Below are 375,601 nucleotides of genomic sequence, written 5' to 3'. Positions count from 1 at the left end.
TGCGATCATCACGAGCTGGTATCGGGGTCTGGCTTGACGGTCAGTGTGACGTGACGGCCGTCGCGGACCACCTCGATCTGCGCGTCCTGGCCGATGGCCAGCTGGCGCACAGCGACAACCGCTTCGTCGGAATCGGCGACTTTGCGCCCGCCGATCTTGACGATCACGTCGTTCTCCAGGATTCCGCCCTTCTGCGCGGGCCCCCCGGCTTTAACGTTGGCCACCTGCGCGCCCGAGGCGATGGCGTTGCTCACCGACCGGGTGCTGATGCCCAGCGTCGGGTGGACGATCTTGCCGTCTTTGATCAGCGTCTGCGCGACCAGCTTCATTTCGTTGACCGGGATGGCAAAGCCCAACCCACTGGCACTGTCGGACAGCGACTTGCCGGCGGTGTTGATCCCGATCACCTGTGAGTCCATGTCGATCAGCGGACCGCCGGAATTCCCGTGGTTGATTGAGGCGTCGGTCTGCAGTGCGTCGATGACGGTGTCGGTGTCAGACCCCTCGCCGGACAACGGGACCGGGCGGTGCAGGGCGCTGATGATGCCGTGCGTCACGGTGCTACGCAGGCCCAGCGGTGCACCGGCGGCAAGCACCTCGTCGCCCACCCGCACCTTGTCAGAGTCGCCGAGCCGCGCCACAGTCAAGTTGTCGACGTTGTCGACCTTCAGAACGGCCAAGTCGGTCTTGGGGTCGCGGCCCACCAGGCTGGCGGGCACTTCCTTGCCGTCGTTGAACACAACCGTGGTCTTGAACTGACTGGGGCTGTTGGCAGCTTCAGAAATGACATGGTTGTTGGTGACGATGTAGCCGCGTCCGTCGATGACGACCCCGGAGCCCTGCATGCCTTCCTGGTCGCTCTTGGACTCGATGGTCACCACTGAGTCGGCGACGGCGGCGGCCACCTTCGTGAAACGGCCGGCGGGCTCCTCGGCATTGCCCGCAGTCGACAGCGTCACTTTGGACGTGGTGAACGCCTCGACCACCTCGGCGGTTTTACGTCCGATCACCCCGCCGACCGCGCCGATCACCAACGCGATGAGCAGCAGCACCGCCAATGCGAGGTAGGACACTCTGCCACCGAAGAGCACATCGCGAACGCCGAGCTTGCCACTGTGGCGCAGCTCGCCGTGCGGGACGACCGGAGGCAAGGCCGGGGTGCCCAGCGCGGCGGCCGCGGCGGGATCGCGCCATGGATCGTCAGGTTCATCGGGTTCGCCGTTCTGCTCGCCCGCCAGGGCGGCGGCATCGATCGGGTGGCGCTGCAGTGTCTCGGTGTCGCCGAAGGGCCGCCCGAAGGCTTCGGCCAACACGGGATCGGCCGGCTTGTCGTGAGGTCTGAACTCGGATTGGTCCTGGTATTTCTGCGGACGTACCCGCTCGGCGACGAAGGAGCCCTGCAGCCCCGCGGGTCGGCCGAACGTTTGTCGCGACCCGGGGTCGACCGGCGGCCGATAGATGGGACGCGGCGCCAGCCGTTCGGTGTCCTGGCCGATGTTGTTGCCTTCGTCGGAGGTCACGGTTCCTCTTCTAGATCAATTGCAAAGCCGGGCACCAAGCCGTATGCGCAGCGAAAAGACCACGCGCGGCCCTGGAAGTCATGGTGATATCCACCCTAGTATCCATAGATCCGGTTCGGTCGGCATGAACGCGCGCGAAGGCCAGCCCAGGCAGCCGAACCTCAAGCTAACGGCGCTTCCGCTGATCACGAGCGTCGCGCTCGGCGAAGTTGTCCGCGAGCGGCATCGCATCGTCGTGCGGAGAGTGCGGAATTTCGGACAGCAACCCGAGCAGCGAACTGGGGATTCGTATCGGATGGGAATCGCGCAGCGCGGCCCGGGCACGGCTGTGATCGTCCACCTCGGCGGCGCACTGCGGGCACAGCGAAAGGTGGTGCGCGGCGCGCAGATGTGCGTTCATCCGCAGTTCCCCGTCCACGTAGGCGGCGATGGCCTCGATGGAGAGGTGTTCGGTGGAGCGGAACTGCCGCGGCGCGCCCACCGGGGCATCACTTTGCGAGGCGAATTGCGCGGGCAGCCAGGAGAACGCGCGACGAAATACATCGCCTCGGTCGGCCATCACCAGCTCCTTTCGCGCCCTTTCCAGCCATCTGTATCTCGAATGTAGCGCGACGTGCTGCTTGATAACCATGTTCGAACCTTCAAACCCCGGAATTTGGGATCAGTTGGCAACCGCAGGGTTGCCGAACCGACGTTCGGCAGCCCGAGGTTTGACTTAGCTGGCCGTCCGCATCGGACGGTCGCCGGCGTGCAGGCCGTGTCCGGGGTGCGCGGCCAGATAGTCGCGCAACGCCTGGCGTCCGCGGTGGATTCGGCTGCGGACAGTGCCGAGCTTGACGCCCAGGGTGGCACCGATCTCCTCATATGACAGACCCTCGATGTCGCACAGGACCACGGCGGCACGGAACTCCGGTGGCAGCGAATCAAGTGCGGCTTGCAGGTCCGGCCCCAGCCGGGAGTCGTGGTAGATCTGCTCGGGATTGGGCTCGTCGGCGGGCACCCGATCGTAATCCTCGGGCAGCGCCTCCATGCGGATGCGCGCCCGCCTGCGGACCATGTCCAGGAAAAGGTTGGTCGTGATGCGGTGCAACCAGCCTTCGAACGTCCCCGGCTGGTAGTTCTGGACCGAGCGGAACACCCTGATGAAAGTTTCCTGCGTCAAGTCCTCGGCGTCGTGCTGGTTGCCTGAAAGTCGGTAGGCCAGCCGGTACACCCGGTCGGCGTGCTGGCGCACGAGCTCATCCCAGGACGGCATGGTGGCCTTGTCGCCGGTCGCGTCGAAAACCGCGGTACCGAGCAACGCGTCAGACGGTTCCACCCAGTAGTCGTCCGCAATCTGCTGCGGGTGCGACATGGTGATCGGGCTCAAAGTGCTGATGGTCAATTCCTCCGGCTTTCCCCTGCCATCCAGGGTCGGCATTTCTTCACTCGCCGAAACACGAAGTTCCCACCGTGTATTCCCACCATCCTCGCCCCAGAGTGCACCGCGTTCCATACGGCCTACCGTCGCCTACCCGAGTGTGCGCGATGTATGAGCAGTCTGAGCTTTGGCTGAGAAACCCAACTGTTACCTTTGTCTTCCAGCGGTTATGGAGTTTGCCAAGAACTCCGCCATGCGGCGAGGCCCGGGCGTGTCGTCGTCGGTGACGCCGGGCGCGCCTGAACGACGACGTCCCGGGTTCGGCATACTCTGCGGACATGGAGGGCACGTCCAACACCAGCGACGAGACCGGCCACGCGACCCGAAGCACGGCCGAGTCCCTGGTGGCGCACGCCGAGGGATCGATATCGGAGGATTCGATTCTGGCCGGTGCCCGCGAACGGGCAGTGGACAGCGGCGCCGGCGCGATCACGCCCGCGGTCGGCGCGCTACTGAGCCTGTTGGCCAAGCTGAGCGGCGGCAAGGCGGTGGCCGAGGTCGGCACGGGAGCGGGCGTCAGCGGGCTGTGGTTGCTGTCGGGCATGAGGGACGACGGCGTCCTGACCACCATCGACATCGAACCGGAGTACGTCCGGCTGGCCCGGCAGGCCTTCGCCGAGGCGCAGGTCGGCCCATCGCGCACGCGGCTGATCAGCGGACGCGCCCAGGAAGTGCTGACCCGGCTTGCCGACGAGTCCTATGACTTGGTGTTCATCGACGCCGACCCGATCGACCAGCCGGAGTACGTGATGGAGGGTGTGCGTTTGTTGAGGTCCGGAGGTGTCATCGTCGTGCATCGCGCCGCCTTGGGCGGCCGCGCAGGCGATCCCGAGGCGTGCGATGCCGAGGTGGCCGCCGTACGCGAGGCGGCCCGCCTGATCGCCGAGGACGAACGGTTGACACCGGCGTTGATACCGCTGGGTGACGGTCTGCTGGCCGCCGTCCGCGACTAGGTCAGGCGCCAAGCAAGGTTTCGGCGATCGCGAACGGGAAGTGCACGGTGGCTGTCGTGACGTCCCGAACCCCGTCTCGAACCGCGTTAACGATCGTCGCCGGGTTGCCGGTCTTCAGGGCGGACGCGATGTCGTAACTTGCGTACTGCGGCGCCGTGACGAAGTTGCGCGTGTCGACGAACAACTGAGTCGGCAGATTCGCCGGCCCGACGGGTATCCCGTCGTAGCTGACCATCGTCCAGCCGGTCGCGGGACTGCCCTGGACCACGACGACGCCGGTGTTCGGCAAGGTGTGGGTGAGCAGGAACAAGGGATTGGGGTTGTCGACCATCATCATGGTGCCGGTCTCGATGGTCAGGGCGCTGGAGTAGGCGGAGACGGCATGGCTGGGATCCGCCGCGCCGGCGTAATACATGGTTTGCACGGCGTTGTTGAACCCGGCGGCGAAGTTCAGCCCGGTCGGGTTGGTGGACAGCGGGGTCAGCATCGGGAAGGCGGGCAGCCCGAGCGTCCACACCAGCGGACCGCCCAGATACAGCAGTCCCGCCGGGATCTGCGGTAAGTCTTCGAACAAGCCGGCGTTGATCTCGTTGAGCCCGGGCAGCACCACCGCAGCCGGCTGTCCCGCGTACGCCACCAGCGCTGCGGCGGTTTCCTGTGTCCGGATCATCTGCGAGTCGAAGATTCCGGCGAATATGCCCTGGCCGTTGAGCACGTTGGCGATGTTGGCCGCTTGCAGAACGCCTGTCGCGTCCAGCGGAGGGCCAGGTACCGCGGTGTCGAGAATGCCGGCCACGTTGCTCGCCGTCTGGCCGTGCCGGACGAACTCGATGGTGACCAGCTGGTCGTTGAGGACGGGGATGGTTGAACCGCCCAGGCCGATGAACAAGCCGGGAAAACCGCGGGCCCCGGTGGCCCCGATAGCGCTCCCGGCCCCGCCGGTGCCGCCGTACCCGCCGTCGCCGAACAGCAGCGCCTGGCCGCCGGCGCCGCCGGCACCGCCGGGATCGAGCAGGACCAGCGCCGCACCACCCAGGCCGCCCCGACCGCCGTTGCCCATCAGCAGGCCGCCGACACCACCAGCGCCCCCCGCACCACCGGCCCAGCCGGTCCCGCCGACACCGCCGGTGCCGATCAACCCGGCATTTCCGCCGATTCCACCGTTCAGGGGCAGCGCACCTCCGGTCGGCGAATAGCCGGCCCCGCCGTCTCCGAGCAGGATGCCACCGGCTCCGCCGTCGGGATGAGTGGCGGTTCCACCGGCGCCGTTGCCGATCACGTCGCGTCCGAACAACGCCCGGGTAGGCGAGTTGATGATTGGGTCGACCGCCTGGCCGAGGGAGCTGGCAATCCAGGCCTGCCCGGCACCGTGAACCGGTCTGTAGACGAGAGCCTGGAACGCCCCGGCAGTGAATTCGTTCAGTGCGCCCGGCGGAGCGGCGGCAACGCCTCCGCCGAGCAGTGTGGCCTCCAACTGCGCCAATATCGCCGCCTCGGTACCGCTGTAGGAGGCTGCGGCCGCGCCGAGGTTCTCGACGAATTCCTGGTGATACACCGCTGCCTGTGCCGCTGCCGCCCGGTAGTCGTTCGCGTGCGTTCCGAATAGAGAGGCGATCGCGACCGACACCTCGTCGGCCGCCGCCGCGGCCAGCTGAGTCGTGGGGATCGCTGAGGTCGCGTTGCCGGCGCCGATGGCCGCTCCGATCTGCGCGGCCTCCGCCGACGCAGTTTCGATCATGTCCAGTGTCGCGACCACAAATGACATTTCGCTACTCCTCGATGCGTAATCAATCCCGACGACATCTTGACACCCGCTGCGGCGAAAAATTTCGGATTCGGCCACAAATATCCGGCGAGTGTGAGTGACTCCGAGCGCCGGTCTTGACGACTGACTGAACGGCCGTTTAATGTACTGAACATGCGTTCAGCCGACCTGACTGCGGTGGCCCGGATTCGTGACGCGGCCATCGAGCAGTTCGGCGAGCACGGATTCGGGGTGGGCCTACGAAGCATCGCCGAGGCCGCCGGGGTCAGCGCGGCGTTGGTGATCCACCACTTCGGTTCCAAGGGGGGCCTGCGCAAGGCGTGCGACGAATACGTCGCCGAAGAGATCCGCAGCGGCAAGTCCGCGGCGATGCAGTCCAATGACCCGGCCACCTGGTTGGGCCAGATGGCCGAGATCGAGTCCTACGCGCCGATCATGGCATATCTGGTGCGCAGCATGCAGGCCGGCGGTGAACTGGCGAACATGTTGTGGCAGCGCATGATTGACAACGCCGAAGCGTACCTGGAGGAAGGTGTGCAGGCCGGCACCATCAAGCCGAGCCGCGACCCCCATGCCAGGGCCCGCTACCTGGGCATCATTGGAGGTGGCGGGTTCTTGCTCTATCTGCAAATGCACCCCACCCCAACAGATTTGCGCGCGGTCTTGCGGGACTACGCCCATGAGATGGTGTTGCCAGCCCTCGAACTGTATTCCGAGGGATTGCTGACCGACCGCACCATGTACGACGCGTTTCTCGCAGCAGAGAACCAAGGAGGGTCACATGACAACTAGCCACCAAGCGCCCATCGAGATTCGCGGTCTCACCAAGAACTTCGGTAATGTCCGCGCGCTCAACGGCCTCGACCTGACGGTGCAGGAAGGAGAAGTGCACGGGTTCCTCGGACCCAACGGTGCCGGCAAGTCGACGACCATCCGCATACTGCTCGGCGTGGTCAAGGCCGACGGCGGCACCGCGCGACTACTGGGCGGGGACCCGTGGACCAACGCCGTCCAGCTACATCGCCAGATCGCCTATGTGCCGGGCGATGTCACGCTATGGCCATCACTCACCGGTGGCGAGACCATCGACCTGCTGGCCCGGATGCGGGGCGGCATCGAGCAGCGGCTGCGGGCCGAGCTCGTCGAGCGCTTCGAGTTCGACCCACACAAGAAAGTGCGAACCTACTCCAAGGGCAATCGTCAGAAGGTCTCGCTGATCTCCGCCTTTTCGTCGCGCGCTCGGCTGTTGCTCCTCGACGAACCGACTAGCGGGCTGGATCCCCTGATGGAGAACGTGTTTCAGCAGTGCGTCGCCGAGGCACGCGACCGCGGCGCGACGGTGCTGCTGTCCAGTCACATCCTCGCCGAGACCGAAGCTCTGTGTGAACGAGTCACCATCATCCAGGCCGGCAGAACCGTCGAAAGCGGTTCGCTGGAGTCGATGCGCCACCTCAGCCGGACCTCCATCAAGGCCGAGTTGATCGGCGACCCTGGTGATCTGACCCGAATCAAGGGGGTTGAAGACATCAGTCTCGAAGGCAAAACGCTACGCGCGCAGGTCGATAGCGACAGCCTCGGCGAACTGATCCGATTGCTCGGCGACGCCGGCGTGCGCAGCCTGGTCAGCCAGCCACCCTCCCTCGAGGAACTTTTCATGCGCCACTACAGCACCAAAGGTGGCCGCGATGCCAAGGAGGTGGCGGCGCGATGAGCACCGCGCTTCTGGACCGGCCATCCGTTGTGCCACAACGTGGTTCGCTCTTCGCCGGGACACTGGGACTGCTGCGGCTCTACCTGCGCCGCGACCGTGTCGTTCTACCGCTGTGGGTGCTGCTGCTGTCGGCGCCACTGGCAAGCGTGTACATCGGCAGCATCGAAGAGGTCTACTCAACTGCTGCCGAGCGAGCCCGATTTGCGGCTACCATCATGGCCAGTCCCGCGCAGCGCGCGCTGTACGGTCAGATCCACAACCACAGCCTCGGCGCGGTCGGCATTTGGAAAGCCGGAATGTTCCACACGCTGATCGCGGTGGCGGTCATCCTCACCGTCATTCGTCACACCCGGGCTGACGAGGAAACCGGCCGCGCGGAACTGATCGATTCGACCGCGGTCGGCCGCTACGCCAGCCTCACCGCCGCCCTGCTGCTGTCGTTCGGGGCGTCTTTGGCGACCGGGTTGATCGGTGCCGCGGGTCTGCTCACCACCGACGTCAGCGCGGCTGGATCGGTGGCGTTCTGCGCGGCGCTGGCCGCCTCCGGGCTGGTCTTCAGCGCCGTGGCGGCGGTGGCAGCGCAGGTGTCACCGAGTGCCCGAGTCGCCCGCGGTATCGCGTTCGCGGTGCTGGGCACGGCCTTCACCCTGCGCGCGGTCGGCGACGCAGGATCGGGCGCATTGTCGTGGCTGTCCCCGCTGGGGTGGTCGCTGCAGGTACGCCCGTATGCCGGTGAACGCTGGTGGGTGTTGCTGCTGCACCTGGCGACGACGTTGGTGCTGGCCGTCCTGGCATACCGGTTGCTGGCAGGCCGCGACATCGGCGCGGGGCTGTTCGCCGAACGCACCGGACGCGGTACGGCTTCACGTGGGCTCCGAGGTGCTTTCGGCCTGGCGTGGCGCCTTGATCGCGGCGCGCTGGTCGTGTGGACGGTGGGGCTGGTGTTGTACGGCCTGTTGATCGGCAGCGTCACACATGGCATCGGCGATGAGCTGGGCGGCGCGGCTGGGCGGGATGTCCTTGCGCGACTGGGCGGGACCAGCGCGCTGGAACAGGGTTTCATCACCGTGGGGTTCGGCATGCTGGGCATGATCGCCGCGGCGTTCGCGATCTCGTTGTCGCTGCGGGTGCATCAGGAGGAGACCAGTCAGCGCGCCGAAACCCTGCTGGCCGGGTCGGTTTCGCGTTCGCGGTTGCTGGCAAGTCATCTGTTGATGGCGTTGGGCGGATCGTCCATAGCAATTCTGCTCTCGGGCTTGGCCGGCGGCCTGGCCTACGGCATGGCAGCCGGAGACGTCGCGGGCAAGCTGCCCACCGTCGTGGCAACCGCGGGGGTGCAACTACCCGCCGTGTGGCTGCTGTCTGCGGTGACGGTCGTATTGTTCGGCCTCACACCACGATTCACGCCGGTCGCCTGGAGTGTGCTGGTCGGTTTCGTCGCGCTGTACCTACTCGGTTCCTTGTCGGGATCACCGCAGTGGCTGCTCGACCTGGAACCGTTTGCGCACACCCCGCGAGTCGGCGACGATTTCACGCCGGTGCCGCTGTTCTGGTTGCTGGCTATCGACGTTGCATTGATCGCGCTGGGCGCCACAGCCTTTCGTCGCCGGGACATACGCTCATGAACACCGTCGTGAAGATCATCGGGTCGCTGCTCTATGGAGTTGTGCTGTACAGCGTGCTGGTGTTCGTGCCGGCCGGGACGGTGCACTACTGGCAGGGGTGGGCGTTCGTGGTCATCGCGATGGGCGCAACCACCGTGTCGACCGTCGTGTTGGCCATAACCAACCCGGCGGCGCACCTCGGCGAGCAGACGCAAAATCGTGTGGGAGCACATGCTCCCACACGATTTTGCGTCTGCTCGCGCAGGGGGCGCGGCGCGTCTAAGGTAACGGCGTGGCCCGAGACCCGGCACCTGCCCTGGACCGTCCCTGGCGACGGCCCGGTGCTGCACGGTATGCGTTGGATCGGGTTCGCAGTATCGCCAAGCCGCCCGTGACCGTCACCGATCCTCCATCGGACGTCGTCGTCGACCGCGACGTCGAAGTCCCCACCCGGGACGAAACCGTACTGCGGATCAACGTCTTCCATCGAGGCGAGCCCACACCCCGGCCGGTGCTCCTGAGCATTCACCCGTACGGCAAGGACGATCTGCCTCGGCGGCGCCTCAACCGCTGGACGTTCTCGCCGCAATTCCGCGCCCTGCGCCAACCGCGACCGCTGACGTTCTCGGCGCTGACCGGATGGGAGGCGCCCGACCCGGCATGGTGGACGGCGCAGGGCTTCACCGTCGTCAACGCCGACTCGCGCGGCTGCGGACACTCCGACGGCACCGGCAAGCTGATGTCCCGGCAGGAGGCCGAAGACACCTACGACCTGGTGCAGTGGTTGGCCGAGCAGCCGTGGAGCGACGGCCGGGTCGTCATGCTGGGCGTGTCCTATTTGGCCATCAGTCAGTATGCCGTCGCCGCGCTGCAACCCCCGGCCCTGCGGGCGATCTGTCCGTGGGAAGGCCTGACCGACGCCTACCGTGACCTGACCTTCCCCGGCGGCGTCCGGGAGTTCGGCTTCACCAGGTTGTGGTCGTACATGGTGAATAGAACGCGGCAAACCTACAGCCTCAAGGAGATGGGCGACGAGCATCCGCTGCGCGATGACACGTGGCGGTCGGTGGTACCGGATCTGTCCGCGATCACGGTGCCAATGCTGGTCTGTGGCAGCTTCTCGGACAACAACTTGCACAGCCGCGGCTCGGTCCGGGCGTTCACCCGGGTCGATTCCGGCTACCGGCGGCTCTATACCCACCGCGGCGGCAAATGGGAGCAGTTCTACTCCCGGGAGGCGCTGGCCGAACAGCTGCAGTTCTTCCGTACGGCGCTCGACGGAGCGCCGGCGTCCCGCAGCGTGCGACTTGAGGTGCGCGAGGACCGCGACACCGTCGCCTCGGTGCGCGAGGAGCACGAATGGCCCCTCGCCCGGACCCACTGGCGGCGTTTGTATCTCGCCGGCACCGGAATGCTGTCGACCGAGGCGCCGACTGCTGGAGGCAGCATCACTTTCGACACCCGTTCTCGCGCAGCAGCATTCAACTGGACGGTACCGGAAGACGTCGAGTTGACCGGCCCTATGGCAGCACGGCTGCGGGTGCAGCTGGACGGCTTCGACGACGCGAACATCTTTGTGGGCGTGGAGAAATGGCGCGACGGGAACTACGTCGGATTCGAAGGGTCCTACGGGTACGGCCGTGACCGGGTCACCACCGGCTGGCAGCGGGTGTCCCTGCGCGCGCTCGACGCCGAACTCTCCTCGCCGTGGGAGCCGGTCCCGGCTTGCGACCGGCGGCAACCGGTGCGTCCGGGCGAAGTCATCGCGCTGGATGTGGCGCTGGGCCCGTCCGCGACGTTGTTCCGCGCCGGCGAGCAGCTGCGGTTTGTGGTGGGCGGCCGCTGGTTGTGCCCCCGCAACCCACTCACCGGCCAGTTTCCCGCGGCTTACCCCCACCCGCCGCGCGGTCTGGTGACGCTGCGCTGGGGCCCCCGCTATGACGCGCACCTGCTGATCCCGGAGATCCCCTGAGGTCGCGACAGCTTCGCGAGCAGGCGCAAAGTCGCACGGTTTCGTGCCGAAACGTGCGACTTTGCGACTGCTCGCGCAGGGGGAGGTGGGGTGCTCGCGGAGGGGGCGGGCGCCCGCGGGCCGAGTGCCCGCTAGATCCAGACCCCTTTGCCGACCGCGACCACACCGCCGGCGCTGATCGCGAATCGCTCCCGGTCCTTTTCCAAGTCCACACCGACCATTTCGCCGGGCCCGACGACAACGTTCTTGTCCAAGATCGCGTGACGCACTACCGCCCCGCGGCCCACGCGCGCTCCCGGCATGATCACGCTGCCCTCCACGATCGCCCCGTCGTCGACCACCACGTTGGACGACAACACCGAATTGCGCACCGACGCCGCCGAAATGATGCTTCCGGCACCCACCACGGATTCCTGGGCTGAGCCGCCGTTGACGAACTTGGCCGGCGCCAGATTCTCCGACTCTCCGCGGATGGGCCAGCGCTTGTTGTAGAGGTTGAACACCGGATGTACCGACACCAGATCCATATGCGCCTCGTAGAACGCATCCAGCGTCCCCACGTCACGCCAGTAGGCCCGGTCGCGGTCGGTGGCCCCCGGCACCTCGTTGTCGTTGAAGTCATAAACGGCGGCCATCCCGTCGGCCACCAGCCGCGGAATGATGTCACCACCCATATCGTGGTCGGAGTGGTCGTCGTCGGCATCTGCGCGGATCGCATCGATCAGCACCTTGGTGGTGAAGATGTAGTTGCCCATCGACACGAAGGTGCTCGCAGGGTCGTCGGGGGTACCGGGCGGATCGAGCGGCTTCTCGACGAAATTGCGGATCCGGCCGGACTCGTCGGAGTCGATGCAACCGAAGGCGCTTGCTTCGGTTCTGGGCACCCGGATGCCGGCCACCGTCGCACCGGCTCCGCTGTCGATGTGAAAGCGCACCATCTGCTCGGGGTCCATCCGGTACACGTGATCGGCGCCGAACACGACGATGTAGTCGGGGTCTTCGTCATGGATCAGGTTGAGCGATTGGTAGATCGCGTCGGCTGAGCCGGTGTACCAACGAGGTCCGAGGCGCTGTTGGGCCGGCACCGGGGTGATGTACTCGCCGGCCAGGCCTGACAGTCGCCAGTTCTGGGAAATGTGGCGGTCCAGCGAATGTGACTTGTACTGGGTGAGCACGCAGATCCGCAGGTAGCGGGCATTGACCAGGTTGGATAGCACGAAGTCGATCAGCCGGTAGGCCCCTCCGAAAGGCACCGCGGGCTTGGCGCGGTCGGCGGTCAAGGGATACAGCCGCTTGCCCTCACCACCGGCCAGCACGATGCCGAGCACGTGCGGCGCTTCCCTCATGGCACAAACCTATCGGCAGCTACCACGCGCTGCCACCGGTAGGGCCCGCATTGTCCATTCGCTAGACGACCGGATATTTAAGTTGGTGCAGTTAAGCCCCTTTCGGCCCATTCCTCACCAGCCCGGCATGCGAGCAGCGTGGCGGCCGAACTACCGTTCGGGTATGCGGGTGGCGATGATGACTCGGGAATATCCTCCGGAGGTTTATGGCGGAGCCGGCGTACACGTCACCGAACTGGTATCCCAATTGCGCAGGTTGTGCGCTGTCGATGTGCACTGCATGGGCGCCGACCGCCCGGGCGCCGTCGCCCACCAGCCCGACCCCCGGTTGCGTGCCGCCAATGCGGCACTGTCCACCTTGTCGGCCGATCTGATGATGGCCAACGCCGCCAATGTTGCCACCGTCGTGCACTCGCACACCTGGTACACGGGTATGGCCGGGCATCTGGCCAAGTTGCTCTACGACGTTCCGCACGTGCTGACCGCTCATTCGCTGGAACCCATGCGGCCGTGGAAGGCCGAGCAACTCGGCGGCGGCTACCACGTGTCTTCGTGGGTCGAACACACTGCGGTACTCGGCGCCGACGCTGTCGTCGCGGTCAGCTCCGGCATGCGCGACGACATCCTGCGGGTCTACCCCACGCTGGATCCACACGCCGTGCACGTGATCAGAAACGGAATCGATACCGAGTTCTGGCACCCGGCGGGCCCGGTCCACACCGGCTCAGTTCTCGAGGAGCACGGCGTCGACCCGAACCGGCCCATTGTCGCTTTCGTCGGGCGCATCACCCGGCAGAAGGGCGTGTCGCACCTGGTTGCCGCCGCGCATCGGTTCAGCCCCGACGTTCAACTCGTGCTGTGCGCCGGAGCACCCGACACTCCGGAAATCGCCGAAGAAGTCCGCTCAGCAGTTGCCAGGCTGGAGCGCAGCCGCACCGGGGTGTTCTGGATACGGGACATGCTCCACAAGACAAAGTTGCGCGAAATACTCTCGGCCGCAACGGTTTTCGTTTGCCCATCGGTTTACGAACCACTGGGCATCGTCAATCTGGAGGCGATGGCCTGCGCGACGGCGGTGGTGGCCTCCGATGTGGGCGGCATCCCGGAGGTGGTTGCCGACGGTGTCACCGGTTCATTGGTGCACTACGACGCCGACTATTCCGACGCCTTCGAGGCACGCCTTGCCGAGGCAGTCAACGCGTTGGTTGCCGACCGGGCGAAGGCGCAACAGTACGGCCGCGCAGGACGTCAACGCTGTATCGAGGAATTCTCGTGGGCACACATCGCCGAGCGCACGCTGGACATCTACCGGAAGGTGTGCGCGTGAAGCAGCTGGGTCACGCGTCTGCCGATCAGCTGGTGACGCCCTTCAGTTCGTCGCCCAGCGCGGCAGCCTCATCGGGCGTCAGCTCAACCACCAGACGGCCGCCACCTTCAAGTGGTACCCGCATCACGATGCCGCGCCCCTCTTTGGTTGCTTCAAGTGGACCGTCACCGGTCCGGGGCTTCATCGCCGCCATCGAGTGCTCCCTCCAGATTCGAGCTGGCCCGCACCCGCGGACCTGGTCGGCGCCGAGCATGCCCCGCCAGTAAATTTCCAGCCATACCCGACATTGAACTGCCAAATCACCCCTCCATTGTTCCCTATCCGGGAGAGCAGGTGCACAAAGACCCGCTTCTGAGGCCAACCTGACGCTTACCGAGCCCGTCGGGACGCCTTCGGCCGGACCCAGCAAGCGCGGATGTGATCGTCCACCATGCCGGTCGCCTGCATCAGCGCGTACGCGGTGGTGGGCCCGACGAAGCGGAATCCCCGCCGCTTGAGCTCGCGGGCCATCGCCTCAGATTCCGGGCTGGTAGAGGGAATTTCAGTCAAGTCAGCAAACCGGGGACGCGCGGGCGGCGCAAACGACCACAGCAGGTCTGAAAGGTCCTGTGCTGACCCCATGTCGAGCGCGGCGCGCGCATTGGCAATCGTCGATTCGATCTTGGCCCGGTTGCGCACGATTCCGTCGTCGGCCAGCAGCCGCTGCACGTCGGAGTCGGTGAAGCGGGCGACCTTGTCTATGTCGAACCCCTGGAAAGCCCGCCGGAAGTTGTCTCGCTTACGCAAGATGATCAGCCACGACAGTCCACTCTGGAATGCCTCCAAGCTCATGCGCTCGAACAACGCCGTGCCGTCTGTGAGCGGGTGGCCCCATTCCTCGTCGTGATACCTGCGGTACAGCTCAGCATCGGGCCCCGGTCGAACGACGGCCCAACCGCAGCGAACCAGGCCATCGTCTGCCGCGTCGCCATGCCCGCTCATGTCGGTCCGGAACGGTCCACCGCGACGACGTCCACGTCGGACACCTCGGCTTCCTCGGCCGGTGCCGACTCGGCGCCCGACGCTTGCAGGGCGGCCACCTGGCCGCGCAGTATCTCCAGCTCGCGACCCAGCCGGTCCAAAACCCAGTCGACTTCGCTGGTCTTGTATCCGCGTAATACCTGCGTGAACTTGACGGCCTCGACATCCGCGCCGGTAACGCCGTAGGCCGGCAACACGGTCGCCGTCGTCGCCCGGGGCAGCGGTGGCAGCTGCTCACCGCGGCCGAACAACAGGCTGGCTACGCCGAACAGCACGACCGCCACGACGGTCAGAACCACCAGGTAAAGCAACACCAATGCCACGCCGTCGATCTTGCCCTACCGCCCCGACAAGCAGCGCTCAGTAGTGCGTCAATGCGGCCGGAGCACACTCATCGGAGGGCGGTCGGCCAGCGACACCGGAGCCGTGTGCTGGGTGTAGTCATCGCCGACCGGAAAGAACTGGGTCAATCCGACACCGGAGTCGGGGATGCCGCAGCGGGAGAGCAGCGTCGCGATCACCTGCCGGCTCATCGCGCCCAATTCGTCCAGTGGCCGGTTGCGGTGTGCCCGCACACCTAGGTTGACCTGGGCGATCGCGTCCAGCCCCAGACGATCGAAGGTGTCCACCAGCAGGCCGATTTCCACGCCGTAGCCCGGAGCGAACGGCAGGGACATCAGCAGCTCGCGGCTGGCGGCGTATTCGCCGCCCAGCGGCTGCAAAATGCAACTCAGTTCGGGGCGCAGCGCCGCCAGCAGAGGCCGCGCCACCAGCTCGGTGACCCGCCCGCCTCCGGTGGAACCGGCATCCCCGCTCGCATCGGCGACCTGGAGCGGCCGCCGGTAGAAGCCCTTGACCAGGTGAATGCCCTGACCGGTGAGCAGCGGGCCTACCAGATAGGGCACAAACATGGGGTGCGGGTTGATCAGGTCCGAGTCGATGAACACCACGATGTCGCCGCTGGTGGCGGCCAGTGAGCGCCACAGCGCCTCGCCCTTGCCGGGCCGCGCCGGGAGCTCGGGCACGGCCTGCTCGCGGCTGACGACCCGGGCACCGGCTGCGATCGCCCGTATCCCGGTGTCATCGGTAGAGCCGGAATCCAGCACGATCAGCTCGTCGACCAGCCCATCCACCAGCGGTGTGATGCTGTCGATGACGGATTCGACGGATTCTTCCTCGTTGAGGGCCGGCAGCACCACTGAAATCGTCCGCCCCGCCTTGGCGGCGACGAGTTCGCTGATCGTCCAGCGCGGACGGTTCCAGCTGTGGTCGGCCAGCCAGCCATCGGCGGGTGGCGCGACCAGTACTTCATCCCGGGTGAGATCCAGTTCGGATGCCGTCATGCCAGTCCCCTCACGGTGCGCGTCGGCGGACGCATCCCCTGGATGGAGGCCACCATCTCCAGTACCCTCCTGGTCGCCGCGACCTGGTGGACGCGGAACATGTGCGCGCCGGCGGCTGCGGCCAGCGCGGTAGCGGCCAGTGTCCCCTCGAGCCGTTCGGTCACGTCCACGCCCAGAGTCTCCCCGACGAAGTCCTTATTGCTCAAAGCCATGAGCACAGGCCACCCGGTCTTAACAAGATCGGCCACGTGGCGCAACAGGAGCAGGCCGTGGAAGGTGTTCTTGCCGAAGTCGTGGGCGGGGTCGATCAGTATCCGGTCGCGGGCGACTCCGGCCGCAACGGCCCGCTCGGCGGCGGTGGTGACCTGGGCGATCACGTCGTCCACTACTCCGCGCGTAGTCGTACCGTAACGCACCCGGAAGGGCCGGGTACGCGGTAACGCTCCCCCGGTGTGCGCGCAGACGAGTCCTGCGTCGAATTCGGCCGCCACTTCTTGCAGCTGCTGGTCGACGCCACCCCAGGTGTCGTTGATGATGTCGGCGCCGGCGGCACAGGCGAGCCTGGCCACCTGGGAGCGCCAAGTGTCGACGCTGATCAGCTGGTCCGGGTAGGCACCGCGCAGCCACTCGACAAACGGCACCAACCGCGCGATCTCGGTGTCGGGGTCCACGGTCTCACCGGGACCCGCTTTGACCCCGCCGATGTCGATGACGTCGGCGCCCTCATCGATGGCGCGGTGCACGGCTTCGCGAGCCGCACCGTCGGCAAAGGTCGCGCCCTTGTCGTAGAACGAGTCCGGGGTGCGGTTGATGATCGCCATGATCAGCGCGCGATCACCCGCAACGGGCCGACCGCACAGGGATGAACGCACATCTCCATAGTGCCTGCTCAATCAGGATCGACGGCATCGAGTGTGCAGTGACGGCATCCAGTGTGCGTTCACGGCGAGGAAATCGCGATTCCACCACTACAGCCGCACACTCGATGCGGTGAAAGCACACTCAAGGTTGGCCGCCCCAGGCGGGCGACACCCAAGGGTGCATGCGGAGGTTCGGCCGTGCGGTCACTTGACGGCCCGGCCCGATCGGTCGCGCGCCGTCCCAGGCTTTCAGCCCTGCGGTCGCTTCCCGGCGGCCACTTCCCCGGGATATTCGTCGTAGAACGTCACATAGCCTTCTTTGCGGCCCGCCAGCACGTACAGCGGGTCCTCGACATCGGATCCGTACGCCTGCTTGCGCAGCTCCACCTTGCGGCTCTTGAACGTGGTGGTGTGTTCCAGGGATTCGACCAGCCGCACGAAGAGCGGCAACGCATAGGCGGGCAGCTTGTCGTACACCGCACGGGCCAGGGACTGCCCGTCAAACTCCCTGCCCTCGCGCAACTTGATGGCGGCCATGCCGGCCCGCCCACCGGTGTCGGGCACCTCGACTCCGAAGACCGTGCACTCTTCGACATTGGGATCTGTCGCCACCGCGGCCTCGACCTGGGTAGTGGCGACGTTCTCGCCCTTCCACCGGAAGGTGTCACCCAACCGGTCGACGAAGGCCGCGTGGAACAAGCCCTGCGGGCTCATCACATCACCGGTGTTGAACCAGCAGTCGCCCTCTTTGAAAGCGTTGCGCACCAACTTCTTTTCGCTTGCCGACTTGTCGGTGTAGCCGTCGAACGGCTGCAGCCGGTTGACCGGACTGAGCAACAGGCCGGGCTCGCCGGCGGGCACCCGGCGCACCCGCCCGGCCGCATCGCGCACGGGCTCACCGGTGTCCGGATCGTATTCGACGTAGGCCAGCGGCATCGGCGAAATCCCGGTGCTGCGAGGCACATTGAAGATGTTGATGAACGCGGTGGTGCCTTCGCTGGCGGCATAAAACTCGCAAACACGTTCGATGCCAAAGCGTTTGGTGAATTGGTCCCAGATGTCCGGGCGCAGGCCGTTGCCGGCGATCACGCGGATCTGGTGCTTGCGGTCGGTCGGCTTGGCCGGCTGGTTGAGCAGGTAGCGGCAGACCTCGCCGATGTAGATGAACGCGGTGGCACGGGCCTCGATCACCTCGTCCCAGAACCGCGACGCCGAGAAGGACTTGCCCAGCGCCAGCGTCGCGCCGGAGTTGATCACCGACGACACCGCGACCGTCAGCGCGTTGTTGTGATAGAGCGGCAGGCAGCTGTACAGCGTGTCGGAACTCTTCAACCGCAGCCCCAGGCCGCCGAACGCGCCGAGCGCCTTGAGCCAGCGGTAGTGCGTCATCACGCTGGCCTTCGGATATCCGGTGGTGCCGGAGGTGAAGATGTAGAAGGCGGTGTCCCTCGCCCGCACCGTGGTCGCTGACGCCGGGTTGGTGGCGGGGGCAGCGGCGGCGAACCGCGCCAGGTCTTCCACCGTCAGCACGTCACCCGCCGAACCGCCGGATTCGCTGACGGCACTGACCAGGTCGGATTCCGCGATGAGCACCTTGGCATCCAGCAAACCCAGGCTGTGCGCCAGGACGTCGCCGCGCTGGTGGTAGTTGAGCATGCCGGCCACCGCGCCGCACTTGACGACGGCCAGCATCGTCAGTACCGCGTTAGGCGAGTTGCGCAGCATGATGCCGACGACGTCGCCCGGCCCGACCCCGCGCGCGGCCAACGCGGCGGCGTACCGGTTGGCGGTGGCGTTGGCTGCACGGTAGGTGAGCTCCTGATCTCCGAACCGCAAGAAGATCCGGTCGGCGTAGCGAGCGGCCCGGTCCTGGAACACCGACGCGATCGACGTCCTGGAGCTGGGCCGGGCCAGCAGGCCGCCGACCCCGCGCGCGATCGACGGCGCATCGGCGATGAGTCCGGGCACCCGCAGTGCGATATCGGTCAGCTTGACTCGCGCGCGTGCGTGTTGATCGGACACGTGATCCCTCGCTTCGTTAGTACCCGCTTGGCCGGTCGAAATCGGGTGCGCAAACTTCTAGCGCCTCGCCGACCTTATCGACCACAACCAGCCGATCGACGGCGGCCTGTGAGATGTAGCCGCTGTCAACCAGTCCGTAAACCCAAGCGCGCACGACGTCGTAGTGGCCCCAGGGGTCCAGCAGCACAATGGGCTTGTCGTGTTCCCCGAGATACCCCTCGGTCCATGCGCTCAGCAGTTCGTCGAGGGTGCCGACACCCCCCGGCAATGCGATGAACGCGTCAGCCCTTTCTTCCATGACCTGTTTGCGCTCGCGCAAGGTGCTCGTGACGATCAGTTCGTCTGAGTCGTGGTCGGCCAATTCACGGTCCAGCAGCATCGTGGGAATCACGCCGATGGTCCAACCGCCGTGGGCCCGTGCCGCCGAGGCCACCGCACCCATCGCCGACACGTGACCGCCGCCCCACACCAGCGTCCAGCCCCGTTCGGCAATGGCGGCACCGACCGAGGCGGCGAGCTCCAGCAACTCAGGATGTGTCGGTGAAGCGGCACAGTAGACCGCGACCGTCCACTGGGCGCCGCTCGCGGGAGACATATCCGAAAACGTAGACCAACCCTGCAGAGGCCGCGTAACGAACGCGGGCCATAGACTCCCAACGGTGCCGATTCGTTGGAACGTCCCCCAGCACACAGTCGCGCTGCAGCGGCTGACGACAGCTCTTTCCGACACGGGTGGGGCTGTCGTGCTCGGACCCGACGGCGTCGGTAAATCCACCTTGGCGCGCTTGGCGGCCGAGGAGTTCTGCGGACATCACCCGACCACCAAAACCCGCTGGGTCATCGGCACCCCGGCCGAACGCGTCGTGCCGTTCGGCGCGTTCGGCCACCTAATCGACTTTCTGGGCTGGGGGGCCGACATCGGCAAGCCGGCCGCGTTGCTGCGCGCCGCCCGCACCTCGCTCACCCGCGCGGCCGAACAGGGCGATCTGCTACTCATCGTCGATGAGGCACACGACCTGGACATCCTGTCGGCAACGCTGGTGTACCAGTTGGCCCTCACGCGCGCAGCCCGCATGATCGTCACCGCCCGTGCCGAGGCGGCGCCGGCGGCGATCGCGGCGTTGTGGACCGACGGCCTGCTGGACCGGATCGAGCTGGAGCCGCCCGGTGGGGTGACGACAGCGGCCGAGGTCGACGAGTTCCTCACCGAGTTGCCGAGTCCGGCGCGCTCGGTGGTGGAGTTCCTGTCCATCCTGGAGCCGCTCACGCTGGACGATTTGAACGCTCTGGCCGGCGACGGCGCGGTGAGCCAGGCCGAGGAGTTGGGGGCCGCCGAGACTCGAATCCGCAACCATGAAGACCAGCGCCCGGTGGTCTACACCGCGCACCCGCTGTTCGCCGTGCGCGCACGTGCGCTCATGGGCGCCGACGGGACGCGACGACGACGCACTGAGGTGGTGAGGCTGCTGACACAGCATCCGTCAGAACACCTCAGCGACCGGCTCCGCCTGGCGTCCCTGGCTCTTGACTGCGACGTCCCGCAACCGGTCAACGAGGTCACGGCGGCCGCACAGCAGGCGCTGCGGCTGGGCGATTTGCGGCTTGCCGAGCGATTGGCGCGCGCGGCAGTGGATCGGTCCGGCGGACTTGATGCCCGCCTGGTGCTGGGCCAGGCGCTTGCCTGGCAGGGGCGGGGGCGTGAGGCCGGTGCCGTGCTCGCGGCGGTGGATTCCGCCGACTTGACCGAAAGCGAGCTCATGGCATGGGCAGTGCCGCGGGCAGCCAACCAGTTCTGGATGCTGGGCGAGCCCGAACGTGCCACAGCCTTTTTGCAGACGACGCGAAATCGGGTCACGGAGCCCGCGGCACGCACGGTGCTGGATGCGCTAACCGCCACCTTCGCCATGAACGCCGGCAACCTGGAGCGGGCCGTCACCTTGGCGACGGACGTGCTCTCCCGACCCTCCGTCGACGACATGGCCGTTGCGTGGGCAGCAAGCGCCGCCGCGTTGTCGTCGGCGCGGATGGGCCGGTTCGACACAGTGCAGTCGATGGCCGAAAAAGCCACCGCAGCGGAGCATCCCGGGCTGCTGCGGTTCACGGTGGGACTCGGTCAGATCACGTCGCTGCTGATGTCCGGTGAGGTCGCCCAGGCACAGACGCTGGCGCAGCAGTTCACCGACTTCGCGGAATTGCAGCAGCCCGGCCGGGCCATCGGCGAGGTGCTGCTGGCTTACGTGCTCCTCACTAAAGGCGAATTCGACACTGCCGCAGCGATTTTGGAGCCCGCCGCCGCAGAACTCGAGCGCACCGGCTACTCCTGGGGCCCGTTGTCACTGATGTTGCTGGCGACGGCGATCGCCCGCCAGGGCGACCTCCCCGGCTCGGCAAAAGCGTTGCGCCGCGCAGAATCGCGGCACGGCACCAAGTCGGCGCTGTTCGCTCCCGAACTCGGGATGGCACGCGCCTGGACCAGGGCCACCGCGCGCGACCATACCGGTGCCGTCGCCGCGGCGCGCGAGGCGGCCCGTGCCGCCGAGCGATCCGGCCAATCGGCGGTGGCATTGCTGGCCTACCACGACGCGATTCGACTGGGTGACCGGCGAGCGGCGGACCCGATTACCCGCTTGGCGACCAAAATCGATTGTGCCGTAACCAACATGGTTGTCAGGCATGCGAACGCGCTGGTCGCCGGCGACGCGGCCGCCTTGGGGGTGGTGGCTGACGAACTGGCCGCAACCGGGATGCATGCCGCGGCTGCGGATGCGCTCGCGCAAGCCCGACGACTCCAACGCTAACCGCTCAGATACTTGCGCAGCATGTCCGCCGCGGCGGTGATCTGAGCAACCGGCACCCGTTCGTCGCGGCGATGCGCCAGATTCGGGTCGCCGGGGCCGTAGTTCAGCGCCGGGACACCGCGCGCGGCGAACCGCGAGACGTCGGTCCATCCGTACTTCGCCCGAACCTGGCCCCCCGCCGCCTGCAGCAGGGACTTGGCGGCCGGTGCCGACAGACCGGGCATCGCCCCGGCTGCGGAATCTGTCAATTCGATGGACACGTCCAGCCCGCCGAACACCTCCTGGACATGCTGCAGTGCGGCCTGGGGTGAGCGGTCCGGCGCGAAGCGGAAGTTGACCGTGACCGAGGCGGCATCCGGTATGACGTTCCCGGCGACGCCGCCGTCGACCCGTACCGCCGAAAGCCCCTCGCGATACACGCAGCCGTCGATGTCGATGCTGCGTGCCTGATACGCCGCCAGCCGGTCCAGCACCGCGCCGAGCTTGTGAATCGCGTTGTCGCCCAACCAGGATCGTGCCGAATGTGCGCGAGTTCCCGCGGCGCTGACGACCACGCGCAAAGTCCCTTGGCAACCCGCTTCGATGAAACCTCCGGTGGGCTCGCCCAAGATAGCGACGTCGGCCGACAGCCAGTCCGGCAGCTCGCGCTCAAGGCGGCCCAAACCATTTGCGGCCGAATCGATCTCCTCGCAGTCATAGAACACCAACGTCAGGTCGTACGCCGGTTCGGCGACGGTGGCGGCCAGATGAAGGAAAACGGCGTCGCCGGATTTCATGTCCGAGGTACCGCAGCCGTACAGGTCACCGTTCTCGATCCTGCTGGGCAGGTTGCCGGCCACCGGGACGGTGTCCAGGTGCCCGGCCAGCAGCACTCGCGCCGGCCTGTCCAGCGCCGTGCGGGCAAGCACGGCGTTGCCGTTGCGGACGATTTCGAAGCCGGTGGTCTGGGCCTGCAGCGCGGCCGCCACCTCGTCCGCGATGCGCGCCTCGTCCCGCGACTCGCTGGGAATATCGACCAGCGCCGCGGTCAGCTCAACAGGGTCTCCGCGCAAGTCCAGCACGGGTCTCAGCCTAGTCGGCCGAGCAGTCGCAAAATCGCATCCAGGAGGCGATCGGCATGCGATTCTGCGTCTGCTCGGCGGCCGAAGTACCCTTGTCGACCGTGACTGGAGCTGCAGGTATCGGCCTGGCGACCCTCGCCTCCGACGGATCTGTCCTGGATGTATGGTTCCCCACCCCGGAACTGACCGACTCGGAGACCACCGCGACGTCACGGCTGGCGTTGTCCGATGTGCCCGCCGAACTGGGGGCGCTCGTCGGCCGCGACGACGACCGCCAGACCGAGACGATCGCGATCCGCACCACCATCGCGTCGCTGGACGACGCGGCCACCGACGCTTACGACGCCTACCTGCGGTTGCATCTGCTCTCACACCGCCTGGTGGCACCGCATGGACTGAACGCCGGCGGATTGTTCGGGGTATTGACCAACGTGGTGTGGACCAACCGGGGCCCCTGCGCGGTCGAGGGCTTCGAGGCGGTGCGGGCGCGGCTGCGCCGACTCGGGCCGGTGACGGTGTACGGCGTGGACAAGTTCCCGAGGATGGTCGATTACGTACTGCCTTCGGGAGTGCGCATCGCCGACGCCGACCGGGTGCGACTCGGTGCCCACCTGGCCCCCGGCACGACGGTGATGCACGAGGGTTTCGTCAACTTCAACGCCGGCACCCTGGGTGCCTCGATGGTCGAAGGCCGCATCTCGGCGGGCGTCGTGGTGGGCGACGGCTCCGATATCGGTGGTGGCGCCTCCATCATGGGCACGCTGTCCGGCGGTGGCGCGCAAGTCATTTCAATTGGAAAGCGCTGCCTGCTGGGAGCAAACGCCGGTCTGGGCATCTCACTGGGTGACGACTGTGTGGTCGAGGCCGGGCTTTATATTACTGCGGGCACCAAAGTGACTATGTCCGAAGGGAATTCGGTCAAGGCCCGAGAACTCTCCGGCGGGAACAACCTACTGTTCCGGCGCAACTCGCTGACCGGTGCGGTCGAGGTGGTGTCCCGCGACGGTCAGGGTATTGCGCTCAACGAGGAATTGCACGCAAACTGAGCGGTTTTCGCCGCAGGCTCGGCGAGCGTGAGCCCTTTGGTCTCCGGCAGCAGATACGTGGCGACCAGGCTGGTCAACGCCAGAGCCGCCATCATCAGTCCGACCGCCGAGGGGCCGTAGTGCGCCGAAAGAGGACCGGCGATCAGCGGCGGCACCGCCCCGCCGACGATGCCGGCGAGATTGATCGACAGCGCGGTGCCGGTGTACCGGTAGCGCGTCGCGAACAGTTCCGGGACGAATGAGGTGACGGGCCCGAAAACGGCACCGTCGACCACGAACAGCCCGACGATTGCCACCGCGAACATGACGGTACTGCCGGAGTCGATCAGCGGCATGACCAGCAGCGACCACGGCACGCCGATGGCCCAACCCACCAGAATGACTCCCCGGCGCCCGTATCGATCGCACAGAGTCGACGCCAGCGCCGCCGACCCGCAACACGCCAACCCGCCGAGCGCACCTACCAGCAGGATGACGTTGCGCGAGTACCCGAGATGCGTGTGGGCGTAGGCGGTGAGGTAGGTGCTCGCCAGATACGCCACCCCGAAGCAACCGAGCACCGAGCCGGCGGCGAGCACGATCTCACGACGTTGCAGCCGCAGGACTTGCGCGAGTGGCGTCACCGCGACGTTCTCGAACTGCTGCTGGGCGAACACGGGGGTCTCCCCGATGTTCAGCCGCACGTACAACGCGATCGCGATCAGTACCGCGCTGAACAGAAACGGGATGCGCCATCCCCAACTCATGAACGCCGAACTTCCCTCTCCGATCGTGAAGTTCACGCCCAGGAAGGTCAGACTGGTCACCACCATCGCGATGCCGCCACCGATCACGGTGAACATGCCGTAACGCCCGCGTTTGTCGCCCGGCGCGGTTTCGGCGCTCAGCAGCGCCGAACCCGCCCACTCGCCGCCGACCGCGAAGCCCTGCAACAGCCGCAGTGTGATCAGAATCAGCGGCGCTAAGGCGCCGACGGTGGCGGAACCGGGAACCAGGCCGACCATCACGGTGGACACGGCCATGATCATCAAGGTGGCGACCAGGGTCCTCTTGCGTCCGAGCCGATCTCCGAAGTGGCCGAAAACCGCGGCGCCGACTGGGCGTGACAGGAAGGCGGTGGCGAATGTCCCCATCGAGGCGACGGTGGCCATCGTCGGACTGAGGTGCGGGAAGAAGACGGTGGGAAACACCAGTGCCGCCGCGGTGCCGTAGATGAAGAAATCGTAATATTCCACGGCCGAGCCGACCAGGCAGGACAGAGCGACCCGCCGCATAGTTGACTGACCTGCCCGGTACACAGCGACTGAGACTATGGCGTCAAACCCGCTGAACGCCGTGAACGCGCTGCGAACATACTGAATTGCGTCGTTTCTGTGTCACCACAGTTTGGGCGAGCGATACACGTTGGCGGGGTCGTAGTCGGTTCCCGTCCTGGCGACGTCGCCCACCGCGCGCAGCATTCGCTGCAGCTCAGCCAGACCCGCATCGCCGATGCGGCCGGCGATTTCGCGGTCGAGCTCGGTCGCAGCCCGCCGGCGTGCGGTCACGTATTCGAGCGCCTTCGGCGTAAGCAGCACCACCTTCTCGCGCTGGTCGGTGGTCGATGGTGTGGTCTCCAAATAGCCATCCCGGCACAGTTCGCCCACCAGCTTGCTGGCCGCCTGACGCGACACGTCGAACTGTCGCCCCATCTCCGAAATCGTCATCGGGCCCGGCTGCGCATACAGAGCGAACACGTAATTCATCGCAAAGCGCCGCTCGGCGTAACCTGCGGTTTCCATCTCGGTGTCAATCCGGTGGACGTAGCTCCACCAGGTCATGCGCAGGGCTTGACCCAGTTCGGTCTGGGGCGACCGCGGCCCCGGCTGGTCAATCACTGTTGACAACCTACCGCAGCGAACCTACAGTTCGATATTGTCAACCATAATTGACATTATCCGCAACGAAGGGAGTCGAAATGTCCAAGATCCGCACCTTGTCGGCGGGCGTGCTGTGCGCCGCCGGGCTGTCGCTGGCCGCAGCGCTGACCGGACCGGCGGTGGCCGCAGCTGCCCCCGGCCAGCCCAACGCGGGGCCGATGCACGGACCGGTCGCGCCGATGCGCCCGACCCCGCCGCCGACCCACCCGATCTACCATTACACCGATGACGTGACCCACCCGGTCTGGTCGGTCACCCACCCGTTCTGGGCACTGTTGCCCTAGCCGGTATCGGGGCGCGATGGTGTGCGCGGCACCAGCACAGCGGCGCCGCGCACCTCACGCCCCCGCGGGCTATCCGGCGGCCGGACTGCGCGGCATCACGTAGGCGCGGGGCGGGACGCGTAGCGCGTTGCTCAGGCTCATGCCGCTTCCGGACCTGCCGCCGAGCTGGCCCATCGGTAGCCCGCCCGGCATGTGCTCCGGCGCATGTTCAGCGGCACCGGCCACGTTGGTCAGTGCACGGGCAGCCGGTGTGACTGCCTGGTTTGCCGTGGCCCAGCTCTTGGGGACCGACAGTTCACCGACCGACGCAGCCCGCCCCAGTGTTGCGGCAACCCCGGCACCGCCTGGAGAACCCACCGCGTTACCTAGCGCGGCCGCGGATTGCGCCGCGTTTTCGGCCGCACCCTGTACCGCCTTGGCCGCAGCGGGCGCCATCCCCCGTATCAGCGAACTCGCCGTATTGGTCATCGAGACCTCGGAATTGAGCATCGATACGTGGTTGTTGACCATCGACACGATGTTGCTGATTGGCGACAGGTGAGGGGTAATGGCTTTCCATCTCTCGCTCAGCCACGACATCTGTGAAGAGCCTTGCTGGGCCGGGGCACCCACCTGCGCCGGGGCCGCCAGCTGCTGCAACGCCTGAGGCACGTCGGACATCAGCTGCGAAGCGGCGGCGGATTCTGTCGCCTGCTCGACGGCGACCGACTGCTCCGCGACGCCGCCTGCGCTGGTGATCTCCGGGGCCTCCTCGAACATTGTCAGCGTCTCGGCCGCGGCCGCCGCGGTGCCGGCGTAGCCGTACATCGCAGCGGCATCCTGGGCCCACATCTCGCTGTACTCGGCCTCGGCGAGCGCGATCGCCGGGGTGTTCTGACCGAAAAGGTTGGTTGCGATCAGCACCATCAACCGGGTGCGGTTCTCGGTGATCGCGACCGGCGGCACGGTCATTGCGAACGCCGCCTCGAACGCTGCCGCGGTGGTCCTGATCTGGTTGGCGGTCAACTCGGCCTGTGCAGCGGTGACGTTGACCCACGCCAGGTACGGCGACGACGCGGCAACCATCAATGCGGCCGAGGAACCGACCCACGGCCCGACCGTCAGCCCCCAGACCACCGATCGCACCGAGGATGCCGCCGAATACAGATCGACGGCCAGGCCTTCCCACATTTCCGCAGCGACCAGCAGCGAGCCGGCGCCGGGGCCGGTGTACATCCTCCCGGAGTTGACCTCCGGTGGTAATGCGCCGAAATCCATGTCGTTAGACCCCTATCGCCTCAGAGGGCGGCTGCCGCGTTGGCGGCTTCGGTGATCGCGTAGGAGCCGGCACTGGTGGCAAGGGTGGCTACGAACTGCTCGTAGATCGCGGCGGCTCTGGCACCAACCGCTTGATACATCGCCGCGTGACTGGCGAACTGCGCTGCGGCGAGCAATGACACCTCGTCGGCGGCTGGTGGGAGGACTCCCGTCGTGGGTGCGGCGGCAGCCGCGTTGCTCGCGTTGGTGGCAGCTCCGATGCTCTGCAGAACATCGGCGGCCGCGGCCAGCATCTCCGGTTGTGCGGTCACGAATGACATGCGCTCAAGCTCCTTCAGGGATTTGTTGGCTGTGGTGATCGTCACTGACTGCGTTGGTGGTGACGGACTGACGCCAATGATCGACGGGCGGGCGGCGGCCGCGATAGGCCAATAAATCTCAATCACTGTGCGCCGAAGTGCACTGTGCACCCCGCGACACACCGGTCGGGTGTTTCTCACCAATCGGCGCTTCAGGACGGTGCATATTGCACACATCAACTCTCAGCATATGCATCTGTTGCCGGCCGCCATAGTGCGCTACCATCCGCCGATTCGACCTATTGCGCTGTGCTGCAAGTCATTCAATGCACCGGCTGAGGTTGTGGTATGTACGCGCTGATGCGGCCACCAGAATCTGATTCGGCTTCGGCGCGCCCCTCCCCCGCTCATCGTCCTGTTCCGAATACGCATGGGCCACTTGCGGTTAAATCCCGCCGAACAGTCCGAACAAAAAGTGCGGTCCCAGCGGCCGGGCATTAAAATCAGCGCGTGGCATGGCAAAAACCCTCGCCGCGCATCCGTGAGCTCATCCGCGAGGGAGCGCGTCTTGCCCTGAACCCGGGCCCGGAGTGGATCGAGCAACTCGACCGCGCCACCATCGCAGCCAACCCCGCCGTTGCCGCCGACCCGGTGCTCGCGAAGGTCATCCAGAAGGCCAACCGGGCCAACCTGGTGCATTGGGCGGCAGCCAACATGCGCGATCCCGGTGCTCCGGTGCCGGCGAACCTCGGCACCGAACCCCTCCGCATGGCGCGGGATCTGGTGCGCCGCGGACTGGACGCGCTGGCACTCGACATCTATCGAATCGGTGAGTACATGGCGTGGCGGTTGTGGATGTCGATCGCCTTCGACCTCACCTCGGATCCCGACGAGCTGCGGGAGTTGCTCGACGTGTCGGCGAAGTCCGTCAACGAGTTCATCGAGGCCACGCTGGCCGGCATTGCCGCACAGGTACAGCGGGAGCACGACGAGCTGACCAGGGGCACGCACGCCGAACGCCTCGAAGTGGTCGGGCTCATCATCGACGGTGCGCCGATGAGTCGCGACCGCGCCGAGGCGCGGCTGGGCTACGCACTGGCCCGCCACCACACGGCCGCCATCATCTGGAGCGACGAGTTCGACGGCGACCACAGTGATCTCGACCGCGCCGCCGATGCCTTCTGCCGCGCAGTAGGTTCGGCGCGACCGCTGACTGTGGTCGGCGGGCTCGCCAGCCGGTGGGTGTGGGTGGCCGACGCCCAGGGGCTTGACATCGACGACGTCCGCGCCGCGGTAGCCGACACGCCAGGCGTGCGCATCGCCGTCGGAACCAGTGCATTCGGACTCGAGGGGTTCCGCCGCAGCCACCTCGAGGCACTGACCACCCAGCGCACGCTGGCCCGTCTGCAGTCAGATCAGCGCGTGGCATTCTTCGCCGATGTGCAGGTGGTCGCGCTGATCACCCAAAATCCGGACGCTGCCCGCGAGTTCGTCACCAGCACGCTAGGTGATCTGGAGTCGGCCAGCCAGGAGCTGCACACCACGCTGCTGGCTTTCATCAACGAACAGTGCAACGCCTCCCGGGCCGCGAAGCGCCTCAACACGCACCGCAACACGTTGCTGCGCAGACTCGAGTCCGCGCAACGCCTGCTGCCGAGACCCCTCGATCACACGTCGGTGAACGTGGCGGTCGCGCTGGAGACAGTGCAATGGCGGGGCACCAAGAACCACAAAAGCGGTCGTGACAACAGCATGCCGGCCTGATCCTCAGCCGTCGGTCAGCAGCTGTTTCTTGAGCACCTTGCCCAGCGCGTTGCGCGGCAAAGACTCGACGAACCGCACCTCGCGTGGCCGCTTGTGGACCGAAAGTTGTTGCGCGACATAGTTGATCAACTCGTCAGGGTCAGCAGAGCCGACGACGTACGCGACGATCCGCTGCCCCAGGTCCTCATCGGGGGGTCCGACCACGGCCACCTCGTCCACGCCCGGATGCCCGAGCAGTACCGTCTCGATTTCACCCGCACCGATCCGGTATCCACCCGACTTGATCAGGTCGACGGATTCGCGCCCGACGATTCGGTGCATACCGCCGTCGTCGACGACCGCGACGTCTCCGGTGCGATACCAGCCTTCGGGGTCGAACGCCTCGGCGGTTGCCTCGGGCCGGTTCAAGTACCCGTCGAACAAAGTGGGACCCCGAACCAGAAGCTTGCCAACGGTTTCCGCGTCATGGGGCACCGCTTGGCCGTGGTCGTCGATCAGCCGTGTCTGCACGCCCGCCAGCGGTAGACCCACCCAGCCTGGGCGCCGTTCCCCGTCGGCGCGGGTCGAGAGGGTGATCAGCGATTCCGAGGTGCCGTACCGTTCGATGGGCCGGTGCCCGGTCAACCGCTCGAGGCGCTCGAACACCGGCACCGGCAGGGCGGCGCTACCGGACACCAGCAACCGCGCCGGCCGTAGCGCCTCGGCGGCAGCGGCATCGGCCACCACCCGCGACCACACCGTCGGGACCCCGAAATACAGCGTGCCTCTTGCGGCCGCGTAGCCGGCAGGCGTGGGTTTTCCGGTGTGCACGAAGCGATTTCCCACCCGCAGCGAACCGAGCAAGCCGAGCACCAGGCCGTGGACGTGATAGAGCGGCAGACCGTGCACCAACACGTCGTCGGGGGTCCACTGCCAGGCTTCGGCCAACGCGTCCAGGTCGGCGGCAATCGCCCGCCGACTGACCTGAACGCCTTTGGGCAACCCCGTCGTGCCCGAGGTGTAGACCACCATGGCCACCGAGTCCGGTGACGGTTCGGGATAGCGGTGCCAGGACCGCGCGTGCAGACGAACCGGAATGTGCGGCAAGCCTTCCGGGTCCTCGGGAACCGGTCCGAGCCACGCCTGGGCCCCCGAATCGGTGAGCATGTGGCGACGTTCGGCGACCCCGACGTCGGCAGGCACCGGGACCACGGGCACCCCCGCGATCAGGCAGCCGGTGACCGCGAGCACCGTCGCTGCCGTCGGACTGGCCAGCACCGCGACGTTATGCGCGCCGGCCACCCGTTCGGCCACCGACGTCGCGGCGCCGATCAGATCACTGCGGCTGAGTGTGAACCCGTCGATGCGCACCGCGTCGGGGATGTCGGCGGCGGTCGCGGCCGCGGGATTCAGCGAGGTCAGCAGCACGCCAGAGACGCTACCCGTGCGGCGTGGGGAATAGCGGGCGCAGTGCCGCCGGCGGCCGGAACGGGGTCCAGGTGCCGGCCGGCTGAGCCAAACGATCCGCGATCGCCCAGATGGTGGCCGGATGATGGCCGTAACCGATGTGGCTGCTGAGCACTGCGATGTTCTCGGCGCGCTCCGACGGGGATTCGACGCAGGTCTGCCACGCCACCATCCCGTCATAGCGCGAGTAGATCGACGTCGCCGGCACCAGCAGCGGCTCGTTCTCCATCGCCAGGGGCAACTCGTATCGCTCGGCATGGATGCGGGCAAACAAGTTGAAGTGACGGGCCGCACGGGACTGGTCTTCGTGCTGCATCCGATACGGGCTGCCCAGCGTGATCACCTGACGCACCGCCGACGGATTTCGGCGGGCCAGTCCGCGGGCGAAGATGCCGCCCAGGCTCCAGCCGATCAGGCTGACCCGGGCGTCGTACCTGTCGTTCAGCTCGTCGAGCAGGGCGGACATCCCCGCCACGGCTTTGGTGGTGGGCCCGATGTTGATGCCGAGACCCCAGCCGTGCGCTCGGTACCCGAGCCGGCTCAGCAGGCGGCGGAGGGTCCATGTGGTGGCGTCACCGGCCAGCAGACCGGGCAGTACCAGGACCGGATGCCCGTCACCGGTGGGCAGTTTGCGCCGCAGCGGCAGCGCGGTGATCAACTGGCCGTACTCGACCACGGCGCGCGGGATGTCGGTAAGCCAGAGCCCCAATCCCGGGGCCATCGCGGTGGTGTGGCCCGGCGATTCGGCGCGCGCGTCGTCCAGTTCCGCGGCTTCGGCCGGCATGATCACGCCACCTCGTCCCAGACCTTCATCAAGGTGGCCAGGATCTCCTCCCCGCGACCGAGTCCGGCCAGATGGCTTTCGCCTGGCAGGTGAAACAGCTCGGCATTGGGAAGCCGCGACACGACGTGCTCCCCGTGCGAGAAGGGGATGATGTGGTCGTGGTCGCCATGCCACCAGCGCACCGGGACCGTCACCTCGCCGAGGCGAAATCCCCAATCGCGGGCGAACACGATCACATCGTTGAAGGGTGCCGCAAGCTGCTTGCGGCTGCCGTTGAGCAGGTCGTCGAGGAACATCGCCTTGAACTCGGGCCGGGTCAGCAGATGACGGTCGGCCTCGGGCGAGAGCAGGGCGTAGACGTCGAGTGCGGGCGAGGCGATCGGGCGGGCAGCCCGGATCAACAGGCTGGCGCCGACCCGCAGCGGATTACCTCCGAGCCGCAGCAACGGCGCAACCCGCAGCCCGAAGTCCATCAGGCCACCGCTGATGGCGTCCGGGCCATGCGTGGGCGCCACGCCGCCGAGCACCCCGGCGGCCACCACCCGGCCCGGCAGGCCCGCCGCGCAGGCGAGCGCGTACGGGCCACCTCCGGACAGGCCGACAACGGCCATCTTTTCGATACCCAGCGTGTCGGCGATGGCGCGCAGGTCGTCGGCGAAGGCGGAGACGGCCTCGTACTGGTAGGGGGTCGACGAGCCGATGCCGGGCCGGTCGACACCGATGAGACGGATCTTGTGGTGGTCGGCGTAGACCCGGGCCTCGGTGGGGATCTGGCGGCGCGCGCCGGGCGTGCCGTGCAACCAGAAAACTGCCCGTCCCTGCGGCGCGCCAAATTCGGCGAAGCCGATCTGCCGGTCTTCGGCGACGGCGATGCTTCCTTCGATCTTGGGGCGGGCAATCGCGACAACCATGCCGTGCAGCTTGTCATGCGGAACGGACGTGGTGCACCCCTTTGCACGGGTTTCCGCACGTGATATCAGATACACTTCCGCATCAGATGACGGATCTGCGCAGTTCAGATGTGGTCAATCGTTGGCCAGGTAGATGACGCGATACCAGCACCGCACCGATTCGTCAGCGGTGTCGCACTCCTGGATCGGGGTGGCGCCGGCCAGCCGGATGTCGGTCAGCTGCGGGTTCTGCATGCGGATGTAGTCCTCGAGCTGGGCATCCCGCGCGTCGTCGCCAAGGTCACTGTCGGCAAGCGCTTCGCCCTCGCACCTCTTCCATGTCACTCCGCCACGGTAGATCCTCAGCCATTGAGCACTCGCTCCCCGATCACCCGTTGCGTACGAAGCTCGGCAATGTCGTCGTCGGACAGTCCCAGGCCACGCAGAATCTCCGCGTTGTGCTGGCCCAGCGTGGGCGCGCCCGTACGGTGGTGGCGTGTCGGGCCGGGGGTGATGCGAAACGGCCAGCCGGGAAACCGGCGCCGTCCGGTGACGGGGTGGTCGAATTCCTCGTAGAACCGTCGGGCGTCGAGCTGAGCGAACTCGAACATCTGGTCCGCGGTGGTCAGTCGTTCGGCTGGGATGCCCTGCGCCCGAAGGCATTCGACGAGAGCGTCGGCTTCCTGGGTGCGGGTCCAGCCGGTGACGATATCGTCGAAAGTGTCGTGGCCGAGCTCGCCGGTGTCGGGTATCGACAGCGCCACCCAGACGCCGTCCTCGACGGTCGGATAGACGCCCTGCAGGTAGCCGCGCCGGCGATTGCCGTCCCGCGGCCTGACGACGCCGTTCATCGAATACTCGATCACCGGTTCAGCGGTGACGCACGCGGCGACCTCAATCTGCGCGATCTCGATCAGCTGTCCCGCGCCGGTGCGGCGCCGGTGTTCGAGGGCGGCCAGCAGTGCCACCGCCGCGTGCACTCCGACGATGGGATCGGCCGGCCCCTGCAGGTTGCACGGCGGCCCGTCGGCGTAGCCGGTGACGGCTGTCATTCCCGAGGTCTGTTCGATGTTGAGCGCCCAACCGACGTAGTCCCGCCAGGGTCCTTCCAACCCGAATCCGGGCATCCGCAACGCGATCACATCGGGCTTGATCGCCACCAGAGAGTCGTAGTCCAGGCCGAACTGCTCGACCACGCGCGGAGAGAAGTTCTCCACGACCACGTCGGCGCCGGCGGCCAGCCGGCGGGCGATCTCGCGTCCGCGCGCCGAGGTCAGGTCGACGGTGACGCCCTTCTTGTTCAGGTTGGTGGCCTGCCAGAGCGCACTGCGCTCGTACCAGTCGTCACCTTCGAACGCGAACGCACCCGAGTAGCGAAAGCCGTCGGGACGCTGAATAGACTCGACTTTGACGATGTCGGCGCCGAACGCGCCCAGATAACAGGTCAGATAGGCACCCGCCCAGAATGTACTGAGGTCCAGCACTCGCAATCCGGCAAAGGGCATCGAACCCGTTGGCGGCGAGAGAGACACCGCGGGGCCGGACCATCCTGCCCAGGCACCGAGCCGCGGCGCCGGGCCAGGTTCTGCCACAGTCATTTTCGACATCCGAAAGGGCGTGCCGGGGCGCCGGAAACCGCCTTGTTCGACGAAGAATCCGCGCGCGGCGTACTGCGGGCAGGTCAGCACGGTGGCACCGTCATTGACCGGCGCTGCCGGGATGCGCATCGCCTGGCACAATTCGACGGTGTCGGCGACGGTGCGCTCGGCGAGCAACGGCTGCGCCTTCGCGAAGAACTCGGCACGCTCCGGACCACCCAGCATGATTGCGGTCTGCTGCTCCCCGTATTCGGGCAAACCCAGCAAGGCGCACACATCCAGCCAGTGCTGTCCGGTGAGGCAGTTGATTCCCACCCACCCGTCAGCGGCTCGGACCACGCCCAGCATCGGCGCGGACCGCACCGTCGGCGGAAACCCCAGGCTGCGCATCCGCTCGGCCATCAGCATCGGGTATGGCAGCGTCGACAGCAGCGACTCGAACTCGGACACGTCGACCTGGCGGCCGCAACCGCCGACCCTCAACGCCGTCAGTGCGGCCATCGCGCCGTAGGCCCCCGCTACGTACTCCGATATCCGGGCACCGGCCTGCACCGGCGGGCGCTGCGGGTCGCGGGCGCTGATCCAGCCCGACACCGCCTGCATGGTCAGCGCGGTCGCGATGCGATCCCGCCAGGGACCGGTCTGTCCGAAGTGGGAAATGCTGAGCAGCACCAGGTTCGGATTGCCAGTCTCAGGACCAAGCCCATAGGACCGCAGTGTTCCCGGCGGCAGGTTTTCGATCAGCAGGTGTGCACCGGCGACGAGCTCGCGCGCGTCCTGCTGCCCGTCCGGCGCGGTCAGATCCACTGCCACGCAACGCTTTCCGGCGTTCAGGTACTCGAACAGGCCGCCGTGATCACCCGGCGTGTCGGCAGGGAACGGCCCCCAGCGTCGCAGCGGATCGCCGGTGGGCGGTTCGATCTTGATGACCTCTGCACCAAGGTCGACGAGAAGTTTTGCGGCGTAAGGGCCGGAAATGTGGTTGGCGATTTCGACGACGTGCAGCCCCGCGAGGGGTCCGCTCACGCGGGAACCCCGATCGCCATGGGTTCCATGTACTGGTGCACTCCGCCGATTCCGCCGCCCTCCCGGCCCAGACCGCTGAGCTTGAAGCCGCCGAACGGCGCGGCGCCGGGCCCTATCCCGTTCACCGCGATCTGCCCGGTCCGGATGCGCCTGGCAATTCCGACCGCACGCTCCACGTCGCCGCCCCAGACCGAGCCGGACAAACCGTAACGGGAGTTGTTGGCGATCGCGACCGCATCGTCATCGTCGCGGTACCGCACCACGCTCAGCACCGGCCCGAACACTTCCTCCTGGGCGATCACGGAATTCGGCTCGACGTCGGTGAGTATTGTCGGCTCGAAGTAGAACCCGGCATCCAGTCCGGCGGGCCGGCCGCCGCCCGTGGCGAGTTTGGCTCCCTCGCGCAGCGCTCCGGCGACGTGCGCTTCCACCCGGCCGCGCTGGGCTTCGCTGATCAGGGGGCCCATCTGCACGTCGAGATCGGTGGGGTCCCCGACCTTGACGTCGCGGGCCAGTGTCACCAACCGGTCGACTACCTCGTCGTGCAGGGAATCGGGCAGCAACAGCCGGCTCTGCAGAATGCAGGCCTGCCCGGAATGCATTGAGCAACAGTCGAACAGCATCCTCTCCAGCATGTCATCGGACACTGCGGCGTCGTCGAGGACAATGCAGGCCGACTTGCCACCGAGCTCGAGCAGCAGCCGCTTCAAGGTGTCCCCGGCAGCGGACATGACCTGGCGGCCGACGACGGTGCTGCCGGTGAAGCTGACCATGTCGATGCGCGGGTCGGTGGTGAGCAGCTGGGCCGCCTCGATGCCGGACGGGGTGACCACATTGATGACACCGGGCGGAAAGTCGGTGTGCTCGTCGATGATTCGCGCGAGGGCTAGTCCGGCCAGCGGTGTGAGCGGTGACGGCTTGAGGACGACGGTGTTGCCCGCGCTCAGCGCGTGGTTGAGCTTCATGACGTTGAGCAGGTGCGGGAAGTTCCATGGCGTCAGGATCGATACGACACCGAGGGGCACGTGGCGCAGCACTGTCTTTCCGGCGCCGATCCCGGTGACGGCCTCATCGGCCAATTGGGTGGCCAGTTGCGCGGCGTGCATGGACATGAACGCGGCGCCGTCGATCTGCATCATCCGCTCGTTGGCGGTGCATCCCCACTCCACCTGCGACAGAGCGAAGAAGTCGTCGGCGTACTTGCGCAGTGCGTCGCCGAGCTGGCTGAGGCAGTTGGCACGCTCCTGGGCGCTCATGGTGGCCCACGGTCCTTCGTCGAATGCCCGGCGCGCGGCGCTGATCGCGTCACCGACCTGGTTGACGCTCGCGTCCGGCGCGGTGGCGATAGTCTGCTCGGTGGCCGGCGAGATGTCGTCGTACCGACCGTCTTCGGGTTCCACCCAGTTGCCGTCGATGTACAGCTGATAGGTGTCGATCAGTTCACTGAGCGGTATTCCGGCCATCTGCTTCCTCACCCCAACGTCGGTCATCTATTTCCCTGGTGTACACCCGTCGAGACCCGGGGTCAATCATCAGCACGATGAATTGCGGTCTCTTTCAATGCGTTGTGGCCGTATTGACACGGCTGCGCGGCCCGGAGTAGACACGATTCACAGGACACTTCATGGCGATGTGTCGGACGACCGGGAGGCGCGCCGTGCTCACTGATGTCCCGCTGCACTCCCCCGATTTCTATGCCGGCGATCCGTATCCTGCCTACCGGGAACTGCGCACGACATCTCCGGTGCACTGGAATGACGTCACGAAATTCTGGGCGCTGCTGAAGTACGAGGACATTCGCTACGTCTCGAGCAACCCGGCGTTGTTCACCTCGACCAAGGGCATCTCGATACCCGACCCTGGGCTGCCGAATCCGGTACAGGACGGCAACCTCGTCTTCACCGACCCACCGCGGCACCGGCAGATGCGCAAGCTGATCAACTCCGGTTTCACCCGCCGGCGCGTCGCGGTGCTGGAGCCGAAGATCCGCGAGATCGTGCACGGCATTCTCGATCGGATCGAACCGGGTTCGGTGCACGAGTTCGCCGAAGAGATCGCCGCTCCGCTGCCCACCCGGATGATCGCCGAACTGATCGGTGCCCCCGTAGAGGATTGGGAGCAGTTCCGCGTTTGGTCGGACGCCACCACCGGCACGGCCGACCCCGAGATCGAGCTCGACGCACTCGTGGCCATCGGCCAACTCTTCGAGTACTTCCAGAAGCTCATCGCCACACGACGCGTCCAGCCGCGCGACGACCTGCTGTCAGTATTGGCCGAAGCCGAGATCGACGAGCACCGGCTCACCGACGAGGACCTCCTCAACTTCTCATTCCTGCTGTTGGTGGCGGGTAACGAGACCACCCGCAACCTCATCGCGTTGGGCACCCTCGCCCTGATCGAGCACCCCGACCAGTGCCGTCTGCTGATCGAGGACCCGACGCTGATCCCCGGTGCGGTCGAGGAGATGTTGCGCTGGACCAGCCCGGTAGTCAGCATGTCGCGCGTAGCGACCACCGACACCGAGATCCGCGGCCGGCAGATCCGGGCGGGCCAGGTGGTCACCATGCTCTATGGGTCGGCCAATCGCGACGAGGACGTCTTCGGCACCGACTCAGAAGAGTTCAAGGTGACGCGGCATCCCAACCCGCACATCGCCTTTGGTTGTGGCGAACACTCCTGCATCGGTGCACAATTGGCGCGACTGGAGACCACCGTCTTTTTCCGGGAGTTGCTGCGCCGCTATCCCCGCCTCGAATCGGCAGGCGACGTCGACCGGATGAAAGCCACCATGGTGCCCGGCGTGAAGCGGATGCCCGTGCGGCTGGGGGTCTGAGCCGGTGCATCTGGAGTACACGCCGGAGCAGGAGCGGCTGCGCGCGGAGATGCGGGCCACGCTGGAACAGGTGATGACGCCCGAGCGGGTGGCGGCGATCGGCGACAACGTCGAGGGCGCCGTCGCGGTGCGCGATTGCGTGCGCGCGCTGGCACAAGCCGGTCTGCTCGGTGTCGGCTGGCCGAAAGAATATGGTGGACAAGGTTTCTCGGCGATCGAACAGTTCATCTTCTCCGAAGAGGCCCGCCGGGTGGGCGCGCCGATCCCGTTGGTGACACTGAACACGGTGGGTCCGACGCTGATGCTTTGCGGCACCGACGAGCAGAAACAGCGCTTCCTGCCGGCCATTCTGGACGGCAGCGTCGAGTTCGCCATCGGCTACTCCGAGCCGGCGGCCGGCAGCGATCTGGCGTCGATACGCACCACCGCCGTCCGCGACGGCTCCGACTACGTGATCAACGGCCAGAAGATGTTCACCAGTGGCGCCGCCTACGCCGACTACATCTGGCTGGCCGTCCGCACCGACCCGAACGTCAAGAAACACAAAGGCATCTCGATCCTCATCGTGCCCACCTCGTCGCCCGGCTTCTCGTGGCGACCGCTGCACACCATGCCGGGCATATCCACCTACCACACGTTCTACGACAACGTCCGGGTCCCGGCGAGCGCGCTGGTGGGCGAAGAGAACCAGGGATGGCAGCTGATCACCACCCAGCTCAACTTCGAACGCGCGGCGCTGGGCACTCTCGGCGCACTGGAGCCGCTCTTCGAGAAGACCCTGCGGTGGGCCACCGACACCGAACTCGACGGCGGCCGGGTCATCGACCAGCCCTGGGTGCGGCTCGCATTGGCCCGCGTCGAGGCCCAGGTCGCCGCATACAAGCTCGTCAACCTTCGGGTCAACGCCGCGATGACCAAGGGTGTCCTGAACATGGGCGAGGCCTCGGCGGCCAAGGTGTTCGGCACCGAACTCACCCAGCAGGTCGCCCGGCAACTGCTGGAGGTGTTGGACGGCAACGGGATACGGCGCGGCGTGCAGGCGCCGCTGCGCGGCGCGCTGGAATCGGCCTACCGGCAGGCGGTGATCAACACGTTCGGTGGCGGCGCCAACGAAATTCAGCGCGACATCATCGCCATGGCCGGCCTGGGCATGCCGCGGGCGCCGCGTGATCTTCGAGCAGCCGTGAAGTCAGGAGGATCTCAGTGACAGACGCTGAGCTGCAAGCCAAGGTGCGGGCCCTGGTCGGCCAGCCCACCGGCGGCACCGGAAAGCCCCAGCTGGCGCCGGATCCGGTAAATCAGCCGATGATCCGGCATTGGGCACACGCGCTCGCCGATTTCAATCCGGTGTACCTCGACCCGGATTTCGCGGCGACGTCACGGTTCGGCGGCATCGTGTCGCCGCCGGTGATGCTGCAGACCTGGGTCATGCCGTCGCCAAAATTGGAGGGGATCGGTGAACGCGGCGGCGCTCCCGTCGAAATCAAGTCGAACCCCACGGCTTTTCTCGATGACGCCGGATACACCAGCACGGTGGCCACCAACTCCGAGTTCGAGATCGAACGTTATCCCCGGCTGGGCGACGTGATCAGCTCGACGGCGGTCTACGAGTCGGTGTCGGATGAGAAGACGACCGCGCTGGGCACCGGCTTCTTCCTCACCTGGTTGACCACCTACACCGACCAGCACGGCGAAGTGCTGGGCCGGCAGCGATTCCGGGTCCTACGATTCAAGCCGGCCAACTGATGGCCACCCGACTGCCGCCGACGATCAGCCCGGACACCGAGTTCTTCTGGAACGGGTTGCGGGACAACAAGCTGCTGATCCAGCGCTGCAGCGGCTGCGGTGCGCTGCGCCACCCGCCCCGGCCGATGTGTCCGCACTGCCGCTCACTGGAGTGGGAGGTGATCGAGTCGTCGGGCCGCGGCACCGTCTACAGCTACGTGATGCCGCACGAACCCCGGTTCCCGTTCTTCGATTACCCCTACGTCGTCGCGCTGGTGGAACTCGAGGAGGGCATCCGGGTGGTGTCCAACCTGACCGGCGTCGACCCTGCCGAGGTGAGTGTGGGAATGCCGGTCGAGGTCTACTTCCAGAGTTTCGACAACGACCTTGTGCTGCACCAGTTCCGGCCGAGCGGTTAGAGATGGACTTCACCTTCACCGAAGAGCAGGAAACCATCGCCGAGCTCGCCCGCGAGCTGTTCGAGCATCGCGCCACCCCGGAGCGGCTGACCGAACTCGAAGCCGGAGTCCGCTACGACGAGGCGCTGTGGAAGGAATTGGCCGCCGCCGACCTGCTCGGCACCGCGCTGCCGGAGTCGGTGGGCGGTAACGGCGGCGGCTTTGTGGAACTCGGGGTGTTGCTGGCCGAGGTCGGCTGGGGCGTCGCCCCGGTCCCGGCTTTCGCCACCCTGGCACTGGGCGCCGATCCCATTGCCCGGCAGGGCAATCCTGATCAGCAGCACCGCTACCTCCCCGGTGTCGTGGCCGGCGATCGTATCCTCACCGCGGGGCTGGCCGAACCGGGTCGCTCCGACCCGCGGTTTCCCGCCACCACGGCGCGCCGCGAAGGACCGAACTGGCGCCTGGACGGGGCGAAGGAGCTGGTGCCCGCGGCGCAACTGGCCGAAACCATGCTGATTCCGGCCACGACGGAGGACGGCGACGTGGCGCTTTTCCTGCTGGCCACCGACAGTGCCGGCGTCGAGGTCCGGCCGGTGCCGACCACCAGCCGGGAACCGCACGCCGACGTGTTTCTGGACGGTGCGGCGGTTTCCGGGCAGGACCGGCTCGACGGCGACGTGGAGTCGCTCTATACCCGCGCCCTGGTCGCGCTGTGCGCCATCCAACTCGGCGTCGCCGACCGGGCCTTGCACATCGCGGCCGGTTATACCAGTGAGCGTGAACAATTCGGCCGGCCGGTAGGCAGCTTTCAGGCCGTGCAGCAGCGGATGGCCGACGCCTTCATCGATGTCGAAGCGATCCGGTGGACCACCTGGCATGCGGCGTGGCTGCTCGCCAACGGACGCCCCGCCGGCCGCGCGGCCCGCATCGCCAAATTCTGGGCGGCCGAGGCGGGCGCCCGGGTGGCGGCTACCACCCAGCACGTGCACGGCGGCATCGGGATCGACACCACCTATCCCCTGCACCGCTACTTCCTGTGGGCCAAGCACAACGAACTCACCCTTGGACCGGCATCCCAGCAGCTTGCCTGCCTCGGCGCGACCTATTCGGAAGGACCCGCATGACCAGTACCGAGAGCCGCGCCACCACCCTGCGCTGGCAGGACATTTCCGAGGGCGACGAGGTCACCCCACTGGAAATCCCGATCACCACAACGATGATCGTTGCGGGGGCGATCGCCTCCCGGGACTTCATGCCGGTACACCACGACCGCGACTATGCCAACAAGCAGGGTTCACCCAACCTGTTCATGAATATCCTGACCAGCAACGGCTACTGCGTGCGGTTCCTCACCGACTGGGCCGGACCCGAGGCGATGGTCAAGAAATTGTCGATTCGCCTTGGCGTGCCCTGTTTTCCGGACGACCCGCTGCGCTTCACCGGGACGGTGACCGGCAAGACCGCTGGCACGGATGGAGAGAACTTTGTTGAGGTGACGTTCCAGGCCGCCAACAGCCTCGGCAACCACGTCTCGGGCACCGCGGTGCTCAGCCTGCTGGACGAGGCCGCGTGATGGGCAGTGGCCTGCACGGCGCCGCAGCGATCGTCGGGATCGGCCAGACGGAGTTCTCCAAGGAATCCGGGCGCAGCGAACTGCAATTGGCGTGCGAAGCGGTCAGCGCGGCGCTCGACGACGCCGGACTGGCGCCCGGCGATGTCGACGGCATGGTCACCTTCACCATGGATTCCAGCGACGAGATCGACATCGCCCGCAACGTCGGCATCGGCGACCTGAGCTTCTTCAGCCGGGTGCACCATGGCGGCGGCGCGGCGGCGGGCACGGTCGTACACGCCGCGATGGCGGTCGCCACCGGTGTTGCCGACGTGGTGGTGTGCTGGCGTGCCTTCAACGAACGCTCCGGCTTCCGCTTCGGCGGCAGCGGCCGCACCGACCTGGGGACTCCGCTGTTCATGGCGCATTACGCACCGTTCGGATTGCTCACGCCGGCAGCCTGGGTCGCGCTGCACGCGCAGCGGTACATGTCGACCTACGGGGTCACCAACGAGGACTTCGGCCGCGTTGCCGTCGTCGACCGCGCCCACGCCGCCCGCAACCCCGACGCCTGGTTCTACGAGCGCCCGATCACGTTGCAGGACCACCAGAACTCGCGCTGGATTGTCGAACCCGTGCTGCGCCTGCTGGATTGCTGCCAGGAGAGCGACGGCGGTGTCGCATTGGTGATCACCAGCGCCGAACGCGCGCGCGACCTGCGCCAGCCACCGGCCCTCATCACCGCCGCGGCCCAGGGCGCGGCCGCCAATGGCGAGATGATGACGAGCTACTACCGCGACGACATCACCGGGCTTCCCGAGATGGGTGTGGTCGCCGAGCGGCTTTGGCGTGATTCGGGCCTCAAGCCCGCCGACATCCAGACCGCGTTCATCTATGACCATTTCACCCCGTTCGTTTTCACCCAGCTGGAAGAACTCGGCTTCTGCGGACGCGGCGAAGCCAAGGACTTCGCCACCATCGAAAGGCTTTCGCTGGGCGGCGAGTTCCCGATCAACACCAACGGCGGGCTGCTCGGCGAGGCTTACATCCACGGCATGAACGGCATCACCGAAGGCGTCCGCCAGGTGCGGGGCACGTCCTACAACCAGGTGCGCAATGTCGAATATGTGCTGGTCACCTCGGGAACGGGTGTGCCCACCAGCGGCCTGATTCTCGCCGGCGCCGACTAGGCATGGCCGTGGTTCAGGTCAGCGCGTCCACCGACACACGCGAGCTCATCCTCGACTCCGCGTATACCTGTTTCCGTAAACACGGCTTGCTGAAGACGACGATCGTCGACATCGCCAGGGAGGCCAACGTCTCCCGCAGCACGATCTATGAATACTTCCGCGACAAGGGCGCGATCCTGGAAGCCTGCGCCGAGCACGCCTCCGAGCAGTTCTACCGCGAGATGTCGCGCGCCATGGCCCGCGGGGGTTACCTGGAGGAAAAGCTGGCCAACGCGGCGGTATTCGTCACCCAGGCACGGCAGGCCATCGCCGCCGAGGAGTACTTTGACGAAGACGCGATCAGCCTGCTGCTCACCAAGGACGCCGCGCTGCTGTTGCGCGAGTGCATCGACTTCTTCGCGCCCTACTTGTCGGCCGCCAAGCTCACCGGCGAGGTACGCAAAGACCTTGATGTCGAGGCGGCCGGAGAGTGGTTCGCGCGCATCCTGTTCTCGTTGTTCAGCACGGCATCGCCGGTGCGGGACATGCACGATCCCGGCGTGGTGGCCGAATTCGTCAGTGCTTTCGCGGTGCGTGGCTTCACCGGTGATCGACCGGTCCGCGGCGCGCCGCGGACGCGGTGAACCGGCTTGACCACATCGACTGTGCGAATACCGCTTTCAGTGTGCGGCCACTGTCGCCAGATCACGGTTTCACGCGCCGTAGCCGCACACTCAATGGCCCCGTTGCGCCAGCGCCCGCAGGAAGAACCCCAGATTCGCCGGCCGCTCGGCCAAGCGCCGCATGAAGTAGCCGTACCACTGCCTGCCGAACGGCACGTACACCCGGACCCGGTTGCCCGCCGCAGCCAGCCGTCGCTGCTCGTCGTCACGGATCCCGTACAACATCTGGTATTCGAAACGGTCCGGTTCACAACCCATTTCAGACACCACGTCGATGATCTGCGGATCGTGCGAAGCCACCATCGGATACCCGCGACCGGCCATCAGCACCCGCAGACAGCGCAGATATGAATCGGTGACGTCGGCGGCGTCCCGGTAGGCCACGGAAGCGGGCTCATCGTAGGCGCCTTTGCACAGCCTGACCCGCGCCCCGGCGGCGGCCAGCTCAGCGCAGTCACCCAGTGTGCGACGCAGGTACGCCTGCAATACCGTTCCAAGCCAGGGAAAATCGACCCGCACGTCCCCGGATATCGACAGCGTCGAATCGGTGGTGGTGTGGTCCTCGGCATCCACCGTGACCCAGGCGCCTATCGCCTCGGCGCGCTCGCAGATCGTGCGGGCGTTGTCCAGTGCGATCTTGTCGCCGTCACGATCCAGCGCCTGCCCGAGTGCCGACAGCTTGACCGACACCTCCAGCGGTCGCACCCCGTCGACAACGCAATCGTCACGGCGTGCCAGCGCGCCGAGCAGGTCCAGGTACGCGTGCACGGTGGCCGCCGCGTCGTCGGCGTCCGCCACGTTCTCACCCAGGTAGTCGATGCTGACGTAGCGGCCGGAAGCCCGCAACGCGCCGACCACATTCAGCACCCCGTCCAGGGTGTCCCCCGGCACGAACCTGCGCACCACCCGGCGCGTCAGCGCCGAGCGCTCCGCGACGTGCCGCAACCGATCGGCGCGGCTGGCCGCCAGCATCGCCGGACGCAACGTGTGTGCGAACACCCCCGTCATCACTCGACCGCCATGTGGGGGTAGGTGTAATCGGTCGCCGGGACGAACGTCTCCTTGAGGGTGCGTACCGACGTCCAGCGCAACAGGTTCAGCGGTGAGCCGGCTTTGTCGTTGGTGCCGGATCCCCGCGAACCACCGAACGGCTGACGACCCACCACGGCTCCGGTCGGCTTGTCGTTGACGTAAAAATTGCCCGCGGCGAACCGCAGGCGATGCTGCGCGCGCAATACGGCCTGACGGTCGTCGGCGACCACGGCTCCGGTCAACGCATAGCGTGTGCCGCTGTCGATCACATCCAGAATCCGGTCGTACTGGTCATCGGGATACACGTGCACCGCCAGCAGCGGACCGAAGTATTCGGTGCCGAACGCCTCATCGGTCGGGTCGTCGGACAGCAGCACCGTAGGTCGCACGAAATAGCCCTCGCTGTCGTCGTATTCACCGCCCACTGCGACGGTCACACCGGCGGCACCCTTGGCCCGCTCGATGGCGTCGACGTTCTTGGTGAACGCTCGCCGGTCGATCAGGGCGCCGCCGAAGTTGGACAGGTCGGTGATGTCGCCGTAGCGCAACGCACCTACGGCGCCCAGGAAATCGTCGCCCATCCGCTGCCACACCGAATGCGCGATGAACGCCCGGGATGCCGCCGAGCACTTCTGACCCTGATAGTCGAAAGCGCCTCGAATCAAGGCCGTACTCAACACATCCGGGCGTGCTGAAGCGTGAGCAAGCACGAAGTCCTTTCCGCCGGTCTCCCCTACCAGGCGCGGATAGCTCTGGTAGCCGCCAATATTCGCGCCTACCTGTTGCCACAGATGCTGAAACGTCGCGGTCGAACCGGTGAAGTGGATGCCGGCCAACCGCGGATCACGCAGCGCCACATCGGAGACCGCCAGACCATCGCCGGTGAGCAGATTGATGACTCCGGGCGGCAGACCGGCCGCCTCCAGCAGTTGCATGGTCAGGTAGGCCGACAGCGTCTGGGTGATCGACGGCTTCCACACCACAGTGTTGCCCATCAGCGCCGGCGCGGTCGGCAGATTGGCGGCGATCGATGTGAAGTTGAACGGAGTGATGGCGTAGACGAAGCCGTCCAATGGGCGATAGTCACTGCGGTTCCATTCGCCCGGCCCGCTGATCGGCTGCTGCGCCAGGATCTGCCGGGCGAACGCGACATTGAACCGCCAGAAGTCGATCTGTTCGCAGGGCGCGTCGATCTCGGCCTGGTACACCGACTTCGATTGGCCCAGCATGGTGGCGGCCGCGATCTTCTCCCGCCACGGTCCGGCCAGCAGGTCAGCGGCCCGCAGGAACACCGCGGCGCGTTCGTCGAACGGCGTCGCGGCCCACGAAGCCTTGGCGGCGCAGGCCGCCTCGACGGCCGCCGATGCGTCGGTGTGGTCGGCGTTCGTCAAAGTTCCCAACGTGGCGGCGTGTCGGTGCGGCTGTACGACGTCGAGCGGCTCACCGTCACCCATGCGGTGTCTGCCCGCGATGACGTGTGGCAGGTCGATCGGCTGCTCGGCAAGCGCAGTCAATTGGGTGCGCAGTCGCCGGCGTTCGGGGGATTTCGGGGCGTAATCGTGGACCGGCTCGTTGGCCGGCATCGGTACCTGCGTTATCGCGTCCATTCCGCCAGGATCCCCGCCGCAACTCCCCAGGTGATTGGCGGATCGGACAACATCAATTCACTTCGCCAGTAGAATCCGACAACATGGCGGGTGTCGGACTCGGTCAATTGCTACTCGCGCTGGACGCCACCATGGTCTGCCTGGTGCACGCACCCCGCGGCCTGGATCTGCCGGTGGCCACAGCCGCGCTGGTCGACCCCGACGATGTGCGCCTGGGCCTGGCGCGGGCGGCTGGTGCGGCCGATGTGTTCTTCTTCGTCGGGGTCACTGACGAGGAAGCGGCGCGCTGGATCGGCGGGCAGGTCAACGTCCCGGTGGCGGTGTTCGTCAAGGAACCGTCGGACGAGCTGGTGATCAAGGCGGTACGGGCCGGTTCGGCGGTGGTTGCCGTCGAACCGCGGGCTCGCTGGGAGCGGGTCTACCAGCTGGTCAACCACGTGTTGGAGCACCACGGCGACCGTGCGGACCCGCACGAGGATTCGGGCACCGATCTGTTCGGCTTGGCGCAGTCACTGGCCGACCGGATCCATGGCATGGTCAGCATCGAAGACGCGCAGTCACACGTGCTGGCCTATTCAGCCTCTAATGACGAAGCCGACGAACTGCGACGGCTGTCCATCCTGGGCCGCGCGGGGCCACCCGAGCATCTGCAGTGGATCGGCCAGTGGGGCATCTTCGACGCATTGCGCTCCGGCGCTGAGGTGATACGCGTCGACGAACGCCCCGAACTCGGACTCCGGCCGCGGCTGGCGATCGGCATCCACCACACGCGGGCGCCGACGTTCGCGGGCACCATCTGGGTTCAGCAGGGCTCGCAACCGCTCGCGGAGGACGCCGATGAGATGTTGCAGGGCGCCGCGGTGCTGGCAGCCAGGATCATGGCCCGCCTGGCGGCTCGACCGTCGGCGCACGTCCGGTCGGTGCAACAGCTGCTGGGTCTGCACCAAGGCGAGCCACCGGGCGATGCATCCACTATCGCCCGCGATCTCGGCTTGCCCATCGACGGGACTGGCGCCGTGATCGGCTGGGACACGATCGCGGGTGCCGAGCGTCACTCCCGGCTGGCAGAGGTAATAGCGTTGAGCGCCAGCGCTTTCCGTCGCGACGCCCAAGTCGCGTCGAACGGGTCGCGCATATACGCGCTGCTGCCGCAGATTTCGACGGTCCGGCCCGTCGGCTCCTGGGTGCGGGGCACGATCAGCGCGCTGCGGACAGAGTTGAATGTCGAGTTGCGGGCGGCCATCGCTGCGCCGGTCAACGGTCTGGCCTCCGTCGCGGCGGCACGCGCCGAAGTGGACCGGGTGCTGGACAGTGCCGAACGCCACCCGGTCTCGTTCGGACAGGTGACGTCGCTGGCGGAGGCGCGCACCACGGTATTGCTGGACGAGATTGTGACCATGGTGGGCGGCGACGAGCGGCTGATCGACCCTCGGGTGCGCGAATTGCATGCCCGCGATCCGGTGTTGACGCAGACCCTGCGGGTCTATCTCGACTGCTTCGGCGACATCGCCACCGCCGCGAATCTACTGCAGGTGCACCCCAACACCGTCCGCTACCGGGTGCGGCGCATCGAAAAACTGGTGTCAACGTCGCTGGCGGATCCTGATGTGCGACTGCTCTTTTCGCTCGGCCTACGCGCTGCCGAGCGATCGGTGGCGCCCGCGGCCGCAAAGGTGTCCCGATAGGAAGACGCGGAGTAGAGTTTGATGCGTTCAACTGGTAGCCACCGGTTGCCAACCGTGTGGAGGTCCCAGTGACGGAACAACCGCCGAACTTTCCGCCTCCACCGCAATATCCACCCCCGATGGCGGGCGGTTACGGCGCATACGGCTATCCCCCGCCGATCTACTCCGCGCCAAGGACCAATGCGCTGGCCATCGCCTCGCTGGTGGCCTCGATTGCCGGCTTTCTCACCTGCGGCATCGGAAACATTCTCGGCTTCGTTTTCGGGATAGTCGGGTTGCGCCAGATCAAACGAACGGGGGAAGGGGGCCGCGGTCTGGCGATTGCCGGAATCGTGATCAGCACGCTGACCTTCGCATTACTGGTGGCTGCGATCATCTTCGGGTCGATGAACCGCCACGATCGCGACGAGGATAACTACAGTTCTCAGCACGCGACCGTCAGTCACGAATTATGTTCCGCCCCACAGGGTTCCATTCCCGTGCAGTGAAGCCGCGCGGATTTCGGCTGTCGCCTCATCGCGTTGCTCGAATGCGGCGGCATGGGCGAGGTGTGGCGGGCATTCGACACGGTCACCGAGCGGGTGGTCGCACCCGAAGCGTTATCCGGCTCGTTCCGGGCCGTGACCTGCAAACCATCCTGGCCGATGGCCCACCGGAGCCAGCCCGCGCGATTCGCAGCATCGACCAGGTGGCCGCTGCGCTGAACGCCGCGCACCGGATCAACCCATGGCCGAGCCCGCCTTCACCCATCTGCTCGACTTCGGCATCGCCCGCGCCGCCGGCAAAACCTCTTCGATCGCGACGCCGGGCTCGTCACCGTGGATGGCCAAGAATCCCGCGGAGCGGTACGCGGCCACCAAGGACCTGGCCTGGCCCGCGCTGGCCGCCCGCGCGCAGGAGCATCTGCACACCCGACGCGAACTCTCCGACCCCTCAGCATCGACGCACAGCCCGCACCCGACCGCGGTCGCTGACCAGCGCGCTCCACAGTCCTCGCCTCCACCGGCGGACGAGCGCGCCGCCCCTACCGCAGACAACCGGGGATCCGTTGACCGCGATGAACGGTCACGGGCACGATATGGTTGTCAACAAGGCCTGCGCCGGCTCTTGCGATGTCGAGATGAGATTCGAACGCACTGGCGACTGGCCGACCGAGATGCGCCCGGCACAAGAGTTATCTTCAGCGTGAGGGTAAATCCCTGTGTTGCACTGCAATTCCGTGCGGTTAGGCTTCGTTGGTGGCCGATCACCCGTCGTCGTATCTGGTGCTGGCATCCCAGCGCAGCGGCAGCACGCTCCTGGTCGAATCGCTACGTGCGACCGGCGTGGCCGGGGAGCCTCAGGAATTCTTCCAGTACCTGCCTACCACGAGCCAGTCCCCGCAGCCACGCGAATGGTTCGCCGACGTCGAGGACGAGTCGATCCTCAGCTTGCTCGATCCCCTGGACGCGGGGAAGCCGGACCTCGCACCGGCCGAGATATGGCGCGATTACATCCGCACGGTCGGCAAGACCCCCAACGGAGTATGGGGCGGCAAGCTGATGTGGAACCAGACGCCGCTGCTGCTGGACCGGGTTGCCGGTCTCAACGAGCGATCGGGTGATGGCTTGCTGGCGGCGATCCGCGACGTGGTCGGTGAGGATCCACTGCTCATCCACATTCACCGTCCCGATGTGGTGTCGCAGGCCGTGTCGTTCTGGCGGGCCGTGCAGACCCGGGTTTGGCGGGGCCGGCCTGATCCGGTGCGCGACGCACGTGCCACCTATCACGCCGGGGCGATTGCTCACGTGGTGCGAATGCTGCAAGCGCAGGAGGAGGGCTGGCAGAACTGGTTCGCCGAGGAGAACGTCAAACCGATCGAGATCTCCTATCCGGTGTTGTGGCGCAATCTGACTGATGTGGTCGGCAACATCCTCGAAGAACTGGGCCTGGATCGGCGATTGGCACCCGAGCCGGTGCTGCAACGGCAGGCTGATCAGCGTTCGGACGAGTGGGTGGACCGCTACCGGGCGGACGCCGAAAGAGAAGGGCTACCAACGTGACGCTCACTGACACCACCCACGTCGACGAACTGCGCCTGCTCGAAGCCGAGGCGGTGCACATCATCCGCGAGGTGGTCGCCGAGCTGGAGCGTCCGGTCCTGCTGTTCTCCGCCGGCAAAGACTCGATTGTTCTTCTTCGCCTGGCGGAGAAGGCTTTCCGTCCACTGCCGCTGCCCTTCCCGGTCATGCACGTCGACACCGGGCACAATTTTCCCGAGGTCATCGAGTTCCGCGACCGCCGGGTGACCGGCCAGGGGCACAAACTGATCGTGGCATCGGTTCAGGAGTCCATCGACAGGGGGCGCGTCCCCGACCCCGGGCCGAGCGCTTCGCGTAACCGCGCCCAAACCCGCACGCTGCTCGACGCACTCGAAGAGGGCGGCTTCGACGCGGCATTCGGCGGCGCCCGCCGCGATGAAGAACGCGCCCGCGCCAAGGAACGGATCCTGAGCTTCCGCGACGAGTTCGGGCAGTGGGATCCCCGGGCCCAACGCCCGGAGCCCTGGACCCTCTACAACGGCCGGATCAAGAAGGGCGAGCAGGTCCGGGTGTTCCCGTTGAGCAACTGGACCGAGATCGACGTCTGGCGTTATATCGAGCTGGAAAAACTCGAGATACCGTCGATTTACTACGCCCACGAGCGTGAGGTCTTCGAGCGCGACGGCATCCTGCTGGCGGTGTCGGAGTACGCCGGCCCGGTCGACGGTGAAAGCGCCGCCGTGGAGTGGGTGCGTTACCGCACCGTCGGCGACCTGACCATCACCGGGGCGGTGCGTTCGAAGGCGACCGACATCACCCGGGTCATCAGCGAGATCTCGGCGGCCACGGTGTCCGAGCGCGGTGAGACCCGCGCCGACGACCGCACGTCGGCCGCGGCCATGGAAGACCGCAAGCGAGAGGGGTACTTCTGATGACAGGCGAAAAGAGCAGAAGATGACCACCACCGAAGAGGCCGGAAAAGTGTTGTCCGGCAAGGGCTTGACCCGGCAGTTGCTGCGCATCGCCACGGCAGGATCGGTGGACGACGGCAAGAGCACCCTGATCGGCAGGTTGCTGCACGACACCGACAGCCTGCCGCTGGACCACTTGGAGGCGGTCACCGACGAGGAGGGCATCGCCGACCTCGCGGCCCTGTCCGACGGGCTGCGCGCCGAGCGCGAACAGGGCATCACCATCGACGTCGCCTATCGTTTCTTCTCCACCGAGAAGCGCAGCTACATCCTGGCCGACACCCCCGGTCACGAGCGCTACACCCGCAACATGTTCACCGGCGCCTCCAATGCGCACGTGGCGATCCTGCTGGTCGATGCGCGCGCCGGTGTGCTGCGTCAGACCCGCAGACACGCGCGGATCGCAAAGTTGTTGGGCATCAAGCACTTCGTCGCCGCGGTGAACAAGATCGACCTCATCGACTTCGATCAGGGCGGCTTCGCCAAAGTCGAGGAGGAACTGGGCCACGTCGCGGCGCGGCTCGGAGACGTCGACCTGACGGTGATTCCGCTGGCCGCCAAGCTCGGCGACAACGTCGTGCACCGTTCCGATCACACGCCGTGGTACAGCGGGCCCACCCTGCTGGAATATCTGGAGAACGTGGAACTGGTCGCCCCGCAGGCCCAGGCTTCCTGGTTGCGGCTGCCCGTGCAATGGGTGTCACGGCCCACCGCGCAGGTGCGTCGCCGCTACACCGGCCGGCTCGCGGCGGGGACGCTGAGCGTCGGCGATCCGGTGATCTCGCTGCCCGCCGGCACCCGGTCCACGGTGACCGCGTTGGACACCCTCGACGAGGAACGAGCGACGGCGGTTGCCCCGCTGTCGGTTTCGATCGAGCTCGCCGATGACATCGACGTGGGTCGGGGCGACGTGTTCATCAGCGGTGCCGACGACGCGGTAGCGCCGGTGCTGGCGCGTGAGCTCGACGCCGTCGTGTGCTGGTTCGTCGATTCCCCGCTGCGGGCCGGTGACCGGCTGGCCCTCAAGCAGACCACCAAGAGCGTGCGGGCAACCGTGCAGGAGTTGCACTCGCGGCTGGACCCGGAGACCCTCGACGAGCTCGACGGTCCGGTTGAGTTGGTGCTCAACGATATCGGCACGGTGACGCTGCGGACCAGCTCGGTCGTCATCGCCGACCCCTACGACGAGAACCGGGATAGCGGCGCCTTCATCCTGATCGACGAGACTACCAACGACACCGTCGGCGCCGGCACCATCGTCGAGGCGCGAGAGGTGAAGCCGGGCACCCACCAGCGCACCGACATCCGTTGGCACCCATCGGCCCTGGACCGCAAACACCGCTGGACCGCTACCGGGCAACCGGGCGCGACGATCTGGTTCACCGGCCTGCCGGCATCCGGCAAGTCAACGGTCGCGGTGGCGGTGGAACGCGCACTCGTCGAATCAGGTCGCGTGGCCTACCTGCTCGACGGTGACAACCTGCGCCACGGCCTGTCCGACGACCTCGGCTTCTCCCCCGGTGACCGCACCGAAAACATCAGGCGGGTAGGACATTTGACGCGACTACTGGCCGACGCGGGAGTGGTGGCGCTGGCCTCCCTCGTGTCGCCGCTCAAGTCCGACCGCGAAACCGCCCGCGCCCTCAGCGAAGCCGCCAAACTGCCGTTCCTGGAAGTGCACGTCGCCACCTCGCTGTCCGAATGCGAAAAACGGGACCCCAAGGGGCTTTACGCGCGCGCTCGCAGCGGCGAACTCAAGGGCCTGACCGGAGTCGACGCGCCCTACGAGCCGCCGGAGAACCCCGACCTCGTCCTGGATACCACCAACGCCGACATCGACGAACTCGTCGCGCAGGTGATCAGCCTGCTTGAGGAAGTCAGCCCGCGCCCTCCCCGCTGAGCACGCTTTTGCGTGCTGCGGCGATCAGAGTTCCTTCCAGAGCGCCGGTGTATTGGGCGGGGTCCAGGTCGGGTCGAAGACGGTGTGCGCCTGCAGGCATTGGTACGTTTTTCCGTTGTAGCTGACAGTATCGCCCACCGCGTACTTGCCGCCGACGGACCACGCTTTGGCCGCGCCGGACGGCGCAGTGGTGCCTGGTGGCGGGGTGGTGGTCCCCGGCGGCGCAGTGGTTGTCGCCGGCGGAGAGCTGGTGGTCGACGGTTGGCTACCGCCGATCTGTAGGTCGACACAGGAGTAGAACGTGTTCGGCGTATCGCCGATGTTCCAGATGGCCAGCAGCTTCTGGCGACCGCTGAACCCGCTCAGGTTGACCGAGTGTGTGACGGTTGCGGTCGCTGGCGCGTTGTTGCCGTCAAAGGACGCGACCTTGGTGTTGCCGATGTAGTATTCCCAGCCGGCCGTCCGGTGGAGTGCGGTGTTCGTCCAGGTGAAAGTGGCGGTGCTCCCGACCGGGGTGGCACGCCACGGTTTGCTGTCGTCGTTGAGTTCGGCGAATTGAGGGAGGCCGCCGTTACAGCTACGAAGCCCCTTGGGCCCCTCTACGCTCTGCGGCTCATACCGGATGGCGCCACACTGAACTACACCCAGTGCACACTGGGCCTGGCGGCTGGGTGCCGACGAGACGTACCCATGTGCACTCGCCGCAGGCATCGGCAAGAAAATCGAAAGTACCGGCATGAGCGCCGCAGTGCCCATGATCGAAGTCAGGCGGCTCTTCATTTACGCTTACTCCCTTGAGTTTACGATTGTTGCGTGAAATCCCCCAATTGTTCGAACACGAGAGTCAAGCTTATCGTCCCGCCCGCGAGGATTCGGCAGAAATCTTCGGCGTGTCGTAACTAAAACATCAGTGCACCAATTGAATTAGATTCTAGAACGAGTTCAGGATCGCCAATTGTGTTGGTGGAAACAAACATTCATACTCGTCTGGGAACACAGCCGGCTACTGCGGAATATGTTGATTACCAGCTCTTTTCACGATTCAGGAAGAATACGTGAGGAAGCATCAGCCCGCACTCGTATACATCCGGGCAAGCACGGCGGAAACGACATGCCGCACAACGCCAACGGGCACACCAACACCACCCCGGCCCGGCGCTCAGCGCTTGCTGACCGGTCGGTAGCCGTTGACGGCGAACAACACCCCGGCCGCAGACACGGATATCGCCGCTATCCGCTTCACCGCCGTCGCTCCTTCCACATGGACCTCCGATCAACGTAAATGCCCGGCTCGGGGGCCTCTCAACCAGTCTCCCCGGCCTCACCGGAACCTCCAGCGTCGTGGATCTCCTGCGGCTGCTGCAACACCTGATAGCGGGGGTCGACCATCGTGATGGGCCGGTGTCCGGTCTGACGGGCTTTGCCCGTGATCCGCAGCACCTGTCCGGGCTGGATGTCGGATCCGCCGTGGCCGGGACGGAGCGTGATGGCGAGGTCGCCGGTGTCGTCTCCGATCACGATCCGCCGCACCGTGCGCCGACGTTCGCTGATGTCCTCGACCTCGCGGACCCGGCCTTCGATCGTGGCGCGCTGGCCCGGGATCAGTCCGGCGACCGTGATCACCGAGTCCGGCCGCTCCGGGTGTTCGTAGAGCTCGACAGTGCGGTCCTCGCCCTGAGAAACCCACGCTTCGATTTTGTCGAGCCTGCGCGCGAGGCGCTGCTCGAATCGGTCCGGGTAGGCCTCCTTGATCCGGGACTCCACGTCATAGGGCACGATCGTCGCCGCCGCATCGGGGATGAGGCTGACGGCGCGGGCGATCTTGTCGGCGGTGCGGTCGTGCAGCAGACGCCCCAGTAGCGGCGCGTAGGTCCGGCGCGGCAGCAGCACCGTCACGTTGGTGTCGGGATGTTCCTTGCTCGTCTTGGCCACCAGGATCTGGGCGGCGCGGTTGATCCGCCGGTCCGGGCAGTCCACGATGCGCAGTCGAGTCTCGAGACCGAATTCATCCCAACGCTTTCGGAGGTGCGCCGCGTGGGCCGCGTCGACCATGAAGTGCACGGCGATCAACTCGTCGGCCCGTAAACCTTTGCCGTAGCGCAATCCTTCGATCACCGCGAGGTCGACCGAATTCACGAAGATGTACACGCGATGGCGGGCGTACTTCACCATTTCCGGACGATCGGTGCGGAACATTTCGAGAATGGCTGCCTCAGCCCGGTATTCACGGTTGAGCCGGATCAGCATCAACACCAGTAGCGGGAAGACGACGACCACCAGCCAGGCGCCTTCGGTGAACTTGGCCACCGCGAAGATCCCCACCACGATCGTCGACAGGATGCCCGCCGAGAGGTTGATCGCCAGCCGGTGCCGCCAGCCCGGTTCCCGATGTGTCAGATGATGTTTGGTCATCCCGTAGCCGGCCATGGAGAACCCGGTGAACACGCCGATCGCATAGAACGGGACCAGCGCGTTGACCGAACCTCCGGTCGTCACCAACAGCACCACCGACAGCGCGGTCAGGGCGATGATCCCGTTGGAGAACACCAGTCGATGTCCTCGCTTCATCAATTGTCTTGGCAGGAAACGATCCTCGGCGACGAAGCTGGCCAGTGCCGGAAAGCCGTTGAAGCTGGTGTTGGCTCCGGTGAACAGGATCGCCGCGGTCGACGCCTGCACGAGGAAGAAGAAAACGTTCCCGATGACGCCGTGGCCGAAGACGGCACGACCGATTTGAGACAACACCGACGGATATTCGGTCAGATACGGCGTGGCGTGCGTGGCGTAGGCCAGGTAGGCGACACCGGCCAGCAGGAACCCCAGAATGCTTGCCATCACGGTGAGCACCAGGCGCGCGTTGCGGCCCTGCGGCTTTCGGAACAGGTCAACGGTGTTGGAAATGGCCTCCACACCCGTCAGTGACGAACCGCCGTTGGCGAAGGCACGCAGCAACACCAGGATCGTCGCACCCATCACCAGCCCGTCGCCCTGGTGCACCGGTACCGTCCCGGGCAGGTGCCCGGCGTCGTAGACCGGCAGTCCCCAGAACAGGTGCCGGACAACGCCGACCACGATGGTGCTGACGACCATGACGATGAAAAAATAGGTTGCGGCCGCGAACGGCGTTCCCGCTTCCCGCATTCCGCGCAGATTCAGATAGCAGATCAGGATGACCACACCGACCGTGATCTCCAGACTGAAGGGTCCCAGGACGGGCAGCGCCGACACCACCGCGACCGTCCCCGCCGCCGACTGCACCGCCACCGTCACCACGTAGTCGATCAACAGCGCCGCGGCCGCGATCTGCGCGACTCGGGGCCCGAAGTTGTCCCGCGCCACGATGTAGGAGCCACCGGCCCGGGTGTAGGCCATCACCACCTGCCGGTAGGAGGCCGCAACCAACATGAGGATCAGCAGGATGACGCCGGTGACGGGTAGCAGCAGAGCGAACGCCGCCAATCCGGCGTTCGGCAGCAACTCGATCAGGATCTGTTCCGGGCCGTAGGCGGTCGAGGAGATCGCGTCCGGCGACAGCGCACCCAGCGCCACCGGGTTTGACAACCGCTCACCGGCCAGCTGCTCGGTGATCAGCGGCTTGCCCAGAAACACCCGCTTGAGCACGTCGCCGACGGTCAGCGGGATCCGCAACCTGCTCACCGACTTGCCCGCCGGACTGGCCAAGACCACACCCCCTGCCGCAGTTCCTGCGCCGAGCAGTCGCAAAATCGCACAAATTCCCCGGAATTTATGCGATTTTGCGACTGCTCGCGGTAAGGGGTAAGGCTAGCCCAGGCGCGCGACCGCGGCGGCGATGCGTTCGTCGGTGGCGGTCAGCGCGATGCGGACGTGTTGCGCGCCGGCCGGGCCGTAGAAATCACCGGGTGCGGCCAGAATGCCGCGCTCGGCGAGCCAGGCCACCGTCTCCCGACATCCCTGGCCACGGCTGGCCCAGAGATAGAGACCGGCCTCCGAATGGTCCACCGCAAAGCCCGCGGCGCGCACCGCCGGCAACAGGGCCGCACGTCGACGCGCGTAGCGTTCCCGCTGGACTTTCTCGTGCTCGTCGTCGTCCAGGGCCGCCACCATCGCGGCCTGCACCGGCGTCGGCACGATCATGCCGGCATGCTTGCGCACCGCAAGCAGCTCGGCGACCACGTCGCTGTCCCCGGCGACGAAGCCGGCCCGGTAGCCGGCCAGCGACGAACTCTTCGACAACGAGTGCACCGCCAGCAAGCCGGTGTGGTCACCGTCGCACACCGCGGGATGCAGCACCGATAGGGGCTCGGTGTCCCAGGCCAGTCCCAGGTAGCACTCGTCGGAGGCCACCAGAACGCCCCGCTCCCGGGCCCACCCCACCACCTTGCGCAGGTGGTCGAGGCCCAGCACCCGGCCCGTGGGGTTGCTGGGCGAATTCAGGTAGATCAGCGCCGGGGATTGCGGCCCGAGCTGGGTCAGCGAATCCGCCCGCACCACCTGCACCCTGGCCAGCCGGGCCCCGACGTCATAAGTCGGATATGCCAGTTCGGGTACCACGACCAGGTCGGCGGCGCCCAGTCCGAGCAGGCTCGGCAACCATGCGATCAGTTCCTTGGTGCCGATGACGGGCAGCACCGCGGACTCCGCCACGCCGGTGACGCCGAAGCGGCGGGTCAATGCCGCCACCACGGACTCCCGCAACCGGGCCGTTCCCGCGGTGGCGGGATAGCCCGGCTCGGGGCTGGCCGCCGCCAAAGCCGCACGGACCAGCGGTGCGACCGGGTCCACCGGGGTGCCCACGGACAGGTCGACGATGCCGTCCGGATGGGCCGCGGCAGTGGCCTTCGCCGCGGCCAGAGTGTCCCACGGAAACTCCGGCAGCGACGCCGACACCCGGCGCTGTTGTCGCGCGCTCAGTCGTCCTCGCCCTGCGGCGGCATGTCCTTGATCACTTGCGGGTCGTTCTCGGTCATGCCGACCTTCGCCGCGCCACCGGGCGAGCCCAACTCGACGAAGAAGTCGGCGTTGATCTGGGTGTACTGGCTCCACTGCTCGGGCACGTCGTCTTCGTAGTAGATCGCCTCGACAGGACAGACGGGTTCACACGCCCCACAGTCGACGCACTCGTCGGGATGGATGTAGAGCATCCGGGCGCCCTCGTAGATACAGTCGACCGGGCACTCTTCGATGCACGCCTTGTCTTTGATGTCGATGCAGGGCTCGGCAATCGTGTACGTCACGGACGTCTCCTCAACATGTCCTCCAGAACGGGCTGGGCCGCGTCACCCCAGGGGCTTCGAGGGTGAGCGCTCGGTTACTGATACTAAACGTCGCACATACAACTCCCCCAATTGGCACGCCCGTCGGTCACCTGGCCGCCATGAACCCGTCGCACGGTGCCGCCGGGCGCATCTGAGGTTCGCCGAGTGGGCGCCGACCCCCGCGTTGGTCACCGACCAATCCCTGACGCTGAGTGTGAAGGACCGGCGAGCCGAATGAGGAGTGCTCGACCCGCACGCCGCACCCGGCGCCCTGACCACTCCGGGACCCACGGCGCCGGTCCGCCGAATGCATCTGTTGCACCGCACCAGCGGTACGCAGGGCAGTCGGCTGGGCACGACCAGCGGGTGGGTGCACCGGGCGTCGCTCAAGCCAAGGGGGTCCAGCAGTTGTCCGGGGTGAACTATGAGCGCATCGACGATGACGGCCCGCACATCAGCTTCGGCTCCGGTGGTGTCGTGCGCCGGCCAGGAGTCGGTGCGCGATCTCGAGCGTGAACTCCGATGGATCGGCGTGCGTACCTGATCGGCGGCTCGGCGCGGGCCGCCGAGCTGGATGCCAACCGGGCCATCAGGCAGGGCACCGAGCTCGCGGCCCGGCTCTGACAGGTGCCCGGACCCTGATTTCGCTCACCGCGAAACCATGATTACCGATCCCCTGACCTGGGCATAGTTACACCTGCACAGCGCCGTGCGATAACAATTTCGGTAGGAGTAAGTCCAGGGGGCCTGGTAGCCTTGACCGCAGACGGCAACCGCTGGGCAATGTCGTCGCCGTTGACGTTGACGGTGCAATAGTTGGGGAAGGTGTCCACACAATGAGGCTGTCGTTTATCGGAATGGGTGCCGCTGCCGGCGCCATCGCAATGTCGTTGGGTCTGGGAGCCGGAGTCGCCTCGGCAGATCCGCTGGACGGCGTCGTCAACACGACTTGCAGCTACCCTCAGGTGCTTGCTGCTCTGAACGCGACCAACCCGGGTGCGGCCGCGCAGCTGACCTCGTCGCCGATCGCCCTGAGCTACCTGCAGCGGTTCCTGGCTTCGCCGCCGCCGCAGCGCGCGCAGATGGCTGCACAGATCCAGGCCATGCCTGGTGCTTCGCAGTACATCGGCGTCGTTGAGACGGTCGCCGGCGTCTGCAACAGCTACTGAGTCTGATCCAGCGAGCGCAACGTCGCGGCGCGGCTCCCCAGGAGCTGCGTTGGGCGTTGCGCTTGCGGCTTCTTACGAGCTGATCACGCAGCCGGCGTTTGCGTACGTGGTCGTCCGCTGACGCGCGGGCCGGCCGATGCCTTCCGCGATCGCGGCCAGTTCGGCGGCTGACTTCGCCGATCCGTGTTCGCTACCGGCCATCCGGGAGATCGTTTCCTCCATCAGCGTGCCGCCCAAGTCGTTGGCACCGCCGTTGAGCATCACCTGGGTGCGCCGCACGCCGAGCTTCACCCAGCTGGTCTGAATGTGCGAGATACGCCCGTGCAGCATGATCCGCGCCAGGGCGTGCACCGCGCGGTTATCGCGGTGTGTCGGCCCGGGCCGCGCGGCACCCGCCAGATACAGCGGCGAATTGTGGTGCACGAAGGGCAGCGGCACGAATTCGGTGAACCCGCCGGTGCGATCCTGGATGCCGCGCAACACGTTGAGATGACCGACCCAGTGCCTCGGGTTGTCGACGTGGCCGTACATCATCGTCGACGACGACCGCAGGCCCACCTCGTGCGCGGTAGTCACGATTTCGACCCACAGTGAGGTCGGCAACTTGCCCTTGGTGAGCACCCATCGGACCTCGTCGTCGAGGATTTCGGCGGCGGTGCCCGGAATGGTGTCCAGGCCCGCCTCGCGCAGCCCGGTAAGCCACTCGCGAATGCTCAACGCGCTCTTGGTCACGCCGTTGGCGATCTCCATCGGGGAAAAGGCGTGCACGTGCATCGACGGCACCCGGTCCTTGACCGCCCGCACCAGATCGGCGTAGCCGGTCACCGGCAGCTCCGGATCGATGCCGCCTTGCATACAGATCTCGGTGGCCCCGGCCACATGCGCCTCCCAGGCGCGATCGGCCACTTCCTGCGCCGACAGCGAGTACGCGTCGGCGTCCCCCTTCCGCTGCGCGAACGCACAGAACCGGCAGCCCGTGTAACAGATATTGGTGAAGTTGATGTTGCGGTTCACCACATAGGTCACGTCGTCGCCGACAGCCTCGCGCCGCAACGAATCAGCAAGCGCGACAACGGCTTTCAACGCCGGACCGTCAGCCGTAGCCAACGCGAGGTATTCGTCGTCGGAGCAGCCGCCGGGTTGGCGTTCCGCCGACCGCAACGCGGCGAGCACATCGGTGGCGATGCGTTCGGGCGCCCGGGCCACCAGCTCGTGTGCCCGCGTGCGGATGGAATCCCAGTCGCCGAAGGCACTGTCGAGGTCACTGCGGGCCTCGGTGTTGCGTCCTTCGGTGTCGATTGCCGCGCCAAGGTCCACCCGACCCGAAGACGCCACCTCGTCGGGCTCCTGCCAGGGCATGCCCACCGGGTTGACGTCCCGGGCAAACCCGGTCGCCGGATCGGCAAGCGCCACAACGTGTCCGCGCACCCGCGGGTCGATCCACGCCGCACCTGCCTGCACATACTTGGGTTGCGCGGTCAGCCGCTGCACCAAGTCATAACCCGCCTCGGCGGTGACGGCGGCCAGGTCATCCAATGCCGGCCACGGCCGTTCGGGGTTGACGTGATCGGGCGTGAGCGGCGAGACACCCCCCCAGTCGTCGACGCCCGCGGCTACCAGTGCCAGGCAGTCGTCGCGGGACACCAGGTTCGGCGGCGCCTGGATGCGCATGCCGGGTCCAAGCACCAGCCGGGCCACCGCCACCGTCGCCAGGTACTCCTCGATTCCGGCATCCGGCACGCCGGCCATCGCGGTATGTTCCTTGGCCCGGAAGTTCTGCACGATCACTTCCTGAATGTGGCCGAACTCCTTGTGCGACTTACGAATCGCGTGCAACGTATCGGCCCGCTCGGCCGCCGTCTCGCCGATGCCCACCAGCAACCCGGTCGTAAATGGGATCGACAACCGCCCGGCGTCGGTCAAAGCACGCAACCGCACCGTCGGGTCTTTGTCGGGACTGCCGTAATGGGCCATTCCCTTGGTCTCGAAAAGCCGCCGCGACGTGGTCTCCAGCATCATGCCCATCGACGGCGCCACCGGCTTGAGCCGAGACATCTCCGACCAGGTCATGACGCCGGGGTTCAGGTGCGGTAGCAACCCCGTCTCTTCGAGTACCCGGATAGCCATCGCCCGCACGTACGACAGGGTCGAGTCGTAGCCGCGCTCGTCGAGCCAGTTGCGGGCCTCCCGCCACCGGTCCTCGGGACGGTCACCGAGGGTGAACAGCGCTTCCTTGCAACCCAGTTCGGCGCCGCGGCGCGCAACATCGAGAATGTCGTCGGGTTCCATGTACATGTCCATGCCCCGCGCGCGCAGCTTTCCCGGGACAGTGACGAACGTGCAGTAATGGCAATTGTCCCGGCACAAATGCGTGATCGGGAGGAAAACCTTGCGTGAATAACTGATCGGCAACCGGCCAGTGGCGCCATGGCGTCCCGCTGACACCAGGCCCGCGTCCCGCACGCGCGCCGCGCTCGCACACAGATCGGCCAGATCGTCGCCGCGTGCCGACATCGCGATCGTAGCCTCGTCGATATTCAGTGGGACACCGTCCCGGGCCCGGCGCAGCACCCGGCGCAACGCCGAGCTACTGACTTTGGGTGGCACGACGGGATTGGGCAATACCGTCGGCTGCATCGGCCCCGGTGTTACTGGCACGTTGGTGTAACTTCCCCACTCACCGATTTCATCCGCATGTCCCACTCTCTGAGAAAGTGCCACGTCGTGAGAAGCCGGAAATACCAGGTCCCACGTCCGCAACAGTAGCGGGAAGGTGCGGCCCGCACGCGACTGACCAGCTTGCTCGATCGGGCGCTTTTTTCCAAGTCAGCAATTCGTGGCAGGCCATCGCGATACGATCTGAGTTCGTCCATGACGCGGGAAAAAGGGCCGGATGCAACCGTACCTGGTATCAAGTAGGGGGTGAGCGAGATGTCGTTTATGCATGCGGCGCCGGAGGCGCTGCAAACGGCCGCCTCCAGCATCGCCGGCATCGGCTCGGAGATCAGTTCAGCCAACGCTGCGGCGTCGCTGCCCACCACCGGCGTGGTAGCCGCGGCCGCCGACCAGGTTTCGGCCCAGGTCGCGGCCCTGTTTTCGTCCCACGCACAGGGTTACCAGCAGCTCAGTACCCAGGTTGCGGATTTTCACGAGAAGTTCGTGCGGGCCCTGGGCACGAGTGCCGCGTCCTACGCCAACGCCGAGAGCTACGCGGCGCGGACTTTGGCCGATGCGGTCAACGCACCCGCCCGGCAGTTGGTCGGTCACCCGCTGATCGGGCCGGTGGCACCCGGTCTGGCCGCCTCCGCCGCCAAGGCCGCAACGCAGATCCAGAGCGCGTTCCAGGGCCTGAATCCGGGCAACCTGCTGAAGCTGGCGCCGACCGGCGGAACCGGTCTGGCCGCCACCGGCGCGCTGCTCGGTCCGCTGGCAGCCGAGGCGGCACCGGCAGCGGTGATCCCCGTGTCATGGGCCAACGCCATCGAAAACTTCTACATCCAAGTCGAACCGTGGGTGCAGTACGGATTCACTCTCGCGTCATACTTTGCGGGCTGGTTGCCCTACATCGGCATTCTGGCGCCGCAGATCAACTTCTTCTACAACCTCTTCGAACCGATCGTGCAACAGGCCCTGTTCAGCTCGCTGGACTGGTTGAGCGGCACGATCACGTTCAGCCAGGGTTTGAGCGAACTCTGGTCAGCCACCTCGAACTCGATCAACAATTTCCTCTACACCGAGTGGTATTGGATTCGCAGCTTCTTTCCGCCGTGGCCGCCGCTGCCGTAACACGCTTCAGCGACGGCCCCGGAGCCGCCACAGCACCCACGCCGGTGGCGCGACGCCCAGCACGATCAAGAACAGTGCCGCATACGCCATCGCGCCCTGTCCGCCGAGGATGATATCGCCGCCGGGACCGCCCAGGCTTGCCACCGCTACCGTGAGCAGCCAGGCCCACAGCGGCAGCGCGGCCACTCGCGGCGAGGTGGTCCACCGGCCTGCGGCCCACACCAGTGCGCCGTTGACCAACCCACTGATCAGCGCGCTCACCGGGAAGGGGACGGAGTCGATATACGACGGCAGCAGCAGCGCCCCGGCCAGCGCGGACAGCACACCGTCAACGGTCAGCAGCGCCAGAACTACAAAACGGATGGCGGGATCCGTCGCGCCGGTCTCCTCACTCGAGACGACGCACGGCTGGGTGTCGGTCAGGTTGGGACGCTGTCGATCTGCGACAGGACCGAACCGATTACCCATTGCAGGCTGTCGAGTCGGTCCTGCCAGTGCTGAAGGTTAGGGTCCAGGTCCGGGTCCATGGGAATTCCTTACTCATACCTTTCGAGGCGTCCTGCACCAGAGCCTAGTTGTCCGAATCGGTGATGCCCAGACCGGCAAGCAAATCCGTCTCCCAGCCGCGTCCATCCCGCTCGCCCGCCGAGCCCGCGACAAGAACATAGTGCTCCTCCGAAAGGATCGGCAGCGCAAGGTTATTCGACAAGGCGCAGGCCCGTCCGGTCGCCCCGACGGTGACTTGCGTGGCGTGGGCCGCGAGTGCGGCGACCTTCGCAGCGTGCGCGTCCGCCCCGGCGTAGACGACGGCGTTGATGTCACTGTCGCGGAAGGTGAACGGAACGTCCTCCGGCGGCAGTGCCCACTCGGATCGCAAATCCTCGGGGACCAGTGCGCGCAGGCCCGCCGCAATGGCGCTTCTGGCCAGGACCGTCCAGTAGAACTTCGGCACCGACCACGGTTCGCCCGGATAGTCGTCGGTACGACCGGAACAAGCCACCGCGGCGGTGGTGACGGCATGCGCGCGAATATGGTCCGGGTGACCGTAGCCACCGTTCGGGTCGTAGGTCACCACGACGTGCGGGCGCAGCTCGCGGATCAGTGCGACGAGCTCTCCCACCGCCTCCCGTTCGTCGGCGTCGACGAACCTGCGCCGCCCCCGCGACTCGGTGCCGGCCATGCCCGAGTCACGCCAACGCCCGGCCCCGCCGAGGTATATGGGACCGCTGACGCCGAGGGCGTGCAACGCACGGCTCAGCTCGCTGATGCGGTAACCACCCAGTTGATCCGCGTGATCGGCGGCGAGTCGGGCCCAGCGGTCACCGATGACTTCGCCCTCCTCACCCAGGGTGCAGGTGACCACATGCACCTGCGCGCCGCGTGCGGTGTAGTGCGCGATAGTGGCTCCATTGGCCAGGCTTTCGTCGTCAGGATGTGCATGTACGAACATCAGCCGCGGCGTCTCAGGCATGGACGAACCCTACCGCCGCCGGCAGGGCACCAGAAAAAACGCTTCCGGTGAACGATAGGAACGCCAGTGGCTACTATCGACGGATGCCGCAGGGTAGTCAGACCACATCGAGTGCGAGCCGCAGCCGCCGTCGCGGCGAGGTACTCGAACGGGCACTCTTTGCCGCCACGTTGGCCGAGTTGGCCGCAGTCGGATACGGCGGTCTGACCATGGAAGGCATCGCGGCCCGCGCGCGTACCGGCAAGGCGGCGTTGTACCGGCGTTGGGCCAGCAAGCACGACCTGGTGCAAGCCGCCATGACGCGCAATGTGCCACCGCTGCCCGAGCCGCGCCCCGGACGGTCGCCGCGGGAGAATCTGCTGGCAGTGTTCACCGCGCACCGTGACGTGCTGGCGGGCAAAACCGACTTTCCCGGTATGGAGATCATCAGCCAGCTGATCCACGAGCCCGAATTGCGGGCTATCTTCGTCGACGCTGTAATCGTGCCACGCATGAAAATCGTCGAGTCGATCCTGAAAGCCGCGGTCCACACCGGTGACCTCGATCCGGGGATGATCACCCCGCTGACCGCGCGGATCGGGCCGGCCCTGATCAATCAGCACTTCATGCTCACCGGCACACCGCCGAACCGCCGGGAACTGGCCCTGATCGTCGATACCGTCATACCGCCGAAAGCAACTACGGCACCACGGAATTGATGCCTGGCGTGCGAGCTAGGCGCCGGTTATCAATCCGACCAGGTCCGCACCAGCCATCACACTCTGGTCGAAAGCACCCAGCAGGCCGCCGATTTGACCGCCATTGAAGGACTGCGCCCCGCTACCAAGCAACAGGCTGGAGGTGAAGTTCGCCGGCACCTGCGGTCCGAAGAACAGGTTGACCGCCTGCTCACCGGAACCCACCAGGAGGTTGCCGACATTGAAGCTGCGGTTCAGCAGACCGTTGAGCGCGCTGTCAGTATGGAAAACCTGCTGTTCCCAGGCTACTTCGTTGGTCACCAACGCATGATTGAACGCCAACTCGTTGGCCACCAGGTTCTGATTGAAAGTGATCTGCGTTTGCTCGAATCCTTGGAAGGGACCGCCGGCCGCCGCCACGGCCTGCAGCGGTGAGAAGGACGCCGCCGTCGGTGACGTGTTGCCCGCGGCGAGTCCCAGCAGATCGGCCGGGACCATCAGGCTCTGGTCGAAAGCTCCGACCAGGCCACCGATTTGCCCACCATTGAACGATTGGGCCCCGGTGCCGAGCAACAGGCCGGAGGTGAAGTTCACCGGCACCGAGGCGCCGGTGAACAGGTTCAACGTCTGCTCGCCGGTACCCACCAAGAGATTGCCGACGTTGAAACTTCGATTCAGGGCGCCGTTCAACGCACTGTCAGTGCCGAAGAACTGCCGCTCGAAAGCCACCTCATTGGTCACCAGCGCGCGATTGAAGGCCAGTTCGTTGGCCACCAGATTCGAGTTGAAGGCGATCTGTGCCTGCTCCAGCTGCCGCATCGGAGACGCGGTCGCGGCGATCGCCTGCAGTGGTGACACATTGGCCGCTTCCGCACCGGAGTAAGCAGCGCCCGCCGATCGAATGGCCTGCACGAACTGATCGTGGAATTTGGACGCCTGCGCGCTGAGGCTTTGAAATTCCTGGCCGTGCGCACCGAAAAGTGTTGCGATAGCTGCTGATATCTCGTCGGCGCCCGCAGGCAGCACCGACGTCGTCGCCGACGCCGCCGCTGAACCGGCCGAGCCGAGCGCCGAGCCGATCCCGGCCAAATCCGTTGCGGCTGAAGAGAGATACTCCGGAAGTACCGTCAAAATGGACATCGCAAACCCTCCCGTTCCTGGTGCGGTGACCCTCCCCGGCCGATCGCACAGACGCGCAGAATGTAGAGATCGTAAGCACATCCCAGGCACCGCTTCGGTGTTTTCTATGAAATGACCTGTATCAATCCGGCGCATCTTCGCTGCGCGGACAAAGCTTCGCGGAATGAACTCGATTGCCACGGATGATGTTGGGTGCCAACGAAGCCCGATCGGCCCGTTCACCACATGGGCGACGAGCCGATCGGGGAATGCATCCGGCCGGGCGGTTACCCGTTGACGTTGACCGTGCCTCCGACCGTGCCGCCCACATTGCCGCCGAGAGCGCCCGTCAATGTGGCATTCAGCTGAGTCAGCAGGCTCGGTAGTCCGCCGGTGAGTGTCAACTGGATCGGCGAGAGGAGACTGCTCAGCACGGCGCCGTCGAACAACCACTTCTGTTCGAAGGCACCCAGCAGACCACCGGCCGTCAGGCCGCCGAAGACATCTCCGGGGGCGCTGACCAGCAGGCTGCCCGTCAAATCCACTGCGGGCGCGCCCAACAGCGCGTTGATGACGCCTTGGGGTGTGCCTACCAGGAGCAGATTAAGGCCATTGAAGGCATTGTTCACGGCGCCGTTGAGGGCGCCACCCGTCCCGAAGACGAGGGTTTGGAACATCTGCTCGTTGGCGACCAGGGCGGCATTGAATGCCAACTGGTTGTTGACCATTGCCTGCAAGCCGGCCGGGGTGAGGCCCAGCTGAGTCAGCAACGAGGCGTTCACGCCAGGCAGGCCGCCCAGCGCCGCGTTGAGCGACAGCAGTTGGTGGGCAACGCCGGTCAAGCCGCCGCCCGCCGGGAAGCCACCGCCGACAGTGAGCGCGGGACTGACGAGCAGGCTGCTGGTCAGGTTGGCCGCAGGGGCCCCGACGACGGCATTGACGAGCTGTTCACCGGTACCGAGCAACAGGTTTCCGGCATTGAGGGCGAAGCCGGCGGGGCCGATCAGCGCTGCCGGGCCCAGCAGCCCGGCAACCAGCGCCCGCTCGTTGGCGACGAGACCCTGGTTGAACGCGATTTCGCTGGCGACCAACCCACTCAGGGCGCCGCGCTGCAGCCGTTCGAAGCCCGCAAGCCCGGCCGTCGGAAGACCTGCGACCGTATTCACCAGAGCGGTAAGTCCCGTGGTGTCGCCGTTGAGGGCTCCGGTGAGTGCCGCGTTGATCTGACCCCCCAAAGCCGGCAGGCCGACATTGATGTTGGCCCCCAGCCCGGACAGCACGGCGTTGAAGTTGCCTGCCAGCGTGGCGCCGGCCTGAGTCAACGCCCTGAAGTCGGGCAGCGCGAAGTTGGGCAACGTCAGATTGGGCAGCGTGAAATTCGGAATCGTGAAGTTGAAGCCGGGCAGCGTGAAGCCGGGAAGCCCCAGGTTCCCCGACAGCGCCCCGTTCAGCGCGGTACTGAGCTGAGCGCCCAGCGCCGGGAAGCCGGCCGTGAAATTGGCAACCAGCGCAGGCAGATTCGCGGTGAACCCGCCCGTCAGGGCGGGCAGGCTCACGTTCAAGCCGACCGGCAAGCCGGACAGCGCCGCGTTGAGATTGGCAGCCAACGAGCCGCCGGTCTGCGCCAGTCCGGCCAGACCCGAACTCAGGCCGGTAGCCAGCATGCCACCAGTCTGGGCGAGCCCCGCAAGCCCGGCATTCACGTTGGCCGCGAACGCATTACCCACAGCGGCTAAGTCGGGCAGTCCGCCGCTGAGGGCACCTGACAGGGCAGCGTTGAGCTGCGCGCCGAGGCCGGAGAGCCCGCCGGTGAACGCACCCGAAAGCAGGCCCGGTCCGATGTTGGCGTCCAGGGCACTGTCGATGGCCAGACTGGCATTGAAGTTGGCCGGAACTTGTGCTCCCAAAAGCAGATTGACGGCCTGCTGGCCGCCACCCACGAATGAGTTGGCGAAATTCAGGCCGGCGTCCGCAGCCCTGGACAGGACGTTACCGCCGCCCAGGAGAGCCTGCCGCACCGCTACCTCGGCACCCACCAGGGACTGGTTGAACGACACCTCGGCGTTGACCAGATTCCCGGTGAACCCGGCATAAGCCTGGCCCAGACCGTCCAGCGACACCGCCGGAGCCGCCAGCCCATTCACCAAGTTCTGCATGGTATTTGCCTCAGCTGCCGCATACGCGTTGGCCCCGGCCGTCACGGTTCGTACGAACTGTTCGTAGGAAGCCGCGACCTGTGCGCTGACCCGTTGATATCCCGCCGCATTCTCCGAAAACAGCGCCGCGATCTGCACCGACACTTCGTCGGCGGCCGCGGCGAGCAAGCCCGTGGTCGAGGCAGCCGCTGCCGCATTGGCAGCACCGAGCGCAGACCCGATACCGGACAGATTGGTTGCGAACGCCGACACCATTGGTGGCTCGACAAAGACAGATGACATGGACCGACCCCTCACCGCAACGATTGCTGGCTTACCCCGGCCCGATCAGGTGCCCTCTACCCCCGACCGAAGCGTATCGCGGGGGTTGACCGGAGCATGCGATTTCTAAACATGGATTTTGTAACAATTTGTCGCGGGCCCGATTGGCCGGTCCGCATCAAGCCCCGAGCCGAGCAAGCAGTCTTGGGATGACGCCGAAATGATCTGTATGGCATCAAATTCGGGCTATTGCCCAGTCTTGACCCACTGGCCGGCGTCACCGACGATGCCGACTGGCACCGCGCCGGTCAGGCTGACGTTCTGCACGCTGGGTCCCGCCGCGACGATGGTGGTGTCCTGCAGGATGGGCAAGACGGTGGACATGTTCCACAGTCGCGGCTCCACCGCAGCGATCACATCGTTGATGTTCTTGGTGCCGCTGAGGGCGGCGTCGATATTCGACTCGATGCTGCGGTCGCAGATTCCGGTCAGGTTCGACGGCGCTTTCACCAGCGCGCCGGGCTCGGGTGGCCGGCCCGGGCTCGTCGGTGGCGACGTGAGGTCCGGACCGGCCTGTTGGGTAGCCGAAGAGGGTGTCGGCGCGGCAGTGGTCGGCGCGTTGGGAGCGGGCACCTCGGTCGCCTGCAGAGCCGGGCAACTGAATCGGGACGCCAAGGACGTGGCCAGGTTTCCCCCGGCCTGATGCCAGCCCACCAACGCGTCCACCTCGTGGTTATTCAGCGCATCGCGATACAGCGTCACCGGATCCAGCGCCAGCACGCTTGCGGCGATGCCGACGTTGCGCAGTTGGTCGGCGGCGGTGTTGGCCACCGCCACCGACGTCGGGTCGTTGACTGCTACCCCGATCACCAGGGACAACTGCTTGCCGTCCTTGCTGACTCGGCCACGGATGACTTCCGGCGGCCCGGTGCTCACCGGCGCCGTCGAAGCGGGCGCCGCGGAAACCGATGTGATGCTTTCTATTTGAAAGCCAGCCGACTCCAGCAGCCCAAGCGCCGCCGGCGTACTCATGGCCGGCGGTGCGGTCGGCACATAACCGGGGTCACTGGGCGAACGGATCTGCGCCTGTGCCAGGGTGACGGTGTTGTCGCTGCCCGCCCCTACCGCGGCGAGCAGGTCAACGTCGACCAGACCCAGAATCGCCTTGCGCACTTGGGAATCGGCCAGCTTGGGCTCGTTCGCGCGCAGTGTCATCTGCATTACCCGGGGTGTCACGATGCGGGCGGTCCGCACGTCGGGAATCGCCGACAGCTGGGCGAATGCCGCCGATCCGCCGTGCACCTGGGCTACCTGAGTGTCGCCATTGCGCACCGAATCGGCCAACGCCGCCGGGGCACCGGCCCGGCGGAACTGGATCAGCGCCGGTTTGGCGGGCGGTCCCCAGTAGCGGTCGTTGCGGGCGATCAGAATCTCGTCGCGCTGTGGGTCGATGTTCTCCACCCGGAACTGCCCGCCGGTGACGGGCAGCGCGCGGGCCAGGCCGGAGGAGAACCCGCCGGGGACGTCCTTGACGATGTGCGCGGGCAACAGGTTGTTGAACAACTCCCGCCACGCCGGGTACGGCTGGGCGAAGGTGACGACGGCCTGCTTGCCACCTTCCAGCGATTGGACAGAGGTGATGAGGTCATAGCCGGCCGGGTCCACCACGCCGGGCTGGCTGACCATCTGCCGCCACAGGTACCAGAAGTCATCGGCCGCAATCGGGGCGTTGTCGGTCCACTGTGCCTCCGGCCGGATCTTGTAGGTCACCGTGAACGGGTTCTCGCTCGTCACGTCCGCCGACACCAACAGCGTGGGGTCCATTTCCCAGCGCGATCCCGTCGACGAGGTGGGATCGGGCAGCGGACGGAACGCGCTCGGCAGCACCAGGGCGCTGATTGCCGCGTTCACCGGGGACAGATCGGAGACCAGGTGCGGGTTGAAGCCGGCCCCGATCGAGTCGATACCCATGATGATCTGGGTGGGGCGCTGCGGTGGCGGCGGAGTGTTATGCGGGGTGTCGGTACTCTGCGGGGCCGGCGGCGGGCTCACGGTGCAGCCGGACAACACCAGCCCGATCGCCGCCACCAGCACGCCGATCGCCACCAGGACGTGGCGGGCTCGGTGCAGCACGCCCATCAGGGTATCGAGGCGCACGCGGCCTACCCGCGGGCCTTGGCACGGGATCGGCTGCGGGCACGTGAGGTGGCGTCCAACTCCACCTTGCGAACCCGGACGATCTCCGGAGTCACCTCGACGCACTCGTCTTGCGCACAGAACTCCATCGCCTGTTCGAGGTCCAGCTCGAGCGACTTGGCCAGGGTCTCGATGACGTCCGCAGTCGAGGACCGCATGTTGGTGAGCTTCTTCTCCCGGGTGACGTTGATATCGAGATCCTCGGCCCGTGGATTGATCCCGACGACCATGCCTTCATAAGTCTCCTGGCCGGGTTCGACGAAGAACTGGCCGCGGTCGGCGAGTTGGATCAGCGCGAACGGGGTGATGACACCGGCACGATCGGACACCAGCGAGCCGGTGTGGCGGGCCCGGATCTCACCGGCCCACGGGCGGTAGCCGTCGAACACCGCGTTGGCGATACCGGTGCCGCGCGTCAGGGTCAGGAAGTCGGTACGGAAACCGATCAGGCCGCGGCTGGGCACGATGAAGTCCATCCGGACCCACCCGGCGGCGTGGTTGGTCATCTCCTCCATGCGGCCCTTGCGCGCGGCCATCAATTGCGTTATCGCGCCGACGAATTCGTCGGGGCAATCGATCGTCATCGCCTCGAACGGCTCGTGCAGCCGACCGTCGATCGTCCTGGTGACCACCTGGGGCTTGCCGACGGTGAGCTCGAATCCCTCCCGCCGCATCGTCTCGACCAACACGGCCAGCGCCAGTTCGCCCCGGCCCTGAACCTCCCACGCGTCGGGCCGGCCGATGTCGACGACCCGGATCGACACGTTGCCGACCAACTCGGCGTCCAGCCGGTTACGGACCATGCGCGCGGTCAGCTTGTGCCCAGACACCTTGCCGGCCAGCGGCGAGGTGTTGGTGCCGATGGTCACCGAGATGGCCGGCTCGTCAACAGTGATCCGCGGTAGCGCATGAGCATGGTCGGGGTCGGCCAGGGTGTCACCGATCATGATCTCGGGCAGCCCTGCTACGGCCACGATGTCTCCTGCGGCCGCTTCCTCCGTGGGGCTGCGCTCGACGCCCTCGGTGGCCAACAGTTCGGTGATCTTGGCGTTGGTGATGACGGGCACTCCGTCCACCTCACGCATCCATGCCACTTGCTGGCCCTTGCGCAGCTTGCCGTTGTAGATACGGATCAGGGCCAGTCGACCGAGAAACGCCGAAGCGTCAAGGTTGGTCACCAGAGCCTGCAGAGGTGCCTCGGGGTCGCCGGAGGGCGCGGGGATGTGTTCCATCAGCACCTCGAACAGCGGGTCGAGGTTGTGGCCGGCGGGCACTTCGCCGTCGGCGGGCGGCTCGGTGCTGGCGATGCCGGCCCGACCGGAGGCATACAGGGTCGGCAGGCCCAGCGCATGCTCGGCCGCCTTGGCGGCCTCGTGGTCGAGGTCGGATGCGACGTCGAGCAGCAGGTCGTGGCTGGCGTCGACAACCTCGGAGATACGTGCGTCGGGCCGGTCGGTCTTGTTGACCACCAGGATCACCGGCAGGTGCGCGGTCAGCGCCTTGCGCAGCACGAACCTGGTTTGCGGCAGCGGGCCCTCCGACGCGTCGACCAGCAGCAGCACCCCGTCGACCATGGACAGGCCGCGCTCCACCTCGCCGCCGAAGTCGGCATGCCCGGGCGTGTCGATGACATTTATTACTGTGACCGTCCCGTCCGCGTTGTGACGGTGTACCGCCGTGTTCTTCGCCAGGATGGTGATGCCTTTTTCCTTTTCGAGGTCACCGCTGTCCATGATGCGTTCCTGGGTGTCGTCACCGCGGTGGTGCAGCGCGCCCGACTGCCGCAGCATCGCGTCGACCAGGGTGGTTTTGCCGTGGTCGACGTGCGCGACGATGGCGACATTGCGGAATGGCACGTCGGTGATTGTGGCAGTGGGGGGCCGGGATAGCGAACTGGGCAGCTCACCACGGTCGGCGAACGTAGATTGCGGCCGGCTCACCGGAGTCGCGTCATTTTCGGCCGGGTGGCTGTTGCGACCGTCATGGCGGCCCGACGGTCGGGCGCCGTCAGCCCAACGCCCGAGTCAGGTCGGCCAGCCAGGCGCGATCGGCCGGCACCCAGTCGACCTCGGCGAGCTCGCCGGCGCTGACCCAGCGCAGCGCCTGATGGTCGCGCGGGTGTGGCTCGCCTTCTGACAAACCGACGCAATAAGCCCGCAGCAGCGTCGTCTCACTGAGCACCACGTCATCACCGAGCCGGTCACCGACGGTCACATCGACTCCCAACTCCTCGGCCAGCTCACGGGCCAGGGCCCCGAGCTCGGTTTCTCCGTGGCCCACCTTGCCACCGGGCAACTCCCAACGGCCTGCCAGTTCTGGGGGGCGGAGACGTTGCGCCAACAGGACCGTGCCGTTCCGGATGATGGCGCCGGCGACGACGATCTGGGTCGGCATGCCCAGTGACGGTATACCGTCGAATCATGGCTGTTCTCACCGATGAGCAAGTAGACGCTGCCCTGGCCGACCTGGATGGGTGGGAGCGCGCCGACGGCGCGTTGCGCCGCTCCGTCAAATTCCCGGCTTTCTTGGCCGGCATCGACGCCGTCCGCCGGGTCGGCGAACACGCCGAGGCCAAAGATCATCACCCGGATATCGACATCCGTTGGCGGACAGTGACTTTCGTGTTGGTCACGCATTCCGAGGGTGGAATCACCGGCAAGGACCTCGATATGGCCCGCGACATCAACGGCATCCTCGGCCAGGCGTCGCCGGCCTAACCGGTCGAAGCGGCGTTACCCAGCGTGGCTCGCCGCGCCGATCGTGTCGTGGCGATCCATCCCAGCGTCGCCAGCGTCGCCACCACATAGACCGATCCGGCCCAGGCCAGATACCACGGCCGGCTGATCACCCAGATGGTCGGCTGCTCGAAGCTGAGCAACCACGGCACCCCCACCACGGTGAGCGCCAGCCAGCCCCAACCGAGGACCTTCGCTGCGAGCCGCTCGCGCAGCGGTCCGTGAATCAGCCAGATCATCAGCGGCACCAACCATACCCAGTGGTGCGTCCACGAAATCGGCGAGAGCAGCAGGCCGAACAGTTCGACCACGAGCAGCCTGCCCAGCACGTCGGAGTCGTCCAGCGCCCGCCATGCCAGCACGGCGACCACGGCCGTGATCGCGATCGCGACCAGAACCAGCGGCCCGTAGCCGGCGTCGTACCCGAGAATGCGCGAGATCGCGCCGCGCCAGGACTGGTTGAACGACGTCGCGATGGGACCGACCCGCCGCGCGTCGCCGAGCAGGTCCGTGAAGTAGTAACGCGCCTGGTCGCCGACCACGAACAGGGACACCCCGATGGTGAGCAGGAACACCGCCAGCGAGAACAGGGCCGCCGACCACCGGCGCGCACCGAGCAGATAGACGCCGGCGACCGCCGGGGTCAACTTGACGCCCGCCGACACCCCCACCAGCGTTCCGGACAGCCACCACTTCGTCGTGTAGACAGCCCAGAGCACCGCCAGCACCAGGAACACGTTGATCTGCCCGTAATCGAAGTTGCTGCGCAGCGGCTCGATCCAGATGGTGACCGCGGTCCACACCATGGCTGCGGACCGGTTGGCAGAGTCGCCGATCAGCCGTTGGCTGACGCGCACCACTGCATACAGCGCCGCCACGATTGCGACGTGCCACAGCAACGCCAGCAGCCCGAACGGCACGAAGTGCACCGGGTAGAGGACCACTGCGGCAAACGGCGGATAGGTGAACGGCAGCGGGAAATCGGGGGTCTGGTCAGCGTAGACGTAGCTGTACAGAGTTCCGGGATGGTCCAGCGCAGCGGCGCCCCCGACATAAACATGCAGGTCGACGAAGTTCGCTCCGTTGCGCGCCAGGTAGGTCCAAGCGAAGCGCGCACCGATGCTGAGGATCAACAGCGGCAGCGCCGATGTCTGCAGCAAGTTGCGGCGACGCCGGTAGGTTCCTGGCGCTTGGGCGGCCGAAGTCGTGTCTATCGGCCCGACTTTACCGACCCGGTCGCGCGCCGAGCCCTTGTATAACGGCGCGAACACGATTCCCAGGTGGCCGGTCACCGCCGCCACTCGTCTCGGTAACGATCGCATAAATGCCACACGTGTCACTTGAGTCACTTCTGTACCAAGCTAGCTTCGGCTCTGGGACCAGTCATCGACAACCAGGGAGAGTCATGCCAACCATCTGGACTTTCGTCCGAGCCGCCGCCGTTCTGGTCGGCTCGTCCGCCGCCTTACTGACCGGCGGCATCGCTCACGCCGACCCCGCACCCGCGCCGGCACAGCCGAACATTCCGCAGCAGCTGATCGCCTCCGCAGCTAACGCCCCGCAAATCCTGCAGAACCTGGCAACGGCCCTCGGTGCCACGCCGCCGGCGCCGCAAGGTGTGCTTCACGCACCGGACCCGGCGCCTGCGGCTCCGGGTGGGTTGAACCTGCCTTCCGTGATACCGGGGGCGACCGCTCCGGCGCCGGCGACCGCCCCGGCCGCCACACCGGCCATCCCCGGTGTAAACGCTCCGCTGCCCGGACTCACCGCTCCCGCCGCCCCGGCCGCACCCGCCCCGGCGTCGGTCCCGTCGATTCCCGGCGTGAACGCTCCCCTGCCCGGGCTCACCGCCCCCGCAGCTCCGGCCGCACCCGCCCCGGCATCGGTGCCGTCGATTCCCGGCGTGAACGCTCCCCTGCCGGGCCTCACCGCCCCCGCAGCTCCGGCCGCACCCGCCCCGGCGTCGCTTCCCATCCCCGGGGTGAACACGCCGATCCCGGGCGTTACTGCTCCGGTGGCGCCCGCGGCGCCTGCGACGCCGGCATCGTCGTTGCCCGGATTGGCGACGGCGATTCCAGGGCTTGCCCAAGCTGCTCTGCCGGCCTTGACCGCAGGGATTCCGGGCCTCTCGGGTGTCGGTGCTCCCGGCGCGTCGGCGCCGAGCGGGCCGCAGACGTTGCTCGCTGCGTTGCCCTGAGTCCCGTAGTCAACGACGGCTGACCTACCACCAACAACCCGGGAGAAATACCGTGGCAAGCACTTGGAGTCTGTCCAAAGGTCTGGCCGCAGTCGTCGTCACATCGGCTGCCGCGCTCATGCTCAGCCCGAGCGCGGCAGCCGAACCCACGACACCGCCGGCCAACCCCGCTCAACAGCTACCGGGGCTGCCGGCGTTGACCGAGTTGAGTCCGATAATTCAGCAGGCGGCGGGCAATCCGGCGCAGGCGACCCAACTTCTGATGGCTGCCGCCCAGGCATTCACACATAATCCGACGGCACCGAGCGAGGCCAAGAACGTGGCCTCATCGGTCCATGAATTCGTCGCCGACCCCGCCGGCACACCACATCTGAGCAGTCAGGTGCCGGCGGTACCGCATGTGCCACCACCCGGAGTGGAACCCGGGACGCTCCCGCACCTGCCGACCGGGATCGACCCCGCCCACGCGGCCGGACCCGCGCCGGATGCGATGCCCTCGGTCGTCAGTCCCCGGCCGGTCGCTCCCCCGCCTCCCGGGCCGGAACCGGCGCCGCGGGCAGTACCCGCGCCGGCGGCCGCACCTGCACCCGCGCCGGCGGCCGCACCTGCGGCATCACCGGCTCCGGCCGCACAACCGGCCCCGGCGCCGGCTCCGGCACCGGCGCCTGCTGCGGCTCCGGCCGCCGCGGCTCCCGGGTTCGGTCCCGATGCGCCGCCCGCCCAGGACTTCATGTACCCCTCGATCGGGACAAACTGCCTCGGGGATGGCACGAACGCCCTGGCCACCGCCTTGTCGGTAGCCGGACCGGCCACCATTCCGACGCCGGGACCCGGAGCGGGCCAGACCGCTTACGTGTTCACGGCGATCGGCACACCGGGACCCGCGGACGTGCAGCGCCTGCCGCTGAACGTCACCTGGATCAACCTGACCACCGGCAAGTCGGGCAGCGCCACCCTCAAACCGCGCACCGACATCAACGGGGCAGGCCCGACCACGCTGACCGCGATCGTCGACACCGGCTCGGGCAGCATCATGTCGACGATCTTCGGGCAGGTCACCACCAAAGATCGTCAGTGCCAGTTCATGCCCACCATCGGCTCGACGGTAGTGCCGTAGCGACCGCCGCGGTGCGGCGAGAGCGCGGCTGAGGCTAATACGCCATGAACAAGATCGCGTCGCGGTCGTACTCGAGACCCGGGTGAACGCTGGCGAGGTGGGCCTGAGTCAGTTCAACCAGCTCATCCTCGTCCTTGCCGACAATGGCTTCGCCGCACGGACACGTGATGTGTGTCTTCACGTTGCCGCCTTTCCTTTGGGTTTCCCGGAAGCCGATGCCTTCATCTGCTTCTTGTATGACCGCACTTGGCCCAGTGATTCCGCATCGACGATATCTGCCACAGACAGATAAGTGCCCGCCTTGCCGAATTCACCCGCCGCGGCACGCCAGCCGGTCGGCGTGACACCGTACTGCTTGCCCAGCAGCGCAAGGAAGATCTGGGCTTTCTGCTCACCGAATCCGGGCAAACCCTTGAGCCGCTTGAGCAGTTCCTTGCCATCGGGTTCACCGGCCGTCCACAGCGCCGCGGCGTCGCCGCCGTAGCGGTCCACGACGATCTGCGCGAGGGTCTGGATGCGCTTGGCCATCGACCCCGGAAAGCGATGAATGGCAGGCTTTTCCGAGCAGAGGGCGGCGAACTTGTCCGGGTCGTAATCGGCGATCTCGGCGGCATCGAGGCCGCCCATGCGTTCGGCGATCTTCTTCGGGCCGGCGAACGCCGTCTCCATCGGCACCTGCTGATCGAGGAGCATCCCGATCAGCAAGGCGAACGGGTTCGAGTCCAGCAGCGCGTCAGCGTCCGGGTCTTGAACAAGCTGCAACTTCGGCACCCAGATAGTCTAGAACGGCACCGTCACCCCGCTGGCGCAGCGTCCACTCAATACCGAGTCTGCTTCGGCGACAATGCTTTCGGGGACCGGCTAGCCGCTCTTGCGGCGGAACTCCCGACGGTTTCCGACCGCGCCGTGTGCGCGCGACTGCTTGCCGCCGCCGTCTCGATGCTCGGATCCACCGGACGACTTCGCCTGCTTGCGTTCGAGCGCTTCGCGGAACTTGCGCTTGTTTTCGTCCTCGGGCGGATCAGACGATTCCGGGGCGTTCGATTCGGCCATACCCGCAGCCTAACGGGTACGGGTCGAAATGGTCACCGCCTGCCGGGCGGCATGCCGTACACGTGCGAGATCGGCATAGTCAGCAGCACCCGCCGATCGGTGACCATGGCCTCGCGATATTCGTCCCAATCCGGATGTTCACCAGCGATGTTGCGGTACAAGGCAATCAGGGCCTCGACGGTATCGTCGTCGGGCGCGGCGGCCGGCGGGGTCAGTTCGGCCACGCCTTCCGCGACCGCGTACGACCAGCCGTCGTCGGCGTCGACCAACAGTGATGCGCGCGGATCCCGGCGCAGGTTGCGGGTCTTGGCCCGCGGCTCAGTGATCGACACCTGTAGCGCCAGACTGCGAGCGTCGAAGTGATATTGCACGTTCGACAGCTGGGGTCGCCCATCGCGTTTGATGGTGGCCAGCACCCCGATCGAGTTGCAACTGATCACGGCCAACAGTTTGTCGTCGAAGACTTGGCGTCCCATGCCGAAAGCCTACGTTGCCCGGGAAGGGGGCCCGGCCCACAACGCCACCAGTCTTCTCGGCTCCCGTGGCGCCTGGTGAAATAAATCGATGACCAAGTACGCAGCATTCCTGCGCGGCGTCAATGTCGGAGGCGTCAACCTAAAGATGTCCGAGGTGGCCGACGCGCTGACCTGCGCGGGATTTCAGAATGTGCGCACCATCCTGGCCAACGGCAACGTGCTGCTGGAATCCTCGGCCGGGGTCGCGACGGTGCGCAAGAAAGCCGAAACCGCCTTACGGGACCGGTTCGGCTACGACGCCTGGGTGCTGGCCTATGACCTGGACACCGTTCGTGCCATCGAGAAGGCGTACCCCTTCGAGCGCGAGGTCGACGGCTACCAGTCCTACGTCACGTTCGTCTCCGACGCCGACATTCTCGACGAGTTGGCACAGCTGGCCCCTGGGCCCGAGGAGAAGATCGAACGAGGCAAGGGGGTCATCTACTGGCAGGTGCCCAAGGGCAGCACACTGGACAGCACCATCGGCAAGACCATGGGAAAAAGGCGTTACAAGTCGTCGACCACGTCGCGCAATCTGCGCACCCTGGCGAAGGTACTGACGTGAGTGCCCAGCGGCCCGCCACCCACAAGGTCGCACTCACCGGCGTCTCGGAAACCGCATTGCTGACGCTCAATGCCCGAGCCACCGAGGCGCGCCGGGGCGCCGGGGCGCTCATCGACGACCCGATGGCCGTGGTGCTGGTCGACTCCATCGATTTCGACTTCGCCAAGTTCGGGCCCACCCGGCAGGACATCGCGATCCGGGCACGAGCCTTCGACGACGCCGCGATGTCGTACCTGAAAACTCACCCGTCAGCCACCGTGGTGGCGCTGGCCGAAGGCCTGCAAACCAGCTTCTGGCGGCTGGAGGCTGCTCTGCCCGGCAGCCAATTTCGTTGGCTCACAGTGGATTTGCCGCCCATCATCGAGATCCGCAGCCGGCTGCTGCCGTCGTCGCCGCGGATCTCGGTGCTGGCTCAATCGGCGTTGGACTACCGCTGGATGGACTCCGTCGATTCCTCCCACGGGGTGTTCATCACCGCCGAGGGGCTGCTGATGTATCTACAACCCGAGCAATCGCTGGGGCTCATCGCCGAATGCGCGAAGCGGTTCCCCGGCGGTCAGATGCTCTTCGACCTACCACCGCGCTGGTTCAGCCTGTTCAGCCGGTTGGGCATCCGCACGTCGTTGCGCTACAAGGTGCCGCCGATGCCGTTCAGTCTGTCGGTGTCCGAAGCCGCCGAGCTCGCCCAGACGGTGCCCGGCGTCCGAGCTGTCCGCGACATTCGGCTGCCGAAGGGCCGCGGCCTGATCTTCAACACGGCGCTGTCCGCGGTGTACCGCGTCCCGCTGCTCGATCCGCTGCGCCCGAACGTGACGCTGCTGGAACTCTAGTCGTCCGGCACGTTCGTGAGATAGCGCATCGCGTCGGACTTGGTCAGCCCGAGTGCTCGGGCGACTTCGACGTATTCCTTGGCCGCTGCCGCCATCGCGGCATCCGTCGGATCGAAGCGGGAGATGAAAGTGCCGAAGCGTCCACGCGTTTCGACGATCGCCGCGGATTCGAGTTCGCGGTAGGCGCGGGCTACCGTGTTGGCGGCCACGCCCAGTTGGCCCGCCAGGTCGCGCACCGTCGGCAGTCGGGTGCCCGGGGGCAGAGAACCGGCCCGCACCCCGTCGATCACTCCGGTTCTGAGCTGGTCGAACAATGGCTTGCCCGCCTTCACGTCGACCTTCAACAAATCGCGCAACTCCACACATCCAGTATTGCCCACCCACGGCTATCTTTGTGGGATGCGAGTGACGGTGCTGAGCGGCGCGGGAATCTCCGCGGAGAGCGGGGTACCGACGTTCCGCGACGACAAAAACGGATTGTGGGCCCAATTCGACCCATACGAGCTCTCCAGTGTCCAGGGGTGGGAACGCAACCCCGAGCGTGTCTGGGGCTGGTACCTGTGGCGCCACTATCTGGTGTCCGACGTCCAGCCCAACGAGGGACACCGGGCGATCGCGCGGTGGCAGCAGCACCCGGATGTCACCGCGGTCGCCGTCGTCACGCAGAATGTCGATGATCTGCACGAACGGGCGGGCAGCGCGCCGGTGCACCATCTGCATGGCAGCCTCTTCGAATTCCGTTGTGCGCGATGCAATAAGCGGTATACCGACCCACTGCCGGTGATGACCGAAGCGGCTATCGAAGTGCAGCCGCCGGTGTGTCACTGTGGAGGTTTGATCCGGCCAGACATCGTCTGGTTCGGCGAGTCGCTGCCTCAGGCACCATGGCAGAGCGCGCTCGAGGCCACCGAGAATGCCGACGTCGTGGTCGTGGTCGGCACCTCGTCGATCGTCTATCCGGCAGCCGGGCTGCCGGAGTTGGCACTTGCCCGCGGGAAAGCGGTGATCGAAGTCAACCCGGAGGCCACGCCGCTGTCGCAACACGCCACGCTCTGCGTGCGCGAGTCGGCGAGCACGGCGTTGCCCGGACTGCTCGAGCGGTTGCCCGCGCTGTTCAACTGAGTGCGCGGAACCGCTTCGGGTGCGCTATCGGGTGACGTGCAGGGGGCCGATACCGATCAGATTATTGCCAACCAGCCCGATGCCCAGGTTGTTGTTGCCGAAGTTGAAATAGCCCTGGTTGAAGTTGCCCTGGTTACCCGCGCCCAACAACTGCAGGAACGGTATCGGCAAACCTTGGTTATTGGCCCCGGTGTTGAAGAACCCGACATTGTTCAACCCGTTGTTGCCGATTCCCAACGCACCGAACTGGGTGAGCGGGTCGGTCGGCGTGAAGTTCGGGCTCACGTTGCCGATCCCGATATTCACCGAGCCGTTGTTGAAGAACCCGAGGTTGTCCAACCCCTTATTTCCGATCCCGATCCCGCCGAAGAGACTGATCGGATCGGTCGGGGCGAAGTTCGGACTCACATTGGAGATCCCGAAGTTCAGGGTGCCGTTGTTGAAGAACCCGACATTGCCCTGACCCACATTGCCGTAACCGAAATTCGGCAACGGCGCGGCCGCCGCCACAGGCAGCACACTGTCGCTGAAGTGCAAAGGACCGATACCGACCAGATGGTTCCCGACCAACCCGATGCCCAGGTTGTGGTTGCCGAAGTTGAAATAACCCTGGTTGAAGTTGCCCTGGTTACCCGCACCCAGCAGCTGCAGGAAGCCCAGCGGGAAACCGGTGTTACCGATCCCGTTGTTGGCGATGCCGTTATTGCCGGTACCGGAGTTGAACAGCCCGAAGTTGTTCAACCCGTTGTTGCCGATTCCCAACGCACCGAACTGGGTGATCGGGTTGGTCGGGGTGAAGTTCGGGCTCACGTTGCCGATCCCGATATTCACCGAACCCTTGTTGAAGAACCCGACATTCTCCAACCCGTTATTGCCGATCCCGATCCCGCCGAAAAGACTGATCGGATCGGTCGGGGCGAAGTTCGGACTCACATTGGAGATCCCGAAGTTCAAGGTGCCGTTGTTGAAGAACCCGACATTGCCCTGACCCACATTGCCGTAACCGAAATTCGGCAACGGCGCGGCCGCCGCGGAGAGCAGTTGCGCAGCCGCCGCTGAAGCCTCTGCGTGATATCCGACCATCGCTGCGACGTCCTGCGCCCACATTTCCTCATAGAGGCTCTCCACAGCGGCGATCGCCGGCGCGTTCTGTCCGAACAGGTTCGACAGCACCAGAGACACCAGGCCCGAACGGTTGGCGGCGACCGCCGCGGGATGCACCGTGGCCGCCAGGGCCCCCTCAAACGCGCTTGCGACCGCCTGCGCCTGCGCGGAAGCTCCCGAGGCCTGGGTCGCTGCGGCGCTCAGATAGCTCGCGTACGGCGTGGCGGCAGCGAGCATGCGTTGCGAGGCAGGGCCCTGCCACGCCTGGGCAGCCAGGGCCGAGGTCAGCGACGAAAATGACTCCGCTGCCGACTCGAGTTCGGCGGACAAGCTGCTCCATGCCGCCCCAGCCTGCAACATGGGCGCTGGCCCCGCGCCGGTGAACATCCGCATCGAGTTGACCTCGGGGGGCAAGCGCCAAAAGTTCATCTACCTCTGCCTTTCTCACGACCATCGGCAAGTCTGCGACGGCACTGTCGCTTGCGATGCGCGAATCTATCCGATGACGGCATCCGCCATGTGCGTTTTGGTGATGAATCATTCGATTGATTACGACCCGGGCCGCCTTACCCGCTCTCCTGCGACCAATTGAGGTTCTGCGACGTGGAAATTGACGAGCACGTCATGACTGACCCGGGGCGATCGCTGATCCAAGCAGATGAATTTATCTCTCGGACAAGCGGATTCCGATCGATCTTGTTCGAACTGCTGTGACCCAGTCACCCGCAGCAGTCGTCGCCTTCCTGAAATGAATTGCTGGACAGGTAGATTGCGACAGGCAGGCGTTGCGCATCGACTACCGTCGGACACCGGGCTAGGGCCGGCGTGCCCTGCCCAGCGCCAGTTCCGACACCGGCAACGGCGCCCAGGCCGGCAACGTCCACTCCCGCCGTGAGATGTGCACTTCGAATCCGGCGTCGACGATTGTGCGCTCGGTATCGCGATGCGTGTGGCAGTTGCCGAAGAGTCTGGGCCAGAAGGTGGCGTCGACGAACCTTTGGTATCGGCCCCGAACGCCGGCGCTGGCGATGTGCTCCATATACCGCAATTCCCCGCCCGGCCGCAGCAGCGAGTGCAACCGTCGCAGCACCTCCTCCGGGTCGTGTACCGAGCACAGCACCAACGAACACACCACCGCGTCAAAGGGCTCCCCGTCGCTGATCTCCTCGGCCATCTCGTTTTTCACCACCACGGGAATGGGCGCGTCGGCGGCGGCCTGCCTGGCCTTGTCCACCAACCTCGGTTCAGGCTCTACGGCCACCACGTGCGTAACGGCGTCAGGGTAGTAGGCGAAGTTCGTACCGCTCCCAGCACCGATTTCCAGCACTCGACCCGAAAGTCCGGCCAGATTCTCTCGACGCAGCGTACGCACTGACTCGGCCTCATGGGCGGCGAAGACGGGCCACACCCGGGCGAAGAATGGGTTCTCAACACGCGGCGTCATATGTCAGCCTCCTGCGAAGGGCTTTGCTTCATCACCCATTTCACCAGCCGCTGGGATGTCGCGCCCGCGCCGGCGATGCCTGCCATCATGTGACCGCACAGCACGGCGCCCAACACGCGTTCGGCAAACTCGTCGACATCACCGAACGGTAGATGCGGCTTAGCAATCAGAATGGCCGCCACGCCGTGCGCGGCGGTCCACAGCTCAAGAGCGATCATGGTCGGATCGTCGTCTCGGTAGACACCTTCGTCCATCAGTGTTCGCACCGAGGTGCGCATGTGTTTGAACGCCGAATTATCCAGTGCTATATCGACATTGCTTCCGGGGCGCCATTCGCCCATGGTGGCGAGCCGGTACAGCTCCGGGGTCTGCAGGGCGAATCGCACGTAAGCGATGCCCTGGGCCATCAGCGCATCGACGGTGCCGGCGCGCCCGGCGGTGGCCCGCTCCATTAACTCGTCGAGTCGAGCGAAGTAGCGCGCGCACACCGCGTCCAGCAACGCGTCCTTGTCCTGAAAGTGCAGATAGATGGACGGCGAGGTGACCCCGACGCGCTGCGCCACCGATCGAATCGACACCGCCCGGGAATGCCCGGTTTCAAGCAACAATTCCGTTGCCGCATCTAGTATTTCGTGGCGCAGCCGGTCACCCGATCCGCGCGGCGCACGCTGGCGGCGGAGTCCGCGGACGGACACGTCAACCATGGCGCGTCACAGACGCATGGACGTCCCGTCCATTGCGCTGGGTCGGCATCTTTGCGGTGTCGGCCTCGCTCGGGAGGCGGGGACCGGCGGCCACGGCCGGCTTCTCCAACACGCCGCCCTCGCTGATGCCGAACCGCTCGTGTACCCACACCAGCGGTTTGGGAGCCCACCAATTCCACCGGCCCATGACATGCATGAAAGCCGGCACCAGCACCATGCGAACCAGGGTGGCGTCGGCGATCACAGCCAAGGTCAAACCTAGGCCGAACATCCGCATGAACGACACGTGCGCGGCGATCAGCGCCGCGAAGGACATCGACATCACCAGCGCGGCCGCTGTGATCACCCGGCCGGTACGAGCGACCCCGAGGGCCACGCTTTCGTCGTTGGCGGCGTGCGCCTGCCTAGAAGTCGGTTTGGCGGGCCGGGCCGCCCCTGATGCCAACCAGTACTCGCGGATGCGAGACACCAGAAACACCTCGTAGTCCATCGACAATCCGAACGCGATACAGAACAGCAGCACCGGCATGTTCGCTACTAAAGTCCCGCTCGGGGTGGTGCCGAGCGCGCCCAGATTGCCGTCCTGGAAGATCCACACCAGCGCGCCGAACGCCGCGCTCAACGACAACATGTTCAGCATCAGAGCCTTCAACGGCAAGACCACGCTGCCGGTCAACAGGAACAGCAGGATGAAGGTGACCGCGGCCATCAGTCCCAGCACCAGGGGCAGCCGGTCGGTCACCGCGTCGACGCTGTCCCGGTTGACCTGCGCGACACCCGCCATCTCCACCGAACGGCCGGCGGGTCCCACCACCTGATGCAGCCGCCTGAGCTGGTTATCAGAAGCCTGCGAGAACAGCGGCGCAGTGCTGCTGACGGTGAGCAGAGCGCTGCCGTCATGCATTCCGGTGGGCCCGACGGGCGGGCCGGACAGCGTTCCGCCGACGAACGTCCCGCTCGGCGCGGACACCGCTGACACATCGGGCGCCAGAGACAACCCGGCCGCGTATTGGTTGAGGTCCTCAGGTGTCAGGCCTCGGGCGTCGGGTATCACGACGGGCACAGCAGTGGCCGAATCACGCGCGAAATTGTTGCGCAGCTGGTCGCCCACTTGGTGCGCCGTGGCCGAGGTCGGCAACACCCGGTCGTCCGGGAACCCCCACTTCACGGAGAAGAAGGGCAGCCCGAGGAGCATCAGCAAGGCGACGACGGCAGAACCGATCGGCAGCCAGTGACGCATCACGAACTTGCTCGAGCGGTACCAGAACAGCTCTTCGACGGGCTTGTGCACAGGTTGCGGGCGGCGCATCGCCCGGCGCGCCAGGCGTCGCATATCGAAGGCATCGATCCGCGGACCCATCAGGACGATGGCAGCCGGGGTCACCACGATGGAGGCGGTCGCTACGAAGGCGACCGTTGCGACACCCGCATAGGCGAACGACTTGAGGAAGTACATCGGGAAGGCCACCGTGGCGGCCATGGACAACGCCACGGTGACGGCTGAGAACAGCACGGTGCGGCCGGAGGTCGCCATGGTGCGGATCAGTGCCTCGTCACGCTCAGCGCCTTCGGCCAATTCGTCGCGATAGCGGCTGATGATCAGCAGTGTGTAGTCGATCGCCAATGCCAGACCCAGCGCGGTGCTGAGGTTCAGCGCGAAGATCGACACTTCCGTGGTTAAGGTGACCAACCTCAGCACCGACATCGAACCGACCACCGCCAGCGCCCCGAGTGCCATCGGCAGCGCCGCCGTGAGCAGGCCGCCGAACACCCAAACCAATACCAGGAAGCTGAACGGAATCGCGATCATCTCCATGACGAGCAGGTCGGCCTGGTTCTGCTTATTGATCTGGGCGTATTCCATGGCCGAGCCGCCCGCCTGGACGGTGACGCCGTCGCGGTCGTGCACAAACTGGTCGGAGAGAGTCAGCGCGTTTTTCTGCGCGTCGTCCTCTCCGCCTTTGAGATTGACGACGATAAGTCCCGACTTGCCGTCCTTGCTGATCAGGTCGGCGGCGGCCTGCGGCGGCGTGGTCCAGGGTGACGCGGCGTTGTATACCAACGGCGATTTCTCGAGTTGATCGACGAGGCCGACGCCCACGGTGCGGGCCTGATCACTGTTCACTCCGCCCGGCGCGGTGACCAGGACCAGCATTTGCTGACCGCTCTGGCCGAACTTGTCGGTCAGGATCGCGATAGCGCGGGCCGACTCCGATTGTGGGTCCTGGAAACCCCCCGGCGACAGGCTGTTGGCGACGGGAACGCCGAAGATCGCGGCGGCGATGAATACCAGAACGGCTATTCCGATGATTCGTCGCGGAGCCGCGATGGCCAGTCGAGCGATCCCCTGCAACATGTTGTGTCCCTCCGGCAGCCGGCGGGCGCCCTCCCGAGCCGGCCGCACACATATCCGCGCTAACTTAGCAACGCTAACTTACAAGTGTCAAACAACACCCCGACTCTGACACGACCGCAGGTCGCGGATGGTTCAAGCAGTTCGAGAATGGTTACCCCGGCCCGCTACGGCGACACCCTACCCACCGGTAAGAATTGCCATCATTTTCCGAACCGTGACTCACCGATTCCTTAAGGGCGGCTCCTACGCTCAGTCTCATGTGGATCGACGACTCGAGTGCCGACGTCATCAAAGCTGACTTCGAAGCTCTCTACCACGGCGACGTGCTGGTGGAAGGTGAGACCTCGGAGCAGTTCGAAGACTGGCAACCCCTGCCGACAGCGAGCTGAGGTAAAACCCATGGGCGTAATTGCACGATTACTGATGGCCGAACCCACCGTCTCCCGATGGTTTCGTCGATAGCCACCTAGTGGTTCCGATGTGAGCCCCCCGCATTTGCGGGGGGCTTCTTCGGTTTTCGGGGCAGGTTGGTAGCCCCGGTCCGCGGCTCTAGTCACCCGGCCTGCAAATCTGGAGAGAAAGTGCGAGTAAGGACCTGCCAAAGTTCAGGCTCGGCCACACGACCCAACCGATGAGCTCGCTCGGCTCGCTGGCGAGTCTCAGCGCGGCGCCATCCGGGATCGCCCGGTTGCACTGCCAGTGCGCCGTACCCGTCGGGGTCGCCCAACCGGGCCGGGTGCGGGACCTGCTTGCCCAGCGATTTCTGCGCTTCCCGGGAAGCGAACCGAGCAAAAGGTTTTGAACAGTGCCGGCGCGATGGTCACCACGGGCGAATGAGCCCCGGAGATCCTTTTCATGACTCGCGCGCCCGGCGTCGAGCGGCCGCTCGATAATGGCCAGTCCCAACCCTGAGGCCGCCCCCGGTGACGACTGCGACGGCGTCCCTGATCTCCGCGCCGGTATCCCTTACGTCGTCGCAACCAACCAATTGGTTGGGGTTATACCCAGTCCGCCAGTACCGCTTCGATGTCCCCGACCGCTTCCGCCGGCTGCGGCGTATCCGCCGGGGTGCGGGAGAACCGCGGAGCGGGCATCGGTTGCAGATTGCCGTTGACCTCGTAGAACGTGTTCCGCTCGGTGATGTGCGGTTCGGTGTGCGCCTCGCCGAACGCAAGCACCGGCGTCACGCACGCGTCGGAGTCGGCAAACACCTTGGCCCAGTGGTCGCGGTCGCGGCTGCCGAAAGCCTCGACCAGACGAGCCCGTAGTTCGGGCCAGCGCTGGACGTCGTTCTGCGGCGGCAGAGTCGCCGCGTCCAACCCCAAGCCCTGAATCATCGCGGCGTAGAACTGCGGTTCAATGGCGCCGACGGCGACATAGCGCCCGTCGGCGCATTCATAGGTGTCGTAGTAGGGCGCGCCGCCGTCGAGCATGTTGGTGCCCCGCGCGTCGGTCCACATGCCCGAGGCCCGCATCTGCCACATCATCTGCACCAGAACGCTGGAACCGTCGACCATCGCGGCGTCGACCACCTGGCCCTTGCCTGAGGTCTGCCGCTCCCAGAGCGCCGAGAGGATGCCGAGCAGCAGGAACATCGAGCCGCCACCGAAGTCGCCGACCAGGTTCAGCGGCGGTACCGGCCGCTCGCCCGCCCGGCCGATCGAGTGCAGGATGCCGTTAAGCGAGATGTAGTTGATGTCGTGTCCGGCCTGCTGACTGCGCGGGCCCGTCTGGCCCCAGCCGGTCATCCGCCCGTAGACCAACCGTTCGTTGACCTTCGCGCAGTCTTCGGGACCCAGCCCCAGCCGCTCGGTGACGCCCGGGCGGTAGCCCTCGATGAGCACGTCAGCCTTCGCGATCAGCTTGAGCACCAGATCACGGCCCTCCGCGGACTTCAGATCGGCGGTGACGATGCGCCGGTTGCGGCTCATCGCGTCCGTGACCGGACCGCGGGGACCCGGACGGTCCACACGAACCACATCAGCGCCCAGGTCGCCCAGGATCATGGCGGCGTGCGGGCCTGGCCCGATGCCCGCCAGTTCGACAACTCGTAAACCACTCAGCGGTCCCGCCACGGGTGCACCGACCTTTCGTCCGCTCTGACGCCCTAACAACCGGTTGATTGCATCTTCGCAGCAGCCTCAACCGGCCGCGCAGGCCGGGTCCACACCCGGTCACTTACTGTGAATCCCATGTCCGAATCTGGAATTACCGCTCTCACTCCCGTCGCCGGGCTCGACGTCGAGCTCACCGCCGGTGTGCTGTCGGTGACGATCAACCGGCCCGACAGCCTCAACTCTCTGACTCTGCCGGTCATCACCGGACTCGCCGACACGATGGAGGCTGCAGCCTCCGACCCGGAGATCCGCGTGGTGCGACTCGGCGGCGCCGGACGCGGCTTCAGCTCTGGGGCCGGCATCAGCGCCGACGACATGGCGAGCGGCGGCGGAGTCCCGCCGGACCGGATCATCCTTGAGATCAACCGGCTGGTCCGGGCCGTCACCACACTGCCGCGCCCTGTGGTTGCCGTCGTACAGGGGCCGGCGGCCGGCGTCGGTGTGTCCATCGCCCTGGCTTGCGATGTCGTATTGGCTTGTGACGAAGCATTTTTCATGCTGGCATTCACCAAAATCGGCTTGATGCCCGATGGCGGCGCATCGGCTCTGGTCGCCGCGGCGGTCGGCCGGATCAGGGCGATGCGGATGGCATTGCTGCCGGAGCGGCTCACGGCCACCGAGGCCCTGTCGTGGGGTCTGGTGAGTGCGGTCTACCCCGCCGACGACTTCGAAGACGAAGTGGACAAGGTACTTTCGCGCTTGCTGACCGGCCCCGCGGTGGCGTTCGCCAAGACCAAGGCCGCGATCAACGCGGCCACGCTGACCGAACTCGGCCCCACCCTGGAACGGGAATTCGAGGGGCAACGCGGCCTACTGCAGGCCCCCGACTTCAAAGAGGGCACGAGGGCATTCCAGGAACGACGCTCCCCCAGTTTCACTGACTCTTGAATTGCAGGATTATCAAACCGCACTTGCGTCTACTCCGAATAATTGGTGCACGTGAACGAATGGAGTCCTGTGGCGGCTGAACGAATCCATTGCTTGGTGACCGGAGCTACCGGTTACATCGGCGCGCGTCTGGTGCCGCGCCTGTTGGACGAAGGACACCGCGTGCGGGCGCTCGCACGCAACCCCGGCAAGTTGGACGGAGTGCCGTGGCGCCCGAATGTCGAAGTGGCACGCGGGGACCTGGGCGACGTCGAGTCTTTGCGGAACGCCTTCGACGGCATCGATGTCGTCTACTACCTGGTGCACTCCATGGGCGGCGGGTCAAAAGACTTTGCCGCCGAGGAAGAACGCGCGGCACGCAACGTCGTGAACGCCGCCCGCGAGGCCGGGGTGCGCCGGATCGTGTACCTGAGTGGCCTGCATCCCGAGGACAAAGAGCTTTCCCCGCACCTGCGGTCGCGCAAGGCGGTCGGCGATCATCTGATCGAATCCGGGATCGAGACCGTGGTGCTGCAGGCAGGCGTGGTCGTCGGCGCCGGCAGTGCGTCGTTCGAGATGATCCGGCACCTGACCGACCGCCTGCCGGTCATGACCACCCCGAAATGGGTGCACAACAAGATCCAGCCGATCGCCGTGCGCGACGTGCTGTACTACCTCGTGGCGGCGGCGACGGCACCGGTGCCGTGCTCGCGGACGTGGGACATCGGCGGCCCCGATGTCTTGGAATACGGCGACATGATGCGGATCTACGCCGCGGTAGCGCGCTTGCACAAGCGCTACCTGATAGTGCTGCCTTTCCTGACACCGACGATTGCCAGCCTGTGGGTGGGCACCGTAACGCCGATCCCGCCCGGGTTGGCGCGCCCGCTGATCGAATCGCTGGAGTGCGACGCGGTGATGCACAACTCCGACATCGATTCGATCATCGAGCGGCCTCCGGGCGGATTGACCGGGTACCGTCGCGCAGTCGCCGTGGCACTCACGCGCGCGTTCGCAGGCTTGCCCGATCCGACCTGGGACTCACTGCAGGAGCCGGCCGAGCTGTTGCCGAGTGACCCGGACTGGGCCGGCGAGATCATCTTCGACGACGCGCAGACCGCCGTGACCTCCGCCGCTCCCGGCGACCTGTGGAAGGCGGCGGAGAACGCCGCCAACAGCGGCCGCTGGTACTCGTTCCCGTTGGGGCCACGGCGGCGCACTTCGGCCACCCGATGGAGCGTCACGGCCAGCGAACCGGGCGAGAAGCTGCGACTGCGGGCGGAAGTCCGCGCCCCGGGCCAAGCGTGGCTGGAGGTCACCACCGCGCCGGGCCAGTACACCCAACGGGCGATCTTCTACCCCCGCGGCATCCCGGGCCGGTTGTACTGGTTCGTGTTCCGGCCGCTGCACACCGCGGGGCTTCGAAAGCTGGCGCGCGAGGTTGTCGCCGGCCACTAGCTACGAGACGCCGAACATCGACGGCAATGCCAGCACCATGATCAGGCCCCACACGAAATGGGTCAGCATCGGAGCCAGCACGCCGCCGGTGGCGCGCCGGGTCAGCGCGTTCACGGTACCCAGGATCACTCCGGCGAATCCCAGCATCGGGTTGCCGCTGGCCATGGTCGCAGCGACATACAAGACGGTCGAGATGACCACCGGATGGTGCCGTCCGAGTGCGGTGTAGAGGGCACCGCGGAAAAACACCTCCTCGGTGACCCCGTTTACCACCGTGATCAGCACGATGAGCAGGAACGATCCCTGGTGTGCGTATTGCAGCACGCGGGTGATCCAGGAGTCGATCGGTTGAATCTCGCGAACGATCAAGCCGCCGACCAGGAAGATGGCGCCGAGTAGCAGACCGATCGTTGTGCCGGTGATGACGGGGCGTTGATTGCGTCCCCGCCAGCAGATCCCACCCAGATGCAGAGGGCCGGACGCAAGCGCACCCAGCAACCAGACGGCGGCCAGCGCGAGGGTCAGCCAGTAGAAGCTGGCCTCACCGGGGCGGGTCCGTAGCGAGATACCCAGTATCGCGGCGCCGAGCACCAGCGTGACCGACACGACGATGCGCCGGCGCAACACCACCCTGGGCGGTTCATGATGCGGCACCGCGACGTTGCTGAGCGCGCGGCGAATCTCTTGAATCGCGCTCGTGCGGTTGGGAGTTGCGGTCTGGGTCATGCCGTGCGAATCCTCGGTGTCAGCGTGAGCAGGATGTCCAAGCTGGTACGCAGCGCACCGGCAAGGGGGCCGGGGACGATGTTAACCAGCCGCAGGGTGGGCCGCACGATGGGCGGGGTGACGGTCCGGGCCAGGCGCCGAATGCGCAGCGCGTCACCGCCGGCCCACGTCGGATCGGTGTCGGCGAGGTGGTGGGGGTCGGCAAGCGCGCTGACCGGCCGCGGTGGATGGTCTGTGTGGCCGGACAGGGCCAGCGAGATCGCCTCGTCAATGCCCATCAGCCCGCCGAGCGGGGCGGGCACCTTGTTCTGCAAGCCGCAGCCGGAGGCCCGCATCGGATGGTCGAGCGACTCCACCAGGTCTCCGGCCAGCCCCTTGGGAACCGGTAGCGCGATCGCGGCGAACAGCGACGCCATCGAGGTGTCGATACCGGGCACTCGGCATGCGGCGTGCCACCGGCCGGAGATCTGCGCGTATCGCTTGAGGAGGTCCCTATACGACGTGGTCTCGGGTCCACTGATGTCGTAGGCGCCGGCGGGAACCTGGCCAGGGTCGGCCGCAGCCACCAGGTAGTGCAGGACATCGCGGATGGAGATCGGGTCGAGGGGGTTGTGCATCCAGCTCGGCATCGGCATGAACGGGAACCGGTCGCCGACGTAACGCAAGATCTCGAACGACGTCGACCCCGCTCCGATGATCAGCGCCGCGCCCAGCCACACCAGCTCCGGACCGTTTTCGACCACCAAAGACTCGGCCACCTCGGCCCGGCTGGTCAGGTGTTCGGACAGCGCTTCATCGTCGGGTACGAACCCGCCCAGGTAGACGATGCGGCGCACGCCGGCGTCGCGTGCCGCGTTCGCGACGTTGGCAGCCGCGGCGTTGTCGGCTTCGCGGAAGTTGGCCTGGCCGATCCCGTGCACGAGGTAGTACACCACATCGATGGGACCCGCGGATGCGAAGGCCGCACGCGCCGAGGCCGGGTCCGCCGCGTCCAGCTTGACTGGCGTCACCTCGTCCGACCAGCCAAAGCGCTTGAGGACGCCGGGGTTTCGGCTGGCTGCGACCACTGTATGGTCGTCCGCCAACAGCGCCGCGACCAGGCGTGAACCCACATAACCAGTGGCGCCCGTCACCAGAATCCGCATATTTCCAACCTAACTGTCGATGTTCGAAGTCCTGCGACCTCAGCTGCTGCCCGTTAGGTACCCCAACCTCAATCATGGCAAATCTGCCTAGGTCAGGCGTGCATTGCAGGTGCCGTACATCAGTTCGTCGAGGGTCAGATCCGGGCGGTTGGTCCGCCGAGGTAGAGACCACAAGCGGTGTCGAGAGCGTCTTCGGGTGCGCCGGCGTTGGGGCCGGCCGGGACTGGGCGTTCTTGCTGGCGCGCTACACCGCAGTGGGCCCCCAATGCGCCGTGGTGCAGCCGCAGGGCGGCATGGTGTCGCCAGCGGGCCGGAATCGCCCTCGCAGGCCGCCCGGCCGCCAACGCGCACGGCCCCGCCTCAGCCGCGGCTCTTACCGCCGTGCCCACCCCCGCCCCCACCGCTGGCGCCGCCGCCACCCCACACCAACCCGCGCGCACCGCCGGCCCCACCGGTCCCACCGACACCGGCCACCGCCGCACCCCCAGACCCGCCGGCCCCACCGACACCCCACAACCCCGCCGACCCGCCGCCCCCGCCGGCCTGCCCCGCCGCCCCCGCCGCACCCGCGCCGCCGTTGCCGAACAACCAGCCCCCATCCCCACCCCGCCCACCCGGCGTCGTCGCGTCCGCCCCGTTGCCGATCAACGGCCGCGACAAAAACAGCTCGATCGGATTGGCGGCCGCACCCGCCACCGCGCGTTGAGCGCCTCAGCCGCCCCGTAGGAGCCCGCCGCCGCCTGCAACGACACCACCAATTGGGCATGAAACGCCGCCGCCTGCCCCGCCGCTGCCTCATATTGCACCCCGAACTCGCTGAACACCGCGGCCACCGCCGCCGACACCTCATCGGCAGCCGCGGCCACTACACCCTGGGTAGCCCCCGCCGCCGCCCCCGCCTCACCGACCGACCGCCATACCCACCCCCGACCACTGCCCCGCCGCACCCGCCACCCACTGCGGCACCACCAGCAGAGACGACATCACCCACCACCCTTCCGTCGCCCGACATGTGAGCGACATCATAGAATTGGTACGGCTGTCACCGGAACCGTTGAACACCACCGAACCCACGCCGGGCCACGCGTGCGTCAATCCCGGTCTGACGTCGTGCGGCTTTACGCGCGCCGGACAAAACATGCTTTGCCGGTGCACCCGGGCGCCCGGCGCGATTCGAACGAACGCGGCGGCGGTAACGTTAATGGGTCTGTGGGCAGACTCTGCGTGAGCAATCCGGCGTGCCGCACGAACGCCCCGGTTGTCTTGGAGGCGCCGCAAGTGGGGAAGCCATGTATTACCTGTTGATCCTGGCGGTCGTGCTGGAACGCCTCGCCGAGCTGGTAGTTTCGCGGCGCAACGCGAAGTGGTCTTTTACCCAGGGCGGCAAGGAGTTCGGCCGTCCCCACTATGTCGTCATGGTATTTCTGCACACCGCCCTGCTGGTGGGGTGTCTTATCGAACCATGGGCACTGCACCGACCGTTCATCCCGTGGCTGGGCTGGTCGATGGTGGTCGTCGTGGCGCTGTGCCAGGGCCTGCGCTGGTGGTGCATAACATCGTTGGGTAAGCGGTGGAACACACGGGTGATCGTGCTGCCGCACAGACCGCTGGTGAAGCGGGGGCCTTACCGATTCATGCATCACCCGAATTATGTTGCGGTGGTTGCCGAAGGCTTCGCCTTGCCGATGGTGCACACGGCTTGGTTGACCGCGGTGATCTTCACGCTGGCCAATGCCGTACTGCTGACCGTCCGGTTGCGGGTCGAGAACTCGGTGTTGGGCTACGCATGACGGACTTCGATGCTGACGTGCTGGTGGTCGGAGGCGGACCGGGCGGCCTGGCTACCGCGTTACAAGCACGCAGGCATGGGCTTTCGGTCATCGTGGCCGAGCCGCGGGAAGGCCCGATCGACAAGGCGTGCGGGGAAGGGCTGATGCCGGGCGGACTGTCGGAGCTGACGTCACTCGGCGTCGATCCGGCCGGTATGCCGTTCCGCGGAATCGCTTACGCCAGTGAGCATCGCCGGGCCGAGGCTCTTTTCAAAACCGGCCCGGGCCGCGGTGTACGGCGTACCACCTTGCACGCGGCATTGGAGGCGAGGGCCAAAGAGCAAGACACCGAATGGATTCGGACGAAGGTGACCTCTATCGAGCAGGATGCGCACGGCGTGTCGGCGGCGGGGCTCCGGACGAGATGGCTGGTGGGCGCCGACGGATTGCATTCCGCGGTGCGCCGCGCCGTCGGAATCGCGGCGACGCGCGGCACTCCGCGTCGCCACGGATTGCGCTGGCACTATCGGGTGCCGGCCTGGTCGGAGTTCGTCGAAGTGCATTGGTCGCGGTGGGGCGAGGCGTACGTGACACCGGTGGAACCGGATCTGGTGGGTGTGGCCATTCTGTCGCGACAGCGCCCCGAAATCAGCTGGTTTCCTTGGCTGGCAAGGCAATTGGATGGCGCCGAGCGCAGCCGGGCGCGCGGGTGTGGCCCGCTGCGGCAAGTGGTTTCCCGCCGCGTGGCCGGGCGGGTGCTGCTGGTCGGCGACGCGGCGGGCTACGAAGACGCGCTGACCGGTGAGGGCATCAGCCTGGCCGTCAAGCAGGCCGCCGTGGCCGTCGGCGCCCTGGTCAGCGACACGCCGCAGTCTTATGAGCGGGCGTGGCACCGAGTGACCCGCGATTACCGGTTACTCACCCGGGGGCTGGTGCTGGCCAGCACGCCGCGCGTAGCCCGGCGTGCCATTGTGCCGGCCTGCGCGGCGATACCGCCGTTGTTCCAGTGGGGCGTCAACGTGCTGGCCTCCTGACCAGCTGGGCGAGCAGACGCGAAATCGCACGATTTGGTATCAAATCGTGCGATTTCGCGTCTGCTCGCGGGGGTTCGGGGGCTAGCGCGCCTTCCAGACCGGTTCGCGCTTCTCGGCGAACGCCAGCGGTCCCTCGCGCGCATCCTCGGACCTGATCAACGACCGCATCTCCCGCATCGTGCGATCCCAGCCCACTTCCTCGGCGGTGATCACGCCCTCGTCGACGCCGTAGGCGATGCGCTTGCTGGCCTGTACCGACAGCGGCGCATTCACGGTCACCCGAGCGGCCAGGCCGAGAGCGGCGTCCAGCACCGACCCCTCTGCTACCACCTGATTGATCAGGCCCCACTCGCAGGCATCCGATGCGGTCAGCGGCTCACCGGTCAGCAGCAACTCCATCGCCACCTTGTGCGGCAGCTGATCCATGATCCGGAACACGCCACCGGCGGCGGCGATCAGTCCGCGCTTGACCTCCGGCAGGCCGAACTGGGCACGTTCGTGTGCGACCACCAGGTCACTGGCCAGCGCCAACTCGGTGCCGCCGCCGAGCGCGGTCCCGTTGACCGCCGCAATGGTGGGCTTGTCGATGAAGTGGTGCACGTAACCGGCGAATCCCCACTCCGGCCGATCCGGGTGGTAGATGTTCTCCCGCCGGGAGATCGCCTTGAGGTCAGCACCGGCGCAGAACGACTTGTCGCCCGCACCGGTGATCACGACCGCCCGCACCTCGGGATCCTGCTGCGCTTCCTCCAGCGCGTTTCCGACCCCGATGCTCACCGCGCCGTTGACCGCGTTGCGGGCCTCCGGCCGGTTGATGGTGATGACCATGACATTGCCGCGGCGCTCCACCAGGGCGCCGGGAACGTCCGTCACAACAGCTCCAGGATGGTCGCGTTGGCCTGTCCACCGCCCTCGCACATGGTCTGCAGCCCGTACTGAATTCCGTTGTCCCGCATGTGGTACAGCAGCGTGGTCATGATGCGGGCGCCGGAACCGCCGAGTGGGTGGCCGAGTGCGATCGCCCCGCCGTTGGGGTTGAGCTTCGTCTCGTCGGCGCCGATGTCCTTGAGCCAGGCCAGCGGAACCGGCGCGAACGCCTCGTTGACCTCGTAGGCGCCGATGTCACCGATGGACAGGCCGGACCGCTTGAGCACCTTCTGGGTCGCCGGGATGGGTGCGGTCAGCATGATGACCGGGTCGGCCCCGGCCAGCGTTGCGGTGTGCACCTTGGCGATCGGCTTCATGCCCAGTTCCTTGGCCTTTTCAGCCGACATGAATAGCAGCGCGGCCGAGCCGTCGGAGATCTGCGAGGAGTTGCCGGCGTGGATCACGCCGTCCTCTTTGAATGCCGGCTTCAGCGAGGCCATCTTCTCCATCGGGGTGCCGCGGCGGATGCCCTCGTCCTTCAAAAGGACGTTGCCGTCGGAGTCGTTGATGCCTACGATCTGGTCATCGAAGGCGCCGGAATCCTGTGCGGCAGCGGCCTTTTCGTGCGAGTCCAGGGAAAACTGGTCGAGGGTGAGGCGGGAGAGGCCCCATTGCTCGGCGATCATCTCCGCGCCGATGCCCTGATTGGGGATCTTGCCGTCGTAGCGGCTCAGGAAGCCTTCCGGGTACGGACGCCCGCCGTTGGCCAGCGATGCGCCCATCGGGGTCCGCGACATCGATTCCACACCACCGGCGACCACCACGTCATAGTGGCCTGCCACCACGCCGGCGGCGGCGAAGTGCACCGACTGCTGGCTCGACCCGCACTGGCGGTCGACGGTCACGCCGGGCACCGTTTCGGGCCAACCGGCGGTCAGCAGCGCGGTGCGGCCGATGTCGAGCGCCTGCTCGCCGGCTTGCATGACACAGCCCCAGATGACGTCGTCGACCAGCTCCGGGTCGATGCCGGCCTTGGTGACCAGACCGTTGAGGACCTGCGCAGACAACTCCGCCGGGTGCACCCCGGACAGTCCTCCGTTGCGCTTGCCGATCGGGGAACGCACTGCCTCGACGATGACGGCTTCAGCCATGAGATGTCTCCTTTGACAATGGGTAGTTAGCTCGATTGTCAACCATCCGGTTGGGAGGGCGCGGGGCGGGGTGGTGCGCGAACCGCCCCGCCACGGCTGGCTGCTGCGCGTGGCGTGACGTACCACAATTCCGCTGAACTTCGGGCTCGGGAAGGCCAAGGTCAACCCGCCGGACGAAACGCGCGGTGGCAAGGCAGTTTTCAGCCCCAGGAGAAGGGGTATGACGCGGAGTGGGCGGCGCCAAATCGCGCATCGATGGGGGGCGCTGATGCAAAATAGGTTGCCGGGATGGGACTGGGTGTGGCGGCACTCCAGAGGCCCGGGAGGATCCGCACACCACGTCGCGGTGATCATAATCGAGGGCTCCGACGGGCTCAGCCACCAACTCTTGGGCAAGCTGTTGGCGACGTCGCTGCCGAATATTCCACGCTTCCGAAGCCGGCTGGTCGCCAAGCCGCTGGGCTTGGGCCGGCCGGTGTGGGCCGAGATCGACGACTATGACCCGGCGCCCCAGATTCACTCGACCGCTGTTCCCGCTCCACATGACGAGCGCGAGTTCACCGCGCTGGTTGGTCAGCTGGCCACAGCGAGCCTGGATCGCCACCGGCCGCTGTGGGACGCGTGGAGCATCGAGGGTTTGGAAGGCGGTCGGTGGGCGTTGGCGATAAGGACGTCGACCTCGGTCACCGAGGAACTCCCCGAGGGTATCCAGACAGTGTGGGCGCAGCTGGTGACGCCCGATCCACGCGTCGACGTGGCCGACGTGATGGCGGCTGAGCCGGTATCGGGCGCCACGCCCGCTGCCAGCAATCCCGTTCTCGAGGCGGTGTTCGAGCTGTTGGAGAACTCGGTGGCGAGCGCGGGCCTCGTCGCGGCGGCGGTGCCCGCGGCGCTGGACGCTGCGGGCCGGCGGCTTCGCGCCACGGTGGGACGCGGTTTGGGACAAGAGACGTATCCCCGGGACGCGCCTGTCCCGCCCACGGTGTTCAACGCGCAGCCGACGTCACGTCGTGCAGTAGCCTTCGGCTCAATCCGGCTGTCTCACTTGAGGGCAATCGCCTACGCGTTCGGCGGCACCGTCACCAATGCTGCGTTAGCGGCATGCACGCTGAGCCTGCGTACCTGGCTGCGACATCACGACGTCATTCCCGACTACCCGCTGGTGATGCAGGTGCCGCGATCACTGCTCGACGATGACTCGCACGCTGATTCCATCCCGTTGGCATCAACACAAATCAACCTGCCGGTGCATGTCGACGATCCCGTCCAGGTCCTGCTCGACATGCACGCGGCCGCCAACGGTTTGGGCCTCTCGCCGCGACAAGCCGCCACGAGCCGCCTGACGGTGGATTTCTCACCCGTCGCTTCGCTGCTTTCGCCCAGGGTCGTGCATGCGGGCCTGGCGCTCGCGACCCGACTGCCGTGTCGGCGACGAACCGAGCCAGCCTGCCATGGCACCATCTCCTATGTCCCTTGGTCGTCCGCGGCGTGCTATTGCGGTGGGGCCAAGGTCGTCGGCATGCACACCGTGACGCCGCTCGTGGATCGCTGCGGATTGAGCATCACTATGGCCAGTCATGACAACGCCGTGGACCTCGGCGTGTGCGTGTGTCCGGACCATGTGCCCCGTGTCGATGTCATCGCTTCCGGCATCGTCGAATCCGTCGACATCCTGCTGGCCGCCGCGCGGCAATCCCCACGCGGGCAGGGCCCCTCGGTGATTACGCGCATCGCCCAGCGCAGCAGGGCTCGTCGCGGCCAGTGATCAGAGCTGTCAGTGATTGGCTCAACATCCGCCGGACCTGATGCAGCGCAGTCCAACTCCGGTCGGCTGCGCGGCCCCCGGTCACCGCGAGGGGCCGGCGGTCTCGAGAACTGCCTTCAGGCGAACCAGATCCTGGGCGTTGGCCCGCCGCATTGCGCGCGTGATCACCGGGGCCGCGACTCCGAAGAACCCGGACGGGTTGCCCCGGTTGCGTAGCGTCATCCTCGTGGTGCCGGGTGCGTTGTCTTCCCAGAGGTAAGTCGTCTCCATCGGGAACGGCCCCTCGGACGTGCGCATGACGAGCCGGGCACCGGCATCGAACTCTGCCACCTCATAGGTGTAACTCATGGCACGTCCCATGAACTTTGCCACGAAAGCGAATCGAGAGCCGACCGCCATCGGCTTGGGCGTTTTCCAGCGCACTGACTTGATATTGGCATACCACGCCGTAGCGTTGTCCGGATCCGCGGCATATGCGGCGACTTCACCGCGGGGCCGGGCGATTACGACCTCGCTCACCACATCGACACGCGAAGACGTCGCCACCATTACTCCTCAACTTGTCGCACTGCCCACTCGGTGATCCGCCGCTGGCGATACCGGCGCTCGGGCGCGGCGACCGCCTCGGTGAGCGACGCCCGCGTCGCCTCCACCGCATCGGCGAATCTCCCTTCCCGGGAAAGCAATTCACCGCGCACGGCGTACCAGCGCTGGTCGGGCTCCAGCTGCTCCAGCGCCGCCAATCCCGCTGCCGGTCCGTCGCGTTCGGCGACGGCGACCGCCCTTGCCAAAGCCGCCGGACCACTTGCCCGGACCGACAACAGCAGGTCGTAGAGCCGGACGATCTCGGCCCAGTCGGTGGACTCATACGACGCGGCCCGGGCGTGCTCTGCGGCGATCGCGGCCTGCAGCTGATAGGGATCGGCGACTCCCCCGGTGCGACGCAACGAATCGTCCAGCAGCCCAAGCGCTTCGGTGATCGCAGCGGTGTCCCACAGTGAGCGATCCTGATGAGACAGCGGGATCGGCTCCCCCGCCTCGTCCACACGCGCGGCCCGCCGGGATTCGGTCAGCAGTTGCAACGCCAGGACGGCCATCGGCGCGGGTTCGTCGGGCATCAGCTCATGAACGATGCGGGCCAGTCGCAGCGCCTCGCGGGTCCCGTCCACGTCGGTCAGCCGGTCACCGCCGGCCGCGGTGTGCGCGATCGTATAGGACGTATGCAGTACCGCGCATACCGCTGCCAGGCGCGCGGGCAACTCGTCGTCGGCCGGCACCCGGTACGGAATCGCCGCCGCGGCAATCTTTTTGCGGGTTCGGGTCAGGCGCTTGGCGACGGCGGCCTCGCTGGTCAGCAATACCGCCGCGATCTGGGCCGGCGACAGGCCACACAGCGTGCGCAGGGCGAGGCTCACCTGCGCCTCCAAACCGAGCGCCGGATGGCAGCAGGTGAAGATCAGCCGCAGCCGGTCGTCGGCCACCACGCTGTCGGGCGGAAAATCTGGAACAGCGAGTTCCATGCCGGCACGCTCCTTCTGCGCCCGAGCGCCTTCGCGGCGCAGCAGGTCGATGGCGACCCGGCGCGCGGTCACCGTCAACCAGGCACGAGGTTCATCCGGCACGCCGGTGCGTGGCCAGTCCCGCAGTGCGCGCAGTGCCGCTTCCTGCACCGCGTCCTCGGCGATGGGTAGCGAGCCGACCGTCCGGATGAGGGTCGCCAGGATGCGCGATCCCTCCATCCGGACGGTTTCGGCCAGCGCGGCGTCGGTGTCCATCAACCGACCGGGGCAGTCAGCCGCCGAATTCGATGACGGGACGCACTTCGACCGCGCCGTCCCAGGCGGCCGGGATGTCGGCCGCGATGCGCAGCGCCTCGTCCAGGTCGGCGGCCTCGATCAGGTAGAACCCGGTCAACGCTTCCTTGGTCTCGGCGTACGGGCCGTCACTGGTGACGACGTCGCCGCCGCGAGCGCCGGTCACCCGAACGGTCGTTGCGGTTCCGGTCGGGTAGAGCGCCTGGCCGCCCTTGATCGCGGCGGCGTGGTCTTGCCCGAACTTCATGTATTCGGCCATCTCTGCGGCCTGTTCCGGAGCCGACCAGTCGACGTCCCTGGTGTAGGTGAGTGCGGCGTATTGCGGCATGGTGTCCTCCTGTACCGATCATGATCCGGGCGTTTCCGGAATCTCAATAAAAGGACGAACGGCGCGGGTGAAATCGAGACACTTCTGCCAACTGCTGCTGCAGCGTCGCGAACGCACTCCGAGCCGCTCGGGTGTCGGCGGAGCTCCGGCCGCTGGTTACGGCGACCCGGCAAGCCCGTTCAGGCCGAGCAGCAGACCGGGATTCCCGCCGGCACCACCGGCGCCTGGGTTTGGGCCGGTTCCACCGTTGCCGCCATTGCCGCCGTTGCCGAATAGCGCCGCGTCACCGCCCGGCCCACCAGCGCCTCCGGTCGATGAGCCGAAAGCGGCCGCCCCCCCTGCGCCACCGGCCCCGCCGATCCCGAGCAGCGGCCCGGCCCGGCCGCCACTGCCGCCCGCCCCGCCTACGATAGAAATCCCGCTACCGCCGATGCCGCCAATACCGCCATGACCGACCAGAGTTGCGCTGCCGCCATTGCCGCCGGCACCACCGGTCATCGATGCGGGCCCGCCGGAACCACCGGGTCCGCCGCCGGACGCCAGCAGCCCAGCATTGCCGCCGTTGCCTCCCGCACCGCCGGCTGAGCTGCCAAATCCACCGTCACCGCCATGCCCGCCACTGCCGAACAAAGACCCGCCGCTGCCCCCTGGTCCCCCAGCCCCGCCTGCGACGGCGCTCCAACCGCCGCCTCCGCCGGCCCCGCCAGGACCGCCGAGCATGCCAGCCGCCCCACCGGCCCCACCGTTACCTCCTGCACTGGCGCCCAGACCGCCGCCGCCGCCGTTCCCTCCGCCGGCAGCGACCAACCCGCCAAGCAGTCCCCCGGTGCCGCCGACACCACCGGCACCACCGGCACCGCCGACCACGGACGAGGCGGCTCCGCCTAGCCCGCCGTCACCGCCTCCGCCCAACAACCCGCCCGCCCCGCCGGCCCCGCCGCCCCCGCCACGACTGCCGCCGACAACGGCGATGCCACCGTTGCCGCCTGTTCCACCGTTGCCGAGAATCCAGCCTCCCGTCCCGCCCACCCCACCAGTCCCCGCGTCTCCCGCCGCCGAGCTCCCGCCTGCTCCGCCTGAGCCGCCAGCGCCCATCAGCCCAGCGGCTCCCCCGGTTCCGCCGAGCGCACCCGCTACCGCGGATCCGCCGGCCCCTCCGTCACCGAGCAACCACCCACCCGGCGAACCATGTTGTCCCGTACCCGCCAGCCCCGGCGCGCCGTTGGCGATCAGCGGCCGCCCGGTAACTCCCTGGATGGGCGCGTTGACGGCTTCAAGGATTCGTTGCTGCAACACATGGAAGGCCGAGCTGCTTTCGGGGGCGTTGAACCCGTCACGACCCAACAGCATGCCGCCGATCCCGCCGACGCCAGTGCTCCCTTGCGTCGCACCCGGCCCCCCGTTGCCGCCGTTGCCACCGTTGCCGATCCCCACCCCAGCGCCGCCGGTCCCGCCGACGCCACCAGCGCCGCCGATGCTCGAACCGCCGGCACCGCCCGCCCCGCCGTTGCCCAACAGTATTCCGCCACGACCGCCTGCCCCACCCAGCCCACCGATGCCCGTGTTGCCAACTCCGCCAGCCCCACCAGACCCGCCCCAGCCAATGAGACCGGCGTCACCGCCTAACCCCCCGGCTCCGCCGGCAACCCCTCCCCCGGAGCCGCCGCTGCCGCCAGCCCCGCCCCAGCCGATGAGACCGCCCTGGCCACCAGCCCCACCGGCGGCGCCCGTGCCGGACTGGCTGGATCCGCCATGACCACCGGGACCGCCGTTACCGACCAACAGCCCGGCGTTACCACCGTGGCCACCGACCCCGGCCGGGAATACGCTGCTTTGGTTGGACCCGCCGGCGCCGCCGGGCCCGCCATTGCCGAACAGCCATCCGGCGTTGCCGCCGGCTCCTCCCGCCCCGCCGGGTCCAGCGCCTCCGCTCGACCCGCCGGTGCCGCCGGCCCCGCCACCGGGACCAACCAGTCCACTCAGGAGGCCCCCGGCCCCGCCAGCCCCACCGACACCGCCACCGGTCCCAACGGCACCGAATCCACCAGCACCGCCATCGCCACCAGCCCCAAACAGCCCGCCTGCGCCACCGGCGCCACCGGCCCCACCATTCGCGTTCGTTCCACCCAACCCTCCGACACCGCCGGCCCCGCCATTGCCGAACAGCCACCCGCCCGTCCCCCCGGCCCCGCCAGCTCCGCCGGTACCTGAGCCGTTCAAGGCACCCCCGGCACCGCCCGTGCCGCCATTGCCCCATAGTCCGGCGGCCCCGCCGTTGCCGCCTTTCTGGCCCGCGGCCCCGGAGCCACCGGCCCCGCCGTCACCGAGCAACCACCCTCCCGGCGCCCCGTCTCGCCCGGCGCCGGGAGCGCCGCTGGCACCGTTGCCGATCAGGGGACGCCCGGTCAGCGCTTGGACAGGACCGTTGAGGGCGTTCAGCAGGTTTTGTTGAATGCTTGACAGCGGATTAGTCAGCGAAGCGGCCGAATTCCCTTCCGCCAGCGCATAGGATCCGGCAGCCGCCGTGAACGCTTGCACAAATCGGGCGTGGAAGGCCGACGCTTGTGAACTGACCGCCTGATAGGTCTGGCCGTGTGCCGAGAACAGCGCGGCAATGGCTGCCGACACCTCGTCCTCGGCGGCGGCTAACAACGCCGCCGTCGGCTGTGCCGCGGTTTCGTCAGCCGCCCGGAGCGTCGAACCGAGCGTGGTCAGATCCGACGCCGCATTTGCCAGCGCCTCCGGCAGCGCGATCACCGACGACATGCGGTACCTCCGGCGGGGAGAAGAAGACGCGGGTCGACCGAACTGCGGCCCGACTGCGAAAATCTTTACACGAAGTGCATTGGGTGTCATCCGATTCCGCAACTTTGCCGAGGAACCGCCGCCGTCCGCATATGGCCCGGTGGCCCACGTAACGCACTGCGATATCACCCGAGCAGGATGATGTTGGGACTCGCCTTCTGTGCGTCCGACTCTCGCAACGACTAACGCCGTGATCCTCTGGCGACCCTCGCCCGCAGAATTATTGGACCGGGTAGCCCACCGATTTGATTTCGGTGTACTGGTCGAATCCGGCGATGCCGTTCTGGCGTCCGACTCCGCTTTGCTTGTAGCCACCGAACGGCGTGTCAGCGCCGTACGGGGCGCCGCCGTTGACGCCGATGAAACCTGCTTTGATGCGTCGCGCCACCGCCAGCGAGTGCTCCAGCGAACCCGACATCACATTGCCCGCCAGGCCGTACACGCTGTCGTTGGCGATCCGGATGGCGTCTTGCTCGTCGTCGAACGGGATGACCGACAACACCGGGCCGAAGATCTCCTCCTGGGCGATGGTCATGGAATTGTCGACGTCAACGAAAAGCGTTGGGCGCACGAAGAATCCCTTGTCGAAGCCGGTGGGCGCGTCGGGTCCGCCGACCAGGGCGGTGGCACCCTCTTCGACACCCTTGCGGATGTAACCCGTGACGCGCTCGCGCTGGCGCTCGGAAATCACCGGGCCGCAAAGGGTTCCGGGATCCTGCGGGTCACCGCACGTGACGTTCTCGTAGATGCTCTTGAGGATCGCCACGCCCTCGTCGTAACGAGACCTCGGCAGCAGCATCCGCGTCGGGTTCGCGCAGCCCTGGCCGGCATGCATACATGGTGCGATGCCGATCGCGCAGGCCAACCCGAAATCGGCATCCTCGAGGACGATGGTGGCCGACTTGCCGCCGAGTTCGAGGAACAGCCGCTTCATGGTCGCCGCGCCCTTTTCCATGATCCGTTTACCCACCACCGTCGATCCGGTGAACGAGATCAGATCGACCTTGGGCGACAACGTAAGTTCTTCGCCTACAAAGTGATCTGACGCGGTAACGACATTGACGACGCCGGCCGGGATGTCGGTTTTCTCCGCGATCAGCCGGCCCAGCCGGGTGGCATTGAACGGGGTGTTGGGCGCCGGCTTGAGCACGACGGTGTTGCCGGTGCCCAGTGCCTGGCCGAGCTTGTTCAGAGTGACCTCGAACGGAAAGTTCCACGGGACGATCGCGCCGACCACACCGACCGGCTCCCGCCACACCTTGACCGACGTGTTGGCACCGGTCAGGCTGATCACCCGGTCGCCGAGATCGGTCTCCCAGGCATATTCGTCGATCAGCCGGGCCGGGTACTTCAAGCCGTCGGCCAACGGCGCATCGAGCTGCGGGCCGAAGGTGATGGCCCGGGGCGACCCGACTTCGAGGATGAGCTCCTCGCGCAGCTCCTCCTTCTCCTCTTCGATCGCGTCGTGCAGCTGCAGCAGGCAGCGCTTGCGCAACTCGCGATTGGTGGACCAGTCCGTCTCGTCGAAGGCGCGCCGAGCCGCGTCGATGGCTCGGTGCATGTCCTCCTTGGAGGCGTCGGCGACCTCGCCGAGTGACTCCTCGGTGGCCGGGTTGATGTTGGTGAAGGTGCCGGCCCGGCCGTCGACGAGCTTGCCGTCGATCATCATCTTGGGCTCGAACCGGACCTTTACAGTGTCAGCCATACTTGTTCAGCTCTCTTTTGACAAGGCGCTGGTGAGAGCGCCGGGACGTAAACGGCCACCCGTTAGACAGTAACTCTACGGTGAGCCTTACCGGAAAGGCACCCAGTGACTTACCGGGGGTCGAACAGCACCGGGACCGACGTCGGCGACCGGAAGACCTGTCCCCGGATGTGCGGGTCGTCGGCGTCGGGATCCAGTCGCAGGTTCGGCAGCCGGTCCAGCAGCAGGTTGATCGCGGTGCGCATTTCCAGCCGGGCCAGGTGCATGCCGAGGCAGACGTGGACGCCGTGCCCCCAGCCCAGGTGCGCCCGTGCCTGCCGGTGGATGTCGAACCTGTCCGGGTCGGGATAGCGATCTTCCTGCCGGTTCGCCGAGCCCAGCATCGGCATCACGGTGGCCCCGGCCGGGATCGCCACTCCGCCGAGTTCGGTGTCGCATGTGGCCACCCGCGTGATGGTGAGCAGCGGCGCCTCCCAGCGCACGCCCTCCTCGATCGCCTGGGGCAGCAGCGAACGATCCGCACGGATCGCGTCCAGTTGCACCGGATCGGACAGGAGCGCCAACAGCAGGTTGCCCAGAGCCCGGTACGTGGTCTCCACTCCGGCAGGCAGCAGTAAGCGCAGGAAGGAGAAGATCTCTTCGTCCGCGAGCTGCTGACCGTCGATCTCCGCCGCGGCCAGTGCGCTGATCAGATCGTCTTTCGGCTCGGCACGCCGAGCTTCGAGGATGGGTGCGAAGTAGTCACACAGCGCCGCTGCCGCGGCGAGTCCTCGTTCGGGGTTCATCAGCCAACTCAGCAGCGAGATCGACCAACGCTGGAATTGTGGGTAGTCCTGCTCCGGCAGTCCGAGCAGGCCGGCGATGATCTGGCTCGGGTAGTCGAAGGTGAACTCCTTGACCAGATCCGCCCAGCCATTGGGCGCAAAGTTGTCGATCAGGCCGTTGGCCACCCTCGCGACCAGTTCGTCCTGCCACCGCGCCAATGACTTCTGCGAGAAGGCTTTCGACACCAGCGACCGCAGCCGGCCGTGCACCGGTTCGTCCATGCCGAGCATGACGCGTTCGCCCAACACCGGTCCGAACGCGGCGATGACCGCTGACGAGGAGAATGTCTGGTCATCCCGCAGCATCAGCTGGATGTCCTCGTGGCGATAAACGATGAACATCGGCAATGATTCCTCGTGCGGGAGAGCCCCCGATGTCTCAAGCCGCTGGACCGGTTGCTCGCGTCGCAACCGCGCCAACTCGGTGTAGGGATCGCGGATGTCGCCGGAGATTGCATCGTCGAAAGCGCCGAAGTCTTCCAGATCGTCGAATAGCTGTTCCATCACTGCTCCTTCAGTCGGTCCGCAAGGCGCCCTGCCTCGGTATGCCGAGCACCAGCCGAGAAAGCTGGTGCATAGCCGCGGCGGGAAGAATCCTGTTGAGCGCAAGCAGCATTGAGGCATCCGGCCCCACCCCGCGGCGTCGGAAAGGCTTGGTGTCGCCGAGTGCTTTGACCAGTCCGTCGGTGAACCGCTCGGGTGGCCGGGCGAGTTTCATCGCCAGCCGTCCCCGGGTGTCCATGGTCCGGTGCAAACAGGCGTAGGGACCGTCGAAATCGCGGCTGTCGGTGGTGCCGGCATCGGTGATGATGTCGGTGTCGTAGGTGCCGGCCACCAACACGGTGACACCGAGACCGAACGGCGCGATCTCGCATGCCATCGACTCACCCCAACGTTCCAGGGCGCCCTTGGCGGCCGAGTACGGCGCGGTGGCCGGTTGACCCCGCACCCCGGCCGCGCTGGATACCAGGACGATGCGCCCCTGGCCCGCGGCCCGCATCGACGGCAGCAACGCTTGGGTGAGCATGACGGGGCCCAGGACGCTAGTGGTGAACATGTTGTGCCACAACGCCGTATCCGTCTCTTCCACCACTCCCGCGGCGGAGATGCCGGCGTTGTGCACCACTGCGTAGGGTGTGCCGACGGATTCTTCGATCGACCTGGCCGCCGCCGAGATGGACGCGGCATCGGTGAGGTCGAGCTGCACGGGGACCAATCGCGCCTCGTCGCCGCCGGCGGCGCGCTGCAGGGACGGGAGTGCTTGCGCCGGGCTGCGCATGGCCGCGACCACCCGCCACCCTTCGCGGCACATTCGCACAGCCGAGGCGAATCCCAAGCCGCGCGAGGCACCGGTGATGACCACCGAACGCGGATCAGCCATTGCTCGCGCAGGCTCCCTGGCCCGGCACCGGTGGGTCGACGTGCGGCCGGCCGTCGGGCATTCCGCTCAGCCAAGTCGACCAGATGCCGACCGAGTACGGCCCCCGAGCACCAGCTCGCTCGTAGAAACCCTGTGGGTCATAGACTTTCGCCTCCGGATAGGGCCACGGGCAGGCGACAGAGGTCGCCGCTTTGGTCGCCTTGATGACGGCGAACCAGGCGCCATAGGCGAAGTAGGACACGTTGATGATGGCGAACATCACCACGAACGTGCCCAGTACCGGGCGGCCGGGAAAGAGCTTGGCCTTTGCGGCGAGTTTCTCTGCTACCGATCTGCCGGTGTCGTCGCGGTAACACAGGATCGCCGCCGGCACCATCACGAACGTCACCGAGAAGGACTCCCAGATCAGCGGAAACTGGAAGGTGGTCCCGGTGAACACCGAACCCCAGGGAATCACTTGCGAGTAGATGTACATGCCCATGTGGACGAGCTGGATTTCCAGGAATGCGTCGAAGACGAAGCCGATCCCACAGGTCAGCAGGCCCAGGCTGATCAACGGGTGCCGCGACACGAAATGCTCCGGCCCCTTCTTGGCCTGCCATTTGCGCAGGATCGCGATGGCCGGGAAGTACGGGCCGAAATAGAAAGTGACATAACCGAATACGACGAACGGCTCGACGGTGGGCGACAGGGAGACCAGTGGCCACGACTCCGGCCAGTGCGTGAGGTCGGGGTTGTAGACCGCGAACGGTGCCCAGTTCATGATCGGGTCCTGCCAGACGATCAGCGTGGTGCACAGGAACATCAACATGACCGGACTACCCGGGTTGCGCCGCCAGCCGCGGATGAACACCACCAACAGCACGATCAGCATGACGATGGTGGAGATCTCGAGGAAGGTGATGTAGTCCAGGCCGAAGGCGAACCGGACGGGCCGCGGCCGCCCTTGCACGTTCGGATTCGCCACTCGAGGATCGAGCGCGGTGCGGCAGTTCGCGATGAAGACGAGCGCGAACGCGGCGAGCGCGGCGCCGGCGATCCACCTGCCCCAGTTGGGTTTCCCGCTCCCACCGGCCGCAGCGGGTTCGGCAGTTCTCAACGGCGCGGCCATGTGCTCAGCCGTCCTCTCCGAAGCGATCCACCAGGTGCGAGTTGACGCCGTCGGCATCGAGGGTGCGCGCCACCAGATATCCCGCCCCCATCCAGGCGCGCCGGGTCCACTTGCCCAACGACACCCGGGTGCCCGGCGCCCCGACTGCGGCCGGCATCATCTTCACCCGCTCGAGCGCCTCCTTGACGCCCCGTGGACTCAGTGGGTGGGCGTCGGAGAACGCCCGCACCAATGTCGCTGCGACGTCGCGGTTGACCGGCGGCACGCAGTATTCGGGGCGGCGGCCGTTGTACTTCTGCGCGTAGCGGTCCAGGAAGTCCTGGCCAACCTGATTCGACTCGTCGTACTGGTCGACCCCGATCCAACCCATGAACGCGTTCCACATGATCGGGTTCACCCACGCGTTCTGGAAGGCCGTGGTGGTGAATCTCGGCGGATCCCAGTCGACGGCCTGCAACGCCGGGTTGATGAAGACGATCCCGAACCCGAAGCCGAGATGGACGACCGCCTCGGCCTTCGCATCGTGCAGGGTGCGTACGGCGTCAGTGATGTCCTGGGCGGTCTGCGCGATCGGTGCCTCGGCGACGATCCGAATGCCCTTGCGCCGAACCGCGCTTCGCAGGTTCTTCAGATAGCTCTCACCGATGAGGTTCTGCTCGACCAGCACACCGATCTGGGTGAACCCGCGCTTGGCAACCAGGTCCGCGATGAAGATCGGCTCGTCGGTCATCGACCCCTGCGGGAACGCGAACGTCCATTCACCCAACCAGTCGTCGGTGCCTGTGACGCTGATGGCCGGAACCTTGAACCGTTCTTCGATCGCCTCCCGGGTGGGAACGCAGTTGTCGGTGATGTGCGGCCCGAACACCACCAGGCATCCTTGGTCGACGAGTTCGCCGAACGCATCGATCACCGCCTTCACCGACCCTTTGGGCAGGCCCTCGACTTCCCGGTAGATCATCTGCACCGGCCGGTCCAGCAGCCCGCTCTCCACAGCGTCGGCGAATACCAGATCGAAGCAGCGAGTGAAGTCCGCCAGCATCTCCTCGGGGAACCCCGGCGGCAGCGTGAAGTCCATCAGGTAACCGACCTTGATCGGCTCTGCGCTGCTCTCGTAGGACATCCGGCCTCCCCAACTCACCGCTTCCCGGTAGGAACCAAGAAAACCTAATATTTGTTCGGACGGTAGCCCCAGTGCCCATCAGCGTCAATCATCTCCCGGCTCCGCCCTCGCCCAGATACACCTCGATCATCTCGCGCAGGGCCTTACCCACCGCCACGTCATCGGTCAGCGGCCCGGTGATCGCGGCACGGGCCGCCTCTGCCATGCTCAGCCCCTCGGCGACGAGCCGGCCCGCGGCGATGAGTACCCGGGTCGAAGCGACCTCACGCAGTCCGCCGGTCTCCAAACGGCGGATGGCCTGACCGAAGCGGACCAGTTCAGCCGCCGTCGCATGATCCACGCCCGCCTCGTGGGCGACGATTGACTGTTCGATATCGGCCGGGGGAAAACCGAATTCGAGGGCCACCATGCGCTGGCGGGTGGAATCCTTGAGGTCCTTGAGGACGCTCTGATATCCAGGGTTGTACGACACCACGAGGCCGAATCCCGGTGCCGCGTCCAGCGTGACGCCGAGGCGCTCGATGGGCAGTTGGCGCCGGTGGTCGGCGAGCGGGTGCAGCACCACGGTGGTGTCCTGCCGGGCCTCCACCACTTCGTCGAGGTAGCAGATCGCGCCGTCACGCACTGCTCTGGTCAGCGGACCATCCACCCACACCGTCTCGTCGCCCTGCAACAGATAGCGACCGACCAGGTCGGCGGTGGTGAGATCGTCGTGGCACGCGACGGTGATCAGCGGCCGGCCGAGGTCATGGGCCATCGCCTCGACGAAGCGGGTCTTGCCGCACCCGGTCGGCCCTTTGAGCAGCAGCGTCAGGTTCTGCCGGTAGGCAGCCTTGAAGACGACCTCTTCATTACCGACCGCCTGGTAGTAGGGCCGGACCCGTTCCGCCCCGGGATGGCCCTGGTGAACGACCGCGGTCTCGTGGGCCATGACTTCCCTTCTGCCGATTTCCCGGAGACTAGCCTGAACAGATGTTTGTTTACAAGACTGACGAGGGCGCGGACGGCTTACGGCGAACCTCCGCCGAGCGCAGCGCGGACCGGAACAGCGGCCCGATCACACCGGCGAGTTGATCCGGGCGTGCCATCACCGCGTGCGCGGTGCTGCCGAACACGCGGCGCAAGGATTGCACGTCGGTCCCGGCTCCGATGGTCAGGCACACACAACCGGTGCCGCGGCGCCGCGCCTCGGCCAGGGCGCGCCGCGCGTCCGCGGCGCCGTAAGCACGCCCGTAGCCGTGGTCGTAGGCGAGGCCGTCGGACAGCACCACCAACAACCGGCGCGAGGTTCCACCCCGCGATTCCAGGACCGTCGAGCCGTGCCGGATGGCGGCGCCCAGGCGCGAGTACGCGCCGGGTTCCAGGCTGTTCAGCCGCCTGATCACCCGGGCGTCGAGATGATCGTCGAAGCGCTTGACTGCAATCACGCTCACCGCTGCCCTGCCCTGCGAGTAGTAGGCGTAAAGAGCCACCCGGTCACCTAGATCATGCAGCGCCACAGTGAGATTGGCGACGGCCGCGCGCTGCTGTTCATGTACGCTCCGCCCAACGGTACCCGGCTCGGCCGCCGACCCCGACACATCGAGCAGGAGCAACACCGACAGGTCACGCCGGCGGCGCAGGCTGTCGAGGTACACCGCCTCGTCGGGTACCGCACCGGCCAGCACTCCGACGCGCGCTTCCACGGCAGCGTCGATGTCGATGTCGTCGCCCTGCGACTGCCGGCGGCGGCGGTGCAACCCCATGCCCAAGCGCGCGAGCGGGCGCCGCACGCCGATGGCGTCGTCGATGGCGTCCGTCGCCTGGGCAACCAGTTTCGGCTCGATCTCCCGTACGGTGCACCAGCCTGGCCGGTAACGCATGCGCGTCACGTCCCATTCCGGGTACCGGACCCCGTCCGCCCGGGCCTGTTGACCCTCTTCGCTCGACGGCGCCGCCGGCGAGGACACCGCGTACCGACCGCGGTCGCCCGAATTCGTGCGGTGCGTTGGGCTGTCGGCACCGGGTGGTCCGCCGCCGCTGCCCGTCTTGCGCACCGGGGAGAGCAGCTTCTTCACCCAGTTGCCGAGGAAGCCGCCGCCGCCTACCGGGCTGGTGAACAAGTCCGGATCGTCGGAATCGTCGTCCCGGCCTGCCTCGAGTTCGTCGAGTTGCCCGCCCCGCCCTCGCGGGACATGGTGCGGGCCGGCCTGTTGCCGGGCATCACGGCGGCTCGCGGCCAGCACCTTCGCCGGACGAATCACGCCGAACACCGGTGCCGGGTCGTCGATTCTCGCGCGCCCGTGGGCCAGACACAACGAGGCGGTCGGTGAGTCGCTGCGACTCGCGAGGTCACTGTCGCCGAGGCCGAGCAGCACCCGCGGCAGCACACCGGCGTTGCCGGCCAGTGCGCGATGCCCCTCGATTGCCAGATATCGCCTGACCAGCCGGGGATGACGGACCAAGGATCGCAGCACCTCGGGGACCAGGCTGTCAGCCGCCAGCAGCGACGCCTGCACCGCTATCGCTTGTAACACTTCGGTTTTCGGACCGGCAGCGTCGTCGACGTAGATCGTGTGGCCGTCTGTCCAGGCAGGCTCGCCCGGTGGCAGCGGGGCCACCGCGACGGTCCGTCCCGCCCACGCAGAGGCAAGCACGCTGAGCCCGTCGGTGCGAGCGTCGTCCCCGGCCACGTGCCCACCTCCGAACCGCCGGCCGATATTGACCAAATATCTGTTCCAACGTAAAGTCCGGTTCAGGCGCAGTCAATCAGACTCAGACCAGGGGTTCGAACGCGAACGTGGACTTCTCATACCCGGCCGAGGTGGAGCGGTTCCGCGCCGAGTTGCGGGCCTGGCTGTCGGCAAATCTGACTGACGAATTGATCGCCGCGCGGCGACCTTCCGGCCGCGACGAAGCCGCATTCGACAAGCTGCGGGCGTGGAACGCGACCATGGCCGACGCCGGCTGGGCAGCGGTGTCCTGGCCCGTCGAGTACGGCGGCCGCGGCGCCACCGTACTCGAACAACTGGTGTACACCGAGGAGATCACCCGCGCCCGGGCACCGGTGCCGCTCAACGTCATCGGCATGAACAATATCGCGCCCGCGATCATGCAGTACGGCACCGAGTCGCAGAAGACGACGCTGCTCCCCCGAATGATGCGTGCCGCCGACATCTGGTGTCAGGGCATGTCGGAGCCCGAGGCCGGATCCGATCTCGCCGCGTTGCGCACAAGGGCGGTGCGAGATGGCGATGATTTCGTCGTCACCGGCCAGAAGATCTGGACTTCGTTGGGGCACAAGGCGAAGTGGTGCCAACTGTATGTCCGCACCGATCCGCGGGCCCCGAAGCACAAGGGGATCTCCTGCCTGATCGTCGACATGACCCTGCCGGGCATCGAGGCGCGTCCACTGGTGACCCTCAACGGAGACACCGATTTCGCCGAGGTGTTCTTCCACGACGTGCGCGTGCCGGCCGATGCCCTGCTCGGCCCGCTCAATGGGGGTTGGCACGTTGCCACCACGACACTGAGCCACGAGCGCGCCGGAGCCGCCCGGCTCTACGCCGAGCTGGAAGTGCGGTTGCACGAGTTGGTCGCGGACTTCGCGGCGGTCGACGGGGCGCTCGAGGATCCGGTGGTGTTGCGCCGCCTCGGCGAGATCGCGGTCCGCATCAAGTATCTGGAAGTGCTGTGCCAGCGGTCGATTTCCGCCACGTTGCACGGTGGCGACCCTTATGCGTCGGCAAGCCTGGCCAAGACGGTGTGGGGTGAGATCGGGCAGGATCTCGCCGCGTTGGCGTTCGACGTGCTCGGCACAAGCGACGTGCACAGCCGCTGGCGTGATTACCGGCTGACGTCGCGGTCGCTGACCATCGCCGGCGGCACCACGCAGATCAACAAGAACATCACCGCTACCCGGGTGCTGGGGTTGCCGCGCAAATGAACCTCGAACTGGACGACGACCACATCGCGCTGCGGGACACGGTGCGGCGTTTTCTTGCTGAGCGAGCACCGATTTCGGGACATGTGCGCTTGCTGCTCGACGACCCGACCGGTACCACGCCGGAGGTGTGGCGGGGTCTGGCCGACCTCGGTGCGACCGGCCTGCTGGTGGCGCCCGAACGCGGTGGCGCCGGCCTGACAATGGTCGAGGCCGGCATCGTCGCCGAAGAGTTGGGCGCTGCCCTGCATCCCGGGCCGTGGTTGTCCACGGCGGTCGCGGCGACGCGGATGCTGAGCTCGGCCGGTGGGCAACAGGCCGCCGACATCCTGACCGGCATCGCCGACGGCCGCATCATCGCGACACTCGATGTGTTCGAAAGCGTTTCCGCGTTGGAGCGCAACGGCCCTGCCGTGTTGAAGGGCGAACTCGCCGCCGTACCCGACGCGGTGGCCGCCGATATTCTGCTTGTGCTGGCCCACGGCGGGGAGGGCACCGGCCTTTTCGCGGTTCGCCCCGATGCCGCCGGCCTCGCCGTCACGGCCGAACGTGGAATCGACCAGACCCGCAAACAGTTTCGGGTCGGGTTCGACGACGTGCCCGCGACACGTGTGGCCGCGTTGTCGCCCGAAGCCATTCAGGCGGTTGCCGACGCGGTACTGACCGTCATGGCGGCCGACGCGCTGGGCGCCGCCCGCGCCGTCATGCAGCTGGCGGTCGACTACGCCAAGACGCGAAGGCAGTTCGATCAGCCCATCGGTTCTTTCCAAGCGATCCAACATCTTTGCGTCGACATGCTCGAAACGGTCGAATTGGCCCGCAGCGGGGTCATTCACGCATTGTGGGCAGCCGACAACGCCGACCCCGGGGAACGCCACCTGGCCGCGATGCGGGCCAAGGCGTTCGCCGGGCGGTTGGCCTCCGTCGGTGACACGGCGATCCAAGTGTTCGGCGGGATCGGCTATACCTGGGAGCACGACGCCCACCTTTACCTGAAGCGCTTGCTGAACTGGAGCGCCTTCGGCGGCGGGCCGGACCGATATTTCACCGAAATCGGTGCGCGCCTTACCAAGAGCGGGCAGGTGTGAGTATCGATTTCCAGAACCAGGTCGCGATCGTCAGCGACGCGGGCCGCGGGCTCGGTGCGGGGTGGCTCGCCGACGCCGACCGCGAACCCGGTGCCGAGGACATCGCGGCCCACCTGGCTGAGGTGTCGGCGACCGAGGCGTTCACGGTGCCCGACTCGATTTTCGGGGAAGTTTTCGGTGTTTGCGCGCAACTCGGCGTAGGCACCGTCGACGGTGGGCCCGACTGACCCGTTTGACATGGGTTCGGACGCCACGCAGCCTGTTGCTAGTCCGAGACGTTCACGGTGACGACCTGGTCGAGCCCTGAAACTCTCAGCAGCGTTTTGATCGGGCCCGTCGGGGAGATGACGAGGGTCACCTCGACAGTGGATGCGATGCCGAACAGAGCCCGCACGGCGGCGCTGTCACAGTAGGAGACACCAGAGATATCCAGGGTGACTCGCGGCGCGTCGGCCGTTGCCCGGGCCACATCGCTGGTGAACTGCTCGACGTTTGCCCGGTCGATTTCACCGATGACCGTGACGACGCGTGGTTGTTGAGCGAGATCAACCGTCACGCTCAGCAGCGGCTCGGTCACTAGGGCACCATCCTTGCGGCGGATGTCATGCGCGCACTCTTGATATGTGTCACCGTGGTTCCCCCGTCCGAGGGAGTGATGGTAACGCGGTCGACCAGGGCGCGCATCCATCGGGTTAAAGCCGTGGCCGCGATTCCCGTGCGACGCGGGCAGTCGTCAGCTCGTCGTCGACGATCTCGGCGGTCACCGTCATCTCGACTTCGGCACCGGCGTGTGTGGAGGTGCTGGCGGTCGCCTCGCCGACCGCGAGCAGAAGGTCGTCTGCGCAGCAACAGTGCGCGGGCAGCCGACCGGAGCTGCCCCATGCTGGCGGCGGCCGACCCGGACGATCGCATTTACTCCTCACATCGCGCGGTGACATTACGCTTCCGATCAAGGTGAGCGGCATTGTTGTTTTCGGCGAAGGCAACCGGGTGCTGACCGCAGCCCCTGAAAGGAGCGCATGGGCGCAACGAGCGCAGTCGGCGCGCCCCCTCTGATAGCCTCTAGCCTCTACCAAACATTTGGTCAGCAGGGAGACGATTCGCCGTGGTGCCCTCAACGCGCCCCGCTGGGAACCCGCCCAGCCGGCCATGACCGACAGCGCAACCGCCTCCGGAACACGCCGGACCGAGATCCTCGAGACCGCGGCGTCGCTGATCGCCTCGTCGGGCCTGCGGACCTCACTGCAGGAGATCGCTGACGCGGCAGGCATTCTCCCGGGCAGTTTGTATCACCATTTCGAGTCCAAGGAAGCGATCCTTGTCGAACTCATCCGCCGCTATCAAGCCGACCTGACCCGGATCGGACAGAGTGCTCAAGCCAGGTTGGACGAACCGGACAACCGGCCCGCCGCCGTGCAGATCGTCGAGCTCGGATCGGCGATCGCCAATTGTGCGGTGCGGCATCGGGCCGCCCTGCAGATGTCCTTCTACGAGGGCCCGAGCGCCGATCCCGAACTGATGAAGCTGACGCAGCAGCGGCCGGTCGCCATCCAGGAGGCGATGCTGCAGACGCTGCGCGCGGCCCGGTGGAGCGGCTACATCAAGGCCGACATCGATCTCTCGACGCTGGCCGACCGGATCTGTCAGACCATGCTCCAAGTCGGACTGGACGTGATACGGCACAACTCCTCCGCCGACCAGGTGGCCGCATTGATGTGTCGAATCATCCTGCAGGGACTGGCGTCTCGGCCGCCCACCGACCGGGCCCTGGACCGGTCGAAGGCGTTTGCCGCCGCCGGCGACGTCATCTCATCCTGGGCCGACGACAGCGAAGCCGACCCGAGCGACAAAGCGGCGCACCTGCGGGCGGTGGCACGAACAGAGTTCGGCCGCAAGGGATATGAAGTGACCACGGTCAGAGACATCGCGTCGGCGGCCGGTCTGGGAACCGGCACCGTCTACCGCGTCATCGGTTCCAAAGACGAACTTCTGGCGTCGATCATGCGTTCCTTCGGTCAGAAGGTGGAAGCCGGCTGGGTGGACGTGCTGCGTTCCCAGGCGACCCCCGTCGAGAAGCTGGACGCGCTGAGTTGGGTCAACGTCAATGCGCTGGACCAGTTCTCCGACGAGTTCCGGATCCAGCTCGCCTGGATGCGACAGTCGCCTCCGAACACCGCCAACCCCGGCTGGCTGTATACGACTCGGTTGCGGCAGATGAAATCGCTTCTATCCGAAGGTATTCGATCGTCGGAGATTCGGATCGACGCGCCCAGTATCACGATGCTGGCCCGCTGCATCATCGGCATGCAGTGGATACCGGAGAACATCCTGCGCGCGATAGGCACCCGCTCGTCGCTCATCCTGGCCCGTGACACCGTCCTGCGCGGTGTCACGATTCGCCCGAAGCGTTAGCGGGTAGCGTCGAATCATGGCGCACATCATCGTTATCGGCGGCCACGGCAAGGTCGCGTTGCATCTGGCCCGAATCCTGACCGCGCGCGGGGACCAGGTCAGCTCGGTGTTCCGCAACCCCGACCATGCCGACGAGGTCGCGGCCACCGGCGCCAAGTCGATCACCGCCGACATCGAGCAACTCGACACCGCCGCCCTGGCCGACCTCTTGACCGGGCACGACGCGGTCGTCTTCACCGCCGGGGCAGGCGGCGGTGACCCGGCGCGCACCTACGCCGTGGACCGAGACGCCGCGATCCGGGTGATCGACGCCGCCGGCCATGCCGGCGTCAAGCGGTTCGTCATGGTGTCGTATTTCGGCGCGGGCCCCGGACATGGCGTCTCGCCGGAGAATTCGTTCTTTCCCTACGCCGAGGCGAAGGCCGCCGCGGACGCCCACCTGCGGGCCAGCGATCTCGATTGGACCGTGCTGGGCCCGGGCCGGCTCACCCTCGATCCCGGCACCGGACACATCGCGGTGGGCAAAGCCAAGGGCGAGGTGTCACGTGAGGACGTAGCGGCAGTCGTCGCGGGCGCTCTGGCCGACGACGCGACGATCCGCCGCACCATCGACTTCAACAACGGCGACGTCCCGATCGCCGTCGCGCTGGCGACCGCACGATAGCCAGACCCGCCCCGCGGAGTAGCGTTGGCCTCGCAACTGGTCTGCCGGCGCCCTCGTGACGCCGGCATCGAGCGAGGCGTGTCCGTCTCGTGAGAGGGAACCCGGTGAGAATCCGGGACTGTCCCGCAGCGGTATGCAGGAACGACCGCCGTCACATGCACTGGTCCGGCAGGACTGGGAAGCGACGGCCAGTAGGAGCTTCGGTGCGCGCCTGTGAGTCCGAAGACCTGCCAGCTGTGCCGGGCGCGCCGCGTCCGGCGGCACATCGCCTCGTGGAATGGGCGTTTGGCAGCCAGCCGTTGTGGTACGCGGGCTCTAGAGAGCACCAGCGCATCGCCCCGACTGTCGGCTGCGCGTCCGCGGGCGGTGTCCACACCGTCGAATGAAGGACCGCTTGTGACCGCTCAACCATTCACCGCCACCATCACCGGTTCTCCCCGGATCGGCCCGCGCCGCGAACTCAAGCGCGCGACCGAGGGATACTGGGCCGGCCGTACCAGCCGCTCCGACCTGGAATCCGTCGCCGCCACCCTGCGCCGCGACACCTGGGCAGACCTGGCCGCCGCCGGCCTGGACTCGGTGCCGATCAACACCTTCTCCTACTACGACCAGATGCTGGACACCTCGGTGCTGCTCGGGGCGCTACCGGTGCGGGTCGGCCGGGTCTCCGACGAACTGGACCGCTACTTTGCCGCCGCGCGCGGCAACGACGACGTCGCCCCGCTGGAGATGACCAAGTGGTTCGACACCAACTACCACTACCTCGTTCCCGAGATCGGTCCCTCGACCCGGTTCTCGCTGAACCCCGACAAGGTGCTCTCCGAGCTGAAAGAGGCACTGGCGCAAGGTATCCCGGCACGTCCGGTGATCGTCGGGCCGGTCACCTTCCTGCTGTTGAGCAAGGCGGTGGACGGCGCGGGCGCACCGATCGAGCGGCTGCAGGAGCTGATGCCGGTCTACTCCGAACTGCTGTCGCTGCTCGCCGACAACGGCGCCCAGTGGGTCCAATTCGACGAACCCGCGCTGGTCACCGACATCTCCCCCGACGCTCCCGCGCTGGCCGAGGCCGTCTACAACGCGCTGGGCACGGTGGCCAACCGGCCGGCCATCCATGTGGCCACCTATTTCGGCGACCCGGGCGCCTCGCTGGCGGGGCTGGCCCGCACGCCGGTCGAGGCGATCGGCGTCGACCTCGTTTACGGCCCCGATACCGCGGTGGCGGCGGTGCCGGAGTTGGCGGGCAAAACGCTGGTGGCCGGCATCGTCGACGGCCGCAACATCTGGCGCACCGATCTGCAAGCGGCGTTGGGCAAGCTGGCGGCCCTGCGCGGATCGGCGGCGGCCGTCGCCGTGTCTACGTCGTGCTCGACCTTGCACGTGCCGTACTCACTGGAGCCCGAGACCGACCTGGACGACAACCTGCGCAGTTGGCTGGCGTTCGGGGCGGAGAAGGTGCGCGAGGTGGTCGTGCTGTCCCGGGCACTGCGGGACGGACGCGACGCCGTCGCCGAGGAGGTCGCGGCGTCCGACGCCGCGGTGGCCTCGCGTCGCAACGACCCGCGCCTGCACAACGACCGGCTCCGGGCCCGCCTGCAGACGATCGTCGCGTCCGGCGTGCACCGCGGGGATCCCGCCGACCGCCGCGCGAGCCAGCAGACCCGTCTGAAGCTGCCGGTAATGCCGACCACGACCATCGGCTCCTACCCGCAGACCTCGGCGATCCGAGTCGCCCGGGCCGCCTTGCGCTCCGGCGAGATCGACCAGGCCGAGTACGAGCGGCGGATGAAGCAGGAAATCGCCGACGTCATCGCGCTGCAGGAGCAACTGGGCATCGACGTGCTGGTGCACGGTGAGCCCGAACGCAACGACATGGTGCAATACTTCGCCGAGCAGCTGGAGGGGTTCTTCGCCACCCACAACGGCTGGGTGCAGTCCTACGGCAGCCGCTGTGTGCGGCCGCCGATCCTGTTCGGCGATGTGGTGCGCACCCACCCGATGACGGTCGACTGGATCACCTATGCGCAGTCGCTGACCGATAGGCCGGTGAAGGGCATGCTGACCGGGCCGGTGACGATTCTGGCGTGGTCGTTCGTCCGCGACGACCAGCCGCTGGCCGACACCGCCGATCAAGTGGCGCTGGCGATCCGGGACGAGACGGTGGATCTGGAGTCCGCCGGCATCGCGGTGATCCAGGTCGACGAGCCGGCGCTGCGGGAGTTGCTGCCGCTGCGCCGGGCCGACCAGGACGAGTACTTGCGTTGGGCCGTAGGCTCTTTCCGGTTGGCCACCTCGGGTGTGGCCGACTCGACCCAGATCCACACCCACCTGTGCTACTCGGAGTTCGGCGAGGTGATCGGCGCGATCGCGGATCTGGACGCCGACGTCACCTCCATAGAAGCGGCGCGCTCGCACATGGAGGTGCTCGACGACCTGAACGCGGTCGGCTTCGCCAACAGCGTGGGCCCTGGCGTCTACGACATCCACTCCCCGCGGGTGCCGAGCACCGACGAGATGGCGGCGTCCCTTCGCGCCGCGGTGAAAGCCGTTCCCGCGGAACGGCTTTGGGTCAACCCGGATTGCGGATTGAAGACCCGTAATGTCGACGAGGTGACGGCATCGCTGCGCAACATGGTCGCCGCGGCACACCAGGTCCGGTCGGAGGCCTAGCGCCCCCGCTGGCGAGCAGACGCAAAATCGCGTTCCGGCGGGCCGGAACGTGCGATTTTGTGTCTGCTCGCGGCATTAGCTGGCCCTAGTCGGACTCCACGTGGACCGGCACGTCGTCGGCCCAGGGCTGGCGGGTCACCATGTCGGCCACCCGCACGTAGCCGCGTTCGAATTCGCCTGTGGCGGCGTCGACTAACCGGTATCGCTGGATCTGCCGGTGGATCGGTTGTGCGTCGAGCAGAACCACCCGCACCTCACCCGGCTCGAATTGGCAGCGCCGTTGCATCGCGGCGATCAACTGCTCGTTGTGCATGTGGCCGTCACCGAAGTTCCAGCCGATGGCGGTGCTGCAGATGCGTTCCCCATCGGTGATGACGTAGTCGTCCTCGTTCTGTCCGGCCATCGCGCGGTGCGCCAGCGTGAACAAAGCCCGACCGTGGGTGTTCATGGCGCGGAACGCATACCCGAGATAGATCGGGATCTGCGCGCGGTCTTTGCCGTAGAACCGCTCCAGCTGGGCCTGCGGCATGCTGGCTATCGCCACGATGCCCCGGGAGATCTTGTCGGCCGCTGACGGCTTGATGCACCACAGCGTCGTGTCCCAGTTGCCGGCGTAGTAGCGCATGCCGGGCAGGAACGAGATCTTGCGCGGGAACATGTTTCCGGCGATCACGATTCCCACCATCAGCGTGATGAAGATGCCCACCGGGGCAGGGTTTTTCACATCGCTGATGCCTAGCTGGGCGTGCCCGACGAACAGCGCGAACACGCCGAAGATCATGAAGACGTTCCACTCCAGCGGCACCCCCATCGGAATCGCGGTCAGGATCCCCAGGTGGAAACACACCATCACGATCGCTGCCACCGTGGTCGGCCAGCCGCCGTGGGAAAAGAACAGCACCAGCGGCACGAACATCTCGATGAACGTGCTGACGTGAGCGAACATCCGCGACAAGAGCCCGGGCCGCAGGTCGTCGGGGAAGTTCTCGAAGAACATCCGCTTGATGAACCGCGGCCGGAACACCGGGTTGTTGGACATCATCGTGGAGATCACGAACGGGAAGTGCTTGTTGAGTTTGGACGTGGCCGCGCCCATCCAGATCACCAGGAAGACCAGCTTGGCCGCGACGATCATGTCGACACCGCCGAACAAGAAGGTCACGGTGAGCGAGCCGTAAACCTCCCCGCGGGCCGCCAGGAAGATCACTTTGTCGCGCAGGCCCGTCGCACCCAGCACCAGCAGGATCGCAACGATCTGCCACGCCGGCAGCACCCCGACCTTGGTGCCCAGCGCCGGTATCGGCCCGCTGCCATCGGTGAACAACGCCGTCACCAGCAGCACCAGCAGCAAGGCATAGAGCGCGACGTCCACCGGCTTGCGCTTGGTGCCGAAGGTCAGCGGGACGCGATCCGGCCACGGTGGCAGCCGAATGGTGCCGAACCGCAGCCAGTAGAGGATCGAACCCATCGGAGGAAAGAAGCGGTTGTTCAGCGGCCCGAAGCCGCAGCCCAGCCCGACCACTTCGAACAACATCGTGTACAACACGACCTTCTCGAAGACGATCGGCTCGGCGTACCAGGCCCGAACGTTGGTGAATCCGTCAATACCTTTGGTGCTCAGCACAATCAACCAAGCAAGCAAGATGTACAGCAGGATCTTGACGACGTAGAACATGTGCATGACCACCGGCGTGCCGAAGCCCACCTCGGCCCAGTGCCGGGCCATCGGGCGGATCTTCTCGCTGCGGGTGCCCTTGCTCCACTCGGCGATGTCGACCTCGGGCAGCTGGGGCTTGAGAAATCCCATGGTTTGACAGACTAGAGCGTCGAGTCGTATGCGCCGCCTGCCGCACCCAATCCTTTGTCAGCCGCTGCGGCGGGCGATACCGTGAGGTGGAGGTGGGGAAGGGAGTGGGAGCATGCGTAGACCTCGGTACCTGAGGCGGGCGCTCGCGGGGGCCGCCTTGCCAGTCGCTTTCGTCGCCGCCAGCGCTCCGGCGCAGGCGCAGGCGCCGTCCCCGGGTGATTCATGCACGGTGCTGCACGCGACCGCCCAGGACGCCGACGGCAAGACGATGTGGTGCAACCCGACCATGACGGGCACCCACAGCCTGGTGTGGCAGTACGGCGGGCCGGGCTAGGCTGACTTTGCGACGGCCCCATGCGCGTTCATGAGGTTCGCGCCCGACGCAGCGCCGAGGAGTTTGCCCGCGGCGAACACCTGGCCTGGAAGATCGCCGAAGTAGCCGCAGACCCGGTAGCCGTGCCGGCCGACACCGAGTCCATGGTGATCAACCGCATCATCGACAACGCGGCGGTATCAGCGGCTTCGGTGATCCGCCGTCCCGTCACCACCGCGCGCGCCCAGGCTGTTGCGCACCCGCGTCCGGTGGGCGCCGCCGTGTTCGGCGTCGCGGGCCGATACTCACCGGAATGGGCCGCGTGGGCCAACGGCGTGGCGGTCCGCGAACTGGACTTTCACGACACGTTCCTGGCGGCCGACTACTCGCACCCCGGCGACAACATCCCACCCCTGGTGGCCGTAGCCCAGCATCTTTGCCTGGGGGGCGCGGATCTGATCCGCGGGTTGGCGACCGCATATGAGGTCCAGATCGCTCTGGTCAAGGGAATCTGCCTGCACGAGCACAAGATTGACCACGTCGCGCACCTGGGTCCGGCGGTGGCCGCGGGCCTGGGGACGATGCTGCGTCTCGATCAGGAAACCATCTACTCGTCGATCGGTCAGGCTTTGCACCTGACGACCGCCACCAGGCAATCGCGCAAGGGGTTGATTTCGAGCTGGAAGGCGTTCGCCCCGGCGTGGGCCGGCAAGGTCGCCATCGAGGCCGTCGACCGTGCCATGCGCGGCGAGCAAGCACCGGCCCCCATCTGGGAGGGCGAGGACGGAGTGATCGCCTGGTTGCTGGCCGGGCCGGAGCACACCTATCGGGTGCCGCTTCCCGAGGCAGGCGAACCCAAGCGCGCCATTCTGGAGAGCTACACCAAGGAGCACTCGGCTGAATACCAGAGCCAGGCGCTGATCGATCTCGCCCGTCGGATGCGCAGGCAGATCGGCGATCTGAACCAGATCGAATCGGTTGTGCTCCACACCAGTCACCACACGCACCACGTGATCGGGACCGGGTCCGGTGATCCCCAGAAATTCGACCCGGATGCCTCGCGCGAAACGCTGGACCACTCGGCGATGTACGTCTTCGCGGTTGCCTTGCAGGACGGCACCTGGCACCACGAACGGTCTTATGCGCCCCAGCGGTCGCACCGGCCCGACACGGTCGAACTGTGGCACAAGATCTCCACGGTCGAAGACCCGGAGTGGACCAGGCGCTATCACTCCCCCGACCCCACGGAGAAGGCATTCGGCGCCCGCGCCGAGGTCACGATGGAAGGCGGTCGGGTGTTCGTCGACGAGATCAGCGTCGCCGACGCACATCCGTTGGGAGCCCGGCCTTTTGAACGGGAGCAGTATATGGCGAAGTTCACCGGCCTGGCCGGCGGGGTGATCGATGACGCCGAACAGCAGCGGTTCCTGTCGGTGGTGCAGGGCCTCCCGACGATGACTGCCGGGACGCTCGGTGCGCTCAACCCGCTGGTGGACCCGTCGGTGCTGGACAAAGCGCCCGTCATTCCGCCTGGGATCTTCGGATAGGCTTTCGCCTGCAACGGATTCCGGTTTCACCGGACCCTGATGCCTGGTCACTTTGGCCACAGGCGTCTCCGGCGAAGCCGGTGCGGCGTTTGCCCGCCTTTGAGCGACAACTGGGCGGCTACGAACACTGTCGCTATGAGGCGGGCACATCGACAGCCGCCGGTTTCAGCGACGGGTGGGGTCCATGTGACTAGAGGGGGCGCGAAAGGACCGCTACAGCAATACTTCTGACTCCGCCCGGAGATCCGTGGTTGCCCAGGTATCAGCGACATGAGCGCCTCGGCGGGATCGACTACCGCCGGTCGGGCCGCCTCGAGCGAACTCCGCCAACTCAATGTCTCAATCCTGTTCCGCACCAGCATATCCGGCCCACAGGGTCAGCGAGTATTCCGAAACCCAGTTCAGCGGCCCGACGATCGGTGTAGCTTGCTGGGCATGACGGATGTCGACTACTGCGTTGTCGGAGCCGGCTTCGCGGGCCTGACGGCAGCACTGCGCTTGAAGCAGGCCGGTCACTCGGTGGCGCTGCTGGAGGCCCGCGAACGCGTCGGTGGGCGCACTTTCACCGTGACCCGCGACGACGGGGTGTGGGTCGACCGCGGCGGTGCATGGATCGGACCGGGCCAGGACCGGATCTACGCGCTGATGCGGGAGTTCGGCGTGCCGGAATACAAGCAGCACAACGACGGCGACGCGATGATGATCGTCGACGGCAAGAAGCGCCGCTACGGCGGGAAGCTGCCGTGGTCGATGAGTCCATGGGCCATTGCCAACCTGGGCATGGGCTTGATGAGTGTCGAGCAGATGTGCAAGACGATTCCGCGCGAAGCCCCCTGGGAGGCCACGGAGGCCGCCGAGTGGGACCGGATGAGTGTCGGCGACTGGCTCGAGCGCAACGTCTTGTCCAAGCCGGCGCGTGAGATGCTGGACATGGTGCTGGGCGGCACCTACACGTCGACGTCAGCTGAAGTGTCGTTGCTGTGGATGTTGCTGCAGATGTCCTCCGGTGGTGGCCCGACGTTCGTCATCTCGGGCAAGGGTGGCGCGCAGGACGCGAGGCCGGTCGGCGGGATGGGCGCCATCTACCGACCGATTGTGGCCGAACTCGGTGAGGCACTGCACTTGTCGCGACCGGTTCGGTCCGTCATTCAGGACACCGACGGAGTCACGGTCGCGTCGGACGGGTTTTCGGTGCGCGCCTACCGGGCCATCGTGGCGATCCCGATGGCCATCGCCAGTTCGATCGTCTACGAACCGGCGCTGCCGGCGGACCGCGCATTCTTGAACCAGCGCATGCCCAGCGGCGCTGTCATCAAGACCTCCGTCATCTACGACGAACCGTTCTGGCGTGCCGAGGGATTGTCCGGTCAGTCGGCCGCGCCGGGAACGCCGGCCACGCTGACGATCGATGCGTGCACCGACACCGGAAATCCGGGGATCATGTGCGCCATCACGGAGGGACCCGCAGCCCGCCGGCTCACCGACCTCACCGAGTCTGAACGCCAAATGGTCATCGTCGGTGAACTCGTCGACAGGTTCGGGGAAAAGGCGCGTACGCCAATGGAATACCATGAACAGAACTGGTCTCTAGAGCGTTACTCCGGCGGCGGCATGATCAGCCATACGCCGACCGGCGTTCTCACCGAGTACGGCCACGCGCTGCGGGCACCCTGCGGCCGGGTGCACTGGGCCGGCACGGAAAGCTCAGCCGTCATGTGCGGCTGGATCGACGGCGCGATTCGCTCCGGCGAGCGGGCCGCGGCCGAAGTGATTGCGGCCCAGACTTAACCGATTCTGGTTCGTAAAATCATCGGCACCGGCACAATCGGCATCGTTGTAGTCGGTTGCGCCGCGGGGCTGCGCGCTGACCACTACGCTCCTGCCACCAATGCGGGAGCCGCTGACACCACGCCGTGCACGGCCGGGGTCACCGCGGTCGAGTTCGTGGTCGCCAGACCCGCGAGTGCGGCCGAATCGACCCGCGGAACGGCAAACGGAGTCAGGCTCCCCCACCGCGCCGTGGCACCACCGCCGTCGGATCCGGGTCAGCGGCTGACGAAACGTCCGGTGAGAGGTTGTAGATCATCGGCCAAGGGGTCGTAGATCGGCAGCGGCTTCGTCGTAGCCGGTGCTCGCCTTTGCCGGCAAGCACCGTCTTTCTGACTCAAAGTGAACCGTTGGCGCCCCAAGTGCGTGACACTGGGGTAGTTAAGGGCGCGGCATAGAGGCAGTGTGAACCGGGTTTGAGATGTGCGTGAGCGAATTGTTGCCGACGAGAACGATGACTTTATTGCTCGCCGACGCCGAACGCTCGACGCCGCCCTGGAAAACCTCGCCCGAGTTGAGGCTGGCCGAGGCCGAACGCCTGGAGAGCGCGGTGGTTGACATGATCGCGACCCATGGCGGGCTGGGTCCGGTCACGCCAGATCCCAAGGATGGCGGCGCCGACACGTTCGTGGCGATATTCGCCCGGGCCACCGATGCGCTGGCCTGTGCGCTCGATCTGCAGCAGGCACCGCTCGCGCCGGTCCAGTTGCGTGTCGCGGTGCACACCGGCGAAGTGCAGTTGGGCGACTCGGGCTGTTGCACGGGTCCCGCCGTCAACCGCGCCGCGCGGCTGCGCGATCTCGCGCACGGCGGCCAGGTCGTGGTCTCGGGCACCACCCACGATCTGGTTATCGACCATCTCCCCGACGACGTCTGGCTGGCCGACCTCGGCACCCACGCCTTGCGCGAGATGTCCCGCCCCGAACGCGTGGCGCAGTTGTGCCACCCCGACCTGCGGGTCGAGTTTCCCCCACTACATTGCGCGACAACCATTGCGCCCCATGGTCTTCCGATGCAATTGACCCGCTTCGTCGGTCGCGCCGCGCAGATCAACGACATCCGCAAGTTTCTTGCCGACAACCGGCTGGTCACCCTGGCGGGTACGGGCGGGGTGGGCAAGACGCGGCTCGCGGCCCAGATCGCCACGCAGTCGGCGGCCGAGTTCGGGGGCCTCGTGTGGTTCGTGGATCTCACGCCGGTGAGCGAGCCGGAGGTGGTGCCGGTGGCGGCACTGCGCGCACTGGGTCTGCCCGACCAACCCGGCCGTTCCGCGATCGACACCCTGGTCCGTTTCGTCGGCGGCCGGGACGCGCTGCTGGTTCTGGACAATTGTGAGCACCTGGTCGAAGCGTGCGCCGCACTGGTCCGCGACCTGTTGCGGGCATGCCCGCAGCTTACGGTGTTGGCCACCAGCCGCGCCCCAATCGGAGTACCCGGTGAACTGACCTGGCGGGTGCCGTCGCTGTCGATCTCCGACGAAGCGGTCGAACTCTTCGTCGACCGCGCCCGGCTGGCTCGGCCCGACTTCAGCATCACCAACGCTGCCGCCGTGAACGATATCTGTGGCCGCCTTGACGGGTTGCCGCTGGGGATCGAACTTGCCGCGGCGGCAGTGCGGGTGATGTCGCTCAGCGAGATCCTGGACGGGCTGCGCAACCGCTTCCGGCTGCTGACGCCCGACACGCCGACGCTTCGCCGCCAGACATTGGGCGCATCGGTCGACTGGTCGCACGAACTGCTGTCCGAACCGGAGCGGGTGTTGTTTCGCCGGCTGGCCGTGTTCAGCGGCGGATTCGACCACCAGGCCGCCCGGACCGTCTGTTCGGGTGGTGAGCTGGCTCGGCATCAGATATTGGACCAGCTCACCTCACTGGTGGACAAATCGCTTGTGCTGGCGAACAATTCCGACGATCGAACCCGCTTTCGGATGCTGGAGACGGTGCGCCACTACGCGCTGGAGAAGCTACAGGAGTCTGGTGAGTCCGATGCGCTGCGCGCACGCCACCGTGACCACTACGGGCGGATGGCCGCCCTGCTGGACAGCCCCACCGACGGCGAGCACCAGCGGCGCATCGAACAGGTGGAGATCGAGATCGACAACCTGCGGGCGGCCTTCGCGTGGTGCCGCAGCAACGACGAGATCGAGCCGGCGCTGATGCTCACGTCCGCTCTGCAGCCGCTGTGGCTGACGCGCGGCCGCATCCAGGAGGGGCTGGCCTGGTTCGACGCGGTGCTCAGCGATCGCAGCGCCCTGTCCGGTGTCTCGCCGCTGGTGCGTGGGCGAGCGCTGGCCGACAAAGCGGCCCTGGACGCGTCGCGCAGTGCTCCCGATAACCTCAATGAGGCGGAGCAAGCGGTCGAAATCGCCCGCCAGATCAACGATCCAGCGCTGCTGGCCCGGGCACTCACCGCCTGCGGCGCGATCAGCTCCTACAGCCCCGAGACGGCCCGCCCGTATCTGGCGGAGGCGATCGGCATTGCCCCCGACGTCGGCGACCGCTGGCGGCTGGCACAAATTCTTACGTGGCAGGCCTACGGCGCGTACAGCGCCGGTGACCCGGTCGCCTGCCATGCGGCTTCCCGCGAGGGCCTTGATCTTGCCGTCGAGATTGGCGATCTGTTCCATGCCCGCTCGTGCCGGTGGACGCTCGGGTTGGCGCAGACGATGCAAGGCGACCTGGCCGGGGCGATCACCCAATTTCGCGCGGTGACCGCCGACGCCGATGCGGCGCACGATGTGCTGTTCCGCTGGGGCAGCCGACTCGCCCTGTGCGCCGCGCTTGCGTTCCGCGGTGACACCGACGCGGCCAGGGCCACGGCTCGTGCATCCCTGGCCGCCGCCGCCGATTTGTGGCCGCTCAACGAGGGATTCAGCTATGTGGTGCTGGCGACCACCGCGGTGGCCGCCGGTGATGTGGCGGCGGCGGAGGCCGCTTGCGAGGCCGCCAGGGAGCGGCTGAGCGTGAATGGTGAACTCGCCGGAGCAAATATGAACCCGATGGCCGAGGTGGCGCTGGCGCGCGCAGATCTGGCCACCGCGGGACGGTGGGCCGACGAGGAGGTCGCGGCGTCGGGGGGCTGGCATCTGGCCCGGGCGTTGACGACGCGCGCCCGCATCGAGATCGCTAAGCAGGAGCCGGATCACGCCGAACGCGATGCCCAGCAGGCGCTCGCCTGCGCTGCGGAATGCGGGGCGCACGTGGCCGTGCCCGACATACTCGAATGCCTGGGCCGGCTGGCCGCAGACGGCGGGGGGCATCGGGACGCCGCGCGACTATTCGGCGCGGCCGCGGAGATTCGCCGCGGTCTCGGTTCGGTTCGGTTCAAGGTCTACGACGCGCACCACCGGGAAACCGTGATGACAATGCGTAAAGCCCTGGGCGAGAAGGTCTTTGATGACGCCTGGGCGGAGGGGGCCGGTCTCTCGCTCGATGAAGTCATCGCGTACGTGCGGCGCGGACGCGGCGAACGCAAACGCCCGGCCACCGGCTGGGCATCGCTGACCCCCACCGAGCGCGATGTCGTCCGGCTTGTCGCCGAGGGACTGGCCAACAGCGAGATTGCCGCGCGGCTCTTCATTTCCCGGCGGACGGTGCAAACCCATCTGACGCACGTGTACGCCAAATTGAGCATCAGTTCACGTGTGCAGCTTGCTCACGAAGGCGCTTCCCACGGCTGAGGGCGGATCTACGACCCCCACCGCCCGCTATCTACGCCTTCTGACTGACGATCTTCGGCGCAGCGTTACGCACTCTTGACTCAATTCCCACGACGAGCAGGAGTGCAGTGATGTCGTTTGTTTTGGTGGCCCCCGAGTTGCTTGAGGCAGCGGCTATGGACGTGCAGAGCATCGGATCGGCGCTGAGCGCCGCCCACGCGGCGGCTGCTGCGCCGATCACTAATCTGGCGGCTGCCGGAGCCGACGAGATTTCGGTGGCGGTGGCGTCCTTGTTCTCCGGACACGCGCAGGAGTACCGGGCCCTCAGCGCCCAGGCGGAACTTTTCCACCAGCAGTTTGTGCAGACGCTGAACTCCGGCGGCGCGATGTATGCCAGCGCGGAGGCGGCCAGCGTGTCCCCGCTGCAGGGCCTGCTCGACGGAATCAACGCGCCCATCCAGGCCGCGACCGGTCGACCGCTGATCGGCAACGGCGCCAACGGCGCGCCCGGCACGGGGCAGAATGGAACGTCCGCCGGGTGGTTGCTCGGCAACGGTGGCGCCGGCGGGTCCGGCACCAACGGCGGGGCAGCGGGCGGTGCCGGCGGCAATGGCGGCGCCGCCGGGCTGATCGGCAACGGCGGGGCCGGTGGTGCCGGCGGAACCTCCCTGGCCGGCCCGGGCGGGACCGGCGGTCACGGGGGGGCCGCGGGCCTGTTGGGCTCCGGCGGCACCGGGGGGGCCGGCGGGAACTCACAGGCGGCCGCCGGGGCCGGCGGCGCGGGCGGCAACGCCGGCCTGCTGTTCGGTGCGGCCGGGACCGGCGGCGCCGGCGGGCTCGCTGACAGCATCACCCAAGCCGGTGGGGCCGGCGGCGCCGGGGGGGCCGGCGGCCTGTTCTCCGCCGGTGGGGCCGGCGGCGTGGGTGGTACCACCATTGGGGGGACCGCCGGTGCCGGCGGGGCCGGTGGAACGGGCGGTATGTTCGGGGCCGGCGGGGCCGGCGGGGCGGGTGGAGCCAGCACCGGTGGGACCGGCGGGCTCGGCGGGGCCGGGGGGACCGGCGGGATGTTCGGGGCCGGCGGCACCGGCGGCAGCGGCGGACACGGCGCGGTCAGCGGTGGGGTCGGTGGGACCGGCGGCAACGCCGGCATGCTCAGCCTCGGCGCCGGCGGCGCCGGCGGCAGTGGCGGCGAAAGCATCACCTCGGGAACGGGAAGCGGCGGCGCCGGCGGCGCCGGCGGCAACGCGGGCCTGCTCTTCGGCGAGGGCGGGACCGGCGGCAATGGCGGGTTCGGCCCCACGAATGGCGGCAAGGGCGGCGCCGGTGGCAACGCCGGCCTGCTCACCGGTTCGGGTGGCACCGGCGGTGCCGGCGGCAATGGCGGAACGGCGCTGGGCGGCGCCGGCGGCTCCGGCGGCCGGTCCGGGCTGATCGGCAATGGTGGGAACGGTGGTAGCGGCGGCTCCGGCGAGCTCCCCGGCACCACCGGCGGCGCGGGCGGCGCCGGCGGCAACGGCATGCTGATCGGCGACGGCGGCAACGGCGGCAACGGCGGCCTCGGCACGACCCGCGGCCAGAGCGGCGCCGGCGGCATCAGCGGTCAACTGTTGGGCGTGGACGGCTTCAACGCACCCGCCAGCGCCAACCCGCTGCACGTGCTTCAGCAGCAGGCGATAAGTGGCGTCAACGCGCCCATCCAGGCCCTTACCGGGCACCCGCTGATAGGCAACGGCGCCAACGGGGCTACGGGAACGGGGGCAGCCGGCGGCGACGGCGGGCTCTTGTTCGGCAACGGCGGTAACGGCGGCTCCGGAACGCCCACGCTTGTCGGCACGGGCGGCGTCGGCGGGCACGGCGGGGCCGGCGGAGGACTGTTCGGCGCGGGCGGCGCCGGCGGCGCGGGCGGCTCCTCGCCGGCCGGCCCGCGCGGCGGCATGGGCGGAGCCGGCGGTAACGGCGCGCTGTTCGGCTCCGGCGGAACCGGTGGCGCCGGTGGCCATGCATCGGGCACCGGCTCCGGCGGAGGCGGTGGAGCCGGCGGCAACGCGGGCATGCTCGCCGGCGCCGCCGGCAACGGCGGCGACGGCGCCGCCAGCTTCACACCCGGTGCGAACCCCATCGGCACGGGCGGGGGCGGCGGGGTCGGCGGCGCCGGCGGCCTGTTCTCCAGCGGCGGGGTGGGTGGGAACGGCGGGTTCAGCTTCACCAGCGGAGACGGCGGGCGCGGCGGCACCGGCGGCCTGTTCTCCAGCGGCGGCGACGGCGGAGCGGGCGGAGCCAGCAACCTCAACGGCAGCAGCGGAGCCGGCGGGGCCGGCGGCACCGGCGGGCTGTTCGGCGGCGGCGGCAACGGCGGTTCCGGCGGATTCAGCCAGACCACCGCCGGCACCGGCGGGCACGGCGGCAACGCCGGCATGCTGAGCCTCGGCGCCGCGGGCGGGACCGGCGGCGCCGGTGGCAACAACAACGGCGTCGGCACTGGCGGGGCGGGCGGCTCCGGCGGCAACGGCGGCATGTTCTTCGGCGACGGTGGGGCCGGCGGCGTCGGCGGCGGCGGCGGGTTCACCGGCGCGGCCGGCGGCAACGGCGGCAATGGCGGCGCGCTCATCGGGTCGGGCGGCGCCGGCGGCGCCGGACGCGCCGCGGTCCTCGGCGACCCAGGTGGTGCCGGTGGCAACGGCGGCACGGCCGGAGTGATCGGTAACGGCGGAAACGGCGCGGCCGGAGCGGACAGTCTCGGCGGCAAGGGCGGCAACGGCGGCAACGGCGGCAAGGCCGTGCTGGTCGGCGACGGCGGTAACGGCGGTAACGGCGGAACAGGTACGCCCGCCGGACAGCCCGGCACCGGCGGCACCGGCGGGCAGCTACTGGGTCAGAACGGCAACGACGGCCGACAATGACCCGCCTAGTCAGACGGCTTCTTTGGCCGGCGGCCGGTAGAAGATCAGCAACTGACCGATAGCCCCGGCCAGGCCCAGGCCCAGCGAGATCGCCAGCCCCTGCCAGCCGTCGAACCAGTTCTTGCCGGGGCAGGATCGCGGTGGCTAGGTTCCAGATCCATTGCGCCCCGTCGCCCGGGACGACGAGTTGACGGATGTGATCGGCCCCGCGGCGGCGGGCTTCGGCGTGCACCAGGGAGGCGAACTCGGCGGCGGGGGCGAAGCTACCCAGGTAGCTGGTGGACTCTGGGTCGCGCACCGGTCGGCCTGCCTCATCGACGGTGGTTTGGGTGAATAGGCAAGCGAGTTTGACCTCGCGGGTGCGGGCACGCCCGTCGGGTGCCTTGCCGGCGCGGCCGGCGACCGCGGCGGGCACCATGGGCACCCCGGTGCCGTCGATGGCGATGTAGAGCTTGTCCGGCGCTTGGCCGCGGTCGGCGGGGGTTGGCAGCACGCTGACCTGCCCGCGCGCGATCGCGGGAGCCCCGGCGGCGAGCCGCTCGGCTGCGGCGGCGCCGTCGGTTTCGGCGGAGCGTTCAATCCGTTTGGCCGACAAGCGGATTCCGGCCAGGTGGGCGAGTAGCTCAGCGGCCGCGGCGAAAGGTTCGGCGGCCGCGGAGCGGGCGGTCATCGAGCGCAGACCCGGCGACAGCGAGGCGCCCGTGACGCCGAGGTCCTCGTCGCGGGGGGCGATCCCGTGTTCGCATCCGGTGCAGTGATACCAGCAACGGCGCACGGTGATCCGGCCCAGCACGGTGTCGAGCTGTTTGTCGCGGTAGCCGACGAACTCGGTCAGATGCCCCTTCCCGCAGTCGATCCGCGGCCCGCGGTGCCCGGTATGGTGGCCACCAATTGCTTCAGCAACTCGGCGCCTGGCTGGATCATCGCGGGGCGGATCGCCAGCTCCACCGGCGCCACGCCCGCACCGGAGCCCAGCGCGTCGGCCGCCAGCGCGGCCAGCCGTTCTACCTCGGCCGCGAACGCCGCGGCGATCTGGTCACGGAGCCCCCTTTCTCGTCCCCCGTCGGTGCGGCCGGGGGCCCCGACGCCGCCGGGTTCGGTGGGCGCGCCTCACAGATCTCCTCGTTGACAGCCACGATCTGCTCGGCCACGTCGGCGAACCGCTGGTAGTTGGCCAATTGGGCGCGCACCTTGCCCACCTCCGCAGCCGACAGCTGCCGCCCCTTGGTGCCGCGGCCGGCGATCGTGCGAGTCGCACACCCGTCAGTACTTCGGACCCGAGGGATTCCAGGAGATGAGGGTCACCCCAAAATCGTTGCCTCCAGCGCACAGTCGCGTGACACAGACCTACAGCGCCGGCTGTGGGCGGTGTCCGAGGAACTGACGGGGGTGACCTACCCTGTCGAGGCCGACGCCTAAACCCCGCCAAATCACTTTCGCCCAGCTTTCACTCATCGAAGGAAGTACCAGAGCCTAGCCCCGCGCATTGCGCTCGGCCCCTCCGCCAGCCCATTCGCACCTGCGTCCCATGGCTCACGATTGGTTCGCTCAGAAATGATTGAAAATGAACCAATGTTGGACAAAGATCCGGAATTGTTGGGAGTAGTGTGCCCGACCTGATCGAGAATGCGCTCGGCCATCGGGCTGAGCCTGACGAAGGGAAGCTCGGGTGGCGTCTTTCGTGTGGGCCGTGCCGGGGGACGTGAGCGCAGCATCCGAAAACTTGAGCCGTCTCGCGACCATGATTCGGGGGGCGAATACGGCAGCCGCCCTACCGACTACACAGATCGTCGCCGCCGCGCAAGATGAGGTGTCGGCGGCGATCGCGGCGCTGTTCGGCCGTGTCGGTGCCGACTTTCAGGCGCTGAGCTTGCAGACGACGCTGTTTCACCAACGCTTCGCGCAGGCGGTGAATTCGGCAGGGATCGCCTACGCGACAGCCGAGGCCGCCGCTGCGTCGCCACTGCAAACCCTGGAGCAGGAAATTCTGAGCGCAGTCAATGCCCCGACCAACCTCCTGCTGGGGCGTCCGTTGATCGGCGACGGTGCCAATGGTGGGCCTGGGCAGCCCGGAGGGCCGGGAGGTCTGCTGTGGGGCAATGGCGGCACCGGCGGGTCGGGCGTGATTGCCGCTCAGGCCGGTGGAGCCGGTGGCGCTGCCGGCCTGTTCGGTAACGGCGGCGCCGGTGGGACCGGTGGCGCGGGCGCCAGCGGCGGAGCGGGTGGCTCCGCGGTGCTGTTCGGCAGTGGTGGCGTCGGTGGCGCCGGTGGCACCGGTGTGGGCAGCGGCGCGGGCGGGGTGGGCGGCAATGGTGGCGCCGGTGGATACCTGGGCGGTTTCGGTGGGGCCGGCGGTGTCGGTGGCGCCGGTGGTGCCGCCGTCGGCCCGACGGGTGCCGCTGGTAGCGGTGGGGCGGGCGGTGTCGGGGGCGCCAACCGCGCGCTGTTCGGTTGGGCCGGTGGCGCTGGCGGCGCGGGCGGCGTCGGCGGGACCGGCGCGTTGGGTAACACCGCAAGCGCTTTAGCGGGCGGGGCGGGCGGGGTGGGCGGTCAGGGCGGCGCTGGTGGCTCTGCATTCGGGATCTTAGGCACCGGCGGCGCGGGCGGGGTGGGCGGCAACGGGGGGGTGGGTGGCGACGGACTCCCCGGCATCAACGGCGCTGCACTGGGAGCTGCAGGCGGTCCGGGGGGTAACGGTGGAACTGGTGGTAACGCCGGTGCCGGCGGTGCGGGCGGATCCTCCTCCCTGGGATTCGGCGGAGCAGCAGGTGTGGCCGGCGTCGGCGGCGATGGCGGCAACGGCGGCGATGGTGGCGCCGGTGGTACCAACGTCAGGGGCGGCGCATTCGACGGCGGCAGAGGCGGTGACGGTGGCACCGGAGGCGTCGGGAGGGTGGGCGGTGACGGTGGCGACGCCGGCAACGGCGGAGCCGGCGCGACGTTCCCCAATGGGCCCGCCCCAGGCGGGAAGGGCGGCGACGGCGGCTCTGGTGGTGCCGGGGGCGATGCTCTCGCTGGCGGCACCGCTGGTAACGGCGGTCACGGGGGCGTGGGCGGTGCCGGCGGCACGGGTGGCGGAGGCCCTATTGCAAGTGCGGCCGGCACTGGCGGCGACGGCGGCAACGGCGGCAGCGGGGGCGCCGGTGGCGGCACACCCAACGGTGGGACCAATGGCACCGGCGGCGCTGGCGGTGCCGGCGGTAACGGGGGCGCCGGCGGCGACAACAGGAGCAATCTGCCCAACGCCGGCGGTGGTGGGGGCGGTGGCGGCGCGGGCGGTGCCGGCGGCAGTGCAGGTACCGGCACCGGCAACGGTGGCAGTAGCGGCGCTGGGGCCGCCGGCGGAAACGGCGGCAACGGCGGGATGGCAGTCCTCGGCAGTACGTTCTTTGCCTTGGGCGGTGGCGGCGGCACCGGTGGTACCGGCGCTCAGGCCGCGGGCGGTAGTGGTGGCGGTGGCGGTGGCGGTGGCTACGTGTTACCGTCCGCACCTTCAATTATGGTCGGTGGTGGGGGCGGCGGCGGAGGAGCGAGCGGCGCCGGCGGAATCGCCGGAAACGGCGGGCTGGGCGGCGAAGTAGGAAGAACCGGTAACTTCACGTTGCCTGGCGGCAACGGTGGAACCGGTGGGAACGGTACCGGCGGCGGTGGCGGCAGCGGAGCCGTTGCCGATACCAGCGGAGGAGGCGACGCCGGCGGTTCGGGCAGCGGGGGCGCTGCCGGCGGGTCAGGCGGCTTCGGTGTCAATGGCTTTGGAAATGCCGGAGGCGACGGCGCGAGATTTGGCGCTGGCAGCGGAGGTATGGGCGGTGGAAGCGGGTTGAGCGGGGGCGACGGCCGCGCCGGGCGCGCGTGATGTCATCCTGAGGTACTTGGCGTTCAGCGGTCGGGGTGCAGCATCCGCGCCGCCGTTTGCGGCTCGCTAATCGGCCGCTCACATGCGTTTAGAGCCCGGGTTAGTCCAATTGGTTTAGGTGTCCTTTAAGGTCCTTTAGGGTAATCCCTCGGGCAGTACTTGCTTCCAAGGGCCTTAGCCTTGAACCGCAGAGATATTGACTTGAGCAATCAACATCCTCGTCAGAGCACCATTCTTCGTTAACGCCACCCCGCCAAAACAAATCCCGGCGAAAGCCCGAGGCTAGAGCATCGAGCGGCTGAAGGAAGCGGTGAGCCAGCCACGCTGGCGTCGTCAGCCCCAGCCGCAGCGCCGGCCGGTCGGCAGATCACCGTCGACGGCTACGAAGGCGAAGTGCATCAAGGGATTCTGAGTCTGACGGCATGGCCGGCGTCGTTCTCCGGGCACGCCAACTCTGTCAGGTCTCAGCCGAAGCCGCGCCTCTTGATCAGCAGTTCGCACAGGTCCGGCGACGGCGGCAACGGCGGCCCGGGAACGCCCCCTGGTGCACCCGGCACCGGCGGCAACGCCGGGTTGGTGCTCGGTCAGGACGGCAACACCACTTCGGCGTAATGCGTGGATTACCCGGCTTGTTTGGTCGGCGGCCGATAGAAGATCAGCAGCTGCCCGACGGCACCGGCCAGACCCAGGCCTATCGAGATAGCCAAACCTTGCCAGCCGTCGAACCAGTTCTTGCCGAAGATCAGGTGATCCAGGCTGAGCTTCCCGGCGCCCAGGGTGGCGACGACCACGGCGGTCACCGCAAGCACCAGGTTGTACTCCCAACCCTCCTTGACGATGAAAAAGCCGTTGGCCCGGTGCACGGTCCAGGCCGCGACCAGCATCAGCGAGACGAACCCGGCCGCGGGGATCGGCGTCAGCAACCCGGCCGCCAGCCCCAGTCCGGCCGCCGTTTCGGTGGTGGCGGCGACGGTCGCGTGGAATTTGCCCGGCTTCATCCCGATGCTTTCGAACCAGCGCGCGGTGCCCGGTATCCGCCCGCCACCGAAGAACTTGTTCAAGCCGTGCGCGGCCAGGGTCAGACCCAGCACCAGTCGCAGGATCAGCAACGCGACGTCATAGGGAGTCATACCGTCAAAACTAACGGGTAAGCAACAGCGGCAAGCAGCCGAGCCCGGTGATCGGTATGGGACCATTGCGGGCGTTCCGGCAACGACGAGGGGGTGCAACTTGGCTTGTGGCGCGCATGGCCGGCACTCCCGCGCGGGCACGCTGAGCAACGCCGTCGTAGCACTGGACGGCCGATCGAGTCACCCGCGGGAGGTCCTCGGCAACAAGGGCCACGGCATCGACACCATGCGACGTCATAATCTGCCGGTACCTCCCGCGTTCTGCATCACTACCGAGGTAGGCCTGCGTTACCTGTCCGAACCCGGGCCCACCATCGACGCGATCTGGGCGGACGTGCTCGACCGGATGAGCTGGCTGGAAGAGCAGACCTCTCGCACCTTCGGACGGGGACCACGTCCGCTGCTGGTGAGCGTGCGCTCGGGGGCCACCCAGTCGATGCCGGGCATGATGGACACGATTCTGGACCTGGGCATCAACGACGACGTCGAACGGGCACTGGCCGAGCAGGGCTCCGTGGAGTTCGCCCGCGACACCCGCCGCCGGTTCACCGCCATGTACCGGCGCATCGTCACGCCCGATTCGGAGCCGTCCGACGACCCGTACGCGCAGCTGCGGGCGGGCATCGAGGCCGTGTTCGCGTCGTGGAACTCCCCGCGGGCGCTGGCCTACCGCGACCACTACAACCTCGACGAACGGCAAGGCACCGCCGTCGTCGTGCAGGCGATGGTGTTCGGCAACCAGGCGGCCAAGTCCGGCGCCGGCGTGCTCTCGTCGCGCAACCCGATCACCGGGGCCAACGAGCCCTTCGGCGAATGGCTGCCCGGCGGCCAGGGTGACGACGTGGTGTCCGGCCTGGTCGACGTCGAACCGATCACCGCGCTGCGCGACGAACAACCCGCAGTCTTCGACGAGCTGATGGACGCCGCTCGCAGCCTCGAACGGCTCAATTCCGACGTCCAGGAGATCGAATTCACCGTCGAAGACGGCAAACTGTGGCTGCTGCAGACCCGCGGCGCGGAACGTTCGGCACAAGCGGCAGCGCGACTGGCACTGCAACTACGCCACGAAGGGCTGATCGACGACGTCGAGACGCTGCGGCGGGTGACGCCCGCCGACGTCGAGGCTGTGTTGCAACCGTCGCTGCAACCCGAAACCCGGCTCAGCGCACCACTTCTGGCCAGGGGCCTACCCGCCTGCCCGGGTGTGGTGACGGGCACCGCCTACACCGACGTCGAGGAGGCTCTGGATGCCGCCGACCGGGGTGAGCCGGTCATCCTGGTCCGTGACCACACCCGGCCCGAAGACGTGCTGGGCATGCTGGCCGCACAAGGCATCGTCACCGAAGTGGGCGGACCCGCCAGCCACGCGGCCGTCGTCAGCCGGGAACTCGGGCGGGTCGCCGTGGTGGGGTGCGGTCAGGGAGTCGCCGCGTCGCTGGCCGGCCGACAGATCACCGTCGATGGTTACGAAGGCGAAGTGCGCCAGGGGATCCTGAGCCTTGCAGCATGGTCGGAAGACGATACGCCGGAGCTGTGCGAGCTGGCCGAGATCGCGCTGCGCGTCAGCCCGCTGCGCGCGCATATCAGCGGCGACCATCCGCCACTCGATCACCCTTCGGAAGACGCGGTGCGCGCCGCCCTCGCTAACGGACAAACCGACGTCGTGTCGACGAGCCCCCTGGTTACCATGCTTATCGCATTGCGATTGACGACCAGTGGGGCAATTTGACGGAATTGTATGCGGCGAACTGGATACTGTACTTCGGCGGCCAAGCTTTATCTGCGCTGTTGCCGGCTTGCGAAGACGACGAAAATTTGCCGACCGCGGCAACGGCTGACGGCAACACCGCTCAGGACAATGCGGTGCGATGAACGACGAGATCCCTTCGCGGACCAACCCGCAAACCCCGGACAGCCAGGCGAGCAGACACCTCGAGGTGTTGCAGACCGTCCGACTGAAGGGGCGGGTAAGCCTGCCCGACCTGGCTGCCACACTGGCGGTGAGTACGACGGAGCTTACAAGGACCGTCGAGCAGCTCACCGCGGCGGGATTACTGGTCGAGGGACCCACGGTGCGTATCAGCCCCGACGGGCGCGCCCGCCTCGCCGAAATGCTGGCCGCCGAACGCCAGGGTGTCGATTCAGCGGCCATCGACGCCGCGTACCGGAAGTTCCGGGGAGTGAACCGCGATTTCAAAGCACTGGTCACCGACTGGCAACTCAGGGACGGCCACCCCAATCAGCATGAAGACGCCGCGTACGACGCCGCGGTGCTGGCCCGCCTCGACGACGTGCATCAGCGGGTGACGCCGATCATCGCGGCGGTCACCGCGCAGCTTCCACGCCTGCGCGGCTACGCGGTGAAACTGGATGCGGCGCTGGACAACGTGAAGGCCGGTGAGATCGCTTGGCTGACAAGGCCACTCATCGACTCCTACCACACCGTGTGGTTCGAGCTACACGAAGAGCTGATCCTGGCCGCCGGCCTGACCCGGGAGCAGGCGGCCCGATCCGGCGACGCGCAGTAACTCACAGGGCGGCGTCCAGTAGCCGCAAATACCCGTCCACATTCGGCAGCGCCGACTCCGCCGCATGCACGCTGATCGCGATCGTGTCACCAATGCCATGAACGCCGTGTGTCAGAGCCATCACCGGCGAAAGGCCCGGATAACCCGCCGTCAACACCACCGGGACACCACCGAAGCTGAGATCGGCAGCCCCCCGGTGCACGCTGGACACCACCGTGTTGCCGGACACCTGCTCTGGCCGCACATCGGCATCGAATCGGCTGACGCCCCAACGCAACAGCAGGGCGGGCACCGTTGCGAAGGCTTCATCGGAGGCACGGGTGGCCGGATGTTCCAGGCGACGGCGACCATTGGCCAGGTCGGCAGCGATGCGTTGCACCCTTTCGGCGTGCCCGAGTTCCGGGTACAGCCCCACCACGACGTTTCCGAAGTGGTTGAAACCCAACGGCACACCGGGCTTGGCCATGGGTACCTCCGCCGCCAGTGAAGCAGCAGACGCGCCGAGCGCTTCCGACAGCGCCGCGGCCACCGCGGACAGCACCGCAACGGTGACCGTTGGGCCGTTCAATTGCTCTCGGCGGCGCACGAATGTGCGCATCATCCGGGCGCCCGCCGGCTCGGAGTTGGTAGGCAGCAACCGCCGCGCTCCCGGTCCCGGCGCCAACGATCCGGCGGCGGTGTCACGGACGAGCCGGCGGTGGGCCCGCGCCGCGATCACTGCCCGCCACGGAAGGCAACCCGTAAGCGGCAGCACGGCCGGCACCGGATCCTGCCGGCCGAACAGCCATGCCGCCATGGTCGAGGCCCGAGCGCCGTCGGCCAGCGCGTGTGCGACCTGTAACACCGCGACGGTACCCCCGCCCCGGACCCCAGGGATGTCGTGGACGGGCGTGAAAAGGTGTAGTTGCCATGGCTTCTCGCGAATATTCAGCTGGTTGCCCGCCAACTGGACGACAACGTCCAGGCAGCCCGCCCAGCTCTCGTCGGGCAGGTCGTGCCGGACCACCCGCCCGGCTTCGATCGGCGCCTGCACCCACCGCGGATAGGTCAGCGGGCTGCCGTCCTCGACAACCAGGCGCAAGTCGGGGCAAGCGCGGGCACGCCGCAACACTTGCGCCGCCGCACCGTCGAGGTCGTTGGGTTCGCCGCCGAAAGCGTAGAGCAGGAACTCGTCGTTGGGGATCTTGGCCGACATCCAGTAAAACTGCGCGTCGACGGCGGCCATCCGCTGCCCGGCCGCCACTAAGCGGGATCGGGTGAGCCGATGAACGCCAGCACCAACTCCGCGACCTTGTCGGGCCGCTCGAGCTGCAGGAAGTGACCGGCATCCGAGACGATGGACACCTCACTGCCGGGCGGCAGGATGCGCTGCACCCACTGCGCGAATGCCGGTGTCATGCAACCGTCGTCGCGTCCATGCAGGTACAGGCTTGGCAACTTCGGCGCCTCGGTCCAGTACCGGTTCAATTCCGCGTACCGGGCGGGCGGCCTGGTGTCGCGAATGGTGGCGCGGTAGGGGCCCAGTGCCGCGCGCCAGCTTTCCGGCGTCCCGATGGCCGCGTCGACGTGGCGCAGGTCTTCCTGGGCGTCATAGCCCGGCGACCAACGCCGCCACAGCAGTGGGAGCACCCACTTGGAGGACCGTTCCGGCAGGAACGGCAGCTGGAAATAGCTGATGTACCAGCTGCGCAATAACTGACGCGAGAACTCAGCGGCCAACCGGCCACGGTCGGGCAGCCGGCCCAATGGGCGAAACGCCGCCGACGGCGGCACCGACATGATCACAGCTTTGGCGAACGGGCTGTCCGGCATGGCTGCCAGGCCGGTGGCCGCGATGGCCCCCCAGTCATGACCGATCACCACGTCACGCTCGGAGCCCCCGGCGGCCGTCCGAACCCGCAGGGCGTCGTGCATCAAGGCGCCAACGTGATAGCTGCGGTCGACGGGAATCGAGGACGGGGCGTAGCCGCGCATGAAGGGCGCCACCACCCGCCAGCCGGACTGGGCCAGCCGCGGTGCGAGCTTGCGCCAGCCATAGGCGGTATCGGGAAACCCGTGCAGGCACAACGCAATCGGACCGTCAGCGGGCCCCCAGGTCAGGGCCTTCAGGTCGCCGTTGGAGCCCTTCACGTCGATCCAGCGTGGTTCAGACAACTTGACTCCTGTTCGCCGTGCAACGGGCCCGCACAGTCCAACGTAACCGGCCGTAAGGGGGACAAGAAGACCGTCGATTGGGGGACATGGATTTCCTCCCCCTTATAGCCGCTCGGCTGACAGACCGCAGCCGGTTTCCACGGAAGGCTTATATCCGGGCGCAGAGGGAGGAGCTGCAACGATGTCGTTCGCCGCCTTACCACCGGAGATCAACTCCGTTCGTATGTACACCGGGCCGGGGGCCCAATCAATGCTGGCTGCGGCGATCGCGTGGGAGCAGCTCGCCGCCGACCTGGAGTGCACGGCGGCGTCGTTCGAAGCGGTGATCGCCAACCTGATCGGAGCGCCCTGGCTGGGCCCCAGCGCGGCGGCGATGGCCGCCGCGGCCGTGCCGTACGTCGTGTGGCTCAATGCCACCGTCGGGCAGGCGGCGCAGACCGCCGGACAGGCTCACAGCGCGGTCGCAGCCTACGAGACCGCCTACGCGATGACCGTTCCCCCGACCGTGGTCGCCGCCAATCGCGCTCAGCTGGCAACGCTGACCGCGACCAACTTCCTCGGCCTCAACACCCCGGCCATCGCCGCGACCGAGGCTCAGTACGGCGAGATGTGGGCCCAGGACGCGACAGCGATGTCCACCTACGCGGCCGCCTCGACGGCGGCCACCACGATCAGCCCCTTCACCGCCCCGCCCCAACCGGCAAACCCTGCCGGTCTGGCCATCCAAGCCGTGGCGCAGGCCGGCGCGAACTCGGTGATCTCCGAGATCGTCAACGCGCTGACGCAACTGATCGGCGCCATACCCAATGCTTTGGGCTCCCTGGGCGTGACCGCAGTTCCGAATTGGATGAGCGACCTGCAGACCGTGATGAGCATCTTCGGCACACCCTTCTTCGCGTCGACTTCGGTCGCCGGCTTGGGCATGTCGATGATGTCGACCATCAAAGGCCTGTTTCCGGCGGCAGCCGCGATCGGCAGCCAGATCGCATCCTCGGTGGCACCGGCCCTTTCGGGGGCACTGGGTTCGGCGTCGTTGACCGGCGCGGTGTCTGCGGGCATGGGCAAGGCGGCCACCGTCGGTGCGCTGTCCGTGCCGGGGGCCTGGTCATCTGCGGTCCCAGTGGTCAGCGAGGCAGCCGCGTTATCCGGTGGCCCGGCGGGCGCCGCGGTCAGCGCTTTGACCGGCGTCCGGCCGGAAGGCCTGCTGGGCGGCTTGCCGCTGACCTCGATGCCTGCCCGCGGACTGACGACGTCGGACTCCCGACCCGATCTACCAACCCTGCGAATCCTCCCGGAGGCCGTCGGCTGATGACAGACACGCCTTCGACGGCACGAGCCCGCCGCTGGGCCAAGACCGACGCAACACAGCGCCGGATACTCGATGCGGCGACCGAGGTGTTCGCCACCAAGGGCTTCACCGTCGCCACCATCGCCGACGTGGTGACCTGTTCGGGAGCCAGCATCGGCAGCATCTACCACCATTTCGGCGGCAAGAGCGAACTGTTTCTGGCCATCTTCGAGCAGCTGGCCGACAACGTCGAACGGCGCATCCGCGCGACGGTCGACCAGGCCGGCGAGTCCGCCTCCGACCGGCAGCGCGTTTTCCAGTTGCACGTGCGCGCCTATCTGGAAGGGATGTGGGAGAACCGGTACGCGGCCAGGCTGCTGTCCTGCGGAGACACCCCGGCCGGGTTCGAGATCACCCGACGCAAGCGCCTCGCATCCGTTTTGCGCAACTGGATGATGGTGCTGGAACTGGACACGTCGCCGCGTAAACAACTAATGGCCCGGGTTCTCGTCGCGACGGTAGCCGAATCGACGCTGATGGTCATCGGCTGCGAGGATCCCGACGAGGTGCCGCCCATCATCGAGGCCACGATCGAATGGATCGACCAGATCACCGAGTGAGATCACACAGCAGCGACCGCCTGCTCCAGTTCCGCGATGACGATCTTGCGCATACCGTGCATCGCCCTGGTGGCAGCGGTTGCCCGTGCGGGGTCAGGATCGCCCACCAGTTCATACAGCCGATGCGGAATGATCTGCCAGCTCAGGCCGAAACGGTCCTTGAGCCAGCCGCATTGTGACTCCTCGCCGCCATCGCTCAGCCGCTCCCAGTAGTAGTCGACCTCATCCTGGTCCTCGCACTCCACGGTAAAGGACACCGCGTAGTCGAACGTGAACGCCGGGCCCCCGTTGATCCCGATGAACCGGGTGCCGTCCAAGACGAAGGTGCCGCTGAGCACGGTGCCGGGCTCACCCGGCCCCGCGTCGGTGGTTCGGTTGAATTGCTCCACCTTTGAGTTCGGGAAGACCGAGGTGTAAAACTCGGCCGCTTCTTCCAGGTTGTTGTCGAACCACAGCGAGGGTGTGATCGCCGGCATCTACATCTCCTTTTCTTGTGCGGTGCTTTCACGGGCAACGTCTGCAGGAATAGACCTTGGCGGCGGAGAAAACTCACCGGGTGCCTTCGATCTGCGTTCTGTGACCTCGTGCCAACGGCTCCACATACTGGCGGCCGCCCCTGTGCGGGAAAAGATTAAGGATGTGATTATCTGTATGCGTGGGGTTGCTGGACGGCAAAGTCGCCGTCGTCACTGGAACCAGCCGCAGCGTCGGCGTCGGCATTGCCCACGAGTTACTGCGCGCCGGTGTGACCGTCATCGGGTGCTCACGCAGCAAGCTGGACGCGCTGCCCGGCGTGGAATCCGAGCCCGGCTGGGCACAGCGCAGCGCCAGATGGTCTGCAACCACGGCGATTACCACCCCATCGACGCGTTCGTCCAACAGGTGGTGGACGGTGCCGAATACTTCCGGAAGGTCCCGATGTCATGAGACGTGTCATCCAGTATTCGACCGGCAACGTCGGCCGGCACGCCCTGCGCATGCTCATCGAGCGGCCCGACCTCGAACTGGTCGGTGTGCACGCATCCACTCCGGACAAGGTGGGGCGGGACGCCGCCGAACTATGCGGACTCGACGAGAGGACCGGCATCACGGCAACCGACGACCTGGACGCCCTGGTGGCGTTGCACGCCGACTGTGTCGTCTACACCTCGCAGGCCGAGACCCGGCCCAAGGAGGCCATCGGCGAGATCAGCCGCTTTCTGCGGGCCGGCACCAATGTCGTCGGCTCGTCCTTCGTGTGGATGGTGGCGCCCGAGCAGGCCGGCGACTGGCTACGCGAACCCCTGCAGCGCGCCTGCACCGACGGCGACGCGACGCTCTACATCAACGGCGTCGACCCCGGCTACTCCGGTGACACCCTGGCCTACACGGCGTTGAGCCTGGCCGAACGAGCGACCAGCATCACGGTGCAGGAGATCTGCGACTACGCGAGCTACGACGACGCCGAATTCACCGGTGTCAGTTTCGGTTTCGGCACCAGCCCGGATCACACGCCGGTCATGTTCGCCCCGCGAGTGCTCACCTCGATGTGGGGTGTGCAGGTGCGCAGCCTGGCACAGGACCTCGGAGTCGAACTCGACGAGGTGCGCGAGCGCTGCGAGAAGTGGGTGACGCCCGAACCGATCGACTGCACCATGATGCACGTCGACCCAGGGCAGGTGGCCGCCGTACGCTTCGGCGTCGAGGGCCTGCGCGACGGCGAGGTCGTCATCACCATGGAGCACGTCAACCGGCTCGGCCCGGACACCGCACCGCACTGGGCCTATCCGCCGGACGGCCGCGCCGGTGTACACCGGGTCGTGGTGACCGGCAGTCCGGGGGTGGAAATCAACACCCATCTGGGGGGCGAGATCGACCACAACGAGGGCGGGGTGATCGCCACCGCCGCGCGCGTGGTCAACGTGATCGACGCGGTATGCCGCGCACCCCACGGCATCATGGCCGCACACGATCTGCGGCCGCTCGACCACCTTCGGGGTGTGATGCGTTGACCAGCCCACGCCGACCTCCCGGCGGTGGACAGGCCCGCGCCGAACGCAGCCGGCAGGCCGTCATCGACGAGGCAGTCCGCTACATCCTCAAAGAGGGCTTCGGCCCACCGAGCGTGCGCCAGATCACCGAACGCGCCGGATTGACCTGGGGCGTAGTGCAATACCACTTCGGCGACCTCAACGGCATCCTGATGGCGGTGCTGGACAAGGGTTTTGCCGACCTCCTGGACACGCTCGACCGCCTGCCGGCCCAGGCTGCACAGCTACTGCCGCATGAGCGGCCGGCTTTCGTCGTTGACGCGGTGTGGCGGGCGTTCTCCAGTCCGACGTCGATGGCGGCGCTGGAGATCCTGATCGCCACTCGCGGTGCACGTACCGCCAAGGCCAATGCTCATCTGGCCGCGATGTCGGCACGGATGACCGAGATCGGAGAGCACCTGGGGACCGGGCTCGCGCCCGCGCAGGCGACCAGGCTGGGCAATCTGATCTGGGCAACCATCCGCGGGCTGGTGGCCGTGCAGTTGACCTGGCCCAAGCCGTTGGACAGCACCCGGGACCGCGAGATGCTCGCCGCAGTCATCTCTGCGTATCTGGACTCAACCGAAGGGAATTGACCACTATGACGAGCAGTTCGCAGACTGTTGAGTTCACCGGGGTGGACGGGATCACGCTCGTCGCCGACGAGTGGAACCACGGTGATTCGGGCAACGGGCCCAGCATTCTGATGTTGCACGGCGGAGGCCAGAACCGGTTCTCCTGGAAGAACACCGGTCAGATCCTGGCCGACGACGGCTATCACGTCATAGCGCTCGACACCCGCGGTCACGGCGACAGCGACCGCGCACCGTACGCTGACTACGACGTCGAGACGCTGACCGCCGACGTCATGCACGTACTGGAGGCGATCGGGCGGCCGGTGGTGATCATCGGTGCCAGCATGGGCGGACTCACCGGCATCCTGGTCGCCGACCGGGCCGGCCCGCAACGAGTGACGAAGTTGGTGCTCGTCGATGTGGTGCCCCGGTTCGAGAAGAACGGCAGCGCCCGCATCCGCGATTTCATGATGACCAACATCGACGGCTTCGACTCGCTGGAGCACGCCGCGGAGGCGGTGGCCGCCTACCTGCCGCACCGGACCAAGCCGCGCAGCCCCGAAGGGCTCAAGAAGAACCTGCGGCAACGGGACGGACGCTGGTACTGGCACTGGGATCCGGCGTTCATGACCAAACCCGGCGACGACCCCGAACTACGCACCGAGGGCTTCGAGCAAGCCGCCTCCAATCTGGCGATCCCGGTGCTGCTCATCCGCGGCAAGCTGTCGGACGTCGTCAGCCCCGAAGGCGTCGAGCACTTCCTGTCCCAGGTGCCGCGCGCGGAGTTCGTTGAACTCTCCAACGCAGGACACACCGCCGCAGGCGACGACAACGACGCGTTCAGCGACGCGGTGGTGGCGTTCGTCGAACGAGGGGCCTGATTGCCCCGAGCGTGAACCTCACGACGGGACACGCCGATGCGGCGTCGTGCATTTCACGCTCGGCGGCCGGGGTCCGCCTCAGTTGGCCGGCTTCTCCGCATGGCCGCCGAACTGCTTGCGCATCGCCGACAGCGCTTTGTTGGCGAAGTCGTCGAGGTCCCGCGACGCGAAGCGGGACTGCAGGGCGGTGGTCAGCACCGGCGAAGGAACACCCTCGTCGATGGCCGCGATGGCCGTCCAACGGCCTTCGCCGGAATCGGAGACCCGTCCGGAGAACTCGGTGAGGTCGGGCGAATCGTGCAGCGCGATCGCGGTGAGATCCAGCAGCCAGGAACCGATCACACTGCCGCGACGCCACACCTCCGCGATGTCGGGAATGTCGAAATCGTATTGGTAGCATTCGGGATTGGACAGCGGAGCGGTTTCGGCGTCACCCTGCTGGATGCGAGTGCCGATGTCGGCGTTGCGCAGGATGTTCAGGCCCTCGGCGAGCGAGGCCATCATTCCGTACTCAATTCCGTTGTGCACCATCTTCACGAAGTGCCCCGCCCCCGCCTGGCCGCAGTACAGATAACCCTTCTCCGGCTGGGCGACCTCGCCGTCGCGCCCCGGTGTGCGGGGGGCCGCGTCGACGCCGGGCGCGACGGTGGCGAAGATCGGCTCGGCGTGCTCGAACGCGTCCAGATCGCCGCCGATCATCAGGCAGTAGCCGCGTTCCCGGCCCCACACACCGCCGCTGGTGCCGACGTCGAGAAGGCGAATATCGTTCTCGGCCAACAGCTTTGCGTGCTTGATATCGTCGCGGTAGTAGGAGTTGCCGCCGTCGATGACGATGTCGCCGGACTCCAGCGTGTCGGCCAGTTCCTCGATCACCCCGCTGGTGATGGTCCCCGCGGGAACCATCACCCAGACCACCCGCGGCGCGGTGAGTTTGTCGCGCAACTCTGTCAGCGAGGACACCCCGGTAATGCCGTCCTCCCCCGCCATCGCCTCCACAGCCTCGGCGTTGTGGTCGTACACCACGCATTCGTGCCCACCGGTGACCACGCGGCGCACGATGTTGGCGCCCATCCGACCGAGACCGATCATCCCGAGTTGCATCGTGTTGCGTCTCCTTCAAAGTCCTTGATGGTCCGGATACTTGAGGTGGTGCTTCCCCGGGATGGCCGAACTCAACCCTAAACACTGCGTCGTCGGCCCGACAAGGCTGTCGGGCGGCGGCCTGTCAGGATGGGGGCATGGCTGATGCGCTGCACGTGGCGGTCTACGTCCTGGCCGGCATCGCGGTGATCGAAGCGGGGGGACTGATCGCGCTGTGGCAGTCACTCGAGCGCAGCCGCCGGGAGGTCGCGGAGCTGCACGAGCGCGCCGACGTCCGCAATCGGCTGTGGTCCGGCGGCCGCGAGGCCGTCAAGACGGTGTGGAACACCGCGAACCTGATGCGCAAGGAGGGTTTCGGCGCCGCCGTCCGCAGCTCCATCGAAGACCTGGCCGACTGGGCCGAAGTGGAGCGGCCGGACTTGGCCAGGGTCACTCCGGACGGCCGGGTGGTGATTCTGTTCTCCGACATCGAAGAGTCCACCGCGCTGAACGAGAAGATCGGGGACCGCGCCTGGGTCAAACTGATCGCCGGCCACGACAAGCTGGTGCATCGGCTCGTTCAGCGGCAATCCGGCCACGTGGTCAAGAGCCAGGGCGACGGATTCATGGTCGCGTTCTCCCGCGCCGAGCAGGCGGTGCGCTGCGGCATGGACATCCAGCAGGCGCTGCACAAAGAGGCAAAACACAAGCGGCAGAATGCGATTCGCGTTCGCATCGGCATTCATATGGGCCGATCGGTGCGCCGCGGCGACGACCTGTTCGGCCGCAACGTCGCCATGGCCGCCCGCGTTGCCGGGCAGGCGGTCGGCGGCCAGATTCTGGTGAGCGAGCCGGTTCGGGATGCGGTCCACGAGTGCGACGGCATCCGTTTCGACGACGGACGTGAGGTGGAACTGAAAGGGTTCTCCGGCAGTTACCGATTGTTCGCGGTGGAAGCCGATGCCGAACCCGAGCGGGACCGGTAGCTTTCGGTGTCCGACTCGGCCAACCGCTGGTGCAGCCGTGCCCGGATCTCGTCGGGCGTGTAGGCACGCCGTTTGCGTTGATCGCGCACCACCAGCGCACCACCGGCGACGACGCCGGCCACTCCGGCCAGCCCGATCCACTTCCAAACGTTGCGCATCGGCACAGGCTATCCCCCTTTAAAGTGCTTGGCGTGAACTCCAGCACGCTCACCTTGGACCAAGCGCTCGATGAGACCCGCACCGGCGATCTGTGGCTGTTCCGTGGCGGTTCACGACCGGACCGAGCGATCCAGACGCTGACGAACGCGCCGGTGAATCACGTCGGCATGACGGTCGCCATCGACGACCTGCCGCCGCTGATCTGGCACGCCGAACTGGGCGACAAGCTGGTCGACATGTGGACCGGCACCAACCACCGCGGCGTCCAGCTCAACGACGCCCGAGAGGTGTTCCTGCAATGGACCGGGCGCTATCAACAGCGCTGCTGGCTGCGGCAGTTGGCGCCGCACGCCAACCATAAGCAGGAGAACGAACTGCTGCGGGTGATCGCCCGGATGGACGGCACCGCCTTCCCGACCACCGCAAAGCTGACCGGCCGGTGGCTGCGCGGCCGGCTGCCCACCATCAACGACTGGTTCCGCGGAATCCCGTTGGTAGAGAGGAAAGCTCGAGAACACACCGAACGGCGCAGGACAGAACAACGCAAGATGGGCCTGTCCACGGCATATTGCGCGGAGACGGTCGCCATCACCTACGAGGAGATGGGGCTGCTGCTCACGGACAAGGACACCAACTGGTTCGACCCCGGCAAGTTCTGGAGTGGTGACACCCTGCCGTTGGCACCGGGCTATGAGCTGGGCAAAGAGATCGCCGTCATCGCCTAACCGATCTCCAGCCTGGTGCTCACCGGGGTCGCGTTCTGGGTCAGATCCAGTACCGGACAGTGCGCGTCCACGGCGTCCTGCAGTTCTCGGTAACGCTGCGGAGTTTCAGGTCCCCGCACCGTGACCACCACCCGAACCTCCCGGAAGCCGGCACGGACGGTGTCCTCCAAGCCGAAGAAGCCCCGTACGTCGAGGTCGCCTTCGGCACGTGCGGTGATCGCGTCGATCGCGATGTCCAGCTTCTCCGCCCAGAACCGCCAGGTCACGATCTGACAGGAGAGCAGCGAGGCAAGGTAGTACTCGACCGGATTGGGCGCCGTCCCCGCTCCGCCGAGCGGTGCCGGCTCGTCGACCTCGACCTGGTACTGCCCGAGGGTGACGGTGCTGGCCACCGCGTCGTGCGCGGTGGCCGAAGCTTCGAAAACGACTCTGGCATTGGCCGGGTCGGCAGCTACCGCGTCCCGGGTCGCCGCGATGATGCCGCCTAAATGAGTCACCGACGCCGTCATAACCAGAATCCTTCCCGTCGCTGTCACCATACGGACCAAGGTCTGACCGGCCCACCATCCGGCTCAGCGTGAACCGAAGACCAGCATCCCGGCCGCATCATTTCGCCCGACAACCCGGTATTCGACGAGCAGGAATTATCCGCACACAAACGCCAGTCAAATGACACAAGCCACACCCGTGACATATTGTGAGGTGACCCACAAATACGCCGTCGGGTGTGGCTGCGCTTTACTAGAATTGTGATTTGAGTCGCACAGGTGTCAAATGTCTGCTGTCAAAATTCTGTCAGAAATCTGTCAGGAATCTGCCATTCCCGGATCGCCGGCCGGCGCGGGCTCGGGGCCCTGGTCGGGAGCCGGCGGGCCCATGTCGGGAGCCGGCGGGAGCATCTCGGGCGCGGGGTCCGGAGCAACGGCTCCGACCAGTTCGACGGAAGCATCCGGAGCTGGCTGCTCACCGTCTTCGAGGTCGATGTCCTCGGCGGGGAGGAACATGTGGTGGGTGAATTGCGCCTGGTAGGCGCCCCCGCCGCCGACACGCACACCGCCGCCTTCACCGCTGGACACCGGGGTGCCGTCCGGCAGCGTGACGGCCGTGTGGCCGCCGTTCCACCCGATCACCAACGCGTTCGGAGCGGTTCCGTGCTGAAAGCCGCGGGCCGCCAACGCGGCCTCTTCGTTACCGGTGTTGAACCGATTACCGAAAACCGGCCGGTCGGCTGCCGCATTTGCGACCCACGAAGCCAACCCTGAGCAGTCGGTCCCCGACGGAGAATCGCCACCCGGAATATACGGGGTGCCGGAGACCTGATTAACGAGCGCCAACAGCGTTGCTAGAGCAATCATGGCCAGAAACCTACCGACCATATGCATAGGAAATCAAAATTTGTGGCGCTTATCACGTGAATTCGAATAAGTCGCTGACCTGCATATACCGCAGCTATGTCACGCAATAATCTATAAAGTGAAACAGAAGTGGTCACTGTGCACGTAGGTATTGCACAGCAAATTACTACACGGCAGTCCTTAATGCGATGAACAGCTAGAAGATAGGGTGGAACATTCACATAGCAACGACGGCATTGCGCATCTTCCGTATCGGAACGATCGCTATTCACAGCTATCGCGGTGACATTGCGGTCTCAGATGTGGCCCAGACCACGATTCTGTTCGACGCGCGAGCTACGGATGCCGGGCCGACCAATCGGCCACCCCGGCACTCCGGCTACCGGGCATGCAACATCCAAGACGGCCTCGCGCCCCTGCCGTTTTACGGGATCTAACAGCCAGGTTGGCGTAGCAGGACGCCAGGCCCCGATGACTGTCTGCGCGTCGAAACCGCGCTATCAGTCCCGGTGGTAGACGATGTTGAGGACGTTGCCGTCGGGCGCCCGGACAAAGAACCGGCGCACGCCCCACGGCTCGGTCGTGAGCGGATGAACTATCTCGTAACCTCGTTGCCGGGCCTCTCCGTAGGCGCCCTCGACGTCGTCGGTGTGAACCGAGATGACCGAATCCTCATCGGCAGTCGCGTCCCCCGTCACCAACTGCACATGAACGCCGGACTCGGGGTCCGTGTAGCGGGCGACCCAACCCATGTTGAACTCCTCATCGCTGAGCCCGAGATAGTCGGTGTAAAAGCTTTTCGACGCCTCGATGTCAGCCACCCGAAGGTTCGGCGTGATGCGCTTCGACCGCATGCGGTGTCTCCTCCCGAGCCAATGCACGCCTGAGTTCGGCGTGATCCGTCTGACCGCGCACGTTCCGCCCGCAGCTCCCCCTTTTCGGCGGCCTGCTCGGGCTCATCGGCTATGCGCTCTCGCTCATCATCGTCGCGCTCGTGCCTGGCCGAAAGGGGCCATCAGGCGGCGCCCGCTGCGATGGTTCCGAGAGACTGCTCCATGTGTCCGGAATCTCGCGGGGTTCTTCGTTAAACTGCCGGGTAATCGCGTCGCGTCCGCGCGGGGTCGCACACGCGGAAATTGCTGAGGGAGGGCACGCCATGGTGGTGGCGAGAGCCATAGCGTTGGTCGTTGTGTCCGTGGGATTGGCAGCGCCGGCGTACGCGGACGCGACCGACGACGCGTTCATCACGAACCTCAGCACCTCCGGCATGAATTTCGGAGCTCCCGACAAAGCGATCCAGGTCGCGAAAACGGTTGTCTGCGGAGCGCTCAAGGACAACCCCAACACCACCAATGCAGAGCTGACCACGAAGGTCACCAGCGCGACGAACTGGCCGGCTCTCAACGCTGCGTACTTCACCGGTGCCGCGATTCAGGCCTACTGCCCGCAGTACGGCTCCCTCACCCCACCCAGTGTCCCCAGTAAGGTTCCTACCGCGCCGAGTACGGCGCCGGCCCCACCCACGCCGACGCTTCAGTCGGCGTAAGCACCTAGATCAAGGTGTGACGCGGGATTCGCCGACGACAACCCTGTCCCGGCCACACTCTCGTGCCCGGACATGCCCGGCGGGATCTTCCGCCGCACCCGGACCGTCCGCGCAGGACCGCATCCGGCGTACTCAGCGCATACCGGCGGTGGCCCGCCTCTGCACCGTCGCCCCGATGACCGCCTTTTGGTCACACCGGCGTCCAGATGCCGTTGTTCCAGAATCCCCAACTGTTGGCGGTGGGGTTCCACATCAACTGGGCTCCGGGCGCCCATGCCGGCTGAGGTGGCCGTGGGGGCGCCCACCCCGGCGGGGGACCCCAGGGTCCCCAACCAACCGGCGCGAACGGGCCCCCCGGACGTTGCCAGTCGTGGCAGTGATTCCAATCCCAGTTGTAAACGTCACTCCAACCCTGATCCCATGGATCACCCGGACACCAGTGATAGGCCGGAGCCGCCTGGGCCCATGGGGTGAGCCCGCCGGCCAATCCCACGGCGGACGAAGCCACCACGAGGCCCACCAGCACGCTGGTGGAACACCGAATCCAGCGTCGCGTGAGGTTTTCAGTCGCCATCTACCAAGAATTTCCCTCTACCGGGGTGGAAGCAAGGAGTGACTCCCCCGCGCCGCGCGCGAGCCATTGGGTCGGGACCGGACATCTCACTAGGGTTAATCCGCGCCGGGACTGCAGGTGCTGATCAAGGCCGAGGCCACTGAGGTGGAGGCCTACGTACACGGCGTGTCGCCGCGCCGCGTCGATGATCTGGTCGCGGCGATGGGCGTCGAAGCCGGTGTCTCCATGTCGGAGGTTTCCCGGATGTGCACCGGCTTTGGATAAGGAGATTGAGGCGCTTCGCACCCGCAGCCTGTCTCACATCGCAATTTCCGTACGTGTTCTGCGATGCAACGTTCTGCAAGGTCCGTATCGGGGCGCACGTGGTTTCCCAGGCGCTGGTGGTAGCCACCCGGGTGTCCATCGAGGGCACCCGCGAAGTGCTGGGCAGCGCCGTCGGGGACTGCGAGTCATACGAGTTCTGGCGTGATTCCTTGCCTCGCTGAAAGCGCGCGGGCTGGGCGGAGTGCATCTGGTCATCTCCGATGCCCATGCAGGCTTGAACGCTGCTGTGGCACAACAGTTCACTGGTTCGTCGTGGCAGCGGTGCCGGGTGCATTTCATGCGCAACCTGCACACCGCGGTGGCGGCCAAACATGCCCCGGCAGTCACCGCGGCGGTCAAGACCATCTTCGCCCACACCGACCCCAGCCGCGGTGGCCGCGCAGTGGGACCCAAATCACCTAGCGTTCAACATGACTCATTGATCGCAATCGCGTAAAGCACGCCAGATCCGAAGTCCACCACTTCCCGGGACGCTATCTCCTTGGTCACCAATGAAGTGGTGGATCCAACGCGGCACCGGACTCTTCACGTGCACGGTAAGGGCCGCACCCGATAGAAACGACCTACTGTGGGGAAGATGCCGAGCGGGGGGCGCGAGGATCTTCGAGCGCCCGAAGGCACTTTTCGGATTTGATGCCGCGGACTTCGCGGGATTATTCAGCGCCCCGTGAGCGGATGTCAGGCTCGGCGTCACGGCACCGAAAGCATAGCGGCGCCCGCCCACCAGATGAGCGAAACACGGTTCAGCAAACCATGATTGGCTTGCCAAGCTCGGACGATGCTGTGGCCGATCGGCGTCCGAGCTTGGCCACTCACCGCCCGTCACCTGCGATCAAATTCGTAGGGGTCGACTCACTTCGGCTACCACCCGCCTGGTGCGGGTGAACTCATCGAAACTGTTTGCTCCCCGTAATGCATCACGTCAAGATGCCCGCGAATTCTGGCCTGATCATAGCAAGTGATGTTATGATTCGATTTTCGCTAAATATGCTGCATGAATCGCCGGCTCGCTAGGAGTGGCTCTGTCATGTCGTTTGTAATCGCAGCGCCGGAGTGGGTGGCCGCGGCGGCTTCGGAGTTGAACGGCGTGGGATCGCTGATTCAGGTCGCCAATGCCGCGGCGGCGTCGTCAACGACGAGCATTGCGGCCGCCGCCGCTGACGAGGTGTCGACGGCGATCGCCACCCTGTTCAGGGTGCATGCCGAGGAGTATCGCGCCCTCAGTGCGCGAGCCGCGGTGATCCACGCCGGGTTGGTCCAGTCGCTGGCGGCCGGGGCGGGCGCCTATGCCGGCGCCGAGGCCGCTGCCGTCTCGCCGCTGCAGGCCGTGGAGCAGCAGGTGTTGGGCGTGATCAACGCGCCGACTTTGGCGCTGTTGGGTCGACCGTTGATCGGCGATGGTGCGGCGGGGGCCAGTGGACCGGTCGGACAGCCGGGTCGGCCGGGCGGGATCTTGCTCGGCAATGGTGGCGCGGGCGGGAACAGCACCGCCCCCGCCGTCGCCGGCGGAGCCGGCGGCGCGGGCGGGCTGATCGGTAACGGTGGGGTCGGCGGCGTCGGTGGGGTCGGCGGGGTCGGCGGGATCGGGGGTGCCGGTGGATGGCTCTTTGGTCAGGGCGGTCCCGGCGGGATGGGTGGAGCGGCCGCAAGCGGCGGCGTCGGCGGGACCGGTGGGGCTGGCGGTAACGCCGGAATCTGGGGCAACGGCGGTGCGGGCGGCGTCGGTGGCACCGGATTTACCGGTACGCCCGGTGCCGCCGCGACGACCACGACCTCGCCGGTCGGGATCGGTGGCCCGGGTGGGGTCGGCGGGGATGGCGGGTCCGGCGGGCGGGGCGGGTTGCTGGTCGGCACCGGCGGGAACGGCGGGGCAGGCGGCACTGGTGGCCTCGGCGGACTTGGTGGGGCCGGCGCCGCCGGATTGGCTGCGACTGTCAGCGGTGGAACAGGCGGCGACGGCGGTGACGGCGGGTCCGGCGGCTCCGGCGGCGTCGGGGGTAATGGTGGCGCCGGTGGGGCGGGCGGGCTGTGGGGTCAGGCGGGCGCGGTGGGCGCCGGCGGTGCTGGCGGGGCCGGTGGGACCGGTGGCGTGCCCGGCAACGGCGGAAACGGTGCCGATGGCAACGCCGTCGTCCGCGACGGTGGGGCCGGCGGCAATGGCGGTAATCCCGGCGCCGGCGGTGCCGGCGGGAGCGGCGGGACGGGGTCCAGCACCGGGGCGACCGGGGCGAGCGGTGGCCGGCCCTCCGGCGGCGGTAGCGGCGGTAACGGCGGCAACGGCGCCGACGCCACCACCGCCGGCGGTGATGGCGGTGCCGGCGGGGCCGGGGGCAAAGGCGGGCTGGTCGGCGACGGCGGTGACGGCGGACGCGGCGGCAACGCCGCGGCCGGCGCGGCCGGCGTCAACCCGTCGGTCAACCAGACGGGCCAGTTAGGACCGGGGAAGGGCGGTATGAGCAACACCGCCGGCAGCGGCGCCAGTGGCGATCCAGGCCCCACCAGCACGGCACAGGGCATCGGCGGCGGCAACGGCGGCAACGGCGGGTTCGGCAGCGGCTCCTTGGCTGGGCTCATCCTAGGTGGTAACGGCGGCACGGGCGGTGGCGGCGGCCCCCACGCCTTGGGCGGCACCGGCGGTGACGGCGGCAGCGCTAGCAATGCATTAACGGGACCAGGGCTGCCAACATCACCAGCTCAAGGTGGGGTGGGTGGAACTGGTGGGGCGGGGGGTGCCGGCGGCGCGGGAGGCACCGGGGGCCGCGGCGGTGACGCCTTTGCCGACGCCGGCATCGTGTCTGCAGGCGCCGGCGGTATTGGCGGCGTGGGCGGTACTGGTGCAGCGGGTGGTACCGGCGGTACGGGCGGCAACGCCAACAGCACCCTAGGCGTTGGTGTCGGAGGTTCCGGCGGAAGAGGGGGCGTCGGCGGAGTTGGTGCGGCCGGCAATCCCGGCGGTAACGGCGGTGTAGGGGGGGCGGGCGGTGCCGGCGGGCAGTTCGGTCACGGCGGCAACGGCGGTGGCGGCGGCGCCGGCGCTAACGGCGGCCAGGGTGCGGCCGGCGGCAACGGCGGCAACGGCGGTGCTGGTGGCGGCACAAATTTCGGTATCGAGACCGCAGGCATTGGCGGTAACGGCGGCCCGGGCGGTAACGGCGGGGTCGGCGGGAGCGGCGGCGATGGCGGCAACGGTGGGGCGCCTGGGGTGGGCGGACTGTCGTCGGGCAGCGGCGGCGCTGGCGGCGCAGCAGGCAGCGGCGGGACCGGCGGCGGCGGAGGTGCCGGCGGCGCCGGCGGCCTCTCGGCCCGTCCGGGCAGCAACGGCGCTGCCGGCGGCACTGGGTCGCAAGGCGCCACCGGCGCCGCCGGCAGCAAGGGGTTGCCCGGCTGACGGTCGAGCCGCAGGTGCGTCGTCCCCGCGATTATTCTCGGCCCTGAGACAAGTGCTGACACACAACAGGATTGAGTAGATTCGGGGTATCGCGACCGTGCGCACCCCCAGATCGTGCGGATCGTGACCCGGAACGCCAGCACTTCCCGTCACCGGGCACCGTCTCGGCGAGACACGTAGCGCAGCTGAGCGGTGCCGTCGTCGAAAATCCTGTGTCCTGCGAGAGTCAGATCAAGACGCACGTCGCCAGGTAAGGCACGTAGACCTCCGCCCACCACCTTCGGCACCACGAAGAACTGGAATTCGTCGACCAGGCCGGCGCGAATCGCAGCGGCCGCGGTTGTGGGCCCGAAGATCTCGACCGCGCCCGCGGCATCGTCGACGATCCGCCGCAACTCGACCAGGCTCAGGTTCGGGACCAGACGGACTCGGTCCGACTCGACCTCCGTGCGCGTCAGCGTCGACGAAACCACGACTTTGTCGATGCCCCGCCAGCGCCGGGCGAACTCCCGTTCTGCCGGGGTCCACTCCTCGTCTTCCGGATCGGTCTCCCAGTACTGCATCAGCCCGAACGTCTTGCGCCCCAACACCTCCGTCGACACCTCAGCCATGCGGTCGACGTGGGCAGCGAACACCGGGTCAGTCGGGGCCGACCACTGGAAGTCGCCGCCGGCGTCGGCAACGTAGCCATCGAGAGACACAGTCGCGGAGTAAAGGAGTATTCCCATGCCATTGAGACTCGCGCGCTCGGCCGAACTCATCGGGTTCTACACGTTGAACCGCAACTCGACCGAATTCCGTCACCGATAAACATCTCGCAACTTTGCATGTAGTGCACAGAAGACTCGCCACGTCAGCCCGGCAAGTCACACACCAAGAGATGGAAGGCGCCTTGGCCATCACCGACACGCCTGTCCTCAATCTGACCAAAACCTGCCTCGCGGATAGTCGGCACAAGTTCGTCGATGGGGCGCAACCGGAATCCATGCCGGGTGAAGGGCATTTTAGACATCTGCCCCGGATCACCAACCCCGAGTACCAGTCGCCCGCCCGGCCGCAACACTCTGACCAGCTCACTCAGAGCTGCGGCGAGGTCCGGTACGAAATAGATCGTGTTCGTCGAGATGATCGCGTCCAGTGCGGAATCTTCGAGAGGCAGGCTCTCCATCCGACCGGAATGCAGACGTAACCGCCCGCGAGCAATGGGCTCAGAGAACCGGCGCTTAGCTTCAGTGAGCATCGTCTCCGACATCTCGACGCCGTGAACAACCGCGACGTCGCGATCGAGCAAGATGTCGAGTCCGACGCCTCCTCCAAATCCGATGTCGGCGACTTCGGCGGCTGGTCCGCAATCCGTGGCCGCGACCGCCGCGACGACAATTGACCGATTGCCACGGTTGAGTAGCCGTCCGACAACCCTGCCTGCGGACCCGGTTGGTTCACCGAGCTGGCGAGCCAGCGCGGTAAGCGCACGTTCAAGAATCGGCATGGCGATCATCATTAGACCAGCTGCCGAAGACCCCTGTCGCCGAATCTCGATTCGGCGTGATGCCTACTTGCTGACGTTGAACTGGAACTCGACTAGACATTGAACCGGAACTCCACCACGTCCCCGTCGGCCATCACGTAGTCCTTGCCCTCCATCCTCACCTTGCCCGCCGCCTTGGCCGCCGCCATCGAGCCGGCGGTCACCAGATCGTCGAACGACACGATTTCGGCCTTGATGAAGCCCTTTTCGAAGTCGGTGTGGATCACCCCGGCCGCTTTGGGTGCGGTGTCACCCTGGTGAATGGTCCAGGCCCTCGCCTCTTTCGGACCCGCCGTCAGGTAGGTCTGCAGCTTGAGTGTGTGAAAACCCGCGCGCGCCAACGCATCCAGGCCCCGCTCGGTCTGGCCGATGGACTCCAGCAGTTCCGCCGCGGACTCGTCGTCGAGCTCGATCAGTTCGGATTCGATTGCGGCATCCAGGAACACCGCGTCGGCGGGCGCCACGAGCTCGCGCAACTCGGCGATCCGCGCCGGGTCGGTCAGCACCGACTCGTCGGCGTTGAACACGTACAGGAACGGCTTGGTGGTCAGCAGATTGAGCTCGCGCAGCAAAGAGGTGTCCACGCCCGCAGCAAACAGCGTCTTGCCGCTGTCGAGGATCTGTTGTGCGGCCACCGCGGCCTCGTGCGCAGGTTTGCGTTCCTTGTTGGTGCGGGCTTCCTTCTCCAGCCTGGGCAGGGCCCGCTCCAGGGTCTGCAGGTCGGCAAGGATCAATTCGGTCTCCACGATCTCGATGTCGGAGCGGGGATCGACCTTTCCCGAGACATGCGTCACATCGTCGTCGGCGAACACCCGCACCACCTGGCAGATGGCGTCGCATTCGCGAATGTGGGCCAGGAACTTGTTGCCCAGTCCGGCTCCCTCGGATGCCCCCTTCACCAGACCGGCGATGTCGGTGAAGGTCACCGGGGCAGGCACGATTCGGGCTGATCCGAACAGCTCCGCCAGCTTGTCCAGGCGCGGATCGGGCAGTGAAACCACGCCCTCGTTCGGCTCTATCGTCGCGAACGGATAGTTGGCCGCCAACACGTTGTTCCGGGTCAGCGCGTTGAAAAGGGTCGACTTGCCGACGTTGGGCAGACCCACAATTCCCAGGCTTAGGCTCACGGGAAACCAAGTTTAGGGGGCACGCGGGCGATAACTGCCCAGCGATATACGGGCCTTTGGCCGGACAGCCGGTACGGTCATTGTGTGGCAGAACGGCGGGAAAGAGCGGCGGTGGAGCCAAGTCATCGCTCCATCGTCCCCAACATCCCAGGTGTGCCGTGGTGGGCGGCGGTGCTCATCGCCGTGGGAGCCACCGCGCTGGGCTACGCGTTCGATGCGGGGCACAAGGAGTTGACCCACACTTTCGCGGGCTTGTATATCGCCGGATGTGTCGCGGCGATCCTGGCGGTACGCCAGGCGGCGGTCTTCACTGCGGTCATCCAGCCGCCGCTGATCCTGTTCGGCAGCGTGCCTGCGGCCTACTGGCTGTTCCATGGCGGCAAGGTCGACAAGTTCAAGGATCTGCTGATCAACTGCGGTTATCCGCTCATCGAGCGGTTCCCGCTGATGCTGGGCACAGCCGGACTCATCCTGCTGATCGGCCTGATCCGATGGTATTTCGGCAAGAACAGCCGGGCCAGCGCGGAAGCCCCCGACGCCGCAGCCCGAAAGAGCACAACGCCGCGAACGCCCCTGCTCGGCGGCCTCGGGGCGAAGTTGAGTGCGCTGCTGGCCGGCGGTTCCTATGACGACGCGGCGGACGCGGACGCGACCAACGCCGCGCCGCCGGCCCATGCCAAGGCCCGGACCGCGCGAACCGGCCGGACGTCCCGGACCGGCAGTCGCACCGCGCAACGTTCGGCCCGGTCCCGCTCCAGGCACGCTCGCCCGGACGACAGCTACGAACCCGGCAGTGAACGTCCGCGTCGCGCACCCCGCAGGAGCGCGGCCGATTTCGCCGACTACGACCCGGCGGACGCCCCACCGCGGCCGCGCCGTCGTCGGCCGCCGGGCGACTCGGACCTGGGCGCGCCGCCACCGCGGGAAATGCGTCGCGAACCACACCCGCGCCGCAACCCTTACGAAAGGCCCGCTGAGAGGCCCAACCAACGGCCGGAACCACGCAGCAGCCGCTTCAACCCCTACGACGGTTACGAGCGCCCCGAGCCGTCCGAGCGCACCGAGCGCCGCAGCCGGCATGAGCGCCGCGGCGGCGGTTACGAGCCTCGCCCGCCCCACGAACCGCCGTACGAGCCCCGCAGCCGGCGTGCAACCGCGCCCGGCAGCACCAGCCCGACCCACCACCCCATCTCGCAGGTGCGCTACCGCGGGCAGGCTCCGCTCAGCGAGCCACGCGAAGAACGCCGCGACGAGCCAGGTTCGGACCGACGCAGCCGCTCGCGCACACCTCGCCGGCCGCAGCACGATACCTGGGAGTACGACACCTAGCCCTGCGAGCGCGCCGGCCGAATCTCCCGGGGCAGCGCGAACACCAGCGTCTCGTTGGCCGTGGTCACCGTTTGCACCATGTCGTAACCGTGCTCGGCCAGCCGCTCCAGCACACCGCCGACCAGCACCTCGGGCACGGATGCCCCGGACGTGACGCCGACGGTGGTGACACCGTCCAGCCAGGCCGGGTCGATGTCGTCTGCCCAGTCCACCAGGTGGGCTGCGCGCGCACCCGCGCCCAGCGCCACCTCGACCAGCCGAACCGAGTTCGACGAGTTGCGCGAGCCGACGACGATCACCAGGTCGCACTCCGGAGCCATCGCCTTCACCGCGACCTGGCGGTTCTGCGTCGCGTAGCAGATGTCGTCACTTGGCGGGTCCTGCAATTTCGGGAAGCGCTGGCGCAGCCGCTCGACGATTTCCATCGTCTCGTCGACCGACAGCGTGGTCTGGGACAGCCACACGACCTTGTCCTCGTCACGGACGGTGACGTGCTCGACCGCCTCAACCCCGTCGACCAGCTGGACATGCTCGGGGGCTTCGCCCGCGGTTCCGACGACCTCCTCGTGACCCTCGTGGCCGATCAGCAGGATGTCGTAGTCGGCACGGGCGAAGCGCTTGGCCTCGTTGTGCACCTTTGTGACCAGCGGACAGGTGGCATCGATGGTCTGCAGATTGCGTTCGGCGGCGGCGGTATAGACCGTCGGCGCAACGCCGTGTGCGGAGAAGACGACGATAGAGCCCGCGGGTACCTCGTCAGTCTCCTCGACGAACACCGCGCCCGCCTTGGCCAGCGTGTCGACGACGTGCCGGTTGTGCACGATCTCGTGCCGCACGTAGACGGGGGCGCCGTGCTTTTCCAGCGCACGTTCGACCGTCTCGACGGCTCGGTCCACCCCCGCGCAGTAGCCTCGCGGCTCAGCCAGCAGCACCCGTTTGCGGTGGGGCACGCCATCCGAGGCCACCGAACTCACCGCACCCGGAATTCCCATGTCGACAGTCGGCACCATGCAATCAGGGTACGTTCCGCCGACACGGATCTGCCATTTGCTCACCGCCAGCTTGGAGTTAGCCGCGACGTGAGGCAGGCTTGGACACATGGCTACTGCACCGTACGGGGTTCGGCTGCTGGTCGGCGCGGCGACAGTCGCCGTCGAGGAAACGATGCGGCTCCCGAGAACCATCCTGATGTACCCGATGACGCTGGCCAGCCAGGCCGCCCATCTGGTGATGCGTTTCCAGCAGAACCTGGCTGAGCTTGTCATCAAGGGTGACAGCACGCTGGAATCGATTTTCCCGCCCAAGGACGAGCAACCCGAGTGGGCAACGTTCGACGAAGACCTGGAAGTCCTCGAGGGCGGCGCCGGCGGCTTTTCCAGCATTCCGGTGGACAGTGTTGAGGCCGACCGGCGTGCCGAGGGGCGGTTTGCGTTGTACTCGGTGTCCGACACCGCCGAGTCGGTCGATTCCCCGGCCCAGCCGGTACCGGCCCGCAAAGCCAAGCCGAACGCCGCCTCCAGCGTGCCGGCACCGACCGTAGCTACCGAACTCGACTACCCTCAGCTCACTTTGGCCCAGCTTCGGGCCCGGCTGCAGTCGCTGGATGTCGCCGAGCTCGAAGCGTTGCTGGCCTACGAGCAGGCCACCAAGGCCCGTGCCCCCTTCCAGACACTGCTCGCCAACAGGATCACCCGCGCGAACGCGAAGTGACAGGCGCCGGCTCCAACTCGGCTGAGAATCCCTTCCCGGTTCGCGCGGTCGCCATCCGGGTGGCGGGCTGGATCGACAAACTGGGCACTGTCTGGGTCGAGGGGCAGCTGGCGCAGATCAACATGCGACCGAACTCCGGCACGGTGTTCATGGTGCTGCGCGACCCTGCCGCCGACATGTCGCTGACCGTCACCTGTTCACGCGAGTTGGTGCTGGGTGCCCCGGTGCGGCTGAGCGAGGGCACCCAGGTGGTGGTTTGCGGCAGACCCTCGTTCTATACCGGCCGAGGCACATTCTCGTTGCGGCTCAGTGAAATCCGCGCTGTCGGTGTCGGCGAGCTGCTGGCCCGCATCGAACGGTTACGTAGGCTGCTGGACGCCGAAGGACTCTTCGACCCGCGGCTCAAGCGACCAATCCCGTTTCTGCCCAACATGATCGGCTTGATCACCAGCCGGGCCAGCCATGCCGAGCGAGATGTGACAACGGTGGCTCAATCTCGCTGGCCCGCAGTGCGATTCGCGATCCGGCATGCCTCGGTGCAGGGAGTCAACGCGGTCACGCAGGTCGTCGAGGCGTTACGTGAGCTCGACGGACACCCGGACGTGGACGTGATCGTGATCGCCCGCGGTGGCGGCAGCGTCGAGGATCTGTTGCCGTTCTCCGACGAAACGATGTGCCGCGCGATCTCCGCCTGTCGTACGCCGGTGATCAGCGCCGTCGGCCACGAACCCGACAACCCGCTTTGCGACCTGGTCGCAGACCTGCGCGCCGCCACGCCCACCGACGCAGCCAAGAAGGTGGTCCCCGACACCGCCGCCGAGCAGCGTCTGATCGCCGATCTGCGCCGCCGCAACGCGCAGGCGCTGCGCAACTGGGTGTCGCGCGAAGAGCGCTCGCTGGCGCAGTTGCGTAGCCGCCCGGTGCTGGCCGATCCGTTGCGGATGGTGACCACCCGCAGCGACGAGGTGCATCGCGCCCGATCCGCACTGCGGCGCGACATCAACCGGATGCTCATGGTGGAGACCGAGCGGGTCGGCCATCTGCGCGCGCAGCTGTCCACGCTGGGTCCGGCCGCCACGCTGGCCCGGGGCTACGCCGTGGTGCAGGTCAGGTCAGAAAACGGCCGGCAGATCCTACGCTCCGTCGACGACGCACCGGCCGGCACCAGACTGCGGGTGCGGGTCGCCGACGGCGCCATCGCAGCGGTGAGTGAAGGGCGTACAGATGGTTCCTGACGAACAACCCGAAGCGTCATCGGCTACGCCTATTAGCCAGCTCGGCTATGAAGAATGTCGAGACGAGCTCATCGAGGTCGTGCGGCTTCTGGAACAGGGCGGGCTGGACCTCGATGCGTCGCTGAAGCTGTGGGAAAGGGGCGAGCAGCTAGCCAAACGGTGCGAGGAGCATTTAGCTGGCGCACGGCAACGCGTCACCGAGGTCCTGGCGTCCGGCGACGCCCCGGAAAGCTGACCGCAGCAAAACTCGTCGGGCGGACTTGGTTCCGAACTGGAACACGTTTCAGTATTCTCTCCGCATGGGTGATGCATCACTGACAACCGAACTCGGCAGCGTGCTGGTCACCGGTGGGTCGGGCTTCGTCGGCGCCAACTTGGTCAGAACACTGTTGGAGCGCGGCCACCGGGTTCGCTCCTTCGACCGCGCCCCATCGCCCTTGCCGCAGCACCCGAAGTTAGAGGTGCTCCACGGCGACATCACCGATAAGGCCGTCTGCGAGGCGGCGGTAGACGGTATCGACACGATCATCCACACGGCTGCCATCATCGACCTGATGGGCGGCGCATCGGTGACCGAGGAATACCGGCAGCGCAGCTTCTCGGTCAATCTCGGCGGCACCAAGAACCTGGTGGAAGCCGGCCAGAAGGCCGGCGTCAAACGGTTCGTCTATACCGCGTCCAACAGCGTGGTGATGGGCGGTCAGAGCATCGCCAACGGTGACGAGACGATGCCCTACACCACGCGGTTCAACGATCTGTACACCGAGACCAAGGTGGCCGCCGAAAAGTACGTCCTGTCCCAGAACGGTGTCGACGGGATGCTCACTTGCTCCATCCGACCCAGCGGAATCTGGGGCACCGGCGACCAGACGATGTTCCGAAAACTCTTCGAGAGTGTGATCAAGGGCCACACCAAGGTACTGGTCGGCCCCAAGTCGGTGAAACTGGATAACTCCTACGTGCACAACCTGATTCACGGTTTCATCCTGGCCGGCGAGCACTTGGTGCCGGGCGGCACGGCGCCCGGGCAGGCCTATTTCATCAACGACGGTGAACCCATCAACATGTTCGAGTTCGCCCGTCCGGTGGTGGAGGCGTGTGGCGAAAAATGGCCTACGTTGCGGATTCCCGCTCCTCCGGTGCGTCTGGCGATGACGGCCTGGCAGCGGTTGCACTTCCAATTCGGCGCGCCGGCACCGCTGCTCGAGCCGCTGGCGATCGAGCGTGTAGCCATCAACAACTACTTCTCGATCGAGAAGGCGCACCGCGACCTGGGCTACGAGCCGTTGTTCACCACCGAGCAGGCGCTCAAGGAATGCCTGCCGTATTACGTCGACCTCTTTCACAAGATGAAAGCCGAAGCGCGCGCCGCAAGAAAGTAACCGGCTAACGGAAGCTGACCATCTGCGCCCCCCAGGCTTCCCTGATCCGGGCATCGACGTCATGAACGACCGTGTCGACACCGTCTATGACCAGGCAGGCACGATCGGACTCGTCGTACGCCGGCCAGTGCGGTTCACCGGCCGGTGCGGCCGGCTCACCCGTGGTGGCGAAATTGATCCACCGGGTCTGCATTCTCCTGGACACAGCCGTCGCGGTCTTGGCCCCGCCGAGCTTGAGCGTCACATCCTGCGGCCCACCGAGATTGCCCCACACGTAAGGCAATTCGGTGGCGTGCGCCGCACGCACCAGCAGCACCTTGAACAGCGGCGTGGCGTAGTCGAACCGGTAGAGGTACACCGGCGCCACCGCGCTGTGACCTTCGGCCAGCCACATCGTCGGTAACCGGAAACCGATGTCGGTGGCCATCCTGACCACCCGTGACTTGTGCCGGCCTGAATAAGCCGAACCGATCTCGTCCACCGTCGGCAGTTGTAGGTCGGGCTGTTCGGCGGCGATCTGGTCGAACATCGACGTGATGGCGTGCGGAGTGATCGGCATCAGCGGCGACCGCATCAACTTGAACAGGGCCGCTTCATTCTTGTTGGTCCCGATGATCAACGGCACCGGCGACAGCCGCCCTTCCTGCGCCAGTTTGACCGGATAGTCGGGCAGCAGGTCACCGTCGACGATCGGGACGAATGCCAGTGTTCCGGGGTTGCGCACGGGGACCTCGTTGAACACTTCCTGGGTCGCGGCGACGAGTGCTTGCGTCGGCGCCTCGATGAGCTGGTGCACCCCGGACGCGTCGATGCCCAGCTTTTCCAGCAGCGCCAGGGCGACTCGGCGCCCCCGCTCACGGTCGTATACCGAAGTGGCAGGCGAACTTTGGGCGATTGCACGGACGAACAGGCCCTCGGCTACCGGGGTGGCGAGCAGGGTGGTGACGAGCCCAGCACCGGCGGATTCCCCGAACAGCGTGACGTTGGCCGGATCGCCACCGAACGCCGCGATGTTGTCCCGAACCCACGCCAGCCCCGCCAGCACGTCGCGCAGCCCGATATTGGAGTCGAACGGCCGCTGCCGCGTACTGAAGGACGAGAGGTCCAGGAAACCCAGCGCTCCGATGCGGTAGTTGAGCGTGACCACCACGACGTCGCCGGCTGCCGCCAGCGCCCGCCCGTCGTAGAGCGGCTGACTGCCGGAGCCCAACACGTAGGCACCGCCGTGCAGCCACACCATGACGGGCTTTCCAGAACCCGGCTGCACCCCGGCCGGCGCCCAGATATTGAGCCGCAGGCAGTCCTCGCCCAGCGGGGCGCCGAGGTCCAGCGGCATCCTGGGGACCACCGGTTGTGGACACGCCGGCCCGTATTCGGTGGCGTCGGCGATCTCGGTCCACCGCTGCGGCGGTTCGGGAGCGCGAAACCGCAAGTCCCCCAGCGGCGGCGCCGCGTAGCGGATGCCTTTCCAGAACTTGACGCGACTGTCGCCGCCGCCTCGGACCGGCCCATAACCGGTTTCGACTACTTCGGTCGCCATCGCTCTCGAACTCCTAATTTGCGCACCCCACCGCCGTCCCCGTCGATCGCGGCACCGACGGCGTTCCCGCCACTTTAGCCGGGCGCCACGGATGCGCTGACGAAACGAAGCTGGCCGGCGTTTCGGCGAGCGTGCCGAGGGCCGCGCCGCCATTGCTCGGCAACGCGATCGCGCACCTGCACATGGAGTCGCCGAATCTTGACCTGCGGAAAGGCCTTGAGGGGGCCCAGCCCTGGTCTGGTTCGCTCCCGCTAAGGTGACCTCAATACTGCTGCGGAGGACGGTCTTGGTCCAGGCATGAACACCGAATTCACGCTCACCCAGAAGCGCACTCTGGCGGTCTTCACGCTCATGGCCCTGGCATTCGGGGCTTACTTCCTGCGCGACTTCTTCGTTCTCATCGTGGTGGCAGCCGTGGGCGCGTATCTGTTCACGCCCCTGTTCAACTGGTTCAACAAGCGCGTGGGCACCGGCCTTTCGGCCACCGCGACCCTGCTGTCAGCACTGACCATGGTGATCGTGCCGGTAGGACTGCTGGTAGCGCTGGCCATCGTGCAGATCGCCCGCATGATCGACTCGGTAGCGGGCTGGGTTCGCTCGACCGACCTGAGCAGCCTGGGCGACAAGACCCTGCAGCTGGTCAACGAGTTCCTGTCCCGGGTGCCGTTCGTGCACATCAATGTCACCGCGGAGATGCTGCGCAAGGCGATCGTCTCGACCGCCCAGAACGTCGGCCACTGGCTGCTGGGAGTGCTGCAGAATACGGCGGGCGGTCTGGCCGGCGTGATCACGTCCGCCATCATCTTTCTGTACGTGTTCATAGCTCTGCTGGTGCACCGCGACCGATTGCGGACGCTGATCGGTCAGCTCAACCCGCTGGGCGACGAGGTCACGAATCTGTACCTACAGAAGATGGGTTCGATGGTGCGCGGCACCGTCAACGGCCAGTTCGTCATCGCCTTCTGCCAGGGGGTCGCCGGAGCCGCGTCGATCTACATCGCCGGATTCCACCACGGCTTCTTCATCTTCGCGATCCTGCTGACCGCGTTGTCGATCATCCCATTGGGGGGCGGCATCGTGACAATCCCGTTCGGCGTGGGAATGATGCTCTTCGGCAACATCGGCGGCGGTCTGTTCGTGGTGCTTTTTCACCTGGTGGCGGTCACCAACATCGACAACTTTTTGCGGCCGATACTGGTGCCACGGGATGCCCGCCTGAACTCGGCGCTGATGTTGCTGTCGGTGTTCGCGGGCATCTCGATGTTCGGCCCGTGGGGCATCATCATCGGCCCGGTGCTGATGATCATCATCGTCACCACCGTCGACGTCTATCTCGCGGTCTACAAGGGCGTCGAACTCAAACCCGCCGAGGACGAACCCGTTCAGCGCCGCAAATGGCTTCCCACCGCGTTGTCGAAGCGGACTAAGTCAGCCGCTCCCTGAGGAACCCGACGACGCGCTTGCGCGCCTCGTACGCCGGTTGCCCGTCGACCTCCCGGACTTCATCGGTCAGCACCGAGTGCGCCATCCGGCCGAAACCGTGCGGGTTGCCCGGACGGGAATCGATCTCGATCACTTCGAACGCATCACCGAGTCGCTGCTTGAGCGTGGTGAACCGTTCCCCCGGTGCCATCTTGTCTTCGCTGAACCGCAGACCGATGGCACACAAGCCCTCGTTGGCGCAGCGATCGGCCACCACGCTGAGCTCGGACTCACTCATCCCGGGGTCGCGGCGATGCTTGGCGGTCAGCGGGAACGGCACCGACGGCTGGCTGAGCACCGGCGCCAGCACGCTGTCGTCGACCGCTGCCGCCAGCGCGAACCCACCGGTGAAGCACTGGCCGATCACACCGACGCCCCTGCCCGGCGTCGACGCATTCAGATCGCGCGCCAGAGCACGCAGAAACAGCGATACCGGCCGCTGCTTGTTCGTGGCCATCGCAGCGAATTCCTTTGCCACGCAACCGCGACCGATTTCGGTCACGATGTAGCCAGGCGTTTTCGCCTTCCCGGGCCGGCCGAACAATGAGGGAATGGCCACGGTGAACCCGTTGTCCACCAGATGGTTGCCCAGTCCCAGCACCCCGGGATGAATGCCCGGCATCTCCGGGATGAGCACGACTCCGGGACCGGACCCTTTGCGATAGACGTCGTAGGTGTAGCCGGCACCGGTGAACGGCGCCGCCGACCATCCGGAGAGATCAGCTTCGGGTGCGGTCACGAGAAGTCCCTTCTGTGGACCTGCTAGCGGCTCGGCAACGGCTGCGCCGACTGTGTGGCGGCCGCCAGCGTACGGAACTGGTCCGGCGTGCCGGCCCCGGTGATCGCGACCTGCGTCGGGCCTGCCGGGCTGGCCAGACGGGTGGTCCACACCGGCTCGACCGCACCGTTGTCGTCGGAACCTTGGTAGACGACCCAACCGGTGCCCGCGACGTCGACCGTCCCCGACGGATACATCCCCGAGTGAATCGAACCGACCAGCTTGTCCTCGTCGGCATTGCTCTGGGTCAAACTCAGATACAACCCCGTCGGGCTGATGAAGCCCACCGTCGAGGTCGCCGCGTGCAGTCGCTGGCCTGCCGATGCGTCGGTGCGTCCGGCGTCGATGCCACCGCGGCCGCCGGAGTTCGATTGCCAACCCGGCGGCAATTGCGGCAGCCGGATCGGGAATCCCAGCGTCGCGGCATCCGCCCGCAGGGCTGCCGCCGCGTCGTAGGACGGGATCTTTCCCCGGTTGGTCCCACCCGGCGCGAGCGAACACATCCCCACCATCCCGGCGAGCAGGATGCAACCCACGACGAGAGGCAGCAACGACCAGAACATGTCGCGTCCGTCCTGCAACAGCCGCGGCTTGGCCGGCTTGGGTGCGGGCTGCGGCTCCGTGGTCACTCTGCAAGTATCCCAGCTCCAGCCGAGTGTTCTGCTTCTGGGACAATCGGCAACCATGAGCGAAGGGCAGCGACCATGACTGCACAGGGACCCGGCGCATCGCCGACCGCCGTTGGCGGCCTCGGCACGTCGTCGACCCGGCCATCGCGTGGCGAAGCCCCGGACCGCAACCTCGCTCTCGAGCTGGTCCGCGTTACCGAGGCCGGTGCCATGGCCGCAGGTCGCTGGGTGGGGCGCGGGGACAAGGAGGGTGGTGACGGCGCCGCCGTGGACGCCATCCGCCAGCTGGTCAACTCCGTGTCAATGCGCGGCGTGGTGGTCATCGGTGAAGGCGAGAAGGACGAGGCGCCGATGCTCTACAACGGCGAGGAAGTCGGCAATGGCGACGGCCCGGACTGCGACTTCGCCGTCGACCCGATCGACGGCACCACTCTGATGAGCAAAGGCATGCCCAACGCGATCTCGGTGCTGGCCGTGGCCGACCGCGGTGCGATGTTCGATCCTTCGGCGGTGTTCTACATGAACAAGATCGCCGTCGGGCCGGACGCGGCGCACGTGCTGGACATCACCGCGCCGATCGCCGAGAACATCCGGGCCGTGGCGCGGGTCAAGGAACTGTCGGTGCAGGACATGACCGTCTGCATCCTGGACCGTCCGCGGCACGCCCAGTTGATCGCCGATGTCCGCGCCACCGGTGCCCGGATCCGGCTGATCACCGATGGCGACGTCGCCGGTGCGATCTCCGCGTGCCGGCCCGGGTCGGGCACCGACATGCTGGCAGGTATCGGAGGCACCCCGGAGGGCATCATCACCGCCGCGGCCATCCGCTGCATGGGCGGGGCCATTCAGGCCCAACTGGCCCCCAAGGACGAGGCTGAACACCGCAAGGCGCTCGATGCCGGCCATGACGTCGACCGGGTGCTCACCACCCGGGATCTGGTGTCGGGCGAGAACGTCTTCTTCTGCGCCACCGGAGTCACCGACGGCGACCTGCTCAAAGGCGTCCGTTACTACCCAGGCGGGTGCACCACGCAGTCGATCGTGATGCGCTCCAAGTCGGGCACCGTGCGCATGATCGAGGCCTACCACCGGCTGTCCAAGCTCAACGAGTACTCGGCGATCGACTTCACCGGCGACACCAGCGCCGCCTATCCCCTGCCCTGACCCACCCCCACGCAAGGATCTGATGTATGGCCGACTCAGTCGTTCAAGAAGGCGAATATCGCATCGAGCACGACACCATGGGCGAGGTCCGGGTGCCGGTGAACGCGTTGTGGCGTGCGCAGACCCAACGCGCGGTGGAGAACTTCCCGATCTCGGGTCGCGGTTTGGAGCGCACCCAGATCCGCGCGCTGGGTCTGCTGAAAGGCGCTTGCGCGCAGGTGAACAAGGACCTGGGACTGCTGGACCCGGCGAAGGCCGACGCGATCATCGCCGCGGCCGCCGAGATCGCCGACGGCAAGCATGACGACCAGTTCCCGATCGACGTGTTCCAGACCGGTTCGGGTACCAGCTCGAACATGAACACCAACGAGGTGATCGCGTCGATCGCGGCCGCCAACGGGGTGAAGGTGCACCCCAACGACGACGTCAACATGTCTCAGTCGTCCAATGACACCTTTCCCACCGCCACCCACATCGCGGCGACCGAGGCAGCGGTAAGTCATCTCATCCCGGCGCTGGAGGTACTGCAGGGTGCCCTGTCGGCCAAAGCGCTGGAGTGGCAGACGGTGGTCAAGTCGGGCCGCACACACCTGATGGACGCCGTGCCGGTGACCCTCGGCCAGGAATTCAGCGGATACGCCCGCCAGATCGAGGCCGGAATCGAACGGGTGCGCGCCACCCTGCCGCGGCTGGGCGAACTTGCCATCGGCGGTACCGCGGTGGGTACCGGACTCAATGCGCCCGAGGGGTTTGGCGTGCGGGTGGTGGCGGTTCTGGTGGAATCGACGGGCTTGTCCGAGTTGCGAACGGCGACAAATTCTTTCGAGGCGCAAGCGGCACGTGACGGGCTGGTGGAGGCCTCCGGCGCACTGCGCACCATCGCGGTGTCGCTGACCAAGATCGCCAATGACATCCGATGGATGGGTTCCGGCCCCCTGACCGGTCTGGCTGAAATACAACTCCCGGACCTGCAGCCGGGTAGCTCGATCATGCCGGGCAAGGTGAATCCGGTTCTGCCGGAAGCGGTTACCCAGGTGGCCGCGCAAGTGATCGGCAACGACGCCGCAGTCGCGTGGGGCGGTGCCAGCGGTGCTTTCGAGCTCAACGTCTACATCCCGATGATGGCCCGCAACATCCTCGAGTCGTTCAAGCTGCTGACCAACGTGTCAAAGCTGTTCGCCGAGAGGTGCATCACCGGACTCGTCGCCAATGTCGAGCACCTGCGTGAATTGGCGGAGTCCTCGCCGTCTATCGTGACACCGCTGAACTCGGCGATCGGGTATGAGGAGGCGGCCGCGGTGGCCAAGCAGGCCCTCAAGGAACGGAAGACGATCCGCCAGACCGTCATCGACCGCGGTCTGATCGGCGACAAGTTGTCCCTCGAGGAGCTCGATCGCCGGCTCGACGTCCTGGCAATGGCCAAGGTCGAGCCGATCGACTAGTTCTCGAGGCGGGTATTCGCGTGCGTCACGCAGGTACCCTGCGGTGGACGCGGTTGTGTGGCTATCTCGGTAGAGGCAGCCGGCGAGAGTAAGGGTGATTGAGTAATGACGGTTCCCCCCGGCGGTCCCTATGGACAGGACCCATACGGTCAGGATCCCTACGGCGCGAATCCGTATGGGCAGCAACCGTATTGGGGCGCCCAGCCGCAAGGCCAGCCTCCGGGCCAGCCGCAGGGCCCGCCGCCCGGCCAGCCCGGTTCCTACCCCTATCCGCCACCCGGCGGCCATTACCCGCCGGGCACCGACCCCTACGGGGTACCCGGTGGTTACCCGCCTCAGCAATTCACCCAACCCGGACAACAGATTCCGCCCGGCTGGCAGCCGGGGCCTTACCCACCGCCGACCGGCGGGAACTCGAAGCTGCCCTGGCTGATCGTCGCCGGCATCGCGGTGCTCGGCGTCATCGTGCTGGTGGTGATCCTCGTGGTTGCCCTGAACAGCAACGGCAACGAGTCGCCGAACGCCGGGCCGTCAGGTACGACGAGCGCGGCGACGTCGGGACCCGAGACCTCGATGCAGACCGCCACTGACTGCACGCCCAACGTCTCCGGCGGTAACAAGCCCACCGGCGACACCGTTTCGGCCGGCAAGCTGTCCTTCCCCACCAGCGCGGCTCCGGGCTGGTCGCCGTATACCGACGACCAGAACCCCAACTTGATCGACGCGGTGGGCTTGGGCGCCGAAGTGCCCAACGCCAGCCAGTGGATGATGCAGGTCGAAGTCGCCGTCACCAACTTCGTGACCAGTATGGACGTCAGTGCGCAGGCGTCGAAGTTGATGGACTGCGTTGCCAACGGCCCCGGCTACGTCCAGTCCAATCCCACCCTCGGCCCCAAGAAGACGTCCGCGACGACGGTCGACGGCGTGAAAGCCGCGCGCGTGGATGCCGACGTCACGATCGCCGACACCAGCCGCGGTGTGAAAGGCGACACGGTGACGATCATCGCGGTCGACACCAAGCCGGTCACCATCTTCCTGGGCGCGACGGCCATCGGCGACAAGGCATCCGCTGCCATTGTCGACAGAGTCATTGCGTCGCTGAAGGTCTCGAAGAAGTAATTGCCCGGCCGTCGGCCACCTCCGGGTTGCTCGGCGTCCAGACGTGCGTGGGCTCCGAACGGCCGCGCAGCACGGTGGAATAGCACTCATGCCATCGCGTGCGCTCTGCGGGCACGGCGCGATCAATCGCCGCACCAGAGCACAGGATTCGGTGCTGGGAGGTCTTGGCCAGATCGGCCAGCCGGGCGGCTTCGTTGACCGCGTCACCGATCACGGTGTACTCGTAGCGGTTCTCGGCACCGATGTTGCCCGCAAAGACCCGTCCGGCCGAAACGCCGATGCCGAAATCCACCATGGGAAGGTGGCGCAGCTTGCCGCCCAGGGCACGCGCCGTCCCCAGCGCTGCCGCCGCCGGTTCATCGGCACGCAGCGGCGCACCGAAGATCACCAGAGCGGCGTCACCCTCGAACTTGTTGATCAGTCCCTGGAATTCGTCGACGGTGTGCACGACGATGCGGAAGAAGTCGTTGAGCACGGCAGCAACCTCTTGCGGCGGAAGGCTTTCGGTGAGCTGGGTAGAGCCCACCAGGTCGATGTAGAGGACCGCCGCCTCCACCACGTCACCGGACAGCGTGGCGCCCTCCTCGAGGGCGCGACGGGCGACGTGGGTTCCGACATGACGGCCGAACAAGTCGCGAATGCGGTCCCGTTCTTCGAGCCCGGTCACCATTCGATTGAATCCGCTTTGCAGTCGCCCGATTTGGGAGCGCTCATAAACTCCGACGTAGGTGTCGATGTGACCGTGCTCGACCTCCGCCATCGCATCGGCGACCTCGGCGACCGGATCGGAAATCGATCGCGAGGTCAGGATCATCGTCGGCAGGCCCAGCAGCAGCGCCGCCAACGACACCACCAAAATCGGCACATCCAGCGACGCGGACCTGTCGATCAGCCAGCCGAATGAGCGCAGCACGACAAAGGTCGCGATGACACCGATGGGCAACGCACTGCACAAGAACCAGAGCAAGACCAGGCGCGCAAACACCCCGGGTACCGCCAACCGCGGTTCACAGCCTCGGGTGGCGACCGCCATGATCGGCCGCAACGTACGTTGGGTCAGCAGCAGGCCGGTGCCGGCGGCGGCGGCCGCGCCGATCACCACACCCAGCACCAGGGGCACCAACAGCGAGGCTCCGCCGTCACGGTTCACCAGCATCATCACCGCGCCACACAGCACCCAGGCCGCCGCCAGCACAGCCGATTGCCGGCCGGCCAGTTTCATCGCGGCATCGCGCTGCTCGGGAGTCGGTTGATCACCGGCGACGTACCAGCGCAGCGTGGGACCGAGGATCAGCCGGCCCGCGATCGCAACCGAGACCGTCCCCAGCATCACCAGCAGCACCACCAAACCCGTGTTCTTCTCTGCGAAGTCCGCATCGGCGAGAGTGGGGGTGCGGCCGCGCAGCGGAATGAGGATCGCTGCCGCGTCGACGACGGCGATGAGGTAGGCGAGCGCCAGGTCGGTTGCGTACCGGATCGACAGCCGCAGAGCAGACTTCGGCGACTCTGCCTCAGGCACCGTTGTTCGGCCCGCCCGAGTTCTGCCCGGGAATATCGGTGATCGGGAAATTGGGCATGGGTTTGGGCGACGGGGTGTTGGGCAACGGGGGGATTTCGCTGGGCGGGATGTCGTGTAGCTCGTTGACGGGCGGACCGTTGTCCCTTCCGCCATAGCTACTGCCCGGTGCCCGTGGACCCAGCAGCTCGCTGACCGTCACCAACCGGTAGCCGTTGGCCTTGAGCACCGGTATGAACTGGTACACCAGATCGACAGTGCTCGAGTAGGTGTCGTGGAACAGCACCACCGAGCCCGGCTTGATCTGTGACATCAGCAGCTGTCGTGTTGCCGCGGTGTTGGAGTCGTTCGCCCAGTCGAACGGGATGACGTCCCAGAGGATTTCCGCCAGGCCGAAGCCTGCGGCGACCTGACGCACCGCGGGATTGGAGAGCCCGCCGGCGGGCCGGTACAGCGTGGGCTTGACGCCCGTCGCGGCAACGATCGCGTCGTTGGCCCGGGAGAACTGGGCGGCGATGTCCTCCGGCGGAATCGTCGTCATGTTCGGGTGCTCCCAGGTGTGGCTGCCGAGCTCCATGCCGGCGTCGACCACCCGTTTTGCGCCGGCCGGGTTGGCCGCCACTTTGTTGCCGATCTCGAAGAATGTCGCTTTGCCGTCGTTGTCCTTGAGGATCTGCAACAACCGGTCGGTGTAGGGGCTCGGGCCGTCGTCGAAAGTCAGCGCGACACACCTGACCACCGCACAACTGGGGTTGTCCGCCCGGGTGATGTGGCCGGTGATACTACCGATCACCAGCACCGCAGCCGCGGCCACCACACCGACGACCATGCGCCAATAACGCCAGGCTTGATTGTCGGGTCGTTTCGGCACTGGAAAAGTTTACCGAACATCTAGGGCGCGACCTCGACGTCGAGTGTGCGGTGGCGGCTTCCGGTGTGCGTACAGGGCGCGATTCCGACGGATTTTCCGCCGTGGACGCACACCTGAACGCCGCGGAGGCACCGTCAGTGCGGTCCGGTAATTTCCTCGAGCATCTCGGTGACCAGCGCGGCAATCGGTGACCGCTCGCTGCGCAACAGGGTGATGTGGGCGAACAGCGGGTGGCCCTTGAGCTTCTCGATCACCGCGGCGACACCGTCGTGCCGTCCGACCCGCAGGTTGTCGCGCTGCGCGATGTCGTGCGTCAACACCACCCGGGAACCGGTGCCCAGGCGCGACAGCACGGTCAGCAGCACATTGCGCTCGAGGGACTGGGCTTCGTCGACGATGACGAACGAGTCGTGCAGCGAACGGCCCCGGATGTGCGTCAGTGGCAGTACCTCGAGCATGCCGCGAGACAGCACCTCATCCAGCACGGCCGGGCTGGCCAGGCCTTCGAGCGTGTCGAAGACGGCTTGCGCCCACGGGCCCATCTTGTCGCTCTCGCTGCCGGGCAGGTAACCCAACTCCTGGCCGCCTACGGCATACAGCGGGCGGAAGACGACCACTTTGCGCTGGGTGCGACGTTCCAGCACCGCTTCCAGCCCTGCGCACAACGCCAGGGCGGACTTGCCGGTGCCTGCCTTGCCGCCGAGGGACACGATGCCCACCGATTCGTCGAGCAGCAGGTCCAGGGCCACCCGCTGTTCCGCGGAGCGGCCCCGGAGCCCGAACACCTCGCGGTCGCCCCGGACCAGCTGTACCCGTTTGGCCGGGGTGACCCGGCCCAGCGCGTGCGAGCTTCCGCCGAGCAGGCGAATGCCGGTGTGGCACGGCAGGTCCCGCGCCTCAGCCAGGTCGACCTCGCCGTCGGAGAACAGTGCGGCGATGTCTTCGGCGGCCGTCTCGATCTCGTGCATGCCGGACCATCCGGAGGCGACGACGTCCTGCGCGTGATACTCGTCGGCGGCCAGACCGACCGCGGCGGCCTTGACCCGCAGCGGAATGTCCTTGCTCACCAGCGTCACTCGCTTGCCCTCTGCCGCGAGATTGGCCGCGCAACTCAAGATGCGCGAGTCGTTGCTGTCGGTCCGGAAGCCCGCGGGAAGCACCGACGGGTCGGTGTGATTCAACTCGACATGCAGTGAACCACCCTGTGTGCCAACGGGAATCGGCTGATCGAGTCGACCGTGTTCCAGTCGCAGATCGTCGAACAGGCGCAACGCCTGGCGCGCGAACCAGCCCAGTTCATGGTGGTGGCGTTTGGCTTCCAGTTCGCTGATCACCACCAGCGGAACCACCACCTGGTGCTCGGCGAACCGGCTGCATGCCCACGGGTCGGACAGCAGAACGGAGGTGTCAAGCACGTACGTCCGGGTTTCGGTCACGGGGCGCTCCTCGAGCGAATAACGCCCGGGCGGACCCACCAGAGCGTGTCGGCGGGGGCCGCGGCACCAGGACCGGGGCCGGTCCTGCCTGTTCGACGACCGTAGTCGTGACGGAAGGTGCCGCCCTGGCAGCAGAGCAAATCGCTGGCCATCAACGCCGACGCTACCCTTGCCGTCGCACCCCTGCAGCGCAGGCGCGCCGAGACACTATCGAGACACGCAACCGCAACAAATCTCAGCCGTGCTAGTCGCTGACGAATCGCTTCAGCGCAGGCTCATCGGCCAGGCCCCACGCCGTGATCCGCTCGGAGATCACCTGCTCCAGTTGGCCCCGGTCGAAGATGCCGGCGTCGGCAACTGCCTGCAACTTGTCTCGATAGGCATCGATGTCGGCGCCCGGAACGTCGAGCTCGGCGGCACGCGCGGCGATCGCCTCGATCACCTCATCACGCGAGTAGTCCAACAGGTGAGTGATCAGGTTGGCGAAGAACTCCTCGTGCCGTGCTTCGTCTCTGGCGATCCGGTCGATAAGTCCGGCCAGGATGGGTTCCTCGATCTGCGCGGCCAGGTTGCGGCAGAACGTGCCGTAGGCGCGCTCAGAGAAGGTCATGTAGACGAGGGTGTCGATCTGCGAGTACTTCTCCGCGCGGTAGCCCTTCATCACGTACTCGACTCGGGCCTCTTCGTTGGCGGTCGGGTCGACCTCGCGGGTCACCACCAGGTATTCCCGCAGCGCGATGGCGTGCAGGTGCTCCTCGGCCGTCCAGCGACCGATCCAGCGGCCCCAGTAGTCCTCGAGGATGAAGTGTTCGACGAACTCGCGATGATGGGCCGCCAGGTTGTCCTTCAGCAGCAGCATGACTTCGCACGCGTCGGTGATCGGCCGGGGCAGCGTCGCCTGGGACGGATCCCAGTCGCGCCCGCCGAGGAACGCGAAGTTCTCACCGCGATCGAACGGTACGTAATCGTGGGCGAACCAGATCTCTTCGGTGGCGAGGTGGTGGGCCAGCAGGGACTCCACCACGGGCTCGAGTTCGCGGGTCAGCGCATTAGCGACAGGTTTCTGTGCCATGCGGTTACTGTAACCCGCATTTACAGGTTCTTTCAAATTCCTGTTGGCGTGTCGCGCCCTCCTGTCCGGACAGACGCAAAATCCCCTTTTCGATGCCGGAAAGGGGGATTTTGCGACTGCGCGAGGGAGGAGCTAACGCCCCACCAGGGTCCAGTCTTCGATTCCCTCGTACAACGGAAACTCCCTGGCCAGCCGCGTCACCCGGGCCCCCAGGTCAGATACGTCCGCTGAAGTGCCGGCAGCAAGCGCGGTGGCGATGATGTCGGCGACCTCGGCGAACTCGGTGTCCCCGAACCCCCGGGTGGCCAGCGCGGGGGTACCGATGCGCAGACCCGACGTCACCATCGGCGGCCGCGGGTCGTTGGGGACGGCGTTGCGGTTCACCGTGATACCGACCTGGTGCAGCAGATCCTCGGCGGCCTGACCGTCGAGTGGCGAGTTACGCAGGTCAACCAGCACGAGGTGCACATCGGTACCGCCGCTGACGACCGATACGCCCGCCTTGGCGACATCGTCGGCCAGCAGTCGCTCCGCGATGATGCGCGCACCCGAAAGCGTGCGCTGCTGGCGCTCCGCGAATTCGGGCGTGCCGGCGATTTTCAGTGCGACCGCCTTACCCGCGATGACGTGCATCAGCGGTCCACCCTGCTGGCCCGGGAACACCGCGGAGTTGACGGCCTTGGCATAGGCCTGCTTGCCCAGGATCATGCCCGAGCGGGCCCCGCCGAGCGTCTTGTGAATCGTGGTCGACACCACATCGGCGTGCGGCACGGGCGATGGGTGCAGCCCCGCGGCGACCAGACCGGCGAAATGCGCCATGTCCACCCACAGCTTGGCGTCCACTTCGTCGGCGATCGACCGGAACGCCGCAAAGTCGAGGATGCGCGGGTAAGCCGACCAGCCGGCGATGATCACCTTCGGGCGAAACTCCAGCGCCTGTGCCCGCACCGCGTCCATATCAATCAGATGCGTCGTCGCATCGACCCCGTAAAAGGCGTTCTCGTACAGCTTGCCCGAGAAATTCAGGCGCATGCCGTGGGTCAAATGGCCACCGTTGGCCAAGTCCAGGCCCAGCAGACGTTCGCCGGGCGACATCAGCGCATGCAGCACGGCGGCATTGGCCTGGGCGCCCGAATGTGGCTGCACATTGGCGAAATCGGCGCCGAACAGCTGCTTGGCCCGATCGCGCGCGATGTTCTCGACCACGTCGACATGCTCACAACCGCCGTAGTACCGCCGGCCCGGTAAGCCCTCCGCGTACTTATTGGTGAGCACGCTGCCCTGGGCCTGCAATATCGAGCGCGGCACGAAGTTCTCCGAGGCGATCATCTCGAGGGTCTCGCGTTGCCGCCCGAGTTCCTCGGCCAGGAGCTCTGCAATGTCGGGGTCGACCTCGGCCAGCGGGGCGGACATAACGGACGAAGTAACGCGGGCACCAGGAGTAGCAGTCACGGGCTTCAGTCTATCGATGCCCATATTGCACAGCTGAGCCGCGTTTTCACCGGCCCCACGGTAAGTGCCGCCCTCGTTGCTGAGAGACTTGCACCATGCCGCGGCCGAGCGAGCCGAGCCCCTATGTCGAGTTCGACCGACGGCAATGGCGCGCGCTCCGCATGGCGACCCCGCTGGCCCTCACCGAAGAAGAACTGGTCGGCCTGCGCGGGCTCGGCGAACAGATCGACCTACTGGAGGTCGAAGAGGTCTACCTTCCGCTGGCCCGGCTCATCCATCTGCAAGTGGCCGCCCGTCAACGACTGTTCGCCGCCACCGCGGAGTTCCTCGGCGAGCCGCAGCAAAACCCCGACCGTCCGGTGCCGTTCATCATCGGCGTGGCGGGCAGCGTGGCCGTCGGCAAATCCACCACGGCGCGCGTACTGCAGGCGCTACTGGCGCGCTGGGATCACCATCCCCGGGTCGACCTGGTGACCACCGACGGTTTCCTCTACCCCAACGCGGAGCTTGAACGACGAAACCTTATGCACCGCAAAGGCTTTCCTGAGAGCTACAACCGCCGGGCGTTGATGCGGTTCGTCACTTCGGTGAAGTCCGGATCCGATTACGCCTGCGCGCCGGTCTACTCACATCTGCGCTACGACATCATCCCCGGCGCCAAGCACGTGGTGCGCCATCCCGACATCCTGATCCTGGAAGGTCTGAACGTGCTGCAGACGGGTCCGACGCTGATGGTGTCAGATCTGTTCGACTTCTCGCTCTACGTGGATGCCCGCATCGAAGACATCGAGCAGTGGTACGTGTCACGGTTCCTGGCGATGCGCAGCACCTCGTTCGCCAACCCCGAATCACACTTCCACCACTATGCGGCGCTATCCGATCCGCAGGCCGTCGTCGCGGCGAAGGAGATCTGGCGGTCGATCAACCGGCCCAACCTGGTCGAGAACATCTTGCCGACCCGGCCGCGAGCCACCCTGGTGCTCCGCAAGGACGCCGATCACTCCATCAATCGGCTGAGGTTGCGCAAGCTGTAGCCCGCGTCGACAACAATGGTCGGCATCGACCATTCCTGTGCAATGTGCATAAGCGCCGAAGCACAAGCCACCACGCAGCAAGGTCTGATTGCTTTCCGCACGGCGCCCGACACCGGTGATCCGTCGGAGGTTTTGGCGTCGGCTCATGCGCGGGTGACCCGCCGTCGCGTTCCGGTAGATTCCCGCCCGTGGCTGATGTGGTGATCGCCGGGGGTGGCCCGAACGGGTTGATGCTGGCCTGCGAACTCGGACTGGCCGGCATCCGGCCGGTGCTGTTGGACAAAAGTCCCGGACCCAACATGCAGCCACGTGCCGCGGGCATCGTCGGCCAAGGAGTCCGGATCTTTGATCACCGCGGCCTGTACCACACACTCGCGGAAACCACAGATCCCCCGCGGCCGGCCCCCGGCTCGTTTTTCGCCGGCTTCGGATTCGGTTTCGCCGAGCTGCCGAATCATCAGCTGTACACGCTGCGGGTGGAGCAGCCCAGGCTCATCGAGGTGCTGGTCGCCGCCGCCCGGAAATTTCACGTCGACTTTCGCTGGGGTCACACCTTGACCGACTTCGAACAAGCCGACGACGGCGTCGTGGTGCACGTCGCGGGCCCGGAGGGGCCCTATGAGGTATCAGCCGAATACCTGGTCGGCGCCGACGGCGGTTCGAGTCTCACGCGCAAGCTGGCCGGCATCGATTTCCCGGGGATGTCGTCGTACGACGTGACCGAGCATGTGACGTTCGGAGTGTTGCCGCCCCTGGACTGGATTGATCCCGGCACCGAAGCGCTGAACGTCCCAGGGTTCGGCGCGATCCCGCCGCGGCAATACTTTCGCACCGAGCGGGGCATCTTCGGGTGGGGCCTGAAGCTGACGGACCGTGCCGGGGCATTCACTATCGAATTGGATAGCGCACCGCGCGAGAAGCCTGACGTGAGCGACGGCGACAACGGGCCGGCGAGCATCGCCGAACAGGAAGCCAGCATCGAGCGCGTGCTCGGCGTACCTGTGCCGCTGCAGCTCGAATCCGCTGACATGCCACCCGATCTGCGTCGTTACCGCGGCGTGAACTCCAGGATCGCGTCGCAATACAGGCTGGGCCGGGTCATTCTGGTGGGCGATGCCGCGCACGTGCAACCGCCGCTCGGCGGACCAGGACTCAATCTGGGTCTGCAGGATGCGGTCAACCTCGGCTGGAAGCTGGCGGCAGTACTCGACAAGCGCGTCGGCGCCGAGCTTCTCGACACCTACGAAGTGGAGCGCCGGCCTGCCGCCGAGCGGGTGCTCATGCACAGCCGCGCCCAACTGGCGCTCATTCGCCCCGGAGCCGAAATCAACGCCTTGCGCGAGCTCTTCAGCGAATTGCTGGCGCAGCCGGATGTCGTCCGTCACCTCGGGGACCTAGTGTCGGGCGCCGATATTTGCTACGCGACCGGCTCCGGCAACCATCCTCTCGTCGGGCGCTGGGTGCCCGACTCGGCTGTCGCGAACTCCGTTGGAACGACCCGCATCGCGGAACTCGCCCGGTCCGGGAAGCCGTTGCTGATTGATCTGACCGAGCTGGGTGTGGTGAACACCGCGGCCGCCGCCATCACGGACCGGGTCATCGTCGCAGCGGGCCGTCCGGTTGATGGACTTTCGGCGACGGCGTTGCTGGTACGTCCCGATGGCTATGTGGCCTGGGCGTCCTCGTCGCAGACGCCCGACCTGGACGAACTCGACCGCTCGCTCAAGTCGTGGTTCGGTGCCAGCCTGGCCTGACCGGCCGGTGTCGCCCGAATGGCGGACCCCCGTTGTCCGCCGGTCGTACTAGCCGAAATTCGTCCCGCCGGCCACCGACCGGGGGATAACGCACGCGCGTGAGACGAGGCATCGTGGTGTAGCTGGGCATTTCGGCTTGGCACTTCACTAGCGATAAGGAGGCGAATGATGAGCCACGAGATCCTTTTCCAAGAGACGGACGCCGCGTACGCGTGGGCGGTCTTTGTGGTCGACGACGTCGACGCGTGACAACCCTGTCGGCCTGACGCGGCCGAGCGAGCCGAGCCCCTATGTCGAGTTCGACCGACGGCAATGGCGCGCGCTCCGCATGTCGACACCGCTGACCCTGACCGAAGAAGAACTGGTCGGTCTGCGCGGCCTCGGCGGGTAGACCGATCTAATGGAAGTCGAAGAGGTCTACCTGCCGCTGGCCCGGCTCATTCACCTTCACGTCGCCGCACGCCAGCGCTTGTTCGCAGACACCGGCGGAATTCCTCGGCGAGCCGCAGCAAAGCCGCGACCGTCCGGTGCCGTTCATCATCGGCGTGGCGGGCAGTGTGGCCGTCGGCGAATCGACCACTGGCCCCGCATCCAGACATCCTGATCTTGGAAGGGCTGAACGTCCTGCAAGCCGGTCCGACGTTGATGGTGTCGGATCTGTTCGACTTCTCGCTATACGTAGACGCCCGGATCGAGGACATCGAGCAGTGCTACGCGTCGCGGTTCCTGCCGACGCGGCCTCAGGGGACCTTGGTGCTGCGCAAGAATGCCGATCACTCCATCAACCGGCTGCGGTTGCTGTAGCAACGAGCCCAAGATCAAATTGGCGATGCGCCGTGCTTGCCAGGCATCCCCAGCAGAATCCCGGCGCTACCCCCGGCCCCGCCGATCCCGCCATTAGCTCCGTCTCCGCCGTTTCCGCCGTTTCCGATCAGCCTGGCGTCGCCGCCGTTGCCCCCATTGCCGCCCAAGCTGCCGCGACCGCCGCCGGAACTGCCCTTGCCGCCCGCGCCGCCGTCACCGTAGGAAAGCCCGCCATTGCCGCCGTCGCCTCCTGAGCCACCGGGTTGGCCGTCGCCACCGCCCTTGCCACCGTCCCCCCCGCCACCACCTTGCCCGAACAGGAAGGCATTGCCGCCGGCACCGCCGAGGCCACCGGAGCCTGCGACGGCGTGACCGCCCGCACCCCCGCTTCCCCCGGTTCCCCACAGCAACCCTCCAGCGCCACCGGCACCCCCGGCTAGGCCAGCCCCTGTTCCGCCACTGCCGACGCCGCCGTTCCCCCCGTTGCCGCCGTTTCCGATCAGGCCCGCTGCCCCGCCGGCACCACCGGGCTGATCGGCTCCGCCGTTTCCACCGTTGCCCCCGTTCCCGAACAGCAGTCCACCCGGGCCACCTGCCTGCCCCGGCCCGCCGTTGGCGCCATTGCCGACCAGTGGACGTCCAAGCAGCGCCTCGGTGGGCGAATTCACCGCATTCAGCAGACTCTGCTGGACATTGACGATCTCGGCGCTCGCATACGCAATCCCGACAGCGTTCAATGCCTGCACAAACTGGGCATGAAACGCCGCAGCCTGACCACTGAGGACCTGAAAACTCTGGCCCTGCGCGCCGAACACCGCAGCAATGGCTGCTGACACTTCGTCGGCTGCGGCTGCCACCACACCAGTAGTCGGGAGCGCCGCAGCCGCATTGGCCGCATTGATCTTCCAGCCGAGATTCTCTAAGTCTGTGGCCGCTGCCGCTACCATGTCTGGCGCCGTATTTACGAAAGACATAAGCGCCTTCTCCCAGCATCTTGGCTGGCGTCGCCATCTGGCCCGCGGCAACGCCAGAAGAGGCAAGTATATCGATCGGCTGCCCGGCCGCAGGCTGTAATTGGCCGATACGGAACGCGGTCCGCAACTACTTCAGCGGAGGCGCCCCGTATCGGCGGGAAGGGGAGCTATGCCGCCAGGCGGCGCACTCCTAGGTACTGCAGGCCCGCGAACACCAGCGTGTAGACGCCGCTGGCCAGCGTCGCGGCGACCCCCACTGTCGTCAACGGCACCAACTCCGCGGCAACGATCGCCGCGACCGTGTAGAGCAGATTTGCCACGACCACACCAAGTCCGGCGCGACGCAGGTTCGGTAACGCGGCCAGGCTGAAGACCGCCAGTCCGTAGAGGACGAAAAAAGCGCCCATGCTGTATTCCTGGCCGGACGTCAGACCCGTCAGCCGCGAAACCGGGTCGGCAGCGGCGGCGACGGCCAGGCCCATCAATCCCGTCAAGGTGGCGTCGGCTCGCATCGCGAACCGAAGCAGCGAGTCATTGGAGTCGGACAGCGGACGGGCCTGCACACCGGAAATTGCGGTCATGTTCGGATCTCCTTGGGCTTGGGGGGCGTTGGTTCGGGTCGAACACCGTTGACGGTGCCCTTCGCGCACTGCCAGATCGACCCACGGCGCTGCCAGTTACTGCCACGCACCCGCTGAACAGCTATTTCACCTGCGGGGTCGCCCCCGCGGCGACCGAACATCGCCACCACCGACGTCGACGATCCGCCTCATGCCGCAACGAGGGCCTTTGTCGGCGCTCCTCCCGCCCCGGGATCGCCCACTATTGAGCGCCCTCCTAGACCGCTTGCGCCTCGACGACACTGAACGCTGACGCCGTCTGGACGACCCGTGTCATCTGAAAGTCGGCCCGTGTGAGGAGTCGCTCGTATTCGGATGCGGTGCGCTCACGGGCGGAGGTCAAGACCAACATTTCCAGGTCCAGCCACTTGCCGGGAAACTCGCGGTCGTGTGGGGGAATCACCAGTTCGACCAGCAGCACGGTCCTGCCCACATCGGCGGCCTTGCGCACGTTGCGCAGGATGTGCAACGCCTCGTCGTCGGGCCAGTCGTGGATCACGTTCTTGAGCACGTACGCATCACCACCGCCAGGCACGGCGCCAGGATCGAAGAAGGATCCCTCCGCAATCTGCACCCGGTCGGCCACTGCGTGTTTCTCCAGCACTGCCGGGGCTCCGGCCACCACCTGGGGTAGATCGAACAGGGTGCCGTGTGCGTGCGGCGTGGCAGCCAGGATTGCCGCCAGCAGCCGGCCCTGCCCGCCGCCGACGTCGACGACCGTGGCGTACGGGCTGAAGTCGTAGCCGGCGATCACCGATGCGATCGCAAGTTCGGAGCCGCTCGACATGGCCTGGTTGAAGATTTCGGCCAGGTCCGGCTGTCCGGCCAGGTAGTCGAAGAAAGGCATGCCGCGCAGGTCGGGGGCCACGGCGCGCCCGGTTCGGATCGCGCCCGTCAGGTGGCTCCAATGCTCGCGGTGCTGCGGAGAACCCAACCATCGGGCAAAACCGGCCAACGACACGTCAGCGTCGCTACGCAGGGCGCTTGCCAGCGGGGTCAAGTCGTAGCGGCCATCGTGGCGCTGACGGAAGATGCCGCGCGGTATCAGGGCTCGAAGAAGCCGTCCCAGACCGTCGGCGTCGGCGTCGACCGCGGCCGCCAGCTCCTGCACCGTCAGCGGCCCGTTGGCCAGCGCGTCCGCGATGCCGAGGTCGGCCGCCGCGGTGATGGCCTGGGCAGCCCACGTTTCCATGATCATTTCCAGCATCGCCACCGGCGGCGGAACCAGCCGCCGATGCAGCCGATCGAGGCGATGCCGGGCAATTTCTATGCCCCGCACAATCTTCGCCGGTGCCATTTTCGCTGTCATGCGTGCTCCATCCGCGCGCGCATGACTTTCATGCGCGCATTCCAAGCACACCACGATGAGGACGGGCCGGTGGTTCACCGGCAGCGGCTTAGTCGCGACCTCCGCTTCGACCGCGACGGTGCTCAGCCACTGCACATACCGTGCGGCCACAGAGGTCGTCGCGCGCGACGTGGTGCCCTGCCACGAAGCCCCGACCAGGTCCGAAGTCAGCGAGCCGAACGAGGACGCCGCCGAACCTAACTGGGTCGCAAGTCCATCGCACGCCGCCGCAGCAGCCAACATCGGGCCTGATCCAGTGCCGCACCTATCGAGCGCGTGGCCTGCAAGTCTCGCCCGGTGTCGAAGGCAAGATCGACTGGCCACTCGGCCGCCGGGGCGTGGCCAAGATCCACGCTGTTTGGCGGGAAGTAGTACCCGCGGTGTGGCCGCGGGTGGACGGCCCGATGTCGAGGATTGCCAGATAATCGTCGTCTTCGTAGATTCGGACGGCGGTGCTCGACCGGCTGCAATCGCCCAGCACATGCAAGACATGTTCGTACGGTGCTGGGCCGCGCGGAGGACGCGGCGGCAGCCGGTTCTCGCGATCTCGCGTTTGCCGGTGGGCGGAAAGGCGGGCGGAAAGGCCCGAATGCTGGCCGGCGAGTTGTCTGCCCCGCTTGCTGCGCGGTCTCAGCGACGATGCGGATGCCATGGCCCATCCGGAGCGACTCGAAGCGCGCACCCGGTCCATCGCCCGTCTGTGCTCCGTCTTCTCCGACCAGCGCATGGCCGCGCTGCGAACGGCCGAGGCCGCGCTGGTGTCAGGAGCCGGCCTCGATCAGTGGGCCCAGGCGGCGAGTTTGGCCGCCCGCGGGATTGCATGCGCCGGGCTGGTCGAGGGCAGCTGGCGAGACGTGACCGTAGTTGTGTGCTGTATCAGCTGCTCGAGCAACCGGGCGGCCGCCGCGCCGTTGAAATACATCCGCGTGACCGTCGGATAGGGACCGAACAGCCAGTCAAAGTCGTTGGCCACCATGCTATTCGGATCGATTGCGGCGTCCGCACTGCCGGTCCGGCGGCAGCTTCGCAACACGTCCCACAGCGCCACTCCACGCGACTAGAGCGCCGCCAGGCGCTCGGAATATGTCGCTGTGCAGTCACATTCGTGAGCTCTGCAGCGATTGGCCAGAAAGCGTTGCGCGGGTTGGCATATGCTGGCCGTCCTCTAGCCGGGTGTCAGCCCGGTTGACCATCGGCCCCAGCGGCGCCAAACCCTCCAGGATTGCCGGGGTTACCATTAACTACCCCAGATCCGGCTGCGCCTCCCGCACCGCCGGTGCCACCGGCTCCTCCGCCACCCCCGGCGCCGCCTGCGCCGTCCACACCGGAAAAGCCGATCAATCCACCAGCGCCGGCCGCGCCGCCGGCGCCACCGATGCCACCAGTACCGCCCGCACCACCTGCGCCGCCGTCGCCTCCGTCACCGCCGTCACCACCGAAGTCGCCGCTAAGTAGGACGCCACCGTCTCCTCCCGCGCCGCCACCGCCGCCTGATGAGCCGGTGCCACCGACACCACCCGCACCGCCAGCACCTCCGTTGCCGCCGATGCCGGCCAGCAGCCCACCACGACCACCGGCACCCCCAACGCCGCCGGGTCCGCCGGTACCAGCGTTATTGGCGCCCAGACCACCCGAACCGCCGTTGCCCCCGCCCCCGGGAGTGCCGCCTTGGTTGCTTTCCGGGCCGCCTTGGCCGCCGGCGCCGCCGGCGGCGCCCGTGCCGCCACGTCCTCCTGCTCCGCCATTGCCCGCGAAACCGGCACCCGTACCGGCAGGCGAGGCGAGGCCCCCGTCGCCACCGGCACCACCCGGGGCTCCGGCGCCACCATCCCCTCCGTTACCTGCGTTGCCCCCGAAGGCGTTTCCAGCGCCCGCGTTGACGCCGACACCACCTGCTCCCCCGTTACCGCCAGGCGCACCGGTGCCGCCGTTGCCGCCATTGCCCCCGTTGCCCCCGGTCACCGGGCCATTGGCGAAGTCTGCGCCGTCGCCACCGGCGCCGCCGTTGCCACCGGCCTGCCCGGCCACGAGGGCACCGGACTGTCCGTTGCGGCCGGGTTCGCCGCTGCCGACTACGTTGGCGGCGCCACTCTTACCGTCTGGCGCCTGGCTGGTCTGGTTGGGCGTGGGGTTGACTCCATTGGCTCCAGCACCGCCGACCCCACCGGCGCCGCCATCCCCACCGTTGCCGATCAGCCCCGCGTCACCGCCGGCGCCCCCTTTGCCGGCGAGCCCACCGGTCACCGCAGCGCCGCCTACGCCCCCGCTGGCACCACTACCGAAGACCCCGCCGCTGCCTCCGGTACCACCGTTGCCGCTGACCGTGGTGCCCACTCCGCCGGCGCCCCCGGCGCCACCATTACCGAACAGCCAACCGTTACCGCCCGCACCGCCCATGCCGCCGGCGCCGGCGGCGTGAACCCCACCGACACCACCGCTGCCGCCGTTGCCAATCAGCCCCGCGGCGCCGCCGTTGCCGCCGCGCCCACCAACACCAGCCACACCGGACCCCCCGTTGCCGCCGTTGCCCCACAGCAGTCCGCCGGGCCCACCATCTTGCCCGGTACCCGGCGCACCGTTGACGCCATTGCCGATCAGCGGACGGCCCAACAACGTTTGGGTAGGCGCATTGATCGCGTTCAGCAGCATCTGTTCGACGGTGACGGCCTCGGCTCCCGCATACGATTTCGCACCTGACGCCAACGCTGAGAGGAACTGCCGGTGAAACGCCGCCGCCTGAGTGCTGACGATCTGATACTCCACAGCATGCGAGCTGAACAACGCCGCAATGGCCGCCGAAACCTCATCTTGCGCAGACGCCAGCACGCCCACGGTCTGGGCAGCTGCCGCGGCGTTGGCATCATTGAGCGCACAACCGATACCGGCCACCTCGGCAGCGGCCGACAGCAACCGCTCGGGCGCCACCATCGCAAATGACATCAAACACCTCGCTCCGCTAATTCGATCTGACAAGTCGTGCGTTGATGCCGGGCCCGAGCTGGGTTGAGGAACCCAATGCTGTTGTCGAGAAGGCGATTGAGGTCATCGCGTTCTAATTTAGCCCGTAGTTCCCGCTGTGGAGCAGCTGCGTGCGAGACGTCACCTACGCGAAGACCACTCCCAAATCCGCACCGGCAACCGACCCCACGTCATGGCCGCCCTGCGCAACGCCGCGATCGGACTACTCCGCCTCGACGTCCACGACAACATCGCAAAAGCCCTGCGCCACCACGCCAGAAAGCCATACAGGCCCCTAGGTGTCATTTCAGTCCTTGTTCAAACGAGTCCGGGAAGCCGCTGGCCTCGCTGTTCGCGGGAGGGCACGGCCCCCGTCTACACGGCTTCACCTTCGCCACCGTGCACAGACCGCGGCCTATGCCCACGGCGGTGACCCCGACCGGGTGCTCTCGCTGCTGGCCACCTGGCTGGGGCACTCCGATGCCGCCCACACCTACTGGTATCTGACCGCGACCGGGGAACTCATGGCCCTGGCCGCCGGCAAGCTCGAACCCATCTCCGAAAGTGAAATGCTATGAACGCCTTGGCCATTAGTCTGCAAACCTACTTCGCGACCTCCGCCCCTATCCAGCGTGACGTGGCAGCCAACACCATCGCCTCCTACCGCGATACCTGGCGGATGCTGCTGAAGTACCTGACCACCACACTCCGGATTCCCGCCGACGCGCTCGACTTCGACGTCGTCACCGCAGCGCACGTAACCGGGTTCATCGACCACCTAGCTAGCGACTCGGGGGCGTTGCGCTCCTCCGTGGTGGACGAAAAGTCCCCTGTCAGCTGCGGTTGGCAGGTGGTTGTGTCCGACCAACTCCGAGGTAATGCTGAAGGGGTGTTTCGGTCGACCCCGGTCGGACTATGTTGCCGCTGAGCCCGCAGGCTAGCGTGGGGCGGAGGGCACAATTTTGTCCACGGGTACCGTGCAATGTTGCCTGCGAGCACGAGTGTCAGATTCCTGTTTCACCCCGCTCTCCCCGAAACACCCTCCAATGCAGCGGAATACGAGTGTCGCGAGGAAGTGGTCAGTGATGGAAGTCATACATCCGCGGTGCGCAGGGATTGACTGTTCGAAGAAGGACGCGAAGGTCTGCGTGCGGATCCAGGGCCAGAGCGCACGCGCGAGGTCAGCGACGGTGAGCACCTGGGGTGCCACGACGGGGCAGATCCTGGCGCTGCGCGAGCACCTAATCGCGCAGAAGATCAGTTGCGTGGTGATCGAGTCGACCAGCGACTACTGGAAACCGTTCTACTACCTGCTCGACGACGGCTTGGACGTGGTCTTGGTCAACGCCGCCTCGGTGCGTAACCTGCCCGGCCGAAAGACCGACGTCTCCGATGCGGCGTGGCTGGCCGATCTGGGCGCCCACGGGCTGGTGAAGGCATCCTTCGTCCCCCCGGCCCCGATCCGGGCGTTGCGGGACCTGACCCGCACCCGCACGGCGATCACCCGCGAACGCACCCGCGAAGTCCAACGGCTCGAGAAGCTACTCGAAGACGCTGGCATCCTCGGTGGCCACCGAGATCACCGGGGTGTCCGGGCGGGCCATGCTCGAAGCGCTGATCGCCGGCCAACGCGACCCCGCTGCGCTGGCTGAGTTGGCCCAACGCCGGCTGCGCTCGAAGATCCCCGCCCTGACCGCAGCGCTGACCGGCCGGTTCACCGACCACCACGGGTTCATGGCCCGGCTGTTCCTGGACCGCATCGACACGCACAGCGCCGACATCACCCGCCTCGATGAGCGCATCGAGGCGGGTGATGGAGCCCTTTCGCCCCGCCCGGGACCTGCTGATCAGCATCCCCGGGTTCTCCCGCATCGTCGCGGAAGTCTTCATCGCCGAAACCGGCGCCGACATGAGCGTGTTCCCCTCCGCCGGGCACCTGGCATCCTGGGCCGGATTGTCCCCGGGATCCAACGAGTCCGCCGGCCGGGTGAAGTCCACCAAGACCCGGCCCGGCAACCGCTACCTCAAAGGCGTACTCGGAATCGCCGCGCTCTCGGCGGCACGTTCGAAGAACACCTACTTCTCCGCGAAATACAAACGCATCGCCGCCCGCCGCGGACCGATGCGCGCCATCGTCGCCGTCGAACACGCGATGGTCATCGCCGCCTGGAACCTACTCACCAACGGCGACTTCTACCGCGACCCCGGCGCCGACTACTACACCGCACTCCGACCCGCCGCTGCCAAAACACGAGCGGTCAACCAACTCCAAGCCCTCGGCTACCGCGTCACACTGGAACTACTCACCGAATCCGCCTAACCCACCCAAAGCCCAGGTCACCCGTTCTGGTCAACTAAATTTCGTGTCAGTCGCTGGTGGCGGTGACCCGCCCGCGCAGGTCTGCGGCGATCAACCGGGCCGCCGCGTTCTGCCAATTGTGCAGGGAGCGCTGCGGTACCTCGGTGACCAGCCACTGCCAGGCTTGTCGCGCCGTGGAATCCAGTCCGGCGGCAGTGGCGTTCTGGGCGTAGGCCCGCACACCGACCACATACGGGAAATACAGGCAGTTGTAATACCGCCATTCCTCGGTGGTGCCAAAGTCGCCCCCGTCGCGGGGCTTGAGCCGCGCGATGCCGTCGGCGAGCACCGCCTTGAGTTCGTTGGCACGCTCCACCGGGTGATCGGGTGCGCCCCGGGCGGCCAGCCGCGCATCGATCACCGGCAGAGCGGTTAGCGGGCTCGCGACCAACTTGGTGAGGTCGCCGTAATGACCGAGCGCTCGGCGGGTGAGTCGAACGAACGTGTCGTCGTCGACGTCGACCAGGGGATCGTCCGACCGCAGCGGCAGCGCGGCACCCGCGTCACGCAACGCGGCCCGGTTGGCCCGCAACTCAGGTGATCGGGAGAAGGCCAGCCGGTCCAGCATTCCTGCCAAGGGGTTCGCTAGCACCTGGACGTTGATCGCGATCGCCAGGCTGGTGAACAGCAGCACCGTGAGCGCAGTCTGCGCGGCGGGCTCGGTGCGGGTCACCGCCAGGCCGACCAGCGCCTGACCGCCAAACAGCAAGGAGACTGCTATACAGCCGGCGAATGAGCGCAGCATGTCGGCGCGCAATGCCTGTCCTTCGTCGAAGGCGTCCCACAGGGCCACCGCCACCCCGAGTAGCAGCACATCGAAACCCGTCGACGCTAGCGCAATCCAACTCGGCGCCAGTCCCAGCGGAATGATCAGGATGGCGTTGGCCAACGCGAAAAACAGCGTCGCGATGACCACGGCTCCGGTAACGGGGGCGGGCCGAGCGGGCCGCAGTACGTTGGCGGCCATCGCACCCAACGTGGACACCGAGATGACAGCGAACATCAGCCAGTGCCCTAGCCGCAGTGGACCGGTGACACTGCCGGCCATTGCCGCGGCCAACAGGGTCAGCGCGGCGACACCTGAGATGAGTAACACTTCGCTCGTTCGGCTCCGCGGGCTGTCGGACGGACGGGCCAGTTCGACGAGTACCGCGAACCACGCCACTCCCGGAATCGCGACCAGGTAGACCTCCAACTGGCTGAGCAACTGGGCGTGCGTCACGCTGGTCAAGCGCACCGCGTCCACAGCCACCACCACAGCGAAACCGCACAGCCCGATCGCCGCCAGCACGAGCACCGGCTTGCGCGGGTCACGGGCCAGCAGGTATAGCCCGAGCCAACCGCTGAGCGTGAACACCACCGCCGACAGCGCAGCCATGCAACCAGTGTGTCACGGGCCTATTGCGCGGGCTTCGCAGCTACTTGCCGTACCGGCGGTTGCGCATGCTGTAGTCGCGCAGGGCGCGTAGGAAGTCGACGCGGCGGAAGGCCGGCCAGTGCGCCTCGGTGAACCACATCTCCGAATAGGCGCTTTGCCACAGCAGAAAGCCGGACAGCCGCTGCTCCCCCGACGTCCTGATCACCAGGTCGGGGTCGGGCTGCCCCGAGGTGTAGAGATTTTCCGAGATGCCCTCGACCGTCACCGCCTCGATGAGTTCCTCAGCGGTGGCGCCGTTGGCAAGTTCTTTGCTCAGCAATGCGCGGACCGCGTCGACGATCTCCTGGCGGCCGCCGTACCCGACCGCGACGTTGACGTGAAACGAAGCGTTCTGCGGCGTGGAATCCACCGCTCCGCGCAACCGGCGCGCCTGCGCTTGGCCCAGCAACTCCAAGTCACCGACGGTTCGGACGCTCCAGCGGTTGGCGGGGGCGCAGATCTCCTCGACGACGTCGGTGATGATTTCGATCAGTGCGGCGAGCTCGTCGGGGTCGCGCTGCAGGTTCTCGGTGGACAGCAAATAGACGGTGGCCATCTCGATCCCAGCTTCCTGGCACCATCGCAACATCTCGGCGATCTTGACCGCACCCATCCGATAGCCGACGCTGACGTCGTCATACCCGAGGCTGCGCGCCCACCGCCGGTTCCCGTCGCACAACACCGCGATGTGACGCGGCAGCTCGGATCGCGACGCGGCCAATCCCTGCCGAAGCCGCAGCTCGTACAGCCGGTACAACGGCTCCTTGATCCGCGGCGGGATGATCTCCACGAGGATCCACACTACTGTGACCGATCCGAAATACCGGCTGCCTTTTAGGGCAATATCACGCCGCGTCTACCGGGCCTCTCTCAGGCAGTCCCGCTACCCTGAACGGAGACACCACCGAACTCACAGGGCGGGGCATCAGGAGCAATGAGCAGCCAAACCAGCACGCTCACCAGCACAGAACCAGTATCAGACGGCCCATCACCGGCCAACGCCGCGCACCAGATCGTCGAGGGCGTCGTCAAGGCCCTGCACAAGCCCCGCTTCCGCGGCTGGATCCACGTGTACTCGGCCGGTGCGGCCGTTTTTGCCGGCGCATCGCTGATCGCAGTGTCCTGGGCGCTGGATTCCACCAAGGCCGGCCTGGCGACGATGCTCTACACGTTCGCCACGATCTTTATGTTCGCCGTCAGCGCCACCTATCACCGGGTGAACTGGAAATCAGCCACCGCACGCATGTGGATGAAGCGGGCGGATCACTCGATGATCTTCATCTTCATCGCCGGCAGCTACACGCCCTTTGCGCTACTGGCGCTGCCCGGCCACGACGGGCACGTCGTCCTGGCGATCGTCTGGGGCGGAGCGCTGGCCGGGGTCACCCTGAAGATGCTCTGGCCGACCGCACCGCGCTGGGTGGGCGTGCCACTGTACATCCTGCTGGGCTGGGTCGCGGTCTGGTACACCGGCACAATCCTGCACAACGCCGGGGTGGCGGCCATGGTCTTGCTGTTCGTCGGTGGCGCGCTCTACAGCATCGGCGGGATTCTCTACGCCCTGAAATGGCCCGACCCGTGGCCGTCGACCTTCGGATACCACGAGTTCTTCCACGCCTGCACAGCTGTCGCGGCGATCTGCCACTACATCGCGATGTGGTTCGTGGTCTTCTGACGCCTCAGAGTTGCGTCACGTCCGCCGGTGACCAGTAGGCCTTCATCGCGGCGACTTTCCCGTCGGCATCGAAGACCATCGTCTCGATCGGTTCGATCCGCATCTTGTTGTCGCCGGCGGTGATGGTCAGCCGGAAGTGGAACGCCGCCTCGTTGCCCGAAACGCGCAGGGTGACCAATTCGCACTCGCGCTCTACCCCCGTCACCGACGAGTAGAAACCCTGGATCGCCCGGGTGCCGATGTGCACCTCACCGCCCACCGGGTCCTCGAGGGTGGCGTCGTCGGCATAGAAGGCGGCCAGATCTTCGGCGCTGCCGCTGGTCACCGCGGCGATGTAGCGGTGGACCGTGTCGGTGATCGCTTGGGTCCTGTCGGCGCTGTTCGGCATGTGACGCACGCTACTACCCGGGTACACCCAGGGCGTCCGCGAGTTGGTCCGCGCTGGTGACCGGCAGGTCGCAGACGCGGCCCCGGCACAGGTAGGCGGCATCGGCCCCGGCCACCAGGTCGCGTCCGGCCAGCAGCGGCGACGAATCCGGCGCACCCCCAACGACGATCGCCCCGCCGGGTGCCAGCCGCCGGGCATCGGTGAGCAACGGCGACGGCGGGCCGGTGCAGGCGACCGCGATCTGCAGCGGCCCGCGCACCGCGGCTTCGGCCACGGCAAGCCAGTGTCCTGCCGAGCGCGGGGCGCGTGCCAGCAGCACCGAATGCGCGTCCAGCGTCTGCCCGGCCAGGTCGAGATAGCGCTCGGCGCGATCGCCCTCCACCAGGTGCGCCGCGGTAAGCAGCGCTTCGGCGATCGACGACGCGCCCGAGGGGGTGGCCCCGTCAAGCGGGTCGGCGGGGCGCAGCACGAGTTGCTCGGCATCGTCGGCGGTGTCGAACCAGCGACCGGGTCGTTGTGGATCCGCAAAATGCTGGACCGCAGCGTCGAGCAGGCCGGTTGCCGAGGCCAGCCACGCCTCGTCGGAGCTCGTTTGGTACAGCGCCAGCAATCCGGTGGTCAACATCGCGTAATCCTCCAGGATGCCCGCACTGTCTCCGACCACCCCGCCCAGACTCGCCCGCCGCAGCCGCCCCTGGACGACATGCAGATTCAGCAACGCCGTCGCGCAGCGCCGGGCGGCGCGCGCCAACTCCGGATCATCCAGTGCCACGCCGGCTTCGGCGAGCGCAGTGATCGCCAACCCGTTCCAGGAGGTGACGACCTTGTCGTCGCGTCCGGGCTGTACCCGGGTGAGCCGGGCGGCGTGCAACGCAGCCCGGGCGCGTTGCAGGCGTGCGGGATCGTCAGGATCGCTGAGCAACTGCAGCACCGATGCGCCGTGCTCGAAGGAGCCCACTCGCGACACACCGAAAACTGTTGCAGCCCAACGACCTTCGTTGAGTCCCAGCACCTCGGTCAGCTGCGCCGGTGTCCAGATGTAGGTCGATCCCTCGCGGCCGTCCGCATCGGCATCCAACGACGACGTGAACATGTCCCCGTCGGCCAGGTCGTCAAGCAGAAATCGCGCCGTCTGCGCGGCGACCCGTCGGGCCAGCCGGTCCCCGGTCCGGCGCGCCCAGTGTGCGTAGGCGCGCAGCAGCAGCGCGTTGTCGTAGAGCATCTTCTCGAAATGCGGTACCACCCAGGCACTGTCGACGCTGTAGCGGGCAAAGCCGCCGGCGAGTTGGTCGTAGATGCCGCCGCGCGCCATCGCACTGCCGGTATGCGCCACGGCCCGCAGCGCTTCGCGCGAGCCGGTGCGTTCGTAGTTGCGCAGCAAGCCCTCGAGCAGCGCCGACGGCGGAAATTTCGGAGCGGTGCCGAAGCCGCCGTGCACCCGGTCCTGATCGCGCAATACGGCCGCGACGGCGCCGTCACACAACTGGGGTGCGATCGCCGGTCCGGGACCCGGTAACGCCGACGCCATCGAGCGCAATTCCCCGGCGATGTGACGCGACGCGTCCTCGACCTCTGCACGGCGTTGCATCCACGCCTCGGTGATAGCCGAAAGTAGTTGGAGAAAAGCCTCTTTGGGATAGTAGGTACCACAGAAGAACGGCCGACCGTCCGGGGTGAGGAAGCACGTCATCGGCCAGCCGCCGTGTCCGGTCAGCGCGACGGTAGCGTTCATGTAGACCGAGTCGATGTCGGGGCGCTCTTCCCGGTCCACCTTGATGCAGACGAACCCGGCGTTCATGACGGCGGCCACCTCGTCGTCTTCGAACGATTCGTGGGCCATCACGTGGCACCAGTGGCAGGCCGCGTAGCCGATGGACAGCAGGACCGGCACGTCGCGCTCCGCCGCATCGGCGAGTGCTTCCGGACTCCACTGCCGCCAGTGCACCGGGTTGTCGGCGTGCTGGCGCAGATAGGGACTGGTGGCCTGCCCGAGGGTGTTGGTCCCGGACGGCTCAGCCAGGCTCATGAGCCGAGCCGGGAGGCCGCTTCCCGTCGGAGTCGGGGCTGGTGCGCTCGCCTCCGCCGATCACGTCAGTGCCCTCGTCGGCGGCCTGATCGGGCTCGGGGTGCTCGCGATCGAACGACTCCGGGACCTTCCTCAGCTGCCGGTTCATCGAACGAACGAGAAACACGGTGGCGACGACGAGCAACACGACCACCACCAGTCCGAGGGGACTGGCCTTCCCGAAGTCCGGCCCGTTGTTCTTCGGACCGGCAGCAATCACGCTGAGCAGAAAGTGATTCACGGTTCCTCGATCCCCTCGAACAGATCCGTCTCAGGCAGGCGGGCGGGTACCCGCGAACGGGCCAGCTCGAACTCCTCGGTCGGCCAGAGCCGCTCCTGCCATTCGATCGGCGCGGCGAAGAATTCGGCGTTCGGGTCGATCTGGGTGGCATGCGCGATGAGCGCGTCGTCGCGCTGACCGAAATACGCCGAGCACTCCACGCGGGTGGTCACGCGCTTCTCGAAGTGGTCGTGTTCGGGCAGCCAGTGCTCGAGCCACTTCGCGAACGGACCTTCCTGTCCGTGCTTGGCGAACTCGTCCTGCAGCAGCTGCATGCGGGCCCGCAGGAATCCGTGTACGTAGTACAGCTTGGACACCGACCAGGGCTCCCCCGCGTCTGGAAACCGTCGATAGTCGGCGGCAGCCTCGTAGGCACTGACGGACACCTCGTGGCAGCGGATGTGATCGGGGTGCGGGTAGCCGCCGTTCTCGTCGTAGGTGATCATCACGTGCGGCTGGAACTCCCGTACCACCCGCACCAGCGCTTCGGTGGACTCTTCCAGCGGCACCAGGGCGAAGCAGCCTTGCGGTAACGGTGGTGGCGGGTCGCCCTTGGGCAGGCCTGAGTCGATGAAACCCAGCCATTGGTGTTCGACGCCCAGGATCTCCGCGGCCTTGGCCATCTCGTCCCGGCGGATCTCGTGGATGTGTCCGTGCACGTCAGGCAGGTCCATCGCCGGGTTCAGGATCTCACCGCGCTCGCCGCCCGTCAGCGTCACCACCATGACGCGATGGCCCTCATCGGCATAACGCGCCAGCGTCGCGGCACCCTTGCTGGATTCGTCGTCGGGGTGGGCATGCACCGCCATCAACCGCAGTTTGCTCACGAGCTCCCTTGTATCTCCGTCCGTTGGCCGCCCACCGACCGTGTGAGTGCCTCCTATACTTCCAGTTCTCCTGTACCCCACAACTCCCGAGGGCATGACTGAGCACGTGAGCGAAGATTCCGCCTCCCGGCCCGCCGCACGCTACGGCCGCACTCGGCTGTCCCGGGGATCACGGCGCCGCGTCGTCATCGGCCTCACCGTGCTGGTCCTTGCGGCGGGAGTCGGCATCGCCCTGTTGGCCTACCGGCAGATCGGCACGGGCCCGGTCAAAGGCACGCTGGCCGGCTATCAGGTGATCGACGACGAGACGGCATCGGTGACGATCAGCGTCTACCGCGCCGATCCCTCGCGCCCGGTGGACTGCGTCGTGCGGATCAGGGCCAACGATGGCAGCGAGACCGGTCGCCGGGAGGTGCTGGTGCCCCCCGCGGATCAGAACACCGTCCTGGTCACCACGACATTGAAATCGAGCAAGCCACCGGCGATGGCCGACGTATACGGCTGTGGCACAGACGTACCCGCATATCTGCGGTCGCCATAGCCGCTTTGCAAAACGCCGAACTGCGGATATGTGAGTCATCTACTGTTTGCGCGGTGGTAACATCGGTGAATGCACGGTCCTGCCTGGGACCGTGTATTGCTGCATTAAAGGCCGTGAGAAGAACGGAGTGGCAGCACCCGGGGTGGGGACGCGCAGACTTCCCTCGACGAGGGACCACCAAGCCGCGCGAATACGCGGAAGAACGAACACAAGGAGCGCCACGAGATGACGGACACTCAGGTGACCTGGTTGACCCAGGAGTCACATGACCGACTCAAGGCCGAGCTCGACCAGCTGATCGCGAATCGTCCGGTGATCGCCGCGGAAATCAACGACCGCCGCGAAGAGGGCGACCTGCGCGAGAACGGTGGATATCACGCGGCCCGCGAGGAGCAGGGCCAGCAGGAGGCCCGTATCCGTCAGCTGCAGGACCTGCTCAACAATGCCAAGGTCGGCGAGGCGCCCAAGCAGTCCGGCGTGGCGCTGCCGGGTTCGGTGGTGAAGGTGTACTACAACGGTGACAAGGACGACACCGAGACCTTTTTGATCGCCACCCGCCAGGAGGGTGTGAACGACGGGAAGCTCGAGGTGTATTCGCCGAATTCACCGCTGGGCGGTGCGCTGATCGACGCCAAGGTCGGGGAGACGCGCAGCTACAAGGTGCCCAGCGGCAACACCGTCTCCGTCACGTTGGTCAGCGCGGAGCCGTACCACTCCTGACTGACCGCGAGCAGTCGCAAACTCGCACTGATCGCGTCATCTGCGTGCTATTTCGCGTCTGCTGGCGGTGATCAGCCCAGCGCCTGCTCCAGGTCCGCCAGTAGATCAGCGACGTCCTCGATTCCGACTGACAGCCGAACCAGGTCGTCGGGAACTTCCAGCTGCGAACCGGCCGTGGAGGCATGCGTCATGGCACTGGGGTGCTCGATCAGTGATTCCACCCCACCCAGCGACTCGGCGAGAATGAAGACGCTGGTCTTGGCGCACAATTTCTCGGCAGCAGCCCGCCCGGCCCGCATCCGCACCGAGACCATGCCGCCGAAACCGCGCATCTGCCTGGCGGCGACCTCGTGCCCACGATGGCTGGGCAGACCCGGATACAGCACGGTGCTCACCGCCGGATGGCCGGCCAGGAATTCCGCCACCGCCGCGGCATTTTCGCTGTGCCGCTGCATCCGCAGCACCAGAGTCTTCAGGCCGCGCATGGTGAGGTAGGCGTCGAAGGGACCGGGCACCGCGCCGGCGCCGTTCTGCAAAAAAGCGAACGCCTGGTCCAGTTCCTCGTCGTTGGTCACCAACGCGCCGCCGACCACGTCGGAGTGTCCGCCGATGTACTTGGTGGTCGAATGCAACACCACGTCGGCACCCAACGTCAACGGCTGCTGCAGCGCGGGCGAAGCAAAAGTGTTGTCCACCAACACTTTCACCGAATGCTCCGCCCCCAGTTGAGCAATCCCGCCGATGTCGGCGATCGACAGCAACGGGTTGGTGGGCGTCTCGACCCAGATCAGTTTCGTGCGCGAGGTGATCGCGGCGCGCACCGCGTCCAGGTCCGACAACGCCGCCGGCGTGTATCCGACGCCCCATCGGGTGAATACCTTGTCGACCAAGCGGAAAGTTCCGCCGTAGGCATCGTCGGGGATGACGAGGTGGTCGCCGGGACGAAGGATGGCCCGCAACGCACAGTCGGTGGCGGCCATGCCGGAACTGAAAGCCCGCCCGCACGTACCGCCCTCAACCGCCGCCAGCGAGGCCTCGAGCGCGGCCCGAGTCGGGTTGCCGGTGCGGGCGTATTCGAATCCTCCACGCAGGCCGCCGACGCCGTCCTGGGCGAAGGTGCTGCTGGCATAGATCGGGGCGTTGACGGCGCCGGTGGCCGGATCGGGACGGTAGCCGGCGTGGATGGCCTTGGTGGCCAGCCCGGTAAACGTGGGATCGTCGCTCATCGACTGCCAGCCTAATCGCCGCGCTGACGACCGCCACCCCGGCCACAGCTGACCGGGCCGGGGCGACTTGCGTCAATCGCCTCGTTATGCAGCGATTTTGCCGCCCTCGGATTCCAATGGCAGGCAGACGGTCGTCATGATCTTATCGGCCAGCGTCTGGCGCTTTTTGTCCCACAGCGGGAACAGGAAGCCGACATAACAGGGGATCATGTCAACGATGTGCGCGAGCTGCCGAACGACCGACATGCCGAATCCGATCGGCTCTCCGGTGACTTCGCTGACCACCTTGAACTTCAGGATCGACTTGCCGATGCTCGAGCCCGTGGTGCCTTGCCTGTAGCCGTAGTTCCAGACCACATAGGCCAGGATCACCAGCGTCGCCAGCCCCTGGGCCAGGAAGCCGAGGATGGAGTCCTCGGTGTAGCAGTACTGCGCGACGCTGTACTGATTGACGCTGGTCACGCACGACTCCTGTTGGGTGACGAGAGCGATCACCAAGGCGATGCCGTACACGACGATGACCGGCACCACGTCGATGAGGTAGGCGAGCACCCGGGTAAGCCACGGCGTGTAGGACTCCGAGGGCAACTCGCGGATGGCCGGCCCCGGCGGCGGCGGCGCGTAGCCGCCGGCGGACGGAGGGGGCGGCGGGTAGCCCCCCGCGGGAGGAGGCGGCGGTGGAGGAGGTGGCGCGGAGCCCCCTACCGACGGAGCGAAGTCACCACTGCTGCCGGGTGGGGGCGGCGGGGACGGCGGCAGATGTCCGCCGGACGGCGCTGCACCGGATGAGCTCGGCGGCGTGGGCGGTGGGGAATAAGGCCCGCCGGGCGGCGGCTGATCGGTCATTGGGCAACCTTCCAACGCGGGGTTTGCTGAACTAAGCCGGTTACAGTACCCGAGCGCTGCGCCCCGCATCACAGCCGCACTAGCGGCGGCGGGTTCCCTCGGACAGGAAGCCCAACAGGTCGTAGCGAGTGATCACCCCGACGGGTTTACCTTCCTCGACCACCATCAGCGCATCCTGATCCCGCAGCGCCTTGCCGGCCGCGCTGACAAGTTCGCCGGCCCCGATCAACCGCAACGGTGGGCTCATGTGCTGGGAGACCGCATCGGCCAGCTTCGCACGGCCTTCAAAGACCGCCGAGAGCAGTTCCCGCTCCGAGACACTGCCGGCGACCTCCCCGGCCATCACCGGCGGCTCTGCCCCCACGACCGGCATCTGCGACACCCCGTACTCGCGCAGGATCCCGATGGCATCACGCACCGTCTCTGACGGATGGGTGTGCACGAGGTCAGGCAGGGCACCGGACTTGCGGCGTAACACGTCGCCGACCGTGGACTCCTCGGCCGAGCCGTCCAGCCTGCTGCGCAGGAAACCGTAGGACGACATCCAAGCGTCGTTGAAGATCTTGGCCATGTAGCCGCGACCGCCGTCCGGCAGGAGCACCACGATCAGTGCGTCCGGGCCGGCCTGTTCGGCCACCTTGAGCGCGGCGACGACTGCCATCCCGCACGACCCGCCGACCAGCATCGCTTCCTCGCGGGCAAGCCGTCTGGTCATGTCGAACGAGTCGGAGTCCGAGACGGCGATGATCTCGTCGGGCACCGACGGGTCATAGGCGGCCGGCCAGAAGTCCTCACCGACGCCCTCGACGAGGTAAGGCCGACCGGTGCCGCCCGAATACACCGACCCCTCCGGGTCGGCGCCGATGATGCGCACCCGCCCGTCGGAGACCTCTTTGAGGTAGCGGCCCGCGCCGGTGATCGTGCCGCCGGTGCCGATGCCGGCGACGAAGTGGGTCACCCTGCCGTCGGTGTCATTCCAGATCTCGGGCCCGGTGGTCGCGTAGTGGCTGGCCGGCCCCTCGGGGTTGGAGTACTGGTCGGGTTTCCAGGCCCCGTCGATCTCGCGGACCAGTCGGTCCGAGACGCTGTAATAACTGTCCGGATCGTTCGGCGGCACCGCCGTCGGGCATACCACCACCTCGGCGCCGTAGGCCTGCAACACGTTTCGCTTGTCTTCCCCGACTTTGTCAGGGCACACGAACACACACTTGTAGCCGCGCCGCTGGGCAACCAGGGCAAGCCCGACACCGGTATTGCCCGACGTCGGTTCGACGATGGTGCCCCCCGGTCGCAGCGCGCCGCTCGCTTCGGCGGCGTCGATCATCCGCTCGGCGATGCGGTCCTTGGAGCTGCCACCCGGGTTGAGGTATTCCACCTTCGCCGCCACGACACCGGCGCCGTCGGGGACGACGGAGTTCAGCCGAACCAATGGCGTGCCGCCGATGAGGTCACTGAGGTGCTGCGCAATCCGCATGCGCCTATCGTCGCAGGCGGTGTCGGACGGCGCACGAGCGCTATCCGGGTGCTATCCGGTGGCTTCGCGGATGTACTCGCCGATCTGACGCAACGAACGGGCGGCCTCCGGCAGCAGCGGCCCCGCTACCTGGAAGTCGTGCACCTGCCCCGGCCACACTCGCACCTCGGCCGGCACCCCGGCCGCCGCCAGCCTGCTCGCCGCCAACTGCGCGTCGTGCAGCAGTACCTCGGACCCGGACACGTGAATCAACGTGCGCGGCAAGCCCGGCTCGATGTGGTCCAACGGCTCGTAAACCGCTTCCGGTTTCCCGTCCACGGTGTTCTTCGCGGCACAGCTAGCAACCAAAGCACCAAGCGCATCGAAGGCCCTCGAGGGGAACATCGCGTCCGTTTTGATGTTGGGATGCGCCTGCTTATCTTCCTTTGCCAGCTGCAGCAACGGCGAGATCGCGACGAGGGCTGCCGGCTCCTCGCCCTCGCGTTGCAAACGCTGCGCCAGCGAGAGCGCGAGGTACCCGCCGGCAGAGTCACCGGCGAGCACAATCTGGTCCGGTTCGTAGCCCAACAGCCGCAGCCAGCGGTACCCGTCGTGACAGTCGTCCAGCGCCATCCCGATTGAGTGCTTGGGCATCAGCCGGTAGTTGACAACGAGAATGGGCGCGTCAGCAAACTTGGAGAGGGATTCGACCAGCCGACCGTGCGAGTTTGCTCCGCAGGTCAGGAACGCTCCGCCGTGGAGGTAGAGCACCACCCGCCGGGTGCCGTCGGCCGGCAGTACCCCTGCCGCCCGAACCAACTGCGCCGACGCGTTTGGCAGGGTTACTTCGGCTCTCACGGTGCTGGTCGCGGGCAACAGCACGCGCGCAGCGTGGTCGATCAGTCCCCATGGCCAAGGCAAATGAGGCACATAGCTGCCAGCCGCCAAAACCGGCCGAATTGTCACACGCGATGCCAGCGTGGCTAACCGCGCAGCGACACTCGGACCAGCTTCGAGAACCTCGACTGGCGCACCGTCACTGATCGCGAACCTGCGGGCTTCGAGTCTACGAGCCTTCAGCGCGTCGCGTGGGCGAATGGCGACTCTCGGAGAGCCAGATACCTTTCCGGGTGCAGTCATGCTCAACACTTCCTACGCCGTTGTAGTCCGATACAGCATGCGACGAAGAAGCTGAGCTATCCGTTCAGTCAACCTCGCAGACTTAGCTTGACAGTCCTTTACCCACTCAACATCCACTTAATCAGTTTCGATACCACATCTGTTTCACACCGTAACCGCTTTGTTTGTCAGCTACCCCCGAAATCAGCACAACCGTCCTAAACTAGTGCACGTGGGCGTGCATGTGCCGCGGCGTTCGACGATCGCTCTGGCCACAGCGGGTGCACTCGCCTCGACGGGCTCGGCCTATCTGGGCGCACGCAACCTGCTGGTTGGCCAGGCGATGCATGTGCGTACCGTGATCCCCAAATCCTGGGACCCGCCGCCGCGGGCAGACGGCGTCTACACCCGGGATGGCGGACCGGTGCAGCGGTGGCGATACGGCACACCGTTCGATCTGCACCTGATGATCTTCGGCGACTCGACCGCGACGGGTTACGGGTGCGCCACCGCCGAGGAGGTGCCGGGCGTGGTCATCGCCCGCAGGCTCGCCGAGCAGAGCGGCTTGCGAATCAGGCTGAGCACCAAAGCTATTGTCGGTGCCACGTCCAAGGGCGTGCTGGGTCAGGTCGACGCAATGTTCGTCGCTGGGCCGCCGCCGGATATCGCGGTGATCATCATCGGCGCGAACGACATCACCGCGCTCAACGGCATTGGACCGTCGGCGCAGCGGCTGGGCACCTCGGTGCGCAAGCTGCGCAACCGGGGAGCGACCGTGGTGGTCGGCACCTGCCCGGATTTCGGGCTCATTACCGCGATCCCGCAGCCCCTGCGCTCCGTGGCGCGCACCCGCGGCCTCCAGCTCGCCCGGGCTCAGGCCGCGGCCGTCACCGCGGCCGGTGGTGTGCCGGTTCCCCTGGCCCATCTCCTGGCACCGAAATTCCGCGAGATGCCCGAATTGATGTTCTCCTCCGACCGCTACCACCCCTCGGCCGCCGGCTATGCCGAGGCGGCCGAACAATTGCTGGCGGCGCTGTGCGAAGCATTGAGCGAGAAGATCCCCGTGCTGGCTCGCCCGACCCCGGTACCGGTCGCTGCCGCCCGGCGAACCATCGTGTCGCGGTTGTGGCCCCGCACGTCGCCGGCGCGTGCGACCGCCGCGGCTGCCTCCGGGTAAGGCGCGTTAGGCTCGGCTTCGCACACCCCACCCGAGGAGCCGTCATGCCGGAAGCCGTCATCGTTTCAACTGCCCGCTCGCCGATCGGCCGCGCCATGAAGGGGTCGCTGATCAGCATGCGGCCCGACGATCTGGCCGCCCAGATGGTACGTGCCGCGCTCGACAAGGTACCCGCGCTCAACCCCCACCAGATCGATGACCTGATCATGGGTTGCGGCCAGCCCGGCGGTGAGTCCGGCTTCAACATCGCTCGGGTAGTCGCCGTGGCGCTGGGGTACGACTTCCTGCCGGGCACCACCGTCAACCGTTACTGCTCGTCGTCGCTGCAGACCACCCGGATGGCTTTCCACGCGATCAAGGCCGGCGAGGGCGACGTCTTCGTCTCCGCCGGAGTGGAGACTGTGTCCCGCTTCGGCAAGGGCAACGCCGACGGGTGGCCAGACACCAAGAATCCGCTCTACGACGCCGCCCAGGAACGCACCACCACCGCCGCCGCGGGAGCCGAGGAATGGCACGACCCCCGCGCCGACGGGACCGTGCCCGACATCTACATCGCGATGGGCCAGACCGCCGAGAATGTCGCCTTGCTGACGGGCATCTCCCGGGAGGACCAGGACCACTGGGGCGTGCGCAGTCAAAACCGGGCCGAGGAAGCGATCAAGAGCGGCTTCTTCGAGCGGGAGATCTCCCCGGTCACCCTGCCCGATGGTTCGACGGTCAGCACCGATGACGGCCCACGAGCCGGGACGACGTACGAGAAGATCAGTGAGCTCAAGCCGGTGTTCCGGCCCAACGGTACGGTTACCGCGGGCAACGCCTGCCCGTTGAACGACGGTGCCGCGGCGGTGGTGATCACCAGCGACGTCAAGGCCAAAGAACTTGGTCTCAAACCGCTGGCGCGCATCGTGTCCACCGGGGTCAGCGGCCTGTCGCCCGAGATCATGGGCCTCGGCCCGATCGAGGCCACCAAGCAGGCGCTGGCCCGGGCCGGGATGTCGGTGTCCGACATCGACCTGTTCGAGATCAACGAGGCCTTCGCGGTGCAGGTGCTCGGCTCGGCGCGGGAGCTGGGCATCGACGAGGACAAACTCAACGTCTCCGGTGGGGCCATTGCACTGGGCCACCCGTTCGGCATGACCGGTGCCCGAATCACCGCCACGCTGCTGAACAACCTGACGACACATGACAAGACGTTCGGGTTGGAAACCATGTGCGTCGGCGGCGGCCAGGGCATGGCGATGGTGATCGAGCGGCTCTCCTAGCCGCTTTCCGGCGTTGAGCCTGCGCTGAGGGCGGGGGCTACTCGCAATTCGTCGCCCACACCGCAGAACCAACAGCGGTGTCGGTGCCGACAGCCACCATGTCGGCATGAACAGCGCGCGGCAACCGTTCATCGGCGGTGAGGCGCTGGCCGACGGAATCCTGACCCGGCATGAGCTGCGCAGGTGCTACCGCGCGATCATGCCAAATGTTTACCTGGACAAGCGGGTCGAGCCGACGCTGCGACAACGCACAACGGCGGCGTGGTTATGGTCGCGGCGGCAGGCGGTGATTGCCGGCACATCGGCGTCGGCGATGCACGGCTCCAAGTGGATTGATCAGGCGGCGCCGATCGAGTTGATCTGCCGGAACGCGAGGACACGCAGCGCGTCATCGCGCGTGAAGAGCTCTTGCTGGGTGGCGAAATCCAATCGCTAGAGGGACTGTCGGTGACGACTCCGGAGCGGACGGCATTCGATATTGGTCGGCGAGGGCCCTTCGGTCACGCCGTCGCCAATCTCGACGCGCTCGGCGCCGCGACAGACTTCAAGGTGCCCGACGTCTGCGAGTTGGCAGCGCGCCATCCACGCGTGCGAGGCTTGCGTCAACTCGAAGCCGCACTGGAACTAGTGGACGCCGGAGCTCAATCACCACGAGAGACCTGGCTGCGCTTGCTGCTGGTAAACGCTGGCTTTCCGAGGCCTCAGACGCAGATACCCGTGCTGGGCCGCGACGGCTTCCCCCGCTACTTCCTCGATATGGGTTGGGAGGAAATCAAGGTGGCTGCCGAATACGACGGCGACCAGCATTGGACCGACCCAACCCAGTACGCGCGGGACGTCGACCGGCAGGACTACATCGCCGGAGTCGGATGGATCGTCATCCGTGTAGTCAGCCGCCACCGACCCAGCGACGTGATTCGTCGAGTCAAGTGCGCATGGGATGCCCGGACGACGGGTTGATTCTGCGGCCAGGACGACAAACCGCGAGTAAGCAACAGCCTCAACGCAGACCCAACGCCGAACGACCCGCAGCCCCCCAACACGCCGGACAAGAAAAAAGCCGGCACCGGAGGGTGCCGGCTTTGCCCGTCGAGGGTTTAGTCGTTCTGCAGATAACTCAGCAGCCGCAGAATTTCCAGGTACAACCAGACCAGCGTCACCGTCAGGCCCAGTGCGATACCCCAGGCAGCCTTGTCCGGCGCACCTGCGCGAATCATCTGGTCGGCCGCGTCGAAGTCGATGAGGAAGCTGAAGGCTGCGATACCGATGCAGACCAGCGAGAAGATGATCCCGATCGGTCCGGCACTGCGCAGGCCAAGACCCTCACCGCCGCCGACATGGAACATCGCCAGCACGAAGTTACCCAGCATCAGCACCAGCACGCCGAACATCGCGGCGACGAGCATGCGGGTGAACCTCGGAGTGACCCGGATCGCGCCGGTCTTGTAGACGACCAGCATGCCGAAGAACACGCCGAGGGTGCCGAGCACCGCCTCCCCGATGAGCATGCCGGCATTCGCCGAGCCCACCGAGAAGTTGGCGAGAAGGAAGGAGATCGCGCCGAGGAACAACCCCTCCAGCGCGGCATAGCTGAGCACGATCGCCGGGTTGTCCTGCTTGCGCCCCAGCGTGGCGATCAGCACCAGGCCCAACCCACCGAAGGCGCCGACCATGGTCAGCGGCATCGCCAGGCTCAAGTTGGCCGCGACCAGGAAATAGGACACGATCGCGGTGGCCGAGAGCATCGCCAGCGTCAGACCGGTCTTGGTGACGACGTCGTCGATGGTGAGCGGGCGCGAGACGCGAGCCTCACGCCCCTGCTGGTAGGGCGCGTAGGGGTCAGCCGGATAGCCCGCCTGAACACCGGGGCCGAATTGCGCGTATCCGCCCGCCTGCTTGGGCAGCGAACGAAATACCGGGTTACTTGTCTCCCGCACCGTCGGATCCTCTCTCAAATGCTATGGCTTCGAACGTGCGAACAATCGCTCAACGAGTGGCGGTCCGCCCGAGTTCCCTGCGGAGCTGCTGCTTTGTGGTCAGTACCGGACCCGTATAGCTCGTGTGGGCCACCCTAAACCTTAGCCCCGGGGACATCGCCGGGCGAGTCACGATCTAGATTGCTCGTCAAACTCATGGCCCGACTGATCCGGGCTGGGGCGGATTGCGGCGGAGGGGAGAGACGAGCGCATGACTGAGGCCGTGACCGGAGAATCCGACGAAGTCCTGACCCGCGTCGTCGACGGAGTCGGCTACGTGACCCTCAACCGGCCCAAGGCCATCAACTCGCTGAACCAGACGATGGTGGACATCCTCAGCACCGTGCTCATCAGGTGGGGCCGCGACGACGCGGTGCGCGCGGTGGTGCTTACCGGCGCCGGCGAGCGCGGACTGTGTGCCGGCGGCGACGTGGTCGCCGTCTATCACAGCGCGCGCAAGGACGGGGCCGATGCGCGGCGGTTCTGGCGCGACGAGTACCTGATGAACGGATTGATCGGGCGGTTTACCAAGCCATACGTGGCGGTGATGGACGGCATCGTGATGGGCGGTGGCGTCGGCGTCAGCGCACATGGCAACACCCGGGTGGTGACCGACACCTCGAAGGTGGCGATGCCCGAGGTGGGCATCGGCTTCATCCCCGACGTCGGCGGTGTATTCCTGCTGTCTCGCGCACCCGGCAAGCTGGGTCTGCATGCCGCGCTCACCGGCGCGCCGTTCAGCGGTGCCGACGCCATCGCGCTGGGATTTGCTGATCATTACCTGCCCCACAGCGAGCTCGACGCGTTCACCGCGGCGGTCGCCACCAACGGCGTCGAGGGCGCACTGGCCAAGCACGCGATCGAACCACCACCGAGCGAGCTTGCGGCGCAACGGGAATGGATCGACGAGTGCTACTCGGCCGACAGCGTGATCGATATCGTGGCTGCACTGCGGGACCATGACAGCCCAGCCGCGCACGACGCCGCCGATCTGATCGGCACCCGCTCCCCCATCGCACTCTCGGTGACTTTCGAGGCGGTGCGCCGCGCTGCCGAGCTAAAAACGCTGGATGATGTTCTGGTGCAAGACTATCGGGTCTCGTCGGCGTCGCTGCGCTCGCACGACTTGGTGGAGGGCATTCGCGCCCAACTGGTCGATAAGGACCGCAATCCGAAGTGGTCGCCGGCATCGCTGGCCGAGGTCACCGTGGCCGACGTCGCAGCATACTTCGCGCCCGTCGACGACGACCTGACGTTCTAGGAGGTAACACCCGTGCCGTACGAAACCATCCTGGTCGAACGCGAAGAGCGAGTCGGCATCATCACGCTGAACCGGCCCAAGGCGCTCAACGCCCTCAATAGTCAGGTGATGAACGAAGTCACCAGCGCTGCAACGGATTTGGATGGCGATCCAGGCATCGGGGCGATCGTCATCACCGGTTCGGCCAAGGCTTTCGCCGCCGGTGCCGACATCAAGGAGATGGCCGGGCTGTCGTTCGCCGACGCCTTCGGCGCCGATTTCTTCGCCACCTGGGGCCGGCTGGCCGCCGTGCGCACGCCCACGATCGCGGCGGTCGCCGGGTACGCCCTCGGCGGCGGCTGCGAGCTGGCGATGATGTGCGACCTGTTGATCGCCGCCGACACAGCGAAATTCGGGCAACCGGAGATCAAGCTCGGCGTTATTCCCGGCATGGGCGGATCGCAGCGCCTGACCCGGGCAATCGGCAAGGCCAAGGCGATGGACCTCATCCTGACCGGACGCACCATCGACGCGGCGGAAGCCGAACGCAGCGGCCTGGTTTCGCGGGTGGTACCCGCCGACGACTTGCTCGCCGAGGCCAAGGCGGTCGCGGCCACCATCTCGCAGATGTCCCTGCCGTCGGCCCAGATGGCCAAAGAGGCGGTTAACCGCGCCTTCGAATCGACTCTGGCCGAGGGACTTCTGTACGAGCGCCGGCTTTTCCACTCGACATTCGCCACCGACGATCAGTCCGAGGGCATGGCGGCCTTCATCGACAAGCGGCCGCCCGACTTCACCCACCGATGACCAAGTCCCCAACGGTAGCCTCCGAGCAAGACACGTCGGAACCCACCGACGCCGCGGAAAACGCACCCTGGTGGCACCGGTATCGCGGCCGCTGGTGGGTCCGCCACTACACCTACACCGGGACCCTGTTCGGCCTGATCTTCGTATGGCTGTCGCTGACGCCGTCGCTGTTGCCCCGCGGTCCCCTGTTCCAGGGAGTGGTCAGCGGGTGCTCGGGCGCCATCGGATACGGCCTGGGCGTGTTCGCCGTGTGGCTGGTCCGGTACATGCGCTCGCAAGACTCCAGCCCCCCTGCGCCGCCGTGGGTTTGGCCGCCACTTATCGGCGTCGGCGCGATCGGGATCGTCGTCATGGCGATCCGTTTCCACGTCTGGCAGGACGAAGTACGCGACATGATGGGCGTCGAGCACCTGAAGTGGTACGACTACCCGCTGACCGCGGCATTGTCGGTGATCGTGCTGTTCTCGTTGGTCGAGATCGGCCAGCTCATTCGGCGGGTGGTCATTCTGCTTGTGGGACAAGTGGATCGGATCGCGCCTTTCCGGGTGTCGGCGACCATCGTGGTGATCGGGCTGATCGTGCTGACGATCAGCTTGCTCAACGGCGTCGTGCTCAAATTCGCGATGCGATCGATGAACGGCAGTTTCGCCGCCGTCAACAATGAGATGGAGCCCGGCTTCAGCGCACCGACGTCCAAGTTGCGCTCCGGCGGGCCGGGTTCACTGGTGTCATGGGAGTCGCTGGGGCATCAGGGCCGGATCTTCGTCGAGGGTGGGCCTCCGGTCAGCAAGTTGACCGCCTTCAACGGGATCCCGGCCATCGAACCGATCCGGGCTTACGCGGGGCTGAAATCCGCTGAAGACATCGACGCAACGGCCGACCTGGCGGCTCAGGAACTGCTGCGGACCGGTGGCCTGCAACGAGCGGTCGTCGCGGTGGCAACGACCACCGGCACCGGCTGGGTCAATGAGGCCGAAGCTTCGGCGCTGGAATACATGTACAACGGCAACACCGCGATCGTGAGCATGCAGTACTCGTTCCTGCCCAGCTGGCTGTCGTTCCTGGTGGACAAGGAGAACGCGCGGCACGCCGGCCAGGCGCTGTTCGAAGCCGTCGACAAGCTGATCCGGCAGATGCCGGAGTTCAAGCGGCCCAAGCTCGTCGTCTTCGGCGAGAGCCTGGGATCGTTCGGCGGTGAAGCGTCGTTCATGAGTCTCAACAACGTTCTGGCTCGCACTGACGGCGCATTGTTCAGCGGGCCGACGTTCAACAACACCATCTGGACACAGCTGACCGCCAACCGAGATAAAGGTTCCCCGGAGTGGCTGCCGATCTACGAGGACGGCCACAACGTCCGTTTCGTTGCCCGGCCCGAGAACCTCGACCGGCCGCAGGCGCAGTGGGGCCACCCGAGGGTGGTGTACCTGCAGCACGCCTCCGACCCGATCGCCTGGTGGACGCCCGACCTGTTGTTCAGCGAACCGGACTGGCTGCGTGAGAAGCGGGGCTACGACGTCCTGCCCGGCACCCACTGGATCCCTCTGGTGACGTTCCTGCAGGTCTCGGCCGACATGGCGGTCGCAGTCGACGTCCCCGACGGCCATGGTCACCGCTACGTCGCCAACTGTGCCGACGGCTGGGCGGCCGTGCTGTCACCGCCAGGCTGGACGCCCGACAAGACGGCGAAACTGCGCCCGCTTCTGCACGCCGACTCGACAGCGGGCACCTCGGGGTAGCGGCTGCTAGGCCGGCACGGACTCCCGGGCCTGCAGTAGCCGCATGGTCTCGGCCAGCACACCCTCGGCGACCAACGCGTGATAACCCCCCACCACGTCCGTCGCCCGGTGCAACCCCAGATCCAGCAGCGCCGCCGCGGCCAGACTCGAGGTGTAACCCTCCGAACACAGGATCACCCACTCGACGTCGTCGCCGGCGGCCTGCGGGAGCCGGGCGTCACTGGTCGGGTCGCAACGCCATTCCAGGACGTTCCGCTCGATCACCAACGCGCCGGGGACTTCACCCTCGCGGGCCCGCTGAGCGGCGGGCCTGATGTCGACCAGCACCGCTCCCCGCCGCACCGCCGCAGGCACCTGCGCGGCGGACAGCCGCCGATAGCGCTCGCGGGCCGCGTCCAATATCCGCTCGATCCGGCTCATCACGGTCCTTCGGGTTGATCGGTCAGTTCGGTGCGCTGACGGCGCAGCGTGTTGCGCTCGGTGACGTCGTAGTAGGACATGGCGGTCAACGGCGGCGAGTAGGCGTGCACACTCAACGTCGGCTGCACGGGCGCCGGTGCCGCAGTGGCCGCAGAGCGCGGCGCCCACACCACGTCGTGCACCCACCCCAGCGGAAACCCCGCCTGGTCACCAGCTTCCAGCCGGCGGCGGCGCAAACGCCTTCCATCCCAACGAAATTCGTTCAGCGATCCGGAAAGCACGGTCAGCGCACCGAGCGAGCCGCCATGGTCGTGCAATTCGGTGGCATGCCCGGGAACCCAGCTGATCAACCAGATGTCGAGTTCTTCGTCGCCGTGGATCCGGGTGAACCAACGTTCGGTTTCGGGCACACCGCCCATCGGCAGCAGGTAATCGCAACGACCGCTGAGGACGTCATCGGCGGCCTGATCGGTGGCGTGCAGCAGATCGGACACCCGAAGCCGGGTAGGCCCCGAACTGGGAGGGGTCAGCGTGGGATAGGGACGAGCAAGGGCGGTAGCCATGGAAGAACTCCGGGGTGTGAAGCTGAATCGGGCAAGCGGCGGCGCGTCAGGGCCGACAACACTCGCAAAATCCGAACCGTTCCATCACGACGACAGTGTTGCATAGATTGAGACCCGTGGGCGGGCGTCGGGCGTGGGCAGTGCTGCTTGGCGCACTGGCATGCGTGCCGGCCTTCGCCGGGTGCTCACACGGCGGGGGCAGCGGCAAGACCACGTCCTCGCCGGCCCGTTCGGCGACCTCCACCAGTTTGCTGCCTCCGGGAGCCATCGGCGTCTCGCCCGGCGGCGTGACGACGCGCGTCGACGCCCCCGCGGAGTCGACAGAAGAAGAGTATTTCCAGGCCTGCCACGCCGCGAAGGTGTGGATGGACTCCCAGGGTGGCGCCGGCGAGGCGCAGATCGAGCCGTACCTTCACATGGTTCAAGCATCCGCATCAGGGCTTGCGGGCAGCTTCAACAAGCGCTGGGTGGAGCTCGGCCCGGAGCGTCAGGCGGCCGTTATCGTCGCCGCGCAGGCCGCCGGCCGCGGCGAATGCGGTTGACGCTCCCCGCCGGCTGTGCGAGTTGAAATCACGGCTGCACAAAACCCTCGGCCGGTTCCTGCCGGCAATGTCGCGCCAAGCAGAATAAAGGGATGTCCGGACCAATCCCCCTGCGCCCGCGCGCGTCCTCTGGAAGCCGCGTCGCGTTGGCGCTGGGCAGCGGCGGCGCCCGCGGTTACGCGCACATCGGCGTGATCCAGGAGCTGCGCGAGCGGGGCTACGAGATCGTGGGCATCGCCGGGTCTTCCATGGGCGCCTTGGTGGGCGGCGTGCAGGCGGCCGGGCGGTTGAACGAACTCGCGGACTGGGCCAAGTCGCTGACCCAACGCACCATCCTCCGGTTGCTCGATCCCTCGCTGACTGCGGCGGGAGTGCTGCGGGCGGAGAAAATCTTGGACGCGGTACGCGACATCCTCGGCCCGGTCACGATCGAGCAACTGTCGGTCCCCTACACCGCGGTGGCCACCGATCTCCTGGCCGGCAAATCGGTATGGTTTCAGCGCGGCCCGCTGGACGAGGCGATCCGGGCATCCATCGCAATCCCCGGCGTGATCGCCCCGTGCGAAGTCGGCGGACGGCTACTCGCCGACGGGGGCATCCTGGACCCGCTGCCGATGGCGCCGATTGCGGCCGTCAACGCCGACCTGACCATCGCGATCAGCCTCAACGGCAGCGAACCGGGTGCCATCCGCGACGCCGAACCGGGGATGACCGCCGAATGGCTGAACCGCATGGTGCGCAGCACCACGGCGCTGCTCGACACCAGTGCCGCCAAGTCGCTGCTGGATCGGCCGACGGCACGGGCGGTGCTGAGCCGATTCGGGGCGACGCCGCCGGATTCGGACGACTGGTCAGAGTCCGGCGCTCAAGATGGCGATGAAGATGCGCCCGAAATGCCCAAGCTCGGCAGCTTCGAGGTGATGAACCGGACGATCGACATCGCCCAGTCGGCGCTGGCCCGTCACACGCTGGCGGCCTATCCGCCCGACCTCCTGATTGAAGTGCCGCGCACCACCTGCCGCAGTCTGGAATTTCACCGCGCGGTCGAAGTCATTGCTGTGGGCCGCACTTTGGCAGCCCGCGCGCTGGACTCTTTTGAAAATGCCGGCGATGAGGAATCGCAGCCACCTGCAATCGAGGGCTCGTAATCCCGTCGCGGCTGCGGAGAATCACCGCCCGAATTGCGCATGAGATCGGGCCACGGTCCGAGCAGCGTCATGCCGGGCGGTCAGGCGCGTTTGCGACCCGGCCCGGTGTGGGTGGCAGCTTTGCGTTGCAGCTCGGCGATAAGGTCGGACGGGTGCAGTTGCTCGGCTAGCCGGGTCAGCGCCAGCCGGACCACTGCGCTGCGGGTGGCATCCACTCGCGGTTTGGCGAAACGCGCTGCGGTGCGCACGGTTTCGAGAAAAGTATCGGTGGGTTCGTCGAGGTAGATCGAGACCTTCGTCAACTCGTTCACCGGCGCCGGCGGCGACGGTGCGGGTGGCCGCGGCGCTGGCGTGACCGCGGTCGGCAGCGGCACGGCTGCGCGCGGCGGTATTGATGGCCGCGCCAGACCCGGGTTCGGCATGGGCGGACGCCCGCGGTACTGCGTCGCCGGACCCGCGTTATGCTGCGGAGAAACATTTCGCACAGTCACGCCGTACGTCATCACAGTTTCCTCTCGTGAATTTGAAAAATCATTGCCGCAGCGGTTCGGTACTAAAGAATTATGGCGCTGCGATTCGCTAGATATAACACGTCGCAGATCGGCCGTACAACCGACATAAAGGCCCGAATTGGCGAATCAAGCCGGATTACACACCGATTCAACGATTACTCAACATTCTTCGTCGTTTTCCGGTCATCCGCCGCACAGCCGAAACCAGGAGCGCATGTGACCGTCACGGACGGCATCATCGGCAGGCAATGATCGGCGATGTCGATCTGGTGATGGGTCCTTCTCCGAGACCCTTTGCGTCCAATGGCGGGTTCGTCGCCACCAGGCACCGCAAAGCCAGGGAATACCTGCGGTGTTTCGTCGAGTTTCCGGCGGTTGCGGAGCATCCCGCTCGGGTGATCACACACCGAGGAAACGCGCGATGGATTCCGCTTCGCGCCGGCCCTGGGCGCGCCCAGCTCTCGCCGAACCGATCCGGCATCGCGGATCCAGCGGGTTGGCGCCGAAGGCCGCCAGCGAATCCTCATCGGCGAAGACACTCAAAGTCCGGCCCTTGAACGCGGTGATCTCACCGGCCGGCCCCGGTCCGAACGGCGACGGCGTGTCCGCCCCCGCGGGGACCAACACCACCGCCACGTCGCAGTCATCGGCAACCTCGATGTTGACCGAGCTGTGCACGCCACCGTCCATGAACCGCCGCCCGCCGATGCTCACCGGCGGCCATGCCCCCGGCACCGCACAGCTGGCAGCAACCGCATCGACCAGCCCGACCCCCCAATCACGGTCGAACACCACCAATTCGCCTGTCTCCGTGTCGATTGCGACGACTCTCAGGGCACGGTCCGGCCAGTCGTGGGAAGGCAGACGCTGTGCGATCACGTCGCGTCGGACGGTTTCCGGGACGGTCTCGGTGGCCAGCGCCACCGCCCCGATCCGCTGTAGGCGGCCCGCGATTCGGTCCCAGCCCGGGGTACGCGGTTCGCGAAGCGCGTCCAGGAAAAGCGATGTGATCGCGTCGATGTCCACGCCGGGATCGATTTCGGCCGAAGCCTCGGCGACCTGACGGTCGAACAGCGCGTCCAAGGACTCACCGCTGCTGATCTGCGCTGCCACGGTCGAACCCGCCGACGTTCCGACCAGCACGTCGGATTCCACCAGCAGCCGCGCGGCCGCCGTTGACTCGTCGGCGACACCACGCAGAATGCCTGTCTCCCATGCGATTCCGGCTAGCCCGCCGCCGGCCAGGACAAGCGCACGTCGGGACGTCACGGCCGGTGCCGTGTTCCGGGAAGGGCATGCTGAGCGCGGAAGACCGGTTGAGTCAGATCGGCCCGGCGCAGCAGATGCCTGGGCGGGTCGGGAAGCGCGATGGCACGGCTGATATCGAGGGCCGCGTCGACGTACACCAACTCACCCGGGTCGAGCAGGATCCAGCGCGGATCGTCGTCCATCGGCTCGGTTGCGAAAACCACCGAGGACCTCCCGGCGAGCGTCTTGCACCGGGCGTGGATTCTGCTGGTGGACATGTCGAAATCGGGCACGCCGTCCACCCGCCTGTCCAACATGAACAGTTGATGAGTGTCCGGGTACCGCAGTGCCCACATTTGGGTGCCCATGCACAGCAGGATGTTGAGGGCGTAGACCGGCACGGAATCGGCGAGCCAGCTGACCGCGTCCACCACGCCCGCCGAGACGTCGCCCTGCCGGGCGCGGACGCACCCGGTGATCAGCGCGAAAATCCGCTCGGAATCGGTCTGGCCCAACACCAGGTCACGGGTGCCGAGTTCGCGCAGCCGCTCGTCGACGACATCGAGGCCTTCGATCATTCCGTTGTGCGCGAAGATCCTTCCGTCCTGCAGGAACGGGTGGGTGTTGCGCACATCGAGTGATCCAGTCGTCGCATACCGGACGTGCGCGATGAACGTCGTGCCATCCAGACAGTGCGCTTCGGTGGCGAACTGCGTGTCTCGCCAGGCAGCGATCGGTTCCTTGTGCAGCTGCGGCCGGCCGCGTTCGTCGAACAATCCCAGACCGGTGCCGTCGGGGTTCTTGCGGCTCTGCCGGGCAAGGCTGTCCGGCGCTTCCAGCAACCAGAACGTTGCCGTGACCACTTCGGTGCCGGCATGCAGGCCAAAAAGTCGGCACACGGGCCGGCTCAGTCAGTGACCAGTTGCGCGGACAACTTCTCCAGGACCACGCGCGCATACCCCTTCCACATCTTGGCGAACACGGGCAGCAGCGGCGCGGCGGCAGACGACTTCGGATGCAGGGTCCACTGCCAACTCACTCGGGTACCGGTGCCCGCCGGCGAGAACGACCATAGTCCGTCCACCGAGCGCACCAGCGTCGCCAGTGGTCCGGTGATGTCGGACAGCGTGTAACCGAAAGACCGTGGCGGGTCCACACTGGTCAGCGTCTCGCGCACCCGGCCGCCACCGACCATCAGGATCGTCCGGGTCTGACCGGGCGCGTCCCACTTTCCGGTTTGGTCCCGAACGTCCTTGATGGGCGGGATGATTCCGTACCACTGCGCGCAGATCACCGGCAGCGATATCGACATCGTGCGGGCGAAGGCGTCCTCGACCGAGATGGGTATGGCGCGCGATTGCTGAACGACGACCGACTTTGACATCAGACCCCCTTTTCGCGTGACAGCCGGGGCGCAGCCCGGCCGGTGATGAGCGGTAGATCGAAAAAGCTTTGGATGCCCGCCGGGGCGTCGCAGGTCGCCGGAATCGCGTTGACACAGTGCGCCGCAGTCGCGACGATGCCGGGGTTGCTGACCAGCCCCGCCCGCACGCTTTCGGGCTGCCATCCCTTGATGATGACGAAGGTGTCCGGGTTGCCTCGCACCTCGATTTCGTAACGCTCCCCGGCGGGCCCGAAAGACCAAGGCGGATCCAGGTTTTGCTCCCCCATCAACCAGTTCACGGTGATCCGCACCACCGGAGTGTCACCGACGAGCGCTTCCCAGTGGAAGCGGCGTCCCGCGACCTGCCCGGGCTCGATCAACCCGATCGGTGAGTCGATCGGCGCCGTCGCCACGGCCACCTCTTGCGAGGGACGGATGTCGGGCTCGGCCGCGAAGCCCAGCTTGTCGACACAAAGCCGCACGGACTGGAAGAAGCCGCCGTTGAGCAGTTTCTGCATCGGTCCGGTCAGCGCATCGTCCGGAGTGCCACCGAAACCCATCACATGCCGCAGCACATCCGGGGCGCCATAGCTGCGCAGATCCGAAAACTCCTCGGCGCGAACGAAAGTCACGCCGGTGGACATCACCGACAGCAGTAGCGGGAACAATTCGGTAGCCGCGCCGGGTCCGATACCGGCACCGTGCAGCGTGGTGTTGCCGGCCTGTGCGGCAACCTCGAGAGGGGCGGCCTCCTTCTCGGTCGGGTTGAACCAGCCCAGCGGCGTGACGACGTTCTTGCCCGAGCGCAACAGGGCCGCAACCTCGTCGGGGCTGGGCAGCAACGGCGCATAGATGACCGCGTCGGCTTTGATCGCCAAGATGTCGTCGATGTTGTTGGTCGCGGTCACCCCCAGTGGCGGCCCACCGATGATCTCGCCGACGTCTTTGCCGCTCTTGGCATCCGAATGCACCCAGCAGCCGACGAGTTCGAGGTCGGGATGCTCCTGCACCCCTTTGATCGCGGCCTTTCCGACCGATCCGGTGGCCCATTGCACCACCCGCAGGCTCATGCTCCCCTTCTCTCCCGCGAGCAGACACAAAATCGCCCTTTTGGTGCCCCGATAGTGCGAGTTTGTGTCTGCTCGCGCTCACTGGTGTGTTTCGATGACCTCGTAGTCCCCGTCCGCGTAACGGGACCGGATGGTCTTCTTGTCGTACTTGCCCACGCTGGTGCGTGGTATCTCGTCGGCAAACGCCCAGCGCTCGGGCAACCACCACCGAACCACTTTGTCGCCCAAGAACTTCCGTAGCTCTGCCGCGCTGACGTCGGCGCCCTCCCGGGCGACGACCACAGCCAGCGGCCGCTCCTGCCAACGCTCGTCGGACACCCCGACCACAGCAGCTTCCACCACGTCCGGATGGCCGATCAGGCAGTTCTCCAACTCGACCGAGGAGATCCACTCCCCGCCGGATTTGATGACGTCCTTGGCTCGGTCGGTCAACGTGATGAAGCCCTGTTCGTCGATGCGGCCCACATCACCGGTGCGCAACCATCCGGAGTCGAACTTGGACTCGTCATGCCCCTTGTAGTAGCCGCCGGTGATCCATGGGCCCCGTACTTCCACCTCGCCGACCGCCTTGCCGTCATTGGGCAGCACTTTCCCGTCGTCGTCCACAATCCGGGTCTCTACGCCACACACCGGCTGACCCTGGGTCACCCGATATGCCCAATGTTGGTCGTCCGGGGTGCCCGGCGGCGGCCAGGCCATGGTGGCCAGCGGCGACGTCTCTGTCATCCCCCACAATTGCCGGATCTGGACGTCGTATCTCTCCTCGAAGGTCCGCATCAATGACTCCGGAACCGCCGAACCGCCGCAGGCGACCATGCGCAGCGAGGACATGTCGTGGCCCGGATTCTTTTCCAGGTGGTGCATGACGTCGTTCCAGATGGTCGGCACGGCACCGGCCCGCGTGGGACGCAGCGTCTCCACCATGTCGATCAGCGAGCGGGCGTCCAGATGACGGTCGGGCAGCACCAGGTCCGCACCCGCCATCAGGGCCGCGTAGGGCAGGCCCCACGCGTTGGCATGAAACATCGGCACGATCGGCAGCACCCGGTCGCTGGATCCCACTCCGATGCCGTTGACCGTGCAGGCCGCCATGGAGTGCAGGAAGCTCGAACGATGGCTGTAGACAACGCCTTTGGGGTTACCGGTGGTGCCGCTGGTATAGCACATGGCGGCCGCGGAGTTCTCCTCGATGGCGGGCCAGTCGAATTCCTTCGGCTCGCCTTCGATCAAGTCGTGATAGCGCACCACGGTCTTGCCCGCTTCCTGCAGCGGTGTGAGGTCACCCTCTCCGACCGCGATCACGGTGTGCACGGTCTCGAGTTCGGGCAGCACCGGCCCAAGCAACTTGGCCAGCGACATGTCCACGAGGACCACCTGGTCCTCGGCTTCGTTGGCCACATAAGCGATTTGGTGGGGGAACAGCCGGATGTTGAGGGTGTGCAGCACCGCCCCCATCGAGGGCGCCGCCAAGTAGGTCGCCAGGTGCTCGGCGTTGTTCCACATGAACGTCGCCACCCGCTGATCACCGCTGACGCCGAGACGGCGCAGGGCGTTGGCCAGTTGGGCGGCCTGCTGACCCAGTTCGCGATAGGTCATGCGCCGATAGCCGTCGCCGGTAGCGGTGATGACCTCACGCGACCCGTGTACACCGCAGCCGTGCCGCATGATCGCGGTGATCGTCAGCGGAAAGTCCTGCATCGTGCTGTACATCGATGTACCGCCTCACGCGTCCCGGCGCAGCACCGCCTGTGGTTTCCCGTGGGGCGAATGCTATCGCCGTCGAGCGCGGCGAGGAACGTGGGGCCGACGGCTCCCGGTAGCCGGTGTCAGACGAGCGCCGCGTCGTATCGCAGCAAGTCCGGCACGAACAAATCCAGCGACCGCTTGCTCTCCAGAGCGGCCTGTTCGACACCGGCGGCGATCGGCGCCACGGTGACGGCACCGGAGTAGTCGGCGATGTAGAGGAACCTGCCGTCGCGGCTCTCGAGCACGCAGGACGGCGCCGTCACCACATCCAGGGAATCGATCACGTCCTGGGTGCGCGTGCACAGCATCGTGACGCTCTCATCGCTGACCAGGTACGCCCGGTCGCCGTCTGCGCTCAGGGTGAGCCGGGTGATCAAGCCAGTGGCCTCAGCGATCTTGCGAGTGCCGGCGATCTTGTTGTTGCGTGTGTCCACGATGTCGATCACGGCAGCCTCGGGACCGCTGCTGACGACGTACGCCGATCCGCCGTCTGGACTGACGGCCACATCGCGGACGGGCAGGCCGATTTCTATGGCACCGATGACCGTCGGGCCCGTTCTGCGTTGCGCCGCCTTGGCGCCCGACCCGGCGTTCTTGCGGCGCCAGCGCGCGCGTCCTGACTCCGCTGGGGTCAGACCGGTGTCGATGACAACCAATTGACCACCCGCCGGCCCGTTGACACCGACATAGAGCCGGCCTCCGTCGGCGCTGACCCGCAGGCACTCGGTGGTGGTGCCGGCGGCGGTTGCGATGTCGATCACCTGCACCGCTCCGCTGACGGTGTCCAGTGCAGCAACGTCCGCCCCGCGGGCACCGTTTCGGCTGATGTAGACGTGCCTGCCGTCCGGACCGGCTGCCAGGTCGCTGACGCTGAGGGCCACCGCGTGCGAAGCGACCACGGAGTTGGTGGCCAGGTCTATGACCTTGACCGCGTCGTACGCCGGGGACACCGTGCTCACATAGGCACGATCGCCGCCGTCAACGGCGACGGCGAACGGTTCCTCGACGCCGGCGACGGTCTCCACCACCCGCCAGGATTCGGTGTCGATGACCGCGAGGGTGTCGTTGCCGTAATTGGTCACCAGTAGCCGGCTGCCGTCCGGGCTGGTGGCAATGCCGCTGATGGGCCCCCTGTTGACCCGGATCTGAACGGCCAGCGGGGCCGCCCCGACCTCGTCGAACTCAAGGACGTCGACATTTCGGCCGTTCACATTGCTCTCGAGGCTCACGCTGGCACCGCCTTTGCTTGTTCGTCGGACTCACCGGACGGGTGACAGAACCGCGCAACTGTGCGCGATTCTGACTTCCGGTAAAGCACTCAACAGCGCTAAAAAGGGCTGCTTCGACATGTCAGAAACGATTCTAGCCGCCGAATTTCACGCAAAAATAATTCAATTCCATCGTTGTTACCTACATCACGCTGAAGCCTCAGTATCCACTCAGGATATCACTTCATAACGATTCTCTATCATCAAGTCGGCAAACTGATAGAGTGCGCTGACGTCTACTTATGTACCACTCAGCTATCGTTCTTCGGCGGGCCTTCGCCCTCTCCGAATAAGAATTTCTTATTATTGCCGCCGCGGCGAGGCAAATATCACATTCCCGCGCGTGTCGTCGCCGCAACATTCCCGGACCGCCCAGGCCAGGCGTCACAATTTACACGGTCGGCGATATTTGACGTCAGACGCGCGGGACGGAAGCGATACCGGTGCTGTCGGCGCCGGTCAATGCCTGGCTGAGCACACGCAGCACGTCCTGGTCGGCCGGCGAGTAATACACGAAGGTTCCTTCGCGGCGGGCCTTGACCACGCCGGCCAGACGCAGCTTCGCCAGATGCTGGCTGACCACCGTCGGAGCCACGTCGGCCAGTTCCGCCAGGCACGCCACCGAGGTCTCGCCCTGCAGAAGCGCCCACAGAACTTTGACCCGAGTGGGATCGCTGAGCATTCGGAAGGTGTCCGCAGCACGGGTCACCTGCTCCTCAGAAGGCATCGAGAAGCCGGAAATCGACGAGTGCATAGCGCTCAGCATACCCGGCTGACCTGGGAAATCGCGCATCCGTCTGTCATCGCAGTTGCATAGGTTCACATATACGCAGATATGCTGGCGAGGTGACGGCGACCGAGCTTCGTCCGGCCGCGGCGGCCAACGAGACCCGTCTGTCGGACTGGTGGTCACTTGCCGAGGTCCGGTGGGCGCTCTTGGCGACCGGGCTCTTCATGCTGGGCGTGATCGCTCACCTCGCCGGTGGACCCGGCCGCCTGGACTGGGTGCTGTACCTGGCGTGCTATGGAGCCGGTGGTTGGCAGCCGGCGATAGCCGGCCTCAACGCGTTGCGCAAGAAGGCGTTGGACGTCGATCTGTTGATGGTTGTCGCAGCGGTCGGCGCCGCGGCCATCGGTCAGGTCTTCGATGGCGCGTTGCTGATCGTCATCTTCGCCACCTCCGGTGCTTTGGAGGCCGTTGCGACCCGGCGCACCGAAGACTCGGTACGCGGACTCCTTCGGTTGGCGCCCGAATCCGCCACCCGGATCACCGGTTCAGGTGCCGAGGAACGGGTGGACACCGCGCAGTTAGCGGTCGACGACGTCTTGGTCGTTCGTCCCGGCGAACGCATCGGCGGCGACGGCGTGGTAGTGGACGGCGCCAGCGAGGTCGATCAAGCCGGCATCACCGGGGAACCCCTACCGGTCGACAAGACGGTCGGTGACGAAGTTTTCGCCGGCACCCTCAACGGCACCGGCACACTGCACGTGCGCGTGTTGCGACCTGGCACGGACACTGTGATCAGCCGGATCGCGGCCATGGTCATCGAGGCCAGCGCGAGCAAGGCGCGTACTCAACTGTTCATCGAGAAAGTCGAGCGGCGCTATTCGGTGCTCATGGTGGCCGCGACGACAGCGCTGCTGGCTGGTCCGCTGCTGCTCGGTGCCGACCCACGATCGGCACTGCTGCGGGCGATGACGTTCATGATCGTGGCTTCGCCGTGCGCACTGGTGCTGTCCACCATGCCGCCGCTGCTGGCCGCGATCGCCAACGCCGGCCGCCACGGCGTGCTGGTGAAGTCGGCCGTTGTCCTGGAGAAACTCGCTGGCATCACGCGCGTGGCGTTCGACAAGACGGGCACCCTGACCAACGGGACGCCGCGACTCACCCGGATCCACCCAGCGGCCGGATTGACCGACACCGCGCTGCTGTCGCTGGCCGCGTCGGCGGAGCACCCTTCCGAACACCCGATCGCCCGGGCCGTCGTCACCGCGGCCCGCCAGGCGGGTCTGGCGCTGATACCCGCGGCAGAGTTCGCATCCACGCCCGGGCGAGGAGTCCGCGCCCGCATCGGCGATGACATCGTCGAAGTGGGCAGCCCGGCGCTGCACCGGCACTCCGACCGGATTGTTCAGGAGGTTGAGCGGGCCGGGCACACCGCGGTGACCGTGGTGGTCAACGGCGCCGCCGCCGGTGTGCTCGGACTGGCCGATCGTCCTCGCCCCGAGTCACCCGGCGCCGTTGCGAAACTCGAATCACTCACGGAGACAACACCGTTGATGGTGACGGGCGACAATCCCCGGGCCGCCGGCCGGCTGGCCGAAAGCGTGGGGATCACCGACGTCCGCGCCGGCCTGCTGCCCGCGGACAAAGTCGGCGTTGTTCGGGCCCTCGAGGCCGAGGGCGCCAGGGTCTTGTTCGTCGGCGACGGCGTCAACGATGCGCCGGCGATGGCCGCCGCACAGGTGGCGGTCGCCATGGGCAGGTCCGGATCCGACCTCGCCCTGGAAACCGCCGACGTGGTGATGACCCGCGACAACCTGGAGGCATTGCCGGCCGTCGTCGAACTGGCCCGCCGGGCCCGGCGCGTCGTCATCGCCAACCTGGTGCTCGCCGCCGCCTTCATCGGCGTCCTGGTCGCCTGGGATCTGTTCGGGCACCTCCCGTTGCCCCTGGGAGTCGCCGGCCATGAGGGGTCGACGGTCCTCGTCGGCCTCAACGGACTGCGCCTGCTGCGGGATCGCGCCTGGCGGGACGACCTCGACCGCATCGGGAAAGATTTATAACTCTCGTTCCAAACATTTAATTGAGACTCGCCGCGCTGCGCCCAGAACGGGCTTCCCGATCCTTTAAGCTTTCGCTCACACTTTTCCAAGTCAGGAGGCCGGTCGATTAGCGCGCACAAATTTGACGGGATACCGCGGCGGGATTTTCTTACCGGAGCCGCCGCCGCGGGCGCTGGCGCATTGATGAACGTCGCCGGACCAGTCATTGAGAAGGCTTACGGCGCCGGGCCCTGCCAGGGAAGCTTCACCGATATCGAACACATTGTTCTCTTCTTGCAGGAGAACCGATCCTTCGATCACTATTTCGGCACGCTGTCAGGTACGAATGGATTCAACAGTCCATCCCCCTTGTTCCAACAAAAGGGATGGAATCCCCGGACGCAGAAGCTCGACCCCGCCGGGGTCACGATGCCGTTTCGCTTCGACACCACCCGAGGGCCCTTCGTCGACGGCCAGTGCCTCAACGACCCCGACCACTCCTGGAAGGCGATGCACGAGTCCTGGAACGGCGGCGCCAACGACAACTGGCTGCCGGCCCAGGTCAGCAGCAATCCATTCGTTGGCAATGTGCCCGTGACCATGGGATATCTCACCCGCAAAGACATACCGGTGCACTACCTGTTGGCCGACGCGTTCACCATCTGCGACCAGTACTACTGCTCGGTGCTGGGTCCCACATTGCCCAACCGGCTCTACTGGCTGAGCGCATCGATCGGCCCATCCGGCGCCTATGGCGGACCGCAGCTCACGAGCCCCCCCAGCGAACCGCTTGGCCAATTCAGCTGGACTGTGATGCCGCAGAATCTCAGCGCCGCCGGTGTTAGCTGGAAGCTTTATCGGAACAAAGCCCTCGGCGCCATCGGCAGCAATTACCTCAATTTCACCTACGACCGTATTATGCAGTACTTCAAGCAGGCACAAGACCCGCGGTCGGATCTGGCACGGTACGGGGTGGCTCCGACCTATCCCTTCGACTTTCTCGCCGACGTGAAAGCCAATCGGCTGCCGCAAGTTTCCTGGGTGGTCCCCAACACGCCTGAATCTGAGCACCCGGCTTTTCCCCCGGCAGTGGGCGCCATCGGCATCGTCAACTTGCTACGGATTCTGCTTTCCAATCCGGCAGTCTGGGAAAAGACGGCACTCATTGTTGCGTATGACGAAAATGGCGGCTTCTTCGACCACGTGGTCCCGCCCACCCCGCCACCCGGCACACCCGGGGAATATCTCACTGTGCCCGACATCAACAGCGTGTCGGGATCCGGCGGCATACGTGGACCTATCGGGCTCGGTTATCGGGTGCCCTGCTTCGTCATTTCGCCCTACAGTCGTGGGCCGCTGATGGTGCACGACGTGTTCGACCACACCTCACAGCTCAAGCTTGTCGGTAAACGTTTTGGAGTGCCGGTTCCCAACCTGAGCGCATGGCGCGACAGCACCGTCGGCGACATGACATCGGCGTTCAACTTCGCCGTTCCGCCGAACCCGTCGCGACCCGATCTCGGACATCCACTCTTGGATGCAATTCCGAAGCTGCCGCAGTGCATACCGAATGTGGTGCTCGGAACGATCGGGACCAACCCTAATCCGGTCACCGGCGAGATCGCTGAAGCTATCCCCTACCGGGTCCCCTACCCGCAGGGCATGCCCACACAGGAGACGGCACCGCAGCGTGGAATCCCCAGCGGCCTGTGCTGAGTCGCGCCGCCTGGTTGACCGGCTAGCTGAACTGTGTGCGCGGGCGGGGCAGAGCGACACCGTCGACGATGATGTCGAGCTTCTCGTTGTAGAAGGCCACCAGTCCGGCGATCGGGCCGACGGCCGGCAGCGGGTAGTGGTAGGTCCACGCCACGTCCGGATGTACGGTCTGGCCCACCCGCACCGACCAGTAACCCGAGGTCATTCCCTTATACGGGCACAGGGTCTGCGTGGCCGTGGATTCCAGGTGCTCGAACGCGACATCGGTCGGATCAATGTAATACCTTGTGGGCAAGCCGGTTTCGAAGAGCAAAACCGGTGACCGAGTGTCGGCGAGCACCAGACCGTGCAGTTCCACGCGGACGTGCCGGTGCGAGCGCAGTGCATCGACCCGGGAGTACGGATTGCGCGGGTGACCGTAGATCTGCTCGTCCTCCTCGAACCAGCGCAACGGATCCCACTCGAATCGCACCAGACCCGCGACGGGACTGTCGCCCTCAGCGTCGAAAACCCTTGCGGCAGAGGGATGCGTCTGTCCAGCACCCACCAGGGAGTGCAGCCGCGACGGGCCTAGTTGCACCCGCTGCGGATGGTTGTCATCGTTCAGAAACCTGCTGCGCACGTCGGTCAGCGGGACGTAATACGCAGGGTAATAAGGGAATTCCCACACATAGCGGGCCCCGGTGGTGTCGAATACCAGTTCGGCGCCCAGGTAACCGCGCACGCGGCGCGGTGCGGGCTCGATTCGACCTCGCGCAGCGGCCATTTGGGGATAATCGTGTTCTACGCTCATGGCACTCAGCCGACCTTGATGGTGATCGTCACCTGCTCCGTCTTGGCGGGCAGGCGGTCGGTGTCCACCGTCAGGATCTCGCCGCTGTCTTGGCTTCCGTTGGCCTGCATCTTCGGCTTGAGCCGGAAGGGCGGCGTATCCGAAGCCAGCCCGGCCAGTCCGAAATCGCTGTCGTTGGCCAGAATCAAGGTCTTCCCGCCATCGCGGGTCGCGATTCCCTCGATCCTGTCGTGCCCGAAAAACTCGCCCTGCGGCGACAGCGTGTGCAGCAGTGCCGCGACATCCAGCTGCAGCGTCTTGGCGGCCGCGGTGATTCCCACCGCCTTGAGCTTTGCCAACGCGTCGGCGTCGGTGCCGACGCCGACCAGGGTCTCGATGGGCATCTTGTTGATCAGCAGTCCGCCGGCGTTGGCGTCGTAGGTGGCGCCGGGCACCGTCGAGTTCGGCCCCACATCGGTCGCCGCGGCGACGTCGGTCAGGTAGATCTTCGCGTTGCCGTTGGGCGGATTCTTGCTGTTGCGCTCATCCACCAGGAAGGTGGTCGCGCTCAACGCCGTGATCTCGGACACCCCGACGTTCGTCTCCTGCGGGTTGGCCAACGGGTAGAGGTATTCATGCATGATGCCGCGGTTGACGAGGTTGATGGTGACGATGCGGGTGATCGGCACGGACTTGGCCGGGCCCTGCAGACCCGGCGTCTGCAGCCCCGACTGCATCACGGCCACCAATGTGTTGCCGTCCGGGGTGATCGTAAGCCCTTCCAGGCCCTGGTTCGGCCCGTGCAGCGAAAGCTCCCGCGGCAGGGTGTCGTCGTACGGCGAAAGACGTTCCAGCTCTTTGCCACTCGCGTCGAAGTGGATGATGTAGGGCCCGTACTCGTCGGACACCCAGAAGTTGCCGTCCAGCGTTGCGACCAGGCCCTCGGGGTCCACGCCGTAGTCCGCGGGCGGCAGTGGCGCCCCGTTCAGATCGACCATCGACTCACCGGCACTGGCATGCGGATCGAGGAGCCCCTCCAACGGATGACCGTCCGGGCCCTGCAACATGATGGTGCGCTCCACCGTCGCTACGCCGTCGGCGAGCTTGAGCTTGGCGATGTGCGGGTGATACTCCGGGACCGGAAATACGACCTCGTTGGGTGCGCGTCCTTCGACATTGGGGCCGCGGTCGGTGAGGCCGTAGATCTCGTCGCTACTGCCGGGCACCGGAGCGATACCGGACCCGTGGGCGCTGGCCTGGATCTCGACCCCACCCATCGCGGCCAGGGGTAGTTGATCCTCGGAATACAGCTTGACGGCACGACTGACGGTGACCGGCAATTGGTCGGCGCCATGGAAGCCGGAGTCGGGGGTGTAGATGACCGCGCCGTTGAGTCCGTAGCTGATCTTGCCGTGGGCGGGCTTGCCGAAGGCCACGGGAGTGATGCCCCCGGTGGCAGCCAGCATGCGGTCCGGGGTGATGCTGAGTGGCTTTCCGGCCGAGGCACTGAGCTCGGCCGTGCCCGATGCCGCCGGCAGTGACGGCTTGGCGCTGGATGCACACCCCCCCACGGTGACCAGCACCGTGGCGACCGCGGCGATGGTTCTCGTTGTGTATGCCATTGCCCTTACTTAACAAGCCGAGTTGACGTGCCGGTGTACTTCAATCGAGCGCCACTAACGCTTCTTGTCCCGCACCTTGTAGGTTGACGGCCACGATTTCCGCGACTCGTCGCCCGTCAACGGGGTTCCCATGCCACCCACCTTCACGTTGTAGGCCTCCTTACCCGGCCCGACTTCGCGGTTGGCGTGCTCCTGGGCAAGGTAGTACAACTCGTCGATGGTCGCCTCGTCGTAAGCCACGAAAGAGGTCTCCCGGGCGACGTCGTCGATGCCTGCCAGCATCCGGTCCGGCAGCACACGTGACGCCACAGCCGCCGCGCCGAGCAAGGTGAACGGGAGCACCCAGTAGCAGACGAATGTCAGCGGCGTCCTGGTGTCCAGGATCGTGGCGTTACCCGCCACGATCGGCGGGATGGCCGACGAGACAGTCATCCCGGCGAAGGCGCCCACCCAGATCCAGGTCAGTACCGCGGTGATCCTGCGGAACAGGTCTGTCTTGACCACGTCGGGCGGATGCTCCGCGGCGGCGATTTCCCGCACGAACGGTTTACCGATCAGCACACCGACCAGCGCGACCAGGAATATCCCCAGGTTGCTGAGCGGCTGAATCCAGCGGGTCATGAACTCGTCGCTGAGCGCGAAGGTCAGGATGGCCAGCACCACAAACGTTGCGACACCACCGATTTCGAGTGAGCCCCCGGATCTGCCGGTAGTACGCCCGACGGCGAACACCGCGACGGCCATCAGCAGCGCGATCGATACCGCCGTGGCGAACGGGACGTTACCGACCAGGACCCAGTAGACGATCCACGGCGCAAAGCCGAATAGCATGCCCACGAGGGGTCAGTGTATGGGCGCGTGGTGGTGCACGGTCCCGCGGGCACTCAGTACTGCCGATACCGGCGGGCTACGTGCTCCTGGCGGATCTCGATCTGTGCGGCGCGCTGCTCGGCGGTCACGGTCGCCGTGCCCGGCGGCAACCGCTCACGAACCTCAGACAGCGCGATTTTGCGCACCACCGTCGTCGGCATCTGTCCGGGCGGGGCCGGGTACGTCCAGCGCACGGTGAGAAAGCCGGTACGGTGGCCCGCGGTGTCCAGCCAATTCGGTACCCCTGGGTCGTGGTGCGCGATCACGTAGCGCCGCACCCCGTCGGGGTCCGTCACGGTCTGGAACCCGTTGAGGCTGGTGATGTGATTGGCGTAGTCCAGCGATTCGCCCCAGACGTTGGACAAGTGGAAGCCCAGGTAGGCGGGCTCGACCGGCACTGTGACCTCCACCAGCAGGGCCTCTTCGTGCTCGAGCTCGAAAACACCGCCGGAATAGACGTTGGTGCTCTGGCCGCCGCCCGAGGCGAGATTGGCCGGCGCGGGTTCGTTGAGCGCATTGTGTGGCATGAAGGTGACGCCATCGCCGTTCTTGTCACCGTTGGACTCCAGCACGATGTCGTAAAACTCGTTCCAGAACCGCATCTGGTGCTCGACGAGTTCGCCGACGCGCCGGAGCGCGCCGGCCGTAGTGTCAGGGTCGACGGCAGCCGGATGCGCCGGGCGTTGACCGACCTGCACGATGCGCAGCTCGGGCGACACCTCGTTGGCCCAGTCGTGGAACAGCGACCGCACGATCACATACTGCGCGGTGACCTGACCGTCCTTGGTGGTGGCGATGTAGTTGCCGGTATGGCCGGCGGGACGCTCTGGCGCGCAGAGAATTTCAAAACGCCCATCAGCGGCGACCGCCAGGCCGGTGCTGTCCAGCAGGCCGGTCACCACCCGTCCGCCGGGCGTCAGTTCCATCAGGTTGCCCGTGTCGCCCGCGTAGATGCTGTGTGCTTCGAAGACGGCGTACTGCGGTGCTACCGGCCCCGACACCCTGGCGGCACCACTCCAGTGCCGGTGGTCGGCGACGCGTCCGGTGATCCGGTAACTGCGGGCGCCGTCGATCCGCGCCGAAAGGTACAACGCGTCGGCGTTGTCGATGGTGGCCTTGTCCTGCGGTTGGATGGCACGCCGGAAGTACGGGAATCCGGGGTCTTCCAAACAGGCTCGTTCGATCGAGCTGAACAGGAACCCGAGCAGGTAACGATGCCCCTCGGCCAACCCCTGCTCGGTCGGCGGCGGCGCGTGCAATGCCGGCGAATCGACGTGGTCGCGGGCCCGGTTGATCGCGTCGATCATGTCGGCCCAAGCCGCCTGCAGCGCGCCCCGGGCGTGCTCAGTTGACATGTTCTCTACCTTTTTCCTCAGCGTCCCAACCGAATTCGCCGAAGAATGGGGCCAGCCGTGTCTTGATGTCGCCCGGGTCCAAACCGAACTCGTCGAGGCTGTAGCGATGCGCCGTCTCGTGGCCGGGCCGGCGCCCGGCGGCCTCGAACACCGCGGCGGCCTCGGGTCCCAGGTTCAGCCCCAGTTCGTCATAGACCCGTCGCATCGTGGCTGCGGGGGTGTCCACCAGTTCGCGGTAGTCCACCACGCAGGAGCGTATTTCGGGATGCCTGGCGAGCACGGCCAGCGGATGTGTGTAGGAGTGGATGGATTGGTCGGCGAGCACCCGCAGAGATTGCTCGATGAGCCGTTCAGCACGGCCGCGCAGGCGCCACTCGGTCTGCATCATCTTCAGCAGGCTGGGAATGGTCTCGTACGGATTACGTATCGGCACAATGAATCTCGCGTCAGGAAAGGCCTCGATCAGCGCCTCCACCCGTCCGCAGAAGGTAGGGTTCTTGCTCAGGTGGGTGCCTCCGCCATTGAGGGCCAGCTGCCGACGGACGCATTCTCGATAGAAGCTCATCACGCGCCGGCGCTTACCCGCGGGCCAGCGATCCACATGATAGAAGTCCAGCTCGCCCATGTAGGGAAACATCACGATCCAGAACCCGGAGCTCAGCGACCAGGTCAGGAAGAAGTCGTCCTCCTCGGGCACGAAGAACCCGGTCTTGTGCATGTCATCGGTCTCGGCGAAAGTCTTTGCTTCGGCGGCGTCGAGTCGTCGGCGCAGTGGCCTGCCGAACCTGGCATCGATGCGAAAGATCAGGCGCAGCAGTCGTTTCTGCAGCAGCGACGGGAAGAACAGCTCGTACATCAACGCATAGCTGAACTGCGGGTCGGCGGCCATCAACCGGTGCAGATATGTGGTGCCACTGCGGGCATGCCCCACGCTGAAAGTCGGCGCCCGAACGTCGGTGCGTCGCAGCGACGCAAAGAGCACCGGATCCAACGCGAAGCAGATCGCGTGGAACGCCGCGATCATCGGCATGGCGATCATGAACGTCAGGTACCGCTTGCGCGGCGTCGCCGGATCGTCGCGGAGCAGCCGCAGCATGGTGGCGAAATTCGACCAGTCGAAATAGAACCGCGACCCGTACATGAAATTCCTTCACCTGCGGAATCTTTAGTCCGCAGCACTGGACGAAGACTATTACCCGATATTTGACAATGTCAAGTAATTTCGGCGGCGCTGGCGCGCCACCACGGCCTTGCAGTCCGGTGCATATACGGGGCACGCCGCCCAAGTGACTTCGAACCGGAGCTACGGGTGCCCAGCCAGGTGAGAGAGCCCGGTAGCCAATGAGCTGACAACATTTTGCAGGTCGGTGACGATCGCCTTCGGGTCAGCGACCACCGGCTGGAGCAATGAAACGGGGTCCACACACCCATTCGCGTGCAGGCTGCTCATGCTGGCAGGGCCACCGGAAACGCCCGGCGCCCCGTGCGCCCCGGGCCCTCCGGATGTGCCGGTTCGTCCAAGTGCGCCGCCGTTTCCAGTCGTAGCCCCCGAACCCCCGGCACCGCCGTGCCCGCCGGTACCGCCGGAGTTACCGTCGCCGCCAGAACCGCCGATGCCGGCGTCGCCCGGGTGGCCGCTGAACATTCCGCTCGCACCGCCGTTGCCGCCGGTCCCCCCAGCGCCACCCTGGCCTCCGTTACCGCCGGACCCTCCGGCGCCGCCGACGCCACCGGCACCGTCCGAAGCGCCCGCGCCACCGGTTCCGCCGACGCCCCCGGGACCACCGTCCGCGCCGGCACCACCCATGCCGGCGCCGCCACCTATACCCCCCACCCCGCCATGACCACCGTCACCGACGAGCAGACCGCCATGCCCGCCATTGCCGCCCACGCCACCCCTGACACCGTCACCGCCGGCCCCACCGGCGGCCCCATCCCCACCCGTTCCGCCGGCTCCGCCGGCCGCCCCCGAGCCGCCGGGCCCGCCGTTACCACCCGCGGCTCCGGTGCCGCCGTTACCGCCTGCGCCGCCGATGCCACCGATGCCGTCGGCACCGCTGCCATTTCCGCCGGGGCCGCCCTGCCCGCCGCTACCGCCAGGCCCCCCATCTCCGCCGGGCGCGCCGGCACCACCGTCACCGCCCTGACCACCGGGACCACCAGAGCCGCCGTTGCCGCCGGATCCCAGGCCCGACTCAATACCAGCCGCTCCGAACCCGCCGTTGCCGGCGTTGCCGCCGGCACCGCCGGTGCCCCCGGGCGCCCCCGGCCCTCCATCACCGCCCTGCCCGCCGGGGCCACCGTTGCCGCCTGGGCCGCCGTCATGGACCCGGGAGTCGAAGCCATCGCCCCCACCGCCGCCGGCGCCGCCGGTACCGCCCGCCATGCCCGGTCGAGTGCCGTTGCCGCCCTGATTGCCCGGACCACCCGGTCCGCCGGTGCCACCTCCCCCGCCTGCAGTGCCGCCATCCGCGGGGTTGACCGGCGGGGCAAGGGCCGGGTTGACAGCATCTGTCCCGTGAAATCCAGCTGCGCCGTTGCCGCCTTGGCCGCCGGCACCGCCGGAGCCGAACAGAATGGCGCTGCCGCCGTTGCCGCCGTGTCCAGCGTCGATGTGCGGCACAGTCAGTCCGCCGAACGCGAAGCCTGCTACCGACGTGCCGCCTTGCCCGCCGTCCCCGCCGTTGCCGTACAGCTGCCCACCATTGCCCCCGTTCCCGCCGGCTGCACCCGTACCGCCGGCCCCACCGGCCCCACCGTTACCGAGCAGCCCGGCGGTGCCGCCGGCACCGCCGTCGCCACCCGTGTTGTTCATCAGCCCTGCACCGGCCCCACCGTTACCGCCGGCCCCGCCGTTGCCGATCAGCCCGGCAGACCCGCCGTGCCCGCCGAGACCACCGAGACCACCGCCAAGGCTGGGCCCGCCGTCACCGCCTGCTCCGCCGGCCCCGCCATTGCCGTACAACACGCCGGCTGCACCGCCGTAACCGCCGGTACCGGCTATGCCTCCAGTCGACCCATTGCCGCCGGTTCCGCCGGCCCCGCCGGACCCACCAGACCCGATAAGCCCAGCTGCGCCGCCGTTGCCGGCCGCCCCGCCGGCCCCGCCGACGCCAAAATAGACGGCAGACCCGCCGGTCCCGCCACCGCCCCCGGCGCCGCCGGTACCGAATAGACCGGCGCCGCCGCCCGCGCCGCCCGTTCCACCGACCCCGCCGTGGCCACCGATGGTCGTGGCTGGCGCGCCGTCGCCGCCTTTCCCACCGGCTCCGCCATTGCCGAACAACCAGCCGCCGGCGCCACCATTTCCACCAGCCTGGCCCGGGCCGCCGGCCGCGCCGGCTCCGCCGTCACCGATCAACAACCCGCCGGGTGCACCGTTACCGCCTGGCACCGTCGCATTGGCACCGTTCCCGATGAGCGGGCGGCCCAGCAACATCATGGTCGGAGCGTTCACCCGCTCGAGGAGAATCTGTTCTCCATTCGCGGCTTCGGTCGCCACATACGACCCCGCGGCAGCGGTCAACGCGGTCACGAACCGGTCATGAAACGTCAGCACCTGGGCGCCGATGGCTTGATATTGTCGAGCGTTCGCAACGAATAGCGTTGCGATGGCGGCTGATATCTCATCGGCCGCGGCCACCGCCAACTGGGTTGTCAGTGGGGCCACGGCGGCATTCGCGGCGCTGATAGTCGAGCCGATGCCGGCCAAGTCGGTTGCGGCGGCCTGCAGCAGCTCCGGCGCTAGCGTCAAATACGACATTGCTGACCTCCATGCGCCCGCCCCCTCGGCGCAACGCGCTTCGGTGACGGGCCACCGCCAATCGCTCTCTACCGCTCGCCAGGTGCGTGTGGTACTTCCCGCCAACCGTGCCGGGACGGGGTTGAGTAAACGTTGGCAATTCATTGAATCCGCTCATGCGCCGCTGAATCCTGCGGCTACTCACCATGCTGACCATGTTGTCGTGCCCCGAGAAGGTCACGGCTTATTCGATTGGCGTCGCCGTGGTGTCGGCGAGGAAGCGGGCCAGCAGCCGGTCGAACCGGCGCAGGTCATCGGCCGACCACTTCGCCAAAGCCCGTTGCAGGTGTTCGCGTCGTACCTCCTGCAGTGCGCGCGCGGCCCGCCGGCCCGCGGCGGTGGCTTTCACCAATGTCTTTCGCGCATCCCCCAGGTCCGGCCGTCTGGCCAACATCCCGTCGTCCTGCAGGCTTTGCACCCGGCGGGCGGCCATGCCGAGGTCCATATGCGCCAGGCGGGCCAGCTGGCCCATCGGCAACGGACCCTCGTCGGCCAGCACCCGCAACAGCACATAGGACGGTTGCGACAGCTCCACCGAAGCGGCGGCGGCCTGGCGCTTGAACATCGCCCGGCTGCCGCTCAAACGCATGATTCGCGACATCGTCGCACTGATCGAATCGAGCGTTTCGCGTTTCGGTGCGGTGGTCACAACCGCTACTTTACTTGACTTAGTCAAGAATTATGGTTGCCAACACCACTGCGGTGAAAAGCTTTTCGAGATCGCCGCGCCGCTCAGCGCGAGTAGATACAATGCGCCGACCCGCCGACGGGCTGCTGCGCCACCACCTGGCCGCCGAGCGTGATGCGGCAGCCGGGAGGGGTGGTACCGGTCCCCACCACGACCACCTGGAACAGAGTGACGTCCGGACCGGCCTGGATGGTCCGACTCCACGGCAGCGGCGCGTTGTACACGCGATCGACTGACGGATCGGTATCGATCGTCAGCGCAGTGCCCGTGCCCAACGCCTCGAACACCACCGTGTTCGGGTCGGCAGCTGCCGGCGGAGCCGTCAGCAAGAGTCCGGACAGTGCCGTTATTGCCATTGCCGACCCAGCGGCTCGGGTGACACGTTTCATTTGAATCAGACCCCTTGAGTTCGGACGGGTGTTCATCGCCACATGTCACCGACCGCATACGTTACGAGCAGGCGTTTTCCTTATCGATGCGTTCACCCTCCCCCGAGGCCGTCCTAAAGTAAACCTCCGGTGTCGCGCGAAGCCCGTTCGGCTGATTCCCGCGCTGAACCGCCCCGCTAAGCAACCGAAACGATGCGCGCGACAACTTTGCCGCCACGGCTGACCTCGATGGTCTGCCCCGATGCAACGCGATCGATGTACCGGCCCGCGCGGTTGCGCAGCTCGTCGAGTTCGATCCGCTGGCCGGCGTCTGCCGGAACGCCGGTTGCCTCCCCGGCCGCCACTATCCGCGCCAGTATCCGGCCGCCGCGGACCACATAGAGTGTCTCGCCCCCCGCGACCCGATCAAAGCATCGCCCCGCGCGCGTCCGAAGTTGGTCCAGCCCCACCCAACCCGCTTCCGCGGCGATCGCGGACCGCGCCGGGATCGGAGCCACCCGCCAATCACCGACGGGCACAATCTGTGCGACCAGCTTGCCGCGACGGACGACGTCCAGTGTTTCACCGGCAACAACCCGCTCAAGGTACGCGCAAGCATCACTCCGAAGTTGGCCCAGGCCAATCACTTCCGGCATATCGCTCCGATCCTCACCGGCGATCGACGCGGCCGCCGGTCGCCTCGTCATTATATGACTGTACGTGCGGTCAGTGTCAATCAGCCGTGCGGCGACAGCATGTCCCGCCACCCGTCGTCCCCGGTCCTGGTGGAATTCTCGACGGAGTATTTGACTCCGTCGGGCCCGACCAGCTCGCCGCGCTGTGGACTGTAGACGGCGACCGGCGGTTCGTTCCCGGTGTACACGCAGGGATTGGGCTGCTGGCCGTTGCACACCACGGTGCCCGATCCCGGGCGCGACAGCGGGTCGCTGAGTGGCGGCGGCGTGCCGGGTACCCGGTCGGCGGGCGCCGGGTTCATGCCGTTATTGATCGACGGCGCGGGTATCACCTGCCCCGGTTTGACCGGCTGGTCGCACCGTGCCGCTGCCGCCGGGCAGGTCAGGAGCTGGTTCGGGTCGCCGTACCAGGGGTTGGTGCCCAACGGCTCATAGGGCTTGGAGTCCCGGCATTCACGGGGCGTCGCAGCGCGTTTGCCGGGGACATCGACACACGGCAGGTTTCGGGCTCCACGCACGGCGTTCGACGGCGTGTCTTGCGGGATCTTGCAGTACGTCCCGGACGGCATCGGCGCGAGGCTGGTATCCGCCGGTGATCTCCACTGTGGTGCCGGCAGGAAACCCGTGAGACACGGTGGCGGCTGGTTGATCGTCAGATGCGTACCGAGCGAGGCGAAGCCCGGAAAGGCCGACGTCACCGTCTGGCCTTCCGCCGCACCCTGCGGATAAGCGACCAGCAGTTGCTCGACTCCTTTGTGATAGCGCTTGAGCATTTCCAGCACGATCTCCAGGTTCGCCAGCGTCTGCGGCAACGACTCGCGCACGTCGTCGAACACCGCGTTGACCAGATCGGTAGTCGGCGTCGCCTGGGTCAGGATGCTTTGCACGTGCTGGTCGTTCTCGTCGGTCTGGGCGGCCAGGACGTCCAGGTTGTGTGACCAGCGCTGGATCGCGCCACCCGAATTGACCTGGCTGTCGATCAGCGGCCCGGAGTTCTGGATGATGTCGTCGATATCGGTGATGTTGGCTCTGAAGTCGCCGGCGATCGCTTGCGTCGCATCGACGAGCCGCTGTAAAGCCGGCCCCAAACCCCCTACGGCTTGCGCTGTTTCGTCGAGTAATGCCGGGATCTTGCCCGCGGGAAGCGCGGCCAGGCCCCGGTTGGCGGCGTCCAGCGCCGGGCCGATCTCGGTGGGCACGGTGCCGTTGGTGATGGTCTGCCCGGGCGAGAAGTACTTGCCGGGGTTACCCACGGACACCAGGTCCAGGTACTGTTCGCCGACCGCCGACATGGAGTGCACGTTCGCCGACGAGTCGATCGGGATCTTGAAGCGCTCGGCGATGCTCATCGTGACCATCGCACCGTTCTCGGTGGGCTCCACGGAGGTGACCGTGCCGATGGTCTCCCCGCGATAGGTCACATTGGCGGTCCGGTACAGACCACCCGACGTCGGCAGGGTGGCGCGCAGGGTGTACTGACCGATCCCTACCGCGGTGGGAATCCGTAAGTAGTACCAACCCAACGCGATTGCGGTGAACACACTCAGCAGGGTGAACAGGAAGATCTGGCGCCAGATGAAGCGGGTCAGCATTGCCGGTCCGCCCTCTCCACCAGCGGGCCGCCGGGCGCATCGTTGGGGTTCGGCGTGTACCGGACGTCAGGAATCATCGTTTCCGGATCGCGCCCCCACGATTGCTCGAGGGCGCGCAGTGCGCCGGAGAACCCGGTCCCGGTGAGAACCGCATTGTCGACGGCGCTCATGGTCAGGTCGAGCGTCAGCGAAAGATTGAAATAGTCGCCGCGGAAGGCCTTCGGCACCGAGTCGACGTCGAACGGACGGACCAGCATCAGCTTCAGCGCACGGATCAGATACGGTGCGGCACGACCGAATTCCCGCAACGGGCACTGCAGCGCAACCAGATCCTGATGGAAGTCACCCAGTGCCGGGGCCAGGTACTGGTTGGCGACTTCGCCGAGCCGTCCTACCGAGTCGACCGCATTGATCAGCAGATTCTGCTTGTCAGCGAAATGTTTCAGCAGGGGTGGGAATTCGGTGAGAACCCGGTCGATGACGTCGGAACGCCCACCCACATATCTCAGCAGCCTGTTGCTGGAATCGATTGCCCGGGTGATGTCGTCGCGCTGCTCGTCGAGCCGGGCGGTGAACGTGTCCAGCTTGCCGAGGAAGGCACGAACCTGGTCTGCGCGCCCGTGCAAGATGTTGTAGACCTCGTTTTGCAGGACTTCGATGTTCGGGATTCCGCCGCCGCGCAGGATCATGGCGAGACTGGCCAGCGTCTGCTCCGTCGTCGGGTAGGTCGACGAATTCTTCAGTGGGATGGTGTCTCCCGGCCGCAGCGGCTCCCGGGACGGGTCGGGCGGCGCGGCCAGCTCCAAATGCTGCGAGCCCAACAGGCTGGTCTGCCCGATCTTGGCGGTGGCGTTTTTGGGTAGCTTGACGGCCTTGTCCAGCCGAAGCGTCAAGGTGGCGACCCAGTTCTTCAGTTCGATCGCGCGGACCGTGCCGACGAAGACATCGGCCACCCGGATCCGGCTGTTGGTGTTGAGTGCCAGCGTGTCGGCCATCTGCACGTAGACGGTGTAGGAGCCGGGGCCGGTGCCGGGTCCGCCGGGCATCGGAATATTGGCGACACCATGCCATTTCGAGCATGACGTCAGCGCCAGGGCAGCCACGGAAATCGCCAGCAGCTGCCGGGCCCGGTGCCGGATCCGGGTGCCTACTGCATTCACGATCCCGCTCCTGTCGCGACGGCCGCCTCCGCGGGCAGCAGCGGCCCGGGAAGCGCTGGCGTCGGCGCGACCGGACCCGGGACCACCCCCGGCGCCGGTGCCGGCGGAGGGATCGGCACTTGCGGCGCCCGCACACCGATCGGTGGCAGCACCGGGTACTCGTCGTATGCATTCGGTGGTCCCGGCGGGGTCTGCAGTCCCGACTGCGGGGGTGCGATGTCCGCGCCGCCCATCAGTTCGGCCAGGGATTCAGGAGTCAGCAGGCCCGCCGTGATCGGCCCCACCTGAGCGCCCTGCATCCCCGGTGCGACCACCCAGCCGGGCTGGGTGTTGCGGTGCGACAACGGTGTGTCCGGCACCCAGATCCCCGGCACCGTAGTGTCTTTGAACCCGTTCGGCGGCTGCAACCGGGGCTCTGAATAGGCGACTTCCTTGGGAAGCACCTCGGCCGTGCTGAAGAGGTTCAACCCGATTGGAAGATAGTTGAACTTGATGGCATCGAGAACGGGCGCCAGATATTGCGCACACAGTTCGGCCGAATCCTGGTAGCCCAACCGGCTGCCGGCCTGAATCATGCTGCACATGAACTGCATTGGGTTCGCGAAGTTCGGTATCGCCGGAATGGACATGACGGCGCCGTGTGAGGGGTGGTAGATCTGGCTGAGGTTGGTCTCCAAGGTCGGCAGCACGTGCAGGGCGGTCTCCAGACCATTCAGGGGCTCCGGCTGGACCAACGTGGTGGTCAGGGTGGCGAGGTTGTTGATGTCGTGAGTGAGCACGTCGCGGTTCTTGGTCAGGAATGGACGCAGCGTGGTGAGCAGACCGTCGAACTGCTGGATCGCATCGGCAAGCGCGCGGTCGGATCCGGTCAACCTGTCGGTGAAGGTCGCCAGGTTGGTGTTCAAGGCGACGAACTGCTTGTCGTCCTTGTGCAGGGCGTTGACGAAGAGCGCGAGACTGCGCACCACGGCGAAGAAATCGCCGCGGCCCTGGTTCAGTGCGGTCAGCGCCTGCGACAGGCTTTCCAGCGTGGTGTTGATCTGCTTGCCCTTGCCCGCCAGCCCGTCGGCGACGGACTCGACAAGGTCCCCGAAGGGACCCTTCGGCTGTTGCGGTGTCGGACCGAGTCTGTCGATGACGTTGGCCACGCTGGCGCGCAGTTCGTCCCACTCGGTGGGCACCTGCGTGCGCTCGATGGGAATCACGGCGTGATCGCCCATCACGGGTCCGCCTTTGTAGGGCGGTTCCAACTGAATGCTGCGCGATGCCACCAAGGTTGGGTTCACGATCACGGCGGAGGCGTTGGCCGGAACCTTGTACTTGTTGGCGTAGTGGAAAGTCACCTTCATCTTGTCGCCGGCCGGTTCGATGGAGTCAATCGAGCCGACGCGGACGCCCATGATCTGGACCTTGTCGCCGGAGTAGAGCGCGATCGCCGATGGCAGGTAAGCAACCACGGTGTTGTTGCTCATCTTCTGATACAGCTGCCAACCGAAGTAACCCGCGACCAGGGCCACAGCAACGGCCAGCGCCGTGATGACCGTTCGGCCCCAGTGCCTGCGGACAGTGACATTGGTGCTCAACTCTGACCTCCCGTGCCCTCGGTGCGCGCTCCCGGCGGCGCGTTGGGCGGCAACGGGACCGGTGTGCCGGGCACGTCCGGCGGCGGCTCGCCCGACCGCCCGGCGATCGGGATTCCCGGCGTAGGCGGCAGCCCGTTCGGGTTGGGCGGCGATGTCTGCACGTCGAGGGGGGCCGGGAAGCTGCCACCGAATGGGCCGGTGTCGACTCCCATGCACGGCAACGGATTCCACGGCCTCGGCAACGCGTCGGGCGCGGGGGTGTACGAACACGCCGTTCCCGGTGGGACGGCCGGTCCGGGGTGTTCCGGGGTACCTTCCAGCACCTGGGGTGCGGGCGGCGGCGCGCCGTTGGGGAACCGGGTGCCGTTGGGGTCGGGGAAGCGGAAGGCGGGCAGGCCCGCGCTGCGCCAGAACTCCTCCGGGTCCAGACCACGTTTCTTGAACGCGGCGTCGACAAACGGCTGCAGGATCCAGTACGGCAGCAGGTTGGACAGAACGATCTTGAAGAACGGTCCCGACGCGACCGACTCGCCTAACGATGCCGCGAATTGGCTTACAAAGGTCAGGGTCTGGGCCAGGTCGTCCTTGCGTTGCACCAGCACGTCGCTGAGCGTGCGCAACTGCTCCAGTGCCGAATTCAGATTCGGGTTGTCGTTGATGAATCCCTTGATCTGGGCCGCGACGCCCGAAATGTTCTGCAGCAGAGTGTCGATGGCCCGTCCACGTTCGTTGAACGCCACCAGTAGTGTCTTGGCGTTGACCAACAAACGGTTAATCTGCTCGCTGCGGTCACCGAGCACGCTGGCTACCTGGTTGGCCTGGGCGAGTAGGTGCTTGATCTCGTCGTCGCGTTTGCCGATGGTGTCGGAGAATTTGGCTACGCCGTCCAGAGCGGCACTGAGGTGCGGGTAGGTCTGATCGATGGTCTGCGACAACACATTCAACGACTGTTTGACGGTGTCGATGTCCCAGCCGGTGGCCGCGTTGGTGATGTCGAAGTTGGCGTCGTAAAGCTGGTACGGCGTAGTGCCCTGACCCAGCGGTAGCACGCCCCCGGGCCGCAATGCCTTGGCTCCCCGCGGCTCGATCTCGAGCACCTTCTTACCCAGGATGGTGTCCGTCTTGATCGCCAGCCGGCTTTCGGTGCCAATCGTGTTGCCGCCGATGGAGAACTTGACCAGCACATGATCCCCGTCGACCTCAATGCCTTGGACCGTGCCGACATTGACCCCGGTGATGCGCACCTTGTCGTTCTTGTTCAACTGACCCGAGTCGGTGAATTCCCCGTAGTAGGCCGGGGCGGCAAACAGCATCGGTACGCTGGTGAAGCTTTGCCCGACCGCGACGACGAGCACCAACACGGTGACGCCCATCAGCCCGACGCGGTTGCGGTTGAATTCGGTCAGTGTCCTCATGACGGAATGGTCCTCATTGCGGCGTACACCTACCCGTGGGCTGCTGCCAGATCCTGACGGTGCGGACCGGACCGCCGCCCTGCAATCCGTTCCACCTGATCGAGAGGTCGCAGAGGTAGAAGTTCACCCAGTCGCCGTAGAGGCCGATGCTGCGTCCGATCAGGTTCAGTGCGGTCGGCGTCCTGTGAATGAGGTCGCTGAGCTGTTCGCGCTGATCGATAAGCGGCTGCTGGAGGGCCTGCAGGTAGTTGATCTCCTTGTGCAGCAGCACGCGGTTGTCCGCGAGTAGCTCGGCCACCGTGCCCGCGGCGTTGCTGATGTTGGCGAGGCCGGCGGCCAGCGGATCGGCGTGGTTCTGCAGGCCGGTGATCAATCGCTCGAAGTTGTCGACGGTTTCGTCGAACTCCTTGCGATGTCTGACCGTGGTGTCCAGCACGACGTTCAGGTTCTTGACCACCTCGCCGATCGCCTGGTCGCGTTCGGCGATGTGCGCGGTGAGTTGTGCGGTGTGGTCGAGGATGTCGTTGATGGTTCCGCCCTGACCCTGGAAGACGGTGATGATGGCTGAGGCGATGGAGTTGACCTTGTCCGGTTCAAGCGCCCGGAACAGCGGCTTGAATCCACCGATCAGGGCGTCGAGGTCCAGAGCCGGTGAGGTCCGCGACCGCGGGATGAATCCTCCCGCCGGCAGTACCCGATCGGCCCCGTCGCCCGTGCCGCGTTTGAGCTCGATGAAGCGATTGCCGAGTAGGTCGAGATAGCGGATTTGCGCGGTCGTCGACTGATACAGCTGTATCGAGCGGTCGACCTCGAAATCAACCATTGCCCGGGTGCCGCCATCGACCAGCCGTACCGATTTGACCTTGCCGACCTCCACTCCGGAGGCGCGCACGAACTGGCCGTCTTTCAGGCCGCTGGCGTTGCTGAACTCCGCCGAATACTTGTTGGTGCTGGTGAAGCGCATCTGGGCGAAGACCACGATGATCGACACGACGATCAGGGACAGCACCAACGAAACGATGCCGAGTTTGATTGCGTTGCCGAGAGTTTTCATGGGTTGATCGTGTTGTCCCCGACTTGGCGGCCCCACACGTACTCCAGCGCGTACGGCGAACCGGTGTCTAAGTGGTTGTACGGCGCGAGGCTGGCGCCGGTGTCCATTACCAGGCTCGGCGCCGGCCAGAAGTCGTGGTTGATCGGCTGCCAGCAGCCCGGGGTGCCGCCCGGGCCACCGCGTGCGTTCACCCGCGGCAGATTCTCCGGATATGTGTAGGGATTGGGCGCCCCGCCCACCAGCCCGGCGACCTGCAGGAGGCCTTGGGTAAGCACCGTGCCGGTCAGCCCCGGAAGGGTGAGAATGCCGCCCAACCCTGACGTCAATTCGCTCATCGTTTTCAGCCCGTAGCCGTTGCCGCCGCCCGTCGTCGCATAAGCCAGGGGCTCCTCGTCGTAGTAATTGCGGATGGTGCAGAAGATTTCGGGACTGTAGGTGTCAAACAGCTGGGCCGTGGGCAGCAGATCGGAGATGCCGCGCTGCAGATAGGGCCCGCCGCGGGCGAAGATGTCCGCACCGGTGTTGCCCAGCCCGGCCGCGGCCAACAATGCCGAGTCGAGTTCGGCTTCCTGCCGGTGCAGCGTGCGCGCGGTGACAACGGCGTGGTTCAGCGCGTCGAAGAGATCCGGCGCGGCATTGCTGTAGATGTCGGCCAGAGCGGCGATCTGCTGAATGTCATGGCGGATCTGCGGCATTCGCGGATTGATGTCGTCGAGGATGGCGTTGCCGTTGACGATCGACTGCCCGAACTTGTCGCCCAGCCCGGTCAAGGCCTGCGCCGCCGCGGCCAACGTCAAGTTCAACTTGACCGGATCCACCTTCTCCGCGATCGAGGTAATGGTCTCGAACAGCGTATTGAACTCGGTGGTCACCGACCTCGCGTCGATTACCAGCTGCGGTGAGATGCGCTGCGGTGTCGGGTTTTTCGGCGACGTCAAGGCCACGTACTTGTTGCCGAAGACGGTGGTCGCCTTGATATTGGCATCCACATTCGCCGGGATCAGCCGGAGGTAGTCGGGATCGACGTCCATGACGAACTTGGCCACCGGGACGCCGTCGCGCTGGATCTCCGTAATGCTGGCCACCCGGCCGATTTCCACCCCGTTGTAGGTGACCTTCGATCCCGGGTCCATCACCAAACCCGCCCTGGGGGCCACCAGCGTCAGGGGCGTCTTCGGCGTCAGCCGACCCCGAAACTGAAACCACACGAACGTCAACACCACCGCGGCGACCACCAGGAACACCACGGCCGCGGTCTTGTACGGCGGGATGCGTGGGGGGTTCTCCTTCACCGGGTTCGTCATGTCGGCTACACGGTGAGGTTGAAGTTGGGGTTCTTGCCGTATACCGCCATCGCGGTCAGGACGACCACGACAACGATGGTGATCAACGACAGTCGCATGGAGCGCCCGACCGCTTCGCCGACGCCGACCGGCCCGCCGTGGGCGGTGTAGCCGTAGTAGGAGTGGGTGGTCATCACGACCACGGCCACGAGAATGACCTCCGCGAACGACCAGCCGACGTCATTGAGGCGCAGGAACGTGTGGAAGTAGTGGTTGTACGTGCCGGCGGATTGCCCGTAGAGGACAACGGTCGTGAGCTGCGCGGACAGAAATGCCAGGGTGATCGCCAACCCGTAGAGCGGAATGATGACGACCAGGCCAGCCACCACCCGGGTGGACACCAGGAAGGGGATCGACCTGATGCTCATCACCTCAAGTGCGTCGATCTCTTCGCTGATGCGCATCGCGCCCAGTTCGGCGGTGGCGCCGGCACCGACCGTGGCGGCCAGCGCCTGACCGGCGGCCACCGGCGCCACGAACCGCACGTTGACCATCGCCGCCAGGAATCCCGTGAACGCCTCGACCCCGATGTTGCCCAGCGACGCGAAACCCTGGATGGCGACCAGTGAGCCCGCGGACAAGGTGATGAACCCGACGATGGCGGCCGTGCCACCGACCACGGCCATTGCGCCGGTGCCCATCCCCATCTGGGCAACCAGCCGGACCAACTCTTTCGGGTAGCGGCGCACGGCGAAGGGAATCTGCCCGACTGCGGTCACAGCGAACCAGACCATCTGCCCGATCACGAGAAGCGCCTTCACCGGGGCCTCCCCGTATCGACCCAGATTGGCTCGCGGAAGCCTGAGATGGGTTGTGGCAGTAGCCATATCAGCGCCCCGTTCCGAATCGGACGCCGATCGTGGTCAGCGCGGCGTTAACGGCGAACAGCGCGATGAAACACAGCACCACCGTCTCGTTGACGGCAGTGCCCAGACCCTTGGACCCGCCGCGGACGATCAGGCCGCGGTAGCAGCCGACCAGCCCGGCGATCAACCCGAACGTGGCCGCCTTGATGTTGGCGATCACCACCTCGGGCAGGCCGGTGAGGGCAGTCAAGGTGGAGAGATAGGCACCGCTCGAGACGTTCTGCAGGTACACGCTGAACAGGTAGCCGCCGCCGAGTCCGACGGCGATCACGAGGCCGTTGAGCAGCACAGCGACGATCGTCGAGGCGACAACGCGCGGCAGCACCAGCCGGTGAATCGGGTCGATGCCGAGCACTTCGAGCGCGTCGATCTCCTCGCGAATGGTGCGCGCGCCCAGGTCGGCGCAGATCGCGGTCCCTCCGGCGCCGGCGACCACCAAGACCGTCACAATCGGCCCGAGTTGGGTCACCGCTCCGATCCCCGCACCCGCCCCCGAGACGTCGGCCGCACCGAACTCGGCGAGCAGGACATTGAGCGTGAAGATGAGCAGCACGGTTTCGGGAATGGACACCGCGATGGTGGGTAGCAGCGATACCCGCATCAAGAACCAGCCGATCCAGATGAACTCGCGCCACTCGAAGGGTTGCTTCAGCGCTTTGGCGGTCAGCACGCACATCCGGAAGAACCCGCCGGCCACCTCGGTTCCCGGCCGGATCCTACTGCCGATTCTGCCGGCAACGCTGTGGGAAGCGGTCATCGTCGTGAACTCCCGATGGAGGCTGGCAGAGCGGCGCAGCAAACACCAATATTGTTGTACAACGCCATTTTTCGGATCGGATGACCGCTTTGTGTCATGTTGGTCCGGCCCTGCGGAGGCATCACGTGCGGTAGCCGACCGGCAGTCCCGGTCCCCACCCTTCGGCTCCATGCCGCCCGCGCTTGCGCCACGCCGCAACTATGGCATTAGACCGTACGTGCAGTCAACAGATCGAGAATTTCGGATGGCTTTTGCCGGTTCCCGGCTGGGGCGGCATCTCCGCGAGGCGCCTTGAACAGCGCTTTTGCGCCGACCCGCCTATCAATGTGCTTTTCCGGAGCGGGCTCAGTGACCTGTACGTACAGTCAATGATCGATCTTCCCGATCGCCGGTCGCGTCAGACGCCAATTCCTTTATCGCCGTGGGTTTCCGGCGGGCACCGTGGTTAAGTCGGGTCGCTCGTGACCACGGTGAGGCATTCCCGCACCACCGAGACGACCTCGCATGATGGATTCGCCCACTTGCTCAGCCCGAACCGATCCAGCAACAGTCCGCCGAGGAACACGTCCACGAAGGCGGCTCCCACACGTTCAGGGGTCCGCGAGTCATTGGGGTCGAACCACACCCACATCCACTCGAGCGATCCCCACAGCTGCAGTGCCGCCAGATCGACGTCAACGCTTCGGAATACACCGGACTCGACCCCGTTGCGGATCTCATCGATGGTGAGCGCCTGCAACTGATGGCGCAGCTTCCGCACCTGCTGCATTGCCGGGTCCTCGGACAACTGCACCACTTCGCGCTGGCTTGCCACGGTGGCGTCTCGGGCCATCACCTGGAGCAGCACCGAGGTGAAGATGATTGCGGCAATACGCTCGTGCGGCGCGGTCACGCGGTCCCAGACCATCCGGAGCACGTCGAGTTGGTTGGCCAGGTGGGTTTCTTCCAGCTCCCGCAGCATCTGCGCTTTGGTCCCGAAATGGTGAACAATGGTGCCCTTCGACATACCGAGCTCGTCGGCGATGTCACCGATATTCGTTCTCTCATAACCACGTTCGGCGACATAGCGGACAAACGCGTCGAGAATCTCGCCACGCCTGCCGGGCGATCTGGGCATTGGACACCTTCGGCTTCGACTAACCGTACGAACGGTCTATCATAACCATCGCGGCGTGAACATACCCCACTACACTTGCCCATCGGAGTTACCCGATGCGCCAGCGGTGCGATCGCACCGCTAGAAGCGCGGCCAGGAATCGGCCGCGGCGAGTGCCGCGGCCTCCTTCGGCACTCGGGTCAGAGGGCCTGCAGGGGCCTACTTCGGTTAGCGGCGTTTGGCGCAGTGACAACATACATGTTGGCGCCGGCCGCCGCCTTGACTTCGCCGGTGGTGTACATGGTCAAGAGTTCTCTGCCATCGCTATCGGCAACGCACACATAGGTGTCGGTCTCGGGGTCGTAGTCGAAGCTGTCCCAAGCCAATACGAAAGCCAAGCAGTTGCCATCGCGATCCGCTATGACAAGCTTGTGCGCGCCGGACTTCTTGAGTAGGTCGGCATCCTGCGCGCGCCGTTGAGAGACCCCGTTTTTGTGCATCGGTACGCTGTTCAACATCTGTGTGCTCCCTAGCGAGGTTGTCTCCGTCGGGCCCGGGCGCTGCAAAAATCCCGACCTGGCGGTACAACGGACATTACCTCCGAATACCAGGCTCTACCAGGGCATTAAGGCCCTCGTCGAGGGGCCGTTGGTTGATGTCGCGACATCGCGGAACCCCACCGCCTCTCGGGCCGAGGCTTCGATATGTTCGATTGCCGCCCGCTGATGTGCGGTCGTGTCAGCTCTTCGACTCCCCGCGTCCGGTCCCGGGCTCGAGCGACGGCCCGACACCCCCGGCGGACGGCTGCGACTCACTGGTCTGACCAGCGGGCTGCTCCTCGGCCGGGGACGTCGTCGCACTCCCCGGCGCTTGGTCGGGGCTGGGCGACTTTAGTCGGGGTCGGTGACTGATCCCTGAGCTCCGGCGCCCTGCTCACTTTCCCGGCGCCCCTCGTACGGCGGGATCACGCTGCCGGTGTCCTGCGGAGCCAACTCCCCAGTTCCCCCGTAAACGTCGGTTGCAGCGGGATCGCTTATCGGAGGGTTGGCATCCTCGTCGACGGTCCCCACCGGACGCTCGCCCCCGCCGGGTTGAGGCACATCACTTCCTGTGTCACGTGCGCCGCTGCCCAGTTCCGGGTCATCGAAGTGTTCCAGCCGAGTGCTGTCGGACCCTCCGGTTGTCTGATCGGCCATGATTCCATCTCCTCGAGATGCCTCGTCGAACGGAAGCATCTAACAGCGGATACCCGCGACGTATCTGCGAAACGGTCCGCTGCGCGATCGACCTCAATCCGAAGACTTGTCGGAATCCTTCGAGTCGTCATCGTCGTCATCGTCGTCATCGTCATCGTCGTCATCGTCTTTGTCGTCCTCGTAATCGTCATCGTCATCGTCGTCGTCATCGTCGTCGGACTCGGCAACCTGCCCTGATTCCCTGGCCTCGTCCAGCTTGTCGGCGAATTTCGTCAAGAGCCCGGCAAGCTGACGGGCTTCATCCGGTTCCAACGCATCGTCGAACAGTCGATCGTCGTCCTCGGAGACGCGCTCCAGGTAGACCGCGTTGTTCTCGATACCGACATCCCACCGGCCCCCCTCTTGATGAACCATTCGATGCCCTTCCTGATCGTTGCCAAGCCGCGGCGCACCCGCGCTAACAACGTCTTTACCCACTTCTGCTGCAGCGCAGTCGCGCCTTCGGGGCGAAGTCGCCGGCTACCGAGCCGCGCTCACGGCATCGAGGCTGCGCCAGCGGCCATAGGGTCAAACAAGCTTGTCCTCGGCGCAGACTCGCTGCCGTCAACGCGCAGCCTGCGGCCGGCGGCAAACCACGTCCTCGCCGGCTCTACCACATTGGCCAGGCACGGCACCGTCGCAGCGGCCAGCTCCGCATTGCGGTCGCCGTTCACGAAGGCAGACTACGCCGAATCCCCATGCACACCAACGATCAGCTTGAGAGCGACCGACAGCGCGAAAGGGCCAGCTGATCCGCGTAGATCAGCCGCCGCAGCCGAGCCGGTTTGAGCGTCGCGCCAAGTCGTCGGGTGATGCGGCCGTGAGGCCGGCAGATTCTCAGACTCATGGATTCAATTACGTTGTGGACGAACGAGAATCGGTATTCTTGAGTTGCCTCAGTCAATTGGTGAGGCCCGAGGGTTCGCCGTCGAAGTCAAACTCCTGTACCGCGAACCCGACGCCGACTAAGCTCACTGGGTGTTTAGACATTTCGACCCCGCCCCCGTCCCGGCTGACGACCTCGCCGCCGCACTCGCCCCGTTCGGGCAGTCCCGCATGTTGCCGCGCGCGGCCTACGTCGAACCTGCGGTGTTCGAGTGGGAAAAACGAGCCATCTTTTCTGGCTGGCAGTGTGTGGGCCACGCCGCCGATCTCGATGGAGTTGGCGCGCAACGGGCAGCAGGTTTCGGCGAGAACGGAATCCTCCTGGTACGAAGCGAAGACGCCCGGGTGCGCGCATTCGCCAACGTCTGCCGACATCGCGGACACGAGTTGCTGGCATGCGGAGCCACCGCCAAGCGGCGCGCCATCGTGTGCCCGTACCACGCCTGGTCGTACAAGCTGAGCGGCGAACTTCGCAAGGCGCCACGATTCGAGTCCGGAGAGGGTTTCGACCCGGCTGAGTTCGGGCTGGCCGAGTTGCGGCTCGTCAACTGGCACGGATATCTGTTCGTCGATCCCAGCGGCGAGGACGCCGACTTCGAACTACACGTTGCCGGACTGGAAGAGGTCGTCGGCCCTTACCGGCCCGAAGATCTCACCGTTGTGGAACGGCACTCGTATGAGTTGAACACCAACTGGAAGGTGATCGCCGAGAACTACCAGGAGTGCTACCACTGCAATGCGATCCATCCCGAGTTGTCCCGGATCAGCCCGCCGACCAGTGGCGCAAGCATCGACCTGCCGGGGACGTGGATGGGCGGCTGGATGTCGATAGTTGAAGGGGCCGAGACGATGTCGCTGACCGGACAAAGTGGTGGCGTCGCGATCGAGGGGTTGTCCGAGCGTGAACTGCGCACGGTGATGTATCTGGTGGGTTTTCCCAACCTGTTGGTCAGCCTGCACCCCGACTACGTGATGACCCACCTGATGACCCCTCTCGCGGTCGACCGCACCCACGTGGAGTGCACGTGGGCATTCCCGAACAAGGCCGTCGAGACACCGGAATTCGATCCCTCATACGCGGTGGATTTCTGGGATCTGACCAATCGGCAGGACTGGGCCGCCTGCGAATCGGTGCAGCGCGGACTCAGCTCACCGCACGCACGGCCGGGGCCGCTGGCGCCCGAAGAGGAAGGCGTCTACCAGTTCGTCACCCGGGTGGCCCGGGCTTACGCGGGCAACCGCTGAACACTGGGCCACCTGGTGAACCTCCGCAGCCACAGGCGATTGACCACTACCGATGTGGTGATCGAATTAGATTGTGCCCAAGAGCTTTTCGCAGTCGACCCGCGCGGGCTGCTCGCCGGCGCGCGCCGCATCGACAGCGGTATGGACGAATTGGTGGATCGGTTACTCGCCCAACAGAAGGTCGCCGCTGACCAGCGCATCGTGCTGGACATCGCCGAGGAGTGCTCGGATGAAATGGCCGCCGACGTGGTAGTGGCGGTGCGCCGCTACTGCGAGCTGCGACTGCACCGCGCCAACCGCGAACACGACCTCGCCTGGCGCCAGGGCAAGCGGTCACTGTTCAGCGGCTCACTGCTGTTCGCGGTGGGCATCGCGCTGTCGTACACCTTCACCCGACCGGTGCTGGGCGAGCTTGCAAACGACCTGCTGGGCAACGGCGTATTCCTGGTCGTGGCCTGGGTCGGCCTGTGGTACCCGCTCGATCTGCTGTTCATCGCCCGGGAGCAGGCCAAGCGAGAGGTCCGGGTGCTCGGCCGGATGCTCACCGTGCCGGTGGTTGTCCGAGGCCACGACGGTGTGCCGTCCGCAGTCGCGATCCCCGGCTCCCCCGCACCGCCGAGTTTGCCGGCAAGCCTGAACGCTCGATTCCGTCGTTTTCGGGGGCCGTCCTCCGCGCACCTCTGAGGCTCCCGGAGTGACGTCGGGGCCACTCCGCCGTGGCCATCCGTGACGGCATTACTCGGCGGGACGTTCGGCCGAAAAACATTGATTTACATTCGAAATGCAGAACGGGGCTTTCCCGCCACCGGTGATCAACCCCACCACCCACGCCGTCAGCACCATCCCCCTCGGCTTCGACGCGGTCGGGGTCGCGATCAGCCCCATCGGCTCCGAGGCCGGCGACGTCTACCTCTCCGGCGGTGAACGCAACACGGTGACGGTGATCGGTTGAGAAACCGATGAAAGAGCTCCGGTTACGGGAGCCCACCCGGCGGCGCCGCACCCGCCGCGTCCTGCAGCACCTGCTGCAACTTGTCCAGCGGATCGCCGTCGGTGGGGTCGAGCCGGCGTGGTGGGATCTCCCGGCCGTCGGGTGAGACGGCGACCGGTAGCGGGAGCGCGACCGGGGGCGGCGGCGGAGGCGGCGGTGGGGCCGGCGGGGCAGCCGGCAGCCCGGAATTCAACGCATTTCTTTTGTTTGCCAACCGATTTGCGGCGCCGCGGCGGATGGCTTGCCGCTGGGTGTCCGGATCGCTGTTGTCGGCGAAGCAGGCCGCCGGCGCGTCACCGATGACACTCAGCGCGCTCGCGTAGCGCTCGTCGGCGCGTGAGCGATCACCGGCCGCCGCGGCGCGGTCGCCCTGGGTTTCACGGACCAGTTCCAGGTTGACCCGCACCGGACAGGAACCAGCGGCGTCGCTGCGGGCAAGTGCAGCGGTGAAATTCGCATCCGCCTCGTCGAGTCGTCCGTCGAGCACGGCGGCAGCGCCCGCGGCGAACGGCGCCCTTGCCGGCTCGATCACGTTGGCCACGCCGAGCACCGCCGCATCGTCCCGCACGGCGCTCCCGTCGCCGCGCTGGAAAGCAGAAACAGCCGAATCCCCCGCCACCACAACCGATACCAGCTTCACCGCGACCAGCACCACGAGGAGGATCAGCGGCGCCGAGTAGATCAGCAGCCGCCGTCGCACCCGCAGCCGTGCCGGTCTGAGCGTCATGCCACGTCCCGCCGGATCAGGCGAACTCGGCGGAACTCGCGAACCGAGAGGTAGATCTCGCCGAGCAGCAGTGCCGCCGCAAACAGCGCGGGCAGCCAGTACAACTCGAGCAGTGCGCCGGCCTCCGCCCGGGTGCCGGCACCGCTCGGGTGGTCGGACAGGTCCGGCTGGAAAGGCTCACCGGGTTCGCGGTGCTGGTACGGCACGACGAGCTGTCCTGCGATCTTCCGCAATCGGGCTTCGTCGATCGCGTCGGTCCGGCCGTACCCCAGCACCGCTCCGCCGTCGACCGACCCGCTGGTGAAGTCGCCCTGCGGAGCACTAGATCCGGGTGCGCCAGAACCGAAGTACAGCACGACATTTCGCGCACCCGGATACTGTTGGGCCGCCTGGATGAGCTGATAGCGCAGCACGTTGTTCGCGGCGGCGGCATCGACGTCGGCACCCGCATTCGGACCGCCGCGGTAGGAGTCCAGCGCCGCGACGGTGGGGCGCAGACTCCAGACGTCTTCGGACAGCGGCCAATCCAGCGTGGCGCGCGAGGCGAAGTCGATGAGGGTATACCGCGCTCCCGGGTACCGTTTGATCAACGCAGCGATGTCGTCGCGCATCCCCGCGATTCGGGATTGACCGGGGCCGTAATCGTCGACACCCGAGTCCACCGACCGATCCACGATCAGAAAAACATTGAGGTTCTCCCCGGCCGCCGATGTTCCTCCGCGGATCTTGTCGTCGCGAAGTGCAGGGCGGGTGGCGGCGGCAATCACCAGCAGCACCGCCAGCGTCACACCGCCCCAACGCAGCACCGCGCGGGTGCGTCGACCCGCAGCCGCTAGCAGCACCTGGCGCAGCGCCACCAGGCGCGCCAAGACGAGCGCGACGGCCACTACGGCGAGGATCGGCCACGGCAGCACAGGTTGGAACGTCATCGGCGCAACCCCATCAGCGCCACGGAAAGCACGGACGCAGACAACAGGGCGATCGCCAAGGGCACCACCGGTATGTCCGCGGAGTCAGCCTTTGCAACGGTGCCATGGCGTGCCGCGCGGTTGTGCGCCCGGATGTCATCGAGGGCACCGGCCACCGACCCCGGCACCAGGTAGCGTCCGCCGGTCTGCTCGGTGAGCGCGAGCAGCGAACCGCTTTTCGGTGACGGGGCCGTGTCGACGACATTGAGTTGAACCCCGGCGCGCTCGGCCAACTCCCGCACCCCGGCGCCGGTGAACAGCGCGGCACGCTGCTCCCCTGCCACGCGAAGATCCGACGGGCCGAGATAGATCACCGAACGCCGGTGGGTGCCGCGCTCCTCGAAGTGCGGGTAGCCCGCAATGCAGAGCGCCAGAACATCTTCCACACTCGTGGCGTAGTCGGTGTAGGGCACTGCCGGGGCGAACGACGCCGACTGCAGTCGGGGCGCGCGGGTGTATTCGCCGAATCGTGCGACGGCGTACTGATGGTCGCGCGTCAACGGCACCAGCCGGCGGTTCACCGAGGTCAGACCGATTCGTTGCGTCTGCGGCGACGAGCCGGCCCGGCGGGCGAAATAGTCGAGCATTTCCACCGTCGCACGATCCGGCAGCGCCGCTCCGACACACAGCATGATGTCTTCGGTCGGCGCGGCGTCGAGATCCTGCCCGGCGGCGGCTGGACGCGAAGCCGCCCACATCGCTGCGCCGAACATGACCGTGAGCACAAGCAGCGTCACGATAGTTGACAGTGAGCGCAGCCGAGCGACTTTGGCGTATTCGGGCAATCGGGTCAGTCGTGCGATGTTGGCCAGCGGGCGCAACCGCCGGCGCGCGGCGGTCATGGGTAGCACCGCGGCCAGCGCGACGGCAACGGCGAAGCACCCTGAGCCAACAGCGGCTACCGGCCACCACTTCAGGTCCACGAGCGGATCAACTCCTGCGCAATGGAACTCACCTCGCCGACGTCGACGCTCGTCTCGGCGTTGAATTGCGCATCGTCGAGCAGAGTCAGCAGCGGCACGGCCGCGTCCAGCTGCCCGTCAGCCAGGGCGCCGACATGCAGATACTGCGCCCTGGCGCCGGTTGCCTGGTGCAGGAAGCTGCGTACCGTCCGGCTGATTGCCGCGCCGGCCTGCGGCGTCGACAAGAGCCCGGCGCCGTGCTCGCCGGCGAGGCGTTGCACGCGGCGGGCGAAGCGATCCCGGATCACCCGGGCGTGCACCCGTCGCACTACCGGGATGCGCCGCAACCGGTGCGATGGCAGCGTCCAGACGAATACGCCTGCGTACCAACCGAAGACAGCAAGGATCAGGAGCACCGCCCACACCAGCCACTCCGACGAGTAGGGCTCTGGACCGAACACGTAGCGCAGCAGGTCATCCGGCACGACCGGCCGCCTCGGTCAGGCCGACGAGTTCGCGGCGGATGTCGTCGCTGCCGGCGATGGTCGCGTGCGGGATCGCCCGACGCGTCAGGAACTTTGCCAGGCGCTCGCGCCGCGCCGCCTCGGCGCGGCGGTAGGCGGCGACGACCCGCGGACCGAGGTCGGCTCCGCTCAGGACGAACCGGCCGGTGGCGACCTCGTAGCCGTCAGTGTTGTCGGGCCCGACCGCGGGCAGGTCGGACACCATTGCCCACAGCAGGTCGTGACGACCGGTCAGTCTGGCCAGCACCCCGCTGAGTTCCTCGCCGGTATCGGGTTCGTCAGAGACCACGACGATCAGCATCGTGTGGCGGTAATGCGTTGCGACGTAATCGAGTTGGGCGGCGATGCGGCTGGGACCGGGGGCGCTCATGGTGTGCTGGTACCAGCGGTGCAACAGTCCCTCGATGTGCGTCTCGCCGCGGCGCTGGGGAATGTTCACCGACCCGCGGCTGTCGCCGAAAACCATGCCGACCTGATCGGAGCGCCGCAGGCCGATCAAACCGACTGCGCCCATGACGTGTGCGGCAACGTCGCGCTTGTACTCGCCGCTGGCGGCCAGCGCCGACATGTTGCGGCCGGCGTCGGCGACCAGCAGGATCTTGTGGTGCTTCTCCGAGACGAACCTCTTGATGAGCACGCTGCCCGAACGGGCCGAGGCCTTCCAGTCGATGTCGCGCACGTCGTCGCCGGGAACGTAGGGGCGCAGGTCGTCGAATTCCATGCTGCGCGTGTGCGACAGGGCATAGCGGCCGCCTTCGAGTAGGCCCCGGGTATCGGTGCCGAAGTACGCTTTGGCCCGGTTGAGGTGTTTGCCCAAGGCGAACTCAGGGCACCCGGACGGCCCGCAGCGCGGCGTCGATCACGGTCTCGGGAGTGACGTTGGCGCTGGCGGCTTCGAATCCGAGGATCAGCCGGTGCCGCAGCACCCGGTGCGCGAGCGTGGCGATGTCCTCCGGCAGCACGTGTGCGCGCCCGGACAGCACCGCCTGGGCCCGCGCCGCCTTGCAGAAGGCGATCGTGGCACGCGGGCTGGCACCATACTCGACCAGGCGCGCGATCTGCTTGGGCAAGGCCCGCCCGGGGTGGCGGGTCACGTCGACGATCTGGCTGGCGTAGAGCATCAGCGCCCGGTCCATGTGGACATGACGCACCACCTCCTGCACCCGCAGCACGTCATCGAGACTGACGACGGGCACCGCGGGGTGTCGCGTGTCGTAGACCCCGGCGTCGATCCGCGACATCACTTCCACCTCTTCCTCGGGAGAGGGGTAGCGCACGACCTCCTTGAGCAGGAATCGGTCGGTCTGCGCCTCCGACAGCGGATAGGTGCCTTCCTGGTCGACGGGATTCTGGGTGGCGATGACCAGGAACGGGTCGGTGAGCGTGTGCACCTGGCCGGCGATGGTGGTCTGCCGCTCCTCCATCGCCTCGAGCATCGCGCTCTGGGTCTTGGCACTGGACCGGTTGATCTCGTCGAGCAGCACGATATTGGCGTGCACCGGGCCCAGTTGGGTGACGAACGAGCTGGTCGCCGAGTCGTAGATCTGTGTGCCGATGATGTCGCTGGGCAGCAGGTCAGGGGTGCACTGGATGCGTTGGAAGCGGCCGTGGATCGACTCGGCGAGCACCTTGGCGGCGGTGGTCTTGGCCAGGCCGGGGACGCTTTCCAGCAGGACGTGGCCCCCGGCGAGCAGCCCGATGAGCAGCGATTCCCGCAGGTCACGCTGCCCGACGATCTTGGCGGCGAACGCCTGCGAAATGGCGTCGACGATCCCCCGGATGCCGTCGAGCTCGCGCTGATCCGGTTGCGTTCGTGCTCTTGTCATTGCGTTCGTGCTTTTGTCATTGCGTTCGTACCGTAGTCATATGCCCGCCTTTATACCCGGGCGCCCGGATTCCACACGTCGGCTCATTCGCCGACGGGTTGGTCAGGATCGCGTCGGGTATGCGTGCTGACGTGCGAAAGTAGTCGGCATCCACGGTTCGTGGAACCGGAACCTTCCGCGCGCACCCGAGGTGTCGTTCTTCGCCCGCGGGACGGCACCCTGGGCGACCAGCAAACCCTGGTCGGTCGTTTCCAGGCGGACGACGGATCGCGCCGGGGCCGGCCGGTCGCCGCCGTGGTCGGGCCGGACGGTGCGGTGTACGTCAGCGACGACGACGCCGGTGCGGTGTTTCGCCTGGCTCCGCCGGGGCAGTAGCGCGCCGAAACGTGTTCACCTCGCCGACGATAATCGCAACCCGTCAATTGACGAATTTGAATTCAGCTCCACCACTGCTCGTTTGAAGCATTTGGTCAACAAAAGCTCGCCGCTGGTTTCAGAACGGTCTTTAATACGGATAGCGGTTTATTGGTTGTCGAGAGCTGTGGTGACGGGAGTCGAATATGTCGTCGTTTGTGAGCGTCGCGCCGGAAGCCTTGGCTGCAGCGTCTTCGGACCTGACCGGCATCGGATCAACGATCAGCGCGGCAAACGCGGCGGCCGCAGGCTCGACAACACAGATCATGGTCGCCGCGCAAGACGAGATCTCGGTGGCGGTCGCGAGATTGTTCGGCGCTTACGCGCAGGGCTATCAGGCGCTCGGCGCGCAGGTCACTCAATTCCACGACGACTTCATTCGAATGCTGTCCGCAGGCGGTGAGGCCTATGCCGCGACCGAGGGAGCCGGCGCGTCGCCGCTTCAGATTCTCGAGACCGGCATCTTGGACGTCGTCAACGCGCCCACCCAGATGTTGCTGGGACGTCCGCTGATCGGCAGCGGCGTGGATGGTGCGCCGGGAACAGGACAGTCCGGCGGCGTTGGCGGAATTTTGTTGGGGAACGGCGGCAACGGCGGCTCGGGTGCGCCGGGTAAAACTGGTGGGGCCGGCGGAGCCGCCGGCCTGTTCGGCAATGGTGGTCGCGGCGGCGCCGGAGGGAACGCGACCACCGCCGGCGCTAGTGGCGGCGCGGGTGGGACCGGCGGTGCCGGCGGCTGGTTGGGCGGTTTCGGCGGAGCCGGCGGCGCTGGCGGCAGCGGCGCCGCGGGAGGGCCCGGAGTGGCCGGCGGTGCCGGAGGGGCAGGTGGGGCGGGCGGCGTGGCAAATGCGCCCGTGGGATGGGCGGGAGGCGCCGGAGGAACCGGGGGCGCCGGAGGAGCCGGCGGGGCAGGGGGCAGGGACGCGGCGGGTGCGGTCACGCAGGGTTTTGTCGGCGGGGCCGGCGGAGTCGGTGGGGCCGGCGGTGCTGACGCCGGGTTGTTCGGTTTGGGGGCGCCCTTCGGCTCGGGCGGGGCCGGCGGTCACGGCGGCACCGGCGGAGTCGGTGGAACTGGCGGGTCCGGCGCGGACAACACTCTCATTCCGGCGGCCGCTGGCGGCAACGGCGCCGCGGGGGGCACCGGTGGTGCCGGTGGCGCGGCCGGTGCCGGGGGTACCGGCGGGTTGTTAGGCGCTGCAGGCCCCGCTGGCATCGGTGGTGATGGCGGGCGAGGCGGGACCGGCGGTGCCGGCGGACACGGTGGTCTGGGCACCGGCGCCCAGTTCAGCGTTGGCGGCCAAGGCGGATACGGCGGTCACGGCGGGGCAGGCGGTGTGGGTGGCGGCACCCCTAACGGCGGAATCAACGGGAACGGCGGAGCCGGTGGCCTGGGCGGAAGCGGCGGCGACGGCGCAGCCAACTCCAGCACCGGATCCGCGGACAACCTGGTTGCCGGTGGAGGCGGCGGCGGTGGCGGCGGCGGTGGCGGCGGTAATGCCGGCAGCGGTTCCGGAACCGGCGGCATCGGCGGCACCGGAGGCACCGGAGGCACCGGAGGCAGCGGCGGCACCGCTGTCATCGGCGGCCCACAAAGCATCGCAACCGGCGGCGGCGGCGGGACCGGTGGCGCCGGTGCACTGGCGACCGACGGCAAAGGCGCAGCAGGCGGCGCCGGTGGTGGCGGTGGCGGTGGCGGTTACACCATCGCGACAGGCGCTCGCGGCGGCGGTGGCGGCGGCGGTGGCGCGGCCGCTTCCGCTGGTGGCGTCGGAGGCGATGGCGGCATTGGCGGTGGCGCGTTCTCGAGCACCCTCACCAGCAGCTTCAGCGGCGGTGCCGGCGGCGCAGGTGGCAGCGGTACCGGCGGCGGCGGCGGTGGCGGCGCGGGCGCCGGCTTCGGCACCAAGAGTGACGGCAACGGCGGTGCCGGCTTCGCCGGTGACGCCGGCGGGGCAGGCGGCCTAGCCCCCGGCGCTGGTAGTAACAAGGGAGGCGCAGGTGGCACCGCGACCGGAGGCGGGGCTGGCGGACTCACGAGCGTTAGCGTCGGTTCCGGCAGCGCCGGTCTGCCTGGGTAGGGAGGAAGAACGGCGGGCCGCAGCGTCGTTGTCGCTTATCGCCGTGTGTTGCTTGATCGGCCAAAGCGCTGTGCCCCCAGTCGGACTCGAACCGACACTTGGCGGATTTTAAGTCCGCTGCCTCTGCCAATTGGGCTATGGGGGCGGCCTGGCTGATATTACGGCCAAGCCCTCGAGAACCTCAGCTCGTCGCCCACTCTTGCGGCGTTTCGGGACGTTCCCCGTGCTGATCCGACTGCCGCTCCTGCACATTGCGGTGTGCAGCACCCGCCCGGCAAACCCGGCTCCAGGAGCACCCCGGTCGGTCCTCGAGCCGTTGCCGAACGAGAACAACCCGACCACTAGCGACAACACGCCGAGTCCGACGCCGATGAGGCCGGATGCGTTCACGCCCCGCCCGGCCCTCGCACCCACGTAGGAACACACCTAGGGGTTAGTTCAGACACGCCCTTGGGGCTGATCTGGACAAAGCTTTTGTGGGTCTGAGCGACAACAGGATTAGCGGCACGGCTAAACAATCGAACGTGGTCGGGGAACTACCGGCTCGCGATGGCCTGATGGTAAGTCGCACCGCGGCTCACACCAAACAGCCTGGCAACGGACCGCATTGATAGGGCGCGAGCAATCAGGTCGCCAATTCGCGGGCTGACCGCCTCGCCGAGCAGCAGCACGTTGGCCACTCGCGGCAGCACCACGCGGGGTGCTCCGCGACGAGTCGCCGCCACCACGGCGCGTCCCACATCTTCTGATGACAGCGGAGTCATATGCCGAAACGGAGCAGGCATCTGGTTCTGGGCAACGTCACGCAACAGGTCGGTGGCGGTAAGCGCCGGGTGGATTGTCGATACCTGAATCCCGGTGCCCGCCAGCTCCTGACGAAGTGCGTCCGAGAAGGCCGAAACCGCGTGCATCACGATCGCATAGGAGCCGAAGCGCGCAAACGCTTTTCGGCCCATGACGGACGACATGTTGACGATTGAACCCGAACCCTGGCGCCGAAGAACGGGTAGCACCTGCTGGGTCACGCGAATCATTCCGAACAGACTCGCCTCGAGCGTCTGAGTCACATCGTCGCCGAACGTCGCAGCTTCGATACCCCCTACTCTGGCGATTCCGGCGTTGTTCACCACGACGTCGATGCGGCCGTAGTGGTGCATCACCGTCTCGACCATCGACTCCACCGAGGATGGTGAGGTGACATCTGTTGGTACGCAGAGGGCTTCGGCACCCAGTTGGTGGATTGCCGTCTGGACCCCTGCGAGTCGGTCGGCGGAGCGGGCGGCAAGAACCAGCCGCGCGCCCTGATGGGCAAAGGCCAGCGCGACGTCGCGCCCGATGCCGCGCGATGCGCCGGTCACGAGTACTACCATGTCTTCGAAGTTGGTGATCACAAGAATTTCCTGATTCTTTTGGTTTGAGTTCAGCTTGTACTTGCGTTGCGGCACAACGCTATTGGTTGGCGACCCGAGCCTTCCACTGCTCGTCTTGCATGGCGTAGAGCCCATTGGCCACCGTCGGTTGGCCGCTATCGACGACGTAACGGCGCGGATCCAGCCCGTGCTGCAGTGGTGTCCGTAGGAAGTCCCGGATCACCCGGGTACGGTTGCGCGCGCTCCGCCTGTCGCCGGTCAACACGGGTAGCAGGCCGAGCACTGCGGCGAAATCCGTCAGCCGCAGATAGTTGTCGGCGAAATACCCCGGATTGACGATGGCGTGAGCGACACCGTTGATGCCGGCGATGACCTGATCCACCAGCCAGCTCTGCCGCGTCCCCCACGCCGGGTGTTTCGGGCTGGAGAGCCACTGACTCACCTGGACTGGGCTTGTTCATCTGAATCTCTCCCTCGGGTAGTGGCCAGCCGATCGGCCGGAGTCATTTAGCGGTTGGTTATACTCTAATTAGAGTAGGCCTATACTCTAAAAGGGTCAAGAACTAGCCACCGGAGGTAGCGATGCGGGTGTCGCAACAGGAGAAGGAGCGCAGTCACCGCCGGATCGTCGACAGTGCCGCGCGACTGGTGCGTGAACGCGGTGTCGAAGGGGTGAGCCTCGCCGACGTGATGAAAGACGCCGGGATGACCGCCGGCGGGTTTTATCGCCACTTCTCGAGCAAGGAAGAACTCGTCGTCAGCGCGGTTGACGCCGCATTCGGGGAGTCCCTCGGTCGGCTGGCGGACTATGAAACGGAACTGGACGTGTCAGATGCCGTCGACGCTTTCGAACGCTTCTATCTCTCCGATGCCCATGTCGACAATCCCGGCAAGGGATGTCCCATCCCCGAACTGGCGGCCGAAGTCGGGCGTAACCCTGTGCTCAAGGCTTCGATGACTGCCGGTGTCGAGCGAATGATCGAACGAATTGCGGCCGGGCTGGACGGCTCCGTTCAAGAACGCCGAGCCGAGGCCGCTGCGCATCTCGCGATGATGGTCGGCGCTGTTCTGCTGGCGCGTGCCACCGATCCCGCGCTGGGCCGGCTCTTTGTGAAATCCGTGGAGGGACGGCTTTCGTCTGCGGCGCCAACGGCATCGGAGTCGGTGAATGACGAACAAGGACAAGCGAAATGACCGACACCGAACAGAATGTGGCCGACCAGATACTCGCCGCGCTGGACGCCGACGGTCCGATCACCCGGCACCGATGGAACTTCTCGACCAGGATCACGCGGGCGGCCTGGGTGCGGTCGACAAGCTGATCGCAAGTCTGGCGCTATCGCCGCAAGACCGGGTCATCGACGTCGGCTCGGGATTCGGCGGCCCGGCGCGCCGGGGTCGCCCAACGGACCGACGCCACAGTGGTAGGTGTCGACATCACGAAGGCCTACGTCGCGACGGCTAAGGGCGGACTGCGCTGCCACCGGCATCGGCAGCGCCACCTCCGCACCGGTGAAATTTCGTCCGTTTGCGCTGTGACGCGCTAGCGTGCGCGAGAGCCGCTTCCTATGTAGGATCGCGCGCCGCGCGCCCAAAGAGGGTGCGGGCCCGCCGGGCCAGATAACACGGCCGTATCGCACGACAGGACCTTGTTAAAACTGCGTGCGCGAGCGTTAAGAAGCCGTAAACGTCCGTCACCCTGCGCTTTTCGACCATAACTGTGGAGCCGTGGCTAGTTAGCGTTACGCCAACACACAGGGGCCGTTACGCAAACACACAGGGTCGGCCAGGGGAGTCAAGGTCGACATTCTTCACACCTAAGGAGCAATAGATGTCATTTCTGACAGCAGTGCCCGCAGAACTGGCCGCCGCGGCGGCGCAGCTGGGAGCGATCGGCAGTGCACTCGCGGCGCAGAACGCAGGTGCCGCGGCCCCGACCACCGCTATCGCACCCGCGGCCGCCGACCAGGTGTCGATCCTTCAGTCCGGCATCTTCACCGCCTACGGCGCGCTCTACCAGCAAATCGCCGCAGAAGCCCAGGCGATTCAAGAGCAGTTCGTGCAGACGCTGGGGCTCAGCAGCGGTACGTATGAGTCTTCAGAGACGGCCAACGCGGCTGCGGCCACGCTGGCCGACGGCGCGTCCGCGGCGGCAGTTGCCCAGCCTTCTCCGGTCGACAACCTCATCAACACGGTGAGCATACTGATGGGCGGCCCTCTCACCAGCGTCGGCGGCCAGCCATTCAGCTTGTCCGGCAACAGCGCCAACATCACCAGCTTCCAGATCGGCAACTGGGCGTCGGCGTCGTCAAACCTCTTGGGCCTGACCAGCGGTGGTTTGTTCCCGGAAGGGTTTGGTGTCCCCACAGACATCGCCGCCGACGCGGCGATCGAGGGCGCCGCTATCGAGGGCGGGCTGACCGGCGCCGGCGGCGCGGTGGGTCCGGTGGCGGCAGGTGTGGGCACCTCCACTCTGGTCGGCTCGATGTCGGTGCCGCCGAGCTGGGCCGCGGGAACGACGCTGGTGTCCAGCACCGCCCCCTCGGCGCTGTCCGGAGCCGGCTTCACGGCTGCCCCGGCGGCCGCAGCCGGGGGCATCTACCCGGGAATCCCAGGCCTGGCCTCTGCGGCGCGCAACAGCGCCGGCTTCGGGGCACCGCGCTACGGCGTCAAGCCGATCGTCATGCCCAAGCTGACGGCCGTATAAGCCTCCGCAGCCACGACCGACCACCAATACGCCAAGAGAAACGGGATAGAAAATGTCGTACGCAGCTTTCCCGCCCGAAGTGAACTCCGGGCTCATGTACAGCGGCGCAGGCGCCGGACCGCTCATGGCGGCCGCGGCAGCCTGGAACAATCTGGCCTCCGAGTTGAGCACCACGGCGGCCCAGTACGAGTCGATCATCACGTCATTGACCACCGAGCGGTGGACGGGCGCCGGGTCGGCATCGGCGGCCGCGGCGGCTCAGCCGTACGTAGGCTGGCTGACCAGCACCGCGGCGGCTGCCGAACAGGCGGGGATCCAGGCTTCCGCATCCGCGGCCGCCTACGAGGCCGCATTCACGGCCACGGTGCCCCCGCCGGTGATCGCGGCCAACCGGTCTCTGCTCGCTGCGCTGGTGGCCACCAACTTCCTGGGGATCAACACCCCGGCAATCATGGCGACCGAGGCCCAATACATGGAGATGTGGGTTCAAGACGTCGTCGCGATGACCACTTATCAGGCCGCCGCAACGACAGCAGCGGTTCTCGAGCCGCTGGTGCCGGCGACGCCGACCACCAATCCAGGCGGCGCGGGCGCCCAAGCCGCCGCTGTAGCCGCGGCTCAGGCGGTCGGACCCGCCGCCTCGCTGGGCGATATCGTCACCGGTCTGCAGACCGAGCTGGGCAACCTCGCCCTGGGCACGTCGTCGATCGGTACCGGCCTGTTCGATGCCTTACCGGTGCCGGTGCAGGAACTGCTCACCGCGCTGGACGGCTTCATCGGAACCCCGCTGATTTTCAACGGCATTCAGCAGGTCGGTGTCACGGCATCGTGGTTCGTCTTCGCCGCTATCCCGAACGCGATCTTCGCCGCCCACACCATCGATGCCAATGTCGCGGCAGCGGCTGCGGAGGCGGTCGCCCCGGCGATCGCGGCCGAAGGTGCCGCCGCCGGACTGGCCGGTGAGGTGGGGTCAGCGGGGGCGGCCGCCACCATGGGCGAGGCGTCTCTGGTCGGCAGCCTGTCGGTTCCGGCGAGCTGGGCGGGCACTGCGCCAGTGGCCGAGGCAGCCGGAACGGCGTTGGCGGGCAGCGGCTGGACCGTCCCCGAGGAAGCCGCGGCACCCGGCATGATGGCCGGAATGCCGGGCATGGCCGCTGCCGCCAAGGGTGCCGGCGCGTACGCGGGTCCGCGGTACGGGTTCAAACCAGTCGTCATGCCCAAACAGGTCGTGGTGTGACGTCAGGAAAAGGGGGATTTGTCAGTCGTTAAGGCCCGCACGTGAGTCGTCCAGCCGTAATCTCTTGCGCTGAACAACTCCTACAGCACGCAGTTCTACCCAACTCGAGATAGGAGACGAAATATGGCAACACGCTTCATGACCGACCCGCACGCCATGCGCGACATGGCGGGCCGCTTCGAGACCCACGCCCAGACCGTCGAGGACGAGGCCCGTCGCATGTGGGCGTCCTCGCAGAACATCGCCGGCGCCGGCTGGAGCGGCCTGGCCCAGGCCACCTCGCTGGACACCATGAGCCAGATGAATCAGGCCTTCCGCAACATCGTCAACATGCTGCACGGCGTACGCGACGGGCTGATCCGCGACGCGAACAACTATGAGCAGCAAGAGCAGGCCTCCCAGCAGATCCTCAGCAGCTAAGAAAGGGACTTCGGAAAATGACGATCAATTACCAGTTCGGCGACGTCGACGCCCATGGCGCGTTGATTCGCGCACAGGCCGCCAACCTGGAGGCCGAGCACCAGGCCATCGTTCGCGATGTGCTGGCTGCCGGTGACTTCTGGGGCGGCGCCGGTTCGGTCGCTTGCCAGGAGTTCATCGCCCAGTTGGGCCGCAACTTCCAGGTGATCTACGAGCAGGCCAACGCTCACGGCCAGAAGGTCCAGAGCGCCGGCAGCAACATGGCTCAGACCGACAGCGCCGTCGGGTCCAGCTGGGCCTGATACAGCTTTCCTCAGCGGCGTGGCCGCACACCACCAGGTGTGCGGCCACGTCGTGTTTCGAGGTCCCGTACGCGCCGCCGGCAATGATGCCGCCGGCGAATAATTTTGACGTGGAATATTTTTCCGAACAACGATGCCGTTCGGCGAGAAGGCCACGTTCAGCCGTCGATAATGCAGGCCAAAATTCCTGTGCGGCAATGTTTTTGGCGTTTTCGATAGCTGTTTACCGCGAGCTCGGGCGCCGACGTCAGCCTCTTTGAGATTTGAGAATTCTATGAAGACCGTGACAACCATATGTGTGCTTGAAAGAGTGTACGAATATGACGGCAATGCAGGGATATGCGCGCAGCCAACGTCCACGCCAGGCGATTCTGGGTCAGCTGCCCCGGATCAACCGGGCTGACGGTTCACCCATTCGTGTATTGCTGGTCGACGACGAACCCGCGCTGACCAATCTGGTCAAGATGGCGCTGCACTACGAGGGCTGGGACGTCGAGATCGCGCACAACGGGCGCGAAGCGATCGCCAAGTTCGATAGGATCAACCCCGACGTACTGGTGCTCGACATCATGCTGCCCGACGTGGACGGCCTGCAGATCCTGCAGCGGGTCCGGGAATCCGAGTCCTACACGCCCACACTGTTCCTCACGGCGCGCGACTCGGTGATGGACCGGGTCACCGGGCTGACCGCCGGCGCCGACGACTACATGACCAAGCCCTTCAGCCTCGAGGAGTTGGTCGCCCGGCTACGCGGACTGCTGCGCCGTTCCAGCCATCTGGCCCCACCGGCCGACGAGTCCCTCAAGGTAGGTGACCTCAAGCTGGACGCCGCCAGCCGAGAAGTCACCCGCGGCGGCACTCCCCTGTCACTGTCATCGACCGAGTTCGAGCTGCTGCGGTTCCTGATGCGTAATCCGCGGCGTGCGCTCAGCCGCACCGAGATCCTGGACCGCGTGTGGAACTACGACTTCGCCGGCCGCACCAGCATCGTCGACCTGTACATTTCCTATCTGAGAAAGAAGATCGACGCCGACCGAGAGCCGATGATCCACACCGTCCGTGGCATTGGATACATGCTTCGACCACCGCAATGAGCTGGAAATGACGGGGGACCGCCAGATCCCGCGGTGGCTCCCTCGTTCGTTGCGACGACAGCTGTTGCTGGGCGTCCTGACGGTCGTGACGCTCGTCCTCGTCGCCGTCGGCGCCGTGTCGGTATTGACTCTGCGCGGCTATGTCACCGCGATGAACGACGCCGAAGTCGCGGAGTCGATGCATGCGCTCACTCATGCCTACGGCCGGTACCGCAATGGGGAACACGCCTCGGTCCACAGCGGCATCCCGCCAATTTCCCAGGCGCTGCTGGAATTCACGGGTCAGACTCCCGGAAACCTGATCGCCGTCGTGCGCGACGGCAAAGTCGTCGCTTCGGCCGTCTTCTCTGAAGACGAACCGCGAGCCGCGCCGCCCGACGTCGTCCGTGCCATCGAAGCTGAATCGTGGACCGACGGCCCGCCGCGGACCCAGGCCCTGGGCAGCCTCGGACCCCACCAGGTTGACAGCCGCACCGTCGGGTCCGACCGGCTAGTGGTCGGGGTTTCACTGAACCTCGCCGACCAGATAATCGCGCGTAAGCAACTCACCACCACGTTGTTGGTCGCGACCGCGCTGGTGATTACGGCGGCGCTGACGGCCTGGGTCGTGGGCTACGCGCTTCGCCCGTTGAGCCGGGTCGCGGCGACCGCTGCCGAGGTCGCTGCCATGCCGCTTGCCGATGACGACCACCAGATCAGGGTGCGAGTCCGGCCGGAAGACACCGACCCGGACAACGAGGTCGGCATTGTGGGGCACACCCTCAACCGATTGCTCGACAACGTCGACAGCGCGCTGGCGCATCGCGTCGAATCCGATTTGCGGATGCGGCAATTCATCACCGACGCCAGTCACGAGCTGCGCACGCCGCTGGCCGCCATCCAGGGCTATGCCGAGTTGACTCGTCAGGACAGCTCGGCGTTGCCACCGACCACGGAATACGCCTTGGCGCGCATCGAGTCCGAGGCGCGGCGGATGGCGTCGCTGGTCGACGAGCTGCTGCTGCTCTCCCGCTTGGGCGAAGGCCAGGATCTAGAGGCCGAAGACCTGGACTTCACCGACCTGGTGATGAACGCGGTCAATGACGCGGCGGTGGCGGCGCCGACGCATCGCTGGGTGAAGAAGCTGCCGGACACGCCGGTGTGGGTCAACGGAGACCATGCCCGGCTTCATCAGGCCGTCAGCAACCTGCTAACGAACGCCTGGGTCCACACTCACCCCGACGTCACGGTGACTACTGCGATCACTTGCCACCCGGGAACTCCGTCTGAGGGTCCGAACGCCCCGTACGCCGAATTAACGGTTACCGACGACGGGCCCGACATCGACCCCGTGGTCCTGCCTCATCTTTTCGAGCGGTTCGTCCGCGCAGACAAGGCGCGCTCCAACGGCGCCGGTCACGGACTGGGCCTGGCGATTGTCAACTCGATCGTCAAGGCGCACGGGGGTACGGTCTGCGCCGAATCCGCCAACGGCGAGACGGTCTTTCGGGTGCGGATCCCGATGATCAAACGGTTCGGGGCCGCCGGGACCTGATCGCCACATTTCGCGAAACTCGCTGAGACACGTTGTTTTCAACGGCATGATAGTGCTGCGCATCACGATGTGCCGTTAAGAAATTGGAAAGGTGGGCCGCGGTGGTGTTAGGAAAACGTCAACCAACGGCCCTTGTGGTGGGGGTGGGTTTAGTTTCAAGCTGGCTTTGCCCTACGAGACTGCGTTGCGGCTCGATGTGGCTCGCAAAAGGCACACGAACTAGACCGGACGGAGTCTGACCATGAGCGTGCTGGCATACATCGCCCTGACCGCGGCGGTGTTCGCCCTGCTCGGCCTGATGCAGAAGTTGGTCGAGCGGTTATGAGCTATCAGAACATCGTCAGCCTGATACTGGCAGTCGTTCTTGCCCTGTTTCTGGTTGGGGCACTGCTGTTTCCGGAGAAGTTTTAGTGACCACAACGGCAGCGGGGATTATCTTCCTCGTCGTTCTCATCGCGGCGTTGGCGTTGGTACACGTGCCCTTCGGCGACTACATGTACCGGGTGTACTGCTCGGACAAAGATTTTCGCGTCGAGTCACTGATGTACCGCCTGATCGGAGTGGATGCGCGCGCAGAACAGACCTGGGGTGCCTACGCGCGCAGCGTGTTGGCGTTCTCGTCGATCAGCATCCTGTTCCTGTACGTGTTTCAGCTGGTGCAGCCCGTCTTGCCGATGCACCTGCACGACCCCGCCACCAAGATGACGGCAAGCCTGGCATGGAACACCGCGGTCAGCTTCGTCACCAACACCAACTGGCAGGCCTACTCCGGAGAATCGACGCAGGGACACTTGGTTCAGATGGCCGGGCTGGCGGTACAGAACTTCGTGTCGGCGGCCGTGGGCATGGCGGTGGCGATCGCGCTGGTGCGCGGGTTCGCCCGCCAGCGCACCGGCGAGCTGGGCAATTTCTGGGTCGATCTGGTTCGCGGCACGCTGCGCATATTGCTTCCCGTCGCGGTAGTCGGCGCGACGCTGCTCATCGCAGGCGGGGCGATCCAGAACTTCCACCTGCATGACCAGGTCGTCACCACGTTGCGCGGTGCACAGCAGACGATCACCGGTGGGCCGGTGGCCAGCCAGGAAGCCATCAAGGAACTGGGCACCAACGGCGGCGGGTTCTACAACGCGAACTCCGCGCACCCGTTCGAGAACCCCAGCGCATGGACGAACTGGCTGGAAATCTTCCTGCTGCTGGTGATCAGCTTCTCGCTGCCGCGCACGTTCGGGCGGATGATCGGCAGCAAGAAGCAGGGTTACGCGATCGCAGCGGTCATAGCGACGCTGGCCGGCATCAGCGTGTCGTTGTTGATGTGGTTCCAGCTGCAGCACCACGGCACCGTGCCCACTGCGCTGGGTGCGGCGACCGAAGGAGTCGAGCAGCGGTTCGGGGTAGCGGATTCGGCCGTCTTCGCCGACGCGACAACGCTCACCTCCACCGGGGCCGTCGACTCGTTCCACGACTCCTACACCAGCCTCGGCGGCATGATGACGATGTTCAACATGCAACTCGGCGAAGTCGCCCCGGGCGGCACCGGTTCGGGCCTGTACGGCATGCTGATCCTGGCGGTGATCACCGTCTTCGTGGCCGGCCTGATGGTCGGGCGCACCCCGGAATACCTGGGCAAGAAAATCAATCCCCGCGAAATCAAGCTTGCCGCAAGCTATTTCCTGGTGACACCGTTGATTGTGCTGACCGGCACTGCGATCGCCATAGCGTTGCCGGGCGAACGCGCCGGCATGCTCAACGGTGGGCCGCACGGGCTGTCGGAGGTGTTGTACGCGTTCACCTCTGCGGCCAACAACAACGGGTCGGCCTTCGCAGGGCTCAGCGTCAATACCGACTGGTACAACACCGCTCTGGGACTGGCCATGGTCTTCGGCAGGTTCCTGCCCATCATTGTGGTACTCGCCCTGGCCGGTTCGCTGGCCAAACAGGGCGCGACACCGGAATCGGCGGGCACCCTGCCCACCCACCGGCCCCAATTCGTCGGAATGGTCGCCGGGGTCACGTTGATTCTCGTTGCCCTCACATTCCTGCCTATGCTGGCGCTGGGCCCCCTCGCCGAAGGGATTCACTGATGACCGCGTCCACCGGGCGGCTATCCGGCGGCTTGCTCGATCCGAGGATGCTGTGGAAGTCGGTTCCGCAGGCGCTGGGCAAACTCGACCCACGCACGCTGTGGCGCAATCCGGTGATGTTCATCGTCGAAATCGGCGCCGTGTGGGCTACCGTGCTCGCCGTCATCGGCCCGACCTGGTTCGCCTGGCTGACCGTGGTCTGGTTGTGGCTCACGGTGATCTTCGCCAACCTGGCCGAGGCGGTGGCCGAAGGCCGCGGCAAGGCCCAGGCCGAGGCGCTGCGCAAGGCCAAGACCCAGGCTTTGGCGCGGCGCCTCACCGACTGGTCACCCGGCGGCCCGTTGGTGGAGGAGGAAGTCGCCGCCCCGATGCTGCAGCAGGGCGACATCGTCGTCGTCGAGGCGGGGCAGGTGATCCCCGGAGACGGCGACGTGGTGGAAGGCATTGCGTCGGTGGACGAGTCGGCGATCACCGGCGAGTCGGCCCCGGTGATCCGGGAATCCGGCGGCGATCGCTCGGCGGTCACCGGTGGCACCACGGTGCTGAGCGACCGGATCATCGTCAAGATCACCCAGAAGCCCGGCGAGAGCTTTATCGACCGCATGATCGCGCTCGTCGAGGGCGCCAACCGGCAGAAGACACCCAATGAGATCGCGCTCAATATCCTGCTCGCCGCGTTGACGATCATCTTCGTGTTCGCCGTCGCGACCCTGCAACCGTTGGCGATCTACTCCAAGCTCAACAATCCCGGTGTCCCGGATACCCAGGCACTCAACGGAAGTGGCGTCACCGGGATCGTCATGGTGTCGCTGCTGGTGTGCCTGATCCCGACCACGATCGGTGCCTTGCTCTCGGCCATCGGCATCGCCGGGATGGATCGGCTGGTACAGCGCAATGTGCTGGCGATGTCCGGGCGCGCGGTGGAAGCCGCCGGCGACGTCAACACCCTGCTGCTGGACAAGACCGGCACCGTCACACTGGGCAACCGGCAGGCCGGGGCCTTCATCCCGGTCGACGGAGTATCAGCGCAGGAGCTGGCCGATGCCGCGCAATTGTCCAGCCTCGCCGACGAAACACCGGAAGGGCGTTCAGTGGTGGTGTTCGCCAAGGAGCACTTCGGGCTGCGCGCGCGTACGCCCGGCGAACTCGCTCACGCCCAGTGGGTCACATTCTCGGCGGCCACGCGCATGTCGGGTGTCGACCTCGACGATCACCAACTGCGTAAGGGCGCGGCCAGTTCGGTCGCGGAATGGGTACGTGCACAGGGCGGTGAGGTGCCCAGGCAGCTCGGCGTGATCGTCGACGGCGTCTCGGCCGGCGGCGGCACACCGCTTGTGGTCGGCGAGTGCCGGGGCGGCAACGCCTCCGACAAGGCACGGGTGCTGGGCGTCATTCACCTGAAAGATGTCGTCAAACAGGGCATGCGCGAACGGTTCGCGGAGATGCGCCGGATGGGCATCCGCACCGTGATGATCACCGGTGATAATCCGTTGACCGCCAAAGCGATTGCGGACGAGGCCGGTGTCGACGACTTTCTCGCCGAAGCCACTCCCGAAGACAAGCTCGCGTTGATCAAGCGTGAACAGCAAGGCGGCAAGCTGGTCGCCATGACCGGCGACGGCACCAACGACGCGCCGGCGCTGGCGCAGGCCGACGTCGGGGTGGCGATGAACACCGGCACCTCGGCGGCGAAAGAGGCCGGCAACATGGTCGACCTCGACTCCGACCCCACCAAGCTGATCGAGATCGTCGAGATCGGCAAGCAATTGCTGATCACCCGCGGCGCGTTGACCACGTTCTCCATCGCCAACGACATCGCCAAGTACTTCGCGATCATCCCGGCGATGTTCGTCACCCTGTTTCCGGGGCTGGACCTGCTGAATGTGATGCGGCTGCACAGCCCGCAGTCGGCGATCCTGTCGGCGGTGATCTTCAACGCGATCATCATCGTCATGCTGATCCCGCTGTCGCTGCGCGGCGTGCGGTACACGCCCAGCAGTGCGTCAAAGCTGTTGAGCCGCAACTTATATGTGTACGGACTGGGAGGTATCGTCGCCCCGTTCGTCGGGATCAAGCTGATCGACCTGATCATCCGATTCGTCCCTGGGATGTCCTGACATGAAGTTCTCCAATTCCGTCCGCATCCACTGGGCTGCGTTGCGGGCACTGCTGGTGCTGACCTTTGTCACCGGACTGGCCTATCCGTCGTTCGTCTGGCTGATCGCGCGGCTTCCGGGACTGCACGACCATGCCGAAGGATCGATCATCACCGTCAACGGAGCAGCGGTCGGCAGCCGGCTCATCGGTCAGTTGTTCACCGACGCGCGCGGCAATGCGTTACCGCAGTACTTCCAGAGCCGGCCTTCGGCGGCCGGCGCCGGCTACGACCCCCTGTCCACGGGTGCGAGCAATCTCGGGCCGGAGAACATCGTCGACACGCTGGCCGCAACCGGGGACGGCTACAAGCCAAGCCTGCTGACGCAGGTGTGCTCACGCAGCTTGGCGGTTGCCGAGCTCGAAGGGGTGGACGGGTCACGTCCGTTCTGCACCGGCGGGGGGGTCGGCGCCGTGTTGTCGGTGATCGGGCCCCGTAATGCTCGCGGCAGCGTCATCCACCCGGCCCGGGTCATCAGCGTCAACGAACCGTGCCAGACGACGAAAACCCCGTTCCTGGCCACGTACGAGGGCGTCCGCGTGGAGTGTGCCAGGTACGGCGAGGATTACTCGATCGGGCAGATCGTGCCGATCCGCGGTGCCGCGCCGGCCGACCCGGTGGTACCCGCCGACGCGGTGACCGCCAGCGGAAGTGGCCTCGACCCGAACATTTCGCCGGCCTACGCCGAACTTCAGGTGGCACGGGTGGCCAGGGCGCGACACGTTGGAGCGGAGCACATCCGGGACGTGCTGGCGCAGTACCGCACCGGTCGCGCCCTTGGCTTCTTCGGAGAACCGTGCGTCAACGTCTTGCAACTCAACCTGCAACTCGACCGCCGATACCCGCTTACGGGTTAGGGCAACGGAGGGATGATGGTTGACGTGACCGACGTCAGCCTTGGGGACCACCGCACGAAGCGCGGTGAGTTACGCATCTATCTCGGATCCGCTCCGGGGGTCGGTAAGACGTTCGCGATGCTTGGTGAGGCGCACCGGAGACTGGAGCGCGGCACCGACGTGGTGGCGGCAGTGATTGAAACCCATGGACGAGCGAAAACCGCTGAGCTGCTTGCCGGCATCGAGACCATCCCGCCACGCCTCATCGAGTACCGTGGTAGCAGTTTCCCCGAACTCGACGTTCCCGCCGTGCTGGCGCGCCACCCACAGGTCGTGCTGGTCGACGAGCTGGCACACACCAATACACCGGGCAGTAAGAATGCCAAGCGATGGCAGGACGTCGAGGAGTTACTCGATGCCGGCATCGCGGTGATCTCCACGGTCAATATCCAGCACTTGGAGAGCTTGAACGACGTCGTAGCACAGATCACCGGTATAGAGCAGAAGGAGACGATACCCGACTCGATCGTGCGGCAGGCGTCGCAGGTTGAGCTCATCGACATTACTCCGGAAGCTCTGCGCCGCAGGCTATCTCACGGTAACGTCTACGCCCCGGAACGGGTCGATGCCGCGCTGTCCAACTATTTCCGTCGCGGCAACCTCACGGCATTGCGTGAACTCGCATTGCTCTGGTTGGCCGACCAGGTGGATACCGCACTGGCCAGGTACCGCGCCGAAAACAAAATTACCGCGATGTGGGAGGCGCGCGAGCGCGTCGTCGTCGCCGTCACCGGCGGTCCCGAGTCGGAGACGTTGGTGCGCAGGGCTTCTCGGATCGCCTCGAAGTCCAGCGCCGAGCTGATGGTGGTTCATGTGGTACGCGGTGACGGGCTGGCCAGCTTGTCGGAGACCAGGATGAGCAAGATCCGCGAGCTGGCCAACAGCCTGGACGCGTCCCTGCATACCGTTGTCGGTGACGACGTACCCAACGCCCTACTGGATTTCGCCCGCGAGATGAACGCGACCCAGCTGGTGATCGGCACCTCCCGGCGGCCGCCGTGGGCGCGCATCTTCGACGAAGGCATCGGCCCCGCCATCGTCAAGCATTCCGGCAAGATCGACGTGCACATGGTCACCCACGAGGAAGCCAGGCGCGGAATTCGCACTACGCCGATATCGCGGCGGGAACGTCGCGCGGTGTCCTGGCTGGCGGCCGTCATCGTGCCGTCGCTGATCTGCTTCGGCACGGTGGCCTGGCTGGACCGGTACCTCGACAACGGCGGAGAAAGCGCACTGTTCTTCGTCGGCGTGCTGCTGGTAGGTCTGCTGGGCGGCGTTGCGCCAGCGGCCCTTTCGGCCGTGTTGTCCGGGCTGCTGCTGAATTACTTTTTCATCACACCACGGCACAGCTTCACCATCGCCGAGCCGAACAGCGCGGTGACCGAGCTGGTACTGCTGCTGATCGCCGTGGCCGTCGCTGTGCTGGTGGACGGAGCGGCCAAACGGTCGCGCGAGGCCCGCCGTGCCTCACAGGAGGCGGAGCTGCTGACACTGTTCGCCGGATCGGTGTTGCGCGGTGCGGACCTGGCAACCCTGCTGGAGCGCGTGCGCGAGACCTATTCACAGCGCGCGGTGAGCATGCTGCGCGAGGAGATCGCAGACGGACGCAACCGGAGTCGCATCGTCGCCTCGGTCGGCAACGACCCCTGCGCCAGCGTCGATTCCGCCGACACCGCCATCGAGGTCGGCGATGACGAGTTCTGGATGCTGTTGGGCGGGAGAAGGCTTTCGGCCCGGGATCGCCGGGTGCTCCACGCCGTGGCCACCCAGGCCGCGGGTCTGATCAAGCAGCGTGAACTCGCCGAGGAGGCCAGCCGCACCGAGGCGATCGTGCGGGCCGATGAGTTGCGGCGCTCTCTGCTGTCAGCGGTCAGCCATGATCTGCGTACTCCGTTGGCTGCGGCCAAGGTCGCGGTGTCCAGCCTGCGCGCCGGAGACGTCGCGTTCTCGCCCGAGGACACCGCAGAACTACTTGCCACCATCGAGGAGTCCGTCGATTCGTTGACCGCGCTGGTGGGAAACCTGCTCGATTCCTCCCGGCTGGCCGCCGGTGTGATTCGCCCGGAGTTGAACCGGGTGTATCTCGAGGAAGTGGTGCAGCGGGCTCTGGTCAGTATCGGCAGGGGAGCCACCGGGTTCTTCCGATCGGCGATCGACCGCGTCAAAGTCGATGTCGGCGACGCCGTGGTGATGGCCGACGCCGGGTTGCTCGAGCGCGTGCTGGCCAACCTGATCGACAACTCGCTGCGCTACGCGCCCGACTGCGTGGTGCGCGTCAATGCCGGCCGCGTCGGTGATCGAGTGCTGATCAACGTCATTGACGAGGGCCCGGGCATTGCGCACGGCACCGAGGAACAGATCTTCGAACCGTTCCAACGGCTCGGAGATCACGACAACACCACCGGCGTGGGTCTGGGAATGTCGGTGGCGCGCGGCTTCGTCGAGGCCATGGGCGGCACTATCGCAGCGGGTGACACACCCGGCGGCGGGCTCACGGTAGTGCTGGATCTTGCTGCGCCACAGGATGCCTCGTGACCCGCGTGCTGGTGATCGACGACGAGCCACACATCCTGCGGGCGTTGCGCATCAACTTGACCGTGCGCGGATACGAGGTGATCACTGCCTCGACCGGGGCGGGAGCCTTGCGAGCCGCCGCCGAGCATCCGCCCGACGTGGTAATCCTCGACCTCGGTCTGCCGGACATCTCGGGAATCGACGTGCTGGCGGGTCTGCGTGGGTGGCTCTCGGCACCGGTAATCGTGTTGTCGGCCCGCAGCGACTCGTCTGACAAGGTGGAGGCCCTGGATGCGGGCGCCGACGACTACGTGACGAAACCCTTTGGCATGGACGAGTTTCTGGCCAGATTGCGGGCGGCGGTGCGGCGCAATGCGGCGGCTTCTGAAATGGACCAGCCGGTCATCGAAACCGACGCTTTCACCATCGACCTGGCCGCCAAGAAGGTGACCAAGGGTGGCGCCGAGGTCCATTTGACGCCCACCGAGTGGGGCATGCTCGAAGTGCTGGCCCGGAACCGGGGGAAGCTGGTCGGCCGTGAGGAGCTGCTGAAGGAGGTGTGGGGGCCCGGGTATGCGACCGAAACCCATTACTTGCGCGTGTATCTGGCTCAGCTGCGACGGAAACTCGAGGATGACCCGTCGCATCCCAAGCATCTGCTGACCGAATCGGGCATGGGTTACCGATTCGAAGCCTGACGGTACGGGAGCGCGGCTTCTCGCAGGTCGAGCACCCGTTGGCGGATGCGGTACTCGGTGCCGCGCGGCATTTCCGCGGGCGCGTACCTGCCACGCCGGGTGCGGTATACCCGCCCGCGCACAATCTCCCACCGCAGTGCGTCGGAGATGGTCTTTGATGCGCGGCCGCTGACGCAGAAACCGTGCCAGGTAAGGGCGTCCGTCAGTTCTGCTATGGTGGCCGGCCCCTGTATCCAAAGGTGCCAGGTGAGTACGTATCGAAGTTCGATTCCGCGCAGGCACATGGGCACGCCGCACACGGTCGCACGGCGATGGAAAGTCCCGCCAGTCAGGCGTAGTGCCGCGGTACTTTAGCGCGGACACCCGGCACCAGCCCCACACGCGCCCCTCCAACAGGACCCGTGTCTCGATGGCCGCCTGCGGCCAGGCCTACGCGCCCCGCAAGTCCCACGAGCCACATCCGCCCCCGGCCCGGGCGACTGCCTCACTGCCCGCCTCATAGCGACAACCCTCGGGTGGCGGGAACGAGACCGGCACGCACCCCGCCAGTCCCACGAGCCACATCCGTCCCCGGCTCGGGCGAGTGCCTCACTGCCCGCCTCATAGCGACAACCCTCGGGTGGCGGGAACGAGACCGGCACGCACCCCGCCAGTCCCACGAGCCACATCCGTCCCCGGCTCGGGCGAGTGCCTCACTGCCCGGCCCATAGCGACAACCCTCGGGTGTGCAGGTGATGTCGCTGAGCTGTCGCTATGAGGCGGGCAATGAGCCACACACTTCCGGCTGGGTACTGGTGAGGCGTAAGTGAACATCGTTACGTAGCAGGGACCCCCGAACGGGCAATCACTCCGCAACCGACAACACGATCCCGTCCAAAATGTCGTGCTCGCTGACGATCAGCTCGGAGATCCCGGCCCGTGCGCCGAGCTCGCGAGCCAGCTCTTGCACCACGATCGCCCCGCCGCCGATCACGTCGACGCGACCCTCGTGCATCGGCCCCAGCGCGGCGCGCTCAGCGCGTGTCATCCCGATCAGGCGGTCACAGACCGCCAGGAGCTCACCGCATGGAACCCGCGAAAGGTGAATCGCCCCAGCGTCATACTTCGGCAGATTGTGCGCCAGCGCAGCCAGGGTGGTCATGGTCCCGGCCACCCCGATCCAGCTCCGCGCCCCTGCTACCGGCACCTCACGCAGTGCAACGCCCAGTCGCTCACGCACGAGTTCCCGGGCCACCGCCACCTCACCCGGCGACGGTGGATCGGAGTGCAGACACCGTTCAGTCAACCGCACACAGCCGATATCGGCCGAGTAACTGGCCACCACCTCGTTCGCGGCCTTTCCCAGCACGATCTCCGTCGACCCGCCGCCCAGGTCGACAACCACGAAAGGCGCTTCGGCACTGTCCAATTCACCGACAGCACCGCTGAAGGACAGGGCCGCCTCCTCAGCGCCGGTGATCACCTCGGCAACCGAGCCGGGAATGACCGCTCCCAACACCTCGGCCGCCATCGCAAAGAACACGTCGCGGTTCGCGGCATCGCGCGTCGCCGAGGTGGCAACCATTCGCACCCGCGAAACCTTATGCACCCGAAGCAGTTCGGCGTAGTCAGTCAGGGCCGTCCGGGTTCGGGCGATCGCCTCGGGCGCGAACTCGCCCGTCGCGTCCACACCCTGCCCCAACCGAACGATGCGCATCTCGCGATGAACGTCACGCAACCGCCCGCCATCGGCATCGGCGATCAGCAACCGAATCGAGTTGGTGCCGCAATCGATACCCGCGATCCTTGTTAAATCCACTTTCTCCCAATCAAATTCGCGGTAACCGGCTCGGCGGCCAGCAGCGCCAGGGCCTCGTCGCCGAAAGGATTCACTCCGGGCCCCTTGGCCAACGAGTGCGCAATCAGGACGTGCAGGCACTTAACCCGATCGGGCATACCACCCCCGGAAAACGTTGTACCCAGTGGTTCGATCGCGTCACGCTCGGCGAGATAGGACTCGTGCGCCCGCCGATACGCGAGAGCCAAAACCGGATCCTGCCCTAGTCTTTCGGTCATCTCGCGCATAATCCCCGTCGTCTCCAGTCGGCTTGCCGCTGCGGTGAGCACCGGATGCGTCAGGTAGTACAACGTCGGGAACGGAGTGCCGTCCGCAAGCTTCGGCGCGGTCTTGACCACGGCAGTTTCCCCGTCGAGGCACCGGTAGGAAATCTCCAGCACCCCGCGCGGCTCGCGGCCGAGCTGGCGCGCCACCGCGGCCAGGTCGGCCGGGTCAACCACCGGAAGCCGTGGGTTCAGGTGGCGGGCCGGCCGCGGGCGGCAGGTGCGGCGCATCGGCGATGGTGTGCCACAGTGAGGTGTACCAGGGTTCGTTCTTGGCGGCACCCGACACCTCCGCGCCCGGCTGCGGTGACGGCGCAGCGCCGGGCGGAAGCTGAACCTGGAACGGAATATCACCCGGCTTGACGAACCCGAGGCGCTCGCGGGCCTGTGCCGCGATGTAAGCCGGGTCGGCCAGCTGCCCCTTGCGTTGCTCCAGCTCGGCGATCTGACGCCGCAGCGCCGCCTCGGTCGCCGACAGTTGCGCCATCTCGGTGCGCTGAGAGAAGTAGGTGCGCACCGGTCCGGCGATGGTCAGCGTGAGCACACACACCACCGCGGCCAGGATCGCGGCCCGCCGCGCGGTGAATCCCAACCGTTGATCAGACCGCTGCTCAACGGATTCGGCGAAGGAACGCTTGATGGGGTCCACCACGTGCTCCTGCAACGAACCACCGGAACGGCTTTCATCGGGAGCTGTCTGGGCGGGCTTGGACAGCGGCTTGGAGAACGGCTTGGCCGACGGGGTGGCCGAGCGACGCGCCCGAGCCGAATCGCCCGGTTTCCCCGGGCGGGATGCCGGGGATCGCCGTTTCGGATCGGGCTTGGCGGCCAAGCTACTTCGGGTCCACCGCGTACCGCGGGAAGGCCAAATCACCGGCGTAACGGGCCGCATCACCCAGCGCTTCTTCGATCCGCAGCAGCTGGTTGTACTTGGCGACTCGTTCACTGCGCGCCGGCGCACCCGTCTTGATCTGGCCGCTGCCCACCGCCACCGCCAGGTCGGCGATGGTGGTGTCCTCGGTCTCGCCGCTGCGGTGGCTTATCATCGTCCGGTATCCGCTGTGGTGGGCCAGGGCGACAGCGTCCAGCGTCTCGGTCAGAGTTCCGATCTGATTCACCTTGACCAGCAACGCATTTGCCACGCCGCGTTCGATGCCCTCCTCGAGACGTTCGGGGTTGGTGACGAACAGGTCGTCACCGACGATTTGGACGCGATCGCCGATTCCTGCCGTCAGGGCGGCCCACCCGTCCCAATCGTCTTCAGACAGAGGATCTTCGATGGACACCAATGGGTAGGCGTTGAGCAGTCCGGCGTAGAACTCCGTCATTTCGTCGGCGGTTCGGGCCGAGCCCTCGAAGCTGTACCCGGCGCCCTCGGTGTAGAACTCGGTGGCCGCGACGTCAAGGGCCAGCGCGACGTCGACGCCGGGCTTCAACCCTGCCGACTCGATGGCGCGACTGATCAGGTCCAGCGCCGCGGTGGTACCGGCAACGTCCGGAGCGAACCCTCCCTCGTCGCCCAGACCGGTGGACAACCCCTGTTTCTTCAACACGGCCTTCAGCGCGTGGTACACCTCGGCACCCCACCGCAGCGCCTCGCTGAAACTCGGTGCGCCGATCGGCGCCACCATGAACTCCTGGACGTCGACTCCGGTGTCGGCGTGCGCGCCGCCGTTGAGGATGTTCAGCATCGGCACCGGCAGAATGTGGGCGTTCGGCCCGCCCAGGTACCGGAACAGGGGCAGAGCGGCACTATCCGCCGCCGCCTTGGCCACGGCCAGCGACACGCCCAGGATCGCGTTGGCCCCCAGGCGGGACTTGTCGGGCGTGCCGTCGAGGTCCACCAGCGCCTGGTCGACCAAGCGCTGGTCGTCGGCGTTGAGCCCGATCACCGCCGGCCCGATTTCGTCGAGCACAGCCTGAACGGCCTTCTTCACCCCCTTGCCGCCGTACCGGTCGCCCCCGTCGCGCAGCTCAACCGCCTCGTGCTCGCCGGTCGATGCGCCCGAGGGCACCGCGGCGCGGGCAAAAGTTCCGTCGATCAGCGCGACCTCGACCTCGACGGTCGGGTTGCCGCGGGAATCAAGGATCTCGCGGGCTCCGACCTGCTCGATAATCGGCACTGGGTTCTCCTTTGCGCTCTGGCCCTGCTGCGGCCCCCGGCGGTACATCTTTCTACAAGGGATGACCCGCCGCATAGGCGGTCGCCCAGTCCCGCACCGCACGCGCATAGACCCCGGAGTTGTTGTACGCCCGCAACGCGGTGATCCAGCCGCGGGGCGTCGCGAGATCCTTTCCGCGCCAACATAGATAGCCTGCAGCCGAGAGCGCGGCGTCATCGATGTTGTCCGGGCTGGCAACGCCGTCGTTGTTGGCGTCGACCCCGTAGAGGCGCCAGGTCTCGGAAATGAACTGCATCGGTCCCATCGCGCGTTCCACGCCGTTGTCACCGTCGAGCAGACCGCCATCGTTGTCGACGATGCGCACCGTGTCCCCGCTGCCATCGAGGCGCACACCGCGGATGGGAGGCCGAACGTCGCCGTTGGGCGCTATGGTGGCGCCACGGTAGGTGCCGTTGTGACTCTCCACCTGCCCGATACCCGCCAGCGTCGTCCAGGCGATGTGGCACTTCGGGTTTTCGACCTCGGCAACGCGCGCGGCGTAGGCATAAGCCTCCAGCGCCAGGACCGGCATCTCCAAGGCGGGGGCGCGAGCTTCCGCCCACTCCCGCAACTGGTCAGCGGGACGACCGGCGGCGTGGGTGTCCACCGGAGGCACCGGGTCGCCGGCAGGGGGTGGCACGCCCTCCGGGATGAAAAGACTGAGCTGCCACGTGCAACTTGACGCCAACAGCATCGCGGTCGCCCCTATGACGGCGACCGCGCGCAACCAGCGTCTCGGCGACACGAACTCTCCCTGTCCATCTCCCTATCGGGGCCTCTCATCCATTTCGGCCAAGATCATCGTCCCATGCGTTGCGGGCGCAGCCCCGTCGCCGAACCACCCAGCACATACACTCGTGCCTGCGCACGCCGGAATCTGCGTTCACCGAAAAGCCTCACGGCTACGCGATACGTGCCGAATTCCCTGTTGAGAGCCGTGTCTGCAATCATCACGACGCTTGCTGCCTGTGGAGCTCCTCTGAGTCACCGCAAACCTGACTCAGACCTCCACGACAGCCTGTCGGGCCAGTTCACGGCGTCAGCGCCGCCCCTTGCGCTTCTTGGGCCGGGACTCTTTGGGCGCCGCCTCGGACAGGTCCTGGGCGACGTCCACCTCCGATTCGTCATCGAACTCCGGCTCCGACTCCGCAACCGGCCAGTGGGTTCGCCACTCCTCCTCTGTGACGAACCCCAACGACGTCATGTCGAGCTCCTCGGCCACGCTGTCGCCCCGCCGTGTGGCGGCAATGGACTTCTCGACATCGCGAACCAATTCGACAAAGTCCAACACCGCCGCGCGCAGCGTGTTTTCGGCGTCGATGTCGGGCGAGAGCGTGATCGTCGTCAGCTCAGCGGGGACGAACTCCGCCGGCAGGCCCGCTTGCAGCACGCGCTGAATCACCTTCTGCGCCAGCGCCAGAGCGGGCTGGCCCGTATGCACATCGTCCAGCACCGAGTTACGCGACTTCTGCGATCGCTCGGAGGCCTTCGCCTCCTCCCACTGGGCCAGCTGATCCTGCAGTGAAATCTCTTCGCCAGCAAGTACTCCCGGTACCCGGTTGCCCAGTTTGCGCATCAGCGTATCGGCGACGTCGTCAATGGTAAACGGGAGCAACGCCGCATCCTCGGCGATGCGGGCGTGGAAGAGCACCTGCAGCAACAGGTCGCCGAGTTCTTCGCGCAGTTGGTCGACGTTGCCGCTGTGCACCGCGTCCAACAGCTCGTAGGTCTCCTCCAGCAGGTACCTGCGCAGCGAGTCGTGCGTCTGTTCGCTTTCCCAGGGTCCGGCGGTGCGGAGTTTGTCCATCATCGCGACCGCGTCGACCAGTCGCTCGCCGCGTTGACGTTCCGGTGCCGCGATCAGCCGGGCACCGGCGGCCAGCCGCGCGGTGACAGCGGGATGGTTCGGATCCGAGGACAGCAACACCGGCGCGTCATCCCCGGTGTACGCCGGGTGGGCGTCGGGCAGCGACCAGGGCACCGCGATCGGCATCTCCTCGGTGTACTGCACGGGGCCAGACAGCAGCTCGATGGCCTCCACCGGCACCAGGGCCGGGCGACGGGGGTCGACCAGGACGACAATCATCGGGCTTGTCGCTCCTTCCCCGACCTACATGACTCGGTCTTGCCCGCATCGTTAGGGGCCTCCGTCGTTATACCAATACTTTGCTGCGGCTTTCCCGCGAGGGCGGTAACCAAATCTGCCACCATCTGCACCAACTCGACGTCACGGATGTGCCCGGCGCCGATACCGCCCGCTCGCGGAACGGGCACCTGCACCGTGGACGTCGTCGCGCGGTAGCGCCCACCCGGGTACATACGCGCCAGGCGAACCTGCGCGGAATCCGGCAACGTCATAGGCGAGAGCCGAAGCGTCGTCGCCGACGCGGCGCTGACCTCGGTGATTCCGGCGGCCCGGCATAGCAGCCGCAGCCGCGCCACCGCCACCAGCCGTTCGGCGGTCTCGGGCAGCGGACCGTATCGGTCGATGAGCTCTTCAATAACGGCGTCGATGTCGCTGTCGGAAGTGGCGGCGGCCAGACGGCGATAACCCTCCAGCCGCAACCGGTCGCTGGCGATGTAGTCCGGCGGCAGGTGCGCATCGACCGGCAGGTCGATGCGCACATCCTTCGTCTCCTCCGGCGTGGTCACCGTCTGCCCGTCCGCCGCGGCCCGGTAAGCCTCGACGGCCTCGCCGACCAGCCGGACGTACAGATCGAACCCGACCCCGGCGACGTGCCCGGACTGTTCGACGCCGAGCACGTTGCCGGCACCGCGGATCTCGAGGTCCTTGAGCGCCACCGCCATGCCGGCGCCCAACTCGTTGTTCTGGGCAATCGTCGCCAACCTGTCGTAGGCCGTCTCGGTCAGCGGCGCGTTCTGTGGATAAAGGAAGTAGGCGTAGCCGCGCTCGCGGCTGCGGCCCACCCGGCCACGCAACTGATGCAGCTGGGACAGCCCGAAGGTGTCGGCGCGTTCCACGATCAGCGTGTTGGCGTTGGAGATGTCCAGACCGGTTTCCACAATCGTGGTGCACACCAGGATGTCGTATTCGCGGTTCCAGAACCCCTGCACGGTGGTTTCCAGCAGCTCTTCGGGCATCTGTCCGTGCGCCACGACGACGCGTGCTTCGGGCACCAGTTGACGCACCCGGGCGGCGGCCGAATCGATGGAACTCACCCGGTTGTGCACGTAGAACGCCTGCCCGTCACGCAGCAATTCGCGCCTTAATGCGGCGGCGATCTGCTTGTCGTCGTGCGGGCCGACGTAGGTCAGCACCGGATAGCGCTCTTCGGGTGGGGTCAGGATGGTCGACATCTCGCGGATGCCGGCCAGGCTCATCTCCAGCGTGCGCGGAATGGGCGTGGCGCTCATGGTCAGCACGTCGACGTGGCTGCGCAGCGCCTTGATGTGTTCCTTGTGCTCGACCCCGAAGCGCTGCTCCTCGTCGACCACCACCAGACCGAGGTCCTTCCAGCGCACGCCGGTCTGCAGCAGCCGGTGGGTGCCGATCACGACGTCCACCGACCCGTCGGCCATGCCCTCGATCACCTTGCGGGACTCGGTGGGGTCGGTGAACCGCGACAGGCCCTGCACCGTCACCGGGAAGCCGGCCATCCGGTCGGTGAAGGTCTGCAGATGCTGGTCCGCCAGCAGCGTGGTGGGTACCAGCACGGCGACCTGCTTACCGTCCTGGACCGCCTTGAACGCCGCCCGCACCGCGATCTCGGTCTTGCCGTAGCCGACGTCGCCGCAGATCACCCGGTCCATGGGGATCGGCTTCTCCATGTCCGCCTTGACCTCGGTGATCGCGGTGAGCTGGTCGACGGTCTCGGTGAAGCCGAACGCGTCCTCCATCTCGGCCTGCCACGGCGTGTCGGGCGCGAAGGCATGTCCTGGGCTGGCCTGCCGTTTGGCATACAGGGCCACAAGTTCGCCGGCGATCTCCCGCACCGCGCGGCGCGCCTTGGTCTTGGTGTTGGTCCAGTCGCTGCCGCCGAGTTTGCTCAGCGCGGGTGCCTGGCCACCGACATAACGCGACAACTGGTCCAGCGAGTCCATCGGGACGTACAGCTTGTCCGATCCCCCACCCCTCTTGGCGGAGGCGTACTCCAACACCAGGTATTCGCGGCGCGCCCCGCCGACCGTGCGTTCCACCATCTCGACGAATCGGCCGATGCCGTGCTGATCGTGGACCACCAGATCGCCGGCGGTCAGCGCCAGCGGGTCGACGGTGTTGCGCCGCTTGGCCGCCAGTCGTTTACCCTCGGTGGCGCTGGCCCGGCTGCCGGTCAGGTCGGCCTCGGTGATGACCACCAGGTTGGCACCCGGGACGACGACGCCTTCGTGCAGCGGACCTCGCAGAACGCCGACGACCCCGGGCTTGAGCGTCTGGCCCGCGTCCAGCATGCCCGCGGGGATATCGGATTCGGCCAGTCGCTCGACCATGCGATGCGCGGTTCCGGTGCCGGGTGTCACCATCGCGGCGTATCCGCCGGTCGCCACGTGCGCGCGCAGCATCGCGAAGATGCCCTCGATGTCGTGCTGGTGCCCCCGCGCCGAAGGGGCCGACCGGATGTCCAGTTCGACCGCCGACTCGTCGGAAAGCTGGCTCAGCGTCCACCACGGATGCCCGGCCCGGCGGGCCGCATCCCGCACCTCGTCGAGTTCGGCGAAGCCGGATCCGCCCAGTTGTTCGACGTCGACCGGCGCGTCGGTGCCCAGCGCGGCGACCGACCAGGACGCTTCCAGGAACTCCCGGCCGGTCTTGATCAGGTCGGCGGCGCGGGTGCGGACCTTTTCCGGGTCGCAGACCAGCACGGGGGTGCCCTCGGCCAGCTGATCGGTAAGCAGTGCGTGGTCGTCCGGGCGGAGCACCGGCAACAGCGCCTCCATACCCTCGACCGGAATCCCCTCGGCCAGTTTGGCCAGCATGTCGATGATGCTGCCGGTGACCGTGTTCTCGGATGCGGGATGCTGCCCGGCCAGTTCTGCCGCGCGAGCCCGGACATCCTCGGTGAGCAGCAGTTCGCGGCAGGCGACCGCGAGCAGCGTGTCGACGTGGATCTCGGGAATCGAGCGTTGGTCGGCAACGGAGAACATCCGCATCTCACTGACCTCGTCACCCCAGAACTCGACCCGCACCGGATGCTCGGCTGTGGGGGCGAAGACGTCCAGGATGCCGCCGCGCACGGCGAACTCGCCACGCCGTCCGACCATGTCGACCCTGGTGTAGGCGAGCTCGACAAGCCGTTTCACCACGTCCTCGAACGGCGCTTCGTCGCCGACGGCGAGAGTCAGCGGTTCCTGCAGGCCGAGTTGGGGCGCCATGGGTTGCAGCAGGGAGCGGACTGCCGTCACCACCACCCGCAGCGGTGGCCCCAGCCGGGTGTCGTCGGGATGGGCCAGCCGGCGCAGCACCATCATCCGGGTGCCGACGGTGTCGATACCGGGCGAGAGCCGCTCGTGCGGCAGGGTTTCCCAGGACGGGAAGACCGCCACCGCGTCGCCGAAGACACCGCGTAGTTCCGCGGCCAGGTCGTCGGCTTCGCGGCCGGTGGCGGTGACCACCAGCAACGCCCCGTGCCGGGCCAGCGCACCGGCCACGAAGAGGCGAGCGCTGGCCGGTCCGACCAGCGGCAATTCTTCGGGACGATCGCAGGCGCGCTCGATGAGCTGTTGAAATGTCGGCGCCGTGAGCGCCAAGTCGACGAGCCCCGCGATCGGGGTATCTGGGCTCGCAGTCCCCGGTGCGGTCATGGTGTGCACCATTCTAGGGCGCGGCACTTCGTCAATATTGCGCCCTGCTTCGTCAAGAAACCGCTAGGAAAGCACCATTCGGTGCGGTATCGGCGCAGTTTGAAGGCATGACACTGCTGCACATGCTGCCCTCGGCCGGCCGGGCAGCCCCGCGATTTCTGGGCCGTGCAATGCAGCCGACGACCGCCGTTTGTGACGAAGCTGACTTCCGGCGGCGTGCCGGTAGCGCCCACAAAGCGTTGCGTGACGTCGAGATCGTCTACGCGGGAAAGTTGCTATCGGCGCCGGCGGTGGCCCGCTGGGTACGTGCGAAAGGGCTCGGCGTCGACGTCTGCTCGTCTGGCGAGCTGGCGGTCGCCCTGTCCGGCGGAATCGACCCCGCCCACGTCATCATGCATGTCAACGCGATGTCCTCGGACGAGCTACGGGGCGCGGTGGCCGCCGGCGTGGGGCGCATCGTGGTCGACGCCCCGATGGAGGTCGGTTACCTCGCCGGTCTGGTCCGCCGCCAGAAAGTGCTCATCCAGGTGATCCCGGATGTCGACGTCCACGGGCACCGGAGTGCCGGACTCACCGACCAGGAGGTCGGGTTCACCGTGGACGGCGATCGCGCGGCCGACGCAGTGCGGTGGGTGCTCGCGCATCGCACGCTCGACCTGGTCGGGCTGCACTGCCGTATCGCCGCCCCTGCCCGGTACGGCGAGGCGATCCAGCGGATGATCGCCGTGATGGCTGACGTCCGCGCCCATCACGGCGTCATCCTCACCGAACTCAGCATCGGCGGCTTCAGCTGCGTTGATCCGCGCGTCCTGGCCGGGGTGATCGAGGATGCACTCGACGAAGGCTGCGCAGCCGAGCATTTCCCCCGGCCCGCCGTCGTCGTCGAGGTGCCGGCCGGTGCCTACCAGGGCATCGTGGCCCAGGAGTAGAAGGCTCCCGTGCCCACGTCGTGGACGCCGTAGGAGTCCCAGTAGTAGTCGTGGCAGACGCTGCCGTCCCATGGCACCGGCCGTCCGGCCGGGTTGGGGTCACCGGGGCACCAGGTGGTGCAGGCCTGCAAACGCGGGCAGTTGCCCTGGTCTGCATGTGCCGGCGGCGACAGCATCAAGCCGACCGACACCAGCAGGGCTATCGCGAGGCCCATGAGACCGTTTGACAGCGCGGGAAACGGGGAGCGCATGGTGAGCCTTTCGTCTCGTTGATTCGTGCACCGAGCGCACACGGCTCTGGCTGCTACCGATCACAACAGCAGACGCTTGCGAAGTCCTTGCATGGCTACGCTGGACGCTTGTTGCAGGTGCTACTCGTCCCGTAGCTGCGGGTCGGCCTCCAGATGGGTCAGACCGTTCCACATCAGATTGACCAGGTGCGCGGCGACAACTTCTTTCTTGGGTTCCCGGGTGTCCAGCCACCACTGGGCGGTCATCGACACCGAGCCCACCAACGCCTGGGCGTACAGCGGCGCCAGGTCGGGGTCCAGTCCGCGGCGGGCGAAGTCACCGGCAAGGATGGAACTGACCTGACTGACGGCGTCGTTGAGCAGGCTGGAGTAGGTGCCCGAACTAATTGCGGCGGGCGAGTCGCGGATCATGATGCGAAAGCCGTCGGTTCGTTCTTCGACGTAGGTGAGCAACGCCAGCGCGACCCGCTCGACCCGAACCCGGGACCGGTTGTTGGTCAGCGACGACGTGATGCCGTCCAGCAGCGCCGACATCTCCCGGTCCACCACCACGGCGTAGAGACCTTCCTTGCCGCCGAAATGCTCGTATACGACCGGTTTGGACACGTTGGCGCGCTGGGCGATCTCTTCGATCGAGGTGCCCTCGTAGCCGCGTTCGGCGAACAGCGACCGGGCGATCCCGATGAGTTGGCGCCGTCGCTCGCTACCGGTCATCCGGGCGCGCGGCGTTCGTGCTTCCTTGTCCGGGCCCTTATCCGGTTCAGCCACGTGCTCAGGGTATCGGGGTCTGGCGAGTGTGCACCGATGGATTTGCGTGTGCGGTCACGTCGGTGAAATCGCGAATTGGCCGCAGCGGGCGCACAGCCAGAGCGGTAGACGCACACTCGGAGCAGGCAGACTCAACCCGACTGTCCGCCTCTCCCCCGCAAGCGGGAGGTACCCCCACCTCCGGCCGCAAGCAGCCGGCATCGTCGGCAGACTAAAGTCTCAGGAGCGATCCGTCGTGGTGTAATCGGCAGCACCTCTGATTTTGGTTCAGATAGTTCAGGTTCGAGTCCTGGCGACGGAGCTGTTTTTTGCCCCGAGCGTCCCATAAATGTCACTCTTGACGCCGTGTCAGCGTACAAACGCGGGCGCTCGGCACGGCGGGCTTCGCTAGACGTGAGGAGAGTTGATGACCTTTCGTGGTGACACGGCGGTCCTGGTCCTGGCGGCCGGGCCCGGCACCCGGATGCGATCAGACACCCCGAAAGTGCTGCACGCTCTCGGCGGACGCAGCATGCTGTCCCACTCCCTGCACGCAATGACCAAGCTCGCCCCTCAGCACCTGGTCGTGGTGCTGGGCCATGACCACGAGCGCATCGCTCCGCTGGTCGCCGAACTGGCCGAGAACCTGGGCCGCACCATCGACGTCGCCCTGCAGGATCGGCCGATGGGGACCGGGCACGCGGTGTTGTGCGGCCTTTCCGCTCTCCCTGAGGACTACGCCGGCATCGTCGTCGTCGCCGCGGGCGATACCCCGCTGCTGGACGCCGACACCCTGGCCGATCTGATCGCCGCGCACAGCTCCACCGGGCAGGGTCAGGGGGCGGCGGTCACCGTGCTGACCACCACACTGGACGACCCGCACGGCTACGGCCGCATCCTGCGCACCCAGGACAACGAAGTGATGGCGATCGTCGAGCAGACCGACGCGACGCCGTCGCAGCGCGGGATCCGCGAGGTCAACACCGGGGTCTACGCCTTCGACATCGCCGCCCTGCGTTCCGCGCTGGGCCGGCTGAGCTCGAACAACGCTCAACAGGAGCTCTACCTCACCGACGTCATCGCCATTCTGCGCCGCGACGGCCACACCGTCAGCGCCCGCCATATCGACGACAGCGCCGTGGTCGCCGGCGTCAACAACCGGGTCCAGCTCGCCGAGCTGGGCGCTGAGCTCAACCGCCGGATCGTGGCCGCGCACCAACTTGCCGGCGTCACCGTGGTCGATCCCGCCAGCACCTGGATAGATGTGGACGTGACGATCGGCCGCGACACCGTCATCCACCCCGGCACTCAGTTGCACGGATGCACCCAGATCGGCGGTCACTGCACTGTCGGGCCCGACACCACGCTGACCGACGTCAGCGTCGGAGACAACGCCACCGTGTGCCGCACGCACGGCACGTCCGCAACCATCGGCGACGGTGCCACCGTCGGCCCTTTCACGTTCCTGCGACCCGGAACCGTGCTGGGCGCCGACGGGAAGCTCGGGGCCTTCGTCGAGACCAAGAACGCGACCATCGGCGCCGGGACCAAGGTGCCGCATCTGACCTACGTCGGCGACGCCGACATCGGCGAGCACAGCAACATCGGCGCGTCCTCGGTGTTCGTCAACTACGACGGCACCACCAAGAGCCGGACCACGATCGGCTCGCACGTTCGCACCGGCTCGGACACCATGTTCGTGGCCCCGGTCACCATCGGTGACGGCGCCTACACCGGCGCCGGGACCGTGGTGCGCGACGACGTCCCGCCGGGCGCGCTGGCGGTGTCGGCGGGTCCGCAGCGCAACATCGAGAACTGGGTACAGCGCAAGCGGCCCGGCACCGCGGCGGCCGAGGCCGCCGATCGGGCCATCCGCAACTCCGAAGCCGGTGAGACACCGTGAATTCGTTCTCTGGTAACCCGGCTACGATGGGGCGTTCCTTTTCTTTCGATCCCGACACGGCGAGGGCAGCCCGGTGAGCCACGACTGGACCGATAACCGCAAGAATCTGATGCTTTTCAGCGGTCGGGCCCATCCGGAACTGGCCGAGCAGGTCGCCAAAGAACTCGACGTTCACGTCACCGCTCAGACGGCACGTGACTTCGCCAACGGCGAGATCTTCGTGCGCTTCCAGGAGTCGGTCCGCGGCTGCGACGCATTCGTGCTGCAGTCATGCCCGATGCCGGTCAACCAGTGGTTGATGGAACAGCTGATCATGATCGACGCGCTCAAGCGCGGCAGCGCCAAGCGGATCACCGCGGTCATGCCGTTCTATCCGTATGCCCGCCAGGACAAGAAGCACCGCGGCCGCGAACCGATTTCTGCCCGCCTGGTGGCCGACCTGCTCAAGACGGCGGGCGCCGACCGGATCGTGACGGTGGACCTACACACCGATCAGATCCAGGGCTTCTTCGACGGACCCGTGGACCACATGCGCGGCCAGAATCTGTTGACCGGTTACATCCGGGACAACTACCCCGACGGCAACATGGTCGTGGTGTCCCCCGACTCCGGCCGGGTGCGAATCGCCGAGAAGTGGGCCGACGCATTGGGTGGCGTGCCGCTGGCCTTCATCCACAAGACCCGCGACCCGCGAGTCCCCAACCAGGTGGTGTCCAACCGCGTGGTCGGTGAGGTCGCGGGCCGGACCTGCGTGCTGATCGATGACATGATCGACACCGGCGGGACGATTGCCGGCGCGGTCAAGCTGTTGCACAACGACGGCGCCAAGGACGTGATCATCGCGGCCACCCACGGCGTGCTGTCCGACCCGGCCGCCGAGCGCCTGGCCGGTTGCGGCGCCCGGGAGGTGATCGTGACCAACACTTTGCCCATCGGTGAGGAGAAACGCTTCCCGCAGCTCACCGTGCTGTCCATCGCACCGCTGCTCGCCAGCACCATCCGTGCGGTCTTCGAAAATGGCTCAGTCACAGGACTTTTCGACGGAGACGCCTAGATGGCCCACCAGGGGGACAAAGTCGTCATCTACCACAACCCCAAGTGCAGTACCTCGCGCAAGACTTTGGAACTGTTGCGCGAGGCCGGCGTTGAACCCGAGGTCATCCAGTATCTGAAAACACCGCCGTCGCGGGACCAGCTGGTGCGGATGATTCGCGATGCGGGCATCGAGGTACGTGCCGCGGTGCGCAAACGCGAACCGCTCTACGCGGAACTCAACCTCGCCGAGGCCGGCGACGACGAACTACTCGACGCCATGGCCGGACATCCCGTCCTGATCGAACGGCCGTTTGTGGTGACGCCGAAGGGTACCCGGCTGGCGCGCCCTATCGATGCGGTGCGCGAGATTCTGTGACAGTCAAGGCGATTCGCGCGTGCGCGGCTGCAGTCGGGATGACGGTGCTGACGTGCTCGACGGTCGCCTGTGGACCGAAGACCGCTGACTACCAGTCAATCTGGACGACACCATCGGCGGCCAGCTCCTCGCCCAAACCAACCGAACCGCCGGTCCCGCTGTCGAAATATCTTGAAGGCGAAGGCGTCCTGGGTGATCCGGTGCTGCCCAGCGACCTGACCGACCTGGTCGTCTCGATCCCGACGCCGCCCGGCTGGAAACCGCGCGCCGTCGACTCGAAGACCTCCCCGAAAGCGGTGATGATCTCCAAGGGCGACAACTATCCGGCAGCGATGCTGGTGGTGTTCAGGCTGCGTGGAGAATTCAATCCCGCGGAGGCGATCAAACACGCCAATACCGACCTTCCGGACAGTTTCCACCAGTTGGACGCCTCGACCGCCGATTTCAACGGGTTTCCCTCGTCAATGGTGCAGGGCACCTACGACCTCAAAGGCGCACGGATGCGCAGCTGGAACCGGGTGGTGCTGCCCACGGCCGGACCGCCGGACAACCAGCGCTACCTGGTGCAGTTGATAATCACCAGCCTCGCCGAACAGGCCGTCTCCGAGAGCAACGACGTCGAGGCGATCATCCGCGGATTCGTGGTGGCCAAGAAGTAGCTCGTTGCGTGCCAACGCTTCCCGCGCAGGTCAGCTAGGCCGGCCCGCGTCCTGCACCAGTTGCGCTTGCGAAGCAGGCTGGTTTCGGCGTGCAGGTAACCGCGCTTACGAGGCGTAGAGGCCCGATCGATCATGCCCCTGCGGCGGCGTGGTAGCGGATGCGGTGATCCTCGCGCCGCCGCAGGACCTCTTCTGAAGAATTCTTCAAGAGGCTTGACTGAATGTTTCGTCTTGGATGAGAATATCTTCAATTAGCGCCAGGTGTGAATGGTGGCGACCGGATGAATCACCGTCAGCAAGACGTGCACGAGCCTTTGCGCTGGCCGCAAGGCAGCGCCGCCGATGCGCCGCCCGCTCGCCATTGCACCAACGCCGCTATCTCTCAACACACCGGCGGCGCCCACGCCGAACGATCGTCACCTGCCCGAGGCGGAAGGAAAAGAGGATGTCGCGTTTGTTAGCAGTGCCGGGGGCGATCAACGCGGCTGCTGAAGACATTGCCACGATCAAGACGGCGATCGACACCGCCAATGCCGCCGCCGCGGTCCGAACGACGCAGCTGGTCGCCGCGGGCGCTGATGAAGTGTCGACAGCCCTCGCGACGTTGTTCAGTTCACATGGCCGGGCCTATCAGGCCGTCAGCACGCACATGGCCGCGCTGCAGAGCCAACTGATCGGGGCTGTGTCGGCCAGCGGGGGCGCCTATGCCAATGCTGAGGCGCTTAACGAGTTGTCGGTGCGGACACTTGAGCAGCAGATCATGACCGCAGTCAACGCACCGACTCAGGCGCTGATCGGGCGGCCCTTGATCGGTAACGGCGCCAACGCAACAGCACCGGGCCAAGCCGGCGGGGCCGGCGGTTTGCTATACGGCAACGGCGGCAATGGCGCAGCCGGCGGACCCAGCCAGGCAGGCGGCGCGGGCGGCAGCGCCGGCCTGCTCGGCAACGGCGGATCCGGCGGCGCCGGCGGGACCGGCGCGTCCGGCGGCACAGGAGGCGCCGGCGGGCTGCTCTACGGTAACGGCGGAGCCGGCGGGCGCGGTGGGGATGCGGTCGCGGGCGTTAACGGCGGCAACGCCGGCATCGGCGGAAAAGGCGGCGATGCGCTGTGGTTTGGCTCGGGCGGAATCGGCGGTCCAGGCGGCACGGGGCTGAGCGGGATCGACGGGACGAACCCCACGCCCATTGGCACAGCTGGAAGCGGCGCTGCGGGTGGTAACGCCATTTCATCCAGCGGCTCTGCTGACGCCGGGCCTGGAAACCCCGGCCAGCCCGGCGGTCCGGGCATCACCGGCGGCACCGGTGGCATCGGCGGCCAGGCATTGGTCACCGCAGGCAGCGGCAGCGCCCACGGCGGTACCGGCGGGAACGGGGGAACCGCAGGTGCGGGAGGGGATGGCGGTGATGGTGGGGCTGGCGGGTTCGCGGGCAGCAACCAAAGTGAGGCAACTGGGGGCCTCGGCGGCAACGGAGCCGACGGCGGCAATCTCGCCGGGGCGGGCGGCCACGGCGGCCGTGGTGGCGACGCCAGAAATGTCGCGGGTGGCGTGGCCCTCGGCGGCAAAGGCGGTAGCGGCGGCAACGGCCTCGCGGGCGCCGCGACCGGCGGCGGCGGGGGTGCCGGCGGTGCGGGTGGTGACGGTGGCCGCGGCGGGTGGCTGGTCGGCAACGGCGGTGTCGGCGGCGCCGGCGGCAGTGGGGGCTCCGGCGGCATCGGCGCTACCGGCGCGGTGGCCGGCGATGGCGGAACCGGGGGCGACGCGACGCTTGCCCCTGGCCCCGGACCTAACGTTGGCAACGGAGGCCAGGGTGGCTTAGGTGGTACCGGCAGCACCGGCGGGATGGGCGGCACCGGCGGTATCGGCGGGCCGGGCGGTAACGGAGGTGCAGGCGGGCTACTCATCGGCGACGGCGGCGATGGTGGCGCCGGCGGCATTGCCGGTGTTGGCGGCGCCGGCGGCATCGGTGGTGCGGGAGGCGACGGCGGTGCCGGTGGCGCCGGAAACTCTTCGCCGGGCGCTGACGGTAACGGCGGGAATGGCGGTGACGGTGGGAATGGCGGTGGCGGCGGCAAGGGCGGCGCCGGCGGCCCCCGGGCATTGGGTGGCACCGGCGGTTCCGCCGGGTTCCTGATCGGCCAGACCGGCGGCACCGGCGCTGGCGGCGCGACCGGAGGGGGCGGGCCAGGCGGACCGGGCGGCAACGGCGGCACCGGCGGCACCGGCGGCACCGGCATTACCGCAGACGGCACCGCCGGCGCGGCGGGTAAGCACGGCACCGCAGGCGCCCCTGGCTAGGTACGTCCGCGACAGCGCCGCCGGGACTCCATCGGCGTCGGCGACCTGACGCGTGATGCGATAGCGCACTCATGTCGCATCTGCCCGCCACTGGTCGTCCACCAGCAGCGGCTGAGCTGACTAGTGACCCACTGCCGAGCAGACGCGAAATCGCGCGGGAACGCTCGTTCCAGTGCGATTTCGCGTCTGCTCGCGCTTACGGGGCGACCCCCGAATTTCCGCCACGACCCGCACATGGGATAACCTGACCAGGCGTCACGGCGAGGGTGGCTGGCCACGGACCAGCACCGTTATCGACGGAGACCGGCATTCTGTCGCGATCCCTGGCCGTGCCTTAAACACAGGAGCGACATATGGCTAAAGCTGCAGTCAACCAACTGTCCGCCACGGTGCGTACCGAGACCGGCAAGGGCGCGTCCCGCCGGGCCCGGCGCGAAGGCAAGATTCCCGCCGTCCTGTACGGCCACGGCGCCGATCCCCAACATCTCGAGTTGCCCGGGCACGACTTCGCGGCGGTGCTGCGCCACTCCGGAACCAACGCGGTGCTCACCCTGAACATCGGCGGTACGGAACAATTCGCGCTGACCAAAGCGCTGGACATCCACCCGATCCGCCGCACCATCCAGCACGCCGACCTGCTGGTCGTGCGGCGCGGGGAAAAGGTCACCGTCGAGGTCAGCGTTGTGATCGAGGGCGAGGCCGGACCCGACACCCTGGTCACCCAGGAGACCAACGCTATCGAGATCGAGGCCGAGGCGCTGTCGATTCCCGAGCAGTTGACGGTGTCCATCGAGGGCGCCGCAGCCGGCACGCAGTTCACCGCGGGCCAGATCGAGCTGCCCCGTGGCACCACCCTGGTCTCCGACCCGGACCTGCTCGTGGTCAACGTCGTCCAGGCGCCTACCGCCGAGGACCTTGCCGAGGAAGGTGCTGGCCAGGAGGGCGCGGCCGCGGAAGAAGCCACCCAGGGCGAGGGCGGCGAAACCGCCGGGGCGTCCGACGAGTCGGAGTAGCGCAACGTGGCCGAACCGCTGTTGGTGGTCGGCCTGGGCAATCCGGGCGAGAACTACGCCCGGACGCGCCACAACTTGGGATTCATGGTCGCCGACGTGCTCGCCGCCCGGCTGGGCGCAAACTTCAAGGCGCACAAGCGCTCCGGCGCCGAAGTCAGCACCGGCCGGATAGCGGGCCATTCGGTGGTGCTGGCCAAGCCCCGCTGCTACATGAACGAGTCGGGCCGTCAGGTCGGGCGGCTGGCCAAGTTCTACTCGGTGCCGCCGACCGAGATCATCATGATTCACGACGAACTCGACCTCGATTTCGGCCGCATCCGGCTCAAGCAGGGCGGCGGTGAAGCCGGACACAACGGATTGCGCTCGGTGGCAGCCGCGCTGGGCTCCAAAGATTTTCACCGAGTACGAATAGGCATCGGCCGTCCGCCGGGGCGCAAGGATCCGGCCGCATTCGTGCTCGAGCCGTTCAGCGCAGTCGAGCGACGGGAAGTTCCCACCATCTGCGAGCAGGCGGCCGATGCCACCGAATTGCTGATCGAACTGGGACTGGAACCCGCACAAAACCGTGTCCACGCGTGGTAGTCCTGCCAATGCAGGGTCCCTAACCTGGATACGAAGGATGGGATACAAGCTGTGGAGCGCAGGCCCGTTGCTGGCAACAGTCATGCTGCTGCTGCCAGCAGGTTGCGCGCAACAAACAAGTCCCCCGTCGCGACTCTCCGATCTCTGCGCAGCCCTGCCCATCACTGATGTTCAGACCACCTACCGAAGCCTCACGCCCTCGCTACACGCGACAAAGCACCTGGACTATTCGAAGTTTCACACGGCGGGTACGGCGTCGTGTCACTACGGCCCGAAGGACGGCCTGGGCGGTGTGGCGCTGAGCGTCCCGATCGGCGGGCCGGTTCCCGACGTCGCACAACTCGTCGGCGGCGTCCGTGCCGGAAACAGCCAGGACCTCAGCGTCGATTCCGACAAGGCGTTCTTCGTGCGATCAGAGACGGACTCGGCGATTGCCGTGGATCACGGCTCGACGCAATTCGTCCTCACCTGGACGCCGCTCCTGGGCGCACCCAACGAGATGATCACCCAGCAACAGCTCGTCGCCCTGGCCCGCACCGTTACCAGCAATCTTCCGACGGATTTTATTGTGCCGCAACAAGATACCGCCCCCGCGTGCGCGCCTGTGCAGGCAGGCGAGCGCATCGTCGGCGGACGGGTGATGATGACCCGAGGCTCTGCCAACGACAGCACACTGAACTGTGACTTCCTCGGGCCGACCGGCATCGTCAGCGCCAGCGCCACCAGGGAGGCGCTCCGATTCGTCAACGATCAGGTTCGCATCCTGCGCAGCAGCCCGCGGACCCTCATCGATCCTCCGGTCGACGACGAAGCCGCACTGTCGGCACTCAGCCGCAACAGCATGTACATCGAAGGATATCTGACCGGTTGCTGCGCACTGGAATTCACACACCGGGCGATCAACGACGCGATGGACTACAGCAGCGAATTCGATGCGGCCCAACGCCAGTTCGTCACCAGCTTCATCGCCGCGGTGCGCGACTGGTCGCGATTGCGTTGACGCGCTGCGGGTGGGTTTCAATTGCCGACCGCCCGGGTATGGTTGACCAACGAATGTGCGGCGGGGGGCCAGTCGGGTGAGTCTAGTTGTAGCCGAGTCGATTTCGGCCGTGTTGCTGGTACTTGTCTTGGCGGCCGCGGCGGGCCGGCCATTCGGCTGCCCAGAGGCTGTGATCGCCGTGCCCGCGGCGGCGGTCGTGGTCGGGATCGGGGCGGTTTCGGTTGCGGACGCGCGCAGCGAAGTGCTGGACCTGGCGCCCGTCGTCGGATTCTTGGCGGCGGTACTGGTGCTGTCCCAGGCGTGTGCCGTCGAAGGGCTTTTCCTCTGGTGCGGCGCCTGGATCGCGCGCGCGGCCGGGGGCGGGTCGACGCGGTTGCTGCTGGCGGTTTTCGCTGCCGCGTCGTTGGTGACCGTAATCTTCAGCCTCGATGCGACGGTGGTGTTGCTGACACCGGTCGTGTCGGCCACGGCGGCGCAATTGCGAGTGCGGGCCCGCCCTCACCTGTATGCCTGCGCTCATCTGTCCAACACCGCGTCGCTGTTGCTGCCGGTATCGAATCTGACCAACCTGCTGGCGTTTTCGGCCAGCGGCCTGAGCTTCCCACGATTCACCGCGCTGATGATGCTGCCCTGGATGGCGGCGATCGGCGTCGAGTATCTGATTTTTCGAAGGTTCTTCGCCGACGACCTGAGGGCAGCGGCACCGCAGGCGCCACCCACCGACGAGTCCACGCCCGCTCCGCCCAAATTCGCCATTATCACCGTGGTCGCCACCCTGGCCGGCTTCTTGATCGCTTCTGCCGCGGACGTCAATCCCGCGTGGGCGGCAGCCGCGGGCGCGCTGATTCTGACCCTGCACGCGGCGGCGTCACGGAAGACGAACATCGCCGCAGTGGCTCGCTCGGCGGACGTCCCGTTCCTGATTTTCGTGCTCGCTCTCGGCGTCGTGGTGCGTGCAGTGATCGATAACGGGCTCGACCACGCTCTGCGCACCCGCTTGCCGCACCCGGACGGACTTCTCGGCTTACTGGCGATCAGCGTGGTTGCCGCAGTGGCGGCGAACGTCGTCAACAACCTGCCCGCGGTGCTGATGCTCGTTCCACTGATTGCGGCGACGGGTCCCGCTGCCGTGCTGGCCGTGCTGCTCGGAGTCAACATCGGCCCCAATCTCACCTACACCGGTTCGCTGGCCACCATGTTGTGGAGACGCGTCCTGCGCCAGCATGACCACCCCACCACGGTGGGGGAGTACACCAGGCTCGGCTTGCTCACCACGCCGGCTGCGATCGTCGCGGCGGTCGTGGCGCTCTGGGCATCGTTACACCTGATCGGCAGCTGACCGGTGCCGAACGCTGGTGTGCCACCTGATGTTCCTTCGATTACCTGCTCACCCCAGCGGCCATCGACCATCTCGGTAGACCGGGACTGTTACTGCTTCCCGGCCGCGGTGTCGACGGTGACGCGGATCGCGTCCGATATCTTATTGCCCGCATCGGCGAGCGCAGGATCGACGGCGGTGAACTCCGGCGCCGGATCGAAGTAGCTGATCAGAGCCGGGCCGCCGCGGTCGCTCGCCCACACGGTCACCCGCACCGGAACCACCGCGCCGATGGCCTGAGTGGCGCCGAACAGCGTCTTGCCGATCTGCGGATCGCCGATGAAGAAACTGTGCGCGCGCTGCGATTGCACGCCCACCGCCTTCAACCTGGTTTCTTCGTTCAAGTCACCCAGGATGACCATGCCGTGTCTGTCGGCCGCATCATGCAAGGCGCCGATCGTCGCCTCGAACTCGCCATTGGCGGTGACGGTGATGAACCGGGTATCCACCGACGTTGCCTTCATCGGACCCCCTGCGGCGGCTTCGGCGATCGTCCGGATTTGCTGGGATATCTGCTGTCCGGCGGCGCCGAGCCCGGGATCGACGGCGGCGAACTCCGGCGCCGGATCGAAATAACCTATGTGGGCGGGACCATCCGCGTCCGCCCACACGTGCATCCGTACCGGAACGACCGCGCCGATGGCCTTGGTGGCATCGAAGAAAGTCTTTCCGAGCTGAGGGTTACCGACAAAGAACGTGTGCGCGCCAGGCAGGCGCAGCCCGTTCGCCGCCAACTCCGCGTCCTGATTCACCTCACCGATGATCATCATCCCGCGGTCGGCGGCCGCCTTGGCCAGCCCATCGACCGTTGCCTCGAACCCTTGGTTCGCGATGTAGCTGACGTACTTCGTCGAAACGCTGCGCGACCCGTCGACGGGTCCGGCACTGGTCGGTGAGCCGGCGGGCCCCATGCTGCGACCGTCGTGACAACCGGCCAGTGTTACAGCAGCGAGGGAAATCCCAATGACGACTGGCGCCAATACTGCCCGCGATAGCGACGACACAGTGCTGCTCCACTTCGTTTCGACGGGTACGACCCTCGAGAAGGCCCCTATGAGCATCCACCACCGATAGACCAGATCTCAATAGCCGAGAGCCACTTCGCGAAACCGACGAGGCCCCTGGGCGCGAGCGATGCCTAGGTGACCAAGGTGACCGAGTTCGACCGGCGCAGCTTGCCGGACGGTGTCTTCGGGATGGTGCCGGGTCCCAGGACGACGACGTTGCGCGGTCGCATGTCGACCTCCTTGACGACCTCGTGCGCAACCTGGTGCTCGATGCGGCGAACCTCGGCCGGGTCCTCGAAAGCATTCGACTCGACGGCGACCGCGAACGATTCGCGGGAGTGCCCGGCATCCAGGCGCACGGCCACCGCACAGCCCGGACGGACACCGTCGACCCGGCCGGCGGCCCGCTCGATGTCGGTCGGGTAGATGTTGCGGCCGGCCATGATGATGACGTCCTTGACGCGACCGCACACCACGACGTGGCCCTCATCGGTGAGATAGCCGAGGTCACCGGTGTCGTACCAGCCGTGCTCATCCTGGGCCGGGATGAAACCGCCCATCGTGATGTACCCCGGCGTGAGGGACTCGCCGCGCAGCTCGATGACCCCGACGCCGCGGGTCGGCATCACGTTGCCGTTCTCGTCGACGACCCGCGCTTCCAGGTCTTTCAGCAGCGGCCCCAGCGTGGCCAGCCGGCGGGTGTTGCCCTTGGTTGCGGGGACTGCGCGGCGCAGGGCGGCCATCAGATCGGCGTCGACCTCGTCGACGACCAGACCCGAGTTGCACTTGGAGAAGGAGACGGCGAGCGTGGTCTCGGCCATGCCGTACGCCGGCAGGATCGCCGACGACCGCAGGCCGAACGGCCTGCCCGCGTCCAGCAGGTCCTCGACGTCGGCGGGTTCGACGGGCTCGGCGCCGGACAGCGCGAAGCGCAGCGTCGACAGGTCGAAGTCGCCCGGCTTGGCATTTCGCCGCAACCGCTTGGCCAGCAGCGCGTAGGCGAAGTTGGGCGCCGCCGTCATGGTGCCCTTGTACTTGTCGATCAGCTTGGCCCACAGCAGCGTGTCGCGCAGGAAGTCCATCGGGGTGACCTTGACCAGCTCGGCACCGAAGTACATCGGGATGGTGAGGAATCCGACCATGCCCATGTCGTGGAAGCAGGGCAGCCAGCTGACCATCACGTCTTTGGCGACGTCGTACTCGGCGCCGATGAACATCGCCTCGGCGTTGGAATAGATGTTGCGGTGCGTGATCTGGACCGCTTTGGGCGATCCGGTCGATCCGGACGTCAATTGCATCAGGGCCAGGTCGTCCTCACCGACCTCGATCGGGTCGACGGGGCCAGACGCCAACAAGTCGGCGACGGTAAGCACCGTGATGCCCTTCTCCTGCAGCACCGGGATGGCCACGGTGAACGGCTCCGAGACGATGACCACCTTGGCCTCGATCATGCCGATGACCGTCATGGTGTCTTCGGCCCACACGGCCAGATCGGTGCGCGGGGTGGGCTGGTGCAGCATGGTCAGGCTGGCCCCGCGCATCCATAGGCCTTGAGCTGTCGGGGCGATCTCCACCGGAAATCCGGCGAGCACGCCGACGGCGTCGCCGAGGCCGACGCCCGCCTCGGCCAGACCGCCCGCGATGCGTCGTGCGCGCTCGTGGACCTCCCCCCAGGTGTGGCGGACAGGTTCGTGCGGTTCACCGGTCACCATGCCCGTCGTAGCCGTGCGGGCATTGCGAAACATTTTCTCGGTAAACCTGCTCACGCAGCCTCCTCGGTTCCAGCGCTTTCCCCAGGGTCCGAACTTTCATGTTGCACGTGCCACATCACGCTTAAAAGCAGGCGCGCGCACACATTGGGGAGTCTTTAGGTCTCGATTTGATGGAGAGTTGCGGTCCCGACTACAAGCTCAGTTGGGCTACCGGTACTGGCCACCGCGGCTTATCTTAAGCAACTCTTAAAGAAGTGCCAAACGGTGACGCGATTTGAGTGCGATGTCACAACGGCGTCACGGCCTCACGCTTCGGATGCGGGCGCCGGCACTACGCGGGCGCCGGGAACCGGTCCACTGGCGACTCGCACCGTGCGGCACACGCCGGCTCCGGACAGCTGGGTGCCCACATCGACGGCGGAGGCGGCCGACGTGCACAGGAACGCGCACGTCGGGCCCGAGCCGGACACGAGCCCTGCCAGCGCCCCCGCTTCCACACCCGCACGCAGTGCGCGCCGCAGCGCCGGGTCCAGGCTGACCGCGGCAGCCTGCATCTCATTGCCCAGTAGGGGCGCGAGCTGCTCGGGATCGCCGGCAGCCAGAGCCGCCAGCACCGGGCCGGGCTCATCCAGGCGGGGAGGATCGCCGACGTCGCGCAGCCGGTCCAGTTCCGCGTAGACCGCCGGGGTCAGCAACCCGCTGTCGGCGAAGGCCAGCACCCAGTGGAAGGTGTTGCGGGACAGGACCGTTGCGAGTTCCTCACCCCGCCCGGTACCCAGCGCCGTGCCACCGTGTAACGCGAACGGCACGTCACTGCCCAACTGCGCGGCCAGCATCCGCAGGTCCCGGCGGGGCAGGTTGAGTTCCCACAGCGCGTTCATCGCGACCAGTACACCTGCGGCGTCGGCGCTCCCACCCGCCATGCCGCCGGCCAGCGGGATCGATTTGTCGATCAGGATCGACACGTCGGGGGCGCGTCCCACATGGTCGGCCAACAGCTCGGCCGCCTGCCAGGCCAAGTTGCGTTCGTCGGTGGGCAGCGTGGCCGCGCCTTCGCCGACGTGCTCGAGCGATAGCACATCGGCGTTGCGGACGGTCACCTCGTCGAACAACGAGACGGCGTGGAACACCGTGGTGAGCTCGTGGTAGCCGTCGTCGCGGCGGTCACCGACGGCCAGGTACAGATTGACCTTTCCCGGTACCCGAACCGTGGTTGACCCGGTGGGCACCCAGAGTTCGGCGGTGTTGCCGTCAGATGCGGACACCGCAGCAGACTATCGCTGCTACCGGTCGCCACACGCAGCGGCACGGCGGGAGCCGCCGATCTCCCCTTTGCGTCAGCCGCTGACGGCCGGTGCCGGATCCGGCGCATGATCGGTACCCGAGCCGCCGTCCCCGGAACGCTGCAGCAGTCGCACGAAATCCTCGATGGACAGCGTCTCGCCGCGCCGGGCGGGGTCGATGCTGGCGGCAAGCAGTCGATTCGCCGACTCGTTCCCCGATCCGGCCCACGCCACGAACGCGTTGCGGGACGTCTTGCGCCGCTGCGCGAACGCGATGTCGACCAGAGCGAAGACCCGCGAACGGAAGGCTTCGTCGGTGGGCCACGGCGATGTCTCGTAGCGATCGATGCGAACCAGGCCGGAGTAGACGCGCGGAATCGGCCAGAACACCGTCGGCGACACGGTGCCGCAGCGGCGAACCCGGCCATAGAAATTCACTTTGACGCTGGGCACGCCGTATTCCTTCCCGCCGGGTTCGGCGGCCAGCCTTTCGGCGACCTCGGCTTGCACCATCACGGTGACGGTGCGGATCGAGGGAAATTCGGCGAGCAGATGTAGCAGGGCCGGAACCGCCACGTTATACGGCAGATTGGCCACTACCGCGGTCGGCGCCGAGGGCAAGTCTGCACGGCGCAACGTCAGCACGTCGCGATTGAGCACGGTCAGGCGCCGGGCTTCGGTGTTGGAGTGCTCGCTAACCGTCTGCGGCAGCCGGGCGGCCAGCACCGGATCGATCTCGACCGCGGCCACCGTCGCACCGCGATCGAGCAACGCCAGGGTGAGCGACCCGAGTCCCGGACCCACTTCGAGAACACCATCGGACTTACCGACACCGGATGCAGCGACAATCTTCCGTACCGTGTTGGCGTCGTGCACGAAGTTCTGTCCGAAAGCCTTCCGCGGCCGAAAGTCAAGCTCCTTGGCCAGCCGCCGAATCTCGGTGCGCCCGAGCAGACGGATTGTCAGCGCGCACCCACTCGTCCACTGCACACGGGCCACGCACCCCAGCCCTGACGCTGCCGCGTGACTTCGGCGATCGCGATCTGTTCCTCCCGGGTAGCCATGTCGGCGCGCGGCGCGTAGCGCAAGCCACCGTTGGCCTCCCAGGTGCCCTGGTCGAACTGCACACCACCATAGAACCCGTTTCCGGTGTTGATCGCCCAGTTTCCGCCCGCCTCGCACCCGGCCAGCGAGTCCCAGATCGTTCCGTCACTGACCGGGGGCACCTCGGTGCCCGGCTTGGCGCCGACCCGGAGCACCGCTTCGCGGGCCGGCGTCACCACGATATTGGAGACCGGCAGGCGGCCGGTTTCGACGCCGTTCACCTCAGCCACCGAGAACGTGACGTCCTGGGTACCGGGGCTGCCCGGATCTTCGACGACCTCACGGCTCATGTTCATCTCGGGGTCCTCGATGCGGCGCGCCGGCGGCGGCAGCGGCATCCGTTCGGTGACCCGCTCGATGCGGTTGCGGGTGACCTGTATCAGCATGCCATCGGTGACCGGCGTCGCCGGGGCGGGAATCACCTGGTCGCTGTCCTGCAGCGGCGCGCCGGCGGCGCTCAGCATTTCGGCGACATTCGGAGCCGGCAGGTGCACCGTGCGTACCACGCCGCCGTCATCGATCTGCACCGTCTTGGCACTGACGACGGGCAGGGCCATACCTGACAGCGGAACGCGGCTGGCGCGCGACGCCGCGGCGGGAGCGGTGTCGGTCATGGCAAGTTGGGCCAGCGCCTCGTCCACGGTCGACGCGGTGGTCCAGACCTGCCGGGAATTCTGGCCGTCCAGCGTGATCTCCAGCGGCCGGCTGCGCCGCAGCACGATGGTGGCCGCGTCACTGACCGTCACGTCGCCGGCCGGGTACAGGTCGTCGCGTTCTTCGACGGAGAACCCGTTCTCGTGAACGATGTCGATCACCCGCGACTGCATGGTCTGCACCCGGATGGAGGTGCCGTCAACAGTCAACGTGACCGTCTTGGCGGCCGATACGGCGTAGCCGCCGGCGAATGTCAGTACCAGCAAAAGCGCGCCGACCAGCAGGCGCAACGTGGGCGAATCAGTTTGATGAAGTTTAGTAAGCAGATTCAACGTGTATCCCGACCTTGTATCAACCGTAAGCAACAACAACTCAACGACGAGCAACCGACCCTATTCAGCTGAAATGACAAAATGGGCCCAGAGGCCCACCCGTTCGATCACAAGACGGTAACGAACCGGCCAATCCAGAGCAACTCCTGCGTGGAAATCTCGGAGCCGATTAGGGGCTACAGCGCCCGAGCCGGATCCAGCCGGTAGGCCCGGCAAGCATTGCTGGTAGTGATTTCCGCCAGTTCTTCGGGTCGGCGATTGACCAGCTCAGCAAGGGCGCGAACGGTATAGGGCAAACAGTAGGACTCGTTCGCTGCGCCCCGATAGGGGTGCGGAGTGAGAAAGGGCGCGTCGGTCTCCACCAACAGCTGCTCAAGCGGTATTAACGGAACGGCTTCGCGCAGGTCACGGGCGTTGCGGAAGCTCACCGTCCCAGACAGGCTCAGCCACCATCCGGCTCCCGAACACGTGCGAGCCATCTCACTGTCGGATGAGAAGCAGTGAAAGATCACCGTCTCGGGTGCACCCTCGGCCCGCAGCACGTCCAGCACCTCTCGGTCCGCGTCGCGGTTGTGGATCATCAGCGGCTTGCCGGTCCGCTTGGCCAGATCGATATGCCATGCGAATGCGTCGCGTTGCACCTCCGGCAACGCACAGCCGTCAAGCCGGCCCGGCCAGTACATGTCCATGCCCGTCTCACCGACGGCCACGACACGTGGGTGGCATGCCAGTTGCTCGATCTCGGCGCGGGCGGCTTCGGTCAGCGCGTCGGTCCGCGTCGGGTGCAGCGCCACCGCCCCATAAACCCGTGGGTCCCATTCGACCGCCCGCGTCACCCAGCGCGCCGACTCCAGGTCGTCTGCGATGGTGACCACCGCCGCCACGCCAACCGCGGCCGCGCGGTCGATGATGTCGCGCACGCCCGCAGCGTCCGAGACGCCGCAGGCGTCGAGGTGAGTGTGAGCGTCGATCAACGGCGACAGCGGCTCCGGTGGGGGCGGTGCTTCTCGTTTGGCGCTCACGCGCCCACGATATGTGCACCCGCCCGGGGATGCGGCAGCCCGATTAGGGTGGAGTCCCGATGAACCACGATCAGCAGCCGTACTACGTCACCACCGCGATCGCCTATCCCAACGGCGCTCCACACATGGGTCACGCCTACGAATACATCGCGACCGACGCGATCGCCCGCTTCAAGCGGCTCGATGGCTTTGATGTGCGATTCCTGACCGGAACCGACGAGCACGGCCTCAAGGTCGCCCAGGCTGCGGCGGCCGCCGGTGTCCCCACCGCGCAGCTGGCGCGCAGCAATTCGGACGTGTTTGAGCGCATGCAGGAGAAGCTGAACATCTCCTTCGACCGGTTCATCCGCACCACCGACCCCGATCATCACGCGGCGTCCGAGGAGATCTGGCGTCGCATGGAGGCGGCCGGCGACATCTATCTCGACAACTACGCCGGTTGGTACTCGGTGCGCGACGAGCGTTTCTTCGTCGAATCAGAGACTCAACCGCTCGAGGACGGCAGCCGGATCGCGGTGGAGACCGGCACTCCGGTGACGTGGACCGAGGAGCAGACGTATTTCTTCCGGTTGTCGGCGTACACCGACAAGCTCCTGGCGCACTACCGGGCCAACCCCGACTTCATCGCACCGGAGACCCGCCGCAATGAAGTGGTCAGCTTCGTCTCCGGTGGCCTGGACAACCTGTCGATCTCTCGAACCTCGTTCGACTGGGGCGTGCAGGTCCCTGAGCACCCCGACCACATCATGTACGTCTGGGTCGACGCACTCACCAACTATCTGACCGGCGCCGGCTTTCCGGATACCGAGTCGGAGTTGTTCAGCCGATACTGGCCCGCCGATCTGCACATGATCGGCAAGGACATCATCAGATTCCACGCCGTGTACTGGCCGGCGTTCCTGATGTCTGCTGGAATCGACTTGCCGAGAAGGGTTTTCGCGCACGGTTTCCTGCATAACCGGGGCGAGAAGATGAGTAAGTCGGTGGGCAACATCGTCGACCCGGTCGCGCTGGTCGACACCTTCGGGGTGGACCAGGTCCGTTACTTCCTGTTGCGCGAAATCCCGTTCGGGCAGGACGGCGCCTACAGCGACGAATCGATCATCACCCGCATCAACACCGATTTGGCCAACGAACTGGGGAACCTGGCGCAGCGGTCGTTGTCGATGGTTGCCAAGAACCTCGGTGCGACGGTGCCCGAGCCCGGAGAATTCATCGACGCGGACGTCGAGCTGTTGGCGAGCGCTGACGGCCTACTGGATCGGGTGCGGGCCCATTTCGATTCGCAGGCAATGCATCTGGCCCTCGAGGCGATCTGGCTGATGCTCGGTGAGGCGAACAGGTACTTCTCTGCACAGCAACCGTGGGTGCTTCGCAAGAGCGAATCCGAGGCAGACCAGGACAGGTTCCGTACCACCCTCTACGTCACGTGCGAGGTGGTCCGGATCGCGGCGCTGCTGGTGAGCCCGGTCATGCCGGATTCGGCGGGCAAGATGTTGGACCTGCTCGGCCAAACCGATGAGCAACGCAGCTTCGCAGCCGCTGGGGCGCGACTTGCGCCGGGGACCGTTCTGCCGCCGCCGGTCGGGGTATTTCCGCGCTACCAGATAGCTCCGCCGACAAGCTGAACACGCGGACCCGAGCACCCATCGCGTCCCGTCGGGTAATCACAGCGAAGCCAGTGAGCCACATTACGAATCCGGCCGAGCGGTGTGAGGTTCACTGCGGCGATAGGCCATAATCGCCAGGTGGAGCGAAGACGGAATCGGCAGCCCAGCCAATCCCCGATGACCACCCTGAAGCAGTTGCCTGCGCTGGTGGTGCTCGAGCGGATACCGGTCCCCGTCCTGGCCATCGCGGACGACGGCAGCATCTTATTCACCAACACCGCGTTCGCCCAGATGGTGGGTTGCGATCCGGAGGAGGTGCTGGCTCTGCGCTTTCACGAAATCTTCCATCAGGCCCCGCAGTCGGAGTCCTCGCTGCTGTCATTCGTTCACGCCCTGGCGAACATGGTGGTCGAGTTGGCACACAAGGACGGCTCGGTGGTGCGGGCACTGATGAGTAGGTCTGCGGTGATGCGCGCCGACGACAAATTTGCTCTGGCGGCGTTCCAGGACCTGACCGAACAGTTATGGGAAGAGGAACGCTAGCTCTTGTCGCGGTCGGGCGCGTGCGGCCAACCCGCAGTCTATGAACCACAATGACTCCAGGTATGGCTTTACGGTTTGTTGATACTTGCAGTATGGTTTTATCCGTGATCAGGACTCGCAAGGACTTGGAGTCGTACCTCGAGGCGGACTTGCATGCGCAAGGACTTGAGTGTTGGCGGCATCGCTACCGGGTCATTCACCGAGCTCCGTATTTTCAGCGCATGCTGCGCAAGACGGAGTATTGGACGAATACCGCCCGTACCCCCATCGGCCGTCTGGTGGCGGCGTATCTGCGCCTGCGGTTGAAGTTTCTCGGCGAGAAGCTGGGGTTCGGCATTCCGCTCAACGCCTTCGGGCCGGGCCTGTCCGTTGCCCACGTCGGCTGGGTGCACGTGCACCACCGGGCGAAAATCGGAGCCAATTGCCGGATCCACCAGGGTGTGACGATCGGCGAGGGCCGTCCGGGCGAGTACCCGTCGATCGGCGATGACGTGTTCCTCTATCCGGGCGCCATGGTGCTCGGCGCCGACGTGGGTAGCCGCGTCGGCATCTACGCCGGCGCGGTGGTGACAAAGCCGGTGCCCGACGATGTCGATGTTGCCGGCGTGCCGGCCCGTATCGTCAAGGACCGCCGCGCCAGCGCCGTCAGCGCATAGCGGCTAGCGCTAGCGGCTGTCCGAAGCCCCGGCCACGGCGGCGGTCGGCGGGCCCGACCGAGTGTGCCGCAGAGCCTCACGTGCGAGAAACTGCCGGAAGTAGGGCAGCGACGCCTCCGCCGCGATCCCGGGAAGAAGAAATATCCACATCTGGCTCAGACGGCCGTTGAGGTCGTCGATCAGGCCGTCGCTTCGGCGGCTGCGCGACATCGCTATCGACAGCAACCGGCTTCCGAACATCGCACCGACGATCGACTCGCCGAGCGATTCCGGATCGACGTCTTCGCGTAGATCGCCCTCGGAGATCGCCTCACGCGCCTGGGCGGTCATTTCCGCAACCCAGGCCGCGCAGCAGCGCGCGGCGGCGTCGTTGAAACCGCTCAGGGCCGCGATCAACTGCTCGGCTGCGCGGGCGGTCTTGTCCGTGCTCAGCACATTGGCCATCGCAAAGGTGCCGTGGATCATGTTCTCCAGTGCAGGCGACGCCGAACCACACACGTTGCGAAATGCTCCGACCAGTACCTCGGCACCCTCGTCGATGATGTCCGACGCAAGTGCCTCTTTGGAATCGAAGTGATGGTAAAGGGCGCCTTTGGTCATTCCTGTTCGCTCGATGATCGTGCCCCACCCCGCGGCGGCATAGCCGACCTCGCCGAAAACGTCGATCGCCGCGTCCAGGATCTTTCGCCGGGTTACCTCGGATCGAACCTGGCGCGCCATTGGCCATGCCTTCCCAGTGATGTCATCCGGTTCGGGCTCCGGACCTCGGCGTCTTGTTCCTGCTGGTCAGCCGGACAAGCCTAACAGCAGCCCGGAGTTTTCGACCGTGCGTGACAGTCCGGTGTCGGATCAACTTGCGCTCACCCGGGCCGGCGCGGCCTTGATCGCGAGCGCGGTACGGCGCCGGAGAAATTGCGTGAAGTAGTCGGACCGGTCAGGTTCCAGGACTGCCGCCAGGATCAGAACCCAGTTCCGTTCCAGATCAAGCAGGAAACCCCGCGGATCATCCAGATCGCTTGTTTGCCTCAAACCCAGATACATCGACACGATCAGCCGCCCGATGTCGCGCGGCTCCCACCGTTGTGCCACGTCACCCTCGTTGATCGCACGGTCGGCAACGCGGGCCAGAGCATCGATCCAGCCGCCCAGCAGACTGGCTTGCAGACCTTCGGTGCGTCCGACCGACTCGATGAGGTGCAACGCCGCTCTCGCCACATCCTTGGAGATGTCCTGGACCGCGATCAGGTAAGAGAAGTCGATCAGCGTCTCGAGCCCGGAGAGCTGCCTGGACAGCAGCTCCTCTACAGCCGCCCGACCTCCGGACGTGTGCTGCTCGATGATGGCCTCCGCAAGCGCGTGCTTGGAGCGGAAATGGAAATACATCGCGCCCTTGGTGAGCGCGGCCTCGGCGAGGATGTCGTCCAGGCCGACGTCGTGGTAGGCGCGGCGTGCGAATTGATGCGCTGCGGCCCGCAGGATCTGCTGCCGTGTGCTGTCTGCTCGTCCGTCGGCCGATTCGGTCGACATCTACTCGACGGATTCTTCCGGGTCTGCTGGATAGTCGCCAGCAGCGCTGAGCGGAGCAATCACCTTCACCATCGCGAATGCCTTCCTCGACCGGGTGGCCAGTCCATCAGGTGGTGGGCCGTCCAGCGGCGTGTCTCTCAGGCGGCACGGAGGACGCCACCTGCGAGGTTATCAAGTTCACGCCCCACCTGCGGCGTTCCACGCCGTGTGACGGTATTTACGCCGCGTCAATACTTATGGTTGGTAATCATGGCTATGCACGTTCAAAAAGTATGTGGTATGGGTATATAGACAGCTAATGGTCTGTAAGCGGGGGCATAACAGGTCCGAACTCTCAGTTCGGGCCGTTGACTATGACCGTCACCCTCGGATCATCCGGCCCGGTCCACCGATCGCGTTAAGGAGAGGCGTATGACGTTCGTCAGCACGCACCCAGAAGCCCTGATGGGCTCGGCCAGCACGTTGCAGGGCATCGGCTGCGCCGTGAACACCGTGGGTGCAGCTGTGGCAGGCCCGACCACCGTGGTCGTCCCCGCCGCCGCCGACGAGGTGTCCGCCCTCACGGCGATGCAGTTCGCCGCACACGGCCAGCTGTATCAGGCGGTGAGCGCGCAGGCCGCCGCGATTCACGAGATGTTCGTCGAGGTCATGAGGGTCAGCGGCGGTTCCTACGCCGCAACCGAAGCGGCGAACGCCGCGTCGGCCGGTTGACGCGCGGAGGGAACAGCGATGGATTTCGGTGCACTTCCACCGGAGGTCAACTCTGCGCGGATGCACGCCGGCGCCGGGGCGGCGCCGCTGCTCGAGGCGTCGGTTGCCTGGGATGACCTGGCCAGCGAGTTGGCGACCGCGGGTTCGTCCTACTCATCGGTGATGGTCGGGCTGACCAGTGGGCCCTGGCTCGGTCCCGCGGCGATTGCCGCAGCCGCGGCGGCCACGCCGTTCGCGGTCTGGCTGGCAACGACGTCTGCGCAGGCCGAGCAGGCCGCCGCCCAGGCCAGAGCGGCGGTGAGCGCCTACGAAGCGGCTTATGCGATGACGGTCCCACCCGCGGTGATCGCCGCCAACCGGGCACTGCTGGCGGCGCTGGTGGCGACGAATTTCTTCGGCCAGAACTCCCCCGCCATCGCGGCCACCGAGGCTCATTACAGCGAGATGTGGGCTCAGGATGCCGCCGCAATGTACGGCTACGCGGCAAGTTCGGCGGCAGCCTCGACCCTGACGCCGTTCGACGCACCGCCGCAGATCGCCGATCCGGCCGCAGCGGCAGCGCAGGGCGCTGCCGTCGCGGCGGCCACCGGCGAAGCCGCGGCGACCCAGACGACACTGGCCTCGCTGGTCAACGCGCTGCCGGCCGCGCTGGCGAGCATGGCGGCGCCGGCCTCGCTCGGTTCGGCTGCCGCCGGCCTGCCGGTCAGCACGTCCAGCGGTGACATCGCCAACCTGTTGAACATCATGGTTATGCCGCTCTTCGCGATCAGCAGCGTGCTGGGTATTGCCCAGACCATGCAGGGCATGACCGCCGCCGCCACTCAGGTAGGTGAGGCCGCAGCCGAGGCGGCTGAGGCCGCCGCCGGAGCGGCCGCCGTGGGTGCGGAGGCCGTGGGTGGCGCGGTGGGCGCGATGGGACAGGCCGCGAGTTTGGGCTCGCTGTCGGTGCCGGCGGCATGGACCAGCGTTATTCCGACGGCGCACCTCGCAGGCATCAGCTCGGCGCTGCCGGGAGCCACCCCGGGCGCCGTCGGCAACGTGCCTCCGAGCCTGCTGGGCGGGCTGCCCAGAGGCGCGGCGAGCCAGGGTCCGGTGGCCGGTCCGCGGTACGGGATGGTCCCCACGGTGATGGCGCAGCCACCCTCTGCCGGCTACGGCGGCGTGCTCTGACCACCGGTACCCGGAGACGCCAGACGTCAGGACGCGTCAACAACGAACAGGGGGATGCGCAAGTCGACAGTCAAAAATTCGGGTTCAGCAGTACTGAATGTTTGTTATTGCCGCATATATCATCCAAATAGTATGTAACACTAGTTCCAGTGAGTGATCGGGTCGGAAACCCAGCCGCCGGTCGGAGGAGGGCAGCAATGAATGGTTTGCGCACGGGAACCACCGGCGGCGCGCTTGGCAGCCCCGGCAACCCCGAGGGGGCAGGCAAATGAAGGTCGTACTGTTCTGCGGCGGTTACGGCATGCGGATGCGTAGCGCGGCCGGCGACCTCATCCCCAAACCCCTTCAGATGGTCGGGCCGCGGCCGCTGCTGTGGCACGTGATGCGCTACTACGCGCACTACGGCCACACCGAATTCATCCTCTGCCTGGGCTACGGCCAATCACTCGTGAAGGACTTCTTTGTCAATTACCGCGAGACCGAGTCCAATGACTTCGTCATGCGCGGCGGCAAGGTCGAGCTGCTTGATTCCGACATGTCTCACTGGACGATCACCTTCGTCGACACCGGACTGGAATCGCCGATCGGCGAGCGGCTGCGCCGGGTCCGCAAGTATCTCGGTGACGATAAGTACTTCCTCGCCAACTACGCCGACGTGCTCACCGACGCACCGCTGGACACCATGATCGAACGGTTCCACGCAGCCCGGGCGGCCGCGTCGATGCTCGTCGTACCGCCGCAGTCGTCGTTCCACTGTGTCGACGTCAGCACCCACGGCGACATCAAGGAGATCGCTCCGATTGCCAAGTTCCCGATCTGGGTCAACGGCGGCTACTTCGTGCTCCGCCAGGACGTCATCGACCTGATACCCGAGAACGGCGACCTGGTCGGCGACGCATGCATGGAACTGGCCGGCACCGGCCGGTTGCTCGGCTACCAACACGACGGCTTCTGGAAGCCGGCCGACACCTTCAAGGAGCGTGCCGAACTGGACGCCGACTACAACCGCGGGATCCGCCCGTGGGCAGTGTGGGAGTCGGCTGGCACGCCGGAGGAGCGGTCGGCGTGAACACCTTGACTCTTGCCGGTGTCAGCTCCGTCGCCGTCATCGGCGCGCACTGCGATGACGTCATCATCGGCGCCGGCGCCACCCTGATGCAGCTCGAGCGCAACAATCCGGGCCTGATCATCCACGCGCTCGTACTGACCGGCGCCGGCACTGAGCGCGAAATCGAGGAGAAGGGCGCCTTCGCGGCGTTCTTCCCACAAGCCGACGTACGCCTCACGGTGGCCGACTTTCCGGACGGACACCTGCCCGAACACTGGGGAGCGGTGAAAAGACAACTCGCCCAGTTCCGTCGCGGGTGCGAACCGGACCTGGTGCTGGGTCCACAGCGCAACGACTATCACCAGGACCACCGCCTGTTGGCCCAGCTGATCCCGACTGAGTTCCGTGCCCACCTGGTGCTGGGCTACGAAATCCTCAAGTGGGAGTCAGACCTGCCGAATCCCAGCCTCTACGTACCGATTACGACCGAGATCGCACGGGAGAAGACGAGGCTTCTCGCGCAGTCCTACCCCTCACAGACCGGGCGCGACTGGTTTGACGAAGAGACCTTCCTCGGCCTGATGCGGGTCCGCGGCGTCCAAAGCCATGCCCGCTACGCCGAGGCGTTCGTCATGGAGAAGGCCGTGTTGAGTCCGATCGCTCATACGGGGTAGCTCGGTCATGGCCCACAGCACGCTCCCCTCGACTCCGGTCCGCATGGTCGTCAGCGGAAGCATCGTCGAGCGTTGCGACATCGACGAGGTGCTGTCCATCGTCGACGCACGTTTGCGGTCGCAGGGCCACCGCGGGCTGGCCGTCGGCTCGGTGAACCTGGACCATCTGCACCATTTCCGCGTCGCGGGCGCCGCTCCCCATGGGCTGGTGGAATGGCTGCTGCTGGCCGACGGTATGCCGATCGCCTGGCGAGGCAAGCTGCTGACCGCTCGACCGTGGCCCAGGGTCACCGGCGCCGACCTGCTGCCGGCTGTCCTGGCACTGGCCGAAGCGGGCGGTCACCGGGTCGGCTTCTTCGGAGGCAGCCCGCAGACGCATCGCCTCCTGGCCGGTCACCTGCGGCAGCACTACCCGGCTCTGGTGGTCTCCGGTATGTGGTCACCGGCTCTGGAAGACATCGAATCATCTTCGGACGCAATGTGTTCGGCGATCCGCACCGCCCGGACCGACCTGCTGATCGTCAGCCTGGGCAAGCCGCGCCAGGAGCGGTGGGTCGACCAGCACGGGGATGCCACGGGCGCACGCGTCTTTCTGCCCTCCGGCGGTGCCATCGACTTCCTGGCCGGCATGACAAGTCGCGCCCCTCAGTGGATGCAACGCTCGGGCCTGGAGTGGTTGTACCGGTTGACCCGCGAACCGCGCAGACTGGCGCGCCGCTACCTGCTACATGGCCCGATCGCACTGCTGCGCGCCGCACGCGCGCAACTCATCTGCTACCCCGGCGTGCACTACGTCGGCACACCTGTCCGTGGCCATGCCGGAATCGCCGGCGCCGCAACCGAGGCGGCGTCCGCATGACCGAGGGATCGGCCAGTGTGACTGCCACCTTGCGCGCCGAGACCGGCCGCTCGCCCGTCGTGGCGTTGCCGACTCAAAACGCCGGGCCGGATGCGGTTCCACGCTGGCAGCAACAGTATTCATCGCGACTGCGGATCACCGACTCGGTGATCGTCTGCGCGGCGATCATGCTTGCGCAATTCGTCCGGTTCGGCGACTCGCCGAACATGTCGGGTTACCCGGGCCCGGTGATGACGCTGTTCTCATGCCTGTTCGCGATGCTGTGGCTCACCTGGATTTCGGTGTTCCACACCCGTTCACCCCGGATCATCGGCGCCGGCATCGACGAGTACCGCCGGCTTGCCAGCGCGTCGTTCTCCGTCTTCGGCATCATCGCCATGGTCACGCTGCTCGCCAAGATTGAACTGGCGCGCGGCTACTTGGCCGTCGCGCTTCCGGTCGGCACCCTCGGCCTGCTGTCCAGCCGCAACCTGTGGCGCAAGTACGTGTGGCGCATGCGGGCCAGGGGGCAGTACCAGACCATGGTCCTGGCAATCGGTGACCGCTCGGGTGTCACACACCTTGCCCACGAACTCATCCGCAACCCGAAGGATGGTTATGTCGTGGTCGGCGTGTGCATCCCGGGATACGGGCCGCCCCGCGACGAGACACTCAGGGTGCAGGGACGCGAGATCCCGATCCTGGGCGATGAATCCAGCGCGGTCGCCGCGCTCGCCGAGTGCGGCGCCGACACGGTCGCGGTAACCCGCACCGAACATTTCGGCGTCCACGGAATACGCGATCTGATGTGGCGGCTCGAGACGATGGACGTCGACCTCGTGGTGTCGCCAGGGGTGATGGATGTCGCCGGCGCCCGGTTGACCATGCGGCCCATCGCGGGATACCCGCTGCTGCACGTCGACAAGCCCCAGTACGAGGGCACCCAACGCCTGCAGAAGCGCGCCTTCGACTTCTGCTTCGCGCTGGCCGCGCTCCTTGCGACGGCACCGATGCTGGTCGTGGCCGCCATCTCGATCAAGTTGACGAGCAAGGGGCCCGTCTTCTATCGCGCCGAACGCATCGGCCTGGACGGTCAGCCCTTCACCATGCTGAAGTTCCGCACCATGGTGGACGGCGCCGACAAGCAGATCGACCGGTTGCTGCCGCTGAACCAGGGCGCCGGCGGAATGCTGTTCAAGATCCGTCAGGACCCGCGCGTGACGCCGGTCGGAAAGATATTGCGCCGCTACAGTATTGACGAGCTTCCGCAGTTCATCAATGTGCTCAAGCGGGACATGAGCGTCGTGGGGCCACGGCCACCGCTGCGCCGCGAGGTGGAGAACTACGACGGTGAGGTGAAACGCCGGCTGCTGGTGAAACCCGGTGTCACCGGCCTATGGCAGGTGAGTGGGCGGTCGGATCTGTCCTGGGAGGACTCGGTCCGGCTCGATCTGTCCTACGTCGACAACTGGTCGATGGCCGGCGATCTGGCGATCATCGCCCGAACCCTCAAAGCGGTTCTGGCCAGTGACGGAGCCTATTAGATGAAGGGCGGCATCGTGATTGAGCCGACGGCGCACGAGCCGACGGCGGCGCAGGACGTGTCGCCGTCGCGGATAGCGCACGCGTTCTCGATCCAATTGATCTGCCGGGTGCTGGGGATGCTGGCCTCGGTGGTCTCGGTGTCGATGACGGCCCGCTATCTGGGCCCCGGCCGCTATGGGCAGTTGATGGTGGCGGTCGCCTTCATCGGCATGTGGACCGCCGCGACCGACCTCGGCATCAACACGGTGATCGTGCGCCGGGTCACCTCGGGCCGTGGCGCGCTGGAGCGCCTGGTGCGCGTCAACAGTGGCCTTTCCCTGATGTACTGCGTGCCGCTGGCGGTGACGGCGGCGGTCACCGGTTGGCTGATCTATCGTGACGCCGACGTGCGCGTGATGCTGGTGGTGTTGTCCGGACAGCTCCTGATGCTGACGGTGCGGACCCGGTTCGAGCCCGTCTTCCTGTCCACCGTGCGCTTCTCCGCGGTCGCCGTCTCCGACGTCGCGGGCCGGATCGGCACGCTGGCCATGGTCAGCTGGCTGGTGGCGACCCAGGCGAACATTGTCTGGTTCGCGGTCGCACAACTCATACCTCCGTTGGTGCAGTTGGCGATTCAGGGTACGGCCGCGGCGCGCCACGTCTCGCTGCGCCCGGTGTTCTCCTCGCGGGAGTCTCTGGATCTGTTGCGCGAAAGTCTCCCGCTGATGGGGGTCGCACTGGTCGGCATCCTGTACTGGCGTGCCGACGGGGTGATCCTGTCCCTGCTCAACGACCACGCCGAGGTCGGTGTGTACGGGCTGGCGTACACGATCGCCTTCAACACCGAAGCGTTGTCGATCTTCTTCCAGAAGTCCACTCTGTCGACCGCCACCGGCCTGTATTCCCGCGACCTGGTCGCATACAACGCGTTCCTGCGTCGCAGTGTCGAATTGATGAGTTTCCTCGCGTTCCCGGTCGCCGTCGTCGGCACCCTGCTGGCCGGTCCGCTGATCGAGTTGTTCGGCGATGCAGACTTCGTGACCCGGGGGGCACCGACCCTCGCATTACTGCTCATCGCCGCCTCGTTGCGGTTCGTCACCGGAACCCTCGGGCAGGGGCTGTTCGCCTGCCACGAACAACGGTTCTTCTTCCGGCTGTCCGTCGCTGCACTCACCGCCAACGTCGCCTTCAATCTGTGTCTGGACGGCCGATTCGGCGCCGTGGGTGCCGGAATCTCGCTGGTGTGCACGGAGCTGATCGGTTTGACGTTCGCGAGTTGGCGGCTGGGCAGCCACTGCGGCTACCGCACGCCGGTGATCTTCCTGCTCCGCCTGCTGGTCCCGACGTCGATCAGCGCCCTTGCGGCACTGCTGCTTTCGGGCGAAAACGTGGTGTTCGCGCTGGCCGCCGCCGCGGCGACCTATCTGGCCGTCAACGCGGTGGCCGGTCCCGTCAACTGGTCCGCACTGAGCTCGCTATTCCGGAAAAAGGTGACCGCATGACAACCGAACGGCCCCTCTCGGCGCTGATCGTGACCTACAAGAGTCACGGCCTGTTGGAACAGTGCCTGGCCAGCGTCGCCGAACACCTGCCGGACCTGCCGGTCTACGTCTACGAGAACAGCGGCGAGGAGTACCCCGGCCGCGAGGAGCTGGCCGCGCGCCATCCCGACGTGCACTGGGTGCTCGGTCCGGTGAATCTGGGCTTCGGCGCCGCCTTCAATGCGCTCGCCACGCACACACCCGATAACACGGACTTTCTGCTGCTCAACGCCGATACCCGGTTGACCGGGCCGCTGACCCGCACCCGGGCGTTGATCCGCGAACCCGGCGTCGCGGCCGTGTCACCGCTGATTCGCGACCCCGGCGCACCCGGCCCGCTGCTGTGGGACATCGCCACCAAACACCGGACGCTGGTCCGGTCCGTGGTCGCCGCCGCGGGCTATTCCGACCGGCTGCGGGGCACCCGGTTCTCCCATCTCTACCGTGAACAGCCCGCCGAATCCGAAAGCATCGACGGCTACATGGCCGGCATCTGCCTGGCGATGAATCGCGACGCCTGGAACCAGATCGGTGGCTTCGACGAGGAATTCTTCCTCTACGGCGAAGAGACCGACTGGCAGGAGCGCGCCAGCGCCGCGGGCTGGCGGATCCTGCTGGCCGACGAATTGAACGCCGATCACGGCAACCCGGCAGCCGGCACGGCCGAACGCGAATCCGTCTTCACCCACGGTGCGGAGGTCTCCACCGTGGAGCGCTTCCGCAATCGAGATTTGTTGCGCTCCAACATCGCTCTACTGCTCGAACGTCAGGACAGTGTTCACCACGCCGACGCCTTCCTGGCCGCCACCTCGGTGCTGGACCGGGTGCAGCGGTCCAAACGGGGTGCACGCAAACGCGCCATTTCGGCGGCCACGTCCGCCAACACGTCGCGCAAGCCGTCGATCGTCATCACCACCAACCGGCTGGTGTACGGTGGCGCCGAGCGTCAAAAGGCACTGCTGGCTAAGGAACTGGATCGCCGCGGGTACCCGGTCACCGTCGTCTGCATGCAACGCTTCGGACCGTTGCTCAAGGAGATCCCGCACAGCGTTCGCGTGGTGCGCCAGCCCTGGTGGGCGCCGATGGTCGATCTTGCTGACGGCCCGGCAGTGCTGATCAGCGGCGACACCAACACCGAGACGGGCTTCGCGACGTTATGGCGGGCCGCATCGCGTAGCAGGCGCTGGCTGGTGGCCCCACACGTGCCCCCGGAGTCCCACCGGCCGGTCTACTCACGGCCGTTGACGGCGGCGATGAATCGCGCCGACGGGTTTATCGTTCTCGCGCAACGCCATTGGGAAATGCTCACCGCACACCACCAGGTCAGCGGGCCGTACTTCGTGGCGCCCAACGGCGTCGCCGTCTCCGGCGAGCCGGCCGAGCGGGTCCGTGCCGCCGGCGAGTCACCGCACCTGGTGATGCTGTCGCGGATCGTCGAGCACAAGAACCCCCACCTGCTGATCGAGGCACTCAGCGGCTTGACCGGCCTGCCCTGGCGGCTGTCGATCTACGGCGACGGCCCGGACCGGGAGGCCCTCGAAGCCCGAACGCCGGAGTCCGTGCGCGACCGCGTCCGCTGGCGCGGATGGTCGCCCGGACCCGGCCCGGCGCTTGCCGACGCCGACCTGCTCTGTGTGCCGAGCCGCTCCGAGGCCTTTCCGATGGCCATCCTGGAAGCGATGGCACGCGGGGTCCCGGTGGCGGCGTCCGGCGTCTGCGCGGTCCCGGAGATGCTGGACTTCGGCAAGGCCGGCTTCGTCGTGGAACCGGTGTCGGTGTCGGCGTGGCGGGACCAGCTGGCCGAAATCCTCACCGGCACCGAGGCATTGCCCGAGGTTGGGTGGCGCGGCTTCGAGCGTGTGCAGACGCAGTACACCATGGAGGCGATGACCGATGCCTACCTCGAGGCGATCGGTGCGGTGATGTGAGCCCACTACGCAGCTTCAAACCCGTGCATCATCAACAGACCCGACGAATCGAGACTTACATGAAGTGCCGACTGTGTGACTCCGACCGCATGCTCAGCGTGCTGGACCTGGGCGCGACTCCCCCGTGCGAGAAGATCCTCTCCCCCGAGGAACTCGACCTGCCCGAGCCCACCTACCCGCTGCATCTGCGGTTATGTGAGGACTGCCTGCTGCTGCAGATACCCGCACTGATCACACCCGAGGAAACGTTCACCGAATACGCCTACTACTCTTCGTATTCCGACAGCTGGGTCCAACACGCGCGAACGTTCGTCGATCAGGCCGCCCAACGCCTGGGGCTCGGACCGGATTCATTCATGGTCGAAGTCGCCAGCAACGACGGATATCTGCTGCAGCACGCGGTAGCCCGGGGCATACCCTGTCTGGGCATCGAGCCCTCGCTGAACGTCGGCGCCGCGGCCACCAAGCGTGGTGTGCCGACCGTGTCGGAGTTTCTGAACCGGCAACTGGCCCGCCGGGTGCGCGCCGAGCGTGGCCCGGCAGACCTGGTGGTGGCCAACAACGTGTACGCGCACATTCCCGACCTGAGAGGCTTCACCCAGTCACTGCGCGGCCTGCTGGCCGATGACGGGTGGCTCAGCATCGAGGTGCACCATGCGCTGAACCTGGTGTGCCTCGGCCAGTTCGACACCATCTATCACGAACATTTCCAGTACTACACCGTGTTCTCCGCGCAGAACGCGTTGGCCAGCGCAGGCCTGGCGGTCGTCGACGTCGAACTGCTACCGACGCACGGCGGATCGATCCGGGTGTGGGCCCGCCCCATCGAGGTCGCCGGCCCACCCACCGAGCGGGTCAACAAGATCCTGCGCATCGAAGAGGCGGCGGGACTGCACCGTGCGGACGGCTACCTGCAACTGCGGCACCGTACCGAGCAGATTCGCCACGACCTGCTGCGGTTCCTGCTGCAGTGCCGCGCTGAGGGTAGACGCGTCGTCGGCTACGGTGCACCGGGCAAGGGGAACACGTTGCTCAATTACTGCGGTATCCGCAGCGATCTGCTCGAGTACACCGTCGACCGAAATCCGTATAAACACGGTCACTTCACCCCGGGAACCCGGATTCCTATTCACGATCCGGAGATGATCGCCAAGGACCGTCCCGACGTCGTGCTGGTGCTGCCCTGGAACCTGGAAAACGAACTCACCGAACAACTCAGCTACGTCACCGAGTGGGGCGGCCAGATCGTCTACCCACTCCCGAACCTGCACCTGGCGACGAACGTGAAATCGCGCGGTGCCGCAGTCGGGTGAGCCACTGCCGAGGGTGCGGTGACGCTGAGCTGAGCCGGGTTCTCGATCTCGGACATGCACCGGCGGCCGAGCAATTCCCCTTGCTCTCCGATCCTGTCAGTCCGCAGGAGGCCCAGCGGCCGCTGGCCATGGACCTGTGCCGCTGCTGCGGGCTTGCTCAACTCGCCGGCGAAGACGCTCCCGACGTGGCCGAGGAGCAGCAGAGCATCGAGCCGCAGGCCATGCGGGACCAGGCCGCCGCCGCCGTGCACCAGCTCGCCGCCTCCGGTTGGCTGCGCGGGAAGTTCGTCCGCGAGTTCGGCAGCCCACATGGGGGAACGTGGTTGCCGTTGCTCGCCGAACGCGGCTATCGCGAATCCGAGATCGCCGACGTGGTACTCGACAGCTTCGGTCTCATGCACGATGCCGATCAGCGGTCTGCCGTCGAGCTGCGAGCAAACGTCACTGCGCCCGAGGGTGTTCTGTTGATCCAGTTTCCCTCGCTGATGGCGATGGTAAGCCAGGGTCAGTGGAATCTTCTGCGCCACAGCCACTTCGGCTACCACTCGCTGACCGCGATGACCAATCTGCTGGGCGCGGTGGGGATGAGCATCGCCACTGTCTGGGAATTCGATCTGCTCGGTGGTACGTTGCTGGCCGCCGCCGTGCACGGTCGCGTCGAGCGAGACGAACGCGCAGAAGACATCTTGAAGCGCGAGCTGGACTTCGGCGTGACGAAGCCGTACGTGTTGCGCAGAATGCAGCGTGCGGTCGACGATCACGTCGCACGGCTGTGCAATTGGCTGCAGGTGCAGGCGGACCGGCGCCTCTCGGTGTACGCCTACTCCGCCGGTTCCCGCGTGCCCGCGCTGTTCAGCGCGGCGCAGATAGACCGGCGGCTCATCAGGGGCATCGCCGATGCCTCGCCCGACAAGCACGGCCGCCGGATCCCCGGCACCGACATCGAGATCATCTCGCCCGAACAGCTCATCGCCGCTGATCCCGATCGGGTCCTGCTGACGCTGCCCTACATCTACGACGAAGTTCACCGCGCGTATCCGCAACTGGCGGGGCGCTGGTGGGTGGACCACGGCAGCTCGATCGAGCCGGGGCGGTCATGAAAAGCCCACGGATTCTCTGGCTTTCCCCGTGGATGCGCCCGCTGGCACGCGTTCAGGCGGAGACGCTTCGCGGCGAAGGTGCCGAGGTGCTGCTGGTGACCTCGGATCAGCACCCGGAATCGGGGCCTGCCCGCGACTACGAACTGGTGCTTGACCCGCGGTTTCGTACCGCAGCCACATGGCGGCCGAGTTTGGCTGCGTGGCAGCGCATCCGCGAATACCGCCCGGACGTGGTGGTCGCCGAGCTGGTCCGCGATCCACGGTGGATCGCGCTGGCCGGGCGAGTTCCGCGGATCCAGCTGGTGCACGACGACCGTCCGCATGACCCGGCCGAGCGTCGGCCCCGCTACGAACGTCAGGTTTTCGACCACTGGGGCGCGAGGTCGGCGGCCACCGTCACCTACAGCCACTATGTCGCGGCGCGGGTCACCACCCGGCGCGACGTGAACGGCACACCGGTACACGTGCTACCGCTCACCAGCGACCTTGATCCGGCCGTGGTTCCCGCACCCGCCGATGCGCGGCGCCGCCGTGATTTCGTGATGATCGGCCGGCTGAATCCTTACAAGAACGCCGATGTGGTGCTGCGGGCCTGGCAACAGCATGTAGACGGAAACGGCTGGCGCGGTGACACGTTGGTGCTCCTGGGCGACGGGTCTATCGATGCCGGGGCGCTGCCGCGCCACACCGAATGGCGGCCGGGACACTATCGGTACTCCGACGTGCTCAGCATCATCGCCGAAGCGAAGGGTTCGGTGGCTCATTATCGGCGCGCCTCGCAGAGCGGAGTGCAGGTGCTGTCGATGCAACTGGGCGTGATGCCGATAGTGTCCGACCGCGGTGGCCTGCCGGAATATCAGCCGCCGCAGTGCCCTCCGGTCGGTGTGGACGACGTCGCCGGTCTGGCGGCCACGTTCGACGCACTGGCCGATCCGGCCACGGCTGCCCGGCATGGCGCCGATGCGGCGCGTCACTACACGCAGCGATTCGCCGTCGGCCACACCGCGCGCCGGCTGCTGGAGGTGGTCAGCAGTCTCCGCTCATCAACGTCATCGTCGTCTTCGGGATTGGCTTGTGCGGCAGGCTGATTGATCGGCCGGTAGCGCAGCGCCGGCATTGCGCCGCCGGCACTCGGCTTGCCTCAGCGCTTCAGCGCAGGAATCCTGCCACCAGCTCCGGTGACCGGACGGCGCAGAAGTCGTGTACGTATCCCTGCGGCATGGCGAAGGGATGGAACTCGCGGGAGTCGGCCCCGGAAAGGAAGGCCAACTGGTCGCGCCGCACATCGAAGCCGGCGATAGGCCGTAACGCCGACTCGGTGACATAGAACAGGTGGTATCCCAAGTCCTGTAGCTGCCGGAACACATCGCTGATCGGAACCGACAGATGGCGCTGCTCGATTTCGATCAAAATCGCCGGGCGGCAACGCCGCAACATGTCCGCGCCGCCGCGCAGTACCGACATCTCGTGCCCCTCGACGTCGATCTTCACGAAGTCGACGTCGACGCCGGGGCCCAGCACGTCGTCGAGTCGCACCAGCGGCACCTCGATCTGCTGCACGTCCACACCTTGCCCGTCGAAACCGTGCGCCAAACTCCCCTGCGCGGTTACCTGTCTGCGGTGGTGCTCGGGCACCAGTAGTTGCGCGGTGCCGGGCTCGTCGGACACCGCGACCTGGCCGAAGTGCACGTTGGGCTGCGCCCGCTCGAGCTTGCGCAGCATCGGAGCATTGTCGGGATGTGGTTCAAAGCTGAAGACCTGTCCCGATTTTCCGACACGGCGGGCCAGGTGGTAGGTGAACAGGCCCCAGCTCGCCCCTATGTCGACGACGGTTGCTCCGTTGGTCACGAAGTGATCCGCCACCGCCATGGCGAGATCCTGCTTGAGCCGGCGGCGCCACAGCGCCTCGGTCGCGGTCGTCATCGCGGTGCGGCCCAACAGCCGCCCGACATTGCGCACCGACACATACCTGGCCACCCAGTTGGCCGCTTCGCTGTGCAGCAGAGCACCTTTCATCGTCGAACCGCCTTCCTGTCGCGCGAGACCGGTCCACAGCCGCGTCAACCGCTCATACCAGCGGTCCAGTCCGAAGTCGCGGGCGCGATGACGCGCGGCCGCACCCAGACCGGCTCGCAAGGTGTCATCTTTGAGCAGCTCGTTCAGGGCGTCAGTGATCTGCTCTGGACGCCCGGGCGCCACCACCAGCCCGGTCACCCGGTCGGTGACCGCCTCACCGATGCTGCCCACCAAGGTCGTGACCGGTGCCAGGCCGTGGGCCATCGCTTCCAGCAACGCCATCGGCAGGCCCTCGTCGTGGCTGGGCAGCACGAAAACGTGTGCATTGCTGAGCAACTGGTCACGGGCGGCCGGATCCAGCCAGCCCACGACGTCAATGGTGCCTCCCAGGCCGGCCGCGGCGACAGCCGACCGGACCTGGTCCACCTCCCCGTCACCGGCCAAGGTCACCCGCAACCGGGCGCGCGCGTCGTCGTCCAGCGCCCCGACGGCGGTAATCACGTCATAACTGCCCTTGCGCGCTCCCATCCGGCCGAGCGAAACGGCATGAACGCGTGGGACATCGGACTGTCGCACCACGGCATCGGGAATCGCGACCGCGTTGTGCAGCACGCGAATCCTCCCGGCGGGTATCCGCAACCGGCTCGTGTACTCCCGGACGTGACGGGTGCCCAGCACCAGCCATTGATCGGCGACAAGCAGACGCCGCACCACCACCTGCGCGCCGCGCGGCAATCCGTCGAACCAGCCCGCGAAGTCGTAACTGTGGGCGTGCACCACGATCGGCACCCCCGCCCACCGGGCGGCCGCCATCGGCAGCGCCTTGCGCACCACGCTGCCACCGTGGGCCAAGTGCACATGCAGCACGTCGGCGCGGCGGCGCACCACCAACCAGGCGGCGCGCAGCATTCCCGAACCGCCGATCCAGAGCCGAAACCACAGCGGCCCTTCGATATACGTCGGCACGGTGATGATGTGGGCATCGGGGTGCGCGGCCATCAGCGTAATCACCGTCGCCATCCCGCCGCGGCTGGCCGCCTGGGCAGGCGCCGGCCCCACCACCAATACTCGCGTCATCGCGCCACCTCGGCAGGTTCCATGAGCTCGTCTGGAACCTCATCGATATCGACGCTTTCATCGCCGCGACGTCCCTGCATGGCGAAGGCCATCGCCCCGCCCAGCGTGATGCCGAGCGTCATCGCGTTGGTCGGTTCCTCCGGCAGCGGGTCGATGACGCACATCACCATCAGGCCGGTGCTGACCGCCGCGCTGATCTTGGCCGGCACCGAAGCGCTGCGTAACGCCCGTACCAGCGGCGTCAACGCGAACACCGCAAATCCGGCCATGCCGACCGCACCGGCTTTGGCCAGCCACCAGAGATAGAAGTTGTGCGCGTAGGTCGTTCCCAGCGACTGGGTGAATTCGTTGGGGTCGTCACCACCGAACGGCAACTGATAGGCGTAACCCAGGCCGTGGCCGAACAGCGGCGCCTGCGCGATCGCTTCGTTGAGGTGCCGGTCTTCTTCGAATCTGGCCAGCGTCGACGGATCTTGGGTGAGCGCCGCGCCCGACGATCTGCCGAGCACCCGGTGGCTGAATCCGGTGATCTGGTTGGCCAGCCACACACCGGCGGACGAGTCGCCGAGCAGGAACAGCGCGCCGGGGATCGTCACCGCCAGGATCCCCGCCGCCGTGATCGCCAGCCGCGCCGCCCGGCGCACCGACGACCAGCCCATGCTGGCGAAGAACGCGACGATCGCGGCGACTCCGACGGAGATGAGGGTGTTGCGGGTGAACGCCAGTACCGCGATCACCAGCGCCGGCGGACCCAGCAGGAGGTAGGTGGCGGGCTTCACCCGGCCCAGAATCTGCGCGGCGACCAGAGCGGTCAGCACGGCGATGGCCGGTATCAGGGCCGAGGTGATGATGCGGTTTGCGTTGTCACCGGTGTCCATCTGCAGGCTTTCGGTCCGGCCGGCCAGCCGGATTCCGCCGGAGGAACCGAGCACGGCCATCCCGGCCGAGAACCACAGCGTGAACGCCGTCGCGTGCAGCGACAACATGACGTAGTCGCCGTACACCACCACCAGCGCCAGCACGAACCCGGCGAGCATCTCCAGCAGGAACGTTGTTTCGCGCACCACGATCGTCGTACTGTGCCCCATCGAAAACCCAACCGCGGCAGAGTAGATCACCAATAGCCCGAACATTGCCGGAAGCAGGTAATCGGACATTCGCAGCCGTACCGCGGGCAGGACGAAGCAGATGGCCAGCACCAGCACGACGTGTGAGGCATAGATCGACACCGGCCCGATTACTTTGCCCACATGCAGTCCCTGCGGCAGGGCCGCGCAGCCCAGAAACAGCGCCATCCCGATCATCAGTTCGGGTTTGGCCCAGTAGACGATCAAGAAGAACGTCAGACCGACCAGCAGGATGCCCTGCGTGGTGTTACGCACCGACAGCGCCCCGTAGACAAGACACCCGAATATGAAGAGCGCCAACATGACTGCGGCCATCGCCAGGCGATGGCGACTCCGCAGATACCGAATCACGCCGGGCCACTGACCTTCGAGCGATACGTCTTGGTCGCAGCCCTGGTGTGCCGCGCGATCCGGGCATCGGTGAGCACGGTCCCCACCACGTTGGCGCCGGCCGCCCGCAATGCGGCCAGCGCGTCGGCCAGTTCGTCCTCGGTCGTGCGTCCGGCGCGCAGCACCAGGACCGTGGCGTCCACGGCGCCGCCGAGCAGGCCGGAGTCGGCGGTCGCCAGCACCGGCGGACCGTCGACGACCGTTCGCTCGAAAGTCTTTGCCACGTCGTCCAATACCTTGTCCAGCACCTCGGGCAGGTAAGCGCTGGTCGGCAGAGTCTCCCGGCGGACCGACCGGGCCGCCAGGACGAACAGCTTGGGAATCGAGGTCGGCTTGGTGGCTTCGGTCGCGATTCCAGGGTTGGACAGCGCGTTGGACAAGCCCTCTCCCGACTCGACTTTCAGCAGCCCGGCAATCACCGGCCGGCGGGTGTCGCCCTCGATCAACAACACATCCTCGCCGAGTTCGGCGAACGCCCGGGAGAGGTTGATCGCCGTCGTCGTGGTCCCTTCACCACCGAAGGGCGCCGTCAACAACACCCGGTTGGCCCGAGGACCCATCGCCCGCAGCAGCCGGGCCCGCAGGCCTCGCACGGCGTCGTCGAACGAGATGTCGGTGCCGAAGCGTGGCGCGCTGCCCCGGTGCCCGGGCAACTCGGCCAGCGTCGGCAGTCCGGAGAGGGTTTCCAGCTTCGCCCGGTCGCGCACCGTGCGGTCCGCGGCCTCCCGGGTGAGCACGACGCCGGTGCCCAGCAGCAGACCGGCGACCAGACCCATCGCCATGTTGCGCACCGGCACCGGCTTGACCGGCTTGTCGGGCACACCGGGCTGCTCGACGACCGTCGCCCGGGCCACGGGCGACTGGGTGCCTGATCCACCGGTCTGTGCCGGATCCGTCGGCGTCACCGTCGCCACCGGGGTCTCGCTCGGCAAGGTCGTCGGCGGCTGCTCGCCGGCCGCGACCGGCGCGGCCGACGTGGGCACGGGAGTGGTGGTCGCGCTCGTCGGCGGAGCCTTCGGGCTACCGCCGAGCGTGCCGACCATGATGGTGAATTCGTCGGCGACCGCTTTCGCCAGTGTCGCCGCCCGCTGCGGATCGGTGTCGGTCACCGTGATCGTGAACAGCGTCGTCTTCGGGGTGAATGCCACCTTGGTCTGGTTGGCCAACTGGTCGGCGCCGACCGGCAGGTGGAACTGGGTGACGGCCCGCTCTGCGACGGCGTGACCACCGGCTATCGCGGCGTATGAGGACAACCGCTCCTGGGCCGCCTGGGTGCCCTGGTAGACCTGCATCAGGTCGGTTTCGCCGGAGAACGAAATCAGCACGGTCGCCGACGACTCGTAGCTTTTCGTCTGGAACGCCGTGATCGCCGCCGCGCCGGCCAGGCAGGCCAGTACCGCGCCCACGAAAAGCTTCCAGTGCAGCAGGAGGGTCCGTACGAATGTGCGGAAGTCCATCAAAAGCCTCTCTGGGGGCTCTCTCGGCGCTTTCCAGGCGTCCTCTGGCCGTGCAGCCCGCTAGTCAGCGGAGAACAGCGCGTTTCCCCCCGCACGCTAAGCTACCTACCTTTAGTACGGTAAACAAGCTGACAGCAGTCGGCTGGTATGCCCTGGCCCGCGCCGTCACGTCTTTGGGGTGTTTGCCAGCACATCGCGCGGCACGTCGAGGGTGGCAACCGGATAGAACCCCGAGTCATCGCGGCCGTCGCGCGCCAGCTGCATGGGCGGGTAATTCACCGCATGCGAGCCGTTCGGCTTGTGCTGTTGCCATTCGACCGCGGCGCGCAGCGTGTAGTGCCCCGGCGTCAGACCCTTGAGGTCGATGTGGACGGACTCGGTGCCAGATGCCGGCGGCGGTCGGTCGATGCTGCGGTCCCCGGACGAGTCGGGGACCAGACCCCGCAGATCCACGGTGGCCGGCAACGTCCGGACCGTCTGCCCGGCGAAGTCCACCAGCCGGTAGCCCGGCACCCACTTCTCGGTGGCCGCCGCGGATCCGTAATTGGTCCAGGTGACCGAGATGGACGCGACCTGATCCTGCAGCGATTGCGATCCCTGCCTTGCTTCCACCGAGTAGCGGTAGCCGGCGACGGCGTTGGCCTGTGACCACAGCACGTACAACTTGGGATCCATCGGCGACGTGGCGTCCTGGTCCGGGAAGTTGACGCTCGATGTCATCGAGACGTGGTAGCGGATCACGTCGTGAAGGCCCTTGTCGTAGTAGGACTGCGGCGTGGTGCCATTGGGCAGCTGGCACCACTCGGTGATCACCGGCGCTTTACCGAGGCGCTCCTTGAGCGCACCGACCAGCGGGTCGGAGGTCTGGACGTAGTGGCCGGACTCCGCCCAGACCGGCAGCGGCGCGTAGACGCCCAGACAGTCCGAACGAACGCCGACCGGCGCGACCAGTTTCCTGGTGACGTCGTCGGCCAGCAGCTGGCGCATGATCTCGGGGTTGTTGGGCGTGGCCACCAGTTGCGTGTGCGGGAAGGCGTTGACGTTGGCCGCGACCAATTGCTGGATGGACGCCTTGGTGATGTTCTGGTCGCGGAACTGGCTGTAGTAGCCCAGCGCCGCCTCGCTATCGTCGGGCCCGGGACCTGGTGCGTTCAGCGAGTCACGCAGATAGGCGACGTGGTTTTCGCTGAAGTCGCCGTAGCCGGAGAACTCGAAGACGCTGAGCCGCTCGTCGTGGTCATAGCGTCGCCCCAGCGCGGCCAGTAGCTGCCCGAAGTCAGCGAGATACGTGGGGTCGTTGAAGTTGGGCACCACCTGCACGGGCGCATTGCCCGCGGCGGGATAGCTGGTGGCGGTGCCGGGCTTGGCCCGTTCCCAGTCGGGGATCTCGATGTTGGTGTTGTTCGGATAGGTCGCGTTGCAGCACGAGTTGTACGACTGCACCCGCAGCGTCAGCCGCATCCGGCGCTCGGCGAGTTTGTTCAGCGCATCGTCGATGACGCTGAAGTCGAATTTGCGCTCGTCGGGCGCGTCGGGGGGAAGGGTGGCCGGGTCGGTCGGCTGCAATTGCCGCCAGGTAACCCGCAGGCTGGCGTCGTACGACGCGGGCCAGGCCGGGTAGCGCTGCTGAGCGGGCTCGCCCTGGGGAAAGAGCGGCTCCAGCAGGTCCTCGTACTGACCGCGCAGTGGGTTGGAGATCTCCTGTGCGGCCGGCGGGATGGCCGGACTGACCATCGCGGCCAGGGGGCCGGGGTCGTTGTGCTGGCGGCTGCACGCGCCGATCAACAGGGCAGCGCCCGCGACGAGCACAGTTACGCAGGCAACAGCGATTAAAGTTACTTTCCTAATGGTTCGAACCAATCTCTGCGTGAGCTAGATTGCGCCGAGCGTCAGCGCCTCACGGTCGGCGAGGAACGGCATCGGCATCCAGCGAGCGGCCAGCAACGCCTCCATGGCGTTGCCCGGAACGGGGCGGGACAACAAAAATCCCTGCGCCCGGTGACAACCATGTTGCATCAATGTGAGTGCGGCGGCCGGAGTCTCGACGCCCTCGGCGACCAATTGCAGGCCGAACGCCTCGGCCAGACCGATGATCGCGCGCACAATCGCCAGGTCACCGGCGTTGGTGCCCAGGTCGCGAACGAACCCGGTGTCGATTTTGAGCATGTCGACCGGAAGGGACTTCAGGTGCGACAACACCGCGTATCCGGTGCCGAAGTCGTCGATGGCGATCTGCACCCCGACCTCTTTGAGCTCCGACAGCGTCTTGCGGGTTGCTTCGATGTCGTGCACGACCGCCCGCTCGGTGATCTCGAGGCAGACCGAGCCGCCGTCGATCCCGAACTCCTCGATGGTGTCGGCGACGCTGCGGACGAACCCGCGGGTGATCAACTGCACGGGTGAGACGTTGATGCGCAGGATCGCGCTCTGCCCGACGCCGTTGGACCGCCACCGACTGAACTCGGCGCAGGCGCTGCGCATCACCCACCGGCCCAGTTCACCGGCCAGGTTGGTCGATTCGGCGACGCCGATGAACGAATCCGGCAACAGCAGACCCCAGATCGGGTGGCGCCATCGCACCAGCGCCTCGGCGGCCACGATGGCGCCCGTCCATAGATCGACCTCGGGCAGGTAGTGCAGCAGCAGTGCCTCGCTGTCGATGTCGCCCTGCAAGTGCAATTCAATGTCGTTGCGAAACGCGCTCTTGAGGGACATGTCGTCGGTGGACAGGGCCACCTGGTTGCCGCCGGCACGCTTGGCCGTCAGAACCGCTTCGTCGGCGCGGCGCAGCAGGTCAGTGCTGTTGTCGCGGCCGGGCATGCCCACGGCGAGCCCGATGCTGACCGTACGGGTGATCTGGTGACCCCCGATGGCCAGGCGTTCGCGCAGCATCGTGCCCAGCCGCCGAGCGAAGGCTTCGGCGGCCGCGCTCGACATCGTCTGATCCGGAATGACGACGAACTCGTCACCGCCCAGGCGGGCGATCATGCTCTGGCTGCCGGCGCACACCCGCAGGCGTTGCGCGAAGACACGGATGAACCAGTCGCCGGCGGTATGGCCGAGGTAGTCGTTGATGGACTTGAGCCGGTCGAGGTCCATGTAGAGCACCGCAACGGGCCCGGGGTTGCCGGCCGCCAGCCGGTCCGACAGGTGCGCGACCAGCGCCCGGCGGTTGTAGAGGCCGGTCAGATCGTCATGCTCGGCCAGGTAGCGGAGCTTCTCCTCCGCGGCGATCCGCGCCTGCAGCTGCGCAAACAGCGCCGCGACCGCCTCGAGGGTGTTGATCTCCTCCTGCTTCCACCTGCGTGCGCCGAACTTGACGAAGCCGAGCACCCCGGTGGTCATCTCGCCCGACACCAGCGGCGCGGCCGCCACGGACGGCGACGCTGTCTGCTTGGCGCCTCCCACCCAGCGCAATGAGCGGTTGCTCTGGTCGGGCCGGATCACGACGGGCTTGCGACCGTGCTCACACTGCGCAAGCACCGGGTCGGCGCTGGTGAAGTGCACGACGGCCTGCGGATCCGGGTCGGGGACGTTTGGCCGCGGCGGCCATTCGGCGACCAGCACCGATGCGCGGATGTCGTGGTCGTGGTGCCGGAGAAAACTTGCGTCCACATCGAATTGCTCGACGAGCTGAGCCAGGACCCGTTCGCTCACCTTCGTGGCAGTGGACGCGGTCGCCTCCATCAGCTGGGTGGCTACGGAGGTGACGACGAGGTCCAAGCTGCGTGGCAACGGGTCCTCCGATGTTGTGCACATGTCAAACGCCTGCGTCAATTATGGGTGACCAACCCAGTCGGCGGACAGTATTCGCGCCGCCGTTTTCGAATGCCCGCCGATGCGCATCGAGTGGACGAACAGCTCGCCCGATTCCTGGGACGTACCCCGGAGCGGCGCAGATCACGGATGGATTCTGGTTCTCAGAGATTAGCATGCGGTCCGCTGTCAAACCGGCCGGAAACCTGCTGACCTGCACGCTCGACCCGGGGTGTGCGTCCGAGCCGGCCGCGCTCGGCGGTCGGTTAAGGTCGGCTGATGTCAGTCGCACGTTCGGCCAAACGCTGGCTCGCGCCGGCGGCCAGGACCGTCGCGCCGCACATGTTTTGGAAGCGGAAATTCAGGATCCTGCAACGTCTCGGAGAAACCCGACCGGATGTGGCGCTGGTGGCCTCCCTGTGTGATCCCGACCGGATCTCACTGGACATCGGCGCCGATGTGGGCGAATTCGCCATCGCCATGCTGCGCTCGTCGCGGTCGGTGATCGCGTTCGAGCCCCGTCCCGCGCAGGCCCGCGATCTGGCGTTGATGTTCACCGCCGTCGGGGCGCCGGTGCGCATCGAGGCGGTGGCGCTGTCCGATCAGCCCGGCCTCAGCGCGATGCGGGTGGTGCAATCCGACCCCGGGCGCAGCACGATCGACCAGGAGAACGTGCTGGACACCGCGGTCGGCGGGCCCGTTTCAACCATCGACGTGCCGGTGAAGCGCCTCGACGACCTGCGGCTGGACAACGTCGGCATGGTCAAAATCGACGTCGAGGGCCATGAGCTGGCCGTCCTTCGCGGGGCCGCGGAGACGCTGCGGCGCAACCGGCCGAGGATCGTGGTGGAGGCCGAGGAACGGCACCATCCCGACGCCGTGGCCGACATCACCGCGTTGTTGAGTGGGCTGGGTTTCCGCGGCTACTTCATGCTGCACGGCCAGCGCCGCCCGATCGAGGAGTTCGACGCCGCGGCTCACCAGAATCGGGCCAACATCGGCGGAGCCGACGACGACTGGGCGCCCCGCGGCGTGTACATCAACAACTTCGTGTTCGAGCCCGAAGGTTGACGCTCGGCAGCGGGCAGGCCGCGACTGATCAGAGCCTGCTGTTGATGGGTCTCACTTGGGCATTCGAGTCGTTCACGAGTCTCGTACGGGAGCTCTGAACGGTCCCGTGACCAATGAAGCCAGGCCAAGTCGGGTGCCTAGAGCGGCTGGAAAGTTATCGAGTCCACATCCCAGTCTGGTCGGCAAGCGCCACTCGCAGCGACTGAACAAAGACGCCCGGGGCCTCACACCGGTGCCGGCAGCACGGCTGAAGGACGGTCATTCCTGCTGCTGCGGGGCCTCAATTGGCACACTAACCCGTTGCGGAATGTCGGGCTCTTCACCGTCCCGACCGAAAACAAAACCGTTGCGACGGGCGCTTCGCTCGAAAACATGCTGCAGTGGCGACGCAATAAGGGTGGTGATGATGGCCATCAGAGCCAGGATCGTGTAGAGCCTCGTGGTGATGAGACCCGCGCCCATCCCGATGTTCAACAAAATCAACTCCATCAGGCCGCGAGCATTCGCCAGCGATCCCATCGCGCCCGCTTCACGCCAGCTCATGCCCTTCCAGCGCGCGGCCAGCCCGATGGCGACGAACTTGCCACCAAAAGACACCAGGAGGACGACACCAGCGACGAGAAGCGTTGCCGGGTGCAGGATCAAAGAGAGCTTGGTGTTGAGTCCGGAGAATATGAAGAATGCCGGGAGCAGCAGATAGCCGACGAGCGGCTCGAGGCAGCGGCAGATGGAGTCCAACAGCTGTCCTCGCGGCATCACCGCGCCCACCACGAAGGCCCCGAATATGGCATAAATGCCAATCACATCGGTAAACCAACTTGCCAGCAGAATCCAGCTCAAAGCTATGCACAAGGGCTTGATCGGAACTCCGGCGGCGGTTTCCCCACCATCGTCCGGCCAATCGGACGACATGAACTTCCTGAGCAGTCTTCGTCCTACGTACACCATGAACAGGAGGTACAGCAGCCCTCCCAGCACTGTGAGGACCGCGGCGCTCATGTCGCCTTTGGTTGTCGCAACAACAGTCGACAACAGTGCCCACGCGCAGGCATCGTCCACCGCGGCGCACGAGAGTGAGACCGTACCGACCCTGGTGTTCAGCAAACCGGACGCCTGGATAATCCAAGCGAGCATCGGGAAAGCGGTGATCGCAATTGCCGATGCCGAGAACAGCACCCCTTGCCAGCTCGTAACTTTTTGGGTGAAGTACCCGCCCATGCTGACCAACCACCAGCCGGCCAGGCCGCCTAGCAGCATCGACGCCCCCACACCGGCCACCGCGGTGGTTCCCGCTTGGCGCATGTGTGAATCCAATATGTCGAGCCTGAAGGAAGCGCCCACCAAGAACATGTACAAGATCAGACCGAGCTGACCGACCACATAGATAACGGTCAGGTTGGGATGCATGATCGTCTGGCCACCGACCGTGAGACTGACCGGGAATAGCCACTTCTGGACTTCCGGACATAGAGCACCGAGAACCGATGGCCCCGCCAGGAAGCCCGTGATCATGATGGCGACAACCTGGACCTGACCCAGACGGCGCAGCAGCGGCCAGAGCAGACGGTAGGTGATAACGATAACGGCCAGCTGCAGAAAGAAATGGCTAGCTATGTCTAGCAGAGGTGGCATAGGCCTTCACTTCACTGACACTTGCTACACGTTGGGATGTCAATTCCTGCGCACAGCCTGACGGTACGAATATTTCCATCATGGCCATCGCAGAATGGCATTCCAGAGCGCTGGGAAGGATCGAAACTGGCCGAACGCCGCGGAATGCCGTCTGTCAAGCCTACCCGCGAATACTAGCAATACTTCGCCACTCTTTGTCAACACATTCTGCGTTAATTCCGTGAGTCTTCATCCGCAAAATCGGGGTCGCAGGTGCGAGCGACCGGCTCGACCCGCCCAGGCGACCTCCAGCATCGGCCCTTTGATCGCGCCGAGACCTGACGGCAGTGTAATCGCTTCTGCTGCAATGATATTCGCACCCTTACGCGGCCAGGTCCAAGCTCTCGGACGTAGTCCTCCGGGACGATTGCGCAGGGGCTGCCGACGGCGACTCGACGGTTCTGCGCGCGCAGGACGATCCACCGAATGCCGCGTATTCGGATGGCCTACCTTCGTTTGGAGCTCCGCGCGGCGACGGGCCACGAACGATATTTCGACGAAACTCTGACTGCTCGTGGCGCCGCGAACGTCACCGGTCTTGTTCCGAGCCGGCATTAATGTTGACAATGGGCCGCAAAGAGGCGATATTGATCTCGCTCACAACTCTGTGTGATGAGGAGCGTCCCCATGATCGGCGCATTCAATCGATTCCATGGGCGCATGGCGCTGCTTCAAGCTTTGGCCGATCCCTGGGACGCGGGTGTGTCATGCCATCCCGCCGGCAGAGAACTCGACGTAGTGCAGCGGCCAGTGAGTAGCCCGCCGAAACGGACGTCATAACGAGTCCTGTCGGCGGACCAGTTAAGTGCAGCGGAAGTCTATCTATGTTCAAGTGCCGCCGGAGAGGATGACAAACGTTGAAAATCGCGGTGATCGGAGCCGGTCCCTCCGGGCTTACCACCATCAAACAGCTTCGGGACGAAGGCCATGACGTCGTATGTTTCGACAAGGGCGGTGACGTCGGCGGCATCTGGCATCGGCACGAGAATGACGATGCCGAGATGAAGGTGTACGACGAGATGAAGCTGACCATCTCCATGAAGCTGATGTGCTTTTCCGACCACATGGTGGAAGACCGCGTATTTGCTACTCGGCAGGAGTACCTGGATTATCTTCATTCCTACGCAGACCGTTATGAGCTGCGCCAGCACATCAAATTCGGCACGGAGGTCACGTCAGTGACCAGGACCGACGATGGATGGCTCGTGAGCAGTGTCGCCGACGGCCAACAGAATGAGGAGTTCTTCGGGGCCGTTGCACTCTGCAGTGGGCCGTTTCACAAGCCGAATATGAGGGTGACAGGCCTGGACAAGTTCACGGGCGAGGTCGCTCACTCGTCGCGATATCGCAACAACCGTCGCTATCGCGGTAAGCGCGTCCTGGTGATCGGTCTTGCAGAGTCGGGTGCCGACATCGTCCGGCAGATTTCCGACGTCGCCACCAGTTGCACCTTGTCAATACGCACGCGCCTGTTTCTGTTGCCACGACTTTTCAAGGGAAAATATTCGACGGATTCGTACACGATACGCGCTCACCACTATGAAATGTGGTTGCGAGCGACGGATTTTCCGTTTCCCTTGAAAGCATTTTTCGAGGACGAGACGATGGCTCGGTCCGACTTCCTGTCAGCCATGCACGACGAAGCGATCTTGTCTGGTGTCACAAAGGTCGCGGACCAGATTAGTCTCGATTCTCTGGCCGGTCACCTCCGTGAGCTAGGACCGGTCGGCGCGACTGCGGCGGCACTCGCAGAGGCAGTGAGCGCAGGCGATGACGGTATCGGTGTGCACACTGACGGGGAGCCCCTCAATTGCCTTGGACAACGCCTGTACCCTGCACAACTCGACCTGTTCGCCGAGGCGACACCCGAAGCTATCGACTACATCAATCAGTGGAACATTCGATCGCACAACGGGACGGGTTGCTACGCGCCCAGCCGCGTCCTCTGCAAGAATGTGACGTTCGTTCCAAACATACTGAATGGCAAAATTCAGGTGAACGACAGCGGGATCGCAGACATCGATGGCAACACGGTATATTTCAAGGACTACACTGCCGCCGAGTACGACACCATCGTGCTGTGCACGGGATTCGAGCAAGACTTCTCCTTGCTGAAAGATATCGAACTTCCGGGCAACAATGTCCGCAACCTCTACAAGCACTCTATTCATCCGCAATTCGATGGAACATTGGCTTTCATCGGCTTCGCGCGACCGTACAGCGGAGGTATTCCGATATGTGCGGAAATGCAGGCCCGCTACTTTGCGCTCATCTGCAGCGGAGCACGGAAGCTGCCGTCAGATATCGACGAGCAGATCAAAGTTGAAAAGGCCTGGGAGGAGAGGTTCACCAGGCTGAGCCCTCAGCATTCCCAAACTATTCCTTCCCAGATCTTTTTCCTCGACTCCATAGCCAGAGAGATCGGTTGTCTACCGACCTGCAAAGAGATGCTTGATGACCCAGAGTTACTCGTCAAGATGTGGTTTCACACGTTCAATCAGGCGTGTTACCGGTTGTGCGGGCCGCACAGCATGCGAGAAGAAGCCATTGCATCAATAAAGAGCGAGGAATTGCCAGGCCGGAGCATAGCCAGCATGTTCGCCTTCATCGCGTCATCATTACTGCCTCCACATGTTCATCCCAGAGATCAGCTGATGATTCAGTCCCCCGGAGGTGGAGTTGCCCCGTTCTGAGCGGTACCCGCGCAGGCATCCCCCTCTTTTGACCCGGCCATTGGGCAGTCAGGCTGCCTCACCCGGCTCCGAACGGGGGATCGACGTGACGGCGCGAACAAACGGGAGCTGCGAGCTGAAGGGTGGCCATGTGCGCTTCTCGTGTTTCTGATGTCGCGGCACTTCCCGGCCAGCGCAAACGAATTGCGGTTGTCGGCCTAGGCCCGGCAGGACTCGCGACCCTCAGAGAACTACAGGCTCACGGGCACTGCGTGTCAGGGTTCGAACAACAGCCCAGAATCGGGGGGGTGTTCGCGAGCCACTATGACTCGTTGCAGCTGACGAGCAACAGCCTCATCACCAGTTTCAGCTCGTTTCCCTCCGGCACCGAAGACGAGCCGAAGATGTGGACGCGGCGGGAATACCTGCAGTATCTCGATGATTTCGCAAATCATTTCGGCATCATGCGCCGGATATATCTGTCGTCGCGTGTGGTTTCGTTGCGCTGGGATGAGCATGGGCAGGTGTGGCGTGCGCGGGCAGTGCCGCACGGGGATGGCACGCCGACGCAAACGAGTTCGCCTTCGGCGTCTGCCGGGCCGTTGCCCGCCGATGGCGCTGAGTTCGTCTTTGATCACGTTGCCGTTTGCTCGGGCAACCACATGTTGCCCCGGATCCCGCATTGGCCGGGGATTGAGTCCTTTGGCGGACGTATTCTGCACTCATCACAGGTGCGTGGCGAAAATGACTTCGCCGGGCGGCGGGTGGTAGTGGTTGGGCTGGGCGAGAGCGGCTCAGATATTGCCCTGATCGCCGCCAGAGCAGCCGACGCCACAGCGATATCGACGCGCAGCGGGCCCGGCTATGTGGTCCAACGACTCTTCAACGGTAGGCCTACCGACCTCGATACAAACCGCTGCTATCACGGGATCCCGCGCTGGTTGTCGACCTTTCCCCAGTTTCGCCGAATCAAGCTGGCAATAGAAGATCGGTATGTTGGCGGCAACGACGACAAGAACATCCTGCGGCTCGCCGCTGAAATCAATCGGAAGCGCAACATGGCGCCATTCAACCGGTTCGGCACAAAGAACACATCGTTCATAGAAGCGATCTTGTATCACGGTGCGGAATACCGGCCCGACATTGCGAGGCTAGAGCCGAACTGCGTCGTGTTCACCGACGGTGCCCGGTTCGAATGCGACACAATTGTATGCTGCACTGGCTACGCTCCCGATCTGTCTTATCTCGACGTTGGTCCGAGAAGGAATTTCAATGGCCTACCCGGGCGCTGCCTGTATAAACACATGATCGATCCCGAGTTGGGGAGCAGGATTGCGTGGATTGGTTTCGTGCGTCCGGGATTCGGTAGTATTCCGCCATTAGCGGAATTACAAGCACGCTACTTTGCGCTACTCGCAACTGGCGAGCGGAAGCTGCCCGCGCCCGAACAGATGCAGCGCGATATCGAACATCATTCCCGCTTAGATTTGATGCAATACCCCGCCGACGCACAGCGAATCGCGGTGCTCACGGACTATTTGCGATTCATGGAGAGCATCGCTGCGGAGATCGGTTGTTCCCCGCCGTTATTACGCCTTTTCCTGACCGATCTCAGGTTGTGGGCGAAGGTATTGTTCGGGCCACTCTGCGGCGCCCAGTACCGACTCGAAGGCCCGGGCGCCGAGCCGAACATCGCACGTGAAGTGCTCATGCGGGCGCCCACGATGCCGCGCAGCATACTTGCCTACGAGTTCGCGTTTCTCCTGGGCGCGAAACTCCTGCACACGGTGACCCGGCATGACGCCTTCAAACCACTCGGTTTCTGACCGGAAATCGCTCGTGGGCGCCACTTGCCGCAGCGATTGCGACTCTCCGCACGATACGGCGGCGACCGCGCCGGCCTGCCGCTTCCTGGACGCACGCCGGCACTTACGACCAGCTGGTGTCGGTCGCCGTCGGACGCCTCGACCGGGGACCCTCCGATCGATAATCGCTCGCTTCGCAGCGAGTAGAGGCAGGTTCTGCGACCGGGGGTCTCGGTGAAAATGGAAGAGTCAGAAGCGGTTCTCCCCCCCGTTGTCGGCGAGCGGGGCGTCGCGGCCAGGCTCAGCAGCGATCCGGCGTCGCTGCTGAGTGAATGTGCCGCTCGCTATGGAGACGTGTTCACGGTGGTGCTCGACGAGCAGCATCGCATGACCTATGTCCTGGACCCCTTGATGTTTCAGTCTTTGTTGACAGCACCTCAAGTCAGTTTCTGTCCCGTCTCACGACAGTCCAAGCTGCGGTTCGGCCTCGAGCAGCTGGTCGCAACGGACGAGCAAGTCCTTGGCCTCAGTCACACACTGATAGGCGCGCTACGCGGCTCACGGCTTGCCAGAACGCTGACACGTTTCGACGACGCTCTCAGCGGTTCGCTGGCCAGCTACGTCGCGTCCCTTCACCAGGCGCCGCGCCGCACCGTGCAGGAACTCACGCAGCAAACGCTGATGCCCGCTGCAGTTCACGCGTTGTTCGGCGCAGGCATCTTCGACGACCGATTTGTGGCCGACTTTTCCGCCTATTCAGCCAGTGTCGCCACTCGCTTCGCCGGCTCTGACCCCGGTCTGAGGAAGAAGGGGGCCGCAGCCCGGTGCGCGCTCATGGAGCGTCTCAATACATGCCTCGAGCACATGGACACGCCAATCCTGGCTTACATCTCCGAGCACCTGTTCGCGGACCGGCCGGTGACGCATGATGATCGCCTCGCGACCTTGCTGATGTTGATGTGGGGTTCCATGGTCAACCTGGTACCGACGAGTGCGTGGATGTACGCCAGTGTGATTGCCGACGCAGCGTTGATCGAGGAACTCCGTCGTGCCGGGAACACCGACGACGCAAGATCTCTGCGCCGATCGATCGTCGCTGAGACCATGCGGGTGTACTCGCGTCCGAACATGTACCGCGCGGTGGTGAAGGATTTCAACCTCACACTCTCGGACGGCCGAACGATCCGGTTTGCTGCGGGCGACTGGGTCGCGCTGTTTCCGCGCGCCCTGCATCACGATCCAGAGGTATTCGAGGACGCGATGCGCTTCGACCCGCGACGATTCCGCGGTCCCGAGAACAAGCAACCGCAGTTCTACAAAGCCGGTGCGCCGCTGCAGCATCCGACGATGATCTTCGGTATCGGCCGCGGCCGCTGTCCGGGGGACGCCTATAGCCTGGCGGTGCTGGATCGGTTGCTTGTCGCATGGACGTCGGCGCTCGACGCGGCGTTGACCACACCAAAGCTGCCCGACGCCGTCACCGACACCATCGCTTCGACACCCGCCCCGGACGCCGACATCGACGTCGTACTGTCGGCGTCCGGCTACTCCCACTCCTGAGCGGTACGGCACCGCACCCGAGATCCTTGCCGACGTGAGTCAGCTCACAGTTGCGGCCGATACTGTCACGGATCGTCGGCAGTCGGTGTCTGAAGGGTGTAACCGCACACCGAGAAGGAGACACCATGTCTGACCGAGAGAATTCAACCCGCCCGAAGGCGCACGTCGTGGTCCTCGGCGGCGGGTACGCCGGAACGATGGCGGCCAACCACCTTCGGCTGCGCGCCGACGTCGACATCACCCTGGTGAACCCGCGCCCGCAGTTTGTCGAGCGGATCCGGCTGCATCAGCTGGCCGCCGGCACCGGCACCGCCACCACCGACTACGGCACCCTGCTGGGGACGGGCATCCGGCTGGTCGTCGACACCGCCGACTACATCGACGCCGCCGCCCGGCAGGTTCTGTTGACCTCCGGCTCGGCGCTGGACTACGACTACCTGATCTATGCGACCGGGAGCACCGCGGCCACACCGGCCGCGGTGCCCGGCGCAGCAGAGTACGCATACTTTCTCGCCGAGCTGGAGGGCGCGCAGAAGCTGCGCTACGCACTCGCCGATCTGCGCACCGATGCGCCGGTCACCGTCGTCGGCGGCGGTTTGACCGGTATCGAGGCCGCGGGCGAATTCGGTGAGCAGGGGCGCGAGGTGACCTTGGTGTGTGGCGGCATCCTGGGCCCGTCACTGAGCGGTCCGGGCCGGCGATCTGTTGCCAAACAACTGCGCAAGCTCGGCGTGAACGTTCTCGAATCAGCGACCGTCAGCGAGGTGCGCTGGGATTCGGTGGTGCTCGGTGACGGCACCGTGCTGCCCAGTGCGGTGACGGTGTGGACGGCGGGTTTCGGCGTCCCGGACCTGGCGGCCCGCAGCGGGTTGCGCACCGACTCGGTCGGCCGGCTGCTCACCGACGAGACATTGACCAGCGTCAGCGACGACCGCATCGTGGCCGCCGGCGATGCCGCAGCACCCTCCAACCAGCCATTGCGGATGAGCTGCCAAGCGGCGATTCCGCTGGCCGCGCAGGCGGCGAATACGGTGCTGTCCCGCATCGCCGGTACCGCTCCGGCGCTGTTGAACCAGGCGTTCACCGGACAGTGCGTCAGCGTCGGCCGAAGCTACGGCACCATCCAGCTGGCCCGCACCGACGACACCCCGGTGAACATCTACATCGGGGGGCGCACGGCCGCGTCGATCAAGGAACTGGTGTGCAGGGGCACGCTGTGGGGCCTGCGCAAGGAAGCGGCCAAGCCCGGTTGGTACCGCTGGCTCAAAGGTGGCAACCGACCCGCGCCACTGCCCGCCGGCGAGCAGGCCCCGGTGCGGTGAAAGCCCGAACGGACAGCAGCGGGCACGCGGAACGCTTCAGCCTGCTACGCCCGCTGCTGTTCACCATCGCCCACGAGATCCTGGGCACGGCTACCGAAGCCGACGATGTGCTGCAGGACAGCTATCTGCGCCGGGCCGGGGTCGACCTGTCGGCCATCACCGACTTCTATGCGATGCGCAACCCCGACAAGCTGGTCGCGCTGGGCAACGCCAGGAAGATCAGTCGCCGCTGACCGTGGCCCTGGCGTGCGGAAACCCACGGTTCTGTCAAGCTAGGGCGGTGCGAATCGACCGGCTCGGCGACCTGGGCGGCGCGCCGCAGGTGTTGCGCGCCGTCGGCCGCGCTACCGGGCGGCGCGGTCTGCCCCCGCCGGCCGCGCTGACCGGTGAGTGGTTCGGCGCGCTCGCCGTGATCGCGCCGAGTGTTTCCGTGCAGCCGGTCGCCGCGCACGCGGTGTTCGCCACGACCGGCAGTTCCGCCGCGAACACAGAGGTTGGGCCGGTGGGCGGCGGCTGGATCGGTTTTCTGTCCTACCCCGATGCCGGCTCCGACGGCCTGCCACACCGAATTCCCGAGGCCACGGGTGGCTGGACCGACTGCGTGCTGCGGCGCGACCGCGACGGACAGTGGTGGTACGAGAGCCTGTCCGGCGAGCCGCAGCCGGACTGGCTGGTCGAAGCGCTGGCCCTGAACGACAGAACTGCACCAATGTGCCAGATCGATTGGCAGTCCGGTGACCGCTCAGCACACCGTGAGGGTGTGCTGGCCTGCCTCGAGGCGATCGCCGCCGGCGAGGTCTACCAAGCATGTGTCTGCACCCGGTTCACCGGAGTCCTCACCGGATCGTCGCTGGACTTCTTCATCGACGGCGTCGCCCGCACGTCCCCGGCCCGGGCGGCCTATGTCGCCGGACAGTGGGGAGCGGTGGCATCGCTGTCTCCCGAACTCTTCCTGCGCCGTCGTGGCGGCCTGGTGACATCCAGCCCGATCAAGGGAACCCTGCCGCTCGACGCGTGGCCGTCGGCGCTGCGCGCATCGCCCAAGGAGGTCGCCGAAAACATCATGATCGTCGATCTTGTCCGGAATGACCTTGGGCGCGTGGCGATCACCGGAAGTGTCCGGGTTCCCGAACTATTGGTGGTGCGGCGCGCGCCGGGCGTGTGGCATCTGGTGTCGACGGTATCGGCGAGGGTTTCGCCCGAGCTGCCGATGTCGGCACTGCTGGACGCGACGTTCCCGCCGGCTTCGGTCACCGGAACACCCAAACTCCGTGCCCGTCAACTTATCTCGCAGTGGGAGCGAAATAGACGCGGAATATACTGCGGCACAGTCGGATTGAATTCTCCGGCGGCGGGATGCGAACTCAACGTCGCGATCCGCACAGTCGAGTTCGATGCGCTCGGCCACGCCGTGCTGGGCGTCGGCGGCGGCATCACCGCCGACTCCGATCCCGACGCCGAATGGGCGGAGTGTCTGCACAAGGCCGCGCCGGTGGTGGGTTTGCAGAACTCCGCCACCAAGAGCCGCGTGAGTTAGCTCAGCAAATTCGACACGGTCAAACCGTCGAGGCGGATTTCGCCGAACGGCCACATGGGCTCACGGGTGCGCATAAGCTCCAGCCATCGACGCGTTTTCTGGTCGGACGCGGGCGGGTACGGGCGGGTGCGGAAGGGATTATCAATGAGAGTAGCCATCGTCGGTGCTGCGGCGGCCGCCGTGTTGGGCGGTGCGCTGGCGGTTGCGCCCTTGACAGTCACCAATCAGAGCAGGACGTCGCCCGGCGGAACCTGCACCGCAGGTCAGCAGTGCGACAAGCTGGCGTCGGTCCTCATGCCCGAAACGGGTAAGCCCGCGGCCGCGGGACCCACCGGCGTGCCCTCGGCCGTCGAGCCTCCCGAGCCCGCGGTGGCGCCACGCCCCGCCGAGCCGGCTGCCTATACCCCACCCAACCCGTCGACCAGCCCCGGTCTGATGCCCGGCTCATCCAACGCCAACTCCGCCCTGCCACCCGGCGGCGTGACACCCCCGGCCAACGCGCTCCCCCCGGGCTTCGACCCGTCGACCGCGACCCTTCCGGGCATCGGCGGTATTCCCGGCGTCGGCGTTCCGGGGATACCGGACCTTTACGGCGTGGCCGGCGGCGTGGCGGGCTTGTACAGCGTGCCCTACGGAGTGAATGCGGCCACGGCCGTCGTCAACGGCGTCCTGGGAGTCGGAAACAGCATCTCCGGCGCCGTGACCTCCAGCGCGCTGGCCGTCACCTACGTCGTCCTGGCCTACAACGCCTTGCAGTCCTCGGGCATCCTGCCTGCCGCGCAGCAGAGCCTGAATTCGCTCGGCTCGATGCTGTTGCCGTCAGCGGCAGCGGCGCTGCCGGCTGCGGCGCTGCCCGCACTGAGCCTGCCCGGCCTGCCAGCGCTGAACATCCCGGGCCTGCCGGGAATCTCGCCCGCTGGCCTGATCGGGCTCGCCGCCGCGGGTGGCCTGCCCGGTATCAGCCTGCCGGGCCTGCCGGACATCTCGCCGGCCAACCTGATGGCGCTGGCGTCGGCCGGCCTTCCGGGTCTGCCGGGCGTGTCGCCGACAGACCTGCTCGCACTGGCCGCCGCCGGCGGTATTCCGGGCTTGCCCAATATTCCGGGTGTTAACCCGGCGGCACTCGTCGCGGCGCTGCCGGCACTGGCTGCCGGAATACCCGGTCTGCCGCAGATCCCGGGTCTGGACCCGGCGATGCTGGCAGCCGCGCTGCCCGCCCTGACCGGCGGCGGTATCCCGGGCATGGACCCGGCCATGCTGGCGGCCGCGCTTCCGGCGCTGATGGGCGGCGTACCGGGCCTGCCGGGCGTGGACCCGGCCACGGTGCTCGCGGCACTGCCGGCCATGGCGGCCGCGGCCGGTATTCCCACCGGTCTGCCGGCGTTGCCCGCGCTGCCCGGACTGCCCGGTCTGCCGGCGTTGCCGGCACCGGCGCTGCCCGCGCTGCCGGCTCCGGCCCTGCCGCCACACCCGCCGGTGTGCCCCATCCCTGGCGGCCCCTGCTTCTGAGCCGAGTAGACCGAGCTACTGCTCGGTAGACTCCTGGGCTCCGCGGCGGTGCGTGACCACCGCTTCGTAGAGTTGGCGTGAGCGCACCTCCGGATAACCGGCGGCCACATGGCTGCACGCGTCCTTGATACGGATGCCACCGGCGACCAGGTTCTCCACCTCGGCGACCAGGTCGGCGACCAGTGTGGACAGGTCGGCGCGTGGCGTCGCCCCGGCCAGGACCACGGTGACCTCGCCCAGCACGCCGCCGGCGGCCCATGCCACCAGCTCGTCGAGCGACCCGCGTACCACTTCCTCGTGCACTTTGGTCAATTCGCGGCAGATCGCGGCCTGACGGGCGCCGCCAAGTTGCTCTACCGCGTCGCGAAGGCACGCCGCCAACCGGCGCGGCGATTCGAAGAACACGCAGGTGCGCCGCTCGTCGGCCAGGGTGGCCAGCCAGCTCCGGCGCGCCGAGCCCTTCCGCGGGGCGAATCCTTCGAAGCAGAATCTCTCGGCCGGCAGGCCGGAGACCACCAGCGCCGTCGTCACGGCCGACGGACCCGGTAGACACTGAACCGGCAGTCCGGCGTCGATGCAGGCCGCGACCAGGCGGTAGCCGGGATCGCTGATGATCGGCATGCCGGCATCGCTGACCACCAGGACGGTGGCACCGGCGCTGATCGCCTCGACGAGGCCGGCTACCCGGGTGGATTCGACCCGGTCGAAGAGGCTGACCACCCGGCCGCCGATCGGGACGTCGAGCGCCTTGGCGAGGGTGCGCACGCGGCGGGTGTCCTCGGCGGCCACCACGTCGGCTTCGGCGAGCGCCTGAGTCAGCCGTGGCGATGCGTCCGAAGGCTGGCCCAACGGTGTCGCACCCAGTAACAGGCGCCCAGTGGTCATGATGGACAGCCTACGATCGACGTGATGACCGCTCCGGCCAAAGAAGCCTCGCCCCGTGACGTGCACGACGTCGAGCAACCCGCAGCACCCCGTGAAACAGCCATCGTCAGCCCCGGGCCGCTGGTGCCCGTCGCCGACTTCGGCCCGTCAGACCGGCTGCGCGGATGGATCGTGACCGGTGTCATCGCTGCGCTGGCGACGCTGACGCGGTTTCTCAACCTGGGCTCGCCGACCGATTCCGGAACGCCGATCTTCGACGAGAAGCACTACGCCCCGCAGGCGTGGCAGACCCTGCACAACCACTGGGTGGAGGACAACCCGGGGTTCGGACTGGTCGTACACCCGCCGGTGGGCAAGCAGCTGATCGCGATCGGGGAGGCGCTGTTCGGGTACACCGGGCTGGGCTGGCGGTTCACCGGCGCGCTGCTGGGCACGATCCTGGTGGTGCTGGTGACCCGGATCGTGCGGCGCATCAGCCGTTCGAGTCTCATCGGCGGCATCGCGGGCCTGTTGCTGATCTGCGACGGCGTCAGCTTCGTCACGGCGCGCACGGCGTTACTGGACGGGTTTCTGACGTTCTTCGCGGTGGCGGCGTTCGGCGCATTGATCGTCGACCGCGACCAGGTTCGCGCACGGATGCATGTGGCATTCGTCGAGGGTCGCTGCGCCGAGACGGTGTGGGGCCCGCGGCTCGGGGTGCGCTGGTGGCGGTTCGGCGCCGGGGTGCTGCTCGGCCTGGCGCTGGGAACGAAGTGGTCCGGGCTGTATTTCATCGCCTTCTTCGGGGTCATGTCGCTGGCCTTCGACGTGGCGGCGCGCCGCCAGTATCAGGTGCCCCGGCCGTGGCTGGGCGCACTGCGCCGCGACCTCATCCCGTCGTTGTACGCGTTGGTACTGATCCCGTTCGGGGTCTACCTGGCCAGCTACGCGGGCTGGTTTGCCTCCGAGACCGCGATCGACCGCCACCAGGTCGGCCAGACGATCGGGCCGCAGAGCGTACTGCCGCTGCCCGACGCCGTTCGCTCGCTGTGGTACTACACCGCGAAGGCGTTTCATTTCCACGCGACGCTGACCAACTCGGCGGGCAACTACCACCCGTGGGAATCCAAGCCGTGGAGTTGGCCGATGTCGCTGCGGCCGGTGTTGTATGCCATCGACCAGAACAACGTTCCCGGCTGCGGCTCCCAGTCCTGCGTCAAAGCGGTGATGCTGGTGGGCACCCCGGCCATGTGGTGGCTTGCGGTGCCGGTGCTGCTCTACACGTCGTGGCGGACGTTGGTGCGGCGCGACTGGCGCTATGCGGCCGTCTTGGTCGGTTATTGCGCCGGGTGGTTGCCGTGGTTCGGCGAGATCGACCGTCAGATGTACTTCTTCTACGCGGCGACGATGGGACCGTTCCTGGTGATGGCCATCGCCCTGATTCTCGGCGACATCCTGCACCAACCGCGGCAGAACAAGGAGCGGCGCACGCTGGGACTGATCCTGGTCTGTTGCTATGTGGCGCTGGTGGTGACGAATTTCGCGTGGCTGTTCCCGGTGCTGACCGGTCTGCCGATCTCGCAACAGACCTGGGATATGGAGATCTGGCTGCCCAGCTGGCGCTGAGTTGACTGCTGAGATTGCCGCAGCGGTCGCTTTCCGACCCCTACGAACGACCGTGGCGGCAATCTCGGCGAGTTCACGCAGGGAATCCGCGCGCGGCAAGCGCGTCATGCACACGCCTCAGTATCTGGTCGGGCCGGTCCTCCTTGACCACCCTGACGACCCGCCAGCCGAGATCCTCGATCATCTCCCATCGCCTGATGTCCTTGACGTATTGCGTCCTGTCGGTGCGGTGGTGGTCACCGTCATACTCGACCGCAACCCTCGGGTCCTCCCATCCCATGTCGAGGTAAGCCGATGCGGCGCCGGCTGCGCCGCGTACCGCGATCTGAGTGGCCGGTCTGGGTAGACCCCCATCGATGAGCAACAGCCTCAGCCAGCTCTCCCGGGGTGACTGCGCGCCACCGTCCATGAGGGACAACGCTTTTCGACACCCGCGTATCCCTCTGGCCCCTTTGTAACGCGCCAGCAGCGGCAGCACGTCGGTACTGATCAACCCGGTGGCGGCGGACAGCGCATCGAGGTGACTGACGGCGTTGTTGCGGGGTAGATGCCGACCCAGATCGAAAGCCGTCCGGTCCGGCTTTGTCACCGATAGCCCAGCCAGATCCACCACTTCCGCGGCGCTGATTCGTTCCCGACGGACGATCACACCCGGCGGCGGATGGTTGAACGGCCCCACGAGCTCCACCGGTGTGAACTCGTGAACCCATTTCGCTCCGTGTAATGCGGCTGCCGCGCGTCCGGCGATGACACCCCTACGGCGTGACCACAGCCATGCCGCGACAATGTTGTCCCGCAACGACCTTGAAGCAGCCTTCGGCAGATAGACATCAGGGTGGATCCGCCGGTGATTCCACCGCAATTGACCGCGCGTGAGCGCGCCGTTCCCCATCGCTTCGCTGCCGCGAAAGACCCGTGCCACGCGCCGATGGTGCGCGGATCGCGCGACTTGCCCCAGCCAGGTTGCCATGGCGGTTGTGGATAGACCCTGGTCCGCGACCCGCCCGGCAATCTCGGCGCAAAACTAGAGCGGATCCCGCGCCGCCGGGCAGGACATGCACCGGGGCCCGCCACGACCGGTGCCCAACTCCGAGCCGGCGATGGTGAGCACCTCGATGCCGGCCTCCTGCAGCCGCGTATTGGTCTGGACATTGCGCTCATAGGCGACGACCACCCCGGGCGCCAGTGCCAGGGTGTTGTTGCCGTCGTCCCACTGATCGCGTTCGGCGACGACGGGATCGCGACCGGTGTCGATGACACGCAATTTCTCGATGCCCAAAGCCGCGGCTGCGGCTTCCACAAACGGTTCGGCATCACTGATCGCCACGCCTTCATCGGTACGTCGCAGGGTGAACGCCGAAAGCGTGTCGACGACGTTGGCGTACATCACCACCGTGTCGGTGTCGACCATCGTGCACACGGTGTCCAGATGCATCTGCGCACGCTTCTGGGCGATCGGCACGGCGAGCACGGTATGCGCGAGCTCGTCGTCGAAAAGGCTGCGCGCCAACGCTTCCGCCCCGGCGGGGGTGGTTCGCTCGCCGACTCCCACCGCGATCACGCCGGGGGCGAGCAGCAGCACGTCGCCGCCCTCGACCGGCGCGGTGCGCGACTCGTAGGCCCGCCGCACACCGGTGAACCGCGGGTGATGGGCGTAGATGATGTCGGTCAGCGACGCCTCGCGCACCCGGGCCCGCAGGGCCAGCGACGGGATGACCACCCGCGGCCCGATCCACATCGACGAATCGCGGGTGAACACCAGGTTCGGCAGCGGCTCGATGACGAAATCCGCGCCGTGGTGCATGCGCAACACCAGCGAAACCTGGGTGCGACAGCTCGGCGGCAGCTCGTCGAACGTCATGCCGGCGGTGAGCACATTCGCCAGCGCGCCCGGCTCAAGACCCCGCAGATGAGACGAAAGCTGTTGTGCCAGAGTCGTCCCGAGCCGCCTCGCATCCACCGCTGCCGCGGCGCCCTGCATCCGCGCGGCGCCGCTGTGCTGCAATGCCTCGGTCAGCAGCTCCGATAGCAACAGCACCTCTACCCCGCGGCTGCGCAACAGCTCGGCGAATTTATCGTGTTCTTCCTGCGCACGCGACACCCAGGGCAACCCGTCGAACAGCAGCTGGTCGTTGTTGCTCGGGTTCAGGCGGCGCAATTCGGCACCCGGTCGGTGCAGGATGGCCACCCGCAGCGCCCCCACCTCCGAATTGACCCCCAGCTCGACAGCCACAGCTCAAACCGTAGCCGGACGGCCGGCGCCAGGCGCGTCACACACCCTGTGGTCGAACTGGTGTGCGATAGACTCGGGTTCGTGGCGATCGCGGCTCAGGGCTCGCTATTCGAGCACAACGAACGCAGGCAACTCGGCGACGGCGCCTTCGTCGACATCCGCGCAAACTGGCTCGGGGACAGGCCGACCGACGGCCTGGATCTGCTGGAGGCGCTCCTGCTAACCGTGCCGTGGCGCTCAGAGCGGCGTCAGATGTACGACCGCGTGGTCGACGTGCCCCGGCTGGTGAGTTTTCACGATCTCACCATCGAGGATCCACCCCACCCTGCGCTGGCGCGGCTGCGCCGGCGGCTGAACGACATCTACGGCGGCGAACTGGGTGAACCCTTCACCACCGTCGGATTGTGTTGCTACCGCGACGGCTCGGACAGTGTGGCCTGGCACGGCGACACCATCGGCCGCAGCAGCTCACAGGACACCATGGTCGCGATCGTCAGCCTCGGAGCCACCCGTACCTTCGCCATGCGGCGACGCGGTGGCGGCCCGTCCCTGCGGTTCCCGCTGGCGCACGGCGATCTGCTGGTGATGGGCGGATCCTGCCAGCGCACGTGGGAGCACTCGGTTCCCAAGACGCCCGGGGCTGCGGGGCCGCGGGTCAGCATCCAGTTCCGGCCCAGGGATGTGCGTTAACCCCTGACCGCGCTCACCGCCTTGACCAGCAGGTCGCGCGCCCGCTGCGTGTCCACCCTGGCCACCGGCTGCCCGGGGACCACCAGCGGGTTGGCGATCACGATCACCTGGTAGTCACCGAATTGTGCGGAGTAGTCGTAAAGCTCCCCGGTGCGCGGTGATCCGTCGACCAGCGCCTGCAGCACCCGGTGTACGGCCTGCGTGTGCACGCCGTCGATCCGCGGGGCGTCGACGACCTCGATCGCACCGCGCAGCTGGGCACCGGAGAACCCGACTTTCGCGCAGTCTTTGCCGGGATCGTTGAGTGGCAGCGCCTTGGACGTCTCGACCGCGATCGCGACGAAGCGGTTGCCGTTGCCTTCGGCGGAGACGGCGGCCATGTTGCCCTCGATGCCGGCCGGGATATCGGGACCGACCGCCGCCTTGGCGCAGTTCGCCGGGTCGAAAGTTAGACCGTCGGGCAGCTTGCGGCCGGCGAAGAACTGCGGGTCGATCGCTCTGGGAGTGATGTCGGTGACCTTGAACTCCGGTCCGAAGCTCGACCTGAGGTCGGTGATCTTGCCGATATCGCCCTTGGCGGGCTGCGAGGAGTCAGCGCCCGGGGAACAACCGACGAGCAGGCACACCGAGCCGAGCGCCAGCACCAGCTTGAACATCGTCGCCAATCTACCCAACCCCGGAGGATCAACCGCGCAACGTCGAGACGGTTTTGATCAGCAACTCCGCGGCGAAATGCGGCGACAGCGGCGGCAGCATCGACCCGGGGTCGATGGTCAGGGTCGTGAACGCGTAGTAATCGCCCAGGTAGGCGACGAATGTGTATGCCCTCGAATCAATTTGGTTGCCCGATTCGACGGCCGCCCGGATGTTGGCGACCAGACCGAGGGTCTGCGCGCCGTCAATATGCGGCGCGTCGATCATATCCACACTCTCCACCGTGCGTCCGGTGGTCAGTTCCCAGTGCGCGCAGGCCGACACCAGCTCGCGCGACGGCGTGACCGAAGCGGAAACCACGACCGCGTCGACGATCCCGCCGGACCCTGACCCCGATACGCCCTGCGCGGGCCGGCCGCGGCCGGCGTCGGGGTCGGCGAGACCCAGGCATTCCGGCGGGTTGGCCGTCGCATCGTCGCCCAGCCCCCAGATGGCTCGCGGCGAGGCGGCGCGGGCGACGTTGGACACCTCGTAGCCCTGCGGCAAGTCGCGTCCGACCCGGCGGATGTTGGCGGGATTGATACCTGCGGCACGAACGGTCGCGGTCGTCGAACTAGCCGACGGCGGCGTCGACGGGGGCGATGAGTCGCAGCCGGCCAGCAGCAGGGCCAGCGCCGGACCAAACCAGGACGGCCGCATGGCGGTCCATGCTACGTCAAATCGGCCCCGGCCCTGGTCAACTCACCACCTCGATCACCTGCCGGGCAACCTGGCGGATCTCTTCCTCCATGGCGTGGTCGAACCCCGGCTTGCGCGGCACATCGATGACGGTGGTGATCACCCCCACGTCCTCGCGTTGCCAGACTGCACCGTGGCGGTCCATGATCGTGCGCATCGGCAGATTGTCGGAAAGCATTCGCGCAGAGAATCTTTCGACCCCGTCCACCCGGGCGGCGACGGACAGTGCACCAATCAGGAAGGTGCCGATGCCGCGTCCCTGGTATGCGTCGGCCACGGTGAACGCGATCTCGGCGACCTTCGGGTCGTTCGCGTCGCGCACGAAACGCGCGTCGGCAACCGGGTCGCTGCCGTCGACCATGACCCAGACGAAGTGGTCCACGTAGTCGACCTCGGCAAGGTAATGCATCATCGCCAGGTTCGGCACCCGCGCCGACATGAAACGGCGGTAGATCGTTTCGCTGGAGAAATGGATGTGCCCGTGCACGGTCCGTTCGCTGTCACCGGGCAATACGGGCCGCAACATCAGCTGGCTGCCGTCACGCAGCGGCACCGGAATCGGGGTGATCAACGCGGCCAGGCGCTGGCGGACCGTGCGCACCAGCCGGTCCATGATGCCGGGGATGTGCACCATCTGAGTCAACGCTTCTTTGCCACCGATCCAGCCGGTCAGCGGCTCGAGAGTGGTGACCGTGGCCGTGCGGGGAATATCACGCAGCAGCGCGATCTCCCCGACGATCATGCCCGGCACCAGCTGCTCGACGATCACCGTGTCGTCGTCGCCGACGTGCATCACCTCGGCGCTACCCGACTTGATCAGCAGGAACGAGACGGCCTGCTCCCCCTGGCGCATCAGCATCTGTCCGGCGGGGGCCTGCAGCGGAGCAAGACACGACGCCAGCGGTAGCAGATCCTCAGTCGGACACCCTTCGAAGATGTCCATCCCAGCGAGTTCTTCGGCCCCCATGCCGCCCAATTCGGCCATCCCGTCCACACATACCAGCTCTGGGTCCGATCCGACTCAGGTTATGGGGTCGGCCGCTGCCCCTGCAAGGAGTGCAGATGCACTCGCATTAGCCTGGCAGCAGCTCGCCAGCAAGACGCAAGACTCCCGAAATGGACCCAGCATGATCGACAACCAGGACCGGGTCGAACTGACTCGCAGTCTGCTCAACAGGCCTGCCACGCTGCGGCACGGCTACCTCGACGTGCTGGGAGAGTCTACGGCCGCCCCGGTTCCGACGTTTGCTCAGCGCGCCATGAACAGCCCACTGGTCGCGGCGGTCTACGAGGGGCTGTGGCGACCGACTTCGTTCTACCTGGCCAGCGGTGTCACCACGCAAGCCGAGGAGCGACGGGCGGCGACGGCACTGCGCCTCAGAAGCGCCACCCGGTTGCTCGATGTTGCCTGTGGTCCCGGCAATTTCACCGCGCCGCTGGCTCACCAGTTGTCCACCGGGAGCCTTGCCGTCGGATTTGACATCTCCGAGCCGATGCTGACCCGGGCCGTGCAGGACAACAGCGGACCACGGACCTGTTACGTCCGGGGCGATGCGCGCGATTTGCCGTTCGACGACGAAACATTCGACGCCGTATGCTGTTTCGGCGCGCTGTACCTGATGCCGGAGCCGTTTGGGGTTGCGCGCGAGATGATCCGGGTGCTGCGGCCCGGCGGGCGGATAGCGATTCTGACCAGTTACGCGGGCCACGTGGTCAACCTTGCGCTGCACACCACGGCACGGCTGATCGGGCTGACCATGTTCGATCGGGACGCGTTCGTGGACCTGTTCACCGGGGCAGGTCTGGTCGACGTCGAACAGCAGACGCAGCGCGCGCTGCAGTTCGTCACGGCGACCAAACCCGGCTGAACCGGCCCGATGCTACGACGCGGCGGCCTCGCAGACGCCGAACAGCCGGATGACCGGGGTACTCGCCTCGTACTCCAGTACCGAGTTGCCTTGTGATGTCAGGGTGATCATCATCGGTTGCCCACTGCGCTGGGACATTTGAACACACTCGACCTGGAAGAGGCGGAAACTGCCGTTGTCACGGATGGCCAGCGAATACCCCGGTTCGACGGACTCGACGGGGATCTTCTGCAGGTAGTACTTGGTGGTCATCCCCCGAGATTAGGGGCCGGCGCTGACACGCTCGGGCGCCGAAACACCGTCTCAGTATTTGTTCAGTCGAATTTATGGACTTCATCAGATTTGGCCGTCCCCTGCCCGCACCGCGGGTGCGAAAAGGCGGCGGGGACAGCACTGCGCGTGGCGACCAACCAGTACCGTTGAGGCATGGTCGATTTCTGGGGTGTGCGATGAGTGTCGCCGGATTAGTTCTCGGAGTGATCGGCACCGTGCTGGCGGTCATATCGCTCGGTTGGCAATTCACCGGCTACCGGCTGCAGCGCCCCCGCCCGAGACTCAGTCCCGTCATCGGGCGGCTGACTCCTGATGGCCTGGTCACCAATGACGCCAGTGCGGACGTTCGTGAATCATTGGCCGCCGTCGCCGAGCACCTCGAGGACATTCCGCTCATCATCGGGGTGAAGGTGGTCAATGCCGGCCGGGCGCCGTTTCACGTCGGCGGGTGGGCCATCCGCTCCGATCCGGACGGCACGTCATTGGTGCCGGTCGAAAAACCGATCGCCGGCGCCGATGTCCCGCACGAGATCCCGCCTGCGGGCAGCGCCGTTTTCCTGACCGAATTGCGGCACGCACACCGCTTCGCGGCTGCCGCGGAAAAAGCCGGGGAAACTGCGGACACCGCGGGCCCGCCGCCCCGGATCGTGCTCACGGTGTCGTCCGGAACGCGCACCTACCGCACCAAACCCGTTGCGCTCGAACTATTCTCACTCGAATCAGAGTAGGCACGCCGGAACCGCGCACGTTGCATGACACCGGCTGTGTGGCCCGCCATCTCAGCAGCCTGACTTCGGCCGCTCGCACTCCGGCAGCGACAGCGCCTGCCCGCGCAGGGTGACATGCGGACTCTGGCCGTAGTGCTGCCGATAGTAGACGGCGAAGCGCCCCAGGTGCCCAAATCCCCAGCGCCGCGCGACATCACCCACGGTGGCGGTCTCCTGGTTACCGGTGAGGAGGTCGAGGTGGGCCTGGTGGAGACGGACGCGACGGACGTATTCCATCGGCGTGCAGTCCCGGTGCTTGCGGAACATGTACTGCAAAGCGCGTGGAGTGACGTAAACGGCACGCGCGATGTCGGTGAGAGAGATGTCGGTGTCGGCGTTGTCCTCGATGAAGGCGATGGCGCGTCGCAGCAGCAGCGGGGTGCTGTCGCGCCGGTCCTGCGCCGTCGGTTCCATGACCGCGGTGTTAGGAAACGCGGCCAACATGCTCGCGGCGATGTAGCGCTGGGCGGTGGCCGCGACCAGCGGGTTCTGGCCCGCGTCGGGATCGGCAACCACCGTTTGGCGCAGGTGGTCCAGCGCGGCGACCAACTGGTCGGCGGCGGACTCGGACATCGGCACCGAACCGGTGAGCCGTACCGGGTCGTTGGATCGCGGCGACCCGGCCGCCACGTCGCTGAGCAATGCGCGGTCCACCGAGTAGACGTCCACCCTCAGCTGGCGGCACATCCCGATCAGCGACTCCCCCGCAATGGCGCCGAACGCCCCGACCCGGCCGGCGCCGAACCTCTCGAAATCGCCGCGCTCGATGCGCGCGTCGATGCTGCCGGCATGGATTCGCGCCAGCAGGATCGGCTCCGGGGCGACCATCGCGTAGCTGAACGTGAAGTCGAATTCCGCGGAGGCGATACTCATCGAACCGACCATCGAACGCTCCACGCGGCTGCGCGTCGACGCAGCGTGTTCGCCCGCCACCATCCGGATCCGTCCGAAGTTGGCGCTGACCAGTTCCTCGGCCTCGCCGAGGTCAGTGGTGTCGAGCAGAACAGTGAACATTGCGCGGGCTTTCCACAAGAAACAATTTCCGCGGCGTTGGGTTGAACCGACAACCGCCATTATCCAGCAGGGCGCAACCCACCGGCGACGGCCCCAGGGAAACGTGTTCGTGGAGCTCGTCAGTGAACGTGCCTCTCGTTTCTCCGTGACGTCGAGTGTCCGAGAGGCGCGGGAACTCTGCACCGATGTAGCCGCGGAAGAACTCGGCGTTCTTCCTCACCGGGCTTTTCGCCTTGCTGGCCGCCGGCGCCCACGATGGCGAGCTGTTCGTTCGCTACGTGACAACGATTGTCAAGGGAATGGAGAGACGATGAATCGCACCCGGCATCGAGGGCTACCGCGATTTGCCGGCCGCGCGGAACGGCCAAGCGGACCTGCGCAACGGCTACCGCGCTTGCCGCTGCACCTCGGCAGAGCGGGCGATCATGCGCTGGTTTAACCCTGGATCGGTCGCCTGTTCGCCACGTCAGACCGCCAAGATCAGTCTGCTCGTTGATCTCAGGGCGCTGCACGCGAGGTTGGACCGGCCGTTCGAGGAGCTAACCGCGGGCCTGGACAACGAGACATACCTGATCACGCACCCCTGAGCAGCCGAGACGAGTAGGTTCGCCTCATGATCAAGCAGTTGCGTGGGGTCTGCGGCGTATCACTTGCGATCGGTGCCGGGATTGCGCTGGCCCCGGCGCCTCAGGCGGCGGCGGACACCTACTGCGGCACGTCAAGCCGCGGCGCAAAGGTCTACGCCGGGAACCCTGATACCTCGTGCGAATTCGCGATGAACACCGCCGAGACCTATCACGCCCACGGCACCGGCTCGATCCCGTTCAGCGTGTACAGCCCGGTCACCGGCGAGACGTACACCATGACGTGCACCGCGGCCGGCTCGGTATGTCAGGGCGGCAACAATGCCCTGGTCTACTTGCGCTAGCTGCGCAAACTCTGTGGAGCTAAGGGGATTCGAACCCCTGACCTACTCGATGCGAACGAGTCGCGCTACCAACTGCGCCATAGCCCCTGATCGCTAGCAGGCTACCAGCCGCGACCCCGAAGGTACGAACCGCGCACTACTGTCCGACGGCACGCGGCAGGTCGCGCGGCCAGCCATAGTTGCGCATCGGCACCGCGTAATCCAGGTGCTCGAAGATCGGGTCCTCGTCGTCGATCTCCAACACCACCGCACCCGGCCGGCGCAACCGCGAGGGGACCACGTCGTAGTCGCGGTCCTGGGTGTTCTCCACGCCCAACCGACTCCGGGCCATCCGCTGCATACGGCGGCGGCGCACCTTCTCTTCGATCTTGGTCTGCCGCCGTAGGTAGAAGAGGTACAGCACGGTGATGGTGGTCGCGACCGCGCACAGCCACCACGCCATCGGCGTCACCTCGAAGGCGGCAATCGCCGAACCCACCAGGACCACCGCCATCGCCATCAGCACACGCTTGCGGAAGGTGTACTTGCGGGCGCTGACGGCCGCGGCGGTCTTGTTGTCGAACCGGCGCCGCCGGTTGACGCCCACCGGATAGACCGGCGGAGCCTCGTCCATCTCCTCGTCGTCTTCCTCGGGCTCCAAACCGGACGAATCCTCGACGTACTCATACTCATCGTCGGCGAGTTCGTCATCGTCGGCGAGTTCGTCATCGTCGGTGAGTTCGTCATCGTCGGTGAGTTCGTCATCGTCGGCGTGCGCGTCGACGGCTTCGTCATCGGCCTCGACCGCGGCCAACGCCGGCCCCTGGGAGCGTGCCTCGCTGGCACCCACCGGCAGGGCGGGCGCGTTCTCGTCGATAACGTCGACGTCGAGATAGCCGGGCTCGGCCGGCTCGGCGACCTGGTCAGCCCGGGCCATGGCCGTGATGACCGGCCGTTGCCGCACCAGCTCGTCGGTGTCGGCGTCCTCGGCCTCGTGGTCCTTGTCGGCGTCGGCGTAAGCCCCGTCGATCGGCTCGGTGTCCCAGTCCTCCTCCGGCTTCCAGTCGGGGTCACTGCGATGACCGGCCGCTGGACCGGTTCGTTTGAGCAGGCGGGCGCCGGCGCCGCCGTTGAGCACTCTGGTCGCCAGGGCTACGTCGCTGGTGCGCCGAACGGCGTCGCGCTTGCTGATCAACATCGGCACCAGCACGAACAACCAGAGCACCACGAGCGAGATCCACAACAACGACTGCGGGATGCTTGGCATGACGACCTGCTCTCTTCGGTTGCGATCCCCGCGAGGCCTCATCGTTGGCCTCGTGGCCGGGTCTTCCTGAGCGACCAGGGCAATTACACACCTGTAATTTGCCTCTTTCAAGCATCACACGCCACATATGTCACGTTAGCCACACTTTTATTTCGGTTGGGTTCCTTCCCGCGTCAGGAAGCGGCGAGATTGCCGTCCGGGTCGTCATTCGGGCGCGATCGCAGCCCTCACGGCCATCTCGGCGCAGTAAAGGTGAGTCAGACCCAGCTGGCGCGCCCGGCACGGACCAGCGTCGACGCCGCCGATCCGTAGACCTCTTCGACGGTGATCGCCACGAGCAGATGATCGCGCCACCCGCGGTCGACCTCGAGGTAGCGCCGCAGCAGGCCCTCCTCGCGAAACCCGTTCTTGGCCAGCACCGCCCGGCTGGCCGCATTCTCCGGACGGACGGTGGCCTCCACCCGGTGCAGCATCACCGGACCGAAGCAGTGATCGAGCCCCAGGGCCACAGCTCCGGTCGCCACCCCGCCACCCGTGCACTCGCTGGAGACCCAGTAGCCGATCCACGCCGAGCGCAGCGCGCCATGGGTGACGTTGCCGATGGTCAGTTGGCCACGGAACTGTCCGTCGAGTTCGATTGCATAGGGCAGCATCCGCCCGCGGCGTGCTTCGGCACGCAGCCCCGAACACACCGCCGGCCATGCGGCTACCGAATGACGCATCGTCCAGTCACCGTCAGCGCTGGGTTCCCACGGCTCGAGCTGGGGGCGGTCGGCCAATCGGATGCGGCTCCACTGTGCCCCGTCACGCATCCGGACGGGACGCAGTCGGACCACACCCGCCGCCACCCGCAGCGATCCCACCCGCATCGGCCAACCCGGATGCCGGGAAGTGGATCGCAACAGGTTCACGGAGCCGAGCCGCGGTCAGCCGTGCTGGGCCAGAAAGGCGACGTCGACGATCTCGCCGGTGCGAATCTGTTCGGCTCCGCTGGGTATCACCACCAGGCAGTTCGCCTCGGCGAGTGTGGCCAGCAGATGCGACGACGCTCCCGGCGCTCCGCCCAACGCTTGCACCAGGTACTCACCGCTGTCCTGATCGCGCATCAGCTGACCGCGCAGAAAACCCTTGCGCCCGCCGACCGACGTGATCGGTGACAGCGTGCGTGCCTGCACGATGCGACGCATCGGATGCCGCTTGCCCAGGGAAAGCCGGATCAGCGGCCGCACCATCACCTCGAAGACCACCAGCGCGCTCACAGGATTGGCCGGCAACAGAAAAGTCGGGACGCCGTCGCGGCCCAGCTGCCCGAATCCCTGCACCGAGCCGGGATGCATGGCTACGCGCACGACCTCCATGTCGCCGAGTTCGGACAACACCGCCCGGACCGCTTCGGCGGCCCCGCCGCCCACCCCGCCGGCGATGACGAGTACCTCGGCACGGTTGAGCTGGCCTTCGACGATATCCCCGAGCTCCTTGGGGTCGTTGCTGACGATCCCGACCCGATTCACCTCCGCGCCGGCATCGCGGGCCGCGGCCGCCAGGGCGTAGGAGTTGACGTCGTAGACCTGCCCGTTTCCCGGGCTGCGGGAGATGTCGACCAGCTCCCCGCCCACGGCCATCACCGACACCCGCGGGCGCGGATGCACCAGCACGCGTTCCCGGCCTACCGCGGCGAGCAGCCCTACCTGCGCCGGGCCGATGATCGTCCCGGAACGCACGGCCACGTCACCGGGCTGCACGTCGTCACCGGCGCGTCGCACGTAGGCCCCGGAAGGCGCCCCGCGCAGAATCCGGACCCGGTTCATCCCACCGTCGGTCCAGCGCAGCGGCAGCACGGCGTCGGCCAGCGTTGGTAGCGGCGCCCCGGTCTGCACCCGGGCCGCCTGTCGCGGCTGCAGCCGGCTCGGCGTGCGGGCTCCAGCCTCGATGGTGCCCATCACCGGCAGGGTCACCACCTCGCGGCTCTCGACTACGCCGTCGTCGCCGACGGCCTCCAGTGGCCCTGAATCACCGACACCGAGCACGTCGACGCTGCGCACTGCGTAGCCGTCGATTGCGGCCTGGTCGAATCCGGGTAACGGACGTTCGGTCACCACTTCTTCGGCGCACAACAGCCCCTGGGCCTCGGCAATCGCGACTTTGATCGGCCTGGGGGCCACCGCTGCTGCCGATATCCGTGCCTGTTGCTCCTCCACAGAACGCACAGTGCGCCTTCCTGCCGTCCAGCCAGGCGAACTGAGCCGCCGCTACTGTTCGGTCAGGCCCAATCGCGCCACCAACCACCGCCGCAGTTCCGGGCCGTAGTCGTCACGATCCAATGCAAAGTCAACCGCAGCCTTGAGGTACCCGCCGGGATTTCCCAAGTCGTGTCGGGATCCGCGATGGACGACCACATGGACCGGATGACCCTCAGAAATCAGCAGCGCGATGGCATCGGTGAGCTGCACTTCGCCCCCCGCGCCCCGGTCGATCCGGCGCAACGCGTCGAAAATCGCACGGTCGAGCACGTAGCGTCCGGCGGCGGCGAACAGCGACGGCGCATCTTGGGCCTTGGGCTTTTCGACCATGCCCTTAACCCGCAGCACGTCTTCATCACCGCCGCCGGGAACCGGTTCGACGTCGAAGACGCCGTAGGCGCTGATCTCCTCCCGCGACACCTCGAACGCGCACAGCACCGTGCCACCGTGCTCGGCACGCACCTGAGACATCGTCTCCAGCACGCCCGTGGGCAGCACGAGGTCGTCGGGTAGCAGCACCATCACGGCGTCTTCGTCGGCCGACAGACTGGGCTCCACGCAGCTGATCGCATGGCCCAGTCCGAGGGGCTCGGCCTGCACCACGGACTCGACCTTGATCAATGCCGGGGCCCTGCGAACCTTGGCCAGCATGGCCTTCTTGCCTCGGGCCTCGAGGGTGCCCTCGAGCACAAGATCCTCGACGAAGTGCGCAACGACGCCGTCCTTGCCCTCAGAGGTGATGATCACCAGCCGCTCCGCACCTGCGTCGGCAGCCTCGGCGGCAACCAGTTCGATACCGGGAGTGTCGACGACGGGCAGCAGCTCTTTGGGCACGGTCTTGGTCGCGGGAAGAAAACGCGTCCCGAGACCGGCAGCGGGGACGATCGCCGTGAACGGGACCGCTGCTCGCGAGTTTGAGGGAAGTGACATCGATTCACACCATAGCCGCACCGGCCGTCAACAAACCCGCTGGCGGCGCGAACGCACGCGCGGGTCCAGATCTGCCATCGTTAGAGGCATGGCAACCGCGGGCAAGTCGGCATTGCGGGAGCGTCTCGTCGCGGCCCGCCGCAGCGTCGCCGACGATCTGCGCGCCAGCGAGGCAGAGTTGCTCGCCGAGCACGTGCAGCAGGCGGTGGCGGGTGTCGGCACCGTGTGTGCGTATGTACCGGTGGGTTCGGAGCCCGGGTCGACGGCCATGCTCGATGTGCTGCTACGCCGCGCGGCCCGGGTGCTGATACCAGTGGCGCGCACCGACCGCGGCGACATACCGTTGCCGCTGCGCTGGGGCGAGTACCACCACGACGGCTTGGTCGCCGCGCGCTGGGGCCTGTTGGAACCCCCGCAACCGTGGTTGCCGGAGTCGGCGTTGTCCGAGGCCGAACTGGTATTGGTGCCGGCGCTGGCGGTCGACCGCCGGGGTGCGCGGCTGGGCCGTGGCCGCGGCTTCTACGACCGCTCACTGGCGCTGCGCAACCCGAAGGCGCGCCTGGTCGCGGTCGTGCGGGACGCGGAGCTGGTCGAGGAGTTGCCGCGCGAGCCGCATGACGTGCCGATGACGCACGCGCTCACCCCCCGGCGTGGGTTGATTGCCCTCCGGACCAGGGAATGATCAGCGGCGCGTGGCGGTTCTAGCACTTGAGACGCTAGAGTGCTAAGTCAGACTTCATATCATCCGGAGGTTTTTGTGCCGACGTACAGCTACGCGTGCACCGAATGCGGCCACCGCTTCGACAAGGTGCAATCCTTCACCGACGATGCGCTGACCACCTGCGAGCAATGCTCTGGCAGGTTGCGCAAGCTGTTCAACTCCGTCGGAGTGGTCTTCAAGGGCAGCGGCTTCTACCGCACCGACAGCCGTGAGGCCGGAAAAAAGGACCAGGGATCGTCCAACGGCTCGTCCGCTGCGAGCGACTCGGGCTCGGGTTCCGGGTCAACGGAAAGCAAGTCGTCCGGGTCGAGCGAAAAGGCTTCCAGCAGCGCCGCCGCGTCGACGGCGGCTACAGCCAGCTAGCGATTATCCACAGGCGATGTCCGTGCCGGCACCGCCCGGCTCTTCCCCGCACTTAACGTGACAGCGTGCGGGAACCATCGCTGAATCCGACGCTGCTCGCCCGTATCACCACCTCCTGGCGTCCGGACTGGACGCGGACCGTGCGGGCCCGTCGCCTCGCGGCGGGGGGGCTGGTGGTGCTGGCCGGTATCGCGGCGCTGCGCCCCGATCCCGCGGGTGATCGCGTGGACGTGCTGGTTGCCGACCACGACCTGGGCTCCGGCACCGCGCTGACCGCTGCCGACGTGCGACTGGAAAAGCGTTCAGCGACAACGGTTCCCGAGGGAGCGCAAGCCGACCCCGACAGCGTGATCGGTTCGACACTTGCCGGCCCGATGCGGCGCGGGGAGATACTCACCGACGTGCGTGTGCTGGGCAGCCGGCTGGCCGAGTCGACTGCGGGTCCCGGTGCGCGGATCGTGCCACTGCACTTGGCCGACGACGCGCTGATCGATCTGGTCAGGGTCGGTGATGTCGTCGACGTGCTGGCCGCGCCGAGCGGGGAATCCCCGCCCGCCACCCCGGCGGTGAGCAGGGTGATAGCCAGCGACGCCGTGGTAGTGCTGGTGTCGGCCAAGCCCAAGCTACAGTCCGCCGAGGCCGACCGCGTGATCTTGGTGGCGCTACCGGCTCGCGTGGCAAACACGGTAGCCGGCTCGGCGCTGGGTCAGACGGTCACCCTGACCCTGCACTGATCCGAATGTCAATGCTGACAGGCAAATTGCGCCGTGAGACCTTATGTTGTAAGCGTGCTCGATGATGATGCCGCTGCCGGCGTGAGGTTCGTCAACCGCCCATCGGCGTTCGACGTCCGCGACGGCCTCATTCGCGTGGAGGAGCTCATCACGAGCGAGCTCACCCGAAGCGACGATGTGGTCCACCACGCTCTGGGGGACGCGTCCAAGACACTGGGCACGGGATTGCGGGCATGGTTCACAATCGTCGCGGCCCACTTCGGCCCCTACCCCGACGCGTGGCAGGTCACGGTCGCGGGGGCCGCCACAGAGCTGATGCACCAAGCGATGCTTTCCCATGACGAAATAGTGGATGAGACAGCAGATGCCATCGGGCCACGCCGTACCTCATGCTCAAACGCCCGCCGATTCAACAATTCTGCGATCATGGCCGGAGACTTCCGGTTCGCCGCTGCCGCCCGCTTGGGCTCGCAGCTGGGCCAGCGAGGTTTCCTGATCGTCGCCGAGGCCTTCGCCGAGTTGGTCGCTGGAAGGATGCGCGAGACGCTCGGCGCAGCGCAGGATGCCGACCCCGTCGAGCACCGCCTACGGTGCGCGCAGGAGAGATACGGCTCGCTGGTCGCAGCGGCCGGACAACTGGGGGCGACGTTCGCCGGGGTGAGTGAGGAAGTGACCGCTCGTCTCTCGCGACTGGGGCGCCTGCTGGGAACCGCCTGTGAGGTCGCAGACGATACGTCCATCCACGCCTCGCGGAGCGGAGACCCTCACGGCGCGGAGCAAAATCCGATGCGGTCCGGGCGCGACATGGCTGCTGACGCGAAAGTGCAAGCGGACTGTGCCGCACAGGCCCACGGTGAATTGGCCTTACTGCCACATTGCGAAGCCCGGCAGTCGCTGTCGAAGCTGATCACCGCCATGGTGCCCGTCCGCGATTGACGGGGCGCACGATCAACGGGTGGCGTTCAATGCAACGACTTGGCGTATCCGGTCAGCTCCACGTATCCGCGGCCGCTGACCGGACTATCGTGATCTCGGCCGTCGAAACCGACCGCGCCTTCCCAGTAGGTCGTGGAAAGTCGCAACTCCTGATCACGCATCAACGCCGCACCGGACAATGTCAGGCCCAATCGCGGGATGGCCAATTTCCAGCCGACGGGATAGGTGGCGCCGCTTGCGGGACTCGTCCAGGTTTCCCTGTTCTCCACCCGCCAATCGGACAGCGTTAAATGGGTCACCGCTCCGTCGGGGTCGATAAAGGTTCCGCTCGAAAACGGGCTCACTCGGCCATCTTTCTGTCGAATTTGGCAGATCATCAATGCGGTTCCGTTGTCAAATTGAAGTGAGAACCAGTCCCATCCCACGTCGTCAGATCCCAGAGCGCTCGTGCTGTACTCGTGGTCGGCCCAGCTGAGGCCACGAACGGCGAATTCCTTACCGTGGATCGTCAAGGTTCCCCGCGTCTCCTGCCGCACTGAAGAGTAGTAATAAGAAGCGTTTCCGCGCTGTCCGCTCTTGACACTCAGGCCGGCATCACCCTGCAAGACGGGTGGCCGAGTCTGGGTCAAATTCAAATGCAGGGCCGTCTCCGGTGATCGGGCGGAAAGCTCCACCGTGATATCCCCGTTCTGCCGAACAAACCAGTCTTCCAACCAAACCGCGTAGGGCTGGGACGTGGCGCCGGCCAAACCCAAGGCTGCGCGGCTGAACTTCTCCGTGGGATGGAATGCACCAGCGGTGATGTCGCTGACAGCGAAATGCGCTGAATAGATTTGAGGTGTGCGCCAGGAGGACGCTTGGGCGACTTCCGCGGACCCGCCAGGCGGACTCAATGCGCGCCGGAAAAAGGTGAGTTGATAGCCGAAAAGCCGTCCGTCGCCGGATTCGAGATTTCCGGTGTAGTACCACCATTCTGTCTGAAAATCATTGTGCGGACCTAGATCTCGTGGGAATTCCATCGACCCCGGTTCAGTGGCCAGCGCGTATCCAGCCGTATCCCCGTCCGCCAGCATGCTCCGGATGGCGTCAGCACGCTCCGGCGCAGGAAGTCGTTGCTGCCAAAACCAACCCGCGATCACACTGGCGATCACGATCAGTGCCACAGACAACGATTTCTTCATCTTCGTCACTCTTCCCGGATGGCTGCGGCCACGCTCATCCTGGCGAGCCGCCACGCCGGGTACACACCGGCCGCCAGCGCGGCGATCACAGCGATCAGAAGCGGCTGGACGAAGTATCCGAGATCGAACTTCATCGTCAACGTCCAGCCGAACGAGCGTACGTTGATGATCTGGATGAGGATCCAGGCCAGCGCAAATCCGGAAGGCATTGCCAGCACACCGGCTACGGCGCCCATCAACCCGGCTTCGATGAACGTCAACCGCCACAACTGCGCGGTGGTCATGCCGATCGCCCTGAAGATGCCGAGCTCATGCGTGCGATCCAGTTCCAAGCTCATCAAGGCACCCAGTACACCGATGAACGCAACCACAGTGGCCACCATCTGCAGAGCTCCGGTGACAGCAAAGCTGCGATCAAAGGTCGCTACCGCCGCGTCACGAATGCTACGGCTGGACTCGACCACGATGTCTTCTCGCCCGGCAAACCGCTCTCGCAGCTGGTTCAGGACAGCGGCGGCGGCCACTCCCTTATCCAGGAAGAGTGCTGCGGTTGTCACATTCTCGTCATGCCAATGCTGGCGATAACTGCCCTGATCCATCAGCACAACACCGCGATCCGAGGAGAAGTCGGAGAAAACCGCCAACACCGGAAACCTTCGCGGTCCGGCTTCCGTCATCAGCGTGATCGGCTCCGGTGGGGTCTTCAGCTGCTGACGCGTCACCAACGGCTCCGAAAGCATTACGCCATCACCCGCCAGGAAACGAGACCACAAGCTTCCGGCATCGCCGCTGACCCACTGATACGATCGCTTGCCCTCGGAGATATCACCGGTGACAGCCATGAGTTCGACCTCACGACCCCAATCTGGATCGAAAACCGACGAATAACGCGCTGTGAGCACGGAGCGCACCCCCGGCCAGGATCGCAATGTCGCCACGGCGTCCGGGGATAGATCGCCATTGGCGTGGCCAGAATTCAGGCTCGGTGGAGACACGTGAATATCGGTTCTCAAGGTCGAGTCGAGCCAGTCAACGAATGTCTGCCGGAACGATCCCACCATCATGGAGACCCCGATAATGACGGAGACCGCAGTCATCAGTGCCGCGATGGCCACCGAGGTGCGGCTCAAAGATCGCACGATCGTGCGGGGCGCCATGCGTCCGAGCGGGCCGAAACACAGACCCAGCACCCGCGCTGAGCGCAACAGGCCGGATCGCGCCACCGGGGGTGTCATCACAGCGAAGGCGACAAGAACCGCATATAGCCCGAGGAAGGCGACAACCAGGTTATGGCTCGGCCATCCCAGCAGCAATACGCCGCAAGTAGCCAACAGCAGCGCCGCAAGCCATAACCAGGGGATGAGCTTGGATACCTTGCCTTCCAATGCGGAACGGCGGCTCGCATTGGCCGGTGCGGCACGCATAGCCTCCATGGCCGGCGGCACGCTGGCCACCAGCACGGCGACGACGCCGATCGCCGATCCTTTGATCAGGCTGCTGCCGGACACCGCGACTTGTCGCACATTGACGACGTAGTAGAAATCATTGATGGTCCGAGTTACGAGCCCAAGTAGAGCTTCGGCCAACCACATACCGAACAAGAGGCCTAACCCGGCCCCGATGAGAGCCGCGAGCGACGATTCGCACATAATCAAGCAAAACAGCTGTTTTCGGCTTACCCCGAGGCTACGCAGAATGCCGAAAAGTGTGCGCCGTTGCACCACGTTGAACGTCACTGTGTTGTAAATCAAGAAGATGCCCACCAGCAATGCGATAAGACTGAACGAGGTCAAATTCACGTGGAACGCCGCGGACATTTGTTTGACAGCATTCGCTCGATCGTCGGCTGTTTCCATATATACGCCGGCGGGTAAACTCTGCTCGATCTGATTTTCCAGCGCGGCGTTTCGTATTATCAAGTCGATATGGCTGAGCCTTCCCGACATGTGTAATAGTTCTTGTGCCGTCGAGATATCGGTTACAATAAGGTCGTTCAATCGCTGGGCGGTTATTTCGTCGGACGGGGCGATGACACCTACCAACGTGACTGTTGTAGGTACGCCGCCGACCTTTACCATGAACGCGTCACCGAGAGCCAGATGGGACACCGCAGCGAAATCTCGGCTCAACATGACTCCATTGCGCCGGGTCAGGAAACTACTGGCCACAGCCACGTTCTGTTGAGACCACAAATAAGGCCGAAACGGAGGCTCAGCGAATGGGTCAATTCCCATTAACCGCAATGGTCGGTTCGCTATCTTCGGGACCGAAACGTAGCCTTCGATCACCGGTGCGGATAAGTCGTATCCCTGCTTGCGGATGCCCAGATATATCTGTTCATCGAGCGCGCCCGCCCGCCCGCTGACCACCCGATGCGTGGTCTGACCTGTCACAGCCTCCGCGGACAGAGTGAAGGCGCGCTGAGCCGAGCCGTTGGTCAGATCCACCGCAACGATCATCGCAACACCCAGGGCGATACCCAGAATCAACAGCACATATTGGAACGGGCGGTGCCGCGCGCGGCGCAATGCCATACGCCCGAGAGGGACGTAGGGGGTCATCATCGGCCTATTCATCGAACTCGAGCCGTAGCAGGCGACTACGCGGTGGGCACCGCATGCGGCTGATGGCGATTCCGGGACACCTCGTCCACCAATTTTCCACCGTCCAGCGTGACGACACGATCCGCGCGATCGGCCACCGACGGGTTGTGGGTTGCCATGATCAGTGTCGTCGCCGACTGGCGGGTCAGATCCAGCAGCAGGCCCAGCACTTTTTCCCCTGTTGCGTTATCCAGGTTTCCCGTTGGCTCATCGGCGAGAACAAGCATCGGATCATTCGCCAGCGCTCGACAAATGGCAACCCGCTGTTGTTCGCCACCGGAGAGCCGGTCAGGAAAGGTGCTTTCTCGATCGGCAAGCCCCACCCGCCGAAGCAGCTCACGAGCGGCGAAAGTCGCCGTTCGTCGAGATTCGCCGGCTAGTTCCTGCGGAAGCGTGATGTTCTCGAGCACGGTGAGAACAGGTATCAGGTTGAAGAACTGGAATACAATACCAATTTGATCCCGCCGAAAACGAGTGCGTTCCCCTTCACCCTTGCCGGTGATCGAAAACCCATCGATTATCACTTCGCCTGTAGTGGGTTTTTCGATGCCGCTGATGAGGTTGAGTAGTGTACTTTTGCCGCTGCCGCTTCGGCCCAGAAGCACAACGAATTCCCCGCGCCCGAAATCCGCGGTGATGCCGTCGAGGACATGTCGCTCGGTCTCGCCTTCCTGAAAGGTGCGTCCAAGCCTTCTCAATTGAACAAAGGGCAGCTGGCTCATAGAGTCCTTTTGCTCGGCGTTCCGCGGCCAGTGTAAGCCACAGCCACCGGAAACGGTTAGACGCGTGCCGAACAATTTTTGTCAAGCCAGCATCCCCACGCAGCTCGGGCGTTTCAGCGTTCCCGTCCCGGCCGAGACCGGCCGCGAGGGCTTCGGTCGCCGGCTTTCGGACGGCACACCCGATTGCGCTCGCACGGGAGCCTCGGGTGCATGGCGACCGGGCCGTGCGCACACGGTGGCAAATTGCACCAACTGAGCTAGGTTTTTCCTTGGCTGCTACTTCGCGAACACCGGACGACCACTGCAGAAAGGACCTCCGATGCTCAAAGGCTTCAAGGAATTTCTCTCGCGGGGCAACATCGTCGACCTCTCCATAGCGGTGGTCATCGGGGCGGCGTTCACCACTTTGGTCAAAAGCTTCACCGATGGCGTCGTCAACCCACTGGTGAGCTCGATCGGTATGGACCAGAAGGAAGAGCACGGCATCCTGAAACAACAGATCCCGGGCACCAATCAGTTCATCAACCTCAATGACGTGCTCTCGGCGGCGATCAACTTCATCCTGGTCGCCGCCGTGCTGTACTTCCTGATCGTGCTGCCCTACAGCAGGCTGCGTAAGAAGGGCGAGGTCGAACAGGCCGACGACGCGCAGGTCGTCCTGCTCGAAGAGATCCGCGACCTGCTCGCGCAGACGAACGGCAGCTCGTCGGGCAAGCACGGCGGCGGTCCCGCGGACGTGCCGCTGTCACCGCCGCCCAGCCACGGACCGCGCGCCGACACGTAGCAGGCGGGCCCTAGATCTCCAGACTCGACAGCTGGCCGATGATGTACGCGGCCAGTGGGTTGAGCGTCGCCATCCCGTCCCGTACGGCGTAGCGGGAGCCGGCCAGATTCACCACCAGCGTGCTCCCCGAGACGCCGGCCAGCCCACGCGACAGACCGGCATCGGTGATGCCCGCGGACAGACCCGAGGCGCGGAGGGCCTCGGCGATGCCGAGGATCTCCCGGTCGAGGATGTCGCGGGTGGCTTCCGGTGTGACGTCGCGCGGAGTCACACCGGTGCCTCCGACCGACACCACCAGGTCCACCCCGCCTATTACAGCGGTGTTCAAGGCGTTTCGGATCTCGACTTCGTCAGCCTCGACCGCCACCACCCCGTCGACCACGAACCCGGCCTCGGTGAGCAACTCCGTGACCAACGGTCCGCTGTGGTCCTCGTCGCCGTGCGCAGTCCGGTCGTCGACGACGACGACGAGCGCCCTCCCGACGACCAGCTCCGCGCCCTTTTCGATGGGTGCAACCGTATATCCGAGGTCGGACAACTGACCTTCGACCTTCATCACTGCTCCGCCTTCCCCAGCGTGACCTGCACCGTGCGGCTGCCACCGCCGGGATCCTGATATGTCAACGTCACTTTGTCGCCGGGCGCCTTGGAGCGCACGGCCGCGACGAGTGCGTCGGCACTGTTGATCGGGCGATCGTCGACCTTGGTGACGACCACGCCTTTGGGCACGCCCGCGTTGGCGGCCGCGCCGTTGCCCACCACTTCCATCACCTTGGCGCCCGGGACGCCCTTGTCGGTGGTCACCTGAACGCCCAGTGAAGCATGCGACGCCTTGCCGGTGCTGATCAACTCGTCGGCGATGCGCTTGGCCTGGTCGACCGGAATCGCGAAGCCCAGACCGATGGACCCGCTCTGCGCGTCACCGGAATCTGCGCCCAGGGTGGCGATGGCCGAGTTGATGCCGACGAGTTGGCCGCTCATGTTGACCAGCGCGCCACCGGAGTTACCCGGGTTGATGGCCGCGTCCGTCTGAACCGCGTCCAGCACGGTGTTCTGGTTGCCGGCCTCGCCGGTCGTCGACACGGGCCGGTTGAGAGCGCTGACGATGCCGGTGGTCACGGTGCCCGCCAGACCCAGCGGCGAACCGATGGCCACCACGGGCTGGCCGACCTTCAGGCTCGCCGAAGACCCGACCGCGATCGGTGTCAGGCCGGAGACGCCCTGCACCCGCACCACGGCGATGTCACTGGTCGGGTCGGCCCCGACCACGGTGAACGACGAGGTCCGGCCGTCGTAGAAAGTCACCGTCGTTTTCGGCGGAGGACTTCCCGCCGGAGGCTTGGCGGCGGCGGCGATGACGTGGTTGTTCGTCAGGACCAGCCCGTCGGCCGACAGGATGACGCCGGAGCCCTCTTCGGACTGGCGGCCCAGATCGGTCTCCAGCATGACGACGCTGGGCACCACCTTGGACGCCACCTGCTCCACTGAACCCGGCGGCATGTTCGCTGCCGGAACGCTCGGGGCCCCACCGGATGCTGCGGTGCTGCTGCGACCGGCGCCCGCCTCGTGGCCCAGCTCCACCACCGTCGCGGCCGCACCGCCGATGCCGGCAGAGACCACCGCGATGGCCAACGCGCCGAAGATCAGTCCGCCCGAGCGCCGCCGGCGGGGCGGCGCCATCGGCGGAAGCATGCCCGGGATAGGGCCCGGACCGGTGCCGGAGGGTATCGGACCGGCGCCGGTGCCGCCCGGGATGGGGCGCGAGCCGGTGTTGCCCGGTATCGGGCCGCCTCCGGTGCCGCTGAGCGGATCGTAGGACGACCGGTACTGCTGTTGCGGCTGGTACCGCCAGTCGAACTGCTGGTTATAGCTCTGCTGCCCCTGGGCATAAGCAGGAGGCACGGGCTGACTCTGCGTGGCACCGTAACCCGGCTGCTGCGGCGGTGGCGAATACCTCGGGTGATTCGTCATGTCGCTGAAACGTTCTTCCTCTACCTTGGGGGCTTACTTCAAGCCGACTCGAGCATGCATTACGTGCATGGCGCTGATTTCCAACACTATCTGTGAACTACCGTGAGCGCGCGGACTAAGAATCGACTGAGATGACATTCGCGGATCCCCGTGATTCTGCTCGGTCCCCGGATCGCCGCGCGGAAGTCCTCCGGGTGTCGCGGTCAGTGCCGGCGCCCGACGACGGCTGCGCCGCGGCCGGCATCGGACGCCCGGGTAGCAGCACGTAGATGGACGTTCCCGGCGGCTGGGCGCCGGGATCGGTGTCCTCGACACGCAACGACCCGCCATGGTTGAGCACCACCTGCTTGACGATCGCCAGGCCCAGGCCCGAACCGGGCATCGCGCGCGCCGACGTCGAGCGGTAGAAACGTTCGAACACCAGGCGCCGCTCCTGCGGTGGTATGCCGGGGCCGCGATCGGACACCACCAGCTCGGCGTGCGACGGGTCGAGTTGGCGCAGCGTGACACCGACATGGCCGCCCGGCGGGCTCCACTTGGCCGCGTTGTCCATCAGGTTCAGCGCGGCCCGCGACAGACCTGCCGAATCCCCGTAGACCTGCCAGGGGATCACCTCGACGTCGAAGTGGATGTCGTTGCGGCGCCGACGGACTCGCTCCAAACTTCGGTCGATGACGTCGGTCATGTCGACCGGCTCGTGCACGGCATGACCGGCGTCTCCACGGGTGAGATCCACCAAATCGCCTACCAGCGTTGACAACTCCTCGATCTGAGCGATCACGTCGGCGCGCAGGCCCACCATCTCCTGTTCAGGCAACCGCGGCGCACCGGGGGCCATCGATGCCATCAGCAGTTCCACGTTGGTGCGCAGCGACGTCAGCGGGGTACGTAACTCGTGCCCCGCATCGGTGACCAGCCTGGCCTGCCGTTCGCGTGATTCGGCCAGCGCCCGAAGCATCAGGTTGAACGCCTCGGTCAGCCGGGCCAGTTCGTCGCTGCCGAACACCGGGATCGGGCGCAGGTCGTCGGTTCGGGCCACCCGCTCGGCCGCTTCGGTGAGGCGGCCTACCGGACGCAGCCCGGCCCGGGTCACCATTCCGCCTGCCACCGCGGCGACGGCCACGCCGACCCCGCCGACCATCAGTAGCACGAACCGCAGTTTGCTCATCACGGCTTCGGTCGGCCGCAGGCTTTTGGAGATCAACAGCGAGCTGCCGTTGTTCAGGTGAATCGCGAGTATCCGCTGATCAGATGCGGTGCGTCGGGACATGAACAACTCGCCGCGGATCACCGCCTTCTCCGGTGTTCCCACCGGCAGGGTCTGCCCCGGTTGGTTGGCCGTGTAGATCGACTTGCCCGGGTTCACCAGCATCGCGTTGACGTCCGAGTAGGCGGTGCCCTCGATGGCCTTGCCCGGGTCGGCTGCCAGCGAACCGCTGGCGATCAGCAACTGCGCCCGGCTCTGCAGCTGGTTGTCGATGTCGCTGTAGAGGGCGGCGGAGATCACGGCGTACACGGCGAGGGACATCAGGACGACGACCATCGCCACCATCGACATCGCCAGCAGCATCACGCGCCATCGCAGGGACAGCGAGCTGGTCGCCCGCAGCGGGACGCGGCCGGGCGGGCCAGGACGGCGCAACCAGGACATCAGGGCGGCGTTTCGCGTAGCACGTAACCCACCCCGCGCACGGTGTGGATCAGCCGCGGCTCGCCATCGGCCTCGGTCTTGCGGCGCAGGTACCCGACATACACTTCCAGCGCATTGCCGGAGGTGGGGAAATCGAACCCCCAGACCTCTTCAAGGATGCGGCTGCGGGTCAGCACTCGACGGGGATTGGCGATGAGCATCTCCAACAGGGCGAACTCGGTTCTGGTGAGGCTGATTCGTCGTTGCCCACGGACCACCTCGCGGGTGACCGGGTCCAGGCTGAGGTCCGAAAAGGTCATGGCGACCGACTCGGCGGCGTCCTCCGGCTTGGTGCGCCTCAGCAATGCGCGCATCCGCGCCAGCAACTCCTCGAGCGCGAACGGCTTGGGCAGGTAATCATCGGCACCAGCGTCCAGGCCCGCGACCCGTTCGGAGACCGAGTCGCGCGCGGTGAGCACCAGAATGGGCAGATCATCGCCGGTGCTGCGCAACTGCCGGCACACCTCGAGGCCGTCCAGCCGCGGCATCATCACATCCAGCACCATCGCGTCAGGCCGGTCGCTGGCGATCAATTCGAGCGCCTCAACCCCGTCATGCGCCAACTCCACGGAGTAACCATTGAAGGAGAGCGACCTGCGCAGCGACTCGCGCACGGCACGATCGTCGTCGACGACAAGTATTCGCACGGAGCCTAGTTTCGTACGAGGGCCTGAGAGCGGCCTGAGAGGCGCGCCGATCGGGTGCGCGACGAGCCACTGGGCGAGTCACATCCGTCGCACCGGCCGCTAGCCGGACCGAGGCACTTCATGCCCGGCTCAGAGCGACATTCGCGCGACCGCCACGTTGTCGCTGTTAGGCGGGCACTCGCGAGGCCGACCGAGGCAGGGACCAACGCTGCGGTCGTGACTGGCGCGAGGTCAGCGCTTGTCGAGGTCGACCAGGCCGAGACGGGCGGCCTTGAGCAGGCGACGCGGCACCTTGTGCTTCTGCCCGGCGACGTTCACGTTGACTAGACCGGTCGCGGTGGCCTTCCACTGCGAACGCCGGCTGCGGGTATTCGAGCGCGACATTCTGCGCTTAGGTACGGCCATGGTCGGGCCTAACTCCTCGGGTGGGGCTTCTGGTCGGGCGTGTCGCGCTCCGTGGCTTTGCGGGCCGGACGGCGACAGTTGTGCTCAAGGGTAGTGGGTGAACCGGTTGGGCACCAAAATGGGGCCTACGGCACCACGGTGCGCACTCAAACTGAAGCCATGGCTCCGCACAGCGGCGTGTCGGGTACCCGGTGGCAGTGTCGAGGTGTCGACCCTGCGCTGAGCCGGTTGACACGACGCCGACCGCGCCCGCTAACCTACCGGTT

General features: G+C 66.5%; 335 protein-coding genes, 3 tRNA genes, 21 pseudogenes and 1 riboswitch. Of the genes and pseudogenes, 162 read left to right on the top strand and 197 right to left on the bottom strand.

All coding sequences use genetic code 11. The annotated features are described in order from the left end of the window. Positions 1–8 precede the first annotated feature (8 nt). The 3 genes from htrA to sigE form a co-directional block, all read right to left on the bottom strand. Positions 9–1,520, bottom strand: a complete 1,512-nt coding sequence (gene htrA, locus ACX9NE_RS03775; RefSeq protein WP_459359736.1) for a serine protease HtrA — start codon at positions 1,518–1,520, stop codon at positions 9–11. Between the two features lie 166 nt (positions 1,521–1,686). Next, positions 1,687–2,079 (bottom strand): anti-sigma E factor RseA, encoded by a 393-nt coding sequence (gene rseA, locus ACX9NE_RS03770; protein WP_459359737.1) that lies wholly within the window; start codon positions 2,077–2,079, stop codon positions 1,687–1,689. Between the two features lie 156 nt (positions 2,080–2,235). Then, the gene (gene sigE / locus ACX9NE_RS03765) at positions 2,236–3,015 is read right to left on the bottom strand and encodes an RNA polymerase sigma factor SigE (protein ID WP_459359738.1); all 780 of its coding nucleotides are present in this window, start codon (positions 3,013–3,015) and stop codon (positions 2,236–2,238) included. A gap of 203 nt (positions 3,016–3,218) precedes the next feature. Here sigE and ACX9NE_RS03760 point away from each other — a divergent pair, with 203 nt between their 5' ends. Then, positions 3,219–3,893 (top strand): O-methyltransferase, encoded by a 675-nt coding sequence (locus tag ACX9NE_RS03760; RefSeq protein ID WP_459359739.1) that lies wholly within the window; start codon positions 3,219–3,221, stop codon positions 3,891–3,893. Position 3,894: 1 nt separating this feature from the next. Here ACX9NE_RS03760 and ACX9NE_RS03755 read toward each other — a convergent pair whose 3' ends face one another. Further along, positions 3,895–5,658, bottom strand: a complete 1,764-nt coding sequence (locus ACX9NE_RS03755; protein ID WP_459359740.1) for a PE domain-containing protein — start codon at positions 5,656–5,658, stop codon at positions 3,895–3,897. 153 nt (positions 5,659–5,811) lie between these two features. Between ACX9NE_RS03755 and ACX9NE_RS03750 the strand changes: the two genes are divergently transcribed. Genes ACX9NE_RS03750 through ACX9NE_RS03730 form a run of 5 tightly spaced genes read left to right on the top strand, consistent with a single transcriptional unit; the run spans position 5,812 to position 10,945 of the window. Next, complete coding sequence (locus ACX9NE_RS03750; RefSeq protein ID WP_459359741.1) at positions 5,812–6,450, top strand: TetR family transcriptional regulator; 639 nt, start codon at positions 5,812–5,814, stop codon at positions 6,448–6,450. Then, complete coding sequence (locus tag ACX9NE_RS03745) at positions 6,440–7,369, top strand: ABC transporter ATP-binding protein (protein WP_459359742.1); 930 nt, start codon at positions 6,440–6,442, stop codon at positions 7,367–7,369. Before ACX9NE_RS03750 ends, ACX9NE_RS03745 begins: the two co-directional genes overlap by 11 nt. Further along, positions 7,366–8,994 carry an ABC transporter permease gene (locus ACX9NE_RS03740; RefSeq protein ID WP_459359743.1) on the top strand — a complete coding sequence of 543 codons (1,629 nt, stop codon included), beginning with the start codon at positions 7,366–7,368 and terminating at the stop codon, positions 8,992–8,994. Before ACX9NE_RS03745 ends, ACX9NE_RS03740 begins: the two co-directional genes overlap by 4 nt. Next, the gene (locus ACX9NE_RS03735) at positions 8,991–9,368 is read left to right on the top strand and encodes a hypothetical protein (protein WP_459359744.1); all 378 of its coding nucleotides are present in this window, start codon (positions 8,991–8,993) and stop codon (positions 9,366–9,368) included. The genes ACX9NE_RS03740 and ACX9NE_RS03735 overlap by 4 nt, the downstream gene beginning before the upstream one ends. Next, positions 9,266–10,945, top strand: a complete 1,680-nt coding sequence (locus ACX9NE_RS03730) for a CocE/NonD family hydrolase (RefSeq protein WP_459359745.1) — start codon at positions 9,266–9,268, stop codon at positions 10,943–10,945. The genes ACX9NE_RS03735 and ACX9NE_RS03730 overlap by 103 nt, the downstream gene beginning before the upstream one ends. 131 nt (positions 10,946–11,076) lie before the next feature. On the opposite strand, the gene glgC is transcribed toward ACX9NE_RS03730, so the two are convergent. Then, positions 11,077–12,291 (bottom strand): glucose-1-phosphate adenylyltransferase, encoded by a 1,215-nt coding sequence (glgC, locus tag ACX9NE_RS03725; protein WP_459359746.1) that lies wholly within the window; start codon positions 12,289–12,291, stop codon positions 11,077–11,079. Positions 12,292–12,454: 163 nt separating this feature from the next. Between glgC and glgA the strand changes: the two genes are divergently transcribed. Further along, positions 12,455–13,618, top strand: a complete 1,164-nt coding sequence (gene glgA, locus ACX9NE_RS03720; RefSeq protein WP_459359747.1) for a glycogen synthase — start codon at positions 12,455–12,457, stop codon at positions 13,616–13,618. Between the two features lie 25 nt (positions 13,619–13,643). Here the strand turns inward: glgA and ACX9NE_RS03715 are convergent, their stop codons facing one another. The 7 genes from ACX9NE_RS03715 to ACX9NE_RS03685 form a co-directional block, all read right to left on the bottom strand. Then, entirely contained in the window at positions 13,644–13,811 is a 168-nt protein-coding gene (locus ACX9NE_RS03715) for a DUF3117 domain-containing protein (RefSeq protein WP_003406247.1), read from the bottom strand. Positions 13,812–13,987: 176 nt separating this feature from the next. After that, on the bottom strand, positions 13,988–14,599 hold the full coding sequence (locus ACX9NE_RS03710) for a DNA-3-methyladenine glycosylase I (RefSeq protein ID WP_459359748.1): 612 nt from the start codon (positions 14,597–14,599) through the stop codon (positions 13,988–13,990). After that, the gene (locus ACX9NE_RS03705) at positions 14,596–14,961 is read right to left on the bottom strand and encodes a DivIVA domain-containing protein (protein ID WP_459359749.1); all 366 of its coding nucleotides are present in this window, start codon (positions 14,959–14,961) and stop codon (positions 14,596–14,598) included. Before ACX9NE_RS03705 ends, ACX9NE_RS03710 begins: the two co-directional genes overlap by 4 nt. Positions 14,962–15,009: 48 nt before the next feature. Next, positions 15,010–15,981, bottom strand: coding sequence for a glucosyl-3-phosphoglycerate synthase (locus ACX9NE_RS03700; RefSeq protein WP_459359750.1), 972 nt, complete (start codon positions 15,979–15,981; stop codon positions 15,010–15,012). Continuing rightward, positions 15,978–16,802 carry a dihydropteroate synthase gene (gene folP / locus ACX9NE_RS03695; protein ID WP_459360050.1) on the bottom strand — a complete coding sequence of 275 codons (825 nt, stop codon included), beginning with the start codon at positions 16,800–16,802 and terminating at the stop codon, positions 15,978–15,980. The genes ACX9NE_RS03700 and folP overlap by 4 nt, the downstream gene beginning before the upstream one ends. A gap of 288 nt (positions 16,803–17,090) precedes the next feature. Then, entirely contained in the window at positions 17,091–18,863 is a 1,773-nt protein-coding gene (gene fadD6 / locus ACX9NE_RS03690; RefSeq protein WP_459359751.1) for a long-chain-acyl-CoA synthetase FadD6, read from the bottom strand. A 16-nt stretch (positions 18,864–18,879) separates the two neighbouring features. Then, positions 18,880–19,458 (bottom strand): TIGR00730 family Rossman fold protein, encoded by a 579-nt coding sequence (locus ACX9NE_RS03685; RefSeq protein WP_459359752.1) that lies wholly within the window; start codon positions 19,456–19,458, stop codon positions 18,880–18,882. A gap of 64 nt (positions 19,459–19,522) precedes the next feature. Here ACX9NE_RS03685 and ACX9NE_RS03680 point away from each other — a divergent pair, with 64 nt between their 5' ends. Beyond that, positions 19,523–21,661 carry an AAA family ATPase gene (locus ACX9NE_RS03680; RefSeq protein WP_459359753.1) on the top strand — a complete coding sequence of 713 codons (2,139 nt, stop codon included), beginning with the start codon at positions 19,523–19,525 and terminating at the stop codon, positions 21,659–21,661. Here ACX9NE_RS03680 and dapE read toward each other — a convergent pair. Continuing rightward, entirely contained in the window at positions 21,658–22,722 is a 1,065-nt protein-coding gene (gene dapE, locus ACX9NE_RS03675) for a succinyl-diaminopimelate desuccinylase (RefSeq protein ID WP_459359754.1), read from the bottom strand. The two genes, ACX9NE_RS03680 and dapE, sit on opposite strands and share 4 nt — an antisense overlap. A 92-nt stretch (positions 22,723–22,814) precedes the next feature. Between dapE and dapD the strand changes: the two genes are divergently transcribed. Beyond that, positions 22,815–23,768, top strand: a complete 954-nt coding sequence (gene dapD / locus ACX9NE_RS03670; RefSeq protein WP_459359755.1) for a 2,3,4,5-tetrahydropyridine-2,6-dicarboxylate N-succinyltransferase — start codon at positions 22,815–22,817, stop codon at positions 23,766–23,768. On the opposite strand, the gene ACX9NE_RS03665 is transcribed toward dapD, so the two are convergent. Together ACX9NE_RS03665 and ACX9NE_RS03660 are read right to left on the bottom strand one after the other, a co-directional pair. Then, positions 23,729–25,042 (bottom strand): MFS transporter, encoded by a 1,314-nt coding sequence (locus ACX9NE_RS03665; protein WP_459359756.1) that lies wholly within the window; start codon positions 25,040–25,042, stop codon positions 23,729–23,731. The genes dapD and ACX9NE_RS03665 overlap by 40 nt on opposite strands. A gap of 102 nt (positions 25,043–25,144) precedes the next feature. Then, positions 25,145–25,645: a MarR family winged helix-turn-helix transcriptional regulator gene (locus tag ACX9NE_RS03660; RefSeq protein WP_459359757.1), complete on the bottom strand. Its 501-nt coding sequence runs from the start codon at positions 25,643–25,645 to the stop codon at positions 25,145–25,147. Positions 25,646–25,725: 80 nt separating this feature from the next. Between ACX9NE_RS03660 and ACX9NE_RS03655 the strand changes: the two genes are divergently transcribed. Next, a complete protein-coding gene (locus ACX9NE_RS03655) occupies positions 25,726–25,971 on the top strand; it encodes a hypothetical protein (RefSeq protein ID WP_459359758.1) in 246 nt (81 codons plus the stop codon). A gap of 69 nt (positions 25,972–26,040) precedes the next feature. Here ACX9NE_RS03655 and ACX9NE_RS03650 read toward each other — a convergent pair whose 3' ends face one another. Next, entirely contained in the window at positions 26,041–27,228 is a 1,188-nt protein-coding gene (locus ACX9NE_RS03650) for a PPE family protein (protein ID WP_459359759.1), read from the bottom strand. Positions 27,229–27,248: 20 nt separating this feature from the next. Further along, positions 27,249–27,548 (bottom strand): PE family protein, encoded by a 300-nt coding sequence (locus ACX9NE_RS03645; RefSeq protein ID WP_459359760.1) that lies wholly within the window; start codon positions 27,546–27,548, stop codon positions 27,249–27,251. 489 nt (positions 27,549–28,037) lie between these two features. Between ACX9NE_RS03645 and ACX9NE_RS03640 the strand changes: the two genes are divergently transcribed. After that, positions 28,038–29,291 carry an Rv1453 family transcriptional regulator gene (locus ACX9NE_RS03640; RefSeq protein ID WP_459359761.1) on the top strand — a complete coding sequence of 418 codons (1,254 nt, stop codon included), beginning with the start codon at positions 28,038–28,040 and terminating at the stop codon, positions 29,289–29,291. 3 nt (positions 29,292–29,294) lie between these two features. Here ACX9NE_RS03640 and ACX9NE_RS03635 read toward each other — a convergent pair whose 3' ends face one another. From ACX9NE_RS03635 to ACX9NE_RS03610, 6 genes are all read right to left on the bottom strand, one after another. Beyond that, entirely contained in the window at positions 29,295–30,698 is a 1,404-nt protein-coding gene (locus ACX9NE_RS03635) for an acyl-CoA synthetase (RefSeq protein ID WP_459359762.1), read from the bottom strand. 10 nt (positions 30,699–30,708) lie between these two features. Further along, positions 30,709–31,458 (bottom strand): esterase/lipase family protein, encoded by a 750-nt coding sequence (locus ACX9NE_RS03630; RefSeq protein WP_459360051.1) that lies wholly within the window; start codon positions 31,456–31,458, stop codon positions 30,709–30,711. A gap of 65 nt (positions 31,459–31,523) precedes the next feature. Further along, positions 31,524–32,432 carry an alpha/beta fold hydrolase gene (locus ACX9NE_RS03625; RefSeq protein WP_459359763.1) on the bottom strand — a complete coding sequence of 303 codons (909 nt, stop codon included), beginning with the start codon at positions 32,430–32,432 and terminating at the stop codon, positions 31,524–31,526. 114 nt (positions 32,433–32,546) lie between these two features. After that, positions 32,547–32,756: a hypothetical protein gene (locus ACX9NE_RS03620; protein WP_459359764.1), complete on the bottom strand. Its 210-nt coding sequence runs from the start codon at positions 32,754–32,756 to the stop codon at positions 32,547–32,549. A 17-nt stretch (positions 32,757–32,773) separates the two neighbouring features. Further along, positions 32,774–35,035, bottom strand: a complete 2,262-nt coding sequence (locus ACX9NE_RS03615) for a CaiB/BaiF CoA transferase family protein (protein WP_459359765.1) — start codon at positions 35,033–35,035, stop codon at positions 32,774–32,776. After that, positions 35,032–36,498: an aldehyde dehydrogenase family protein gene (locus tag ACX9NE_RS03610; protein ID WP_459360052.1), complete on the bottom strand. Its 1,467-nt coding sequence runs from the start codon at positions 36,496–36,498 to the stop codon at positions 35,032–35,034. Before ACX9NE_RS03610 ends, ACX9NE_RS03615 begins: the two co-directional genes overlap by 4 nt. A 167-nt stretch (positions 36,499–36,665) precedes the next feature. On the opposite strand from ACX9NE_RS03610, the gene ACX9NE_RS03605 reads away from it, so the two are divergent. Genes ACX9NE_RS03605 through ACX9NE_RS03570 form a run of 8 tightly spaced genes read left to right on the top strand, consistent with a single transcriptional unit; the run spans position 36,666 to position 43,359 of the window. Further along, on the top strand, positions 36,666–37,868 hold the full coding sequence (locus ACX9NE_RS03605; protein WP_459360053.1) for a cytochrome P450: 1,203 nt from the start codon (positions 36,666–36,668) through the stop codon (positions 37,866–37,868). 4 nt (positions 37,869–37,872) lie between these two features. Next, entirely contained in the window at positions 37,873–39,075 is a 1,203-nt protein-coding gene (locus ACX9NE_RS03600; protein ID WP_459359766.1) for an acyl-CoA dehydrogenase family protein, read from the top strand. Continuing rightward, on the top strand, positions 39,072–39,614 hold the full coding sequence (locus tag ACX9NE_RS03595) for an FAS1-like dehydratase domain-containing protein (RefSeq protein WP_459359767.1): 543 nt from the start codon (positions 39,072–39,074) through the stop codon (positions 39,612–39,614). Before ACX9NE_RS03600 ends, ACX9NE_RS03595 begins: the two co-directional genes overlap by 4 nt. Further along, positions 39,614–40,012, top strand: coding sequence for a Zn-ribbon domain-containing OB-fold protein (locus ACX9NE_RS03590; RefSeq protein WP_459359768.1), 399 nt, complete (start codon positions 39,614–39,616; stop codon positions 40,010–40,012). Before ACX9NE_RS03595 ends, ACX9NE_RS03590 begins: the two co-directional genes overlap by 1 nt. A gap of 2 nt (positions 40,013–40,014) precedes the next feature. Beyond that, positions 40,015–41,118, top strand: coding sequence for an acyl-CoA dehydrogenase family protein (locus tag ACX9NE_RS03585; protein WP_459359769.1), 1,104 nt, complete (start codon positions 40,015–40,017; stop codon positions 41,116–41,118). Further along, positions 41,115–41,567: a MaoC family dehydratase gene (locus tag ACX9NE_RS03580; RefSeq protein WP_459359770.1), complete on the top strand. Its 453-nt coding sequence runs from the start codon at positions 41,115–41,117 to the stop codon at positions 41,565–41,567. The genes ACX9NE_RS03585 and ACX9NE_RS03580 overlap by 4 nt, the downstream gene beginning before the upstream one ends. Further along, a complete protein-coding gene (locus ACX9NE_RS03575; RefSeq protein WP_459359771.1) occupies positions 41,567–42,736 on the top strand; it encodes a lipid-transfer protein in 1,170 nt (389 codons plus the stop codon). The genes ACX9NE_RS03580 and ACX9NE_RS03575 overlap by 1 nt, the downstream gene beginning before the upstream one ends. 2 nt (positions 42,737–42,738) lie before the next feature. Next, complete coding sequence (locus ACX9NE_RS03570; RefSeq protein WP_459359772.1) at positions 42,739–43,359, top strand: TetR/AcrR family transcriptional regulator; 621 nt, start codon at positions 42,739–42,741, stop codon at positions 43,357–43,359. 90 nt (positions 43,360–43,449) lie between these two features. Here ACX9NE_RS03570 and ACX9NE_RS03565 read toward each other — a convergent pair whose 3' ends face one another. Continuing rightward, positions 43,450–44,406: a proline dehydrogenase family protein gene (locus ACX9NE_RS03565; protein WP_459359773.1), complete on the bottom strand. Its 957-nt coding sequence runs from the start codon at positions 44,404–44,406 to the stop codon at positions 43,450–43,452. Further along, complete coding sequence (pruA, locus tag ACX9NE_RS03560; RefSeq protein ID WP_459359774.1) at positions 44,406–46,037, bottom strand: L-glutamate gamma-semialdehyde dehydrogenase; 1,632 nt, start codon at positions 46,035–46,037, stop codon at positions 44,406–44,408. The genes ACX9NE_RS03565 and pruA overlap by 1 nt, the downstream gene beginning before the upstream one ends. An 83-nt stretch (positions 46,038–46,120) precedes the next feature. Between pruA and ACX9NE_RS03555 the strand changes: the two genes are divergently transcribed. Beyond that, positions 46,121–47,722 carry a PucR family transcriptional regulator gene (locus ACX9NE_RS03555; protein ID WP_459359775.1) on the top strand — a complete coding sequence of 534 codons (1,602 nt, stop codon included), beginning with the start codon at positions 46,121–46,123 and terminating at the stop codon, positions 47,720–47,722. A 68-nt stretch (positions 47,723–47,790) separates the two neighbouring features. Continuing rightward, the gene (locus tag ACX9NE_RS03550; RefSeq protein WP_459359776.1) at positions 47,791–48,210 is read left to right on the top strand and encodes a DUF4190 domain-containing protein; all 420 of its coding nucleotides are present in this window, start codon (positions 47,791–47,793) and stop codon (positions 48,208–48,210) included. Between the two features lie 231 nt (positions 48,211–48,441). Here the strand turns inward: ACX9NE_RS03550 and ACX9NE_RS03545 are convergent, their stop codons facing one another. Continuing rightward, a complete protein-coding gene (locus tag ACX9NE_RS03545; RefSeq protein ID WP_459359777.1) occupies positions 48,442–48,579 on the bottom strand; it encodes a hypothetical protein in 138 nt (45 codons plus the stop codon). A gap of 381 nt (positions 48,580–48,960) precedes the next feature. Here ACX9NE_RS03545 and stf0 point away from each other — a divergent pair, with 381 nt between their 5' ends. Genes stf0 through cysC form a run of 3 tightly spaced genes read left to right on the top strand, consistent with a single transcriptional unit; the run spans position 48,961 to position 52,614 of the window. Beyond that, positions 48,961–49,764: a trehalose 2-sulfotransferase gene (stf0, locus tag ACX9NE_RS03540; protein ID WP_459359778.1), complete on the top strand. Its 804-nt coding sequence runs from the start codon at positions 48,961–48,963 to the stop codon at positions 49,762–49,764. Next, positions 49,761–50,675, top strand: a complete 915-nt coding sequence (gene cysD / locus ACX9NE_RS03535; protein WP_459359779.1) for a sulfate adenylyltransferase subunit CysD — start codon at positions 49,761–49,763, stop codon at positions 50,673–50,675. The genes stf0 and cysD overlap by 4 nt, the downstream gene beginning before the upstream one ends. A 22-nt stretch (positions 50,676–50,697) precedes the next feature. Next, positions 50,698–52,614, top strand: a complete 1,917-nt coding sequence (gene cysC / locus ACX9NE_RS03530) for an adenylyl-sulfate kinase (protein WP_459359780.1) — start codon at positions 50,698–50,700, stop codon at positions 52,612–52,614. A gap of 24 nt (positions 52,615–52,638) precedes the next feature. On the opposite strand, the gene ACX9NE_RS03525 is transcribed toward cysC, so the two are convergent. The 4 genes from ACX9NE_RS03525 to fdxA all read right to left on the bottom strand — a co-directional run bounded on the left by ACX9NE_RS03525 (position 52,639) and on the right by fdxA (position 57,830). Then, positions 52,639–53,394 carry a lytic polysaccharide monooxygenase gene (locus ACX9NE_RS03525; protein ID WP_459359781.1) on the bottom strand — a complete coding sequence of 252 codons (756 nt, stop codon included), beginning with the start codon at positions 53,392–53,394 and terminating at the stop codon, positions 52,639–52,641. Between the two features lie 522 nt (positions 53,395–53,916). Then, the gene (locus tag ACX9NE_RS03520) at positions 53,917–56,295 is read right to left on the bottom strand and encodes an APC family permease (protein ID WP_459359782.1); all 2,379 of its coding nucleotides are present in this window, start codon (positions 56,293–56,295) and stop codon (positions 53,917–53,919) included. 102 nt (positions 56,296–56,397) lie between these two features. Continuing rightward, the gene (gene dapC / locus ACX9NE_RS03515; protein WP_459359783.1) at positions 56,398–57,483 is read right to left on the bottom strand and encodes a succinyldiaminopimelate transaminase; all 1,086 of its coding nucleotides are present in this window, start codon (positions 57,481–57,483) and stop codon (positions 56,398–56,400) included. A gap of 20 nt (positions 57,484–57,503) precedes the next feature. Continuing rightward, positions 57,504–57,830, bottom strand: coding sequence for a ferredoxin (fdxA, locus tag ACX9NE_RS03510; RefSeq protein WP_459359784.1), 327 nt, complete (start codon positions 57,828–57,830; stop codon positions 57,504–57,506). Positions 57,831–58,026: 196 nt separating this feature from the next. Here fdxA and ACX9NE_RS03505 point away from each other — a divergent pair. Together ACX9NE_RS03505 and ACX9NE_RS03500 are read left to right on the top strand one after the other, a co-directional pair. Then, positions 58,027–58,475 (top strand): annotated as a pseudogene (locus tag ACX9NE_RS03505) (NADPH-dependent 2,4-dienoyl-CoA reductase); the annotation flags it as partial. 212 nt (positions 58,476–58,687) lie between these two features. Further along, the gene (locus ACX9NE_RS03500; protein WP_459359785.1) at positions 58,688–59,020 is read left to right on the top strand and encodes a hemophore-related protein; all 333 of its coding nucleotides are present in this window, start codon (positions 58,688–58,690) and stop codon (positions 59,018–59,020) included. A gap of 72 nt (positions 59,021–59,092) precedes the next feature. On the opposite strand, the gene ACX9NE_RS03495 is transcribed toward ACX9NE_RS03500, so the two are convergent. Beyond that, positions 59,093–61,657, bottom strand: coding sequence for a bifunctional FO biosynthesis protein CofGH (locus ACX9NE_RS03495; protein WP_459359786.1), 2,565 nt, complete (start codon positions 61,655–61,657; stop codon positions 59,093–59,095). A 294-nt stretch (positions 61,658–61,951) separates the two neighbouring features. Here ACX9NE_RS03495 and ACX9NE_RS03490 point away from each other — a divergent pair, with 294 nt between their 5' ends. Continuing rightward, on the top strand, positions 61,952–62,806 hold the full coding sequence (locus ACX9NE_RS03490; RefSeq protein WP_459359787.1) for a PE family protein: 855 nt from the start codon (positions 61,952–61,954) through the stop codon (positions 62,804–62,806). A gap of 6 nt (positions 62,807–62,812) precedes the next feature. Here the strand turns inward: ACX9NE_RS03490 and ACX9NE_RS03485 are convergent, their stop codons facing one another. Then, the gene (locus ACX9NE_RS03485) at positions 62,813–63,274 is read right to left on the bottom strand and encodes a hypothetical protein (protein WP_459359788.1); all 462 of its coding nucleotides are present in this window, start codon (positions 63,272–63,274) and stop codon (positions 62,813–62,815) included. 103 nt (positions 63,275–63,377) lie between these two features. Continuing rightward, positions 63,378–64,277 (bottom strand): N-acetyl-1-D-myo-inositol-2-amino-2-deoxy-alpha-D-glucopyranoside deacetylase, encoded by a 900-nt coding sequence (mshB, locus tag ACX9NE_RS03480; RefSeq protein WP_459359789.1) that lies wholly within the window; start codon positions 64,275–64,277, stop codon positions 63,378–63,380. A gap of 83 nt (positions 64,278–64,360) precedes the next feature. On the opposite strand from mshB, the gene ACX9NE_RS03475 reads away from it, so the two are divergent. Beyond that, positions 64,361–64,975: a TetR/AcrR family transcriptional regulator gene (locus ACX9NE_RS03475; protein WP_459359790.1), complete on the top strand. Its 615-nt coding sequence runs from the start codon at positions 64,361–64,363 to the stop codon at positions 64,973–64,975. 15 nt (positions 64,976–64,990) lie between these two features. Here the strand turns inward: ACX9NE_RS03475 and ACX9NE_RS03470 are convergent, their stop codons facing one another. The 5 genes from ACX9NE_RS03470 to ACX9NE_RS03450 form a co-directional block, all read right to left on the bottom strand. Continuing rightward, on the bottom strand, positions 64,991–66,094 hold the full coding sequence (locus ACX9NE_RS03470; RefSeq protein ID WP_459359791.1) for a PE family protein: 1,104 nt from the start codon (positions 66,092–66,094) through the stop codon (positions 64,991–64,993). Between the two features lie 266 nt (positions 66,095–66,360). After that, the gene (locus ACX9NE_RS03465) at positions 66,361–68,511 is read right to left on the bottom strand and encodes a PE domain-containing protein (RefSeq protein WP_459359792.1); all 2,151 of its coding nucleotides are present in this window, start codon (positions 68,509–68,511) and stop codon (positions 66,361–66,363) included. Between the two features lie 225 nt (positions 68,512–68,736). Beyond that, entirely contained in the window at positions 68,737–70,629 is a 1,893-nt protein-coding gene (locus tag ACX9NE_RS03460; protein ID WP_459360054.1) for an ABC transporter family substrate-binding protein, read from the bottom strand. Positions 70,630–70,652: 23 nt separating this feature from the next. Next, positions 70,653–72,542, bottom strand: coding sequence for a translational GTPase TypA (gene typA, locus ACX9NE_RS03455; RefSeq protein ID WP_459359793.1), 1,890 nt, complete (start codon positions 72,540–72,542; stop codon positions 70,653–70,655). 151 nt (positions 72,543–72,693) lie between these two features. After that, positions 72,694–73,080 carry a (deoxy)nucleoside triphosphate pyrophosphohydrolase gene (locus ACX9NE_RS03450; RefSeq protein WP_459359794.1) on the bottom strand — a complete coding sequence of 129 codons (387 nt, stop codon included), beginning with the start codon at positions 73,078–73,080 and terminating at the stop codon, positions 72,694–72,696. Between the two features lie 26 nt (positions 73,081–73,106). Between ACX9NE_RS03450 and ACX9NE_RS03445 the strand changes: the two genes are divergently transcribed. Then, positions 73,107–73,403 (top strand): 4a-hydroxytetrahydrobiopterin dehydratase, encoded by a 297-nt coding sequence (locus tag ACX9NE_RS03445; protein ID WP_459359795.1) that lies wholly within the window; start codon positions 73,107–73,109, stop codon positions 73,401–73,403. On the opposite strand, the gene ACX9NE_RS03440 is transcribed toward ACX9NE_RS03445, so the two are convergent. After that, entirely contained in the window at positions 73,400–74,743 is a 1,344-nt protein-coding gene (locus tag ACX9NE_RS03440; protein ID WP_459360055.1) for a mannosyltransferase, read from the bottom strand. The genes ACX9NE_RS03445 and ACX9NE_RS03440 overlap by 4 nt on opposite strands. An 83-nt stretch (positions 74,744–74,826) precedes the next feature. On the opposite strand from ACX9NE_RS03440, the gene ACX9NE_RS03435 reads away from it, so the two are divergent. Together ACX9NE_RS03435 and ACX9NE_RS03430 are read left to right on the top strand one after the other, a co-directional pair. Next, positions 74,827–75,618, top strand: a complete 792-nt coding sequence (locus tag ACX9NE_RS03435; RefSeq protein ID WP_459359796.1) for a hypothetical protein — start codon at positions 74,827–74,829, stop codon at positions 75,616–75,618. A gap of 52 nt (positions 75,619–75,670) precedes the next feature. Then, positions 75,671–76,735 carry an Rv1157c family protein gene (locus ACX9NE_RS03430; RefSeq protein ID WP_459359797.1) on the top strand — a complete coding sequence of 355 codons (1,065 nt, stop codon included), beginning with the start codon at positions 75,671–75,673 and terminating at the stop codon, positions 76,733–76,735. Between the two features lie 34 nt (positions 76,736–76,769). Here ACX9NE_RS03430 and ACX9NE_RS03425 read toward each other — a convergent pair whose 3' ends face one another. The 4 genes from ACX9NE_RS03425 to ACX9NE_RS03410 all read right to left on the bottom strand — a co-directional run bounded on the left by ACX9NE_RS03425 (position 76,770) and on the right by ACX9NE_RS03410 (position 78,264). Beyond that, positions 76,770–76,916, bottom strand: a complete 147-nt coding sequence (locus ACX9NE_RS03425; protein ID WP_003875447.1) for a hypothetical protein — start codon at positions 76,914–76,916, stop codon at positions 76,770–76,772. Next, the gene (locus ACX9NE_RS03420; RefSeq protein WP_459359798.1) at positions 76,913–77,506 is read right to left on the bottom strand and encodes an HhH-GPD-type base excision DNA repair protein; all 594 of its coding nucleotides are present in this window, start codon (positions 77,504–77,506) and stop codon (positions 76,913–76,915) included. The genes ACX9NE_RS03425 and ACX9NE_RS03420 overlap by 4 nt, the downstream gene beginning before the upstream one ends. Positions 77,507–77,596: 90 nt before the next feature. Then, positions 77,597–77,788, bottom strand: coding sequence for a DUF5302 domain-containing protein (locus ACX9NE_RS03415; RefSeq protein WP_459359799.1), 192 nt, complete (start codon positions 77,786–77,788; stop codon positions 77,597–77,599). 32 nt (positions 77,789–77,820) lie between these two features. Continuing rightward, a complete protein-coding gene (locus ACX9NE_RS03410; RefSeq protein WP_459359800.1) occupies positions 77,821–78,264 on the bottom strand; it encodes a PPOX class F420-dependent oxidoreductase in 444 nt (147 codons plus the stop codon). Positions 78,265–78,352: 88 nt separating this feature from the next. Here ACX9NE_RS03410 and ACX9NE_RS03405 point away from each other — a divergent pair, with 88 nt between their 5' ends. Together ACX9NE_RS03405 and ACX9NE_RS03400 are read left to right on the top strand one after the other, a co-directional pair. Beyond that, on the top strand, positions 78,353–78,868 hold the full coding sequence (locus tag ACX9NE_RS03405; protein WP_459359801.1) for a DUF1697 domain-containing protein: 516 nt from the start codon (positions 78,353–78,355) through the stop codon (positions 78,866–78,868). Continuing rightward, positions 78,865–79,698: a class I SAM-dependent methyltransferase gene (locus ACX9NE_RS03400; protein ID WP_459359802.1), complete on the top strand. Its 834-nt coding sequence runs from the start codon at positions 78,865–78,867 to the stop codon at positions 79,696–79,698. Before ACX9NE_RS03405 ends, ACX9NE_RS03400 begins: the two co-directional genes overlap by 4 nt. On the opposite strand, the gene ACX9NE_RS03395 is transcribed toward ACX9NE_RS03400, so the two are convergent. Beyond that, the gene (locus ACX9NE_RS03395; RefSeq protein WP_459359803.1) at positions 79,695–80,060 is read right to left on the bottom strand and encodes a GntR family transcriptional regulator; all 366 of its coding nucleotides are present in this window, start codon (positions 80,058–80,060) and stop codon (positions 79,695–79,697) included. The genes ACX9NE_RS03400 and ACX9NE_RS03395 overlap by 4 nt on opposite strands. A 37-nt stretch (positions 80,061–80,097) precedes the next feature. Here ACX9NE_RS03395 and ACX9NE_RS03390 point away from each other — a divergent pair, with 37 nt between their 5' ends. Next, entirely contained in the window at positions 80,098–80,820 is a 723-nt protein-coding gene (locus tag ACX9NE_RS03390; RefSeq protein ID WP_459359804.1) for an NAD-dependent deacylase, read from the top strand. Positions 80,821–80,844: 24 nt separating this feature from the next. On the opposite strand, the gene ACX9NE_RS03385 is transcribed toward ACX9NE_RS03390, so the two are convergent. The 4 genes from ACX9NE_RS03385 to ACX9NE_RS03370 all read right to left on the bottom strand — a co-directional run bounded on the left by ACX9NE_RS03385 (position 80,845) and on the right by ACX9NE_RS03370 (position 86,428). After that, entirely contained in the window at positions 80,845–82,353 is a 1,509-nt protein-coding gene (locus tag ACX9NE_RS03385; RefSeq protein WP_459359805.1) for a PPE family protein, read from the bottom strand. Between the two features lie 385 nt (positions 82,354–82,738). Further along, positions 82,739–83,368 (bottom strand): class I SAM-dependent methyltransferase, encoded by a 630-nt coding sequence (locus tag ACX9NE_RS03380; protein ID WP_459359806.1) that lies wholly within the window; start codon positions 83,366–83,368, stop codon positions 82,739–82,741. After that, a complete protein-coding gene (locus tag ACX9NE_RS03375; RefSeq protein ID WP_459359807.1) occupies positions 83,365–84,072 on the bottom strand; it encodes a TetR/AcrR family transcriptional regulator in 708 nt (235 codons plus the stop codon). Before ACX9NE_RS03375 ends, ACX9NE_RS03380 begins: the two co-directional genes overlap by 4 nt. Continuing rightward, positions 84,065–86,428, bottom strand: coding sequence for an MMPL family transporter (locus tag ACX9NE_RS03370; protein WP_459359808.1), 2,364 nt, complete (start codon positions 86,426–86,428; stop codon positions 84,065–84,067). Before ACX9NE_RS03370 ends, ACX9NE_RS03375 begins: the two co-directional genes overlap by 8 nt. Before the next feature lie 257 nt (positions 86,429–86,685). Here ACX9NE_RS03370 and ACX9NE_RS03365 point away from each other — a divergent pair, with 257 nt between their 5' ends. Further along, positions 86,686–86,817 carry a hypothetical protein gene (locus ACX9NE_RS03365; RefSeq protein ID WP_459359809.1) on the top strand — a complete coding sequence of 44 codons (132 nt, stop codon included), beginning with the start codon at positions 86,686–86,688 and terminating at the stop codon, positions 86,815–86,817. 302 nt (positions 86,818–87,119) lie between these two features. On the opposite strand, the pseudogene ACX9NE_RS03360 reads toward ACX9NE_RS03365, so the two are convergent. The 3 genes and pseudogenes from ACX9NE_RS03360 to ACX9NE_RS03350 form a co-directional block, all read right to left on the bottom strand. Next, positions 87,120–87,255 (bottom strand): annotated as a pseudogene (locus ACX9NE_RS03360) (3-hydroxyacyl-CoA dehydrogenase); the annotation flags it as partial. 10 nt (positions 87,256–87,265) lie between these two features. Then, positions 87,266–87,377: pseudogene (locus ACX9NE_RS03355) on the bottom strand (3-hydroxyacyl-CoA dehydrogenase); the annotation flags it as partial. Between the two features lie 49 nt (positions 87,378–87,426). Then, positions 87,427–88,503, bottom strand: a complete 1,077-nt coding sequence (locus tag ACX9NE_RS03350) for a CaiB/BaiF CoA transferase family protein (protein WP_459359810.1) — start codon at positions 88,501–88,503, stop codon at positions 87,427–87,429. A gap of 117 nt (positions 88,504–88,620) precedes the next feature. Between ACX9NE_RS03350 and ACX9NE_RS03345 the strand changes: the two genes are divergently transcribed. Further along, positions 88,621–89,433 carry an enoyl-CoA hydratase gene (locus ACX9NE_RS03345; protein ID WP_459359811.1) on the top strand — a complete coding sequence of 271 codons (813 nt, stop codon included), beginning with the start codon at positions 88,621–88,623 and terminating at the stop codon, positions 89,431–89,433. 69 nt (positions 89,434–89,502) lie between these two features. Next, positions 89,503–90,870 (top strand): DUF2867 domain-containing protein, encoded by a 1,368-nt coding sequence (locus tag ACX9NE_RS03340; RefSeq protein WP_459359812.1) that lies wholly within the window; start codon positions 89,503–89,505, stop codon positions 90,868–90,870. Here the strand turns inward: ACX9NE_RS03340 and ACX9NE_RS03335 are convergent, their stop codons facing one another. From ACX9NE_RS03335 to ACX9NE_RS03320, 4 genes are all read right to left on the bottom strand, one after another. Further along, positions 90,871–91,596: a CPBP family intramembrane glutamic endopeptidase gene (locus tag ACX9NE_RS03335; protein ID WP_459359813.1), complete on the bottom strand. Its 726-nt coding sequence runs from the start codon at positions 91,594–91,596 to the stop codon at positions 90,871–90,873. Further along, the gene (locus ACX9NE_RS03330) at positions 91,593–92,741 is read right to left on the bottom strand and encodes an NAD(P)H-binding protein (RefSeq protein WP_459359814.1); all 1,149 of its coding nucleotides are present in this window, start codon (positions 92,739–92,741) and stop codon (positions 91,593–91,595) included. The genes ACX9NE_RS03335 and ACX9NE_RS03330 overlap by 4 nt, the downstream gene beginning before the upstream one ends. 360 nt (positions 92,742–93,101) lie before the next feature. Further along, the gene (locus ACX9NE_RS03325; RefSeq protein ID WP_459359815.1) at positions 93,102–93,437 is read right to left on the bottom strand and encodes a PGRS repeat-containing protein; all 336 of its coding nucleotides are present in this window, start codon (positions 93,435–93,437) and stop codon (positions 93,102–93,104) included. Further along, complete coding sequence (locus tag ACX9NE_RS03320; protein WP_459359816.1) at positions 93,386–93,607, bottom strand: PE domain-containing protein; 222 nt, start codon at positions 93,605–93,607, stop codon at positions 93,386–93,388. The genes ACX9NE_RS03325 and ACX9NE_RS03320 overlap by 52 nt, the downstream gene beginning before the upstream one ends. 423 nt (positions 93,608–94,030) lie before the next feature. Here ACX9NE_RS03320 and ACX9NE_RS03315 point away from each other — a divergent pair, with 423 nt between their 5' ends. Both ACX9NE_RS03315 and ACX9NE_RS03310 read left to right on the top strand, forming a co-directional pair. After that, the gene (locus ACX9NE_RS03315; RefSeq protein ID WP_459360056.1) at positions 94,031–94,531 is read left to right on the top strand and encodes an isoprenylcysteine carboxyl methyltransferase family protein; all 501 of its coding nucleotides are present in this window, start codon (positions 94,031–94,033) and stop codon (positions 94,529–94,531) included. Continuing rightward, positions 94,528–95,544: an NAD(P)/FAD-dependent oxidoreductase gene (locus ACX9NE_RS03310; protein WP_459359817.1), complete on the top strand. Its 1,017-nt coding sequence runs from the start codon at positions 94,528–94,530 to the stop codon at positions 95,542–95,544. The genes ACX9NE_RS03315 and ACX9NE_RS03310 overlap by 4 nt, the downstream gene beginning before the upstream one ends. Before the next feature lie 81 nt (positions 95,545–95,625). Here the strand turns inward: ACX9NE_RS03310 and ACX9NE_RS03305 are convergent, their stop codons facing one another. Together ACX9NE_RS03305 and ACX9NE_RS03300 are read right to left on the bottom strand one after the other, a co-directional pair. Beyond that, entirely contained in the window at positions 95,626–96,417 is a 792-nt protein-coding gene (locus ACX9NE_RS03305) for a crotonase/enoyl-CoA hydratase family protein (protein ID WP_459359818.1), read from the bottom strand. Further along, positions 96,414–97,562, bottom strand: coding sequence for a thiolase family protein (locus ACX9NE_RS03300; protein WP_459359819.1), 1,149 nt, complete (start codon positions 97,560–97,562; stop codon positions 96,414–96,416). Before ACX9NE_RS03300 ends, ACX9NE_RS03305 begins: the two co-directional genes overlap by 4 nt. Positions 97,563–97,908: 346 nt before the next feature. Here ACX9NE_RS03300 and ACX9NE_RS03295 point away from each other — a divergent pair, with 346 nt between their 5' ends. After that, positions 97,909–99,327 carry a wax ester/triacylglycerol synthase domain-containing protein gene (locus ACX9NE_RS03295; protein WP_459359820.1) on the top strand — a complete coding sequence of 473 codons (1,419 nt, stop codon included), beginning with the start codon at positions 97,909–97,911 and terminating at the stop codon, positions 99,325–99,327. A gap of 81 nt (positions 99,328–99,408) precedes the next feature. Here the strand turns inward: ACX9NE_RS03295 and ACX9NE_RS03290 are convergent, their stop codons facing one another. The 11 genes and pseudogenes from ACX9NE_RS03290 to ACX9NE_RS03240 form a co-directional block, all read right to left on the bottom strand. Then, positions 99,409–99,876 carry an SRPBCC family protein gene (locus tag ACX9NE_RS03290; RefSeq protein ID WP_459359821.1) on the bottom strand — a complete coding sequence of 156 codons (468 nt, stop codon included), beginning with the start codon at positions 99,874–99,876 and terminating at the stop codon, positions 99,409–99,411. Beyond that, positions 99,876–101,102: an RNA polymerase sigma factor gene (locus ACX9NE_RS03285; protein WP_459359822.1), complete on the bottom strand. Its 1,227-nt coding sequence runs from the start codon at positions 101,100–101,102 to the stop codon at positions 99,876–99,878. The genes ACX9NE_RS03290 and ACX9NE_RS03285 overlap by 1 nt, the downstream gene beginning before the upstream one ends. A gap of 16 nt (positions 101,103–101,118) precedes the next feature. Then, positions 101,119–101,469 (bottom strand): YciI family protein, encoded by a 351-nt coding sequence (locus tag ACX9NE_RS03280; protein ID WP_459359823.1) that lies wholly within the window; start codon positions 101,467–101,469, stop codon positions 101,119–101,121. A 156-nt stretch (positions 101,470–101,625) separates the two neighbouring features. Next, positions 101,626–104,235 (bottom strand): PE family protein, encoded by a 2,610-nt coding sequence (locus ACX9NE_RS03275; RefSeq protein WP_459359824.1) that lies wholly within the window; start codon positions 104,233–104,235, stop codon positions 101,626–101,628. A gap of 259 nt (positions 104,236–104,494) precedes the next feature. Continuing rightward, complete coding sequence (locus tag ACX9NE_RS03270; RefSeq protein WP_459359825.1) at positions 104,495–105,979, bottom strand: aldehyde dehydrogenase family protein; 1,485 nt, start codon at positions 105,977–105,979, stop codon at positions 104,495–104,497. A gap of 110 nt (positions 105,980–106,089) precedes the next feature. Next, positions 106,090–107,307, bottom strand: a complete 1,218-nt coding sequence (locus ACX9NE_RS03265) for a cytochrome P450 (protein ID WP_459359826.1) — start codon at positions 107,305–107,307, stop codon at positions 106,090–106,092. Between the two features lie 19 nt (positions 107,308–107,326). Then, positions 107,327–108,184 (bottom strand): annotated as a pseudogene (locus ACX9NE_RS03260) (SDR family oxidoreductase); the annotation flags it as partial. Then, on the bottom strand, positions 108,177–109,295 hold the full coding sequence (locus ACX9NE_RS03255) for a spirocyclase AveC family protein (protein WP_459359827.1): 1,119 nt from the start codon (positions 109,293–109,295) through the stop codon (positions 108,177–108,179). The pseudogene ACX9NE_RS03260 and the gene ACX9NE_RS03255, both read right to left, overlap by 8 nt. 4 nt (positions 109,296–109,299) lie before the next feature. After that, on the bottom strand, positions 109,300–110,418 hold the full coding sequence (locus ACX9NE_RS03250; RefSeq protein WP_459359828.1) for an ABC transporter substrate-binding protein: 1,119 nt from the start codon (positions 110,416–110,418) through the stop codon (positions 109,300–109,302). Positions 110,419–110,506: 88 nt separating this feature from the next. Further along, positions 110,507–111,349 (bottom strand): AAA family ATPase, encoded by an 843-nt coding sequence (locus ACX9NE_RS03245; RefSeq protein WP_459359829.1) that lies wholly within the window; start codon positions 111,347–111,349, stop codon positions 110,507–110,509. A 49-nt stretch (positions 111,350–111,398) separates the two neighbouring features. After that, positions 111,399–113,090: a VWA domain-containing protein gene (locus ACX9NE_RS03240; RefSeq protein ID WP_459359830.1), complete on the bottom strand. Its 1,692-nt coding sequence runs from the start codon at positions 113,088–113,090 to the stop codon at positions 111,399–111,401. Positions 113,091–113,197: 107 nt separating this feature from the next. Here ACX9NE_RS03240 and ACX9NE_RS03235 point away from each other — a divergent pair, with 107 nt between their 5' ends. The 3 genes from ACX9NE_RS03235 to ACX9NE_RS03225 are packed head-to-tail and all read left to right on the top strand — an operon-like array spanning position 113,198 to position 115,655. Continuing rightward, the gene (locus tag ACX9NE_RS03235) at positions 113,198–114,343 is read left to right on the top strand and encodes an acyl-CoA dehydrogenase family protein (RefSeq protein WP_459359831.1); all 1,146 of its coding nucleotides are present in this window, start codon (positions 113,198–113,200) and stop codon (positions 114,341–114,343) included. Beyond that, positions 114,340–115,428 carry an acyl-CoA dehydrogenase family protein gene (locus ACX9NE_RS03230; RefSeq protein ID WP_459359832.1) on the top strand — a complete coding sequence of 363 codons (1,089 nt, stop codon included), beginning with the start codon at positions 114,340–114,342 and terminating at the stop codon, positions 115,426–115,428. The genes ACX9NE_RS03235 and ACX9NE_RS03230 overlap by 4 nt, the downstream gene beginning before the upstream one ends. Further along, the gene (locus tag ACX9NE_RS03225) at positions 115,425–115,655 is read left to right on the top strand and encodes a hypothetical protein (protein WP_459359833.1); all 231 of its coding nucleotides are present in this window, start codon (positions 115,425–115,427) and stop codon (positions 115,653–115,655) included. The genes ACX9NE_RS03230 and ACX9NE_RS03225 overlap by 4 nt, the downstream gene beginning before the upstream one ends. Before the next feature lie 38 nt (positions 115,656–115,693). On the opposite strand, the gene ACX9NE_RS03220 is transcribed toward ACX9NE_RS03225, so the two are convergent. After that, on the bottom strand, positions 115,694–116,005 hold the full coding sequence (locus ACX9NE_RS03220) for an STAS domain-containing protein (RefSeq protein WP_459359834.1): 312 nt from the start codon (positions 116,003–116,005) through the stop codon (positions 115,694–115,696). 572 nt (positions 116,006–116,577) lie between these two features. Here ACX9NE_RS03220 and ACX9NE_RS03215 point away from each other — a divergent pair. The 3 genes from ACX9NE_RS03215 to metE all read left to right on the top strand — a co-directional run bounded on the left by ACX9NE_RS03215 (position 116,578) and on the right by metE (position 121,171). Next, on the top strand, positions 116,578–117,840 hold the full coding sequence (locus ACX9NE_RS03215) for a TetR/AcrR family transcriptional regulator (RefSeq protein ID WP_459359835.1): 1,263 nt from the start codon (positions 116,578–116,580) through the stop codon (positions 117,838–117,840). Between the two features lie 16 nt (positions 117,841–117,856). Further along, positions 117,857–118,504, top strand: a complete 648-nt coding sequence (locus ACX9NE_RS03210; protein ID WP_459359836.1) for an SDR family oxidoreductase — start codon at positions 117,857–117,859, stop codon at positions 118,502–118,504. Between the two features lie 31 nt (positions 118,505–118,535). After that, positions 118,536–118,743, top strand: a riboswitch (cobalamin riboswitch). Between the two features lie 157 nt (positions 118,744–118,900). After that, positions 118,901–121,171 (top strand): 5-methyltetrahydropteroyltriglutamate--homocysteine S-methyltransferase, encoded by a 2,271-nt coding sequence (gene metE, locus ACX9NE_RS03205; RefSeq protein ID WP_459359837.1) that lies wholly within the window; start codon positions 118,901–118,903, stop codon positions 121,169–121,171. An 85-nt stretch (positions 121,172–121,256) separates the two neighbouring features. On the opposite strand, the gene ACX9NE_RS03200 is transcribed toward metE, so the two are convergent. Next, the gene (locus tag ACX9NE_RS03200) at positions 121,257–122,978 is read right to left on the bottom strand and encodes a DUF3556 domain-containing protein (protein WP_459359838.1); all 1,722 of its coding nucleotides are present in this window, start codon (positions 122,976–122,978) and stop codon (positions 121,257–121,259) included. Between the two features lie 112 nt (positions 122,979–123,090). Between ACX9NE_RS03200 and ACX9NE_RS03195 the strand changes: the two genes are divergently transcribed. The 5 genes from ACX9NE_RS03195 (at position 123,091) to ACX9NE_RS03175 (ending at position 133,226) form a co-directional block, all read left to right on the top strand. Then, positions 123,091–123,312: a hypothetical protein gene (locus ACX9NE_RS03195; protein ID WP_459359839.1), complete on the top strand. Its 222-nt coding sequence runs from the start codon at positions 123,091–123,093 to the stop codon at positions 123,310–123,312. A gap of 20 nt (positions 123,313–123,332) precedes the next feature. Next, entirely contained in the window at positions 123,333–124,838 is a 1,506-nt protein-coding gene (prpD, locus tag ACX9NE_RS03190) for a 2-methylcitrate dehydratase PrpD (RefSeq protein ID WP_459359840.1), read from the top strand. Between the two features lie 435 nt (positions 124,839–125,273). After that, positions 125,274–126,626, top strand: a complete 1,353-nt coding sequence (locus ACX9NE_RS03185) for a flavin monoamine oxidase family protein (RefSeq protein WP_459359841.1) — start codon at positions 125,274–125,276, stop codon at positions 126,624–126,626. 466 nt (positions 126,627–127,092) lie between these two features. Next, on the top strand, positions 127,093–130,344 hold the full coding sequence (locus ACX9NE_RS03180; protein ID WP_459359842.1) for a helix-turn-helix transcriptional regulator: 3,252 nt from the start codon (positions 127,093–127,095) through the stop codon (positions 130,342–130,344). Between the two features lie 110 nt (positions 130,345–130,454). Continuing rightward, the gene (locus tag ACX9NE_RS03175; protein WP_459359843.1) at positions 130,455–133,226 is read left to right on the top strand and encodes a PE family protein; all 2,772 of its coding nucleotides are present in this window, start codon (positions 130,455–130,457) and stop codon (positions 133,224–133,226) included. Between the two features lie 9 nt (positions 133,227–133,235). On the opposite strand, the pseudogene ACX9NE_RS03170 reads toward ACX9NE_RS03175, so the two are convergent. After that, positions 133,236–133,352 (bottom strand): annotated as a pseudogene (locus tag ACX9NE_RS03170) (DoxX family protein); the annotation flags it as partial. A 34-nt stretch (positions 133,353–133,386) separates the two neighbouring features. On the opposite strand from ACX9NE_RS03170, the gene ACX9NE_RS03165 reads away from it, so the two are divergent. Continuing rightward, positions 133,387–133,563, top strand: a complete 177-nt coding sequence (locus ACX9NE_RS03165) for a hypothetical protein (protein ID WP_459359844.1) — start codon at positions 133,387–133,389, stop codon at positions 133,561–133,563. A 494-nt stretch (positions 133,564–134,057) separates the two neighbouring features. On the opposite strand, the gene ACX9NE_RS03160 is transcribed toward ACX9NE_RS03165, so the two are convergent. After that, a complete protein-coding gene (locus ACX9NE_RS03160) occupies positions 134,058–134,183 on the bottom strand; it encodes a hypothetical protein (RefSeq protein ID WP_459359845.1) in 126 nt (41 codons plus the stop codon). Between the two features lie 47 nt (positions 134,184–134,230). After that, positions 134,231–134,470: a hypothetical protein gene (locus ACX9NE_RS03155; protein ID WP_459370686.1), complete on the bottom strand. Its 240-nt coding sequence runs from the start codon at positions 134,468–134,470 to the stop codon at positions 134,231–134,233. A gap of 17 nt (positions 134,471–134,487) precedes the next feature. Here ACX9NE_RS03155 and ACX9NE_RS03150 point away from each other — a divergent pair. The 4 genes and pseudogenes from ACX9NE_RS03150 to ACX9NE_RS03135 all read left to right on the top strand — a co-directional run. Then, positions 134,488–134,645: pseudogene (locus tag ACX9NE_RS03150) on the top strand (short-chain dehydrogenase); the annotation flags it as partial. 322 nt (positions 134,646–134,967) lie between these two features. Further along, the gene (locus ACX9NE_RS03145) at positions 134,968–137,082 is read left to right on the top strand and encodes a PE family protein (RefSeq protein WP_459360058.1); all 2,115 of its coding nucleotides are present in this window, start codon (positions 134,968–134,970) and stop codon (positions 137,080–137,082) included. Between the two features lie 342 nt (positions 137,083–137,424). Beyond that, positions 137,425–137,517 (top strand): annotated as a pseudogene (locus ACX9NE_RS03140) (hypothetical protein); the annotation flags it as partial. A gap of 48 nt (positions 137,518–137,565) precedes the next feature. Next, a complete protein-coding gene (locus ACX9NE_RS03135) occupies positions 137,566–137,694 on the top strand; it encodes a hypothetical protein (RefSeq protein ID WP_459359846.1) in 129 nt (42 codons plus the stop codon). Positions 137,695–137,702: 8 nt separating this feature from the next. On the opposite strand, the gene ACX9NE_RS03130 is transcribed toward ACX9NE_RS03135, so the two are convergent. Next, positions 137,703–138,212 (bottom strand): DoxX family protein, encoded by a 510-nt coding sequence (locus tag ACX9NE_RS03130; protein WP_459359847.1) that lies wholly within the window; start codon positions 138,210–138,212, stop codon positions 137,703–137,705. 100 nt (positions 138,213–138,312) lie between these two features. On the opposite strand from ACX9NE_RS03130, the gene ACX9NE_RS03125 reads away from it, so the two are divergent. Further along, positions 138,313–139,941: a pyruvate, phosphate dikinase gene (locus tag ACX9NE_RS03125; RefSeq protein WP_459359848.1), complete on the top strand. Its 1,629-nt coding sequence runs from the start codon at positions 138,313–138,315 to the stop codon at positions 139,939–139,941. Positions 139,942–140,080: 139 nt separating this feature from the next. Next, the gene (locus tag ACX9NE_RS03120; RefSeq protein ID WP_459359849.1) at positions 140,081–140,740 is read left to right on the top strand and encodes a MarR family transcriptional regulator; all 660 of its coding nucleotides are present in this window, start codon (positions 140,081–140,083) and stop codon (positions 140,738–140,740) included. A gap of 1 nt (position 140,741) precedes the next feature. Here the strand turns inward: ACX9NE_RS03120 and ACX9NE_RS03115 are convergent, their stop codons facing one another. Continuing rightward, complete coding sequence (locus ACX9NE_RS03115) at positions 140,742–141,965, bottom strand: WS/DGAT domain-containing protein (protein ID WP_459359850.1); 1,224 nt, start codon at positions 141,963–141,965, stop codon at positions 140,742–140,744. Between the two features lie 17 nt (positions 141,966–141,982). Next, positions 141,983–142,894: an alpha/beta fold hydrolase gene (locus tag ACX9NE_RS03110; protein WP_459359851.1), complete on the bottom strand. Its 912-nt coding sequence runs from the start codon at positions 142,892–142,894 to the stop codon at positions 141,983–141,985. 181 nt (positions 142,895–143,075) lie between these two features. On the opposite strand from ACX9NE_RS03110, the gene ACX9NE_RS03105 reads away from it, so the two are divergent. Next, positions 143,076–144,203, top strand: a complete 1,128-nt coding sequence (locus tag ACX9NE_RS03105; protein ID WP_459359852.1) for a PPE family protein — start codon at positions 143,076–143,078, stop codon at positions 144,201–144,203. Continuing rightward, positions 144,203–144,802 carry a TetR/AcrR family transcriptional regulator gene (locus ACX9NE_RS03100; protein ID WP_459359853.1) on the top strand — a complete coding sequence of 200 codons (600 nt, stop codon included), beginning with the start codon at positions 144,203–144,205 and terminating at the stop codon, positions 144,800–144,802. The genes ACX9NE_RS03105 and ACX9NE_RS03100 overlap by 1 nt, the downstream gene beginning before the upstream one ends. Before the next feature lie 2 nt (positions 144,803–144,804). Here ACX9NE_RS03100 and ACX9NE_RS03095 read toward each other — a convergent pair whose 3' ends face one another. Beyond that, on the bottom strand, positions 144,805–145,278 hold the full coding sequence (locus ACX9NE_RS03095; RefSeq protein ID WP_459359854.1) for a VOC family protein: 474 nt from the start codon (positions 145,276–145,278) through the stop codon (positions 144,805–144,807). Between the two features lie 179 nt (positions 145,279–145,457). Between ACX9NE_RS03095 and ACX9NE_RS03090 the strand changes: the two are divergent. The 4 genes and pseudogenes from ACX9NE_RS03090 to ACX9NE_RS03075 all read left to right on the top strand — a co-directional run. Beyond that, positions 145,458–145,690 (top strand): annotated as a pseudogene (locus ACX9NE_RS03090) (oxidoreductase); the annotation flags it as partial. Between the two features lie 35 nt (positions 145,691–145,725). After that, positions 145,726–146,793, top strand: a complete 1,068-nt coding sequence (locus ACX9NE_RS03085) for an NAD(P)H-dependent amine dehydrogenase family protein (protein ID WP_459359855.1) — start codon at positions 145,726–145,728, stop codon at positions 146,791–146,793. Continuing rightward, positions 146,790–147,407, top strand: coding sequence for a TetR/AcrR family transcriptional regulator (locus ACX9NE_RS03080; RefSeq protein ID WP_459359856.1), 618 nt, complete (start codon positions 146,790–146,792; stop codon positions 147,405–147,407). The genes ACX9NE_RS03085 and ACX9NE_RS03080 overlap by 4 nt, the downstream gene beginning before the upstream one ends. Continuing rightward, positions 147,404–148,267 carry an alpha/beta fold hydrolase gene (locus tag ACX9NE_RS03075; RefSeq protein ID WP_459359857.1) on the top strand — a complete coding sequence of 288 codons (864 nt, stop codon included), beginning with the start codon at positions 147,404–147,406 and terminating at the stop codon, positions 148,265–148,267. Before ACX9NE_RS03080 ends, ACX9NE_RS03075 begins: the two co-directional genes overlap by 4 nt. Before the next feature lie 78 nt (positions 148,268–148,345). Here ACX9NE_RS03075 and gnd read toward each other — a convergent pair whose 3' ends face one another. After that, on the bottom strand, positions 148,346–149,368 hold the full coding sequence (gene gnd / locus ACX9NE_RS03070) for a phosphogluconate dehydrogenase (NAD(+)-dependent, decarboxylating) (RefSeq protein WP_459359858.1): 1,023 nt from the start codon (positions 149,366–149,368) through the stop codon (positions 148,346–148,348). A 137-nt stretch (positions 149,369–149,505) separates the two neighbouring features. On the opposite strand from gnd, the gene ACX9NE_RS03065 reads away from it, so the two are divergent. Next, positions 149,506–150,333, top strand: coding sequence for an adenylate/guanylate cyclase domain-containing protein (locus ACX9NE_RS03065; RefSeq protein WP_459359859.1), 828 nt, complete (start codon positions 149,506–149,508; stop codon positions 150,331–150,333). Here the strand turns inward: ACX9NE_RS03065 and ACX9NE_RS03060 are convergent. Further along, positions 150,282–150,491, bottom strand: a complete 210-nt coding sequence (locus ACX9NE_RS03060; protein WP_459359860.1) for a hypothetical protein — start codon at positions 150,489–150,491, stop codon at positions 150,282–150,284. The genes ACX9NE_RS03065 and ACX9NE_RS03060 overlap by 52 nt on opposite strands. A 33-nt stretch (positions 150,492–150,524) precedes the next feature. Here ACX9NE_RS03060 and ACX9NE_RS03055 point away from each other — a divergent pair, with 33 nt between their 5' ends. Further along, positions 150,525–151,217 (top strand): guanylate cyclase, encoded by a 693-nt coding sequence (locus tag ACX9NE_RS03055; RefSeq protein WP_459359861.1) that lies wholly within the window; start codon positions 150,525–150,527, stop codon positions 151,215–151,217. On the opposite strand, the gene ACX9NE_RS03050 is transcribed toward ACX9NE_RS03055, so the two are convergent. The 3 genes and pseudogenes from ACX9NE_RS03050 to ACX9NE_RS03040 form a co-directional block, all read right to left on the bottom strand. Next, entirely contained in the window at positions 151,214–151,726 is a 513-nt protein-coding gene (locus ACX9NE_RS03050; RefSeq protein ID WP_459359862.1) for an OsmC family protein, read from the bottom strand. The two genes, ACX9NE_RS03055 and ACX9NE_RS03050, sit on opposite strands and share 4 nt — an antisense overlap. Before the next feature lie 357 nt (positions 151,727–152,083). Continuing rightward, positions 152,084–152,628: pseudogene (locus ACX9NE_RS03045) on the bottom strand (hypothetical protein); the annotation flags it as partial. Between the two features lie 444 nt (positions 152,629–153,072). Beyond that, positions 153,073–153,426 (bottom strand): VOC family protein, encoded by a 354-nt coding sequence (locus tag ACX9NE_RS03040; protein WP_459359863.1) that lies wholly within the window; start codon positions 153,424–153,426, stop codon positions 153,073–153,075. A gap of 335 nt (positions 153,427–153,761) precedes the next feature. Here ACX9NE_RS03040 and ACX9NE_RS03035 point away from each other — a divergent pair, with 335 nt between their 5' ends. Next, the gene (locus ACX9NE_RS03035; protein ID WP_459359864.1) at positions 153,762–154,118 is read left to right on the top strand and encodes a DUF732 domain-containing protein; all 357 of its coding nucleotides are present in this window, start codon (positions 153,762–153,764) and stop codon (positions 154,116–154,118) included. A 190-nt stretch (positions 154,119–154,308) separates the two neighbouring features. Here ACX9NE_RS03035 and ACX9NE_RS03030 read toward each other — a convergent pair whose 3' ends face one another. Next, on the bottom strand, positions 154,309–154,692 hold the full coding sequence (locus ACX9NE_RS03030; protein ID WP_459359865.1) for a hypothetical protein: 384 nt from the start codon (positions 154,690–154,692) through the stop codon (positions 154,309–154,311). A gap of 135 nt (positions 154,693–154,827) precedes the next feature. On the opposite strand from ACX9NE_RS03030, the pseudogene ACX9NE_RS03025 reads away from it, so the two are divergent. Beyond that, positions 154,828–155,405, top strand: a pseudogene (locus tag ACX9NE_RS03025) (IS256 family transposase); the annotation flags it as partial. Positions 155,406–156,043: 638 nt separating this feature from the next. Then, on the top strand, positions 156,044–158,404 hold the full coding sequence (locus tag ACX9NE_RS03020) for a PE family protein (RefSeq protein ID WP_459359866.1): 2,361 nt from the start codon (positions 156,044–156,046) through the stop codon (positions 158,402–158,404). Positions 158,405–158,553: 149 nt separating this feature from the next. Here the strand turns inward: ACX9NE_RS03020 and ACX9NE_RS03015 are convergent, their stop codons facing one another. From ACX9NE_RS03015 to ychF, 3 genes are all read right to left on the bottom strand, one after another. Next, positions 158,554–159,132, bottom strand: coding sequence for a dihydrofolate reductase family protein (locus ACX9NE_RS03015; RefSeq protein WP_459359867.1), 579 nt, complete (start codon positions 159,130–159,132; stop codon positions 158,554–158,556). Between the two features lie 125 nt (positions 159,133–159,257). After that, positions 159,258–159,905, bottom strand: a complete 648-nt coding sequence (locus ACX9NE_RS03010) for a class I SAM-dependent methyltransferase (protein WP_459359868.1) — start codon at positions 159,903–159,905, stop codon at positions 159,258–159,260. 80 nt (positions 159,906–159,985) lie between these two features. Further along, complete coding sequence (gene ychF / locus ACX9NE_RS03005) at positions 159,986–161,059, bottom strand: redox-regulated ATPase YchF (RefSeq protein ID WP_459359869.1); 1,074 nt, start codon at positions 161,057–161,059, stop codon at positions 159,986–159,988. Positions 161,060–161,143: 84 nt separating this feature from the next. Here ychF and ACX9NE_RS03000 point away from each other — a divergent pair, with 84 nt between their 5' ends. Then, positions 161,144–162,388 (top strand): DUF6542 domain-containing protein, encoded by a 1,245-nt coding sequence (locus ACX9NE_RS03000; protein ID WP_459359870.1) that lies wholly within the window; start codon positions 161,144–161,146, stop codon positions 162,386–162,388. Here ACX9NE_RS03000 and ACX9NE_RS02995 read toward each other — a convergent pair. Next, positions 162,385–163,398, bottom strand: coding sequence for a 4-hydroxy-3-methylbut-2-enyl diphosphate reductase (locus ACX9NE_RS02995; protein WP_459359871.1), 1,014 nt, complete (start codon positions 163,396–163,398; stop codon positions 162,385–162,387). The two genes, ACX9NE_RS03000 and ACX9NE_RS02995, sit on opposite strands and share 4 nt — an antisense overlap. Before the next feature lie 88 nt (positions 163,399–163,486). On the opposite strand from ACX9NE_RS02995, the gene ACX9NE_RS02990 reads away from it, so the two are divergent. The 4 genes from ACX9NE_RS02990 to ACX9NE_RS02975 all read left to right on the top strand — a co-directional run bounded on the left by ACX9NE_RS02990 (position 163,487) and on the right by ACX9NE_RS02975 (position 166,715). Beyond that, entirely contained in the window at positions 163,487–164,098 is a 612-nt protein-coding gene (locus ACX9NE_RS02990) for a lipid droplet-associated protein (protein ID WP_459359872.1), read from the top strand. Beyond that, positions 164,095–165,333, top strand: a complete 1,239-nt coding sequence (gene xseA / locus ACX9NE_RS02985; protein WP_459359873.1) for an exodeoxyribonuclease VII large subunit — start codon at positions 164,095–164,097, stop codon at positions 165,331–165,333. The genes ACX9NE_RS02990 and xseA overlap by 4 nt, the downstream gene beginning before the upstream one ends. Next, a complete protein-coding gene (locus ACX9NE_RS02980; protein WP_459359874.1) occupies positions 165,323–165,568 on the top strand; it encodes an exodeoxyribonuclease VII small subunit in 246 nt (81 codons plus the stop codon). The genes xseA and ACX9NE_RS02980 overlap by 11 nt, the downstream gene beginning before the upstream one ends. Positions 165,569–165,632: 64 nt before the next feature. After that, a complete protein-coding gene (locus ACX9NE_RS02975; protein ID WP_459359875.1) occupies positions 165,633–166,715 on the top strand; it encodes a 3-beta-hydroxysteroid dehydrogenase in 1,083 nt (360 codons plus the stop codon). Positions 166,716–166,719: 4 nt separating this feature from the next. On the opposite strand, the gene ACX9NE_RS02970 is transcribed toward ACX9NE_RS02975, so the two are convergent. Further along, the gene (locus ACX9NE_RS02970) at positions 166,720–168,255 is read right to left on the bottom strand and encodes a carboxylesterase/lipase family protein (protein WP_459359876.1); all 1,536 of its coding nucleotides are present in this window, start codon (positions 168,253–168,255) and stop codon (positions 166,720–166,722) included. A 297-nt stretch (positions 168,256–168,552) separates the two neighbouring features. On the opposite strand from ACX9NE_RS02970, the gene ACX9NE_RS02965 reads away from it, so the two are divergent. Beyond that, positions 168,553–169,698: an AI-2E family transporter gene (locus tag ACX9NE_RS02965; protein WP_459359877.1), complete on the top strand. Its 1,146-nt coding sequence runs from the start codon at positions 168,553–168,555 to the stop codon at positions 169,696–169,698. On the opposite strand, the gene ACX9NE_RS02960 is transcribed toward ACX9NE_RS02965, so the two are convergent. Both ACX9NE_RS02960 and ACX9NE_RS02955 read right to left on the bottom strand, forming a co-directional pair. Further along, a complete protein-coding gene (locus ACX9NE_RS02960) occupies positions 169,679–170,476 on the bottom strand; it encodes a dienelactone hydrolase family protein (protein ID WP_459359878.1) in 798 nt (265 codons plus the stop codon). The two genes, ACX9NE_RS02965 and ACX9NE_RS02960, sit on opposite strands and share 20 nt — an antisense overlap. A gap of 23 nt (positions 170,477–170,499) precedes the next feature. Beyond that, positions 170,500–171,144: a DUF4245 domain-containing protein gene (locus ACX9NE_RS02955; RefSeq protein WP_459359879.1), complete on the bottom strand. Its 645-nt coding sequence runs from the start codon at positions 171,142–171,144 to the stop codon at positions 170,500–170,502. Between the two features lie 75 nt (positions 171,145–171,219). On the opposite strand from ACX9NE_RS02955, the gene glpX reads away from it, so the two are divergent. The 3 genes from glpX (at position 171,220) to ACX9NE_RS02940 (ending at position 174,869) form a co-directional block, all read left to right on the top strand. Beyond that, complete coding sequence (gene glpX, locus ACX9NE_RS02950; protein ID WP_459359880.1) at positions 171,220–172,308, top strand: class II fructose-bisphosphatase; 1,089 nt, start codon at positions 171,220–171,222, stop codon at positions 172,306–172,308. Positions 172,309–172,334: 26 nt separating this feature from the next. Beyond that, positions 172,335–173,750, top strand: coding sequence for a class II fumarate hydratase (locus ACX9NE_RS02945; protein WP_459359881.1), 1,416 nt, complete (start codon positions 172,335–172,337; stop codon positions 173,748–173,750). A gap of 105 nt (positions 173,751–173,855) precedes the next feature. Further along, positions 173,856–174,869 (top strand): hypothetical protein, encoded by a 1,014-nt coding sequence (locus ACX9NE_RS02940; protein ID WP_459359882.1) that lies wholly within the window; start codon positions 173,856–173,858, stop codon positions 174,867–174,869. Here the strand turns inward: ACX9NE_RS02940 and ACX9NE_RS02935 are convergent. The 5 genes from ACX9NE_RS02935 to glyA all read right to left on the bottom strand — a co-directional run bounded on the left by ACX9NE_RS02935 (position 174,838) and on the right by glyA (position 181,177). Then, positions 174,838–176,346: an adenylate/guanylate cyclase domain-containing protein gene (locus ACX9NE_RS02935; protein ID WP_459360059.1), complete on the bottom strand. Its 1,509-nt coding sequence runs from the start codon at positions 176,344–176,346 to the stop codon at positions 174,838–174,840. The genes ACX9NE_RS02940 and ACX9NE_RS02935 overlap by 32 nt on opposite strands. Before the next feature lie 34 nt (positions 176,347–176,380). Beyond that, on the bottom strand, positions 176,381–177,256 hold the full coding sequence (locus tag ACX9NE_RS02930) for a polysaccharide deacetylase family protein (protein ID WP_459359883.1): 876 nt from the start codon (positions 177,254–177,256) through the stop codon (positions 176,381–176,383). Positions 177,257–177,390: 134 nt separating this feature from the next. Next, complete coding sequence (locus ACX9NE_RS02925; protein ID WP_459359884.1) at positions 177,391–178,692, bottom strand: PhoH family protein; 1,302 nt, start codon at positions 178,690–178,692, stop codon at positions 177,391–177,393. 244 nt (positions 178,693–178,936) lie between these two features. After that, positions 178,937–179,764, bottom strand: a complete 828-nt coding sequence (locus tag ACX9NE_RS02920; protein ID WP_459359885.1) for an acyl-ACP desaturase — start codon at positions 179,762–179,764, stop codon at positions 178,937–178,939. Positions 179,765–179,896: 132 nt separating this feature from the next. Further along, entirely contained in the window at positions 179,897–181,177 is a 1,281-nt protein-coding gene (glyA, locus tag ACX9NE_RS02915; protein WP_459359886.1) for a serine hydroxymethyltransferase, read from the bottom strand. A 134-nt stretch (positions 181,178–181,311) separates the two neighbouring features. Between glyA and coaA the strand changes: the two genes are divergently transcribed. The 3 genes and pseudogenes from coaA to ACX9NE_RS02900 all read left to right on the top strand — a co-directional run bounded on the left by coaA (position 181,312) and on the right by ACX9NE_RS02900 (position 184,808). Then, a complete protein-coding gene (coaA, locus tag ACX9NE_RS02910; protein ID WP_459359887.1) occupies positions 181,312–182,250 on the top strand; it encodes a type I pantothenate kinase in 939 nt (312 codons plus the stop codon). Between the two features lie 188 nt (positions 182,251–182,438). Next, positions 182,439–184,004, top strand: a complete 1,566-nt coding sequence (locus ACX9NE_RS02905; RefSeq protein ID WP_459359888.1) for an FAD-dependent monooxygenase — start codon at positions 182,439–182,441, stop codon at positions 184,002–184,004. 262 nt (positions 184,005–184,266) lie between these two features. Continuing rightward, positions 184,267–184,808: pseudogene (locus ACX9NE_RS02900) on the top strand (type I pantothenate kinase). Positions 184,809–184,834: 26 nt separating this feature from the next. On the opposite strand, the pseudogene ACX9NE_RS02895 reads toward ACX9NE_RS02900, so the two are convergent. The 4 genes and pseudogenes from ACX9NE_RS02895 to ACX9NE_RS02880 all read right to left on the bottom strand — a co-directional run. After that, positions 184,835–185,782: pseudogene (locus tag ACX9NE_RS02895) on the bottom strand (PE family protein); the annotation flags it as partial. A 167-nt stretch (positions 185,783–185,949) separates the two neighbouring features. After that, positions 185,950–186,363: a hypothetical protein gene (locus ACX9NE_RS02890; protein ID WP_459359889.1), complete on the bottom strand. Its 414-nt coding sequence runs from the start codon at positions 186,361–186,363 to the stop codon at positions 185,950–185,952. A gap of 256 nt (positions 186,364–186,619) precedes the next feature. Then, on the bottom strand, positions 186,620–187,711 hold the full coding sequence (locus ACX9NE_RS02885) for a methyltransferase (protein ID WP_459360060.1): 1,092 nt from the start codon (positions 187,709–187,711) through the stop codon (positions 186,620–186,622). A 102-nt stretch (positions 187,712–187,813) separates the two neighbouring features. After that, positions 187,814–188,233: pseudogene (locus tag ACX9NE_RS02880) on the bottom strand (PPE domain-containing protein); the annotation flags it as partial. 116 nt (positions 188,234–188,349) lie between these two features. On the opposite strand from ACX9NE_RS02880, the pseudogene ACX9NE_RS02875 reads away from it, so the two are divergent. Next, positions 188,350–188,514 (top strand): annotated as a pseudogene (locus tag ACX9NE_RS02875) (amidase); the annotation flags it as partial. 14 nt (positions 188,515–188,528) lie between these two features. On the opposite strand, the gene ACX9NE_RS02870 reads toward ACX9NE_RS02875, so the two are convergent. Continuing rightward, positions 188,529–188,723 (bottom strand): hypothetical protein, encoded by a 195-nt coding sequence (locus ACX9NE_RS02870; protein ID WP_459360074.1) that lies wholly within the window; start codon positions 188,721–188,723, stop codon positions 188,529–188,531. Positions 188,724–188,926: 203 nt separating this feature from the next. After that, on the bottom strand, positions 188,927–190,690 hold the full coding sequence (locus ACX9NE_RS02865; RefSeq protein WP_459359890.1) for a PE family protein: 1,764 nt from the start codon (positions 190,688–190,690) through the stop codon (positions 188,927–188,929). A 461-nt stretch (positions 190,691–191,151) separates the two neighbouring features. On the opposite strand from ACX9NE_RS02865, the gene ACX9NE_RS02860 reads away from it, so the two are divergent. From ACX9NE_RS02860 to ACX9NE_RS02850, 3 genes and pseudogenes are all read left to right on the top strand, one after another. Next, positions 191,152–191,286 (top strand): hypothetical protein, encoded by a 135-nt coding sequence (locus ACX9NE_RS02860; protein WP_459370680.1) that lies wholly within the window; start codon positions 191,152–191,154, stop codon positions 191,284–191,286. Then, a complete protein-coding gene (locus ACX9NE_RS02855) occupies positions 191,283–191,636 on the top strand; it encodes a hypothetical protein (protein WP_459359892.1) in 354 nt (117 codons plus the stop codon). The genes ACX9NE_RS02860 and ACX9NE_RS02855 overlap by 4 nt, the downstream gene beginning before the upstream one ends. Before the next feature lie 157 nt (positions 191,637–191,793). Continuing rightward, a pseudogene (locus tag ACX9NE_RS02850) lies at positions 191,794–193,028 on the top strand (IS110 family RNA-guided transposase). Between the two features lie 46 nt (positions 193,029–193,074). Here the strand turns inward: ACX9NE_RS02850 and ACX9NE_RS02845 are convergent. Continuing rightward, the gene (locus ACX9NE_RS02845; protein WP_459359893.1) at positions 193,075–194,445 is read right to left on the bottom strand and encodes a hypothetical protein; all 1,371 of its coding nucleotides are present in this window, start codon (positions 194,443–194,445) and stop codon (positions 193,075–193,077) included. A 40-nt stretch (positions 194,446–194,485) separates the two neighbouring features. After that, positions 194,486–195,274: a (2Z,6E)-farnesyl diphosphate synthase gene (locus ACX9NE_RS02840; RefSeq protein ID WP_459359894.1), complete on the bottom strand. Its 789-nt coding sequence runs from the start codon at positions 195,272–195,274 to the stop codon at positions 194,486–194,488. A 144-nt stretch (positions 195,275–195,418) separates the two neighbouring features. On the opposite strand from ACX9NE_RS02840, the gene trhA reads away from it, so the two are divergent. Further along, positions 195,419–196,159: a PAQR family membrane homeostasis protein TrhA gene (gene trhA, locus ACX9NE_RS02835; RefSeq protein WP_459359895.1), complete on the top strand. Its 741-nt coding sequence runs from the start codon at positions 195,419–195,421 to the stop codon at positions 196,157–196,159. Positions 196,160–196,163: 4 nt separating this feature from the next. On the opposite strand, the gene ACX9NE_RS02830 is transcribed toward trhA, so the two are convergent. From ACX9NE_RS02830 to mca, 4 genes are read right to left on the bottom strand one after another with little or no spacing between them, the layout of a single operon-like run. Further along, on the bottom strand, positions 196,164–196,547 hold the full coding sequence (locus tag ACX9NE_RS02830; protein ID WP_459359896.1) for a nuclear transport factor 2 family protein: 384 nt from the start codon (positions 196,545–196,547) through the stop codon (positions 196,164–196,166). Positions 196,548–196,560: 13 nt separating this feature from the next. After that, positions 196,561–198,573 (bottom strand): thioredoxin domain-containing protein, encoded by a 2,013-nt coding sequence (locus ACX9NE_RS02825; protein ID WP_459359897.1) that lies wholly within the window; start codon positions 198,571–198,573, stop codon positions 196,561–196,563. Next, positions 198,560–198,853: a hypothetical protein gene (locus ACX9NE_RS02820; RefSeq protein ID WP_459359898.1), complete on the bottom strand. Its 294-nt coding sequence runs from the start codon at positions 198,851–198,853 to the stop codon at positions 198,560–198,562. Before ACX9NE_RS02820 ends, ACX9NE_RS02825 begins: the two co-directional genes overlap by 14 nt. Beyond that, entirely contained in the window at positions 198,850–199,719 is an 870-nt protein-coding gene (gene mca / locus ACX9NE_RS02815; protein ID WP_459359899.1) for a mycothiol conjugate amidase Mca, read from the bottom strand. The genes ACX9NE_RS02820 and mca overlap by 4 nt, the downstream gene beginning before the upstream one ends. Positions 199,720–199,825: 106 nt before the next feature. On the opposite strand from mca, the gene ACX9NE_RS02810 reads away from it, so the two are divergent. Both ACX9NE_RS02810 and greA read left to right on the top strand, forming a co-directional pair. Beyond that, positions 199,826–200,260, top strand: a complete 435-nt coding sequence (locus ACX9NE_RS02810) for a DUF4307 domain-containing protein (RefSeq protein ID WP_459360061.1) — start codon at positions 199,826–199,828, stop codon at positions 200,258–200,260. A gap of 225 nt (positions 200,261–200,485) precedes the next feature. Next, positions 200,486–200,980 carry a transcription elongation factor GreA gene (greA, locus tag ACX9NE_RS02805; RefSeq protein WP_459359900.1) on the top strand — a complete coding sequence of 165 codons (495 nt, stop codon included), beginning with the start codon at positions 200,486–200,488 and terminating at the stop codon, positions 200,978–200,980. Between the two features lie 71 nt (positions 200,981–201,051). Here the strand turns inward: greA and ACX9NE_RS02800 are convergent, their stop codons facing one another. From ACX9NE_RS02800 to ACX9NE_RS02785, 4 genes are all read right to left on the bottom strand, one after another. Beyond that, on the bottom strand, positions 201,052–202,206 hold the full coding sequence (locus ACX9NE_RS02800; protein WP_459359901.1) for a cystathionine gamma-synthase: 1,155 nt from the start codon (positions 202,204–202,206) through the stop codon (positions 201,052–201,054). An 84-nt stretch (positions 202,207–202,290) separates the two neighbouring features. Beyond that, the gene (locus ACX9NE_RS02795) at positions 202,291–203,052 is read right to left on the bottom strand and encodes an RDD family protein (protein ID WP_459359902.1); all 762 of its coding nucleotides are present in this window, start codon (positions 203,050–203,052) and stop codon (positions 202,291–202,293) included. Between the two features lie 79 nt (positions 203,053–203,131). Beyond that, on the bottom strand, positions 203,132–204,526 hold the full coding sequence (locus tag ACX9NE_RS02790) for a cystathionine beta-synthase (protein WP_459359903.1): 1,395 nt from the start codon (positions 204,524–204,526) through the stop codon (positions 203,132–203,134). Positions 204,527–204,577: 51 nt separating this feature from the next. Further along, complete coding sequence (locus ACX9NE_RS02785) at positions 204,578–205,645, bottom strand: alpha/beta hydrolase (protein WP_459359904.1); 1,068 nt, start codon at positions 205,643–205,645, stop codon at positions 204,578–204,580. A 223-nt stretch (positions 205,646–205,868) separates the two neighbouring features. Here ACX9NE_RS02785 and ACX9NE_RS02780 point away from each other — a divergent pair, with 223 nt between their 5' ends. The 3 genes and pseudogenes from ACX9NE_RS02780 to ACX9NE_RS02770 all read left to right on the top strand — a co-directional run bounded on the left by ACX9NE_RS02780 (position 205,869) and on the right by ACX9NE_RS02770 (position 209,023). Then, a complete protein-coding gene (locus ACX9NE_RS02780; protein WP_459360062.1) occupies positions 205,869–206,801 on the top strand; it encodes an SGNH/GDSL hydrolase family protein in 933 nt (310 codons plus the stop codon). A gap of 44 nt (positions 206,802–206,845) precedes the next feature. Continuing rightward, on the top strand, positions 206,846–208,063 hold the full coding sequence (locus ACX9NE_RS02775; protein ID WP_459359905.1) for an acetyl-CoA C-acetyltransferase: 1,218 nt from the start codon (positions 206,846–206,848) through the stop codon (positions 208,061–208,063). Positions 208,064–208,169: 106 nt separating this feature from the next. Continuing rightward, a pseudogene (locus ACX9NE_RS02770) lies at positions 208,170–209,023 on the top strand (endonuclease domain-containing protein). A 137-nt stretch (positions 209,024–209,160) separates the two neighbouring features. Here ACX9NE_RS02770 and ACX9NE_RS02765 read toward each other — a convergent pair. Next, positions 209,161–210,000: a Bax inhibitor-1/YccA family protein gene (locus ACX9NE_RS02765; protein ID WP_459359906.1), complete on the bottom strand. Its 840-nt coding sequence runs from the start codon at positions 209,998–210,000 to the stop codon at positions 209,161–209,163. 262 nt (positions 210,001–210,262) lie between these two features. On the opposite strand from ACX9NE_RS02765, the gene ACX9NE_RS02760 reads away from it, so the two are divergent. Genes ACX9NE_RS02760 through ACX9NE_RS02750 form a run of 3 tightly spaced genes read left to right on the top strand, consistent with a single transcriptional unit; the run spans position 210,263 to position 213,822 of the window. Then, complete coding sequence (locus ACX9NE_RS02760) at positions 210,263–211,300, top strand: enoyl-CoA hydratase/isomerase family protein (protein ID WP_459360063.1); 1,038 nt, start codon at positions 210,263–210,265, stop codon at positions 211,298–211,300. Positions 211,301–211,312: 12 nt separating this feature from the next. Further along, the gene (locus ACX9NE_RS02755; protein ID WP_459359907.1) at positions 211,313–212,086 is read left to right on the top strand and encodes an enoyl-CoA hydratase; all 774 of its coding nucleotides are present in this window, start codon (positions 211,313–211,315) and stop codon (positions 212,084–212,086) included. After that, the gene (locus ACX9NE_RS02750) at positions 212,083–213,822 is read left to right on the top strand and encodes an alpha/beta hydrolase (RefSeq protein ID WP_459359908.1); all 1,740 of its coding nucleotides are present in this window, start codon (positions 212,083–212,085) and stop codon (positions 213,820–213,822) included. Before ACX9NE_RS02755 ends, ACX9NE_RS02750 begins: the two co-directional genes overlap by 4 nt. 6 nt (positions 213,823–213,828) lie before the next feature. On the opposite strand, the gene ACX9NE_RS02745 is transcribed toward ACX9NE_RS02750, so the two are convergent. After that, complete coding sequence (locus ACX9NE_RS02745; protein ID WP_459359909.1) at positions 213,829–214,242, bottom strand: rhodanese-like domain-containing protein; 414 nt, start codon at positions 214,240–214,242, stop codon at positions 213,829–213,831. Then, positions 214,242–214,805, bottom strand: a complete 564-nt coding sequence (locus ACX9NE_RS02740; protein WP_459359910.1) for a cysteine dioxygenase — start codon at positions 214,803–214,805, stop codon at positions 214,242–214,244. The genes ACX9NE_RS02745 and ACX9NE_RS02740 overlap by 1 nt, the downstream gene beginning before the upstream one ends. A 107-nt stretch (positions 214,806–214,912) precedes the next feature. Here ACX9NE_RS02740 and ACX9NE_RS02735 point away from each other — a divergent pair, with 107 nt between their 5' ends. Together ACX9NE_RS02735 and ACX9NE_RS02730 are read left to right on the top strand one after the other, a co-directional pair. Beyond that, on the top strand, positions 214,913–215,347 hold the full coding sequence (locus tag ACX9NE_RS02735; protein WP_459359911.1) for a lipoprotein LpqV: 435 nt from the start codon (positions 214,913–214,915) through the stop codon (positions 215,345–215,347). 92 nt (positions 215,348–215,439) lie between these two features. Beyond that, positions 215,440–216,495 (top strand): patatin-like phospholipase family protein, encoded by a 1,056-nt coding sequence (locus ACX9NE_RS02730; protein WP_459359912.1) that lies wholly within the window; start codon positions 215,440–215,442, stop codon positions 216,493–216,495. Positions 216,496–216,575: 80 nt separating this feature from the next. Here ACX9NE_RS02730 and ACX9NE_RS02725 read toward each other — a convergent pair whose 3' ends face one another. The 8 genes from ACX9NE_RS02725 to ACX9NE_RS02690 all read right to left on the bottom strand — a co-directional run bounded on the left by ACX9NE_RS02725 (position 216,576) and on the right by ACX9NE_RS02690 (position 224,477). Continuing rightward, entirely contained in the window at positions 216,576–216,806 is a 231-nt protein-coding gene (locus tag ACX9NE_RS02725; RefSeq protein ID WP_459359913.1) for a hypothetical protein, read from the bottom strand. Between the two features lie 600 nt (positions 216,807–217,406). After that, on the bottom strand, positions 217,407–218,276 hold the full coding sequence (locus ACX9NE_RS02720) for a patatin-like phospholipase family protein (RefSeq protein WP_459359914.1): 870 nt from the start codon (positions 218,274–218,276) through the stop codon (positions 217,407–217,409). After that, the gene (locus ACX9NE_RS02715) at positions 218,273–219,154 is read right to left on the bottom strand and encodes a class II glutamine amidotransferase (protein ID WP_459359915.1); all 882 of its coding nucleotides are present in this window, start codon (positions 219,152–219,154) and stop codon (positions 218,273–218,275) included. Before ACX9NE_RS02715 ends, ACX9NE_RS02720 begins: the two co-directional genes overlap by 4 nt. 8 nt (positions 219,155–219,162) lie before the next feature. Then, a complete protein-coding gene (locus ACX9NE_RS02710) occupies positions 219,163–219,639 on the bottom strand; it encodes an SRPBCC family protein (protein ID WP_459359916.1) in 477 nt (158 codons plus the stop codon). Continuing rightward, complete coding sequence (locus ACX9NE_RS02705) at positions 219,639–220,709, bottom strand: NAD(P)H-dependent amine dehydrogenase family protein (protein ID WP_459359917.1); 1,071 nt, start codon at positions 220,707–220,709, stop codon at positions 219,639–219,641. Before ACX9NE_RS02705 ends, ACX9NE_RS02710 begins: the two co-directional genes overlap by 1 nt. Before the next feature lie 78 nt (positions 220,710–220,787). Beyond that, a complete protein-coding gene (locus ACX9NE_RS02700) occupies positions 220,788–222,419 on the bottom strand; it encodes a fatty acid--CoA ligase (protein WP_459359918.1) in 1,632 nt (543 codons plus the stop codon). Positions 222,420–222,535: 116 nt separating this feature from the next. Beyond that, positions 222,536–223,684 carry a YncE family protein gene (locus ACX9NE_RS02695; RefSeq protein WP_459359919.1) on the bottom strand — a complete coding sequence of 383 codons (1,149 nt, stop codon included), beginning with the start codon at positions 223,682–223,684 and terminating at the stop codon, positions 222,536–222,538. Positions 223,685–224,138: 454 nt separating this feature from the next. Beyond that, the gene (locus ACX9NE_RS02690; RefSeq protein ID WP_459359920.1) at positions 224,139–224,477 is read right to left on the bottom strand and encodes an ArsR/SmtB family transcription factor; all 339 of its coding nucleotides are present in this window, start codon (positions 224,475–224,477) and stop codon (positions 224,139–224,141) included. A gap of 200 nt (positions 224,478–224,677) precedes the next feature. On the opposite strand from ACX9NE_RS02690, the gene ACX9NE_RS02685 reads away from it, so the two are divergent. Next, a complete protein-coding gene (locus ACX9NE_RS02685; RefSeq protein WP_459360064.1) occupies positions 224,678–226,510 on the top strand; it encodes a heavy metal translocating P-type ATPase in 1,833 nt (610 codons plus the stop codon). A 183-nt stretch (positions 226,511–226,693) separates the two neighbouring features. Continuing rightward, positions 226,694–228,205 carry a phospholipase C gene (locus ACX9NE_RS02680; protein WP_459359921.1) on the top strand — a complete coding sequence of 504 codons (1,512 nt, stop codon included), beginning with the start codon at positions 226,694–226,696 and terminating at the stop codon, positions 228,203–228,205. 22 nt (positions 228,206–228,227) lie between these two features. Here ACX9NE_RS02680 and ACX9NE_RS02675 read toward each other — a convergent pair whose 3' ends face one another. The 21 genes from ACX9NE_RS02675 to ACX9NE_RS02575 all read right to left on the bottom strand — a co-directional run bounded on the left by ACX9NE_RS02675 (position 228,228) and on the right by ACX9NE_RS02575 (position 250,853). Continuing rightward, positions 228,228–228,998 (bottom strand): DUF427 domain-containing protein, encoded by a 771-nt coding sequence (locus ACX9NE_RS02675; protein WP_459359922.1) that lies wholly within the window; start codon positions 228,996–228,998, stop codon positions 228,228–228,230. A gap of 5 nt (positions 228,999–229,003) precedes the next feature. After that, the gene (locus ACX9NE_RS02670) at positions 229,004–230,599 is read right to left on the bottom strand and encodes an esterase-like activity of phytase family protein (protein ID WP_459359923.1); all 1,596 of its coding nucleotides are present in this window, start codon (positions 230,597–230,599) and stop codon (positions 229,004–229,006) included. A gap of 54 nt (positions 230,600–230,653) precedes the next feature. Next, complete coding sequence (locus ACX9NE_RS02665; protein WP_459359924.1) at positions 230,654–231,436, bottom strand: hypothetical protein; 783 nt, start codon at positions 231,434–231,436, stop codon at positions 230,654–230,656. Positions 231,437–231,483: 47 nt separating this feature from the next. After that, positions 231,484–232,824 (bottom strand): DUF1214 domain-containing protein, encoded by a 1,341-nt coding sequence (locus ACX9NE_RS02660; protein WP_459359925.1) that lies wholly within the window; start codon positions 232,822–232,824, stop codon positions 231,484–231,486. After that, a complete protein-coding gene (locus tag ACX9NE_RS02655) occupies positions 232,814–233,965 on the bottom strand; it encodes a sulfotransferase family protein (protein ID WP_459359926.1) in 1,152 nt (383 codons plus the stop codon). The genes ACX9NE_RS02660 and ACX9NE_RS02655 overlap by 11 nt, the downstream gene beginning before the upstream one ends. A gap of 162 nt (positions 233,966–234,127) precedes the next feature. Next, entirely contained in the window at positions 234,128–236,587 is a 2,460-nt protein-coding gene (locus tag ACX9NE_RS02650; RefSeq protein WP_459359927.1) for a PE family protein, read from the bottom strand. 223 nt (positions 236,588–236,810) lie between these two features. Beyond that, positions 236,811–237,275 (bottom strand): MarR family winged helix-turn-helix transcriptional regulator, encoded by a 465-nt coding sequence (locus tag ACX9NE_RS02645; protein ID WP_459359928.1) that lies wholly within the window; start codon positions 237,273–237,275, stop codon positions 236,811–236,813. Between the two features lie 83 nt (positions 237,276–237,358). Next, on the bottom strand, positions 237,359–237,703 hold the full coding sequence (locus tag ACX9NE_RS02640; protein WP_459359929.1) for an MmpS family transport accessory protein: 345 nt from the start codon (positions 237,701–237,703) through the stop codon (positions 237,359–237,361). Positions 237,704–237,879: 176 nt separating this feature from the next. Continuing rightward, positions 237,880–238,389: a type II toxin-antitoxin system Phd/YefM family antitoxin gene (locus ACX9NE_RS02635; protein WP_459359930.1), complete on the bottom strand. Its 510-nt coding sequence runs from the start codon at positions 238,387–238,389 to the stop codon at positions 237,880–237,882. A gap of 29 nt (positions 238,390–238,418) precedes the next feature. Then, positions 238,419–239,969, bottom strand: coding sequence for an MCE family protein (locus tag ACX9NE_RS02630; RefSeq protein ID WP_459359931.1), 1,551 nt, complete (start codon positions 239,967–239,969; stop codon positions 238,419–238,421). Further along, entirely contained in the window at positions 239,963–241,129 is a 1,167-nt protein-coding gene (locus tag ACX9NE_RS02625; RefSeq protein ID WP_459359932.1) for a virulence factor Mce family protein, read from the bottom strand. The genes ACX9NE_RS02630 and ACX9NE_RS02625 overlap by 7 nt, the downstream gene beginning before the upstream one ends. Then, entirely contained in the window at positions 241,126–242,712 is a 1,587-nt protein-coding gene (locus ACX9NE_RS02620) for a virulence factor Mce family protein (RefSeq protein ID WP_459359933.1), read from the bottom strand. The genes ACX9NE_RS02625 and ACX9NE_RS02620 overlap by 4 nt, the downstream gene beginning before the upstream one ends. After that, complete coding sequence (locus tag ACX9NE_RS02615; protein ID WP_459359934.1) at positions 242,709–244,127, bottom strand: virulence factor Mce family protein; 1,419 nt, start codon at positions 244,125–244,127, stop codon at positions 242,709–242,711. The genes ACX9NE_RS02620 and ACX9NE_RS02615 overlap by 4 nt, the downstream gene beginning before the upstream one ends. A gap of 13 nt (positions 244,128–244,140) precedes the next feature. Then, entirely contained in the window at positions 244,141–245,181 is a 1,041-nt protein-coding gene (locus ACX9NE_RS02610) for a virulence factor Mce family protein (protein WP_459359935.1), read from the bottom strand. Further along, a complete protein-coding gene (locus tag ACX9NE_RS02605; protein ID WP_459359936.1) occupies positions 245,178–246,485 on the bottom strand; it encodes an MCE family protein in 1,308 nt (435 codons plus the stop codon). Before ACX9NE_RS02605 ends, ACX9NE_RS02610 begins: the two co-directional genes overlap by 4 nt. 5 nt (positions 246,486–246,490) lie before the next feature. Further along, positions 246,491–247,351, bottom strand: a complete 861-nt coding sequence (locus tag ACX9NE_RS02600; RefSeq protein ID WP_459359937.1) for an MlaE family ABC transporter permease — start codon at positions 247,349–247,351, stop codon at positions 246,491–246,493. Position 247,352: 1 nt separating this feature from the next. Next, a complete protein-coding gene (locus ACX9NE_RS02595) occupies positions 247,353–248,066 on the bottom strand; it encodes an MlaE family ABC transporter permease (protein ID WP_459360065.1) in 714 nt (237 codons plus the stop codon). A gap of 526 nt (positions 248,067–248,592) precedes the next feature. Further along, positions 248,593–249,264: a TetR/AcrR family transcriptional regulator gene (locus tag ACX9NE_RS02590; RefSeq protein WP_459359938.1), complete on the bottom strand. Its 672-nt coding sequence runs from the start codon at positions 249,262–249,264 to the stop codon at positions 248,593–248,595. Positions 249,265–249,443: 179 nt separating this feature from the next. After that, on the bottom strand, positions 249,444–249,761 hold the full coding sequence (locus tag ACX9NE_RS02585; RefSeq protein ID WP_459359939.1) for a hypothetical protein: 318 nt from the start codon (positions 249,759–249,761) through the stop codon (positions 249,444–249,446). Positions 249,762–250,133: 372 nt separating this feature from the next. Further along, positions 250,134–250,439, bottom strand: coding sequence for a hypothetical protein (locus tag ACX9NE_RS02580; RefSeq protein ID WP_459359940.1), 306 nt, complete (start codon positions 250,437–250,439; stop codon positions 250,134–250,136). Between the two features lie 93 nt (positions 250,440–250,532). Further along, positions 250,533–250,853 (bottom strand): hypothetical protein, encoded by a 321-nt coding sequence (locus tag ACX9NE_RS02575; RefSeq protein ID WP_459359941.1) that lies wholly within the window; start codon positions 250,851–250,853, stop codon positions 250,533–250,535. Positions 250,854–251,456: 603 nt separating this feature from the next. Here ACX9NE_RS02575 and ACX9NE_RS02570 point away from each other — a divergent pair. The 3 genes from ACX9NE_RS02570 to ACX9NE_RS02560 all read left to right on the top strand — a co-directional run bounded on the left by ACX9NE_RS02570 (position 251,457) and on the right by ACX9NE_RS02560 (position 253,560). Further along, positions 251,457–252,608: an aromatic ring-hydroxylating oxygenase subunit alpha gene (locus tag ACX9NE_RS02570; protein ID WP_459359942.1), complete on the top strand. Its 1,152-nt coding sequence runs from the start codon at positions 251,457–251,459 to the stop codon at positions 252,606–252,608. A 39-nt stretch (positions 252,609–252,647) separates the two neighbouring features. Then, a complete protein-coding gene (locus ACX9NE_RS02565; protein WP_459359943.1) occupies positions 252,648–253,292 on the top strand; it encodes a hypothetical protein in 645 nt (214 codons plus the stop codon). A gap of 97 nt (positions 253,293–253,389) precedes the next feature. Next, on the top strand, positions 253,390–253,560 hold the full coding sequence (locus tag ACX9NE_RS02560; protein WP_459359944.1) for a hypothetical protein: 171 nt from the start codon (positions 253,390–253,392) through the stop codon (positions 253,558–253,560). 22 nt (positions 253,561–253,582) lie between these two features. Here ACX9NE_RS02560 and ACX9NE_RS02555 read toward each other — a convergent pair whose 3' ends face one another. Genes ACX9NE_RS02555 through ACX9NE_RS02530 form a run of 6 tightly spaced genes read right to left on the bottom strand, consistent with a single transcriptional unit; the run spans position 253,583 to position 258,546 of the window. After that, the gene (locus tag ACX9NE_RS02555; protein ID WP_459359945.1) at positions 253,583–254,326 is read right to left on the bottom strand and encodes a hypothetical protein; all 744 of its coding nucleotides are present in this window, start codon (positions 254,324–254,326) and stop codon (positions 253,583–253,585) included. Then, entirely contained in the window at positions 254,323–255,255 is a 933-nt protein-coding gene (locus ACX9NE_RS02550; protein ID WP_459359946.1) for a vWA domain-containing protein, read from the bottom strand. The genes ACX9NE_RS02555 and ACX9NE_RS02550 overlap by 4 nt, the downstream gene beginning before the upstream one ends. Next, on the bottom strand, positions 255,252–256,217 hold the full coding sequence (locus ACX9NE_RS02545) for a hypothetical protein (RefSeq protein ID WP_459359947.1): 966 nt from the start codon (positions 256,215–256,217) through the stop codon (positions 255,252–255,254). Before ACX9NE_RS02545 ends, ACX9NE_RS02550 begins: the two co-directional genes overlap by 4 nt. Continuing rightward, complete coding sequence (locus ACX9NE_RS02540; RefSeq protein WP_459359948.1) at positions 256,208–256,681, bottom strand: hypothetical protein; 474 nt, start codon at positions 256,679–256,681, stop codon at positions 256,208–256,210. The genes ACX9NE_RS02545 and ACX9NE_RS02540 overlap by 10 nt, the downstream gene beginning before the upstream one ends. After that, entirely contained in the window at positions 256,671–257,537 is an 867-nt protein-coding gene (locus ACX9NE_RS02535; RefSeq protein WP_459359949.1) for a DUF58 domain-containing protein, read from the bottom strand. The genes ACX9NE_RS02540 and ACX9NE_RS02535 overlap by 11 nt, the downstream gene beginning before the upstream one ends. Before the next feature lie 7 nt (positions 257,538–257,544). After that, complete coding sequence (locus ACX9NE_RS02530) at positions 257,545–258,546, bottom strand: AAA family ATPase (protein ID WP_459359950.1); 1,002 nt, start codon at positions 258,544–258,546, stop codon at positions 257,545–257,547. Positions 258,547–258,685: 139 nt separating this feature from the next. On the opposite strand from ACX9NE_RS02530, the pseudogene ACX9NE_RS02525 reads away from it, so the two are divergent. Both ACX9NE_RS02525 and ACX9NE_RS02520 read left to right on the top strand, forming a co-directional pair. Further along, positions 258,686–258,921 (top strand): annotated as a pseudogene (locus tag ACX9NE_RS02525) (gluconolaconase); the annotation flags it as partial. 185 nt (positions 258,922–259,106) lie between these two features. Further along, positions 259,107–261,038, top strand: a complete 1,932-nt coding sequence (locus ACX9NE_RS02520) for a PE family protein (RefSeq protein ID WP_459359951.1) — start codon at positions 259,107–259,109, stop codon at positions 261,036–261,038. Between the two features lie 71 nt (positions 261,039–261,109). Here ACX9NE_RS02520 and ACX9NE_RS02515 read toward each other — a convergent pair. The 3 genes from ACX9NE_RS02515 to ACX9NE_RS02505 all read right to left on the bottom strand — a co-directional run bounded on the left by ACX9NE_RS02515 (position 261,110) and on the right by ACX9NE_RS02505 (position 262,850). Beyond that, positions 261,110–261,183: transfer RNA gene (locus ACX9NE_RS02515), tRNA-Leu, on the bottom strand. A gap of 391 nt (positions 261,184–261,574) precedes the next feature. After that, a complete protein-coding gene (locus tag ACX9NE_RS02510; RefSeq protein WP_459359952.1) occupies positions 261,575–262,483 on the bottom strand; it encodes an SDR family NAD(P)-dependent oxidoreductase in 909 nt (302 codons plus the stop codon). Between the two features lie 4 nt (positions 262,484–262,487). Then, a complete protein-coding gene (locus ACX9NE_RS02505) occupies positions 262,488–262,850 on the bottom strand; it encodes a hypothetical protein (protein WP_459359953.1) in 363 nt (120 codons plus the stop codon). 140 nt (positions 262,851–262,990) lie between these two features. Here ACX9NE_RS02505 and ACX9NE_RS02500 point away from each other — a divergent pair, with 140 nt between their 5' ends. The 14 genes from ACX9NE_RS02500 (at position 262,991) to ACX9NE_RS02435 (ending at position 278,046) form a co-directional block, all read left to right on the top strand. Further along, the gene (locus ACX9NE_RS02500) at positions 262,991–263,602 is read left to right on the top strand and encodes a TetR/AcrR family transcriptional regulator (protein WP_459359954.1); all 612 of its coding nucleotides are present in this window, start codon (positions 262,991–262,993) and stop codon (positions 263,600–263,602) included. Next, positions 263,599–263,730, top strand: coding sequence for a hypothetical protein (locus tag ACX9NE_RS02495; protein WP_459359955.1), 132 nt, complete (start codon positions 263,599–263,601; stop codon positions 263,728–263,730). The genes ACX9NE_RS02500 and ACX9NE_RS02495 overlap by 4 nt, the downstream gene beginning before the upstream one ends. Positions 263,731–264,239: 509 nt before the next feature. Continuing rightward, positions 264,240–265,115, top strand: a complete 876-nt coding sequence (locus ACX9NE_RS02490) for a PPE family protein, SVP subgroup (RefSeq protein ID WP_459359956.1) — start codon at positions 264,240–264,242, stop codon at positions 265,113–265,115. A 52-nt stretch (positions 265,116–265,167) separates the two neighbouring features. Beyond that, positions 265,168–266,352 (top strand): PPE family protein, encoded by a 1,185-nt coding sequence (locus ACX9NE_RS02485; RefSeq protein ID WP_459359957.1) that lies wholly within the window; start codon positions 265,168–265,170, stop codon positions 266,350–266,352. Between the two features lie 123 nt (positions 266,353–266,475). Beyond that, on the top strand, positions 266,476–266,772 hold the full coding sequence (locus ACX9NE_RS02480; protein WP_459359958.1) for a WXG100 family type VII secretion target: 297 nt from the start codon (positions 266,476–266,478) through the stop codon (positions 266,770–266,772). Positions 266,773–266,789: 17 nt separating this feature from the next. After that, on the top strand, positions 266,790–267,074 hold the full coding sequence (locus ACX9NE_RS02475) for a WXG100 family type VII secretion target (RefSeq protein ID WP_055579135.1): 285 nt from the start codon (positions 266,790–266,792) through the stop codon (positions 267,072–267,074). 320 nt (positions 267,075–267,394) lie between these two features. Then, positions 267,395–268,168, top strand: a complete 774-nt coding sequence (locus ACX9NE_RS02470) for a response regulator transcription factor (protein ID WP_459359959.1) — start codon at positions 267,395–267,397, stop codon at positions 268,166–268,168. A 7-nt stretch (positions 268,169–268,175) separates the two neighbouring features. Next, a complete protein-coding gene (locus ACX9NE_RS02465; RefSeq protein WP_459359960.1) occupies positions 268,176–269,702 on the top strand; it encodes a sensor histidine kinase in 1,527 nt (508 codons plus the stop codon). 321 nt (positions 269,703–270,023) lie between these two features. After that, entirely contained in the window at positions 270,024–270,113 is a 90-nt protein-coding gene (kdpF, locus tag ACX9NE_RS02460) for a K(+)-transporting ATPase subunit F (protein WP_459359961.1), read from the top strand. Further along, positions 270,113–271,783 (top strand): potassium-transporting ATPase subunit KdpA, encoded by a 1,671-nt coding sequence (gene kdpA / locus ACX9NE_RS02455; RefSeq protein ID WP_459359962.1) that lies wholly within the window; start codon positions 270,113–270,115, stop codon positions 271,781–271,783. Before kdpF ends, kdpA begins: the two co-directional genes overlap by 1 nt. Further along, positions 271,783–273,900: a potassium-transporting ATPase subunit KdpB gene (gene kdpB, locus ACX9NE_RS02450; RefSeq protein WP_459359963.1), complete on the top strand. Its 2,118-nt coding sequence runs from the start codon at positions 271,783–271,785 to the stop codon at positions 273,898–273,900. The genes kdpA and kdpB overlap by 1 nt, the downstream gene beginning before the upstream one ends. A 1-nt stretch (position 273,901) precedes the next feature. Continuing rightward, complete coding sequence (locus tag ACX9NE_RS02445) at positions 273,902–274,795, top strand: potassium-transporting ATPase subunit C (protein WP_459359964.1); 894 nt, start codon at positions 273,902–273,904, stop codon at positions 274,793–274,795. Between the two features lie 12 nt (positions 274,796–274,807). Continuing rightward, on the top strand, positions 274,808–277,369 hold the full coding sequence (locus ACX9NE_RS02440; protein ID WP_459359965.1) for a DUF4118 domain-containing protein: 2,562 nt from the start codon (positions 274,808–274,810) through the stop codon (positions 277,367–277,369). Further along, on the top strand, positions 277,366–278,046 hold the full coding sequence (locus tag ACX9NE_RS02435; RefSeq protein WP_459359966.1) for a response regulator: 681 nt from the start codon (positions 277,366–277,368) through the stop codon (positions 278,044–278,046). Before ACX9NE_RS02440 ends, ACX9NE_RS02435 begins: the two co-directional genes overlap by 4 nt. On the opposite strand, the gene ACX9NE_RS02430 is transcribed toward ACX9NE_RS02435, so the two are convergent. The 8 genes from ACX9NE_RS02430 to mfd all read right to left on the bottom strand — a co-directional run bounded on the left by ACX9NE_RS02430 (position 278,028) and on the right by mfd (position 288,068). After that, the gene (locus ACX9NE_RS02430) at positions 278,028–278,330 is read right to left on the bottom strand and encodes a hypothetical protein (RefSeq protein ID WP_459360066.1); all 303 of its coding nucleotides are present in this window, start codon (positions 278,328–278,330) and stop codon (positions 278,028–278,030) included. The genes ACX9NE_RS02435 and ACX9NE_RS02430 overlap by 19 nt on opposite strands. 560 nt (positions 278,331–278,890) lie before the next feature. Then, a complete protein-coding gene (locus tag ACX9NE_RS02425; protein WP_459359967.1) occupies positions 278,891–279,844 on the bottom strand; it encodes a Ppx/GppA phosphatase family protein in 954 nt (317 codons plus the stop codon). Next, entirely contained in the window at positions 279,835–280,323 is a 489-nt protein-coding gene (locus tag ACX9NE_RS02420) for a DUF501 domain-containing protein (RefSeq protein WP_459359968.1), read from the bottom strand. The genes ACX9NE_RS02425 and ACX9NE_RS02420 overlap by 10 nt, the downstream gene beginning before the upstream one ends. Continuing rightward, the gene (locus tag ACX9NE_RS02415; RefSeq protein WP_459359969.1) at positions 280,316–280,978 is read right to left on the bottom strand and encodes an FtsB family cell division protein; all 663 of its coding nucleotides are present in this window, start codon (positions 280,976–280,978) and stop codon (positions 280,316–280,318) included. The genes ACX9NE_RS02420 and ACX9NE_RS02415 overlap by 8 nt, the downstream gene beginning before the upstream one ends. Position 280,979: 1 nt before the next feature. After that, on the bottom strand, positions 280,980–282,269 hold the full coding sequence (gene eno / locus ACX9NE_RS02410) for a phosphopyruvate hydratase (protein WP_459359970.1): 1,290 nt from the start codon (positions 282,267–282,269) through the stop codon (positions 280,980–280,982). A gap of 52 nt (positions 282,270–282,321) precedes the next feature. After that, positions 282,322–283,053: a lytic transglycosylase domain-containing protein gene (locus tag ACX9NE_RS02405; protein ID WP_459359971.1), complete on the bottom strand. Its 732-nt coding sequence runs from the start codon at positions 283,051–283,053 to the stop codon at positions 282,322–282,324. A 294-nt stretch (positions 283,054–283,347) separates the two neighbouring features. After that, positions 283,348–284,394, bottom strand: coding sequence for a nucleoside triphosphate pyrophosphohydrolase (locus ACX9NE_RS02400; protein WP_459359972.1), 1,047 nt, complete (start codon positions 284,392–284,394; stop codon positions 283,348–283,350). Continuing rightward, a complete protein-coding gene (gene mfd, locus ACX9NE_RS02395) occupies positions 284,391–288,068 on the bottom strand; it encodes a transcription-repair coupling factor (protein ID WP_459359973.1) in 3,678 nt (1,225 codons plus the stop codon). The genes ACX9NE_RS02400 and mfd overlap by 4 nt, the downstream gene beginning before the upstream one ends. A 107-nt stretch (positions 288,069–288,175) precedes the next feature. Between mfd and ACX9NE_RS02390 the strand changes: the two are divergent. After that, positions 288,176–288,979: pseudogene (locus ACX9NE_RS02390) on the top strand (type III PLP-dependent enzyme domain-containing protein); the annotation flags it as partial. Here ACX9NE_RS02390 and ACX9NE_RS02385 read toward each other — a convergent pair. Both ACX9NE_RS02385 and ACX9NE_RS02380 read right to left on the bottom strand, forming a co-directional pair. Beyond that, complete coding sequence (locus ACX9NE_RS02385; RefSeq protein ID WP_459359974.1) at positions 288,970–289,248, bottom strand: hypothetical protein; 279 nt, start codon at positions 289,246–289,248, stop codon at positions 288,970–288,972. The pseudogene ACX9NE_RS02390 and the gene ACX9NE_RS02385 sit on opposite strands and share 10 nt — an antisense overlap. Positions 289,249–289,368: 120 nt before the next feature. Next, the gene (locus ACX9NE_RS02380) at positions 289,369–289,962 is read right to left on the bottom strand and encodes a TetR/AcrR family transcriptional regulator (protein WP_459360067.1); all 594 of its coding nucleotides are present in this window, start codon (positions 289,960–289,962) and stop codon (positions 289,369–289,371) included. A 283-nt stretch (positions 289,963–290,245) separates the two neighbouring features. Between ACX9NE_RS02380 and ACX9NE_RS02375 the strand changes: the two genes are divergently transcribed. From ACX9NE_RS02375 to ACX9NE_RS02330, 10 genes are all read left to right on the top strand, one after another. Then, positions 290,246–290,317: transfer RNA gene (locus tag ACX9NE_RS02375), tRNA-Gln, on the top strand. A 105-nt stretch (positions 290,318–290,422) separates the two neighbouring features. Then, positions 290,423–291,898, top strand: coding sequence for a bifunctional UDP-N-acetylglucosamine diphosphorylase/glucosamine-1-phosphate N-acetyltransferase GlmU (glmU, locus tag ACX9NE_RS02370; protein ID WP_459359975.1), 1,476 nt, complete (start codon positions 290,423–290,425; stop codon positions 291,896–291,898). A 73-nt stretch (positions 291,899–291,971) separates the two neighbouring features. Then, entirely contained in the window at positions 291,972–292,952 is a 981-nt protein-coding gene (locus ACX9NE_RS02365) for a ribose-phosphate diphosphokinase (RefSeq protein WP_065132161.1), read from the top strand. Further along, positions 292,953–293,309, top strand: coding sequence for an arsenate reductase (glutaredoxin) (arsC, locus tag ACX9NE_RS02360; protein WP_459359976.1), 357 nt, complete (start codon positions 292,953–292,955; stop codon positions 293,307–293,309). It begins immediately after the preceding gene. 38 nt (positions 293,310–293,347) lie between these two features. Then, the gene (locus ACX9NE_RS02355) at positions 293,348–293,968 is read left to right on the top strand and encodes an LpqN/LpqT family lipoprotein (protein ID WP_459359977.1); all 621 of its coding nucleotides are present in this window, start codon (positions 293,348–293,350) and stop codon (positions 293,966–293,968) included. Positions 293,969–294,413: 445 nt separating this feature from the next. Beyond that, positions 294,414–296,267: a PE family protein gene (locus ACX9NE_RS02350; RefSeq protein WP_459359978.1), complete on the top strand. Its 1,854-nt coding sequence runs from the start codon at positions 294,414–294,416 to the stop codon at positions 296,265–296,267. Positions 296,268–296,620: 353 nt separating this feature from the next. After that, positions 296,621–297,280, top strand: a complete 660-nt coding sequence (locus ACX9NE_RS02345; protein ID WP_459359979.1) for a 50S ribosomal protein L25/general stress protein Ctc — start codon at positions 296,621–296,623, stop codon at positions 297,278–297,280. Positions 297,281–297,286: 6 nt separating this feature from the next. Further along, positions 297,287–297,862 (top strand): aminoacyl-tRNA hydrolase, encoded by a 576-nt coding sequence (pth, locus tag ACX9NE_RS02340; RefSeq protein ID WP_459359980.1) that lies wholly within the window; start codon positions 297,287–297,289, stop codon positions 297,860–297,862. Between the two features lie 37 nt (positions 297,863–297,899). Beyond that, on the top strand, positions 297,900–298,862 hold the full coding sequence (locus tag ACX9NE_RS02335; RefSeq protein WP_459359981.1) for a hypothetical protein: 963 nt from the start codon (positions 297,900–297,902) through the stop codon (positions 298,860–298,862). A gap of 76 nt (positions 298,863–298,938) precedes the next feature. Beyond that, positions 298,939–300,201 carry an SLC13 family permease gene (locus tag ACX9NE_RS02330; RefSeq protein WP_459359982.1) on the top strand — a complete coding sequence of 421 codons (1,263 nt, stop codon included), beginning with the start codon at positions 298,939–298,941 and terminating at the stop codon, positions 300,199–300,201. A gap of 89 nt (positions 300,202–300,290) precedes the next feature. Here ACX9NE_RS02330 and ACX9NE_RS02325 read toward each other — a convergent pair whose 3' ends face one another. From ACX9NE_RS02325 to ACX9NE_RS02300, 6 genes are all read right to left on the bottom strand, one after another. Beyond that, positions 300,291–301,151 carry a DUF302 domain-containing protein gene (locus tag ACX9NE_RS02325; protein ID WP_459359983.1) on the bottom strand — a complete coding sequence of 287 codons (861 nt, stop codon included), beginning with the start codon at positions 301,149–301,151 and terminating at the stop codon, positions 300,291–300,293. A gap of 227 nt (positions 301,152–301,378) precedes the next feature. After that, a complete protein-coding gene (locus ACX9NE_RS02320) occupies positions 301,379–303,013 on the bottom strand; it encodes a fatty acyl-AMP ligase (RefSeq protein ID WP_459359984.1) in 1,635 nt (544 codons plus the stop codon). Positions 303,014–303,264: 251 nt separating this feature from the next. Further along, positions 303,265–304,224: a 4-(cytidine 5'-diphospho)-2-C-methyl-D-erythritol kinase gene (locus tag ACX9NE_RS02315; RefSeq protein ID WP_459359985.1), complete on the bottom strand. Its 960-nt coding sequence runs from the start codon at positions 304,222–304,224 to the stop codon at positions 303,265–303,267. 72 nt (positions 304,225–304,296) lie between these two features. Then, positions 304,297–305,241, bottom strand: a complete 945-nt coding sequence (gene rsmA / locus ACX9NE_RS02310; RefSeq protein WP_459359986.1) for a 16S rRNA (adenine(1518)-N(6)/adenine(1519)-N(6))-dimethyltransferase RsmA — start codon at positions 305,239–305,241, stop codon at positions 304,297–304,299. Continuing rightward, positions 305,205–306,332 (bottom strand): transglycosylase family protein, encoded by a 1,128-nt coding sequence (locus ACX9NE_RS02305; RefSeq protein WP_459359987.1) that lies wholly within the window; start codon positions 306,330–306,332, stop codon positions 305,205–305,207. Before ACX9NE_RS02305 ends, rsmA begins: the two co-directional genes overlap by 37 nt. 176 nt (positions 306,333–306,508) lie before the next feature. Further along, positions 306,509–307,354 carry a TatD family hydrolase gene (locus ACX9NE_RS02300; RefSeq protein WP_459359988.1) on the bottom strand — a complete coding sequence of 282 codons (846 nt, stop codon included), beginning with the start codon at positions 307,352–307,354 and terminating at the stop codon, positions 306,509–306,511. A 59-nt stretch (positions 307,355–307,413) separates the two neighbouring features. Here ACX9NE_RS02300 and metG point away from each other — a divergent pair, with 59 nt between their 5' ends. The 3 genes from metG (at position 307,414) to ACX9NE_RS02285 (ending at position 310,163) form a co-directional block, all read left to right on the top strand. After that, positions 307,414–308,982 carry a methionine--tRNA ligase gene (metG, locus tag ACX9NE_RS02295; protein WP_459359989.1) on the top strand — a complete coding sequence of 523 codons (1,569 nt, stop codon included), beginning with the start codon at positions 307,414–307,416 and terminating at the stop codon, positions 308,980–308,982. 159 nt (positions 308,983–309,141) lie between these two features. Next, complete coding sequence (locus ACX9NE_RS02290; protein ID WP_055576853.1) at positions 309,142–309,507, top strand: PAS domain S-box protein; 366 nt, start codon at positions 309,142–309,144, stop codon at positions 309,505–309,507. Between the two features lie 221 nt (positions 309,508–309,728). Further along, the gene (locus ACX9NE_RS02285; RefSeq protein ID WP_459359990.1) at positions 309,729–310,163 is read left to right on the top strand and encodes an LbetaH domain-containing protein; all 435 of its coding nucleotides are present in this window, start codon (positions 309,729–309,731) and stop codon (positions 310,161–310,163) included. Positions 310,164–310,172: 9 nt separating this feature from the next. On the opposite strand, the gene ACX9NE_RS02280 is transcribed toward ACX9NE_RS02285, so the two are convergent. Then, the gene (locus ACX9NE_RS02280; protein ID WP_459359991.1) at positions 310,173–310,883 is read right to left on the bottom strand and encodes a TetR family transcriptional regulator; all 711 of its coding nucleotides are present in this window, start codon (positions 310,881–310,883) and stop codon (positions 310,173–310,175) included. A 129-nt stretch (positions 310,884–311,012) separates the two neighbouring features. Then, positions 311,013–311,690, bottom strand: a complete 678-nt coding sequence (locus ACX9NE_RS02275) for a TetR family transcriptional regulator (RefSeq protein ID WP_459359992.1) — start codon at positions 311,688–311,690, stop codon at positions 311,013–311,015. Positions 311,691–312,101: 411 nt separating this feature from the next. Between ACX9NE_RS02275 and ACX9NE_RS02270 the strand changes: the two genes are divergently transcribed. The 11 genes from ACX9NE_RS02270 to ACX9NE_RS02220 all read left to right on the top strand — a co-directional run bounded on the left by ACX9NE_RS02270 (position 312,102) and on the right by ACX9NE_RS02220 (position 324,625). Then, positions 312,102–312,401, top strand: coding sequence for a PE family protein (locus tag ACX9NE_RS02270; RefSeq protein ID WP_459359993.1), 300 nt, complete (start codon positions 312,102–312,104; stop codon positions 312,399–312,401). A gap of 18 nt (positions 312,402–312,419) precedes the next feature. Further along, positions 312,420–313,571 carry a PPE family protein gene (locus ACX9NE_RS02265; RefSeq protein WP_459359994.1) on the top strand — a complete coding sequence of 384 codons (1,152 nt, stop codon included), beginning with the start codon at positions 312,420–312,422 and terminating at the stop codon, positions 313,569–313,571. Positions 313,572–313,839: 268 nt separating this feature from the next. Further along, a complete protein-coding gene (locus tag ACX9NE_RS02260; RefSeq protein WP_459359995.1) occupies positions 313,840–314,640 on the top strand; it encodes a glycosyltransferase family protein in 801 nt (266 codons plus the stop codon). Next, the gene (locus tag ACX9NE_RS02255) at positions 314,637–315,293 is read left to right on the top strand and encodes a PIG-L deacetylase family protein (RefSeq protein ID WP_459359996.1); all 657 of its coding nucleotides are present in this window, start codon (positions 314,637–314,639) and stop codon (positions 315,291–315,293) included. Before ACX9NE_RS02260 ends, ACX9NE_RS02255 begins: the two co-directional genes overlap by 4 nt. 7 nt (positions 315,294–315,300) lie before the next feature. Continuing rightward, positions 315,301–316,152 (top strand): WecB/TagA/CpsF family glycosyltransferase, encoded by an 852-nt coding sequence (locus ACX9NE_RS02250; protein WP_459359997.1) that lies wholly within the window; start codon positions 315,301–315,303, stop codon positions 316,150–316,152. Beyond that, positions 316,149–317,675: a sugar transferase gene (locus ACX9NE_RS02245; protein ID WP_459359998.1), complete on the top strand. Its 1,527-nt coding sequence runs from the start codon at positions 316,149–316,151 to the stop codon at positions 317,673–317,675. Before ACX9NE_RS02250 ends, ACX9NE_RS02245 begins: the two co-directional genes overlap by 4 nt. Beyond that, positions 317,676–319,157, top strand: a complete 1,482-nt coding sequence (locus ACX9NE_RS02240; protein ID WP_459359999.1) for a flippase — start codon at positions 317,676–317,678, stop codon at positions 319,155–319,157. It begins immediately after the preceding gene. Then, positions 319,154–321,124, top strand: a complete 1,971-nt coding sequence (locus ACX9NE_RS02235; protein ID WP_459360000.1) for a glycosyltransferase — start codon at positions 319,154–319,156, stop codon at positions 321,122–321,124. The genes ACX9NE_RS02240 and ACX9NE_RS02235 overlap by 4 nt, the downstream gene beginning before the upstream one ends. Positions 321,125–321,183: 59 nt before the next feature. Continuing rightward, positions 321,184–322,437 (top strand): methyltransferase domain-containing protein, encoded by a 1,254-nt coding sequence (locus tag ACX9NE_RS02230; protein ID WP_459360001.1) that lies wholly within the window; start codon positions 321,184–321,186, stop codon positions 322,435–322,437. Next, positions 322,434–323,537 (top strand): transferase, encoded by a 1,104-nt coding sequence (locus ACX9NE_RS02225; RefSeq protein ID WP_459360002.1) that lies wholly within the window; start codon positions 322,434–322,436, stop codon positions 323,535–323,537. The genes ACX9NE_RS02230 and ACX9NE_RS02225 overlap by 4 nt, the downstream gene beginning before the upstream one ends. Further along, positions 323,534–324,625: a glycosyltransferase family 4 protein gene (locus ACX9NE_RS02220; RefSeq protein WP_459360003.1), complete on the top strand. Its 1,092-nt coding sequence runs from the start codon at positions 323,534–323,536 to the stop codon at positions 324,623–324,625. The genes ACX9NE_RS02225 and ACX9NE_RS02220 overlap by 4 nt, the downstream gene beginning before the upstream one ends. 61 nt (positions 324,626–324,686) lie before the next feature. Here the strand turns inward: ACX9NE_RS02220 and ACX9NE_RS02215 are convergent, their stop codons facing one another. From ACX9NE_RS02215 to ACX9NE_RS02195, 5 genes are all read right to left on the bottom strand, one after another. After that, positions 324,687–326,630 carry an FkbM family methyltransferase gene (locus ACX9NE_RS02215; protein WP_459360004.1) on the bottom strand — a complete coding sequence of 648 codons (1,944 nt, stop codon included), beginning with the start codon at positions 326,628–326,630 and terminating at the stop codon, positions 324,687–324,689. Further along, the gene (locus ACX9NE_RS02210) at positions 326,627–328,108 is read right to left on the bottom strand and encodes an O-antigen ligase family protein (RefSeq protein WP_459360005.1); all 1,482 of its coding nucleotides are present in this window, start codon (positions 328,106–328,108) and stop codon (positions 326,627–326,629) included. Before ACX9NE_RS02210 ends, ACX9NE_RS02215 begins: the two co-directional genes overlap by 4 nt. Continuing rightward, positions 328,105–329,604 (bottom strand): tyrosine-protein kinase domain-containing protein, encoded by a 1,500-nt coding sequence (locus tag ACX9NE_RS02205; protein ID WP_459360006.1) that lies wholly within the window; start codon positions 329,602–329,604, stop codon positions 328,105–328,107. The genes ACX9NE_RS02210 and ACX9NE_RS02205 overlap by 4 nt, the downstream gene beginning before the upstream one ends. A gap of 165 nt (positions 329,605–329,769) precedes the next feature. Beyond that, positions 329,770–331,338: a hypothetical protein gene (locus ACX9NE_RS02200; protein ID WP_459360068.1), complete on the bottom strand. Its 1,569-nt coding sequence runs from the start codon at positions 331,336–331,338 to the stop codon at positions 329,770–329,772. A gap of 138 nt (positions 331,339–331,476) precedes the next feature. After that, a complete protein-coding gene (locus tag ACX9NE_RS02195; protein WP_459360069.1) occupies positions 331,477–333,339 on the bottom strand; it encodes a putative bifunctional diguanylate cyclase/phosphodiesterase in 1,863 nt (620 codons plus the stop codon). 300 nt (positions 333,340–333,639) lie between these two features. On the opposite strand from ACX9NE_RS02195, the gene ACX9NE_RS02190 reads away from it, so the two are divergent. Next, positions 333,640–334,431, top strand: coding sequence for an FkbM family methyltransferase (locus ACX9NE_RS02190; RefSeq protein ID WP_459360007.1), 792 nt, complete (start codon positions 333,640–333,642; stop codon positions 334,429–334,431). 258 nt (positions 334,432–334,689) lie between these two features. On the opposite strand, the gene ACX9NE_RS02185 is transcribed toward ACX9NE_RS02190, so the two are convergent. Beyond that, positions 334,690–336,063 (bottom strand): cation:proton antiporter domain-containing protein, encoded by a 1,374-nt coding sequence (locus ACX9NE_RS02185; protein ID WP_459360008.1) that lies wholly within the window; start codon positions 336,061–336,063, stop codon positions 334,690–334,692. A gap of 896 nt (positions 336,064–336,959) precedes the next feature. Between ACX9NE_RS02185 and ACX9NE_RS02180 the strand changes: the two genes are divergently transcribed. The 7 genes and pseudogenes from ACX9NE_RS02180 (at position 336,960) to ACX9NE_RS02150 (ending at position 346,507) form a co-directional block, all read left to right on the top strand. Continuing rightward, positions 336,960–338,795: a flavin-containing monooxygenase gene (locus ACX9NE_RS02180; protein ID WP_459360009.1), complete on the top strand. Its 1,836-nt coding sequence runs from the start codon at positions 336,960–336,962 to the stop codon at positions 338,793–338,795. A 128-nt stretch (positions 338,796–338,923) separates the two neighbouring features. Then, entirely contained in the window at positions 338,924–340,600 is a 1,677-nt protein-coding gene (locus tag ACX9NE_RS02175) for an FAD-dependent oxidoreductase (protein ID WP_459360070.1), read from the top strand. 342 nt (positions 340,601–340,942) lie between these two features. After that, entirely contained in the window at positions 340,943–342,139 is a 1,197-nt protein-coding gene (locus ACX9NE_RS02170; protein ID WP_459377714.1) for a cytochrome P450, read from the top strand. A gap of 125 nt (positions 342,140–342,264) precedes the next feature. After that, positions 342,265–343,461 (top strand): NAD(P)/FAD-dependent oxidoreductase, encoded by a 1,197-nt coding sequence (locus ACX9NE_RS02165; RefSeq protein ID WP_459360011.1) that lies wholly within the window; start codon positions 342,265–342,267, stop codon positions 343,459–343,461. After that, positions 343,458–343,625, top strand: a pseudogene (locus tag ACX9NE_RS02160) (RNA polymerase subunit sigma-24); the annotation flags it as partial. The gene ACX9NE_RS02165 and the pseudogene ACX9NE_RS02160, both read left to right, overlap by 4 nt. Positions 343,626–343,741: 116 nt before the next feature. Then, a complete protein-coding gene (locus ACX9NE_RS02155) occupies positions 343,742–344,998 on the top strand; it encodes an aminodeoxychorismate synthase component I (protein ID WP_459360012.1) in 1,257 nt (418 codons plus the stop codon). A gap of 144 nt (positions 344,999–345,142) precedes the next feature. Next, the gene (locus tag ACX9NE_RS02150; protein ID WP_459360013.1) at positions 345,143–346,507 is read left to right on the top strand and encodes a hypothetical protein; all 1,365 of its coding nucleotides are present in this window, start codon (positions 345,143–345,145) and stop codon (positions 346,505–346,507) included. Positions 346,508–346,522: 15 nt separating this feature from the next. Here ACX9NE_RS02150 and rsmI read toward each other — a convergent pair whose 3' ends face one another. Next, positions 346,523–347,392 (bottom strand): 16S rRNA (cytidine(1402)-2'-O)-methyltransferase, encoded by an 870-nt coding sequence (gene rsmI, locus ACX9NE_RS02145; RefSeq protein WP_459360014.1) that lies wholly within the window; start codon positions 347,390–347,392, stop codon positions 346,523–346,525. Positions 347,393–347,416: 24 nt separating this feature from the next. Between rsmI and ACX9NE_RS02140 the strand changes: the two genes are divergently transcribed. Continuing rightward, entirely contained in the window at positions 347,417–348,997 is a 1,581-nt protein-coding gene (locus ACX9NE_RS02140; protein WP_459360015.1) for a dolichyl-phosphate-mannose--protein mannosyltransferase, read from the top strand. A gap of 73 nt (positions 348,998–349,070) precedes the next feature. Here ACX9NE_RS02140 and ACX9NE_RS02135 read toward each other — a convergent pair whose 3' ends face one another. Together ACX9NE_RS02135 and arcA are read right to left on the bottom strand one after the other, a co-directional pair. Next, positions 349,071–349,919 (bottom strand): endonuclease domain-containing protein, encoded by an 849-nt coding sequence (locus ACX9NE_RS02135; RefSeq protein WP_459360016.1) that lies wholly within the window; start codon positions 349,917–349,919, stop codon positions 349,071–349,073. A gap of 102 nt (positions 349,920–350,021) precedes the next feature. Continuing rightward, on the bottom strand, positions 350,022–351,230 hold the full coding sequence (gene arcA / locus ACX9NE_RS02130; protein WP_459360017.1) for an arginine deiminase: 1,209 nt from the start codon (positions 351,228–351,230) through the stop codon (positions 350,022–350,024). Positions 351,231–351,311: 81 nt separating this feature from the next. Here arcA and ACX9NE_RS02125 point away from each other — a divergent pair, with 81 nt between their 5' ends. Next, entirely contained in the window at positions 351,312–351,920 is a 609-nt protein-coding gene (locus tag ACX9NE_RS02125; protein ID WP_459360018.1) for an alpha-ketoglutarate-dependent dioxygenase AlkB, read from the top strand. Here ACX9NE_RS02125 and ACX9NE_RS02120 read toward each other — a convergent pair. Genes ACX9NE_RS02120 through ACX9NE_RS02110 form a run of 3 tightly spaced genes read right to left on the bottom strand, consistent with a single transcriptional unit; the run spans position 351,917 to position 354,297 of the window. Beyond that, complete coding sequence (locus ACX9NE_RS02120) at positions 351,917–352,576, bottom strand: DUF5642 family protein (protein ID WP_459360019.1); 660 nt, start codon at positions 352,574–352,576, stop codon at positions 351,917–351,919. The two genes, ACX9NE_RS02125 and ACX9NE_RS02120, sit on opposite strands and share 4 nt — an antisense overlap. Positions 352,577–352,604: 28 nt before the next feature. Further along, positions 352,605–353,273 carry a DUF5642 family protein gene (locus ACX9NE_RS02115; protein ID WP_459360020.1) on the bottom strand — a complete coding sequence of 223 codons (669 nt, stop codon included), beginning with the start codon at positions 353,271–353,273 and terminating at the stop codon, positions 352,605–352,607. Positions 353,274–353,310: 37 nt separating this feature from the next. Beyond that, positions 353,311–354,297, bottom strand: coding sequence for a GNAT family N-acetyltransferase (locus ACX9NE_RS02110; protein WP_459360071.1), 987 nt, complete (start codon positions 354,295–354,297; stop codon positions 353,311–353,313). 142 nt (positions 354,298–354,439) lie between these two features. Between ACX9NE_RS02110 and ACX9NE_RS02105 the strand changes: the two genes are divergently transcribed. Further along, complete coding sequence (locus tag ACX9NE_RS02105; RefSeq protein ID WP_459360021.1) at positions 354,440–355,180, top strand: class I SAM-dependent methyltransferase; 741 nt, start codon at positions 354,440–354,442, stop codon at positions 355,178–355,180. Positions 355,181–355,192: 12 nt separating this feature from the next. On the opposite strand, the gene ACX9NE_RS02100 is transcribed toward ACX9NE_RS02105, so the two are convergent. Continuing rightward, positions 355,193–355,432, bottom strand: a complete 240-nt coding sequence (locus ACX9NE_RS02100; RefSeq protein ID WP_459360022.1) for a hypothetical protein — start codon at positions 355,430–355,432, stop codon at positions 355,193–355,195. 197 nt (positions 355,433–355,629) lie between these two features. Here ACX9NE_RS02100 and ACX9NE_RS02095 point away from each other — a divergent pair, with 197 nt between their 5' ends. After that, a complete protein-coding gene (locus tag ACX9NE_RS02095) occupies positions 355,630–356,181 on the top strand; it encodes a hypothetical protein (protein WP_459360023.1) in 552 nt (183 codons plus the stop codon). Positions 356,182–356,232: 51 nt separating this feature from the next. Here the strand turns inward: ACX9NE_RS02095 and ACX9NE_RS02090 are convergent, their stop codons facing one another. Then, positions 356,233–357,234 carry a helix-turn-helix transcriptional regulator gene (locus tag ACX9NE_RS02090; RefSeq protein WP_459360024.1) on the bottom strand — a complete coding sequence of 334 codons (1,002 nt, stop codon included), beginning with the start codon at positions 357,232–357,234 and terminating at the stop codon, positions 356,233–356,235. A gap of 190 nt (positions 357,235–357,424) precedes the next feature. Between ACX9NE_RS02090 and ACX9NE_RS02085 the strand changes: the two are divergent. The 3 genes and pseudogenes from ACX9NE_RS02085 to ACX9NE_RS02075 all read left to right on the top strand — a co-directional run. Further along, positions 357,425–357,548: pseudogene (locus tag ACX9NE_RS02085) on the top strand (TetR/AcrR family transcriptional regulator); the annotation flags it as partial. Between the two features lie 69 nt (positions 357,549–357,617). Continuing rightward, a pseudogene (locus ACX9NE_RS02080) lies at positions 357,618–357,821 on the top strand (hypothetical protein); the annotation flags it as partial. A 26-nt stretch (positions 357,822–357,847) separates the two neighbouring features. Continuing rightward, entirely contained in the window at positions 357,848–358,162 is a 315-nt protein-coding gene (locus ACX9NE_RS02075) for a hypothetical protein (protein ID WP_459360025.1), read from the top strand. A 14-nt stretch (positions 358,163–358,176) separates the two neighbouring features. Here the strand turns inward: ACX9NE_RS02075 and ACX9NE_RS02070 are convergent. The 5 genes from ACX9NE_RS02070 to ACX9NE_RS02050 all read right to left on the bottom strand — a co-directional run bounded on the left by ACX9NE_RS02070 (position 358,177) and on the right by ACX9NE_RS02050 (position 362,578). Further along, positions 358,177–358,249, bottom strand: a tRNA-Ala gene (locus ACX9NE_RS02070). A 49-nt stretch (positions 358,250–358,298) separates the two neighbouring features. Then, entirely contained in the window at positions 358,299–359,408 is a 1,110-nt protein-coding gene (gene sepX, locus ACX9NE_RS02065; protein ID WP_459360026.1) for a divisome protein SepX/GlpR, read from the bottom strand. Between the two features lie 257 nt (positions 359,409–359,665). Further along, entirely contained in the window at positions 359,666–360,319 is a 654-nt protein-coding gene (locus tag ACX9NE_RS02060; RefSeq protein ID WP_459360027.1) for a GNAT family N-acetyltransferase, read from the bottom strand. Positions 360,320–360,334: 15 nt separating this feature from the next. Further along, positions 360,335–361,615 carry a molybdotransferase-like divisome protein Glp gene (glp, locus tag ACX9NE_RS02055; RefSeq protein ID WP_459360028.1) on the bottom strand — a complete coding sequence of 427 codons (1,281 nt, stop codon included), beginning with the start codon at positions 361,613–361,615 and terminating at the stop codon, positions 360,335–360,337. A gap of 42 nt (positions 361,616–361,657) precedes the next feature. Next, positions 361,658–362,578 (bottom strand): UTP--glucose-1-phosphate uridylyltransferase, encoded by a 921-nt coding sequence (locus ACX9NE_RS02050; RefSeq protein ID WP_459360029.1) that lies wholly within the window; start codon positions 362,576–362,578, stop codon positions 361,658–361,660. Positions 362,579–362,666: 88 nt separating this feature from the next. Here ACX9NE_RS02050 and ACX9NE_RS02045 point away from each other — a divergent pair, with 88 nt between their 5' ends. The 4 genes from ACX9NE_RS02045 (at position 362,667) to ACX9NE_RS02030 (ending at position 365,332) form a co-directional block, all read left to right on the top strand. Continuing rightward, entirely contained in the window at positions 362,667–363,260 is a 594-nt protein-coding gene (locus ACX9NE_RS02045; protein WP_459360030.1) for a 5-formyltetrahydrofolate cyclo-ligase, read from the top strand. Between the two features lie 75 nt (positions 363,261–363,335). Then, entirely contained in the window at positions 363,336–363,662 is a 327-nt protein-coding gene (locus ACX9NE_RS02040; protein WP_459360031.1) for an FmdB family zinc ribbon protein, read from the top strand. 65 nt (positions 363,663–363,727) lie between these two features. Further along, positions 363,728–364,396 carry an SAF domain-containing protein gene (locus ACX9NE_RS02035; protein WP_459360032.1) on the top strand — a complete coding sequence of 223 codons (669 nt, stop codon included), beginning with the start codon at positions 363,728–363,730 and terminating at the stop codon, positions 364,394–364,396. Between the two features lie 54 nt (positions 364,397–364,450). Continuing rightward, a complete protein-coding gene (locus tag ACX9NE_RS02030; RefSeq protein ID WP_459360033.1) occupies positions 364,451–365,332 on the top strand; it encodes a polyprenyl synthetase family protein in 882 nt (293 codons plus the stop codon). Positions 365,333–365,358: 26 nt separating this feature from the next. On the opposite strand, the gene ACX9NE_RS02025 is transcribed toward ACX9NE_RS02030, so the two are convergent. From ACX9NE_RS02025 to ACX9NE_RS02015, 3 genes are read right to left on the bottom strand one after another with little or no spacing between them, the layout of a single operon-like run. Continuing rightward, positions 365,359–366,513, bottom strand: a complete 1,155-nt coding sequence (locus ACX9NE_RS02025; protein WP_459360034.1) for a lipocalin-like domain-containing protein — start codon at positions 366,511–366,513, stop codon at positions 365,359–365,361. 5 nt (positions 366,514–366,518) lie between these two features. Continuing rightward, entirely contained in the window at positions 366,519–369,074 is a 2,556-nt protein-coding gene (locus tag ACX9NE_RS02020; RefSeq protein ID WP_459360035.1) for an FtsX-like permease family protein, read from the bottom strand. Positions 369,075–369,112: 38 nt separating this feature from the next. Then, the gene (locus ACX9NE_RS02015) at positions 369,113–369,838 is read right to left on the bottom strand and encodes an ABC transporter ATP-binding protein (RefSeq protein WP_459360036.1); all 726 of its coding nucleotides are present in this window, start codon (positions 369,836–369,838) and stop codon (positions 369,113–369,115) included. A 319-nt stretch (positions 369,839–370,157) separates the two neighbouring features. On the opposite strand from ACX9NE_RS02015, the gene mscL reads away from it, so the two are divergent. Continuing rightward, entirely contained in the window at positions 370,158–370,622 is a 465-nt protein-coding gene (mscL, locus tag ACX9NE_RS02010) for a large-conductance mechanosensitive channel protein MscL (RefSeq protein WP_459360037.1), read from the top strand. Between the two features lie 10 nt (positions 370,623–370,632). On the opposite strand, the gene ACX9NE_RS02005 is transcribed toward mscL, so the two are convergent. From ACX9NE_RS02005 to rpmF, 5 genes are all read right to left on the bottom strand, one after another. Further along, the gene (locus ACX9NE_RS02005; RefSeq protein ID WP_459360038.1) at positions 370,633–371,178 is read right to left on the bottom strand and encodes a MogA/MoaB family molybdenum cofactor biosynthesis protein; all 546 of its coding nucleotides are present in this window, start codon (positions 371,176–371,178) and stop codon (positions 370,633–370,635) included. Then, complete coding sequence (locus ACX9NE_RS02000) at positions 371,178–372,593, bottom strand: S1C family serine protease (protein WP_459360039.1); 1,416 nt, start codon at positions 372,591–372,593, stop codon at positions 371,178–371,180. The genes ACX9NE_RS02005 and ACX9NE_RS02000 overlap by 1 nt, the downstream gene beginning before the upstream one ends. A gap of 115 nt (positions 372,594–372,708) precedes the next feature. Continuing rightward, positions 372,709–374,244: a HAMP domain-containing sensor histidine kinase gene (locus tag ACX9NE_RS01995; protein ID WP_459360040.1), complete on the bottom strand. Its 1,536-nt coding sequence runs from the start codon at positions 374,242–374,244 to the stop codon at positions 372,709–372,711. Next, positions 374,244–374,930, bottom strand: coding sequence for a two-component system response regulator MprA (gene mprA, locus ACX9NE_RS01990; RefSeq protein ID WP_459360041.1), 687 nt, complete (start codon positions 374,928–374,930; stop codon positions 374,244–374,246). The genes ACX9NE_RS01995 and mprA overlap by 1 nt, the downstream gene beginning before the upstream one ends. A 231-nt stretch (positions 374,931–375,161) precedes the next feature. After that, positions 375,162–375,335: a 50S ribosomal protein L32 gene (gene rpmF, locus ACX9NE_RS01985; protein WP_055576903.1), complete on the bottom strand. Its 174-nt coding sequence runs from the start codon at positions 375,333–375,335 to the stop codon at positions 375,162–375,164. Between the last annotated feature and the right edge of the window lie 266 nt (positions 375,336–375,601).

It is taken from the genome of Mycobacterium sp. ML4, from assembly GCF_054515735.1.
Note: the sequence above shows the minus strand (reverse complement) of the source record. Positions and strands in the feature narration are given on the sequence as shown.

Excerpts from the sequence above, each read along its gene's own strand:
- ACX9NE_RS02140 (WP_459360015.1), top strand. The coding sequence starts at position 347,417 with ATGACCGCTCCGGCCAAAGAAGCCTCGCCCCGTGACGTGCACGACGTC.
- ACX9NE_RS02250 (WP_459359997.1), top strand. The coding sequence starts at position 315,301 with ATGGCCCACAGCACGCTCCCCTCGACTCCGGTCCGCATGGTCGTCAGC.
- ACX9NE_RS03310 (WP_459359817.1), top strand. The coding sequence starts at position 94,528 with ATGACGGACTTCGATGCTGACGTGCTGGTGGTCGGAGGCGGACCGGGC.
- glgA (WP_459359747.1), top strand. The coding sequence starts at position 12,455 with ATGCGGGTGGCGATGATGACTCGGGAATATCCTCCGGAGGTTTATGGC.
- ACX9NE_RS02685 (WP_459360064.1), top strand. The coding sequence starts at position 224,678 with ATGCTGGGCGTGATCGCTCACCTCGCCGGTGGACCCGGCCGCCTGGAC.
- ACX9NE_RS03015 (WP_459359867.1), bottom strand. The coding sequence starts at position 159,132 with ATGGGAATACTCCTTTACTCCGCGACTGTGTCTCTCGATGGCTACGTT.
- ACX9NE_RS03290 (WP_459359821.1), bottom strand. The coding sequence starts at position 99,876 with ATGGTGGCGACGTCTTCGCGTGTCGATGTGGTGAGCGAGGTCGTAATC.
- ACX9NE_RS02830 (WP_459359896.1), bottom strand. The coding sequence starts at position 196,547 with ATGCCGAACAGCGCCGACAGGACCCAAGCGATCACCGACACGGTCCAC.
- folP (WP_459360050.1), bottom strand. The coding sequence starts at position 16,802 with ATGGCGATCATCAACCGCACCCCGGACTCGTTCTACGACAAGGGCGCG.
- ACX9NE_RS02445 (WP_459359964.1), top strand. The coding sequence starts at position 273,902 with ATGAAGTTCTCCAATTCCGTCCGCATCCACTGGGCTGCGTTGCGGGCA.
- ACX9NE_RS02690 (WP_459359920.1), bottom strand. The coding sequence starts at position 224,477 with ATGCACTCGTCGATTTCCGGCTTCTCGATGCCTTCTGAGGAGCAGGTG.
- greA (WP_459359900.1), top strand. The coding sequence starts at position 200,486 with ATGACGGACACTCAGGTGACCTGGTTGACCCAGGAGTCACATGACCGA.
- ACX9NE_RS03650 (WP_459359759.1), bottom strand. The coding sequence starts at position 27,228 with ATGGATTTCGGCGCATTACCACCGGAGGTCAACTCCGGGAGGATGTAC.
- ACX9NE_RS02100 (WP_459360022.1), bottom strand. The coding sequence starts at position 355,432 with ATGACCACCAAGTACTACCTGCAGAAGATCCCCGTCGAGTCCGTCGAA.
- ACX9NE_RS02785 (WP_459359904.1), bottom strand. The coding sequence starts at position 205,645 with ATGACTGCACCCGGAAAGGTATCTGGCTCTCCGAGAGTCGCCATTCGC.
- ACX9NE_RS03330 (WP_459359814.1), bottom strand. The coding sequence starts at position 92,741 with ATGCGGATTCTGGTGACGGGCGCCACTGGTTATGTGGGTTCACGCCTG.
- ACX9NE_RS02845 (WP_459359893.1), bottom strand. The coding sequence starts at position 194,445 with ATGGCTGCGCTGTCGGCGGTGGTGTTCACGCTCAGCGGTTGGCTCGGG.
- ACX9NE_RS03095 (WP_459359854.1), bottom strand. The coding sequence starts at position 145,278 with ATGCCGGCGATCACACCCTCGCTGTGGTTCGACAACAACCTGGAAGAA.
- ACX9NE_RS02670 (WP_459359923.1), bottom strand. The coding sequence starts at position 230,599 with ATGGCATACACAACGAGAACCATCGCCGCGGTCGCCACGGTGCTGGTC.
- ACX9NE_RS02990 (WP_459359872.1), top strand. The coding sequence starts at position 163,487 with ATGGCTACTGCACCGTACGGGGTTCGGCTGCTGGTCGGCGCGGCGACA.
- ACX9NE_RS02280 (WP_459359991.1), bottom strand. The coding sequence starts at position 310,883 with ATGGCGCGCCAGGTTCGATCCGAGGTAACCCGGCGAAAGATCCTGGAC.
- ACX9NE_RS03715 (WP_003406247.1), bottom strand. The coding sequence starts at position 13,811 with ATGGCGGCGATGAAGCCCCGGACCGGTGACGGTCCACTTGAAGCAACC.
- ACX9NE_RS03590 (WP_459359768.1), top strand. The coding sequence starts at position 39,614 with ATGGCCACCCGACTGCCGCCGACGATCAGCCCGGACACCGAGTTCTTC.
- rpmF (WP_055576903.1), bottom strand. The coding sequence starts at position 375,335 with ATGGCCGTACCTAAGCGCAGAATGTCGCGCTCGAATACCCGCAGCCGG.
- ACX9NE_RS03570 (WP_459359772.1), top strand. The coding sequence starts at position 42,739 with ATGGCCGTGGTTCAGGTCAGCGCGTCCACCGACACACGCGAGCTCATC.
- ACX9NE_RS03495 (WP_459359786.1), bottom strand. The coding sequence starts at position 61,657 with ATGCAGCCGACGGTATTGCCCAATCCCGTCGTGCCACCCAAAGTCAGT.
- ACX9NE_RS02165 (WP_459360011.1), top strand. The coding sequence starts at position 342,265 with ATGTCTGACCGAGAGAATTCAACCCGCCCGAAGGCGCACGTCGTGGTC.
- ACX9NE_RS02235 (WP_459360000.1), top strand. The coding sequence starts at position 319,154 with ATGACAACCGAACGGCCCCTCTCGGCGCTGATCGTGACCTACAAGAGT.
- ACX9NE_RS02245 (WP_459359998.1), top strand. The coding sequence starts at position 316,149 with ATGACCGAGGGATCGGCCAGTGTGACTGCCACCTTGCGCGCCGAGACC.
- ACX9NE_RS02700 (WP_459359918.1), bottom strand. The coding sequence starts at position 222,419 with ATGTACAGCACGATGCAGGACTTTCCGCTGACGATCACCGCGATCATG.
- ACX9NE_RS02350 (WP_459359978.1), top strand. The coding sequence starts at position 294,414 with ATGTCGCGTTTGTTAGCAGTGCCGGGGGCGATCAACGCGGCTGCTGAA.
- ACX9NE_RS03740 (WP_459359743.1), top strand. The coding sequence starts at position 7,366 with ATGAGCACCGCGCTTCTGGACCGGCCATCCGTTGTGCCACAACGTGGT.
- ACX9NE_RS02605 (WP_459359936.1), bottom strand. The coding sequence starts at position 246,485 with ATGACGAACCCGGTGAAGGAGAACCCCCCACGCATCCCGCCGTACAAG.
- ACX9NE_RS02800 (WP_459359901.1), bottom strand. The coding sequence starts at position 202,206 with ATGAGCGACGATCCCACGTTTACCGGGCTGGCCACCAAGGCCATCCAC.
- ACX9NE_RS03735 (WP_459359744.1), top strand. The coding sequence starts at position 8,991 with ATGAACACCGTCGTGAAGATCATCGGGTCGCTGCTCTATGGAGTTGTG.
- ACX9NE_RS03345 (WP_459359811.1), top strand. The coding sequence starts at position 88,621 with ATGTCCGAATCTGGAATTACCGCTCTCACTCCCGTCGCCGGGCTCGAC.
- ACX9NE_RS03555 (WP_459359775.1), top strand. The coding sequence starts at position 46,121 with ATGGCGGGTGTCGGACTCGGTCAATTGCTACTCGCGCTGGACGCCACC.
- ACX9NE_RS03745 (WP_459359742.1), top strand. The coding sequence starts at position 6,440 with ATGACAACTAGCCACCAAGCGCCCATCGAGATTCGCGGTCTCACCAAG.
- glyA (WP_459359886.1), bottom strand. The coding sequence starts at position 181,177 with ATGTCCGCCCCGCTGGCCGAGGTCGACCCCGACATTGCAGAGCTCCTG.
- ACX9NE_RS03390 (WP_459359804.1), top strand. The coding sequence starts at position 80,098 with ATGCGAGTGACGGTGCTGAGCGGCGCGGGAATCTCCGCGGAGAGCGGG.
- ACX9NE_RS02730 (WP_459359912.1), top strand. The coding sequence starts at position 215,440 with ATGTCCGGACCAATCCCCCTGCGCCCGCGCGCGTCCTCTGGAAGCCGC.
- ACX9NE_RS03255 (WP_459359827.1), bottom strand. The coding sequence starts at position 109,295 with ATGGCCGCGCCGTTGAGAACTGCCGAACCCGCTGCGGCCGGTGGGAGC.
- ACX9NE_RS02680 (WP_459359921.1), top strand. The coding sequence starts at position 226,694 with ATGAACGTCGCCGGACCAGTCATTGAGAAGGCTTACGGCGCCGGGCCC.
- ACX9NE_RS02980 (WP_459359874.1), top strand. The coding sequence starts at position 165,323 with ATGGTTCCTGACGAACAACCCGAAGCGTCATCGGCTACGCCTATTAGC.
- ACX9NE_RS02185 (WP_459360008.1), bottom strand. The coding sequence starts at position 336,063 with ATGCCACCTCTGCTAGACATAGCTAGCCATTTCTTTCTGCAGCTGGCC.
- arsC (WP_459359976.1), top strand. The coding sequence starts at position 292,953 with ATGGCCCACCAGGGGGACAAAGTCGTCATCTACCACAACCCCAAGTGC.
- ACX9NE_RS02015 (WP_459360036.1), bottom strand. The coding sequence starts at position 369,838 with ATGAGCCAGCTGCCCTTTGTTCAATTGAGAAGGCTTGGACGCACCTTT.
- ACX9NE_RS02200 (WP_459360068.1), bottom strand. The coding sequence starts at position 331,338 with ATGGTCAGTCCGGCCATCCCGCCGGCCGCACAGGAGATCTCCAACCCA.
- ACX9NE_RS02205 (WP_459360006.1), bottom strand. The coding sequence starts at position 329,604 with ATGGACTTCCGCACATTCGTACGGACCCTCCTGCTGCACTGGAAGCTT.
- ACX9NE_RS02595 (WP_459360065.1), bottom strand. The coding sequence starts at position 248,066 with ATGTGCGTGCTGACCGCCAAAGCGCTGAAGCAACCCTTCGAGTGGCGC.
- ACX9NE_RS03265 (WP_459359826.1), bottom strand. The coding sequence starts at position 107,307 with ATGGAACAGCTATTCGACGATCTGGAAGACTTCGGCGCTTTCGACGAT.
- ACX9NE_RS03490 (WP_459359787.1), top strand. The coding sequence starts at position 61,952 with ATGTCGTTTATGCATGCGGCGCCGGAGGCGCTGCAAACGGCCGCCTCC.
- trhA (WP_459359895.1), top strand. The coding sequence starts at position 195,419 with ATGAGCAGCCAAACCAGCACGCTCACCAGCACAGAACCAGTATCAGAC.
- ACX9NE_RS03215 (WP_459359835.1), top strand. The coding sequence starts at position 116,578 with ATGACCGACAGCGCAACCGCCTCCGGAACACGCCGGACCGAGATCCTC.
- ACX9NE_RS03365 (WP_459359809.1), top strand. The coding sequence starts at position 86,686 with ATGTGGATCGACGACTCGAGTGCCGACGTCATCAAAGCTGACTTCGAA.
- ACX9NE_RS03100 (WP_459359853.1), top strand. The coding sequence starts at position 144,203 with ATGACAGACACGCCTTCGACGGCACGAGCCCGCCGCTGGGCCAAGACC.
- ACX9NE_RS02750 (WP_459359908.1), top strand. The coding sequence starts at position 212,083 with ATGACCAAGTCCCCAACGGTAGCCTCCGAGCAAGACACGTCGGAACCC.
- ACX9NE_RS03300 (WP_459359819.1), bottom strand. The coding sequence starts at position 97,562 with ATGGCTGAAGCCGTCATCGTCGAGGCAGTGCGTTCCCCGATCGGCAAG.
- ACX9NE_RS02965 (WP_459359877.1), top strand. The coding sequence starts at position 168,553 with ATGAACACCGAATTCACGCTCACCCAGAAGCGCACTCTGGCGGTCTTC.
- mshB (WP_459359789.1), bottom strand. The coding sequence starts at position 64,277 with ATGCCTGAGACGCCGCGGCTGATGTTCGTACATGCACATCCTGACGAC.
- ACX9NE_RS03445 (WP_459359795.1), top strand. The coding sequence starts at position 73,107 with ATGGCTGTTCTCACCGATGAGCAAGTAGACGCTGCCCTGGCCGACCTG.
- ACX9NE_RS03315 (WP_459360056.1), top strand. The coding sequence starts at position 94,031 with ATGTATTACCTGTTGATCCTGGCGGTCGTGCTGGAACGCCTCGCCGAG.
- ACX9NE_RS02270 (WP_459359993.1), top strand. The coding sequence starts at position 312,102 with ATGACGTTCGTCAGCACGCACCCAGAAGCCCTGATGGGCTCGGCCAGC.
- ACX9NE_RS02020 (WP_459360035.1), bottom strand. The coding sequence starts at position 369,074 with ATGACCCCCTACGTCCCTCTCGGGCGTATGGCATTGCGCCGCGCGCGG.
- ACX9NE_RS02635 (WP_459359930.1), bottom strand. The coding sequence starts at position 238,389 with ATGACGAGGCGACCGGCGGCCGCGTCGATCGCCGGTGAGGATCGGAGC.
- gnd (WP_459359858.1), bottom strand. The coding sequence starts at position 149,368 with ATGCAACTCGGGATGATCGGTCTCGGTCGGATGGGCGCCAACATCGTG.
- ACX9NE_RS02075 (WP_459360025.1), top strand. The coding sequence starts at position 357,848 with ATGATCAAGCAGTTGCGTGGGGTCTGCGGCGTATCACTTGCGATCGGT.
- ACX9NE_RS02325 (WP_459359983.1), bottom strand. The coding sequence starts at position 301,151 with ATGGGGCCCGCCGGCTCACCGACCAGTGCCGGACCCGTCGACGGGTCG.
- ACX9NE_RS03010 (WP_459359868.1), bottom strand. The coding sequence starts at position 159,905 with ATGATGATCGCCATGCCGATTCTTGAACGTGCGCTTACCGCGCTGGCT.
- ACX9NE_RS03020 (WP_459359866.1), top strand. The coding sequence starts at position 156,044 with ATGTCGTTTGTAATCGCAGCGCCGGAGTGGGTGGCCGCGGCGGCTTCG.
- ACX9NE_RS02710 (WP_459359916.1), bottom strand. The coding sequence starts at position 219,639 with ATGTCAAAGTCGGTCGTCGTTCAGCAATCGCGCGCCATACCCATCTCG.
- ACX9NE_RS02475 (WP_055579135.1), top strand. The coding sequence starts at position 266,790 with ATGACGATCAATTACCAGTTCGGCGACGTCGACGCCCATGGCGCGTTG.
- ACX9NE_RS02970 (WP_459359876.1), bottom strand. The coding sequence starts at position 168,255 with ATGGCGACCGAAGTAGTCGAAACCGGTTATGGGCCGGTCCGAGGCGGC.
- ACX9NE_RS03525 (WP_459359781.1), bottom strand. The coding sequence starts at position 53,394 with ATGAAGAGCCGCCTGACTTCGATCATGGGCACTGCGGCGCTCATGCCG.
- ACX9NE_RS02615 (WP_459359934.1), bottom strand. The coding sequence starts at position 244,127 with ATGAGGACACTGACCGAATTCAACCGCAACCGCGTCGGGCTGATGGGC.
- ACX9NE_RS03130 (WP_459359847.1), bottom strand. The coding sequence starts at position 138,212 with ATGACTCCCTATGACGTCGCGTTGCTGATCCTGCGACTGGTGCTGGGT.
- kdpB (WP_459359963.1), top strand. The coding sequence starts at position 271,783 with ATGACCGCGTCCACCGGGCGGCTATCCGGCGGCTTGCTCGATCCGAGG.
- ACX9NE_RS02465 (WP_459359960.1), top strand. The coding sequence starts at position 268,176 with ATGACGGGGGACCGCCAGATCCCGCGGTGGCTCCCTCGTTCGTTGCGA.
- ACX9NE_RS03585 (WP_459359769.1), top strand. The coding sequence starts at position 40,015 with ATGGACTTCACCTTCACCGAAGAGCAGGAAACCATCGCCGAGCTCGCC.
- ACX9NE_RS02775 (WP_459359905.1), top strand. The coding sequence starts at position 206,846 with ATGCCGGAAGCCGTCATCGTTTCAACTGCCCGCTCGCCGATCGGCCGC.
- ACX9NE_RS03440 (WP_459360055.1), bottom strand. The coding sequence starts at position 74,743 with ATGCGATCGTTACCGAGACGAGTGGCGGCGGTGACCGGCCACCTGGGA.
- ACX9NE_RS02590 (WP_459359938.1), bottom strand. The coding sequence starts at position 249,264 with ATGCCCAGATCGCCCGGCAGGCGTGGCGAGATTCTCGACGCGTTTGTC.
- ACX9NE_RS02005 (WP_459360038.1), bottom strand. The coding sequence starts at position 371,178 with ATGAAGGTCGAAGGTCAGTTGTCCGACCTCGGATATACGGTTGCACCC.
- ACX9NE_RS03195 (WP_459359839.1), top strand. The coding sequence starts at position 123,091 with ATGCGTAGACCTCGGTACCTGAGGCGGGCGCTCGCGGGGGCCGCCTTG.
- ACX9NE_RS02855 (WP_459359892.1), top strand. The coding sequence starts at position 191,283 with ATGAACGCCTTGGCCATTAGTCTGCAAACCTACTTCGCGACCTCCGCC.
- rseA (WP_459359737.1), bottom strand. The coding sequence starts at position 2,079 with ATGGCCGACCGAGGCGATGTATTTCGTCGCGCGTTCTCCTGGCTGCCC.
- ACX9NE_RS03575 (WP_459359771.1), top strand. The coding sequence starts at position 41,567 with ATGGGCAGTGGCCTGCACGGCGCCGCAGCGATCGTCGGGATCGGCCAG.
- ACX9NE_RS02600 (WP_459359937.1), bottom strand. The coding sequence starts at position 247,351 with ATGGCTACTGCCACAACCCATCTCAGGCTTCCGCGAGCCAATCTGGGT.
- ACX9NE_RS02265 (WP_459359994.1), top strand. The coding sequence starts at position 312,420 with ATGGATTTCGGTGCACTTCCACCGGAGGTCAACTCTGCGCGGATGCAC.
- mscL (WP_459360037.1), top strand. The coding sequence starts at position 370,158 with ATGCTCAAAGGCTTCAAGGAATTTCTCTCGCGGGGCAACATCGTCGAC.
- ACX9NE_RS02790 (WP_459359903.1), bottom strand. The coding sequence starts at position 204,526 with ATGCGGATTGCGCAGCACCTCAGTGACCTCATCGGCGGCACGCCATTG.
- ACX9NE_RS02480 (WP_459359958.1), top strand. The coding sequence starts at position 266,476 with ATGGCAACACGCTTCATGACCGACCCGCACGCCATGCGCGACATGGCG.
- ACX9NE_RS03280 (WP_459359823.1), bottom strand. The coding sequence starts at position 101,469 with ATGCCGCAATACGCCGCACTCACCTACACCAGGGACGTCGACTGGTCG.
- ACX9NE_RS02550 (WP_459359946.1), bottom strand. The coding sequence starts at position 255,255 with ATGACGTTCCAACCTGTGCTGCCGTGGCCGATCCTCGCCGTAGTGGCC.
- ACX9NE_RS03060 (WP_459359860.1), bottom strand. The coding sequence starts at position 150,491 with ATGCGCAACGTTTGGAAGTGGATCGGGCTGGCCGGAGTGGCCGGCGTC.
- ACX9NE_RS02795 (WP_459359902.1), bottom strand. The coding sequence starts at position 203,052 with ATGACCGATCAGCCGCCGCCCGGCGGGCCTTATTCCCCACCGCCCACG.
- ACX9NE_RS02345 (WP_459359979.1), top strand. The coding sequence starts at position 296,621 with ATGGCTAAAGCTGCAGTCAACCAACTGTCCGCCACGGTGCGTACCGAG.
- ACX9NE_RS03485 (WP_459359788.1), bottom strand. The coding sequence starts at position 63,274 with ATGGGTAATCGGTTCGGTCCTGTCGCAGATCGACAGCGTCCCAACCTG.
- rsmI (WP_459360014.1), bottom strand. The coding sequence starts at position 347,392 with ATGACCACTGGGCGCCTGTTACTGGGTGCGACACCGTTGGGCCAGCCT.
- ACX9NE_RS03370 (WP_459359808.1), bottom strand. The coding sequence starts at position 86,428 with ATGTTGCAGGGGATCGCTCGACTGGCCATCGCGGCTCCGCGACGAATC.
- ACX9NE_RS02440 (WP_459359965.1), top strand. The coding sequence starts at position 274,808 with ATGATGGTTGACGTGACCGACGTCAGCCTTGGGGACCACCGCACGAAG.
- ACX9NE_RS03470 (WP_459359791.1), bottom strand. The coding sequence starts at position 66,094 with ATGTCCATTTTGACGGTACTTCCGGAGTATCTCTCTTCAGCCGCAACG.
- ACX9NE_RS02945 (WP_459359881.1), top strand. The coding sequence starts at position 172,335 with ATGGCCGACTCAGTCGTTCAAGAAGGCGAATATCGCATCGAGCACGAC.
- ACX9NE_RS03755 (WP_459359740.1), bottom strand. The coding sequence starts at position 5,658 with ATGTCATTTGTGGTCGCGACACTGGACATGATCGAAACTGCGTCGGCG.
- ACX9NE_RS01995 (WP_459360040.1), bottom strand. The coding sequence starts at position 374,244 with ATGTCCTGGTTGCGCCGTCCTGGCCCGCCCGGCCGCGTCCCGCTGCGG.
- ACX9NE_RS02640 (WP_459359929.1), bottom strand. The coding sequence starts at position 237,703 with ATGAAACGTGTCACCCGAGCCGCTGGGTCGGCAATGGCAATAACGGCA.
- ACX9NE_RS02630 (WP_459359931.1), bottom strand. The coding sequence starts at position 239,969 with ATGCTGACCCGCTTCATCTGGCGCCAGATCTTCCTGTTCACCCTGCTG.
- ACX9NE_RS02240 (WP_459359999.1), top strand. The coding sequence starts at position 317,676 with ATGAAGGGCGGCATCGTGATTGAGCCGACGGCGCACGAGCCGACGGCG.
- ACX9NE_RS02285 (WP_459359990.1), top strand. The coding sequence starts at position 309,729 with ATGCTGCGCAAGACGGAGTATTGGACGAATACCGCCCGTACCCCCATC.
- ACX9NE_RS03460 (WP_459360054.1), bottom strand. The coding sequence starts at position 70,629 with ATGGGCGTGCTGCACCGAGCCCGCCACGTCCTGGTGGCGATCGGCGTG.
- metG (WP_459359989.1), top strand. The coding sequence starts at position 307,414 with ATGAACCACGATCAGCAGCCGTACTACGTCACCACCGCGATCGCCTAT.
- ACX9NE_RS03210 (WP_459359836.1), top strand. The coding sequence starts at position 117,857 with ATGGCGCACATCATCGTTATCGGCGGCCACGGCAAGGTCGCGTTGCAT.
- ACX9NE_RS02090 (WP_459360024.1), bottom strand. The coding sequence starts at position 357,234 with ATGTTCACTGTTCTGCTCGACACCACTGACCTCGGCGAGGCCGAGGAA.
- ACX9NE_RS03450 (WP_459359794.1), bottom strand. The coding sequence starts at position 73,080 with ATGCCGACCCAGATCGTCGTCGCCGGCGCCATCATCCGGAACGGCACG.
- ACX9NE_RS03185 (WP_459359841.1), top strand. The coding sequence starts at position 125,274 with ATGACGGATGTCGACTACTGCGTTGTCGGAGCCGGCTTCGCGGGCCTG.
- ACX9NE_RS03465 (WP_459359792.1), bottom strand. The coding sequence starts at position 68,511 with ATGTCATCTGTCTTTGTCGAGCCACCAATGGTGTCGGCGTTCGCAACC.
- ACX9NE_RS03710 (WP_459359748.1), bottom strand. The coding sequence starts at position 14,599 with ATGAGCGGGCATGGCGACGCGGCAGACGATGGCCTGGTTCGCTGCGGT.
- ACX9NE_RS02000 (WP_459360039.1), bottom strand. The coding sequence starts at position 372,593 with ATGACGAATCACCCGAGGTATTCGCCACCGCCGCAGCAGCCGGGTTAC.
- ACX9NE_RS02865 (WP_459359890.1), bottom strand. The coding sequence starts at position 190,690 with ATGTCATTTGCGATGGTGGCGCCCGAGCGGTTGCTGTCGGCCGCTGCC.
- ACX9NE_RS03175 (WP_459359843.1), top strand. The coding sequence starts at position 130,455 with ATGTCGTTTGTTTTGGTGGCCCCCGAGTTGCTTGAGGCAGCGGCTATG.
- ACX9NE_RS03580 (WP_459359770.1), top strand. The coding sequence starts at position 41,115 with ATGACCAGTACCGAGAGCCGCGCCACCACCCTGCGCTGGCAGGACATT.
- kdpF (WP_459359961.1), top strand. The coding sequence starts at position 270,024 with ATGAGCTATCAGAACATCGTCAGCCTGATACTGGCAGTCGTTCTTGCC.
- ACX9NE_RS03625 (WP_459359763.1), bottom strand. The coding sequence starts at position 32,432 with ATGGTTGTCGCGATTGCCCGCCCCAAGATCGAAGGAAGCATCGCCGTC.
- sepX (WP_459360026.1), bottom strand. The coding sequence starts at position 359,408 with ATGCCAAGCATCCCGCAGTCGTTGTTGTGGATCTCGCTCGTGGTGCTC.
- glpX (WP_459359880.1), top strand. The coding sequence starts at position 171,220 with ATGACTGCACAGGGACCCGGCGCATCGCCGACCGCCGTTGGCGGCCTC.
- ACX9NE_RS03700 (WP_459359750.1), bottom strand. The coding sequence starts at position 15,981 with ATGACGGCATCCGAACTGGATCTCACCCGGGATGAAGTACTGGTCGCG.
- ACX9NE_RS02025 (WP_459360034.1), bottom strand. The coding sequence starts at position 366,513 with ATGAAGAAATCGTTGTCTGTGGCACTGATCGTGATCGCCAGTGTGATC.
- ACX9NE_RS02940 (WP_459359882.1), top strand. The coding sequence starts at position 173,856 with ATGACGGTTCCCCCCGGCGGTCCCTATGGACAGGACCCATACGGTCAG.
- ACX9NE_RS03415 (WP_459359799.1), bottom strand. The coding sequence starts at position 77,788 with ATGGCCGAATCGAACGCCCCGGAATCGTCTGATCCGCCCGAGGACGAA.
- ACX9NE_RS03500 (WP_459359785.1), top strand. The coding sequence starts at position 58,688 with ATGAGGCTGTCGTTTATCGGAATGGGTGCCGCTGCCGGCGCCATCGCA.
- ACX9NE_RS03050 (WP_459359862.1), bottom strand. The coding sequence starts at position 151,726 with ATGACGGCGTCGGTGACTCATTTAGGCGGCATCATCGCGGCGACCCGG.
- ACX9NE_RS02975 (WP_459359875.1), top strand. The coding sequence starts at position 165,633 with ATGGGTGATGCATCACTGACAACCGAACTCGGCAGCGTGCTGGTCACC.
- ACX9NE_RS03685 (WP_459359752.1), bottom strand. The coding sequence starts at position 19,458 with ATGTCTCCCGCGAGCGGCGCCCAGTGGACGGTCGCGGTCTACTGTGCC.
- ACX9NE_RS02050 (WP_459360029.1), bottom strand. The coding sequence starts at position 362,578 with ATGTCACTTCCCTCAAACTCGCGAGCAGCGGTCCCGTTCACGGCGATC.
- ACX9NE_RS03085 (WP_459359855.1), top strand. The coding sequence starts at position 145,726 with ATGAGACGTGTCATCCAGTATTCGACCGGCAACGTCGGCCGGCACGCC.
- ACX9NE_RS03065 (WP_459359859.1), top strand. The coding sequence starts at position 149,506 with ATGGCTGATGCGCTGCACGTGGCGGTCTACGTCCTGGCCGGCATCGCG.
- mfd (WP_459359973.1), bottom strand. The coding sequence starts at position 288,068 with ATGACCGCACCGGGGACTGCGAGCCCAGATACCCCGATCGCGGGGCTC.
- ACX9NE_RS02675 (WP_459359922.1), bottom strand. The coding sequence starts at position 228,998 with ATGAGCGTAGAACACGATTATCCCCAAATGGCCGCTGCGCGAGGTCGA.
- ACX9NE_RS02655 (WP_459359926.1), bottom strand. The coding sequence starts at position 233,965 with ATGTACGGGTCGCGGTTCTATTTCGACTGGTCGAATTTCGCCACCATG.
- ACX9NE_RS02650 (WP_459359927.1), bottom strand. The coding sequence starts at position 236,587 with ATGTCGTATTTGACGCTAGCGCCGGAGCTGCTGCAGGCCGCCGCAACC.
- ACX9NE_RS03665 (WP_459359756.1), bottom strand. The coding sequence starts at position 25,042 with ATGCGGCGGGTCGCTCTGTCCTGCCTGGTCGGCTCGGCCGTGGAATAT.
- ACX9NE_RS02380 (WP_459360067.1), bottom strand. The coding sequence starts at position 289,962 with ATGACCGGTAGCGAGCGACGGCGCCAACTCATCGGGATCGCCCGGTCG.
- ACX9NE_RS02230 (WP_459360001.1), top strand. The coding sequence starts at position 321,184 with ATGAAGTGCCGACTGTGTGACTCCGACCGCATGCTCAGCGTGCTGGAC.
- ACX9NE_RS03285 (WP_459359822.1), bottom strand. The coding sequence starts at position 101,102 with ATGGACACCGACGCCGCGCTGGCCGAAACCGTCCGGATGGAGGGATCG.
- ACX9NE_RS03105 (WP_459359852.1), top strand. The coding sequence starts at position 143,076 with ATGTCGTTCGCCGCCTTACCACCGGAGATCAACTCCGTTCGTATGTAC.
- ACX9NE_RS02560 (WP_459359944.1), top strand. The coding sequence starts at position 253,390 with ATGCAGAACGGGGCTTTCCCGCCACCGGTGATCAACCCCACCACCCAC.
- ACX9NE_RS02520 (WP_459359951.1), top strand. The coding sequence starts at position 259,107 with ATGTCGTCGTTTGTGAGCGTCGCGCCGGAAGCCTTGGCTGCAGCGTCT.
- ACX9NE_RS02825 (WP_459359897.1), bottom strand. The coding sequence starts at position 198,573 with ATGAGCCTGGCTGAGCCGTCCGGGACCAACACCCTCGGGCAGGCCACC.
- ACX9NE_RS03275 (WP_459359824.1), bottom strand. The coding sequence starts at position 104,235 with ATGTCGTCGGTGATCGCGCTGCCGGAGGCGCTGGCAAATGCGGCGTCG.
- ACX9NE_RS03760 (WP_459359739.1), top strand. The coding sequence starts at position 3,219 with ATGGAGGGCACGTCCAACACCAGCGACGAGACCGGCCACGCGACCCGA.
- ACX9NE_RS02705 (WP_459359917.1), bottom strand. The coding sequence starts at position 220,709 with ATGAGCCTGCGGGTGGTGCAATGGGCCACCGGATCGGTCGGAAAGGCC.
- ACX9NE_RS03475 (WP_459359790.1), top strand. The coding sequence starts at position 64,361 with ATGCCGCAGGGTAGTCAGACCACATCGAGTGCGAGCCGCAGCCGCCGT.
- ACX9NE_RS02290 (WP_055576853.1), top strand. The coding sequence starts at position 309,142 with ATGACCACCCTGAAGCAGTTGCCTGCGCTGGTGGTGCTCGAGCGGATA.
- ACX9NE_RS02585 (WP_459359939.1), bottom strand. The coding sequence starts at position 249,761 with ATGTTGAACAGCGTACCGATGCACAAAAACGGGGTCTCTCAACGGCGC.
- ACX9NE_RS02215 (WP_459360004.1), bottom strand. The coding sequence starts at position 326,630 with ATGACGCGAGTATTGGTGGTGGGGCCGGCGCCTGCCCAGGCGGCCAGC.
- ACX9NE_RS03410 (WP_459359800.1), bottom strand. The coding sequence starts at position 78,264 with ATGGGACGCCAAGTCTTCGACGACAAACTGTTGGCCGTGATCAGTTGC.
- pruA (WP_459359774.1), bottom strand. The coding sequence starts at position 46,037 with ATGGACGCGATAACGCAGGTACCGATGCCGGCCAACGAGCCGGTCCAC.
- ACX9NE_RS02275 (WP_459359992.1), bottom strand. The coding sequence starts at position 311,690 with ATGTCGACCGAATCGGCCGACGGACGAGCAGACAGCACACGGCAGCAG.
- ACX9NE_RS03335 (WP_459359813.1), bottom strand. The coding sequence starts at position 91,596 with ATGACCCAGACCGCAACTCCCAACCGCACGAGCGCGATTCAAGAGATT.
- ACX9NE_RS02885 (WP_459360060.1), bottom strand. The coding sequence starts at position 187,711 with ATGACAGCGAAAATGGCACCGGCGAAGATTGTGCGGGGCATAGAAATT.
- ACX9NE_RS02745 (WP_459359909.1), bottom strand. The coding sequence starts at position 214,242 with ATGAGCCGGATCGAGCGGATATTGGACGCGGCCCGCGAGCGCTATCGG.
- ACX9NE_RS02400 (WP_459359972.1), bottom strand. The coding sequence starts at position 284,394 with ATGATTGTCGTCCTGGTCGACCCCCGTCGCCCGGCCCTGGTGCCGGTG.
- glgC (WP_459359746.1), bottom strand. The coding sequence starts at position 12,291 with ATGAGGGAAGCGCCGCACGTGCTCGGCATCGTGCTGGCCGGTGGTGAG.
- ACX9NE_RS02485 (WP_459359957.1), top strand. The coding sequence starts at position 265,168 with ATGTCGTACGCAGCTTTCCCGCCCGAAGTGAACTCCGGGCTCATGTAC.
- ACX9NE_RS03655 (WP_459359758.1), top strand. The coding sequence starts at position 25,726 with ATGTCCAAGATCCGCACCTTGTCGGCGGGCGTGCTGTGCGCCGCCGGG.
- ACX9NE_RS02175 (WP_459360070.1), top strand. The coding sequence starts at position 338,924 with ATGTGCGCTTCTCGTGTTTCTGATGTCGCGGCACTTCCCGGCCAGCGC.
- ACX9NE_RS03385 (WP_459359805.1), bottom strand. The coding sequence starts at position 82,353 with ATGAACTTTTGGCGCTTGCCCCCCGAGGTCAACTCGATGCGGATGTTC.
- ACX9NE_RS02385 (WP_459359974.1), bottom strand. The coding sequence starts at position 289,248 with ATGCGCTCCCCGTTTCCCGCGCTGTCAAACGGTCTCATGGGCCTCGCG.
- ACX9NE_RS02740 (WP_459359910.1), bottom strand. The coding sequence starts at position 214,805 with ATGGCTACCGCCCTTGCTCGTCCCTATCCCACGCTGACCCCTCCCAGT.
- ACX9NE_RS02995 (WP_459359871.1), bottom strand. The coding sequence starts at position 163,398 with ATGGTGCCGACTGTCGACATGGGAATTCCGGGTGCGGTGAGTTCGGTG.
- ACX9NE_RS02610 (WP_459359935.1), bottom strand. The coding sequence starts at position 245,181 with ATGAAAACTCTCGGCAACGCAATCAAACTCGGCATCGTTTCGTTGGTG.
- ACX9NE_RS02430 (WP_459360066.1), bottom strand. The coding sequence starts at position 278,330 with ATGTGCCTGCGCGGAATCGAACTTCGATACGTACTCACCTGGCACCTT.
- ACX9NE_RS03565 (WP_459359773.1), bottom strand. The coding sequence starts at position 44,406 with ATGACGGGGGTGTTCGCACACACGTTGCGTCCGGCGATGCTGGCGGCC.
- ACX9NE_RS02500 (WP_459359954.1), top strand. The coding sequence starts at position 262,991 with ATGCGGGTGTCGCAACAGGAGAAGGAGCGCAGTCACCGCCGGATCGTC.
- ACX9NE_RS03645 (WP_459359760.1), bottom strand. The coding sequence starts at position 27,548 with ATGTCATTCGTGACCGCACAACCGGAGATGCTGGCCGCGGCCGCCGAT.
- ACX9NE_RS02190 (WP_459360007.1), top strand. The coding sequence starts at position 333,640 with ATGTCAGTCGCACGTTCGGCCAAACGCTGGCTCGCGCCGGCGGCCAGG.
- cysC (WP_459359780.1), top strand. The coding sequence starts at position 50,698 with ATGACCACCACCGAAGAGGCCGGAAAAGTGTTGTCCGGCAAGGGCTTG.
- ACX9NE_RS03630 (WP_459360051.1), bottom strand. The coding sequence starts at position 31,458 with ATGGCCCCGGGATTGGGGCTCTGGCTTACCGACATCCCGCGCGCCGTG.
- sigE (WP_459359738.1), bottom strand. The coding sequence starts at position 3,015 with ATGGAACGCGGTGCACTCTGGGGCGAGGATGGTGGGAATACACGGTGG.
- ACX9NE_RS02045 (WP_459360030.1), top strand. The coding sequence starts at position 362,667 with ATGGCAACCGCGGGCAAGTCGGCATTGCGGGAGCGTCTCGTCGCGGCC.
- ACX9NE_RS03200 (WP_459359838.1), bottom strand. The coding sequence starts at position 122,978 with ATGGGATTTCTCAAGCCCCAGCTGCCCGAGGTCGACATCGCCGAGTGG.
- ACX9NE_RS03750 (WP_459359741.1), top strand. The coding sequence starts at position 5,812 with ATGCGTTCAGCCGACCTGACTGCGGTGGCCCGGATTCGTGACGCGGCC.
- ACX9NE_RS03405 (WP_459359801.1), top strand. The coding sequence starts at position 78,353 with ATGACCAAGTACGCAGCATTCCTGCGCGGCGTCAATGTCGGAGGCGTC.
- ACX9NE_RS03270 (WP_459359825.1), bottom strand. The coding sequence starts at position 105,979 with ATGGCTGACACTGTAAAGGTCCGGTTCGAGCCCAAGATGATGATCGAC.
- ACX9NE_RS02335 (WP_459359981.1), top strand. The coding sequence starts at position 297,900 with ATGGGATACAAGCTGTGGAGCGCAGGCCCGTTGCTGGCAACAGTCATG.
- ACX9NE_RS02110 (WP_459360071.1), bottom strand. The coding sequence starts at position 354,297 with ATGGCCGAATTGGGCGGCATGGGGGCCGAAGAACTCGCTGGGATGGAC.
- ACX9NE_RS02530 (WP_459359950.1), bottom strand. The coding sequence starts at position 258,546 with ATGACAAGAGCACGAACGCAACCGGATCAGCGCGAGCTCGACGGCATC.
- prpD (WP_459359840.1), top strand. The coding sequence starts at position 123,333 with ATGCGCGTTCATGAGGTTCGCGCCCGACGCAGCGCCGAGGAGTTTGCC.
- ACX9NE_RS02095 (WP_459360023.1), top strand. The coding sequence starts at position 355,630 with ATGAGTGTCGCCGGATTAGTTCTCGGAGTGATCGGCACCGTGCTGGCG.
- ACX9NE_RS03380 (WP_459359806.1), bottom strand. The coding sequence starts at position 83,368 with ATGACGCCGCGTGTTGAGAACCCATTCTTCGCCCGGGTGTGGCCCGTC.
- ACX9NE_RS02890 (WP_459359889.1), bottom strand. The coding sequence starts at position 186,363 with ATGACCGCAATTTCCGGTGTGCAGGCCCGTCCGCTGTCCGACTCCAAT.
- ACX9NE_RS02150 (WP_459360013.1), top strand. The coding sequence starts at position 345,143 with ATGAGAGTAGCCATCGTCGGTGCTGCGGCGGCCGCCGTGTTGGGCGGT.
- ACX9NE_RS03230 (WP_459359832.1), top strand. The coding sequence starts at position 114,340 with ATGAACCTCGAACTGGACGACGACCACATCGCGCTGCGGGACACGGTG.
- ACX9NE_RS03030 (WP_459359865.1), bottom strand. The coding sequence starts at position 154,692 with ATGGCGACTGAAAACCTCACGCGACGCTGGATTCGGTGTTCCACCAGC.
- coaA (WP_459359887.1), top strand. The coding sequence starts at position 181,312 with ATGCCGCGGCCGAGCGAGCCGAGCCCCTATGTCGAGTTCGACCGACGG.
- ACX9NE_RS03250 (WP_459359828.1), bottom strand. The coding sequence starts at position 110,418 with ATGTCCTACGAGAGCAGCGCAGAGCCGATCAAGGTCGGTTACCTGATG.
- ACX9NE_RS03610 (WP_459360052.1), bottom strand. The coding sequence starts at position 36,498 with ATGGCCGGAATACCGCTCAGTGAACTGATCGACACCTATCAGCTGTAC.
- ACX9NE_RS03605 (WP_459360053.1), top strand. The coding sequence starts at position 36,666 with ATGTGTCGGACGACCGGGAGGCGCGCCGTGCTCACTGATGTCCCGCTG.
- ACX9NE_RS02490 (WP_459359956.1), top strand. The coding sequence starts at position 264,240 with ATGTCATTTCTGACAGCAGTGCCCGCAGAACTGGCCGCCGCGGCGGCG.
- ACX9NE_RS02555 (WP_459359945.1), bottom strand. The coding sequence starts at position 254,326 with ATGACGCTCAGACCGGCACGGCTGCGGGTGCGACGGCGGCTGCTGATC.
- ACX9NE_RS03245 (WP_459359829.1), bottom strand. The coding sequence starts at position 111,349 with ATGGCCCACGAGACCGCGGTCGTTCACCAGGGCCATCCCGGGGCGGAA.
- ACX9NE_RS03435 (WP_459359796.1), top strand. The coding sequence starts at position 74,827 with ATGCCAACCATCTGGACTTTCGTCCGAGCCGCCGCCGTTCTGGTCGGC.
- ACX9NE_RS02220 (WP_459360003.1), top strand. The coding sequence starts at position 323,534 with ATGAAAAGCCCACGGATTCTCTGGCTTTCCCCGTGGATGCGCCCGCTG.
- ACX9NE_RS02105 (WP_459360021.1), top strand. The coding sequence starts at position 354,440 with ATGATCGACAACCAGGACCGGGTCGAACTGACTCGCAGTCTGCTCAAC.
- ACX9NE_RS02115 (WP_459360020.1), bottom strand. The coding sequence starts at position 353,273 with ATGCGGCCGTCCTGGTTTGGTCCGGCGCTGGCCCTGCTGCTGGCCGGC.
- ACX9NE_RS02470 (WP_459359959.1), top strand. The coding sequence starts at position 267,395 with ATGACGGCAATGCAGGGATATGCGCGCAGCCAACGTCCACGCCAGGCG.
- ACX9NE_RS02355 (WP_459359977.1), top strand. The coding sequence starts at position 293,348 with ATGACGGTGCTGACGTGCTCGACGGTCGCCTGTGGACCGAAGACCGCT.
- glmU (WP_459359975.1), top strand. The coding sequence starts at position 290,423 with ATGACCTTTCGTGGTGACACGGCGGTCCTGGTCCTGGCGGCCGGGCCC.
- ACX9NE_RS02495 (WP_459359955.1), top strand. The coding sequence starts at position 263,599 with ATGACCGACACCGAACAGAATGTGGCCGACCAGATACTCGCCGCGCTG.
- ACX9NE_RS02575 (WP_459359941.1), bottom strand. The coding sequence starts at position 250,853 with ATGGTTCATCAAGAGGGGGGCCGGTGGGATGTCGGTATCGAGAACAAC.
- ACX9NE_RS02660 (WP_459359925.1), bottom strand. The coding sequence starts at position 232,824 with ATGTCAACTGAGCACGCCCGGGGCGCGCTGCAGGCGGCTTGGGCCGAC.
- ACX9NE_RS02260 (WP_459359995.1), top strand. The coding sequence starts at position 313,840 with ATGAAGGTCGTACTGTTCTGCGGCGGTTACGGCATGCGGATGCGTAGC.
- ACX9NE_RS03145 (WP_459360058.1), top strand. The coding sequence starts at position 134,968 with ATGATTCGGGGGGCGAATACGGCAGCCGCCCTACCGACTACACAGATC.
- ACX9NE_RS02580 (WP_459359940.1), bottom strand. The coding sequence starts at position 250,439 with ATGGCCGATCAGACAACCGGAGGGTCCGACAGCACTCGGCTGGAACAC.
- ACX9NE_RS03120 (WP_459359849.1), top strand. The coding sequence starts at position 140,081 with ATGAACGACGAGATCCCTTCGCGGACCAACCCGCAAACCCCGGACAGC.
- ACX9NE_RS03375 (WP_459359807.1), bottom strand. The coding sequence starts at position 84,072 with ATGGTTGACGTGTCCGTCCGCGGACTCCGCCGCCAGCGTGCGCCGCGC.
- ACX9NE_RS02920 (WP_459359885.1), bottom strand. The coding sequence starts at position 179,764 with ATGGCACAGAAACCTGTCGCTAATGCGCTGACCCGCGAACTCGAGCCC.
- ACX9NE_RS03115 (WP_459359850.1), bottom strand. The coding sequence starts at position 141,965 with ATGGCCGCCGTCGACGCGCAGTTTTACTGGATGTCGGCCAAGATCCCC.
- ACX9NE_RS02120 (WP_459360019.1), bottom strand. The coding sequence starts at position 352,576 with ATGTTCAAGCTGGTGCTGGCGCTCGGCTCGGTGTGCCTGCTCGTCGGT.
- ACX9NE_RS03040 (WP_459359863.1), bottom strand. The coding sequence starts at position 153,426 with ATGCGGTCGAAGCGCATCACGCCGAACCTTCGGGTGGCTGACATCGAG.